Origin of the sequence: Amycolatopsis tolypomycina (assembly GCF_900105945.1) — a bacterium.
In the GTDB taxonomy this organism is placed as follows: Bacteria; Actinomycetota; Actinomycetes; order Mycobacteriales; family Pseudonocardiaceae; genus Amycolatopsis; species Amycolatopsis tolypomycina.
On record NZ_FNSO01000004.1, the window covers coordinates 3,523,226 to 3,984,598 of the forward strand.

Sequence of the window (461,373 nt, forward strand, 5' to 3'; positions counted from 1 at the left end):
GCTGACCCACCCGGTCAACCTCCGCAGCGCCCGCCGCGACTACGGCTGGCACGTGCTGACCACGCTCGAAACGATCGCCTTCCGGGCCCGGCACGTGGCCGCCCGCGCCCAGCCCGGCCAGCTCACCGGCACCGACGCCGACCGGCTCCGGCAGTTCACCGGACGCCTGCTCGCCAACATCGACGTCGTGCACAAGGCACTGGACGCACCGGGTGGCCCCACACCCGGCACGCTCGTGCGCGACGACGGCACCCCGGTCTCCGACCGCGTCGATGCGGCCGAAACCCGGGCCGTCCTGTCCAGCCTCAGCCACCTCGACGAAGCCCTGGTGTCCCTCGGCCGCGTCTTCGGTGTCGAAGCCACCGATCCCCGCGCCCCCGCGAGGTGAACCGCCGGGGCGGCGCGCCGCGCGCCGCCCCGGTTCGTGCCGGTTACGGGCAGGCCAGCCACGCGAAGTGGTAGACGGTGGTGATGCTGCCGTCGGTCGAGTCCATCGTGACGTAGCTCGTGGTCTTCTTCGGGTCCGACGTGCCTGCCGCGGCCCGCAATTCGGTGTTGATGTTCAGATTGCGTTCCTCGCCGCAGGGCTTGAACACGATCGCCCCGACTTCCGTCTTGTCCGTGAAATGCCAGTCGTCTTCAAACGGCCCGGTCAGCGGGTGCTGAATATACGCCGTCGGCGAATTACCCTGGAAATAGTAGTTCGCTCTTTCCAGGCCGGTCGCCCCACGTTCCAGGTGCGCGAACCCGCGGTAGTCCGCCTGCGCGATTCCGTAGGTGAACCCCTGCGGCACGTGCACCCGCAGGCCGATCTGGCAGTTCTTCCTCGCGTCGAGCGGACCCGCACCCACCCCGACCAAGGCGGTGTAGGCGCTGTACGTCACGGTGAACGCCGTGTTGTCCTGCGAAACGGCCACCGCGGACGTGCCCAGCGGGCAGCCCGTGCCGATGGCGTTCACGACGTCGATGACGATTTTGTCGGGCGGCGGAGGAGTGTTCCACGAATGCGGGGCGACCACAGAGGACAGCGCCATTACGGCAGCAACGACCGCAGACAGCATCGGAATCCTTCCCAATACATTCAAATTGGGGACGGGGGCCGGACCATGGTAGCGAAAGGATCATGGAAGCAAACCCCGCTGAACGGAGCAACACTGCACGTCTCGTCCCACCAAGCGGCATTGCTCACCTTTCGACAATTTGCCAAAGCCCATTCCGGCGGCCGTGAATAAACGGGGCGGAGAAAACGATTTCGCCCCCCGCTCCCCCGGCGACCGCCCACGATCACCCGCATGACGTCCGGCCCGGCCGACCAGCACCCCGGCACCGGCGGCACCCCGACCGGGCTGCGATCCTCACAACAGTGACTGGACGCACCCGACCAGCGACGCCCGGGAGGGATAGGCTCCACCCACAAGCCAAAGTCGTCTCAAGCTGGAGAACCGCAATGAGCCAAGCCCCCGTCAACGTGACCGTCACCGGCGCCGCCGGCCAGATCGGCTACGCGCTGCTCTTCCGCATCGCGTCCGGTCAGCTCCTCGGCCAGGACGTCCCGGTGAAGCTGCGGCTGCTCGAGATCCCGCAGGCGGTCAAGGCGGCCGAGGGCACCGCGATGGAACTCGAAGACGGCGCGTTCCCCCTCCTCGCCGGCACCGACATCTTCGACGACCCCAAGCAGGCCTTCGAAGGCACCAACATCGCCCTCCTCGTCGGCGCCCGCCCCCGCAGCAAGGGCATGGAGCGCGGCGACCTCCTCGAAGCCAACGGCGGCATCTTCAAGCCCCAGGGCGAAGCCATCAACGCCGGCGCCGCCGACGACATCAAGGTCCTCGTCGTCGGCAACCCCGCCAACACCAACGCCCTCATCGCCCGCTCGCACGCCCCCGACGTGCCCGCCGACCGCTTCACCGCGATGACCCGCCTCGACCACAACCGCGCCCTCGCCCAGCTCGCCAAGAAGCTCGGCGTCCCGGTGACCGAACTCAAGAAGGTCGCCATCTGGGGCAACCACTCCGCCACCCAGTACCCCTCGGTCCAGCACGCCGAATTCGGCGGCAAGCCCATCGCCGACGCCGTCGACCAGGCCTGGCTCGAAAACGACTTCATCCCCACCGTCGCCAAGCGCGGCGCGGCCATCATCGAAGCCCGCGGCCTCTCCTCCGCCGCCTCGGCCGCCTCCGCCGCCATCGACCACGTCCACACCTGGGTCAACGGCACCCCGGCCGGCGACTGGACCTCCGCCGCCGTCGCCTCCGACGGCTCCTACGGTGTCCCCGAAGGCCTCATCTCGTCCTTCCCGGTCACCGCCGAGAACGGCCAGTACAAGATCGTCCAGGGCCTCGAGATCGACGACTTCTCCCGCGCCCGCATCGACGCCTCCGTCAACGAGCTCGTCGAGGAACGCGACACCGTCCAGAAGCTCGGCCTCATCTGAACCTGAGCCACCCACGCGAAAGGGCCGCCGCCACACCAGTGACGGCGGCCCTTTCCCGGCTCAGGCAGGCAGCAGATCCGTCCGCGCCCGCAGCAACGCCTCGGCGCTCAGACCACCCTCGACACCCCCGGTGCCGGTGACGTCGTCGCGGGTCTCGAAACGGCCCTGGGCCACCCCGGCACCATAAGCCGCGGCCGTCGCCGCGATGAACGCCAACCCGAACCCGGCGGCCTTGCCGAACGCCGCGTGCGCCGCGAACCTGGTCGCCGCCGCGGCCGTCGCCGCACAGCTCACCGGCTGCACCGGCAGCCTCACCTGCAAGCCGACCAGCGTCCCGGCCTGCACGCCGGCGGCTTCTTCGATCCTGTTCATCGCTGTCCTCACGGTTGGGGCCGACTCGAGCACGCCAGACGCTAGCTCCGCACCCCGGCACCCACATCCACCCAAGTGACGAGGACACCGCGGTTTCCCCGATCCGCGGAACGAACCTCCGCATCGCCCGGAGCGAACACCGCACGCTCACAGCGAAACCGCACCCCGACCGGCGATCATGAGCCCTACCGTCGCCCCCATGACCCTTCTCGCCGTACCCGACCTGCAGACGCCCGGCCAAAGCACCAACGACACGGTCTACGAACAACTCCTGCGCGACCGCATCGTCTTCCTCGGCTCCGAAGTCAACGACGACGTCGCCAACCGCATCATCGCCCAGCTCCTCCTGCTCGCCGCCGACGACCCCGCCAAGGACATCACCTTCTACATCAACTCACCCGGCGGCTCCGTCACCGCCGGCATGGCCATCTACGACACCATGCAGCTCGTCAAACCCGACGTCTCCACCTGGGGCCTCGGCTTCGTCGCCTCCATGGGCCAGTTCCTGCTCTCCTCCGGCACCCCCGGCAAGCGCTACCTGCTGCCCAACACCCGGATCGTCATGCACCAGCCCTCGGCGGGCATCGGCGGCGCCGCCACCGACATCGCCATCCAGGCCGAGGTCTTCGGCAAGATGAAACGCCGCATCGCCGAGATCACCGCACGCCAGACCGGCCAGGCCGTCGAACGCATCACCACCGACGCCGACCGCGACCGCTGGTTCGACGCCGACGAGGCCCTGGCCTACGGCTTCGTCGACCACATCGTGGCCCCCGGCTGACCTTCCCCGTCGTTGCTTCTTTGACATGAAGGTGCCCGGGCGATTTTTGAAAAAAATCGCCCGGGCGTATAGGTCGTTATACAGTTGAAGAGGTCACTGAGGTGACCGGGTGGTTCAGACGCCGCCGAGGCCTCGCCGCGCCAGCAGCGGCTCGATCTCGGGGTCGCGGCCCCGGAAGGCGCGGAAGGCGTCCATCGGGTCGATGCTGCCTCCCCTGCCGAGCAGCGTGCGGCGGAAGTGGTCGCCGTTCTCGCGGGTCAGTCCCCCGTTGTCGCGGAACCACTGGACGGTGTCGGCGTCGAGGACTTCGCTCCAGATGTAGGAGTAGTACCCGGCGCTGTAGCCGCCGCTGAAGATGTGGGCGAAGTACGTCGTGCGGTAGCGCGGCGGGATCGCGTCGACGGCCACGCCGGCCTTCACCAGTGCTTCGGTCTCGAACCGCTGCACGTCCCCCACCCGGTCGTCGACGCCGAGGCCGTGCCAGGCCTGGTCGAGCAGGGATGCCGCCAGGTACTCGGTGGTGGAGAACCCTTCGCCGTACTGCTGGGCGGCGAGCAGCTTCTCGACCTGCTCCTGCGGCAGCGCCTCCCCCGTCTCGTGGTGCTTGGCGTAGTTCGCCAGGACTTCCGGCCACAGCATCCACATCTCGTTGACCTGCGACGGGTACTCGACGAAGTCGCGGGGGACGTTGGTGCCGGAGAAGGTCGGGTAGCGGACCGCGGAGACCAGCGCGTGGAGGGCGTGGCCGAACTCGTGGAACGCGGTGACGAGCTCGTCGAAGGTGAGCAGCGTCGGCTCCCCCGCCGGCGGCTTGTTCACGTTGAGCACGTTGACCACGACCGTCTTGCGGCCCAGCAGCTCGGACTGGTCGACGAAGGTGTTCATCCATGCGCCGCCGCGCTTGGAGTCGCGGGTGTAGAGGTCGAGCAGGTACAGGCCGAGCGGGGTGCCGTCGGCGTCGAAGACCTCGAAGGTCCGGACCTCCGGGTGGTACTTCGGCAGGTCGTCGCGCTCGGTGAACGTCAGGCCGTACAGCTTCGTCGCCGCGAAGAAGACGCCGTCGAGGTACACGCGGTCGGCCTCGAAGTACGGGCGCAGGGCCTCGGTGTCGACGTCGAAGCGCTCGCGGCGGACCTGGGCGGCGTAGAACGGCCAGTCCGACGGCCGCAGCTCGGCGCCGGGCACGTCGGCGGCCAGCAGCTGCTGGAGCTCCGCGGCTTCGGCGCGGGCGTTCGCGACGGCCGCGGGCGCCAGCCGCTCCAGCAGCCCGGCGGCGGCTTCGGCCGTCTTCGCCGTCTCGTCCGCGATGACGTACGCGGCGTGGTTCGGGTAGCCGAGCAGGGCGGCCCGTTCCGCGCGCAGGCGCACGATCTCGGCGACGACGGCGTTGTTGTCGCAGGCGTTGCCGCGGTTGCCCCGCGCCATCGACGCGGTGTGGATGCGCGCGCGGACGTCGCGGTCGCGCAGGGTCTCCAGCGGGGACGCCTGGCTGGTCGGCAGGCTCAGCGTGAGCACGTACCTGCCGTCCTCGCCGCGGGCGGACGCCGCTTCGGCCGCGGTGGCGATCGCGCCTTCGCCGAAGCCGTCGAGCTCGGCGCGGTCGGCGATGACGACGGCCAGGTCGTTGGTGTCCTTGAGCAGGTTCTGCTGGAACTTCGTCTGCAGGGTCGACAGCTGCTCGTTGAGCTCGCGCAGCCGGGCCTGCTCGGCCTCGCCGAGCCCGGCACCGGCGCGGCTGAAGTCGGTGTGCCGCCGTTCCAGCAGCCGCAGCGACTCCGCGTCCAGGCCCAGCTCGTCGCGGCGCGCGTGGAGGGCGTCGATGCGGGCGAACAGCTGCGGGTTGAGGTGGATCGCGTCGTGGTGGGCGGCCAGCTTCGGCGCGAACTCCGCCTGGATGGCCTGGATCTCGTCGGTGCTGTTGGAGCCGGCCAGGTTGTAGAACACGCTCGCCACGCGGCCCAGCAGCTCGCCGGCGCGCTCGAGGGCCACGATGGTGTTCTCGAACGTCGGCTCGGCGTCCTGGGCCGCGATCTGCTCGATCTCCGCCGCGTGCTCGGCCAGCCCGGCCTCGAACGCGGGCCGGTAGTGCTCGTCGGAGATCCGGTCGAAGGGCGGCAGGGCGTAGGGCAGCTCGCTGGGTGCGGCGAACGGATTGTCCGGCGAAATCATCGGGCAGGCTCCAGGTCGGGGACAAACACTCGGTCCCGCCACCCTACGGGTTCCACCTGGGTGGATGTCAGCGCTTTCCGAAGGTGGCCGGGGTCACCGGCCCGTGGTACCGCCCACGACGGCGTCGCTGGTCGAGGTGCCCTTTTTGCCCCGTTTCGGCTTCGGTTCGGGCGGCACGATGCCGCGCAGGTCGCCACCGTGGTCGTTGACCCGCATGACGAACGGCCGCGTCTCGGTGTAGCGCACCACCGAGATGGACGCCGGGTCGACGACGATCCGCTGGAAGGCGTCGAGGTGCTGGCCGAGCGCGTCGGCCAGGATGGACTTGATGACGTCCCCGTGACTGCACAGCAGCCAGACGGCGTGGTCACCGTGCTCGGCGGTGATCCGCCGGTCGTGGGCGCGGACGGCGGCCACCGACCGGGCCTGCATCTGGGCGAGGCCCTCGCCGCCCGGGAACACCGCGGCCGAGGCGTGCGCCTGCACGACCCGCCAGAGCGGCTCCTTCGCCAGGTGCTTGAGCTCCTTGCCCGTCCAGTCGCCGTAGTCCACTTCGGACAGCCCGGGCTCGACGACCTTGTCCAGACCGCGCGCTGCCGCGAGCGGGCCGACGGTCTGCTTGCACCGCAGCATGGGGGAGACGACGAGCCCCGACAGGGGCACGCCGTCCAGCCGTTCGACGAGCTTCTCCGCCTGGGCACGGCCGGTGTCGTCGAGGTTGACCTTCGGGGACCGCCCGGCGAGGATGCCGGAGCCGTTGGCCGTGGACTTGCCGTGCCGGAGCAGAATGACCGTACTCACGGCCCCCACCCTACGTGGGGGCCGATCAAGCAGTGGCCCCGATGCAGTGAATGACTCATTCCTGGCGTCAGGCGTCAGGAATGAGTCATTCACTGCGTTCCGGCGCGGCTCAGTGGCCGACCGGACCCGCGTTCGGGTCCAGCGCGCCGGTGAAGATCAGCACGAACAGCAGCACGCCCAGCACCAGGCGGTACACCACGAACGGCACGAAGCTGCGCTTCTTGATGTACGCCATCAGCCACGCGATCACCGCGTACCCCACACCGAACGCCACCAGCGTGGCCAGGATCGTCGGACCCCACTGAGCAGGCACGTTGCCGGAGCCGATGTCCTTGAGCTTGTACACCCCCGAGCCGAACACCGCCGGCAGCGCCAGCAGGAACGAGTACTCCGCCGCCTCCGCCCGCGTGTACCCGAGCAGCAGGCCCGCGCTGGTCGTGCCGCCTGACCGGGACACGCCCGGGATCAGGGCCAGCGCCTGCGCGAAACCGAAGCCGAGGCCGTGCGGCACGGTCAGGTTGTCCAGCGTCCGCTCCTGCTTGCCGATGCGGTCGGCGACCAGCAGGATCAGGCCGAACACGATGAGCACGGTCGCGGTGATCCGCAGGTCGCGGAACGCGCTGTCGATCTGGTCCTGCAGGAGCAGGCCGAGCACCACGATCGGCAGGGAGCCGACGATGATCAGCCAGCCCAGGCGGGCGTCCGGGTCGCGGCGCCACTCCGGCTTGTACACCGAGAAGAACCAGGCGCGCAGGATCCTCCCGATCTTCGGCCCGAAGTAGATGATCACCGCCAGCTCGGTGCCGATCTGGGTGACGGCGGTGAACGCCGCGCCCGGGTCGTCCCAGCCTGCCAGCGCCGCGACGATCCGCAGGTGGGCGCTCGACGAGATCGGCAGGAACTCCGTCAGGCCCTGGACCAGGCCCAGGACGAGTGCTTCGAACCAGCCCACGTCAGGCCACCCCCGCCAGGTCCAGGGCCTCGACGGCCGTGCGCAGCGCTGCGGCCGGCTCGGGCGTGTAGGGCGACACCGACAGGGTCGTCACGCCGGCTTCGGCGTATTCCGTCATCTTCTCCGCGATCCGTTCCTTCGGGCCCAGCAGCGACGTCGCGTCGAGGAACTCCGCCGGCACCGCCGCCATCGCCCCCGCGCGGTCGCCCGCCAGGTACTTCTCCTGCACTTCGGCGGCCTCGGCCGCGAATCCCATCCGGCACGCCAGCCGGTTGTAGAAGTTCTTCTCCTTGCTCCCCATCCCCCCGAGGTAGAGCGCCGCGTAGCCGCGGACGGCGTCCGCGCAGGTCCGCCAGTCGTCGCCGGGGACCAGCGGCACGGACGGGACGACGTCGAAGCCGGCCAGGTCGCGGCCCGCCCGCTCGGCGCCGGCCCGGATGTGGGCCAGCTGCTCCCCCGCGTGCGACGGCGAGAAGAACACCGGCAGCCAGCCGTCGGCGATCTCGCCGGCCAGCTCCAGGTTCTTCGGGCCGATCGCGGCCAGGTACAGCGGGATGTGCTTGCGGGCCGGGCGGACCGTCAGCCGCAGCGCCTTCCCGGGACCGTCCGGCAGCGGCAACGTGAAGTGCTCGCCCTCGAACTTCAGCCGCTCACGGCGCAACGCCGTCCGCACGATCTGCGCGTACTCGCGCGTGCGGCCCACCGGCGAGGCGAACCGGACGCCGTGCCAGCCCTCGGACACCTGCGGGCCGGACACGCCGAGGCCGAGCCGGAACCGGCCGCCCGACAGCGTGTCGAGCGTCGCGGCGGTCATCGCCGTCATCGCCGGCGTGCGGGCCGGGATCTGCAGCACGGCGGCCCCGACGTCGATCCGCGATGTCTGCGCCGCGATCCACGTGAGCACCGTCACCGCGTCCGAGCCGTAGGCCTCCGCCGCCCACACGACCGCGTAGCCGAGGTCGTCCGCCTGTCTGGCCAGGGCCAGGTTCGCGGGGTCGTTCCCCGCTCCCCAGTAGCCGAGGTTGAGTCCGAGTCGCACGGGGCCAGACCCTAACGGGGGCCTTGATCGCGACACGACTCACCTTGGTCTCCTCCGGACGGGGCAGCCCACTAGGCTCGGCGGTCGTGGAAAAGCGACTGCTCGGCCGCTCGGGACTGCGCGTCTCCCGTATGGCGCTCGGCACCATGACCTGGGGTGGCGACACCGACGCGGAGGAGGCCGCCAGCCAGCTGGTCGCCTTCGTCGACGCCGGCGGCACCCTGGTGGACACGGCCGACATCTACGGCGAAGGCGAGAGCGAGCGGGTGCTCGGCTCGCTGCTCGGCGACCTCGTGCCCCGCGAAGACGTCGTCCTGGCGACGAAGGCCGTCGCCAAGCGCACCGACGGCCCGTTCGGCGGCGGCGCCTCCCGCGGCGCCCTGCTCGCCGCGCTCGACGGCTCGCTCAAGCGGCTCGGCACCGACCACATCGACCTGTGGCAGCTGCACGCCTGGGACGAGCACGTCCCGCTCGCCGAGACGCTCTCCGCCCTCGAGTACGCCGTGACCAGCGGGAAGGTCCGCTACGTCGGCGTCTCGAACTACGCAGGCTGGCAGCTGGCCACCGCGGCCGCCGGTGCCTCGGCGGTCGCGCCGATCGTCTCCACCCAGGTCGAGTACTCGCTGCTCGAACGCGGGATCGACCGCGAGGTCGTGCCCGCGGCCGCGCACCACGGCATCGGCCTGCTGCCCTGGGCGCCGCTCGGCCGCGGCGTGCTCACCGGCAAGTACCGCACCGGCACGCCCGCCGACTCCCGCGGCGCGAACAGCGCGTACGCCGGGTACGTCGAGCACCACCGCACCGACCGCGCCGCCCGGATCGTGCAGGCCGTCGCGACCGCCGCCGACGGGCTCGGCACGTCCCCGCTCGCCGTCGCACTGGCCTGGGTCCGCGACCGGCCCGGCGTCGTCGCCCCGGTCGTCGGCGCGCGGGACACCGGCCAGCTCACCGGCTCGCTGACGGCGGAGGACATCACCCTCCCGCCCGCCATCCGGTCCGCGCTCGACGACGTCAGCGCGATCGAGGTCGGCTACCCCGAACGCTGGCCGCGGTGAGCGCCAGGTGTCTGTTCGGTGACACGCACGTGACGGCACGGGGATCAAGGAGCATGCTGGTGAAGACCAACCGCCGAGGAACGCCTGGAGGCCGCAACGTGCATCGGCTCGCCGCCGTGTCGTGGATCGCGCTCCCGCTCGCCGGTGCCCTGGTGCTCTCGGGCTGCTCGTCGGCCAAGTCCACCTCCGACGACCTGCAGATCGTCGCGAACCCGACCGCCGCGCGCCCGGCCGTCTCCCCCGCCGTGACCGTGAAACCCGCCGGTCAGGTGCTCGGCACCGGCTCGGTGTCGGCCGTCGCCGTCGACGCGAAGACCTCGACCCTCGTCGTTGCCGTGTCTTCTCCGCCGTCGCTGCAGCTGTACGACCTGAACGCCCTCGCGTCACCGCCGGTGAATATGCCGTTATACGGCAAGGTGGCGAAGCTGACGGTGGCGCCGGGGCGGATCGAGATCGCCGAGCCCGAGCAGGGTGTGGTGCAGCAGCTGACGTTGCCGGACCGGAAACTCACCGAGACGAAGACGGGCGGGCAGCCGGCGTCGAGCATCGCCTACGGGGCCGATCGGCTGGTCGCGATGGGCACGGGCAAGGACATCCGGGTGCTGCCGGCGGCGGGGCCCGCGCGGACGATCGGCGGGCAGCTCTACAGCGCCGACGACGTGGTCGACACCGGCGACGGCGTGGTGGTGCTCGACCGGCTGCGGACCGCCGTGTTCTCGGTCGACGTCGCCGGCGGGAAGGTCGACGAGGGCCTGCGGGCGGGCGACGGCGCCGCGAACGCCGTGGCGGACTCCTACGGCCGGGTGCTGGTGACCGACGCGCGGGCGGGGGCGCTGCTGGCGTTCTCGGCGGGGCCGCTGATCCTGCGGCAGCGGTATCCGGTGCCCGGCGGGGCGTACGGGATCGCCTACGACGCGACGCGCAGCCTGGCGTGGGTGACGCTCACCGAACGGAACGAAGTGGCCGGGTTCGACGTCCGCGGCGGCGAGCCCGTGGAGAAGTACCGGTTCCCCACCGTGCGCCAGCCGGACTCGGTGGGGGTGGACGAAAAGAGCGGCCGGGTGATCGTCGGCTCGGCCGCCGGAGAAGGGACCCAGGTGATCCAGCCATGACAGCGGTCAGCGAGGCGGTGGTCGAAGGGGATTGGGAGTATCGCCGCCTGCACCTCCCCCCGGGCGTGTCCCGGCGTGCGGCGGCGATCCAGCTCTCCATCCACGCGGAGTTCGCGGGCTGGGAACTGCGGACCGTCCGGCTCTACGCGGACGGCACGCGGCGGGTGTGGCTGCGCCGCAAGAAGACGGCGCAGAGCCTGCCCGGCGCCCTGCCGACCTAGCCGAACACCCGGTTCAGCCACTCGGCCCAGACCTTCTCCTCGACCTCCGGGTCCGCGCCCGGGGTGAAGAGGTGGTGGCCGGCGACCATCGGGCCGTGGAAGCCGCGCAGGAAGCGGAACATCGCGTCCGCCGTCCGCACGCCCACGGTCTGGTCGTTCACGGCGTAGACCACGCCCTCCCCGCCGAGCCGCACCCGGTCTCCCACGGCGGGCCGCGCGGCCAGGCCGAGCGCCGTGCCGAGCCGAGTCCACGCCTCGGCCCAGTCCCCCACCGGCGGCCCGAAGGCCGTCACCGGGGTCGCGATCCGCCCGGCGAAGTGCGTGACGTACTCAACCAGGGTGCGGAAGAACAGCTCGCCGCCCGCGGTCATCGCCTCGAACTCGTCCGCCCAGTCGTCGCCGGGCAGGAACCCGCTGGTGACGCACCGGATCACCGTGCTGCCGGAGTCGCGGCCCTCGACGAGGAACTCGTAGGCGATCCGCCGTCCGTCCGGCGCGGGGTCGTTGCCGTAGCCGAGCTTCTCCAGCGGATCCCACTCCCGGATCCGGTATTCCGGCTGGTAGGCACCGAATGCTCCGCGGATCGTGCCGCCGGTGCCGCCCTCGACCTCGTTGCGGCCCATGAACCACGAGTCGATGCCGGGCCCGGTCGCGATGGCGTCCCAGACCTCCTCCGGGGTCGCGGCGACCTCGGCGGCGTCGGTCAGTTCGAACTCATGCCCCACCTGCGGACTCCTCCGGGACGCTGGGGTGGACGGCGACGACCACCCGGTGGTTGCGGCCCTGCTCGGCCGTCTCGTCGTGGTACTTCCCCACCAGCGCGGTGACGGCGGCCGTGAGCTCCTCGGCGAACGCGGCCCGGTCGGCGGCGGAGGCGAACCGCACCTCGCCGTCGAGCGCGAAGGTCGCCACGCGCTGCTTGGCCTTCGCCGCGCCGGTGATCAGCAGGCCGACGTCGCGCACGAGCCGGCCGGCGACGGCGAGCAGCCACCGGGCCGACAGCCGGTCGGGCGAGCGCGCCGGGTCCGGCTGGACGGCGGCCAGCGCCGTCGGCGAGATGACGTACGAAGCCGCCGTCGCCCGCATCATCCGCTCGGTGACGTTGCCCTTGCGGCGTTCCTCGACCAGCTCCACCAGGCCGTGGCTCTCCAGGGCGCGCAGGTGGTAGTTGACCTTCTGCCGGGGCAGGCCGACGCGCGCGGCGAGCATCGTGGCCGAGGCAGGCTCGGCCAGCTCGGCCAGCAGCCGGGCCCGGACCGGGTCCAGCGACACCTCGGCCGCCGCCGCGTCTTCGATCACCGCCACGGGAAACATGCGCCCAGCATCCAGCCGAACAGAGAAATTGTCAAGAACGTTCGAGCTGTCGGTCCAGCAGGGTCTGGAAGTGCGGGCACGTCATGAGGTCGTCGTGCCGGCAGTCGCCCTCGAGGAGCTCGAGCGCGGCCTGCGCCCGGGCGATGCGGGTCCGCAGCCGCTCCCGCTGCCGGGCGGCCATCGCCGCGCGGCCGGCCGCGGACCGGTCGGTCAGCATCGACCGGATGTCCGCGAGCTCGAACCCGGCTTCCTTGGCGACCAGGACGGCGGCCACCCGGCGCACGTCGGCGTCGGCGTCGGCGTAGCGGCGCCGGTCACCGACGCGGGCGGGGGTCAGCAGCCCTTCCGCTTCCCAGTAGCGCAGCACGTGGGCCGGCAGCCCGAAGCGAGCCGCCACTTCGCCGATTGACTTCATCCCGACATTAAGTCCCACGATGGGCGGCATGTCCACGTTGCTCACGCTCCTCGACGCCCTCGACGACCGCCCGCAAGCCGTTGCCCTGCGGGAACTGAGTTACCGGAACCTCGGCGACACCGTGGTCGACGTCGGCTGCGGCGGCGGCCGGGCCGTCGGCGAACTGGCCGCCCGCGGGGTCCGGGCCATCGGCGTCGACGCCGACCCGGCGATGGTCTCGACGGCGGCTGCCCGCTGGCCCGACGGCGAGTTCCACGTCGCCGACGCGGCCGCCCTGCCCCTCCCCGACGGTTCGGTGACCGGCTACCGCGCCGACAAGGTCCTGCACGTCCTGCCGGACCCCGCGCTCGCGGTGGCGGAGGCCCGCCGCGTCCTGCCCCCGGGCGGCCGCGCGGTGCTCACCGGCCAGGACTGGGACACGATCGTGATCGACTCCGACGACCCGGTCCGCACCCGGCGGATCGTCCACACGCGAGCGGACGGGATGCCGCACCCGCGGATCGCCCGGCGGTACCGGAACCTGTTGCTGGACAACGGGTTCACCGACGTCACGGTCGAGGTCCACACGCTGGTGTGGACGGACGCGGCGGTGCTGCCGGTCCTGGCCGACCTCGGCGGCGACGGCGCCTGGCTGGCCGAACAGACGGCCCGGGCCGCCGACGACCGGCTGTTCGTGGCGGTGCCGATCTTCCTCGCGGCCGGCACTAACTCCGGAGGCTCGCGTTGACGAGCGCGACCACCCGCGGCAGCACCTGGGCCGCGGCCTCCAGGGGCACGACGTGCCCGACACCGGGCAGCACCACCGCCGTCCCGTTGCCCAGGCCGCGGACCCACTGCTCCACATCGGACGCCCGCACGATCCGGTCCCGCTCCCCCACGATCGCCGTCACCGGCAGGTCGCCGACCTGGGCCAGCGCCGCGTCACGGGCGTAGGCGTCCATCGCCGGGCGGAACAGCGACACCGTGTGGGGCCAGTTGCCGCGGATCATCTTCACCGTCAGCTCGACCAGGTCCGGGTCCGGGTCGTCGCCGAACAGCCACCAGCGCAGGCCCGCGCTGACCGCGCGGCTCGTGTGCTCGCGCACGACGCCGAACAGCTTCGACCCGAGCACCGCCTCGAGGTCGCGGGCCAGCTTCCCCAGCGCGTTCGGCCAGGTCGCCGACACCTCGGCGGCGAGCGTGCCCGACGACGTCGCCAGCAGCACCAGGCCGGACACCCGCTCGGCGAACAGCTCCGGGTGCCGCTGGGACAGCGACATGATCGCCAGGCCGCCCATGTCGTGGCCGGCCAGCACCACCCGGCCTTCGGGCACTTCGCGCGTCAGCAGCTCGGCGAGGTCGTCGCCGAGCTGCGCCATGGTCGCCGTGCCGCGCCGCGCCCGGCCGGAGCCGCCGTGGCCGCGCTGGTCGTAGGTCAGCACGGCCACCGGCCCGTCGGCGGCGTCCGGCACCAGCGGCGCGATGCGGCCCCAGCTGCGCTGGTCGAGCGCGTAGCCGTGGACGAACACCACCGTCACCGGCGCGGCCGGGTCGCCCCTGCGGACGAGCTGCAGGGACGTGCCGTCGGCGAGCGCGAACCCGGTCATCAGCTGGTGCGCAGGAACCGGTCCAGCACGCGGGTGCCGAACTTCAGCGCCTCGACGGGAACGCGCTCGTCGACGCCGTGGAACAGCGCCGAGAAGTCGAGGTCGGCCGGCAGCTTGAGCGGCGCGAAGCCGAAGTTGCGGATACCGAGCTGTTGGAACGACTTCGCGTCGGTGCCGCCGGACAGCATGTACGGCAGCGTCTTCGCGCCCGGGTCCTCGGCCAGCACGGCGGCGCTCATGGCGTCGACGAGCGCGCCGTCGAACGTCGTCTCGACCGGCGGGAGCTCCATCCACTCCTTCTCGATGTCCGGGCCGAGCAGCTCGTCGAGCTCGCGGTCGAACGCCTCCAGGCGCCCGGGCAGGATCCGGCAGTCGACGGCGGCCTCGGCGACCGACGGGATGACGTTCGACTTGTACCCGGCGGTGAGCATGGTCGGGTTCGCCGTGTCGCGCAGGGTCGCGCCGATCATCCGGGAGATGTTGCCCAGCTTGGCGACCGAGCCCTCCAGGTCGTCCTCCGGGAAGTCCCACCCGGTGATCTCGGTGACGCCGGCGAGGAACTCCCTGACCGAGTCGGTGAGCACGAGCGGGAACCGGTGGTTGCCGAGCTTCGCCACGGCCTCGGCCAGCTTCGTGACGGCGTTGTCGCGGTGGATCATCGAGCCGTGCCCGGCGGTGCCGCGCACGCGCAGCTTCATCCAGCGGATGCCCTTTTCCGCCGTCTCGATGAGGTAGGCGCGGACGTCGTCCTTGAGCGTGATCGAGAAGCCGCCGACCTCGCTGATCGCCTCGGTGACGCCTTCGAACAGCTCGGGCCGGTTCTCGACCAGCCACTGGGCGCCGTAGTGACCGCCGGCCTCCTCGTCGGCCAGGAAGGCGAAGACCAGGTCGCGCGGCGGCACGACGTTGTGCATCTTGTAGTGCCGGGCCAGCGCGAGCGCCATCCCGCACATGTCCTTCATGTCGACCGCGCCGCGCCCCCAGACGTAGTCGTCCTGGATGGCCCCGGAGAAGGGGTGGACCGACCACTCCGAGGCGTCGGCGGGCACGGCGTCGAGGTGACCGTGGATCAGCAGGGCGCCCCGGGACCGGTCGGCCCCTTCGAGCCGGACGATCACGTTGTGCCGGTTCTTCCCGCCCGACTCGACGTAGGTGATCTCGTAGCCGGCGTCGGTCAGCTTCTCCGCGACGTACTCGGCCGCCGCCCGCTCGCCGACCAGCGTGTCGGGATCGCCGGTGTTGGTCGTGTCGATGCGGATGAGCTCGCTGGTCAGCGTGACGGCTTCGGCCGCGGCGGCTTCGATCAGGTTCGGTTCGGTCACCGGCCATTCCTATCACCCGGCTGGCCGGGTGCGCTGGCTGCGCGCCTGCTGGGACGGCCGCACGCCCCGGCGTCCGAGCTCAGGCGGCGGCGAAAGCCTTCTCGAGCGCGGCGACGACGGCGGCGTTGGCCTCCGGCGTCCCCACCGTCAGGCGGATGCCCTCGCCGGGGTACCGGCGGCTCAGCAGACCGGCCCGCTCCAGCAGGTCGGCCACCTCGTCCGCCCGTGACCCCAGCGGCAGCCACAGGAAGTTCGTGTCGGTGGGCGGCGCCGGCACCTGGCGTTCCCGCAGGGCCGCGCGCAGTCCTTCCCGGGCCGCCTTGACGATGGCCACGCGCTTCGCCAGCTCCGGCTCCGCCGCGAGGGACGCCAGCGCCGCGCGCACCCCGATCCCGCTGACCCCGCACGGCACGGCGCACTTGCGCAGGGCCGCACTGAGCACCGGCTGCGCCACCCCGTAACCCACGCGCAGCCCCGCCAGACCGTACGCCTTCGAGAACGTCCGCAGCACGACGACGTTCGGGTGCCGTCGATACAGCTCGACGCCGTCCACCGCCGAGGTGCTGAACTCGCGGTACGCCTCATCCAGCACCACCAGCACCGATTCCGGCACGGCGGTCAGGAACGCGGACAGCCCCCGCGCGCCGACGGACGTGCCGGTCGGATTGTTGGGGTCGCAGAGGAACACGGCCCGCGTGCGCGGGGTGACGCGTTCCGCCATCGCCGCCAGGTCGTGCACCCCGTCCCGCAGGGGCACCGGCACCGGTCGCGCCCCGGCGATCCGCGCCACGATCGGGAACGCCTCGAACGACGGCCACGCGTACACGACCTCGTCCCCCGGCTCCAGCATCGCCTGCGCCACCTGCTGGTAGATCCCCACCGAACCCGGGCCGGTCACCACGTCGCTCTCCGGCACGCCCAGCCGTGCGGCGAGCGCCGCCACCAGCTCGCCCGGCATGATCTCCGGGTAGTGGTGCGCGGTCAGCGCCGCCCGCGAGATCTCGGCCAGCACCGACGGCAGCGGGGGGTACGGGTTTTCGTTGAGGAACAACCGGTGCGACACGCCGTCCGCCCGCGCCACCGGCGGTTTCGGCACGTACAGGGGCACTTCGTCCAGTACCGTGCGGGGAACCGGGGTCATGACGCCTCCTCGAGTGCGGCGCGAGCCACGTAGAAGCCCGACATGACGTCCTGCACGGCCAGACCGAGCGACTTGTAGAGCGTGGTGTCGTCCGGTCGCTCCCGGCCGGGGTGCCGTCCGAGGAGCACCTCGCCGAGCTCGGCCCGCACGTGGTCGGCCCCGATCAGGCCCTCGGCCAGCGGTGCGCGCAGGTCGCCGGACTCGGCCGCCGCCGACTCCCGGCTGTCCACGAACACCGCCGCCCTCGCCACCGTCTCCGACGAGAGCTCGCGCGCGTCGGCGAACGAGCCGCCCACCACGTTGAGGTGCGCTCCAGGCGCCACCCAGCCCGCCTCGACGATCGGGGTGCGGGCCGCCGTGGTCGTGCACACCAGATCCGCGCCGTCGAGCGCCGACCGCACGTCCGGCGCGACCTCCACGTCGATGCCCAGCCCCTCGGCCCACGCCCGGTAGTCCTCCGCGTGCGCGCGGGTCCGCGACCACACCCGCACGCGGCGCAGCTTGCGGACCACGGCCAGCGCCCGCAGGTGGCTGCGCCCCTGCACGCCCGAGCCGAGCACGGCCAGGTCGCCCGCGTCGGGCGGGGCCAGCACGTCGGTGGCCACCGCCGACACGGCGGCCGTGCGGGTGGCGGTGATCGCGCCCGCGTCCATCACGGCCAGCGGTCGTCCCGTGTCAGGGTCGAACACCATCACCACGCCGATGTGCAGGTCCAGGCCGCGCGCGGGGTTCTCCGGCTTGAGGACCATCGCCTTGAGGCCGAACCCGGCGTGGTCGTCGCCCGCCACGTGGCACGGCATCGTGCCCAGCAGACCCGATTCGTGCGGGGGGCGCAGGATCGTGCGCAGCGGCTGGTTCACCTGCCCCGCGCTGTAGCGGCGCATCGCCTCGGCCATCAGGTCGATCGCCGCCTCCACCGGGTACAGCCGGTGGACGTCGTGCTCGTCGAGGAACTGCATGTGGCCCCTTTCAGACCCGCGCGGCGACGAACACCGACCACAGCATCCGGATCGTGCGCGTGCGCGAGATGAACTCCAGGTCGTGCGCCGCCACGGCCGGCTGCGTGGTGAGCGCCAGGTCCACCACGCCGTCGCCGACCGCGATCGCGGCCGCGCTGGTGGAGGTCACCTTGATCGCTTCGTAGCCGGTGAACCGCTCCGGCAGCAGTTGCGCGATCAGCGCCGTCGGCGCGGGGTGCGTGGCGATGCGCGGCCAGTCCGGCAGCGCCTTCCGGTCCCGCCGGCGCGCCAGGCCGTAGAGCGGCGTGTCCTGGATGAACGCACCGCACAGCGCCAGCCTGGTGTCCATGTAGTAGTCGTTGACGCCGGAATACGCGCTGGCCACGACGACGTGGCTCACCTCGCCGGATCTCAGCGCTTCAGCGGCCTTCTCGTAGGTGTCGAACAGCCTGATCTCCGGCGGGCCGTCGGCGGCGAAGGTGCGCCACACGTGCCGGGCCGCCTGCTCGCTGCTCGTTCCCGCCGGCCCCAGCGTGCCCACCGCCTTGACGGGCACGTCGCTGCCCGACAGCACAGCAAGGCGTGGTTCGGCCAGCAACATCGGTTCTGCCACGGACATCTCGCTCTCCCAACGCATCTCACGGCACTCGCACGCGGGTGAGCCAGTGCTCGTACCTGTCGTCCGAACCCCGCACCAGGTCGTGGTAACGGTGGCGCAGGCCGGTGGTCACGGTGCCGGGTTCGCCGGTGCCGACGTCCCGGCCGGCGATCCCGACCACGGGCGTGACCCCCATGCCCGTGCCGGTGAGGAACACCTCGTCCGCGACCAGCAGGTCGGCCGGTTGCAGCGGGCGTTCGGTGTAGCTCAGGCCGAAATCGGCCGACAGCACCCGCACGGTGTCGCGGGTGACGCCTTCGAGGATGTCGGCGTCGAGCGGCGGGGTGAGCAGTTCGTCGCCGCGCACGGCGAACACGTTGGCCGTGCTCGCCTCCGCCACGTCGCCACGCTCGTTGAGCAGGATCGCGTCGTCGTAGCCCGCCGCCCGCGCCTCGTCCACCGCCAGCGCGTTGTTCAGGTAGGTCCCGGTCGCCTTGGCACGCACCGGAAGGGACCGGCCCGGCGGGCGCGTCCACGAGCTGAACGAGCAGCGCACGCCCGCCGCCGGCGAGTAGTCGCCCAAGGTGAACGCGATCACCGACAGCGCGTCGGAGTTGCCGCGCAACGACACCCCCGGCCCCGTCCCGGGCAGCGGGCGGTACTTGTACGCCAACGGCCTGATGTAGGTGTCACGCGCGACACCGTTGCGCGACAACAGCTCGACGACCACGGCCGCGAGCTCCGCCGTGTCCTGCGGCAGGTCGATGCGCAACAGCCGGCACGACCGCGCGAACCGCTCCAAGTGGTCGCGGAGACGGAACACCGCGAGTTCCGACCGACCGGGCACCACGTGCGCCCGGATGCCCTCGAACACGCCCGTGCCGTAGTGCAGGCCCTGCGTGGTGACCGGGACGGTGGCCTCGGCGACCGGCACGAACCCGTCCCGGTGGTACGCCCACGCCGTCGTCGCGGGCCGCTCGTCCGTCCGCGTCCCGCCCGACACCTCGGCGGTCACGTCAGCGCCTCGCCGACGCGAGGGACCGGGCGGCAGCGGTCTCTTCGTCGGCGTCCTCGCCGGAGCGGTTGTCCACCACGCGGGCGGCCTTCCAGCTCACCATCGCGCCCGTGCCGGTGATGCTGCCGAACCGGTCGTGGCCCACGCTCACCTCGACGCCCAGCACGTCCCGGCAGTGGTCGGCGAGCTCCGGGTCGACGCGCGGCGGCTCGCTCTCGTCCGCCTCCAGGCGCAACGACAGCCGGTCCGCGCCGGACTCGTCACGGTCGAGCACCACCTGGTAGTCGAGGTAACCCCGGACGTGGCCGAGCAGCAGGTTCTCCAGGTCGTAACCGCTGATCCGCTGCCCGCCGACGACCAGTTCGTCGCGCGTGCGGCCCAGCACCTCCAGGCGGTCGGCCGGCAGCGTCGCCCCGGCGTCCCCGCGCGTGCGGCGCACCAGGTCGCCCGTGCGGTAGCGCACCAGCGGCTTCGCGCCCTGGTACAGCGCAGTGACGACCAGCTCCCCGAGGGTCACGTCCCCGGTCTCGGCCGCCGGCGCACCCGTGACCGGGTCGACGACCTCGTAGTGGTTGATCAGCGGTGCGGTGTACAGCCCGCCGTCCGCCCCCGCCGCGGCCAGCACCGACGCCTCCTGCGAGGCGTACAGGGCGTTATACGCCCGTGCGCCCCACAGCTCGCCGATGTTGGCCAGCAGCTCCGGTGATGCCAGTTCGCCGGTCAGCATCAGCACCCGCACCCGCAGGTCCCGGCGCGGGTCGAGCCCCGCCGCGCGCAACCGTTTCGCCAGCGTCAGCGCCATGCCGGGCGTGCAGAACAGGCCGGTGACGCCCAGGTCGCGCAACACCGCCAGGGCCCGGTCGAAGCCGACCATCGGCGAGTGCGGCCACATCTTCGCCACCGCCAGGCCCAGGTTCCGGCACACGTCTCCGAACGTGTCGCCGAACGCGTGCAGCTCGGTCGGTCCGGAGACGCCGATCACCTGGTCGTCGCCGTACTGCCGGAAGATCGTGTCGTAGTGGACGGTCAGCGCCGTGTTGTTGGCCAGCGAGTCCACGTTGTCACGCGGGCACGGAGTGGCTGCCCCCGTGGTGCCGGTCGTCTCGTAGAAGATCCACGCCCTGGACAACGGGCGGGACAGGATGTCGTGTTGGGCCGCGCGCAGGTCGTCCTTCGTCGTGAACGGCACCGCACGCCACGCCGCACCGGCCGACGAGCCGAGCTCCTCGGTGCGCACGTTCGCCAGGTGCTTGCGGTAGAACGGCGAGTTCGCCCGCACGTAGTCCACAGTGGCCCGGAGCATGGTGGTGCGGTGGGCCTCCAGGCGCGCCCCGTCCCACCGCCCCGCGGCGAATTCGCGGTGGTCGTCACGCAACCGCCGGGCGACTCCGGCCAGTTCCTCGTTGAAGATCGTGAACATGCTTCCCCCTTGTGGTCAGCGACGGGCGGCGAGTTCGTGCGCCACGACCGTCGCGTCCCGCTCGACGACGTCGGCGATGACCCAGTCGCTGATCTCCCGCCAGACGGCGATGGCGTCCTGGTGGAACGGGTGCGTCATGTAGCGGTCCAGCGCAGCCTCGTCCTCCACCAGCCCGATCACCACGAAGTCGTAGGCGACCGGCCGGTCCGAGAAGTTCCGGCCCGCGTACCAGTAGCGCAGGTCGGGGACCTCGTCGCCGACCCGGCGCGCCAGGGATTCGGCGACGGGGACGCGCGGGTCCTCCGGGGACACCCCGTCCTTGAACTTGAACAGCACGATGTGCCGGATCATGACTGTCCTCCGAAGAAGGTGATGTCGGCGTCGTCGGGCACGGCACCGCGCCGCGCCGCGAGTTTCGCGAAGTGCCGGATGCCCGCGATGTGCCGTCCACCCAGGCTGTGTTCGAGCGTCGCAAGGTAGCGGGACATCTCCTCGCGGGTGAACAACCCGTTGGCCGCCAACGATTCCGCCACCTCGTCGAGCTGCCGGCTGCCCTGCTGCGCGGCCTCCAGCAGCGTCGCGTGGGCGGCGGACACGGCCGCCGGCCGGCGCAGGGCCGTGGCACGGCGGACCGCCCACACCGCGAACACCATCGGCAGGCCCGTCCATTCCCGCCACAACGCGCCCAGGTCGTGCACGTGCAGCCCCGGGTGCGGGTGCAACGTCTCGGCCAGCGCCGCGTCACCGATCAGCACCGCACCGTCGGCACCGCGCAGCATGTCCGCCAGCACGGGCGGCTCCACGCGATACTCGGCGTTCACCCCGGCCCACTCGGCGAGCAGGATCGTCGCGAGCAACGCCGCCGTGCGGCTGGTCGAGCCCAGCGCGACCCGGCCACCGTCCAGGTCGGTGAGCGGCCCCCGGGTGAAGAGCTGGCACGACAGCACCTCGCCGTCACTGCCGATTCCCAGGTCCGGCAGCGCCAGCAGCCGGTCGTGGTGGCGCAGGTACTCGACGAGGCTGATGGGCGCGACGTCCACCTCGCCCGCCAGCAGCGCCGCCGCCATGGCCTCCGGCGTGCCCGTCGCCACCTGCCGGTCCCCGAGCCCCCAGCGCACCGCGCCGCAGTTGGCGAACGAGAACACCCCCAGCCGCAAGGGCGGGGTGTCCGGCTCCCGCCCCGGCTCGACGGCGGCGGCCCGCTCACGCTCGGCGCCGAGCCTGCCCCGGCAGATCTCCAGCACCATCGACCCCAACGTCGTGCCGGCGCTGCCGAACGCGTCGTGGTACCGGCGGAAGATCTCCCGTTCCCGCGCGGTGTCCGTCCGCACGCCGCCGGCGGCGATCCGGTCCCGCTGGATACCGGCGGAGATCCGCCTGCGCTCGGTGATCAGCGCGATGAGTTTCGCATCCAGGTCGTCGATGCGGTTGCGCGCCGGTGTGACGGGCGCGTGTTCCTGCTGTGCGGTCATCTCCGAACTCCCCAGGTTGCAGTACCTTCAGAACGAAACCCCGATGCGATCCGGGTCTTCGTCGTCCACGGCCCGCAGAAAATCGGCGAAGAAATCGTGCACGTGCCCGATCGATCGGCCCGCGAACAACACGTGCTGGTAGTCGGTGATGTCGTATTCGGTGGTCGCCATCTCGGTCAGGTTCAGCGGGCGGATGTCGGCCTTGCGGAAGCTCTCCAGTTCCCCGAAGGACGACAGGAGACCGGCGCCGTACGCGCGGTGCAGGCCGTTCTCCTCGATCACGCCGTACTCCAGCGTGAACCAGAAGACCCGCGAGATCAGCTCGATCGTGCGGGGGCTCTCGACTCGCCGCACCGCTTCGCCCGTCAACCGGTAGAGCTCGGCGACCTTGTCGTTGCCCAGCGCCGGCGAGTGGCCGACCAGCTCGTGCACCACGTCCGCCTCGGGCGAGAAGAACGGCTGCGAGTGGTGCCGGATGAACTGGGCGGCGTAGAACTTCTCATCGGCCAGCACACCGTAGAACTGTTCGATCGGCACGAAACCGACAGCGGGTGTCAACGCGTACCCGGTCATGCGGCGCAACCGGCTGTTGACCTCCTCCAGTTGCGGGACGTGGTCGGTGGGCAGATCCAGCGCGGCGGCCCAGGCCACCACGTCGGCCGCCGCGTACTCCGCGTGCCGCTCGGCCAGCGCCCGCTGGATGTTCCGCCACGTCTGGTGGTCCAGCTCGTGGTAGTCGATCTCCGGCGCCGGCGTGCCGACAACGTGTTCCGCGCCCTGGAAGGCGATGCGGTTGCGCCGTCGTGTGTAGTCGTCGTCACCGTGGGCCGGGTGGTCGACCGGGAACGCGTAGCGCGGGTATCCCGACTCGTCATAGGTCATCGGCGCGTAGAGAGCGGGATCATCCATGTTCTCCACCAGAATCTCATTGGAGGAAACTCGGGCCTGTGCGTCAAGGGAAAATGCACGGGGCCGAGTTCCGGAAATCGAGGACCTGGCCAACCTATGGGTCGCTGCTTTTTGCCGTCAACGCCGCTACGGACGAATCACCGGGGTGGCGCAGTTCGCAAACTTTCCCAAGTTTTTCAAGGACCTCGCCCGATCCGGCGAGCCGACGCCCCCAGGCGTGGTCAGGCCGGCCTGCTCCCCCCGCTTGCACGAACTCGTCCCGGCCTGACCGGCTGGGCTATCGTTGGGCCATGTTCACGACGCTTGTGGCTTTCGCCGGCGTGTCCCTGCTGGCGACGTTGATTCCCGGCCCGGACACGGCCGTGGTCATCAAGAATTCGCTGGGGCGCGGGCGCCGGGCGGCCATGGCCACCGCCGCCGGGTGCAGCACCGGCCAGGTCGGCTGGGGAATCGCGTCCATCGTCGGAATAGCCGCGCTGCTCGCGACCTCGGTCGTCGCGTTCACCGTGGTGAAATGGATCGGCGCGATTTACCTGTGCTACATCGGCCTCCGCTCACTGCTCGGCGCGCTGCGCTCGGGGCAGTCCGCGGCGGCACCGGCCGCTGCCGCCGCGCCCGCGAGCGTCGCCTCGTCCTACCGCGACGGCCTGTTCACCAACGCGCTCAACCCGAAGACGGCCTTGTTCATGTCCGCGCTGCTGCCGCAGTTCACCGGCCCCGGCTCCCCCGGGTGGCTGCCCGTGGCCCTGGTCGCGGTGACGGCCGTCGTCAGCTTTTCCTGCATGTCCGCGTACGCGCTGGTGTTCGCCAAGCTCGGGGACGTCCTGCGGCGGCCCGCCGTGCGGCGCGCGGTCGAGGGGACGATGGGCGGCGTGCTGGTGAGCTTCGGTGTGGGTCTGGCGTTCAGCCAGGCGTGAGGGTCGTCCAGCGGTAAAGGTGCCGGGGACGGCCGGTCTTGCCGTACTCCACGGTCATCACGGCCACCCCCCGGTCGACCAGCTGCTTGAGGTAGCGGCGGGCCGCGACCGCCGACAGCTTGCACAGCTCCCCGACCTCGGCTGCCGACAGCGGCCCGCGCTGCTGCCGCAGCGTCCTCGCCACCAGGTCCAGCGTCGTGCCCGCGGCCGTGCCGCCGTCAGCGCCGGCGCCGGTCGCGAGGCCGGGCAGCGGCACGTCCGCCTCGCGCTGGTCAAGCGAATCGTGCTGGTCAAGCGAATCGTGCTGGGCCGTGCACTTGAGCAGGTGCCACCAGTCGACCCAGCTCTCCAGCAGGGCGCGCACCACGTGCCGCTCGACCGGCGCGACCATGCAGGCGAACACCCCGAGCCGGACCGCGCCGAGCACGACGTCCACCCGCGGCCGGTCGACGACCATCAGGACGTCGCACTGGTCTCGGCCGCGCATTTGTGCCAGCGCATGGAGCACCTCCACCCCGTCGGCGTCGCAGTGCATGATCGCCAGGTCCGGGCTCAGGGCATCGACCACGGCCGACACCCCTTCACCCGGGCGCACTGCGCCGGCGATGTCCAGGCCGCCGACCGACTGGGCGCCGTCCAGGCTCGCCGCGAGGTCGTCGGGACCCCCTACGACGAGCACCTTGGCCCGCACCCGAACGGCAGCCGGGAGCAAACATGAGCCGTACGAATTCTCGGTCACTTCCCGTTTCCCCCCGGGACGACTGAACAGGAATTTCCCCTGGTGCCCGGCGACGTACCAGCCCCTGGCCGGCCACCCACTCCGACCCTACTGGCAGCGGGGGCCACGTCCCACCGACCGGAAATCACCCGGCGGGAGGAAGCCGGGACTCCGGCACGCCCGGCGCCGACCCTTCCCCCCTTCTCGCCCGAACCGCGGTGTGGGCGTTCTACGCACCGTTCGGATCACGTGGCACCAGAGGTATCCAATACGGCATACGGGTGGCGTCGCTTGCCCATTTACCACACACAGTGAGAAATGTGATATAGGGCATATTTTCCTTGCGGTGCCACAAGCGAAAACTTCGTTTCGATCCCTCAATTGAAATGCAGCGTCACGACTGCCACACCGGGTCTTCGGTCCGCGCGCGGTGCTCGCCGCGCCGGTGCGGCCGCCACCCCGCTCCGAACAGGCAACTCGTGCCCCGACGACCGGCCCCGGCGATCCCGCGGCCGCCCGGCGCCGGCGGTTCCCCTCGCCCCCGAGTTGCACGTTTGGTTCAACGGAGCATGCTGCTGTTGTAGTAGTAGTGGTAGTACAACCGCAGGTCTGCGTGCTGTCCGCTGGGGGGATGAGATGCAGTTGCTCAGGGTTCTGGTGTGCGATCCCGATCCGCTGATCAGGGCGGGAATTCGCGGATTGGTCGAGTCGGTGGAGTACGCGACCGTGATCGCGGAATCCTCGTCGATCTGGTCCGGTCGCGAGATGTGCGATGACTCCTACGACGTCGCCGTGGTCACCGACGGGGACATTCCGCCATCGGCCAAGAACGTGATCCTCTTCATCGACGATGTGCACGACCGGCGGGCGCTGGTCAACGCCGTCGCGGCGGGTGTCACGCGCTTCGTCAGCCGGACCAACGCCGCCACCGACCTCGGCCACGGGCTCCGAGCCGTGCTCCAAGGCAGTCCGTACGTTCCGACCCCGGTCGTCGAGCAGCTTCTCGCGCTGCTCGCCGCGACGATCCCGACCAAGGCCTCCGCCACCCGGCCGATCGAAGAGCTGAGCCCTCGCGAGGCCGAGGTGCTCATGCTCATCAGCGAGGGAACCAGCAACGCGGCCATCGCGAGGAAGCTGCACATCCAGGAGACGACGGTGCGCTCGCACGTCGCCCGGATCCAGTCGAAGCTGAACATCGCCACGCGCGCCGAAGCGGTTCTCGTCGGCCAGCGGTTCCGGATCGAGGCGGGCCGCGATCGATGAGCCGCCGGCACGGGCGATCACCCGACCTGGCAGGCGCCTGGGCGGGATCGCCCACGCGCCTGCGCTCACGCGCCGGTCGATGCGGCCGTCACTTCCTGGCGAGGAACAGGCGACCCGTCGGGAACGCCAGCTCGACCGACGACACGTTCGAGAACCCCGCGTCGACGAGCTTGTCCCTCCACTCGTCCTCGGTGAGGAGGCGTCGCTTCATGAACTGGCGGTGGTAGTAGCTCACGATCGCGCTGAACCGGCGTTCGCGATCGTTGCGCAGGTACGGCACGGCCTCGGTGATCGCCATCATGCCGCCGGGCGCGAGCGCCTCCCGGCAGTTGGCCAGCACCTGGTCGGCGACGTCCTCCTCGCCCGGCAGCATGTCGTGGAAGACGAAGCCGGCGTGGATCACCTCGGCTCCGTTCAGCGGGCTCGGATCGGCGGCGATCGACTGGATCGAACGCTCCACCACCGTCAGCCGGTGGCCGACGCCGGCGAGATCCGCGGCGTCGCGCGCCGCCTGGCACGCGCCCGGATCGAGGTCGAGACCGACGGCCTTGGTGTCGGGGAGGCTCTGCATGATCTCGATCAGCAGCCTGCAGGTGCCCGCGCCGAGGTCGACGGCGACGGCCGGCTTGGCGTCGATGATGGCCGCCAGGGCCGCCGGGTAGAAGCCCTTGCTGCCCATCCACTGCGAGCTCACCGCGACCTCGCGCCCGTCGCGGAGGTCGATGCCGGACGCGAGACCGGGGTCGCTGAGGAACTCGCGTGCGCCCTCGATGAAGGGCCGGTTCGCGTTCATCGTCCAGGACACGAAACCCGCCTGGTGCTGGATCACGTCGAAGTCCGGCACCGCGCGGAAGGCGTCGTCCGCCGGGCCGGCCCGTTCGATGATCGCCGCCGACTCCAGCGCCTCGCAGTAGGTGCGCACGCCCGCTTCCGGCAGATCGACGGCCGCGGCGAGCTCGGCCGTCGTGACCACTTCGCCGGTGGCGATCAGTGGAGTGATGCCGAGCCGGTCCCCCATCTCCAGGAACGCGGCCGCGGCCGCGATGCGTGGGGCGTCACCTGCTGCCGCGCACTCGTCCGCGAAATTGTGGTCGACTTTCCGGGCCATTCGCTGCCACCTCTGTGGGGTCGGGCTCGATGTGCGAGATATGCTGCCGAAGACTACGTGGACGCATGTCCGTCCACACCGTTTCGATGTACCCGAGACATTCCTGCTCGGTTCCTGTTCTGCCTACCGGCGTCCACCCGGCCGGGATTTCCGGACCTGCGGGCCAGATCGAGTACTGGTCCTCATGGTTGACGACCACGAGAAATGGTCCGTCGTCGGGCAATGAACTACCTCCCCCGGGTGGCTTCACTGTAGGGCCATGCTCCGCCGAGTTCGTCCGCGATGTCTACGTCAGTGCGTCGAAACATTTTCATCATTTTGTCCATATGGATTCGACGATTGACCGTTGTCCCGGCGCCGAACACATCACTACCTTCGGTTCCCGAGGCGTGGCCGATTGATGGGCCCCGGTCGCCACGGATCACCGTCCACCACCACTTTTCGAAGCAGGCGGGTGTTCACAGCTGATGACGCGGATTGCACACATCGACCCGGACCGGCGGCCGTCGTGATCCCCGGTTCACCGCCGGTGCCGGGCCCAGGTGGCGTGCGCACGCCCCAGCTCCCCGCCACCCGGTCGGTAGAGCGTGGTCGTGACCGTCGCTCCGTGCTCGGACCGGGAGTCGAGCCGGCCGGTCACGATCGTCCGTTCGCCCGGTGGCACCCCACCCGCGAGGCGAACGGCCAGGTGCGCGAGCACCATCGGTTCGGCCTGCTGGTCGAACAGCCAGCCGCCGGCGCAGTCGAGCACCGCCCACACCAGCCAGTCCGGAACCGGGGCGGCCGGCGTGGTCCACGGGCACGCCACGGTGCCGGGCCTGCCCCGCACCGGCCCCGGACTCAGCCCGACACCGTCGTCGAGCCGTGCGGTGCCGCAGGCGAAGCAGGTCGGGAAGGGGTGGGCGATGCGCCCCGCGAAATGCGCGGCCGACTGCTCGGCGACCGGGAGTTCGACGAAATCCGCGGTGCCGATCGCGACGTTCGACTCCCGGACGGTGGCAATCAGCTCGTCCCGGTGCCAGACGTGGACCCGCCGCGCGGCGGGTTCGGCGCACAGCGGCGAATCCAGCGGCGGCGGCGCGTGCAGGGTCACCGCCACGTCGTTCGGCTCGACACCGAGCAGGTCCGCGGCCCGGTGGGCGAACAATGCGCAGGCATAACCGCCGTGCGCGGAGTTCGCGGGGCCGGTGAACCGCCGGTCGATGCGCATCTCGAAATCCAATTCGACGCCCTCCCCCGTGACCGCGAAACCCCAAAGTACCCCTCCGGACCGGACGGAGGCACGCGATGACGACCGGGAACCGCACCTCGATGATCGCGGCCTCCGCCATCCTGGTACACCGGCGCACCCTGCAGGAGCAGGTCACGATCGCGTATGCGGAAACGGTGCCGAAAACCGTCACGGTCGACTTCTCGGCGGCACCGTCGTTCCGTGCGGTCTGCGATTTCGTGGCCTCGTCCGCCGTACCGGGCGAAAGCGACGAGACGGACGTCGACGCGGTGGTCCGGTTCGCGCCCGACGGATCCGTCGACGGTGATCCGGCGGAACTCGTGCGGCTCCGAGCGCTGATCACCGACGGGGTGGCGCACCCGGACCGTCCGGTGTCCGAGCTCCGGCTCACCACCGGCGACGACCTCGCCTGGCTCGAGACCGTCTCCGGTGACGAACGTCCCCCGCGCCCCGCCCGGTGCGTCCACGACGTGTTCGCCGACCACGCCGCGGCGACGCCGGACGCCGTCGCGATCAGCTGCGCCGGTCGCACTCTCACCTACCGTGACCTGCACGAGCGGGCCGCCGGGCTGGCCGCCGCACTGCACGGGGCCGGCGCCCGGCCCGGCGAGGTCGTCGCGGTGTTCGGGCGCCGGTCCCCCGAGCTCGTCACGGGTCTGCTCGCGATCCTGCGGGCCGGGTGCGCCTACCTCGCGCTGGATCCCGACGATCCGCCCGCCCGGCACGAGCTGCTGTTGCGCGACGCGCAGGCGGCCGTGCTGCTCGTCGATCCGGCCATGGCCGCCCCGGCCGGATTCACCGGCGCTGTCGTCCCGTGGAACGCACGGGCGGACCAGCCGGTCGACGTCGAGGTCACCCCGGATCACCTCGCGTACGTGAGCTACACGTCGGGCTCCACCGGAGTGCCCAAAGGCGTGGCCGTCCCGCACCGCGCGATCTCGCGTCTCGTGGTCGCGCCGAACTGGATCGAGGTCGTCCCCGGCGACGTGGTCCTGGAGTCGGCGCCGGTCGCCTTCGACGCGTCGACGGTCGAGATCTGGACCGCGTTGCTGAACGGTGCCCGGCTCGCGATCCTGCCACCGGGTCCGGTCGAGCTCGACCGGCTGGCCGACGCGGTGCGCGCCGAGAACGTCACCGTCCTGCTGCTCACCACCGGCCTGTTCCACCACATGGTGACCGCGCAGCTCGACTGCTTCAAAGAGGTCCGGCATGTGCTGACCGGCGGGGACGTCGTCTCGCCGCGTCACGTGAAGACGCTGCTGGACGCCCATCCGCACCTCGTGTTCACCAACGGCTACGGACCCACCGAAAACACGTCGTTCACCACCTGCTGGACGATCCGGGCGCCGTTGACCGGGGGCAGCGTGCCCATCGGGCCGGTCGTGAGCGGGACGACGCTCGCCATCCTCGATCCGCGGCTGCACCCGGTCCCGGTCGGTGTGTGCGGGGAGATGTACGCGGGAGGCGAAGGGGTGGCCACCGGGTATCTCGGCCGGCCGAAGGAGACGGCGGCGCGGTTCGTCCCGGACCCGTTCTCGCGGCGGGCGGGGGCCCGGATGTACCGGACGGGCGACCTCGCCCGCTGGCTGCCGGACGGCACGGTCGAGTTCGTCGGCCGGATCGACACCCAGGTCAAGGTCCGGGGACACCGGGTGGAACCCGGCGAGCTGGAGGCCGAGCTCGCCCGGCGGCCCGAGGTGGCCCAGGCGGTCGTCGTCGCCCAGCCGGACGCGTCGAACGGCCACCGGCTCCTCACCTACGTGGTACCGGCCGGACCAGGCGATCACGCCGGTCTCGGCGCCCGGCTGCGCGACCGGGTCGCCCGGACACTGCCCTCGTACCTGGTTCCGTGGGCGGTGCTGGTCGTCGACGAGTTGCCGTTGACCCGCAACGGAAAAGTCGACCGGCGGGCCCTGCCGGCGGTGACCCGCTCGCCGCGGGTGCTGGCGAGCGAGTACGTGGCACCGGACACCGCGCTCGAGACGTCCGTGGCCGAGATCTGGGGTGAGCTGCTCGGGGTCGAACCCGTGGGGATCGACGACGACTTCTTCGAACTGGGCGGGCATTCCCTGCTGGCCGCCGACCTGCTCGGCATCGTCCGCAGGCGGTTCGGGATCGACGTCGCCGCCCGCACCCTCTACCTGGGACCGACGGTGCGCGAACTGGCCGCGGCGATGGGCGCGGAGGTGCCGTCGTGACGTGCCCGTGGGGCAACACGGACCTGGTCGACCACGGGCTCTACAGCGACGGCGACCCCCATGGGATCTGGCGGGAACAGCGCCGCCACGACCCGGTGAGCTGGCAGGAGCCCGGCTTCTGGTCCGTGACCCGCTACGAGGACGTCTGCACCGTGCTGCGCGCGCCGGGCGAGTTCACCTCGGAGCAGGGGACCCTGCTCAACCTGCTCGGCAAGGGCGACCCCGCCAGCGGGAGCAACCTCGTCACCACCGACCCGCCGCGGCACACGCGCATGCGCAACCCGATCCAGCGGGCACTGTCGATCCGGGAGGCCGAGCACTACCGGCCGCGGATTCGCGAACTGGTGGCGGAGCTGCTCGCGCCGCTGGGTGACGGGGGGCCGTTCGACTTCGCGGCGGCCATGTCGCGGGTGCCGATGGCCGTGACCGGAACGCTGATGGGACTGCCCCGGTTCGACTGGAGCAGGCTTTCGCACCTCGCGATGTCGGCGCTCGCGCCCGACGACCCGAAGTACCGCCTGCCGTCCGGGCCGGAGGCCACGCTGCAGGCGGCGCACCGCGAGATCTTCACCTACTTCCAGGACCTGGTGAGCGAGCGGCGCGCCGATCCCGGTCACGACCTGATCGGCACCCTGCTGACGATGGACGTCGACGGCGACACGCTGTCGCTGAGCGAGATCATGGCGAACTGCCACAGCCTGCTGGTCGGCGCGATCGTCACGACGCCCCAGGTGCCGACGGCCACGCTCCTCGAACTCGCCGGCAAGGACGTGCTGGACGACTGGGCGGGCAGTCCCGGCCGGATGAAGCGGGCGCTGGAGGAAGCGCTTCGCTGGGCGTCGCCCAGCAACCACTTCATGCGCCACGCCACCCGCGACGTCGACCTCGCGGGCGTGACCATCAGGGCAGGCGATCCCGTCGTCGTCTGGCTCGGGTCGGCCAACCGGGACGAGGACGTCTTCCCCGACCCCTACACGTTCGACATCACCAGGAACCCGAACCGGCACGTCGCGTTCGGCATCGGCCCGCACTTCTGCATCGGCCACTCGATCGCGCGCGTGACGCTGCAGGCCGTCTTCGCCGAACTGCTCGGCCGGTTCACCGACTTCGAGGTCGTCGCACCGCCCCGCCGGTTGCGGTCGAACATCATCGCCGGCATCACCGAGCTGCCGGTGACCGCACGCAGGCGACCGACGCCCGCGCCGATCACGCACGCCAGTGGGGGCTGACAAGTTGTCGTCGAAATGGTTCCTGCGCGCACCCGCCGCCGACGCCGAGGCCCGGGTGTTCCTCATCCCCTACTCGGGCTGCGGCGCGACCATGTACCGCAGGTGGCCGGATTCCGCCGGCGGTGTCGACCTGTGCCCGATCCAGCTGCCGGGCCGGGAGAACCGGATGCGGGAGGCCGCGCACACCACGTACGAGTCGCTGGCCGACGCCTTGGCCGAAGCGCTGGCGCCGCACCTCGACCGGCCCTACGCGCTGTTCGGCCACTGCGGTTCGGCGCTCGCCGCGTACGAGACCTCGGTGCGCCTCGTTCAGCGCGGCCACCCGCAGCCCGCCGCGCTCTTCGTGTCCTCGGAGGTGGCGCCGCAGGACGGGCCGTACGGCCGGTTCCTCGAGATGACCGATGCCGAGCTGGCAGGCGAGCTCCGGAAACTCATGCTCGAGCTGGGCGGTGAGCCGCATCCGGAGCTCATGGACATGCTGGTGGGTGTCCTCCGCATCGACGTCGACGCGAACAAGCAGTACTTCGTCCCCGACCCGGTCGTGCTGCCGTGCCCGGTCGTCGCGATCGGATGGCGCGGCGACGACGGTGTCGTGCCCTCGCTCATGAGCGGCTGGACCCGGTGCGGGAAGACCACGTTCGAACTGCTGGACGGGGATCACTATTCCTTCCTCGACGCGCCGGAGCCGTTGCTCTCGCTCCTGGCCGCCCACCTCGACGGCGACCGGAGCCGCTGATGGCGCGGATCGTGGACGTCCTGCCGCTGACCCCCCTCCAGGAGGGCCTGCTGTTCCACGCGCGGAACCCGGACCGCGCGCCGGACGCGTACCTGGTGCAGCTCACCGTCCGCCTGGACGGACCGCTCGACACGGACCGCCTGCGCGCCGCCCTCGCCTGCGTGCTGCGCCGCCATCCGAACCTCCGTTCCGCGTTCCGCTTCCGGAAGTCCGGTGAACCCGTCGCCCTCGTGCCGGACGCTGTGCGCCTGCCCGTCGCGGAGCGGGCGAGCGAGCCCGCGGCCGTCCGCGCGTTCGCCGAGGCCGAGCGGTCCGAGCGCTTCGACCTCGGCAAGCCGCCGTCGATCCGGTGCACGGTGCTCACGCTGGCCCCCGGCGACCACGTCCTCCTGCTGAGCTGCCACCACATCCTGCTCGACGGCTGGTCGATGCCGTTGCTGCTCGACGAGATCGGCATGGCCTACTCCGCCGGCGGCGACGATCAGGCCCTGCCCGCGCCCGCGCGGTTCCGCGACTACCTCGACTGGCGGGCGGCTCAGGACACCGGCGCGGCGAAACGGGCATGGGCGTCCGCGCTCGACGAACTCGACGAGCCGACCCGGCTGACCGAGCACGTCCGCCCCGGACCGGCGGCACGCCTCACGCGGCGGCTCGACGCCGGCGTCTCCGCGGCGCTCGTGACGATGGCGAGGAACGCCGGAGTCACGGTCAACACCGTGTGCCAGTGCGCCTTCGCGCTGCTGCTCGCACGCATGACCGGCCGTGAGGACGTCGTGTTCGGCACCACCGTGTCGGGCCGCCCGCCGGAGCTGCCGGACTCCGATCGCATGCTCGGCCTGCTGATCAACACCGTGCCGGTGCGCATTCGCGTGCCCGCCAGCATGCCGGTCGACGAACTGCTCGCCCGAGTGCAGAAGGAACAGTCGACGCTGCTCGGGCACCACCACCTCGGGCTCGCGGACATCCAGCGCGCCGCGGGCCTTGGCGAGCTGTTCGACACGATCTTCACGTTCCAGAGCTATCCGGTGGCGGACCGGGACACGCGGTGGCGCGACGGGCCCCGCATCACCGACGTCCACGGTGTCGACGCGAACCACTACCCGGTGAGCGTGACGGTCGCCCCGGGGGCCGAGTTCGACCTCCAGCTGGTCCACCGGATCGCACCCGAACAGGCAGGCCTGCTCCTCGACCGGCTGACGATGGTGCTGACGGCGTTCGCCGAGGATCCGCAGCGGCCGGCCGGCTCGGTCGACGTCGTGCTGCCGGACGAGCGCCGGCGGCTGCTGGCCGACTGGCTCGACGGCGCCCCCCGGCCCCGCGTGCCGTTCGCCGGCCCGGCACCGATCGGCCGGCCCATCCCCGGCGACCGGGTCTACGTGCTCGGCGCGGGCGCCCGGCTGCTGCCGCCGGGCGCGGTCGGCGAGCTGTACCTGGCCGGGGACGGTCTCGCGCGCGGGTACGCCGGCCGGCCGGGGCTCACCGCCGAACGGTTCCGGCCGGACCCGTTCGGGCCGCCGGGGTCGCGCATGTACCGGACCGGTGACCTCGGCCGGTGGCGGGACGACGGTCAGCTCGAATACCTCGGCCGCACGGACAACCAGGTGAAGGTCCGCGGTTTCCGGATCGAGCTGGGCGAGATCGAGGCCACCCTGGCCCGGCACCCGGCCGTCGACGCGGCGGCGGTGGTCGTCCGGGAGGACGTTCCCGGTGACCGGCGGCTCGTCGCCTACGTCGTGGCGGGCAGCGGCGATGTCACCGGTGTCCACGAGCACCTCGACGCGCTGCTGCCGGGATACATGATGCCCACCGCGATCGTGCCGCTCGACCGTCTTCCGCTGCTGGCCAGCGGCAAGGTCGACCGCCATGCGCTGCCCGCGCCCGGCCCCGCCGCCGATCCGGGGTCCCGGGTGCCGCGGACGGAGACCGAGCGGTCGGTCGCCCAGGTGTGGCGGGAGGTCCTCGGCACCGAGGTGGTCGGGCCCGACGACAACTTCTTCGACCTCGGCGGGCATTCGCTGCTGGCCGTGCGGTTGATCGAGCGGCTGGCGGCGCACTTCGAGATCCAGCTCTCCGCCAGCGTGCTCTACGCGGCCCCGACGCCGGCCGGGATCGCCCGGCTCATCGAAGCGGGCGAGAGCGGACACGGCCCGTTGGTGCCGATGCGGCAGGACAACGACGGCGGCCCGCCGCGGCTGATCCTCGTGCACCCGATCGGCGGGAGCACCTTCTGCTACGCCGACCTCGCCCACGCGCTCCCGGCCGACTGTTCGGTGCACGGGCTGGACGCCCCCGGGCTGGCCGACGGCACCAGGCCGCTGGAACGGATCGAAGATCTCGCCGCGCACTACGTCGCCGCGCTCGTCGCCGCCGGGGCGCACCGCAACTGCGTGCTCGCCGGCTGGTCGATGGGCGGGACGATCGCGTACGAGATGGCCGAGCGGATCCGGCGGATCATCGGCGCCGCACCCCCGGTCGTCCTGATCGACACCCACCTGCGACTCGGGATCGACCCCGGCGCGTCCGACGCCGAGCTGATCACCGTGTTCGCCGACGACTGGGGCCGCGCGGCCGGCCGGGCGCTCGCCCCGGACGCCGCCGCGCTCGCCGGGCTGAGCCCGGCCGAGCGGCTGGATCTGCTCGTCGACCGGGCCCGGTCGCTCGGGATCCTCGAACCGGACGCGCCCGCGGAGTACGTGCGACGCCGGTTCGAGGTGTTCAAGGCACACGCGCGCGCCCTCCTCGACCACCGCGCGCACCAGGACCACCAAGGGCGGGTCCGGATGATCGCCGCGCAGGACTCCGTCCGGCAGGACCCGAGCCACGGCTGGTCGGCCGTGGCGGGAGCGGAGTTCGACGTCCGGATCGTCCCCGGGGACCACTACGGGCTGCTCGGCGGCCGCGAGGTGGTGGACGAGCTCGGCGCGGCGCTGGACTGGTTGCGGTCATGAGTCCTCGGTCGGAGAACTACTCACGGAGACGGCGGGTGCCGAAGTGCTGATCTTTTCGTTCAAGGAAGGCCATGACGGCTCGATCGCCGCGATCGACGATGGCAAGCTGCTCTTCTCGCTGGAAGCGGAGAAGGACTCGTTCCCGCGGTACGCCGGGATCACGGCCGAGACGGTGACCGCGGCGGCCGGCCGGCTGGACCGGCTGCCGGACGTGATCGCGATCGGCGGCTGGGTGAAGGGCACGCACTCGGTCGAACGCCCCTCGCGCACGGGCTACTTCGGCGTGGGCGACGGGGCGGTGAGCGACGAGGCCGGCCGGTTCTTCGGCCGGGACGTGCGGGTCTTCTCCTCGACGCACGAACGGTCGCACATCATGACCGCCTACGGCATGGCGCCGTTCGCGAACCGGCAGCCTGCCTACTGCCTGGTCTGGGAAGGCAACATCGGCGACTTCTACCGGATCGACGAGAACGGCGCGGTCGAGCACCTGCGTCACGTGCTCGCCGACCCCGGCAACAAGTACGCCTGGCTGTTCGCGCTCGCCGACCCGAAGTTCCCCGTCTCGAAGGGCCTGCTGCGGCTGCAGGACGCCGGCAAGCAGATGGCGCTGACCGGGTTCGCCGACAAGGGGCCGCTGACCCTGGCGGAGAAGGAGGTCATCGACTTCATCCTGGCCCAGGAGGGGATCATCCTCCAGCTGTCCAAAGAGGACATGAAGTGGTCGGAGTTCCACGACGTCGGGGTCGAGTCGCAGGCGTACAAGAACGTGGCGGCCAAGCTGTCCGACGCGATCTTCGACCGGTTCCACGACTACGCCCGGGAGCACCTCACCGAGGGCCTGCCGCTGCTGATCTCCGGTGGCTGCGGTCTCAACTGCGAGTGGAACCGCCGGTGGCGCGAGTGCGGGCTCTTCCCCGAGGTCTTCGTCCCGCCGTGCCCGAACGACAGCGGCTCGGCGCTGGGCACGGCCATCGACGCGCAGCTCCACCACACGGGATCGGCGAAGGTGGAGTGGGACGCCTACGCCGGTGAGGAGTTCGTCCACGACGCCGAGTTCGACTCCCGGCGGTACGAGACCGTGCCCCTCGACTACGGGGAGGTCGCGAACCACCTCTCCGACGGCAACGTGATCGGCTGGGTGCAGGGCCGGTGGGAAATGGGGCCGAGGGCGCTCGGCAACCGGTCGATCCTCGCCGCGCCGTTCAGCAGTGAGATGACGACCAGGCTCAACAAGATCAAGCAGCGCGAGGGCTACCGGCCCATCGCCCCGATCTGCCTGGAGTCCGACGCGCACCGCTGGTTCGAGGGCTCGATCCCCGACCCGTACATGCTGTACTTCAGCCGGGTCACGACGGAGGAACTGGCGGCCGTCACCCACGTCGACGGCACCGCGCGGGCGCAGACGGTCACTCCCGAGCAGAACCCGCGCATCGCGCGGCTGCTGGAGGCGTTCCGCGAACGAACGGGCTTCAGCGTGCTGTGCAACACCTCGCTGAACTTCTCCGGCCGCGGCTTCATCAACCGCACGAGCGACCTGATCGAGTACGGCGAACGTCACGGCCTGGACGGTTACGTCGTGGGTGACACCTTCGCGCGGCGCCGGGCGGTGTAGCCGGATGGGCCAGGTGGGAACGGCATTCGCGGCGCAGGTGGCGCGGCGGCCGGACGCGGTCGCCGTCGTGGACGGTGCCCGGACCCGGACGTACCGCGAGCTGGGAGACGACGTCGACCGGCTGGCGCGGTGGCTGGTGGCTCGCGGTGTCGGGCCGGAGACGTCGGTCGGCGTGCTGGCGCGGCGCTCGTACCCGATGGTCGCCGGGATGCTGGCGATCCTCCGCGCGGGCGGCGCGTTCGTCCCGCTGAACCCGGAGATCCCCGTCGCCCGGTTGCGGTCGCTCGTGGCCGACGTGCGGCCGGCGGTGGTCCTGACCGAGACGTCGCTCGCCGCTGCCGACCTCGCCGTGCCGGTGCAGCAGATGACGGCGGACCTCGACGGTCCGCCCGCCGATCTCGACGCCCGGCACCACCCGCGTGCCGTCGCCTACGTCATCCAGACGTCGGGGTCGACCGGCGAGCCGAAGAGCGTGCAGGTGGAGATGCACTCGCTGATGAACCTCCTGTCCTGGTACCGCGACGTGTGCGAGATCGGCCCCGGTGTCCGCGTCGGTCAGATCGTCGCCTCGAACTTCGACGCCTCGGTCAAGAACTACCTGACGCCGCTGGTGTGCGGTGGCACTCTCGCGCTGCTCGCCGACGGTCCGTACGACCCGCGGGCGATGCTCGGCTTCATCGAACGCGACCAGGTCGCCGTGCTCAACCCCGGCGTTCCCTCGGCCGTCTACCCGCTCGTCGACCTCGCGGCCGCGGCGGAGTACCGCCCGCTGTCCTCGATCCGGTGCCTCGCGCTCGGTGGCGAGCCGACCGACACCGAGCGGCTCCGGCCGTGGCTCGAGTCGCCCGGGTCCCGGGCCCGCGTGCTGAACATCTTCGGTCCGACGGAGTGCGCCGACATCGCCTGCTACGCGGAGTTCGACATGCCGGCTTCGACCGACCGGGCGAACCGGTGACCGCCCCGGCCAGCCGGTGCCCGTTCGGGGCCGCCGCGGCGGACGTCGACCTCGTGGACGCCGAGCTGTACGGCAGCGGCGACCCGCACGCGGTCTGGGCGGCGCACCGCCGCGACTCGCCGGTGCGCTGGCACCGGGTGAGCGAGCGCGGCTTCTGGTCGGTGACCCGGCACGCGGACATCAGCCGGGTGCTGCGCGAGCACGAGACGTTCAGCTCGCAACAGGGGACATTGCTGAACCTGCTCGGCGCGGGCGACCCGGCGAGCGGCAGCCAGCTGGCGGTCACCGACCCGCCACGGCACGGCGAGATGCGGGAGCCGCTGCAGCGCGCGCTGTCGATTCGCGCGATCGACCACTACCAGGGCGACATCCGCGAGCTCGTCGCCGAGTTGCTGGCACCGCTCGCGGACGGTGGCCCGTTCGACCTCGCCGCGGCCATGGCGAACCTGCCCATGGCGGTCACCGGAACCATGATGGCCATCCCGCGGGCGGACTGGCCCGCGCTGACCCACGCGGCCATCGCCGCGCTGGCCGCCGACGATCCGGCATACCAGGTCGCCGGCGGGCCGGCCGAGACGCTGCGCCGGTCGCACCGGGAGATCTTCGCCTACTTCCACGACGTTGTCGTGGCCCGCCGCGGCAACCCCGGCGACGACCTGATCGGCACGCTGCTGCGCATGCGGATCGACGGCAGGGGCCTGAGCGACGGTCAGATCATGGCCAACTGCTACAGCCTGCTCATCGGCGCGATCGTGACGACCCCGCAGGTGGTCACGGCGGCGGTCGCCCGGCTCGCCGGCACCGGCGAGCTGGACCGGTGGGCCGCGGACCCCGGCCTGGCGAACACCGCTGTCGAGGAAGCCGTCCGGTGGGCGTCACCGACCAACCACTTCATGCGGTACGTCCGGCGCGACACGGAACTGGCGGGCGTGCCGATCCGGGCGGGCGAGCCGGTCGTCGTGTGGCTGGGCTCGGCGAACCGGGACGAGCTGGTCTTCACCGACCCGTTCCACTTCGACATCGCGCGCAAACCCAACAAGCACATCGCGTTCGGCGTCGGACCGCACTACTGCATCGGGCACACGATCGCCCGCGTGACCCTGCGCATCGCGTTCGCCGAGCTGCTCGGCCGGTTCACCGGCCTGGAGCAGGCGGCGGCCCCGGTGCGGTTGCGCTCGAACATCATCGCCGGGATCCGCGAGCTGCGGATCACCGGCACCCGCAGGTCCGTGCCCGCCGCGCTCCTGGACGCGTCCGGATGACCGGCGGCACCGATCGGGGTCATCCGACAACAAACACCGCGAACACCCGGCTGTCGGCAGCCAAGCGGGAGCTGCTGGCCCGGCGCCGGGGAAGCGACCGCGGCGGCGTTCCGCGCCGGGATCCGACGGCTCCGGTGGCGGCCACGTCCCCGCAGCGGGCGCTGTGGTTCCTCGACCGCTACCTGGGTCCCGGCGCGAACTCGGCGTACAACCTCCACCACGCCCTGCGGCTGCGCGGGGTGCTCGACCCCGGCGTGCTGGCGGAGTGCGTGCGGCAGGTCGTCGCCCGGCACGACGCGCTGCGGACCACGTTCGCGTTCGACTCCCCCGGCGGCACCGATCTCGCCGGTGCGCTGGTGCTGCGGGTCGCGCCGCCGCCCGCGCCCGGCGAGTTCACCCTGCCGGTCCGCGACGCCGTCGACGGCGACCCGGCCGCGACCGTGCTCGCGGAAGCCTCGGTTCCGTTCGACCTCACGGCGGGGCCGCTGTTCCGGCCCGTGCTGTTCCGGCTCGGCGAGCGTGATCACGTGCTGCTGCTCGCCGCGCACCACGCGGTGTTCGACGGCGCCTCGATCGAGGTGGTGCGCACCGAGCTGGCCGGCTTCTACACGGCCGCGGTCACGGGCCGCGCGAGTGCGGTGGCGGCGCTGCCGATCGGTTTCGCGGACTGGGCGGCCCACACCGGCAGCGAGGAGTACCGCACGGCCGTGGCGCACCGGCTCGACGCCGCGGTCGCGCGGCTGGCGGGCGCGCCCGCGCTGCTCGCCCTGCCGACCGATCGGCCTCGCGGCCCGGAGCTCTCCACGGAGGGCGATGCGGTGTCGGTCCACCTCGACGCCGAGGCCGCCGCGGCACTGTCGCGGCGGTGCCGGGAACACGGTGTCACGCTGTTCACCGCCGTCCTGGCCGCGTACCAGGTCCTGCTCTCCCGGTGGTCGGGCCAGGACGACGTCTGCGTCGGCATCCCGGTGTCCGGGCGCACGAGGGCGGAGGTGGCCGACCTCGTCGGCTGCTTCGTGACCACCGGGGTCGTGCGGACCGGAGTGGACAGCCGCTCGACGTTCCGCGAGCTGCTCGGCCGGGTGGCCGAGGCGGTGCACGAAGCGCGTGCGGACGCCGATGTCCCCTTCGAGCAGGTGGTCGCGCGGCTGCACGTGGACCGGGCGACCGGCCACAACCCCGTCTTCCAGGCGTTCCTGGACGTGATCCCGCCCGCGGCCCCGGCTGCCGGGTGGCCGGACGGCCTGGTCGCGCACCGGTTCCCCCTTCCCGTCCGGCAGGCGAAGTTCGATCTGAGCCTCGCCGTGACCGACGAAGCGGACGGCATGACCGCGGAGCTGACCTACCGCACGGACCTGTTCGGTGCCGCCACGGCAACGGCTCTGCTCGACCAGCTCGTGGTGCTGCTGCACCGGTTCGCCGCGTTCCCGGACGTCCCGGTCGGCGAGGTCTCGGCCCTGTCCGAGGCCGCGCGCGAGCGGTGGCGCGCCGACGGCAGCGGGGAGGTCGTCGACCTCCCCGACGAGACCCTCACCCGAGCGCTGGCCGACGCCACCGCCGCCACCCCGGAGGCGATCGCCGTCCGGGCCGGCGACGAGGAGCTCACCTACGCCGAGCTGGACCAGCGGGCCACCGCGCTGGCTCATCGCCTGGCCACGGCCGGAACGGGCCGCGGCGACGTGGTGGCCGTCGCGCTGCCGCGGTCGCTCGACCTCGCCGTCGGGCTCGGTGCGGTGCTGCGCGCGGGCGCGGCGTACCTGCCGCTCGACCTCGACCACCCCGCCGAGCGGCTGCACCTCGTGCTCGCCGACGCCCGCCCGGTCTGCGTGCTGACCACGTCCGCCTTCGCGGGGGCGTTCGCCGGGACGGACGTGCGGGTGATCGAGGTCGACGGGTCGCCCGAGGCGGCGACCCGGGCCCTGCCCGGCCCACACCCCGCTGACGTCGCGTACGTCATCTACACGTCCGGCTCGACCGGCCGGCCCAAAGGCGTCGAGGTGCCGCACCGCGGCATCGTCAACCGGCTGCGCTGGATGCAGCACGCCTATCGGCTCGAACCGGGAGAGCGGGTGCTGCAGAAGACACCGGCCACGTTCGACGTGTCGGTGTGGGAGCTGTTCTGGCCACTGCTCGCGGGCGCCACCGTGGTGTTCGCCCCGCCCGGCGCGCACCGCGATCCCCTCGCGCTGGCCCGGCTCGTGGTCCGCGAGCGGATCACGACACTGCACTTCGTCCCGTCGATGCTGCGGGCCTTCCTGGACGAGCCGGAGACGGCTGGGGCCCGGACGTGCCTGCGGCGGGTGATCTGCAGCGGGGAGGAGCTGCCCGCCGCCGCGGTCGCGCGGTCGGCCGAGGTGCTGCCCGGCGTCGAGCTGCACAACCTGTACGGGCCGACGGAGGCGTCGGTCGACGTCACCGCGTGGGAGTGCGGGCCGGACGACGCGGTCCTCTCGCCGCCGATCGGGCGTCCGGTGTGGAACACCGGCGCCAGGGTGCTCGACGACCGTCTCGCCCCGGTTCCGGTCGGGGTGGCAGGCGAGCTGTACCTGAGCGGTGTCCAGCTCGCGCTCGGCTACCGCGGGCGGCCGGGGCTGACCGCCGAACGGTTCCTCGCCGATCCGTGGGGACCGCCCGGCAGCCGGATGTACCGCACCGGAGACCTCGTGCGGCGACGTCCGGACGGGGCGCTGGTCTTCCTCGGCCGGGTCGACCACCAGGTCAAGCTGCGCGGCCAGCGGATCGAGCTCGGCGAGATCGAGCACGTCCTGCTGCGCGACCCGGCGGTCGCCGCCGCCGTCGCCGTCGTCCGCCGCGACCGTCCGGACGTGGCACAGCTGGTCGCGTACGTGGCTCGCGCTCGTGGCGGGCCCGAGCCGGACGAGCCGGGGCTCATCGCGCGGATGCGCGCGGTGCTTCCCGCGGTGATGGTTCCGGAGTCCGTCGTGGTGCTGGACTCCTTCCCCCGCACGCCCAGCGGCAAGCTCGACCGCGCGGCGCTGCCCGCGCCGGCCGCCTCCCTTTCGGCGGCCAAGCGGCGCCTGCTCGCCGGCCGGGCCGACCGGCGCACCGCCGGGCCGGCGCCGGACGATGCCCGCGTGGCGGCGTTGTGCACCCTGTTCGCCCGGCTGCTCGGCCTGGACGCGGTCGGCCCGGACGACGACTTCTTCCGGCTCGGCGGGGACAGCATCGGGTCCATCCGGCTCGCCGGCGCGGCCCGCGGCGCCGGGATCGGGTTCTCCGAGCGCATGGTGTTCGAGCACCGCACCCCGCGCGGACTGGCCGCGGCGGCGACCGCGCACGCTCCGGAGACCGGCCGGGCCGGCTCCGCCGACGCGGGCACGGGCGTCATCGCGTTGACGCCCATCATGCGCTGGTGGCGCGACGGTGGCGGCCCGGCGACCGGGTTCTACCAGTCGGCTCTGCTCCGGCTGCCTTCGGGCGCGGGCGAATCCGCGCTCGTCGCCCTGCTCACCGCGCTGGCCGACCGGCACGCCGTGCTGCGCGCCAGGCTCACGACGGCCCCGGACGGCTCCGAGGTGCTGACGGTGCCCCCGCTGTCCGAGGTGGACCCGGCCGGCTGGCTCACCAGGGTCGACGCGGACACCTGCGGCGACGAGCAGCTCGCGGCGCACGTCGCCGGTCGCCTCGACCCGGTCCACCGCATGGTCGACGCGGTGTGGCTCGACGGAGGCCGCGGCCGGGCCGGCCGGTTGCTGCTGGCCGTGCACCACCTGGCGGTCGACGGCGTCTCCTGGCGGGTGCTGCTCGACGACATCGCGGTCGCGTGGAACGACGCCGTGGAGGGCCGTCCGATCCGGCTGCCGGCGACCGGGACCTCGTTCCGGACCTGGGTGAACCACCTCGTGCGGGAAGCGTCCGACCCCGCACGGCTCGCCGAGCTCGACACCTGGACCCGGGTGCTGTCGGCACCGGAACCGGAGCTCGGCCGGGCGCTCGACCCGGTGGCCGACACCGCGGGAAGCGCGGGTGAGCTGGTGTGTGAGCTCCCGCCCGAGCACACCGGCCCGGTGCTCAACGTCGTCCCGGACCGGTTCCGCGCGAGCGTGGACCACGTGCTGCTGTGCGCGCTCGCGCTCGCCGTGCGGGACTGGCGGGACCAGCGGGGAACGCCGTCGCCGGTGCTGCGGGTGATGGTGGAACGCCACGGGCGCCATGACGTGGACTCCCGCTTCGACCTGTCCCGGACCGTCGGCTGGTTCACCGTGCGGCATCCCGCGGCGCTCGACCTGACCGCCGCCCGGACGACCTCCTCGGCGTTGCGCGCCGTCAAGGAGCAGCTGCGTGTCCTGCCGGACGACGGTCTCGGCTACGGCCTGCTGCGCCACCTCGCCGCCGGCACGGGACAACCGCTGTCCGCGTTCACGGAGCCCGCCGTGGCGTTCAACTACCTCGGCCGGTTCCGCCTCGACGGCGGGCGCCCGGACGGTGCCGCGGTGTCCCTGTCCGCACTGGACGGAGGGGTCCCGGGTGCCACGCCGCTCACCAGCGCGCTGGACGTGACCGCACTCGCGGTGGAGGGCCCGGACGGCCTCCGGTTGCGAACGACGCTCACCTGGGCGCCGGGTGTGCTCGACGAGCCGTCCGTCCGCGCCTTCGCCGACCACTGGGAAGCGGCACTGACCGCACTGGCCGCGCTGGCGGACGATCCGTACGCGGGCGGAGCGACGGCAGCGGACCTCTTCCTCGACATCGACCAGGACGAGCTGGACGCCCTGCAGCTCGAACTCGAATCCGACTGGAGGGAGTGAGTGCCCGTGCCGTCCCATCCACTGTCCCTGGCCCAGCGCAGCCTGTGGCACCTCGAACGGCTCGGCCCCGGCGGCCCGGTGCACACGCTGGCCTGGCGGATTCCGTTGCGCGGCAAGCTCGACGAGCGTGCGCTGCGGGAGTCGTTCGCGGTCGCGGTCGCCCGGCACGAGCCGCTGCGGACCCGGTTCGCCGAGGGCGACAGCGGCCCGGTCGCGGTCGTCGCCGGCGAGGACGCCGTCGAACTGCCGCTGGTGGTCGACGATCTGCGGCCGCTGCCCGCGGCGAAGCGGACCGCGGAGAAGGCCCGGCGGTGCGCCGCCGACATCACCGCCGGCTTCGCGCTCGACCACGCTCCCCTGGCGCGGGCGCGCCTGCTGCACCTCGGCGACGACCGGCACGAGCTGCTGATCGTCGTGCACCACATCGTGTTCGACGGTGTCTCCCTCGACGTGCTGCTGGACGAGCTCGGCCGCGCCTACTCGGCCCGGGTGCGCGGCGAGGACCCGCGGCTCGAGGTGCTCGACGCGCGCTACGCCGACGCCGTGGCCGCGGAGCGGGAGCTGCTCACCGGACCGGGCCGGGCCACGCTGGCCGCGTTCTGGCGCGAGCGGCTCTCCGCAGTCCCGCCCGTGGTGCTGCCGCCGCCCGACCGCGACCCCGCGTCGGCGCGGGAACCGGGCGGGGAGCGGTCGTGGGCCAACCGGATCTTCACGCTCCCGCTGCCCGGGCCGGTCGTCGCGGCCGTGCGCGAGTTCGCCCGGCGTGAGCGCACCACCCCGTACGCGGTGTACCTCGCCGTGCTGACCGTCCTGCTGCACCGGCTCACCGGACTGGCCGACATCGTGGTCGGCACCCCGGTGTCCGCCCGGCACCGGGGCGCGTTCGAGCGGCTTGTCGGCTACTTCGTGAACATCGTGGTGATGCGGACCGAGGTCGGTGACCGGTCGTTCGCCCAGGTGGTCCGGACCGTCCGGGAGTCCGTGTTCGACGCGCTCGACCACCAACGGCTTCCGTTCGAGGCCGTGGTCGACGAAGTCCGCCCACCCCGGACCAGTGGCTACGGCCCGCTGTTCCAGGTGCTGTTCGCCATGGTCGCCCCCATCCGGACGCCCGGCGACGGCTTCGCGAACCTGGACATCGGTCCGGTCGAGCAGGTGGACAACGGCCGTTCGCCGTTCGCCCTCACGGTGAGCGTGCTCGACCGGGCGCAGGACGGCGCGGACCTCGAACTGTCCTACGCGGTGTCCCTCTACGACGACACGACAGCCGAGCGGATGGCCAGCCAGTTCGTCGAACTGCTGTCCGCCGCACTGTCCACTCCGGACACCGCGGCCGGGGAGCTGGCCGCCACCCTGCCCGCACCGGCGCCACTCGCCACACCCGATCTACCTGCCGCGCCGGTCATTCCGGCCGCCCCCGACGGCGGTGCCGCCGTGATCCGTGCGGTCCAGGCGGTGTGGACCGCTCACCTGCACACCGAGGTGACCGACCCGGACGCGGACTTCCTGGCCCTGGGCGGCCACTCCCTCGCCGCCGCACGCATCGCCGTGGACCTGCGCGAGCTGTTCGGGCTGGCGAACGACGCGGGCATCACGGAGTTCACGCTGTTCCGGGCGCCGACGCCGCGCCTGCTGGCCGCGCAGCTGACCGCCGCCCTCGGCGGCTGGACGGCCGCGGCGGAGGAGGCGGAGTTCGTCCTGGGACTGCTGGGGATGACCGACGAGCAAGCCGAGAAGCAGCTCACCGGCCTCGCGCCGGAGAGCCGCCACGAGGACGACGGGGGTGCGACCCGATGACCGCCGCGAACACGACGCCGGCCGATGCGACGCGGTTCACGATCCGGGAGGTCGCCGCCCGGCTCGACGCCGGCGCCCGTGCCGAACGGTGCCGGGACGCGACCTTCGGCCGCGTTTTCACCGAGCACATGGTCACGTTGCGCTGGGACCCGGACGCGGCGTGGCACGGCGGCCGGGTCGAGCCGATGGCCCCGCTGCCGCTCGACCCGGCGACGGTGGGCCTGCACTACGGCCAGATCGTCTTCGAGGGGCTGAAGGCGTACCGGCTGGACGACGGGTGCGTCGGCGTGTTCCGGCCGGACCGCTACGGCGAGCGGTTCCGGCGCTCCGCCGACCGGCTCATGATGCCGCGCCTGCCCGTGCGCGACTTCCTCCACGCCATCGAGCACCTGATCCGGGTGGATGCGGACTGGGTGCCACCGGACCGGGACCGCAGCCTGTACCTGCGCCCGCTGTTGCTCGCCGCCGACGCCGATCTCGCGCTGCGGCCTGCCCGCCGCTACCTGTTCGTGCTCACGGCGTTCGTGACCGAGATGTTCTTCGGTGCCAAGCGGGCGATCGACGTGTGGCTGAGCGAGGACTACGTGCGCAGCGTGCCGGGCGGCGTGGGGGCCGCCAAGTACGCGGGCAACTACGCGGCGGGCTATCGCGCGCAGGCACAGGCCGCCGAACACGGCTGTGACCAGGTGGTCTGGCTCGACGCACTGGAACGCCGCTGGGTCGAGGAGCTCGGCGGGATGAACCTGCTGTTCGTCGAGGGCGAGGGCACCGCGGCCCGGCTGGTCACGCCGCCGCTGACCGGCACGATCCTGCCGGGGGTCACCAGGGAGTCGGTTCTCGAGCTCGCCCCCCGGCTCGGCCTGACCGTGGCCGAGCGTCCGGTCAGCGTCGACGAGTGGCAGGACGGCTGCCGCTCCGGCCGGATCACCGAGGTGTTCGCCTGCGGCACCGCCGCGCAGATCACGTCCGTCGGGCAGGTTCGCGGCCGCGACCGGACGTGGCAGGTGGGCGACGGCCGCCCCGGGCCGGTGGCCACCCGGCTGGGTGCGCTGCTCGCCGACATCCACCGCGGCGCGGAGCAGGCCCCCGGCAAATGGCTCCACCGGATCGACGACGTGAGGGACAGGGCATGACCGAGACCAGGAACAGCACCGCCGACGTCGGCGCGACCGTCACCCGGATCTGGGGTGAGGTCCTCGCCGTCCCGGTCGGCGAGGAGTCGGACTTCTTCGAGTCCGGCGGGCACAGCGTGACGGCGATGCAGGTCCTCAACCGCATCCACGACACCTACGGCGTCGAGGTGTCGGTGCGTGATCTGTTCGAGAACCCCGTGCTCGGCGAGTTCATCGACGCCGTCCGCGCCCGGCTGAACGGAAAGGCGGACTCGTGCGCCTGATGCTGCTCTACGCCCCCGGTGCGCTCGGGCCGGTCGAGCTCCTGCGCAACCTGCGGCCCGTGGCGGACCTCGTCGTCGCGGTTCCCGAGGAGTTCCGCGACGATCCCGGCGTCGCCATGCTCGGCCAGGTTCTCGAACCGGTGTTCTTCGACCCGCTCGGCGAGCTGCCCGACGCCTCCGGCTGCGACGGCGTGATCTGCTACACCGACCTGCTCGCCCGTGTCACCGCCGAAATCGCGCACCGGCACGGCCTTCGCGGCCAGTCTCCCGCGACGGCACTCGCCCTGACCGACAAGGACGTTCAGCGCCGGACACTGGCCGAGCACGGGGTCGACACCGTGCGCTCGGCGATGCTGCGCCGGCCTGAGGACTGGGAAGGCGCAGTGGCCCGCGTCGGCCTGCCCGCCGTGTTGAAGCCGTGCTACGGCGGCGGGAGCCGCAACACCTACCGGATCGACGACGCCGCGACCGGCGCGCGGTTGGCGGGCCGGCTGCTCGCACCCGGCCCGGGTGGTCCCGCGGAGACGACGATGGTGCTCGAAGAACTGCTGATCGGCGTGGACCAGGGGCGCCACGGCGACTACTGCTCGGTGGAGACCATCACCGTGGGCGGGGTCATGACCCACCTGCCGGTGCTCTCGAAGTTCCCCCTGGCCGAGCCGTTCCGCGAGACGGGGCAGTTCTGGCCGAGCCACCTCGACGACCACGCGCAGGAACGGGCCCGGGAGGTCACCGAGGCCACCCTGCGCGCGCTCGGCTCCCGCGACGGCCTGACCAGCACGGAGCTGAAGCTGACCCCGGACGGGCCGCGGGTGATCGAGGTCAACAGCCGCCTCGACGGGTTCGTCAGCGAGTTGTCGACGCACTCCGGCGGGCCGAACCTGTTCGTCACGGCGGCCGGGGTCGCGGTCGGTGAGCCGCCCGGGATCGAGTTCCCCAACGGCCTGCCGCTGGTGTTCCAGCTCTACCACCTCGGGCCACGGGACGCGGTGCAACTGCTGGGCGTGGAGGGCATGGGAAAGGTGCGCGCGCTCGACGGCGTCCTCGCGTACCGCCTGTTGCTGGCACCCGGCGCGCCGATGACACCCGGACCGCAGAGCCAGTACCTGTCCGTGTTGAACGCCACCGCCCGGGACCACGACGGGATGTACGCGTTGCTGGCGGAGGTCGCGGCCTGCCTGACGTTCGGGTTCCGCCTGCGCGCCGCGGACGGGCCCGAGGTGTGGCTGCGCGGCACCGAGCTGCCGAGCGCCGCCGCGACCGCGGTGCCCTCGGCCGAAATCGCGCCGTGAACCTGCCCGGCGACACGACCGGGACGACGCCCCGCCATTCGGCTCGGCTCGGCATCGTCGCCATGTACGGGCTGGACGCCTTCGGCGCGGGCGCGTTCGCCTCCTCGGAGATCGTGTTCTTCACCCAGGTGCTCCAGCGCAGCCCGGGCCAGATCAGCGTCGCGTTGTCGACCGCGAGTTTCGTCGGGCTCGCGCTGATCCTGCCGTTCGGCAAGCTGGCCGACCGCGTGGACCGGCGCGGGTTGCTCGCCCTGCTGAACGGCGCGATCGCGCTGTTCATGCTCGGCTACCTGCTGCCGCCGTCGATCGTCGGCTTCTTCGTGACCACCTCGCTCGTGGTGCTGGGCCAGCGGCTGCTCAACCCCGTCCGCCCCGCGGTGATCGCCAAGCTGTTCCCCACCTCCAGGGTCGCGGTACGGGCAGCGGCTCACGTGTCGTTCAACGCCGGGTTCGCGCTCGGCAGCCTCTTCTCGGCGGGTGCGCTGTTCGTCGGCGGAACCGGCGCGTTCCGGATGCTCCTGCTCGTCAACGTCGCGATGTTCGCCGCGTGCGTGCTGATCGCGCTGCGCCTGCCCGCCGTCCGAGCCGATCCGGCCGAGGCGGAGCACCGGCGCGGGTTCGCCGCCCTGCGGGACCGGCCGTTCCTCGTCGCCACCATCGCGAACATGTTCGGCTCGCTGCACAACTCCGCGCTGCTCATCGGCCTGCCCTTGTGGCTGCTGCACCACACGAACGCCCCCGGCTGGGTGGTGCCGTCGATCCTGACGGTCAACTGCCTGCTGGTCGTGGTGCTCCAGATACGGCTCAGCCGGGGCACCGGCACCGTGCGGGGCGCGGCCCGCACCCAGTGGCGCGGCACCATCGCGATGGCCTGCGCGTGTGCGCTGCTGATGTTCACCGGGGGCGAGCTGACCCCGCTGTCCTGGACGTTGCTCGCGGCCGCCGTCGTCCTGCTGACGATCAGCGAGATCACGCAGACCGCGGGGGCGTGGGGCCTCTCGTTCGCCCTCGCCGACGAGCGCCGGGTCGGCGAGTACCAGTCCGTGTTCGGCTTGGGACTGGACGTCCAGATGGTCGTCGGACCGCTCCTGGTCACGGCGCTGGTGTCGAGCAGCGCGGGATGGCCGGCGCTGGCGGTCATCGGGCTCCTGCCGGTCGGCGTGGCCACCCGCCTGCTGCACCGCTGGGCGCCCGACGAGGCGGCACCTCCGCGGACGACGGGCGGAACACCCGCATGATCCGGTGGTGACCCGAGCCATCGCTTCCCGCTGTTCGCCGGTCAGCCGCGGCCGGCCGACGGTCTCCGCCGCGGTGCCGCACGGCCTGCCGGATCGCGGCTCCCCACCGGCGACGGCCCGGCCGGTCCGGTGGCGACCGCCCGGCCAGGGTGCCGACCGGCGGTCGCGCACGGAGCTGACGGGCGGCTTGCTCTCCCGGGCCGCGGCGGCTCACTTCTCCCCGGCCCGAGCGCCTCCCGGCCGGACCGAGGCCTCGGCGCGCCCCGGTTTCCCGACCCCCGATGAACATGAAACAAATTCGGCTACTCGTCGGTATCTTTCCCCGTGGCCGGCTGGTGGACTGTCAGCCATGTCACCCTCGAAAGCCCGCCTCGCCGTGGCCGGCACCGCTTCCGCCGTCCTGCTGCTGCTCGGGAGCGCCGGCACCGCCGACGCCCGGCCCGTCGCCACGCCGGCCGCCGTGCAGGCCGCCGCGCCGAGCTATGCCACCTGGATCGCCGACGTCACCGCGGTGACCACGCCGGCCGCCGCCTACCTCGAACAGCGGCTCGCCGTCCCCGGTGGCCGGAACGCGATCGTGCTCGACATCGACAACACCAGCCTGGAGAGCTACTACAACCCCGCGTTCACCACCCCGGCGCTCAAGCCGGTCCTGGCGCTCGCCAAGCTCGCCAAGGCCAAGGGCGCCGCCGTCCTGTTCGTCAGCGATCGCACCGAAGTCCTCCGGTGGCCGACCGAAGGGAACCTGAAGGCCGTCGGGTACCCGAACGACGGGCTCTCCCTGCGTCCCCTCTTCAACTTCGACCCGGTGCAGACCAACAAGACCAAGGCCCGGATCGCCATCGAACAGGCCGGCTACACGATCGTCGCGAACATCGGCAACAACGTGACCGACCTCGACGGCGGGCACGCCGAGCGGACCTTCAAGCTGCCCGACTACGGCGGCGCGCTGTCCTGAAGCGACGCGATCGTCGCCCCGGCCACCGGCGGGCAGGTGAGCAGCCGGTGCTCGCCTGCCCCCGTGGCCACGACGGACGCCAGCAGCCGCACCGCCTCGCGGCCGAGTGCGCGCCGCGGCACCTCGAAACCGCTGATCTCCGGGCCCGGCGTCCCGGACGGCGGCCGGCCGAGCACCGCCAAGGAGAGGTCGCCGGGCACCTCGACCCCCGCGGCGAGCACGGCCCGGTGCGCCACGGCGAACGCCGCCTCGTCGGCCACCAGCGCCGTCACACCCTCGTCGAGCCAGCCGCGGACCACCGCCGCGTCGAGGTGCCCGGCCGGTTCGCGCAGGTGCCGGATCCGCCGGTGCCCCGCCCGCCGCAGCCGGGCGAACACTTCGGCCGAAGCCGACGCGTAGTCCGCGGCCACGCAGGGAACGCCGTCGCCGAGTTCCGGCCAGTGTCCGATGGAGACGATCGGGAACCCGGCGGCGACCAGCTCCGCGGGGACGGGGGCGCCGAGGAACAGGCAGCCGTCGGCGAGCCGGGTGCGGCCGGACGCGGTGAACATGATCAGGTCCTTGCCGAGCGCCGCCGCCTCGGCTTCGATGCCGGCCAGGATCGGCTGGTGCGCCTCGAACGCCGGCGTGGCGGCGCAGATCCCGAAGAGGTCGTGACAGGCCCGCCGTTTCGCCAGCGGATCGGCGTACCCGAGCTGCTCCGCGGCTTCCAGCACCCGCAGCCGCGTCGACTCCGCCAGCCGCACCCCGGTGCGGTTGCCGCCCAGCACGACCGACACCGTCGCCTGCGAAACCCCGGCCACACGCGCGATGTCGGTCTGCCGGACCCTGCCCATCGGGTACCTCGCTCGCCGGGGTCAGCTGATCGATGCAGAGTGCAAGGCCGCTTCGAGACGCGTCAACGGTTTTGCCCGAAACTCCCGCGGATCCGGCCCGGCCTTACCGGCGGCCGGTGGCAGGATGCGGCCATGCGCTCCCTGCCCCTCGAGCTGCCCCTTGCCGGCGTCACCGTCGTGTCCTGCGAACAGGCGGTCGCCGCGCCGCTGGCCACCCGGCACCTGGCCGACCTCGGCGCCCGCGTCCTCAAGATCGAGCGGCCGGGCACCGGCGACTTCGCCCGCGCCTACGACGAAACCGTGCACGGCCAGTCGAGCCACTTCGTCTGGCTGAACCGGTCGAAGGAGAGCGTCACGCTCGACCTCAAGAGCGACGCCGCCCCCGGGGTGATGGCCGCCCTGCTGGACCGCGCGGACGTGTTCGTGCAGAACTTCGCGCCGGGCGTCGCCGAGCGGCTCGGCCTGGGCGCGGCGGCCGTGCGCGCCACCCGGCCGCGCCTGATCACGTGCTCGGTGTCGGGGTACGGCTCGACCGGCCCGTACCGCGACGCGAAGGCGTACGACCTGCTCATCCAGTCCGAAGCCGGGCTGGTTTCGGTGACCGGGTCGGCAGCGGAACCGGCCAAGAGCGGCATTCCCGCCGCGGACATCGGCGCCGGAATGTACGCCTTCTCCGGCATCCTGTCCGCGCTGTACGACCGCGAGCGCACCGGGCAGGGCACCGAGCTGGAGATCAGCCTGTTCGATTCGCTGGTCGAGTGGATGGGCTTTCCGCTCTATTACGCCGGTTACGGCGGGACACCGCCGCCGCGGACGGGCACCAGCCACGCCGCGATCGCGCCGTACGGCACCTTCGCCGCGGGCGACGGGACGGAGGTGGTCCTGGCGGTGCAGAACGAGCGCGAGTGGGCGGCGTTCTGCAAGCACGCGGTGGCACGGCCGGACTGGGTCACCGACACCCGGTTCGCGACCGGCAGTGCCCGCGTGGCGAACCGGACCACGCTCGAAGCCGAGATCGGCGCGATCTTCACGAAGCTCACGGGCGCCGAGCTGGAGGCACGGCTGAGCGCGGGCCGGATCGCGCACGCCCGCCGCCGCGACCTGCCGGACGTCCTGGCCCACCCCCAGCTCACCGCCCGCGACCGCTTCGCGGACGTGGCGACGCCCGCCGGGCCGATCCGCGCCACCCTGCCGCCGATCACGCTCCCGGGCCGGGCACCCCGGATGGACCCGGTCCCGGCACTGGGCGAGCACACCGACGCGGTCCTGACGGAGTTCGGCTTCGACCCGGCGGCGCTGCGGCGTCAGGGCGCGGTGTAGCGCAGTGCGATCTTGTGCTCGCGCGGACGGCCGGTCTCGACGAAGCCCAGTCGTTCGTAGAACGCCTTCGCGCGCACGTTGACGGCGAGAACTTCGAGCACCACGTCCTGGCCGCGCGACACCGCTTCGGCGACCAGCGCCCGCACGACGTGCCCGCCGATGCCGCGGCCTTGGTACACCGGGTCGATCTCGATCAGGCCGAGGACCACTTCGGTGTCGCCGTTCAGGACGGTCAGCGCTCCGGCGTCGTGGCCGTCGACCGTGATGACCTGGGTGTGCGCCGCGTCGAAGTTCCGCTCGTGGTAGGCGCGCTGCGCCGGGTCATCCCAGCCCCAGACCGCGTCGACGTACTCGCCGAGCGCGCGGCGGTGCAGCCGGAAGCAGAACTCGCTGTCGCCCGGCCGGAGCCGGCGCAGCCCGATCCGGGGCGACACCACGTCACTCCCCCAGGATGTGCCGCGCCCGGGCGAGCACCGGCCTGTCCACCATCCGGCCGTCCACAACGGACACCCCGGCTCCCGCCGCGAGGACCCGGCGGGCCCAGTCGCGTTCCGCCTCCGTCGGCGCGAAGCCGGCCTGGACCGCGGCCAGCTGCCGCGGGTGGATGCACAGCTTGCCGCCGAAGCCCATGCGGCGCGCGTAACCGACGTCCGAGGCCAGCTGGGCGTCGTCGGCCAACGTCGTCGTGACGCCGTCCACCGGTGGGGGCAGCCCGGCCGCCGCCGAAGCGATCACCAGCCGCGAACGTGCGTAGGCGAACGGCTCCCGGTCCTCCGGGGCGACGCCGAGTTCGGCCGCCAGGTCGACGCTGCCGAACGCCAGCCGCGTCACCGACGGCACGGCGGCCAGCTCGCCGGCCGCCTCCACCCCGCGCGCGGTCTCCACGAGGGCGACCACCTCGCCGAACCCGGCGAGCACCCCCGGTGCCTCCGCCTTCGGCACCATCACCGGGACGCCCCGCGCGGCCACCAGCTCGGCGTCCGCGGCGAACCACGGCGTGCCCGGCGCGTTGATCCGCACCATCGCCCGGTGCCCCGCGAGCCACTCCCTCACCGCGGCGCGCGCGGAGCCCTTACCCGCCGGGGCGACGGCGTCCTCGAGGTCGAGGATCACGACGTCGGCGCCGCTGGTCAGCCCCTTGCCGAAGCGATCGGGCCGGTCACCGGGCACGAACAGGAACGTCGTCGCGGCCACCCGGCCACGATAGCGGGTAAGGGGCCGGCCGTCGCCGGACTGCGTGATCACCCGATGCGGTCGCCCGCCCCTCAGGACGAGCGTGGGCTCCACGACGAAAGGAGCCGCCATGCGAGGCGACTGGATCCACGACTGGGTGCGGGTGGAAATGGAGTACCGCGCCGGGCCGCGTCCGCTGCCGGTGGTGCGGGAACGGCCGCCGGCCAAGTCGTGGAAGGCACTGTGGACCGCGTTGTTCCCGCCCCGCCGCGTCGGCGTGCCCCACCCGTGACGGCGGTCATGGCCGGACCGTGACCGACGCTCCTGGCCGCAGGGTCACGGTGCGCCGCCACGTCCCGGCCCGCACCTCGGTCCGGGTGCCGCCGACGCTGCGGATCACCGCCTGTGTGACCTTCCCGTCGCGCCAGGAGAGGTCGACCGTGAACCCGCCACGGGCGCCGATCCCCGTCACCCGGCCCGACGCCGCCCACGCCGAAGGCAGCGCGGGCAGCAGCTCCAGCACCCCCGGCCGCGCGTGGAGCAGCATTTCGAGCATCGCGGTGGGGGCGCCGAGGTTGGCGTCGATCTGGAAGATCGCGTAGCTGCCCTGGCTGTACATGTCGAAGAAGTTGGGCGCGGTGCCGTTGCCGTTGTTCACCGACGGCCGCAGCACCGTGAGCAGCAGCTGGTACGCGCGGTCGGCGTCCTTCAGCCGCGCCCAGCACGCCGAACGCCACGCGGTCGCCCAGCCGTAACTGTCCATCCCGCGCGCGACCAGCAGCGCCCGGACGCCGTCGAGCAGCTCACGCGGTGCCGTGTCGGCGGCGATGCGGTCGCCCGGGAAGAAGCCGATCAGCGGGGACAGGTGCCGGTGCGTGGTCTCGCCGAGGTTGTCCGGCGACATCCACTCCTCGAGCCAGCCGGTCGTGGGGCTCACCTTCGGCAGGTAGAGCTTCTTCTGCAGCCCGCCGATCCGGTCGCCGTGGGCGCGGTCGCGGCCCAGCACCGCGACGGCTTCGCGGTAGTGCTCGAACAGGTCCCAGACGATCTCCTGGGCGTAGGTGATCCCGCGGGCGTCCTGCGGGCCGTGCTCGGGTGACCAGTCGTGGTCGTCGACGAGCACTTCGCGGCCGTCGACGGTCGTGGGGACCAGCCGCGCCTCCCAGAACTCGACCGCCCCCTTCAGCAGCGGGTAGATCCGCGCGAGGTACGCCTTGTCCTGGGTGAAGGCGTAGTGCTCCCAGAGCGAGTTGCACAGCCACGCGTTGCCGCCCGGGTGCCACCACCAGCCGGAGCCGCCGTAGATGTTCGTCGAGAACGCGACCGCCCAGCCGGCGACCTTCCCGCTCGTGTTCCGGAACCTGTTGCGCGGGTCGTTGAACAGCCGTTTCGTGCTGTCCGTCCACACGGGAAGCTGCGCGAGGCAGTAATCGGCCAGGGCAGTGAAGCTCTCGGGCAGCGCCGCGCGGTCGGCGAGCCAGTAGTTCATCTGGACGTTGATGTCGGTGTGGTAGTCGCTCATCCAGTCCGGCGTGTTGTTGTTCTGCCACAGGCCCTGCAGGCCCATCGGCAGGCCGTCGCGGGAGCCGGTGATCGTCAGGTACCGCCCGAACTGCAGGTAGCTCGCCTCCAGCTCGGGGTCGGCCACGCCCGGCTCGTCGTGCCGGGCCACCAGCCGCGACCACGTGTCCAGGGCCCGCTTCGCCGCCGGCGACGGACCGAGGTCCACACTCATCCGGTCGTACAGCCGCCGGTAGTCGGCGACGTGCGTCGCCCGCAGGACACATCCGCCCACGGCGAGCGCGGCCGCCGCCTTGCGGTTCGCCAGTGCGAGCGGGTCGAGGGACGCGTCGAGGAACTTCCGCGCCGCGTCGGGGACGTAGTTCGTGCCGCCGCTGAGCACGACGACGACCTCGCTGCCGCTGAACGTGGTCCCGCCGGCCACCGTGCACGCGTACTGCAGGCCGTTGGCGAACGTGCCGGTGAACGCCGTCGCGCCGGACATGGCCTCGCCCCGGGTCGGCTCCAGCGTCACCGAGCCGGTGACGGGTCCGCCGCTGAACCGGATCACCACGACGTCGTCGGGGTGGCTCGCGAAGTACTCACGCCGGTACTGCACGCCCTGGTGCCGGTAGGTGATCACCACCAGGCCGTTGCTCAGGTCGAGCGTGCGCCGGTAGTCCGTCACGCCGGTGTGCGCCGGCACCGCGATCCGCAGCTTCGCGAGCAGGCCGAGCGTGCCGAACTTCTCGGTCTCGTAGGGGAACTGGCCGTCGTCCTGGAGGACGTCGTTGGCGCCGCCGGTCCACAGGGACGCGTCGGCGAGGTAGAGGAAGTCGGCGGCCGGGTCGCCGCCGACGAGGGCACCGATCCGACCATTGCCGATCGGCAGGCCCTGCTCGATGATCTTGTTCTCGGCCGCGGGAGCCGGGTACCACAGCGTGGTCGACCGCGCGTCGGGGACGAGCTCCTCACCCACTGGTCGGATCACCTCGGCGTTGGCAGCAAAGGGATGCAGGCCACCCAGCGCAACGCCGGCGCCGACCGCGCCACCGAGCTTGAGGAAGGTCCGCCGCGACGGCGGGAGAGGCAGTCCTGGCATGGGTCATCCGTTCGGCGTTGGGCGGAAAACGGCCACGAAGCCCGCCAAACATATGACCTATCCGGTCCAGTGGTCAAGATTCTTCGGGATGGACCGGTTACCCGTGATCGGCTCGCTCGGCGAGGTACTCGCGGAAGGTGATCTCGCCGTCGCGGTGCTCGGGAGCCAGGTGCCCGCCGCCGGCGTAGGCCCGGAACGTCTCCCCCGGCACCTTGAGCGGCACGATCCGCCGGTGCCGCCCGGTGGCCTCGCCCACCGCCTCGGCCAGCTCGGCGGCGGTGAGGATCTCCGGGCCGCCGAAGTCGGGCGCCCGGCCGGCCGGGTCGGCCGTCGCCAGCTCGGCGAGACGGCGGGCGACGTCGCGGACGTCGACCGGCTGGAAGGAGATCCGCGGTACCGGCACGACCGGCAGCCGGGCCGCGCCGGCGATGATGCCGCGGACCAGGCCGTGGAACTGGGTCGCCCGCTGGATCGTGGCCGGCAGGCCCGAGTCGGCGAAGAGCTGCTCGGTTTCGAGCTTGGCCCGGTAGTAGCCGAGCGGGACGCGGTCGACGCCGACGATCGAGACGTACACCAGGTGCGGGGTGCCCGCCCATCGCGCCGCTTCGATCAGGGTGCGCGCGAGCTGCGTCTCCCGGCCGAAGTAGTCGGTGGCGCAGTGGACCACCGCGTCCACCCCGGCGACGGCGCTGTCGATGCCCCGCCCGGTCCGCAGGTCGCCGCGGACGACGTCCGGTCCGGCCCGGCGGCTCACCACGCGGACCTCCTCGCCCGCCGCCCGCAGCCGCGCCACGACCGCCGAGCCGAGCTGCCCGGTGCCGCCGGTGACCAGGATCCGCACGTCGACCACCTCCGGCGCCATCCTGGCACGGCGCGGGCCCGCCGGGAAACGTTTCCCGGTGGGCCCGCGCGGCCTGGCTCAGCCGCGGTTGATGGTGAACGTGGTGGTGCGGTTGCGGATGTCCTCGGCGTTGTCGGCCAGGGTGAGCCCGGTGAAGGTCGCCGAGCCGACGGCCGGGCCCTGACCCGGTTCCGGCAGCTCGTTGGCCCAGATCCCGATCCCGGACTTGGCGTCGAACTCGTCCCCGCTGCGGTGCGCGCCGGTGATCGACACGTTCGTCAGCACGGTGTCCTCGACCGGGTGTTCCGGCCCGCCGTTGTACTTGGTCTGGAACATGATGCCGCTGTAGGTCGGGCTCTGGATGTCCACATCGGACACCCGGATGCCGCGGAACTCCTTGGACGCGGAGAACAGCCAGATCGCCGGGAACGTCTGCTGGCCCCAGAAGTGGCCGCCGGCCCGGACAAGGGAAGCGTTCTGGACCGTCGTCGGCTGCGGCCCGAACCCGAGGAACGGGTAGCCGAAGTCGAGCGAGCTGATCGTGATCGCCGAGTACGTCAGCGTGTCCGCGATGTAGAGGTTCCGGAAGGTGTTGTTGTACCCGCCGTACACCGCGAGCCCGGCCGCGCGCCACGGGGTGAGCGCGGTGAGGTTCTCGTACACGTTGTCGTACTGGTTGCCCGGGTTGAGGTCGGTGGCGGCGAACAGCGCGAAGCTGTCGTCTCCGGTGGAGCGGGCCTCGATGTTGGTGACGTGGTTGCCGGTGCTGCCGTTGGTGAGGTTGACGCCGTCGGCGAAGGTGTCGCGGATCCGGGAGTTCTTGATCGTGGTGTTGTCCACGTTGGTGCCCCAGACCATCACCACCTGGTGCTCGACCCAGATGTCGTCGATCGTCAGGTTCGCGACGTTCGTCAGGTTGAACACCTTGCCGGGGCCGTCGATCCGGGACGTGTAGTTGCCGAACACGGCGAACCCGCGGAACGTCGAGCCGTTCGCGCTCGCCTGGACGTCGATGCCGATGTCGGTGTTCTCCTGCCCGGCGGGCGCGGCGAACTTCGTGAACCACGGCCCGGCGCCGGTGACCGTGACGGCCTTGCCGTAGACGTTCAGCTTGCTCGACAGCGCGTAGGTCCCGGCCGGCAGGTAGACGCCGGTGAGGGTGGTGTCCTGCCGGACCTTGTCGAGGGCGTTCTGCACGTCCTGCTGGGTGAACCCGGTGGGCACCGCGAAGTGCGCCGGGTCGGGGTTCGCGACCGCGGTCGCCTGCTCGAGGCTGACGAAGTCGATCGCGTAGTTCGTCGTGTTCGCCGCGTCCTTCTGCAGCTTGATCCGGCTGCCGGCGGGCACGGTGGTGCCCAGCAGCGTGCTGGCTTCGTCGTAGATGTGCCGCGGCCCGGCGCCCGGCGAGTTGCCCGGGCCGGTTTCGGCGCCGTAGAGCCACGCGTAGCGCGAGGTCAGGTCGATCGCCTTGAGGAAGGTGCCGTTGACGTAGACGTTCAGCGTCGCGTTGATGCCGCCGCCGCCCGCGGCGTCCGGGATGGAGAACCGGGTGACCAGGGTGTTGGTCGCCGCCCGCGTGGTGAACTCCACCGAGGAGCCGGTCGAGTTCAGCGTGACGGCCTTGCGGCCCGAGGCTTCGCCCGCGAGGTCGCCGATGGTGCGGTTCGGGCCGACCACGGCCGCGCCGCCCGCGACGACGCCGTCCTCGGCTTCGTAGGTGTCGTAGGGCATGTTCGCGCCCCGGCCGGCGAACAGCGCCTGCGTGCTCGTGTTGTTGCCCTGCTTGACAGGCAGCTCGTTGGCGTCGGCGGCCACGACCGTCTTCACCGTGTACCGGCCGTTGGCCGCGGTCCAGGTGCCGACGGTCACCGGGGCCGCCGTGGCGCCGGCAGCGATGGCTCCGGTGTAGCCACTGCTCAGCGTCTTGACGACGGAGCCGTTCTGGTCGGTGATCGTCACCGTGATTCCGTGGGTGCCGCCCGCGCTCGCCACGGTGCCCTGGTTGCGCAGGATCGTGGTGAAGGTGACCGTGTTGCCCGCGGACGGGTTCCCCGGCGACCACGCCGTCGCCGCGACGAGGTCGGAGCTGGACACGGGGCTCACGACCAGTGCCGACGAGCCGGTGTAGGCGTTGTTGGCCTCGTTCTGCTCGATGACGGCGTTGCCCTCGTCGACCTTGGCCGTGAGCGGGTAGCTGCCCGCGTCCCGGGTGCCGATGTTCGCCGACACGGTCGTCGACGCGCCGGCGGCGAGCGCCCCGACGTTCGCCGTGCCGACCTTGGTCGTGCCGAGGTAGAGGTTCACGTTCGTCGCGCCGGAGGCCGCCGTCCCGGCGTTGCGGGCGGTCGCCGACACGGTGATCGCGTCGGTCTCCACGGGGTTCTGCGGCGACCAGGACACGCCCGAGATCGTCAGGTCAGGGTTGGGTGCGGGGACGCCGAAGACCTGGAACTCCGCGACCTGCCCGCCGCCCGCGCCGGAGTTGGCGGTGACGCGCAGGCGGACGTCGGCGGCGCGGCCGCCGAGCGGGATCGTCACGGTGTTGCCGGTCGCGGGGCTGAAGCTATAGGCCTGCGCCGGGACCAGCGTCGTGAATGCCGACCTGCTCTGCTCCCGGCCTTCGACGGCAATCGTCTGCGTCCGCGGGCCCCACGCCGGATCGGGATTGAGCTTGACCACGACCTGGTTCAGGTCGGCGTTGGCGCCCAGCGCGACGGTCAGCAGGTTCGGGTAGGTCCCGCCGCCGCCTTCCCAATAAGTGGCCAGGGAGTCGTCGTTGGCGTTGGCCGCCACGTACGTCCACTCCGTCGAGGACGCCGTGATCGCCTTCCCCAGCGCGAGGTTCGTCCCGGCCTGGCTGCCGGCGCGCGTCACGGTGGCGCTGTTCGCCGACTGGTTGCCCGCGGAGTCCTTCGCGCGGACGAAGTACGAGACGGTGGCGCCGTCGGGCTGGCTGTCGGTGTAGGTCAGGACGTTCCCGGCGACGCTGCCGCGCAGCTGGTTGTTCGCGTAGACGTCGTAGCCGGCGACGCCGGTGTTGTCCGTCGAAGCCGACCAGGTCAGCCGGATCTGGCCGCTCGCGGGCTGGGTGTAGGCGAGGTTGCCGGGCGCGGACGGCGGCTGCGTGTCGCCGCCGGCGGGCCCGTGCACCTCGAACTCCGCCAGCTGCGCGGCGGGCCAGCCGGTGTTCGCCGTGACGTTCAGCCGCACGAACCGGGGCTTGCCGGTGACGTCCACGGTGACGGTGTTGGCCTTGGCCGGGTCGAACACGTACCCGGCCGAGGGCTTCAGGTCGGTGAAGGTGGTCCCGTCGGTGCTGCCCTGGACGCTGAACGTCTCGGTGCGGGCGCCCCAGTTCGCGGCCGGCAGCCTGAGCACCAGCTGCGCGACGTCCGTCGGCGCGCCGAGGTCGGCCTGGACCCACTGCGGGAACTGGTTGTTCGTGCTTTCCCAGTAGGTGTTCTGGTTGCCGTCGCCGACGTTCGAGACGGGATAGCCGGCGAGCTGGCTGCTGGCGGTGTAGGTCGCGGAGGCGGCTTGGACGGCGGGCTGGACGGCCGTCGCGGCGACGGCCGGGGCCGCGCTCGCCGGTGCGGCGGGCGTGGCCAGGAGCAGGGACAGGGCGGCGAAGGTGGCCGCGGGTGACAGCACTCGCTTCGTTCTCATGGAGGTCCTCTGGTCCGGGGAGGAGGGAGACGATTCGGAGCGGGTTCTTCCTGACTACTGCCTCGATCTGTCGGCCTTCTGTCAGGTTCTTGCACTGATTCGTTCAAGAGTTACAGTGACGTGGGTCTCAAGTCAACGCCCGCGCAGCAAAAAGGCCTCCTCGCGGGATGCGAGGAGGCCTGGGTGGCTCCGGTCAGGCGTGCACGGCCCCCAGCCGGATCGGGCGGAGGCTCGGCGCGTTCGCCGGCTCGCCGCAGTGCGCACAGACCGTGGCCGGCTCGAGGACTTCACCGCAGGCGTGACGCCAGAGGGTCGGCGGTTCGCCCTGGTGGACGTACTTGTCGCCCCAGGCCATCAGGCCGAGCAGGATCGGCTGCAGCGCGCGGCCGGCTTCGGTCGGGTGGTACTCGTGACGTGGCGGGTGAGCGTCGTACTGGACCTTCTCGAGCACGCCCGCGTCGACGAGCTTGCGCAGCCGCGCGGCCAGGATGTCCCGGCTGGCCCCGGTGTTCTCGGCGATCTGGTTGAACCGCCGCTCCCCCAGCATGATCTCGCGCAGTGCCAGCAGGCTCCACCGCTCGCCGACGACCTCGAGCGCCTCGGCGACCGAGCATTCGCGACCACGCCGGACCATCGCCACCTCCACGGGGTTGAAAATCCAACCTAGCACGTCAGCACCATGTGACCTGGCGAACAAGTGAGTTGTGAAATCCAACTCGGCGGGCGTATACCGAAGACATCCCCGATCTGCGAGGAGGCAGACGCCATGACGGACGCGGTGATCGTCGACGCGGTACGGACCCCGATCGGCAAGGGCAAGCCGAACGGCAGCCTGGCCGGGGTGCACCCGGTCGACCTGCACGCCCACGCCCTGCGTTCGCTCGTCGAGCGCACCGGCCTCGACCCGGCCCGGATCGACGACGTCATCAGCGGCGCGGTCGGCCAGATCGGCGAGCAGAGCATGAACACCGCTCGCTGGGCGGCGCTGGCCGCCGGGCTGCCGGAGTCGGTGCCCGCGGTGACGGTCGACCGCCAGTGCGGCAGCAGCCAGCAGGCCGTCCACTTCGCCGCGCAGGGTGTCATCGCCGGCGCGTACGACGTCGTCATCGCCTCCGGCGTCGAGTCGATGAGCCGGGTGCCGATGGGCAGCCAGGTGGCCGGGCGCGACCCGTTCGGCCCGCAGGTCGCCGCCCGCTACCCCGACGGGCTGGTGCCGCAGGGCATCAGCGCGGAGCTGATCGCCGCGAAGTGGGGCTTCACCCGAGCGCAGCTGGACGAGTTCGCCGCGGAAAGCCACCAGCGCGCGGCGAAGGCGTGGGCCGACGGCAAGTTCACCGGCGAAGTGGCACCGCTCAAGGCCCCCGGCCCCGACGGCGTGCTCGCCGACGTCACCACCGACGAGACGGTGCGCCCCGGCACCACCCCGGAGATCCTGGCCGGGCTGAAGCCGGCGTTCCGCGCCGACATCTGGGAGCACCGCTTCCCCGGCCTCGGCTGGCACACCACGGCGGGCAACTCGTCACCGATCAACGACGGCGCCGCGGCGCTCCTGATCACCAGCAGCGAAACGGCCACCGCACTGGGCCTCAGGCCACGAGCCCGCATCCACAGTTTCGCCGTCGCGGGCGACGACCCCCTCCTGATGCTGACGGGCGTCATCCCGGCAACCCGCAAGGTCCTGGCGCGGGCGGGCCTGGAGGTGTCGGACATCGACGCGTTCGAGGTCAACGAGGCGTTCGCCAGCGTCGTACTGGCCTGGCAGCGGGAGATCGGCGCAGACCCGGCGAAGGTCAACATCAACGGCGGCGCCATCGCCCTCGGCCACCCCCTGGGCGGCAGCGGAGCCAGGCTGGCGACGACGCTGCTGTCGGTCCTGGAGCAGACGGGCGGCCGCTACGGCCTCCAGACGATGTGCGAAGCGGGCGGCCTCGCCAACGCCACGATCATCGAGCGCCTGGACTGACCGGACAATCGGGCTTCGGGGTTGCGGACAGCAGCATCACTCAGGCGGCTCCTCGACCCCGTCCCGCTCGGCCCACTCCAGCAACGGCTCGAGCGAGAACACAGCGTCGTCGATCCCGGCATGCAGATCCCCCACCTCGGCAAACCGCCCAGGGACGGTGGCGATGGTGAAATCCCCAGGCTCGGCATCATCGATTTCCGACCAGAGGATCGGCGTCGACACCGTCCCTTCCGGATTCCCCCGGACCGAGTAGGCGCTGGCAATCGTGTGGTCCCGAGCGTTCTGGTTGTAGTCGACGAACAGCAGCCGCGGATCGCGGTCCTTCCGCCACCAGGTGGTCGTGACGTCGTCCGGAGCCCGCCGTTCGACCTCGTGAGCGAACGCCAGCGCGGCCCGGCGCACGTCGGGGAAGCCCCACCGAGGCTCGATCCGGACGTAGACGTGCAGGCCACGTCCCCCGGAGGTCTTCGGCCACCCGACCGCGCCGAGCTCGTCGAGGATCTCGTGGACGACGTGCGCGACCCGCCGAACCCGGTCGTACCCGCACTCGGGCATCGGGTCGAGGTCGATCCGCCACTCGTCGGGCTTCTCGGTGTCGGCCCGCCGCGAGTTCCACGGGTGGAACTCCACAGTGGACATCTGCACGGCCCAGGCGACGTGCGCGAGTTCGGTGACGCACAGTTCGTCGGCGTGCCGGTTGTAGCGCGGAAAGGTGACCCGCACGGTCTCCAGCCACGGCGGCGCGCCGTTCGGGACCCGTTTCTGGTGCACCTTCTCCCCCGCCACACCGGACGGGAAGCGGTGCAGCATGCAGGGGCGTTCGCGCAGGGCGTTGACGATGCCGTCGCCCACCGAGAGGTAGTAGTTGACCAGGTCGAGCTTGGTTTCGCCGCGGGCCGGGAAGTAGACGCGGTCCGGGTTGGAGATCCGCACGGTGTGCGGGCCGACTTCGAGCTCAACAGCCTTGCCTGCCATGGGTCAGACGCTACTCGCTACGGTGGCCGGGTGAGCCTTCCGACAGACGGTCACGTGCACACCGAATGGTCATGGGACACGGTCACCGGCTCGATGCTCGGCTCGTGCGAACGGGCGCTCGAGCTGGGCCTGCCGTCGGTGGCGTTCACCGAGCACGCAGACCTGACGTCATGGCTGATCCCGGAGCCGATCCGGCCGCTCCTGCCGGACCACTTCCGGGTGCGGCTGCGCCCGGACGGCGTCCTGGAGCCGCCGGACCTCGACGTTTCCGGGTACCTGGCGTGCGTCGAAGAGTGCCGGGAGCGGTTTCCGTCGTTGCGGATCCTGTCCGGTGTGGAGCTGAGCGAGCCGCATTGGCACGGCCCTCGTGCGGACGCACTGCTGGCGGCCCACGACTTCGACCGCGTGCTGGGTTCGGTGCACTCCCTGCGGGAGGGCGGGCACCACCACGAGCTGACCGTGGTGTCGGGCCGGCCGCCGGGTGAGCTGCTGCGGGCCTACCTCGGCGAGGTACTGGAGCTGGTGGAGTCGACGGCGGACTTCGCGGTCCTCGCCCACATCGACTACGCACTGCGTTCGTGGCCGGCCGAGGGCCCCCCGTTCGTGGCGACGGACTTCGAGGAGGAGTTCCGCACGGTGCTGCGCGCGTTGAAGGCGAGCGGGCGGGCGCTGGAGGTGAACACGAAGGTGCCACTGCCGGCCGAGGTGGTGCGGTGGTGGTTCGAGGCAGGCGGCCCGGCGGTGACGTTCGGCAGCGACGCCCACGAGCCAGGCCTGGTCGGCCACGGCTTCACGGCGGCGGCAGCACTGGCAGAGGCCAGCGGCTTCCGCCCCGGCCATACCCCACACGACTTCTGGCGCCGCTGACGCACCCCGGCCCCCAGCCTCATGCGCCCCAATGTGGCGTTCGGTGCGTCCAACGCACCGAACGCCACATTGGGTGCGTTCAACGCAACCAACGCCACATTGGGGCGCATGGAGTCGGGGCCTGCGCCGCCCGTCAGGCGAGGGCGTGGCGTCAGGTGAGGGCGTGGCGGCCGTAGGCGCGGGACTCCGCGCTCTGGTCCATCAGCCGGGCCGCGACCCGCCCGATCGCCGCGTCCAGTTCGGCTCGGCTGCCCGGGCCCCAATCGCCCAGGCGGTCGGCCAGCCAGTCGTGCCAGGCCTGGACCACCTTCCCGAACTCCGCCTGCCCCGCGGCCGTCAGCTCCCAGCCGTCGCGCGTGTACCGCAGGTGGCCCGTCAGCTCCAGGCGGTTGAACGCCGGCTCCAGCACCGGTGCGGGCACGCCGAAGAACGCTCCGATCTCCCCCAGCGTCGCCGGCGAACCGCGGCGTTGCCGCAGGTGGACCTGCAGCAGGCACCAGATCCCGCCCTCGTCCAGCTCGGTGCCCGCGCGGGAGACGATCGCCGGTGCCACCTTGCGGCGTTCGCGGAAGAACAGCGTTGCCACCGCGCGTTCGAGCTCGCTGTCGTCCGTGCGCGCCTCCGGCATCGCGAAGCCGTCGCCCAGGTCCGGGGCCGCCGCGCGGGCCGTGTCGCGTAGCGGGGCCTCCTTCAGGAAGAACGCCAGTGCGAACGCCACCAAGCCGACCGGTGCCGCCGCCAGGAACACCACGTGCAGTGAGTCGCTGTACGCGCGGATCACCGGCGCCGACACCGACGGAGGCAGCGCGTGCAACGCCCGCGGGTCGACGCCCGGCGGCACCGGGAGCGCCGCCAGCTTCGGCGTCAGCTGGTTGGCGTACACCGTGCCGAAGATCGCCGCGCCGAACGAGCTGCCGATCGACCTGAGGAACGTCACGCCCGAGGTCGCGACGCCGAGGTCGGCGTAGTCCACCGTGTTCTGCACCGCGATCGTCAGCACCTGCATGCCGAGCCCGATGCCGAGGCCCAGCACCGCCATGTACGCCGACGCCTCCCAGAACCCGGTGTCGGTGTCCAGCCGCGAAAGCAGGTACAGCCCGATCGTCATGCCCGCCGCGCCCACCAGCGGGAAGACCTTGTAGCGCCCGGTGCGGCTCACCGCGTAGCCCGCGGCGATCGACGCCACGAGCAGTGCCAGCACCATCGGCAGCAGCCGGACCCCGGACGTCGTCGCGGACGTGCCCTGGACGTACTGCATGTACGTCGGCAGGTACGACAGCGCGCCCAGCATCGCGAACCCGACGACGAAGCTCATGATCCCGCCGACGGTGAACACCGGGTTGCGGAACAGCCGCATCGGCAGCATCGGCTCCTTCGCCCGCAGCTCGACGACGACGAACGCGGCCAGCAGCACCACCGAGCCGATCGCCATCCCGATGATCACCGGCGAGCCCCACGCGTACTGCGTGCCGCCCCAGCTCGTCACCAGGGTCAGGCCGGTCGCGGCGAGGCCGACGAGCAGGATGCCGAGGTAGTCGATCACCGGCTTGACCACCGCACGCGCGTTCGGCATCGCCGTGGACGCCACCACCAGCACCACGACGACCAGCGGGATGTTCACGTAGAACGCCCACCGCCACGAGAGGTGGTCGACGAAGAAGCCGCCGAGCATCGGGCCGGCCACCGTCACCACGCCGAACACCGAGCCGAGCACGCCCTGGTACCGGCCGCGCTCGCGCAGCGGGACGACGTCGGCGATGAGCGCGGTCGACGTCACCATCAGCCCACCGCCGCCCAGGCCCTGCACCGCGCGCCAGACGATCAGCCACACCATGCTGTCGGCGAACCCGGCGCAGAACGAGCCGACGCCGAACACGACGACCGACAGCTGGAACATCAGCTTGCGGCCGAACAGGTCGCCGAGCTTGCCGACGACGACGGTCATGATCGTCTCGGCGAGCAGGTACGACGTGACCACCCAGGACAGGTGCCCGGCGCCGCCGAGGTCGCCGACGATGGTCGGCAGCGCGGTCCCGACGATGGTCTGGTCCAGCGCGGCCAGCAGCATGCCGAGCAGCACGGCGCCGAAGACGGCGTTGACCCGGCCGCGGCTCAGGGCGGGCGGCACCGCCGCGCCGGGGGTGACCTCCGCGGTGGCCGTCATCTCTCCAAGCTAGTAGCCGGTGTCCACTGTGGATAGCCACCCGTTCCGGTGGTCCGCCTCAGAGCCGCCAGCGCTCCCGCGGCGGCGATTCGAGGGCGAGCTCGCCCGCGACGGCCGCGGCGATCTGCTCCACGGTCCAGGTTTCCCGGTGCAGGACGGGCCGGATGACGGCCGGCTGCCGGACGGCGTGCAGGTGCCCGTCGGCCAGCCGCAGTACTTGGCCGGTGACGCCGGCGGAAAGGTCGCTGAGCAGGTAGGTCACCAGCGGCGCCACCCGTTCCGGTGGTGGCGCGTCGGGATTGCCCTTCGGATCGGCCGCCATCAGCCGGGTCCAGGCGATCGGGCTGACGGCGTTGACGCGCACCCCGTGGTCCGCCAGGTCCGTGGCCCACGAGTAGGTCATCGACGCCACCGCGCCCTTCGACGCCGAGTACGCGGCGGCGCGGGGCTGGCCGATCATGGACCCCGAGGTGACGTTCACGATGACGCCGCGGCCCTGCGCGCACATGACTTTCGCGGCCGCGGTGCCACAGTGGAGCGGCCCCAGCACGTTGGTCTCGACCAGCGCCCGGGTCCGCTCGGGATCGTCGTCTTCCCACGGCGGCGCGTGGTAGCCGACGGCGGCGTTGTTGACGAGCCCGTCCAGCGCCCCGAACCGCTTGGCGCACAGGGAGATCAGCGACCGGGCGTACCCGGCGTCGGCCACCGACCCGACGCTCGCGACCGCGGTCCCGCCGTCGGCCACGATCGCGGTCACGGTCTCGCAGGCCGGTTCGGCGTCGACGTCGTTGACGACGACCGCCGCGCCGTTTCCGGCCGCGTGCCGCGCGAAAGCCCGCCCCAGCCCACGTCCCGCGCCGGTGATCACGACCGCCCGCCCGTCCAGGAAGCCCATGTCCTCCAGTGTGACGCGAGAACGGCTCAGGTGCGCGTCAAGGCCACCAGAAACGGGCGGAACCCGTGCGCACGGTAGAAAGCGAGTGCACCGGCGTTCTGCGCGTACGCCTGCACACTCATTTCGCTCGCGCCGCGCTCGCGGGCCCAGGCCAGAAACCGGTCCACGAGCGCGCCGCCGATGCCTTCGCGACGGCGCTCGGGAGCGACGCGCATGCTCTCGAGCACGGCCGTCACGGCGTCCGGCCGCAGCGGGTCCGGCCGGCGCAGCCGCCCGATCAGGTGGCCCGCGCCGCCGTCGGCCAGCAGGCACAGGCACTGCGGGTCTTCGACGAGACCCGCGTAGTAGGAGTGGCCTTCGCGGGCGGGCCAGCCGGTGTCCATGAACGGGTCGTGACGCCCGCCGTCCTCGGCGAACAACGCCGCGGCCGACGCGACCAGCACGGGAACGTCCTCGGCACGACATTCGGAAACAGTCATCCGTTGCTCCTATGTCAAGCCGCTGCGGGGAGCGTGGTTGGTTGTTGGGTCGTGTCGTGGTGGAGGGTGTTGTAGACGACGCGGGCGAGGCGTCGTTTGAGGGCGCGGAGTGCTTCCATGGTGGTGTCTCCGGTGGTTCGGCGTCGGTGGATGTAGTCGCGGCCGGGGCCGGCCAGGCGGGTTTGGGTGACGGCGATGCGGTGCAGCGCGGCGTTGAGTTGTCGGTTGCCGCCGCGGGCGAGGCGGTGTCGGTTTGTCTTGCCGGAGGAGGCGGGGATGGGGGCGACGCCGGCGTGCATGGCGAAGCAGGCTTCGGAGCGGAACCGGGTCACGTTGGCGGTTTCGCCGACGATTTTCGCTGCGGTCAGGGCACCGCAGCCGGGTATGGCGAGCAGGCGGGGTGCGAGGTGAGCCATCCGCTGGGCGAGTTCCCGCTCCAGTGCGTTGGCGCGGACGGTGAGTGCCCGGATGTCGGTGACCAGCTCGGTGGCGATGCGCACCACCATCGATGCCGGCTGCTGGGCCAGCCAGGCGGTGAGCCGGTCGAGTTCGCAGAGCCGGTCCAGGCTGCGGGCGGTGGGGTCGAGTTCGGGGTCGAGTTCGTGTAGGTGCCAGCGCAGCCGGTTCTGCATCTGGGTGCGGGTGTTGACCAGGTCTTCGCGGTGGTCGACGAGCAGTTTGACCTCGCGGGAGACGCTGTCGTGTGTGGCGGCCGGCAGGTTCGGTTCGCGCAGCGCGGCCCGGGCGATGGCCAGTGCGTCGATCGGGTCTGACTTGCCGCGCGTGCGCGCCGAGGAGCGAGCTCCGGCCATCAGCTTCGGCGGGACCCGGACCACGGTCTGGCCTGCGGCGAGCAGCGCTCGTTCCAGCCGGGTCGACACGTGCCGGCAGTCCTCCACCGCGAACGTCAGCTCGGTGTCTGGCCAGTTGCGCAGTGCCCAGCGCAGCAGCTGCCGGTGACCGGCATCGGTCGCGCGCACCGTCTTCTGGTCGAGTTTGCGCCCTACCTGCTCGACCGCGACCGCGGTGTGGGTGTTCTTGTGGACATCGATACCCAGCATCACCACCATGGGGATGGTCTCCTTCCAGCTCGAAGGGACGGCTGGGCCGGCCGGCGGACACACCTCAGTGGGGGCGCTGCCACGCTCCTATCAAGTCACGCCGGTCGGCCCTGGCTCACCGGTGACCGGCACAACGCATGATCGCCAACCCGCAAGCAGGTGGCAGCGACGCTACGAGCCAGGTCACCAGCGGCCAGGATCCCAACCACCGCAACAGCGGCAACACCACCCTGACACTGACAGCGACGCTAACGACTTCGTTTTTGGCTGTAAACAACCACTTTCAGAGCGCCAGGTGCGCCAGGCTCTCCAACGCCAGCTGTTCCAGGTGCCCCGCGGCCGCCGTGCTCCCGCCCGCCGCGTGGAACGACGCCGCCACCCGCTCGGCCGCCCGCCGGTACGACGGCTCCGTCAGGACCTCCTCGACCGCCGTCGCGATGCGGGGTGCGTCCGCGCGGCCGAACCGCAGCCGGACGCCCGCGCCCGCGGCGACCACCTGGGCCGCCACGATCGGCTGGTCGTCGCGGATCGGGGCGACGACCAGCGGGAGGCCGTGCCAGAGCGTTTCGCAGACCGTGTTGTGGCCCGCATGGCACAGCACCGCGTCGACCCGGGGCAGCAGCGGCAGCTGCGGGACCTGCGGCCGCACCAGCACGTTCGGCGGGACGTCGCCGAGCACGCCGCCCGGGTCGGCGATCACCGCGCGCGCGGGCAGGCCCGCGAACGCCTCCGCCGTCGCCGCCAGGAACCCGGCGCCCGCCGCCGTGTTGGCCGTGCCGAGCGAGACCAGGACGGTCGGCCGCAACGGGTCCAGCCACTCCCACGGGAAGTCCGTCGTGGCCGGGCGCGCGCCGAGCGCGGGCCCGACGAGCCGGACCGACGGCGGCAGGGCGGCCGGGCCGAGCAGTTCGCGGGTCGTGAAGGCGAGCACGCCGTGCGGGGAGAACCGCGGGTCGGCGGCACCCCGGCCGCCCGCGATCCGCGCGCGCAGGCCGTCGAGCAGCGAGCCGACCCACTCCCCGACCTTCGGCATGCCGGCCAGCGGGTCGACGAGCTCGGCCGACGTCGTCGCCGACGTGACCCACGGCAGGCCGGCGGCTTCGGCGAGCAGCCCGCCGGCCACTGCCTGCTGGTCGGCGACCACGACGTGGGGCTCGAACGCCGCCAGCGCCGCGGCCACGCCGGGCGCCATCGCGTCGGCGAGCGGGACGAGGAAGTCCTGCCAGAGGAACCGCAGTGCCGCCGGGCCCTTGAGCTCGGCCGGGCGCACCGGCAGGTCGGGGGGCACGGCGCAGGCGAACACGAGTGCTTCCGGGCCGGCCAGCTGCCAGAGCAGCTCGTCGTGGCCCGCCCAGGCGACCTCGTGGCCGCGCGCGGTGAGTTCGGCCGCCACGCCGACGGCCGGGTTGACGTGCCCGACCAGGGGCGGGACGACGAAGAGGAACCGGGCCACTACCGCACCCGGGCCCGGGTGCGCGCGGTGTCGCGGACCCAGTCCGAGATCAGCTCGATGACCTCGGCGGTCCGCTCGACCAGCACCGAGTGCCCCTGGTCGGGCAGCACGACGCAGCGGCAGCTCTCCAGGTGCGTCTCGAAGTGCGGCACCTGCGCCGCCAGCCCGGAGTCGCCGCCGAAGATGGCGAACACCGGGCAGCGCACGGCCGAGAGGTCCGCCGCGATCGTCGCGCTGCGCGGGATGTCCTCGGCGATCGTGGTGGTCTGCAGGATCTTGTTGGCGGCCCTGGACAGCCGCGCGGTGTGCGCGCCGTGGTTGTCGGCGATCCAGCCGATGACCTCGTCGATCGCCAGCCGGGTCTTGGCGTCGGCGAGCCCGTCGGCCATGTGCCGGGTCCACTCCTCGGTGGGCGGTTCGCCCTCGATCACGACCACGCTGGCCACCCGGTCGGGCCGGGCGGCGGCCAGGCCCAGCGCCACCGAGGCGCCGAAGGAGTTGCCCACGACGTGCACCGGCCGCGTGACCTCGCTCGCGTCGAGGACCGCGACGAGGTCGTCGACGAACCGTTCCAGCTGATACCCCGACGACGGCCGGGTCGTGCGCCCGTGCCCGCGCAGGTCGTACATCAGCACGTCGAGACCGCGCGCGGCGAAGGCCGGGCCGAGCGTGAAGTAGTAGCTGGCGAGGCTGTCGGTGAGCAGACCGTGGACGCACACCACGATCGGGGCGTCGCCGTCGAGGGGCACGTCCGGGGTGAGCCGCTGGACGTGCACGTCCAGCTCGCCGGCGCGGATCCGGCTCACGCCGTCGCCCGCAGGGAGGCGACGATGTAGCGGACGAGCTCGCCGACGGTCAGCGCGATGATCTCGTCCAGGTCGCGTTCGGCGATGAAGTGCGCGAAGTTGACGCGGTCGCCGTAGTGCTCGCGCAGCTGCCCGGACAGCGCGACCAGGTCGACGCTCTCCAGTTCGAGGTCGTCGTGGAACGTCGTGTCCATGGTGATTTCGGTGTCGAGGCCGTACTCCTCGAGCAGCTCACGCAGCATCCCGCTCAGCTGGGCGAGCACGGTCACCTCGTTCGCGGCCGTGGTCTCGATGCTCATCCGGCAGTCTCCTTCGTCTCTTCGGTCCAGGCGACGACGTAGCGGCGCGGTGGGGCACCCGGCGGGTTTTCGACGTCGGCGCAGCGCACCCGGTACTCGTGGCCCGCGACGCGGACGGTCAGCTCGGCCGGGGTGGCGGCGACGACCTCGAAGTCACGGGGTTCGCCGCGCAGGCCGGTGCCGCGCAGTTTCGCGACGGCCTCCTTCGCGGTCCAGAACCGGGCGAACCACTGCTCCGGGTCGCCGGGCAGGCTCGCGAACAACGCCAGCTCACCCGCTCCGAGCGCGGACTCCACAGTGGACTCCGAGCGCGGCACGACCTCTTCGACGTCGATGCCGCACGGCCCGTGCCGGGCGATGGCCACGCCGGCTTCGGCGCGGTGCGCCACCGAAATCGTCAGCGGCGGCAGGTCCCGGCCGTAGGCGCCGGTCGCGAACGGGCGGCCGGCCGCGTCGTTGCCGATGCGCAGCTCGGCGGGGAACATCTCGGGTTCGCCGCGGGCCCAGAGGAACTGGCGGACCGCGTCCTTGGCGGCGATCCGGCCGAGCAGCCACTGGCGCCGCCCGCGCGGCGGACGCCGGTCGTAGGCGGCGCGCTCGGGGCCGGCGAGGTAGTTGCGCATGATCAGCTCGCGGGTGGCCAGGTCCGGCCACTGCTCGCGCACGAGCGCCCAGCCGCCCGGCTGCTCGTAGGATAGCGTCGAGCGCTCGGGCGTGCGGTCGGCCTGGCGGATGTGCGCGGTGCTGTCGAACCGCCGGTCGCGCCAGCCGGTGAACTCGGCCCACACTGCTCCGTCGTGGACGAGCTGCATGTCGGCGTCGAGGAACTCGTCGGTCAGCCCGGTGATCCGGACCAGGCACTCCAGGCGCTCGCCGGGCGCCGGGTGCGGGCCGTGGAACCGGATTTCGCGCATGGCGACCGGGAAGACGGTGGTCCGCTCGGGCAACCGGGACATGATCCAGTAGCCGAGCACCTGGCCGACGTTGTCGAGCAGTGCGCCGGGCGCGGCCGGTGTGGTCAGCACGGCCCGCACGTGGCGTTCACCGACAGCGGTCAGCTCGGTGACGCCCTGGAACCGCGGGCCGTGGAACATCCAGCGTTCGTCGTACAGCTGCGCCGCCGTGGTCTCGGGCACCTGTTCGGCCGACGCCGGGAACCGCCACGGCGCCGGCGCGGCTGCCGGGTACTGCGGGGCGAGTTCCACGACGGCCTGCGAGTAGCCGGTGATCGCCGCGTGCACCCGGTCGGCCCCCTGTGGCCGGACGCGCACCGGCACGGTGACCGCCGGGACCGCGGTGATCCACTGGCTGAGCCGGACGTCGTGCACGGCGACCGCGTGCCGTCCGGGCGCGGCCTGCTCGGCGAACCGCATGAGGTGGTCGATCACGGTGGTGGCCGGGACGACCGGCCAGCGGTCGCCCGGGTCGGCCTGGGGCGGCTGCTTGAAGAAACAGTGGTCCAGCAGGTACGGCATCGCTTCGAGCGACACCTCCAGCGTGGCCTCCAGCTCCCCCGGCGGGGGCACTTTCACGTGAAAGTGCCCCCTGGGCGGCGGGGCACTTTCACGTGAAAGTGCCCCGGTGAGGAGGGTGGAAGCCAGGTCTGCTGTGTCGGCCAGCAGGGCGGCGAACTCCGCGGCGAGCGGGCCCTTCGCGGCCAGGTCGTCCACTGTGGACTTCCGGACGGCGGGCAGCGCGATCCGGGCGCGGACCTGCTCGTCGAGGGAGATCAGCCGGCCGCCGAGGTCGAGCTTGACCGCCTGGGGCGTCGCCTGCCGTTCGCCGGGCAGCCGCGCGAAGTCGACGTCGAAACCGTCGGCCCACAACGCGGTGGCCACCCGGCGCAGCTGCGCGAGCCCGGGCCGCTGGGCCGAGTGCGCCGCCACGACGAGGTGCTCTTCGCCGTGCAGGGTGTCGCCGACGAGCGAGCCGAGCTGCCCGGCGCCGACCTGGACGAACGCGCGGAACCCGGCGTCGTGCAGGGCCCGCACGAGCGGGCGGAACCGGACCGGCTGCAGCAGGTGCCGCACGAACAGGTCGCGGACGGCGGCCTCGTCCGCCGGGTACTCCGACACCGTGGTCGCCGACCAGAGCGGCAGGGCGGGCGGGTGCAGGGTGAAGCGCTCGGCGGCTTCGCGGATCGGGTCCAGGTACGGCCGCAGCATCGGGGTGTGGAAGCCGGACCGGAACGGCAGCACTTGCGCCACGATCCCGGCGTCCCGGAACTGCCGCACGAGCGCGCCGACCGCCGGTTCCGGGCCGCAGATCATGGCCTGGTTCGGCGAGTTGTCGTGGGACAGCACGACGTCCGCCCGCCCGGCCAGCTCGTCGAGCACCCGGGGCGCGGACGCGCCGATCGCGGCGAAGGCGAGCCCGGGAACGACCAGCGCGTCCGGGTCGAACCCGGCGAGGAAGGCGTCGACCTCGGCTTCGGCGTGCACGCCGGCCACCGCCATCGCCGTCCATTCGCCCAGGCTGTGCCCGGCGACGGCGTCCGGGGTGACCCCGAGCCGCCCGAGCGCGGCGTGCAGCAGCCTGCCCAGCTCGAACACCGCGGCGCCCTGCCGCCCGACGTCGCCGACTTCGACGTCCGCGTGCTTCCAGGGCAGGCCGAAGTGCCGGGCGACGTCGCCGCAGTTCAACGTCAGTTCCGACTCCAGGCCGGGGAAGAGGAAGGCGATCTTGCCGCCACCCGGGCCGAGCAGGGGGCGGTCGGCGAACCAGACGTCGTTGCGGCCGCGCCAGGCCCGGCCCCGCGCGAGGGCCTTGCGGGCCAGCGCCAGCCGCTTCTCCGTGGGGTCGACGATGCCGAGCCGCACCGGACCGGTGCCGGGGTCGTGGTGGCCGGGCCGGTCGAACGCCTCGCGCAGCGCGTCGACGGTCGGCGCGGCGAGCCGCAGCACGCGTTCGGGCTCGCGCACCACGACCGGTTTCGCGCGGCCCGGCGCCTGTTCCAGCACGACGTGGGCGTTGATGCCGCCGAAGCCGAACGCGTTGACACCGGCGCGGCGCACCGGCGCGTCCCACGGTTCCGCCGTGTCCAAAGTGGAGAACCGGGTGCCCGCGAGCGCCGGGTGCGGGTCGTCGCAGTGCAGGGTGGGCAGCAGGACGCCGTGGTGGACGGCCAGTGCCGCCTTGACGAGCCCGGCGATCCCGGCGGCGGGCATCGTGTGGCCGATCATCGACTTGACCGAGCCGAGCACCGCGCTCCCCTGGGCGCCGAAGACCTCTTTCAGCGTGGCGAGCTCCGCCGCGTCGCCGGCCGGGGTCGCGGTGCCGTGGGCCTCCAGCAGGCCGATCGAGTCCGGTGCCGCCGGGTCGAGGCCCGCCGCGGCCCACGCCTGGCGGACGGCCCGGACCTGGCCGCCGGAGTCGGGGCTGGCCAGGCTCGCCGTGCGGCCGTCGGAGGCGACGCCGGTGCCCGTGATCACCGCGTAGACGCGGTCGCCGTCGCGCTCGGCGTCGGCGAGGCGCTTGAGGACGACGATCCCGGTGCCTTCGCCGATCAGGACGCCGTCGGCGTCCCGGTGGAACGGCCGGATCCGCTCGGACGGCGACAGCGCGCCGAGCTGGGTGAACACGCTCCAGAAGGTGATGTCGTGGCAGTGGTGCACGCCGCCGGCGAGGACGACGTCGCACCGGCCGGTGGCCAGCTCCCGCACGGCGTGGTCGACGGCGATCAGCGAGGACGCGCACGCGGCGTCCACGGTGTAGGCCGGACCGCGCAGGTCGAGCCGGTTGGCCAGCCGCGACGCGGCCAGGTTGGGCACCAGCCCGATCGCGGACTCGGGTGCCTCGGGGCCGAGCTGGTCGGTGAAGGCCTGGCGGACGGCGTCGAGGCGGTCGGCGTCGAGGTCCGGCAGCAGCTCGCCGAGGGTGCGGACGAGCTGGCTCGCGGTGCGCACACGCTGGTCGAGCCGGACCAGCCCCGGCGTCAGGTAGCCGCCACGGCCCAGCACGACACCGACCTTGGCGCGGTCGGCGGGCAGCCGGTCCGGGCCGCCGGCGTCCGCGACCGCCTGTGCGGCGACGCGCAGCGCGATCAGCTGGTCGGGTTCGGTGGCGGGCACGGAGTTCGGCATGATCCCGAAGCCGGTGACGTCCACTTCGGCCAGTTCGTCGACGAACCCGCCGCGCCGGCAGTACACCCGGTCGGCGCGGCCCTGTTCGTCCGGCGCGTAGTGCGCGAGGTCCCACTTCCCGGGCGGCACGTCGGTGATCGCGTCGACGCCGCCGGTGAGGTTGCGCCAGTAGCTCGGCAGGTCGGGGGCGCCGGGCAGCAGCACCGACATCCCGACGATCGCAACGGCGTCCGGCATCCGCGTCACCAGCCCGACGCGGTGTGGACGACGGCGCCGGTGTCCGGGCGGCCCCACGCCAGTTCGCGCAGCAGGCCGAGGGTGCCCTCTTCCGGGTCGATCAGCGCGATGCCGCGGCGGGCGTAGTCGCGCATCAGCTCGGGCGTCACCATGCCGTCGTGGTCGCCGGTCGGGGCCCACGGTCCCCAGTGGACGGTCACCGCGCGCCCCGCGGGCCAGTGCCGGCTCAGCGTTTCGAGGGCGTCGTTGGCGGCGGCGTAGTCGGACTGCCCGCGGTTGCCGAGGGTCGCGGCGATGCTGCCGAACAGCACGACGAAGGCGGGCTCGTCGGGCAGGTCGGCGGTCGCGTCGAGGAGGGTGCGGGCGCCGTCGACCTTCGTGGCGTAGACGCGCTCGAACGACTCGGGCGTCTTCTCGGCGACGAGCTTGTCCTCGATGACGCCGGCCGCGTAGACGATGCCGTCGAGCCGGCCGTGCTCGGCGTGGATCTCCTTGACGGCGCGGTGCACGGCTTCGGCGTCGAGCATGTCGACCGACTGGTAGCGCACCGGGCTGCCGAGCGCGCCGAGGGTGGCCAGGGTCTGCCGGACCTCGCGTTCGCCCTGGATCCGGCGGACGGTCCGTTCGATCTCCGCGGGACTCTTCAGCCCGGCTTGGATGAGCGCGGCGCGAAGGTCTTTGGCGGTTCTGGCCTGAGGGTATTCGTCCTCGTCGGCGGGCACCGGCGTCCGGCCGAGGAGTTCGATCCGGCACCGGGCGGCCGCGGCGAGGGTGGCGGCGAACCGGGCGGTGATGCCCTTGGCGCCCCCGACGAGCAGGACGACCGAGTCGCGGGTCAGGCCGATCGCGGCGGCCTCGGCGGCACCGTCGCCCGCCGGGCCCGCGCCGCTGCTGCCGAGCGGACCGAGGTCCTGTTCGGTCATCCGGAAGCCGGTGCGGTGCTCTCCTTCCCGGACGACGACGGGCTCTCTGTCTAGCGTGGACAGCTCGTGGACCAGCGCGGCTGCCTGGTCGTCGGACGTGCCGTCCGGCGCGAGTTCGACCACGCGGGTGAGCGTGTCCGGGTATTCGCGGGCGAGGCTGCGGTGGAAGCCGCGCAGGCCTTCGCCGGGACCGGCGGTGAGCAGCCACGCGGGGTTTGTCGCGAGGGCGGCCTGGTACTGGGGGAAGACGGCGGGCAGGGGCCGGTCGCCGGACAGGAAGAGGACCCCGTCGAACCCGTCCCGGACCTCGTCGGCGACCTCGGCAACCGCGCCCAGCGCGGCGAGGCGGGTCCGCACGGCCTCGGCCAGCGGACCGCGCCCGAGCAGGAGGAACTTCCGCCCGCCAACGTCGGGAACCTCGGCGGGCGCCAGCGCGAATCCAGCCATGACCAGGCGTTTCGGCGCAACGACGACGGGCGCGGGTTCGACCGGCTCCAAGCGCCCCAATGTGGCGTTCGGTGCGCTGAACGCACCCAATGTGGCGTTCGGTGCGCTGAACGCACCCAATGTGGCATTCGGTGCGCTCAACGCACCCAACGCCACATTGGGGCGCTCGCCGTCGATCAGCTTGGCGATCGCCGCGGCCGTGCGGGCCTTGGCCAGCTCCTCCACGTCGCCGCCCGTGTCGAGTCCCAGGCGGGTCGCCAGCTCACCCGCGATCTCCGCCCGCTTGATCGAATCCACACTCAGATCGGCTTCCAGATCGAGATCCGGCTCGATCATCTCCACCGGATAACCCGTCCGCTCCCCGATCACCGCCACGACGGTCTCCAGCACCGACGCCGGCTCGGGGCGTTCGTCACCGATCAGCTCGGCGATCGCCGCCGCCGTACGGGCCTTGGCGAACTCCTCCACGTCACCGCCGGCCAGCCCCAGCCGCGACGCCAGCTCACCCGCGATCTCCGCCCGCTTGATCGAATCCACACTCAGATCGGCTTCCAGATCAAGGTCCGGCTCGATCATCTCCACCGGATAACCCGTCCGCTCCCCGATCACCGCCACGACGGTCTCCAGCACCGACGCCGCAGCCACCGTCGCGGGCTCGGCGACCGGCACCACCACCGCGGGCGGCTCGATCACCGGCACCGTGATCGGCGCCCGGACCTCCGCCGGTGCCTCGGTGCCGAGGAAGCCGAGCAGCACGTCGCGCTGGGCCGCGATCATCTCGCGGCTCGTGCGCAGGAAGTCCGCGACCATCGCCTCCGACGTCGCCGCCGCTGGTGCCGCGACCGCCACGCCCAGCGAGATCCGCTCCGCCGGGCGGAGGGCGCCCGCCGGGATCGTGCCGTCGGCCGCGCGGATCAGGTGGCCGTCGACCGTCCACCCGGGACGCTTCGGCCGCGGTGCCGTCGACGCGTCCACCGCGTCCCGGCCGCGGAACAGCCAGCCCGTCTCGACGCCCACCCCGGACACCGCCAGCTGCGCCAGCGCGCCCAGGAACCCCGGCAGGCCACGGCGGCCCGGCTGCTCGAACCCGACCGTGCGGTGCGGCCGGTCGCCGAGGATGGCGGCGACCTGCTTGGCCAGCACGGCCCCGGGCCCGGCTTCGACGAACACCCGCGCGCCGGCCGCGTACATCGCCTCGATCTGCTCCACGAACCGGACCGGCGCACCCAGCTGGGCCGCCAGCTCGCCGCGGATCGCGTGCGGCGACTCGGGGTAGGGCGCGGCCGTCCGGTTGCCGTACACCGGGACCGTCGGCCGCACGACGCCGATCGCGTCCAGGGCCCGGCCGAACGTCTCCCCCGCCGGGGCCACCAGCGAGCTGTGGAACGCGCACGCGACCTGGATCCGCTTGGCCCCGAGCCCGGCGGCCCGCAGCTGCCCGACGGCGGCCTCGACGTCGGCGGTCGGCCCGGAGATCACCGTCTGCTTCGGCGAGTTGTGGTTGGCCAGGACGACCGGCGACTCGCCGAGCACCGCCAGCACCTCGGCGGCGGACGCCGACACCGCGGCCATCGCTCCCGGATCGCCGTCGGGGACCGCGTCGAGGATCGCCGCCGCCCGCGTGTGGCTGGCGTGCACCAGCCCTTCCGGCGTGAAGGCGCCTGCCGCGGCCAGCGCCGTCAGCTCGCCGTAGCTGTGGCCGCCCAGCATCGCGGGCCGCACGCCGGCGCGGGTCAGCAGCCGGAACGCCGCCAGCCCCGCCATCCCGAGCGCGGGCTGGGCGACGCGCGTGTCGGTGACCCGGTCCACCGACTCCTGCCGCGCCGCCTCCCCGAACACGGCCGGCCCGAAGACGACCTCGGCCGTGACCCGGTCCAGGCGCAGGTAGCGCTGCAGCTCGGGGAAGGCGACGAACAGCTCGGCGAACATGCCCGGCCGCTGGCTGCCCTGGCCGGGGAACAACACCGCGACCTCGCCCGGCACCCCGTCGTCCGCGCGGAACACGCCGGGTGCGTCGCGCCCGTCCAGCGCCTGCCGCAGCAGCCCGGTCAGCTCGTCCACAGTGGACGCGACGACGGCGAGCCTGGCCGGGCGTCCCGCGGCCCGCTGGGCGGCCGCCAGCGCCAGATCGCGCAGCCGCCACGGGGAAGAGCCTTCCGACGCCGTCGCGAGCAGCTCCCGCGCTGCGGCCTCCGTCGTGAAGGTGAACAGCTCCGCCGGCCACTCGTCCGCGGCCTGCGCGGGCGGGACGCCGTCGTGCGCGCCGAGCACCACGTGGAAGTTGGTGCCGCCGAAGCCGAACGCGCTGACCCCGGCGAGCCGCTCGGCCGGCGGCGCGGTCCACGGCTGCGCGGTGGCCTGGAAGACGAACGGGCTCGTCGCGGGGTCCCACGCCGGGTTCGGCGCCGAGAGGTGCAGCGTCGGCGGCTTGACGCCGGTGTGCACGGAGAGGGCGGCCTTGATCAGCCCGGCCAGGCCCGCGGCGCACTTCGTGTGCCCGATCTGCGACTTCACCGACCCGATCGTGCAGCCGCCCGGCTCGGCGCCGGCCTCGGTGAACACCTTCGTCAGCGTGCCGAGCTCGGTCCGGTCGCCGACGACGGTGCCGGTGCCGTGCGCCTCGACCAGCCCGACGCGCGCGGGCGAGACGCCGGCGTTGCGGTACGCACGGGTCAGCGCGGTGTGCTGGCCCTCGGGCCGTGGTGCCGTCAACCCGAGGGCGCGGCCGTCCGAAGCCGCGCCAACGCCCTTGATCACGGCGTACACGCGGTCGCCGTCGCGTTCGGCGTCCGCGAGACGCTTGAGGGCGAGGCAGGCGACGCCTTCGCCGAGCGCGATGCCGTCGGCCGCGCTGTCGAACGTCGCCGAGCGGCCGGTCGGCGAGAGGGCGTGCGCGGAGGCGAAGAGGAGGTAGTCGTTGATGCCGTTGTGGAGGTCCGCGCCACCGCAGAGGACCAGGTCGCTGGTGCCGGCGGTCAGCTCCTTGCAGGCGACGTCCACCGCGGTCAGGGACGATGCGCACGCGGCGTCCACGGTGTAGTTGGCCCCGCCGAGGTCGAGCCGGTTGGCGATCCGCCCGGCGATGACGTTCGCGAGCACGCCGGGGAAGGAGTCCTCGGTGATCTTCGGCAGCCGTTCGTCCAGTTCGGACGGCAGTTCGCCCACATAGGACGGCAGCACGGTCCGCAGCGTCATCGCGTTGGACAGGTCGCTGCCCGCTTCGGCGCCGAACACGACCGAGGTCCGGGCCCGGTCGAACGGGCGGTCGGCGTAGCCCGCGTCGGCGAGTGCGCGGTGCGCGGCTTCCAGCGCCAGCAGCTGCACCGGCTCGATGCTGGCCAGCGACGACGGCGGGATGCCGTACTTCAGCGGGTCGAACCCGATCTCGGGCAGGAACCCGCCCCAGCGCGACGGCGTCCGCTCGCCCTGGCCCTCGGGGTCGTAGTACAGGGAGGTGTCCCAGCGCTGCGGGGGCACCTCGGTGACCGCGTCGGTGCCGGCCAGGACGTTCGCCCAGAACGCGGCCAGGTCGGGGGCCTGCGGGAACATGCAGGCCATGCCGACGATCGCGATGTCCAGCGGCGCCGGCGCGGGCGGTTCGGCCTCGGTGACGCCGAACTCCGCGGCCCGGGCGCGCAGGAACGCGTTGGCGCCCGCACCCACCGCGGTGTGCAGGTCGGCGATCGTGGTGACGGCCGAGCGCAATACGGCGACCTCGCCCGCCATGAACATGCCTTCGGCGAGCTGACGGTCTTCGCCGACGTCCCGCAGTTCGGCGCCGACGCGCTCGATCCCCTTGCTCGCCAGCCGCAGCCGCCCGACGTTGAGCGTTTCCAGGTGCTCCCAGGCGTCCCGGCTGGGCACGCCGCGCTCGGCGAGGTCCGCCTTGATCGCCGCGTACTCCTCGGTGAACGGGCTGCGCACGCAGCGGGTGGCGTGGCCGGGCGCGGTTTCGAGGAGGTCGGTCCGCTCGGCTTCGAGTAGCCGGCGTTGGAACAGCGGCCGGACGGCGCCGGCGTCGACGGCCTCGCGGGTGAAGAGGTACGCGGTGCCCATCAGCACCCCGATCGCCGCGCCGCGGGCGGCCACCGGGGCGGCGAGGGCGGCCACCATCGCGGCCGAGCGCTCGTCGTGGATGCCGCCGGCGAACAGCAGCTGCAGGTCCGCGGCCGCGGCCGGGGTGACGGCGAGGAAGTCGGCGAGCACGCCGAGCTGGGCTTCCCACAACGGGAAGCTGGTGCGCGGGCCGACGTGGCCGCCGCATTCGGAGCCTTCGAAGACGAACTTGCGTGCGCCCGCCTCGAGGAACTGCTTCAGCAGCCCGGGCGATGGCACGTGCAGGAAGGTGGCGATGCCGGCGTCTTCCAGGGCCACGGCCTGGGCGGGCCGGCCGCCGGCGATGATCGCGTGCGTCGGCTTCAGTTCGCGGATGACCGACAGCTGCGCGGCTTTGACGTCGTCGGCGGCGAAGCCGAGGACCCCGACACCCCAGGGTGCGTCCCCGACGGCCGCGCGGGTGCGTTCCAGCACGTCCCGGGTCTGTTCCGGGCCGGAGAGGGCGAGCGCGATGAACGGCAGCGCCCCGCCCGCGGCGACCGCGGCGGCGAAGGCGGGCTGGTCGCTGACCCGGGTCATCGGTCCCTGCGCGACGGGCAATTCCGTGCCGAGCGCGCGGCTGCCCGCGGTGCCGGGGCCCAGCACCGTGTCCGGCACGCCCAAGGCCTCGGCGACGGCGTCGGCCAGGCCGCGCACCGCCCCGGTCACCGTGCCCCAGCGGTCGCGGAGCCGGCCGGCGAGGAAGACGTCCTGACCGGCTTCGAGGGGCTCAATGCCGCGCCGGGCCAGGACGCGGACGCCGTCGGCGACGGTCGTTTCCGAGCCGTCGAGGCCGGTGACAGCGGCGGTGAGGGCCGCGGGCAGCTCGGCTTCCGGCAGCAGGGCGAGCTGGGTGTCGACGACGACCCCGGCCGCGCCGCCCGCGACGGCGGCCGCGGCGGTGTGCGGCCCGATGCCGCCCGCCGCCCACACCGGAACGTCCAGGCCGTCCTCGGCCAGCAAGGCCTGGAGCAGCACGAAGGTGCTCAGTTCCCCGACTCGGCCGCCGCATTCGTGCCCGCGGGCGATCAGGCCGTGGGCGCCCTCCTCGACCGCCCGGCGGGCCGCCGCGCGGGAGGTGACCTCGGCCAGCACCCGCCGGCCCGGGAAGTCCCGCGGCGTGCACCCGGCGTCTTCGGTCAGCAGCACGGTGGTCACGGCCTCGGGCAGGTCGGCCTGCCGGGCCAGCCGGACGCCGAACGCCGGGACGCCCCATTCCCCGAGCAGCGCGAGCTCGTCCGCGGCCGCGGGGCCCCCGGCCGTCAGGTCGAGCACGCCGAGCCCGCCTCCGCGGGCAGCGGCGGCCACGCCGCGCGCCGACGGCCATCGCAGCGGCGACACGGCGACGACCAGCTCGGCCGGCACGGAGTCGTCTTTCGAGAGACGCATGGGAACTCCCGCTACGCACGAAAGGGTGAAGGGTAACGGGGAGTACTTAAGCGGGTTCCTTCCGTGCCGTCAACAACCCACCGCGATTTCATAGCCGAGGTTCAGAAAATTCGGGAGCGACCAGGCTGACGGCGCAAGAATTTAACGTCGCCGTCACGTTCCCGCCGCGGGCGCGCGGATGACGATTGCCCGTGGGTGTCCGCTCTGGGAGTTCCGGAGCGTGGTCCACCCGGCACGCGCCGCCGGACGGCGCAAGCCATCCCGCCTGGTGGACGCGGGGCGGTTGCCCGGTCCGGACCACGCCGACCGTCGGGTCCGGCGTTTCCCGAGCGGCTTCCCCGCTTATCCCGGCGGTAAAGCGGGGGGACGAAGACCTCCTCTTCCCCACCCCCGGAATACTGTGCGCCACTGGTTGCCTGCCCCGATTCACCATCGCTTTTCGGGAGCACCGGAAGAATCGTCCGTAGAATTTGCGGGCCGCTCCCGAACGGCATCGCAGGTCCACTGTGGATTGGTCAGGCACCAGGGTTCTCGGTGCTCACAAGACCACGAACAGGGGCATCGACGGCCCGCCCGGCACGACCCGTGGTATTCGGGCGACCACGACCGGCACCCGGGCGGAGGCGGGCAGCACGTCGGTGATCGAAATTCTCCGTCTCCGCGTTACAACCTTTTCCTGAGAAGAAGCTGAAGGTATTTCGCATACTCGGGAGTAGTACTAGACAGTACGTCTATACTTGGACCAACTGTCCAGACCGGGAGGCAACGGTGGAGTACTGGTACACCGACGAGCGGTCGGGGGCGCGCTACCCCGGTGACCCGCTGCGCTGGCGCGGCGACGACGGCGCCCCGCTGACCGTCGCCGCCGGGGCGGGCCTGCGCCCGGCGGACGTCGACACCGGCGTCCGCTCGCTCTGGCGGTACCGGGCCGCACTGCCCGGCGACCTCCGCCCGGTGTCGCTCGGCGAGGGCTGCACGCCGCTCGTCCCGCAGGCCTGGGGCGACGCGGAGGTCCGGTTCAAGCTCGAATGGTTCGGCCCGACCGGCAGCTTCAAGGACCGCGGCTCGAGCGTCATGGTCTCCGCGCTGGCCGGCGCCGGCGTGCGGGCGCTCCTCGAGGACAGCTCCGGCAACGGCGGCTCGTCGGTGGCGGCCTACAGCGCCGCGGCCGGGATCGCGGCGACCGTCCTGGCCCCGGCCGGGACGTCGCCGGCGAAGGTGCTGCAGACCCGCGCGTACGGCGCGACCGTCGAGCTGGTGCCGGGCACCCGCGACGACACCGCCGCCGAAGCCGTCCGGCGGTCGGACCGCACGACCTACGCCAGCCACAACTGGCACCCGTTCTTCCTGCAGGGCACCAAGACCCTCGCCTACGAGCTGTGGGAGGACCTCGGCTTCCGCGCGCCGGACGCCGTCGTCACCGTGGCCGGCGCGGGCAGCATCGTGCTCGGCTGCGACCTCGGGTTCGGCGAGCTCCTCGCCGCCGGATCGATCACCCGGCGCCCGCGCCTGCTCGTCGCGCAGCCACGCAACTGCTCCCCCGTCGACGCCGCCTTCCACGACCGGGAGCCACCGGAGTTCGCCCCGACCGTCGCCGAAGGCACGGCGATCCGCCGTCCGGTGCGGCTGCCGGAGGTCGTCGCGGCGATCCGGCGCTCGGGCGGGGACACCGCCGCGATCGACGAGGACGCCATCGCCGCGGCCGCCCGCCGGCTCGCGGCACTGGGCCTCTACGCGGAGCCCACCAGCGCGACGGCCGCCGCGGCCATCGACGTCTTCCGCGCGCGGGGCGCCATCCGGCCCGGCGAGACCACGGTCGTCGTGCTCACCGGCTCGGGCCTGAAAGCCGCGGACCGGCTGCGGGAGCTGATCGGATGAACGAGGACGAGCTGCTGCTGCGCGAGGCGGAGAAGATCGCGCACGCCGTCGGCCGGATGTTCCCCGGCCTGTGCGAGGTGGTGCTGCACGACCTGCGCGACCCCGCCCACGCCGTGCGCGCGATCGAAGGCGGCCTGTCCGGGCGCGCGGTCGGCGACCCGGCCACCGAGCTGGGGCTGGCCCGCATCGCCGACCCGGAGTTCCCGGACGTGCTGCAGAACTACCCGAACCGCTTCCCCGACGGCCGCCCGGCGAAGAGCACGTCGATCGGCCTCCGCAACTCGGCCGGCGAGTACGTCGCGGCACTGTGCCTCAACCTCGACGTCTCCCTGCTCGGGTCGGCGGCCCACGCCCTGACCCGGCTGGCCACCACCGGCGAGCCGGCCCCGCTCGCCGAGACCCTGCGCGCCCGCACGGCCGACGAGCTGCGCGCGCTGGTCGAGGACCACGCCGGCGAGCGCGGCCACACCCCGCGCAGCCTCCCGGCGGCCGCGAAGAAGGAGCTGGTGCGAGACCTGAAGGAGCGCGGGTTCCTGGAGCTGAAGAACGCGGTGCCGGTCCTGACCGACCTGCTCGGGATCTCACGGGCCAGCGTCTACAACTACCTGCGCTGAAGTCAGAACACCGACCAGCCGGTCAGCGTCGTGAAGCGGTCGAGGGCGGCCACCCCGGCGACGGAGTTGCCGCGCGCGTCCAGGCCGGGGCTCCAGACGCAGACCGCGCACCGGCCCGGGACGATCGCGACGATGCCGCCGCCCACGCCGCTCTTGCCCGGCAGGCCGACGCGGTAGGCGAACTCGCCCGCCGCGTCGTACGTGCCGCACGTCAGCATGATGGCGTTGATCCGCTTCGCCGCGCTCAGCCCGAGCAGGCGCGAGCCGTCGTTGCGGAGGCCGTGGCGGGCCAGGAACAACGCCGAGCGGGCGACGTCGCCGCAGCTCATCGCGATCGAGCACTGGCGGACGTACTGGTCCAGCACCGACGGCACCGGGTGGCGCATGTTGCCGTAGGAGGCCATGAAGTGCGCGAGGGCGCGGTTGCGGTCCGCGTGCGCGGCCTCCGACGCCGCCACTTCGGCGTCCACGGCGATTTCCGCGCGGCCGCTTTCCTGCCGGAGGAAGGCGAGCAACGCGTCCGCCGCGTCGCCGTGGCGGGCGAGCTCGTCGGTCACCACCAGGGCACCGGCGTTGATGAACGGGTTGCGCGGAATGCCGTTCTCGTGTTCGAGCTGCACCAGCGAATTGAACGGGCCGCCCGACGGTTCGCGGCCGACCCGCGCCCACACGCTGTCCCCGCGCGAAAGCGCCAGCGCGAGGGTGAACACTTTGGACATGCTCTGCACCGAAAACGGGCGCTCCCAGTCGCCGACGCCGTGCACGGCACCGTCCACTTCGGCCACCGCCATGCCGAACCGCCACGGCTCGACCCTGGCCAGCGCGGGGATGTAGTCCGCGACGGCGCCGCGGCCGACCTCCGGCGCGACGTCGTCGGCTATCCGGTCCAGCAGCGCCGCGAGATCCACGGGCCCGAGCGTAGAAGGCGCACCGGCGCCGGCTTCGGCCACCCCGTGTCAAATCGAATCCGGCAATCCGCGGAGAAATCTCCGCAGTGATCTCCGGCACACCTTAAGTCTTCCTTAGCCTGCTTGGTGACCTGCCGCACACGCTCTAGCGTCCGGTAACCATGGATTCCTCGCTGCTCACCGAAAAAGGTGAAAGCTACTCGAAAGCACTGGGCAACCGCCAAGTGCAGATGATCGCCATCGGCGGCGCGATCGGCGTCGGGCTCTTCCTCGGCGCCGGCGGCAAGCTCCACCAGGTCGGGCCGTCGCTGATCTTCTCGTACGCGATCTGCGGCATCGCCGCGTACTTCGTGATGCGCGCGCTCGGCGAACTCGTCCTGCACGAGCCCAGTTCCGGCAGCTTCGTCACCTACGCGCGGAAGTTCATCGGGCCGTGGGCCGGTTTCGTCTCCGGCTGGATGTACTGGGTGAACTGGGCGATGACCGGGATCGCCGAGATCACCGCGGTCGCCATCTACGTGCACAAGTGGCTGCCGGACGTGCCGCAGTGGATCACCGCGCTGATCGCGCTGGGTGTCCTGCTGGCGGTGAACCTGCTGTCGGTGAAGGTGTTCGGCGAGCTGGAGTTCTGGTTCTCGGTGGTCAAGGTGCTGGCCATCGTCGTCTTCCTGGTCGTCGGCGCGGGCCTGGTGCTGACCAGCGCCGACATCGGCGGCACCCCGGCCGGCGCGCACAACCTGACCGGCCACAGTGGACTGTTCCCGGCCGGCATCGGCGTCGCGCTGATGACGTTGCAGGCGGTCATCTTCGCCTACTCGGCGATCGAGGTCGTCGGCATCGCGGCCGGCGAAACGAAGGACGCCCGCAAGGTGCTGCCGAAGGCGATCAACGGCGTGGTCTGGCGGATCGGCGTGTTCTACGTCGGCTCGGTGCTGCTGCTGGCGATGCTGCTGCCGTGGCCGTTCTACAGCGGCGACGAGAGCCCGTTCGTGACGGTGTTCAGCAGGCTCGGCATCCCGGGCATCGGCGACGTGATGAACGCGGTGGTCCTGACCGCGGCGCTGTCCAGCGTCAACTCGGGCCTCTATTCGACCGGCCGGATCCTGCGGTCGCTGGCCGAAAAGGGCGAGGCGCCGTCGTTCGTCAGCCGGATGAGCAGCAGGCAGGTGCCCTACGGCGGCATCCTGTTCACGTCGGTGGCGTACGTGCTGGGCGTGGTGCTGAACTACCTGGTGCCGAAGGAGGCGTTCGACATCGCGATCGCGATCGCGTCCCTCGGCGTGATCAGCACGTGGGCGACGCTGATCTTCTGCCAGCTCCGGCTGCGCCAGGCCGCCCTGCGCGGCGAGCTGGAGCGCCCGTCGTACCGGATGCCGTGGGCGCCCTACAGCGGCTGGGCGACCCTCGGCTTCCTGGCACTGGTGGTGGCCCTGATGGGCTTCTCGGACGGCGCGGAGAAGATCGCGTTCTACTCGATCCCGGTGCTGGCGGTGATCCTGGCGGTGGGCTGGCGGTTCGTCGTCAAGCGCCGCGACCGCACCCCGGCCGGGTAGCGCCCGGGCCGCGGGCGGGCATACTCGACGCGTGTCCTCGAGCAGCACGGAACCCCGGCGGGTGACGATCCACGACGTCGCGCGCTCCGCCGGGGTCTCCCGGCAGACCGTCTCCCGGGCGCTGAACGACAAGGCCGAGATCGACGGCTCGACCAAGCAGCGCGTCCTCGACGCCGCCCGCGCGCTCGGGTACCGGCCCAGCCGGTTCGCCCGCGGCCTCGTCCGGCCCGACACCACCACCATCGGGCTCGTCGTGCCGGACCTGCTCAACCCCTTCTTCACCGAGGTCGCCTCCGGGGCGCTGGAGGCGGCACGGGCCCGCGGCTGGCACGTCGTCGTGCACGACACCGCCGACGACCCCGACCAGGAGCTCGCCACGCTGCGGGTGATCGGCACCCAGGTCGACGCCGTCGCCGGGTACTTCGGCCGGTCCGACGACGACCTCGCGCGCCTCACCGCCGGCATCCCGGTGGTCCTGATCGGCCGCGAGCCGCGCAGCCCGCGGTTCCCCGGCGTCGGCATCGACGGCGAGGACGGCGTCCGCGAGGCCGTCGCCCACCTCGTCTCGTGCGGGCACCGGCGGATCGGCATGCTCGACGGGCACCCCGCGCCGAGCGTCCGCCGCCGGTGGTTCCTGCGGGCCGCCGCGGAGTACGGCGTCGCGGTGCAGCCCGGCTGGATCGCGGCCGGCGCCCAGTCCGTCGACGGCGGTGGCGCCGCCCTCGCCGATCTGCTCGCCGCCCACCCCGACGTCACCGCCGTGTTCGCCTTCAACGACGTGATGGCCATCGGCGCCCTGCGCGAGGCCCGCCGGTTCGGCCTGCGCCTGCCCGCCGACCTCGCCGTGATCGGGTTCGACGGCCTCGCCCTCGGCACCCTCGTCGAGCCGGAGCTCTCGAGCGTGGCGATCGACACCCGCGCGGTCGGCGCGCTGGCCGTCGAGCAGGCAGCCCGGCTCGTGACCGGCGCCGAGCCGCTCGACCCCGCCGAGCTGATCGTCCGCGCCCGCCTCCACCTGCGCGAATCCGCTTGATCCCTTGACACCCGTTCCGGCCGGGAAGCACACTGCGAGGCGGGCCGTGAACGTTCACGGGAACGTTCACGGACAGTCTGGAAGGGACCACATGTCGTACGTCGAAGACCCCGGCCCCGGCCGCGGTTCGCTGCCGCCGCGCGCGGCCTTCACCTCCGACGCGCCGGCGCTGTCGTTGAACGGCGCCTGGCGGTTCCGGCTGTCACCGAGCCTCGCGGCCGCGCCGGCGGGGGTCGAGGGCGAGGAATTCGACGACTCGGCGTGGGACGAGCTGCCGGTGCCGTCGCTGTGGCAGCTGCACGGCCACGGGCGGCCCGCCTACACGAACGTGCCGTACCCGTTCCCGGTCGACCCGCCGCACGTGCCGTCCGACAACCCGACCGGCGACCACCGGCTGCGGTTCGACCTGCCCGCCGACTGGCCCGCCGGGTCCGCGGTGCTGCGCTTCGACGGCATCGACTCGTGCGGCCAGATCTGGCTCAACGGCACCGAACTCGGCGTCACGCAGGGCAGCAGGCTGCCGTCGGAGTTCGAGGTCGGGGCGCTGCTGCGGCCGTCGGGCAACGTCCTCGTGGTGCGCGTGCACCAGTGGTCGGCGGGCAGCTACCTCGAAGACCAGGACATGTGGTGGGCCTCGGGCATCTTCCGCGCCGTCACCCTGCTCGCCCGCCCGGCCGGCGGCATCGGGGACTACTGGGTCCGCGCCTTTTACGACCACACCACCGGCCTGGGCACGGTCCGGGTCGAGACCGGCCCGAACGTCGTGCTGGCCATCCCCGAGCTGGGCGTCACCGGGCACCCGGCGGGTGAGCCGCTGGAGCTGCCGGTCGAGCCGTGGAGCGCCGAGACGCCCCGGCTGTACGACGGAACGCTGGCCACCGCGGCCGAGCGGGTGCCGGTGCGGATCGGCTTCCGGACGGTGACGATCTCCGGCGGGCAGCTCAAGGTCAACGGCCGCCCGCTGATGCTGCGCGGGGTCAACCGCCACGAGCACGACCCGCACACCGGGCGGGTCGTGTCGCCGGAGACAGCGCTGGCCGACGTGCTGCTGATGAAGCGGCACAACATCAACGCGGTCCGGACCAGTCACTACCCGCCCGACCCGGCGTTCCTCGAGCTGTGCGACACCCATGGCCTGTGGGTGATCGACGAGTGCGACCTGGAGACCCACGGCTTCGAACTGCTGGGCTGGGCCGGCAACCCGAGCGGCGACCCACGCTGGACCGAGGCCTACCTCGACCGGATCCGGCGCACGGTGGAGCGGGACAAGAACCGGCCCAGCGTGATCCTCTGGTCGCTGGGCAACGAAAGCCACACCGGTGAGAACCTCGCGCGGATGGCGGAGTGGGTGCACGACCGCGACCCGTCCCGGCCGGTGCACTACGAGGGCGACCACGACTGCGCCTACGTGGACGTGCACAGCCGGATGTACGCCACGCACGAGGACGTCGAGCGGATCGGGCGCCGGGAGGACGACAACGCGCGTCGCCGGGATCTCCCGTTCCTGCAGTGCGAGTACGGGCACGCGATGGGCAACGGCCCGGGCGGGCTGCTGGAGTACCGGGAGCTGTTCGAGCGGTACCCGAACTGCCAGGGCGGGTTCGTCTGGGAGTGGATCGACCACGGCCTCGCCGCCGACGGGCACTTCGCCTACGGCGGGGACTTCGGCGAGCAGCTGCACGACGGCAACTTCGTCATCGACGGCCTGGTCTTCCCCGACCGGACGCCGTCGCCGGGGTTGATCGAGTTCGCGAAGGTCATCGAGCCGGTCCGGATCTCCGCCGACCCGGCCGGCATCCGGATCGGCAACCACTACGACTTCGTGGACACCGGGCACCTCACGTTCACCTGGGTGCTGGAGGAGGAGGGAACCGAGGTCGCCCGAGGCGTTCTCGACGTCCCGTCCGTCCACTCCGGACAGAGCGTGACGGTTCCGCTCCCGGCCCTGCCGTCGACGAGCGGCGAGTCGTGGTTGACGGTGTCGGCGGCATGGGCGTCGGCGACGACGTGGGCACCGGCCGGGCACGTCGTCGCCTGGGGACAGCTGGCGGTGTCGGCGGCACGGGCCGCGGAACCGCTCCCCCGGCGCGGGCCGGTGTTCCGCACGGGCGGCCGGCTCGTGCTGGGCGCCGGCGAGTTCGACCCGGCGACGGGCGTGTTGTCGTCCCTCGGCGGCCACGCGGTGCACGGGCCTCGCCTCGACGTCTGGCGGGCGACGACGGACAACGACCGGGGCGAGTTCGCCGGCCGGCCGCAGGCCGAGCTGTGGCGCGAGGCCGGGCTGCACCGCATGCAGCACCGGGTGATCACGGTCGACGCCGACGGCGAGGAGCTGGTGGTGCGCACCCGGGTGGCCCCGCCGGCCCAGGCGTTCGGGCTGTTCGCGGACTACACGTGGACGGCGTTCGAAGACCGCCTCCGCCTGCGCGTCGAGGTGACCCCGGACGGCGAGTTCCCGGGCACGCTCCCCCGCCTCGGCCTGGCGATGGCGGTCCCGGGCACACTGGGTTCGGCGGAGTGGTTCGGCGGCGGCCCGGGAGAGGCGTACCCGGACAGCCGCCAGGCGGCGCGGATCGGCCGGTTCTCGAGCAGAGTCGACGGTTTGCAGACGCCGTACGTGTTCCCCCAGGAGAACGGCAACCGCACGGCGGTCCGCTGGGCCCGGTGGACGGACCCGGACGGCGCGGGCATCCGCGTGGACGGCGACCCGGTCTTCGACTTCACGGCCCGCCGCTGGACAGCGGCGGCTTTGGAGGCGGCGCGGCACACCGACGACCTGCTCCCGGACGACGTGGTGCATCTGACGCTGGACGTGGCCCAGCAGGGACTCGGGACGGCGTCCTGCGGGCCCGGGGTGCTGCCGCGGTACCGGCTGGTGGCGCAGAAGACGGAGTTCACGCTGTGGTTCCGGGCGGTACCGGGCCACTGACGTCGCGCCCGCTCGGCTCGCCGGCCCGGCCCCGTCCCAAGCACCCCAATGTGGCGTTGGTTGCGCTCAACGCACCCAATGTGGCGTTCGGTGCGTCCAACGCACCGAACGCCACATTGGGGCGCATGGGGGCCGGCGATCTCGGCTGGCTGGGTGAGCGAAGCGCCCGGCTCAGCTCCGCAGCATCGGCGGGTACAGCACCTTGGCCGCCCCGCGCCGGTAGAGGCGGGCGGGGCGGCCGCCGTCGCGGGTTGTCGTGCTGCCCGTCGGCTCCAGGAGGCCCTCCGCGCCCGTCACCTTGCGGTGGAAGTTGCGCGGGTCCAGGCGCGTGTCCCACACCAGCTCGTACACCCGCCGCAGCTCCGCGACCGTGAACTCCGGTGCGCAGAACGCCGTCGCCAGCGGTGAATACTCCAGCTTCGCGCGGGCCCGCTCGACGCCGTCGGCCAGGATGCGGTCGTGGTCGAACGCCAGGCGCTCGGCGCGCAACGACCGCACCGGCGCCCAGCGGGCCTCCGCCGCGTCGGTGCCAGCCTGCGGTACCGGCAGGTCCGGCGCCAGTGCCAGGTACGCCACCGTCACCACCCGCATCCGCGGGTCCCGGTCCGGCGCGCCGTAGCCCGCCAGCTGTTCGATGTGGACGGTCCCCGGGGCCAGGCCCGTCTCCTCCGCCAGCTCCCGGCGCGCCGCGTCCGCCAGGTCCTCGTCGGGCCGGACGAACCCGCCGGGCAACGCCCAGTCGCCGAGGTACGGCGGAATCCCCCGGCGGACGACCAGCGCGCACAGCTCCTCCCCGGTCAACGTGAGCACGACCAGGTCCACGGTGACGGCGAACGGCGGGTGACCCATGCCACCCACCCTAATCGTCATCTTGACGATTAGCCAGCCGACCCATATCGTCACGTCGACGATAAGAGGAGGCTCCATGGCCGACATCGACCGCCGGTTCGGGTTCCGGCACCTGCGGGGTGCCCCCACCGTGCACATCCGCCACTACCGCCGCGGCAAGCTCGCGCACGACGGCGTCGGGCTGTCGTTCTGGTACCGGCCGCTGACGGCGGTCGTCTCGGAGGTCCCGGTCGACGACCGTGAGCTGCCGCTGCTGTTCCACGCCCGCACCGCCGACTTCCAGGACGTCACCGTCCAGCTCGCCCTCACCTTCCGGATCGAGGACCCGGCGCTGGCCGCGCAGCGCATCGACTTCTCCATCGACCCGGACACCGGCCGCTGGCGGAGCGACCCGCTCGCCCAGATCAGCGGGCTGCTCACCGAAAACGTCCAGCAGTACGCCGTCGAGGTGCTGACTCGCACCCCGCTGGCCACCGCGCTCGTCGACGGCGTCCGCGCGGTCCGCGACCGCATCCGCGCCGGCCTGGCCGAAGAGGACACCCGGCTCGCGCAGACCGGCTCGGCGGTGATCGACGTCCGCGTCGTGGCGATCCGGGCCGAGGCCGACGTCGAGAAGGCGCTCCAGACGACCGCGCGGGAGAAGGTGCAGCAGGAGGCCGACCGGGCGACGTTCGAACGGCGTGCCCTCGCCGTCGAACGCGAGCGCGCGATCAGCGAAAACGAGCTGCAGAACCAGATCGAGCTGGCCCGCCGCGAGGAGCAGCTGCTCGCCCAGCGCGGCGCGAACGCCCGGCGTCAGGCCGAAGAAGCGGCGGAGGCGAACCGGATCGAGACGGAGGCGCAGGCGTCGCGCGAGGAGCGGCTGACCCAGGTGAAGGCCGCGGGCAAGCGGGCACTCGGCGAGGCGGAGGCGGCGGGTGAGGCGGCCAGGCTGGCGGCGTACCGCGACCTGCCGGAGGGGGTGCTGACCGGGCTGGCGCTCAAGGAACTCGCGGGCAACCTGCCGCAGATCGACAGCCTCGTGCTGACGCCGGACCTGCTCACGCCGCTGCTGACGAAGCTGGGCGTGCGCTCGTGAGCCTGGCCCCGCGGGTCGTGCTCGTCCACCGCCGCACCGAACTCGACGAGCTGCTCGCCCGCCACGGCACGCGCGGGCAGGCGGAGTTCTTCCTGCGCACCCGGGGCCGCGACCTCGCCGAGGTGACCGCGGCGGACGCGGCGGTGCGTGCCGCGCTCGCCGCGGCCAGCGCCGCCATCCCGCTCGACTGGCGCCGCGGCGAGGTCGAACGCGCCGACCTCGACCGGTTCCTGTTCACGCCCGAGGACGTCGTCGTGGTGGTCGGGCAGGACGGCCTGATCGCCAACGTCGCCAAGTACCTCGACGGCCAGCCGGTGATCGGGGTCGCCCCGGGTGAGCCCGGCGTGCTGGTCAGGCACCCGGTGGAGGCCGTCGCCGATCTCGTGCGGTCCACCGGCGACGTCGAGCACCGGACGATGGCGGAGCTCACCGCGGACGACGGCCAGCGGCTGCTCGCCCTCAACGAGATCTACCTGGGGCATGCCGGGCACCAGACTGCCCGCTACCGGCTGGGGGTCGGTGGCGGGCGGGCGGAGCGCCAGGCGTCGTCGGGGATCCTGGTCGGGACGGGCACCGGGGCGACCGGCTGGTGCGGGTCGGTGTGGCGCGAACGCCGCAGCGGCCTGCCCCTGCCGGCCCCCGGCGAAGCCCGGCTGGTCTGGTTCGTGCGGGAGGCCTGGCCGTCACCGACGACCGGGACCACCTGCACCGAGGGCGAGCTGACGCGGGCGCCGCTGACGGTCGAGGTCGAATCCGACCGGCTGGTCGCGTTCGGCGACGGCCTCGAAGCCGACACGGTCGCCCTGACCCGCGGCCAGACGGCGGTCTTCGCTCCCGCGGCGAAGACCGTCCGCCTGGTGCGGTGACGGAACGGACGACACGCGTGCTCAGACGGACGACACGCGTGTGGAGTTGCCCCGGTGAGGCGGACACGGGGTTTTCAGGCAGCCAGGGCCTGACGATAGTTGATTCGGGCTTCGGCTGGGGTGTTCTGGCCGACCGTTGAGTGCAGCCGGTTGTGGTTGTAGTAGCGCAGCCAGGTGAACACGTCCTGGCGCGCCTCGGCGCGGGTGCGCCAGATCGAGACACCGATTTCGGTCTTCAGGGTGGCGAAGAAGGCTTCGGCGACGGCGTTGTCGTAGCAGGACCCCACCCGCCCGACCGACGGGCGGATCCGGTGCTCGGCGAGGGCGGCCCGGAACTGGCTGCTCGTGTATTGGACGCCGCGGTCGGAGTGGAACACCGCGTCGGGCTGGATGAGGCCGCGGGCGGTCGCGAGGTCGATGGCGTCGCAGACGAGGTCGGTGCGCATGTGGTCGGCCATGGCGTGACCGACGACCTCCCGGGTGTGCAGGTCGATGACGGTGGCCAGGTAGAGCCAGCCCTCGAAGGTGGGCAGGCAGGTGATGTCCCCGACCAGCCGTGTCCCGGGTTTCTCGGCGGTGAAGTCGCGGCGGATCAGGTCCTGTGCTGGGGTGACCGGGCCGGCCGCAGGCCGGGTCAACGCTCGGCGTTTGCGGCGGGTGATCCCGGCCAGGCCGTGTGCGCGCATGAGCCGCTCGACCCGCTTGTGGTTCACCACGATCCCGCGGCGGTGCAGTTCGGCGGTGACACGGGGGACGCCGTAGGCACCGCGGTGTTCGGTATGGATCTCGGTGATCAGCCTGACCAGTTCGGCCTCGGCCTCCGCCCGCCGGGCACGGCCGGCTTCGGCGGCGATCCACTCGTGGAAGCCTTGCCGGCGCAGGCCCAGGACCTGGCACAACCGCTTGACACCGAACTCGGTTCGGTGTTCGGAGATGAACCGGTAGCGGTAGATCATCGATCCATCTCGCGCGCAAAATAGGCGGCCGCTTTCCGCAGGATCTCCTTCTCTTTCTGCAGCTCAGCGACCTGCTTCCGCAACCGCGTCACCTCCAGGGCCTCCGCCGGGTCTTCTGCCGGCGGCCCGGCCTCCGCGGCCTGCTTGGCGGTGTTGACCCACGCCCGCAGGGTCTCGTGGTTGACCCCTAGTTCGCGGGCGATCTGCCGCAACGGCCGGTCACTCGAGTTGACCAGCTCGACCGCGTCACGACGGAACTGCTCCGGATACTTCGACCTGGAAGACATCAGGACATCCTCCCTCCAGACCACTGTCTGGAATCAAGGTGTCCGGCCCCACGGGGCAACTCCACGTGTCTGAAGGGACGACACGGCGGTCAGGTGCCGTAGCGGGCCTTGACGATCGACGGGGTGTCGAGGTTGTGGCCCGCGTCCATGCTCTGGGCCAGGCGCAGGTACTGGCCCTCGGCCCACATCAGCGGGCCCGCGCTGCCCGTCGGGCGGCCGAGACCGAAGCAGCCGACGTCCGCGCGGTCCCAGACCTGCTCGGGGACGAAGTAGCCGTCGTTGACCGAGTCCGCCATCGACTTCAGGTACACCGCCGCCGACCTGCCGTTGGCCAGCTCGTACTGCCCGCGTTCCCCGGACAGCACCGGCCAGAGGCGGCCGAAGCGCTGGCCTGCACCGGCGGGCCAGCCGCTGCAGTTGGCGTTGCTCTCGCCGTAGTTGTCGTGGGGGTAGCGGTGGAAGTAGATGTCGCCGTTGGGCAGCGTCACCTGCATGGGCGCGTTGCCGTCGGACGCCGCGGCCGTGGGGGCCACCGAGCCGGCGATCGTCGCGTCGGCTGCCGGGCGAATGCCGAGCCGGACCAGGTCGAGGAAGCCGAAGTCCGTGACGTCGTGCTCGTAGAAGCAGCCTTCGTCGAAGCAGATCGTCGCGGTGTCGTTCGGGTTTCCGGCGCGGTCGAGACGCTCGTAGTACGTGTGGCCGCCCCAGTAGCCGGACGTCGTGACGGTCCAGCCGGCCAGGGAGTTGCGCCAGGAGTCCGCTGTGGACTCCCAGGACGCCGCGCTCGCCGTGTCGCCGTTGGCCCGGGCGATGGCTCCGGCCGCGATCAGGCCGGCGATCTCGGCCGCCACCGAGGAGGGTGACTTGCCGTACTGCTCCTCCCAGCGCTCGGTCGTGTCCGGACCGGTCGACACGATGTGGTTCGCCGTCGTCTTGACCTTGGCGTAGGTCGACGCGTCGGTGAGGCCGGTCATCCACGCCAGGAGGATGGCGTTCGCGTCCTGGTCGAGCTGTTCGCAGCAGCCGAGCTGCTGAGGGCTTGCCCCGGCGACGCCGGAAACGGGGCTGTAGCGCGGGAACGAGCCAGCGGGGTACGTCATGCCGTCACCCGCGGTCGGGGTGCCGATCCACTGGGAGTTCCAGAGGAACTGGGCCATGCGTTTCGCCTGGGCGGTGTCGCCTGCCGCGATGAGGCCCGTGGCCTGCTGGTAGAGGTCGCGGCCCCAGACGCGGTGGTAGCCGTCGTTGAGGTGGTCCCCGTTGGTGAAGTCACCCCAGGGAGTGGCCAGGCCCGCGACGCTTGCTCCGGGGTGCTGCTTGTCTTCGGCCGTCTTCAGCGCCATGGCCGCGACGTAGTAGGTACGGCGTCGTTGCGTGTCGGCCGAGACGCTGGCCGGCGCGGGTTTGAGGCTGTTGACGTAGGAGTTCCAGCCGCTGCGGTAGGAGGCCGACACGGCGGTGAACCCGCTGCTCAGCGACGCGCTCGCGGCCGACGAGGCGGCCGCCGCGGTGCCGCCGTAGCCGAGGGCCACCGTGAAGGTGGTGTCCGCGCCCACCGGGATCTGTCCACACTGGACCACGTTGCCCGTGCCGGAGATGTTGTCGAACTGGTTGTTCAGTGCCTTGTCGGCGCGGAGGTCCACCAGGCAGTCACTGGCCGCGCCGCTGTAGCCGTTGTCGTGGGCGGCGAAACCGGTCGAGGCTCGCAGTGCCGAGACGACCGTCGTCGCTGACCCGCCGAAGAGTGTTTCGGTTCCGCTCGCCAGCAGGCCGGTGCCGTCCCACCAGGCGTTGTCGTTGGCTCCGCCGCCGGCCATCGAGGGGTTGGCCAGGAGGTAGAGGCGGTAGCTGCCGCCGTCGAGGGACTGGAAGCGGGTGCTCGTCACCAGGGTCGCGCGGGCCGGGTCGGTCACGTAGTTCGTCGTGATCCGGTACTTGCCGCTCTTCGCCGTGTTGGTGATCGTGTACTGGAGGGCTTTTTCGTCGGGCATGGTCACGACGTGGTTCGTGGCGTCGCGTTCCAGGTCCACGAAGGTCGAGCCGTCGGTGATGACGTACTGCATGTCCTGCATGTTGGGGACGTCGGCTCGGGGGTAGAAGACCTCCGACGTCACCCCGTTGGCCACCGTGAACCAGACGGGGCCGGCGGTGGTCGTCGATGTTCCCAGTGCCGACTTGTTGCCCGTGGCCCAGGAGGCTCCTCCTCCGCAGCAGTCCGTTGCCGTTCCTGCTGCCTGGGCGGTTCCCTGGAGGGTTGCGGCCAGCAGGACTGCTGCTCCGGTGGCGGCCAGGACCGCTTTCCACCTGATCATCGGGGGCCTCCGACGGCGTTGTCGTGGATATGTTGTTGGCCGCAACATATTGAGCCGTGGCGTGGTGACAGGCAATGTCCGATCGGACTTTATCGATTCAGATTGGGCCGGCTGGCGGCTTCTGATCGGGGCTGCGGGGGGCCTGGGCGGACTGGGGCTGGTTATGCGTTGGCGATGCGGTCGAGCCACTCGGCCATGAGCGTGCGCTCGGCTTTGGTGAGCCTTGTCGCGCCGTCGAGTCCCGCCTTCAGTGCCACCGCGCGCTCCGGGAGGTTTGTGCCTGCCGGCTCCTTCGCTCCGGTCAAGATGCGGTCCAGCACCGTTTCGCGGGCCGTTTCCGAGAGGTCGGGATCTCGCTCTGCCTCCGGCGTTGCTATCTGGGTCAGCACTACGCCCATTCCTGCTGCGTGTGTCAGGTGTGCCGCCCGCTCTACGCTCACGCGGAGACGGCCTGCCGATGCCACTCGCTTCACTATGCGTCGCAGCATAGCTTCCGCCTCGCGAGCTGCCGGGGAGGTGCGGCCCGGGCGGGGGTCGCCGTACATCAGTACGTAGAACTCCGGCCTTGCCAAGCCGAACTCGATGTGGAGGTCCCAGCCGCGGCGGAGGTCCTCCACCGGGTCGGCCGTTTCACCCATCGCTCGCTTGCTCTTCAGGTACTCGTCGAAGCCGTACGCCGCCACCGCGTCGAGGAGGCCGTCCTTGTCTCCGAACAGGCGGTAGAGCGCCGGGGGCTGGACTCCCGCCGCCGCGCTCACCGCGCGGGTGGACAGGCCTTCACGACCCTCCGCCGCCAGCAGGGCCGCCGCCGCCTCGAGGATTCGCCCGCGGGTGTCCGCCGCCGTCTTCGGTGCCATGGTTACAATGATAACAAGAGTTTGGTATCAGGTGTTCGGTAGTGTGATCCGGTGGGTCAGGCGGCGCAGCAAGGACGCTGCCTCCGCCATGCAGCGGGCCGGGTCCGGTTCCAGGTCTGTCAGTGCGTACGCCGCTGCGATGCCTGCGCTCGCCAGCTCCGCTGCCGTGAGCTCGCAGCGCCCCGACACGGCGACGCACGGGATTCCCTTCGCGGCCGCCGCGCGGGCCACTCCGGCCGGGGCCTTGCCGGACAGCGTCTGCCTGTCGAGGGAGCCCTCGCCGGTGATCACCAGGGTGGCTTCGGCCAGTGCCTCGTCGAAGCCGAGCAGGTCGAGGAGCAGGTCGATGCCCGGGCGCATCCGCGCGCCCAGCACCGCCATGGCCGCGAAGCCCACTCCCCCGGCCGCTCCGGCTCCCGGGTGGGCCGCGTACTCCGGGCCGGCGATCGATGCCCAGTGCCGCAGGGCCGCGTCCAAGGTTTCGACGTCGGCCGGGGACGCCCCCTTCTGCGGGCCGTAGACCGCTGCGGCCCCGCTCGGTCCGTACAGGGGGTTGTCCACGTCGCTCGCCAGCTCGATGTCCACTTCGGACAGGTGTGACACGTCCAGGGAAGCCACCTCGGACAATGCCGCACCCCCGAACGGGACTTCGCGCCCGTCGTGGTCGAGGAGCCGGGCGCCGAGTGCGGTCACCATTCCCGCGCCGCCGTCGGTGCAGGCGCTTCCTCCCACGCCCAGCACGACCCGGCGGCAGCCGGCCCGGATCGCGGCCGCGATGATGTCGCCGGTCCCGGCGCTCGTGGCGGTGAGCGGCCGGCGGGCCGGCGGGAGGAGGTGCAGTCCGGATGCCTCCGCCAGCTCGACCACCGCGGTGTCGCCGCGGACCGCGTACGACGCCGTCCGCCACTCGCCCGCCGGGCCGCGGGCCGGGACCTCGACGCGGTGGAAGCCCGCCGCCACCGCCGCGTCGAGGGTTCCCTCGCCGCCGTCGGCCACCGGGAGCCGGTGGACCGCCGCCGCGGGGTGGACGTCGGCCAGGCCCGCCGCCACCGCCGAGGCCACCTCCGCCGCGGTCAGCGAGCCCTTGAACTTGTCCGGGGCGATCAGGACCTTCACGCGCTCGCCTTGAACGCCCGCCAGTCGCCGATCTCGGTGATGTCCCGGAGGGCCACGTGCGAGGTGTACGGCCGCCGCAGCAGCATGGCGAAGGCCGAACTCCCGTCCGCCAGCTCCACCACGCCCAGCTCCAGCTCGTGGGGTTCGGCCGGGAGCACCTTGTCCCGCAGGGCGTCCAGGGACACGTCGTACACCTCGCCGGTGACCGGGGCGCCGCCGTGCGAGACCGGGTACAGGGCCGGGCACTGGTCGCCCACCGCGTAGAACCGGTACTTCGGGGCCGTTTCCGCCGTCGCCACGAACGGCGATCCGGCCAGCAGGTGGTGCAGGGGCTCGCCGCGCATGGCGCCGCCGTTGAAGAACATCAGGGGCACGGGAACTCCTTAGCGGAAGAGGGCTTCGACGCCGTCGATGGCGAAGTACACCGCGAACACCAGGGCCAGCAGGGAAAGCAGCCAGCCCGCTTCGCGCCACTTGCCACGGCCGATCTTGACAAGCACGAAGGCGATCAGGCCGGCGCCGACGCCGTTGGTGATCGAGTACGTGAACGGGATCAGCGCCGCGGTCAGGAACACCGGGATCGTGTAGTCCGGGTCGTGCCACGGAATGGTGCGGCACTGCGCGACCATCATGCCGCCGATGACCACCAGCGCCGGTGCCGCCGCTTGGGCCGGGACCACCCCGGCCAGCGGCGTGAACAGCAGTGTTCCGGCGAACAGCAGGCCCGTGACGACGCTCGCCAGGCCGGTCCGCGCGCCCTCCCCGACGCCGGCCGCCGACTCCAGGAACACCGTGTTCGGCGACGAGCCGGTGACGCCGCCGGCGATCGCGCCCGCGCCGTCGACCAGCAGGATGCGGCCCATCCGGGGCACCTTGCCGTTCTTCGACAGCCCGGCTTCGTCGGAGACGCTGGTGATCGTGCCCATCGCATCGAAGAAACCGGACAGCACCAGCGTGAACAGGAAGACCGTGGCCGCGAGCGCGCCCGCCGAGGCGAAGCCGCCGAAGAGGTCGACGTGGCCGAAGAGCCCGAAATCGGGGGCAGCGACGACGTGGTCGGGCAGTTCCGGCGTCGTGAGTCCCCAGCCGCCGACCCCGAACCCCTGGTGCAGCACGACGGCGAACACGGTGGCCACCCCGATGCTGATCAGCACCGCGCCGGGGACCTTGCGGGCCACCAGCACGATCATCAGCAGCAGCCCGAAGCAGAACACGACGATCGGCCAGCCGTGCAGGTGCCCGCCCGCCCCGAGGCGCACCGGGACCGTGGTCTGCGCCGAGTCCGGCACGCGGGTGACGAACCCGGCACTGACCAGGCCGACGAGCGCGATGTACAGCCCGATCCCGACGGTGATCGCCGTCTTGAGCGGCCGCGGGATGGCGTTCATGATCCGCTCGCGGACGCCGCTGACCGCCATCAGCACGATGCACACGCCTTCGAGCACGACCAGCCCGAACGCCTGCGCCCACGTCATCTCCGGCGCCATCTGGAAGGCGACGATGCCGTTGATGCCGAGCCCGGCGGCCAGCGCGAGGGGTGCGTTGCCGACGAGTCCCATGAGGACGGTCATCACAGCGGCGGCCAGCGCGGTCGCCGTGGTCACCTGGGCGGCCGACAGCCGGGCGCCGGTGATGTCGGCGGAGGCGCCGAGGATGAGCGGGTTGAGCAGCACGATGTAGGCCATCGCGACGAACGTGGTGACGCCGCCGCGGACTTCACGGCCGATCGTGGTCTGCCTCGCCCGCAGCTCGAACACTTTGTCCAGGAACGAGCTGCGTTGTACGGGAGGTTCCGTTACGGGGGTGGGGACTTCGGTCTGGGTCATGCGTCCTGCCCTTGCCGGTGGGTGTGCTCGGCCAGGCCAAGGCACAGCGCCGTGCCTGGGCGAGCGGGACGTTCGATTGGGTTGTGCTCCGGTCAGCTGCTGGCCTCGTGGGTCAGTAGTCGGTGCGGTCGCTCTTGTCGAGCCAGGCCGCGAACGGCGCGAATCCGTCCGTTGCGGACAGTCGCGTCACGGGGACCGTCCACGTCTCGCGCGGGCGGTCGAAGAGTTCGTAGAAGGCACGGTCGTCGAAACCGGCCTTGGCCGCGTCGTCGCGGTCGGCGGTATACAGAATCCTGTCCACTCGCGCCCACAGCGCCGACGACAGGCACATCGGGCACGGCTCGCAGCTGGAGACGAGCACGCAGCCGTCCAGCTTGAACGTGCCCAGCTCCTGGCAGGCCGCCCGGATGGCGACGACCTCCGCGTGCGCGGTGGGGTCCAGGTTCGCCGTGACGCGGTTGACGCCGGTCGCGACCACTTCGCCGTCCTTCACGATCAGCGCGCCGAACGGGCCGCCGCCGTTTTCGACGTTGTGGGTGGCGATGCGGACGGCTTCGGACAGCCATTCCTGCTCGGCGGAAATCGACGTGGTCATCTCAGACTCCGGTGATGTGCTCGGGGCGGATCGGGACGCGCGGCAGCTCGAGGCCGGTGGCCGCGCGGATGGCGTTGGCGATCGCCGGCGTGGCGGAGATCGTGGGCGGCTCGCCGACGCCGCGGACGCCGTAGGGCGCGTGCGGGTCGGGCCGCTCGAGGACGTCGACGCGCATCGGCGGCATGTCGAGGATCGTCGGGATGAGGTAGTCGGTGAACGACGGGTTCCGCACCTTGCCGCCCTCGACGAGGATCTCCTCCATCACGGCCAGGCCGAGGCCCTGTGCCGAGCCGCCCTGGATCTGGGCGACGACGGCGTCGGGGTTCATCGCCTTGCCGACGTCCTGGGCGCAGTCGAGCTGCACCACCTTGACCAGCCCGAGGTCGAGGTCGACGTCGACCACCGCGCGGTGGGCGGAGAAGCCGTACTGGACGTGCGCGTCACCCTGGCCGGTCTCCGGGTCGAGGGGGTGGGTCGGCCGGTGGTGGTACTCGCGGGTCTCCTCGATCGCCGTGTCGCCGAGCAGCTCGGCCAGGTCGGCGACGACTTCGCCGTCGGCCGCGACCACCTTCCCGCCGGCCAGGGTCATGCCTTCGGTCGAGCGTCCCAGTCGGCTGTATACCGTATCCGCGACCGCGCGGCAGGCGTTGCGCACCGCACCGCCGGTGACGTACGTCTGGCGCGACGCCGAGCTGGAACCGGCGTCGCCGACGCTCGTGTCCGCCGGGTGCACGCTCACCCGCGTCACGCCCAGCTCGGTGCGGGCGATCTGCTGCTGCAGCGTCACCAGGCCCTGGCCGACCTCCGCGGCGGCGGTGTGTACCATCGCCACCGCTTCGCCGCCGATCACCTCCAGGCGGACGCGGGCGGTCGAGTAGTCGTCGAGGCCTTCGGCGTAGGAGATGTTCTTGATCGTCACGCCGTAGCCGACCCCGCGGACGACGCCTTCGCCGTGGGTGGTGTTGGACGCGCCGCCGGGCAGTTCGCGGATGTCGGCCTGCTCGCCGCGCGCGGGCGGCAGCGGCATGTCCCGCAGCCGCTGGAGGAGTTCCGCCACCGGCGCCGGGAAGTCGACCACCTGGCCGGTGACCACAGTGGACCCTTCGCTGAGCGCGTTGCGGATCCGCAGCTCGGCGGGATCCATGGCCAGCGCGGCGGCGAGTTTGTCCATCTGGGACTCGTAGGCGTACGTCGGCTGCACCGCGCCGAGCCCGCGCATGGCGCCGCAGGTGGGGTTGTTGGTGTAGACACCCCAGCCCTCGATGTGGGCGTTCGGTACGTCATAGGGACCGACGCCCAACGTCGTGCCGTTGCCGACCACGACCGGGGTCTTGGACGCGTACGCGCCGCCGTCGAAGTACAGCTTCGCCCGGACGTACACGAGCTTTCCGTCGCGAGTCGCCCCGTGCTCGTAGTACATCTTCGCCGGGTGGCGGTGCACATGCCCGAAGAACGACTCCAGGCGGTTGTAGCTCATCTTCACCGGACGCCCGGTGCGCAGCGCGAGCATGCAGGAGTGGATCTGCATCGACAGGTCCTCGCGGCCGCCGAAGGCGCCGCCGACCCCGGACAGCGTCAGCCGCACCTTGTCCAGCGGCAGGCCGAGGGCCTTCGCCGTCTGCCGCTGGTCGACGTGCAGCCACTGGGTGGCGAGGTAGAGGTCGACGCCGCCGTCCTCGGCCGGCACGGCCAGCCCGGACTCCGGGCCGAGGAACGCCTGGTCCTGCATGCCGATCTCGTAGACGCCGGTCACGACCACGTCGGCCGTGGCGTCCGGGTCGCCCTTGACGATCCGCTGGTGGCGGACCAGGTTTCCGCCCGGGTGCAGCTTCGGCAGGGTGTCGTCGTGCGCGGCCCGCTCGGGGTCGGTGATCGGCTCCAGGACGTCGTACTCGACGACGATCTCCTTCAGCGCCTGCCGCGCGATCTCCGGGTCGTCGGCGGCCAGGATGGCCACCGGTTCGCCCTGGTAGCGGACCAGGCCGGCGGCCAGCGCGGGGGTGTCCTGGAACTTCAGGCCGTAGACGTTCTCGCCGGGCACGTCCTCGTGCGTCAGCACCGCGTGCACGCCCGGCTGGGCGAGGGCGCGGGAGACGTCGAGGCGGACGATCCGGGCGTGCGGGTGCGGGCTGCGCAGGGTGGCGCCCCACAGCATGTCCTCGTGCCAGAGGTCCGAGGAGTAGGCGAACTCGCCGCGGACCTTGAGCGTGCCGTCCGGGCGCAGCGGGCTCTCGCCGATGCCGCCGGCGATGGTGTCGTGCAGCTCCTGCGGGGAGCGGGCCGGCGCGCTCATCGGACCGCCTTCTTCGCGGCGGCGTCGCGGACGGCGTCGAGGATCTTCTCGTAGCCGGTGCAGCGGCAGAGGTTGCCGGCGAGGGCCTCGCGGATCTCGACGTCGGACGGCTCGGGGTTCCGCTCGATCAGGTCGTGCGCGGCCACCAGCAGGCCGGGCGTGCAGAACCCGCACTGGACGGCCCCGCGTTCGACGAACGCCTCCTGCACCGGGTCGAGGTCGTCGCCGGAGGCGAGCCCTTCGACGGTGACGACCTCGCGGCCCTCGGCCTGCCCGGCCGCGACCAGGCACGCACACGCCGGAACGCCGTCGAGGTAGACCGTGCACGAACCGCATTCGCCCTGCTCGCAGGCGTTCTTCGAGCCCGGCAGGCCAAGCCGCTCACGCAGCACGTAAAGCAGGCTCTCGCCTTCCCAGACGTTGTCCGCCCGGCGGGGTTCGCCGTTGACGGTGACGTTCACGCGCACTTCGCGCTCCCTCCGCAATATTCGGTCCAGGCCCAGGTCAGCGTCCTTCTCGCCATGACGCCCAGGGCATGGCGCCGGTAGGCCGCGCTCCCCCGGACGTCGTCGATCGGCGACGCGGCCGCGGCGACCAGGTCGCCGAAGCGGCGTTTCACCGAGTCGGCGATCGGCTTCGGCGCGTCCCAGTCCAGCTCGGCGGCCAGGAACTCCTCGGCGTCGAACGCCCGCCGCGGGGTGGGTGCGGCCGAGCCGACGCCGGTGCCGACCCGCTTCTCCGCCGGGTGCAGGGCGAGCCCGAAGGCGGCGACGGCGATGACCATCGCGTTGCGCGTGCCGATCTTGCTGAACTGCTGCGGCCCGCTGGCCGGGGCCAGCAGGACCGCGGTGATCAGCTCGTCCGGGGCCAGGACGTTCTTCTTCACCCCGACGTAGAAATCCTTCGCGGCGACGATCCTCGTCCCGCGTACGGAGGCGATCTCGACTTCGGCGTCCGCGGCCAGCAGGGCCGGGTGGGAGTCCCCCGCGGGCGAGGCCGCGCCGAGGTTGCCGCCCACCGAACCGCGGTTGCGGATCTGCGGGGACCCGACGGTCCGCGCGGCCATCGCCAGGCCGGGCAGTTTCGTGCCCAGCTCGGTGATGATCCGGCTGTAGGGCACGGCCGCGCCGATCCGGATCCGGCCGCCGTCGGTGCCGTGCTCGTGCAGCTCGGGCACGCGTCCCAGGTCGAGCAGGGCTTCCGGGCGGCGGTGGTCGAAGTTGAGCTCGACCATCACGTCCGTGCCACCGGCGAGCGGGACCGCACCGGGGTTCGCGGCCTTCGCGGCGAGCGCGCCGGCCAGCGAGGCGGGTCGGAGGAATTCCACTGTGGACGTCCTTTCGGGGGTGCTTCGGCAAGAAGTAGACACGCTCCCGCGTGGCCCCGACCACGGCAAAACCCCTGAAAGACGGGTGAATTTCCGGCCCGCGTTTGTACTTTCCTCCAAGGCTCGTCCCGCGGGCACGCCAAGGCCGCCGTGCGAGGTCGGGGGCCTCGCACGGCGGCGCCGGGTACCGCGTATTCGGGAAGGGTCCTGCGGGGAAGGCGGAACCTGGGGCCGGGCCGCCCGCCGCCTGGTTACCGTCGGGTGTCCGGTCCCCTTCCGTGCTCAGGAGCTTCGTCGTGTCCAACCGCATCGAAACGGCCGCGGCCGTCGCCGGCCTCACCCCGCTGGAGATCCAGGAGCCGGGGCTGCCGGTCGCCTGCCTGTTCGCCGGCATCATCCGGGCGATCGCCTGCCAGGCCGAGCTGGCCAGGGCCGCCCGGTTCAACGCGCAGCGCCAGAACTTCTACAAGGCCGTCGCGAACGACGTCGTGCGCGGCCCCGGCTTCGTGGCCGGCGCGCCCGCGATCGGCACGCCGGCCGACCTGGCCGACCGGAGCAGCGACGAGCTGCTCGCCATCCTGGCCTGAGCCGGGATCAGCCGGCGGGCTCGAACTCGCGGACCGCGTCGAGGGCGGCGCCCATGGCGGCGTTGCCCTCGCGCTCGATCATGATCTCCACCAGGACCGGGCGGCTGGTCCGCTCGGCCTCCTTGCGCGCCCACTCCAGGGACGTGCGGATCTCCCCCGGCTCGTGCACCCGGGTGCCGGAGCAGCCGTAGGCCTCCATGATCTTCACGTTGTCCGTGCCGATCGTGTCGTAGTGGATGTCGACCTCGAAGTTCATCTCGTAGCCGGTTTCGGCCTGCCGGATGAGCCCGAGGTACTCGTTGTTGAGCATGATCAGGACGAAGCCGACGTCGTACTGGGCGGCCACGGCCAGCTCCTCGACGAGGAACTGGAACGAGTAGTCCCCGACCACGCCGACGACCTCGGCGTCCGGCCGCGCCTTCTTGACGCCGATCGCCGCCGGGATCTCCCAGCCGAGCGGGCCGGCCTGGCCGCACACCTGGTAGTGGCGCGGCTTGTGCGCCTGCTGGAACTGGCCCGACCAGATCTGGTAGAGCCCGATCGCGGTGACGAAGTAGGTGTCCTCGCCGAAGGTCTCGTTGATCTCCTTGAACACCCGCGGCGCCTTGATCGGCAGGCTGTCGAAGTCGTCTCGCCGGGGCAGCGCCGCCTTCAGCTCGCCGATCCGGGCCACCCACTCGCGCCGTGGCGGCGCTGTGCGCCTGGCCAGGGCCGTCAGCAGCGCGTCGAGGAATTCCCGCGTGTCGGAGACGATCCCGAGGTCGGGGCCGAACACCTTGCCCAGCTGGGTGGGCTCGATGTCGACGTGGATGAACTTCCGGTCGCCGCGGTAGACCGACAGCTCGCCGGTGTGCCGGTCGCCGAACCGGGCGCCGAGCGCGAGCACGAGGTCGGCCTCCAGGAAGGCCGCGTTCGCCCAGCGCTGGGACGTCTGGATGCCGGCCATCCCGGCGAACAGCTCGTGGTCCTCGGGGAAGCTGCCCTTGCCCATCAGCGTCACCTGCACGGGGACGTCGAGCCGCTCGGCCGCGGCCCGCAGCCGCTCGCTGGCCTCGCCGAGGACGACGCCGCCACCGGCCAGGATCAGCGGGCGCTCGGCGGCCAGCAGCAGGTCCAGCGCGCGCTCGACCCGCGCGGGCGCCGGGGTCACCCGGGTCACCGGCAGCGGCGAGTCGATCGAGGAGTCCCACTCGATGTCCTGCTTCTGGACGTCGATCGGCAGGTCGATGAGGACCGGGCCGGGCCGGCCGGACCGGGCGATCCGGAACGCCTCGCGGAAGATCCACGGCAGCTGCGCGGCCTCCTTGACCTGCACGGCCCATTTCGTCACGGGCTTGGCGATCTCGACGATGTCGACGGCCTGGAAAGCTTCCTGGTGCAGTTTCGTCGTGGCGGCCTGGCCGGTGATGCAGATGATCGGGATCGAGTCCGCGTGCGCGGTGTAGAGCCCGGTGATCATGTTCGTCCCGGCCGGGCCGGACGTGCCGATGGCGACGCCGACGTTGCCGTTCGTCCTGGCCCAGCCGTCGGCCATGTGCGTCGCGCCCTCTTCGTGGCGGACGATCAGGTGCTCGATCGCCCGGCCTTGCAGGGCGTTGTACAGCGGGAGGATCGCGGCGCCGGGGCAGCCGAAGACGGTGTCGACGCCTTCGCTCTCCAGGACGTCGACGACCGCCTGCATCGCGGGGATCCGGGGCATGTCACACCTCCGCCGGGACGCGGCCCGACAACTGTTCGACGACCTTCAGCAAGGCCGAGTGGTCCAGGGAGCCGTACCCCATGGCACGGCCGGCGGCGACGAGCTGGGCGACCAGCCCGGTGAGCGGGAGCGCGACGTCGGCCTGCCGGGCGGCGGCCAGCGCGATCCCCATGTCCTTGTGGTGCAGGTCGATCCGGAAGCCGGGCGTGAACCGGCGGTCCACCATGGACTTGCGCTTGAGTTCGAGGATGCGGCTGCCGGCGAGGCCGCCCGCGAGCACGTCGAGCCCGGTGGCGGCGTCCACACCGGACGCTTCCAGCAGCACGATCGCCTCGGCGACGAGACCGTAGATCCCGCCCACGACGAGCTGGTTCGCGGCCTTGACGACCTGGCCGGCGCCGTGCGGGCCGACGTGCACGATCGTCTTGCCGACGGCGTCGAGGACCGGTTTGGCCGCCGCGAAGTCCGCTTCGAGGCCACCGACCATGATGGACAGTGCCGCCTGCTCGGCGCCGGCCTGCCCACCCGAGACGGGCGCGTCGAGGACGCGGATCTTCCGGTCCCGCGCGGCTTCCGCGATCGCGATCGACGTCTCGGGCCGGATGGTGCTCATGTCGATCAGCAGCGTGCCCGGCTCGGCGGTGTCGAGGACACCGCCGTCGGCCAGCACGACCTCCTCGACCTGCGGGTGGTTCGGCAGCATCGTGATGACGACGTCGGCGCCGGCCACCGCGTCCGCGACGCCGGTCGCGGCCCGCCCGCCGGCCGCTGCCAGCTTCTCCCCCGCGGCCGGGGTGACGTCGTAGCCGCTGACGTCGTGACCGGCCGCGACCAGGTGCGCGGCCATCGGGGCGCCCATCACGCCCAGTCCGATGAATCCCAGTTTCATGCTCGTCCCCTTCGGGTTTTCGGCAGCCAGGCCAGCGACGTGAGCGTGTCGGGCTCCGGGACGTACTCGATCCCGACGAACCCCGCGTAGCCCGCGTTCTGCAGCTTCGCGAGGTGCCCGTCGATGTCGAGTTCGCCGGTGCCGGGCTGGTGGCGGCCGGGAGCGTCGGCGATCTGCACGTGCCCGATCCGGGCGAGGTGGGTCGTCGCCAGCGCGTCCAGGTCGTCACCGTTGACTGCCAGGTGGTAGAGGTCGGCCAGCAGCCGCACGTTTTCGCGCCCGAGGTCGTCGAGCACGGCCACGGCGTCCGCGGCGGTCTTGAGGGGGTAGGCGTCCGCGCCGGAGAGCGGTTCGAGGACCAGCTGCGCCCCGATCCGCGCGGCGGCGTCGGCGGCCTTGTCCAGGTGCGCCCGGGCGAGGTCGTCCTGCTTGGCCGGGTCCTCGCCGTCGAGCCGGTTGCCGTAGAGCGCGTTGAAGCTCCGGCACCCGGTGCGTTCGGCGATGCCGAGGGCGACGACGAGACTGTCGGCGAACTCGGTCTCCCGGCCGAGCCAGCTCACCAGCCCCCGCTCCCCGGCCGCCATGTCCCCGGCGTAGAAGTTCAGCCCGCGCAGCCGGACCCCGTCGAGGCTGCCGACGAAGGCGTCCACGTCTTCGCGCGCGGGCACCGCGGAGTCGAAGGGCCACCAGAACTCGACATCGGTGAACCCGGCCTCCCGCGCGGCGGCGGCGCGCTCGAGGAGCGGGACCTCCTTGAACAGGATCGACAGGTTGGCGACGTACGGCAGGGAGTGGCCCTCTTCAGGCATCGCGACCTCGAATTTCACTATCCGGAATTTTTCTTTCGCATATCGAGAATAGCTGCTGACCTGCGCCGGGGTCAACGCCAAGACGCCGAAGGCGCCGCGACTCGACGAGTCACGGCGCCTTCGGGTGAACGGGGTGCCGCTACCTGTTCTGGACGTGCTGCCAGCCGAAGCGGCCCTTGATGCAGAGGTTCCCGTGCGTCACGGAGCTTTCGTGCGGCGAGGTCACCTTCACGATCTCGTTGTCCTGGACGTGCAGCGTGAGATTGCACCCGACCCCGCAGAACGTGCACACGGTCGTCGTCTGCTTCTGCCGTGACTCGTCCCAGGTGCCGTCCTCGCGCTTGTCGTACTCGCGCTTGAAGCTCAGCGCTCCGGTCGGGCACACCTCGACGCAGTTGCCGCAGTACACGCAGGCGCTGTCGGGCAACGGGTTCGAGAACTCCGTCGAGATCCGCGCGTCGAAGCCGCGGCCGGCGACGCTGATGGCGAACGAGTTCTGCCACTGCTCGCCGCAGGCGTCGACGCACTTGTAGCAGAGGATGCACTTCCCGTAGTCCCGGACGTACAGCTCGTTGTCCACCAACGCCGGTTGGGCCACCGTCGCCGCGTCCGGGCCGAAGCGGTCCGGGTCCGCGCCGGTCTCCGCGATCCACTCCGCGACGCCCGGCGTTGTCGACAGGTCCGTGGCCGACGCCAGGAGTTCGAGGACGACCTTGCGGCTCGTGCGTGTCCGCTCCGAATCCGTGTGCACGACCATGCCCGGCTCGGCCTTGCGGGAGCACGACGGCACCAGTGTTCGCGAGCCTTCGACCTCGACCATGCAGACACGACAGGCGTTCGCCGGTTCGAGGGTGTCGCCGTAGCAGAGCGTCGGGATGTCCTTGCCCGCCGCCGTGCACGCGTCGAGGATCGTCGAGCCTTCGGGGACGCGGACCGTCGATCCGTCCACAGTGAACTCGACCAGCCGCTTCGGAATTCCGATGTCCACAATGGTCACTTGAGCGCTCCCAGCCGGTCGATCGCGGATTCGATGGCGTTCCAGGCGGTCTGGCCGAGGCCGCAGATCGACGAGTCCCGCATGACTCCGCCCACCTCGCGCAGCAGCGGCCGCTCGTCGGACTTGGCCGCCAGGACGCGCCGGATCGCCTCCTCCTGGCGTACCGTCCCGATCCGGCAGGGGACGCACTGGCCGCACGACTCGTCGCGGAAGAACTCGGCGATCCGCAGCAGGAACCCACCCAGGTCCACGAGGTCGTCGAGGACCAGGACCACCCCCGAGCCGAGCGTGGTCTTCGCCGCTCGTGCGTCCTCGAACGTCAGCGGCAGGTCCAGCTCGTCCGGCCGGACGAACCCGCCGGCCGCGCCGCCCAGCAGGATCGCGCGCAGCGAGCGGCCCTCCGGTACTCCCCCGGCCAACGCCAGCAGTTCGCGCAGGGAAGTTCCGAACGGTACTTCGTAGACCCCGGGCCGCTCGACGTTGCCGGACAGGCAGAACAGCTTCGGCCCGGCCGAAGCCGCCGTGCCGAGCGAACGGTACGCGGCCGCCCCCTCGGTGAGGATCAGCGGCACGTTGACGAGCGTCTCGACGTTGTTCACCACGGTCGGCTTGCCGAACAGGCCCTGCTCGACCGGGAACGGCGGCTTCGTCCGGGGCTCCCCGCGGAAGCCCTCGATCGAGTTGAAGATCGCCGTTTCCTCGCCGCAGATGTAGGCGCCCGCGCCACGCCGGATCTCGATGTCGAACGAGAAGCCCGCGTGGCCCATGACGTCCTCGCCGAGGAACCCGCGCTCGCGGGCGGCCGCCAGCGCGTTCCGCAGCAGCCGCAGCGCGCGCGGGTACTCGCCGCGCAGGTAGACGTACCCGCGGGTCGCACCGATCGCGTACGCGGCGATCGTCATCGCCTCGACCAGCGCGAACGGGTCGCCTTCCAGCAGTACCCGGTCCTTGAACGTGCCCGGCTCGCTCTCGTCGGCGTTGCACACCAGGTAGTGCGGCCCGGCGGGCTGGGCGGCGGTGGCCGCCCACTTGCGCCCGGTCGGGAACGCGGCGCCGCCGCGGCCGAGCAGCCCGGAGTCGGTGACCTCGCGGATGACCGCGGCCTGTCCCATCCGCAGGGCGTTGCGCAGGGCCGCGTAGCCGCCGGTGGCCCGGTAGTCGTCCAAACTGGACGGATCGACGACGCCGACCCGGCGCAGCAGCCGCAGCCCGTCCCGCTGGTGGATCACCGGCGGGGCCCCCTCCGAACCAGCCGGCTCCCGTCCGGCGGCCAGCACGGCCGACGCGCCGGTGACCGGGGCGACGAGTTCCGTCGTCGCCGGGTCGCCGGCCTGGAACGTCAGCGCCGCGGGGGCCCGTTCGCAGACGCCGAGGCACGGGCTGTGCTGCCACGTGACCCCGCCGCGCGCCTTCCCCGCGGCGCCGACGTGCTCGGTGAGGACATCGCATACAGTATCCGCGCCGCTGATCCGGCAGGCCAGGTCGGTGCACACGTGCACCACCCGCTCCGGCCGCTCCTCGAGCGCGAACAGCGAGTAGAAGCTCGCCACGCCGTACGCGTCGGCCGGGGGCACGTGCAGCGTCTCGCAGATGAGGTTGAGCGCGCCCTGGCTGATCCAGCCGACCCGGTCGTTGACCGCGTGCAGCGCGGGCAGCAGCTGGTCACGGCCCCCGCCGGCGAACCCGGCCAGGGCTTCCCGCTCTTCGTGCGACGCGAGCGCGTCCAGGAGCTTGAGGTCCACCTCAGACCTCCACCGGCAGCTTGTCGACGCGGATGGCGGCGGCCTTGTACTCGGCGGTCCCGGCGATCGGGCAGGTGGCTTCGATGGTGATGACGTTGACGTCGACCTCGTCCGGGAAGTGGAAGGTCATGAACGCGAGCCCCGGTTTCAGGCCCTTGTCCAGCCGCACCGGCGCGACGATCGCACCACGCCGCGACGAGATCTGGACCAGTTCGTCGGGTTCGACGCCGAGCGCGCGTGCGTCTTCGGGGCAGAGGTCGAGGGTCTCCCCCTGCCGCAGCGGCGACGGGAACCCACCCGACTGGACGCCCGTGTTGTACGAGTCCAGGCGCCGCCCGGTGGTGAGCCGGATCGGGAACTCCTCGGTGAGCAGGTCGACCGGCGGGCTGTGCTCGAGCACCGTGAACGGCGCCGGGCGGCCGCGTTCGGCCGGGTCTTCGGCCCACAGCCGGCCGTGCAGGAACGTCGGTTCGAGGGTGTCTTCGGAGAAGCACGGCCATTGGATCCCGCCGAGCGCTTCGAGCCGGGCGTACGACATCCCGGCGTGCATCGGCGACAGCGACCGCAGCTCGTCCCAGACCTCTTCGCCGCCGGTGTAGTGCCAGTCGTGGCCGAGCCGGCGGGCCAGTTCCGACAGCAGCTCGATGTCGTCGCGCGCGCCTTCCGGGGGTTCGAGGGCCTTGCGGACGCGCTGGACCCGCCGTTCGGAGTTGGTGAAGGTGCCGTCGCTCTCGCACCAGGCCGCGCTCGCCGGCAGCACGACGTCGGCCAGCTGCGCGGTCTTGGTCAGGAAGATGTCCTGCACGACCAGGTGGTCGACGTTGGCGAGCCGCTTGATCGTGTGCTCGCAGTCCGCTTCGGACTGCACCGGGTTCTCGCCGATGATGTACACGCAGGTCAGGTCGCCGCGTTCCATCGCGTCGAGCATCTGCGTCAGGTTCAGGCCCTTGTGCGGCGGGATCGACGAGCCCCACGCGGTGTCGAACTTCGCCCGGACGCCGGCGTCGAGGACGTCCTGGAAGCCCGGGAGGCGGTCCGGGATGGCGCCCATGTCGCCGCCGCCCTGGACGTTGTTCTGCCCGCGCAGCGGGTTCAGCCCGGCGCCGTAGCGGCCGACCTGGCCGGCCAGCAGCGCCAGGTTGATCAGCGACAGCACGTTGTCGGTGCCGTTGTGGTGCTCGGTGATGCCGAGGGTCCACGACAGCTGGCCGCGGTCGGCACGGGCGTAGGTGTGGGCGAGTTCGCGGATGAGCTCGGCCGGGACGCCGGTGGTCTTCTCGGCGACCTCCAGGGTCCACGGCTCGACCGACGCGGCGAACTCGGCGAAGCCCTCGGTGGCCCGCTCGATGAACGTCGTGTTCGCCAGTCCGGAGTGGATGATCTCCCGGGCGATGGCGTGGGCGAGCGGGATGTCGGTGCCGACTTCGAGCTGCAGCTGCCGGTGCGCCCAGCTCCCGGTGCTGGTCTGCCGCGGGTCGACGACGAAGAGCTTCGCTCCCTTGTGGACGGCCTTGAGCACGTGGTGGAAGAAGATCGGGTGCGCCTCGCGCGGGTTGCCGCCCCAGATCACGATGACGTCGGCGTCTTCGATCTCCTGGTAGGAGGACGTGCCGCCGCCGCTGCCGAACACGCGGGCCAGCCCGGCGACGCTGGGCGCGTGGCAGGTGCGGTTGCACGAGTCGACGTTGTTCGTGCCGATCACCGCGCGGGTGAACTTCTGCGCGACGAAGTTCATCTCGTTGGTGGCGCGGGCGCACGAGAACATCCCGAACGCCTCGGGCCCCTTCCCGTCCAGGGTGCGGCGGATCCCGGCGGCGGCCCGGTCGAGGGCTTCCGCCCAGGTCGCCGGCCGCAGCACGCCGGAATCACGCACGAGTGGCTGGGTGAGCCGGACGTAGGGCTCGGTGTTCCTGCGCTTCACGGGGACCTCCGGTCAGTGCGACCCGACGGGGACTTTGCTGGTGTGGTCGAGCAGGGAGATGGCGGCGTGGACGTGCCGCAGGGCGGGCGCGGGGACGCCGGTGAGGCCGGCCAGCTCGACGACCGCGCCGATGATCGCGTCGATCTCGAGGGGCTTGCCCGCTTCGAGGTCCTGCAGCATCGACGTCTTGTGGTGGCCGACGCGCCAGGCGCCGTCGATGCGTTTTTCGACCGAGATCTGCGGGTCGGCGCCGGCCGCGCGGGCGATGGCCAGTGTCTCGGTCATCATGGTGGCGACGAGCCGGCGGGTGTCGTCGTGCTCGCACATCTGGGCCATGGTCGCCCGGGTCAGCGCCGACAGCGGGTTGAAGGCGACATTGCCCATCAGCTTGATCCAGATGTCGTTGCGCAGGTCGGCCTCGACCGGCGCCTTGAGCCCGCCGGCGATCATCGCCGCGCTGAGCACCTTGGCGCGCGCCGAGATCTCGCCGTCCGGCTCGCCGAGGGAGAACCGCGTGCCCTCCAGGTGCCGGATGACGCCCGGCTCCTCGATGACGGTCGAGCAGTAGACGACGCAGCCGATCGCCCGCTCCAGGTCGAGCACCGCCGTCACCGAGCCGCCGGGGTCGACGGTCTCGATCCGCTGCCCTTCCAGGGGATGTCCCTGCAGGCCGTGGAAGTACCACCACGGGATGCCGTTCTGCGCGGCGACGATCGCCGTCTCGGGACCGAGCAGCGGGGCGAGCAGTTCGCCGCAGGAGGCGTAGGAATTGGCCTTCAGGCCGAGGAACACGAAGTCGACCTCGCCCACCTTGGCGGGGTCGTCGGTGACGTGGGGGTGGGCGGTGAAGTCGCCGCGCGGGCTGAGCACGCGGACGCCGCGTTCGCGCATCGCGGCGAGATGGGCGCGGCGGGCGATCAGGTGCACCTCGGTCCCGCCGCGGTGCAGCGCGGCCCCGACGTAGGCGCCGATCGCCCCGGCCCCGAGAACAGCCACCTTCATGATGTGCCTCCCTGGTCCTGCGCGTGATTGCATACAGTATCCTGGATCCGCACTCAAAACCAGAGGTCATCCGCCCCGGAACTTCGAGCGCCACTCCGGCGGCGCAACCAAGCGCGACAAACCGGACACTTGGGGTGATGTCGCCCCGCCATCGTTGATCCACATCGGCAGAAAATCGCTGAGCCGGGTGAGATTCTGGGATTTTGCATACCAAAACCTGTATCCTGAATCGAGATCACCGCTTTCCTCTCCGACTCGAGGTGTCCCGTGAGCCAGCCCGCTTCCCCGCTGCCCGACCGCGGCCCGACCGGGCGCCGCACGGCCAAGGGCTCGCTCAGCTCGACCGCCGCCAAGCGCGTCGAACGGCCCGCGCCGCTGCGGCAGGTCGTCTACGAAGCACTCGCCGAACTGATCATCAACCGCACGCTCGAACCGGGTCAGCACCTGGTCGAGGCCGACCTCGCCGAGTACCTCGGCGTGAGCAGGCAGCCGGTCCGGGAAGCTCTGCAGCGGCTGCAGAGCGAAGGCTGGGTCGACCTCCGCCCCGCCCAGGGCGCGTTCGTGCACCTGCCGACCGACGAGGAGGCCGACCAGCTGCTGAGCGTCCGCAGCGTGCTGGAAACGCACTCCGCGAAGCTCGCGGCCGGCAACGCGAAAACAGAGGACGTCTTCCAGCTGCAGGTGCTGCAGCAGGCCGGGATCAAAGCGCTGGCCGAGGAGGACACCGAGGGGTTGGTCGCGGCCAACGCCGCCCTCCACGCCTTCATCACCGAACTGTCCGGGAACAAGGTGCTGGCGGAGCTGATCGGCCTCGTCGACCGCCGGGTCCGCTGGTACTACACGCCGATTGCCCGGCCTCGCGGGCGGGACGCGTGGAACGAGCACGAAGAGCTGATCAACGCGATCGCCGCAAAGGACGCCGACGCGGCCGAGAAGATCATGGCCAAGCACACCGAACGGACCCGCCAGGCCTACCACGAACGTCCGGAGGCTCCCCGATCCTGATTGCGGCAGGACCGGGGAGCGCCCACCGGATCAGCCGCCGGCTGACGCCGACGGCCGGCGCGCCACCAGCTCGGTTTCGGCGAGCTGGTGGCGCTTCCGGCCGGGCTGGCGCAGGAAGAGCGTCAGCACCGCCGAAAGGAGCGCGATGCACCCGGCGAGGATGTACGCGCCCGTGTAGCCCCACACACTGATGACCCCGGCGGCGAGACCGCCGCCGCCGACGCCACCGACCAGTTTCGCGCTGTAGACCAGCCCGTAGTTCGACGCGTTGTTGTTCTCGCCGAAGTAGTCCGGCACCAGCGCCGCGAACAGCGGGTAGAACGCGCCGCCGCCGAAGCCGGTGAGGAACGCGAACACCATGAACAGCACCAGGTTGTGCGTGTTCCCGGCGTAGAGCACGCCGAACTGCGCGACGGCCGCGACCACCAGCACGAGAGTGAGCGTCTGCCGCCGCCCGAGCTTGTCCGACGCCCAGCCGACGACCGCGCGGCCGGTGCCGTTCACCACGGCCAGCACCCCGGCCGACGAGGCGGCGACGAACGCGCCGAAGTGGCTCACCTTCGCGAACGGCACCTGGAAGTTGATGCCGAACAGCGAAACCCCGCCGATGATCACCAGGCACACCCACATCAGCGGGAGCATCCCGGTCCGGACGGCTTCCATCGGCGAGAACTGCTTCACCGCGGGCGGGTTCTTGGCCAGTCCCCCGCTCTTGGCCTGCCGGTCGCGCACCCACGTGAGCGGGTCGACGTCCTTCGGCCACCAGCTCTTCGGCGGGTCCTTGAACAGGAACCCGCAGATCCCGACGGCGACGAGCATGTACACGCCCATGACGTCGAGGATCGTCGAATAGTTGGCCGGGGTGAGGAAGGCGGCGAACACGTAGATGAACGGGACGGCGCCGTAGGCGAACCCGCCGTTGACGAAGCCCGTCCGTGCTCCCCGCTTCTCGGGGTACCACTTGCCGACCATGTTGACGCAGGTCGCGTACACCAGCCCGGCCCCGATGCCGCCCAGCACCGAGTAGCCGGCGAACGCCAGCACGAGGTTGCCGCTGTGCGAAATGGTGAAGTAGCCGACCGCGCTGCACACCGCGCCGGCGAGCATGGCCGTGCGCGCCGACACGATGTTCTTCTCCCGCAGGCGCCCGGCCGGGAACGCGACCGCGGCCTGGAACACCGCCCAGATGCTGGCCAGCCAGAACGCGTCCGACAGCGTCCAGCCGTACTTCTCTTCCAGGGTGCCTTCGACGGCACCCCAGCCGTACTCGAAGACGCTGACCGCCATCATGGCGATCCACGGCAGCCAGACCATCCAGCTGCGCGAGCGGCCCATGATGTCGTGCGGGGTCTCGCCGACGCGGTACACCCGTCCGTTCTCGTCGGTGATCTCCTGGTACTTCGCTGTGGTCATGAAGGATCTCTTTCGTCCGCGCCGACTCGTGCCTTCTGCCGCCGAGCCGGACGTCAGCCGGTGGCGGGGCGCGCGACGAGCTCGGTTTCGGCGAGCTCGGTACGCATTCCGCCGGGCTTGCGCCCCGGCTGGCGCAGGAACAAGGCGAGGCCGGCGGCGAGCAGGCTCGTCGCGGCCGCCAGGTAGAAGGCCGCGCCGTAGCCCCACCCGTCGATGACCAGCTTCCCGAGGCCAGCGCCGACGATGCCCGAAACGAGCTTCGAGCTGTAGACGAGGCCGTAGTTGCTGGCGTTGTTGTTCTCGCCGAAGTAGTCCGCGGTCAGCGCGGCGAACAGCGGGAAGATCGCGCCGCCGCCGAACCCGGAGATCATCGACGCCAGCAGGAACAGCGGCATGCTGCCGATCGAGCCGGACAGGTACACCGCGATCTGGGCGAGCCCCAGCACCACGCAGACGAGCAGCAGCGTCTGCCGCCTGCCGTACCGGTCGGAGATCCAGCCGATCACCCCGCGCCCGGCGCCGTTGATGACCGCCTTGAGGCTCATCGCCAGCGCGACGATGCCGCCGGCGAAGCCCATCTCCTTGCCGAACGGGACCTGCGCGGAGATGCCGAAGATGTTGACGCCCGCCGTGCACAGCAGGCAGATCCACATCAGCGGCAGCATCCCGGTCTTCAGCGCCTCCCGCGGCGTGAACTGCTTGACCGCGGGCGGGTTCTTCGCCAGCGACCGGCGGACGCGCGGGTCGTCGGACACCTTCAGCGGGTCGACGTGCGCCGGCCACCAGTTCTTCGGCGGGTCGCGGAAGAAGAACCCGCTGACCGCGACGGCGGCGGCCAGGAACAGCCCGACCGCGGGCAGGATGCTGCCGTAGTTGCCCAGGTCCAGGTAGTTCGTGAAGATGAAGATGAACGGGACCGAGCCGTAGGCGAACCCGCCGTTGACGAAGCCCGTCTTGCCGCCCTTGCGCTCCGGGTACCACTTGCCGACCATGTTGATGCAGGTCGCGTAGACGAACCCGGCGCCGCCACCGCCGAAGAGGCCGAAGCCGACGTAGGCCCAGAAGACGCTCGGCGAGTAGGCCAGCGCCAGGTAGCCGAGCACGGTGCCGGCGGAGCCGAGGAGCATCGCCGACCGGGCCGACAACCTGCCGCTTTCCCGCAGCTTGCCCGCCGGGAAGGCCACCGCCGCCTGGAAGAAGACCCAGACGGCCAGCAGCCAGAAGATGTGGGCGCCGTGCCAGCCGTGCGCCGCGGACAAGGTGTCCTCGGCCGAGGTGAACGCGTATTCCGAGGAGCTGATGGCCATCATGGCCACCCAGGGCAGGACGACCATCGTCCACCGTGGCCTGCCCATGATGTCCCGGTCGGTCTCGCCGACCCGGTACATTCTTCCGTTCTTGTCAGTGATCTCCTGGTACGTGGCTGCGGTCATAAGAGTTCTCTTTCGTCACCATTGACTCGAATCCCTCTGTTGCCGTCGTGCGGGTGGATCATCGTCCTTTCCTTGTGTGTGGGCCAGCCCCTGTGGAGGACGCTCAGAGCAGGCCCGCGGCCCGCGCCCAGCGGTACTTCGCGCCGAGCACGGCGACGGGCTTTTCGGTCGTGTACGGGTAGGCGACGATGCCGTGGTCGTAGAGGTAGTCGCTGGCTTCCTCGACTTCGACGTCCCCGGACAGCGACGCGACGACCGGCTTGTGGATGCCTTTCGCGCGGTACTCCCCGACCACTTCGGACACCAGTTCCGCGAACACCATCGGCGGGGTGACGATGGTGTGCCAGTAGCCCAGGATCAGGGCGTGGATGCGGTCGTCCTCGAGGCCGAGCGCGATCGTGTTGCGGTAGGTCGAGGGCGGCTCGCCGCCGGTGATGTCCACCGGGTTGCCCGCCGCGCCGAACGGCGGGATGAACTTCCGGAACGCCGTGTCGAGGTCCGGCGGGATCGCCATCAGGTCGAGGCCGTGGTCGACGCAGGCGTCCGAGAGCAGCACGCCCGAGCCGCCGGCCCCGGTGATGATGACGACGTTCTCGCCCTGCGGCGTGGGCAGCAGCGGGATGCCGCGGGCGTACTCGAGCATGTCGTTCAGCCCGGGCGCCCGGATCACGCCGCTCTGGCGCAGGATGTCGTCGTAGACCTTGTCGTTGCCGGCCAGCGCGCCGGTGTGCGAGCTCGCCGCCTTCGCGCCCTGCGACGTCCGGCCCGCCTTCAGCACCACAACCGGCTTGCGCTGCGAGACCCGCTTCGCCGTCTCCGCGAACGCGCGCCCGTCCTTGAGGTCCTCGAGGTGCATGGCGACGAGCTGGGTGTTGTCGTCCTGCTCGAAGAAGGTGAGCAGGTCGTCCTCGTCGATGTCGGCCTTGTTGCCGACGCCGACGATCGAGGAGACACCCATCTTCGCCGAGCGGCTGAAGCCGAGGATCGCCATCCCGATGCCGCCGCTCTGCGACGACAGGGCCACGCCGCCCTTGACGTCATACGGTGTACAGAATGTCGCCGACAGGTTTTCCGGCGTGTAGTAGTAGCCGTAGATGTTCGGCCCGAGGATGCGGACGCCGTGCTTGCGCGCGATGGCGACGACCTCGTCCTGGAGCTCGATGTTGCCGGTCTCGCCGAAGCCGGACGGGATGAGGATCGCGCCCGCCACGCCTTTCTTCCCGGCTTCCTCGAGCGCCGCGGGCACGAACTTGGCCGGGATGGCGAAGACCGCGACGTCGACGTCGCCGGGGACGTCGGCGATGCTCGCGTAGGCCTTGCGGTCGAGGATCTCGGCGGCCTTGGGGTTGATCGGGTGGATCTCGCCCGCGTACCCGCCGTTGACCAGGTTCTTCATCACCGAGTTGCCGATCTTCCCGGCCTCGGCCGACGCGCCGATCACGGCGACCGCCGCCGGCTTCATGATCCGGTTCATCGAGGCGAGGATTTCCTCCTGGGTGAACCGGTGCGGCTCCTGCGCCGCGTCCGGGTCGACCAGGATGCGGACGTCGACCGCGGTGGCGCCGCTCGTGGTGGCGAGCACCGGGTTGAGGTCCACCTCGGACAGCTGCGGGAAGTCGGTGACCAGCTCGCCGAGGCCGGTGATCACGGCAGCGAGGGCGTCTCGGTCGACGGGATCCGCGCCACGGACACCACGGAGGATTTCGGCTGCTTGGATACCGTCGACCATCGACAGGGCTTCTTCGGTGCTTGTCGGCGCGAGCCGGAAGGTGACGTCCTTGAGCACCTCCACCAGCACTCCGCCGAGGCCGAAGGCGACGATCTTGCCGAACGTCGGGTCGGTGACGGACCCGATGATCACTTCCTGGCCTTCGGTGAGCATCTGCTGCACCTGGACGCCGAGGATGCGTGCCTCGACGTCGTAGGCCTTCGCGTTCTCGACGATCTGCGCGAAGCCCGCCTGCACCGCTTCGGCGTCTTGCAGCCCGACGAGCACGCCGCCGGCCTCGGTCTTGTGCAGGATGTCCGGTGAGACGATCTTGAGCACCACCGGCAGGCCGATGTCTTCGGCGTGGGCCACGGCTTCCTCCGCCGTGATCGCCAGCCGCTCGGCCGGGGTCGGGATACCGTAGGCCTCGCAGACCGCACGCCCCTCGGGCGCGGTCAGCGACGAGCGCCCCTCGGCCGCCGCCTGCTCCAGGATCTTTTCGACCGCCGCGCGATCCCCCACGTCAGATCACCCCCGCCGCGCGGAACTTGTCGAGTTCCGCTTCGCTGTAGCCGAGCTCGGTCAGTACCTCGTCGTTGTGCTCGCCGAGCAGCGGCGACCGGTGGATCTCGACGGGCGAGTCGGACAGCTTGAGCGGGCAGCCGACGGTCTTGAAGGTGCCGCGCTCGGGGTGCGGGACCTCGACGACCGAGCCGAGCTCGGCCAGCGTCTCGTCCTCGATCAGCTCCTTCGTGGACAAGATGGGACCGCAGGGGATGTTGTGGGCGTTGAGCTTCTCCATCACTTCCCACTTGGTGTGCTTCTCGGTCCACTCCTCGACGAGCGCGAACATCTTGTCCAGTTTGGACAGCCGCACCTCCGGCGTGGCCCACGCGGGGTCGTCGGCCAGCTCGGCCTTGCCGATCAGCCGGGCCAGAGGCGCCCAGCCGGGCGGCTGGACGATCACGTAGATGTAGTCGTTCGGCCCGCCGGGCGCGCACTTGACGGCCCAGCCGGGCTGGCCGCCGCCGGAGGCGTTGCCCGAGCGCGGGACCTCGTCGCCGAACTGGTCGTTCGGGTACTCCCCCAGCGGGCCGTGGGCCAGCCGCTGCTGGTCGCGGAGCTTGACGCGGCACAGGTTGAGCACGGCGTCCTGCATGGCGACCTGGACGCGCTGGCCGCGGCCGGTGGAGGTCCGCTGGTACAGCGCGGCGAGGATGGCGGCCACCAGGTGGATGCCGGTGCCGGAGTCGCCGATCTGGGCACCGGTGGCGGTCGGCGGCCCGTCCTCGAAGCCGGTGGTGCTCATCGCGCCGCCCATGGCCTGCGCGACCACCTCGTAGGCCTTGAAGTCGGCGTAGCGGCCGGGACCGAACCCCTTGATGGAGGCGTAGACCAGCCGCGGGTTGAGCGCGGCCAGCTTCTCCCAGGGATAGCCGAACCGGTCGACCACGCCCGGGCCGAAGTTCTCGACGAGGACGTCCACTCCGGACACGAGCTTCTCGAAGACTTCCTTGCCCTCGTCGCTCTTCATGTTGAGCGTGATGCTGCGCTTGTTCGCGTTCAGCATCGTGAAGTAGAGACTGTCGACGCCGGGAAGGTCGCGCAGCTGCCCGCGGGTGATGTCGCCGCGGCCGGGGGTTTCGAGCTTGATCACGTCCGCGCCGAGCCAGGCGAGCAGCTGCGTCGACGACGGACCGGATTGCACGTGGGTCATGTCGAGGACGCGGACGCCCTCCAGTGCCTTGCCCATGCCTTGGCCTCCGCTCACTTGTACATGGTCTGGTTCATGGTTCCGGGGGCGTACACGTCGGGATCGACCCAGACGTTGATCAGCGACGGCAGGCCGGATTCGCGTCCCCGCAGCAGCGCCGGCCCGATGTCCGCCGGGTCGCGGACCTCTTCGCCGTAGCCGCCGAGCATCCGCGCGAACTCGTCGTAGCGGACGTCGCCGAGGGTGTTGCCGACGCGCTCGCGGGGCAGCCCGTACTTCGCGGCCTGGCCGTAGCGGATCTGGTTCATCGACGAGTTGTTGCCGACGATCCCGACGAAGGGGAGGTTGAACCGCACGAGCGTCTCGAAGTCCCAGCCGGTGAGGCTGAAGGCGCCGTCACCGAAGAGGGCGACGACCTCCTTGTCCGGGCGCGCGTGCTTCGCGGCCAGGACGAACGGGATGCCGACCCCGAGCGTCCCGAGCGGACCGGGGTCCATCCAGTGGCCGGGCGACTTCGGCTGGACGACCTGGCCGGAGAAGGTGACGATGTCGCCGCCGTCGCCGATGTAGATGGAGTCCTCGGTGAGGAACTCGTTGATCTCGTGGACCAGCCGGTACGGGTGGATCGGGCTCGCGTCGGAGTGCTGCAGCGGCAGCCGCTTCTGCTTCGCTTTCTCCTCCACCGCCTGGAGTTCTTCGAGCCAGGTCTTGCGACCGACGGCGCCGTTGTCGGTGCGGCCGGACGCGGCCTCGGCGACGGCGGCGAGGACCTGCCCGGCGTCGCCGACGATGCCGAGGTCGACGTCGCGGTTCTTGCCGACCGTGCGGTAGTCGAGGTCGATCTGGACGACGGTGGCGTCCTTCGACAGGCGCTTGCCGTAGCCCATCCGGAAGTCGAACGGGGTGCCGACGATGACGATGACGTCGGCGTTGTCGAAGGCGTACCGGCGCGAGAGCTGGAAGTGGTGCGGGTCGCCCGGCGGCAGCGTGCCACGGCCGGCGCCGTTCATGTAGGCCGGGATGTTCAACGTCCGGACCAGCTCGGTCGCCGGGCCGGTCGCCCGGGTGGTCCAGACCTGACTGCCGAGCAGGATGGCCGGCTTCTTGGCGTGCACCAGCAGGTCGGCGAGCTTCTCGACGTCCGCGGGGTCGCCCGCGTTCTTCGTCGACGCGCGATAGCGGCCGGCTTCGGGGATCCGCGCGTTCTGGAGCGGGACGCGCGCGTCGAGGACGTCACGCGGGATCTCCAGGAAGGACGGTCCCGGCGCACCGGCGTAGGCCTCGCGGAAAGCCATGCTCACCAGGTCGGCGACGCGGGCGGTGTGCGGGACGGTGGCGGCGAACTTGGTGATCGGCGTCATCATGTCCACGTGCGGGAGGTCCTGCAGGGACCCCATCTTGTGCTGGGTCAGCGCGCCCTGGCCGCCGATCAGCAGCATCGGGCTCTCCGCGCGCAGGGCGTTCGCGACCCCGGTGACGGCGTCGGTGGTGCCCGGGCCGGCGGTGACGACCGCGCAGCCGGGCTTGCCGGTGATCCGCGCGTAGCCGTCGGCCGCGTGCGCCGCGACCTGTTCGTGCCGGACGTCGATGACCTCGATGCCTTCGTCGACGCAGCCGTCGTAGATGTCGATGATGTGGCCGCCGCACAGGGTGAAGATCGTGTCGACCCCTTCGGCCTTCAACGCCTTGGCCACCAGGTGGCCGCCAGATATCTCCGTGGCGGGCGCGGGCTCGGCGCCGTTGGTCGCTGCGGCACTCTCCCCCGCGGTCGTGCCGGTCGTGGTCAGCGCCATGGCTCAACTCCTCTGGTCCGCCACCGGATCTCTCTTGTCCGGCGGTGCGTGTCGCCTTCTCCGAGGTCAGCGGCCCCATCACGGCAGACTGTAGATTGCATACCGTATGGGGTAGGCATATAGTCACTCTTCTAGCTGGCTGTGTCCAGGGCCATCCGCAGGGTTTTTCCGGACTCGGAACCGGCCCCCGCGGACCACCACTCCACGCCTTCGCCCTGCCCCTACGCGGAAAGGACGCTCCCGCATGGACCTCTTCGAACACGAAGCCCGCGATCTCTTCGAGAAGCACGGTGTGCCGGTCCCCCGCGGCCGCGTCGCCGCCGACCCGGCCGCCGCTCGTTCGGTCGCGGCGGATCTCGGCGGGCCGGTCGTGGTCAAGTCCCAGGTGAAGACCGGCGGGCGCGGCAAGGCGGGCGGCGTCCGCGTGGTGCGTACCGCCGACGACGCCGAGCAGGCCGCCGACGACATCCTCGGCATGAACATCAAGGGCCACACCGTGCACCGCGTCCTGGTGACCGAAGCGAGCGAGATCGCCGACGAGTACTACCTTTCCTTCCTGCTCGACCGTGCCGGGCGGACGTTCCTCGCGATGGCGTCGGCCGAGGGCGGGATGGAGATCGAGGAGGTCGCGGCCACCCGGCCGGACGCCCTGGTCCGCGTCCCGGTCGATCCGCTGGCCGGCGTCGACGCGGCCGCGGTGGCCACCGCCTTCCCCACCGACGTCCGCGGCGAAGTCGCCGGCGTCGTCGAGAAGCTGTGGGAGGTGTTCGTCGCCGAGGACTGCACGCTCGTCGAGGTCAATCCCCTGGCGCTGACGAGCACCGGGATCGTCGCACTGGACGGCAAGATCACGCTCGACGACAACGCGTCCTTCCGCCGTTCCGCGTCGTTCGACGACACCGCGGACGGTGATCCGCTGGAACGTGCCGCCCGCGCGAAGGGCCTCAACTACGTCAAGCTCGACGGCGACATCGGCGTGATCGGCAACGGCGCCGGGCTCGTCATGTCCACATTGGACGTCGTGGCGGCGGCCGCGGCCGAGGCGGGCGCCCGCGGACCCGCGAACTTCCTCGACATCGGCGGCGGGGCGTCGGCGCAGGTGATGGTCGACGGGCTGACCGTCATCCTCGGCGACCCGCAGGTGCGCAGCGTGTTCGTCAACGTCTTCGGCGGCATCACCGCGTGCGACGCGGTGGCGACCGGGATCGTGCGGTCGCTCGAGATTCTCGGGACGCGCGCGTCGAAGCCGCTGGTCGTCCGGCTCGACGGGAACAACGTCGCCGAGGGCAGGCGGATCCTCGCCGAAGCCGCACACCCCCTGGTCACCGTGGTGGCCACCATGGACGATGCCGCCCGCGAGGCGGCGAAGCTCGCGATCGCGGAGGTCTGAGTCGTGGCCATCTTCCTGGACGAGAACAGCCGGGTCGTCGTCTCCGGCATCACCGGTTCCGAAGGCGCGAAGCACACCCAGCGGATGCTGGCCGCCGGGACGAACGTCGTCGGCGGGGTGAACCCGCGCAAGGCCGGGCAGCAGGTGGAGTTCTCCGGTCGTTCGCTGCCGGTGTTCGGCAGTGTCGCGGAGTCGATGGCCTCGGCCGGCGCCGACGTCTGCGTGCTGTTCGTGCCGCCGCCGTTCGTGGCCGACGCCGTGATCGAAGCGGTGGACGCGGGCATCGGGCTCGCCGTGGTGATCACCGAAGGCGTCCCGGTGCACGACAGCGCGCGGCTGTGGGCGCACGCCGTCGCGGCCGGCGGGCGGACCCGGATCATCGGCCCGAACTGCCCGGGCATCATCTCCCCCGGCAGGTCGAACGCCGGCATTATCCCGGCCGACATCACCGGACCGGGCCGGATCGGGCTGGTGTCGAAGTCCGGCACGCTGACGTACCAGCTCATGCACGAGCTGCGCGACATCGGCTTCTCGACGTGCGTGGGCATCGGCGGCGACCCGATCATCGGGACGACGCACATCGACGCGGTGGAGGCGTTCGAAAAGGACCCGGACACCGACCTGATCGTGCTGATCGGCGAGATCGGCGGTGACGCGGAGGAGCGCGCGGCGGAGTTCGTGCGCGCCAACGTGGCGAAGCCGGTGGTGGGTTACGTGGCCGGGTTCACGGCCCCGGAGGGCAAGACGATGGGCCACGCGGGCGCGATCGTGTCGGGCTCGGCGGGCACGGCGGCGGCGAAGAAGGAAGCACTGGAGGCGGCGGGGATCCGCGTCGGCCGAACACCGAGCGAGACGGCGGCGCTGGCCCGCGAGCTGCTGGCCTGATGGAGCTCCGCCAGCTGGCAGTGGTGGTGGCGGTCGCCGAGGAAGGCGGCTTCACGGCGGCCGCCCAGCGCCTGCGGACGGTCCAGTCGACGGTGTCCACGGTGGTCAGGGCCCTGGAGCGCGACCTGGGCACACCGCTGTTCCACCGCACGACGCACCGGGTGGTCCTGACCCCGGCGGGCGAGGCGTTCGTCCCGGCGGCCCGCGCGGCCCTGGAGGCGGCGGAGCGAGCGCGCGCGGCGGTGTCGCCGGTGACCGGCCGGGTCCGGCTCGGGGTGTGCCCGGGGTTGCTGGCGGACCTGCACCGGACGCTCGCGGCGCTGCGGCACGCGCACCCGGGCTTGGCAGTGGAGGTCCGCCAGGTGCGGTGCGCGCCGACGGAGTCCACTGTGGATCTGGTGATGACTTCGGCCACTGGCGAGATCGCCGGATCGGGCAGCTCGGCCGACCTCGTCACCACGCTTCTTGCCGCTGAAGAACTGGTCCTTGCCACCGCACCCGGTGGGGCGCGCTCGGCCCCTGCCGATCTCTCCGCGCTGTCCCTTGTGGACTTCCCGTCGGGCTGGGCGATCCGCGACGCCGTCGATCGGGCCTTCCCGCACCGCCTCGTCGCCCTCGAAGTCGATGATCTCGCCGTGGCCGCCGGGCTCGTGCGGGCCGGGCTTGCCGCCTGTGTGCTGCCCGCCTCCGTCGCCGCGCGGTTTCCCGAACTCACCGTGCGGCGGTTCGACCGTCCCCCGCCGTGGCAGCTTGCCGCCGTGTACCGGGCCGATTCCGGGCCCGCCGTGGCCGCCGTGCTTGCTCAGCTCGGCTCGAATCCCAAGCGGTCCGGTCGCGTGTAGACGTTCATCGACGTCCCGCGCAGGAAGCCGACCAGCGTCAACCCCAGCTCGGCTGCCAGGTCCACCGCCAGCGACGATGGTGCCGACACCGCCGCCAGCAGCGGGATCCCGGCCATCGCCGCCTTCTGCACCAGCTCGAACGACGCCCGCCCGCTCACCATCAGCGCCGTTCCGGACAACGGCAGCCCGCCGCCTCGGGTTGCCCAGCCGACCACCTTGTCCACCGCGTTGTGCCGTCCGACGTCCTCGCGCAGGCACCGGAGCTTGCCGTCCGCGTCGAACAGGCCCGCCGCGTGGAGGCCGCCCGTGCGGTCGAACACCCGTTGTGCCGCACGGAGTTCGTCCGGCATCGTCGCCAGCGTCGCCGGGTCGGTGGCAAACCTGTCCGCGTCGACCGGCCACGTCACCGTCGTGCGCACCGCGTCCAGGCTCGCCTTGCCGCACAGGCCGCACGACGACGTCGTGTAGAAGTTGCGCTCCACCGAGGCGTCCGGCGGGGCGACGCCGTCGGCGAGCGCGACGTCCAGGACGTTGTAGGTGTTGCCGCCGTCGGCCGTCGCCCCGGCGCAGTAGCGGATCGACCGGATGTCGGCCGCCGCGTGGACCACGCCCTCGCCGACCAGGAAGCCCGCGGCGAGGTCGAAGTCGTCGCCCGGGGTCCGCATCGTGATCGTCAGCGGCTTGCCGCCCACCCGGATCTCCAGCGGCTCCTCGACGGTGAGCGTGTCCGGCCGCGTCGTCCGCCCGCCGTCGTGGACGCGCAGCACGCGCCGCCTGCTCGTCGTCCGCCCCACGTCAGGCCGCCGGGAGCAGCGACTTGGGCCGGCCGGGCTGGGTCAACCGGCCGCACAGCACCGCCGCGGCCAGGCTCAGCACGCCCGCCGCGGTGAAGGCGTGCGCCGTCACGAACAGCGTGGCCAGCCCGGCCCCGACCACCGCGCCGACGGCCTTGGCGCTGTAGAGGATCCCGAAGTTCTGCGCCACCGAAACCTCGCCGAAGTACTCCCGCACCAGGCCGACGAGCAGTGTGTAGCAGCACCCGTTGCCGAGCCCGGCCAGCGTGACGCCCAGCAGCAGGCCGACGGCGTGCCGGTGTTCACCGGAATAGAACAGCACGAACTGCGCGATCCCGCCCGCGAGCAGGGCGGAACGCAGGATCCGGCGCCGGCCGAGCCGGCCGGCGAGCCGTCCGATGAGGACACGGCCGCCGCCGGTGGCCGCGGCGAGCAACGCCAGCGCGGCCGCGGCGAGGCCCGTCCCGCTGCGCGCGGCCGTGAACGTCGCCAGGTAGGCGAGGTCGAACAGCAACACCGCCGCCGCGAGCACCACCACGAGGTACAGCGCCAGCGTCGTGCCGCACCGGAACAGTTCCGCCGGCCGGTAGTGCCGGACCGCCGGACGCCGGTTGTGCGCCCGGTCGAGCGCCCACGTCCGGGGCTCCGGCGTGGCGGGCCACCAGTGCCGCGGCGGGTACCGCAGCAGCGCCGCGCACCCGGCGATGACGGCGAACACGACCACGGCGGTGACGTCCAGCAGCACCGGCCGCGCGGCCGGCAGGGCGGCGGCGAGCACCACGAAGGGCACGCTGCCGAAGGCGAACGCGCCGCTCACGACGCCGGCGCGGGACCCGGTGCGGTCGGGGAACCAGGCGAGCACCGCGCCGACGCACGTGGCGTAGACCAGGCCGGTGCCGAGTCCGCCCAGCACCGAGTAGCCGAGGAACACGGTCAGCAGGCTGGTCGCGTGGCCGAGCGTCACGAGCCCGGCGGCGCACAGCACGGCACCGGCGGCCATCGCCGCGGGCGCGGGCAGCAGGCCGCGTTCGCGCAGCCACGCCACCGGGAACGCGACGCCGGCCTGGCAGATCGCCCACACCGCGAGCGCGAGCACGATCCCGCCGAACGTCCAGCCCGGAGTCCGGCTCAGCGACGGCACGATCGCGCCGAAGCCGTACTGCTGCACGCCGGCGGCGAGCATGGCCGCCGCGGCGAGCCAGGTGATCCACGTCCGCGGCCGGCCGAGCAGCTCCCGGTCGGACTCGCCGACGCGGTACTGCCGTCCGTAGACGTCCCGGAGCTCACGCACCTCGGGCATCGCGACCGCCTCCCACCAAACTGAAGATTGTATGCAGTATGGAGTAGGCTGAGTGTGCGCCGGTTCGGCGTGGAAGTCCACAGGGATGGTTGCGCCGCCGCCCGGATGGACGATCGTCGTCAGCGCGGGAGCCCGTCACGGGCAGAAGAGAGGCGGCCCGGTGGCCATCGAGGGAGGAGGCGGCCACCGGACCGGTGCTCCGCCGCGGTACCGGCCGCGCGGAGCACTGACAGTCTGGCCATCGGAGCCGCCCTCCGACAAGCTTTCGCCGTGCGGCGAATGGTGCGCCACCCGTTTTCCGGCCGCAGAACCGCTTCGGACGTCCACATCGAACCGGCCGGGTGACGGTGAGGCACCGGAAGAACACTCAATGCCACCCGAAACCGCTCAGGCGGCGCCCGGCCGGCGAAACCGCACCCGATGGCACGGCTTCGCCGGCACCGGCTTCAAGACTTCTTGCGGGTCGCCCGCTTGCGCGCCGGCTTCGCTTCGGCAGGCTCGGCCGCCGCGGCCTGGTCGGCTTCGAAACCGGCGATGATTTCGCTGGAGAGGCGGCCACGTTCGGCGACCTCGTAGCCGTTCGCCTGCGCCCATTCGCGGATCTGCCGGTTGCGCTCGCGGTCGGTGCCCGAGCCCGACGGGCCGGACAGCGACTGGCCGGTCGCGAGGCGGACCTTGCGGCCGCCGATGCGCCGCGCGGCGGCGACGTAGCGAGCCAGTTCGTCCCGCAGCGCGGAGGCGTTCTCCTCGGACAGGTCGATCTCGTACGTCACGCCGTCGAGGCTGAAGGGGACGGTCTGCGAAGCCTCGCTGCCGTCGAGGTCGTCCACCATCTGGACCTGTACCCGTTGCGCCATGATTCGTCGTTCCTCATCTTCTCCAGAACACGGTCGAGCAGACCCTAACCTGTCGAATCACGCCCGGCACGCGCGACACCCTGAAGCGTCCACAATGGCCGCCCGGGCGAGCGGGTCGCCCGCGTCCAGGGTGACCCGCAACCGAGCACAAATGCTCATCGTCTTGGCAGAAATCGATTTTTGTGATATGTCCGAAATCGAATCGGTACCGCGGCGAGGTGACCGGGACCCAGTTTACCGGTAATGCCCCGGCATCGGCAGCCCCGATGTTCACGGCCACCGGCGCCCGGGCGCCACATTCGCTCGTCGGGACCAGGTCGTTCCCCTTCTCCGCCCCACGGCGGTGTGCCGCAATTCCGGTATAGACCAGTATGTGATTCTTGCGTCGGGCTCGATTCGTTCGCGTGCCGGTCCGCACCCGGACGATTCCGCGTCCCGGCGCCGCCGGTGTCGCGGATCGGCTCGTCCAGAGTGGACTGGACCCGTTTCACCCCGTGTTCGACGGCTGGCTCGGAGTCACCACGGACGACATTGCGGGATCCGGGTGGATTGGCGCCCGGATCGGAAATCGCATCGATCACCCGCGGCCCGCGGAACTGCGCGACGCGGCGCTCAGTCGGGCAGCATCGGCACTTCGAGGTCGTCCGGACGGCCGAGCAGGACCGCGCGGGTGACCGCGGCCTTCCCGAACCGGTCGCGCACGGCGTCGAGGGCGGTGTCGAGCTCGGTCGCCCGCTGCCGCTCGAACGGCAGCGCCGGCTGGAACGGGTTTTCGTCGGCCAGGTTGGACAGCGCCGCGCCCAGCAGGGTGATCCCGCGGTCGGCGATCAGCGGCAGCGCGGCGACCAGGAGCTCGCGCGCGGCGGCGAGCAGGACGCCGGTGCCGGCGGTCGGGTCGGTCAGCGTGTGCGAGCGGGTGGCGCGGGAGAAGTCGGCGAAGCGCAGGCGGATCGTCACCGTCCGGCAGACGCGCCGGGCAGCCCGCAACCGGCGGGCGATCCGGTCGATCAACGCCACCAGCACGATGTCGAGCTCGGCCGGGGTCCGCCTGCCGCGCCCGAGGGCCCGCTGGGCGCCGATCGAGCGCCGCCGCCTGCCGAGCTCGACACGGCGCGGGTCTTCGTTGTGCGCGAGGTCGTGCAGGTGCGCCCCCGCGGCCCGGCCGAGCAGGCCGACGAGGTCGACGTGCTCGGACGCGGCGAGCTCGCCCACGGTGGTGATCCCGCGGGCCCGCAGCTTCTCGGCGGTGACCTTGCCGACGCCCCAGAGCGCCGAAACCGGCAGCGGGTGCAGGAACTCCAGCTCGGCGTCGTGCGGGACGACGAGCAGGCCGTCGGGTTTGGCGACCCGGCTGGCCACCTTGGCGAGGAACTTGGTGCGCGCCACCCCTACCGTGATCGGCAGCCCGGCCCGCTCGGCGACGTCCGCGCGCAGCCGTTCGGCGATGCGGCTCGGTCGTCCGCCGATCCTGGCCAACCCCCCTACGTCGAGGAACGCTTCGTCGATCGAGAGGCCTTCGACCCACGGCGTGGTGTCGTGGAAGACCTCGAACACCGCGCGGCTGGCGGCCAGGTAGGCGGACATCCGCGGGCGCACGACGACCGCGTGCGGGCAGAGCCGCCGGGCCTGCGCGCCGCCCATCGCGGTGCGCACGCCGTAGGCCTTGGCCTCGTAACTCGCGGCGAGCACCACCCCGCCGCCGACGATGACGGGACGCCCCTTGAGCGCCGGATCGTCGCGCTGTTCGACCGAGGCGTAGAAGGAATCGAGGTCGGCGTGCAGGATGGGCCCCTCGGCGGTCATAGAACATATGTTCGCATACCCAGGGGCCGAAGTCCGCTCATCCGCCCGCCGCGGGTGACGTGCCGCCGGTCGAAACTCCGCTTTTTTGGGGTTGTGACGCACTGTTGCCCCGCTCACACTCGGGGAATCGAACGACCCGACCACTGGGGGCGACATGACCGAGAAGTGCCGATGCGGCGACCACCACGCGTGGGCCACCCCGAGCCCACACGACAAGCCGGCGGCGGCCCGCCAGCCCCTGCTGGCGGCGACCCTGGCCCGTGAAGACCGGGTGGAGGACGCCGGCGGCCTCGACCCGACGGACCGCGTGACGTGCCGGACCCACCGCCGCTGGCTGCACGACTGCGTGTCCTCACCGGTGCACACGAACCCGGCGATCGGCTACCGCTGGTGCCGCCGCTGCGACCACCAGGCGCTGGTGGCGGTGGACGAGCTGGCGGGCGAGGTGACGATCCGCTGCGGAGTCTGCGGGTCGGTGCCGGAGAGCCGGGCGAACCGGGAGCTCGTGGAGCTGTGCCGGCGGAGTCTCGCACTGGCCCGGGCGGGCCGGTTCCCGGAGGCCGCTGCCGCCTGAAGGCAGCGGCCTGGTGATGGACTGCCGCTCGAGGCCCGATTGAGGCCGGTTGCCGAAGACCGCTGCCGCCCCGATGGCCGGGTTCCGCCCAGCCGACGAAAAACCGCGCCGCCTCGCTGCCACTGCCGCCGCCCGGTGTAGGGGTCCGGTTGCCGAAGACCGCTGCCACCGGAAGGCACCGTTGGGCGGGTGCAGAGCCTGCCGCTGACCGTGCGGCGTGGGCCGTTGCCGAAGGCGCCGCTCCCCCACGGCAATCCTGGGCGGCTGCCCGCGACCACCTCCGGCGCGCTGCCATGATGCAGGGGTGCCCGAACCCGGAACCACCGCGCTGGTGATCCTGCTCCCCACCGCCGAACCGGTGCTCGCCACGGCTCGGCGGGTTGATCCCGGCCTTGTGCGGCCCGGGCTGCCCGCCCACGTCACCGCGCTCTACCCCTTCTTGCCGGACGCCTCGCTGACCGAAGACGTCACCGCGGCCGTCCGCTCACTGGCGGCGGGCTTCGCGCCGCCCGAGGTGGAACTCACCGAACTCGTGACCACACCCGGTTTCGTGGCTCTTGCGGCTCCGTCGCTGCAACCCGTCGCCGATGCGGTCTGCGCTCGGTGGCCCGATGTGCTGCCCTACGGGGGCCGGTTCGGTCCGCGGCCCGCCGCGCACCTGACCGTCGCCATGGGGGGCTCCGCGGAAACCCTCGAGCGCGTCGCCCGGGATGTGCGGCCGCTCCTGCCGATCGCCGGGCGGGCCGCCGCCCTGCAGCTCGTCGCCCTCACCGATCGGGGGTGGGAACCTCGGCTGGAGGCGCCTTTCGGCGGATGAGGTGACCGCGCGGTCACTCCGCCGGGGTTCCCTCCAGCGTCCGGTACTCGCGGGCGATCGCCCGCAACCGGGCGACGTCGGCGGCGAACGGTTCCGCCGGTGCGACGGGCGGCGGCGTCTCGGCCGGCTCGTCCGGGAGGTCGCGGACCAGCCTGGCCGCGGCCGACGGCGGCTGGTCCGGGGTCACGCCCGCCAGGATCAGGCCGTCGTTCGTCTCGCTCATCGCCGTCAGGAGACGCTCGCGGCGGGACGGGCCCGCCGGATCGATCCGGGCGATCTCCGGGAAGCGCCGGGTGAGGTGCCCGCGCAGGGGCCGCAGCAGGCGGAGCGTCCGGGCGTCGCGGCGGGCGGCCACCAGGCCCGGGACCGCGGGGATCGTCAGGCCCAGGACGATCAGCAGGACCGAGATCGCCGGGAACCCGACGTCGAGGGCGCACGGCAGCGTCGAGAACGGCCCGCGGCACAACGCCTTCGCCGGGTGGTCGGCCTGCAGGGCGCGGACCGTCCCGACCACCTTCCCCGCCAGGTACGCCACCGCGAACGCCGACGCCAGCAGCAACAGCGCCAGCCCCGCGCGCAAGGCGCCGCCGCTCGCCCGGATCGTCACCGCCGCCACGATGCCGATGTCGATCACCGCGAGGCCCAGGTACACCGTGTAGGTGAACACGTAGACCACCAGCGTCGGGTGCGTGCGGTACAGCTCGTCGAACACGCCGATGCCGCGCGGCAGGTCCGGGGTGCTGAAGAACGTCACCACCAGCACCGTCAACGCCACCCCCAGCGCGACCAGCCGGGTGCGCCGGCCGCGGTCGCGGGTTCCGCTGATCTCGGCGACCGTCAGGCCGATGCCGTACGCCGCGACCATCGTCGCCAGGTTCGACAGCAGCCGGCCGAGGCTCGGGTAGATCTCGCTCTCGAACTGCTGCGCCCGGTTCGACAGGAAGCAGAACGCCGCGCCCAGCGCGATCAGGGACACCGCCAGGCCCGCACCCGCGCCGGTGCGGCGGGCGCGGACCGCGCGCCAGATCCCGACGAACAACGCGAAGAGCCCGACCCCGACAAAAAGAATGTCGATCACGGGAATCGACTATCCCAGGAGTGCCGCCAGCCGCCTAGCCTGGTCCGCCGCTCGGCCGGACGCGCCCGGCTGAACGGCGGCCGGTTCGCTCGTCGCCGCGCTCATCAGCAGCACGGCCATCAGCTCGGCCTCGTACTCGTCGGTGCCCGTGGTGACGCGGGTGAGCAGGTGCGACAACGCCCGCGGCTCGAGGTCCGGGGCGAGTTCGGCGGCCTCGGCCTCCGCCATCAGGCAGGTCCCGGTGTGCGCGCACAGCATGTGGGCGAGCTCGTGGGCGATGATGTGGTCCTGGTGCAGCGCCGACGTGTGCTCGGTGTAGGCGATCAGGTCGTAGTCCGGGCGGGCCTGCCACGCGCCGGACGGCTGGCCGGGCCGGTAGGCGATCGGGACGAGGTCGATCTCGCGCCCGCGCCACGCTTCGAGACCGTCGACCCAGGCGTTCATCGACCACGGCCGGGGCAGCGGGACGGCGGCGAGCACCGCCCGCACGCGCTCGCGGGCGCGGTCGCGAAGGGCCGGCAGGCCACGCTCGTCGATGGGTCCTCCCCGCTCACCGGGCGCCAGCCGGGTGCACCGGGGCGCGATCACGGACGAGGTCATCGTAGCCGAGCCCGGACCGTCACTCCGGCTTCCGCCGTCGGCCGGCGCGACGCCGGGTGTCGTCGTAGCTGCTGAGCTGATCGAGCAGCGCCGTCACGGTTTCGCGGTCGCGCGGCGAAAGCCGCATCGCCCGCTGCGCCAGGTTCCGCGCCTCGCTGTCGCGCCACGCCACGACCTCTTCGACCTGGCGGTCGACCTGGCCGGCCACCTCGTCGTCGAAGAAGTAGGTGACCGGGACGCCGAAGAACTGCGCGAGCGCCTGGATGTGCGAGCGCTTCGGGTCCTTGCGCGCGCCGACGGCCAGCTGCTGGACGTGCGTCGCCGACATCGAGACGCCGGTCTGCTCGGCGACGCCGTGCGCGATCTCCCGGTAGGAGTACGGCTTGCGATCCGGCGGGTGCACGGTCGCGATCAGGTGCGCCAGCCGTTCGGCGAAACTGCGCTCTTCGCTCACCACACACCACCTGCAGCCATGAAACGTGACACCAATCAGAGTAGCTGTTCCGAAAACTTGACACACCCTGTGTCGGAAAGACTACGATACGCCTGTCTGGTGTTTCGGAAACGTGACACCGGCTCCGGGGTGGCGCAGCGACCTCGCGGGTGACTCACGTGGCCGCTGGGGGTGGCCACGCGCCTCGTCCCGTGCGCCGCGCCACCCCGTTCTCGTGCGGGCAGGTGGATGCGGCGGAAGCAGCCGCGGACCGTCCTGCGGGACCCGAGGGCCGACACCGCGATGGCCCCTCGGAATCCCGAGGGGCCACCACAGCCAGACGCTCAGTACGCGACCGTCACCGGCGCCCGGCCCGGGCGGGCCGGCACGGTCACCGCCAGCGTCTTCGTCGCCGCGTCCCACTTCCACGCCGTCGACGGCGCCCAGCCGCTGCCCACCTTCACCCGGCTCGGGGCCGCGGGCACGCCGAGGAACTTCACCGTCCACTCGCGGGGCCCCGCCTGGAACGAGCCCTGCGCGGGCGCCACCGTCACCGTGTGCGCCCCGGAGCGCTCGCCGTAGGTGATCTTCGTCGTCGCGGACCGCGCCGACGAGACGCCGTTGTCCTCGTACAGCGAGAACGTGCCCGAGCCGCCCGGTGCCACCGTCACCGTCACCCGGTTCAGGGGGTTCTGGACGTCGTTGGTGACGTCGGCCGTACGCGTCACCGTGATGCCGCCCGCGCGGAGGAACACCGGCATCGTGCCCAGGTCGGACGTCACCTGTTGCGTCGTCCCGCCCGCGTACGTCTTGCCGGTGAAGTAGTCCGTCCACTGGCCCGGCGGGAACCACACGGACGTCGTCGCCGAGGCACCCGGCGACGTCACCGGCGCCACCAGCAGGTCCGGCCCGTAGAAGTACTCGCTCGCCGCCGCCGTGTACGCGCCCGGCTCGTCCGGGTACTCGAGGTAGGTCGGGCGCACCACCGGAACACCCGTCGTCGCGGCCTCCTGGGCCAGCGTGTACGTGTAGGGCACCAGGTTTTCCCGCAGGTTCAGGAACTTCGTCGCCGACGCCTTCGCCGCGTCGCCGTACTGCCACGGCAGCCGGTCGCTGTGGTTGCTGTGCAGCCGGTCGATCGGCTGGAACGTGCCGAGCTGCACCCAGCGCGCGTACAGGTCGTCCGGCAGCTTGAACGTCTGGCGCTGCTGGCCGCCGGACGTGTAGGTCTCGCTGCCGCGCAGGCCCGTCGTGTCGTTGTGGCCGCCGATGTCGTGGCTGATCGCCGACATGCCCGTCGCGGCCGACTCGGCCGGCGTCACGCCGACCTCCATCCGCAGCGTGCCCCACGTCGAGGCCGTGTCACCGGTGAAGTGCAGCGTGCTGCGCTTGTCCGCCCACGGCCCCGTCGCCAGTCCCGTCGGGCCGCCGTAGCCGCCAGCCTGCAGCGACCCGTACGCCCGCGAGATCACGAACCCGCGGCCGGTCGCGGGCGCCGCGAGGTCGGCGTACTGCTGGTTGATCCAGGCGTCCGGGGTGACGCCGGGCAGGCTCGAGCGCGAGGCGTCACAGCACCAGTCGAGCCACCAGAAGTCGTTGCCCTGCCGCATCATCCCGGCGTGCAGGTCGAGGTAGGCCTTGAGCTGGTCGGGGTCGCCCCAGTCGAAGACGTAGCAGTCGGTGCCGCAGTTCGACTTGGCCAGCTTGCCCTTCGCCGTCGCCTGGGCGCGGGCGAACTGCGGGTCCGAACCCATGATGCTGGGGTGGATGTTGAGGTTGTTGTGCAGGCCCTGGGCCTTCGACCAGGCGAAGAAGCCGGCCGGGTCGGGGAACTTCGCGGTGTCGAACTGCCAGCCGTTCCACGTGTCCGGCGCCTTGAAGTCGGTGTCGGTCACCAGGACGTCCAGCGGAACGCCTTCGCTGCGGAAGCGCGGCAGGATCGTGTCGCGGTAATCGGCCGCGGTGCGGTCGATGTACTCGGAGTACCAGACGCCGTAGGCCCAGCGCGGCAGCAGCTGCGGCGGCCCGGTGAGGGTGGCCAGGTCGCGCAGCCCGGTCTTGTAGTCGTGGCCGAACGCGAAGAGGTAGCCGTCCTGGTAGGGGTTCCCGCCGTGGGACGGGCGCTGCGTCACCGCGCGCGTGCGCGTGTCGTAGAGCGCGGAGGGTGTGTCGTCGAGCAGGTACCAGCCGTCGGAGTGCAGCAGCCCCTCGGTCGTCGACGGCGCACCGTTGTCGCCGTTGACCCCGTCGAGACCCCGCCGGTAGCCGCCGAGCGCGAGGTGCGGCGGCGGTGCCGCGGCGCCGGCCGGGGTGACGGCGACGGTGTCGACGTTGACGTGGCAGCTGGTGTCGTCCGGGCAGGCGAGGACGACGTCGTTCGTGCCCGCCTTCAGGTCCACCGGCACGGACGCGCTCTGCCAGGCGTCCCAGCCGTCGGTGACGGGCAGGGTCAGCGTGCGGGTGACGCCGTTCGCGGTGACCGGCGCGGTCCGCGTCTCGTGCCTGCCGTCGCCGCCGGTGCCGTTGGCGTAGCGGACGTGCAGCAGGTACGTCCCGTCGGCCGGGACGTCCGCGACGCGGTGGGTCAGCGTCGAGCCGCGGTTGAGCTCGGCGACGAACCCGCGGCCGGCGTAGCCGGTGTGGTCGGTCGCGACGACCGCGGAGCCCGTCCGCAGCCCGGCTTCGGCTTCGCAGCTCACCCCGGCCGGGCAGCCGGTGACCGCGCGCGCCGACGCCGGCGGGAACGCGGCGCCGGCGGTCAGGACGGCCACGGCGTCGAGGTTGACGTTGCCGGAATCGGCGGCGGCCCGTTCGACGCGGACGCTGTGGTGACCGGCGCCGAGGGTGACCGGGACCGAGGCCACGGCCCAGGTGTTCCAGTCGGCCGTCACCGGCAGGGTCAGCTTCTGCGCCGCGCCGCCGTCGACCGAGACGCCGAGGGTGCGGGTGACGTGCTGGCCGTCGCCGCCCTGGCCGTTGGCGTAGCGCGCGCTCACCGAGTACGTGCCGGCAGCCGGCGCGAGGACGTCCGCCGTCACCGAGTTCCCGGTGCTCTCGAAGCCGGCGAGGAAGCCTTCGCCGGTGTAGCCGGAGTGGTCGGTGGCGACGCCGAGGCCGTCGGCGGTCAGGTCTTCGGCCTCGCACCGCGCGCCGGCCGTGCAGGTGAGGTGACGCCAGGGGGCCGCGAGTGTCGCGGAGGTGCGGAGCTCGAGGTTGCCGCCGTCGAACGGGCCCGAGTTCAGCCGGTACGTCAGCGTCGCGGCACTGGTCCGGATGGTGAGCACGCCGCCGGAAACCGTGCTGGTGTACGGCGTCGGCGTGAAGGCGCCGCGGCCGACGGCGTTGAAGGTGGCGGCGTCGGTGAAGCGGCCGTCACCGGCATATTCGGTGCGGATCAGGGTCGGGGACAGCACCTGGAAGCGGGCGTTCCCCGCGACGACGGTCTGGCGGGCAGGCCCGGCCACGGCGGGCGTCGCGACGGTCACCGCCGCGACGGCGCTCCCGGCGACGACGAGCGCGCAGGCCCGCCGGATGGTTCTCGCAGTTCTGGTCCGCACGGCGGAACTCCGTTCCGGTGAAGGGGACTCGGCGGCGTTACAACGTTGGAAAGCTGAGCACGCCGTCGCCCGCGATGTCCAGACCACTCACCGGACCTGTCCCGGACAGATCAGCGGCCGGTCACGCCGTCGAGCTGTTCGCGCAGGATGTCGGCGTGCCCCGCGTGCCGCGCGGTTTCGCTCGTCATGTGCGCCAGTACCCAGCGCAGGGTGTGGCACCGGCCGTCGATCGCCACCGCCGCGGGCTTGCCGGGGTCGCCGGCGGCCCGGATCGCCGCGTCGCTCGCCTCGATCGCCGCCCGGTAGCCGGCCAGCACCTCGGCCGCGGTGCGGCCCGCCGGGACGTCCATGCCCACGTTGCCGGGGTCCGGGCCGCCCGCGATGTGGTGGCCGAACCAGACCTGTTCGGCCAGGGTCAGGTGGTGGACGAGCCCGAGCAGGGAGGTGCCCGAGGCGACCATGACCCGGCGCAGCTGCTCCTCGGTGAGCCCGTCGGTCTTCTTGAGCACGCACTCGCGGGCGAACGACAGGAACGCCGTCGCGGTGTCGAGCTCGCCGTCGTCGTTGCGCGGGACGGGTTTGCGCTGGGTCTCGGCCATGCCTGCGAACCTAGCGCTCCCACGCCGTCGCCCGGCGGGCCCGGTAACGTCCCGGGGGTGGACGGGACATCGGACGTGCAGCGCTGGGTGCGCGGCTGGCGGCTGCGGCTGCTCGACGCGGGCCTGCTGGTCTACCCCGGCGTGACCGTGGCGGGCGTGCTGCAGCACTCGGACGGCGCCGCCGCCGTCGCCGGCTGCGTGGTCGTCGGCGCCTTCGCCGTCGCCTACCTCTTGGCCGCCGCGGCGGCGGACCGGCGCGCCACGCGGCTGTTCTGGCTGCTGGTGGGCGCCTGCGCCGCCCTGTTCGCCCTCGCGATCCCGTTCGCCAACGCCGACGCGTTCTTCCTCGCCGCCGTCGTCCTCTCCGTCGCCGTGCCGCGGCTGCCGCGGCGCGTCGCGCTCGTGCTGGTGGCCGCGGCCGCGATCGCCGCCGTCGTCGTGCCGTGGCCGGGCGGGCCGGGCTGGACGCAGGCGGTCGCGCTCGTGTTCACCGTGCTCATGGTGGCCGCGTTCGCCGAGGCGATCCGGGCCAACACCGCCCTCGTCGAGGCCCGCGCCGAGGTCGCGCGGCTGGCGTCCGAGGCCGAACGCATGCGGATCGCGCGTGACCTGCACGACCTGCTCGGCCACTCGCTCACCGCGATCACGGTGAAGAGCACCCTGGCGCGGCGGCTGGTCAGCGCCGAGGCCGCGCGGGCGAGCGAGGAGATGGCGGCCGTCGAGACGCTGGCGCGGCAGGCGCTCACCGACGTCCGGGCGGCCGTGTCGGGCTACCGCGACGTCACGCTGGCGGGTGAACTCGCCCGCGGCCGCGAGCTGCTGCGCGCGTGCGGCGTCGCCGCGGACCTGCCGACGGCCGTCGACGTCGTCGGCCCGGCGCACCAGGAACTCTTCGGCTGGGTGGTGCGCGAAGGGCTCACCAACGTGGCCCGGCACGCGCGGGCGACCCGGTGCGCGGTGACGCTCTCGGAGTCCACAGTGGAGGTCGTCGACGACGGCGTCGGCGGGACCGCGACCGGCGGGTCCGGGCTCGACGGCCTGCGCGAGCGCGTCACCGCGGCCGGCGGGTACCTCTCGGCGGGCCCGCTGCGCCCGCGCGGGTGGCGGTTGCAGGTGACGGTGTGAGCATCCGGCTGCTGCTCGCCGACGACCAGGCCCTGGTCCGCGAGGCGTTGTGCGCACTGCTCGCGCTCGAGGACGACTTCGACGTGGTCGCCGCGGTGGGCCGCGGGGACGAGGTCGTCGCGGCGGCCCGCGAACACCGGCCCGACGTCGCCCTGCTCGACATCGAGATGCCGGGCCTGGACGGGCTGGCGGCCGCGGCGGTGCTGGCCGAGCAGGTCCCGGACTGCCGCGTCGTCATCCTCACGACGTTCGGCCGCGCGGGCTACCTGCGGCGCGCGATGGAGGCGGGCGCCGCCGGCTTCGTCGTGAAGGACGCCCCGGCCGACGTGCTCGCCGACGCGATCCGCCGGGTCGCCGAGGGCGAGCGGGTGGTGGACCCGGCGCTCGCCGTGGCCACCCTGGCGGCCGGCGAGTCCCCGCTGACCGCCCGCGAACGCGACGTGCTCATCACGGCCCGCAGCGGCGCGACGATCGCGGAGATCGCGGCGCGGCTGTACTTGTCGGAGGGCACGGTCCGCAACTACGTCTCGGCCGCGATCACGAAGACCGGGGCGCGCAATCGGGTGGAAGCGGTCCGGGTCGCGGACGAGCGAGGCTGGTTGTAGCTCGCGGGGGACGTGCGCGGCTAAGTTCGAAGGCATGCCCGAACCGATCCTGGTCTCCATCGCCGCCGCACTGGCGGCCAAGGGGGCAACCGGCCTTTACGAGCTGGTCAAGCGCAAGTTCGCCAAGGACACGGAGGCGATCGCCCTGCTGGAAGCGGCCGCGGCGGCGCCGGAGGAGGGCCGGCCGATCGCGGCGCTGGCCGAGCGGCTGGCCGAGGCCGAGGCGGAGGACGGTGAGTTCGCCGAAGCGTTGCGGGAGGAGTGGCGGCAGGTCTCGCTCAGCCACGGGAGCGTGTACAACCAGGTGACCGGGAACGTCACCGGCAAGGTCGTGCAGCTGCGGGACGTGCACGGCGACATCAACCTCTGAGCCGGGCCTCCGCCGCCGCCCAGTCCGCCGTGCCCGAGGGCTCGTAACGGCGGATCTCCTGCGTCTCGCGCACCAGCTCCCGCATCGCCGCCAGGTCCGGCAGGTCCTCCCCCAGTGCCCTGGCCTGGACCAGCACGTTGCCCAGCGCCGCCGCCTCGACCGGGCCCGCCAGTACCGGTACTCCGCACGCGTCCGCCGTCGACTGGCACAGCAGCTCGTTGCGGGCTCCGCCGCCCACCAGGTGGATCACGTCGACACTGCGGCCGGTCAGGGCGGCCGCCGTGCGGATCGTGCGGCGGTGGGCCATCGCCAGGCTGTCCACGATGCAGCGGACCACCGCCGCGCGGCCGGACGGCGGCCGCTGGCCCGTGGCCCGGCAGGCCGCCGTGAGACGGGCCGGCATGTCGCCCGGGGGCAGGAACTCCGGTGCGTCGATGTCCACCACCGCGGCCAGCGGCGGGGACGCGGCCGCGGCGGCCAGCAACGACGGCAGTTCTTCGGGGCACGACCACGTGCGCAACGTCTCCGACAGCACCCACAGGCCCATCACGTTGCGCAGGAACCGGATCGTGCCGTCGACGCCGCCCTCGTTCGTGAAGTTCGCCGCCAGTGCCGCGTCGCCCAGCTCCGGTGCGGGCAGCTCCAGGCCGGCCAGCGACCACGTGCCCGAGGAGATGTAGGCGAAGTTCGTGCCGGGGGACGCGGGTACCGCTACCACCGCCGACGCCGTGTCGTGCGAGCCCACCGCCACCACCGGCAGGCCCGACAGCTCGTCCGCCGTGCCGACCACCGTGCCCGGGTCGCGCAGCGGGGGCAGCAGCCGCGGCGGGATTCCCACCTTCGATGCCAGCGAAGCAGCCCACGTACGCGCGCGGACGTCGTACAGCTGGGTCGTCGACGCGTTCGTGCGCTCGGCGCCGATCGCGCCCGTCAGCCAGTAGTTCAGCAGGTCCGGGATGAGCAGCAGCGTCGACGCCGTCTCCAGGCGGTCGCCTTCGGAAACCAGCTGGTACAGCGTGTTGAACGGCAGCTGCTGCAAGCCCGTCACGTCGTACAGGGAACGTGCGGAGACGACCGCGGCCACCGACTCGGGCACGCCGTCGGTGCGTGCGTCGCGGTAGTGGACCGGGTTGCCGAGCAGCGCGCCGCGCTCGTCCAGCAGCCCGTAGTCGACCGCCCAGGAGTCGATGCCGACGCCGTCCAGGCGCCCCGCTTCGCGGATCCCGGCCAGGGTTTCGCGGTAGAGGCCCAGGATGTCCCAGTACAGCGCCGGCCCCGCGCGGACGCCGCCGTTCGGGAAGCGCCGGACCTCCTCGACGCGCAACACGCCGGGTCCCACGGTCCCGGCCATCACCCGCCCGCTGGACGCGCCGAGGTCGACGGCCGCGACTCGCTTCACGCGCGCACCACCGTCAGCTCCAGCCCGAGCAGGTCCGCGACCGCCGTCAGCTCGGCGACGCGGTGGCCCGTGCCCAGCGCCCAGTGGTGCGCGATGCCGCTGGCGGACCAGGCGTCGGTCCACTCCCCCGGGTCGCAGCCGAAGTCGACGCGGGAGGTCGTGTTGCCGATCCGCAGCAGCGGCCCGGGCACCACCGTGCCTTCGGCCGCGATCAGCGTGAACGTCCCGTCGCGGCCCTGGCCGAGCCCGCACAGCGTCACCGGCCCGTGCTTGACGTCGAACTCCACCGAAACGCCCCAGCCGCGCTTGCCGTGGTAGACGCCCAGGCCGCGCAGCAGCGGCTTGCGGGCGCTGATCCCGAGGTGCGCCGGGCCGTCGTGGCCCATCTCGACCACGCCGTCCCGGAAGTTCAGCGCCTGCAGCTCGGTGAACGAGCCGCCGGCGCCGAGGCGGTCCATGACGAGCATGGCCAGTGACGTCCGCAGCTCGTACTCGCCGACGGCCGGGATGCCGCGGGCGGTGAGCAGGGACGCGCCGAGGATGAAGCCGGCGCCGACGCGCTCGTGCGTCTCGCCGTCGAGACCCCGGTGGTAGTAGGCCAGGGAGTCGAGCGAGAAGTCGTCGACGAGCCGGTCGAGCGCCACCGACACCCGGGCGCCCCACGCGAAGTCTTCGTCCACAACGGACTCGTCCACAGTGAACACTTCGCGGGCCAGCGCGACCCGCGCGGCGGTTTCGTCGTCGGTCACCTTTTCCACCCGCACCCGCAGGTCGTCGACCTCCAGGATCTCGACGTGCCCGCCGAGCTGGGCCGACACCAGCGTCGGATCGGTGGAGACGTCCATCATGCCCGGGTAGAGGTGCCCGAGCAGGCCGTGGCGCCCGTGCCGCAGCGCCGCCCGCACCCCGGCCGCCTTGATCCAGCGCTCGATCCGCGTCCACGCCCGCGGATCCTCCAGGTACCCGGACACCGAGCGGAACTCGACGCCGAGGCGGCGGAACGCGTTCGCCATCTCGGGCAGCGGGCAGGCGCCGCAGTAGGCCAGCCACGCGCCGGTGTCGAAGGACTCGTGGTCCATGGCCTCGGTGGGCTGCAGGTTCAGCAGCAGCACCGGCGCGCCCGAACGCTGCGCGACCGGGGCCAGCATGCTGGACGTCAGGTACGTCGTGAGGAAGCCGATGATCAGGTCGCACCCGGCCACCCGCAGCTTTTCGGCCGCGGCCGACCCTTCCTGGGCGTCCGAGACGAACCCGGCGTCGACGACCTCGCAGTCCATAGTGGACAGCCGCTCGGTGACGCGCCGGGCCGAGGCCTGCAGCTGGGGCAGCAGCTCCGGGAACTGCGGCCAGTACGCGCCGAGCCCGCCGGAGACGAGCCCGACCCGGGTGCGGCGCGGGGTGATGCGGTCGAGCGTCATGAGTACTCCTAACGCAGGAACGCGGCGGCCACCCCGGCGTCCACCGGCACGTGCAGGCCGGTGGTGTGGGTCAGCTCGCCGCCGGTGAGGGCGAACACCGCGGCGGCGACGTGCTCGGGCAGCACCTCGCGCTTGAGGATGGTCCGCTGGGCGTAGAACTCGCCGAGCTTCGCCTCTTCGACGCCGTAGACCGCGGCCCGCTGGGCGCCCCAGCCGCCGGCGAAGATGCCGGAGCCCTGGACGACGCCGTCGGGGTTGACGCCGTTGACGCGGATGCCGTGCCCACCCAGCTCGGCGGCCAGGAGCCGGACCTGGTGGGCCTGGTCGGCCTTGGCGGCGCCGTAGGCGACGTTGTTCGGGCCCGCGAACACCGAGTTCTTCGACGAGATGTAGACGATGTCCCCGCCGATGCCCTGGTCGATCATGGCCTTGGCCGCCGCCCGGGCGACCAGGAACGAGCCCTTCGCCATGACGTCGTGCTGCAGGTCCCAGTCGCGTTCGGTGGTCTCCAGCAGCGGCTTCGAGATGGACAGCCCGGCGTTGTTCACGACCAGGTCGATGCCGCCGTAGGCCAGCACGGTCGCGTCGATTGCGGCCTGGACCGCCGCGGCGTCGGTGACGTCGGCGGTGACTGCGGTGCCGCCGATCTCCGCCGCGACTTCCGTGGCCGCGTCGCCGTTGAGGTCGGCGATCGTCACGCAGGCCCCCTCGGCCGCGAGCCGCTGGGCGATGGCCTTGCCGATGCCCGACCCCGCGCCGGTGACCAGGGCGATCCTGCCGGCCAGGGGCTTCGGCTTGGGCATGCGCTGGAGTTTGGCTTCTTCGAGGGCCCAGTATTCGATCCGGAACTTCTCGCTTTCCGGGATCGGCGCATAGGTCGAGACGGCTTCGGCGCCGCGCATGACGTTGATGGCGTTGACGTAGAACTCGCCCGCCACCCGCGCGGTCTGCTTGTCCTTGCCGAAGGAGAACATCCCGACCCCGGGGACGAGCACGATCGCCGGGTCGGCCCCGCGCATCGCGGGCGAATCCGCATTCGCGTGCCGGTCGTAGTAGGCCGCATACTCCGCACGGTATTCGGTATGCAATTCCTTCAGGCGTTCGCGGACACTGTCGACCGGAGCCGTCGCGGGCAGGTCGAGCACGAGGGGCCGGACCTTGGTGCGCAGGAAGTGGTCGGGACACGACGTGCCCAGCGCCGCAAGGGGTTGGAGCTTCTCGCGAGCCAGGAAGTCGAGCACGACCTCGCTGTCGGTGTAGTGCCCGACGACCTGCTGGTCGGTGGCGGCGAGCCCGCGGATCACCGGCGCCAGCGCGGCCGCCCGCGCCCGGCGTTCGGCGGTGGGCAGGGCTTCGAAGCCGGGGACCACCGGGCCGAACGGCTCCGGCGCGCCCCGCTCGGCCAGGAAGGATTCGGCCGTGCGGATGATCTCCAGGGAGTTGCGCTCGCACTCCTCGGAGGTGGCGCCCCACGCCGTGATGCCGTGGCCGCCGAGGATCACGCCGATGGCCTGGGGGTTGGCCGCCTTGACCGCGGCGATGTCCAGGCCGAGCTGGAACCCGGGCCGCCGCCAGTCGACCCACGCGACGCGGTCGCCGAAGCACTCCTTGGTCAGGGCTGGGCCGTCGGCCGCCGTGGCCAGCGCGATGCCCGAGTCGGGGTGCAGGTGGTCGACGTGCGCGGCCTCGACGAGACCGTGCATCGCCGTGTCGATCGACGGCGCCGCGCCGCCGCGGCCGTGCAGGCAGTAGTCGAACGCGGCGACCATCTCGTCCTCGCGCTCGACGCCCGGGTACACGTCGACCAGGGCCCGCAGCCGGTCCAGCCGCAGTACCGCGAGGCCCGCCTCGGTCAGCGTGCCGAGGTCGCCGCCGGAGCCCTTGACCCACAGGACGTCGGTGGGCGAGCCGGTGACCGGGTCGGTCAGCGCGCCCTTGGCGGAGGTGTTGCCGCCGGCGTAGTTGGTGTTGCGCGGGTCGGCCCCGAGCGCGTTGCTGCGCGCGATGAGCTGCTCCGGCACGGTCATCGTCATGCTCCCCATCCGGCCTGCGTGCCGCCGGCGCGCTCGGCCACGATCTTCTCCTGGTACCCGCTGCGGTGGTAGGCGGCGATCGGGTCCGGGTCGAGCCCGGCCTCGGTGCGCAGCTCGGCCAGCAGCGGCCGGACGTCGGTGTTGTAGGCGTCCATCAGCACGGCGTTCGCCTCGAGGACGTTGCCCGCCTGCTGGGCCGCGCGCAGTGCGTTGCGGTCGACGAGCAGGGCCTTCGCGGTCGCTTCCTGGACGTTCATCACCGACCGGATGATCGCCGGGATCTTCGCCTCGATGTTGTGGCACTGGTCGAGCATGAACGCGATGCCGTACGAAGGGTCGAGGGCGTCGGCGCGGACGATCTCGTACATGATCCGGAACAGCTGGAACGGGTCCGCCGCCCCGACCATCAGGTCGTCGTCGGCGTAGAACCGCGAGTTGAAGTCGAACGCGCCGAGCTTCCCGGCCCGCAGCAGGAACGCGACGATGAACTCGATGTTCGTCCCCGGGGCGTGGTGCCCGGTGTCGATGCAGACCGTCGCCCGCTCCCCCAGCTCGATGCAGTGGGCGTAGGAGGTGCCCCAGTCCGGGACGTCGGTGGCGTAGAACGCCGGCTCGAACAGCTTGTACTCCAGCAGCATCCGCTGCTGGAGCCCCAGCCGGTCGTACGTCTCGCGCAGCGCCGACGCCAGCCTGTCCTGCCGGTCGCGGATGTCGTCCTGGCCGGGGTAGTTGATCCCGTCGGAGAACCACAGCTTCAGGTCGCGCGAGCCGGTCGCGTCCATGATGTCGATGGCTTCCAGGAGGTGGTCGGTCGCCTTGCGGCGGATGCCGGCGTCGGGGTTGGTCACCGAGCCGAGCTTGTAGTCCTCGTCCTGGAAGACGTTGGTGTTGATCGCGCCGATTTCGACGCCGAGGTCACGCGCATAGGCGGTCAGGGCGGCGTAGTCGTCGACCTTGTCCCACGGGATGTGCAGCGCGACGCTCGGCGCAACGCCGGTGAGCTTGTGCACCATCGCGGCGTCGGCGATCTTCTCCTCGGGCGTGCGCGGCACGCCCGGTTGCGGGAACACCTTGAACCGGGTGCCCGAGTTCGCGTACGCCCACGACGGCGTCTCGATGCGCTGGGCCCGCAGAGCCGCTTTGACATCCACGGCGATCACTGTCCTTCCGCGACAGGGGTGGGGTCGAGGTGGAAGACCTCGGCCAGGAGCTGGAAGCCTTCGTCGGGCGGGCCGCCGTCGAGGCCGGTGAAGAACTCCGCCATCTCCGCCTGCCAGCGCGTGTTGACCTCGGTCTCGGCCATCGCGGCCTGTGCGGCGGCGAGGTCGTCGGCCTCGACGTAACCGATCAGGAGGCCGTCCTCGCGCAGGAAGAGCGAGTAGTTGCGCCAGCCGGTGTCGCGCAGGGCCTGCTGCATCTCGGGCCAGACGGCGCGGTGGCGCTCGGCGTACTCGGCCCTCCGGTCGGGTTTGACCTGCAGGCAGAAGCAGTATCGGGGCACAGTCCATCCTTGGTGGGACCCGGCCGGGCCGCCCGTCGCGACCCGGCCGGGAGTATCAGAAGTTGAACTTGTCGATGTTGTTCGCGTCGAACGTCGTCGGCGGGCCGAGGACGATCTCGCCGCTCTCGCCGATCGTGTACTCGCCGAGCTTGCCCGCCTTGAACTTCTCACCCTGCTTGCCGGTGATCTGGCCGGACTTGAGGGCGACACCCGCGTAGGCGGCGAGGTAGCCGATGTCGGCCGGGTTCCACAGCGCGAACTGCTTGACCGTGCCGTCCTTGACGAAGGCGCGCATCTGGTTCGGCGTGCCCAGCCCGGTCACCGCGACCTTGCCCTTGTAGCTCGACGTGCTGACGTACCGCGCGGCGGCCGCGATGCCGACCGTGGTCGGCGAGACGATCACCTTGAGGTTCGGGAACGACTGCAGCAGGCCCTGGGCCTCCTGGAACGACTTCTGGTCGTCGTCGTTGCCGTAGGCGATCTTGTCCAGCTTGATGTTCGCGTACTCCGGCTTGGCCAGCTCCTTCTTCAGGACCTCGATCCAGGCGTTCTGGTTGGTGGCGTTCGGCGTCGCGGACAGCACCGCGATCTCGCCCGACCCACCGGTCAGGTCCTTGGCCTGCTTGGCCAGCGCCTCGCCGATGCCCTGGGTGGTGGCCTGGTTGATGAAGACGTCGCGGCAGTCCTTCGCCGCGTCGGAGTCGAACGCGACGACCTTGATGCCGGCACTGCGGGCCTGGTTGAGCGACGGGCAGACGGCGTTCGGGTCGTTCGCGGCGATGCCGATGACGTCCTGCTGCTGCTGGATGAGCGTGTTGATGTAGCTGACCTGCGACGACGCGCTGGCGTCGTTCGGCCCGACCAGCTTGTACTCGCCCTTCAGCTCACCGAGGGCCTCCTTGCCGCCGGAGACCTCGATGTCGCTGTAGGGGTTGTTCAGCTGCTTGGGCAGGAACGCCATCTTGACGCCCTCCTTCGCCGCGGCGTTCGGGTCCGCCGCCGCGGTGGACTGCTGGCCGCCGGAACCGGCGTTGTCGTTCTTGGTCGTGCCGCTGCACGCGGCCAGGACCAGCACCAGCCCGGCCGACACTGCACCGGTGAGGAACCGTCGGGACATCTTCGTCACCTTTCCGGGGTTATCGCTTGCTGCCGACGGCGTCGCACTGCCGTGCGGGCCGAAGTCACGATGTTGGGGAGCAGGACCGACACGATCAGGAGCACACCGGTCACGATGTTGAGCGCTTCGTTCGAGACGTCCTGCAGGCGCAGGGCGTTCTGCAGCGAGGCCAGCAGGACCACCCCGGCGAGCACGCCGGGCAGGGTGCCCTTGCCGCCGAAGATGGACACCCCGCCGAGCAGCACGGCGGCGACGACGGCCAGTTCGAGGCCGAAGCCGTTGTCGGCGCGGGCACTGGAGTACCGCAGCGTCCACAGGACCCCGGCGAGACCGGCGACCGCGCCGGCCACGACGTACAGCCAGAACTTGAGCCGCCCGGTGCGGATGCCGGCGAACCGGGCCGCCTGCTCCCCCGCACCCGCCGCGAAGACACCGCGGCCGACCGGGGTCGCGTGCAGCACGACGCCGAAGATCAGGGCGACGACGACCAGCGGGATCAGCACGTTCGGGATCGGGCCGTCGCCGATGGTCCCGGTGACCCAGGTCGTGTAGTCGCGCGGGAAGTCGGCGACCGCGCCGTCGCCGAGCACGACGAACGCCAGCCCGCGGTAGAGAGCCAGGGTGCCGATCGTGACGGCGAGGGACGGCAGCTTCAGCACGGTGACGAAGAAGCCGTTCAACGCGCCGAGGACCGCGCCGAGCACGATGCAGAGCGGGATGATCGTCTCGATCGTCAGGCCCGCGTCCCACAGCGAGCCCATCACCGCCGACGTCAGGCCGAGCGTGCTCGCCACCGAGAGGTCGATCTCGCCGGTGACGATGATGAACGTCATCGGCAGCGCGACCAGCGCGATCGGGAGCAGGTCGAGCAGCAGGAAGGTGAAGTTGCGGCTGGTGCCGAAGTTCTCGACGGCGCCGGAGGCGACGATCAGGACGATGACCGTCACGAGCACGACGGCGGCGTCCCAGCTGAGCAGCCTGCCGAGCCGGTTTCCCTGGTCAGACATGGGAATCCCTCTTCTTCAGTGCCTTCGCGACCCGGACGGCGACGAGCCGGTCGGCGCCGATGGCGAGCAGGATGAGCGCCCCGACGATCGCCTGCTGCCAGAACTGGTTGATGTCGAGCACGGCCAGGGCGCTGCCGATGACGGTCAGCAGCAGCGCACCGAGGCCCGCGCCCCAGACCGAGCCGCTGCCGCCGAACACGGCGACCCCGCCGACGACGGCCGCGGCGACGACGTTGAGCTCGTAGCCGGTGCCGGCGGCCGCGTCCACGGTGCCGAACCGGGCCGCGAACAGCACCCCGGCCAGGCCGGCGAGCGCCCCGCTGACCAGGAACGCCGCGCTGGTGTTGCGGCCGACCTTGATGCCGGCCAGCTTCGCCGCCTGCGGGCTCGACCCCATCGCGTACAGCTCGCGGCCGGCGCGGTAGCTCCGCAGCACGATCCCGGCGACGACCAGCACCAGCACCGCGATGAGGACCAGCCACGGCACGCCGAGCAGCGACGCCGTGCCGAAGTCCAGGAAGGACGCCGGCAGCTTGTCGGCGTTGATCTGCCGGCCGCCGGCCCAGAAGTAGCTGACACCGCGGTAGGCGTAGAGCGTGCCCAGGGTGACGACCAGCGCGGGCACCTGGCCGAAGCGCACCAGCGCCCCGTTGAGCAGCCCGCACACGGCGCCGACGGCGAGCCCCACCAGGATGGCGACGATCACCGGCAGGCCGGGGTTGTCCTTCATCAATGAGCCGACGGCGAACGCCGACAGGCCGAGCACCGAGCCGACCGAGAGGTCGATGTTGCGGGTGATCATCACGATCGCCTGCCCGACGGCGAGCACCGCCAGGATGGCCGTGCCGAGCAGGATGTCGCGGATGCTCTGGCCCGAGAGGAACCGCGAGTTCTGCGTCGCGGTGAACGCGACCAGCACGACCAGGGCTCCCGCGATGCCGGATTCACGGGCCTTCAGCACGTTCGCGGTCCACGACCGTCGCGAGTGGACGGTGGGTTCCCCGGTCACGCGGGCCTCCTCGGTGACGGTCATGCGGCGGCCCCCTGTCCCATCGCGGCGAACATGACCGAGTCTTCGGTCGCTTCGGCGCGCGGGAGCTCGGCCACGATCCGGCCCTCCCGCATCACCAGCACGCGGTCGGCCATGCCGAGCACCTCCGGCAGTTCGGACGACACCATGACGATCGCGACGCCTTCGGCCGCCAGTGACGACATCAGCCGGTGGACCTCGGCCTTGGTGCCGACGTCGATGCCGCGCGTCGGCTCGTCCACGATCAGCACCTTCGGCGCCATCGCCAGCCACTTGGCCAGCACGACCTTCTGCTGGTTCCCGCCCGAGAGCGTGCCGACGGGGTCGCCGAGCCTGCCGTACTTGGTGCGCAGCCGTTCGGTCCAGCGCCGGGCCTCCTGGCGTTCGCTCGCGCCGGTCAGGAAACCGAGTTTGGCGAGGGCGCGCGAGCGCGGCAGCGTCACGTTCCGCTCGATCGAGAGGTCCATGATCAGGCCCTGCTGACGCCGGTCCTCGGGCACCAGGGCCATCCCGGCGGCCATCGCGGCGCGTGAGGAGTGCGGCTTGAGCTTCTTGCCGCTCACCTTCACCACACCCGCGTCCCGCTCGTCGACGCCGAAGACCGCCTGGACGACCTCGGAACGACCCGAGCCGACGAGCCCGGCGAACGCGACGATTTCGCCGGCGCGCACGGAGAAGGAGACGTCGCGGAAGACGCCCTCGCGGGCCAGGCCTTCGACCTCCAGGACGACCGCGCCGGGTTCGACGTCCTGCTTGGGGAACAGCGCGTCGAGGTCGCGGCCGACCATGCGCTTGACCATCTCCTCGACGGTGACGTCTTCGAGGGCGTCGGTGGAGACGTGCCTGCCGTCGCGCATGATCGTCACGCGCTGGCAGAGCTCGGTGATCTCCTCGAAGCGGTGGGAGATGAACATGATCGCCGCGCCTTCCTGGCGCAGCGTCCGGGCGACGCTGAAGAGCCGCTCGACCTCGACCTGGGTCAGCGCGGCGGTCGGCTCGTCCATCACCAGCACGCGCGCGTCGGCGCTGAGCGCCTTGGCGATCTCGACGATCTGCTGGTCGGCAATGGACAGTCCGCGCGCCGGGCGGGCCGGGTCGATCCGGACGCCGAGCCGGGCGAAGAGGCGCTCGGCCTCGGCGCGGATCGCCGCCCGGTCGATCCGGCCGAGGCTCTTGCGCGGGTGGCGGCCCATCACGATGTTCTCCGCGACGCTCAGGTCGGGGAACAGCGTGGGCTCCTGGTAGATCACCGCGATGCCGGCCGCCTTGGCGTCGGCGGGCGAACCGAACTCGACCGGTTCGCCGTCCAGCAGCAGCGTGCCGTCGTCGGGCTTGTGCACCCCGGCCAGCATCTTGACGATCGTGGACTTGCCGGCGCCGTTCTCCCCGACCAGCGCGTGGGCCTCCCCGGCGTCCAGGCCGAAGCTCACCCCGGCGACGGCCGCGACCGCGCCGAACGACTTCGTCACGCCACGCACCTCCAGCAGAGGGGCCCGGCCGGGGTCCTGCCGCGTCATCGCGACCTCCGGATTGAAAGGTTTCACAAATCTGGTGCGGTGAAGCTACTATGCGACGGAACGAGAAGTCAATGCATCGGCGAAGCCGTGGCCAAACGGCATCTTCACCAGCTCATACGCGGTGATGTTACGTTTCAACAGCGCTGACCCACGAGGGGGTTTCGATGGTGATCAGGGAGCCCGGTGCCGAGCCGCGGGTGGCCGGCATGAAGGAAGTCGCGGCGGCCGCCGGCGTCTCCCTCGGCACGGTGTCCAATGTGCTCAACCGGCCCGACCGGGTCAGCCCGGCGACCCGGGCCAAGGTCGAGGCCGCGATGGCCGAACTCCGCTTCGTGCGCAACGAATCCGCGCGGCAGCTGCGGGCCGGGCGCAGCCGCGTGCTGGCCTACGTGATGCTCGACGGCAGCAACCCGTTCTTCACCGACGTCGCGGCCGGCATGGAGGACGCGGCAGACGCCGCCGATCTCTCCCTGTTCCTGTGCAACAGCGCGCACCAGCCGTCGCGGGAGGCGGCCTACCTAGGGCGCCTGGAACAGCAGCGCGTCCAGGGCGTCCTCATCACGCCGGTCGACCCGGACGAGCCGCTGCTGGGCGAGATCGCCCGCCGCGGGACGCCGGTGGTCGTCGTCGACCGGACGCCCGAAGGCACCACGCACTGCTCGGTCGCGGTCGACGACGTCTACGGCGGCGAGATCGCCGTGCGGCACCTGGTCGAGCAGGGTCACGACCGGATCGCCTTCATCGGCAACCACACGACCGTCGGCCAGGTCCGCGACCGGCGGCTCGGCGCGTTGCGGGCCCTGGAAGCGGCCGGTCTCGGCCCGGACCACCTGGTCGACCTGACGACGTCGGCGCTGACCGTGGCCGACGGCCGGGGCGCGGGCGAGCGGCTGGCGGGCCTGCCGGCGTCGGTCCGCCCGACCGCCGCGTTCTGCGCCAACGACCTCGTCGCGCTCGGCCTGCTCCAGACGTGCGCGAACCTCCGCATGAGCGTCCCGGACGACCTGGCGATCGTGGGCTACGACGACATCGAGTTCGCCGCGGCGGCCGCGGTGCCCCTGACGTCGGTCCGCCAGCCGCGCCGCCGCCTGGGCCGCACGGCGGTCGAACTGCTGCTGGCGGAAACGACCGAAACCGGCCACGAACACCGGAAAGTCGTGTTCACCCCGGAACTGGTGGTGCGCGCCTCGACCCTGCGCTGAGCAACCCTCCGATCGTCGGTGACGTCTTACCGGCCACAAGCGATACCCCAGGGGGAGGTCGTCGATGGCCGACACACAGCCACGGCTGTCCCGGCGCGGGTTCCTGGCCGCCGGCGGAGCCGCGCTGCTCGGCGTCGTCGCCGGGTCGGCCGGGCACGCCGCACCCGGGCCGGACTCGGTGCGGCTGGGCGATTTCTGGCTCTTCGGGCGGTACGAGGACGGCGCCACCGAGCTCGGCTTCGACGAGATCGACCTGGCGCCGGTGCAGCTGCCCCACTGCGTGACGCCGCTTTCGTGGACCGGCTGGGACCCGGCGTCCTGGCAGGACCGGTGGATCTACCGCAAGCACTTCACCGCGGCGACGACCGAACGCCACACGGCCCGCTTCGACGGCGTCATGACCAACGCCGAGGTGCACCTCAACGGCCGGCTCGTCGCCACCCACGAAGGCGGCTACCTGCCCTTCGAGGTGGAGCTGCCGGACGTCGTGGCGGGCGACAACGTGCTCGCCGTCGTCGTCGACGGGCGGTGGGCGCTCGACGTGCCGCCCAACCTGCCGCGCGGCGACCCGTCGGTGATCGACTTCTACCAGCCGGCCGGGATCTACCGGCCCGCCACGGTCGGCGCGGTGCCGCGGGTCCAGCTGACCGACGTCTTCGCCCGGCCCGCCGACGTCCTCTCCCCCGGCCGGTCGCTGCACCTGACGTGCACGCTCGACGCGCCGGTGGCGGGCCAGGTGACCGCGTCGGTGCGGCAGGCGGGCCGCGAGCTGGCCCACGGCGCCGCGCCGATCCGGGGCACGACGGTCGAATTCGCCGTCGGCGGGCTCGACGGCGTGCGGCTGTGGGACGTCGACGATCCCGCCCTCTGCGAAGTGCTGGTGACCGTCCAGTCCGGAAAGCACGCCCTCGACCAGCGGGTGGTGCGGACCGGGTTCCGCGACGCGCGGTTCACCACCGAGGGCTTCTTCCTCAACGGCAGGCGGCTCAAGCTGTTCGGCCTCAACCGCCACCAGTGGTACCCGTTCGCCGGCGGCGCGCTGCCCGAGCGCGTCCAGCGGCGCGACGCCGAGATCCTGCGTCGCGAGCTGAACTGCACCATGGTCCGCTGCTCGCACTACCCGCAGTCGAGCGCGTTCCTCGACGCCTGCGACGAGCTGGGCCTGCTGGTGTGGGAGGAGATCCCGGGCTGGGGGCACGTCGGGGACGACGCCTGGCAGCGGCGGAACCTGGCCGACGTCGAGGGCATGGTCGTGCGCGACCGCAACCACCCGAGCATCGTCGTCTGGGGCACGCGGGTGAACGAAGCCAACGGCTCGACGGCGCTGTACCAGCGGACCGGACGGCTCGCCCGGCAGCTCGACCCGTCGCGGCCGACCAGTGGTGCGCTGGCCAGCACCACGCTCGGCCGGTTCGCCGGCAGCGACGTCGAGGTCCTGGCCTACAACGACTACACCGCCCGGCGCGGGACGCCCTTCCGGCTGCGGCCGCCGCGGCCGGGGGTGCCGTACCTGGTGACGGAGACGATCGGCACGCTCGCCGGGGCCCGCGCCTCCCGGCGCACGGACTCTTCGAGTGTCCGGCAGCAGGCGGAGCTGCACGCGAAGGCCCACGACCTGGCCGCCGCCGACGACCGCTACTGCGGGCTGCTCGCGTGGTGCGCGTTCGACTACCCGTCGGGCTGGCAGCGGTCGGTGGACGGGGTGAAGTACGCCGGGGTGTCGGACATCTTCCGGATCCCCAAGCCCGCCGCGGCCTTCTACGCCTCGCAGGTCGACCCGGCGAAGCGGGCGGTCGTCGAGCCCGGTTTCGCCTGGGACTTCACGGACCGGCCGTCCGGGCCGGGGCCGGGCGCGCCGATCTGGTCCAACTGCGAGCGGCTGCTGTTGTTCCTCGACGGCAGGCCCGCGGGCGAGGCCCGCAGCCGGCGCGCGGAGTTCCCGCACCTGCCCTACCCGCCGTTCGCGGCGGACCTGGTCGTGCCGAAGGGACGGCGGCCGGAGCTGCGCATCGACGGCTACGCGAGCGGGCGGCTGGTCGTCAGCAGGCGCTTCAGCGGCGACCGCGGGCTGGACGTGCTCGGCTGCGTGCCCGACGACCCGGAGCTGCGCGCGGACGGCGGCGACGCGACCCGCGTGGTCGTCGCGGCACTGGACCGCTACGGCACGCTGCGCGCGGGGACGACGGGCGAGGTGCGCCTGACGCTGACCGGCCCGGGCGAGCTGGTCGGCGACCCGGTGCTGGACTTCGGGGCGACAGGCGGCGCGGCGGCGGTGTGGCTGCGGCCGTTCGCCGGCCCGCCGGGCACCCTGACGCTGACCGCGCGCCACGCCAAGCTCGGCTCGGCGACCGCGACGGTCCGGCTGGTCGCGGGCCGCGTGGCGACGTCATGAAAGGGTCGTTCATGACGTCTGATGACATGAACGACCCTTTCATGACGTCTGCCACACGGGCTCAGTCGCCGGTGAGCACCGCCGCGAGCACGGCCGCCTGGCTGATCGAGGGTGAGCCGCTCGCCGTCAGGAGCGTCACCGGGCCGCCGGCGGCCAGCTCGCGCAGCCGCTGCAGGGCCGCCAGGCGGTCGGGCTCGCGCAGTTCGGCGCGGTAGCGCTCGGCGAACTCCGCGAACCGCTCCGGGTCGTGGCCGTACCAGGTGCGGAGTTCGTCGGACGGGGCCAGGCCGCGGTACCAGCCGTCCAGGACCACCGCCGTGCGGGCGGTGCCGCGGGGCCAGAGGCGTTCGACGAGCACGCGGACGCCGTCGGCGGGCCCGGCCGGGTCGGCCAGGCGCGCCACCCGGACGACCGTCGGCTGCATGCGCGCATTCTGCGTCGTGCCCGGCCGCGCCGCCACCGGAGCAGCAGCGATCCGGGACGGAAGCTGCCCGGGGCAGCGAAAAGGGCCACCACGGCGACCGTGGAGGGGTCGCCGTGGTGGTCCTACCCCCAGCTCGTGCCGCCCGCGAACGACAGCCGAATCCGCCGGGTTCCCCGGCGACCGAGCCGGCCGTGGACATCGTCGGGATAGTGTCCTGCAGCCCGGCCAGGATGGCCGACCGGGCCTGCACCAGGCTTGCAGTACGCTTGCACGCCACGATCGGGTGAGTGAGGAGAGTGACCGGGTGGAGTTCCGCGTCCTCGGCGCCGTCGAGGCGACGGCGGACGGCGCCCCGGTCGATCTCGGCTCCCGCAAGCAGCGCCTGGTCCTCGCCGTCCTGCTCCTCGACGCCGGCCGCCCGGTCGCCATGGACACCCTCGTCGACGTGCTCTGGCCCGACGATCCGCCCGCCAGCGCGCGCAACACCGTGCAGGCGCTGGTCTCCCGGCTGCGGGCGGTGTTCCGCGCCGCGGACGGCCCCGAGCTCGTCACCGAAGGGCCCGCGTACGTCCTGCGCGCCGACCCGGACACGATCGACGCCCACCGCTTCACCGCCCTCGCGCGCCGGGCTCGCGCGGCCGACGACGAAACCGCCGTCGCCCTGCTCGACGAGGCCCTCGCATTGTGGCGGGGCGACGCGCTGGCCGGTGCCGCGTCCGGCGCCGTCGCCGAGCGGCTGCTCGCCGGGCTGACCGAGGCCCGCTGGAGCGCGCTGGAAGACCGCATCGACGCCCAGCTGCGGCTCGGCCGGGGCCGGGCCGTGCTCGCCGAGCTGACGACGCTGGTCGCCGCGCACCCGCTGCGGCAACGCTTCGTCGGCCAGCTGATGCTCGCCCTGCACCGCGAAGGCCGCACCGACGCCGCCCTCGCCGCCTTCCGCGGGCTGCGCGCCCGGCTCGTCGAGCGGCTCGGGCTCGACCCGGCGCCGGAGCTGGTCCGGCTGGAAGCCGCGATCCTGGCCGCCGACCCGGCGCTGGACCCCGCCCCGGAGCCGCCGCCGGAACCGGTGCTCCCGGCGCAGCTGCCCCACGACGTCCGCGGCTTCACCGGCCGCGCCGCCGAGCTGGCCCGGCTCGACGAGCCGGCGGGCGACGGGCCCGACATCCGGGTGGTCACCGGCACCGCGGGCGTCGGCAAGACCGCGCTCGCCGTCCGCTGGGCGCACCGCGCCCGCGAGCGGTTCCCCGACGGGCAGCTCTACCTCGACCTGCGCGGGTTCGACCCGGAGCACGAGCCGCTCACCCCGGCCGTCGCGGCCGCGCAGCTGCTGCGGGCGCTGGGCACCGACCCACGGGCGATCCCGCCGGACGCGGACGGCCGCACGGCGCTGTGGCGCTCGCTGCTGGCCGACCGGCGCGTGCTGGTCCTGCTCGACAACGCCCGCGACGGCGCCCAGGTGACACCGCTGCTGCCGTCGTCGGGCACGGTGCTGATCACCAGCCGCCAGCGGCTCGGCGACCTCATCGCCCGCACCGGCGCGCGGGCGGTGCCGCTGTCGGTGCTGCCCGCCGAGGATTCCCGGCAGCTGCTGGAAACCGTGCTCGGGCCACCCGCGGTCGCCGCCGAGCCGGCCGCGGCGGCGGAGCTCGCCCGGCTGTGCGGGCACCTCCCGCTGGCTCTGCGGCTGGCCGCGGCCAACCTCGGCGAGGTCTCCGGCATCGCCGAGCTGGCCCGCGAACTCGCCGACGGCGATCCGCTCGCCGGGCTGAGCGTCGACGGCGCCGAAGAAAGCGCTGTCACGACGGCGTTCTCCGTGTCGTACCGGGCCCTGCCCGCCGCGCACCGCCTGCTGTTCCGGCGGCTCGCGCTGGTGCCGGGCCAGACGTTCACCGCCCCGGTCGCCGCCCGGCTCGCGGCGATCGCCGACGGCCCGGCCGGCCGGCAGCTCAAGGCCCTCGCGGCGGCCAACCTCGTCGAACGGCACCTGCCCGGCCGCTACCGCTTCCACGACCTGCTGCGCAGCTACGCGGGCGGCCGGGTCGCGGCCGACGACCCCGCCGCCGACGCGGAGGCGGCGCGGCGGCGGCTGTTCGACCACTACCTCGCCACGGCCGACGCGGCGGGCCGGCTGCTGATCCCGCACTTCCTCCGGCTCCCCCGGCCCGAGCCGGACAAGGCGTTCGAAGGCACCGAAGACGCGCTCGCCTGGCTGGACACGGAGTGGCCGAACCTCGCCGCCGCCGTCGAGCACGCGGCGGCGCACGGCCCGCGCGAGTACGCGTGGCACCTGGCCGACGCGCTGCGGGCGTTCTTCCACCACCGCGGCCACCACACGGAGTGGATCGACACCGCGACGACGGCGCTCGAGGCCGCGCTGGCCGCCGGTGACCGCCAGGCCCAGGCGGCGATGCGGCTGTCGATCGCGCTCGCCGGGGTCAACAGCGGCCGGTACGCCGACGCCCGCCACCACCTGACGACGGTCCTGGCCGACGGCCTGGCGGCGGAGTGGCCGGCCGGCCGCGCCGCGGCGCTCAACAACCTCAGCGCCGTGCTGCAGCGCCTCGGCGACGCGCGCGAGGCGATCGCGTGCGGCTCGGAAGCGTTGGAACTGTGCGAAGCGGCCGCCATGCCGGGCATCACGATGGCCTTGGCGAACCTCGGGTTCGCCTGCGGCCAGGTGGGCGACTTCGACGCCGCCCTCGGCCACTTCGCCCGGGCACTGGAGATCGCCGAACGCGACGGCGCGCGGTTCAGCGTGGCGGTGCTGCTGGTCGACCTCGGGCACGTCCACCGCGACCTCGGGAACGCCGCCGCGGCCGAGTTCTACCAGCGGGCACTGGCCGCCAACCGGGAACTCGGCTACCAGTACGGCGAAGCCGCCGCGCTCTCCGGCCGCGCGGTCATGGAGGCCCGGGCGGGCGACGGCAGCAGGGCCTTGGCCGACGCGGCCGAAGCGGTGGAGCTGACCCGCCGCATCGGCGACCGCGGCACCGAGGCGTCGGCACTGGCCGCGCTCGGCGAGGTCTGCCTCCGGCTGGACCGGGCCGAGGACGCGGTGTCGCCGTTGACCGCGGCGTTGGACATCGCCCGCGAGACGAGCTTCACGTGGTGCGAGGCCGCGGCGCTGACCGGTCTCGCCGAAGCGGCGCTCGCCGCGGGTGACGCCGAAGCGGCGCGCACCCACGGCGAAGCGGCGGTCAAGCTGGCCGCCCAGGCGGGCTACCGGCCTTTGGAGACCCGGGCGGCACGGGTCCTCGAGCCCTCGTGAGTGGCAGACCACTCAGCAGGTGGCCGGGGCCGAGCACTTGGCGCGGGCCAGGATGGTGCTGAAGTTGTCCTGGTAGGCCGCGCTGATCCCGGCGTTCTCCACCTTGATCAGGATTTCGTCGTTGTCGCGCAGGGCCGCGCCGGAGATGTTGTGCGAGCCGGTGAAGACGAGCTGCCGGCCGGCCTTCTCGCTGTAGTTGCCCGTGTAGAGCATGTACTTCGAGTGCACGGTGATCTCGCGGTCGTTCACGGTCGTGTTGAACTTCTTGAGCGTGATGTTCGCCTTGCCCTTGAGGGCGGCGAGGGCCGCGGTGCCCATGTCGTCGTAGACGATCCTGACCTTGCAGCCCAGCTTCGCGATGCGGGCCAGCTCGGTGACGACCGGGGTGCGCGAGTCGGCGATGTTGGCCTGCACGACGTTGAGCGAGCAGCCGGCTTCGTACTTGGTGATGTACTTCAGCAGCTGCGCCCACGTGTCGGTGGCGAACTCCTCGGACGTGCCGCCGCCGGAGTCGGCGCGCGGCGAGAGGTAGCTGGTGACCATCGTGGTCAGCGTCTTGTGGTAGCCGGCGTCGGCGAAGTAGTTGTTGTTCTTCTTCTGCGCCAGCATCTTCTGCATGTGCCCGAGGTAGAAGCCGTACAGGTCGGCGTCGCCGTGGGTGAGCAGGGCGTTGTTGAACATGTTGCCCTGCACGGTGGTCAGGTTGTGCGAGCCGATGACGACGACGTTCTTCTTGCCCTCGGTCTCCGAGAACATCCACAGCTTGTCGTGGTTGATCGAGTGCGGGCTGCCGTCGTGGGCGATGCAGCCGGTGTTGAGGCCGCCGGTGCCGCAGAAGACCAGCTGGGTGAGCCCGGCGGACTTGAGGATCGGCATCGCGGTGTTGGCGGGGTCGTCGTCCGCGGCGCCGTCGAGGGCGATCCGCACCTTGACGCCGCGGGCCTGCGCCGCCTTGATCGCCTCGGCGAACGCCGGCCGCGTCCAGCTGAACAGCGAGACGTGGATCTCCGCGCCGGCCGGGGTGCCGTTGGCCAGCTGGACCAGCCGCGTTTCGATCGCGTGGTCGCGGTCGCCGTTTTCGGGCGGGTTGTTGAAGATCGCTTCCATGCCGGTCGCGTCGGCGGCCACCGCGGCCGGCGCCGCGTGCGCGACGCCGCTGCCGGCCAGCGCGAGCAGCGCGCCGACGGCCACGGTGAGCGCCTTGAACTTGGGGGCCATGTCTTCCTCCTGTCGGATGGCCCCAAGCTCGCAATCCGGCGTACAAGATCCGTACACCCGGACGTTGCCGGACATACCCGACGAAGCGCCGCCGGAACCCGACTCTCGGCGGGTTCCGCCCATCCGGGCCGAAGAGGACGCTTCTCCTGGCTCCCACGGGCGGAGCCGGGAAAGGACGACCTCCATGAGATCGAGGGTGCTTCCTGCCGTGCTCGGCGTCGCCATCGGCCTGCTGGGCACCGTCGCCGTCGCCACGCCGGCCCAGGCCGCCGCGGTGTGCGGCGACCAGCTCGTCGGCAACGGCGGGTTCGAGAGCGGCACCACGCCGTGGACCCAGACCAGCAGCGTGATCACCGCGGCCACCACGGCGCAACCCGCGCACGGCGGGACGATGCTCGCCCGGCTGGACGGCACCGGCAGCACGCACACCGACACCCTGTCCCAGTCCCTGACGCTCCCGGCGGGCTGCGCGTCGGCGACGCTGTCGTGGTGGCAGCACATCGACACCAAGGAGACGACCACCAGCACGAAGTACGACAAGCTCGTCGTGCAGGCGGGCTCCGACACCCTGGCGAGCTATTCGAACCTGGACAAGAACACCGGCTACGTCCAGCGCACCGTCGACGTCTCCCGCTACCTCGGCCGGACGGTGACGCTGAAGATCACCGGCACCGAGGATTCCAGCCTGGCCACCAACTTCGTCCTCGACGACTTCTCTCTGACCACCGCGGGGTCCGCGCAGTCTCCGGTCGTGACCTCACCTGGCGCCCAGACCGGCGCGGTCGGTCAGGCCGCGTCGCTGCAGATCCAGGCGAGCGACCCGCAGGGCGACGCGCTCACCTACAGCGCCACCGGCCTGCCCACGGGACTCGCGATCGGCGCGAGCACGGGCAAGATCACCGGCACGCCGACGACCGCGGGCACGTCCTCGGTGACCGTGACGGCGACGGACCCGGCAGGCAACAGCGGCAGCGCCACCTTCACGTGGACGATCTCGGCCGCGCCCGCCGACTCGGCCCGCACGCCGATCAACCCCGCCTACACGGTGAACCTGACGTCGAACACGGCGGGCGACACGTGGACCGGGCACCAGAGTGTCAGCTTCACCAACAGCTCGGCGACCGCGCTGCCCGAGGTGTACCTGCGGCTCTGGGACAACTACCACGGCGCCTGCCCGACGACGCCGATCACGGTCACGAACGTCACCGGCGGCACGCCGTCCGCGCTGAGCGTGAACTGCACGGCCATGAAGATCACGCTGCCCGCTCCCCTGGCCCAGGGCCAGTCGGCGACCATCGGCTTCGACCTGAAGATCGTGGTGCCCAGCGGCGCCGACCGGTTCGGCCACGACGGCGCCTACAACATGATCGGCAACGCACTGCCGGTGCTCGCGGTCCGCGACGGCGCGGGCTGGCACCTCGACCCGTACACGAACAACGGCGAGTCGTTCTACACGGTGATCGGCGACTTCGACGTCACGCTCGTGCACCCGGCGTCGCTGCTCACCCCGGCCACCGGCACGTCGACCGAGACGACCAGCGGCACGACGACCACCACGCACGCGGTGGCGGCGAAGGTCCGCGACTTCGCCTGGGCCGCCGGGCCGTTCGCGAAGATCAGCACGACGTCCGGCAAGGGCGTGCGGGTCAACGTCTACTCGGTCAGCGGGATTTCGACGAGCAGCGCGAACTCGATGCTGTCGCTGGCCGCGGACTCCGTCGACGTCCACTCGGGCCGCTTCGGCGACTACCCGTACGGCGAGCTGGACGTGGTGCTGGACAACAACTTCTGGTTCGGCGGCATGGAGTACCCCGGCTTCGTGCTCGACCTGGTGTCGAACGTGGCGCTGCCGCACGAGATCGCCCACCAGTGGTTCTACGGGATCGTCGGTGACGACGAGTACACCTCCCCGTGGCTGGACGAGAGCTTCACCGACTACGCCACCGACCTCTACCGCGGCATCACCGGCAGCGGCTGCGGCATCACGTGGCAGTCGAGCGCGGAGAAGCTGACCAACTCGATGGCCTACTGGGACGCGCATTCGTCCCGGTACTCGACGGTGGTCTACAACTACGGCAAGTGCACCCTGCACGACCTGCGGCGGCTGATCGGCGACACGGCGATGGCGAACCTGCTGAAGTCGTACGCGCAGTCGCACTGGTACGGCGTGTCGACCACGGCGGAGTTCAAGGCCGCGGCGCAGGCGGCCGCCGGCTCGACCGACCTCACGTCGTTCTGGGCCGCGCACCGCGTCGAGGGGTAAACCGGTTGGTGTTCCCCGTCCGCGTCCGCCACTGTGGGGACGTGGACGGGGAACGGCTTTTCTGCGACGTCGGTCTGGCAGAGCGCATCGAACGCGCGGAGGTGCGGTTCGTCGCCGACTGCTGCGACGCGACCCGGGCGCGGGTCGGGGGTGCTCGCGGCTTCACGCGCCCGCTCGCCGGCGGTGTCGCGACCTTCGCCGAGCCCGACTCGCCGTTCAACAAGGTCGCCGGCCTGGGCTTCGGGGGCTTGCCCGAAAACCTCGACGAGGTCGAAGCCGCCTTCGCCGAGCTGGGCGCACCAGTACAAGTTGAGCTTTCCCAGCTCGCCGAGGCCGGTATGGGCGCGTTCTTCACCGAGCGCGGCTACCGCCTCGAGTCCTACGAGAACGTGCTCGGGCGGCGGCTCGGTGGCACCGAGTTCCCCACGGACGTCCGGCCGGTCCGGGACGACGAGCTGGAGACCTGGCTGTCCGCGATGGCCGACGCGTCCTCGGTCGCCGACGACCAGGGCCTGCCCTCGAACGAGCACTTCCCCCGCGAGCTCCTCCGGAACGCGCTGCGGGACATGGCCGGGGTCCGGCGGTACCTCGCGGAGCGGGACGGCGAGTTCGCGGGCGGCGCGTGCATCCGGGTGACCGACGGCATCGCGCAGTTCGGCGGCGCGGCGACCCTGCCCGCCCACCGGCGCCGCGGCGTCCAGAGCGCGTTGCTGCGGGCCCGGCTCGCGGCGGCCGCCGAAGCCGGGTGCGAACTCGCCGTCGTCACCACGCAGCCCGGGTCGAAGTCGCACCAGAACGCGCAGCGGCAGGGGTTCGACCTGCTCTACGCGCGGGCGATCCTGGTGAAGGGCACCTCCGCGACGAGGTCTTCCGGGGCGGAGAGCCGCCAGGCCTCGTAGAGGAGCTCGGCGAGTTCGTCGGCGTCGATCCCGTCGAGGTGGACAACGACCCAGCCGAAGCCGCCTGCGGTGAACTGCACCTCGAAGACGTCCGGCCGCTCCGAGACCAGCGCGAGCTGCTCGGACACCGTCTGCTTGAGGCCGACGGTCCGGGTCCGCGGCCAGAAGTAGCCGAACCGCTTGCCGCGCACGCTGAACGCCGAGTAGTCGCGCGCTTCCGAACGCTGGACCTCCGCCAGCGTCCCGAGCAGCTGTTCGAACTTCTTGACCTGCACCGTCACCGTCGGCTCCCCCTGTCTCCGGCGACCACCGTAGCGCGCCGGTACCGTGCGGGACATGACCGAGTCCGGAGAGGGTCGCGACGTCGTCGTCAAGCGGGGGCACGCTCCCGGCGCGACGGCGGCCGAAGTCGCGGGCCTGCGCTGGCTGGCCGCGGCCGGCACGGTCCCGGTCCCCACCGTGCGCAGGCACGACGAGGAGCGGCTCGTCATCGACCGCGTCCCGGCGGGGCGTCCGTCGGCCGCGGCGGCGGAACGCTTCGGCCGCGGGCTGGCCGGGGTGCACGCCGCCGGCGCCCCGGCGTTCGGCGCGCCGCCGCCGGACGGGCTCGCCGACGCCTGGATCGGCCGGGCGCCGATGACCAACGTCCCCGCCGGGGACTGGGCGTCCTGGTACGCGGCCGACCGGGTGCTGCCCTACGTCCGGCTGGCGGTGGACGCCGGGACGTTCGGGCCGGCCGAAGCGACGGTGTTCGAGCGGGCCTGCACGCGGATCCCGGCTTCGGCCGAGCCGCCCGCGCGGCTGCACGGCGACCTCTGGACCGGCAACGTCCTGTGGGACGGGCGCGAGGCGTGGCTGATCGACCCGGCCGCCCACGGCGGGCACCGCGAGACGGACCTGGCGATGCTGCGGCTGTTCGGCTGCCCGCACCTCGACCACGTCCTCGGCGCGTACCGGGAAGCCAGTCCCCTCGCCGACGGCTGGCGCGACCGCGTCGGGCTGCACCAGCTGTTCCCGCTGCTGGTCCACACGGTCCTGTTCGGACAGTCCTATGCGGACCAGGCGCTGGCGGCGGCCCGCTCGTTCTAGCAGCGGTCCAGCATGGTTTCCAGCGCCTTCTTCTCCGGGACGGTGATCGTCAGGCCGTAGTTGCGCTTGACGACGATCCAGTCGGTGGCGTACGCGCACCAGTACGACACCAGCGGCGGCTTCCACGCGTCCGGGGCCTTGTCGCTCTTCTGCACGTTGAGGTTGTCGGTGACCGCCTTCAGCTGCGGGCGGACGAGGTCGTTGGCGAACTGCTCACGCCGTTCCCGCGTCCAGCTCTTCGCGCCGCTGACCCAGGCCTGCCCGAGCGGGACCATGTGGTCGATGTCCACATCGGACGCCTTGTGCCAGGTCTCGCCGTCGTAGGGGCTGACCCAGGTGCCGGACTTCGCGGCGCACTGCGCGTCGGTCTGGACGTCCTTGCCGTCGCGCTTGAGCACCTCCTCGCGGACGTCGCAGTTCGCGTCGACCTTGTCCCAGTGCGGGAACTCGTCGCGGCTGTAGCCGTCCATGGTCCCCCGGACGGCGACCTTGAGCGCCGCCAGCTCGGTCCGGGCCTCGCCGGGCGACACCCGCGGGGCGGCGACCGTTCCCGGGCCCTGCGTCACGGGCCCGGCACCGGACGCGAGCTCGTCGGCGAGCTTGCAGCCGGTGAGGGAGGAACCGGCGAGGACGGCGAGCAGGACAAGCGCTCGGGCACGCGGCATCGTGAACCCCTTTCACGTCTACCGGGAAGTGCCCAGCGGACGCCCCGGGGAAACGGTGCAGGCGTGTCAGCTGGCGCGAAACGATCGTGGCAGGTCACGAGCCGTGAAAGACCTGGTTGACGAACACGGCGGCCACCACCCCGGCGGCGACGAGCACGGTGAGCACGAAGAGCAGGACCCACGGAACCTGCCGGATGGGCCGCTGCCGGGGAAAGACGACCGCCCGCGCCGACGGAGTCCACGCGACGGGCTCGTCTTCGACCGGCGCCGGCGCGGGTTCCGTGGGCACGGGCACGACGGCGGGCAGTTCGGGCAGCCGGTCGAGCACCGGGAGCCGGGCGGGAAACCCGTCGGCGATGAGGGCGGCCCGGGGTGGGGCGAGGTGCGCCAGCGAGAGGGCGTAGCAGGCGTCGAGGACGTCATCGGCGGACCAGACGGTCCGCCACCGGTTGTGCTGGGCGATGATCCGCCGCAACCCGCGAGGATCGGCGAGGACGACGGCCACGCCGGCCACGGGTTTCGGCTCGGGCCAGTGCAGGGCCGGTGGGCCGGGCGGCGGCGCGGGGGCTGGGGCGGCGGGGCCTCCGGGAAGGATCGCGCGCTGGCTGGGCGACTTCGGCGCCGGTTCGTTCGGCCGCTCCGCCTCGCTTCCCGAGGCGGCATCAGCGGGACCCGCCACCTCCGGCCCGCCCGCCGCCACAGCCGCCCACTCACCCAACCGCAGGTCCCGCTCCCCCGCGGCGTCGCCCCGCCGTTCCGCCGGCGGGACCACCGCGACCAGGCCCGTCACATGCCGGCCCCCCTCGTGGCCGGCCAACGCTCCGCGTGCCGCCGCGACTGCCAGGCCCGTCCGGTCGCCCGGGCCCGGCCACTCCGCCGGGCCGGGCTCGTGGGCCGCTATCACCACCACTCCGCAGCGGGTGAACACCAGGGCGTCCACGAACCGCGGCCCCAGCCTGCTCGGCAACGCGATGCCCGCCAGTGCCAGCCCCGTCAGGTGGTTCGGGCCCGGGCCCCACGAGCGCAGCACCCGCTCCAGGTGCTCGGCCGCCGCCGGGCGGGGGCGGCTTTCCTCGGTGTGCTGGCGGGCCACGAGCACGCCGGTCACCTCCCACGACGAGACGCGAGCACTCCCTCGAAGGTAGGAGGCAACCCCGCCACGCCCCAGCAGCCGAACGAGTGGTCGATCACCACCGTGTGTAGCCGGCAGCTATGGCCGCGGGGTGTTGCGCAGGTTGGCGCGGGCCAGGTCGACCATCTTGCCGACGCCGCCGTTGAGCACCGTCTTCGTCGCGCCCAGCGCGAAGCCGCGCACCATCTCGCCGGTGATGCGCGGCGGGATCGACAGCGCGTTCGGGTCGGTCACCACCTCGACCACCGCCGGGCCGGGGTGGGCGAACGCCTTCTCCAGCGCGCCGCGGACGTCGGCCGGGTCCTCGACGCGCTCGGCGAACACGCCGCAGGCGGCCGCGATCGCCGCGAAGTTCACCGGGGCGTGGTCGGTGCCGAAGTCCGGCAGGCCGTCGACGAGCATCTCCAGCTTCACCATGCCCAGCGTGGCGTTGTTGAACACCACCACCTTCACCGGGACGTCGTAGGCCGGCAGCGTCAGCAGGTCGCCCATCAGCATGGCCAGCCCGCCGTCGCCCGAGAGGGACACGACCTGGCGGCCCGGCTGGGACAGCTGGGCGCCGATGGCGTGCGGCAGCGCGTTCGCCATGCTGCCGTGCCGGAACGAGCCCAGCACGCGGCGGCGGCCGTTCGGCGTCAGGTAGCGCGCGGCCCAGACGTTGCCCATGCCGGTGTCCACAGTGAACACCGCGTCGTCGGCGGCGACCTCGTCGAGCACCGAAGCCACGTACTCCGGGTGGATCGGGCGCCGGTGCTCGATCTTCGTCGTGTAGGCGCCGACGACCTTCTCCAGCTTCCGCACGTGCTCGCGCAGCATCCGGTCGAGGAACGCGCGGTCGGTGCGCGGGCGCAGCAGCGGCAGCAGGGCGCGCAGCGTCTCGCGCACGTCGCCGTGCACGGCCAGGTCCAGCGGCGTACGACGGCCGAGGCGCGACGCGTCGTGGTCGACCTGGATCGTGTGCGCCTGCGGGAGGAAGTTGTCGTACGGGAAGTCGGTGCCCAGCAGCACGATCCGGTCGGCCTCGTGCATCGCGTCGTAGCAGGCGCCGTAGCCGAGCAGGCCGCTCATGCCGACGTCGAACGGGTTGTCGTACTGGATCCACTCCTTGCCGCCGAGCGAGTGCCCGACCGGCGCGGCGAGCGTCTCCGCCAGCGCCATGACCTCGTCGTGCGCGCCTCGGACGCCCGCGCCGGCGAAGAGCATCACCTTCTCACCGGAGTTCAGCAGGTCGGCGAGGTCCCGGACGGTCTCCGGAGCAGGCACCGCGGGCGACGGCGTCACCAGCGGGAGCCGTTCGGTGAGCGGCCCGGTGGCCTTGCGGTCGGCGAGGTCGCCCGGGATGGTCAGCACCGCGACGCCGCCCTTGCCGACGGCGGCCTGCGTGGCGATCCGCAGCAGGCGCGGCAGCTGCGCCGGGTCCGCCACCACCTCGCTGAAGTGGCTGCACTCGGCGAAGAGCCGGTCGGGGTGGGTCTCCTGGAAGAAGCCGGCGCCGATCTGGTTCGACGGGATGTGCGACGCGATGGCCAGCACCGGCGCGCCCGAGCGGTGCGCGTCGAACAGGCCGTTGATCAGGTGCAGGTTGCCCGGCCCGCAGCTGCCCGCGCAGACGGCGAGCTTGCCGGTGACCTGGGCTTCGGCCGCCGCGGCGAAGGCGGCGGTCTCCTCGTGGCGGACGTGCACCCACTCGATGCCGTCGGTGCGGCGGACCGCGTCGACGATCGGGTTCAGGCTGTCCCCGACGATGCCGTAGATGCGCTCGACCCCGGCGTCGCGCAGGGTCCTGACCAGTTGTTCTGCCACGGTAGCCATACCTCCAGCGTGGCGCGCGACGATCGATGCGTCCAATGCCTGATTGGGGGAAAATCCATACACTGAGGGCATGGACGTCCAGACGCTGCGGCTGTTCCGGGAGGTCGCGGCCGGCGCGACCGTCACCGAGACCGCCGCGCGGGCCCACCTCACCCAGCCGGCCCTGTCCCGCGCCCTCCGGCGGCTGGAGCACGAGGCCGGCGCCGAGCTGTTCCGCCGGTCCGGGCGGGTGCTGCGGCTGACGCCGGCCGGGCACGCGTTCAGGCGGCACGTCGACCTCGTGCTCGACCAGCTCGACCAGGGCCTGCGCGAGGTCGGGGAGATCGTCGCGCCGGACACCGGGGTCGTCCCGCTGGCGTTCCTGCACACCTTCGGCACGTGGCTGGTGCCCGCGGTGCTGAGCGGCTTCCTCGGCGAGCACCCCGGCGCGCGCTTCGAGCTGCGGCAGCACGGCGAGGCCGGGCTCGAGGAAGAGCTCCTCGACGGCACCGCGGACGTCGTCATCACCAGCGGCGACCCCGGGCACCCCCAGCTGCACTGGTCCCGGCTGCTCGTCGAGCCGCTGCGGCTCGCGGTGCCCCCGCGCCACCGGCTCGCCGGGCGGCGGCGGGTGCGCCTCGCCGACGTCGCGGCCGAGACGTTCATCCTGCTGCGCCCGGGATACGCGCTGCGCGAGACGACCGAGCGGCTGTGCGCCGAGGCCGGGTTCGCCCCGCGCATCGGGTTCGAAGGCGACGAGGTGGAGACCCTGCGCGGGCTCGTGACCGCCGGGCTGGGCGTGGCCGTCGTGCCGCTCCCCCACACGGCGGAGTTCCCGGCGCCCCACCTCGAACTGACCGATGTGGACGCCGCGCGCGACATCGGGCTCGCGTGGGCGGCAGGGCGGAATCTTCCGCCGTTGAGCGAAACCTTCCGCCGGCACGTCCTGGCCGCCGCCCCGCGGCTGGTGGCCACCGGCGACGACCGTCCACAAGGGACGATGTGAGAAGTGCCTTACGGGACAGCGGAACCCGTGCTGGTATGACAGGGTGGAGGCATGGTCGCCGCGCTGAGATCCTTCCTGCTGTCCTGGACCTCCGTCACCCCGGTGCTCGGCGTGCTCGTGCTGGCGCTCGCCTGGGGCCGCGACCTCGGCCCGGTCTTCGTGGCCCTCGTCGCCGTCGCGCTGGGGGCGACCGTGCTGGCCGCGGTGCACCACGCCGAAGTCGTCGCCCACCGCGTCGGGGAGCCGTTCGGTTCGCTGGTGCTCGCGGTGGCGGTCACGGTCATCGAGGTCGCGCTGATCGTCACGATGATGGTCTCCGGCGGCCCGGAGGCCGGTTCGCTCGCGCGGGACACCGTGTTCGCCGCCGTCATGATCACGACCAACGGCATCGTCGGCATCTCCCTGCTCGTCGGCGCCCGCCGCTACGGCTCGACGCTGTTCAACTCCGAAGGCAGCGGGGCCGCGCTGGCCACGGTCGCGACGCTGGCCACGCTGAGCCTGGTGCTCCCGGCGTTCACCTCCAGCACGCCGGGACCGGCGTTCTCCCCCACCCAGCTGACGTTCGCGGCGCTGGCGTCCCTGGTGCTGTACGGGACGTTCGTGCTGACGCAGACGGTGCGCCACCGCGACTTCTTCCTGCCGGTGGCGGCGGACGGCGCGGTCAAGGAGGACGACCACGCCGACCCGCCGTCGAACCGCGCCGCCCTGGGCAGCCTGGTGCTGCTGCTGGTGGCGCTGGTCGCGGTGGTCGGGCTGGCGAAGGTGGAGTCACCGGCGATCGAGGCCGGCGTGCGAGCGGCCGGGTTCCCGCAGTCGTTCGTCGGCGTGGTGATCGCGCTGCTGGTCCTGCTCCCGGAGACGCTGGCGGCGGTCCGCGCGGCCCAGCGCGACCGGATGCAGATCAGCCTGAACCTGGCGTACGGCTCGGCGATCGCCAGCATCGGCCTGACGATCCCGGCGATCGCGCTGGCGTCGGTGTGGCTGCCGGGCCAGCTGCTGCTCGGCCTGGGCTCGACCCAGATCGTGCTGCTGGCCCTGACGGTGGTGGTGAGCGTCCTGACGGTGGTCCCCGGCCGGGCGACCCGCCTCCAGGGCGGCGTGCACCTGGTCCTGCTGGCGGGCTTCCTCGTGCTGGCCATCAACCCCTGACGCCGTGTCGTCCCCCTGATCACGCGTGTCGACCCTCCCATCACGAGTGATGCACCTTCAATCACGCGAGAAGCCTCGCCGGGCACGGCCGATGCCCGGTCCGCCCCACGACCGGCAGGCCGCCACCCGTGCGGGAAGGGGCATCGCCCGTGATGGGAGGGTCGACACGCGTGATGGGAGAGTCGACACGCGTGATTGGAGGGTCGACACGGGTCAGGCGGTGGTGACTTCGATGCCGACCACGCAGGTGTCGTCGTCGGTGTCGGCCGTGCTGTAGGTGAGCAGCCTGTCCAGCTGGTGCTCCAGGCCTCCGTCGTGGCCGTCGACCAGGGTGACCAGGCGGGACACCGAGTCCTGGACCGGGCGGTCGCGGCGCTCGATCAGGCCGTCGGTGTAGATCAGCAGGATGTCGCCCTCCGCCAGCTGGAGCTCGTCCTCCTCGTACGCCACGTCGCGGACCGCCCCCAGCAGTGAACCGCGGATCAGCGGCAAGGTCGTCGCCGTGCCGTCGCGGTGGCGGACGATCGGGGGCAGGTGGCCCGCGCGGGCCCAGCGCAGCTTCCGGCGGGCCGGGTCGTAGACCGCCGTCACCGCGGTCGCCGTGACGTGGTCGGTCAGGTGGTAGGCCACCAGGTTCAGCCACGTCAGCAGCTGGGCCGGGCCGGCGCCGGTCGCCGCGAGGCCGCGCAGGGCGTTGCGGAGGCTCACCATGCCCGTCGCGGCGTCGATGCCGTGGCCGGCGACGTCGCCGACGCACAGCAGGACCTCGCCCGTCGGCAGGGCCACCGCGTCGTACCAGTCGCCGCCGACCAGGTGCTCCTTCTCCGCGGGACGGTAGCGGACCGCCGCCCGCAGGCCCGGCATGTCGATCGGGCCCTTCGCCGGCGGCATGATCGCGTGCTGCAGCTGCAGCGCCAGCCGGTTGCGCTCCATCGCCTCCTGCTCGGTCTCGGCCAGCCTGTCCCGCGTGGCCGCCAGCGCCACCTCGGTCCAGTGCTGCGACGAAACGTCCTGGTAGGCGCCCCGGACCGCGACCAGCTCGCCGCGGCCGTCGACGACCGGCTCGGCGACCACCCGGATGTGCCGGGCGACGCCGTCGGAGCGCTGCAGGCGGAACGCCGTCGACGACGGGCGCTTGTGGTGCAGCACCGCCCGCAGGAACCGGCCGATCGCCGGCGCGTCGTCGGGGTGCGCGTGCCCGGCCAGCTCGTGCAGCGACAGCGGTGCGGCGTTCGGCAGCAGGCCGTACAGCGCGAACAGCTCGGTGTTCCAGGTGATCGCGCCGGTCACGACGTTCTCTTCGAAGCCGCCGATGCGGCCCAGCCGCTGGGCGTGCTGCAGCAGCACGGCGAGCTTCGCCGCGTCGTCCTGGATGCGCAGGATCAGCAGCACGTTCCCGGCGAAGCGGGTGACGCTGACGTCGGTGAGCACCGTCAGCGGCACCTGGTCGACCAGGGTCGTGATCGCCATGCTCTCGGCCCGGAACGGCTCGCCGGTGGCGTAGACGCGCTGGATCTTGTCGAGCAAGCCGCTCTCCTCGGCGGCGAGCGGGTACGACTCCAGCAGCCGCGTGCCGACGATCCGGCTGCGCGGGCGCCCGCCCGGGTCGGCGAACCGGACGTTCGCGTGGTGGACGCGGAAGTCGCCGCCGTCCTGGCACGGGGTCAGCAGCACGGCCGGGTCGTGCAGGCCGTCGATGAGGTCCACCAGCTCGCCGAGCACGTCGGCCGCCCGGGCCGGCTCCCGGGTGTCGAGCGTGTACGCGCACAGTTCGGCGAGCGCCTCCAGCTGACGCCGCAGGCGCCCCGGTTCCGCGGGCAACGGGTCGGGCCAGCACATCTCGACGACGCCGATGATGCGCCCGCCGGTCCCGGTCGGCACCGTCACCCGGCCGCCCCCGGCGAAGGTGTGCTGCCCGATCGACGGCAGGCCGGCCCCGGCGAGCGTCGGGCACCAGACGGTGTCGCGCTCGAGCAGCGCGCTGCGGGCGGGCGTCGCCACGCCCGGCGGCACGTACCGCCAGCGCGCCGCCTCCTCGGCCGAGAACCCGGCCGATCCGGCCAGGGTCATCGACCCGTCGGACCCGGCGAGCCACACCGCGACGGCGGTCGCCCCCAGCGGCCGCAGCGCATGGTCCAAAATGGACTCCGCGACGCGCTGGGTGTCCCCGGCCGCGAGCACGCCGCTCTCCGCGGTCCGCAGCCGGACCGCGACCGAATCGCCGGAGTCGTCGGCTCGGGCCAGGAAATCCCGCGCCACGTCGGTCACCCGGTCCGCGGCCGCCTCGCCGACGACGTCCGCGGCGAACTCCAGCGGCGTCATCCCGGCGCGCGCGGCCAGGGTCTCCAGCTGCCGCGCCGCATCGGCGGGCGCGCAGTGCAGGCGCTCCATCAGCACGCCCTTGGCGAGCTCGATCAGGGCACGGCCGTCGGCGACGGCGTGCGCGTGCTCGATCTCACCGCGCAGGCGCGCGACCGTCTCGGCAAGCCGCGCGAGGTTGGCCGACACCTCCACCGGGGGCAGCACAGTCTGCTCTCCGGCGGGCAACCGGTCGTCGCCGATCACGCGGTCACGTGCCGCTTGATGCGGGTGATGAGGTCGTCGGCGTCGACCGGTTTGGTCACGTAGTCGGTGGCGCCCGAGGCGAGGCTCTTCTCCCGGTCACCCGGCATCGCCTTGGCCGTCACCGCGACGATCGGGATGCCCGCGTGCTCCGGCATCGCGCGGATCTTGGCGGTCGCGGTGTAGCCGTCCATCTCCGGCATCATCACGTCCATCAGGATCAGGTCGATGCCGGGGTGCGAGGCGACCGTCTCGACGCCCTTGCGGCCGTCCTCGGCGTGCAGCACCTGCATGCCGTGCAGCTCCAGGATCCCGGTCAGCGCGTAGACGTTGCGCGGGTCGTCGTCGACGATCAGCACCGTCCGCCCGGCCAGCGTGGTGTCGACGTCGGCCGCGCGCACCGGCGCGGCCGGCTCGTCCGGGCGGACCAGCGGCAGCACCGCGCCGGGCTCCTCCGCCGACAGGTGCAGCGCGATCCGCTCGCGCAGTTCGTCCAGCCCGGACAGCACCTCCAGCGACGGCACGTCCGCGCGGGACTGCACCAGCTGTTCGAGCTCGCCGTCGAGCCGGCGGCTGTTGTGCGCGAGCACCGGCACCAGCCGCAGCGCGCTGTCGCCCTGCATCGCGTCGAGGAAGCTGAACGCGGTCCGGTCCGGCAGGTCCAGGTCGAGCACCACGCAGTGGTAGGCGTCGGTGGCCAGCGCCGCGGCCGCCTCCTGCGTGCCCACCGCCGTCACGACTTCGACGTCGGCGGGCGAGAGGCCGATGTCCCGGCTGTCGGCCAGGTCGGCGGCCGCGCTCTCGGCGACGAGCGTCAGCAGGCCGTGCTGGCGTTCCTCGACGACCAGCAGCCGCCGGTGCGCCCGCGGCCCCGAGGCCGGGACGGCGGCACCGGAGTCCGTCACCACGACGGCCGTGCTGGGCGGCTCGCTCGCCGAACCCGGCGCGAAGTCCGGGCGGGCGACCGGCAGCGCGAAGGTGAAGGTGCTGCCCTCGCCGAGGGTGCTTTCGGCGGTGATGACGCCACCGAGCAGCTGGGCGATCTCGCGGCTGATCGACAGGCCGAGCCCGGTGCCGCCGTACTTGCGGCTGGTCGTGCCGTCGGCCTGCTGGAACGCGCCGAAGATCGATTCGAGCTGGTGCTCGGCGATGCCGATGCCGGTGTCGGTGACCCGGAAGGCGACGGCGGGCCCGTGCACGCGCAGCGGCCGGGGCAGCCGCTCCGGGTCCACCGGCTCGATGTGCAGCTCGATCCCGCCGACCTCGGTGAACTTGACCGCGTTGGACAGCAGGTTGCGCAGCACCTGCCGCAGCCGCGAGTCGTCGGTGAGCAGCTCGGGCGGCGAGCCGGGCGCGACGGTGATCCGGAAGTCCAGGTTGCGCTGGGACGTCATCGGCCGGAACGTCGCCTCGACGTAGTCGAGCAGGCCGCGCAGCGACACCTGCTCCGGGGTGACGTCCATCTTCCCGGCCTCGACCTTGGACAGGTCGAGGATGTCGTTGATCAGCTGCAGCAGGTCCGAGCCCGCGGAGTGGATGATGCCCGCGTACTCGACCTGCTTGGCGGTGAGGTTGCGGGTCGGGTTCTGCGCGAGCAGCTGGGCGAGGATCAGCAGGCTGTTGAGCGGGGTGCGCAGCTCGTGGCTCATGTTGGCCAGGAACTCCGACTTGTACTTCGACGCCAGCGTCAGCTGCTGGGCGCGGGCCTCCAGCTCCTGGCGGGCCTGCTCGATCTCGAGGTTCTTCGTCTCGATGTCGCGGTTCTGCGTGACCAGCAGCGCCGCCTTCTCCTCCAGCTCGGCGTTGGAGGACTGGAGTTCTTCCTGCCGCGCCTGCAGTTCCTCCGAGCGGGCCTGCAGCTCCGCGGTCAGCCGCTGCGACTCGCCCAGCAGCTCGTCGGTGCGGGCGTTGGCGACGATGCTGTTGACGTTGACGCCGATCTGCTCCATCAGCAGCTCGAGGAACGCGCGGTGCACCGGCGTGAAGCCGTGCACCGACGCCAGCTCGATGACGCCGAGCACCTGGTCCTCGACGACGATCGGCAGCACGATGAGGCTGGCCGGCACGGTGCTCCCGAGACCGGAGGAGATCGTGGCGTAGCCGGGCGGGACGTCGTCGACCGCGATCGCCCGGCGGCTGCGGGCGGCCTGCCCGACCAGCGACTGGCCCACGCGGAACCGCACGGCCGGGCCGTCTCCGTCGTCCGGGTGGCCGTACGCGCCGACCAGCCGCAGCTCGGGGACCTCGGCGGTGTCGTCGGCCAGGTAGAAGGCCCCGTACTGGGCGTTGACCAGCGGGACGAGCTCGTCCATGACCGCGGCCGCGACCACCGCGAGGTCGCGGCGGCCCTGCATCAGCCCGGTGATCGTGGCCAGGTTGGACTTCAGCCAGTCCTGCTCCTGGTTCGCCCGCGTCGTCTCGCGCAGCGACTCGACCATCGAGTTGATGTTGTCCTTCAGCTCGGCGACCTCGCCGGAGGCGTCGACGGTGATCGAGCGGGTCAGGTCGCCCTCGGCGACCGCGCTGGTGACCTCGGCGATCGCGCGGACCTGCCGGGTGAGGTTCCCGGCCAGCTCGTTGACGTTCTCCGTCAGCCGCTTCCAGGTGCCCGACACGCCTTCGACCTCGGCCTGCCCGCCCAGGCGGCCTTCGCTGCCGACCTCGCGGGCCACCCGGGTGACCTCCGCGGCGAACGCCGAGAGCTGGTCGACCATCGTGTTGATCGTGGTCTTGAGCTCGAGGATCTCGCCGCGGGCGTCGACGTCGATCTTGCGGGTCAGGTCGCCCTGGGCGACGGCGGTGGTCACCTGGGCGATGTTGCGGACCTGCCCGGTGAGGTTGTTCGCCATCGAGTTGACGTTGTCGGTGAGGTCCTTCCAGGTGCCGGCCACGTTCGGCACCCGCGCCTGGCCGCCGAGCATGCCTTCGGTGCCGACCTCGCGGGCCACGCGGGTGACCTCGTCCGCGAACGCCGACAGCGTGTCGACCATCGTGTTGATGACGTCGGCCAGTGCCGCGACCTCGCCCTTGGCCTCGACGGTGATCTTCCGCGAGAGGTCGCCGCGGGCGACCGCGGTGGCGACCTGGGCGATCGAGCGGACCTGGCCGGTCAGGTTGGACGCCATCACGTTGACGTTGTCGGTGAGGTTCTTCCACGTCCCGGACACGCCGCGGACGGTCGCCTGGCCGCCGAGGTTGCCCTCGGTGCCGACCTCGCGCGCCACCCGGGTGACCTCGTCCGCGAACGCGGACAGCTGGTCGACCATCGTGTTGATGGTGTCCTTCAGCTCGAGGATCTCGCCGCGGGCGTCGACGCGGATCTTCTGGGACAGGTCGCCGCGGGCGACCGCGGTGGTGACCTGGGCGATCGAGCGGACCTGCGCGGTGAGGTTGTCGGCCATGACGTTGACCGACTCGGTGAGGTCCTTCCAGGTGCCGGAGACGCCCTTGACGTCGGCCTGGCCGCCCAGCCTGCCCTCGGTACCCACTTCGCGCGCCACCCGGGTGACCTCGTCCGCGAACGCGGACAGCTGATCCACCATCGTGTTCAGCGTGTCCTTGAGCTCCAGGACCTCGCCGCGGGCGGTGACGTTGATCTTCTGCGACAGGTCGCCCTTGGCCACCGCGGTGGCGACCTGGGCGATGTTGCGGACCTGGTCGGTCAGGTTGCCCGCCATGAAGTTCACCGAGTCGGTGAGGTCGCGCCAGGTGCCCGAGACGCCCTTGACGTCCGCCTGGCCGCCGAGGCGGCCCTCGGTGCCCACCTCGCGCGCCACTCTCGTGACTTCGTCGGCGAACGACGACAGCTGGTCGACCATCGTGTTGATGGTGTTCTTGAGTTCGAGGATCTCGCCGCGCGCGTCGACGGTGATCTTCTGGCTCAGGTCGCCCTTCGCCACCGCGGTCGTCACCTGGGCGATGTTGCGGACCTGGTCGGTCAGGTTCCCGGCCATGAAGTTCACCGAATCGGTGAGGTCGCGCCAGACGCCGCCGACGCCGGGGACCTGGGCCTGGCCGCCGAGGCGGCCTTCGCTGCCCACTTCGCGCGCCACCCGGGTGACCTCGTCCGCGAACGACGACAGCTGGTCCACCATCGTGTTGACGGTGTCCTTGAGCTCCAGGATTTCGCCCCGGGCGTCGACGTCGATCTTCTGCGACAGGTCGCCCTTGGCCACCGCGGTCGCCACCTGGGCGATGTCACGCACCTGGGTGGTGAGGTTGCCGGCCATGGCGTTCACCGAATCGGTGAGGTCCTTCCAGGTGCCGGACACGCCGGGGACCTTCGCCTGGCCGCCGAGCTGCCCCTCGCTGCCGACCTCCCGCGCGACGCGGGTGACCTCGGAGGTGAACAGCGAGAGCTGGTCGGCCATGCCGTTGAAGACCGTGGCGATCTCCCCGAGCAGGCCGTCGGCCCCGCCCGGCAGCCGGATGCCGAAGTCGCCGTCGCGGACGGCGGTCAGGCCGGCCAGCAGCCGGCGCAGCTCCTGCTCCCCGGCCTCGCCCACGCCCGAGGCGTCCGTCCCCGCCCCCGGGCGCACGCCGTCGACCATTGCCCCACCCATCCGCCACCCGTTTCCTGGTTTCGCCCGCACCGCTGTGTGCACACCGGATGGCTCAGCATAGTGCAGTTGCACTATGCTGAGCGGCAACGGTTGAGCAACCAGCCGCGCCGGTGTCCACGTGCGCTCCCAGGCGGTGCTCGAAAGCCTTTCCTTCTCCCCCAGGCCATCCGGCCGCATTGACCCGTTCGGCTGAACGTCGCCGCGGGCTCCGGCGGCGTGCGCTCCGGCGCCGCCGCCACGCTTCGGCGCGCCCGGATTCGTGTCCGGTGTGGACACTCCATTGTGGAGCAAGTGGTCCGCCCGCCGGCCGGGTCGCTCGCCCAGCACGTGAGATCCGCGCCCAATCACGCGAGTTCCGTCTCTGAACACGCGAGTCCGGCGTCTGGGGCCGGGATTCGCGTGATTGGAGCCGGAACTCGCGTGATTGGAGGCGGAACCCGCTAGGCGAGCAGGTCCGAGAACCAGGCGCGGATGCGGTGCAGGTAGTCGAGCTGGTGGCCGCGTTCGCGGAGGGAGTGGCCCTCCCGGGGGTAGACGACGAACTCGTGCGGCCGGTCGCCGAGGGCGTGGTGCAGGAGTTCGGCCTGCGACAGCGGGACGTTCGTGTCGTCCTCGCCGTGCACGATGAGGACCGGGGTCGCGATCCGGTCCGCATACGCGATCGGGCTGTTCTCCCGGCCGCCGAGGGCGCGGTCGTAGCGGCCGCACTCCCCGGTCGCGGCGAGCAGCGGCCAGTCGGCGATGCCGGCGTTGACCACGGCCGCCTTGAAGCGGTCCGTCTGCGTGACGGCCCAGGCGGCCACGAACCCGCCGTGGCTCCCGCCGGCGATGCCGAGCCGGTCCGGGTCGGCGACGCCGGCCTCGACGAGCAGGTCGATCCCGGTGAGGAGGTCGGTGAACTCCGCGCCCCCGACGTCGCCGGCGACGCTCGCCGCGAAGGCGTGCCCGTGACCGAGGCCGCCGCGTGGGTTCGGGAGGAACGCCGCGAACCCGGCCGCCGCCAGCCACTGGCCGTTGCGGAACCAGCCGAGCTGGAACCGGTCGGCCCAGCGGTCGTACGGGCCGCCGTGGACCAGGGTGACCAGCGGGAAGGGCCCGTCGGCGCGGGTCCGGCCGGGCGGGAGCACGAGCAGGCCGTCGAGCTCCAGCCCGTCTTCGGCGCGGTAGGACAGCCGTTCCTGGGTGCCCCACCGGATTTCGTGCCGCGGCGGGTCGCCGAGCCGGACGAGCGGACCACCGGGTGGTCCACAGTGGACGGCTTCGGGCTCGGTGGCGGAGCTCCCGACGACGGCGACGCTGTCTCCGCTCGCGCTCAGGTCCAGCAGGCTGCCGGTCGCGCGGCGGAGTTCGGCGAAGGTGCCGCCGTCGGGCTCGAGGCGCCGGATCGTGGTGTCGAGGCCTTCGGCGAACAGGGCCAGCAGCCGGTCGTCGCCTGCCCTGGCCAGCTCGATCGGGCAGACGCTCATCCCGGCGGTGAGGTTCCGGTGGTCGGCGGCGTCGAAGACAGCGCGGCCGCCGATCAGGCCGGGCGGGGTGATGCCGAGGTAGGCCAGGCGCCAGCCGCTGTCGTCGCGCCACCAGGTCAGCGCCTCGGTCTCCAGCGCCGGGACGCCGAGCTCCTGCCGGGCACCGGTGGCGGGGTCGACGAGGTGGAGCCCGGGTTCGTAGAGCCCGGGCTCCCGGTCGGCGACGGACCAGGTGAGCACGGCGAGGGTGTGGCCGTCGGGCCGCAGGGTGGCTTCCACGACGTGACGCGAGCCGAAGTCGCCGAGCGGGCGGACGGCGCGGGCCGAGAGGTCGAGGAGCCAGAGCCGGTCGGGCCGTTCGGCCGAGTCCCACGTGGGGCGGGAACCGGCCGGTCCGCCGCGCACCACGCGCACCCGGGGATCGGCCGTCGTTTCCTTCTCCTCCGGCGCGATGAGCACCACCGCGCCGGAGTCCGGCAGCAGCACGTAGCCGGTGACGCCGGTGGGCCAGTCCGTCAGCCGCTCCGGCTCGCCGGCCAGACCGGCGCGGTACAGCTGCGCCGTCCCGCGTTCGGCGCGGTCGGAAAGGAAGTACACCCCGGCGGAATCGGACCCCCACCGCGGCTCCCGGTCCTCCGCGCCGGCGGCGGCGAACTCCCGGGGCGGCTCGCTCCCGTCCGCGGGCGCCAGCCACAGCCCGCTCACCGGGTGCTCGCCGGGCCTGCCCACCGGCGAACTCGCGAACACCACCCACCGGCCGTCCGGTGAGACATGCGGCGTCTGCGGTACCCACCGGTCGACCACGGCCTCCGCCGTCAGCTTCCCCATGGCGGCCAGTGTGCCCGAAACCGATCAGCTCCGGCCGGTGGGAACCATGGCCAGCAGGCGCTCGTGGTCGCCGGCCTCGCGCAGGACCGGGGCCTCCAGGGTGCCGGCGTCCGGATCGTCCGCGCGCACCGCCGCCAGGAACCGGACCACCGCCCGGGGCTCCGGGAGGACCTCGCCGCCGAGGTGGCACAGCACCGTCGCGCCGGTCGTGTCCTCGATCGCCGCCGCCCAGCCGTGGACCTCGTCCCAGACCAGGGCCAGGTCGTGGTCCGGGAAGCGGGACAGGCGCCAGTCGAGGGCGATGTACGCCGCCGCGGGCGTGCCGACGTCGAGCGTGCACGACTCCAGGCCCACCCCCACGGCCCGGGCCACCGCCCCCACGTAGCCGCGCAACCGCCGCTCGAACGAGAACTCCGTGTCGCGCCCGAAGTCGATCAGAATGCTCAACGCCGCCTCGCTTTCCCCGTCCCGCCGCGGGATCCTCCGCGGTCGCCCGATCGGGTACCCCGGGGCCGGGCCGCTCAATCCCGGCGAACCGGACCGTCAATGTCGTCCATCCGGCGACATCTCACTTGTCATCGAAAGGACGACATGTTAGAACCGGAGTAACCCGACAGAGAAAGGCGAACGACCCCCGTGACCGCATCGATCGAACTCCCGACCGGTTACCAGCACCCCGCCGTCCCCGCGCTGCTCGAGTACCTCCGCGACGTCACCGCCGAGCTCGGCATCGGCCTCGAGTCGTGCACCCTCGACCACGACAGCCCGGTGTCGGCCTACGTCGCACTCGACACCCGGCTGCCGCACTACCCCGACCGCGACGTGGCCCTGCTGTGGGACGAGGAACGCGGCTGGGCGGCGGCGATCGAGACGCACTCGGGCGAGGACCTGATCGTCCTGCGCTACCTGGGCGACGAGGTCGTCCCGTCGCCGCTCCGGGTGGCACGGTTCGTCACCGCGCTGCACGAGGACGACCACACCGTGGGACGGCCCGACCCGGCGCGGCTGCGGCCCGCGGGTGACGCCGGCGCGCTCGCCGCGCTGCTGCGCCGTCCGGCCGCGGCCCGATGACGGCGCCGCTGCCCCTGCCCGAGAGTTTCGCGCTGACGTTCCGCGGCTACGACCGCGAACAGGTCGACGAGCGGATCGACGAGCTCCTCGCCGAGATCCGCCTGCTGACGGCCGACCGCGACGCGGCCGTCGCCGAAGCCGAAACCCTCGCGCGGCAGCTCGAACGGGCCCGCGCCGACCACGCCGAGCTCAGCGCCCGCACCGACCGGCTGTGCCGCACCCCCGCCGATCCGGCCGCCGTCGGCGACCGCGTCCGGCACCTGCTCGAACTCGCGCACGCCGAAGCCGACGGGATCGTCACGACCGCCCGCGAACGCGCGGCGGCGATCGCCCGGGAGGCGGCGGAGGCCGCCGAACAGCGCACCGCCGACGCCCGCGCGCTGGCGTACCGGATCGTCGACGACGCCCGGCGCCGAGCCGACCGGCTGGCCGCGATCGAACGGCGCACCGCCGAGCGGTTGCGGCGCATCGACGCCTTCCTCGCCGACGCCGAATCGGTCCTCGGGGAGCAACCGCCCCTCCGCGCGGTCGCGTGAGCCGCCGCGGCGTCCGCGGACCACTTACGTGAATGAGTCATTTCACGGTGTTCGACGAGCCACGCGGGCCGCCGGTGAGGCAGGATCAACGACGTGACCACCGATCAGGCGGGGGTGCCCGAAGCCCGTCCGGGCCCGGCCTTCCCCGCGCACGAAGCCCGCGTCGACGCCCTGAGACAGCAGCTCACCGCCATCGGCGGTGACACCACCATCCGGCTGGCGAAACGGACGTCCAACCTCTTCCGTTCGCGTGCCGCGGCGAAGCACCCCGGCCTCGACGTCTCCGGGTTCACCCACGTGCTGCGGGTGGACCCGGAAAACCGCACCGCCGACGTCGAAGGCATGGTCACCTACGAGCAGCTCGTCGACGCCACGCTGCCGCACGGCCTGATGCCGCTGGTCGTGCCGCAGCTGAAGACGATCACCCTCGGCGGCGCGGTGACCGGGCTCGGCATCGAGTCCTCGTCGTTCCGCAACGGCATGCCGCACGAATCGGTGCTGGAGCTCGAGGTCCTCACCGGCGACGGCGAGATCGTCGTCGCCACGCCGGACAACGAGCACCGCGACCTGTTCCACGGCTTCCCCAACTCCTACGGCACCCTCGGCTACGCGCTGCGGCTGCGGATCCTCCTGGAGCCGGTGAAGCCGTTCGTGAAGCTGCGGCACGTCCGCCACCACGACCGCGGCAAGTACTTCGCGGCGCTGGGCGAGATCTGCGCGACGAGCGAACACGAGGGCGAGCACGTCGATTTCGTCGACGGCACGGTCTTCGGCCCGGACGAGCTGTACCTGACCCTCGGGACGTTCACCGACACCGCACCGGCCACGAGCGACTACACCTGGCTGGACATCTACTACCGCTCCATCCAGCGGCGCGAGACCGACCACCTCACCGTCCGGGACTACCTCTGGCGCTGGGACACCGACTGGTTCTGGTGCTCGCGCGCGTTCGGCGTCCAGCACCGGCTGCCGCGGCTGCTGCTCGGCCGCCGGTTCCTGCGGTCGTCGGTGTACTGGAAGGCCGTTGCGCTCGACCGCCGGTTCCGGATCGCCGAGCGGCTGCTGAAGCTCCGGCGGCTGCCGCCGGAGGAGACGATCGTGCAGGACATCGAGGTCCCGCTCGACCGGGCCGCGGAGTTCCTCGAATTCTTCGAACGCGAGATCCCGATCAGCCCGGTCTGGATCTGCCCGCTGCGGCAGCGGCCCGGCGGCGTCCGCTGGCCGCTGTACGAACTGGATCCGCAGCAGCTGTACGTCAACTTCGGGTTCTGGTCGGCCGTGCCGCTGGACCCCGGCGAGCGCGACGGCGTGCACAACCGGATGGTCGAAGCCGAGGTCACCCGGCTCGGCGGGCACAAGTCGCTCTACTCCGACAGCTTCTACACCGAGGACGAGTTCTGGCGGCTGTACAACGGCGACGCCTACCGGAAGCTCAAGCGCGCCTACGACCCGCGCGAGCGGCTGCTCGGCCTCTACGAAAAATGCGTCCGCCGCCGGTGAAAGGAACGAACGTGACCCAGGAAAGCATCACCGTCGGCGCCGTCTTCGAGCGGCTGCTCGGACCCCGCGCCGAGGTGTCGATCACCGCCTACGACGGCAGCCGCAGCGGCCCGGCCGACGCCCCGGTGGCCATCGAGGTGCGCTCGCCGCTGGCGCTGGACTACCTGATGTCCTCCCCCGGCGACCTCGGCCTCGCCCGCGCGTACGTCGCCGGCGCGCTCGACGTCAAGGGCGACCTCTACACGGCGCTGCGCGCGCTGGCCGCGCAGGTCGACCAGCTCACCCCGGCCGACCGGCTGTGGCTGCTGCGCAAGCTCGGCCCGCGCCACCTGCGGGTGGTCAAGCCACCGGCCGAGGAGCACCCGAGCCGGTTCCGGCGGGGGCTGACCGCGCTGCGGCACTCGAAGGAGCGCGACAGCGAGGCCATCGCCAGCCACTACGACGTGTCCAACCGGTTCTACGAGCTGGTCCTCGGCCCGTCGATGGCCTACACGTGCGCGGTCTTCCCGCACGAGGACGCCACCCTGGAGGAGGCGCAGGCGCACAAGTTCGACCTGGTCTGCAAGAAGCTCGGCCTCCAGCCCGGGATGAAGCTGCTCGACGTCGGCTGCGGCTGGGGCGGGATGGTCGCGCACGCCGTCCGGCACTACGGCGTCGAGGCCATCGGCGTCACCCTTTCACGTGAACAGGCCCAGTGGGCGCAGAAGAACATCGTCGCGCTCGGCATCGCCGACCGCGCCGAGATCCGCCACCAGGACTACCGGGACGTCACCGAGACCGGTTTCGACGCGATCTCCTCGATCGGCCTGACCGAGCACATCGGCGCCCGCAACGTCCCCGGCTACTTCCGCTTCCTGGCCGGCAAGCTCAAGGCGCACGGGCGGCTGCTCAACCACTGCATCACCAACCCGGACACCAGCGTCGCGCACCGCTCGCGCGGGTTCATCGACCGCTACGTCTTCCCGGACGGCGAGCTCGAGGCACCCGGCGAGCTGATGACGGCCATGCACGACGCCGGGCTGGAGGTGCGCCACGCGGAGAACTTCCGCGAGCACTACGCGAAGACGCTGGCCGGGTGGTGCGCCAACCTCGACGAGCACTGGGACGAGGCCGTCGCCGAGGCCGGCGCCGGGCGCAGCCGGGTGTGGGCGCTCTACCTCGCGGCCTGCCGGCTGGCCTTCGAACGGCGCGAGATCGAACTGCACCACATCCTGGGCGTGCGGACCGACAGCGAGGGCGGAATGGGCATGCCGCTGCGACCCGATTGGGGAGTTTGACCACCGGGGGTGGCCACCGCGGACCGGCAATGGAAGGATGGGGGTCGAGACCGGGTGTCCGAACGGGGCGCCCAGGCTCACTACAAAGAGTAGGTATTGGTATGGCTCAGGGCAGTGTCAAGTGGTTCAACGGCGAAAAGGGCTTCGGCTTCATCGCGCAGGATGGCGGGGGTCCGGACGTGTTCGTCCACTACTCCGAGATCCAGGGCAGCGGCTTCAAGTCGCTCGACGAGGGTCAGCGCGTGGAGTTCGAAATCGGCCAGGGCCAGAAGGGCCCGCAGGCCCAGCGCGTCAGCGTCATCTGAGCCACGAGGCAGCCTGAGGCCCTCGCCCCGGTTCCGGGGCGAGGGCCTTTCTCGTGCGCGGCCACACTGCGGATTCACAACGGTCGGGTAACGTGGGTGCGGACGAGAGCACATCCCGTATCCCGGCGTCCGGCCGGTTTCACTCTCGCACCGTGGCCTCGAGGCCGATCGCCGGCAGGAGCGGCGACCCGCCCGGTCACCTTCCGACCGCTGACCGCCGGGTGTTCCCGCCCCCGGCTCTCCCGCGCCCCCGCGCGGCGTAGACCTCGAAACGAGTAGTGCATGACCGCCTCCGTGAAGGCCCGTCCGGCGCCGAAACCCGTGCTCTCCGGCAAGCAGACCATCCCCGAGCTGATCACCATCCGCACGTTCCTGCTGGTGCCGTTCCTGGCACTGGCCGTCGCCGTCCCGGTGTTCTGGGGCTGGGGCATCAGCTGGGTCGACCTCGCGATCGGCGGCGCGTTCTTCGTGGTGTCGACGCTCGGGGTCACCGTCGGCTACCACCGCTACTTCACCCACGGCTCCTTCCGCGCGAAGCGGGCCCTGCGGATCGCGCTCGCCATCGCCGGCGGGCTCGCCGCGCAGGGCCCGGTGATCGGCTGGGTCGCCGACCACCGGCGGCACCACGCCTTCTCCGACCGCGACGGCGACCCGCACTCGCCGTGGCTGTTCGGCACCTCGCCGGTGGCGCTGGTCCGCGGCTTCTGGCACGCGCACATGGGCTGGCTCTTCGGCCGCGACAAGACCAACGTCGACCGGTTCGCCCCGGACCTGGCCGCCGACCGCGACCTGCGCGTCGTCGACCGGCTCTTCCCGCTGTGGGTGGTGCTGAGCCTGCTGCTCCCGCCGCTGCTCGGCGGCCTGATCACGCTGTCGTGGTGGGGCGCGCTGACCGCGTTCCTCTGGGCCGGGCTGGCCCGGATCTCCTTCCAGCACCACGTGACGTGGTCGGTGAACTCGATCTGCCACATGATCGGCGAACGCCCGTTCGCCAGCCGCGACCGCTCGGCGAACTTCTGGCCGCTGGCCATCCTGTCGATGGGCGAGTCCTGGCACAACACCCACCACGCGGACCCGACGTCGGCCCGCCACGGCGTGCTGCGCGGCCAGCTCGACGTCTCGGCCAGGGTGATCTGGGTGTTCGAGAAGCTGGGCTGGGCGTGGAACGTCCGCTGGCCGACGGCGAAGCGCCTCGCCGCGCTGGCCCGATAACGAGCGAAAGTCCTTGCCCGCGGCGGCCGGGCCGGGTGATCTTGGCAGGATGGACACCGTCGCGCTGACCTTCGACGACGGCCCGTACCCCGAGACGACGCCGGCCCTGCTGGCCGCGCTCGGCGGCACGCGGGCGACGTTCTTCCTGTGGGGCGAGCACGCCGCGGCCCACCCGGACCTGGTCCGGGCGATCGCCGCGGCCGGGCACGCGATCGGCAACCACACGTGGACGCACCCGCACCTGACCACGCTGGCCGACCCCGCTGCCCGCGACCAGGAGGTCCGGCGCACGCAGGACCTCCTGACCCGGCTGACCGGCATCCGCCCGGCGTTGTTCCGGCCGCCCTACGGCGACACGGACGCCTCGGTCGCGGCGACCCTGGCCGCGCACGAGCTCACCGAGGTGCTGTGGACCGTCGACACCCGCGACTGGGCGGGCTGTTCCGCCGACGAGATCGTCGCCGCGGCCGCGGCCGCGCAGCCGGGCGGCGTCGTGCTGATGCACGAAGGCCGCCCGGCCACGGTGGACGCGGTGCCCCGCATCCTCGCCGCACTCACCGCACGGGGACTGCACCCCGGTCCGGTCGGGGGTTGAGGGCGAAGTACGCCGGCTTCGGGCGCAGGTTCTCGTCGAACAGGCAGGCCGCGCCTTCACCGGGGAAGACGTCCGGGACCCACGAGTGCCGGTCGGTGAAGCCCCAGGTGGTGAACTCGACGCACTTGCGGACCGCGTGGCAGCCGTCCCACAACTGGCCGAAGTAGCTGGCCTGGGTGGCGAGCTTGGCCGCGTCGGGCGGGGTCGGGATCCGGACGTCGGCCTCGGTGACCGCGGTCTCCACGCCGATCTTGGCGAAGCGGGCCAGGTTCTCGCGGTACTGGCCGGGGAAGCCGTACTGGATCGACAGGTGGCCCTGGATGCCGACGCCGTCGATCGGCACGCCCTGCTTCCGCAGCGTCTTCACCAGGTTGTACACCGCGTCGCTCTTCGGGTTGATCCCTTCGATGTTGTAGTCGTTGATGTAGAGCTTCGCGCGCGGGTCGGCGGCGTGTGCCCAGCGGAAGACGTCGGCGACGAAGCCCTCCCCGAGCTTCTGGTGGAAGACCGTGTCACGCCAGGTGCCGTCCTCGTTGAAGATCTCGTTAACGACGTCCCAGGCGCGGATCTTTCCCTTGTACCGCTTGACTTCCGTGGTGACGTGGTCGCGCAGGACCCGGCGCAGCTCGTCGGCGGGCAGCGCGCCGACCCAGTCCGGGAGCTGGGAGTGCCAGACCAGCGTGTGGCCGCGGACGGTCTTGTGGTGCTTCTGCGCGTACTGGACGATGGCGTCCGCGCCGGACCAGTCGTACTGGCCACGGACCGCTTCGATCGTGCCCCACTTCATCTCGTTCTCGGGGGTCACATTGTCGAATTCCCGGGTCAGCACCGCCCGGTAATCGGTTTCCGAGGCCAGATAGGCCGCGGCCACCGCGCTGCCGACGTACCGGTTCGTGGTGTATTGCAGCGGCACCGAAGCCGGTGCCGCCGAAGCGGCCGGCGCCTGCCACGCGGCAATACCCATGACGGCGGCGACCGTCGCAAGGACGCATTTCTTAGGAATTCTTCCCGGCATCTTCATCCTCCACGAGACAATGGTGCTCACGGTGCTCCGAAAGTTTCCAACCATTTCAAATCAGGTTTCGATGACCTAGAATCTCCTTCATGACAACGAAGTCTGACGAGCTCGAGCCGTCCGAGTCGCGGGTGACCATCGCCCGGATCGCCGCCGAGACCGGTGTCTCCGTCCCGACAGTTTCGAAAGTGCTGAACGGCCGACCCGACGTCGCCGAAAGCACCAGAGCCCGCGTCGAAGCCGTCATCGGGAAATACGGGTACCGGCGCCGTGCCGACGAACGATCCCGCCGTTCCCGGCTGCTGGAGCTGATGTTCCACGAACTCGAAAGCACGTGGGCCCTTGAAATCATCCGCGGGGTGGAGTGCGTGGCCCGCGAAAACGGAATGGCTGTCGTGCTGGCGGAATCGTCGGGCCGGCACACGCCCGGGCAGAGCTGGCTGGAGAGCGTCCTCGCCCGGCGGCCGGTCGGCATCGTCTCGGTCTGCTCGGACTTCACCGGCGGGCAGCTGGCGAAGCTCCGGGCCCGGGACATCCCGCTGGTCGTGGTCGACCCGGCGGGCGCGCCCGGCCCGGAGACGCCCTCGATCGGGGCCACGAACTGGCAGGGCGGGCTGACGGCCACCCGGCACCTGATCGAGCTGGGCCACCGCCGGATCGCGATGATCGGCGGACCGGAAGGGGTGCTGTGCAGCCGGGCCCGGATCGACGGCTACCGCACGGCACTGGAGACGGCCGGGCTGGCGTTCGACCCGGCCCTGGTGCGCCGCGGCGACTTCCACGTCCGCGCCGGCTATCGGGAACTGGCTTCACTGCTCACCCTCCCGGACCGGCCGACGGCGGTGTTCGCCGGCAGCGACCTGCAGGCACTCGGCGTGTACGAGGCGGCCCGCGACGCGGGACTCCGCATCCCGGACGACCTTTCGGTGGTGGGCTTCGACGACCTGCCGATCGCCCGCTGGCTGACCCCCGAGCTGACCACGGTCCGCCAGCCCCTGCAGGAGATGGCGGCGGCCGGCGCCCGGCTGGCGATTTCGCTGGCCCGCGGGGTGGATCCGGAGAGCCATCGCCTGGAGCTGGCGACCAGCCTGGTGGTCCGCCACAGCACGGCCGCCCCGGCGCACCGCGGTTACCGGGTGCTGACCGGCGGAGCGCGGTAGCGGACGAAGCTGATCCACGGCCGGCGGGCGCGGCGCCGGCGGTCGATCGGCGGCTGCTCGGCTCCGAAACTGTCGGTGCTCACCGGTAGAGTGGAAACCGGGGGGCGCCCCCGGCGGCCACGCCCTCACGACAGCCATCCCTTCACCACGGCCATGCCCTTCACCACGGCCACCGCATGCTTTCCGGCGGCCCCAGGTAGCTCGCCCGCAGCCCACCCGTGTCGACCACCAGTTTCTGCACGATCACCGCCGGGTCCACCATCCAGAACTTCAGCACGTGCAGGCCCGCCGCCGCGATCGTGTGGCGCGTCGACGTCAGGTTCACGTTGTCCGAAGTGGTCCGTTCCCACTGCCGGTTCATGGCCGTGTCGTCCGCCCCGGTCGCCTTCGTGATGTTCACGACCTGCGGTTCCGCGTCGTCGAACGAGACCGCGTACCGCAGGCCGTCGCCCGCGAGCACGTTGCTGCGCGGGGACAGGTACGCCCACACCGTCACCGGTCCGGTCGTGAAGAGCGTCATCCGGTACTCCAGGCGCGGCCCCGCTCCCGGTGCGCGGCTCGCCGCCGTCACCGGGAACGGGGTCATCCCCGCGCCGGTTCGTCCGATGTCCGCGATGCGCCGCCAGCCGACGTCCGCCGCGCCGACGGTGGCGCTGCGGTGCTCGGCCTCCATCGACACGTACCCGCCGGCCTCGACGAACCCGCGGACCGGCCCCGCCGGCTTGCGCACCACGGCGTCCACCACGACCGAGCTCCCCGCGCCCGACACCGTGATCGGCACGGTCGTGGTGCCCTTCGGGGCCCGGTTCCAGTCGATCCGGACGGTCATCCGCAGCTCCTCGGTGACCCGGCCGCCGCGCGGCTCGACCTGCACCCACGGCGCACCCGGCGAAACGGTGCAGCGGAACGGGGTCCGGCCGCGGTTGAAGACGTCGATGTACTGCGGTGGCGCGCTCTGGTACGGGCTGAACTCCGGCAGCACCGGCCGGCCCGCGGCGCCGGGCCACGCGTCCGCCGAGCCGTCGATCGCGACCCCCAGCGCGGCCGCGGCCGGCAGGTCGACCCGGCGGACCGCCGGGAAGATCACGTCCGGCAGCGCCACGTTGTCCTTCTCCGGCTGCTGCCACGGTGCGTTCGGCCCGTAGCGTTCGACGTCGCCGTAGTCGATGTGGGGCTGGGTCTGGAACCCGTTCCACTTCCCGCCCGCGATGCCGGTGTTGTACTTCGCCGCCAGCGCCAGGTCGTCGGCGAAGCGGGCCTCGGTGACGGCGGCCAGCGCGTTCGCCGAGGCCCGGCCCTGCGTCACGTACAGCAGGTTCGTGAACTCCGCACGCCGCAGGGCGTACAGGTTCGCCGTCGCCTGGGTCGCGTACAGCACCAGCTCGTAGAACGCGTCCCGGTAGGCCGCGGGCAACCGGGCGGAGATCTTCAGCGCCCGTGCCGAGAGGTCCTGCCACTCGTCGGTGACCCGGTCCAGCTCGCGGTAGTTGACCAGGCTGAACGGCGTCATCTGGTCGTCGTAGGTGATCGTGCCGGCGGCGTCCACGGTGATCCGGCGGTTGAGCAGCTCCGGCTTGCGGCGGGACTGCAGCCGCCCGTAGTCGTGCAGCACCCCGGCGATCTCCGCCGCCAACGCCGCGCCGAAGTTCTCCGCGGCGAACGCACGTTCCCATGTGGACAGTCGCTCGGCCGGCAGCGCGGCGGGATCCCAGGCGTAGTCGAGGAAGAACTGCAGCGGCAGCTCGTTGCCCTTCATGTCGCCGACGTTCGCCACCCACAGGCGGTCGTTGCCGTAGGCGTAGGCCTGGTGCAGCTGCTCCCACGTGTTCGCCAGCAGCGCGGTGTCGACCCACTTGTAGTTGCGCCCGCCGCCGACGTAGTCGAAGTGGTAGTAGAGCCCGTAGCCGCCCGGGTGCGGCGGCAGGGACAGGTCGGGCATCTTGCGGATGTTGCCCCAGTTGTCGTCGGTGAACACGACGATGACGTCGTCCGGCGGGCGCAGGCCCTTCGCCCAGTACCGCTGGACTTCCTTGTAGAGCGTCCACACCTGCGGGACGTCCGTCGAAAGCTCGCGCGCCAGGATCTCCCGCTCGGTCGCGATGATCTCCCGCATCAGCTCGATGCCGTCGCCGTCGGGCAGGCCGACGTCGCCGTTGCCGCGCATGCCGAGCGTGACGACGCCTTCGAAGTCCTCGCGGACCATCCGGCGGATCCCGTCGGTCCAGTAGGCCTTGATCGCCTCGCCGTTGCGCCGGAAGCTCCACTCCCCCGTGCCGCCGTACGGGTCGTGGCCCGGGGTCGTGATGTTCCCGGCCGCGTCGCGGACCGCGGGCACCGCGTGCCGGTTCCACTCCTCGATGCCGCGCATCATCGGCGCCTCGTGCGAGGTGCCCATGACGATGCCGTACTCCTTGGCGGTGGCGTGGTTGAGCGGGTCGTCCTCGGCGAACGCGCGCCCCCACACCGCCGGCCAGAGGTAGTTGGCCCGCAGCCGCAGCATGGTCTCGAAGACCTTGGCGAAGAACAGGTGGTTGAAGCCGTTGGGGAAGCCCGGCGCCTTGCCGGGCCCGAAGTACGCGGGCGCCCAGGTGCCGAGCGCCGGGTTCTCGTCGTTGATGAAGAACCCGCGGTACTTCACGTGCGGGGTGCCGAGGCTGAACCGCTCCCCCGGCAGGTGCAGCTCCGCCTGGCGCCGCGGCGGCACGTCCGCCCACCAGTACCAGGGCGAGACGCCGATGCGCCGGGACACCTCGTAGACGCCGTAGATCACGCCGCGCTGGTCACTGCCGGTGAGCACCAGCCGGCCGTCGACGACCTGGCTCAGCGACGTCTCCCACTTCCCGGCGATCCCGGTGACGTCGAGCTTCCCGGCCGCGACGAGGTCGTCGACCAGCGGGCTGTGGCCGAGGGTGCCGACCAGCACCACCGGGCCCCGCGCGGGCACGACGTCGAACGACACCGCGGGCCGCACGCCCGTGACGCGCTCGATGTCGGCGGCCAGGTCGCCCACGACCCGTCGGACGCCGGGGAAGTCACCCGAGCCGACCACGATCGTCGCGGCCTTTCCCCGCGACGCCAACGGGAACCCGGTGCCGGCTTCGGCGAGGCCCGGGAGGGCCACGGAACCGGCGCCGGCCAGGGCGAGCAATTGGAGGAAGGTACGGCGGTGGACCTCGGACGGCACGGCAGACCTCCTGAGTCAGCCCTTCACGGATCCGGTCAGCCCGCCGACGATGCGCCGTTCGGCGAGCACGAAGAACGCGAGCGCCGGGATCGCCGACAGGGCGGTGAACGCGAGCACCCGCGCGGTGTCCTGGGAGAACTGGGACTGGAACATCGCGACGCCGAGCGGGAGCGTGAAGTTCCCGGAGTCGTTGAACACCAGCAGCGGCAGCAGGTAGGCGTTCCAGCTGGTGACGAAGGCCAGCACGGCCACCGTGGTCAGCGCGGGCGCCGACAGCGGCAGCAGGATCCGCCAGAAGAACCCGAGCCGGGTGGTGCCGTCGAGCACGGCCGCGTCCTCGAGCTCGCCCGGGATGGCGTGCATGAACGGCCGCAGGATCACGATGGTCACCGGCAGCGAGAACGCCGCCTCCGGGATCGCCACGCCCCAGAAGCTTTCGAGCAGTCCCAGCTGGCGCAGCCACAGGTACAGCGGCAGCGTCGCCACACCCAGCGGGAACAGCAGGCCGAGCGTGAAGAGCGTGTAGAACGCCTCCCGGCCCTTGAAGTGGTACCGCGAAAGCGCATACCCGGCCATCGAGCCGAACCCGACGGCGAGTGCCGTGGCGATCACCGCGATCAGCGCGCTGTTGCCGAGGAACGTCCAGAACGCACTCGACCCGAGCACCGAGGCGTAGTTGTCGAACACCCACGGCCCCGGCAGCCCGGCCGGGTCGGTGTTGAGCTGCGCGTTGGTGCGGAACCCGCCGAGCGCCACGAACAGCAGCGGCACGACGGTCACGCCGACCACCACGATCGCCGCGAGGTAGCCCATCGACAGGCCGAACTTGCCCGAGCGCATCAGCCCACCATCCTCGTCAGCGCGCCCTGGGTGTCGCGGCGGAGCGCGAACCGCTGGTACAGCAGGGCGAACACGAAGCAGATGACGAACAGGATGACCGCCACCGCGGAGCCGAACCCGAACTCGTAGCGCTTGAAACCGTGGTCGATCAGGTAGGTCGCCATCGTCGTCGACGCGTTCGCCGGGCCGCCCTGCGTCATGATCCAGACGACGTCGAACAGCTGGAGCGAGCCGATCACCGAGAGGAAAATCCAGATCCGGATGGTCGGCCCGAGCAGCGGGAGCACGACGTGCCGGGTGGTCTGCCACGCCGACGCGCCGTCGAGCGCCGCGGCCTCGCGCAGCTCGGCGGGCACGCCCTGCAGGCCGGCGAGCAGCAGGATGATGCCGAACCCGATGTACTTCCAGGTGATCACCGCGAACATCGTGTAGAGCACGATGCCCGGGTCGGCCAGCCAGTTGTGGACCAGCCCGCCGAGCCCGGCGCTTTTGAGCACCTGGTCGGCGAAGCCGCTCGGCTGCAGCATGAGCGCCCAGATGACCGCGGTGATCGCCTCGGAGAGGACGTACGGCGCGAACACCAGGGCGCGCAGCACCGCGCGTCCCCGCAGCTTCCGGTTGAGCAGCAGCGCCAGGCCGATCGACAGCGGCAGCTGCACCACGATGGACAGGCCGGCGATGATCAGGTTGTGGACGATGGCGCCCTGGAACACCGTGCCCGCGAAGGCATCGGAGTAGTTCTTGAACCCGACGAAGTCGTCGAGCGGGCCGAAGCCGTTCCAGTTGAAGAAGCTGTAGTACGCCGCGATCCCGATCGGCACCAGGACGAACCCGATGAACAGCAGCAGGGACGGCCCGAGCAACAGCATCAGCTCGAGCCGCTTGCGCAGGCCGGGCCGGTGCTTGCGGGCGGTGACCGCCGGAGCGGACGGCCGCGCCGCCGTCCGCTCCGGGGTCGTCGCCGTGGTCACTTGTTGCCCGCCGCGGCCTGGTTGACGGCGGTGACGATCCCTTCGGGGGTGCCCTGGCCGGCGAACATGTTGGCCACCGCGTCGTTCAGCGCGGCACCGACCGCCGTCGGGAACGCCCGGTCGAAGTACATCTGCAGGTACGGCGCCTTCGTGCCGTAGTCGTAGACCTGCCGGAGCACGTCGGTCTTCAGCGCCTTCGCGGCCACGGCGTTCACGGGCAGGCCGGTCCCCTTCGCGGACAGCTCGGTCTGCACCGGCTCGCTGACCAGGTACTGCAGGAAGGCCGTGCAGGCCTTGGACGCGCGAGTGGTGCAGGCGTAGCCGTCACCGCCGCCGAGCACGGCGGCCGGGTCGCCCTGGCCACCCGCCACGGTCGGGAACGGGAACCAGCCGATCTTCGACTCGAGGTCCTTGTCCTCGGTCAGCGACGACATCGTGCCGGGTTCCCAGTCGCCCTGCAGTTCCATCGCGGCCTTGCCGTTGGCGACGAGGCCGGCGGAGCTGCCCGCGCCCTGCTGGGCGGGCGTGCCGGCGAACCCGGTCTGGAACGGTTCGGTGGCCAGGAAGTTCTTCAGGTCCTGCCCGGCCCTCGTCCAGCACGGGTCTTCGAGCTTGACCGCCTTCACCGACTGCTGGAGCACCGCGGTCGAGCACTCGCGGATGGCGAAGTAGTTGTAGTAGAAGGCATCGGGCCAGCGGTCCTTGCCGCCGACCGAGATCGGCGCGATGCCCTTGGCCTTCAGCGCCGCGACGGCGGCGTTCAGCTCGTCCATGGTCTTCGGCGGGGTGGTGATCCCCGCCTGCTGGAACAGGTCCTTGCGGTACCAGAAGCCGACGAAGTGCTGCGTGAACGGCACGCCGTACTGCTTGCCGTCGACCTGCCACTTCTCGCCGAACTTGCCGGTGGCCTGTTCGATCCAGTCCTTGGTGTCCCCGGTGATGTCGGCGACCTTGCCCGAGGTGATCTGCGAGGCCAGGTCGCCCGCACCCCAGGACTGGTAGATGTCCGGCGGCTCGGCCGACTGCAGGGCGAGCGGGACCTTGGTGCTGAAGTCCTCGTTCTGCAGCGGCTGGGCCTTGATCGTGACGTCGGGGTGCGCCTTCTGGTAGTCGGCGACGACCTTCTCCCAGACCGTCTTGATCGGATCGGTGGTGCCGTTGTGCCACCAGGTCAAGGTGACCGGGCCGCTCGGCTGCGCGGGGGCTTCGCTGCCCCCGCTGCACGCAGCGAGCGCGAGCGGGACTGCGGCCGCGAGAGCGGCGAGGGCGGTGATCCGGCGGTTCACAAACATTGTGGGTCCACTCCTGACGACTTCGGCCGAGTTGGACGGGGCGGCACTACTGCGCCCGGGTTGGCGAAGAGTCTGCTCCCGGACAAATGCCGTGTCAATCGTTGTCGATAACGTTTTCTATGGCTAGTCTGAGCCGATGCAGCCCAGTTCCAGGGTGACCATCCGTGACGTCGCCGCTCGGGCCGGCGTCTCGGTGGCCACGGTTTCGAAGGTGATCAACGAGCGCTACGGCGTCTCCGCCGCAACGCTCGCGCGGGTCCGCGCCGTGATCGAAGAGCTCGGTTACGAGGCGAGCCTCGTGGCGCAGAGCCTGAGAAACCACCGGACGAACGTCATCGGCATCCTGGTCGCCGACCTCGAACCGTTCTCGACCGAGCTGCTCAAGGGCGCCGCGGATGCCATCCGCGGCAGCGGTTTCGAACTCGTCGTCTACTCCGCGGGCGGGCGCACCGGCGACCCGGCGGGCTGGGAAAAGCGTTACCTGTCCCGGTTGAGCGGCACCCTCGTCGACGGCGCCGTGCTGGTCACCCCCGCCGTCTCCCTGGAAGCCGTGCCGGGCACGCCGGTCGTCGCCGTCGACCCGCACACCGGGCCGTCGCACCTGCCCACGATCGACTCCGACAACCTGCGCGGCGCGCAGCTGGCCACCGAACACCTCCTCGACCTGGGGCACCGGCGGATCGCGTTCCTGACCGGCCGGCCCGACCTGCAGTCGGCCGAACTGCGGAAAACGGGGTACCTGCGGGCGTTGACCGCCGCGGGCATCACCCCGGACGACGCCCTGATCCGCAACGGCGCCTACGACCCGGAGGTCTCCGCGGCCTCGGCCCACGCCCTGCTGACCGGGCCGGACCGGCCGACGGCGGTGTTCGCCGCCAACGACATCTCGGCCATCGCGACCGTGGCCGCGGCCCGCGAGCTCGGGCTGCGCGTGCCCGACGACCTTTCCGTGGTGGGCTTCGACAACGTGCCCGAGTCGGCGCTCTGCAGCCCGCCACTGACCACAGTGGACCAGCCGATCCGCGAGATGGGGCACCGGGCGATCCGGATGCTCATCGCGCTGATCAACGGCGACGACGTCGAGCGGACGCACGTCACGCTCGACACCGGCCTGGTGGTGCGGCACTCCACCCGCGCCCTCCCCTGAACCGTTTCCTCCTCCTCACTCCTCCCCCCAGACGAAGGGCGGACCAGCCTTGACCACGCAGCCCACCACGGCCGGAGAGCCGTGGCGCGACCCGGCGGCCGACCCGGGCGAACGCGTCCGGGCCCTGATGTCCCGGATGACCCTGCGCGAGAAGCTCGCCCAGCTCTACGGGGTCTGGGTCGGCATCGACTCCGGCGGCGAAATGGCGCCGCACCAGCACGACTTCGTCGACGCGGCGGTCGACTTCGACGACCTGGTCCGGCACGGCATCGGGCAGCTGACCCGCGCCTTCGGCACCCGGCCGGTCGACCCGGTGATCGGCGCGCACAGCCTCGCGCGCACGCAGCGGCAGATCGTCACCAGCAGCCGGTTCGGCATCCCCGCCGTGGTGCACGAAGAATGCCTGACGGGGCTGGCCGCGTGGCAGGCGACGGTGTACCCGGCGCCGCTGTCGTGGGGCGCCACCTTCGACCCGGACCTGATCCGCCGGATGGCCGCGAAGATCGGGCGGACCATGCGCGAACTCGGGGTGCACCAGGGCCTCGCGCCCGTCCTCGACGTGGCCCGCGACCTGCGCTGGGGGCGGGTCGAGGAAACCATCGGCGAAGACCCCTACCTGGTCGGGACGATCGGCAGCGCCTACGTCGCCGGCCTCGAGTCCTCGGGCGTGATCGCCACCCTGAAGCACTTCGTCGGGTACTCGGCTTCGCGCGCCGGGCGCAACCTGGCCCCGGTTTCAGCCGGGCCGCGCGAAATCGCCGACGTCCTGCTCCCGCCGTTCGAGCTGGCGCTGCGGGCCGGCGCGCGGTCGGTGATGAACACCTACACCGACGTCGACGGCGTGCCCGGCGCGGCGGACCCGACGCTGCTGACCGACCTGCTGCGCGGCACCTACGGCTTCGACGGCACGGTGGTCGCCGACTACTTCTCCGTGGCCTTCCTGCACCGCCTGCACGGGGTCGCGGCCGACCGCGCCGACGCCGCCCGGCAGGCGATCACTGCCGGCATCGACGTCGAGCTGCCGACCATGGACTGCTACGGCGAGCCGCTGCTCGCCGCGGTGGAAGAGGGCGCGGTCGATGTCGCCGCCGTCGACCGCGCCCTCGAACGCGTGCTGCGCCAGAAGTGCGAGCTGGGCCTGCTCGACGCCGGCTGGGCGCCGGAGTTCCCCGAGGAGATCGACCTCGACGACGCCGAGTCGCGGGCGCTGGCCCGTGAGGTGGCCGAGCGTTCGATCGTGCTGCTGCACAACGACGGCACGCTCCCCCTCTCCCCCGGAACCCGCGTCGCCGTCGTCGGGCCGCGCGCGGACACCCCGGGCGCGATGCTCGGCTGCTATTCGTTCCCGCTGCACGTTGGCGTCCACCACCCCGACGTCCCGTTCGGCGTCTCGGTGCCGACCGTGCTCGAAGCGCTGCGCGGCTCCTACGACGTCGAATACGCCCTGGGTTGCCCGGTCACCGGCGGGGACGACGAAGGGATCGCGCAAGCCGTGGCGGCCTGCGCGGACGCGTCGGTCTGCGTGGCCGTGCTGGGCGACCGGGCCGGGCTGTTCGGCGGCGGCACGTCCGGCGAAGGCTGCGACGCGGCCGACCTGCGGCTGCCGGGCCGCCAGGAGGAACTCCTGGACGCCCTGCTCGACACGGGCAAGCCGGTGGTCCTCGTGCTGCTCTCGGGCCGGCCGTACGAGCTGTCCCGCCAGCTGCCCCGGCTGGCTGCCGTGGTCTGCGGGTTCTACCCCGGCGAAGAAGGCGCCGGCGCGCTGGCGGACGTCATCGCGGGCCGGCTCAACCCGGCCGGGCGGCTGCCGGTGAGCTTCCCGGCGGCCGGGGCGAGCCAGCCGTCGACGTACCTGGCCGCGCCGCTCGGCCGGCGCAGCGAGGTGTCCACAGTGGATCCTTCGCCGCTGTTCCCGTTCGGGCACGGGCTGTCCTACGCGCCGGTGACCTGGCTGGACGTCAGCGCGACCGGCTCGCTCTGGCCCACCGACGGCGTCTGCCGGGTGCGGGTGACGCTGCGCAACGACCACCAGCGCGAGGCGTCCGAGGTCGTCCAGGTCTACCTGCACGACCCGGTGGCCGAGGTGGCGCGGCCGGAACGCCAGCTCATCGCGGCGCGCCGGGTTTCGCTGCCCGCGGGCGAGACCTGCGTGCTGGAGATCGCCCTGCACGCGGACCTGACCTCCTACACCGGCCGCGCCGGACACCGCCGGGTCGACCCCGGCGACGTCGAGCTGCGCGTGGGGACCTCGAGTGAGCAGATCGTCACGACCCTGCACTGCACGCTGACCGGGCCGGGCCGCGTCGTCGGTTTCGACCGGGTCCTGACCCCGGAGTTCTCCTTATGAGACGTCCTCTGGTGATCGTCGTCCTGGCCGTGCTGACCTTTCTCTTCGTGGGCGCGTCCGCCCGTCCCGCGCCGTCGCACTGGGTGGCGACGTGGACGTCGATGCCCCAGCTGACCGAGCCGGGCAACATGCCGCCGGCGCCCTTCACCGGCGCCGACCGGGTGCTCGACAACGCAACGCTGCGCGAGACGGCGCAGGTGACCGTCGGCGGCCAGCGGATCCGGCTGCGGTTCTCCAACGCCTTCGGCGGCGCGCCGCTGCCGCTCACCGCGGTGTCGGTGGCCCGCCCGGTCTCCGGCGCGGCCGGCGTCTCCGGCGTCGTGCCGGGCAGCGTCGTCCCGGTGACCTTCCACGGCAAGCCGTCGACGACGGTGCCCCAGGGCGCGCAGGTGGTGTCGGACCCGCTGCCGTTCCCGGTGCGGTCCCTGGAGAACATCTCGGTGACGGCGTACCTGGCGAACGGCCAGGCCTCGACGTCGATCACCTCGCACCCGGGCTCGCGCACGACGTCGTACCTGCTGGCCGGCAACCACGTGTCCGACCTCGAGCTGCCGGGCGCGACCCCGGTCGACCACTGGTACTTCCTCAGCGGCATCGAGGTGCTGTCCCCGGCGAACGCGGTGGCGGTGATCGGCGACTCCATCTCCGACGGCCGCGGTTCGACGACCAACGGCAACGACCGCTGGCCGAACGTGCTGGCGTCGCGCCTGCACGGCGTGTCCGTGGTGAACCAGGCGGCGGGCGGCAACCGGGTGCTGCAGGACGGCCTCGGCCCGAACGTGCTGGCCCGCCTCGACCGCGATCTGCTGGCCACGAGCGGGGTTTCGTGGGCGATCGTGTTCGAGGGCGTCAACGACATCGGCACGGCGGCCCCGGCCGACGCGGCGGGCGTGGCCGACCAGCTGATCGACGCGTACGACCAGATCCTGGTGCGCGCCCACGCGCAGGACATCCGCGTGTACGGTGCGACGATCACGCCGTTCGGCGGGAACACCGGATACGACAACCCGTTGCGGGAAGAGGCGCGGCAGAAGGTCAACGCGTGGATCCGCCAGCCGGGCCACTTCGACGCCCTGCTGGACTTCGACAAGGTGGTCCGCGACCCGGCGGCGCCGTCGAAGCTGCTGCCCGCCTACGACGTGGGCGACCACCTCCACCTCAACCCGGCGGGATATCAGGCGATCGGCTCGAGCGTTCCGCCGTGGCTTTTCCGGAACGACGGATAGGAATCGTCAAGCGACGAAAAGAAGACAATTACCGGACGCGATCACCGACCGCCGCATGCGGCCTGACGGACGGTGATCAGCCGGATATCTGTTGGGACACAAGCGAGTCTCGAAGGCGGGGGCCCGTGACGCGGATCACGGGCCGTCCCCTAGCATGTCGCCGTCTGCTGTCCCCACAGGTAGTCGTCGCGCCCGGAAAGGGAAACCATGTCCGACGTCATGAACAGCATCTTCGGCCGCCCCAAGAACGAAAACCCCGACGCGGGCGGGTACGCCTACGGCTCGGTCGAACCCGAGCCCGCGGTCGCCGAGGAATCCGCACCGGAGGCGGAGACCACGACGGAAACCGCCGAGGACGAGACCGCGGACGCCGTGGAAGACACGGCTGACTCGGAAGCCGCCGAACACTCCGAAGAGGATGTCGCCGAGACCGAAGAGGACGACACGGACTCGAACGCGGCCGAGGACGAGGACGAGGGAGAAGCGGCCGAGGAGGCCGTCGCCGAGACCGAAGAGCCCGCGGAAGCAGTCGCCGAAGCCGAACCGGCCGCGGTCGCCGAACCCGCCGCCGAGGCCGAGCCGGTCGCGGTCGCCGAGGCCGAGCCGGCCGCCGCCCGCCCCGCGGCGGGTTCCCGCGGCAGCACCACGATCGCCGACGGCGTGGTCGGCAAGATCGTCCTGCGGATCGCCGGCCGGACCGAGGGCGTGCACAGCGTCGCCGAGGACGGCGTCAAGGTCGAGCTCGCCGACGACGTCGCCTGGGTGACCATCCCGGTCGTGATCGAGTTCGGCCACGCGGTCAAGGCGCTGGGCGAGCAGCTGCGCGTCGCGGTGATCGACGCCGTCGAGCAGTACCTGGGTCTCGACGTCGAGGTCGTGGACGTGCACGTCACCGACATCCACTTCCCCGAAGCGGACTGACCGCCCGGGTGCCCGGTCCGCGGGACCGGGCACCCCGCGGATCAGCTTTCGCCCGCCGGGGTGAAGCTGCTCCCCCGGCGCCACCCGTGGCCCTCCCGGCGGCCGCTGCGTTCCGAGATCGTCCGGCACCCCTTCGAGTGGATCACCGCGGCCGATCTCCACCACGACCGGGCCGACGTCACCCGATGTTGCTCTTCCCACCGCGGGTAATGGTTTACCCGGCCGGGCCGCCGTCATCGGTCCGGTACTCCCGTGCCCTGTTACCTTTCCGCCGCCCTGGTCCGGACCGCACACTCCGGCCGGGGCCTTCTCGCGGGCGGCTTCCCGTTGCCGTCCGGCACTTCCGGAGAAAAGGCGACACTTGACACCCCTGAACCACCCCGGCGCGCCCGCGCCGGAAACCCCGGACTGGCACGTCACCGCGTTCCGCGGTCCGGGCCCCGGCGAGGACGGCGGCCCCCTGCTCGACGCCGTCCGGGCCCTGCGCGCCCGCATCCTGTTCGACCACGGCCGCCGTCCGGCGTTCCGCCGCGCGGACGGCACCCATGCCGACGACCAGGACCTCGACTTCGGGGCCTGGCACTTCATCGCGCGGCGCAGCCCCGGCGGGCCGCCGCTGGGGTACATCCGGCTGTCCACACCGGACACGGGCGCGCTGTTCCAGTCCCGCGACTTCCTCGGCGACGAGCACTACGAGGAACTCCTGGCCGCCGAAGGCTTCGGCGCCGCGGACGTGTTCGAGCACAGCAGGCTCGTCGTCGAGCACCGGGCCCGGAAGCTCGGGCTCGGCCTGCACCTGAACGCGCTGGCGATCGGCGCGGCCCACCACCTCGGCGCGCGGGCGATGATCGGCACGTCCGGCACGAAGGACGGCCAGGACCGCTTCCACGAGCGCTTCGGCTTCCGGCCGGTGCGCGGCACCCGCCGGTACGTCCCGCAGTACACCGAAGACGTCGTCATCATGCTGCACCGCGTCGCCGACGGCGGCGGGCGGCACCACGACCTCATCACGCGGCTGCGGGACGAATTCCCCGTCATCGCGGCCGCCGGCAGCGCGCCGCTGCTGCCCGTTCCGCCGGTGCGCCGGGCCGCGCCGGTCACCCTGACCGGCGCCGCGGCCCCGGACCGGGAAACCTGGCGGCCGGTGCTGCACAGCGCGTCCGACGTCGGCGCGCTGCTCGCCTCCGGGAACGTCCGCGAGGTGCACGACACGATCGACGACCAGCTCACCGAACTGGTCCGCAGCCGCGAGCCGGCGTGCCGGGACGCGCACGAAATCGAGCGCAGGAAGCGGGAGCAGCTGGCCGGCGCCGAGCCGTGGGAGTACGGCACGTGGGCGTGGTACCCGTGGTCGGGACGGCTGGTGCACGTCCTGCCGCGCGAGGAGTTCCGGCTCGTCCGCACCGACCGCAACCGCGGCCGCATCGAGCGGCCCGACCAGCGGCGGCTGTTCGGCAAGCGGATCGGCGTGATCGGCCTTTCGGTCGGCAACAGCGCGGCGCTGACGTTCGCACTCGAAGGCATCGGCGGCGCGTTCAAGCTGGCCGACTTCGACGGTTTCGGGCTGTCCAACCTCAACCGGCTGCGCGGCGGGCTGCACGACCTCGGCGTCAACAAGGCGGTGCTGTCGGCGCGGCAGATGTACGAGATCGATCCGTACCTCGACATCGAAATCGAGCGGGCCGGGCTGACGCCGGAGACCATCGAGCGGTTCTTCGCGGGTGGTCTCGACCTGCTCGTCGAGGAGTGCGACACGCCGTGGGTGAAGATCGCGGCCCGCGAGTACGCCCGCGACCTCGGCATCCCGGTGGTGATGGACTGCAACGACCGCGGCATGCTCGACGTCGAGCGCTTCGACCGCGAACCCGACCGGCCGCTGCTGCACGGGCTGCTCGGCGACGTGAAGTCGATCGACCTCCTGGAGCTGAACTCCCAGGCCCGGACCGAGCTGATCCTCGCCATGGTGGACGCGGGCCGGATCAGCCCGGAGCTGGCGGCGTCGTTCGGCGAGCTGGGCCGCACGCTGAGCAGCTGGCCGCAGCTGGCGTCCGGCGTGGCCCTCGGCGGCGCGTTGTGCGGGGAAGCGGCCCGCCGCATCCTGCTCGGCAGGCCGTGCGAGTCCGGCCGTTTCTACACCGACCTCGAGCAGCAGCTGCACCCGTCGCGCAACGTCTACGCCGGCGGCGCGGAGTGAGCGCGCTTTCCGTACCCGTGGCGATCACGGGCACCGGCGTGCACCTGCCGCCGGAGGTCGTCACCAACGCCGAACTGGCGTCGACGCTGGACACGTCGGACGAGTGGATCGTCAGCCGCACCGGCATCCGGACGCGCCGCCGCCTGGCGCCCGAGCGCGCGACCTCGGACATGTGCGCGGCGGCCGCCCGCCCCGCACTGGCCGCGGCGGGGGTGACCCCCCGCGACGTCGACGCGATCATCGTCGGCACGTACACCGCCGACCAGCCGTTGCCGTCGACGGCGCTGATCGTCAAGGAGCTGCTCGGCGCCGACCGCGCCCTGACCCTCGACGTCACGCAGGCCGCGTGCGCCAACGGCGTCCAGGCGCTGTTCCTGGCGGCGCACCTGCTGCAGACACCGGCGGCCCGCACGGTCCTGGTGGTGGCGGCGGACTGCGCGTCCCGCGTGACGGACCCGGCGGACCGCACCACGAGGGTGTTCTTCGGCGACGCGGCGGGAGCGGCGGTCCTCACCCGGGCCGCGCCGGGCGCCGGCCTGCTGGGCTGGGACTTCGGCGCGGAACTGTCGTACGAGGTGGAGATCCCGGCCCCGGGCGCCTACCTCAAGATGAATGGCCGCGCGGTGTGGGACACGGCGACGCGCTGCCTGCCCGACAGCGTCCTGCGCGCGACGGACGACGCGGAGGTGCGGGTGGCGGACGTCGCGCACTTCTTCCTGCACCAGGCGAACCTGAACATCCTCACCGCGGCGCTGGAGAAGCTGGGCGTGCCGGCCGATCGGGCGCCGATCACGGTGGACAGCCTGGGCAACACGGGATCCGCGGGCGTGTTCACGGCACTGCACTCGCGGTTCGGCGCGGGCGCGGTGCGTCCGGGCGACACGTACGTGGTGTCGTCGATCGGCGCGGGTTTCCAGTGGGGCACCTTGTGTTTCCGCCACGGCTGAGCTGAAGGGGTGGCTCCGGCGTCCCGCGCGCCGGAGCTCACCGCACCCGGTAACGCAGGTGGAGGACGTCGCGGTCGTCGAGGCGCCGGACGAGTTCGAGTTCGGCCTTGGTGCCGTCGAACAACCGCCGTCCTTCGCCGAGGAGCACCGGGACGACGTGGAGTTCCAGTTCGTCCAGCAGGCCGGCGGCCAGCAGCGCCTGCGCGGCGCCGGCGCCGTGCACCATGACCCCGCGCTCGCCGGCCGCGGCGCGGGCTTCCTCCGCGGCAGCGGTGACATCGGTGAAGAACCGCGCGCTCCCGGGCGGGGTGTCGGCGGGATCGACGTGGTGGGTGAGCACGTGGATCGGCACGCCGTCGTGGTGGTCGCCACCCCAGCGGCCCGCGAGTTCGAAGGTCCGGCGGCCCGAGATGAGCGCCCCCGTCGCCGTCGCCTCGCGGTACACCTGCGCGCTGGGGCCGTCACCGTGCCGGTCGTCCAGCCAGTCGAACAGCCGGAAGCCGCCGCGGCCCAGCTCCTGGCCGGGGCGGTCGTCCGGGCCCGCGATGAAGCCGTCGAGCGACATGGACATGTACAGGCGGATCATGGCGGGCTCCTCCGGTCGGGGTGGCTTCACCCACGCGTCGAACGAGCCCCGCCCGGATCGACCGGCTCAGTTCTGTTTGGCCCGCGCGATCACCTCTTCCAGGCGCAGCGGGCTGGCCGGGTGGTGCGACAGGCACAGCGGTGTCGCCACCTGGCGGAACCCGAACGCCTCCCCCGCAACGTAGAACTGCGCCCGTTCCAGGCGCGAGATGTCCGCGACCGGGCTGCCCTTCGCGCGCGCCAGTTCGTTGGCCGCGGCGATCTGGGCCGGGCTGTTGAGGCGGCCGAAGAACTGCGTCATCGCGTTGCCGACGACCTGGTTGTGCAGGCCCTTGGGCGCCTGCGTGGCGAACAGCAGGCCGAGCCCGTACTTGCGGGCCTGGGAGGCGAGCACGATGGTGCTGCGGGTGCTCGCGGTGAGGCTGCCCGAGGCGGCGAGCGTCTGGGCTTCGTCCATGACGAACAGGGCACCGAGCGGCCGGTCGCCCGCCGGGTGGCGTTTGATCCAGGCGAACAGTTCCATCTGCAGCTGGTTGACGAAGTTCTGCCGCTGTTCCTCGGCGGGCAGGCCGACGAAGCTGATCACGGAGACCCGCGCCCGCCTCCCGCCGGCCGGGGTGAGCAGGGCGCCGGGATCGACGGGTTCGCCCCCACCGGCGAAGAGCGGATCGTTGACCATGGCGGCCTTGAGAACCTCGGCGAGATCGGCGGCGATGCGCTTGGCGTCGTTGAGGTTGCTGACATCGTCGGGCAGGTCGGACATGAGTTCGACGAGCTCGGGCAGGCTGCGCGACCCGGTCCGCGCATGGTGGACGACGGCCTGCCGCAGCACGGCGAGCCCGATGTTGGCTTTCGCGGTGGTCCCGGTGAGCCGAACCTGAGGCGCAAGCGTGGCCACGGCCACCTCGACGGCGGCGGTGAATTCATCGGTGTCGTCGAGCACCCCGGCAAAGTCGGGCAAGGGCCGGAAGGCAAGCGGCCGCCCGGTGGCCCGCCCAGGCGTCCAGACGACGACATCGGTGTCGGCGAGGTACTGCTTGGCGAGCGCGGCGTCACCGCTGGCCCAGCCGTCCGGCGGGTCGGGCCAGGGGTCACCGAGCCGCGCGAGGTCGTTGTTGGGATCCAGCACGATGGCGGAGACGCCCTGGAGGGCACATTCCTCGACGATCCGCCGGAGCAGGACGGTCTTCCCGGAACCAGACCCGGCAAAGACGGCGGCGTGCTTGCGCAGGGCGGAGAGTTCGATCCGCACGGGCTCACCGGAGCCGACGACGGAGCCGAGGGTGATTTCACCCTCGGCCGGCGGTGGGTGCGTCGCTTCGGTGGGCCGCCGCTCGGCTGCCTGCTCGACACCCGCCCCGGCGGGCTTCTCCGGCAGAACAGCGGACAGCAGATCGGACCGGCTGGCGGGCCGGCGGTCGATCAGCCACTCGTGCAGCTCGCGGCCGCCGTTGGCGAGCATCCGGTCGAGCGCCCAGAAAGTACGCACGTCCCGGTCGGACAGCGGGATCCGCTGCCCGCCCGCCATCCGGAACTCCTTCACCTCGAGCTGGGTCTGCGTCCCCTTCGACCAGTCCGGCTTGCGGATGATGACGAGATGCCGGTTGTCGACGCCCGGTCGCTGTCCGACCGCCGACCGGGCCTTGCGGAACCGGCTCAACGCAGCGCGGGGATGCTGCGCCGCGATCGCCCGGAACGCCCAGTGCTCCTGGAGATCGGCGTCCTCGTCGAGGGTACGGGTGAGCCAGGCGTGCACGTCGCTCCGGCCGTTCTGGTGCTCGCACGACCACTCCAGGTCGTCGTCTCCCACCTCGGCGATCCAGCAGCGCAGGGCGGCCGACAGGAGCCCGGGCATCACCTTGTCCTCGGTCTTCTCGGTGAGCAGCCGCCCAGGTTCGATTTCGGCTTCGAGCCGGGCGAACTGGGTGTCGAGCTCGGCGAACCGGTCGTCCTCCACGGCGGTGCGCACGGGGGCGACCGGCACCTCGACCTGTTCGTCGAAGGAAGTGAGCTCCCGAACCTGCCTGCTGCGCAGGCAGAGGTCGATGTGCGCCCCAATGCGCTTCAGCAGTTCGCGCGGGGTCCACTGCTGCCAGGTTCCTTCGAAGGCCGATGGCGCGACGGGCCAGGTCGGGTGCGCCGGTTCGAAGCCCATCTGCTCGTAGGCCACGCCGAGCCGTTTCTCGACCAGGGCCCGGCCGAGCGCGGCGTCGGTGATCCGGCCGAGTGTCACCGACTCCCGGAAGCGGTCGGGCACGGTACCCGCCGCCTTCGTCTTGATCTGCTCCCAGGTACTGGGCAGGCAGGCCAGCACGGTCAACGTCTTGTGGGTGACCTCGCGCAGGTTCATGAGCCCGTCGGCGATCTGCGCCACGAGGAGGTCTTCCTCGAGGCTGCTCCCGATCTCGTGGGTGCGCTTGGTCGACCGCGCGACCAGGGTGTCGAGCTGGTCCACGGCGATCACGACCGGCCCGGTGAGAGCTAACAGGCGGGTGATCTCCTCGACGAGGACACGGGCCGGCTTCGGCCGCGAATAGATGTTCCACTTCCGGGCGTCGGACGTGAGCTCCGTGTCCCCGTCCAAGTAGTCCTCGCCGACATATTTGGCAGCCCGGTCCCGGCAGGCGATGAGCACGAGGGCCCGCGCAGTGTCCTCGCAGTGGTCGGCGACCATCTCGTCCAAGCGGCGCACCCCGTCGATGAAGGCCTCGACGTCGTCCACAGTCAGCCCGCGGCCCCGGCGAATGGTGGCCGTGACCTCGGCGCTGACCTGGGCTCGCAGGCACACACGCAGGAGGAAGCTCTTCAGCTGTGACTCGTTCGAATCGTCGAGCCTGGACATCCCGCGCCGCAGGGCCTCGGCCGTGTTCTCCCAGAACGCCTCGGCCGCGGTGACGTCGGCGAGGAAGAAGTACCCCCGCGCGCGGTGCACCTGGCGCCGGACGAGCCCGAGGAGGTGCGTCTTGCCAACCCCTTTCGTCCCGCGCAGGACGAGCCCGATCGGGCTCGGTCCATCGCTGGCGACAGCGTCGCGGATGCCCGTGTCGAGAGCGGCGAGCGCGTCGTCGTGCAGCCCGTCGACATGGTAGGGCGAGTCCCGCCAGACGTGGTCCGGCGTGTCCGCCCAGTCGAACCGCAAGGTGGTCAACGCCGTCAGTTCGTCCATCACGACGCCTCGATCGAGATCAGGTGGTTGTCCTCACCGCCGATGCGGATCGCCGCTTCGCGATCGGCCGCGGTGAGGGCCTTGCGGTTCTCCTCCGGCACCAGGTGCGCCTCGCCGGTGCTGCTCAGTTCCAACAGAGCAGCGTTGACTTCCGCCGCGGCGGCGCCGCCGAGCTTCGACCGCAGCTGGCCCAATCCGACCCAGCCCCGGGGTTCCTTCACGAGCTCGCGATACGCGACGCGGATGCGATCGGCGAGCGGTGTGGAGTCGGCCGGGGTGAAGACATCGACCAGCCGGAGGTTCTCGCGGTCCAGGTACTCCCCCAGACCGCCGAGGACGACGTAGAGGGCCGTCGCCAGCGGGCTCTGGCCCCGTTGCGGCGGCGGGCCACCCGCCGCGAGTTCCTTTTCGCACCATGCCCAGCCGCTTTCGCTCAGCAGGTGGACGAAACTCCGCTTCGGCCCGGTCCGGTCGCTGTCCACGTAGCCGAGCTTGTTCAGGCCGGTGCGTTCGGTACCCGTCAGGGTGAAGCCGACCACCTCCGCCAGCTCCTGGTTGGTCACCTCCCGGCCCAGCACCATCAGCGTGAACATCGCCGCGGTCTGTTTCTGTCCCAAGCGGTCGGTCATTCGGAATCCTTCCGGTGCTGCATCGTGGTTTTCGCGCGCGTGTCGAGCAGGCGCAGGAGCCAGTCGATCGACCGGCGGGTTGCCGGGGGCACGGTGTCGCGGGGCGCGCCGTTCGGGGGGCGGGCTCGGGTTGCCACCGCGAGGTCCGTCGCGAGGTCGTTCGTGCGGAGGTCGTCGCCCGCGCCGATGGCCGCGCGCAGCCCTTCGACGAGCTCGTCGACCAGGTCCCACCGCGAAGGGCGCAACCGTGCCCCGCGGGCCTGGTGCAGCACTTCGGCGACGTCGACCGCGTCGACCAGGGGCGACTGGCCCCGCAGCTGGGCGACCAGGTCGCGGGCCACGCCGGCCGGGCCGCGGGCGCCCAGGCGCAGGTACCGGAGGTTGCCCACGTACCCCGGCAGCCCGGCCGCCTCCGTGCCCTGGGTCAGGATCGGGATCACGCGGCGGTCCTGGCCCAGCGTGCGGTGCAGGAACAGCTCCACCTCCGCCGACTGCCAGCGGCTCACCTTGCCGTCGACGATCAGGCACAGGTGCCGTGCGTCGTCCTCGGCCCTGGCCAGCAGGGATCGGTCGCCGGAGAGGGATTTCACCACCCGGACGTCCAGCTTCTTCAGTTCCTCGACCAGGTCGCCGGCCGGGCCGAACGCCGCTCTCGGGATGCTGACGCGCAGTTCGTGCTTGAACTCCTGGCGGCTCGCGCGCACCGCTGCCACGTACGCGTCGCGGTTCTCTGCCAGCAGGTCCGTGCGGTCGAGGCGGCAGGCGATCACCGCCGCGACCGTTTCGAGGGCGAAGCCGATCTGGTCGGCGCTCGGCGTCTGTTCCGACAGCACCGGCAGTTGCTCGCCGAAACTCCAGTACGACACGTACGGCAACGTGAGGTGGCGGGCCATCGTCGCCGGCTCCACCGTCTGGTCGACCCACGTGCGGTACAGCTCGGCCGTCTCGTCGACGACGATCCGGCGCCACGCCTCCGACCGGTCGTACTCCTCCCGGTTGTCGAACCTCGACAGCACCGGCAGGACGGTCAGCCGCGCGCGGTCGAAGGGCAGGAGGTTGCGGGCCGCGTCGGCGCGCCGGGCCGCCTCCAGTGCGCCGAGGATGCTCTGCCGGTTGGCGGTGAACAGCAGGACGAGGTGGTCCGGGAGGTGCGCCGTGCAGATCCCGCCGATGTCGGAGATCCCGGTGCGGCTGTCGATGAGGACGAAGTCGTAGTGCGCGGCCCACTGCTCGCGGCACTGCTCGAGGTATTCGCCGAACCCGTCGTCGTACAGCTCGTCCCAGTCGATCTCCTGCACCTGCCCGACGTAGCCGCCGTCTTCGCGGCCGGAGGCGATGAAGTCCAGCACGCCGACGTCGGTCAGCCGCTGGACGTGGGCTTCCGGAGCGAACCGGCCGTGCCGGAAGTCGTCGACGATGTCGACCACGCCGCCGCTCGGCCGCGCGGGCAGCCGTGGCCGGAAGTAGTCGGCGAGGCCCGGGGCCTCGAGGTCCCAGTCCAGGCAGAGCACGCGGTGACCCCACCGGGCGAGCAGCACGGCGATGTTGGCCAGCGTGAAGCTGCGGCCGACGCCGCCCTTGTAGGAGTAGAAGGTGAACACCGACCCCGGCATCCGTCAGAACCTCGGCTTCTGCGCCCGCTTCGGCGGCTCGGGAGCCGGCGTGCGCACCGGCCAGTCCGCCCGCCACTCCGGCGCTCGTTCGATGAGCTCTTCGAGCTCCGCGGCGATCTGCTTGATCTGCTGGTGGAAGTCGAGATACGCCGGCGCGGTCTGGAAGTGCTCGAAGGGGAGGTTCCACTGCTGCAGATCCCGCAAGCGCCGTTCGTGGGCCCACGCCGGAAAGGTCCGGGAGTCGCAGAAGATCACCGGGTAGATCAACGGCTGCGCGCGGGCGGTCAGGGCTTCCCGTTCGGCCATGGAATGCCACTCCGCCAGGCACCATTCGTCCCGGAAGTACTTCGGCGAGCACACCGGGACCAGCACCCGGGTGCGCAGCAGCGCCGTGCGCACCTCCCCCGCCCAGCTCGCTCCGGTGCGGACCTGGTCGTCGCAGAAAATACGGACGTCGCGGTAGAAGTTGTTGTCGAGAACTTCGGCCAGCCGGGGGCGGAAATGGTTCTTCACCCATGCCGAAATGTCGCGGCCGGCGCGTTGGTAGCTGATGAACACGTCGTACTCGTACACGCGTGCCTTCGCTCCTTCGCCGCTCCCCGCCAGGCAACGGCCCATCCTAGGCCGGGTTTGCGCGACGAAGAAAGGCGGGAAACTGGACAGAACCATGCCAATACCTGGCCATCGGTGACCAATTCGACTCACTCGTCCGAAAAGCTTGACAAACGCAGACCCCGCGGATAGATGACAGGGCAGCTTTGCGAATGGCCGATCAGCGGAATCGGTTATTCACCGACTCGATGCGAAGGGGCGTCCATGCCCGACCGTGCCGCGCCCCGGGTGTTCGTCACCTACTCCCACGACACCCCGGCACACAAGGACCTCGTGCACCGCTTCGCCGCTTTCCTCCGCGTCGAGATCGGGTTGGACGTCCACCTCGATGCCTGGTACGACAACACGCGCCGGGACTGGTCGCTGTGGGCGACCGAGAACCTGGAGCGGGCGGACTTCATCATCGTCATCGCCTCCCCGGACTACAAACGCCGTGCCGACGGCACCGCGCTGCCCCACGAGGGGCGGGGCGCCCAGTTCGAGGCAGCGATCATCCGGAACAACCTCACCCGGGACCTGCGCCGCGAAACCGAACGGGTGCTGCCGGTCGTCCTGCCCGGCCGGTCGGTCGACGAAATCCCCGCCTTCCTCAACGCGCACTCGACGACCAGGTACCACGTCGACGAGTTCACCCCGGCCGGTGTGGCCGACCTGCTCGCCGCGATCACCGGGCAAGGCCAGTACCCGATGCCCCGGCGCGGGAAATGGCTCGGCGGTGCCCGTCAGGAGCAGCGGGTGCCCGCGGGTGAACTGCCGTGGCTGTGCGCCAGCCAGGGCGTGAAACGCGGCGCCGCGGACATCGACGGTGTCCGCTACGAGCAGAGCATCGTCCTGCGGCCGGCTTCGCCGACGGCCGCCGGACCGGGGTTCGTCGAACTGGATCTCGGTGGCAACTACCGGCGGTTCACCACCGTCGCCGGGGTGCTCGACGATGCCACCGACCCGTTCCAGGTCGGCCGGGTGCGGGTGGTGCTCGATGGCGCCCCGCGGTCCGAACACGACGTGGCGGCCGGGAAACCGGCCGCCATCGACCTCGACGTGACGGGTGCCCGTCTGCTGCGCCTGGAGCTGTCGCGGCCGGGGGCACCGGCGTCGCCGCTCGGGTCCGGGGCGCTCGTCGTCACCCGGCGGGGCGGGCGGCCGCCCGAACTCGGGCTAGGCGATCCGACCATGACCTGACGCTCGGCACGCCGCCAGATCCACCGCGCGCAGTGCCGCGCCCACACCGGCCAGTGCCACCGCGTTCATCGACAACGACGTCACACCCAGGCCCACCAAAGCCGGTGCCAGGGCAGGATCTGCCGCCGCTTCGCCGCAGACGCCCACCGGCTTGCCCGCTGCGGCACCGGCCGCTGCCACCATGCCCACCAACCGCAGCAGGGCCGGCTGGTCCGGGGCGTTCAGTGCCGCCACCGCGCCCAGCTGGCGGTCGGCCGCGAACACGTACTGGGCCAGGTCGTTCGTCCCCAGCGACACGAAGTCGACCTCGGCGAGAATTTCCGCAGCGCACAACGCCGCCGCCGGGATCTCGATCATCACGCCCACCCGGTCGGCGCCCGCCGCGCGGGCTCGGGCCGTGAACCAGGCCGCTTCCGCCGCCGTGGCCACCATCGGGGCCATCACCGACAGCTCCACGCCCGTGTCGGCGGCCGCCGCCACGATGGCGGCCAGCTGGCGGTCCAGCAGTTCCGGGCGGTTGAACGCCACGCGCAGGCCGCGGACGCCCAGTGCCGGGTTGGGTTCCTCGCCCATCGGCAGGAACTCGAGGGGCTTGTCCGAGCCCGCGTCCAGGGTCCGGACGACGACCGGCTTGCCCGCGAACGGGGCCAGCACCGCCGCGTACGCCGCCCGCTGCTCCGCCTCCGTCGGCTCGGAAGACGCTGACAGGTAACAGAATTCCGTGCGGAACAGCCCGATTCCCTCGGCGCCTGCCGCGGCCGCCGCCGTGGCGTCCGCGGCGGAGCCCACATTGGCCAGGAGCTTCACGCGGTGGCCGTCGGCGAGGCGGCCGACGCCGTCCCACGTCGGGCGGGACGTGCGGGCCGGTGCCCGGACCGTGCCGTCCGAGGGGGTCACCGTGCCCGCGGAGCCGTCGACCGCGAGTCCCGGGCTGTCCAGGTCCAGCACGCCGGCGCAGGCCACGACCGCGGGGATGCCCAGTGCCCGCGCCAGGATCGCGGTGTGGCTCGTCGGGCCGCCTTCGGCCGTCACCAATGCCAGGACCAGGTCGGGGTCGAGCCCGGCGGTGTCGGCCGGGGCGAGGTCGCGGGCCACCAGCACGCTCGGTGACGTCAGGTCCGGCACGCCCGGCGGGGCCACGCCCAGCAACGCCGCGACGATCCGGTCCCGGACGTCGGCGACGTCCCGGGCGCGCTCGGCCATGTAGCCGCCCGCGGCCTGCAGCGCCGTCATGAACTCCCCCGCCGCCTCCCACACCGCGCGCGGGGCGGGCAGCGCACGGTCCAGGACGAGCTTCTCCGCGGACGCCGTCAACGCCGGGTCGGCCGCCATCGCGGCCGTGGTCTCCAGCACCGACCGGGCATCTCCGGACACGGAACGGGCACGATCGGACAACGCGGCCGCCACCGAAGCCGCCGCCTGCCCGATCTTGCCCGCTTCGGCCGCGAGGTCCGCGGGAGGGGGCGAGGCGGCAGGTTCCGGCAGGTCAGCGGCCACGAGGACGCGGGGGCCAGCGGTGCGGCCAGGGCTGACTCCGACTCCGGACAACGGCATTGCAGGACCTCCGAGCGCCAAGGATCTCGTAACTGGGGATTGACAGTACGGTAACAACGGGCACAATCAAACGGCAACGGGCAAACATCGGAGAGGAACGGGCATGTACGCCGCCGAACGGCATCAGCTCCTGGCGCAACGCGCACGACGTGACGGCCGCGTCGACGTCGGCGACGTCGCCGCCGAACTCGGTGTCGCCCCCGAGACCATCCGCCGCGACCTCGGCGTCCTCGAACGCCAGGGCATCGTCCGCCGCGTCTACGGCGGTGCGGTCGCGGTCGAGCGGCTCGACTTCGAACCCGAAGTCGCGCAACGGGACCACACCAACGCCGCCGAGAAGGACGCGATCGCCCGGGCCGCGCTGGACCTGGTCCCCGACCGCGGCTCGATCCTGCTCGACGCGGGCACCACGACCAGCAGGCTCGCGACGCTGCTGCCCGCCGACCGCGAACTGACGGTGATCACCAACTCGATCCCGGTCGCCTCGATCCTCGCCACCCGCCCGGGCATCACGCTGCACATCCTCGGCGGCCGCGTCCGCGGGACGACGCTCGCCGCGGTCGAGGCCTGGACGCTGCACGCGCTCGACGGCCTGCTCGTCGACGTCGCCTTCCTCGGCGCCAACGGCTTTTCCGCCGAGCACGGCTGCACGACGCCGGACATGGCGGAGTCCGCCGTGAAGGCCGCCGTGGTCGCCGCCGCGCGCAAGCGGGTGCTGCTGGCCGACCACAGCAAGTACGGCACCGACCAGCTCAGCCGGTTCGCGCGGCTGAGCGAGATCGACGTCCTGGTCACCGACAGCGGCATCGACGCCGGCGTGGTGGCCGAACTCGAAGAAGCGGGCCCGGAGGTGGTGCTGGCGTGATCGTCACCGTGACCCCCAACCCGAGCCTCGACCGGACACTGCGGCTGGCCGACCTGCACCGCGGCGAAGTCAACCGCGCGGAAGCCGTCCGGCTCGACCCGGGCGGCAAGGGCGTGAACGTCGCCCGCGCGCTGGCCGCCGCCGGGACCCCGACCGTCGCGCTGCTGCCCGCCGGCGGCCCGGTCGGCGAGCGGCTGGCCGACCTGCTCGCGCCCGAAGGCGTCCCGGTCGTCGCGGTGCCGATCACCGGGTCGACCCGCAGCAACATCACGCTCGTCGAAGCCGACGGGACCACGACGAAGATCAACGAGCCGGGCCCGCGGATCTCCCCCGCCGAGCTCGCCACCCTCGAAGGCCGGGCCGTCGAGCTGGCCGCGCGCGGCGAGTGGCTGGTGTGCTGCGGCAGTCTCCCGGCCGGCGTGCCCGACGACTTCTACGCACGCCTGACGAAGCTGGCCCGCGAAGCCGGGGCGAAGGTCGCCGTCGACTCCTCCGGCGCACCGCTCGCCGCCGCCTGCGCCGGCGGCCCGGACCTGCTCAAACCGAACCTCGACGAGCTGATCGAGCTCGCCGGGCGCCCGCTGCCCCTGCTCGGCGACGTCGTCGCGTTCTGCCGGGAGCTGATCTCCGGCGGCGTCGGCCGCGTGCTGGTCAGCCTGGGCGCGCGCGGCGCGGTGCTCGTCGAGGAGACCGAGACCCATCACGCGCTCGGCCCGCTCGTGGCCGTGCGCAGCACCGTCGGCGCCGGAGACGCCGCACTCGCCGGGTTCCTCCACGCGGGAGGAACCGGCCCCCGAGCCCTGCGGACCGCAGTCGCCTACGGCACCGCCGCGGTCACGCAGGAGGGCAGCCGCATGCCCACGCCCGAGGACGTGCACCCCGAGCAGGTGCACGTGCTCGAAGCCGACCCCACCTTCACCCTCAGCGGAGCCGCCGCATGACCACCCCAGACCTGATCACCGCCGACCTGGTCGACCTCGGCCTGGACGCGACCGACAAGCACGGTGCCACCCGGGCGCTGGCCGAGCGGCTCGTCTCCGCCGGGCGGGTGACCGACCTCGACCTCTTCCTCAAGGACGTCGCCGCCCGCGAAGAGCAGATGGCCACCGGCCTCGAAGGCGGCATCGGCATCCCCCACTGCCGCTCGGCCGCGGTCACCGCACCGACGCTGGCGTTCGGCCGCAGCGACGCGGGCGTCGACTTCGGCGCGCCGGACGGCCCGGCGAAGCTGATCTTCCTCATCGCCGCGCCGGAAGGCGGCGGCAGCGAGCACCTGAAGGTGCTGGCCGCCCTCGCCCGGCGGCTGGTCCGGGCCGAGTTCAAGCAGAACCTGCTGGACGCCACCGACGCCGCGGCCGTCGCCGGCTACATCCGCCAGGAGGTGGCCTGACCATGAAGTTCGTCGCCATCACCGCCTGCCCCACCGGCATCGCCCACACCTACATGGCGGCCGAGTCGCTGGAGCAGACCGCCAAGGCCAACGGCGACGAGATCGTCGTCGAGACGCAGGGTTCGGCCGGGTCCGAGCCGCTGTCGGCCGAGGACATCGCGAGCGCGGACGCCGTCATCTTCGCCGCGGACCTCGCGGTGCAGGGCCGGGAGCGCTTCGCCGGCAAGCCGATCGTCGAGGCGCCGGTCAAGGCCGCGATCAACGACGCGGCCGGGTTGTTCGAGCGCGCGAAGGCCGCGGCCAGGGAGCCCGCCCCCGCCACGCCGGCCGCCGCCCCGGAGCTGACCTCGAAGGTCGGGGCGAACGACAAGGCGGGCACCAAGGTCCGCCAGTGGCTGATGACCGGCGTCAGCTACCTCATCCCGTTCGTCGCCGCGGGCGGCCTGCTCATCGCGTTGAGCTTCGCCTTGGGTGGCTATCAGATCGTCGACGCGCCGAAGGTCACCGAACACTTCGACGCGGGTTCGGTCGCCGGCTGGGCCGCGCTGATGTTCCAGATCGGCAGTGCCGCCTTCGACTTCCTGGTGCCGGTGCTGGCCGGGTTCATCGCGTTCGCGATGGCCGACCGCCCGGCGATCGCCCCCGGTTTCGTGGGTGGCGCGATCGCCGTCACGGTCGGGGCGGGCTTCCTCGGCGGCCTCGTCGCCGGGCTCCTGGCCGGTGGCGTCGTGCTGGCGCTGAAGAAGATCCAGGTGCCGAAGGCGATGCGCGGGATCATGCCGGTGGTGGTCTACCCGCTGCTCGGGTCCATTGTGGTCGGTGTACTGATGTACGTGGTGGTCGGCAAGCCGATCGCGGCGGCGACGTCGGGGCTGACCGGCTGGCTCAACAGCCTCAGCGGCGCCAGCGCGCTGCTGCTGGGCGCGCTGCTCGGCCTGATGATGGCCTTCGACATGGGCGGCCCGGTCAACAAGGCGGCGTACGCCTTCGCGGTCGGCGGCCTGACGACCGGCGCGACGGCGTCGCTGCAGATCATGGCCGCGGTGATGGCGGCGGGCATGGTGCCGCCGCTGGCGCTCGCGCTGGCGTCGACGGTCCGCAAGAAGCTGTTCACCGAGGCGGAGCGTGAAAACGGCCGCGCGGCCTGGCTGCTCGGCGCGTCGTTCATCACCGAGGGCGCGATCCCGTTCGCCGCGGCGGACCCGTTCCGCGTGATCCCGTCGATCATGCTCGGCTCGGCGGTCACCGGCTCGCTGTCGATGGCGTTCGGCGCCACGCTGCGCGCCCCGCACGGCGGGATCTTCGTGCTCCCGCTGATCGGCAGCCCGCTGATGTTCCTGGTGGCGCTGATCGCCGGGACGCTGGTCGCCGCCGGGTCGGTGATCGCGCTCAAGCAGGTGCGCTTCCGGGCGGCCGAACGCTCGGCCGCCGTGTCCGGTCAGCCCGTCAACGCGTGAAGGAGTCCACTGTGTACCAACGCCGTACGCTCGTCGCCAGCAGTGTGGGGCTGCACGCCCGCCCGGCGGGCCTGGTCGCGAAGTCCGCGGCCGGCCAGCCCGCGAAGGTTCGCATCGCGAAGATCACCGAAGGCGTCGCGGGCGACCCGGTCGACGCGGCCAGCGTCCTGGGCCTCATGACCCTGGGCGCGGGGTTCGGGGACGAGGTGGAGCTGTCCGCCGAGGGTGACCACGCCCAGGCGTCGGTCGACGCGCTGGCGGACCTGATCGCGCAGGACCTGGACGCGTAACGCAAGCAGGTCAGGCCCCGGTGGCGCGGGTCGCCACCGGGGCAGCTTCCCCCGATCGGCAGAAGCGCCTGCCATGCCGCGTGGTGTCCACTACGCCGGTGAACGCGTCCCGGGAAATGGTCACCTCGCTGCGCCGTGCCTGCCGCTACGCCGAAGCGGAAATGACCATCGAAAAACTGCTCGACGGAGCCGCCGCGCACATCGAACTGGGCCGGCTCGCGTTCGAGCGGGGACGTGCGGAAATCGCGCTCGGGCACTTCGGCCGCGCGACGGAACTGGCCCCGCTCGACGAAGAAGCGCAGGCGTGGCGAGTGGCGGCGCTGAGCAGATTGCGGCGGTACGCCGACGCCCGGGCCGCCGCGGACGCCGTCCTCGGGGAAAATCCGCAGGCGCACCTGGTGCGGATCGCACGGGCCCGGGTGACCAGCGACGAAACCGACCATGAGCAGCACCTGCTCGATGAGTGCGAGACGGTCCTCCGGCACGACCCCGGTCACCTGGAGGCGCTGGAAAGCCGCATCAAGGCCCTCGGGTGGCTGGGCCGCGCCGAGCAGGCGACCGCCGCGGCCGAGGAAGCGGTGCGGCACCATCCCGAAGCTGCGGAACTGTTCGTGGCGTGGGGATTCGGCCTCGCCAAGGCGGGCCGGTTCACGGCGGCGGTCGAAAAATACGACCGTGCGACGGATCTGCGGCCCGAGTACGTCGAAGCGCACTACCTGAAGATCGAGGCCCTGACCGACGCATACTGTCTCGACGAAGCGATCGGCCACGCCGAAATGGCGGTGCGGAAGCTGCCCGAGGCAAGCCGCCTCTACCGCGCTTGGGGAATCGCGCTCCAGGACTGCCAGGACCTCACCGGCGCGCTGGAGAAGTTCGATCAGGCCATTTCCCTCGACCAGCACCTCGCCATCAACTACCAGTGGCGAGCGGACACCTTGGCGAGGCTCGACCGGAACGCCGACGCGCACGCGACCCTGCGGACCGCGCTCGACGTCTGCTCCGACACCGTCGCCCTGCTGATCGAACAGGTGTGGCGCTACCGCGATTCCGGCGAGATCGACACTGCGATCGCCGTGGCCGAGAAAGTCGCTGCGCTCGCTCCGGCGCAGCCTTCCGCTCTGCGCTGCCTCGTCTGGTCCTTCAGAGAGGCCCGCCGGTTCTCCGCTGCGGAATCCGCTGCCCGCGCCGCGCTGCTCGTGTGCCCCGATGACGCCGACCTCCACCGCGAACTCGGCTGGGTGTTCGCGGATCAGGATCGCGACGAGGAGGCACTGGCCTCGTTCCGCCGGGCGGCCGAACTGGCTCCCGGGGAGGCTCTGCACACGGCGAACGTCAGCCGGGCCCTGCGCTGGCTCTACCGCCATGACGAAGCCGAGGGTCTGCTCGCGGAAGCCCGCGCGAGGCTTCCCGAAAGTCCGCGCGTCGTCGAACAGCAGGCCCTGCTGAGCGAAGATGTCGGCGCCATCGAAGCAGGGCTGGAGCTCTACGTGGCGATCAACCGCCGCTGGCCGCGGTTCACCGGCGCGTGGATCGGGCGCGTCCGGTTGCTCGCCCGGCGCAACCGCCACGCGGAAGCCGGCGAGGTCGCCAGGGCGGCGGTGCGGCTCAACCCGTTCACCGTCGAACTTCGCCCCCGCATGGCCGCGCTCCACCTGGAAACGGGCGACGAAACCGCCGCCGTCGCCGTCCTCCGGGAAGCCTGCGCAGCCGTGCCCGCGCGGCGAAAGCTCGCGCTGGACCTGACCTGGTACCTCCGGCACGCCGGCCAGTACGAACAGGCCCGCGAGATCCTCTGGGACCTGCCCGACGAACCCGATGTCCTCAAACGCCGCATCGGCTTGCTCCGCGACACCCGGGAACACCAGCGGGCCATCGCCATCGCGCTGAACGCCGCCGAACGCTTCCCGGACGACCTCCCGTTCCGGCGCGCGGTCGCCGACATCCGTGTCCAGCTCGGTGACCGCGAACAGGCACTGGCGGACTACGACGCGGTCCTGGCGCAGCACCCGACCGACAGTGCCGCGCTGCGCGGAAAGGTGGGCTGCCTGCGGGTTCTGCGCCGGTACGACGAGGCGGTGCGCATCCTCGTCGAGGAGATCGCGCGCCGCCCGAACTACCCGGAGTTCCACGTCGAGCTGGCCTGGACGTACGCCTGGATGGAACGCCGCGCCGACGGTATCGCCGTCTACGAGAAGGCCATCGAACTCGATCCGCAGAACGGCTGGGTGCGGGCGAACCACGCCAACGCGCTGTGGCGGTCCGGGCGGCACGAAGACGCGGAAGCCGCGCTGGTCACCGCGCTCGACCTCCTGCCCGACCACGCCGGGCTGATGCTGGAGATGGGCCGCCTCTGCGACGTGCGGAACCGGCACGAAGAAGCCCTCACCTGGTTCGACCGGACCCTGGCCCGGCTTCCCCGGTCGAACTTGGCGCTGATCGCGAAGTCCGCGGCTCTGCGTTCACTGGGCAGGTTCGGCGATGCCGAGCGCCTTCTCTCCTCGCGGCTGGAACGCCCGGACGTCACCGCCGGTGTCATGATCGAGTGGGGCTGGGTGCTCCGCGACCGGGGCGAGCTCGCCCGGGCTCGGCAGGCGTTCGAGCGTGCCCTCACCCTGGCCGTGGGCAAGGACGGCCGCGCCGACGCCCTGCACTGCCTGGGCTGGACCGCCTACAGCGGGGGCGACTTCGAACAGGCCGAAAGCCGGTTCCGGGCGGCGATCGCCGAGGACCACCGATCGAACGAAGCCATGGTCGGGCTGGCCTGGACGCTCGTCCACGACGGCGAACCGAACGACGAGGAGGAAGCGGAACGGCTCTGCCTCGACGTGCTCGAGGACGACCCGCGCCGCCACCTCGCGCACACCTGCCTCGGCGTGCTCTACGCCCGGCAGGGCAACCTGCCCCAGGCCGAGTACCACCTCCGCCGGTCCATCGAGATCGACCCGTACGGCGGCAGCTACGTCGACCTGGGCGCGCTCTTCGCACAGATGGGCCGCTTCGAAGAAGCCGAGGCCCTGCTGCTCAAGGCCTTGGAGCGCAACTGGTACGACAGCCAGGCGCACATCGAGCTCGGCGCCCTGCACCTGCAGCGTGACCTCGACGGCACCGACGACCCGGCCGAAGCCCGCCGGGCCGCGCGGCACTTCCGGCAGGCGCTGGTCATCGAACCGACCCGGGGTGCCGCCGCCATCGGGTTGTCGCTGGCCCTGATCAAGTCCCCCGGTGACCTGCTCGCGGCGGAACGCGTGCTGCGGGAGGCACTCCGGCGCCAGGACTGCGACCAGCCGCGCTGGCAGCTGCTGGTCGCCCTCGCGCGGCTGCTCATCGGGCGCGGCGACGAGACCCAGCGTCGTGACCTGCACCTCGAAGCGCTGAGCACCGCCCGCCAGGCGATCGAGCTGGCCGCCAACCAGCCGGATCCCCACTACGTGGCCGGCGTCGCGGCGTACAAGGCAGGCGAAAGCGGCCCGCAGGCCCAGGCCCGGCCGTTCTACCGGCGGCGGGCACTGCACCACTTCCGCCGCTGCCTGCACCACGATCCCGAGCACATCGAGGCCCGGCGTGTGATGGCGCTCGCCGAGGAAAGTCTCGCGATCACCAGGAACAGCCTCGCCGGGAGCGCGACGATGATCGTGGTGGCCGGCGCCCTCCTCGTCACGCTCTGGCTGGGCTTCTTCCTCACCGACAAGGTCACGACCGTCGTGATCAGCACTCTGACCCCGATCCTGGTGGGCCTGGTGGCACTCGGCTTCGTCCTGCCGTTCCTGGTCCGGCTCAAACTGCCGGGCGGGGTAGAGGCCGACCTGTCGGCCAGCCTGAACCAGGTTTCCTCGGGTCCGACCGGCGAGGTGAGCATCGGGCCCGGGCGTCTGGTCGGCAGCAGCTCCGAGAGCTCGGCGATGTGGTCTCCGCTCGGCACCGGCCCACGAGGCGAACTTCCTCGCCTGGGCTAGGGATTCAGGCCGGGCCGAGCAGGGCGATCGACGCGCGCACCGCGACCTCGGTGACGTCCCCGGCCCGGCCGCCGTCCTCGACGGTTGTCGCGATCAGCTCGCGCAGCCCGCCCAGCAACATGATCGACAGCTGGCGGGACGGCGGGGTGATGCCCGCCGCGCGCATCTCCGGGGTGTCCGTCAGGCGCTGCGTCATCGCGATGAAGCCCTCCATCGCGTCGCGCTGCAGGTCGCGCGCCGGGACGCCCAGGGCCGGGGCGTCGCGGATCCAGCTCAGCGTGATCGCGGGCTCGGATTCCGCGCAGGCGATCCAGGCCTCGATCGCCTGGCGGACCTGGACCGACCACGGCGCCTTGGGGTCGACCGCGTCGGAGATCTGCTGGATCATCGACCGGTTCGCCTCGGCCAGGAGCGCGATCAGGCACTCCTCGCGGCTGGAGAAGTGCTCGTAGAACGTCCGGCGGGACGTGCGGGCGCGGCGGACGATCTCGGCCACCGTCGTGTCGCGGAAGCCGACGGAGGTGATGGACTCGGCCAGCCCGTCCAGGAGGCGCTGCCGGTGCCGGCGGGTGTCGACGTCCACGGAAGTCACGCTATACCCCTCCTCTTGAAACCAGATGGTACACCGGCGTACCGTACCGACGGTACGTTCGCGTACCACCTTTCGGGAGGGGTCGATGACGACCATGACAAGCCCCGCGACGCTGCCACCGGGGCCCACCGCGCCACGCGCCGTCCAGGGCGTCTACGCGCTGACCCAGCCGCTGCGCGGCATGCGGCGGCTCAAAGAGCGCTACGGCGACGCCTTCACCGTCAACGTGCCGATCTTCGGCAACGCCGTGGTGATCAGCGACCCCGCCGAGATCAAGCAGCTGTTCACCTCCGGGCCCGACCTCGTCGACAACCTCGAGGTCAACCTCGGGCGCGTGCTCGGGTCCCGGTCGATGTTCGCGCTCTCCGGTGACGAGCACAAACGGCAGCGCAAGCTGCTCGTCCCGCCCTTCCACGGCCGCCGGCTGGCCACCTACGAGCGGATCGTCGAAGAGGAAACCGTCCGCGAACTGGCGAGCTGGCCCGAAGACAAGGCCTTCGCCACGCTGCCGTCGATGATGCGGATCACCCTCAACGCCATCCTCCGCGCGGTGTTCGGCGCCGAAGGGGCCGAGTTCGCCGAACTGCGCGCGCTGCTGCCGCCGTTCGTCACCCTCGGCTCGCGGCTGGCCGTCGCGCCGATCTCCAAGAAGGGCCGCTTCAACCCGTGGCGCCGCTTCGAACGCCTGCGCCGCGAGTACGACGCCATCGTCGACCGGCTCATCGCCAAGGCCCGCGCCGAACCCAAGGACGACGTCCTGTCGATGATGCTGCAGACCCGCTACGACGACGGGTCCGGGCTCAGCCGCGAAGACATCTCCGACCAGCTCCTCACCCTGCTCACCGCCGGGCACGAGACCACGGCGACCACGCTGGCCTGGGCCGTCGAACGCCTTCGCCGGCACCCGGAACTGCTGGCGGAACTCCGCACAGACGACAAGCTCCTCGACGCCACCATCCTCGAGGTCCAGCGCACCCGCCCGGTCATCGACCTGACCGCGCGGCAGGTCAAGCAGGACGGCTTCCGGCTCGGCCGGTGGACGCTGCCGAAGGGGTACGCGGTGCTCGTCAGCATCGCGCTGATCCACGACGACGACGCCGTCTTCCCGCACGCGGCCACCTTCGACCCGCACCGCTTCGCCGGCGCGCGACCCGATCTCTACCAGTGGATCCCGTTCGGCGGCGGCACCCGCCGCTGCCTCGGCGCCGCCTTCGCGACCATGGAGATGACCGTCGTGCTGCGGACCCTGCTGCGGGACTTCACGCTGGTACCGACGTCCGCGCCCGGCGAACGCTGGCACTCGCGGGGCGTCGCCTACGCCCCCGCCAAGGGCGGCCGCGCGGTCGTGCGCCGCCGCAGCACCACCGGAGGAGAGCAGTGACCGAACAGATCGCCGACGTCGGCCGCGGGATTTCCCTGGCCTACGAACGGATCGGGGACGCCGGCGCCGAGCCGCTGGTGCTCGTCGCCGGGCTCGGCCAGCAGCTGCACAGCTGGCCGGACGCCTTCTGCGCGGAGCTGGCCGGACGCGGGTACGAGGTCATCCGGTTCGACAACCGCGACGCCGGGCGCTCGACGCACCCGCGCTTCCGGCCGCCGAGCCTGCCGGGCATGCTCGCGGGCCGGTTCCCCGCGCAGCAGTACGACCTCACGGACATGGCCGCCGACACCGCCGGCCTGTTCGACGCCCTCGACCTGGAGACCGCGCACATCGCGGGCGTCTCCATGGGCGGCATGATCTCCCAGACCACCGCGGCGCTGTACCCGGCGCGGATCCGGACCCTGACGTCGATCATGTCGACGACCGGGTCGCGCCTGCTCGGCCGGCCCGCGCTCTCGACGTTGCGGATGATGGGCGCGAAGCCGCCGAAGTCCCGCGACGAGGCCGTCGAGAACGCCGTGCGGATGTTCCGCCACATCGGCTCGCACGGCTTCCCGTTCGACGAGGCCGGGGTGCGCGAGCGAGCCGGGACGGGCTGGGACCGCGACCCGACGTCCGGCGGCGTGGGCCGTCAGCTCGCCGCGATCATGAAGTCCGGCAACCGGACGCCGCTGCTGCGGAAGATCACCGCGCCGACGCTGGTGATCCACGGCGACCGCGACCGGATGGTGCACCCGACCGGCGGCGCCGCGACGGCGCGGGCCATCCGCGGCGCCCGCCTCGAGACCGTCCGCGGCATGGGTCACGACCTGCCCGAAGGCGCGTGGCCGACGATCCTCGACCTGATCGACCGGCACGCGAGGAGCAGCGATGTCCCGGCCTCGTAGCCTCGGCGGCCGCCCGGTGGTGATCACCGGCGCGGCGTCCGGCATCGGCCGCGCGCTGGCCACCCGGCTGTCCCGGCTCGGTTCGCCGGTCGCCCTCGCCGATGTCGACGAAGACGGCCTCAAGGCCACCGCGGCGGCGCTCCACGGCCGCGTCTTCACCCGCGTCCTCGACGTCCGCGACGCCGAAGACCAGCTGCGGTTCGCCGCGGAGGTGAAGGACTGGCTCCCCGCGCCGCTGGCGGCGGTGTTCAACAACGCCGGCGTCGCGGTGACGTCCAGCGTGCTCGACGCGGTGCCCGAGGACGACGACTGGCTGCACGACATCAACTTCCGCGGCGTCGTGCACGGGACGCGCGCGTTCCTGCCGATCCTCGTCGAGCAGGGCGAAGGCGCGATCGTGAACACCTCCAGCGTGTACGGCCTGCTCGGGGTGCCGTACCAGAGCGCCTACTGCGCGGCGAAGTTCGCCGTCCGCGGCTTCACCGAGTCGCTGCGGCAGGAGCTGCACGGCACCGCCGTCCGCGCGATCACCGTGCACCCGGGTGGCATCACGACGAACATCGCGCGCAACGCCCGGGTGCGCCGCGACCCCCAAGGGCTCGGCCGGACCAAGGAACAGATGGCCGCCCAGTTCGAGGCGATGACGATGACGTCGCCGGACAAGGCGGCGGCGATCATCCACACCGGTGTCGACCGCGGGAAGGCCCGCATCCTGGTCGGCCCGGACGCCTACGTGTTCGACGCGCTCACCCGGATCACCCCCACCCACTACAACGCCGTGCTGACACGCGTGCTGCAGCGCACCCGGCGGACGAAGGCGGTTTGAGATGACCGAACACCTCGACGTGCTGATCGTCGGCGCCGGGCTGTCCGGCGTCGGCGCCGCCCACCACCTGCGCACGGCGTTCCCGCGCAAGAACTACGCGATCCTCGAAGCCCGCGACTCGATCGGCGGCACCTGGGACCTGTTCCGCTACCCCGGCGTCCGGTCGGACTCGGACATGCAGACGCTCGGCTACCGGTTCCGGCCGTGGACCGACGCGAAGGCCATCGCGGACGGGCCGTCGATCCTCGGATACGTCCGCGACACCGCCGCCGAAGCCGGGATCGACCGGCACATCCGGTTCGGGCACCAGGTGGTCCGGGCCGCCTGGTCCACACAGGACGCCCGGTGGACGGTCGAGGCCGAGCACGACGGGCAGCCGGTGACCTTCACCGCGAAGTTCCTGTACCTGTGCAGCGGCTACTACGACTACGCGGCCGGGCACACGCCGGAGTTCCCCGGTCTGGAGGACTTCGGCGGCACGGTCGTCCACCCGCAGCACTGGCCCGAGGACCTCGACTACACCGGCAAGAAGGTCGTCGTCATCGGCAGCGGCGCGACGGCGGTGACGCTCGTGCCGGCGATGACCGACCGCGCCGCGCACGTGACGATGCTGCAGCGCTCCCCCACCTACATCCTGTCGCTGCCGTCGGAGGACGCGCTGGCCAACCGGCTGCGCGGGCTGCTCGGCGCGCGGCTGGCGTACCCGATCGCGCGCTGGAAGAACGTCGCGGTGAGCACGCTGATCTACCAGCTGAGCCGGCGCCGCCCGGGCCTGGTGAAGGCGATGATCCGGCGCGCCACCGTGAAGCAGCTGCCGGCCGGGTACGCCGTCGACACCCACTTCAAGCCGCGCTACCAGCCCTGGGACCAGCGGCTGTGCCTGGTCCCGGACGGTGACCTGTTCCGGTCCCTCAAGCGCGGCGACGCCTCGATCGTCACCGACCGGATCGCCGCCTTCACGAAAACCGGCATCCGGCTCGAATCGGGCGACGAGCTCGAGGCGGACGTCGTCGTCACCGCGACCGGGTTGCGGCTGCTGGCCTTCGGCGGCATCGAGCTGGCCGTCGACGGCAACCCGGTGAAACTGCCGGAAACCATGGCCTACAAGGGCATGATGCTCAGCGGCGTGCCGAACTTCGCCTTCACGATCGGCTACACGAACGCGTCGTGGACGCTCAAGGCCGACCTGGTCGGCGAGTACGTCGTCCGGTTGCTCCGCCACCTCGACCGGCACGGCTTCGACCAGTGCGTGCCGGTCAACGACGACCCGGCGGTCACCGAGCGGCCGCTGCTGGACTTCGACGCCGGGTACGTCCAGCGGTCGATCGACGAGTTCCCCAAGGCGGGTTCACGGCCGCCGTGGCAGCTGGGCATGAGCTACGCGCACGACGTCGTCAAGCTCCGGCACGGCAAGCTCGACGACAGCGCCCTGCGGTTCTCGCGGCGGCCCGGGACGGGAGCGGGCAGACTGAGCGCATGACGCTCTCTTCCCCCGCCCGGGACCGCTGACGTGCACGCCGCGGGCCTCGTGCTGCACCCCCGCCGCGACTCCGCGGCCGCCGTCGAAGCCGTGCTCGGCTGGGCGGGCAAGCGGAACATCGAGATCCTCGGGATCACCGACGAGATCGTCCGGCTGGACTGCGCCGCGGTGGGGGTGCCGCCCGAGGAGCTGGGGCGGCGGGCCGACCTGCTGGTCAGCCTGGGCGGCGACGGCACGATGCTGCGGGCGATGCGGCTGGCCGACGGGCAGCGCGCGCCGGTGCTCGGGGTGAACCTCGGCAAGCTCGGCTTCCTGGCCGAGGTCGACGTCCCCGACCTGCCGGGCGCGCTCTCGGCCATCGACGACCACGAGTTCACGGTCGAGCCGCGGCTGGCCGTGGACGCGGTGCTGCAGGGACGGCGGATCACGGCGTTCAACGACATCGCGGTGGTGCGGGTGCCCGGCGAGGGCAGCGCGGTGGTCGCCGTGCGGGTGGGCGGCCAGCCGTTCGTGAGCTACTCGGCCGACGCGGTGGTGGTGGCGACGCCGACCGGCTCGACGGCGTACAGCTTCTCGGCGGGCGGCCCGATCACCAGCCCGTCGGTGGAGGCCCTGCTGGTGACGCCGGCGGCGCCGCATTCGGCGTACAGCCGCGGCGTGGTGCTCTCGGTGCACGACGAGGTGACGCTGGAGCTGCTGCCGACCAGCGGCCGGCTCGCGGTGGAGGTGGACGGCCAGGTCGAGGGGTACGTCTCCCCCGGCGAGCGGCTCGACCTGCGCGCCCGCCCGAGCGCGGCGCGGGTGGTGCGGCTCGGGATGACGACGTTCTACCAGCGGGCGCGGCGCAAGCTCCGGCTCACCGACTCGGCCGAGATCCCGCAGGACGGCGACCACTGACCGTGTGCTGTGTCACAGCGGGAACGCGTCGGCCATGGTCACGGAAAGGTCACGGGTAGCGTGCGCGGCTGCGCCTGAACCAGCCGAACCGCCCCGGAGTGTCTCCCTACATGCTGTGTCCCGCCCCCGTGCGTCCCCGCCTGCGTGCCCGCCTCCTCGTCCCGACCGCCCTGACCGCCTTTCTCGGCGCCGTCGTGCTCCTCGCCGTGCTGCACGTCGACCGGCGGCTCGCGCCCCTCGACCCGGTGAGCACGATGCTCAGCGACTACGCGCTGAGCCCGGGGCGGTGGTTGTGGGACAGCGCGCTGTTGCTCACGAGCACCGGGTCGGCGCTGCTGCTGGTGGCGCTGTACCGGCGTGGGTTGCTGGCCAACCCGGCGCTCGTCGCGGCGAAGGCGCTGTGGTGCGTGAGCCTGCTGGCCGTGGTGATCTTCGCGAAGGACCCCCAGGGCGGCGCGATCACCGCAACGGGCAAGATCCACCTGTACGCCTCGGCGGTGACGTGCCTGAGCCTGCCGGTGGTCGGCTGGGCGCTGGGCCGCCGCCACCGCGACGACCCGCGCTGGCGGCGCGTCGCGACGTGGTCCCGCCGGCTGGCACTGGCGGCGATCCCGTTCTACCTGCCGTTCATCGTCCCCTTCGCGGTGAACGTGGTGTTCGGCGGCCACCTGCCGACCGTGGCGACCGGGCTGGTCGAGCGGGTGATGATGGTCCTGGAGATCGCGCTGCTGGCCGTGCTCGGGTACTGGGCGCACCGCGCGATGCCGGCCGGGGTCCGCTTCCGGCCGGTGCGTCCCGCGGCCTGACCGGGTCACAACTCGCGTGATCCAGCCCGTCTTTCGCGTGATCCGGGCCGTCATCCGCGTGATTGGGGCCGTCATCCGCGTGATTGGGGCCGTAACTCGCGAGTTCCGGCTCCAATCACGCGAGTTCCGGCTCCAATCACGCGAGTTCCGGCTCTGATCACGCGAGTTCCGGCTTTGATCACGCGAGTTACGGGTAACGGGCTTGGTCGGCTGGCTGATCCCGGGTGCGGATCAGCGCGTACCGCACCGCGCCCGTCGGTCACCTCCCGCACCTTGCCAGAGCCCGCCCGGCTAGGTTGGGGCCCGCAGGGGGATTCCAGGGAGGCTCGGGTGAACGTCGCCGGTGGGGTGCTGCCGGTCGCCGCCGGGGTGGCCCTTCTCGTGTTCGCCGTGCGGATGGCGCGTGAACCGCGGCGGCTGAGCAACGCCGTCTGGCTCGGGGTCGCGCTGCTGCTGACCGCGCTGTGGCTGCTGCGCACGGCATGGCACCTGGAGTGGCTGACCCCGGTGCTGCTGGGCCTGCTCGGCGTCGTGGCGGTGCTCGTCGCCCTGGTGCTGCCGGCCGCGCTGATCGCCAACGGCGTGCGGATGTGGCGGCGGGAAGGGCGCAGCGCCGGGAACCTGCTTTCGCTCGGGCTCGGCGCCGGGCTGGTCACGCTGGAAGCCCTCGCGTTCGCGCCGCTCGGCCGGTGGGGTTCGGCCGTCGTGGCCATCGCCGCCGTGCTGGCCGGCTACTTCGGGTTCCTGTTCCTGTCGCTGCTGGTCTACTCCGTGGTGTACAGCAGGCTGGGCCGCCGCGGCGGGTTCGACGCGATCATCGTGCTCGGCTGCGGCCTGGACGGCGACCGCGTACCGCCGCTGCTCGCCGGGCGGCTCGACCGCGCGATCCGGCTCCACACCCGGGAGGCGACGCCGCCGCTGCTGGTCGTGTCCGGTGGGCGCGGGCCCGGCGAGTCGGTCAGCGAAGCCGAGGCGATGCACGGCTACCTGCGCGAGCGCGGCGTGCCGGACGAGCTGATCCGGCGTGAGGACCAGGCACGCACAACCGAGGAGAACCTCCGGTTCTCGGCCGGGCTCCTGCCCGCCGACGCGCGGCGCGTGGTCGCCGTGACCAGCAACTACCACGTGTTCCGGGCGGCGGTGGAGTGCCGGCGGCTGGGCCTGCCGTTCCACGCGACGGGCTCGCCGACGGCCAGCTACTTCCTGCCGAGCGCGTTGCTCCGCGAGTTCGCCGCCCTGATCCTGCACTACCGCCGGACGACGATCGCGGCGTGCGTCCTGATCATCGGCGCCGGCGTCGCGGTGACGATCTTCGCTTAGCCCCGGCGCAGCACCGAGCAGGCGTGGGCAACGCCGTCCTCGGCGCGCAGCCGGGCGCCCACGTACTGCGCGCCGCGTCGGAAGAGCGGGTTCTCCGTCAGCTCCCGCAGCCGCGCGGTGAGCGAGCCGGTGTCGAGGTGCGCGAGCGGCAGCGGTTTCGGGCCGGCGCTCAGCCGCGCCACGCGGGCGCCCCAGTATGGCTGGTCGGAGAAGACCGGGCAGACCAGCGTGGGCACGCCGGCCCGCAGCCCGGCCGCGGTGGTGCCGGCGCCGCCGTGGTGGACGACGGCGGCGGTGCGCGGGAACAGCCACGCGTGCGGGACGTCGGCGACGGTCAGCAGGTCGTCGGTGTCCGGGCCGTCGGCGGCGAGCAGGCCCCGCAGCCCGGCGCGGCGCAGCGCGGCCCGGACGACGGCGAAGGTCGCCTCCGCTTCGGCCGGGCGCATGCTGCCGAAGCCGACGTAGACGGGCGGCGGTCCCGCGGCGAGGAAGTCCCGCAGCCGCGGGTCCGGACGCCAGGGGCCGGGCTCGAGGAACCAGTACCCGGTGACGTGCGCGCGATCCGGCCAGTCGGGCGGCCGCGGCACGACGGATGTGGAGAAACCGCACAGCACGGTCGACCTTCGCCGAGGCCCGCGGCGGCCGGCTGCGGGCAGGCCGAGCGTCTCGGCGCGCCAGCGGTCGACGTCGGGGCGCAGGAGCTGCCAGGCGAGCGCGTCGACGGCGGTGAAGCTCAGCTGCCGCCCCCATGGGCCGAGCCGGGCGGCCGCGGGCAGCAGCGGGTGCGCGAAGGCCCGCGTCGGCAGGCTGGGCTGGTAGTGCAGTTCGACGTCGGGGACGCCGAGGTGGGCACCCAGGTGCGCGCCGAGGAAGCCGAGGGTCGGCGCGAGCACGAGATCGGCCCCGGCGGCACCGGCGTGGACGTCGGCGAGGAGCCGGTCGAGCACCGGGCGAAGGGCGGCCCGCAGCCCGGAGAGGAAGGTGCGCCGCCGCCCGGAGGTCCACGCCCGCCCGGCGGCCGACCCGAGGACGGCGGCGGGATCCGCGGAGAGGGGCGCGAAGGCGAGGCCGTGGGTTTCGACGAGGGCTCGGAAGGCGGGAGCGGCGAGGACGCGGACACGATCACCATCGGCGGCGAGGCCACGCCCGAGGGCGACGCAGGGCTGGACGTCGCCACGCGAGCCGGGCGCGATGATGACCACCTGGCGGCTCATCGCGCCGACCTCGGCCGAGCGACACCCGGCGTCCGGCACTGCCCGGCGACCTGCCCGCTCACCGCTTTGCCGCCGTCAGGCGGTAGCGCAGCCGGAAGGGCAGGCTCGCCAGCAGCGCCGCCAGGCGGGCGTCCGGACCCACCAGGTACCTCGGTGCCGGGCGGCGGGCCGTCAGCGCGCGGACCACCGTCTCCGCCGCCTTTCGCGGTGGCACTCCCGTCCGGGCCGACCGGGCCGCGCTGTGCTCGGCCGCCGACAGTTGGGCTCCGTACCTCTCCAGGGCCGCCGGGGACAGGCTTGCGCGGACCTCCTCCGCCGCCGCCCGGGCTCGGGGCCAGATCGGGGTTGCCACCGCTCCCGGCTCGACCAGCACCACGCGGATTCCCTCCGGGGCCAGCTCCGCGCGCAGGCTGTCGGTCAACCCCACCAGCGCGAACTTCGACGTGTGGTACGGCCCGACCATCGGGCCCGCGATCCGGCCGCCGATCGAGCCGATCGTCACCACCCGCGCGGATTCCGTGCGCCGCAGCGCCGGCAGCATCGCGCGCGTCACCGCCAGCTGACCCGTCACGTTCACCTCCAGCTGCTCCCGGAACGCCTCCAGCGGCACGTGTTCGAGAGGCCCCGGGCGTGCGAGGCCCGCGTTGTTCACCAGGCCCCGCACCGGTCCCGCCGCCGCCACGCGCCGGCCGCACCGCTCGATCGACTCCGGGTCGCGCAGGTCCATCCGCAGCACCGTGACCGCCTCGCCGTACGCGCGCGAGAGTTCGGCTTCGTCGTCGTCCGTGCGGACGCTCGCCCACACGTGGGCGCCCCGGCGGACCAGCTCCGCCACGCAGGCGCGGCCGATGCCGCCCGCCGCGCCGGTGACCACATAGGACGGTGTCACGACGCCAGCACCTGCAGCATCCGGGGCCACGTCTTGTGCAGCTGCTCCTGCCAGTACGCCCACTGGTGCGTGCCCGGACCGTAGAGGTCCGCCGTCACCGGGACGCCGAGGTCGCGCAGCCGGCCGGCCATCGCGGCGGTCTGGGCACCGCACAGGAACTCCAGCAGCATCGCCCCGGGCAGGACGTCGATCGGGAGCCGGGCGTCCAGCGGGCCCGGCAGCCCGTTGCCCGCCGAGAGGTACAGCTCCGTGCCGCGCAGGCGATCGGCGTTCACCAGCGGGTCGTGCGCCTCCCAGCGCGCGGCTTCCCGGCGCCGGTCACCCCACAGGGCCTCCGGGTCGAGTCGGGCCGAGCCGACGATCGCGCTCGTCAGCAGTTCGCCGGTGGGGCCGGCCGGGTTGAGGTTGCCGCTGAAGGACGCGGCGTAGCGGAACACGCCCGGCTGCCGCGCGGCGAGCTCGAACGCGCCGTACCCGCCGAGGGACAGGCCGGCGACCGCGCGGCGGCCGTTCCCGCGGTAGCCGCGGTCGATCAGCTGCGGGAGCTCGACGGCGGTGAAGGTCTCCCACTGGTTGAGCGCGAGGTCCTTGCCGTAGTTCCACCAGTCGGTGAAGAAGCCCGCCGTTCCGGCGCCGGGCATCACGACCAGGACACCGGCGTCGTCGGCGAGCCGCCGGACGTCGGTGTTGGCGCTCCAGCCGCGGTAGTCCTGCAGCCGGGTTTCGCCGGCCAGCAGGTAGACCGCGGGCCAGCTCCGCTCGGCCCAGTTGCGCGGCAGGATCAGCCGGACCATCGCGTACGCCCCGACGCCGGCCGAGCGCACGGTCAGGTCCAGCACCCGCGCGTCACCGTCCACAGTGGTCTGGGCGACGACGTGCGAGCCGTCGTCGGCCCGGGCGTCCGGGACGGCGGTGGCGGCGAAAGCGGGCGTGCCGGGCAGCGCGCACACCGCGGCGGCCAGGGCCGCACACCACCTCACGAAAGGGCGCATGTGTTTCCTTTCCCGGTCGGTTCCAGGTGCGGCCACGCTAAAGGAAAACCGTCCGGGACAGCAATTGTCCTGTCCACGATGTGAGCAGACAATGTGAATGACAGGAAAACAAACTCCCCCACAAGGGTGAGGCTCTGGTCGCGCAGAGTGACTGGACTCGGACGCCCGTCCCACAACCCGGCACCGAACTCGCCAGTAACCTGCGATCCAGCAGCTCACACGCTGTACATGGGAATGTTTACGCCGTCTTGAGGTGCTTCCGGCAACCGATTTCCCGGCGTAGCCTTCGCCGTGCCGCCGGGTTCGGACGTCACTCGACTGTCCCCGGCGAAGGGTTCCAGCGCAGGGGCCGCACCTCCGTCGAGAAATGCTCCCGGAAGGGTTCTCCATGGCCACCCGAATTCGTTTTCCCCCGCTCCTGCTGGTCGCCGCGGCCGCCGTGGCCGGCATTTCGCCCGCAAAACCGGCCGCGGCGCTCCCCGTGCCGAGCCCGCCCGCCGTGCCCCCGGCCGCCCTGCTGCCTGCCGAAGCGATCCCCGGCCCGCCCGCGGCCCGCGCCGGGTTCGACGTCGCCACGGCACTGTCCACATCGTCACCGTCCACATCGGATCGCAGCGACGCAGGAGAGTGCGCCGACGTCGTCCACGGCCGGCTGCTGCGCCCCGGCAACGCGACCGGCCAGGGCTTCCAGGCAGCCGTCCCGGGCGGGCAGCTGTCCGAGCTCGTCGCCCGCACCCCGCACCCGCCCGGCCTCACCGCCTGGGCCGCGCAGGCGCGCCGCTGTGCCCGCGTCACCGTCGACGACCAGGACATCCCGACGGTGTCGACCACCACCGTCGGCACCCCGCCCGCCGTTCCCGGCGCGGAAACCCTGTCGTATGAGCAGGTCCTGACCCTGCCCGGCCAGCCCGCCGGGCTGCCCGGCCTGCGCCTGCGCACCGTCGCCATCGCCGCCGGCGGCGTGCTGGTCCTGCTCCGCGACGCCGGAGCCACCGACCTCGACCTCGACGCCCTGGCCGTCGCCGCGTGGCAGCACGCGGCCCCGCGGCTGGGCCGCTAGCAAGGAGAACCCATGTCCCAGGAGAACTTCCCGGCGGTGGGCGGCGACACCCTGACCGCGTGCCTGCGCCACTGGGCGGCGACCACCCCCGAGGCCCCCGCCCTCACCTTCGCCGACTTCGCCGCCGATCCCGCCGGGCGGCGGCGCACGCTCACCTGGCGGCAGCTGGCCGAGCGCGTCGACGCCGCCGCGGGCGCGCTGGCCGTGTCGCCGGGCGACCGGGTCGCCGTGCTCTGCCCGCAGGGCCCGGACTACGTCGTCGGGTTCCTGGCCGCGATCGCCGCGGGCGCGATCGCGGTGCCGCTGTTCGACCCCGGCCTGCCGGGGCACGCGGGACGGCTCGCCGCGGTCCTCGCCGACTGCACGCCGGCCGCCGTCGTCACCACCGCGGCGGCCGAGCGGGACGTCGAGGAGTTCGTCGGCCGGGACGTCGCCGTCGTCGCGGTGGACCGGCCGGAGCCGGCGCGGTCGTGGCCGGCGCCCGCCGCGGCCCCGGACGACGTCGCGTACCTGCAGTACACCTCCGGCTCCACCCGCAGCCCGGCCGGGGTGGTGCTGACCCACGCGAACGTGCTCGCCAACGTCACCCAGGCGGTGCGCGGCCTCGGCCTCGACCCGGCCGCGGCCACCACGGTCTCGTGGCTGCCCTTGTTCCACGACATGGGGCTCGTCCTCGGCCTCGTCACGCCGCTGGCACTGGGCCTGCGGTCGGTCCTGATGGACCCGCTCGCGTTCGTCGAGCGGCCGGTCCGCTGGCTGGAACTGCTCGGCGACCACGCGGGCAGCTGGAGCGCGGCCCCCAACTTCGCCTTCCACTACTGCGCGAGCCGGATCCGCGAGGCCGACCGGGCCCGGCTGCGGCTCGGCCGCGTCGCCGCGATCGTCAACGGCGCCGAACCGATCAACCCGGACGTCCTCGACCGGTTCCACACGGCCTTCGCCGCGGCCGGCTACCGGCCGGAGCTGACGCGCCCGGCGTACGGCCTCGCCGAGGCCACCGTCTTCGTCACCACCGGCCCCGCCGCGGTCCCGCGCGTCACCACCTTCGACCGCGACGCCCTCGCCACGGGCAAGGCGCGGCCGTCCGCCGACGGCGTCCGGCTGGTGGCGTGCGGTGCGCCGGCCGGGCAGCTCGTCGCGCTCGTCGACCCGGACACGGCGGCCGTGCTGCCCGACGGCTCGGTCGGCGAGATCTGGGTGCACGGGCCCAACGTCGGCGCCGGGTACTGGCGGAAACCCCTGGAGAGCACCGAAACCTTCGGCGCCCGGCTGCTCGGCAGCCTGCCCGAAGGGCCGTGGCTGCGGACCGGCGACCTCGGCGTCCGCCACGACGGCGAGCTCTACATCGCGGGCCGGATCAAGGACCTGATCATCGTCGACGGGCGCAACCACTACCCGCAGGACGTCGAAGCGACCGCCGCGTCGGCCGATCCCGCGATCCGCCCCGGCAGCGTCGCCGCGTTCGCCGTCGCGGGCACCGACACCGAAGCCGTCGTCGTGGTCGCCGAGCACCGCGGCCACGCCGACCTGGCCGAACCCGCCGAACGCGCGCTCGCCGCGGCGATCCGGCGGCTGATCTCCGACGCGCACGGGCTCGCGCTGCGGGACGTGCTGCTCGTGCCGCCCGGGCGGGTGCCGCGGACGTCCAGCGGCAAGATCGCGCGCGGTGCCTGCCGCGACCGCTACCTCGCCGGCGACTACGGAAAGGCCCTCGCGCGATGACCGACACCCTGCGCCGCTGGCTCGTGGCCACCATCGCCGAGCACACCGGCGTCACCCCCGAGCCAGACCACCCGCTCGGCGACTACGGCCTGTCCTCCCGCCAGGCCGTCGGCATCGCCGCCGACCTCGAAGAACGGCTCGGCAGGCGGCTACCGCCGACGCTGCTGTGGGAGAGCCCGACCATCGACCACCTCGTCCGCAGCCTCACCGGCGCCGACGAGCCCGAGGTCCGGCCGGGCACCGACCGCCGCCGGACCGACCCGGTCGCCGTCGTCGGCCTCGGCTGCCGGTTCCCCGGCGCGGACGGGCCCGGCGAGTTCTGGGACCTGCTGCGGACCGGGCGGGACGCCGTCCGGACCGCGCCACCCGGCCGCTGGGACGCCGACGCGGCGCCGGTGCTCGGCGGGTTCCTCGACGACGTCGCCGGGTTCGACGCCGAGCACTTCGGCATCACCCCGCGCGAAGCGGCGACGATGGACCCCCAGCAGCGGATGCTCCTGGAGGTGACGTGGGCGGCGCTGGAGCACGCCGGCGTCGCGCCGTCGTCGCTGCGCGGCAGCCGGACCGGCGTGTTCACCGGGATCGCGACCCACGACTACGGCCACCTCACGATGACCGGCGGCGCGCCGGACCTGTGGACGGCGACGGGCGCGGCGGGCAGCATCGCGGCCAACCGGCTGTCGTACGTCTACGACCTGCGCGGGCCGAGCGTGGCGGTGGACACGGCGTGCTCGTCTTCGCTGGTCGCGGTGCACCACGCGGTGCGCGCCCTGCGCGACGGCGACGCGGACCTGGCGCTGGCGGCCGGGGTGAACCTGATGCTGCTGCCGGGCCCGACGGCGGCGTTCGCGGCAGCGGGCCTGCTCGCCGCCGACGGCCGCTGCAAGACGTTCTCGGCGGCCGCGGACGGCATCGCGCGAGCCGAGGGCTGCGGCGTGGTGGTGCTGAAGCGGCTGGCGGACGCCGAGTGCGACGGCGACCGCGTGCTCGCGGTGATCCGGTCGTCGGCGGTCAACTCCGACGGGCGGTCGAACGGCCTGGCCGCGCCCAACCCGCCGGCGCAGCGGGCGATGCTGCGGGACGCCTACCGCAGCCTTGATCCGTCCACTGTGGACTATGTGGAGGCTCACGGAACGGGAACGCTGCTCGGCGACCCGATCGAGGCACGCGCACTCGGCGCGGTCCTGGGCACGGGCCGCCGGCCGAACGAGCCCCTGCTGATCGGCTCGGTGAAGACGAACATCGCCCACGCCGAGGCGGCGGCCGGGATAGCGGGGCTGATCAAGGTGGTGCTGTCGATGCAGCACGGCACGCTCCCGCCCCAGCTGCACTTCGCGGCCCCGAACCCGCACATCCCGTTCGGCGAGCTGGGGTTGCGGGTGGTCACGGAGCCGACGCCGTGGCCGCGCCGCAGCGGGCGCGCGGTCGCGGGGGTGTCGGCTTTCGGGTTCGGCGGGACGAACGCGCACGTGGTGCTGGAGGAGGCGGCGGCGCCGGGTGGGCGCTCGTTCAGCGGGGGCCGGGCGGGGACGCCGGGAGCGCGGGGCGGCGGGCTTCGGGCCGACCAGCCGGTGCGGTCGAGCGGGGCTCCGGGGCGGGCCGGCGGCTCGGAGCGCGCCGGTCACTCCGGCGAGGTCCGGACGGCGCGGCCGAGCGGCACTCCGGACCGCACCGAGCTCCGGACGGCTCTGCCAAGCGGCACGACTGACCGCACCGAGGTCCGGATCGGGCTTCTCTCCGCGCGCACCCACGACCGCCTCATCGAGCGGGCCGCGCAGCTCGCCGGTTGGCTCGATTCGCCCGCCGGGCGGCGCAGTTCGCCGGCCGATGTCACCCACACCCTCTTCCGGCGCGACGAAGGCGGCCCGCACCGCGCCGCCGTCGTCGCCGGGGACCACCGGGAACTGGCCGCCTTGCTGCGGGCCGTCGCCCAGCAAGAAGATCCGTTGCCCGCCGGTGCGCTCACCGGCTCCGCCGTCGGTGGGGAGGGGCCCGTCTTCGTGTTCTCCGGGCACGGGTCCCAATGGGCTGGAATGGGCCGACGGCTGCTCGCCTCCGAACCCGCCTTCGCCGCGCAGGTCGACAAGCTCGGCGACTCCTTCGCCGAACACGGCGGACGCTCGCTCCGCTCGCTGCTCACCGGCGCCGCTCCCCTCTCCCTCGCCGACACGCAACTGGCCATCTTCGGGACGCAGGTCGCGCTCGCCGCGCGGTGGGAGGCGCTCGGCGTCCGGCCCGCCGCCGTCCTCGGGCACTCGCTCGGCTCCGCGGCCGCCGCCGTCACCTGCGGGGCGCTGACCGCCGATGAGGCCGTCCACCTCGTCGCCACCCGTGCCCGGCTGCTCGGCGCACTCGGCCCCGGCGGTGCGATGGCCGCCGTCGAACTGGCCGCGGACGAACTCGACGGCCGGCCCGGCGTCGAACTCGCCGTCGACTCCGCGCCCGGGCAGGTCACCGTCGCCGGGGATGCCGATGCGCTCGATCGGCTCGTCGCCGAACTGACCGCCGCCGGGCGGGGTGCGCGGCGGCTGCCGGTCGGGGTCGCCGGGCATTCGGCCGGCGTCGAACCTGTCCTCGGCCCCCTGCGGGACGCCCTCGCCGAACTGGGCGGACGGCGGCCGCTGGTGCCCTGGTACGACACCGTGCTGACCGACCCGCGCGAACTGCCGGACTTCGACGCCCGCTACTGGGCCGCGCACCTGCGCCGCCCGGTGCGGTTCCGGCAGGCCGTCGCCGCGGCGGCCGCGGACGGGCACCGCGTGTTCGTCGAGGTGTCGCCGCACCCGATCCTGCGGGGTTCGCTGGCCCGGACGCTCGAAGCCGCCGGGATCGCCGACGCCGTCGTGACCGGCACCCTGCGCCGCGGCCAGGACGAGGTCCGGGCCTTCGCCGCGGCCGCCGCCACCCTGTACTGCACCGGCACCCGCATCACCCTCGCCGCGCCGGACGACGACGCCCGCGTCACCGACGTGCCGCCGATGCCCTGGCGCCACGAACGGCACTGGTACACCGACACCGAACCGAGCACCCCCGAGCCCGCGCCGAGCCACGCCGACCAGCCCCGCACCGGGAGAACGCTCGCCGACATCGTCGCCGCGATCATGGGCCTCTCCCCCGACCGCCTCGACCCCGACGTCCCGCTCGTCGAACTCGGGCTCGACTCCCTCATGGCCAACCGGATCCGCGACGCCGTCCGCCGGGAGCTCGGCACCGAACCCGACCCCGCCGCCGTCCTCCGCGGTGCCACCCTCGCCGACCTCAACCGCGATCTCGCCCCGCGCGGCGACGAACCGCCCGCCCGCGGCCGGGCCTGGGACGCCGCCGACCGGCTCGTCCTGCGGCTCTGGCGGCAGCACACCGGCACCGACGCGGGCCCGCACACCCGCCTCGGCGCCACCGGCGAACCCCACCACGTCGCGCGGCTGCTCGCCGCCGGGCTCACCGCCGAGCTCGACACCCCCGTCGATCCGGCCGACCTGCTCCGGCACGACTCCCTCGCCGCCGTCGCCGACGTCGCACGAGCCCTGCTCGACACCCGCGAAGAACGCGGGCCCGTGCACGTCCTCAAGCCGGGCGACGCCGGAACCGCGCCGCTGCTGCTGTTCCACCCCGGCGGCAGCACGTGCACCGTCTACCGGCCGCTGCTGGACCGGCTGCCCGCCGGCGTGCCCTGCGCCGGCTTCGAACGCGTCCCCGGCGCCGGCCTCGAAGACCGCGTCGAACAGCTCCTGCCGCTGGTCCGCGCCCGGCAGCCGCACGGGCCCTACCGCCTGGCCGGCTGGTCCTTCGGCGGCGCCCTCGCCTACGGCGTCGCCACCCGGCTCGCCGACGGGGGCGAACCGGTCGAACTCGTCGCGCTGATCGACACCATGCTGCCGCTGCCCGAGCCGGACCTCGATCCCCGCGCGTCGTCGGCCCGCCGGTTCCTGCGCTTCACCGGCTACGTCGAAGGCACCTACGGCCGGACCGTCCGGCTCGGCCACGACGAACTCGCGCCCCTGCCCGAAGAAGAACAGATCGACCTCACCATGCGGCGGGTCGCCGAAGCGGGCTTGCTGAGCCCCGGCGTGCTGCGCCACCAGCGGGAGTCCTTTTTGGACACCCTGGCCGCGGAACGCGCGACGCCGCGGCCCTACGCCGGCCGCGTGGTGCTGTACCGGGCGACCGAGCCGTACGCCGCCGGGCTCGCGATGGAACCGCGCTATTCCCGCACCGACCTCGCGGCAGGCTGGGCCGAGCTGTGCCCGGCGCTGGAGATCGTCCCGGTGGCCGCGCACCACCTGTCGGTCGTCGACCCGCCGCACGTCGACGTCGTCGCGCGGCACCTCGCGGACCTGCTGTGGCCGTGACGCGGGCGGGCGTCCGGGCGTGGCCGCCGCTGGCCGTGCTCGGCGCCGGCCTCCTCCTGGTCGCCGTGGACGCGACCGTGCTGCACGTGGCCCTGCCCGACCTCGTCCGGCAGCTGCGCCCCGGCGCGGCCGCCCAGGTGTGGATCGTGGCGATCTACCCGCTCACCGCGGCGCCGCTGCTCCTGCCGTGCGGCACGCTCGGCGACCGCTTCGGACGGCGGCGGGTGCTCGTCACCGGCTACGCGGTGTTCGGCGTCGCGTCGCTGGGCTGCGCGCTCGCCCCCGGCGTCCCGGCCCTGCTCGCCGCCCGCGCGGCACTCGGCGTCGGCGGCGCGCTGATCATGCCCGTGACGATGGCGCTGCTGCGGGACCTGTTCCCGGACCGGCACCGGCGGCGCACGGCGATCGCGGTCTGCAGCGGCATCGCCGGGGCCGGTTCGGTGTTCGGGCCGGTCCTCGGCGGGCTGCTGGTGGAGGCGTGGGGCTGGCGGGCGACGTTCCTGGTCAACCCGCCGGTGATCCTGGCCGCCGTGGGGGCGGCGCTGAGGTGGCTGCCGCGGAGCCTGCCCGGCCGGGAACCGTGGGACGCGCTCGGCGCCGCGCTCGCGGCGGGCGGCGTGCTCGGGATCGCCCTCGCCGCCGGGCCGTCGGGGGGCGGCTTCGGGGCGGGGGCGGCCGGGTGCGTCCTGCTCGCGCTGTTCGTCCGCCGCCAGCGCCGGGCGCGCACTCCCCTGCTGGACCTCACGTTGTTCCGGCGGCCGGGCGTGCCGGGCGCGGTCGGCGGGGTGCTGCTGGTGATGAGCACGCTGGTCGGGCTCGGCCTGCTGCTCGCCCAGTACCTCCAGGTGGTGCTCGGCCTCTCCCCGACCGCCGCGGCGGCGCGGCTGCTGCTCGTGCTCGGCGCCTCGGCGGCGGGCAGCGTGGGGGCCCCGGCGCTGCTGGAGCGTTTCGGCAACGCCCGGGTCCGCACGGCCGGGTTCGCCCTGGCGGCGGCCGCACTGGCCATCCCGGCGGCCGGCGGGCTGGCGTCGCCGTGGTGGCTGGGTGCCGCACTGGCCGGCTCGGGCCTGGGCATGGCTCTCGCCCTGACGTCGAGCACGGACACGCTCCTGTCGGCCGCCCCGGCCGACCGGGCGGGCGGTGCGGCCGCGGTCGAGAAGACCGGGTACGAGCTGGGCGCGGGCCTGGGCACGACGGCGTTCGGTTCGCTGGCCGCCACGGTCTACGCGGCGCACCTGGTGCTCCCGCCCGGCATCCCGGAGGCGGCGGCCCGGCTGGCGTCGGCCGGGCCGGCGCAGGCGGAAGCGGCGGCGCACGGCCTGGCGGCGGCCCCCGAGCTGCTCGCGGCGGCCCGGGCGGCCTGCACCACAAGCGTGCAGGCCGCCATGGCGGTCGCTGCCGGGCTTTTCGTCGTTGCGGCGCTGGCGGTTGTTCGTCGTCGCCCGGCCGTATAGGTCGTTATACGATCAGAAGTGCCGGCGGCCGGCTTCCCGGGCCACGACCTCGGCGCGGTCGGCGAGCCGGTCCAGCCCGCTCAACGGCCGGCGCATCCGGTGGTTGCCGCGGAGCCGTTCGGCGTTGCGGTGCAGGAAAGCCCAGTACCCCGCGGTGAACGGGCAGGCGTCCGGCCCCGTTCGCTTCTTCGGGTCGAAGACGCAGCCGGGGCAGTGGTCGCTCATCCGGTCGATATAGGCGCCGCCGGCCGCGTAGGGCTTGGTCGCGACCACCCCGCCGTCGGCGTACTGGCTCATGCCGATCACGTTCGCCGGCATCACCCAGGCGAACCCGTCGACGAACGCCGTGGCGAACCAGCGGGTCAGCGCGGCCGGGTCGTAGCCGCGCTGGAGGCCGTGGTTGCCGAGCACCATGAGGCGTTCGATGTGGTGGGCGTAGCCGCGGTCGCGGACGCCGGCCAGCGCGGTGCGCAGGCACGCCGCCTCGACCGCGTCGGCGTCCAGCCTCCGCCACCATTCCGGCAGCTCGTGGTGCGCCCGCAACGCGTTGCGGCGGAGGTAGTCCGGCCCCTGGTGCCAGTACAGGTGCCACACCCATTCCCGCCAGCCGAGCACCTGCCGGACGAACCCCTCGACGCTGCTCAGGGGCGCCTCCCCCGCCCGGTACCGCTCTTCGGCCCGCCGCACGACGTCGCGGGGGTCGAGCAGGCCGAGGTTCAGCGGGACCGAAAGCAGCGCGTGCGCCATCGCCCAGTCGTGGGTCAGCATGGCGTCCTGGTGCGGGCCGAACACGGGCAGCCGGTGGTCGAGGAACCGGCACAGGGCTTCCTCGGCTTCGTCGTGCCCGACAGCGAACTGCCGTGGCCCGTCCACCCCGACCGGGTGGATCTTCCCGGCGCGCTCGGCCGCGTCCAGTTCCGCGCGGACCCGGTCGTCGATCGCGTCCTCGCGCGGGTGCCAGGGCGCGGGGACGCCGAGCCGGGTGGTCTTCGGGGGCGGCTGCCGGTTGTCGTGGTCGTGGCTCCACCGCCCGCCCTCGGGTTCGCCGTCCGGCTCCAGCAGCACGCCGAACTTCCGCCGCTGGTCGCGGTAGAAGTCCGCCATGACGAACCGCGTGCGCCCGGCGGCCCAGCCGGCGAAGTCCGCTTTGGACAGCACGAAGCCGGGGGTGGGCAGGATTTCCGTGACGACGCCTTCGTCGCGCAACTGCCGGACGAAGGCGTCGGCGGCGTGCGACGTCGGCTCGTGCACCACGACCGGCCGCCCGAACCGGCGGAGCCCGGTGCGGTAGTCGGGCGCGTCGATCAGGGTGACGCGGTCGCCGAGGTCGGCGGCCAGGCGGTACAGCGCCGCCTGGACGAGGTGCAGCTTCTGCCGGTGGAACGGCTTCCCGGCGAAGGCGGCCGCCGACCGGATCAGCAGCACGTCGCGGCCGCGGTGGCCGGCCGTGCCGTGGAAGTGGGGCCCGAGCTGGTCGGCGAACAGCCACAGCGCGGGCTCGTCTCGCATGCGCGGAACGCTAACCCGCTTCCGGCGGCTCCGCAGCGTAAGCCCGCAGGATCTCCGTGGTGTCGCCGAGGAACCGGGCCACCACCTCCGCCTGCCCCGGCGCCAGGCCGTCCGTCAACCGGGTGATCGCGTCGACGAGCGGGGCGAGCGCGGCCCCGACCTCGGCGCGCGCCGCCTCGCTGACGACGAGGGTGACCCGCCGCCCGTCACGCGGGTGCGGGTCGCGGCGGACGTGCCCGGCGGCTGCCAGGCGGTCGACCAGCACCGTGGCGGAGGCGGACCGGATCTTGAGGGCGTGCGCGAGGTCGACGGTGCCCATCGGCGCGCCGCCCGCCAGGTGCTGCAGCGCCTGCACGTCGGTGGCGCCCAGGCCGAGGCGCCGGGCCAGGGCGACCTGGACGTCGTGGGCGAGGGCGAGCAGCTCGCGCAGGGCCAGGTTCACCCGGAGCGCGACGGGACTGTCTTCCACGCCTGGCATTCTAAGTTAGCTAGACAATCTAGCTAGTTTTGCTACCGTGGGTGCCGTGGACGTCCGAGCGATGAACGCCGAAATGACCGCGAAGCTGATCGACGCGCCTGCCGAGCCGGCCCCGGAAGGCGGGTACGCCCTGCGTGTCGTCGAGACGCGCGGCCGCCGCACCGGCACCCCGCGGCGCGTGCCACTGGCCGTGATCGCGCGGCACACGCGGCACTACCTCGTCTCCCCCGTCCGCGACCGCGACTGGGTGGCGAACCTCCTGGCGACGCCGGAATGCGCGCTGCTGTCCGCCGGCCGTCGCGACCCCCGCCGCGCCGAGCCCACCGTCGGCGAGGAAGCGGCCGCCGTCGTCGCCGCCTACCTGGCCGCGATGCGGGTGCCGTGGGCGATCCGGGCGTTCCCGGTCCCGCAGGACGCGACGCCGGCGCAGATCCTGGCGCACCTGCCCGGAATGGCGGTCTTCCGCCTGTCCACAGTGGACGAGACGTGAGCGTCGCGATCGCCGGCGGCGGCCCCGGCGGGCTGCTGCTCGGCTACCTGCTCGCCCGGGCCGGCATCGAGGTCACCGTGCTGGAGGCGCGCTCGGACTTCGACCGCGACTTCCGCGGCGACTCGCTGCACCCGTACACCCTCGAACTGCTCGACCGCCTGGGCCTGGCCGACGACCTGCTCGCACTCGACCACTTCAAGGCGCGCTCGTTCCGCTTCCACACCCCGCACGGCGTCTACCGCGCCGCCGACTACGACCGCCTCCGGACGCCGTTCGGCTACGTCGCGCTCATGCCCCAGGTGCGGTTCCTCGACTTCCTCGCCGAGCGGGCGAGCGCGTTCCCGTCGTTCACGCTGCGGACCAACGCCAAGGTCACCGGGCTCATCGAAGACGACGGCACGGTGACCGGCGTCCGCCACCGCGGCGGCGAGCTGGCCGCCTCCGTCGTGATCGGCGCCGACGGCCGGTTCTCCACGGTGCGGCGCCTGGCCGGCCTCGAAGCCCGGTCCCTCGGGGCGACCACCGACCTGCTGTGGTTCCGGCTGCCGCGGTCGGCCGCCGACCCGCCGGACGCGGACCTCGACCTCTACTTCGGGCGGGACTCCTACGTCGGCGTGCTCGGCGGCGTCCGGGACTGGCAGGTCGGCTACAGCATCGAGAAGGGGGCATACCCGGCCGTGCGCGAACGCGGCGTCGAGCCGATCCGCGCGTTCCTCCGCGAGCGCGTGCCGTGGCTGGCCGACCGGGCCCACCTGCTGGCGGACTTCTCGCAGACGACGCTGCTGTCGGTGGACATCTCCCGGGTGGCCGACTGGCACCGCCCGGGCCTGCTGCTGCTCGGCGACGCCGCGCACGTGATCTCCCCGGTCGGCGGCAACGGCATCCTGATGGCGGTCCAGGACGCCGTCGCCGCGGCGAACCGGCTGGTCCCGGCCTTCCGCCGGGGCGGCGTCACGCCCGCGGACCTCGCGGGCGTGCAGGCGGACCGGATCCGCGCGATCGAGCGCGTTCAGGCCGACCAGGTGCGCGTCGAGCGGCGGGCGGCCGCCGCCCGGGCCCGCGGCCGCGGCACCGCGCCACCCAAACTGCTCAAGTACGTGTTCGCCGTCCCGGCCGTGCGCACCCGCGGGGCGCGCGGCAACGCCTACGGGCCCTTCCCGCCTCAGCTCGACGAATCCCTCTTCGCGTCGTAGGACGTCCAGCCGCCCTGGCCTTCGGCCGCCTCGACGTCGGCGTCGGCGGACGCGGCGTGCGTCATGGCGGCGACCGTGCGCTCGAGGCCCTGCTGGACCTCGTTGCCGTCGGCTTCGCGGACGCTGTGCAGCGTCACGGTGATCTGCGAGGACGCCGGGCCGTCGTCGGCGATGCGCAGCTCGCCGTGGTAGTCGTCGGGGCCCTCCGCACCCCACTTCAGCGACCGCGTCGCCGGGTCGGTGTGCAGCCACGCCTCCCCCGCGACGCGCTCGCCGTGCACCTCGGCCTCGACGTGGACGCTGTCCCCGCCCTTCGGCTCGGCGACCTTCATCTCCGGGAAGTAGCGCGGCAGGTTCTCGGGGTGGCTCAGGAACGCGAACAGCTCGTCCGCGGGGATGTCGGCGGTCGCGCTGTGGCGGTACTCGGTCATTGCTGCACTCCTCGTCGCCGGTCCGGATCGTGCCCGGATACCCGGGATGCCGTGCATTAAAAGGGTTCGGGCGGGGAACCCCGCAGGCATGACGGCCAGCGAACCCGAGACCAGGGCGCCCCGGCGGGGCCCCGCCCCCGTGCAGGGCATGGGCATGCTGATCGGCCTGCTCTTCCTCGTGCTGGCCGCACTGGAGCTGATGGCCGGGGTGCCGGACGGCGGTGGCCCGCGGGTGCTGTTCGGCGTGCTCGCCGTGTCCGGGGTGTGGACGCTGGTGCACCTGCTGACCGGCGCCGCCGCGGTGTTCTGCACCCGGTCCTCGTGCTGGGCCGCCCGGTTCCTGGTCGTGGCCGGCGCCTGCTACGCCGTGGTGGGCCTGGCCGGGCTGCTCCCGCTGCCGCACGCCATCACCGACACGCTGCCGCTGAACACCGCGGGCGTCTGCCTCGACCTGGCCCTCGGCACCGGGATGCTCATCCTCGGCGCGGGCTGGCTGCGGCGCCGGCCGGAACAGCCCCGCTGAGCGGCTCGCCCTCCGGCCGCGGGAACCGCACCAGCACCGCGGTGACGAGCAGCGCGAGCGCGAACAGGACGTAGCCGTTTCCGGTGAGCTGCTGCAGGACCGACCAGTGCCGTTCCACCTCCCCGCCGCGAGGCCACCACCACTGCGGCCCGGCGACGAACAGCACCGCGCCCGTCCCGGCCAGGACCGCCACCCCGCGGCGGCGCGTGCGGCGGGCCAGCTCGGCCCAGCCGAGCAGGACGACCACCGCCCAGACCCAGTGGTGGGTCCAGGAGATCGGCGAGACCAGCAGCCCGCCGAGCGCGTTCAGGCCCAGCGCGATGGTCCGCTCCCCCGCGGCCAGCGCCCGCCGCACGCCCAGCACCGTCAGCACCAGGACCACCGCGACGAGCGGCAGCCACCACGCCGTCCGGGCCTCCGGCGGCACCCCGGCCTTGGCCGGCAGCCCGAGCAGCGACTGGTTGCCGGCGTAGGTCGGCTCGCCGACGCGGCCGGTGTCCCACAGGGCGCCCGTCCAGTACCGGACCGAGTCCGCGCCGGCGAGCAGGAAGCCCAGCGCCGTCGCGGCCAGGAACGTCACCCCCGCCGTGACCGCGGCCCGGGTGTCCCGGCGGAGCAGGAAGTACAGCAGGAACACCGCCGGCGTCAGCTTGATCGCGGCGGCGAGGCCGATCAGCAGGCCCCGCGGCCACCGCGGGGTGTCCACCAGGACGTCCAGCACGACGAGCGCCAGCAGCAGCAGGTCGATCTGGCCGGCGTACAGCGTGCGCAGCACCGGCTCCAGCAGCTCGGCCGCGAGCAGCAGCACCGCCACCCGCCGCCAGTCGCAGCGCGCGCCGAGCGCCCGCAGCACGGTCACCACGACCGCGGCCAGCGCGCCGAGGGTGAGCAGGGTGAGCGCGAGGCACGCGGCCCAGTACGGCAGCACCGCCAGCGGGGCCAGCACGATCGCCGCGAACGGCGGGTAGGTGAAGAGCAGGAACTGGCCGTCGCCGGTCGGCGGCAGCGTGCCGTACAGGGCCTGGCCGTGCAGCAGCGCGCCCGAGCCGAGCCGGTAGACGTCGAGGTCGACGCGGTAGGCCGGGAACCGCCACCGGCCGCCGTTGTACGACACGAGCACCGCGGCCGGCACCAGCAACTGCGCCCCGAGCAGGACGTATCGGTTCCCCAGCCTGGCCCGCACGGCCGCTCCCCCTGTCATCCCACGCATTCTGTCGGGTCCCGGCCGGGGCGCCATCCGGGAAACCCCCGAAGCACCCCGGGGAAACCGGTTGCCGCCCGTGCCACCCTGGGGCGCATGGGGACACCGGAGGGCTTCGCCTACCGCGACGAGCGCGGCACCGTGACGATCACCCACCACGGGCGGCCCGCCGGCACGCTGCGCGGGGCCGCCGCCGCGCGGTTCCTGGCCGCGGTGGCGCGGGGTGACGACCAGCAGCTGCTGATGGCCCGGGTGACCGGCAACTACAAGCACGGCAACGAACGCCGGGTGCGGGAGCACCCCCGCAACCGCGGACGCTGACTTTCGGAGCCGTTCGGGTCAAGCGGCACAGCCGGATGGGCTAGCATCCCGATCCGTGCCGATCTCGTCGAAAATTCACGCCAATCCCAACACCGGTTTCGCGTGGCTGCGGATGATCGGCGCGATCACGGTCATCGTCGACCACAGCATGCCGCTGCTGCACCCGCAGCGGCTGACGATCTTCCCCGCGTCCTGGCACATGTCACCCGGCTACATCGCGCTGATGGGCTTCTTCGCGATGAGCGGCTACCAGATCCAGGACAGCTGGGCGCGCGATCCGTCGTGGTGGCGCTTCGCCGCGCGGCGGCTGCTGCGGATCATGCCGCCGCTGGTCGTGGTGCTGCTGGTGACGGTGTTCGTGATCGGCCCGCTGGTGACGACCTGGCCGGCCCACGACTACTGGACGCACATCCAGACCTGGCGCTACCTCGTCGGCACGACCGTGCTGTTCTACCTGCAGCACGACCTGCCCGGGGTGTTCGCGAACAACCCGTACCCGTTCTCGGTGAACGGCGCGCTCTGGACGCTGCCGATGGAGCTGCTCGGCTACGGGCTGGTGCTGGTGGCCGGCGTGATCGTGCTGATCGGCGTGCCGCGCTGGTTCCTGTTCCTCGTCCTCGGCGGCATGGTCTACACCGACAGCGTGCTGCGGGCGACGTTCGAGTACCACGGCGCGGGCGGTTCGCTGCTGACCGTCCCGGTCGGCTCGACGGTGTCGTTCCTGGTGCCCTTCGTCATCGGGGTGGTGCTGCACGCCTACCGTGACCGGATCCCGCTGAAGCCGTGGGTGGCGCTCGTCCTGTTCGGCGCCTACCTCGGGCTGAGCCAGACGCCGGCGAGCCGGTACGCGCTGGCGCTCAGCGCGGCGTACGGCGCCATCACGCTCGCGACGCACTGGCCGCGGAAGCTGGAGGTCGCCGCCCCGTACGTCTACGGCAGCTACGGCACCTACATCTGGGGCTTCCCGATCCAGCAGCTGCTCATCCTCGCCGGGGTGCGGCACGTGTGGCTGCTGATCCTGCTCGCCGTCCCCCTCGCCTACGCCGTCGGGCAGCTGTCGTGGAACTACGTCGAGAAGCCGACGCAGCGGCTGCGCCGTCACCTCCGGCCGCCCGCGCCGGTCCGCCGCCCGGTGGCCGCGCCGCCGCAGCTGCCCGCCACGGCGGCCGCCCCGCTGCGGAGATCTTGAGGCCGGGGCGCCGCGTTGGGCATGCTGGCGCCGTGACCTACGACGTTCAGCGCATCCGCGCGCACTTCCCCGCCCTCGACGGCGGCGCCGCCCACTTCGACGGACCGGGCGGCTCGCAGGTCCCCGACGTGGTCGGGCAGGCGGTGGCCGAGACGCTCTGCGCGGCGATCGCCAACCGCGGCGTCGTCACGGCGGCCGAGCGGCGGGCGAGCACGGTCGTCGCCGAGGCGCGCGCGGCCGCCGCCGACCTGCTGGCCGCCGACCCGGCCGGCGTCGTCTTCGGCCGCAGCATGACCCAGCTGACCTACGACTTCTCCCGCACGCTGGCCCAGAAGTGGGGCCCGGGCGACGAAGTCGTGGTGACCCGCCTCGACCACGACGCGAACATCCGCCCGTGGGTCCAGGCCGCCGCGGCGGCCGGCGCCACGGTCCGCTGGGCCGACTTCGACCCGGCGACGGGCGAGCTCGCGCCGCTCGGCGGGCTGCTGTCGGACCGCACGCGGCTGGTCGCGGTGACGGCGGCGTCGAACCTGCTGGGCACCCGCCCGGACATCCCGGCGATCGCGGCGGAGGTCCACGCCGCGGGCGCGCTGCTGTACGTCGACGGCGTCCACCTGACCCCGCACGCGGCGGTCGACGTCCCGGCGCTCGGAGCCGACTTCTTCGCGTGCTCGCCGTACAAGTTCCTGGGCCCGCACCTCGGGCTGCTGGCGGCGGCCCCGGCGTTGCTGGAGTCGTTGCACCCGGACAAGCTGCTGCCGTCGACCAACGCGGTCCCGGAGCGCTTCGAGCTGGGCACGCTGCCGTACGAGCTGCTGGCAGGCACGACCGCGGCGATCGACTTCCTCGCCGGGCTGGTGCCGGGCACGGGTTCGCGGCGGTCGCGGCTGCTGGCGTCGATGGCGGGGTTGGAGGAGCACGAGAACGCCCTTCTGGCCCGGCTCGACGCGGGTCTGGCGTCGCTGCCGGGGGTCACGCGGTACGGGGCGCCGGAGCGGCATCGGACGCCGACGGTGCTGTTTTCGGTGGAAGGGGTGCCATCGCGGGCGGTGTACGAACACCTCGGGGCGCAGGGGGTGAACGCGCCGGCGGGGAGTTTCTACGCACTCGAGTGCTCACGGCGGCTGGGGCTGGGTGACGCCGGGGCGGTGCGGGCGGGGATCGCGCCGTACACGACGGAGGACGATGTCGACCGGCTCCTGGCCGGGGCCGAGTCGCTTGACCGCGGCTGAAGGCGAGCCGGGAGCTCGAACCTCCGTGACGGAAGGGTCGACACGCGTGATCGGAGGGTCGACACGCGTGATCAGGAGGTCGACACGCCGGGCGATCCCGCGGGTTCGGGTGGCGAGCCGGGTCTCCCTCCCGGCCCGCCACCCCTCACCTCACGGCACCGGCGCGAACCCCGCCGGGCGGGCGGTGAACGTGCCGCGGCCCTGGGTGCGGCTCCGCAGCCGGCTTGCGTAGCCGAACAGCTCCGCCACCGGGACCGTCGCCGTCACCTCCGCCGCGGGTGGCCGCACCGATGAGCCGGCCACGCGCCCCCGGCGGGCCGCCAGGTCGCCGAGCACTCCGCCGACCGCGTCGGACGGGACCGTCACCACCACCTCGGCCACCGGCTCGAGCAGGCGAAGCACGCACTCGCGCAGCGCCTGCCGCAGGCCGAGCAGGCCTGCCGTGCGGAACGCCAGGTCCGACGAGTCCTTCGGGTGCGTTGCCCCGTCGGTCAGCGTCACGCGCAGGCCCGTCACCGGGTGGCCGCCCAGCGGTCCGGCGGCCAGCGCGTCCCGGCAGCCGGCCTCGACCGCGCGGACGTACTCGCGCGGTACCCGGCCGCCGACGATCGCCGAGGTGAACTCGAAGCCCTCGGCCGCCGGGGTGACGTCGAGGACCACGTGGGCGAACTGGCCCGCGCCGCCGTCCTGCTTGACGTGGCGGTAGACCAGCCCGGTCACCCCGCCGACCACCGTTTCGCGGTACGCCACCGACGGGCGGCCCACCACGACTTCGAGGCCGCGGTCCCGCCGCAGCTTCTCCACCGCCACCTCCAGGTGCAGCTCGCCCAGCCCGGACAGCACCGTCTGCCCGGTCTCCGGGTCGACCCGCACGACCAGCGACGGGTCCTCCTCGGCCAGCCGCGCCAGTGCCACCGCGAGCCGGTCGGCGTCGCGCCGGGCCTCGACCGCCACCGAGACCACCGGGTCCGCCGTCACCGGCGGCTCCAGCAGCACCGGGTCGCCCGGCGCGCAGAGCGTGGCGCCGACGCGCGCCGCCTTCGGCCCGGCCACCGCGACGATGTCGCCGGCCACCGCACTGTCCACTTCGGAACAGCGGTCGGCCTGGACGCGCAGCACACGGGCGATGCGCTCGGGGCGTCCCGCGTCGCTCACCTGGTCTCCCTTCCGCAGCGTTCCCGAGTACACCCGCAGGTACGTCAGCCGTCCCGTGGCCGTCGTGGCGACCTTGAACACCAGCGCGGCCGGCGGCGCCGCCGGGTCGGCGGGCCGGTCGGGCCGCACCGGCGGGACGTCGGCCGGCGACGGCAGGTACGCGACGACGGCGTCGAGCAGCGGCTCGATCCCGCGGTCGCGGTAGGCCGCCCCGCACAGCACGACGAGCCCGGCGCCGCTGAGCGTCAGCTCCCGCAGCGCCTTCTCCAGCGTCTCCGCCGAAACCGTGCCGGTGGCGCAGAACTCGTCGAGCGCCACCGGGTGCAGCTCGGCGACGGCCTCCGCCAGCACGCGACGCCGCCGCCGAGCCTCCGCCGAGGCGTCCACCGGCAGGTGCACCAGGTCGACGACGCCGGTGAAGCCGTCCTCGCGCCCGATCGGCAGCTGCACGACCAGCGGGGCCGGGTGCAGCCGCGCCCGGATCGAGGCGACGGCGGCGTCGAGGTCGGCGCCCGCGCGGTCGAGCTTGTTGACGAACGCGATGCGCGGCACGCCGTGCCGGTCGGCCTGCCGCCACACGGTTTCGCTCTGCGGCTCGACCCCGGCGACGGCGTCGAACACCGCGACGGCGCCGTCGAGCACCCGCAGCGACCGCTCGACCTCGGCGGTGAAGTCGACGTGGCCGGGCGTGTCGATGAGGGTGAGCCGGTGGCCGGCCCACTCGCAGCTGACGGCCGCGGCGAAGATGGTGATGCCGCGGTCGCGTTCCTGCGGGTCGAAGTCGGTGACGGTCGTGCCGTCGTGCACCTCGCCGGTCTTGTGGGTGGCGCCGGTGCGGTGCAGGATCCGTTCGGTGACGGTGGTCTTGCCCGCGTCGACGTGGGCGAGGATGCCCAGGTTGCGGACGGTGGTCAGGGGTCGGGTGCGCACAGCCTTGTCCTTTGTGGACGAAGTGGTCAGGACGGCGCGATTCCCCGTGACAGCGGGATGGGCGTCACGGGGTCCGGTGCGAGCCGCGCGGCAGGCACCGGACACCCGGGGACACCAGGATCACCTCGGACCGCGACCGGGGAGCGACGGCGACGCGGTGACGCATGGCCGGCTCCCTTCGATCGGCGCGGTGGACAGGTTCCGGCGAAGACTAGCGGCGGCCGGTCCCCCGGCCAACGCGGTTTTCGGCCGGACGCGGGCTACGACGTGAGCTTCGCAGCCACGTTGTACGCCTCCACCAGCAGTTTCGCGTTCGGCACCCGGCGCCGCGGCTCGACGCGGACCGTGCGGGTCTCCCCCGGCAGCAACCAGAAGTAGTTGTCGCCGTAGCGGGTGGGCAACACGCGGTCGGTGCCGTTGCGCTCCCGCAGCGACAGCCGGATCATCGCCGCGACCGTCCTCCCGTCGTTGCGGACAGTCGCGGTGTAGGCGTCGCCGTCCGGGCGCCACGTCGTGGTCAGCCGGGCCCCGGGGAGCTGGTTGAGCGCGCGCATCGCGGTGTCCGTGCGGTAGCGCCAGTACGTGTTCTCCGACAGCACCGCGCCGCCCTCGCCGGTCAGGGTCAGCCGGAGCAGGTGCAGGTCGGGCAGGCCGGCGTCGAACGGGACGGCGAACGCGGCCGCCGCCGACACCGGGGCCACGTCGAGCTGCTGCTGCCGGGCCGGGCCGAGCGCCGCCCCGTCCAGGCCGTGCAGCCGGGCGGTGACGGTCACGCCGGTCAGCGCGCCCGGCGTGTGGTTGACCACCCGCACCTGCCACGTCGTCAGGTCGGCCTGGACGTGCCGGGCTTCGCAGCCCTTGCGCGCGCCGTAGTAGCTGCCGTTGACGTCGAGGTCGTAGTCGTAGGTCTGCCAGACCGTGCTGTGCCAGGCAGGGTGCGACATCCACAGCAGCACGCCGGTGGCGTCGTTCCCCAGTTTCGCGTTCCACGCCTCGAAGATCGCGCGCATGCTCTCGTAGTTGACGAACTGTGCCTTGCGGCAGAACTCGGCCAGGCTGGTCGACGGCGCGAGCCGGGCGTCGATCGCGGCCAGGTAGCCCTGCGGGGACTGGTTGCCGTTGGTGGACCAGTCGTGCAGGAACCACGGCGCGCCGATCGGCCAGCCCGGGTCGCCGGCCCCGACCAGGTTGCGCATGCTCTCGACCACGGACACCGTCGGCAGGCCGATCTCGCTCCAGAACCCGTACTTGCCGCCCGTCGCCTCCCCGGTGAAGTACTGCTTCGGGTCCAGCCAGCGGTAGGGGCCGTCGCCGGTGATCACGCCGCCGGCCGAATTGCCCTGGTAGAGCAGGTCGGTGCAGGTGTGGACGAGGTCGCGCAGGGCGTTGTCGAGCACCGCGGGCGGCGTGCCCTCGTTGCAGCCGAACCAGACGGCCGCGCACGCGTGGTGGCGGTAGCGCAGCACGGTGTCCTCGGCCTGGGCCAGGAAGATGTCGTGGTTGGCCGGGTCGGTCGACCAGCCGTCCCAGAACTCGTTCCACAGCAGGATGCCGTACTTGTCGCAGGCGTCGAACAGCTCCGGCCGGTAGGACGACCCGACCCAGTTGCGGATCATGGTGAAGTTCATGTCGCGGTGCATCGCGACGACGGCGTCGGCCCGCTCGGCGGGCATCCGGCGCAGCAGCTCGTCCCAGCCCCAGCTGCCGCCGCGGGCGAAGACCTTGACGCCGTTGACGAGGAACGTCAGCGGCTTCGGGCTGTTGTCGACCGACGCGACGTCGGTCCAGGTGCCGCCGTCCTGCGACACCTGGATCTTGAAGGTCGCCGCGTAGGCGGTCTCCCAGGTCAGCACCACGCGGTCGAACGCCGTCGCGGCGCCGAGGTCGACCTGCAGCCACTGGTTGTCGCTGTATTCGGACGTCCAGCGGGTGTTCGGGTCGCCGTCGAAGGCGCGTTCCGGCGGGTTGCCGTCGGCCACCGACTGCGCCGCCGACGGCTTGCCCTGTGCCAGGTCGGGACCCGAGCCGTTCAGCACGGACATCGTCCAGAGCGAGAAGCCCCAGCCGGTGGCGCGCTTCAGGCCCTGCATGCGGACGAACCGGGCGTTCTGCGGTGCGAGCTCGACGGTCTGCGTGGCGCGGCCGTCGGCGATGACGATCGGCAGGTCGTAGCGGTAGCCGATCTCGCGCAGGCCGATCTTGACCGTCCGCCGGTCGCTCGTGGCGGCGCCGATCGCCGCGGTCAGTGTCAGGTCGTGGAGGTTCGGGTCGCCGTAGCCGTTGGGCCACCAGAGCTTCGCGTTCTCGACCCGCTGCTTCGGGAACACGACGTCGGTGGTCTGCCCGGCCGGGACCGTCACGGTGGCCGTCAGGTTCAGCGAGCCGAACGCGGCGGTGACCCGGACGCGCTGGGCCGTCGCGGCGGCGTTGCGCACCGGCACGGTCAGGGTGACTTCGGCCGTCTTGCCGTCGGGCACCTTCGTGTCGACGCGGACGTCGCCGAGCACCGCGGCGCCGGTGGAGCGCAGGCGGACGTGGTCCCAGAGGCCGGACGCGCGGTCGCGGACCGCGGGCATCCAGTCCCAGCCGGACACGGCGAGGTAGGTCGGCGAGTTGTCGAACATCGTGCCGCCCGCGTCGACCCAGGAGCTGCCGTCGGCGCCCTTGTCGCCGGGGCTGCCGGGCCGCGGCATCGGCGAGATCTTCACCGCGAGGGCCTGCTCGCCGGTGCGGCGGAGCGCGGCGGTCACGTCGTGCGCGCCGCGGCCGAACGGGTGGCTCTGGGTGCCGATCCGCGTGCCGTTGAGCCAGATCTCGGCCTCGTGGTTGACCCCGTCGAACTCGAGCCAGACGTGCCGGCCCGGGGACGTGTCGAGGCCGCGCGGGAGGGCGAAGCGGCGGCGGTACCACCACGCGTGGCGCGAGAGGGCTTCCGGGACGTGCAGGTTGTTCATCCCGGAGACCGGATCGGGCAGCTGCCCCTGTGCCACGAGCGAGGCCAGCACGGTGCCGGGCACGGTCGCCGTCAGCCAGCCACGAGTGTCCACACCGGACGCCGAGAGTGCCTTGCCGTCGCCGGCGGGCGCCCAGTCGTCCATGGTGAGGACCCAGCCGGAGTCCAGCGGCACGGTCCCGTCGGCCGCCACGGCGAGGGCGGGCGGGGTGTCGTCCGGGCGCACCGGGAAGCTCGTCCAGCCGCGGACGGCGGGCCGGGCTTCGCGGCTCGTGCCGAACACCTGGAAGCCGTTGAGGCCCAAGGGGTTGGTCGTCGAGCGGCGGCCGGCGGTGAACCGCACCCAGCGCGCGGTGACCGAGAGCGGGATGGTGACGACGCCGCCGGTGCCCTCGTCGGTGTGGAAGACGGTGCGCCAGGCCTTGCCGTCGCCGGAGACGTCGAGGTCGAACGCCGTCGCGTAGCTGGACTGGATCTCGAAACCGCTGGTCCGGGAGCGGGAGGCGGTGTCGTCGAAGGCCGGGTCGCCGGGCTGGGCCTCGAAGGTGAGCACCACCGACTCGAGGGCGCAGGCCGCCTGCAGGTCGACGACGATCCACTGGCCGTCGCCCTGGCCGGCGCGCCAGCCGGAGCCGCGGACGCCGGTGCGGGCGAGGCCGTCGACGGCGAACTCGGCCGGGGTGGCGGCGTAGTCCGTCGAGGACACCTGCACCGGCCGGAACAGCGCGAGGTCGGTCTTCCGGCTCTCGGGCGCGGTCGGTGCGGCCGGCGCGGCCGACGCGGCCGACGCCGTTCCGGGCAGGACGGCCGCGAGGCCGAACCCCGCCAGCAGCCCGGTGCCGGCCGCCAGGACGTGCCGTCGTGACACCGCGGCCACCTCGTTCTCCTCCGCCATGCGAACTCCGTTCTCGAAGCGGCAGCCCGGGATCCGGCGCAGGACCTGGCGGGGTGTCGCGCGGCGGGCTGACAACGTTGCCAGGAAGCTTCCGCCGCGGTCCTCGACACCGTCAAGAAGACAAGGAGGACAAGAATTCGGATTATTGACATCGATGTCGGCACCCGGCCCGGAGTGTGTCCCGCTGAGCGAGGCAAAACGGGCTTGCAACGACTCGGCAGCGATCGGCACCGGCGAGCGGCGGTCAGGCCCCGGCGTGCTCCACGGCGAGCTCCACCGCCGAGGCGATGTCGTTCACCCAGCGGAAGCCGCGGTCACCGAGGTGGGCCCAGCCCGGTCCGGCCGTCCCCACCGCGCAGCCCAGCCCGCCGAGGCGCGCCGCCAGCAGGTCGTCGGCGGTCGCCGGCGCGGTGGCCCACAGCACCACCAGGACCGGGTCGAGGCGGGCCGCCAGGTCCGCCACCGTTTCCGCGGGCACGAGCTGGCCGAGGTAGGCCACCGGGACCGCCGCCTCGGCGAGCGTCGCCCGCAGCGCCTCGATCGGCAGGGAATGCCGTTCGGCCGGGCAGCAGGCCAGCAGCACCGGGCGGCCCGGCACCGCCGCCGGGAACCGGCGGCTGAACCGTTCGAACGCCAGCGAGATCTCCGACGTCAACGCCCATTCCGACGCGAAGCAGACGTCGCCGCGCTGCCAGCGGTCGCCGAGGCCGCGCAGCACCGGCGCCAGGACGTCGGTCCAGGCGGCGGCCGGGCCCAGCGTGCCCAGCGTCTCGTCCAGCAGCCCGGCCACCGAGGCGTACCTGAGCTCCTCCGCGGCGTCCTCGAGCTCGCGCGCGCGGCGCGCCGCCGGCACCTCGAGCCCGGCGGGCGCGTGGCCGAACGCCGCCTCGGCCGCCTCCCGCACCGGCATCCCCCGCGCGACCAGCCGCTGCATGTGCTGCAGGCGGCGGACGTCCCCGTCGGAGTAGCGGCGGTGCCGTCCGGCCGCGGCGGGCGGGCCGATCCCGTAGCGCGCGCTCCAGCTGCGCAGCGTCACCGGCGACACCCCGAGCAGCTCCGCCACCTTTCCGGGCGCCCATGCCCCGGCGCCGGGCGGCGCGTCGTTGTCCGGTTCCACCGTGCCCCTTCGCCTCGCCGACCGCGAACTGCCGAAGTTTAGCGAGGCACCGGCCTGCCGACCGGCGAAGGCACGCGGGCGGTGCGCGGGGACGCGGCGGCGGGGCGACGGCCTGCCGCGTCCCCTCCGGCGCCGCCCGGCGCCGGTGATCCGGCCCGCGCGGCCGGAACGCACCGGCCGCGCGGTGTGGCAGCCACGGCGGCCGGGAACCTCCACGCTATACCGCCTCGCAGCGCTTGTGCATCGGCTTCCCTCGGATGCCGCAGCGGCAGCACCGCGCCCGGAGGCGTGAACCCCCGCCGCGGTGGGTATTCCCCGTCGAGGCGCCGAGAAGGGGGAGGACGATGACCGACCACACCGCGCCCGACATCGCCACCACGACCGACGACGGCATCGTGATCGTCCGCTGCGCGGGCGAGCTCGACCTGGACGGCGCGCCCCGCCTGCGGGACGCGCTGCTGGATCCGATCCGGGACGGCGCGCGGGGAGTCGTCGTGGACCTCACCCAGACGACCTTCTGCGACTCGACCGTCTTCAGCGTGCTGGTCGAGGTGTCCCGCGCCGCCTCCGCGCGCAACGTGCCGTACGCCATCGCCGCGGGCGAGACCGCGGTCACCCGGCCGCTGCAGATCCTCGGCCTGGACCGGGTGCTGCCGCTGCACGCGGGGCTCGACGCCGCGCAGGCGGCCGTCGGCTGAAGCCCGGCCGGGCCGCGCCTGATCACCCCGTCGGCCCCGGTCCGGCGGTGTCCCGTTCGCTAGCTTGACGGTGATCGCAGTTCAGCTGCGCCGGCACCGGGCGGCGCCGCCCGGTGCCGACACGCCGTCGCTGATCATCACCGCCTCCGTCGACGCCGGTCCCCAGCTGGTCGGCAGGCCCTTCCCGATCACGCTGACCCTCACCACCCCGACCGGCCGGCCGATGCCGAAGGTCACGGTCGCAGCCCGTCGGCCGGCGTGGCCCTCGACCCGGGCGCCACCCGGACGTTCACGATCACCGCCGTGGTCTGGACCTGGAACTCCGGCGTCCCGCACGAGCGCTTCCGCGCCCGACCTGCCGGCCCAGCGCTACGGGATCGCCACCCGGAACCTGCCGGACGGCTGGGTGTACGGGTCCGCCGCCGAGCAGCGCGGCGACGGCAGCGACCCCGGGCCGTCGGTGCCGCTGCGCGCGGTCCGGCCGCTCTCCGAAAAGCTGCACGTGACCGGCTCGTTCGACCGCGGCACCTACCAGGTGGGCGACCCCGTCCAGGTCACCTTCACGCTGGCCAACGTCAGCGGCGGAGACCTGCACGGGGTCACCGCGGGCTGTGACCGCTTCGGGGGCGAGGACCACCTCCTCGGGTGGCCGGACTGGGCCGTCGCGACCCCGGCCACGATCGACCTGGCGGCGGGTGAGTCGCGGACGTTCACCGAGACCGGGACGGTGCCCTCGGCCGCCCCCGCCTACGGCGGCTTCTACGCGGCCTGCGACTTCGGGATCGACCCCGGCCCGGCGGACGGGCGGCCCGAGCTGAACCTCTTCGGCCACGTCCCGGCCCCGCCCGGCCCCACCGGCGGGGTGATCTACCACGACGGCAACAACAACTACACCGTCGACGCGGGCGAGGCGATCACCGGGACGGCGGTCGAGCTGCTCGACCGCGTGGACGGCTCGGTCACCGCGACCGCCGTGTCGGACGCGCAGGGGCACGTGGCGTTCGGGACCGTCCCGGCCGGCCCGTCCAGCGTGCGCGTCGACGGCTGGCGCCCGGTCGACGGGGACGGCGGCACGCTCCTCGTCGGCAGCTGCTGGAACTGCGGGGAGGAGTGGGCGCTGCGGTACCAGCGCTGATCGGGGTGCCCGTGACCCGGCCGCGCCGGGTCACGGGACGCCGGGCGCGGCGATCACCCGGGCAGTGACGGAAAACTCGCGGAATTCCCCTGTCCGCCAGACTGCGCCGCGGGCCACCGAGGCCATAGGGTTCGCATCATGAAGGTCGGCCTGCTCACCCGCGAATACCCGCCGGAGGTCTACGGCGGTGCCGGGGTCCACGTGGAGTTCCTCGCCCGGGAGTTGCGACCGCTGGTCGATCTCGACGTGCACTGCTGGGGCGCCGACCGCGCCGACGCCACCGGGCACACCGATCCGCACGGCTACCGGCAGCCCGCGTTCACGACCATGGACATCGCCGTGTCCATGGCCAACGCCCTCGAAGGCCACGACCTCGCGCACAGCCACACCTGGTACGCGAACCTCGCCGGGCACCTGGCCAAGCTGACGCACGGCATCCCGCACGTCGTCACCGCGCACTCGCTGGAGCCGCTGCGGCCGTGGAAGGCCGAGCAGCTCGGCGGCGGCTACCGCGTCTCGTCGTGGATCGAGCGCGAAGCCTACGAAGCCGCGGACGCGATCGTCGCGGTCAGCGGCGGGATGCGCCGGGACGTCCTGGCGGCCTACCCGGCGGTGCCGCCCGAGCGCGTGCACGTGATCCACAACGGCATCGACACCACGCTCTACCGCCCCGACCCGGGCACCGAGGCGCTGGCCAAGCACGGCATCGACCCGGACCGCCCGTACGTGCTGTTCGTCGGCCGGATCACCCGGCAGAAGGGCGTCCCGCACCTGGTCCGGGCCGGCGCTTCGCTCGACCCCGGCGTCCAGCTGGTGCTGTGCGCCGGCGGCGCCGACACCCCCGAGCTGGACGCGGAGTTCCGCGGCCTGGTCGCCGAGCTGGAGAAGACGCGCACCGGCGTCCGCTGGATCCCGGAGATGCTGCCGCGCGACGAGGTCGTGCAGCTGCTCACCCATGCCGCGGTGTTCGCCTGCCCGTCGGTCTACGAGCCGCTCGGCATCGTGAACCTCGAGGCGATGGCCTGCGGCACGCCGGTGGTGGCCAGCGACGTCGGCGGCATCCCCGAAGTCGTCGACGACGGCCGGACCGGGCTGCTGGTGCACTACGACGAACAGGACCCGCAGGGGTTCGAGGCGGGCCTGGCCGCCGCGCTGAACGAGGTGGTGGGCTCCCCGGACCGGGCCGCCGCGATGGGCACCGCCGGCCGCGAGCGCGCGGTCGGCGAGTTCGGCTGGAAGGCGATCGCCGAGCGGACGGTCGCCCTCTACGAGGCGTGCGGGAGGTCGCTGTGAACAGCGAATGCCATGTCCTGGGCATCGTGCTCGCGGGCGGGGAGGGCAAGCGCCTGATGCCGCTGACGGCGGACCGGGCGAAACCGGCGGTGCCCTTCGGCGGCACCCACCGCCTGATCGACTTCGTGCTGTCGAACCTGGTGCACGGCGGCATCCGGCGGCTGTGCGTGCTGACGCAGTACAAGTCGCACTCGCTCGACCGGCACATCTCGACGACCTGGCGGCTGTCGTCGCTGACCGGCGAGTACGTCACGCCGGTGCCGGCGCAGCAGCGGCTGGGCCCGCGCTGGTACCAGGGCAGCGCCGACGCCATCCACCAGAGCCTCAACCTCGTCCACGACGAAAACCCCGAGTACATCGCGGTGTTCGGGGCGGACAACATCTACCGGATGGACCCGCGGCAGATGCTGGAGGCGCACATCGCCTCCGGCGCGGGCGTCACCGTCGCCGGCATCCGGGTCCCGCGGAAGGAGGCGAGCTCGTTCGGCGTCATCCGGACCACCGACGGGCTGCTGATCGACGCCTTCATGGAGAAGCCCGCGGACCCGCCGGGCCTGCCGGACTCCCCCGAAGAGGCGTACGTGTCCATGGGGAACTACATCTTCACCACGAAGGTGATGCTGGAAGCGCTTTACGCCGACGCCGAAAACGCCGCGTCACACCACGACATGGGCCGCGACATCATCCCGGCACTGGTCAAATCGGGCGAAGCCGCCGTCTACGACTTCAACACCAACGTCGTGCCCGGCGAGACCGAACGCGACCACGGCTACTGGCGCGACGTCGGGACCATCGACAGCTACTACGACGCGCACGTCGACCTGATTTCGACGCACCCGATCTTCAACCTCTACAACCGGCGGTGGCCGATCCTCGCCCACCCCGGCCAGCGCGCGGCGGCGAAGTTCGTCGAGGGCGGCTCGGCGAACCAGTCGATCGTCAGCAACGGCTGCATCATCTCCGGCGCCCAGGTCGTCGACTCGGTGCTCTCCCCCGACGTCATCGTCGAGCAGGGCGCGGTGGTGCAGGGCTCGGTCCTGCTCGACGGCGCCCGCGTCGGCCGCGGCGCGGTGGTGCGGCGGGCCATCCTGGACAAGAACGTCGTGGTCCCGGCGGGCGCGCACATCGGCGTCGACCTCGCCCGCGACCGCGGGCACTACCACGTCAGCGAGGGCGGCATCGTCGTGCTGGGCAAGGGGGAACGCGCGATCTAGCGGCGGGTGGCCGCGCAGATCCGCTCGACGACCTGGCGGGGGTCGATCCCCCAGCGCTCGGCGAGCTCGGAGATCGAGGCTCCCGCCACGTACTCGGCGGCGATCATGCTGTTCACGACGCCGGCCACGCTTGTTCCTCGGCTTCGGGTGTGCACGCCCGCTCACCGCCCGGATTTGCCCGGCTCCCGCGGCGGATTCGGCGTATTCGCCTTCGCGCGCGTCGCACTGAACACGGCGTCGAAGATCGGCGTCGGCTCACCGTCGTCGCCCTTCGGCCGGTCTTCCCCCTGGTTGCGCTTTTCCTCTCCCACGCGCCCAGTTTCTGCGACGGCGGCCGATTTCGCTGGGGCGAGCACCGAAGATCGCCCGGCCGGGGGATCACGTTTTCGCGCTTTCCCGGCACCGAAAAACAAACACAGCGGCGCGAAGCACCTCCATTGAGGGCGGCGGCGGGGGCATGGATGGAGATTTCCCGTCGCCCATTTCCACCGGCCGCGGGAATATCCCCGCCGGTCCGCGGATTGCACCGGGCATGAAGGCAGTCGTCTACCGCCGGCACGGCGGACCCGAGGTGCTGGAGCTGTCGGAGCGGGCCGTCGCGGACCCGGGACCGGGTGAGGTGCGCGTCCGGATCGTCGTCTCCGCGGTCAACCCCACGGACTGGAAGGCCCGCAGCGGCCTGCGCGCCGAGCCCGGCACCGAAATCCCGGAAACGGTCCCCAACCAGGACGGCGCGGGCGTGGTCGACGCGGTCGGCCCGGACGTCACCGGCTTCGCACCCGGCGACCGCGTGTGGCTGATCATCGCGGGCGCGTACGGGCCCGCGTCCGGCACGGCGCAGGAGTACACGGTGCTGCCGGCGTCGAAGCTGGTCCGCCTGCCCGACGGCGCCGGCTTCGACGAGGGCGCGGGGCTGGGCATCCCGGCCCTGACCGCGCACCGGGCGCTCACCGTCGCCGAGGACGGCCCGGCCCGCCTCTCCCCTGGAGCACTGGCGGGCCGCACGGTGCTGGTCAGCGGCGGCGCGGGCGCCGTGGGCAACGCGGCGATCCAGCTGGCCCGCTGGGCCGGCGCGACGGTGATCGCCACGGTCAGCAGCGCGGAGAAGGAGGCACTGGCCCGGGCGGCGGGCGCCCAGCACGTGCTGCGCTACCCCGACCCATCGCTGGGCACGAACATCCGCGAGATCGCGCCGGACGGCGTGGACCTGGTGGTCGAGGTGGCGATGGGGGCCAACGCAAAGCTGCACACGGAGGTCCTGCGCCCCCGCGGAACGGTCGCGACGTACGGCGACGACCGGGGCACCGGGACGGTGACCCTGGACTTCGGGACGAACCTGTGGCTGAACGCCCGGTACCAGTTCCTGGTGCTGTACACGGTGGGCGAGGACAAGCTGCGCGCGGGCGCCGAGGACATCACGGCGGCTCTGGCGGACGGCGCACTGGGAGTCGGCGAGCAGCGTGGGGTGCCGTTGCACCGGTTCGAGCTGGCGGAGACGGCGAAGGCGCACGCGGCATCGGAGGACGGGGTGACCGGCAAGGTGCTGATCGACGTCGGTCCGGCGGACTGACAGCACGTCATGAACGACTCTTTCATGACATCGGATGTCATGAAAGAGTCGTTCATGACAGCGCGGCCGCGGTGAGGCCCATTTCGGCGAACAGGGCCCGCCCCTCCCGCAGGTGGCACTCCGCGTCCCGCCCCAGCGCCGCCTCGGCGACGCCCAGCCCCAGGAGCGCCCGTGCCTCCTGGGCGCGGTACCCGATGCGGCGCGCGGTCGTGAGCGCCAGGCGGTAGGCGGCGGCCGCCGCGGCTGGGTCGCCCATCGCCTGGGCTGTCGCTGCGCTGCTGTTGGCCGCCATTGTCAGCAGCAGCGGGTGGTGGAGCCGGCCGAGGATGGCGCACGCCCGCTCGGCCTCGGCGCGCGCCTGGCGGGCGCACCCGTCCGCCAGGAGGACCTCCGCGAGGTCGATCCGGCTCCACGCCTCCCCGAACGCGTAGTCCGCCTCGACCGCCGCGCCCACCGCCGTCGAGACCGTCGACCGGGCCTCCGGCAGGCGGCCGAGGCGGGCCAGCACCAGGCCCAGCTGCGCACTCGCCAGGATCGCGCCCCGCGCGTCGCCGATCTCCTCGCGGATCGCGCGGGCGTGGGCCGCCGACGTCAGCGCCTCCTCGTACCGGCCGAGCATCTCCTGGGCGTTGCTGAGGTTGCCCCAAGCCAGGCATGCGACCTCGTGGCTGCCCGTCTCCGCGGCCAGCACCAGGGCCTGCCGGTAGCGCCGGACCGCGTCGGCGTACCGGCCGAGCATGCCGTGCACCGCGCCGAGCCGGGCGAGGGCCGCCGCTTCCGCCGCGCGGTCGCCCGACTCGCGGACCAGCCGCAGCCGCGCTGTCGACGTCTCGACGGCTTCGGCCAGCCGTCCGGTCTCCCAGTGCGCCGTCGTGAGGTTCGCCAGGCCGAGCTGGCGGGCGTGCGGGTCGCCGAGCCGGTCCGCGGCCCGGGCACCCGCGCGGGCCAGCGCCGTCAGCTCGTCGCGGTGCCCCTGCTCCCGCAGCGCGGCCACCGCGCGGTCGGCGATCCGCCACGCGTGCTCGTCGTGGCCGTTTAGCGCGGTGACGGCGACCAGGTTGGCGCGTTCGGCGACAAAGGAGAACTCGCCGTCGCGGTAGTGGTCCAGGAGCCGGCCCAGCGCCGTCGCGGCCTCGCCGGCGTCCGCCTCCGCCCGCGCGTGCTCGGCGATCAGGTCGTGGAAGCCGTAGCGGTGCGGCGCGGGCTGCCGCAGCAGGTGCGCGTCGAGCAGGTCCTCCAGGAGCCGCTCCGCCTCGGTGACATCCGTGCCGTACAGGGCGGCCGCCGCGGCGGCCGCGAAGTCGCCGCCCGGGTGGCACCCCAGCACGCGGAACATCCGCCGCTGCGGCGGGGTGAGATCGCGGTAGGACAGCGCGAACGCCGCCGCGACGTCCCGGTCGCCCGCGCGCAGCTCCCCCAGCCGTCGCCGTTCGGAGCCCAGCCGCGCCACCAGGTCGTCCACCGTCCACAGTGGACGTGCCTGCAGCCGGGCGGCGGCGATCCGCAGCGCCAGCGGCAGGAAGCCGCACAGCCGCGCGACCCCGGCGCCGGCCCGTCCCCCGGCCGCGGCCGCGAACAGGGCCTCGGCTTCCGGCGGCGGCAGGACGTCCAGGCAGAGCCCGAGCGCGCCGTCCACCGCGGCGAGCCGGCGCCGTCCGGTCACCAGCACCGCCACGCCCGTGCCCCCGGGCAGCAGCGGCACCACCTGGCTCGCCGAGCGGGCGTTGTCCAGCACGACGAGCAGGCGGCGCCCGGCCACGCGCGAACGCCACAGCGCGGCCCGTTCGTCGAGGCCGTCCGGCTGGCGGCTCGCCGGCACGCCGGTCTGCATCAGCAACGCCGAGAGCGCGGCTTCCGGCGGCAGCGGGTCGCGGCCCGGCGTGTGGCCGTGCAGATCGACGAACAGCTGCCCGTCCGGGAAGTCGGCGGCGGCCCGGTGCGCGACGCGGACCGCGAACGCGGTCTTCCCGACCCCGGCCATCCCGTCGACGACCACCGGCCGCCCGGCGCGCAGCGCGTCGAGCGCGACGGCGACGTCGGCCGCGCGACCGGTGAAGTCCGGGACGTCGTAGGGCAGGAAGCAGCGGCCGGGCGCGGGCTCCTCGTGCAGCAGCTGTGCGTACGACGCACGCAGCGGCGCGCCCGGCGTGATCCCGAGCTCGTCGGCCAGCCGCCGCTTGGCGCGCTGGTAGGCGTCGATCGCGTCGGCCTGCCGCCCGGCCCGGTGCAGCGCCCGCATGAGCAGCCCGACCAGGCCTTCGCGCAACGGGTGCGCGGCGACCAGCGCGGTCAGCTCGGCGACGGTGCCGTCGTCGCCGGCGTCGACCTCGGCGGCCAGGCACTGTTCGAGCACGGCCAGCCGGCGTTCCGCCAGCCGTTCGGCATCCGGGCGCAGGGCCGCGCTGTCGACGCCGGCGAGCGCGGGGCCGCGCCAGCAGGCCAGTGCCGCCCGGTACTCGCCGCGGGCCGCGAGGTCCTCGAACGCGTGGAGGTCGAACCCGGCCGGCCGCAGCACGAAGCCGGGTCCTTCGGCGGTGAGGACGTCTTCGCCGGCCCCGGCCGCGACGAGCGTGCGCCGCAGCGCCGTGGTGAGGTTGCGGACCTGGCGCACCGCGGTGGCCGGGGGTTCGCCGTCCCAGACGACCTCGACCAGCCGCGACACCGGCACGACCCGGCCGGCGTCGAGCAGCAGCGCCGCCAGGATGCGTTCCTGCCGCGGCCCGGACGGCCCGATCGGCCGTCCGCCGCCGAGCACTTGCACCGGACCCAGGACGCGGAACTCCATCACTCACCCCGCGGGCGAGGTTAGCCACCCGCGCGGCGGCGCCGGTGCGGAAGTGATGCAGCTGTGATGCGCCGTCCCGGCAGCGTCGGTCACCGGAACACGAGTTCGCTTGAGGCGGAGGGAACGCAGATGCGCAGATGGGGTTACGCGGCGTTGGGCACGGCGCTGGTGGCGGCGGTGCTCGGCACGCCCGCCGCGGCGGCGACCGACGCGGCCGGTGACGGGCAGCGGCAGTGCCGTCAGGCGTTCGACCACGCCGTGTGGGAGGACATGGACAGCTACAACAAGCGCGACGCCGCCCGGTACCGCGCGATCATCCACCGGGACATGGTCACCGTGGGCCGCCGGGGCCAGGTCATCATCGGCTACGACGCGAACGTGGACCCGGTGCTGGAGCAGTTCAAGGTGCCCTACGAGTTCTCGATGCCGTGGACGGTGACGCACACCGTCGTCGAGGACTGCAAGATGGGGTACGCGATCCTGGACGCGCACTACCTCGAGCCGTCGCACGGCATCGACCGCCACTTCACGATCAGCCTGACGCTGGTGCGCGAGCACGGCCGGTGGCAGGTCGTCAAGGACACGGTCACCGACGTCGTGTCGTGAGCGGGTGCGGCCCGGTGGCCTGGGGGCACCGGGCCGCCCGCCCGTCAGCCGGCCGTGCCGCTGAGGCCGCGCCGCAGAGCGTCCAGCTCGTCGGCGACCATGCGGCGGGAGACCGCCGCCGTCTCGACCAGGCTCGAGCCGTGGAAGGTGCCCGCGTAGTGGCGCAGGTCGACCGGCACGCCCGCGTGCGCGAGCCGCTGCGCGTAGGCGATTCCCTCGTCGCGCAGGGGGTCGAACTGGCAGGTGGTGACGAACGCCGGCGGCAGCCCGGCGAGGTCGGTGGCGCGAGCCGGCGCGGCGTACGGCGAAACGTCGGCGCCGCCCGGTTCCGTGCCGAGGTAGGACGTCCAGCTGTACACGGCGTTGGGGCGGTTCCAGATCGGCGTGTCGGTGTAGGCGCGCATCGACGGGGTGTCGAGCCGGTCGTCGAGCTCCGGGATGCCGAGGTACTGGAAGCAGAGCCGGGGACCACCGCGGTCGCGGGCCAGCAGGGCCACGGCGGCGGCGAGGCCGCCCCCGGCGCTCTCGCCGGCCACGCCGAGGCGGGCGGGGTCGATGCCGAGTTCGCCGGCCTTGGCGGCAGCCCAGGCCAGGGCGGCGTAGCAGTCCTCGACCGGGGCCGGGAACGGGTGTTCGGGGGCGAGCCGGTAGCCGACCGACACGATCACGATCCCCAGTTCGTCGACCAGGCGCAGCAGGTGCGCGTCGAAGGTGTCGAGATCGCCCATGACGAACCCGCCGCCGTGAATGTAGAGCAGGCCGGGTCCGGCGTCGGTGCGGTTCGCCGGCGAGTAGACGCGCACGGGGACGTCGGGGGCGTCGGAGGGTCCGGGCACGGCGGTGTCCCGGACGTCGACGGGGTGCACCGGCTCGTAGGCGGGCAGGACTTCGCTGAGCTGCGCCATCGAGGAGCGCGCGGCCAGCAGGGACTCGTGGTCGGTGAGGGTCACGGCGGGGAGCATGTCCAGCCAGGGCAGCAGCTCGGGATCGATCGCGTAGGTCATGCCCCGATCATCGGCCGCGGCCGGTGACGGCGGCCACCGCCACGCGGCGGGCGTTGCGGGCCGCACGCTCGCCAACCGGCGGCGGGCGCGCCTATCGTGACGGCATGAAAGGCCTGCTGCTGAGGCTGTCCGGGCTCGACGCCGATGCCGAGAACGCCGTGCGGGTGATCGGGTTCTTCGACCGCCTGATCACCGGCCGCGCCGGCCTGGACGCCTTGGTGCGCAGCACGGCGGAACTCGCCGGCTGCCCGGTCGGCGTGCACGCGCCCGGGCAGGGCCTGTCACTGCGGGCCGCGCCGGGCGAGGACGTCGTCACCCCGGGTCCGGCGCCCTCCGGAGCGGCCACCCGGGCCTTGGAGGGCGGGGTGGTCGTGTGGGTGGCGCGGACGGGCGCGCCGGTCCCGCTCGACGACATGCTGCTCGAGCGGTTCGCGATCGCCGCCGCGATCCTGCTGGAACACTCCGGCGTCCCGCGGCCCGAGCTCGGGGACCCGGCACTGGTCGAGCTGGTGCTGTCCGAGGACGTCGGCACGGCCGAACGGTCACGGGCCCTGCACCTGCTCGGTTTCGGCCCGGCGACGCGACTGCGGGTGCTCGCGGGCACCGGCGTCGACGCCCTCGCCGGCCGCTCGGCGCGGTTGGGCGGGGTGCGCGCGGTGCTGCTGCCGGGCGAGGTGGCGTCCCTGCCGGACGGCGCCCGCGCGGGCATCGGCCCGGACGGCCCCGCCCTCGACGTGGCCCGGTCGTGGGCCGCGGCCCGGACGGCCCTGCGGTTCACGTCGGCGGCCGAGCCGGTGGTGTGGTGGGAGCGGCTGGGCGGGCTCGCCGCCCTCGCCGGCAAGCTCGGCCCGGCGGAACTGGCCGAGCTGCCCGACGTCCAGGCGCTCGACCGCCTGGCGGCCGAGCCCCACGGAAGGGACACGCTGGCGGCGTTGGACGCGTTGTGCGCCACGGGCTCGGCCCGCAAGGCGGCCGCGGCCCTGCACCGCCACCACAGCACGATGCCGGCCCGCTTGGCGCGGGCCGAGGCGGTGCTGGGGTTCGAGGTGGACTCGCCGGCCGGCCGGTTCCGGCTGCACCTGGCCCTGGTGTTGCGCCGGCTGCGGGACAACGCCGACCTGGGCTGACGGGGCTCTGCTGGCTGCCTCCGTGGACCCTACGCTTAAGTGCCACATTCTTGTGGCGTCTGGGCTTAGGGTGGCGAGGAGGCTTGCTGCCGGCCGGGGCGTGCGCCGTGGGGAGGGCGGTCGGCCGGCATGCCCGAGGCGGTCGGCTGGCGTGCCCGAGGCGGTCGGCCGGCCTGCCCAGGCGGTCGGCCGGCGTGTCCGGACGGACGACACGCGTGCCTGGACGGACGACACGCGTGCTTGGAGGGACGACACGCGTGATCAGGCGGACGACACGGGGCGGCTCAGGGCGTGTTCAGGGGCCGGCGTGATCTGCGGACCAGGTCCTCGGCCGCCGCAGGCCACTCGGGGTACGTGAACTCGAAGCCGGCCTCGCGCAACCTTCCCGGCACCACGCGGCGGCTCTTCAGCAGCAGTTCCGTGTCGCTGCGGAGGACGAACGCGCCGAGCTCCGCCATCCACCTCGTCGCCGGCAGGCCGACCGGGATCCCGGCCGCCGCGCGGAGGGTGCGCAGGAACGAGGCGTACGGCAACGGTTCCGGGGCCGCCAGGTTGACCGGGCCGCTCAGTTCGTCGTGGGCGATGAGGAACGTGATCGCGCGGACCAGGTCGTCCTCGTGGATCCACGACATGTACTGGCCGCCGCCCGCGACCGGGCCGCCCAGGCCGAGGCGGGTCAGGCGCAGGAGCATGGCCAACGCGCCGCCCGGTTCCGGGCTCATCACCATTGCCGTGCGGAGCGCCACCTTGCGCGTGTCCGGCGTCGCCGCCTCGCGCTGCTCGCGCTCCCACGCCTTGGCGATGCCGACGCTGTAGGCCCAGTAAGCCGGCACCTCGCGCTCGTCGCCCCCGAGGACTCCGGTGGTTTCGTCGTGCGGCGCGGCGAACGTGTGCGCGTAGATCGTCGCCGTGCTCATCTGCAGCCACACCCGCGGCGGGCGGGCCGCCCGGGCGATCGCGCCGCCGACCACGCGGGCCGAGTCGACGCGCGAGTTCAGCATCTCCCGCAGGTTCGCCCGGGTGTACCGGCAGTTCACCGACCGGCCGGCCAGGTTGAGCACGACGTCGCTGCCGTCGACCTCCGCCGTCCACGCGCCCGGGCCGCGGCCGTCCCAATGGACGTGCCGCACTCCCGGCTCCGGGCGCGCCTCCCGCCGCGTCAGGACGACGACCTCGTGCCCCTGCCCGGCCAGCGCGCGGCTCAGCACCCGACCCAGATGCCCGGTGCCGCCCGGGACCACAACCTTCATGACGCCGACGCTACCCGAAAAGTTGAACACGTTCAATTATTACGAACCGTTACCACGGGCCAGAGCGCGACCTGACCCGGCACGGATGGCCGTTGGCGATCACCAAAGAGCCGCGAAAAGATCACGGGACGGTCTCCGCCATTCGGCCGAACGGGTCAGAAAAAGCGCAGGTCACGGTCACGCATCGGAACTTTTTTCCGGTGAAACGACCGGCCCCCGGCCCGGATCCCGCGCGCGTAACACGCCGGGCCGCCCGTGACAAGGGACCTCGGACCTTCGCAGTCAGGCCGGTCGCCTGGGGAGAAGATCGCCGCGGAATTCGCACACTCTTCGTGACGGTCCACACGGACCAGCCGGATCGCGACCGAGTCCCGGCTTCCCCGATGAAACAGCTTCCAGGAGAACTCCATGCGCAAGATCAGCAAGCGGTCCGCGGTCGTCCTCGGTGCCGCCGGAGTGGTGGTCGTCGCCGGTGTCGCCTACGCGGCCTGGACGAGCACCGGCGCCGGCACCGGCTCGGTCACCTCGACCACGTCGGCCAACTCGTCGATCGCGCCCGTCGGCACCGGCACCCCGCTCTACCCGGGCGGCGGCACCGACTTCACCGTCACGATCAACAACCCGAACGACTACCCCGTCGTGGTCACCGGGATCAGCGCCGGCTCCTCGGACGAGGTCGGGGGCTGCGCCGCCGGCACCGTCACCAGCGCGGTCCCCGAGACCACGCCCGGCACCATCGCCGCCAAGGGCTCTCGCACCTACACCCTGCACGCGACGATGAGCGGCAGCGCCACCGACGCCTGCAAGAGCCAGACCTTCACCTTGCCGCTCACCGCCACCCTCGCCTCGAACGCCTCCTGATCCGACGGAAGGACCCCGATGTCCAGGTGGCGGAGCGGTGTTCCGGCCGGAGCGCTCGCGGCCGTCGTGGTCACGTGGTTCGCGATCGGCCCCGCGCCGGTCGCGAACACCGCGAACGGCAACGGCATCAAGCAGTTCGGCATCGCCGACGTGCCCGGCCGGGCCACCGCGCTGTTCCCCGGTTCGACCGGGGCCCGGTGGATCCGGCTGGCCAACGCCGAAAACTTCCCCATCCTCGTCCGGACCGTGACGGCCGCCGTCGGCAAGCCCGTCGACAGCCGCGGGCGACCGGTGCCGGCCTGCCCGGCGACCTCGGTGCGGCTCGACGCGCTCGCCGCGCCGGTCACCGTGCCCGGCAACGGGACCGCCGACGTCGCCCTCACCAGCCACATGCTGCCCGGCGCGCCCGATGCGTGCCGCGCGGTCACCTTTCCCCTGACCTACACAGGAACGGCGGTCAAGCTATGAAGAACCCGACCCTGCGCCGCGTGCTCGTGGTCACCACGGTGGTCGGCGCGACGCTGGGCGGCGGGATCGCCGTCGCGGCGTGGACCAGCTCCGGTTCGGGCGCCGCGAACGCGAAGGCGGGCACCGCCTCCGCCCCGACGACCGGGACCGTGGCCGCTTCGGCGTTCAGCAACGGCCTGCTCTTCCCCGGCGGGCCGGCCGGGGAAGCCAAGATCCTGGTGCAGAACCCCAATCCCTATCCGGTCAAGGTCAGCACGATCGTGGCCAACGGGACGCCGACCGCGTCCGGCGGCACCGGCACCTGCACGACGACGGGCGTGACCTGGACCGCGCAGTCGCCGAACGCGCCGGTGCCCGCGGGCGGGAGCGCGACCCTCACCCTGTCGGGCGCGGTCTCGATGAGCACCGCCGCCGAAGACGGCTGCCAGGGCGCGCTGTTCGCGATCCCGGTGACGGTCACGGTGGTGAGCGGATGAGCACACCCCGGGTGGTCTTCGCGGCCGCGATGGTGGCGGCGGCGTGGACCACGGTGATCACCGGCCTGGTCGCAGTGGGTGCGGCGAGGGCCGAGGCGGCCTGGCTGAAGACCGGCCCCGGCACCGGCTACGCGGCGGCCCTGCCGCTGCGGGCGCCGAGCACCCCGACCATCTCCAACCTGAAGTGCAACAACGGCGGCGGGACCGAGCCCACGGTGACGGTCAGCTGGACCTACCCGAACGCGCCCCTGCCGCCCCGTTTCGAGGTGCTCTCCTCGCCCACCGCGAACAACGCGAACCCGACCGTGGTCGCGACCACCACCACCGCGATGTCGGCCACCTTCGGCCTGTCCGGCAACAACAAGACCGCCTACCTGAGTGTGCGATCGGTCGCCGGGACCTGGCGGCTCCGCTCCGGGGAGGTGCCGATCTGCAACTGAACCCGGAACACCCCTGAAAGCCCTGCAAACCAAAGGAAAGAACCATGCTGGAGAAACTGCGTGCCGCCCGCGCCAACGAGGACGGCTTCACCCTCATCGAACTGCTGATCGTCGTCGTCATCCTGGGCGTGCTCGCCGGGGTCGTCGTCTTCGCCGTGTCCAACTTCAACAACGAAGGCAAGACCGCCGCGTGCAAGACGGACCTGAAGACCGTCCAGACGGCCGTCGAGGCCTACTACGCCCAGCACGCCGGCTCCTACCCGGCCTCGCTGGATGCCCTCAAGACCGGCAAGTACATCAAGGACGTGCCGGACGGCTCCGGCGGCTACACGATCGCCTACGACAGCGCGACCGGCAACGTCACCGCCGCCTGCTGACCCCAGCTCCGCGGGGCGGGCCTCACTCCCGCCCCGCGGTCACCATCCACTCAGGACAGACACCTCGCCCCGGAGGGAACCCATGCCCACCCAGATCGGCAGCCGCGTCGACGGCCTGCTCGAGGCGCTGTGGCAGGCGCGTGGCACCGACCTGCTGCTCACCGCCGGCCTGCCGCCCCAGCTGCGCGTGCACGGCGACCTCTCCGCGGTCCCCGGCCACCCCGTCCTCACCGGTGAGGACACCCGCGCCCTGCTCACCGAGCTCCTCACCGACGACCAGGCCGCCGCCTGGCGCGCCGCCCACGAATTCGACTTCTCCTTCGGCTGGCGCGACGAAGCCCGCGTCCGCGGGAACGCCTTCACCCAGCGCGGCGAGACCGTCGTCGCGCTGCGGATGATCCCGCGGCGGATCCCCGGCATGGCCGACCTCGGCCTGCCGCCCGTGCTGACCGACTTCGCCCGCCGCCACCAGGGGCTCGTGCTCGTCACCGGGCCGACCGGCTCCGGGAAGTCGACGACGCTCGCCGCCGTCATCGACCGGATCAACACCGAACGCGCCTGCCACATCCTCACCGTCGAAGACCCGATCGAGTACGTGCACGAACACCGCCGCTCGGCGGTCAACCAGCGCGAGGTCGGCACCGACACCGAATCCTTCCCCGCAGCCCTGCGCAGTGCCCTCCGCGAAGACCCCGACGTCCTGCTGGTCGGCGAGATGCGCGACCTCGAGTCGATCCGCTTCGCCCTCACCATCGCCGAGACCGGGCACCTCGTCTTCGCCACCCTGCACACCAACGACACCGCGCAGTCCCTCGCGCGGATGATCGACGTCTTCCCGGCCGGGCAGCAGGAGCAGGTGCGGGTGCAGCTCGCCGCCGCCCTCACCGGGATCGTCTACCAGCGGCTGCTCCCCCGCGTCGGCGGCGGGATGGTCGCCGCGTTCGAGGTCCTCGTCGCCACCACCGCCGTCCGGAACCTCATCAAGGAGGGCAAGCCGCACCAGCTGCGCAACGCGCTGGTGACCGGGCGCCGCGAGGGCATGGTGACCCTCGAGCAGTCGCTGTCGCAGCTCGTCGCCGCCGGGCTCGTCACCCACGCCGACGCCGCCGCCCGCAGCCTCCACCCGCAGGACATCGACCCGCGGCCGCTGCCCCGGAGCGTGCCGGCATGAGGCTCCGCACCCAGCCCCGCACCGTCGACCTCCGCACGGTGACCCCGGACCGCGCCGCCGCCGACCTGCTCGGCGAGGCGAAGGCCCGCGAACTCTGCGCGATCCCGCTGACCGTCCGCGAGGACACCGTGCTGGTCGCGGTGGCCGACGCCGCCGCCGCGCCCGCGCTGCAGCAGGCGCTCGGCCGCCCGGTCACCGTCGCCGTCGCCGAACGCGCCGACATCCTCGCCACCATCGGCCGCACCTACCGCGCGCTCACCGGCGTCGACCAGCAGGTCAAGGCGTTCGAAGCCCGGGACGCCGTCCGCCGTGACGCGGCCCGTGCCGAAGCGCCGCCCGCGGCGAACGACGACGCGCCGGTCGTGCACGTCGTGTCCCTGATGATCAAGCAGGCGCTGCGCGACCGGGCGTCCGACATCCACGTCGAGCCGCAGGCCGACCGGATCCGCGTCCGCTACCGCATCGACGGCGTGCTCCATGACGTCCTCGACCTGCCGGGCTCGATGGGCCCGGCGGTCACCAGCCGGATCAAGATCCTCGCCGGGATGAACATCGTCGAGCGCCGCCGCCCGCAGGACGGCCAGATCAGCATGGACGTCGAGGACCGGCCGGTGGACATCCGGGTGGCGAGCACACCGGTCGTCGGCGGTGAGAAGGTCGTGCTGCGGCTGCTGGACAAGAGCCGGCCGCTGTTCCACCTGCGCCAGCTCGGCATGCCGGCGGAGATGGCCGCGCGCTACACCGGCGTGCTGCAGTCGCCCTACGGCATGGTGATCTGCGCCGGGCCGACCGGCAGCGGCAAGACCACCACGCTCTACGGCTCGCTGGGCGAGCTCGACAGCAGCGAGCGCAACATCATGACCATCGAGGACCCGGTCGAGTACACCATGTCCTCGATCAACCAGATCCAGATCAACGAGCAGGCCGGCGTCACCTTCGCCGACGGCCTGAAGTCGATCCTTCGCCAGGACCCGGACGTCATCCTCGTCGGCGAGGTCCGCGACGTCGACACCGCGCGGATCGCCGTGCAGTCCGCGCTCACCGGGCACTTCGTGCTCTCGTCGCTGCACGCCACCGACGCCGCGTCGGCGCTGCACCGGCTGCTCGACATGGGGATCGAGAACTTCCTCGTGGCGTCGTCGGTCACCGCGGTGCTCGCCCAGCGGCTGGTCCGGCGGATCTGCCTGCGCTGCCGCGAGTACTACGCGCCGTCGGCCGAGGAACTGTCCTTCATGGACTCACTCGGCGCGGACGAGCCGGCGGGCGGGTTCGTCCGCGGCGCGGGCTGCAACTTCTGCGCGCAGACCGGGTTCCTGGACCGCACCGGCGTCTACGAGCTGATGCCGGTCAGCGAAGGGATCCGCACGCTGGTGCTGGAGAGCGCGCCGCACCGCGAGGTGCACGAACTGGCCCGCAAGGAAGGCATGCGGACGCTGCAGGACGAGGCCCTGCGGCTGGTCGCCGAGGGTGTCACCACCCCGGCCGAAGTGCTGCGGTCGATCTACCTCACCGGAGGGGCCCGATGAACCGGTACGCCTACGTCGCCACCGGCCCGGACGGGCAGCGCACCCGCGGGGTGCAGAAGGCCGCCGACGCCGATTCCGCCGTCCTCGCGCTGTACGAACGCGAACTGCGGGACATCGAGGTCACCGAAAAGAAGAGCGTGCTGAGCCTGGAGCTGACCGCGCCGCGGGTCAAGCGCGAGGTCGTCATGCACCTCTCGCGCCAGCTCGGCGCGTTCGTCCGGGCCGGGTTGCCGCTGATCGACGCCGTCCGGATCCTCGGCGCCGAGGCCGCGAACTCGTCGGTCGCGCGGATGCTGCGCGACGTCGAGGCTGGCCTGCGCGGCGGCGACCGGCTCTCGGACTGCATCGACCGGCACCCGAAGATCTTCCCCGAGTTCTACCGCGAGATCCTGCGCTCGGCGGAGCTCACCGGCCAGCTCGACGTCGTCCTCGACCGGCTGGCCGACTACCTCGAACGCGACCTGGAAGCCCGGCGCAAGATCAAGGCCGCGCTGATCTACCCGGCGATGATCGCGCTGATGGCGGTCGTCACCGTCGTCGTGCTCGCCACGTTCGTGCTGCCACGGTTCAAGGCGTTCTTCGCCAGCCTGGACGCCGAGCTGCCACTGCCGACGCGGCTGCTGCTGGCCGTCACCGACTTCCTGGGCCAGTGGTGGTGGGCGCTGCTGGCCGGGCTGCTCGCCGTGGTCGCGCTGTACGCCCTCGGCGTGCGCACACCCCGCGGCCGGTACGCCCGCGACCGCGCGGTGCTCGCCGTCCCGGCGATCGGCCCGACCGTGCGGCACGCGCTGGTCGAGCGGTTCTGCCGGATCCTCTCCTCGATGGTGAGCGCCGGGGTCCCGCTGCCGGAGGCCCTGCGGGTCGCGACGGACTCGCTGCGCAACCGCGTGTTCATGCGCGCGCTCGGCCGCGTCGGCCAGTCGGTGCTCAACGGCGAAGGCCTTTCGCGCCCGCTCACCGGCTCCGGGCTGTTCCCGGTGACCGCCGCGCAGATGATCCGCGTCGGCGAGGACACCGGCACCCTCGACACCCAGCTCGAGGTCACCGCCCAGTACTACGAAGGCGAACTGGACTACCGGCTGAAGAAGCTCACCGCGCTGTTCGAGCCGGCCGTCATCGTCGTGATGGGCCTGGTCGTCGGGTTCGTCGCGGTCGCGCTCGTCTCGGCGATGTACGGGATCTTCGACCAGGTGCACGTCTGATGAACACGGGTTTGACGGACACCGACGATCGAGGCGAAAGCCTCCTCGAGCTGCTGATCGCGGTGGCGATCCTGGGCGTCGCGGTGGTCGCGATCGTCGGCGGGATCGGCGTGAGCGTGTTCATGTCCGACGTCCACCGCAAGCAGGCCACGGCCGGCGCCGGGGTGCGCGACTTCGGCGAGGCCGTCATGGCGGGCGGCTACTTCGCGTGCGCCGCGCCGGCGAAGTACGCCGCGCCGGCCGGGTTCACCGTGCCGTCCGGGTTCACCAGCTCGGTGACGTCGGTGAAGTACTGGACCGGCTCGGCGTGGTCGGCGACCTGCGGCACCGACACCGGGCTGCAGCAGGTGACCCTGCAGGTCGCCAGCGGCGACGGGCGGGCGAGCGAACGCCTGGAGGTCGTGGTTCGCAAGCGGTGCGGGCTCGGGGAGCCGCTGTGCTGAGCCGCCGGTCCGACGCCGGGTTCACGCTGGTGGAGCTGCTGATCGTGGTCGTCATCCTCGGGGTGGTCGCCGCCCCGATCGCGAACGCGGTGATCGTGTCGATCCAGAACACCGACGCGACGGCCGCCCGGCTGGCCGTCTCCCACGATGCCCAGCAGAGCGCGGCGTTCTTCGCCCAGGACGTCGCCGCGGTCGGCCTGCGGGACTACTCGGGCGCGGTGGCGAACGGGAAGGTCCCGTACTCGCCGTCGATCCAGCTCGGCGCGACCTACGACAGCGGTGCCCAGGTGTGCGGCACGGCGGCGACACCGGTTTCGGTCGTCCGGCTGCTGTCCGACGACTGGGACACCGGCACGCCGGTCGCGACCCGGCGCACCGCGGTCGTCGCCTACTACCTGGCCGGGACCGAGCTGCACCGGTTGCGCTGCCTGGATTCCGCGACGGTGTCGGACGCGGTCGTCGCCCACCACGTCGACCCCGCCACGCCCGCGGTGACGTGCTCCAGCGCGTGTGCCGACGCGGCCGTGCCGTTGTGGGTGAAGTTCACCTTCACCGCCGTGGCGGAGCACGCCGACCCCTACCCCATCACCCTGTTCGGGCAACGGAGGCAGACATGAAGCGCCGGTGGAAGGGCGACGACTCGGGAGCCGCGCTGCCCCTGGTGCTCGTGCTGGTCACGGTGGTCGCGGTGGTGCTCGGCGCGCTGCTGTCGTTCGCCGACACCAGCGTCCGCACCACGGTCGCCCTCCGCGACCAGGCCGCGTCCGCCTACACGGCCGACGGCGCGCTGCAGGCGGGGATCAACGCGATCCGCAACGGCACGTTCACCGGCGCGGCAGGCGAGCACTGCTTCGGCGGGTCCGACACGCTGACACTGCCGAACTTCGGCGGCGCCGGTTCGGCCGCCGTGTCGTGCACCGCCGATCCGGCGAAGGTGCTGATCCAGTGCCCGTCCCTGAGCGTGTGCAACCGGCCGGGCAACGCGATCCTCACCCTCGGCACCGGCGGCGAGGACGGGCTCAACATCCAGCAGCCGACCGGTTCGGCGTTCCGCGTCCACGGCGTCGTGTACTCGAACTCGAACATCCGCGTGGTCAACGGCTCGCTCGACACGAACACCGCGGTGTACGCGCGCGGTGCCTGCGCGGGCACGATCCGGAGCACGCCCGCGCCGTCGTGCGGCTACGGCGGGTCGGCGATCGGCGCCGACCCGGGCTACGCGCCGGCGTTGACGTCCGTGCCGCCGCGGCAGCCGCTGCCGCCGTGCACCAAGGCCGGTTCGCTGGTCACCTTCCAGCCCGGGTACTACGACGACGCGGCCGGGCTGTCGGCGATGATGTCGAGCAGCAGCAAGTGCAAGGACAGCACGTGGTGGTTCACGCCCGGCACGTACTACTTCGACTTCCACAACAGCGCCCCGGTCCGGCCGCCGTCCCTGCCCGGCGGCACCGACGAGTGGACGATCGACAACGGCTACCTGGTCGCGGGCACGCCGGTGGACGAGAGCGGGCGGATCATCGCCAAGCCGCCGGTCCCGGCGAAGATCCCCGGCGCCTGCGACAACCCGATCGAGGACGCGAAGGCGGTCGGCGTCCAGTTCGTGTTCGGCGGCGACAGCCGGCTGGCGGTGAAGGCCGGGCAGGCGGAGATCTGCGGCACGTACCGCGCGGACCGGCCACCGGTCGCGCTCTACGGGCTCACCTCCGGTGCGGAGTCGCCGGTGACGGCGGCGCTCGGCCCCGGTTCCGTGACCGGCGGCTTCACCGGCGGAACCACCGCTTCGCTGTCCAAAGTGGATGGTGCAGGGGCGACCTGGGTGGCCCCCGGCAAGAGCGGCGGCACCGCCACCCTGACCGCCACCGGCTTCTCCCCCGCCACGGCACCGCCCGCCGGGACGATCCTGACGTCGGCGAAGGTGCGGGTGGTCCACAGCAACGACAACGGCGCGAGCAAGGATGCGCGCACGGCCCAGTTCACCCCGGCGGGGGGCTCGCCGATCCCGCTGACCCTGTCCACGCCCAACGACGGCTCGACGGCCACCGACGTCACCGACGTGACGAGTCAGCTGGCCCAGGCGGTGTACGACGGCACCTTCACCGGCGGCCAGCTGGGCTACAGCGTGAACGTCAAGCACGAGGGCACCGAACTGGTGGATGCGCTGCAGCTGGAGCTCAGCTACACGCCGCCCGCGCTGCGGGCCGAGAGCGGGTGCACCCAGCTGCTCTACACCAGTCCTTCCGCGTGCGCGCTGGTCACCGCCGTGAACAACTCCGGCAACCGGTTCTACGTGCAGGGGACGACGTACGCGCCGAAGGCCGTCCTCGACGTCACGCTGAACAACGCGACCGAGCCGATCTTCCGCTTCGGCGTCATCGCGCGGTCGTTGTGGGTGAAGGAAACCGGGAGCGTGACGTTCACCGGGGCGGTCATCGAGGTGCCGGACGACTCGCCCGGGTTCGTCTTCGGCGTCTACCTGTCGGCGTACGTGTGTCCGGGTGCGGGGACGTGCGCGCCTTCGGGGACGCCGTCGGCGCGGGCGCGCGTGGCCTATGTGGACGGTGATCCGACGAACCCGGTGCCGGGGGCGCGTCAGGTGTCGGTGCTGAGCTGGTCGGGCAACCGCTGACGGCTCAGGCCAGACCGGTCAGCCGCAGGTAGGCGGCACCGAGCGGACCGGCCGCGAAGATCGCCAGCAGGGCCGCGGCGATCATGAACGGGCCGAACGGCAGGGCCGTCTTGCGGCCGCCCTTGCGGGTCGCCAGCACGACGACGCCGGCGAGCGCGCCGAGCAGGAACCCGCCGAACGCCCCGACCAGCAGAGCCGGCCAAGAGAGATAGGCGAGGATCCCGCCGAGGATGCCCGCGAGCTTGACGTCGCCGAAGCCCATGCCGGCCGGGTAGGCCAGCGCGAGGAGGAGGTAGAAGGCGAACAGCGCGGCGCCGCCGATCCCGGCGCGGGCCAGTGACCACCAGTCGTCGCGCCACCAGGCCGACGCCGCCAGCAGGACCAGCAGGACGGGGTAGGACGGCAGCACGATCGCGTCCGGCAGGCGGCGGACGTCGAGGTCGATCAGGGCCAGCGCGATCCCGATCGCGCCGAAGTACAGGAAGGCGGGCAGGGCCGGCGGGTCGAGGCGCAGGGCCAGCAGGGCGAACAGGACGGCGGTGCCGAGCTCGACGAGCGGGTACCGGACGCTGATCCGGGTCCCGCAGCCCGCGCACCGGCCGCGCAGGACGAGCCAGCCGACGACGGGGACGTTGTGCCGGGCCTTGATGGCCTGCCCGCAGCCGGGACAGTGCGACGGCGGCCGCACGACCGACTCCCCGCGCGGCACCCGGTGGATGACGACGTTGAGGAACGACCCGACGAGCAGGCCGAGCACCCCGGCCGCCACGACCAGCACCGCCATCGGGCTCCTTAGGACTCGGGGTCGGCCACCCGCAGATCTTGCCGGACCCGGCTCCCGCCCGCGACCGGACCACACGCGCACCCAGGCGGACGACACGCGTACCTGGACGGACGACACGGCGGCGGGCGGGGCGGCCGGCGTGTCGTCCGTGGGGGTACGCGTGTCGTCCGTGGGGTCCCCGCCCTGCTCGCCGGCGGGGTGGTTCCGCCGCCCGAGGAGATGGTCGAGGCGCTGCGGGCGCGGGCGCTGCGGACCGCCCAGGAGCTCGCCGCCGCCCAGGGCATGGCCGGCGCGGCCACCCGGCTCGACCCCGACCGGGCCGCCCAGGCACTGATCGAGGCGTCGCGGTCGGCCGGGCTGCTCGTCGTCGGGTCGGCCGGGCACGGCAGGCTCACCAGCCTGCTCGCCGGGTCGGTCGCCGCCGCAGTCGGGACGCACGCCCGGTGCGACACCGTCGTCGTCCGCGGGGACAGCTGGGACGAACCGGTGCGGCCGCGCGGCCCGTCGTCACCGGCGTCGACGGCAGCGAGGCCGGGGCGCGGGTCCTGGAGACCGCGCTCGCCGAGGCGCGCCTCCGCCGCGCGCTGCTGGTCGTGCTGCACGCGTGGGCGGACAGCCCGCCGCCGCACCGGGACCCGCGGTGCGTCACCGAGGCCGGCCGGCGGCTGCTCGGCGAGCGGGTGCTGGCCCACGACACCGGGGACGTCGATGTCGAGCAGGTGGTCGTGCACGCCCACCCGCGGAAGGAGCTCGTCGACCGCAGCGGCGGCGCCCAGCTGGTCGTCCTCGGCGACCGCGGCCGCGGCGGGTTCCCCGGCCTGCTGCTCGGCTCCACCGGCCAGGCCCTCCTGCACCACGCCGCCTGTCCCGTCCACCTCGTCCGCACCACCGTGTAAAGGGGAAGCGGAACGGAAGCCGCACCGGGCAGGATGGCGGCGAAGCGAGTGGGAGGAACAACCATGAAGACTGCGGTACAGGCCGGCCTGCTGGCGATCCTGGCGGGCGCCACGGTGCTGGCGGCCCCGGCGCAGGCGGCCACGATCGTCCGGCGCACGGCCACCTGCCAGGCCACCGGCTACAGCGGCACGTTCACCCTCCAGTACGACTCCGTCAGCGGCTACCACCGCATCATCGGCGGGTACACCTCGTCGGGGCCCTACATCGGCGACGCCGTGGGCACGGTGACCCTGCGGATCTCGTACCGGGCCGGCTCGACGACGCACACGGTGTACTCCCAGTCCTCGGCGACGACCGGGAGCACCACGTTCACGACGCCGTCGACCACCACCGTGCCGACGATCTACACGGGCACGGCGTCGGCGAAGTTCGACAACGGCACGGTGTCCTGCACCGCGACGGTGCCGATCAGCTAGCTAGCCGCGGCCGGGGTGGTCGTCACTGGGCGACGAGCCGCTGTTCCCGAAGGCCGTCCAGCCGGAACAGCGGCGCGACCGCGGCGAGGTCCAGTGCGCGCCGCACGACCTTCGACGGTTTCAGCACCAGGTCGATCCCGGCGTCGGCGCAGCGTGCCCGCAGCCGGCCCAGTGACGCCACGCCCGTCACGCCGCAGAACCCGACGCCGAGCAGGTCGACCACCAGGTGCCCGGGTGCCGCCGCGACCGCGCGGTCGAGTTCGTCGTCGAGCCGCGGGCGCGTCGCCATGTCGATTTCGCCCGCCACCGTGACCCGCAACGTCCCTGGCCGGGGCTCCGCGGTGGTCGCGGTCAGCAGCATCGCGGACAGGTCGAGGGCGCTCATCGAAGTGCTCCTTCCACAGGGTCAACGGCGGATGTTCACCTCCTACCCCGTCGCCGCGGCCACCAAACCGGACGAAAGTGTGTGAAGCTCGGAACCGACCGTGAGGAGCGATGATGCCCGGACTCCTGCTGCGCGACGGCCGTCCCTGGGGCACCGCCGGCCCCGCCGACCTCCTCCTCTCGGACGGCGTCATCGCCGCGGTGGGGCCCGGCATCGAAGCGAGGGACGCCGAAGTCGTCGAGCTCGGCGGGCGGCTCGTGCTGCCCGGGCTCGTCGAAGCCCACTGCCACCTGGACAAGACGCTCTACGGCGGGCCGTGGCGGCCGCACTCGGCCGGGCCCGCGCTGGCCGACCGGATCGCCGACGAACGCCTCCGCCGCGCCGAACTCGGGCTGCCCGACCCGGCCCGGGTCAGCGCGCTGCTGGAGACCATGGCCGCCGCCGGGACCACGCACGTCCGGACGCACACGGACGTCTACTCGGGCACCGGGCTCACCGGGGTCGAGGTCGTCCGGGACACCGCCGCGCGGCTGGCGGGGCGGATCACCGTCGAGCAGGTCGCCTTCCCGCAGAGCGGCATCCTCACCAACCCGGGCACCGCCGCGCTGCTGGAAGAGGCGATCAAGCTCGGGGTGCACGCGGTCGGCGGCATCGACCCGGCCGGGATGGACCGCGACCCGGTCCGGCACCTCGACGTCGTCTTCGGCCTCGCCGAACGCCACGGCGTGCGGATCGACCTGCACCTGCACGACCCCGGCTCGCTCGGGGTGTTCGAGCTGGAGCTGATCATCGAGCGGACGCGGGCGGCCGGCCTCGCCGGGCGGGTGACGGTCAGCCACGCCTACGCACTCGGCCAGGCCGACGCCGCGACGCAGGACAGGCTGGCCGCGGGCTTGGCGGAAGCGGGCGTCACGATCACGACGGCCGCCGTCTTCGACTTCCCGGTCCCGCCGGTGAAGAAGCTGCGCGCGGCCGGGGTGAACGTGGCGTGCGGGCACGACGACATCCGCGACCTGTGGAGCCCGTACGGCAGCGGCGACCTCCTGGACCGGGCGATGCACCTGGCCTACCGCAGCACGTTCCGCCGCGACGAGGACATCGAACTGGCCCTGGAGGCCGTCACCTACGGCGGCGCCAGGGCCTTCGGCCTCGACGGCTACGGCCTCGCCGCGGGCGCGCCCGCGGACCTGGTGGTGGTCGACGCGGAGACCCCGGCCCACGCCGTGGTGACGCGGCCGCCGCGCGACCTCGTCGTCAAGGCGGGCCACATCGTCGCCCGGAGCGGCGCCCTCCCAGCGCCGGGAGCCTCGGCAGGATCGTGACCGTGCCCTCTCACCGCCGCCAGCCCGGTGAGAAGACCGGCCGGACCGGCACGCCGCCCCGGGCCGTGCCCAGGTCCGTCAACTCCACCTTCTCCAGGCCGTTGCCCGGGCCGCCGTCGCTGGTGACCGCCAGGGCCAGGGTGTTGCGGCCGTGCGGGTCGAGGATGCCGGTCGGCAGCACGAACGTGTGCTGCGGGCCGACGTCCCCGATGTACTGGCCGAGGTTCCAGCCGTTGAGGTACACCAGCACCCGGTAGCGGCCGCCTGAGCGCGGCTTCGCCGGGTCGCCGATCGTCAGGCCCACCGACGTGTCCTGGTCGCGCGGGATCCGCAGCGAGAACGTCGTGCGGTACCACGTCGTCCCCGGATCGGCCGTCGCCGCCGGGACCGCCGCCGGTGCCCAGGCGCGGTCCGGGAAGCCCGGCAGGTGCCAGCCCGCGCGCTCCCCCGCGAGACCGCCGCTGTTCAACGGGCCGCGCACGGGGTCGGCCGTGCCGCCCTGCAGCTTCCACGCCACCCCGGTCAGGGACGTCGAGATGAGTCCGCGGCCTTCCTTGTGCGCGTCGTTGACGCCGCCGTCCTGGTTGTGGCCGTTGTTGCGGACCATCACCGACAGCACGTGCGGGCCGTCGCCACGCAGCCCTTCGGGCACGGTGAACTCCGCGGTGCCGGTCGTCGGCGGCGCGGCCAGCGCGGACGGCAGGACGTGCTGCCCGAGGTACTGCCCGTCCAGCCACGCCTGCAGCACCCCGGCACCGCCGCCGCCGTAGCGGACGGCGACCTTCTCCCCCGCCGTCCCGGTGAACCGGCCGCGGTACCAGACGTCGCCGACGCCGAAGCCGTAGTCGTCCGCGGTCAGCACCGGCTGCCCGGCCGGGGGCGGGGTGGTGCTGTTCGTAGTGGTCCGGTCCGCCGAAGGCCACGCCGAGTCGTCGTACCCCGGTTCGGCCTCCGGGGAGCCCGGCGCCGAGCGCCAGCCGGTGAGCTCCGGCAGGCGCGGGTCGGCCGGTCCGGGCAGCGGCCGCAGTGCGACCATGCTGCCCGACGTCGTGGGCCGCATCGGCACCGGCGCGCCGTTCCACCACAGCAGCGGACCGCGGGCACCCCACACCTCGAGGTCCCTCGGCGCCTTCGTGTCGCCGGTCAGCACGAACCCGGCGTGGGCGGTCCGCACCAGGTCCGGCCCGCGCACGAGCAGGCCGCCGACCGGCCAGAACGTGTCCGCGGCGGCGTCGTCGGCGAGCAGCAGCGTGACGGCCGGGCGGCCGCCGCCGCTGATCCGGACGCGGGCGAGCCCGTCGTGGCGGTAGTTCAGCCGCAGGTCGTTGCCGGACCAGGTCGTCGTGACGTCGCCGGCGAGGACGTCCACGCGCGGCTGCGTCGCGTACCGCAGCACCGTCTCGCCGTCCTCCCCCGGCCGTCCGTGCAGCAGCACGGTCCCGGCCGCCTGGGCCATCAGCTCCGACGTCGAGTACACCAGGTGCTGGCCGGCGACGTCGAAGTTCGCGACCAGGTACTTGGCGTCCTGGCCGTTCAGCCGCAGCGGCACGGTGTAGTCACCGTCCGATGTGGACAGCGGGAAGGTGAAGCTGTCGTCGGTGGTGGCGTTCGACGGGTTGTGCACCGGCAGGTAGAAGTGCACGCCGGTGTCCGGGTTGACGTTGTGGTAGACCTTCACCGCGGCCGACGACGGCGTCACCGGCGCCCCGCGGTCCAGCTTGGCCAGGTCCGGCACGGTGGCCAGGAAGGACCCGATCTCCTTCATGGTCAACACCTTCGGCCGCAGCTGACGGCCTTCGTCGATCGCCGCGCCGTAGTCGTAGGAGCTGTAGACCACCGGCGCCGCCAGGCCGCCCCACGACGTGCCGCCGAAGGTCATGTAGAAGTTCTGGATCGTCAGGCCGTTCGCCAGGTTCGTGCCGTAGAAGACCCGCTCGTAGCCCGGCCCCTGCCGCACCGCGGTGCACGGGTAGGTGCCGTTGCTGCCCCAGTAGTCGAACCAGCCGCCGCCGAACTCGGCGACGAACCCGGGCGTGTTCGGCGACGCGCTCGCGCCGCCCTTGGCCCCGCCCGGCCCGTAGGTCCCCCAGTCCGGCGCCACGTTCGGGTTGCCCGGCGTCGCGTCGGTCCGGCAGGTGCCGCCGGGGTAGCCGTCGAAGGCGTAAAGGTCGACCTTGCCCTCGACGGTGCCGGGCACCCCGGAACCGGGCGGCACCCAGATGCCGTTGCGGCCCTTGTCGTTGTGGAAGACCGGGACGGTGATCCCGTCGGCCTTCACCTTGTCGTAGAGGTGGGCGACGTAGTTCTTCTGCGCGGTGCCGGTGGCGGCCAGCTCGTTCTCGATCTGGTAGAGGATCACCGAGCCGCGGCCGTCGGTGTACTGGTGGCGGGCGATGATCCGGTCGATCGCGGTGAGCCACTCGTCGGCCGCGGCGAGGTAGTCGGGGGCGTCGCTGCGGGCCCGGCCGGCCTGGGTGTTCAGCCAGGCCGGGAAGCCGCCGCCGGTGACCTCGGCGTTGATGTACGGGCCGGGCCGCGCGATGACGTACAGCCCGGCCTCGGCGGCCAGGTCGAGGACGCGGTCCATGTCGCGGACGCCGGAGAAGTCGTACACCCCGGGCGCCGGCGAGTGGTAGTTCCAGTCGAAGTAGATCGAGACGGCGTTGTAGCCGGTCGCCTTCATCTTCTGCAGGACGTCCCGCCACAGGTCCGGGCTCGGCAGCCGGAACGGGTGGAACTCCCCCGACCAGACGACCTGGCGGCGGCCGTCCAGCATGAGCGAGTACTTGTCGAACGTGACCTGGTGCTTCGGCGGTGCCGCCTCGGCGGCCGACGCCGGCGCGGCACAGAGCCCGGTCGCGACGAGCAGAGCGAGCAGGAACGACAGGAACCGGCGCATGGACTCACTTTCGGCGACGAGAGGTATAGGTCGTTATACGCGGTTGCGGCCGACGTAGACGTTGCGGGCGCGGTAGTAGGTCGGCGACGTCGGCCCCGGGGAGCCGGCCGAGCCTTCCATCTGCAGGTTGATGATCAGCCACATCGGCTTCCCGACGAAGTTCGCGCCGCGGTGCTGGCCCACCCACTTGCCGTCGAGGTAGTAGTGGATGTCCACATCGGACGCGTTGACCTTCGCGATCCAGGCGCGGTAGCCGTGCCAGCCACCGGGGTTGCTCACCCCGACGATCGTGTTGGACCAGGCCCCACTGGCGTTCTTGTAGGTGTTGAACCAGTTCCGCGCGTCACCCTTGTACTCGAGGATGTCGCTTTCCGGCGGCCAGCTCGTGGCGCCGGTCAACCAGAACGCCGGCCAGGTGCCCCGCGCCGACGGGGCCTGGAACTCGCCGCGGACCTCCCACTGCGGGAACTGGTCGGTCACGGTGATCTGCTGCTTGGCGTGGATCGCGCCGGAGTGGTAGTGGATCGGCAGGTACGGGTCCTTCGCACTGTTCCCCTCGTTCCCGCTGATGCGCGTGGCCTTCAGGACCAGCACTCCGCCGGACTCCAGGTAGACCTGGCTGTGGTCGGACGCGCTGGCGTACATCCGGGCGGTGCCGTTGTGGTCCGAGCCCCACGGGTAGCGGTAGTTCCACGCGGCCTGCAGCGTGTTGTAGCTCGCGAACGTGCCGTCCAGCACCGTTTCGAAGCCTGCCGCCGAGGCTCTGCCGCCGAACGCGGCGGTCGCGAGCCCGGCGGCGCCGGCAGCGAGGATCGTCCTGCGGGTGTGGGGCATCGTTGCCTCCCGGGTTCAGTACACGTAGGGCCAGCCGGCGCTGTCGTAGCCGATGAGGTTGATGCCGAGCTTGCCCGTCAACGGCGTCGCGTCGGAGTAGTAATAGTGGTAGACGAGCACGTCGGCGTCGGAGTCGTGGACAACGGCGACGTGGCCGGGGCCGTGGACCGCGCCGTGGCTCGCCAGGATCTCCGTGCCGCCGCCCGCGGTCATGCGGACGCCGTTGCGGTCGGTGTACGGGCCGGTGATCGACGTCGAGCGGCCGGCCATCACGCGGTAGGTGCTCTTGGTGCCCTGGCAGCACAGGTCCCAGGAGACGAACAGGTAGTAGTAGCCGCCGTGCTGGATGATGAACGGCGCTTCCTCGGCCGTCGTGCTGCCGGTGCGCTGGGCGAGGCTGCGCAACGCCGTGTCGGAGGTGCTGCGCTTGCCGGTGGCCGGGTCGAGCCGGATCATCTTGATGCCGGTCCACCACGAGCCGAAGCTCAGCCACCAGCGGCCGGAGGAGTCGACGAACAGGTTCGGGTCGATCGCGTTGTAGTCGTTGCCCGTGCTGGTCTGGATGACGATGCCGTGGTTGGTCCAGCTGCCCGGCAGGCCGGTCGTGCTGGTGGCGAGGAAGATCGCCGAGTTGCGCGAGCCGAACGAGGAAGCGGCGTAGTACAGGTAGTACCTGCCGTTGTGGAACGAGATGTCCGGCGCCCACAGGTATTCCGGCTTCCCGGGATCGGTGAACGGCGCGGTCCACGGCGCGCCGTTCGGCCACACCGAGCCGATCCGCGTGAAGTGGATCCGGTCGGTCGAGCGGCGGATCTGCAGGTACCTGTCGGTGGAGTAGAGCAGGTAGCTGCCGTCCGCCGCGCGGATCACGGCCGGGTCGTGCACGGCCTCGACGTCCCCGGTGACGTACCCGGGGTCGGGGTAGGTCGCGGCTTGCGCGGCGGGCGCGCCGAGCAGCGCGGCCGCGACGACGGCGATGACCGGGAGGCGGCGCAGGCTCATGGGATGTCCTCGGTTCGACGCTGATCCTGGACGTTGTTAACGTCAACACGCGACGGTCGTGAGTGGGTAAGGCGCGTTCTGACCCGCCTAACCGCTCACGACGGTGTCAGCGCACGGGGTTCCACCCGTCGCTGCCCGCGAGGTACTTCTGCGCCGTGTAGTTGCCGGCCTGGGCGGCGGGCAGCTGCGGCCGGTCGGCACCGGTCCCGGCACCCGCGCCGGTGTTGCGGTATTCGAAGAACCGCGCGTCCTTCCACGAGAAGCCCGACATGTCGGTCCACGGCGCCGGCTTGACCGCCGCCGGCAGGGCCGTCTCGCGGATCAGCACCTGGGCGATGGCGTCGACGTCGCCGCCCGGGTGCCACGGCCGGCCGAGGTGGAAGCTGGCCTTGGCGGCCGAGCTGAGCACCTTGCTGCCGGTGATCAGGAAGCCGTACGGGTTGGACCGCCGGGTGCTGGCCGCGGTCAGGTAGCCGTTGTTGCTGCTCGAGCCGCGGTCGAGCAGGGTGATCGTCGCCCGGTCGAACACCGCCGTGGCGCGGCCGAAGAGGAAGTCGACGTCGCCGCTGATGGCGCAGTTGCGGTAGTACTGCCGGCCGATCGTGCCGACGGCCGCGGTGTCGGCGTACAGGGTGTCCTGGTGGCCGAGGAAGGTGACGTTGTCGAAGACCATCCGGTCGCCGGTGGTCTTGACCGCGACCGCCTGGGTGTCCTTGATCTCCGGGTGGGCGTTCCGGTCGAAGGAGTTGCGGAAGGTCAGCGCGGTGGCGGTGAAGCCGTTCGCGGCGATCGTCGCGGTCGCGCTGCCGGACGTCCCGTACGTCGAGCCGTCCGTTTTCTTGGTCCCGCTGGCGTTGTCGTAGTCGATGACGACGTCCGCGGCCTTCCCGGTGGTGCCGCGCATCGTGATCCCGGTCTTGCCCGAGGGCACCGAGACGACCTCGCGGTAGGTCCCGGGCTTGATCGAGAGCGTGCCGCCCGCCGAAACCGCGTTGATCCCGGCCTGCACGGTGGTGTAGTTCCCGGATCCGTCCTTGGCCACGACGACGTTCGCCGCCGCCGCGCCGGCCGGCGGAGCGGCGAGCGACGCACCGGCGAGCACCGACGCGACGAGCAGGGTCTTCAACATGACGCCTCCACGGTGGAACGCGCCGGGGATGGCGGACGGCGGCCACCACCCCCGGCGCGGGTCGGTTACTTGTAGGTGATGTTGGCCGCGGTGTAGAGGCAGTTCGTCGAGTCCGGGCCGGTGCCGATCTTCGTCGGCTCGCCGCTGGTGACGCCCTTGTACTTCTCGCAGGGCACGATCTTGCGGCTCGAATCCCCGACGATGGTGATCCGGGTCAGCTTCGCGGTGTCACCGTAGTTGGTGTTGATGCCGACGAGCGTCTTGCCGGGCACGGTCGCGGTGACGTTGTCCACGACGACGTTGCGCTTGTACTGCGTCTTGCAGTTGCCGCAGGAGCGGTACAGCTTGCCGAAGTCGTTGACCTGGAAGTTGCGGATGTACATGGTGCCGGGGCCGTTGTGCTGGAAGACCTTGTCCGAGGCCTTGCGCGCGCCGCCGCCGTCGATGGTCATCGTCTGGGAGGCGGAGGTGCCCTTGAAGGTCGCGGCGTCCTCGCCGACGTCCTCCCACCAGACGTTGAGCAGCGTGCAGGTGCCGAGGCAGTGCACGCCGTCGGCGGCGGGGCTGCCCAGGACGACGTTCTTCAGGGTGGTGCCGTTGGCGAGCTGGAACAGCGGGCTCTGGCCCTCGTCCTGGCCGCCGGAACCGAGGTCGCCGGTGCCGTAGAACCGCTTGAGCCCGCCGTCGTAGGTGCCGCTGGTGACCTTGATCGTCGCGCCCACCGGCACGCTGCCGCTCGGCGTCGGCCACGACGCGGCCGACGCGGTGGCGCCGGTGCCGACCGCCGCCGAAACGGCGAGCGCGGCGACCGCCACTACCCGGATGATCCGGGACATCTTGGGGGGAACCATTCATCACTCCCTGGTCTCGTGCGTTCAATCGGCGCTGATGGAAAACGTCCGACCGGGTTGTGAAAGCGCTTTCTCGCCCCCGAGTTTCGGGTTGCGGGCTGGAGTGTGTCAATGTCGTTCGCCGCAGCGGCACGCATGTCGCCCGGATGGTCGCCACCGGCGTGCGTTTTCAGAAAACGCCGAAACTGTCGAAGGTTTCAGCGACCGGTGCCGGCACCGGCGAGCACCAGCGCGGGGACCGCCCACGCAGGGTCGAGACGTTCGACAAAGGCAGGCGTCCAGCCGACGTCCGCGCCCAGATCCGGGTCGTTGGCCGCGTTGTATTCGGCCAGCAGGTCAACTGGACGCGGCCACTGGTTGCCCTGCGACACCAGCGTCCCGGTCGCGTGCAGCACGGTGCCCTTCCAGTAGTGCACCAACTGGCCCAACGGCAACGCGGCCGGGATGCGGAAGAAGTTGTTCTCGGCGTAGATCCGGGACTCGACGCCGACGCCGAGCGAATACGTGTAGGCGGCCGGATCCTTGACCACGTAGAGGTTGTCGTACACGTGCACCTGGCCGTACCGCACCCGCGGCGCGCGCTGGCCGATCTCGGAGAACAGGTTGTGGTGCAGGGTGACCCGCAGCTTGCCGACGTCGTGGGTGGGCTTGTCGGTGTTGCCGATCAGCATGGTCTTGTCGTGGTCGTGCAGCCGGTTGTAGGACGCCGTGACCAGGTCGGAGCCGTTCACGATGTCGAACAGGCCGTCGTGGACCTCGTACTTGCGGCCGAAGTACGTCGGCTGCTGGTCGTTGCCGCCGTCGCTGAACTCGTTGTGGTCCACCCAGACGTGGGTCGCGCCGACCAGGTCGAGGTTGTCGTACTCGGAGTTCCAGTTGCCGTCGGCGGTGTCGAGGGGATCCCACTGCGGGAAGCAGTCGTGGGCGTCGGAGAAGTGCAGGTTGCGCAGGATCACGTTGTCGCCGGTGACGCGCAGGGTCAGCCCGTGCAGCGTGGCGTCACGGCCGAGCCCGACGATCGTGGTGTTCGGGCCGACGTCGAGCACGACCTGCCCGGCCTGGTTGGCCTGCGACCGTTCGCGGGCTTCCTCCAGCGGTCCCGAGGGCGGCACTCTCCCCCAGGTCGCCGGGTCGTACGCCGCCAGGTACGCCGGGAGGCTGTAGGCGGGATCGGCGAAACTTTCACAGCTCACGGGCCGGTCGGCGGCGTCCACGTTGCCCTCGACGGTGCCGCGGACGTAGACGATCTTCGGTGCGCCCGGGTTCGCCGCGAGCGCGGCGGCCAGTTCGGAGCGCTTGGTCACCGTGCGGATGTTGTCGCGGGTGGCGGCCGCGCCGCCGGTGGTCCCGGTGGTCGCCGCGGCCCAGCCGTCGTGGGCGCCGAGGACGACCCGGCCGGGGTCTCGTCCGTGGGCTTGGGCGGGTGGTGCGGCGAGCGTCACTCCGAGCAGGGCCACGGTCCCCGCCCAAGCCTTCCAGCGCATGTCGGCTCCTCTAGTCGGTGTCCTGTCTCCTGAGCACCCGGGCCGCGTGCCGGGCGAGGCCGGCGGCGTCCGGGGCGCCGTCGATGACGACGACGTGGTGGGTCAGGGTCAGCTCCTCGCCCGGTTCGAGCAGCCACGGCCGGTGGTAGGTCGCGGCGAAGCTGACCACGGGGAACGGCTCGTTGCGGACGTACCAGGCCGTCGGGTGGGCCGCGTTCTCCGGGCTGTCGGCGAACAACAGCGTCGAGCTCCGCAGGCTTTCGTCGTGCTGCCCGGTGAAGGCGAGCCACGGCGCCCGGTGCCCCATCGCGTCCGCCGCGGACTTCCCGTCCGACGTCCGGACCGTGCCGCCCACGAACGAACGCGGCCCGCGCCAGAACAGGCCGCCGTAGCCCGCGGTGTCCCGTCCTTCGGTGACCGGGCTCCCCCAGCGCAGCTCGTGGCCGCTGGTGTTGCGCAGCCGGCTGGACCAGGTGAGCGTCCAGTGCCCGCCGCGCGGTGAGACGTCGCCGAAGTGCAGCGTGCGGTGCTCGGTGAGCCAGCGCCGTCCGGCCGCGGTGCGCCAGACCAGCTCGTGCCGCAGCTCGCAGTGCCCGCCGGCGTCGTCGATGCTCTCCCAGCGGACGTGGCCGATCGTGCCGTTGTTGTCGAGCGGGGTGTAGCCGCGGCCGCGGACGTAGGTGCGGCCGCCCCAGAAGTTCTCGCCGGAGAGGTGGGCCATGGTGAACTGCAGGCCGTTGTGCCAGGTGTGGTCGTGCGGGCGGACCGCGGTCACGACCTCGCCGGCGGTGGTGCGCAGCGGGTGCAGGTACGGCTTCGGTGAGTCCCCGGCCGGGGTCGGCGGCTCGACGACGTACTCGGCCAGGACGACGTCGCCGAGGCGCACGCACACCCGGCCGTCGTCCTCCTCGGTCACCTCCGGCGTGCCCACCGCCGCGCGGCTCACGCCGGCTCCCCGATCTCCCCCAGCAGTTCCTCGACGGACACCGGCCGTCCGGTGTCGAGGGACCGGTTCGCGGCCAGCCCGGTGAGCAGCGCCTGCAGGCCGGCGTCGTGGTCGGCCGCGCAGCCGAGCGCGTCCGGTTCGGCGTCGCCGAGCAGTTCGGCGAGCATGCGCTCGTCGCCGCCGCCGTGGCCGTCGCCGAGCTGTCCGTCGAACACGGTTTCCGGCGGTGCCCATAGCCGTTGCACGGTCAGCCGGGCACTCGCCCGCTTCGGCACCGGTTCGGCCCCGGCGGCGTACTCGTTCTCCCGGACATCCAGCTCCAGGCGCCCTTCGGAGCCGGAGAACGCGACGCGGTAGCCCTCCCGCGGCGAATACGCGTGGAGGTGGTAGTTCAGCACCGCGCCGCCTTCGTGGCGCACGAGCACCGACAGGTCGTCTTCGATGGTGACGCCGGGGGCGAACACGTCCTGGTTGCGGACGTAACCGTCTTCCCGCCCGGCGTCACCGTAGAGCGCGCGCAGCTTGGGTGAGGCCTCGAGGTCCAGCGCGAACCGGTCGGCGGCCTTGCCGGTCTTGTCGCCGTAGAAGAACAGCCGGCCGAGGGCGAACACCGTCTCGGGGCCGCGGCCGAGCCACCAGTTGACGAGGTCGAAGTGGTGGCCGGACTTGTGCACGAGCAGGCCGCCGGAGTTGGCCTTGTCGCGGTGCCAGCGGCGGAAGTAGTCGGCGCCGTGCGCGGTGTCGAGCAGCCAGCTGAACTCGACCGAGCCGACCTCCCCGATCGCGCCGCCGGCCAGGAGCTCCCGCACCCGGCGGTGCACCGGGTTGTAGCGGTAGTTGAAGGCGACCCGCACCGAGCGGCCGGTCTCGCGCCGGGCGGTGAGGATCCGCCGCGCGCCCTCGACGTCGGTCGTCATGGGCTTTTCGGTGACGACGTCGCAGCCGGCCTCCAGCGCGGCGACGACGTAGTCCGCGTGCGTGTGGTCCGGGGTGCACACGACGACGACGTCGATGCGTTCTTTCGCCAGCATCGCGGTGAAGTCCGCCGGCCGGTAGCCGGGGATTTCGGTGCCGAGCCAGTCGTTGTGCACCCGCATGCGGGTTTCGTTGTGGTCGCAGAAGGCCGCGAGCTCCGCCCGCGGCGAGGCGGCCAGGGCCTGGGCGAACAGCTGGGCGCGGGAGCCCAGGCCGACGATCGCGTGGCGACGCACCGCCATCACCTCTCTCGTTCAGGCGCGCGTGGCGGCGCCGGTCCAGGGCAGGGCGAGTTCGGAGAAGAGCGCGAGCCGCTCGGCCGCGGTGTCGACGTCCCGGTCGATACCCGGCACGACGAAGTGCCGGTCGGGCCCGCTGTCCACGGCCTGGACCCATTCGGTGGGCAGCGGCAGGGGTTCGGGCGCGTCGCGGACGGCTTCCACCAGCGCGGTGAAGGCGCGGGTGGCGGCCAGCGGGGCCAGCAGCGGCTCGCCGTCGCGCAGGTACGCGACGAGGTTGGCCAGCAGGTCGCGCGGCGGGGCGGCCTGGCGTTGTTCGCCGTCGACCGTGAGCAGGTCGGTCTTGTAGTGCCAGCGGATCCGGCCGTTCGTGCCGTGGACGAGCACGTACGGGTCGTGGTCGGCCTCGGCGTCGAGGGTGGCCGCGACGACCACGTCCGGCGCTCCGGCGAAGCTCAGCCGGGCGCAGGCGGTGTCGTCGGACTCGATGTCCCGCGCCCGGTACAGCTCGACGGCGGTCCGCTCCGGCAGGTCCTCGGCGGTGCCGTTGACCAGCAGGGCGGTCGCGACGGCGTGGGCGAAGGGGTTGGTGAGGGCGCCGTCCACGACCGGCTGCCCGCCGACCCGGCGACGGCCCGCCCACGCGGCCCGGGCGAAGTACCGGTCCCGCCGGATCCAGGCCCCGGCGGCGGCGATCCCGGTGACCGTGCCGATCTCGCCGTTCGCGATGGCTCTGCGGACCAGGGGGATGGCGGCGGAGCCGAAGCTCTGGAAGCCGGTCTGGCAGGCACGGCCGCGGGCCAGCTCGGTGAGTTCGGCGAAGGCCGCGAGGTCGAGGACGGGTGGTTTCTCGACGAGCAGGTGACACCCGGCGGCGAGCGCGAGCTTCGCCAGCGGGAGGTGGGTGTGCGGCGGGGTGGCCACCACGGCGACGTCCGGGGTGGTGCGGGCGAGCAGTTCGGCCGCGTCCCGGGTGATCGCGGCGCCTTCGGGCAGGAGCGCGCGGGCGTCCTCCGGTGGCTCGCGGATGTCGCAGGCCCCGGCGAGGAGGATTTCGCCGCGGTCGTGCAGGGCACGGGCCCGACGCAGGTGCTGACCGGCATACCCGGCCATGCCGAAGACGACGACGCCCGGCCTCATCGGCGGCCACCGGTGGCGACGGCGGCCAGGGCGAGCGGCCCGGCCACGACGAGGGCGAGGATCGGCAGCATCCAGACGAGCAGGACGCTGATGCCCAAGGCGGCGGCGAGGAGAAGGGCGTCCTTGGGGTCGGCGGCGGTTTCCCGCGCGGCGGTGACGAAGGCCGGGCGCCAAGCCGGGCCGGCCGGGGTGCGCGAGCCGCCATCCGGCCATCGCCCGGCCGCGCCGCTCTCCGCCGGGCCGCCAGTCGCCACGGCCGTTTCCCGCGCTGCCTCCCCGGCGACCTGGCCCCAGGCTGGGCCGGCCGGGGTGCGCGAGCCGCCGTCCGGCCATCGCCCGGCCGCCGTGCCGCCGCCGGCCACCAGCTCGCAGGTCCGCACCGCGACCACCACCCCCGCCACCGCCAGCACCCACAGCGCCGGCCGCAGCACGCCCGCCCCCGGCATGGCCGCCACCACCTCCAGGTCCACCGCGAACAGCACCACCGCCGCCAGGCAGCCCAGCGCGAACGCCGCCCCACCCCGGGCCGCCGAGCGGAAGTCCGTCCAGAACGTGGTCCACAGTGGACTCCCGATGTCACGCCGGGAGCGGTCCACGACCCGGCAGCCCGCGACGAACGCCGCGGGTGCCGTCACCACCGGGACCGAGGCGAGCGCGACCAGCAGCCCCGCCAGCAGGCAGTCCGAAAAGTCACCGAGCCCGGTGCGCCACTGGGTTCTCATCCGTTCACCCCTTCAGGCCGCTGGTGCTGACGCCTTCGACCAGCAGGCGCTGGAAGGCGAGGAAGAACAGCACGATCGGGACCAGCGCGAGCGCCGACATCGCGAACATCGCGCCGAAGTTCGACTCGCTGCTGGTGTCCACGAACAGCCGCAGCCCCAGCGGGACGGTGAACTTCTCCGTGTCGTTCAGGTACACCATCTGCGTGAAGAAGTCGTTCCACGTCCAGATGAACGTGAAGATCGACGTCGTCACCAGCGCCGGTTTCGACAGGGGCAGCACCACGTGCCAGAACGTGCGGTACACCGAACAGCCGTCGATGATCGCCGCCTCGTCCAGCTCGCGCGGGATGCCCCGCATGAACTGGACGATCAAGAACACGAAGAACGCCTCTGTCGCCAGCAGCTTCGGCAGGATCAGCGGGACGAAGGTGTTGACCAGGCCGGCCTGCTGGAAGATCACGTACTGCGGGATCAGCGTGACGTGGTAGGGCAGCATCAACGTCGTGATCATGAACGCGAACAGCGCGCCCCGGAACCGGAACTTCAACCGGGCGAAGGCGAACGCCGCCAGGGAACACGACAGCACGTTCGCCGCCACCGACAGGCCGGCCACCAGGAACGAGTTCAGGAAGAAGCGGCCGAACCCGACCCCCGCCGCGCCCTCCCAGCCCTTCGTGTAGCCGTCGAAGACGAACCTCGTCGGCAGCAGCGCCAGCCGCGAGAGGATCTCGTCCGGGGGCTTGACCGACGCGAACGCCAGCCACACCAGCGGGTACAGCACCACGGCGACGATGAGCAGGCACAGCAGGTGCCAGCCGAACGAGCGGGCGCTGCGCGGGAGCACGGTCACTTCCGGTCCTCCGCATCGTCGTAGAACACCCACAGCTTCGCGGTGCGGAACACGATGGCCGTCACGATCGCGATGACCACCAGCAGCACCCACGCCATCGCCGACGCGTAGCCCATCCGGAAGTCCTGGAAGCCGACCTCGAACAGGTAGAGGGTGTAGAACAGGTCCGCGTCGGCCGGGCCGCCGCGGCCGCCGCCGATGACGAACGCCGGGGTGAAGGCCTGGAACGCGTGGATCGCCTCCATCACCAGGTTGAAGAAGATCACCGGCGAGAGCATGGGCAGCGTGATGTGCCGGAACCGGCGGAACGCGCCGGCACCGTCGATCGCGGCCGCCTCGTGCAGCTCGGCCGGGATCTGCTTGAGCCCGGCCAGGAAGATCACCATCGGCGCGCCGAACTGCCACACGCCCAGCAGCACGATCGAGGCCAGGCTGAACTGCGGGTCGTCGACCCAGCTCGGGGTGTGCCAGCCGAAGAACGCGAGGACCTCGTTGACCGGGCCGCCGCCCATGAACAGCGCCCGCCACACCAGCGCCGCCGCGACGCTCGCGCCCAGCAGCGAAGGCGCGTAGAACGCCGCCCGGTAGAAGCCTCCTGCGCCGCGGCGGGTGTTGAGCAGCATCGCCACCAGCAGTGACACCGACAGCTTCAACGGCACCGACACGCACACGTAGATCAGCGTGACCGTCACCGACTGCAGGTAACGGTCGTCCTCGGTGAACATGTGCGTGAAGTTGCCGAAGCCGACCCACTCCGGCGCCGTGAACATGTCGTAGTCGGTGAACGACAGGTACAGCGAGACCACCATCGGGCCGACGGTCAGCGCGATCGCGCCGAGCAGCCACGGGGCGAGGAAGGCGAACGCCTCCGGCTGGCTCTTGCGGCGGCGCCCGGCCGGGCGGTCCCGGCGCCGGACGCGCGCGGCCGCCGCGGGGGCGACCGGCGGGTCCGGCGTGCGCAGGGTCGTCATCGGCTAGGACAGTCCCTTCTGGGCTTCGGTCATGAACCGGTTGACCGCGTCACCGATGCTCATCCGGCCGAACGCGACCTCTTCGTACGTGCGCTGGAGCAGCTTCTGGATCGCGCCCGCGCCCTTCGGCGGCACCGGCGGCGCGGCCCCGAGCTTCGGCTCGAGCGCGGCTTCGTAGTCGTAGAGGGTCTTGTCGTTGCCCTTGGCGTCGGCCGCCAGCTGCGCGCGGATCTTGAGGTTCGGGGCGAGGCCGCGGTCGGTGCCGACGATCTTGCCGACCTCGGGGTCGTTGACCAGGAAGTCGACGAGCTTCGCCGCCGCCTCCTGCTGCTGGCTGCGCGCGGACACGGCCAGGAACATCGACGGCCGCCGGTACTGGCCGGTGTCGCCGTTCGCGCCGCTCGGGTACGGCGCCACGTTCAGGGGCTTGCCGTTCGCCTTCTGGTACGCCGGCAGCAGGTTGTCGTAGGCGAACTCCGAGCTGGTCAGCTTCTTGCCCAGCGGGGACTGCTCGGGCGAGGTGTTGTACGACGCCGTGACGTCGGGGGCCGAGGCGGCCTTCGTGTCGCGGAACTTGCTCGCCAGCTCCCAGTAGCGGCGCAGGTCGTCGCCGGTGAAGCCGAGCTTGCCCTCGGGCGTGTAGAACTGCTTGCCCTGCTGGCGCAGCCAGATCTCCAGCGTCGTGTCGAGGATGCCGAAGTCGGTCACCCCGCGCACCGAGCCCGCCGCGCCGACCTTCTGCGCCGCCTCGGCGTACTGGTCCCAGGTCAGCCCCTTCGCCGGGTCTGCGCCGGCCGCGGTGAACGCGGCGGGGTCGTAGATCATCGCCGGGGTGTTCTGCGCCCACGGCACGGCGTACCGCTTGCCCTGGTAGACGCCGGTGGCCGCCAGCTCCGGGTTGACGTCGGCGAGCGAGATCGCCTTGCCGGCGCCGGAGTTCAGGTCGGCCAGGACGTTGCGGCCGCCGTATTCGGCCAGGTAGCGGCTGTCGACGTTGAGCACGTCCGGCGGCTTGCCCCCGGCCGTCTGCGTCGCCAGCTTCTCCCAGTAGGCCGCGTACGCCGAGAACGACGTCTGCACCTTGATGCGCGGGTTCTTCTGCTGGAAGAGCTCGACGGCCTTCTTCGTGAGGTTCGCCCGCCCTTCGCTGCCCCACCACACGAAGTTGATGGTCACGTCGCCGCCGCTGCCGGAGTCCGAGCCGCAGGCGGCCACCCCGGTCAGCAGCAACGGGACCACCACGGCCAGCGCGACGACACCCCGTCTGGTTCCACGCACAGTTGTCCGCCCCATCGAACTCTCCGTCCTCAGCCGGTCAGCACTTTTCTGAAAACGCTGTCAGCGCGCTCACGGTAGGCAGTGCGCCGCGCCGGTGTCAACGACCAATTCGGAAGAATAGCCCTTGTGCAGCAACGGTTTTGGCATTCAGCGGGCTGAACGAGGGCAGCCTGAGAAAGCGCTTACCGGATCCGGGTCGACGAGCCGGCCGTCAGCGCGAGGAGCACCGGCTCGCCTCAGCCGGTGCGTTCGGCGGCCGGGCCGCCCGGCCGCCGTCGCGCGGCACTGGCCCACGGGACGCCGATTTCGGAGAACAACGCCAGCCGGTCCGCGGCGACGGCGACCTCTTCGCCGATCCCGCGCACCACCGGGTGCCGGCTCGCCCCTTCGCCGACCGTGCGGATCCAGCCCGCCGGGATCCGCGACGGCTCCGGCGCGTCCCGCACCGCCTCGACGACCGAGGCGAACGCCCGGGTTCCCGACAGCGGCGCCAGCAGCGGCACGCCGTCCGGGTCGAGGTGATGGGCGATCAGGTTGCGCAGCAGGTCGGCCGGTTCGCCGAGGTGGAACCGCTCGTCGTCGATCTCGAGGCGGTGGCTCTTGTACCAGAACTTCGCCCGCGCCCGCTCGCCGTGCACCACGACGTAGGGCTCGTGGTCCTGTTCGGCGCACAGCGAGGCGGCGACGACGATCTCGGGCCCGTCGCCGAACCGGATCCGCAGGCACGCGGTGTCGTCGGCCTCGATGTCGCGGGTGCCGTAGAGCTCGAGGGCGATCTCCGCCGGGTCGCGCTCGGCGACCCCGCCGACCAGCAGGGCCGTGGCCACGGCGTGGGAGAACGGGTTGGTCAGTGCGCCGTCGACGACGGCCTCGCCGTCGAGCCAGCGGCGGCCGGCCCACGGGTTGCGGCGGTAGTAGGCGTCGGTCCGGATCCACGCGCCGGCCGCGCCGACGCCGGCCACGGTGCCGAGCCTGCCGGCGGCGATCGCCGCGCGGAGGACGGGCAGCACCGGGGAACCGAAGCTCTGGAACCCGGTCTGGCAGGCCGCTCCGGTCTCCGCGGCCAGCCGCGCCAGCGTGGTGAACCCGGCGAGGTCGAGCACCGGCGGGGTCTCCAGCAGCAGGTCACTGCCCGCCCGCAGCACCGAGGCGGCGGTCTGGACGTGCGCGTGCGGCGGCGTCGCGACCACGGTGATGTCGGGCCGGCAGCGGCGGAGCAGGTCTTCGACGCCCGCGTGCGCGGTGCCTCCGGGTGGCAGCAGCGCGCCGGCGGCGGCCGAGGGCGGCCGGATGTCGGCCATGCCCGCGAACCGGACCAGGCCTTCGTCGTGCAGGATCCGCGCGCGGTGCAGGTAGCTGAAGGCGTAGCCGGACGTGCCGACGACCGCCAGCCTCGGCGGGTCCGCGACGGTGCGGCTCCGGCTCCCCGACATGGATCTCCGATCGGCGGGACCGCTGGGTGCCCGCGCGGGAGGCGACGAATGGGCTTTCGGGAGAAACTCCGGTCGCCACCGTAGGGGGCGCGCGACAAACGTGTCAATGATCAGGACAGTCCGGTCGAAATCGTCGATGCGACGATACTCCGAACGGCGGCGGCCGTTTCGAGATAGCGCTTACTGGAATAGACCACTTCCCGTTGCAAGTCCTGACTGCCGGTTTGCAGGATTTGTTGACAACGCGGTCGGGGAGTTTCCATGATGTTGCCGGGGAGCCTGCCGAGGAGTAGCCGTGACCGTGACGATTCACGACGTCGCCCGCCGGGCCAACGTGTCGATCTCGACCGTCTCGCGGGCGTTCACCTCCCCGGACCTGGTCCGGCAGCAGACCCGCACCCGGGTGCTGGCCGCGGCGCACGAGCTGGGCTACCACGCGGCAGGCGCGCCGCAGCCGGGGCCGGCGGTCCGCACCGGGCACATCGGGATCGTGGTCTCGGACCTGGGCAACCCGTTCTTCACCGGCGTGCTCAACGGCGTCCAGGCCCGTGCCCGGCAGGACGACATCGCGGTGCTGTTCGCCAACAGCGACGAGGACCCGGCGACCGAGCAGAACCTCGTCCGCCGGATGGCCAAGCAGGTCGACGGCGTCGTGCTGTGCAGCCCGAGCATGACCGACGACCAGCTGCGCGCGCTCGCCGGGCAGACGACGCTGGTGCTGCTCAACCGGGAGGTGGCCGGGATCCCGTCGATCGTGATGGACGCCGCCGACGGGATGCGCCAGGCGATCGAGCACCTGGCGGCGCTGGGCCACCGCCGCTGCGCCTACCTGGGCGGGCCGCGGGCGTCGTGGGCGAACCACGCCCGCAAGCTGGGCCTGGCGGAGACCGCGCGGAAGCACGGCACGGAAGTCGTCGAGTTCGGCCCGTTCCCCCCGGTGTTCGAAGGCGGCCTGCAGGGCGCGGACCTGGCACTGGCCGCGGACGTGACGGCGATCGTCGCCTACAACGACCTGGTCGCCTTCGGCGCGCTGGCCCGCCTGAACGCGCGGGGGGTGCCGGTGCCGGACGAGATCAGCCTGGTCGGCTTCGACGACCTGGTGTTCGCGGCGATCTCGGCGCCCCCGCTGACGACGATCGCGATGCCGACGGAGGCCGCGGGCCGCGCGGCGGTGACGATCCTGCTGGGCCTGCTGGACGGCGAGGCCGACGAGCACACGACGCAGGTGCTGGACACGCACCTGATCGTCCGCGCCACGACGGCCCCGCCGGCGCGCTGACGGCCCGCTCCGGACGTCATGAAAGAGTCGTTCATGACGTCCGATGTCATGAACGACTCTTTCATGACATCGGTGGGTCAGCTCCCGAAGACGTTGCGGTGCAGGAAGGGGTTGCGGAACTTGCCGTCCGGGTCGAGCCGCTCGGCCAGCGCCCGGAACTCGGCCAGCTTCGGGTAGCCCGCCGGGACGCCGTGGAACAGCTTGCCCCAGTGCGGCCGCGCCCCGAACGGCGCCAGGCGCTCCTCGAGCACCGGCAGCAGTGCCTCGACGTCGGCCTGCCGCGGCTGCCACGTGAAGTGCAGGGCCACCCGGTCGCCGCCGTGACAGGGGCTGAGCCACAGGTCGTCGCCCGCGATGGCCCGGATCTCCGAGACCAGCAGCAGCGGGGCCACCCGGTCGCCGAGCTCGCGGACCGCCCGGATCGCCGCGGCGGCGTCGCGGTACGGCACGAAGTACTCCGACTGCAGCTCGTCCCCGACGCTCGGGGTGAACGCCAGCGCGAAGTGCGGGAGCCGCTCGTGCCACGGGCCCGGCACCCCAAGCTGGCGCGTGCAGTTGTCCGCCGGGATGCCCGCCGCGTGCGCCGGGTGGCGGGGGCCGTCCGCCGGCACGGCGCCGAAAAGCCCGGCGCGGTGCGTGAAATCGTCGACACGGCTCTTGAGCCACACCTGGTCGATCTTGTCGTTCGCCCAGTTCGTGAACATGCTGACGCTGTAGCCGGCGTCTTCGATTTCGTCGAAATGGTCCTGGGCGGCTGCCCACGGCAAATCGTCGAACACGTCCTGGCGGACGTCGAACGCCGGAACGACGTCGAGGGTCAGCCGGGTGACGACGCCGAACGCGCCGAGCCCGACGACCAGGCCCGCGAATTCCGTGTCGGCGCGGGTGAAGGTCCGCAGCTCGCCGTCGGCGGTGACCAGCTCGATCCCGGAGACGGCCGCGGCCAGCCCCGGCTGCCGCCGCCCGGAACCGTGGGTGCCGGTCGCGACGCTGCCCGCCACCGTGATGTGGGGCAGCGACGCCAGATTCGGCAGCGCGAAGCCCGCGTTGTGCAGTTGCCGCGCGAAGTCGCCGTAGCGGGCCGACCCGCCGACGGTCACCGTGCCGTCGCCGATCTCGACGGGCACGTCGAGGGCGCGCAGGTCGAGCAGCAGCCCGCCCGGGGAGTCCGCGATCGTGTTGAAGCAGTGCCGGCTGCCGAGGGCCTTGACGTGCGTCGCGGCCGCGACGGCTTCCTGCACCTCGCCGACGGTCCGCGGCGTCGTCACCGCGTCCGCGCCGTAGGTGAGGTTCCCGGCCCAGTTCGACTCGCCCACCCGCTGTGTCCTTCCGCAGTAGAGATCCACTGCCGACCCTACGCGGCCGCCGCGCGCCAGAAGTCCCGCAGCCGGCTCTGCGGCACGGGGTTGTCCTCGCCGACCTGGGTCAGCAGGACGGCGACCGTGCCGGTGGCAGGCACGACGTGCGCGGTGGTGCCGGTGCCGCCGACCCACCCGTACCGGCCCGGCACGTGCCACGGCTCGGTGACGGCGATGTCCACCGAGCCGCCCATCCCCCAGCCCTGGCCCTCGAGGAACAGCGCGCCGAGCCCAGTCCCCCGCCGTCCCGGCGAGGCCGCCATTGCCCAGCGGCAACGCCGGCATCGTGCGCCGCTGGCCGTCCGGCGGATCGGCGAGCACCAGCCCGTCGGCGGTCTTCTTGGAGAACGCGGTGGCCCGGCCTGGCTCGGCCACTTCACGCTCCCGGCGATGCAGGCGCTGTCCCCGTGCAGGGCGACGGCCGGGAGACGTACCGCTGCTCTGCCACCCTGGTGAATCCTGGCTGTACGACACCTGTGATCGGCCGCTTGGCCGGGACGACGTCGTCGAGCGCGCTCGCCGGGGTGCGCACCACCTTCGGCTCGGCCAGCTCGGGCAGCCGGCGGCCGATCGGGTCGTCGAGGGCGAGCCGGCCGTCGTCCACCAGCACCAGCAGCGCGGCAGCGGTGATCGGCTTGGTTATCGACGCGAAGCGGAACAGCGTGTCCTCGGCCATCGGGCGGCTGCCCTCGGCGTCGACCGAGCCGACGGCCACGACCTCCCGCCGGCCGCCGGTGTCCACGATCGCCACCGCGCCGGGCAGCGTGCCGTCGTCGACGTGGCGGTGCAGGGTCTCGCGCAGGTCCATGCTCCTCCCCAGGGTCGTTCCCGACCCTGGGTCACTCCTCCCGGCGGGCGGCCACCGCCGCCGTCCGGAGGTCGCCGAGCAGCTCGACCTGGCCGCTGAGCACCTCGGTCAGGATCTTCCTGGCCACCGCGAGCAGCTCGGCGACGTCGGTGCTGGTCAGCGAGTAGTGGACGGCCGACCCCGCCTTGCGGGTGGTCACCAGCCCGGCCCGGCGCAGCACGGCGAGGTGCTGCGACATGTTCGCCGGCTCGATCCCGACCTCCGGCAGCAGTTCCGACACCGCGTGCTCGCGCTCGCTGAGCAGCTCCAGGATCCGGATCCGGGCCGGGTGCCCGAGCGTCTTGAAGAACTCGGCCTTGACCTGGTAGAGCGGCCTGCTCACGGGGAGCCCTCCCCGCCACGCCGTCCGATGGTGCGCATGCCCCGATCCTGCCGTGCCGCCGGCGCGGCCGCGCGGGGCACTCCCCCGGCGCCGGTCAGGACCGATCCTGCCGCGGGATCGCCGCATCCACGTCGACCGGCGCAGCCACGTCGATGCCGTGCCGGCGGGCGAGGTCGTACAGCTCCTCCAGCCGCGCGGCGTGCAGTTCGCCGGCGTAGTCCTCGCCGTCCGCCCGCGCCGCCGCGAGCTCGCGGTAGACGACGCCCACGCGGCGCCGCAGGTTCAGCTCGAACTCGTTCACGACCGGCCGCCCTCCTGCCACAATCCCAGACTTGCTAATGTTCGCAATTGCTGAACAGGTTACCCCACGGCCCGCCGAGAAGGGATTTCCGTGACCGAGCTGGTCCTCACGGTGGCCGGCGACCACGCCGCCGCGGCCGCCCGCCTGCTCACCGACCACACCCCGCTCCGCGCCGTGGCCCGCACGGTGCCCGCCGACGCGCCCGGGCTGGTCGCGGCCGTCCGGGCGCTGGACGCGGACGCGGTGTTCCTCACCGGCGCCGACCGCGTGGCCACCCGGACCGCCCAGCTCGCCCTCGCCGGCGAACTCGCGGTCTTCACCGCCGAGGACACCCTCGCGATCGCCCTCACGGCCGCCGTCCAGGTCGCGTTGTCCCGGCGCGGCCGGACCCCGGCGGACGCGCGGGTCCTCGTCGCCGCGCCGTCCACCCTGCCGCTGGTGATCCCCGTGCTGCTGGCGGCGGGCACCGCCGACATCATGCTGTGGCACCCGGCCGACGCCGCGGCGTTCCCGCTGGCCCAGCTCGCGCGGGACGTCGACGTCGTGGTCGATCTCTCCGGCCGCCACGAGCCCGGCCCGCGGCCGGCCGTGGTGGCACCGGGCGACCCGGTCGCGCCCCTGCTCGCCCTGCCGGGCCTGCTGCAGGGCGGGCCGCGGACCGGCGATCCGCAGGCGCATCCGGACGTCCACGCCGCCTGCGCGCGGGCGCTGGCCGGCCTCACCCCGGTCGACCGGCTGCTGCCCGAGCTGGCGGACCCGGATCTCGCGTCCCGCGTGGCCGGCGCGGTCGCCGCCGCGCGGAGCTGACCCGGAACGCACCGGAGGCCACCACGGCGAGCGTGGTGGCCTCCGGGTCCTCAACTGTCAGTCCGTGCCGAACTCCATCGCGGCGTTGTCGAGCAGCTCGACGTCGTCGGTCTTGCCGCGCGAGGCGATCACCTCGGCGCCGCCCTCGGGCATCGCGCCGATCAGGCCGGTCGATGCGGCCTGCGCGGCGCCGATCAGCTTCGGGTTCGAGCCGCCGACCATGCCGAGGCTCGCGTACTGCTCCAGCTTCGCGCGCGAGTCGGCGATGTCGAGGTTGCGCATGGTCAGCTGGCCGATCCGGTCGACCGGGCCGAACGCCGAGTCCTCGGTCCGCTCCATCGACAGCTTGTCCGGGTGGTAGCTGAACGCCGGGCCGGTCGTGTCGAGGATGGAGTAGTCCTCGCCGCGCCGCAGCCGCAGCGTCACCTCGCCGGTGATCGCGGTGCCGACCCAGCGCTGCAGCGACTCGCGCAGCATCATGGCCTGCGGGTCCAGCCAGCGGCCTTCGTACATCAGGCGGCCGAGGCGGCGGCCTTCGTTGTGGTAGCTGGCGAGGGTGTCCTCGTTGTGGATGGCGTTGACGAGCCGCTCGTAGGCGGCGTGCAGCAGCGCCATGCCCGGGGCTTCGTAGATGCCGCGGCTCTTGGCCTCGATGATCCGGTTCTCGATCTGGTCGGACATGCCCAGGCCGTGCCGGCCGCCGATGGCGTTGGCTTCGAGGACCAGGTCGACGGCGGAGGCGAACTCCTTGCCGTTGATCGTCATCGGCCGGCCCTGCTCGAACCCGATGGTGACGTCCTCGGTGGCGATCTCGACCTCGGGGTCCCAGAAGGCGACGCCCATGATCGGCTTGACGATCTCGATGCCGGTGTCGAGGTGCTCGAGGGACTTGGCCTCGTGCGTGGCGCCCCAGATGTTGGCGTCGGTCGAGTAGGCCTTCTCGGTGCTGTCCCGGTAGGGCAGGTCGTGCGCCAGCAGCCACTCGGACATCTCCTTGCGGCCGCCGAGCTCGGTGACGAAGTCCGCGTCGAGCCACGGCTTGTAGACGCGCAGGGAGGGGTTGGCCAGCAGGCCGTAGCGGTAGAACCGCTCGATGTCGTTGCCCTTGTAGGTGGAGCCGTCGCCCCAGATCTGGACGTCGTCCTCGAGCATGGCGCGCACCAGCAGCGTGCCGGTGACGGCGCGGCCGAGCGGGGTGGTGTTGAAGTAGCTGCGGCCGCCGGTGCGGATGTGGAACGCACCGCAGGTCAGCGCCGCGAGCCCCTCTTCGACGAGGGCTTCCTTGCAGTCGACGAGCCGGGCGATCTCGGCACCGTACTGGCCGGCGCGGCCGGGCACGGACTCGATGTCGGGCTCGTCGTACTGGCCGATGTCGGCGGTGTAGGTGCAGGGCACCGCGCCCTTGTCGCGCATCCACGCGACCGCTACGGAAGTGTCGAGGCCACCGGAGAAGGCGATACCGACACGCTCGCCGACGGGCAGGGAAGTGAGCACCTTGGACATGCGAATGATTATGCACGGCGATGCATCATCGTGCAATCCGGGGTGCCCTGGCTCACCGAAACCCGGTTGACGTGCGTGGTTCGGTGATCACATGGCCCGGATGCACGCCGACGAGCACGCCATCGACACCACCCTGGTCCGGCGGCTGGTGCACGGGCAGTTCCCGCGGTGGGCCGACCTGCCGATCACTCCCCTGGCCTCCGGCGGCACGGTCAACGCCGTCTACCGCCTGGGCGACTCGCTGACCGTCCGGCTCCCGCTCACCGAAGGCGGCGCCGCCGACATCGAGAAGGAACGCCGGGCCCTGGCCGCCCTCGGCGAACTGCCCATGGCGGTCCCGGCCGTCGTTGCGGTCGGGGAACCCGGCGAGGGGTACCCGTTGCCGTGGGCGGTGCACGGCTGGCTCGACGGCGCACCCGCGCTCGAAGGCCGCCCGGCCCGCGGCCTGGCGGAGTTCGTCCTCGCGGTCCGGGCGAACCGGGCGGCGGGCCCGCCGGCCCGCCGCGGACGGCCGCTGTCCACAATGGATTCGTTCGCCCGCGAGGCGATCGACGAGCTGAGCCGCACCGACGAGCCGTTCGACGCGGCGGCGGCCCGGGCCGTCTGGGCCGAAGCGCTCGACGCTCCACAGTGGACCGGGCCGCCGTGCTGGGTGCACGGCGACCTGATGCCCGGCAACCTCCTGCTGCGCGACGGCCGGCTCTCCGGGGTCCTCGACTGGGCGACCGCGGGCGTCGGCGACCCGGCGATCGACCTCATCCCGGCGTGGAACCTGCTGACCGCGGACACCCGGGGCGCCTTCCGCGACGCCGTGGCCCCCGACGACGCGACCTGGGCCCGCGGCCGCGGCCGGGCGTTGGCGATGGCGGTGATCCAGCTGCCGTACTACCGGCACACGAACCCCGTCATCTCGGCCAACGCCCGGTACGTGCTCGCGGAACTGGGCGTGCTCACCAGTTCCCGATGACCGGCGGGTCCCACCGCACGGCGTGCAGGTTGCGGCCCGGGATCGAGCAGGCGCCCGTGACCGCGCCCCGGTCGTTGAGGTCCTGGGCGGTGCAGTACCCGTCCGGCGCCTGCAGCGGCAGCAGGGTGATCCGGCCGCCGGGACCCCAGACGAAGGACTGGGAGGAACCGGTTTGCACGAGCGCACTGCCGGTGTCGTTCGCGGTGACCAGGCGGCTCCACCCGCCGTCCGGGACCGGGAACACGGTGAGCTGCCCGAGCGAGTCCCAGCGGGCCGGGCGGACCTCGCCGTCACCCGCGTCCACTTCCCCGTAGATCGTGCCGTCCGCGCCGATCTTCTTCGCCGAGCTGGACTTCCACGTGGTGTCGAGCACCGTGAGGTGCCCTGCCGCATCCCACTTCGCGGCGTGGGAGCCGTTCGAGCCGACGACCGTGCCTGCCTCGTCGAGGTCGTTGGCGGTGCCGCCGCCTTCCAGCGGCACGAGGTCGCCCGCCGGGTTCCAGTACCTCGGCTCCCCCTGGTACGAGCCGATCACCGCGCCCGCGTCGTTGATCGCGAATCCGCGGCCGTAACCGACGGCCGTGACCGTGCCCCGGGCCGTGTCCCACTTGGTGGCCGTCTCCGGGCCCGGACCGCCGTAGGAGTACCCGACGGCGATGCCGTGGGCGTTGACCGCGGTCACACTCGACATCGAGTTGCCCGGGAAGCTGGACACCGGCGGCAGGTCCACGGGTGTCCCGGACGCGTCCCAAAGGGTGGCCCGTCCGAGCCATCCGTTGGTATTCGTCGAGTCCCCGATCGCCACCCCGTCTTCTGTGATGGCAACGGGCTTGACCACCTGGTAGCCCGGCTGCGGCAGCAACTCGGTGATCCGGCCCGCCGCGTCCCACCGGGCCCCGCGCTCGACGGATTGCTTGTCGTACGCCGTCCCGAACACCGATCCGGCGTTCGACACCCGATCTCCCCAGCTGGTCAGTCCGCCGGGCAGCGTGCCCAGGTCGATCGGGCCGCCCGGCTCGTCCGCGGTCGCCGGGGCCGCGGTGAGCACCAGCGCCACCGCCGCCGTCGCGAGAACACCTCTGAACATCCCTGTTCCTCCCCTTCAGGTCGGTTCCGGGGTGTCCACGCGCGGCGGCGGCGACCGGTTTAGCTCGGCAGCAGCGCCGGGGCCGCGAGGCGGGTGGCGTTCGCCGCCGCGTCGTCCGGGGCTTCCTGGGCCGAGCGCTCCGCTTCGACGCGGGCCAGGTAGTTCGCCACCTCGCGGTCCGTCCGGTGGGAGTCCCAGCCCAGCAGCGGGGCCATCAAGCCCGCCACGACGGGCGCCGCCGCGACACCGCGGTCGCGTTCCTCGATCGAGATGCGCGTCCGCCGCGTCAGGACGTCCTCCAGGTGCAGCGCGCCCTCGTGCGAGACCGCGTACACCGCCTCCACGCGGAGGTATTCCGACGTCTCCGTGATCGGCTCCCGAAGCGAGGGATCCTCCTCGATGAGCGACAGGAGGTTCCAGATCCGCGTGCCGTACCGCTGCAGCAGGTGCTCGACGCGGGTCAGCGGCAGCCCCGACTTCGCGGCCACGGCGAAGCGGTCCTCCCACAGCTCGTGGTAGCCCTCGGCACCCGCGATCGGGAGCCGGTCGGTCCACGACGGCGGCGCCGGACGCCCGAGTTCCTCGACCGCGACGTCGACGGCGTCCGCGGCCATCACCCGGTACGTCGTGTACTTGCCGCCGGCCACGATGACCAGGCCTGGGACCGGGTGCGCCACCGCGTGCTCCCGCGACAGCTTCGTCGTCGCGGCCTTCTTCGCCGCCAGCAGCGGACGCAGGCCGGCGTAGACGCCCTCGATGTCGTCGTGCGTCACGGGGGTGCGCAGGACGGCGTTGAGGTGTTCGAGCACGTAGTCGACGTCGGCGCGGCTCGCCGCCGGGTGCTCGCGGTCGAGGTCCCACTCGGTGTCGGTGGTGCCGACGATCCAGTGGCGGCCCCACGGGATGACGAACAGGACGCTCTTCTCCGTGCGCAGGATCAGCCCGGTGTCGAGGTCGATCTTCTCCCGCGGCACCACCAGGTGGATGCCCTTCGACGCGCGGACGGTGAACGGCGCCGGAATGCCCGCCGCCTCCGCCATGTCGTCGCTCCACACACCGGTCGCGGCCACGACGGTCTTCGCGCGGATCTCGAACTCGACCCCGCTTTCGCGGTCCACCACCTTCGCGCCGACGACGCGCTCGCCGTCACGCAGCAGCGACGTCACCCGGGTCCGGGTCAGGACCGAAGCGCCCTGCTCGGCGGCCGTGCGCGCGATCGTCATCGTGTGCCGGGCGTCGTCGACCTGGGCGTCGTAGTACTGGATCGCTCCGATCAGCGCGTCGTCGGCCAGGCCGGGAGCCGCCTTGAAGGCGCCTCGCTTGGACAGGTGCCGGTGCCGCGGCAGCGCGCGGGCGCCGCCGAGGGTGTCGTACAGCGTGACGCCGGCGCCGATGTAGCCGCGCTCCCACACCCGGTGCTGCAGCGGGACCAGGAACTTGACCGGCCGCACCAGGTGCGGGGCCAGCTTCTGCAGCAGCAGCCCGCGTTCCTTGAGCGCTTCGCGGACCAGCTTGAAGTCCAGCTGCTCCAGGTAGCGCAGGCCGCCGTGGATCAGCTTGGACGACCGGCTGGACGTGCCGGCGGCGAAGTCGCGGGCCTCGACCAGCGCGGTCGACAGCCCCCGGGACGCGGCGTCGAGCGCGACGCCGGCCCCGGTCACTCCCCCGCCGACGACGAGCACGTCGACCTCTTCGTTGACCAGCTTCCGCAGCGTTTCCGCCCGGTACTGCGGGGAAAGCGGGGTCACGGTGTTCCTCCTCCTGCTCCGAAAATAGGGCTCACTGCACGTCGACCCAGTCGAGCGTGCGGCCGACGGCCTTCTGCCAGCCCGCGTAGCCCTCGGCGCGCTGCTCGTCGCTCCAGGTCGGCGTCCAGCGCTTGTCCTCGTTCCAGTTCTGCTCGAGCTCGTCGGTCGACTTCCAGAAGCCGACCGCCAGCCCGGCCGCGTAGGCGGCGCCGAGGGCGGTGGTCTCGGCGACGACCGGCTTCGACACCGGCACGCCGAGGATGTCCGCCTGCAGCTGCATGCACAGCTCGTTCGCGGTGACGCCACCGTCCACCCGCAACACGTCGAGGGTGACGCCGGAGTCGTTCTGCATCGCCTCGACGACGTCGCGGGTCTGGTAGCAGATCGCTTCCAGGGTGGCCCGCGCGATGTGCGCGTTCGTCGTGGCGCGGGTGAGGCCGACGATCGCGCCGCGGGCGTCGGAGCGCCAGTACGGGGCGAACAGGCCGGAGAACGCCGGGACGAAGTAGACGCCGCCGTTGTCCTCGACCTGGCGGGCCAGGCTCTCGCTCTGGGCGGCGCCGCTGATGATGCCGAGCTGGTCGCGCAGCCACTGCACGGCCGAGCCGGTGACGGCGATCGAGCCTTCCAGCGCGTAGACCGGCTTCTCGTCGCCGAACTGGTAGCACAGGGTCGTCAGCAGGCCGTGCTTCGAGCGGACCAGCTCCTGGCCGGTGTTGAGCAGCAGGAAGTTGCCGGTGCCGTAGGTGTTCTTGGCTTCGCCGGGCCGGAAGCAGACCTGGCCGACGGTCGCCGCCTGCTGGTCGCCGAGGACGCCGGTGATGGCGACCTCGCCGCCGAGCGGGCCGTCCGCGCGGGTGGTGCCGAAGCCCGGGTTCGACGACGGCCGGATCGCCGGGAGCATCTGCCGCGGGACGTTGAAGAACGACAGGAGCTCGTCGTCCCAGTCGAGGGTCTCGAGGTCCATCAGCATGGTGCGGGAGGCGTTGGTCGGGTCGGTGACGTGCACGCCGCCGTCCGGGCCGCCGGTGAGGTTCCAGATCAGCCACGAGTCCGTGGTACCGAAGAGGGCCTCACCCTTCTCGGCGTCTTCGCGCACGCCCGGGATGTTCTCCAGGATCCACTGCAGCTTCCCGCCGGAGAAGTAGGTGGCGGGCGGCAGGCCGGCCTTGCGGCGGATGACGTCGCCCTTGCCCTCGCGCTCGAGCGCCGAGGCGATCCGGTCGGTGCGCGTGTCCTGCCAGACGATGGCGTTGCCGTACGGGCGGCCGGTGCGGCGGTTCCAGACGACGGTGGTCTCGCGCTGGTTGGTGATGCCCAACGCGGCCAGGTCGTTGACCGTCAGGTTGGCCTTGTTGAGCGCGGTCGCGATGACCGAGCGGGTGCGCTCCCAGATCTCGGTGGCGTCGTGCTCGACCCAGCCCGGCTTGGGCAGGATCTGCTCGTGCTCGAGCTGGTGGCGGGCGATCTCGTTGCCGCCGTGGTCGAAGATCATGAAGCGGGTGCTGGTCGTGCCCTGGTCCACGGCACCGACGAAGTCCGGCATGGTCTGGCTCCTACTCAGTTGGCGGGCTCGAGGTCCTTGGCGGGCATGCTGTCCAGCGGGGCGTCGGCGGGCAGGTTCCGCTCGATCAGGTACTTGTAGATCGCGCCGCCGATGACCGCGCCGATGACCGGCGCCACGATCGGGATCCACCAGTACGGGAACCCGTATTGGTCCGTGAACGCCGTGTCGTAACCGGTGAGCCAGGACGCCAGGCGCGGGCCGAAGTCGCGGGCCGGGTTGATCGCGTAGCCGGCGTTGGTGCCCCAGGCCATGCCGATGGCGACGACGAGGAAGCCGACGACGACCGGGGCGAGGTTCGCGGCCGGGGCGGTGTTGCGCAGGTCGGTGATCGCGAAGATCACCAGGACGAGGATCGCGGTGCCGATGATCTGGTCGCGGAAGGCGGCCCAGTCACCCACGGGAAGCGTGCCGTTACCCGGAAGGGTGGAGAACACGCCCTGCGTCTTGATGGTGAGGCCGGGGTCCTTGGCGTTGAGGACCTCGGTGTAGTTCCAGCGCACCAGCATGGCGGCCAGGAACGCACCGGCGGTCTGGGCCAGGGCGTAGGGGGCGACCTTGCGCCACTCGAAGCCCTTGAACACCGCGAGCGCGATGGTCACGGCCGGGTTCAGGTGCGCGCCGCTGATCCGCGAAGCGACGTAAACACCGAGCGTGACGCCGAGGCCCCAGGCCCAGGCGATGCTGTCGTGGTCCCCGATGCCCGCGGCGACGACCTGCGCCACCACGCCACACCCGAACAGGATGAGGATCATCGTCCCCACGAACTCGGCGGCCATCTCGCCGGCGAGCCCGCGGGCCTTGAGGCTTCGCACCATTGCTTTCCTCCACAAAGGACCTTGTCCCCCTATTGGTGGATGAAAGTTAAGTTCGCGTGTCAGGCCGGTCAACGGACGCCGGTCGGCATTGTCGAACGGCCGAAGTGGATGTTCGACATTGTCGAATCAGGGCCGGTCGGGTTAGGGTCTCGCCGTGCCGGGTCCGATCCAGTCCATCGAGCGCGCCGCCGCGATCCTGCGGTTGCTGGCGCGCGGCTCGGGGCGCCTGGGCGTCGGCGAGATCGCCGAGTCCCTCGAACTGGCGAAGGGCACCGCGCACGGGATCCTGCGCACGCTGCAGGGCGTCGGCTTCGTCGAGCAGGACCGCGACACGGGCAAGTACCAGCTCGGCGCGGCCCTGCTGCACCTGGGCACGAGCTACCTCGACGTCAACGAGCTGCGCTCCCGGGCGATCAACTGGGCCGACGCGCTGGCCGCCCGCAGCGGCGAGGCCGTCCGGATCGGCGCGCCCTTGGAGGGCCGGGTGCTGGTCGTGCACCACGTGTTCCGCCCGGACGACAGCCTGCAGACCCTCGACGTCGGCACGCTGCTGCCGCTGCACGCGACCGCGCTGGGCAAGGTGCTGCTGGCCTACGACACGACGCTGAAGGCGACCCCGGAGCCGTACACGCGCCGCACCCTGGTCACCCAGACGGCGATCAAGCGGGCGTGTGCGAAGGTACGCGAGGCGGGCTGGGCGGCCGAGAACGGCGAGATGATCTCCGGCGAGGCCGGGATCGCGGCGCCGATCCGCGGCCACGGCGGGATCGTGGTGGGCGCGATCGGGGTGTCGGGCGCGGCCGAGCGGATCTGCGAGCCCGACGGCGCCCCGAGCCCGAGGCTGCTGTCGCAGGTCCGTGACGCGGCGCGCGCGGTTTCACGGGACCTGGGTGCGTCCCGATGGTGAAGGGAGGGGCATGGTCCAGCGGTACGTGATGTCCATCGACCAGGGCACCACCTCCACCCGGTGCATCCTGTTCGACGCCCGCGGCCGGCTCGTCTCCGTCGTGCAGCGGGAGCACCAGCAGCACTTCCCGCGGCCCGGCTGGGTCGAGCACGACGCGACCGAGATCTGGCGGAACGTCTCCCGGATCGTGCCGCAGGCCCTGGCCGACGCCGGCGCCACCGCCGAGCAGGTCGTCGGGCTCGGCATCGCCAACCAGCGCGAGACCACCGTGCTGTGGGACCGGCGCACCGGCAACCCGGTCGGGCGGGCGATCGTCTGGCAGGACACCCGCACCGACGCCATGCTCGAACAGCTCGCCCGCGAACCCGGCGCCGACCGCGTCCGGAAGCTGTGCGGGCTCCCCCTGGCCACGTACTTCTCGGCGCCGCGCATCCGCTGGCTGCTCGAACGCACACCCGGGCTGCGCGAGCGCGCCGAGCGCGGCGACGTCCTGTTCGGCACCATCGAGAGCTGGCTGATCTGGAACCTCACCGGCGGCGCCGAGGGCGGCGTGCACGTCACCGACGTCACCAACGCCTCGCGCACCATGCTGATGAACCTGCGCACGCTCAACTGGGACGACGAGCTGCTGGAGTTCTTCGACGTCCCGCGCGCGATGCTGCCGGAGATCCGGTCGTCGACGGAGGTCTACGGCACGACCAGCCGCGTCGTCCCCGGCATCCGGATCGCCGCCGCGCTGGGCGACCAGCAGGCCGCGCTGTTCGGCCAGACCTGCTTCGCCCCCGGCGAGGCGAAATGCACCTACGGCACCGGCAGCTTCCTGCTGCTCAACACCGGCCCGACGCCGGTGCTGTCCACCCACGGCATGCTCACCACGGTCGGCTTCAAGATCGGCGACGAGCCGGCGGTGTACGCCCTCGAAGGGTCGATCGCCGTCACCGGCTCGCTGGTGCAGTGGTTCCGCGACGGCCTGGAGCTGATCGGCAGCGCACCCGAGATCGAGACGCTCGCCCGGACGGTCGAGGACAACGGCGGCTGCTACATCGTGCCCGCGTTCTCCGGGTTGTTCGCGCCGCACTGGCACAGCGAAGCGCGGGGCGTGATCGCCGGGCTGACGTCGTACATCACCAAGGGCCACCTGGCGCGGGCGGTGCTGGAGGCGACCGGCTGGCAGACCCGCGAGGTCGTCGACGCGATGAACGCCGACTCGGGGCTGGCGCTGTCGACGTTGAAGGTCGACGGCGGGATGACCGCGGACAACCTGCTGATGCAGTTCATCGCCGACGTCCTCGACGTGCCGGTGGTGCGCCCGATGGTGGCCGAGACGGTGTCGCTCGGCGCGGCCTACGCGGCGGGGCTGTCGGTCGGGTACTGGCCGGACCTGGAAGGGCTGCGGCGCAACTGGCACCGGGCCGGCCAGTGGCTGCCGGCGATGGACCCGGCCCGCCGTGACTCCGAGTACGCGCACTGGCGCCAAGCCGTCGAGCTGACGTTCGGCTGGATGCGCCCGGCCCCGGCCGCGGCGGCGCCCGGTTCGGATCTGGTCGAGGTGGTGCTGGCCGACCACCGCCGGTTCGAGCAGCTGCTACGCGACCTGCGCAACAGCGAAGCCGACCGGCCGGCGCTGGTGGCGGAGCTGTCGGCGCTGCTGGTCGCGCACGTGACGGCGACCGAGCGGATCGTCCGCCCGGCCGCGCCCGGCACCCCGTTCGCCGACGACCTGCTGGCGGTCCTGGCTGGCGACGACTTCGAGAAGGCGTTGCTGCGCCTGGAGAACGCCGTCGACGCCCACGTCCGCGGGGAGGAACGCGGGCTGCTGAACGAGCTTCGGCGGAGTATGTCCACTTCGGACCGGACCGGGCTGGGCCGCGCGTTCGTCGCGGAACGCCGTCGCCAGCTGGACCTGGACTGCGGCACGGCGGACCACGTCCGCGGGCTCGGCGACCGCCTGAAGCTTTAACCCGTTGCCCGGGCACGGTTCGTCTGCCAGAGTTCTCCGCAGTCGTCCGGACCCGCCTTGGCCGGGCCGTTCCGCCACGGGACTCCCCCATGTCATCCGGATATCGTTCGGTGCTGCGCGTTCCCGGCGCCGCCGCCTTCTTCTGCACCGCCGCCGCAGGGCGCGTGGGCATCGCCATGACCGGCCTCGGCCTGCTGTGGCTGCTCCACGCCCGCACCGGCTCCTACGGCACCGCCGGTCTCGGCACGGCCGGGTTCGCCCTCGCCGAAGCCGGGCTCGGCCCGCAGCTCGCCCGCCTGGCCGACCGGTTCGGCCAGCCTCGCGTCCTGCCGTTTTCGGTGGCGGCACACGGGATCGCCGTCGCCGGGGTGCTCTGGGCGCCCACCCCGGCGGCGGTCGCCTTCGCCGTCTGCGCGGGCGCGGCCGTCCCCCAGCTCGGCGCGCTTTCCGCGGCCCGCTGGGCGCACCTGCTGCGGCCCGCCGACCTGCCCACCGCCTTTTCGCTGGAGTCACTGGCCAACGCGTCGGCGTTCTTCGTCGGGCCGGTCCTGGTCACCGCGCTCGGGGCAGCCGGGCACGCGCCCTTGGCCAGTGCCCTCGCCGCGGCCCTGATCGTCGGCGGCGGCGCGGCACTGGCCGTCCAGCGCCGGACCGCGCCACCGCCCGCTCGCCCCGCTTCGCTGCGGCCGCGGTTCCTGCGCCTGCCGCTGCTGAACCTGGCCGTCGGGCTGTACTTCGGCACCATGGGTGTCTCCGTGAGCGCGTTCGCCACGGAGCACGGCGTGCCCGGTGCGGCCGCGCCGATCGTCGCCGCCGGGAGCGTCGCCGGGCTGGTTTCGGGCTGGCTCTACGGACTGCGGCGGCGCCGCGCCCCCGCCCGTCGCCGGCTCGTCGTCGCCGCGGCGTACTTGGCGGCCACGGCGTTGCTGCTCCCCCTGGCGCCGTCGGCGCTCTGGCTCGGCGCGGCGGTGGTGATCACCGAGGCGGCGATCCCGCCCACCCTGGTCCAGCTGAACGTCCTCACCGAGCGGGCGGTCGACCCGGCGGTCCGCACCCAGGCGTTCACCTGGAACAACTCCGCCAGTGCGGCGGGTTCGGCGCTGGCGGCGTTCCTCGCCGGGCACACCGCGGACGGGCTGGGCGCCTCGGCCGCGTTCGTCCTCGCTCCGGTGGCCGGGCTGGTGTTACTCGCGTTGGCCGTCACTGTGCCATCGGAGTGACTCCGGGTCGGGCCCCTGCCCCCGCGCGGTGCCGAGGAGAAGACTGCGGACACCGTTTCGCCACTGGAGGGAGCACTCGTGTCCGCAGCCGCCGACCAGGCCTTGCTGTCCCTGTCCACCCCGGCCGGGATCGCCGATCCGTACCCGGTCTACGCGAAGCTTCGCGACGAGGCACCGGTCTTCCGCAGTGAGGTCTTCGGCGGCTGGGTCCTGAGCCGGTTCGCCGACTGCCAGCAGGTGCTCGCCGACGGCGAGACGTTCCGGGTGCTGGACGCCCAGTGGCGTGACCGGCACCGGCCCGGCTGGCGCGACAACCCGGCCATGGCGCTGCTGGCCGCCCTGCTGCCGTGGAAGAACCCGCCGGAACACACGCGCGAACGCCGGCTGCTGATGCGGGACTTCACCGTGCGGCGCGTCCAGGAGCTGGAGCCCGCGGTCCGCCGCGCGGTCGACCGGGTACTGGACGGCTTCGCCGACGCCACGGCGGACGGGAGCGCGGCGGAGTTCGCCGGCACGGTCCTCTACCCGCTCGGGATGGCGGTGATCGGCGACCTGGTGGGCGTGCCCGAAGCCGACCGGGACCGGCTCCGCCGCGTCACCGGCCTGATCGGCATGCAGGTCGACCCGGCGATGCCGGCGGACCTGCGTGCCGCGGTCGACGCGGCCGCCGTCGAATTCCGGGACTACTTCGTCGACCTGATCGCGCGGCGGCGGGCGGAACCGCGGGACGACCTGACGTCCGCGCTGCTGGCCCGGCCCGCCGAGGGCGCGGACCTGATGTCCGAGGAGGAAGTGCTCAACGCGCTCCTGGTGCTGTTCGGCGGCGGCTACGAGACCACGGCCGGTGCGCTGGGCAACGGGATCCACGCACTGCTCACCCACCCGGACCAGTTCGCGCTCCTCACCGGCGACCCGGGGCTGGCGGCCGGCGCGGCCGAGGAGATGCTGCGCTGGGACGGCGCCGCCCAGATGAGCCAGCGCGCGGCGGCCCGCCCCACGGTGCTCGACGGCCACGAGATCCCGGCGGACGACATGGTCGTGCTCCTGATCGGAGCGGCGAACCGCGACCCGGCGCGCTTCCCGGACCCGGACCGCTTCGCCATCACCCGCGACGCCGGCCGCGGGCTGTTCTTCGGCCACGGCCTCCACCTGTGCCTCGGCGCAGCCGTCGCGCGGCTCGAGATGACGGTGTTGCTCGAGCAACTGGGAAAGCGGTTCCCGACGCTGCGGATCGGCGGCGAGGTGGAGCGCCGCCCCAACCCGGCCCTCCGCGGGATGACGGCGCTGCCATTGACCCGGTGACCCCCGCGACCCCAATGTGGCGTTGGTTGCGTTGGACGCACCGAACGCCACATTGGGTGCATCCAACGCACCGAACGCCACATTGGGGCGCTTCGGCTGCCGCCGGGCCGCTTGGCCTGCGCTAGGCGCCCTTGAGGCAGCGGCTGCTCTCCCGCACCACCAGCTCGGCCTCGACGGTCGCCCAGGCCGGGACCGGGACGCCGTCGATGCGGGCCGATACCGTGGCCAGCGTGCGGCGGCCCGCCGCCAGGTAGTCCTGGCGGACCGTTGTCAGCGGGGGTGCGAAATACGCCGCCTCGGGGACGTCGTCGAAGCCGACCACGTGGGCGTCGCGGGGGACTCGCATGCCCGCCTCCGCGAATGCTGCCAGCAGGCCCAGTGCCATGTGGTCGTTGGCCGAAAACACCGCGCCCACACCGGACTCGACCGCCAGGGACTGGCCCGCGCGGAAGCCCGACCGGGCCGACCAGTCGCCGCGGACCACCGGGGGGACCTCGGCTCCGTGGCGTTCCAGGGTCTCGCGCCAGCCGCGCTCGCGGGCGCGGGCCACCGGGCCCTCCTCCGGGCCGCCGAGGTGCCAGACCGTCGGGTGGCCGAGCTCCAGCAGGTGCTCGGTCGCCTGGCGGGCGCCCGCGTACTGGTCGGTCGACGCCGCCGGGACCAGCGGGATGCCGGCGACCGGGGCCAGCTCGGCCAGCAGGTAGCCGTCGAGCACCACGATGCCGGCCACGCCCTGCAGCTGCAGGCCGGCCACCGCCGCCAGCACCGCGGCGCTGCTCTTGCTCGACACGCTGAAGACGCTCAGCACGTACTCCTGCTCGCGGGCGGCCGCGCGGAGGCCGTGCAACACGGGCCCGGACGCCGACGATCCGGTCGCGATCACGCCGAGCATGCCCCGCCGCCGGAGGGGCAGCGGGCCGTCGGGACCTGCGTCGTCCACGGGCATGGATCGATGTTAGCGATCACACCGGTAGACGTGAACTTTGTTCACCTTGCATAAATAACGAAACGGTAACGCGCTGAACCGGGCCGAGCCGGCGGCCGTTCCCCCCAATGCCGGAACCAGTGACACCGGGCGGGTTCCCCCGATACCCGTCGCCCCGATGTCGCTCCCCGGGTTCCGCGCGTCTCCAGCCCGGGCACGCAGGCCGTTTTCGGCGTGCCCGGAAAACCGAACGAGGTGAACATGGCCCGGAATACTTCCCGCACCCCCGCCACGGGCAGACATCGCATCACCCGCCGCACGAAGATCGCGACCGGTGGTCTGGCGCTCGCGATCGCGGTCGGCGGCATCGTCGTCGCGACCACCACCGGCCGCAGCGGTGAGGCCAGCGCCGACGAAGCCGACGCGTCGTTCTTCCTCGACATCGCGAAGGTCCCCTCCGGCAACAACGTGAACAAGGCGCTGCAGCAGAAGGGCGCGCGCGGCACGTTCACCGTGGACTGCGGCCGCAACGAGAACCAGCACTTCAACCCGGACAACTTCATCGCCCAGCCGGGGATCAAGAACGGTGCCCAGCACCTGCACGACTACGTCGGCAACCTCTCCACCAACGCCGACTCGAACAACAAGAGCCTCGCCAAGGCCGGCACCACCTGCAAGAACGGCGACAAGTCCGCCTACTTCTGGCCCGTCGTCCGCATCGACACCGGCGAAGACGAAGAGAAGAACAACCCGCCCGCCAAGCAGCCCGACCGGGCCGGCAGCGCCAAGGACAAGGCGAGCACGCAGGTCGACTGCCCGGACGTCGCGAGCAAGCTGCCCGACGTCCCGGACCAGGCCATGGACGAGGTCAACCGCAACCTCGACCTGCTCGACAAGCAGATCGACGAGGCCAACAAGCGGATCGCGAACGGCGACCTGAAGACGCCGCAGGACGTCCAGAACGCCGTCGTCGGCCCGCTCAAGGACAAGCGCGCCGCCACCATCGACCGGATCGCCATCGCGATCGGCCGCCGCGCCGCGAAGCCGACCAACCTCGGCGGGCTCGCGCCGTGCGTGCTCAAGCAGAACGGCCAGGGCGGCCTCGACAACGGTGGCCAGAACAGCGGCGGCCAGGCGGGCGAACTGCCCGGCGTGAACGACAAGAACGAGGTCGGCAACAACGACGGCGAGATCCAGCGCGTCCAGGCCGCGATCATCACCTTCACCAGCGGCGGCGCCAACAAGGTCGTCGCGATGCCGCAGTTCCTCCGCATCCTCTACGGCGACGCCAAGCAGAGCACCAACGGCCCGGCCAACGCCCGGCCCAGCTGGACCTGCACCGGCTTCGAGGACCGGCTCACCGACCACTACCCGATCTGCCCGCCGAACAGCAAGGTCGAGCGCATCCACGCCTTCCCGAACTGCTGGGACGGCAAGAACATCGACAGCGCCAACCACCGCACGCACATCGTGTTCGCCGACCAGCAGGGCAAGTGCCCGCAGGGCTTCAAGAACGTGCCGCAGCTGGTGATCAAGCTGATCTACAACATCCCGCGGGACATCCAGGTCAAGGGTCAGTACAAAGTGGACGCCTTCGAGCAGGAGAAGCACAACCCCCGCTCCGACCACGACGACTTCGCCAACGTCATGGGCCAGCGCCTGATGAACCAGGTCGTCAACTGCATCAACACCGGCAAGCGCTGCAACCAGTGACCGGTCAGGACGGCCGGGTCCAGGTGACGGTGTCCGTCAGCACCCGGCCGTCCTGCACGCTGGTGGCCCGGACCACGTTGGGTCCCGGCCGCAGGGCGACATCGGACCAGACGGCGATGTGGCCGCTCGGCACCCGGGTGCCGAGCGGCACGCCGTTGACCGAAAGGCTCACCGGCGTGGTGCCGGCGTAGACCTTGACGTCGGTCGTCTCGGTCGTCCGGACGGTGTCGCGGGCCGAGGTGATGTGCAGGACCGGCCGCGGCGACCAGTTCGCCTGGTACCAGTAGAACGCGTCCTTGCGGGTCACCCGGTCGTCGGTCACCAGGCCCTTGTCGTTGATCCCGGGGCGGTCGCCCTCGTTGCGGCCGTCCGAGGCGAAGTCGAACATCACCCACACGAAGCTGCCCCACAGGTACGGGCGGGCCTCGATCACCTGCCACGAGGCCTCGGCGACCTCCGCCTGGTACTCCTCGGGGTGCCACTTGCCGCCCGGCACCGGAGGGACGGGACGCTGCTCGTGCTGCCGGACGCTCGCGCCCGCCCCGTACTCCGAGACCGAGATCCGGCGGCCGGGGTCGGCCCGATGCAGGTCGTCCGCCCACTTCCCCAGGTTCGCCGCGCCGGGCAGGTACCAGCCGTAGTAGCGGTTGTAGCCGGTGAGGTCCGCGTGCCCGGCGAGAGGGTCGGCGTCGGACAGGCAGCAGTGCGCGTACGTCGTGAGCCGGTCCGGGTCGTCGGCGCGGAAGACGTCCTGGACCGCGGCGAGCACGGCGTTGGCGGCCGGGTTGGAGACGTACTGCTCGTTGCCGAGGCCCCACAGCGCCACCGACGGGTGGTTGTAGTTCTGCCGGACCAGTTCGCGGGCCTGCACCAAACTGTTCGCCCTGAAGGCCGGGGAGTCGGTGACGAACCCGACCAGCGGCACCTCCGTCCACACCACCAGGCCCAGCCGGTCGGCGAGCTCGTACTCGCGCGGCGAGTGCTGGTAGTGGGCCATCCGGACGGCGTTCGCGCCCAGCTCGGCGATCAGCGCGTAGTCGGCGTCGATGTCGGCGCCGGAAACCGCCGCGCCCCGGTCCGGACGGCTGGGCAGCTGGGTGTTCACCCCGTGCAGCGGGTACGGGACGCCGTTGAGGAAGAAGCCGCGGTCCGGGTCGGCGGCGAACGTGCGCAGTCCCAGCGGGACGGTCACCGCGTCGCCGCCCACTGCGGCGGTGACCGAGTACAGGTACGGGTCCCGCACGCCGTTCCACCGGTGCGGCCGGACGACGCGCAGCGCCGACGTCACCGGCACGGTCCGGCCGGGTCCCACGGTCACCACCGTGGCCGAGACCGCCACGACACGGCCGCCCGCGTCCCGGACCACCGTCCGGACGGGGATCCGCCGGGTCGACGGCGTGTCGTTGGTGACCCGGGTCGTCACGTCGAGGTCGGCCGCCGCCGCGGTGAGCGCTTTCTGCCGCGCGAAGACCCCGGGACCGCCGTAGTCGAGGGCGTCGACGTGCACCGGGTCCGTGACGATCAGCTTGACGTCCCGGTAGAGGCCGCCGAACAGGGTGAAGTCGCCGTCGAGCGGGGCCACCTCCGCGTTCTTCCGGTTGTCAACCGCCACCGCGACGGACACCGTCCGGCCCGCGGGCGCGAGGCCGGTGATGTCGAACCGGAAGCCGGAGTAGCCGCCTTCGTGCCGTCCGGCGCGCTTCCCGCCGACGTAGACGTCGGTGACCAGGTTCGCGCCGTCGAACTGCAGGAACACCCGCCGGTCCCCGGCCGGAACCGTCAGCCGGGTCCGGTACCACCCGACGTCACGCCGGTAGTCGCCACCTCCGTCCGAGCCGTCGGCCGCGTTCCACGTGTGCGGCAGCGAAACCGGCGTCCACGCTGAGTCGTCGAAATCGGGGTCCGCGGCGCCGGGCACGTCACCGAGGTGGAACTTCCAGCCGGCGGCGAGGACGGTTTCGGTGCGGGCGTGCCCCGGTGCCGCCCCCGCGGCCGGGACGCCGAAACCGCACAGCAGCAGGGTGATCAGGGCGAGGACGAGGCGGCGCATGCCGGGACTATGACCGGCCCGCCTTCGCACGGTCAAGAATTTCCGAAATATTCGAGAAGTTCGAAAGAAACAATTCGTCGAACGGGGAAGGGGCCTCCCCCGCGAACGGGAAAGGCCCCTTGCCGAACAGCGGACTCAGGAAGCCGCGCGGCGCTTCGTCCAGATGTCGTAGGCCACCGCGGCCAGCAGCACGACACCCTTGACCAGCATGACCCGCTCGCTCGGCGCGCCGATCAGCGACATGCCGTTGTTGATCACCGCCATGATCAGGCCACCGGTGATCGCGCCGACCACCTTGCCGACGCCGCCCTGGACGGCCGCGCCGCCGATGAACGCCGCCGCGATGGCGTCGAGCTCGAAGTTGATCCCGGCCGTCGGGCCCGCCTGGTTGAGGCGGCCGGCGAAGATGATCCCCGCCAGCGCGGCCAGCACGCCCATGTTGACGAAGATCCAGAACGTCACCTGCTTGACCTTGACGCCCGAGAGCGTCGCGGCCTGCAGGTTGCCGCCGACGGCGTAGATGTGCCGCCCGAACACCGACTTGCCCGCCACCAGCGAGTAGCCGAGCACCAGCACCGTCAGCAGGATGAGCACCCACGGCAGGTTCTTGAACCGCGCCAGCTGCACGACCAGCGCCAGCACCAGCACCGCGATCCCGGCCAGCTTCAGCACGAAGATCGGGAACGGGTCGACGTCCTGGCCGTAGCCGAGCCGGCCCATCCGCTTGCGCCACTGCGTGAACACGATCCCGGCCACCGCGGCCACGCCGGCCAGCAGCGACACCAGGTCGGCGCCGCCGAGCGGTCCGAGGCCGATGTTGCCCAGGTAGCCGTCGGTGAAGCCGTTCGACAGCGTGCGGATCGCGTCCGGGAACGGGCCGATGCCCTGGTTGCCCAGGACCGTCAGGGTCAGCGCGCGGAACGCCAGCATGCCGGCGAGCGTCACGATGAACGCCGGGATGCCGAAGTAGGCGACCCAGTAGCCCTGCCACGCCCCGATCACCGCGCCCACGACGAGGGTGATCAGCACCGCCCAGAACCACGGCATGTGCGAGTTCACCATCAGCACCGCCGACACCGCACCGGTCATCGCGACGACCGAGCCCGCGGACAGGTCGATGTGCCCGGAGATGATCACCAGGATCATCCCGATCGCGAGGATCAGCACGTAGCTGTTCTGCACGATGATGTTGGAGATGTTCTGCGGTTCCAGCAGCGCGCCGCCGGTGAGCACCTCGAACAGCACCACGATCAGCGCGAACGCGACGTAGATGCCGCTCTGGCGCGGGTTGATCGAGATCCTCCGCTTGGAGCGCTCAACCGGGGGCACGGCGGGCCGCGCTTCGGTCGTGGTCATTCCCGTTCCTTAGTCATGTACTGCATCAGCAGTTCCTGAGTGGCTTCTTCGCGCTGGGCCTCGCCGGTGATCCGGCCCGCCGACAGCGCGTAGATCCGGTCGCAGAGCCCGAGCAGCTCCGGCAGCTCGGAGGAGATGACCAGGACGGCCTTCCCCTGGGCGGCCAGCTCGTTGATGATCGTGTAGATCTCGAACTTCGCGCCCACGTCGATGCCGCGGGTCGGTTCGTCCAGGATCAGCACGTCCGGATCGGTGAAGATCCACTTGGCCAGCACGACCTTCTGCTGGTTGCCGCCGGAGAGCTTGCCGGTCACGCTCTGCACGCTCGGCGCCTTGATCCGCAGGTCGCGGCGGTAGCGGTTGGCCGTGTCGTGCTCGGCGTGCTCGTTGACCCAGCCGCGCTTGGCCAGCTTGCCCAGCCCGGCCGCGGACACGTTGCGCTGGATGTCCTCGATCAGGTTGAGCCCGTAGCGCTTCCGGTCCTCGGTGGCGTAGGCGATCCCGTGCCGGACGGCGTCCTGCACCGACCGGATCTCGATCTCCTTGCCGTGCTTGATGATCCGGCCGGAGATGTCCTTGCCCCACGACCGGCCGAACACGCTCATCGCGAGCTCGGTGCGGCCCGCGCCCATCAGCCCGGCCAGGCCGACGATCTCCCCGCGCCGCAGCGAAAGCGACGCGCGGTCGACGACGACCCGGCCGGCCTGGGTCGGGCTGTGCACGGTCCAGTCCTCGATCCGCAGCACCTCTTCGCCGATCTCCGGCTCCCGCAGCGGGAACCGGTGCTCGAGGTCGCGGCCGACCATGCCGGTGATGATGCGCTCTTCCGTCAGCCCCGCCGCTTCCAGGGTCTCGATCGTCTTGCCGTCACGCAGGATCGTGACGTTGTCGGCGATCGCCGTCACCTCGCCGAGCTTGTGCGAAATGATCACGCACGTGACGCCCTCGTCCCGCAGCCCGCGCAGCAGCTCGAGCAGGTGGGCCGAGTCGTCGTCGTTGAGCGCCGCGGTGGGCTCGTCGAGGATGAGCAGCTTGACCTCTTTGGACAGTGCCTTCGCGATCTCGACGAGCTGCTGCTTGCCGACACCGAGCTCCTGCACCGCCCGGGTGGGGTTTTCGGCGAGGCCGACGCGCTTGAGCAGCGCGCCGGCCTCGTGGTTGGTGCGGTTCCAGTCGATCCAGCCGCGCTTGGCCTGCTCGTTGCCGAGGAAGATGTTCTCCGCGATCGACAACTGGCCGCACAGCGCGAGTTCCTGGTGGATGATCACGATCCCGCGCCGTTCGCTGTCGCGCACCGACCCGAACTCGCACCGCTGCCCGTCGAAGGTGATCTCGCCGTCGTAGCTCCCGTGCGGGTAGACGCCCGAGAGCACCTTCATCAGGGTGGACTTCCCGGCGCCGTTCTCCCCGCAGATCGCGTGGATTTCCCCGCGGCGCACGGAAAGATTGACGTCCGACAGCGCCTTGACCCCGGGGAAGGTCTTGGTGATCCCGCGCATGCCGAGCAGTTCGGTCATTTCAGCTGACCTGCCGTGTAGTAGCCCGAGTCGACGAGTTCCTTCTGGTAGTTCGTCTTGTCCACGGTGACCGGCTGCAGCAGGAACGACGGGACGACCTTCTTGCCGTTGTCGTAGTCCTTGGTGTTGTTGACCTCGGGCTTGCCACCCTTGAGGACCGCGTCGGCCATCTGGACGGTGGTGTCGGCGAGCTTGCGGGTGTCCTTGAAGATCGTCGAGTACTGCTCACCGGCGATGATGGACTTGACCGAGGCGACCTCGGCGTCCTGCCCGGTGACGATCGGGTACGGCTGGCCGGCGGTGCCGTAGCCGTTGCTCTTCAGCGCCGACAGGATGCCGATGGACAGGCCGTCGTACGGCGAGAGCACGCCCTGGACCTTGGCGCCACCGGTGTAGGTCTTGGTGAGCAGGTCCTCCATGCGGCGCTGCGCGGTGGCCGGGTCCCAGCGGAGGATGGCCGCGCGGGCGAAGTCGGTCTGGCCGCTCTTGACGACCAGCTTGCCGCTGTCCATCAGGGGCTTGAGCACCGACATCGCGCCGTTGAAGAAGAAGGTCGCGTTGTTGTCGTCCGGGGAACCGGCGAACAGCTCGATGTTGAACGGTCCCGGGCCGTCACCCAGGCCCTTGACCAGCGAGTTCGCCTGCTCGACGCCGACCTTGAAGTTGTCGAAGGTGGCGTAGTAGTCGACGTTCGGCGAGTTGCGGATCAGCCGGTCGTAGGCGATGACCGGGATCTTCTTGTCGGCCGCTTCCTGCAGCTGGGTGGTGATCGCGGTGCCGTCGATCGAGGCGATGACCAGGACCTTGGCGCCCTTGGTGATCTGGTTCTCGATCTGGTTCACCTGGGTGGGGATGTCGTTCTCGGCGTACTGGAGGTCGACCTTGTAGCCGAGCTTCTCCAGGGCGGCCTTGATGTTGTCGCCGTCGTGGATCCACCGCTCCGACGACTTCGTCGGCATGGTGACGCCGACCAGGGCACCCGCGGCGCTCGCGGCGCCGGGCGCCGCGGTCTGGTCCGCGGTCTTCTGGCTGGAGCCGCACGCCGACAGCGTGAGCGCGAGCCCCGCGGCGGCGACCGCCGCGATTCCTCTGGTGAACTTCATCGTTCTTTCTTCCTTTCTCAACAACCGGGCACTTTCACGTGAAAGTGCCCGGTCAGAAACCCTGGGCGAGCCGGTGGTAGGCCTGGTTCCAGCGGATGCGGTCGGCGAAGTCGTGCGGGGTCGTGCCGGAGTCGATGACGAGCAGTTCTACACCGAGCAGGTTCGCGAAGTCGCGAAGGGTCTCCGTGCTCACCGCCTGGGTCAGCACGGTGTGGTGCGGGCCGCCCGCGGTGATCCAGGACTCCGCCGACGTCGACAGCGACGGCGCCGGCTCCCAGACCGCCCGCGCGACCGGCAGGTTCGGCAGCGGCTCGTCCGGCGCGACGACGTCGATCTCGTTGGCCACCAGGCGGAACCGGTCGCCGAGGTCGACCAGGCCGAGGACGACGCCGGGCCCGGGGGCGGCGTCGAACACGAGCCGGACCGGGTCCTCGCGGCCGCCGATGCCCAGCGCGTGGATCTCGCAGGACGGCTTGGCGGCGGCGATGCTCGGGCAGACCTCGAGCATGTGCGCGCCGAGGATCTTCGGCTTGCCCGGTCCGAAGTGGTAGGTGTAGTCCTCCATGAAGGACGTGCCGGCGGCCTTGCCGACGCCCATCGCCTTGACCGCGGCGAGCAGCGCCGAGGTCTTCCAGTCGCCCTCGCCGCCGAAGCCGTAGCCGTCGGCCATCAGGCGCTGCACCGCGAGGCCGGGCAGCTGGCGGAGCCCGCCCAGGTCCTCGAAGTTCGTGGTGAACGCGCCGAAGCCGCCGTCGGCGAGGAACTTCCGCATGCCGGCTTCGATCCGGGCCGCGTAGCGCAGCGACTCGTGCCGCGCTCCCCCGGCCGCCAGGTCCGGCACCACGTCGTAGTCCGCGGCGTAGGCGGCGACCAGGTCGTCCACATCCGACACGGCGTCGACGAGCTCGACGAGGTCGTTGACGCCGTAGGTGTTGACCGAGACACCGAACCGCAGTTCGGCCTCGACCTTGTCGCCTTCGGTGACGGCGACGTCGCGCATGTTGTCGCCGAACCGGGCCAGCCGCAGGTTGCGCAGGTGGTCGGCGCCGATCGCGGCGCGCGCCCACGCGTCGATCCGCGCCACGACGGCCGGGTCGGACACGTGGCCGGCGACGGTCTTGCGCGGGACGCCGAGGCGGGTCTGGATGAACCCGAACTCGCGGTCGCCGTGCGCGGCCTGGTTGAGGTTCATGAAGTCCATGTCGATGGTCGACCACGGCAGGGCTTCGTTGAGCTGGGTGTGCAGGTGCAGCAGCGGCTTGCGCAGGGCGTCCAGGCCGGTGATCCACATCTTCGCGGGTGAGAAGGTGTGCATCCACGCGATGACGCCGACGCAGTCGGCGTCCGCGTTCGCTTCCTGCAGCACCCGGCGGATGGCGGCGGCCTCGGTCAGCACCGGCTTGCCGACGATCTCGGCGGGCAGCCCGCCGGAGGCGGCCAGCAGCTGCTGGATCTGCAGGGACTGGCCGGCCACCTGCTCCAGGGTCTCCTCGCCGTAGAGGCCCTGGCTGCCGGTGAGGAACCAGACTTGGGGTTTCGACGCGCGGGTCATCGTTCTCCTTGAGAAGAGTTTCAGTGCTGGCCGTAGACGTTCTGGTACCGGGCGTAGAGCCGGTCGACGTCCTCGGGCGGCAGCGGTTCGGGCGTGCCGAGCTCGAAGGCCTTGTGGACGGTGCGGGCCACGTCCTCGACCATCACCGCGGCCTTGACCGCGTCACGCGCGGTGCGGCCGACGGTGAACGGGCCGTGGTTGCGCATCAGCACCGCGGGCGACCGGCTCGAGCGAAGCGTTTCGACGATGCCGCGGCCGATGGAGTCGTCGCCGATGAGGGCGAACGGCCCGATCGGGATCTCGCCGCCGAACTCGTCGGCGATCATCGTCAGCACGCACGGGATCGGCTCGCCGCGGGCTGCCCACGCCGTGGCGTAGGTCGAGTGGGTGTGCACGACGCCGCCGATCTCCGGCATGTGCCGGTAGACGTAGGCGTGCGCGGCGGTGTCGGACGACGGCGCGAAGTCGCCTTCGACGAGCTCGCCGTGCAGGTCGGTGACCACCATCCGGTCCGCCGTCAGCTCGTCGTAGGACACGCCCGAGGGCTTGATGACCATCAGGTCGCGGTCCGGGACGCGGGCCGAGACGTTGCCCGCGGTCCAGATGACCAGCTCGTTGCGGGTCAGCTCGCCGTGCAGCTTCGCCACCGTCTCGCGCAGCTGGGCGACGGTGTCGAGCACTTCACCGGTCAGGGACATCAGGACTGTCCTTTCGCGACGGCGCGCTTGCGGGCGGCCAGCCGGTGCATGACATCGTTGCCGCCACGACCGAAGTAGTCGTGCAGCTCGGTGTACTCGGCGTACAGCTCGTCGTAGGCGGCGACGTGCGCGGGCACCGGACGGTACACCGCCCGTTCGACCGAGCCCATCGCGGCGGCGGCCGCGCGGATGTCCGCGTGGGCGCCGGCGGCGACGGCCGCGTGGATGGCCGAGCCGAGCGCCGGTCCCTGCGCCGAGCCGATCACCGACAGCGGGAGGTTGGTGACGTCGGCGTAGATCTGCATGAGCAGCGCGTTCTTCGTCAGGCCGCCCGCGATGATCAGCTCGGTGACCGGGACACCGGCGGCGTTGAACGTCTCGATGATCTTCCGGGTGCCGAAGGCGGTGGCCTCCAGCAGCGCGCGGTAGACGTCCTGGGCGCGGGTGGCGAGCGTCTGCCCGACGATCACGCCGGAGAGCTCGTGGTCGACCAGCACCGACCGGTTGCCGCTGTGCCAGTCCAGGGCGATCAGGCCGTGTTCGCCGATCTCCTGCTGGGCGGCGAGCCGGGTGAGGTGCTCGTGCCCTTCGTAGGCCCCCGGGACGCCGTGCTCGACGAACCAGCCGAAGATGTCGCCGACGCCGCTCTGGCCTGCCTCGTACCCCCAGAGCCCGGCCACGATGCCGCCTTCGACGACGCCGCACATGCCGGGAACCTCGTGCAGCTCGGCGCCGTTCATCACGTGGCAGGTCGAGGTGCCCATGATCGCCACCATCTGCCCGGGCTCGACGGCCTGCGCGGCGGGGGCGGTGACGTGCGCGTCGACGTTGCCGACGGCGACCGCGATGCCCTCGGGCAGCCCGGTCCAGGCCGCGGCCTCGGCGGTCAGCGAACCCGCGCGGGAGCCCAGCTGGCCCAGCGGGTGCTCCAGCTTGTCGGCGACGAAGTCCTCGAAGCCGGGGGCGAGCTCGCGGAGGAAGTCGCGGCTCGGGTACTGGCCGTCCTGCAGGATCCCCTTGTAGCCGGCGGTGCAGGCGTTGCGGACGTAGGTCCCGGTGAGCTGCCAGACGATCCAGTCGGCCGCCTCCACCCAGTGCCGCATCGCGGCGTAGACCTCGGGCGCCTCTTCGAACAGCTCGAGGCCCTTGGCGAACTCCCACTCCGAGGAGATCAGGCCGCCGTAGCGCGGGAGCCACTTCTCGCCGCGGGTGCGGGCCAGCTCGTTGATCCGCACGGCCTGCGGCTGCGCCGAGTGGTGCTTCCAGAGCTTCACGTACGCGTGCGGGTTGCCTTCGAACTCGGGCAGTTCGCACAGCGGCGTCCCGTCCGCGGTCGTCGGCACCATCGTGCACGCGGTGAAGTCGGTGGCGATCCCGACGACGTCCGCCGCGTCGACGCCGGCGTCCCGCAGGGCCGCCGGGACGGCGTTGCGCAGCACGCCGACGTAGTCCGCCGGCACCTGCAGCGCCCATTCCGGCGGCAGCGCGCGGCCCGTGGCGGGCAGCGTCTCGTCGAGCACCCCGTGCGGGTACTCGAAGACGCCGGAGCCGAGTTCGGCCCCGTCGGCCACGCGCACGACCACCGCGCGGCCGGACAGGGTGCCGAAGTCGACGCCGACGGTGAGTGGTTCTCCCACGGTGTCTTCCCTCCTGGTTGGTGACCGGGACGCGGCGCGGGCGGCGGTGAACGCGCCGCGTCCCGGGGTCTTAGCGGCCGGTGAGGACCAGTGTCGTCACCGAGTTGGCAGGCAACGTCAGCTTCGACGTCGCGGCCAGGCCGGTGATCTCCCTGGTCTGCGGCACGATGGCGGTCGGCGTGGCGAGGGTGTTGCGCCCCGCCGGGTCGCCGGTGAGCGTGGTGAGCGTGCCGGTGCCGTCGACGGCGGTGACGCCGGTGAGCGACAGCCGGGTGGTCTGCACCTGCGAAGTCGGGTTGACGAGTTTGACCGTGAAGGTCTTCCTTCCGCTCTTCGTGGTCACGTTGACCACCTGCCGCAGGGGGCTGCCCTGGTTGAGGCGGCTGGTGACGATCTGCTTGCCGAGGGTGCTGGAGAACATCTGCTGCACCCAGTACGACGGCGAACCGTAGCTGCTGCCGGCGTCGAGGCCGATCAGGTTGACCGGCCAGTTGGACTGGTTTTCGTGCACCAGCACCGGCGCGTACATCGAGCCGATGACGATGTCGCTGTTGCGTTCCAGCCCGGTGAGGAACGCGGCCTCGCCGATGGCGGCGGCCAGGGTGCCGGTGGGCCTGCCGTCCTGGGCGCCGTACTCGCCGACGAGGATCTCCGGGCCGGAGCGGTCCGCGGTGTCGTAGCGGGTCGAGTTGTCGGTGAACCACTGCGGCGACTGGTAGTAGTGGTCGTCCGCGGCGTCCGGGCGCACCCCGGTCGACGTGCTCGACGCGGCCCCGCCCTGCAGGCCGCCGGTCGTCGCGACGACGGTCAGCTGCGGGTACTTCGCCTTGATCGCGTTGAACATGTCGGTGAAGCGCCAGGCGTAGCTGCCCGAGGTGTCGAACCAGTCCTCGTTGCCGACCTCGACGTAGCGCAGGTCGAACGGCGCCGGGTGCCCGTCGGCGGCCCGCTTCGCGCCCCACGTCGTCGAGGTGTCGCCGATGGCGTACTCGATCTCGTCGAGGGCTTCCTCGATGTACTGCGGGTAGTCGGCCTGGCTGACGTGCTGGCCGTTGAGGGTGTAGCCGGCGAACAGCCCGAGCAGCGGCTGGGCGCCGATGTCCTCGGCCAGCTTGAGGTAGTCGAGGATGCCGAAGCCGTCGGTGGACCAGTAGCCCCACGCGGTGTTCTGGTGGCCGGGGCGGTCCTCCAGCTTGCCGATGGTCTTCTTCCACTCGAACCGCGTGTCGAGGGTGTTGCCCTCGAGGTAGTTGCCGCCCGGGACGCGGAACAGGCCGAGCTTCATCGCCGCGAGCTTCTGCCCGAGGTCGGCGCGGACGCCGTTGGGCCGGTTCTTGAAGGTCGGCGGGAACAGCGACACCTGCTGGAACCAGGCGTCCCCGCTCAGCGCCGTCTTGCCCTTGTTGACCAGGGAGACGACGATCCGGTTGTCGGTGGAGTTCGTGATCGTCGACGGCGTGGTGAAGCTGAACGTCTGCTGCGTCCACGCGTCCCCGACCGGCTGGACGTCCTTGCTCGCCAGAACCGTGCCGTCCGGCTTCTCCAGGCTGATCCGCACCGCGCCCTTCCAGCTGCCCTTCGCGAAGAAGCTGCCGGTGTACTTGGTGGACGGCTTCGCGGCGATACCGTAGAAGCCGACGTTCGCGGCGGCAACTCGGCCGGCGGCCGGGACGGTGTCCGCGTGCAGCTTGAGCGAGCGGTCGAGCGCGGTGTTCAGCGGATTCGCGGTGTCGACCGCGTAGGTGCCGGCCGCGCCCGCCGAGGTGACCAGCGACCAGTACGGCACCGGCGTGTTGCCCGCGCCGCTGCCGGGCTGGTAGCCCTCCTTGAAGGTGCGGTTGCGCACCAGTTCGGCGTACAGGCCGCCTTCGACCGAGTGGCTGATGTCCTCGAGGATCGAGCCGTAGGTCGTCGGCCGGGTGTTGGCGCGGACGACGTTGGCGTCGACCGCGAGCTGGTTGGCTCCGGCCAGTGCGCCGATCTGCGCGGCGGTCAGCGGGAAGCGGCGCAGCTCGACCTCGTCGACGGCGCCGGTGAACCCGGCGCCGACGGTGAACGGCGCCGCGGCGGTGCCCGAGGCCGGGCAGGCGGAGACGTCGAGGGTCGTGCCGGTGGGCGTCCCGCAGGTGCTGGTGACCGCGGAGGCGTCACCGTCGGCGTAGACGGTGAGCCGCTGGGCGGCGCGGTCGAGGACGAGCGCGGCGTGGTGCCAGTTGCCGTCGGCGAGGCCGCCGCCGTTCGTGGTCACCTGGATCGGGCCGACGCGGGCGGTGAGCTTGCCGCCGGTGACGCCGAGCGCGTAGCCGTCACCGTGGTCGACCAGCGTGCCGGCCGCGGTGGTGCGGAACCAGGCGGCCAGCGAGAGCGAGCCGGTGCCGGTGTCGAAGGCGGGCGAGCTGCCCATGTCCACAGTGGACTTGCCGTCGAGCTGGACGGCCTTGCCGGCCGCGCCGGTGGTCCAGGTGGCGCCCTTGAGCGTGCCGTCGGCCGCGTTCGCCGACGAGTCGCGGGCCACCGTGCCGGTACCTTCGTCGAAGTGCCACGAACCGCTGGCGGCCAGCGCGGCGACCGCGGAGCCGGTCAGCGGCGTCGGGTACGCGCGGACGTCGTCGACGCCGCCGGCGAACCAGTCGGCCGGGGCGCCCGCCCACTTGCCGCGCCCGATCTCCAGGTGCCCGGAAGCGGTCCACGGCGTCGTGAACGGGACGCTCTGCTGCAGGGTTCCGTTGACGTACAGGGAAAGCGTGCCGGCCGCCCGGTTGTAGACACCGACCAGGTGCTGCCACTGGCCGGCCTGCGCGGGCAACGTCGACACCGCTGAGGATGAAGCGGTGTCGCCGTCGCCCGCGCGGCGTGTGAAGGCGAACCGGCCGTCGGCCGCGCGCTGGAGGTAGAAGCCGCTGATGGTGCTGCCGTCGACGCTCACCGCGGTGCGGAAGCCGCCGGCCGCGGTGGGCTTGACCCACGCCGCGACCGTGAAGCTCTGCGCGGTGTCCACGACCGGCGCCGGGACGTCGACCGCGGCGTCGGTGCCGTTCAGCGTGACGCCGTGCGCGCCGACGACGCCGTCGCCCCAGGCCGCGCCACCGGTGAGAGTGCCGGTGCGCGCGTCGAGCGAGTCGTCGGCGGTCGTGGTGCCGGTGCCCTCGTCCAGGCCCCAGTGCCCGGCGATGGCCAGGCGGGCCGCGTCGGCGGCCGTCACGGCACCCGAGTAGGCGCGGACGTCGTCGATCGTGCCGTCGACGAAGTCCACCGGGTTGCCGCCGTACTTGCCGCGGCCGATCACCAGGTGCCCGGTGCCCGCCCACGCCGTGGGCGCGGCGACGGTCGTCTGGCGGGTGCCGTCGACGTAGAGCGACAGCGTCGACGCGGCCGCGTCGTACACGCCGGTCAGCTGGTACCACTGGCCGGCGACGGGGTCGAAGTTCGCGCCCGCGACGACGCCGTCGGCCGGCGAGTCCCCGGCCAGCCGGGTGAAGGCGAACCGGCGGGAGTCGTCGCGGAACTGCAGGAAGAAGTTGCTCACCTGGGTGCCGTCGACGCTGACGAACGTCTGGAAGCCGGACGTCTTGTCCAGCTTCACCCAGCTGCTCACCGAGAAGCTCTTCGTCGTGTCGAGCACCGGCGCACCGGCGTCGGCGAAGCCGTTGACCCCGTCGGTCGTCAGTGCCCCGCCGCGGATGCCCGGGCCCCAGCCCGCGCCGCCGGTCAGCGTCGCGGGGTGGCTGCCCGCGGTGTCGGCGGCGGTCGTCCCGCTGCCGTCGTCGAACGTCCAGTGCCCGGCCAGGCCCGGCTCGGGGTCCGCCGCGGCGGCCGTCACCGGCAGCGCCGAGAACAGCGTCAGGGCCGCGAGCACGGCCATGGGCCGCCGCAGTCTGCCGAGCATGACTCTCCCTTGAGTGTGATCGGAAGGGGGCACTTTCACGTGAAAGTGCCCTTCCGCGCTAGCGGGTTCGTCGGGTGACGAGGCGTTGCAGGACGATGAAGACGAACAGGAGGGCCCCGGTGATGATCGAGGTCCACCAGGAGTTGAGCGTGCCGTCGAAGGTGATCAGGGTCTGGATGATGCCGAGCACCATGATCCCGAGCACGGTGCCGAGGACGTACCCGGAACCACCGGTCAGGATCGTGCCGCCGATGACGACCGCGGCGATCGCGGTCAGCTCCAGGCCGACGCCGTTGAGCGGGTCGCCCGAGGACTTGTAGAGCACCAGCAGCAGCCCGCCGAGGGCCGAGCAGACGCCGCTGATCGTGTACACGGCGATCTTGGTGCGGCCGGTCTTGAGGCCCATCAGCATCGCGGACTGCGCGTTGCCGCCGATCGAGTAGACCGTGCGCCCGAACCGGGTGAAGACCAGGACGTAGGCCGCGACGGCGACGACCACCAGGGCCACCACCACGCTGATCGAGATGTGCAGCTCGGGCCCGAGCGGGATCTGCGTCTGGGCCAGCGTGGCGATCGTGGCGTTGTCGATCGAGTACGCCTCGGTGGTGATCGTGTAGCAGAGGCCGCGGGCGAAGAACATCCCGATCAGCGTCGCGATGAACGGCTGGATCTCGAAGAAGTGGATCAGCGCGCCCATCCCGGCCCCGAGCAGCGCCCCGATCAGCAGCACCACCACGATCGCCGCCCACGCCGGCCAGCCGTGCTTCTGCAGCAGGTCGCCGGAGACCACGGTGGACAGCGCGACCACCGACCCGACGGACAGGTCGATGCCGCCGGTGAGGATCACGAACGTCATGCCGACGGCGACCACGAGCAGGAACGCGTTGTTGATGAACAGGTCGAGGATGACCTGGCCGGAACCGAAGGCCTCGTACTGGACCGCGCCGAAGACGTACGCGGCGATCAGCAGCGCCAGCGTCGCGAGGATCGGCACGTGCCGCTGCTGCGGCCGGTAGCCCTTGACACGGGCGAGGGTGGTCATGCGGTGACCTCCACCTTCTCCGGAGCGGGTGTGGGCGCCGGGGTGACCGGGCGGGCTCCGCGCCGCCGGAACTTGCGGCGGAACGCGGGCGAGAGCAGCAGGCACACCACCAGCACGACGATGGCCTTGAAGAGCATGATCGACTCCGGCGGGATGCCGAGGGCGTTGACGGTGGTGGTGAGCGTCTGGATGAGCAGCGCGCCGATCACCGAGCCGCCGAGGGAGAACCGGCCGCCGGTCAGCTGGGTGCCGCCGACGACGACCGCGAGGATCGCGTCGAGCTCGATGAACAGGCCGGCGTGGTTGGCGTCGGCGCTGTGCACGTTCGCGCTGATCATCAGCCCGGCGATGCCGGCGCACAGCGCGCAGAAGACGTAGACGAGCCAGGTCAGCCGCGCCGAGCGGAGCCCGGCCAGCCTGCTGGCTTCGGGGTTGCCGCCGACGGCCTCGACGAGCAGGCCGAGCGCGGAGCGGCGGACGAGCACCGAGGCGATCACGAACACGGCCAGCGCGATGAGGATGGCGCTGGGCAGGGTGAACAGGTACCCGCTGCCGATCCACTCGAACGAGTGGGAGTTGACGGTGATGATCTGCCCGTCGCTGATCAGCTGCGCGATGCCGCGGCCGGCGACCATGAGGATCAGGGTCGCGATGATCGGCTGGATGCCCAGTGCCGCGACCAGCCAGCCGTTCCACACGCCGAGCACGAGCGAGAGGCCGAGCGCCAGGCCGAAGGCGACCAGCGTGGTGCCGACGCCGTCGGGGTTGTCGCTGATCCACAGGCAGGCGAGCGCGCCGCTGATCGCGACCACGGCGCCGACCGAGAGGTCGATGCCGCGGGTGGCGATCACCAGCGTCATGCCGATCGCGATGAGGATCAGCGGGGCGCCGTTCTTCAGGATGTCGATGACGTTCCCGTAGAGGTGCCCGTCGCGGAGCTCGATCTTGAAGAACGACGGGCTCGCGATCAGGTCGCCCAGCAGCAGCACCAGCAGCGCCACGACGGGCCAGAAGAGCCGCTGTTTGGTCATGCTTTTCAAGGCGGTAGTCACGCCTGCACCCCCTCGGCCATCGTGGCCATGACGTCGTCCGCGGTGAGCGCCTGGTTGTTGTCCCGCACCGCCACGACCTTGCGGTCGCGCAGCACGACGACGCGGTGGCTCAGCCGCAGGACCTCTTCCAGTTCGGCGGAGATGTACACGACGGCCATTCCTTCGCCCGAGAGCTGGGTGACCAGCTTCTGGATCTCCGTCTTGGCGCCGATGTCGATGCCGCGCGTGGGCTCGTCGAGGATCAGCAGCCGCGGTTCGGTGATGAGCCAGCGGGCCAGCAGGACCTTCTGCTGGTTGCCGCCGGAGAGGTTGCCCACCAGCGCTTCGGGGTTGGCGGGCCGGATGTCGAGCGCCTTGACGTACTTCTCGGCGATTTCGTCCTGGCGGCGGCGCGACAGCGGCCGCGCCCAGCCCCGGGAGGCCTGCAGCGCGAGCACGATGTTCTCGCGGACGGTCAGTTCCTCGACCAGGCCTTCGGCCTTGCGGTTCTCCGAGAGGAACGCGATCTTGTGGTCCAGACCGGCCCGAGGGGTGCGCAGCGACGTCGTGTCGCCGTCGACCTGCACGGTGCCGCTGTCGGCGTGGTCGGCGCCGAAGAGCAGCCGGGCGAGCTCGGTGCGGCCGGAGCCGAGGAGGCCGGCGAGCCCGACGACCTCGCCGGCGTGGACGGTGAGGTCGAAGGGCGCGACGCCGCCCTTGCGGCCGAGGCCTTCGGCGGCCAGCAGCACCGGCGCGCCGGCGACCTCGGCCCGGGTGGGGCCGGAGTCCTCCAGGTCCTCGAGGACCTGGAGCTCCTTGCCGATCATCTTGGTGACGAGCTCGACCGGCGTGATGTCCGCGGTGCGGTACTCGCCGATCAGTTTTCCGTTGCGCAGCACGGTCATCCGGTCGGCGATGGCGAAGACCTGGTCGATGAAGTGGGACACGAACAGGATCGCCATACCGCTTTCGCGCAGGGACCGGACGACCTTCAGCAGCTGCTCGACCTCGCCGGCGTCCAAACTGGACGTCGGTTCGTCGAGGACGAGCACCCGCGCGTCGACGTCGAGCGCGCGGGCGATCGCGACCAGCTGCTGCACCGCGATGGAGCAGGTGGAGAGCTCGGCCGAGACGTCGACGTGGACGTCCAGCCGGGCCAGGAGTTCCTCGGCGCGCTTCCGCATCGGGCCCCACTGGATGCGGCCGAAGCGGCGGGGTTCGCGGCCGAGGCAGACGTTCTCCGCCACGGACAGGTTCGGGCAGAGGTTGACTTCCTGGTAGACCGTGCTGATGCCGGCCTGCTGGGCCTCGCCGGGCCCGCTGAAGGCGACTTCGCCGCCGCCCAGCTCGATCGTGCCCGCGTCCACCCCGTACACCCCGGTCAGCACCTTGATGAGGGTGGACTTGCCGGCGCCGTTCTCGCCCATCAGGGCGTGGACTTCGCCGGGGTACATCCGGAAGGCGACCCCGTCCAGGGCGAGGACGCCGGGGAACTCCTTGCGGATACCGCTCATCCGCACCATGGGCTGCGGTTCAGGCATTGGTGTGCTCCGGGGTGGAGGCCGGGGGGCGTGAGTGGTAAGGCGGGTTAGAACCCGCCTTACCACTCACGACCTGCGGGCGAGGATCAGTACTGGCGCGACGGCAGGGCGGCCTTGGCCGCGGCCTGGTCGAACTCGGTCTCCTTGGTCTCGATGCGGGCGGGCACCTGCTCGCCGGCGGCGACCTTCTTGACCAGGTCCATCAGCTGCGGGCCGAGCAGCGGGTTGCACTCGACGATGTGGTTGATCTTGCCGTCGGCGAGCGCCTGCATGCCGTCCTTGACCGCGTCCACGGAGACGATCTTGATGTCCTTGCCCGGGACCTTGCCGGCGGCTTCGATGGCCTCGATGGCACCGAGGGCCATGTCGTCGTTGTGGGCGTAGAGCACGTCGATCTTGGGCTGGGACTTCAGGAAGGCCTCCATGACCTCCTTGCCCTTGGCGCGGGTGAACTCACCGGTCTGCGAGGCGACGATCTTGTACTTCGGGTCGGCCGCGATGACGTCCGCGAAGCCCTTCTTGCGGTCGTTCGCCGGGGCCGAGCCGGTGGTGCCCTGCAACTCGACGATGTTCACCTGGCCGGTGGCGCTGCCGAACTCCTTGGTCAGCCACTCCCCCGCCTTCTTGCCCTCGGCGACGAAGTCGGAGCCGAGGAAGGTCTTGTAGAGCGACTTGTCCGGCGAGTCGATCGCGCGGTCGGTGAGGATGACCGGGATGTTGGCGTTCTTGGCTTCCTTGAGGACGGTGTCCCAGCCGGACTCGACGACCGGCGAGAAGGCGATGACCTTGACCTTCTGCTGGATGTACGAGCGGATCGCGGAGATCTGGTTCTCCTGCTTCTGCTGCGCGTCGGAGAACTTCAGCTCGATCCCGGCGGACTTGGCCGACTCCTGGATCGACTTGGTGTTCGCCGTCCGCCAGCCGCTCTCGGCGCCCACCTGGGCGAAGCCGAGCGTGACGGCGCCGCCGGCCGAGCCGCCGGACGAACCGCCACTCCCGCAGGCGGTGAGCAGCACGAGTCCGGCCGCCGCGGCCGCCGCGGCGGCCCATCGCTTCTTCAGCACGTTCACTCCTCGATCGACGATGATCAGTGGGAAAACCTGTGTGGGGACTTCGGGTGAAAACTGACAGTTGCGTGGTAGCGCTAACAATCCCTCGGGAACCACCGGTCCCGCCGGCCGCGGCGCTAGCGCGGTCCGGTGCTCTCGCGCACGATCAACTCGGGGACGACCAGGGCGCGCGCGTGCCGGTCGCCTCCGTCCATCCGCCCGGCCAGCAGGCCGAACGTACGCCGTCCGACTTCGATGAAGTCCTGGCGCACCGTCGTGAGCGGCGGCGTGAAGTACGCCGCCTCGGGGACGTCGTCGAAGCCCGCCACGCGCACGTCCCGCGGCACCGAGATGCCCGCTTCGGCGAACGCGCGCAGCAGGCCCAGTGCCATCTGGTCGTTGCCGGCGAAGACGGCGTCCAGATCCTTTTCCTTGGCGAGGGATCGCCCCGCCTCGTAGCCCGACCGGGAGCTCCAGTCGCCGCGGATCACCTGCGGGGCCCCGACGCCGTGGCGTTCCAGGGTTTCCCGCCAGCCGAGCTCGCGGTCGCGGGCCTCCAGCCAGTCCTCCGGCCCGGCGATGTGCCACACCGTGCGGTGGCCCAGCGCCAGGAGGTGTTCGGTGGCCCGGCGGGCGCCGTCGCGCTGGTCGACGGAGATGACCGGCACCGGTGCCGCCTCCCCGCCGCCGACGGCGACGACCGGGAAGTCCGCGGGCGCGGCTTCCAGGGCCCGGCCCGCGCTGACGTGCGGGGCGATCACGATGACGCCCTCGACCGCCTGGCGGCGCAGGTTCTCCACCGCGTCGGCGATCGACGACCGGCCCGGCCTGCTGACGCTGGAGATCGTGATCGCGTACCCGGCTTCCCGGGCGGCGTTCTCGATGCCGTAGAGCGTGCTGGCCGGACCGTACAGATTGGACTCGAGCGCGACGACGCCGAGCGTGCCGGTCCGCCCGGTGACCAGCGCGCGGGCCGCGGAATTGGGCCGGTAGCCCAGCTCCTCGATCGCCGCGAGCACCCGCGCACGGGTCTCGGGACGCACCGGGCCGGTCCCGTTGATCACCCGGGACACGGTCATGTGGGACACCCCGGCCACGCCCGCGACGTCGGTCAGGCTCGGCTGCCGCGTCCCGGCGGAGGTCGCCTTCAGGGGTCCGCCGGAGCGGGGTCGTTCGGCCACCGGTGTCCCCTTCCGTCCGCTCCGACATGGTCTGCGTCACCTGTTCCGGTGACGACGAGGAGTTAGTGTTAGCGATAACACCCACGGGGTCAACCCCGGGTCGCGTAACGGTCTAGTCACATGGCCTTCACACCGTCGCGACGACGAATTCGACGGCGCGACCTGCGCGGAGCGTCGTTTGAAATTCACCGCCCGTCAGCGCGGCCCGGTGTTCAACGGCATGTTCGCCCCGTCGGCGGGGCGTTTACCACACCGGTCCGCGACCGGTTTCAGAAGGCCACGGTGGCGGCGACGGGCAGGTGGTCGCTGCCGGTCGCGGGCAGGGTCCAGGCGGCCACCGGCCGCACGCCGCCGACGAAGATCTGGTCGATCCGGGCCAGCGGCAGGGCGGCCGGCCAGGTGAAGCCGAACCCGTCGCCGGCTTCCTCCTGCGCCGCCTGCAGGCGCGCGGTGACGGGCGCGAGCGCGCGGTCGTCGGCGGTGCCGTTGAAGTCGCCGACGAGCACGGTCCGGGGTGCGGCTTCCGCGGCGACGGCGTCGGCGAGCAGGTCCATCGCGGCGTCGCGGCCGTTCGCGGTGAACCCCGCGTCGAGGCGCACGCGCACGGAGGGCAGGTGCGCCACGAAGACCGCCACCGGGCCCTTCGGAGTGTCCACTGTGGTCTGCAGGGCCCGGGTCCACGGCATGATCGCCACCGGCCGCGTGGCACGCAGCGGGTAGGTGCTCCAGATCCCGACGGTGCCCTGGACGGAGTGGTGGGGATAGGCCGCGGCGAGCGCGTCCTCGTACTTCGGCACCTCGGACTTCTTCAGCTCTTCGAGGGCGATCACCTGGGCGCCCGCGGCGGCCAGCGCCCGCGCGGTGCCGGCCGGGTCCGGGTTCTCGTCGTTGACGTTGTGCGAGACGATCGTGAGGTCGCCGCCGGGTTCGCGCTTGTCGAAGAGCCGGGTGCCGAAGAACCCGCCCCAGACCAGCGCCGGCAACAGGAGGGCGAGAAGGGCGAGCGCCGACCGGCGGACCAGGGCCGCGACCAGCAGCGGCAGCACGAGCAGGCCGGTCCAGGGCAGGAACGTCTCCAGCAGGCTGCCGGCGTTGCCCGCCCAGTTCGGCACCAGCGGGTGCGCGAGCAGCAGCAGCGCGGTCAGGACGGCGAACGCGGCGACGACCCGGCCGCGGCGCCACGTCTGCCGGGTCGGCGCGGGCCGCTCGGCGGTCACGGTCATCGGACGGCCGCCGGCAGTTCCCGCTGGATGGCGGCGATGAGGGTGGCGCTGGTCTCGAGCACGGCCCGCAGCCCCGCCGACGGCGTGCCGCCCGGCCGCTGCTGGAGGACGACACCGAGGATCAGCGCGCCGTTGCCCGCACGGGCGGCCCACATCAGGGCGCCCCCGGCGGCGGTGGACGAGCCGGTCTTCAGCCCGATGACGCCGTCCCGGCCGAGCAGGGTGTTGGTGTTGGCGACCGTGCCCGGCACGCCGTCGATCCGCAGGCTGGGCGTGGCGACGATGGCCCGGATGACGGGGTGCTTCATTGCTTCGCGGGCCAGCCGCAGCTGGTCGGTGGCGGTGCTGGTGGTCGAGTCTTCGACCCCGCTGGCACCGGTGTAGGTGGTGCTGGTCATGCCGAGGGCGGCGGCCTCCCGGTTCATCTTCGCGACGAAGGCGTCCTGGCTGCCGGCGTCCCAGCGGGCGAGCAGCCGCGCGACGTTGTTGCCGGACGGGATGAGCATCAGGGCGAGCAGGTCGCGTTCGCTGAACCGCCGCCCCGCCCGCACGGGCGCGCTCGATTCCTCGGCCGACGTCGACTCGGCCTCGGCCTGCTCGTCGACGGTGATCTCGGGACCGGCCTCGTCCGCGCCGAGCGGGTGGTCCTTGAGGACGACGTAGGCGGTCATGACCTTGGTGACGCTGGCGATGGGCACCGGCCGCTGCTCACCGCGGCTGCCGAGCGAGCCCAGGTTCTGCACTTCGACGCTGGCCTGTCCTTCGGCGGGCCACGGCAGCGGAAGGTCGACGACCGGCCGGGTGGCCAGCGCCCGCCCGGCGGTTTCGGGCGGCAGGACGACCCACCAGGCCGCGGCGACCACCACGGCCAAGCCGGCGGCGATACCGGCGGCAAGGGGCGGGATGCGGGTGCGGGCCATCGGTCTCCTCCGAGTGCCGGGATGTGGTCACCGATCACTGTGTCGGGAGAAGATCGCCGGATCGTCGGGGCTGTTCGACAGGTGTGCACCAGGAATGTCCCGATCCTGTACCAGCGCCCGGCGCGGCGAAGGGCACCTTCCGCTCGTCAGCTGCGAGGGAGGTGCCCTTCGGCCCACGCCGGCCGGGGTGCCGGGGCCCGCGCGGGGGTCACTTCGCGGAGCGCTGGATGCAGTCGAGGCCCAGGCCGAGCGTCGTGGCGACGTACTGGCAGACGTGCGACGCGTGCGTCTCGTCCGTCTGCGCGCAGGCGATCGGCACGCCGAAGAGGTCGACCGAACAATAGGCGTAGAACTGCGTCTTGCTGCCGGGCACCATGTCCGCCGACGCCGGCGTGGCCGCGGCGACGACCGCGGAAACCGTGAGTGCAGCGGCCGTGGCCCAGGAAGCGATCCGGGTGTTCATCGTGCTCTCCTTCCGCCGAGCTTTCCCCTGTGTGTCAAGGGGTTCACCGGGAGAATTCCCCGGCCGGCGTGCCTTCAGCTCGACGTCACCGGAAAGTGTTACGCCGCCCCGCCGTTCACATACATGACCATTGTTCATCCTGTTGACCAACGGCGGGCCGGTGACCTATAAAGGAAACGTCCGGGTGTCCGCCGCAACACCTCCGCAGTCCGCTTTCCGGAGGCCATCGGTGTCCCCTCGCTCCGCCGTTTTCCTCGGCGTCACCGTCATTTCCGCCACGCTCGCGGTCGCCGCGCCCGCCCGAGCCGACGTCGTCGACGTCACCACCGCCGCCCAGCTCCGGGCCGCGCTCGCCGGCGCCGTCCCTGGCCAGACCATCCGGCTCGCGCCCGGCACCTACCGCGGCTCCTTCGTCACCACGAAACCCGGCCCGGTCACCCTGTCCGGCCCGGCGGACGCCGTCCTGATCAACGACGGCCCCGCCGGCGCCGCCCCGGCCTGCCCGGCACCGACCGCAGGCTGGGACTCCGGCTACGGCCTGTGGCTCGCGAACGCGCCCTCCTGGACCCTGCGGGGGTTCACCGTGCAGGAGTCCAAAAAGGGCATCGTCGCGGACAACTCACCGCACACCACCATCGACGGTGTCACCGTGCACCACGTCGACGAGGAAGCCGTGCACTTCCGCCGTTCCTCGGCCGACAGCGTGCTGAAGAACTCCACGATCAGCTACACCGGCCTCGTGCAGCCGGGCTACGGCGAAGGCGTCTACCTCGGCTCGGCCGGCTCGAACTGGGGCTGCCACGGCAACTCCGGCGGCGCCGACCGCGGTGACCGGATCCAGGTGCTGGACAACCACATCGGCCCGTTCATCGCCGCCGAACCCATCGACGTCAAGGAAGGCACGGCGGGCGGTGTCATCCGCGGCAACACCTTCGACGGCCGCGGGGTCACCGGCCAGAACTCGGCGGACTCCTGGATCGACGTCAAGGGCACCGGCTACACGATCGAAGGCAACACGGGCACGTTCGCCCCGCCCGGCACGTTCGCCAACGGCTACGAGACCCACAACCCGAGCACGAGCCCGGCGTTCGCCAACGGCTGCGGGAACGTCTGGCGCGCCAACAAGTCCGACCTCGGCGGCGTGGGCGCCTACGCGATCAAGATCAGCTCGGTCTCGAAGTGCGCGGCGAACCCGAATGTCGTCCACGCCTCGAACACCGTCACAAACGCCCGGTCGGGGCTGACCAACATCCCCGTCACGGCAGGATAGCGTCGACGTACCCGCCGTCCACCCGCACCGCCGCGCCCGTGGTCGCCGACGCGAACGGCGAGCTCAGGTACACCACCAGGTGGGCGATCTCCTCGGGTTCGATCAGCCGCTGCAGCAGGGACTGCGGGCGGTGGCGCTTCATGAACTCGCGCTGGGCCTCTTCCCACGGCAGGTCCTTGTCGACGAGCTCGTAGACGAAGTCCTCGACGCCGCCGGTGTGCGTGGGGCCGGCGATCACCGCGTTGACGGTGACGCCGGTCCCGGCGGCGTGCTTGGCGAAACCGCGGGACACGCCGAGCAACGCCGTCTTCGACACTCCATAGTGGATCATCTCGGCCGGGATGACGATCGCGGAATCGCTGGCGATGTACTGGATCCGCCCCCAGCCGCGGTCGGTCATGCCGGGCAGGTACGCGCGGGTGAGCCGCACCGCGGCCAGGACGTTGACCTCGAAGTAGTGCCGCCAGTCGGCGTCGGTGATGTCCAGTGGCTCCTGGGCGCCGAAGATGCCGAGGTTGTTGACCAGGATGTCGGCGTCCGGCACCTCTTCGACCACCTGGGCCGCGCCGGCCTCCTCGGACACGTCGCCCGGGGCCGGCAGGAAGTCCGCGTCCGGCACCTCCTCGCGCAGCCGCGCGATGGCCTTGTGGACGCCGGTTTCGCTCCGGCCGTTGATCGCGACCCGCGCGCCCGCCGCCGCGAGGCCCGTCGCGATCGCCGCACCGATGCCCTGGGTGGAGCCGGTGACCAGTGCCGTCTTGCCGCTCAGGTCGACCCGCATCGTGAAAACCCTCTCTCGCTCGCGTGCCTCCCCGGGCGATTCAAGCACAGCTCGCCGGAGCCCACCGGCTGGAAAACCCGGTTGCCTCCCCCGCACGAGGGCGCCACGATCTGCGCATGACCACGTATCGAACCCCGCTCCTGCCGACCGTCGCCGCGACCACCGCGCCGGTCCAGCAGCAGCCGTGCCGCCGGTGGGGGTCGATCGTCTCCGCGCCGTGAGCGCCGCGCTGCTCGCCGGCCTGGTCGCGGGCTACGGCATCGCGATCCCGGTCGGCGCCGTCGGGACGTACCTGGTGGCCCTGTCCGCCCGCACGTCGCTGCGAACCGGCCTGTCCGCGGCCATGGGCGTGGCAACGGCCGACGGCGTGTACGCGCTGGTCGCCGTGCTCGGCGGCGCCGCGATCGCGGGCGTCATCGCCCCGTTCGCCACACCACTGCGCTGGCTCTCGGCGGCCGTCCTGATCGTGCTCGCCACCCACGGTGCCGTGCGTGCGGTGCGCTCGCACCGGGCGCCGGCCACCCGCCCGGTGACGCCGCTCGCCCCCGGCCGCGCCTACGTCAGCCTGCTCGGCATCACGCTCGTCAACCCGGCCACGGTCGTGTACTTCACCGCTTTGGTGGTCGGCGACCGCGCCGGCGCGGAGGTCACGGTGCTCGACCAGGCGGTGTTCGTGCTGGCCGCGTTCGCCGCCTCGGCGAGCTGGCAAGCGGCGCTCGCCGGCGGCGGGGCCCTGCTCGGCCGGGTCCTCACCGGGCGCCGCGGCCGGCTCGTGACAGCGCTGGTGTCGAGCGCCGTGATCACCGCACTCGCCGTCCGGCTTGTCCTCCCCTGAGGCGGAAACCGTTGCCCTGTAACGGTTTGTCCGGTTCCCGGGCGCACGCCGGAAGACGTCCGGCCGCCCGGTTCCGGGCTAGCGTCCGAGGGGACGAAGGAGGCGGCCATGGCGATGCCGATGTCGATGTCGGGGTGGGACACCGCGGGCGCGGTGCTGCTGGTGCTCTGGGCGCTGGCCATGTGGACCGCGGTCGGCGTGCTCGCGTACGCCGACCGCGGGCCGGTGCGGCCCTGGGTGTACCGCGGGGCGCTGGGGGTGATCGGCTTCGGCGTGCTCGGCCAGCTCGGGCACGTCCAGGAGCACGTCGCCCAGGTCGGGTACTGGCTCGGCCACCCGAACTCCCCCGCCTGGATGACGCCGTGGGGCACCGGCCTGGCGAACGGCCTGCAGCTGGTCCTGCCCGGCCGGCCGACGTTCGGCATGGAACTGCTGCACCTGACCGGCAACTTCCTCTTCCTGGCCGGTCTGGCGGGCGTCATGGTGATCACCCGCCGGGCCACCGGCACCCGCACCCGCCGCTGGGCGAAGATGGGCGTCTGGATGCAAGGCCTGCACGGGCTGGAGCACCTGGTCCTGACACTGTCGATCGCGTTCGGCGCGCCCCGGGCGATCGGGCTGTCCACGTTCTTCGGGCTCGTGGACCCGGGCCCGGGGCTGACCACCTACCGCGTCTGGTGGCACTTCACCGCGAACGTCCTCGGCTCGGTCGTCTTCGGGCTCGCGCTGTACCACCTGTGGCGCGAACGCCGGGAGATCCGCGCCGGTTTCCTGCTCCGGCCGCTGCCCGCGGTCACCCGGCGGGCGGCGTGAGGCAGGTCAGCGTCGGCACCGCCCAGTCGGCGTGGTCCTGGCCGTTGCCGTCGCCCACGATCAGGTCGAGCACCTGGGCGCCGGTGACGTCGACGTCGACCGGGACCGCCGCCTGGCCGCCGCGGACCACCGGCGTCGTCACCCGCGTGACGCCGTCGACCGCGACGCTGAAGGTCACGCTGCCGCCGGTCCCGGTCTCGCCGTCGACGCCCACCGCGGCCGTCAGCCGGGTGCACGTGCCCGCCAGGTAGAGCTGGACGTCGCTCGCCGCGTGCACGCCGAGGCCCTTGGCGTAGGCCACCCCGCCGATGGTCATCGGCTTGCCGTCGCCCGCGCTCGCTTCGCCGTTGCTGGTGTCGCGTTCGACCGGGCCCCAGCCGTTCGTGGCGGTGAGGAACGGCAGCGAGCTGACGGCCGCCTGCCCCGCGGGCGGTGCCGGGGGAACGGCCCCCACGATCCGTTCCCCGGTCACCGACCCCGGGCGGCCCGCCTGCCGGTAGGCGACCGCGACCTTCAGCGCGGCGGTGTCCACAGTGGAGGGTGGCGTGACGGTCCAGGTGAACGTCGCCGACTTGCCGCCGTCGATCCGCGCGACCGAAGGCGGTGCCGCGGCGCCGACCGTCCACCCGGCCGGCGCGGTGAGCGCCGGCTTGACGTCGAACGCCGGCGGCGCGCCCGCCGGGACCCGCACGGTCGCCGACGCGGTGAACGCCTGGCCGCCCGACGCGGTGTCCGGCGCGGTCAGGGACACCCCGGCCGTCGGTGCCGGCGGCATGGCGTACCGCACGGGGTCGTAGCCGGGCGACGCGTTCGGCCGGACGGTCAGCGGCGAGCGGTAGCTGCCGTAGTTCGTCCAGGCGATCGTGCCGAGGCCGCCGGTGCTGCCGTCGAGGTTCCACACCGCGACGGCGATCGTGTTGCGGCCGTTCGGGTTCAGGACGCCGTTCGGGATCGGGAAGCTGTGCTGCGGCCCGAGGTAGTTGACGTACTGGCCGAGCTGCCAGCCGTTGACGAAGATCAGCGCCCGGTACTGCCGCGCCGGGTCGTCGGTGATCGTCAGGCCGAGCGAGGTGTCCTGACCGCGCGGCAGGTCGAGGTCCGCGGTGGTCCGGTACCACGACACGCCCGGCGTCGTGTCCTTCACCGGGAGCGAGGCCGATGCCCAGCCGCGGTCCGGGAAGCCGGGCAGCGACCAGCCCGCGCGCTCGCCGTAGAGCCCGCCGGTGTTGAGCGGCCCGCGCACCTGGTCCAGACCGGTTTCGCCGCCGCGGACGCCCTGCAGCTGCCAGGTCACCGACGTCAGCGGGGTGCCGGTCAGCCGCGCGGCGGTGAGCCCGCGCGCGGCCTTGTTGCCGTTGCTGGCGCCGTAGTCCTCTTCGTGGCCCATGTTCACGGTCAGCACGGAGAGCTCGTTGTCGCCGGGCTTGAGGGCACCCGCCGGGAAGGGGAAGGTGTGCTGCGGGCTGGTGGAGCTGCCGAGGAAGACGCCGTTGAGCCACGCCGAGAACGCCCCGGCCGGGCCGCCGCTCTGGCTGGAAAGGGTGATCCCGGTCTGCTTCCCGTCGCCGGTGAAGTGGCCGCGGTACCAGGTGTTGCCGGTGTGGAAGCCGTAGTCGTCGGCGAAGAGGACGGGTTTCGTGCCGAGCGCGGTCGAGCTGTTGGTGGTCTCCTTGTCCGCGACGGGCCACGCCGAGTCGTCGAAGCCCGGCTGGCTCTCCGGAGACTCCTGCTGGTGCTTCCAGCCGGTCAGGGCGGGCAGCGTGACGGCCTTCGCGGTCGGGGCGGTTCCGGTCAGGCTGCCGCTCGACGTCGGCTTCGCAGGCACCCAGGACCCGTTCCACAGCAGCGTTTTCGCCGTGCTGAAGACCTCGAAGGCGCCGTCGGTGCCGGTGTCGCCGGTCAGCGCCAGCACGCCGTACTGCTCGGCCGCGGTCCGCACCAGGTGGGTACCGCGGACCAGCACCGGACCGGCCGCGGTGTCCTGGCGCCAGAAGGTCGCCGCCGTCGCCTTGTCGGCGAGCAGCAGGAGCAGCGGGCGCGCACCGGGCGCGGTGACGAGCACGCGGGCCAGGCCGTCGTGGGTGTAGTTGAGCCGCAGGTCGCCGCGGGCGGCGTCCCAAGTGGACGTGGCGGCGCCGCCGAGGACCTGCACGGACGGCTGCTTCGCGAACCGCAGCACGGTCTCGCCGGGCCCGCCCTTGTCACCGTAGAGCACGGCGACGTCCCGGCCGCCGATGGCAGCGGTCGTCATGATCTCCGACGTCGAGTACTGCATCCGCGCGGCACCGAGGTCATAGCCGGCGACGAGGATCTTCGACTGGCGGCCGTTCAACGTGATGCCGGTGCCGGGCTGCTGCGGCACGACCGGGTAGTAATCGGTGCTCCCGGACAGCAGATCGACGGCGTCCACCACGACGAAAGCGCCGTTCGCCTTCGCGTTCTTCTGCCCGGTGACGACGATCTTCAGCGTGTGCGGCCCGGCAGGCAGGTCACGCACCTCGTAACCGGTGATCTGGTTCTGCTTGCCCGCGGCGTAGAGGTCGACGGAAGAGACTTTGGCGTCGTCCAGGTAGACGTCGGCGATGCCGTGACTCGGGTCCTTCGACGTCACCCAGCGGATCCCGCTGCCGGTGAAGGGAATGCTGACGCTGTCGCCGTCGACGTTGGAGAAGGACTCGGTGTGCTGGTAGTCGCCGCCGGTGTAGTTGACCTCGGGCCCGACGTGGCTCCAGGTGCCGGTGTAGGCGACCTCGGTGGCGCGGTCGTCGTAGGTGTAGCCGGCGTGCGCGGCGAGGTCGAGCGCGACGCTGGTGGTGTTCGTGGCGGTGGACGTCGAGTCGCTGTGGCGCAGGGTGTGGAACTGCGTGCGGGTGTCGGGGTTGATCCGCGCGGTGTCGGTGAGCGCCGGATCGGTCAGCGGCGCACCGGCGAGCCCGTCGGTCTTGGTCAGCGGCGCGACGGACTGGGTGAAGTAGCCGATCAGCTTGTCTTCGGCGTACTTCGGGTCGAACTGGCGGCCTTCGGTGATGGCGGCGCCGTAGTCGTAGGAGGTGTAGTTCTGCGGGATCGCGCTCCAGCCCCAGGAGGTGCCGCCGTGCAGCATGTAGAAGCTCTGCACGGTGGCGCCGACGGCGATGTTCTGCTTGTAGAAGACGTTCGCGAACTGGTCGTTGATGAGCTGCGCGCACTTTTCGTAGCCAGGGCCGCCCCACGGGTCGAAGGCACCCCCCTGGAACTCGGCGGTGATGAGCGGCTTGCCGGGCACGTGGTCGTAGCTGATGTCCGGCACGCCGTTCCATTTGGCGGGGTTCGAGCAGTCGAAACCCTGCGGGTAGGAGTCGGCGGCATCGACGTCGAGGGCGGCATCCCCGGCGTTGAAGGTGCCGTTGTTGTTGCCGACGAGCGGAACGGTGATGCCGTCGGCGCGAGCCTTGCCCTCGAGGTGCTTCATGTAGGCGCGGCCGTCGGCGTTGCCGTTGTAGTACTCGTTTTCGACCTGGTAGGCGAGCACGCTCCCGGTGCCGTTGGTGAGCTGGTGCCGGGCGATGATGCGGTCGATCTGCGTCTGCCACTCGTCGGAGTACTCGAGGTAGACGGGATCGGCACTGCGGGTGTGCCCGGGAGTGGTGGACAGCCAGGTCGGGAACCCACCCCCGTCGACCTCGGCGTTGATGTAGGGCCCGGGCCGCGCGATGACGTAGAGGCCGGCCTGCTGAGCCATGTCGAGGAGCCGGTCGAGGTCCCGAACGCCGGTGAAGTCGTAGACGCCCTGTTTCGGCGAGTGGTAACCCCAGTCGAAGTAGAGCGAGGTCGCGTTGAAGCCGGCGGCCTTCATCTTCTGGAAGACGTCGAGCCAGAGATCGGGACTGGGCAGGCGGTAGGAGTGGAACTCACCGGACCACAGGTAGATGCGCTTCCCATCGACGAGGAAGGAGTACCCATCGTAGGTGACGGAGTGCAAGGCCCCCGGCCTCCCTGGCGCGGCGTGCGCCCCCGGGGCGGCAACACCGGCAAAGGCAAGCAGGGCGGAAAGCAGAACGGCGAGCAGCATCCGGCAACGGCGAGCGGAGCGCATCCGGGCCTCCTGAGCGGCGGGGACCACAATCGAACACGAACCTTTGCCGACCACACAGAAGCGGTCAAGATACAACACCAAGATGGATCAGTGCGGAGGGATTGTTAGCGTTAACAGCAGTGGGGCGAAAGGGATTTGACGAGGCAAACCCGCCAAACTGGAGGAGGAGGAGGAGGAGGAGGCGGCGGCGGCGGCGGAGGGCCCGGCAGCCAACCCACCGCAAGCCAAAGGAAGCCCGGCAGCCTCCCCACCGCAACAGACGACGCCCAGACCCCCCGCAACCCCGATCCGAAGCCGAAACACGGCCGGCGGCGCCGGGTCAAGGCACGCTTTCCCGCCTTGACGCGGTGCCGCCGGCCGTAGTCACAATCGGCGATCGGGGTGGCGGAAACCCGGCAGGAGCAGAAAACCCCACCGGGATCAGTGCGGCCCAGTACTCTCCCGAACCACCAACTCAGCAGCCACCAAATGCCGAGCCCCCGCATCACCACCGGCCATCCGCTCCTCGAGCAACCCGAACGTCCGCCGCCCAACCTCGATGAAATCCTGCCGCACCGTCGTCAACGGCGGCGTGAAGAACTCCGCCTCCGGCACATCGTCGAACCCCGCAACGTGCACATCCTCCGGCACCCGGATCCCGGCCTCGGTGAACGCCCGCAACAACCCCAGCGCCATCTGGTCATTGGCCGAAAACACCGCCTTGAGCCCCCGCTTGCCCACCAGCGCGCGCCCGGCCTCGTACCCCGACCGCGGGCTCCAGTCGCCGCGGACCACCGCCGGGACGCGGGCGCCGTGGCTCTCCAGGGTCTCGCGCCAGCCGCGCTCGCGGTCGCGGGCCTCCAGCCAGTCCTCCGGGCCTGCCAGGTGCCAGACCGTCCGGTGACCGCGGGACAGCAGGTGCTCGGTGGCCAGGCGGGCGCCGTCGTACTGGTCGACCGAAATCACCGGGACCGGCGCCGCCTCGCCGCCGCCGACCGCCACCAGGGGGATGTCCGACGGGGCGGCCGCGAGCGCGCGGCCGGCCGTCACGTGCGGGGCGATCACCACGATCCCCTCCACCGCCTGGCGCCGGAGGCTCTCCACCGCGTCGCCGATCGACGTCCGGCCCGGGCGCGTCACGCTGCAGATCGCGACACCGTAGCCCGCCTCGCGGGCCGCGTTCTCGATGCCGTAGAGCGTGCTCGCCGGTCCGTAGAGATTGGACTCGAGCGCGACCACGCCGAGCGTGCCCGACCGGCCGGTGACCAGCGCCCGCGCGGCCGTGTTGGGCCGGTAGCCGAGCTTCTGCACCGCGGCGAGCACCCGCTCGCGGGTCTCCGGGCGCACCGGCCCGCTCTCGTTGACCACGCGCGAAACCGTCATGTGCGAGACACCGGCCATGCCGGCGACGTCGGCCAGGCTCGGCTGCCGCGGCCCCGGCGGGGAAGTCCTCGTCTGCTCCCCCGGCTTCGCCCGGTCCACCACCCTGGCCCCCTCCACGTCGTACCGCCTCACCCCCGAGACGGTACCGCCGAACCGGCGCTTTCCGGACGTCCCGCGCCGGGCCCGGACCGCCCGGGGAAAACGGAGAACGCTTTCACGGCCGCCACGGTGACTCACCGGGCTCGGCGAGCCCTCCGCCCGATCCCGGTGAGCGGGACATCGGGTCGTCGCGCGGTGCCGCGGTCGCCGTCGTGGCCACGCTCGTCGTCAACGACGGCGGGGCCGGCGGCCACAGCACCGCTTCGGCCGGCTCCGGGGGCCGCAGCCGCGCGGCCAGCACGAGGACCGCCGCCACCGCGGCGACGCACGTCCCGGCCAGCAGCATCGCGATTCGTCGGCGCATACCTGCTGTTGTCCGTACCCCGGCACCCTGTTCGCCGGATGTGGCGTGCGTCTCACTCGGACGAGGGTCCGGGGACGCGGGCGGCGGGCCGCGACAACCAGTACCGTGACCAGAATCGTCGAACGGCTGGACCGGCCCGACCTCGCCGCGCGAGATCCGAAGGAGATCTTCGCGCGGCTCTTCGACGAGTACGCCCCTCCCCTGCGCGGCTACCTCGCGGGCCGGGTGGGCGTGCACGTCGCCGACGACCTCGTGGCGGAGACCTTCGTCGTCGCGCTGCGAAGACGGGCGAGCTACGACCCGCGGAAGGCGCCGATCCGCGGCTGGCTCTACGGCATCGCCACCAACCTGCTGCGCAACCACGTGCGCCAGGAGGTCCGCGGCTTCCGGCTGACCGCGAAGGCCGGGGCCGAAGACCGGCCCGCCGAAAACCACGACACGACGGTCGCCGGCCGGGTCGACGCGGCGGCGCGGCTGCGCGTGCTCGCCGGCGAACTCGCCGCACTGTCCGAACAGGACCGCGACGTCCTGCTGCTCACGTCCTGGGCCGGTCTCGAACCGGCCGAAGTCGCCGAGGCGCTCGGCGTGCCCGCGAGCACGGTGCGCTCGCGGCTGCACCGCGTGCGCCACCGGCTCCAGGCCCGGCTCGTCCCCACCGAGGAGAACCAGTCATGAACGAGCTCGACGAGACCCTCGAGCTGCTCCACCGCGACGTCCGCACCGCCCCGGCCGACCTGTCCGCGGCCCGCGCCCGGCTGCTGGCCGAGCTCGACGCCGCACCCGTGATCCCCTTGCGCCCGAAGCGCGTGCGCCGGTTCGCGCTGCCGGTCGCCGCCGCCGTGGCGGGCGTGGTGGCGGTGACGGTCGTCGTCGTCCAGCAGCGCCCGACGGCTCCGGCGCCCGGCCCGGCCGCCGCACCGCCGGTCCGGACCACTGCCTCGCCGCCGGTGCCGACGGCGGCCGCCCCGGACATCCGGCTGATGTCGGCGGCCCAGGTGCTGACGCGGGCCGCGGACGTCACCGTCGGCGCGGCCGACCAGCCCGTCGGGCCGGGGCAGTTCCGGCTGGTCGCCGAGCACACCTGGGTGCAGCGCGGCGTCCAGACCGGCGACGGCACCGGCTACACCTACCTGTGGGAGCAGCAGGTCGACCGCTGGATCCCGGCGGACGAGCACGACGTCTGGCAGGAGACGCGCAAGATCCTGAGCACCGGCCGGTTCCTCGGCGGCTCGGTGCCGCAGGCGCAGGCACCCGAGCCGGCGATCACGAACACCGACCAGGGGCAGTGGCAGGGCCGCTGCGGCGACTTCTTCCCGAAGGCCAAGCCGGCGAAGAAGTGCGGGGACGCGGGCGACTGGGACAGCCCGGCGTTCTACGCCGCACTGCCCCGCGACCCGGCGGCCCTGTACGCGAAGCTGCAGCAGCTGACGAAGGGCCGCGGCTCGACGCCGTCGGTGATGTTCCACTTCGGCATCGAGATCCTCCGCGCCGGGCAGATGCCGGCGCAGCTGCGGGCGCAGTGGTACCGGGCGCTGGCGAAGATCCCGGGCATCAAGGTGCTGGCCGCGTCGGCGAACCTGGACGGCCGCACCGGCGTCGCGCTCGGGCTCGACGACCGCCACGCGATCCGCCAGCTGATCATCGACCCGGGCACGGGTGCCTTCCTCGGCGAGCGCACGATCGCCGGCGCGGAACCCGAGCAGCCGTGGCTCAAGCCGGGCACGGAACTCGGCGCGAGCGCGATCACGACGGCGGTGGTCGGGCGGCTCGGCGAAGTCCCGCCGAAGTAGCCCGCCCGGCCCATGCGCCCCAATGTGGCGTTCGGTGCGCTGGACGCACCGAACGCCACATTGGGTGCGTTGAACGGGCACTGCGGCGCGGAGCGCCTCCGTTGAGGGTGGTGGCGGGGGCATGGATGGAGCAACCAACGCCACATTGGGGCGCTGCTGCCCGGCGTCAGTCCCGGCCGAGGCGTACGCAGCAGAAGCCCGGCTGCGGGTCCAGCCGCGCGCGCAGCTTCTTCTCACCCACGCCGGTGAGCATGCCCTCGACCAGCCCGAGGTTCATCTCGCACACCAGGCGCGTGTGGGCCTGCGCCAGCCGGTGGAACGGGCAGTTCACCAGCACGACCTCGCCGTCCTGCGAGCGTGGCTCGAAGCCGTTGTCCTCCAGCGTGGCCACGAGGTCCCGGCCGCCGGCCGCCAGCTCGGCGCCGTGCTCGCGGGCGCACCGCGTGAGGATTTCCCGCGGCGAGCCGCCGGTTGCGTCGGCCTCCTCGACCGCCGCCGCCAGGAGCCGGCCCGCCAGCTCGTACTGGCGCTCGGGCAGCGACACGCTCACCTGACGGTCGGAGCGGCGGTACAGCTTCGCCGGGCGGCCCGCCCCCGGCCCGTTGCGGCCCGTGCGGCGCTCGTGCCCGACGGCCAGCAGCCGCTCGTCCACCAGGCGGTCGAGGTGGAACGCGACCGTCGCGCGCGGCACGCCGAGCGCCGCGGCGACGTCGTCCCGGCTCACCGGCTCCGCGCGGCGGACGACGTACTCGTACAACCGGCGCCGGGTCGGCTCGTCGAGTGCCGCGACCGCGGCCAGCGCCCCCGCCTGGGTCTCCTGCATCACCGCATTCTAAAACAAATACCTGTTGACGAAAACCCCGGGGAGCTTCTAACTTCGGTGTGACTTGATTTTAGAAGGAGGCACGTCCGTGACCGTCGAACCCGTGAGCGCCCCGATCCCGCTGCGGCACCTCGGTGTCGTTCCCGACCGCGACGCCGTCGACCTGCACGCGGCGGAGCGCGCGGTCGCCGACCTGCTGCGTGCCCTTGGCAAGGACCCGTCCTCGGAGCACCTGGACGACACCCCGCGGCGGGTGGCCCACGCCTACGCGGAAATGCTGCGGCCGCGCGACTTCCAGCTGACGACGTTCCCCAACGACGAGGGCTACGACGAGCTCGTGCTGGCGAAGAGCATCCCGGTGCAGTCGCTGTGCGAGCACCACCTGCTGCCGTTCCGCGGCGTCGCGCACGTCGGCTACCTGCCCGGCGAGCGGATCCTCGGGCTGTCGAAGCTCGCGCGCGTCGTCGAGATGTTCGCGCGCGACCTGCAGGTGCAGGAGCGGCTGACCAAGCAGGTCGCGGACTGGCTGCAGGAACACCTGGCACCGAAGGGGGTCGGCGTCGTGATCGAGGCCGAGCACCTGTGCATGTCCCTGCGCGGGGTCCGGGCGAGCGGCGCGCTGACCGTGACGTCCTCCCTGCACGGCCTGCTGCGGGAGGAACCCAAGACGCGGCAGGAGTTCTTCGCCCTGTCCGGAGTGAGCGGCTGACGGACACCTTCGCCGGCGCCGAGCCCGACCTGCCCTACGAGCGCGCGGCGGTGTTCGTCCACGACGAGCAGTGGGAGGCCGACCAGGACATCGAGGCGCTGACCGGCCGCGGCGGCTGCGGATGCCCGGCAGCGACCTCGACGGCGTCCACTACCTGCGCCGGCTCGCGCTGGCCGGGTCGTCGTGGCCGACCGGGCTGGGTCGGCCTGGCCGACCCGGCCCGGCCGCGACGGACCAGGTTCCGCGCTCAGCCGAGACGAACGCGGGCCGAGGCCAGGCCCGGCCCCTCGAGCCGGTCGTAGGCCGCGGGGCGGTTGGTCAGCAGGAGCAGGAAACTCGCCGCCGGGCCCCGCACCTCGGGGCCCGAGCCGACCGCCCAGTCCGCGTCCTCGGCGACCAGCCGGAGCCCCTTCAGGTGCTTGCGCGGGTTGAACGGGAACCGGAGCTTCCACAGGCTGCCCAGCCCCGCGACCGCGTCCTCCGGCGGGATCTCCGGCTCGTGGCCGAGGACCAGCCCGATGTCCAGCGTGTGCGTGAGCACGTCCATGATCGTCGAGTCCGCACCCGCACCCGGCGCCGGCGGCACCCGGCGCGAACCGGCGAACGTCCGCAGCTGCGCCACGATCTCCCCGGGCGGCGCGGCGGCCAGGCGCCGGGCCGACTCGCGCACCATCCGGTCGAAGCTGCCCCGGGCACGGACCGCCTCGCGCAGCCAGTCCTTCGTCCCGAACTGCGCGTTGCCCGCCAGGTGCGCCGCCACGTCGCGAATCCGCCAGCCGTCGCACAGGGACGGGCGTTCCCAGTCCTGCTCGGACAGTCCTTCGAGGAAATCCGCCAGCCGCAGCCTGCCCTGCTCCACCCCGGCCCACATCCGTGCTTCGTCCATGCGGAGTCCTTGCCTAGGAGGGGAACCGGCCGTCCTCGACGATACGAGCGGTCACGGCCCCGGAGTTCTTCCGGATTGCCGACCGCCGGGCCCCGCCGTCAGTCCTCCCGCCGGTGCCGGCCGCGGCGGGTGCCGGCGATGGCGCGGACCCGGCTCGCCAGGTCGCCCCGGTGCTCGCGGCGGGCGTACTCCAGCAACGCCTCCACCTGCTCCTGCGGCAGCCAGCCGCGGTCCGCGCCCGCCTCCAGGCGCAGCAGGTGGGTCACCAGCTCGCGGGACTCCACGTCGTGCTCGCCCGCCAGTTCGGCGAACCTGCGGGCCGCCTCCGCTTCGCCGTCGCACCAGGCCGTCATCGCCAGCAGGGTGGCCGTGGCCGCCATGATGTCGCCGCGGTGGATGCCGCCCTCCGCCGCCAGGTGCTCCGCCAGCTGGAAGCTGTGCGTGCCCACCCCGCCCGCCCCCTCCCGGCGCACCGCGTCCGCGAGTGCCCGGATCTGCCCCGTGACGTAGTCCTGCTTGACACAGTCCCCGCCCGACAACCCCGCCATGTCGTCCCCTCGTTGCCGCGCACGCGCTCCGTGCGTCACCCGACAGGTGTACTCCATCGGCGGCTGGATACGTCGAACGACCCACCCGTTACGTCCGAACAGTCCCGGATTCAGCCCGATCGGCCGGGCTCGGCCCGCCGCTGGGACATGTACACCGCCGCCGACGTGCGGCGCTCGACGCCGAGCTTGTGCAGCACCGAGGAGACGTAGTTCTTCACCGTCTTCTCGGCCAGGAACAGCCGCTCGGCGATCTGGCGGTTGGTCAGGCCCTCCGCGACCAGGTCCAGCACCCGCCGCTCCTGCGGGCTCAGCTGCTCGTACCGCGGGTCGGGGGCCGCGACGTTCTCGCCGCGCAGCTTGTTCATCACCGACGCGGTCAGCGTGGCGTCCAGCAGGGAGCCGCCGGCGGCGACCGTGCGGACCGCCTCGATCAGCGACCGGCCGGAGACCTGCTTGAGCATGTACCCGGCCGCGCCCGCCATGATCGCGCCGAACAGCGCGTCGTCGTCCGAATAGGACGTCAGCATCAGGCAGGCCGGCGGCGGGTCCACCGTGGACCGGATCTCCCGGCACACCGCCACGCCCTCTCCGTCGGGCAGCCGGACGTCGAGCACCGCCACGTCCGGGCGGGCCTGCGGGATCCGGACCAGCGCCTCGGCCGCCGTCCCCGCCTCCCCGACCACCTCGATGTCGGCTTCGGGCTCGAAGACGGTCTTCAGCCCGGTCCGGACCAGCTCGTGGTCGTCCAGCAGGAACACGCCGATCGTCATCGTCCACTCCCCTGCTCGCCGGTCATCGCCGGCAGTTCCGCCGTCCATTCCAGCCGCGCGCCGCCGTCCTCGCCTGCCGCCAGCACGCAGGTGCCGCCCCACCGGGCCGCCCGCGACGCGAGGTTGGCCAGCCCGCTGATCCGGCCGGCCTCCGGCGGCGGCCCGGCCCCGTCGTCGCGCACCACCAGCGTCAGCCGCCGGCCGAGCCGGTCCACCGTGACCTCGACCGACGACGACTTCGCGCCCGCGTGCCGGGCGACGTTCGTCAGGGCTTCGCGCAGCGACGCGATCAGGTCGGAGCGGACCGCGTCCGGGACCGCGGCGTCGAGCGGCCCGTCGAAGCCGACGCGCGGCTCGAAGCCGAGCGCGTCCCGGGCGTCGACGGCCACCCGCAGCAGCTCCGCGCGGAGGCTGCCCTGCGCCTGCGCGGGTGCCTGGAGCGAGAAGATGCTGTTGCGGATCTCCCGGATCGTGCCGTCGAGGTCCTGGGCGAACCCGGCCACCCGCGCGGCGACCCCGGCGTCGGCGATCAGCCTGCTGACGCCCTCCAGGCCGAGCCCGGTCGCGAACAGCCGCTGGATCACCAGGTCGTGCAGGTCGCGGGCGATCCGGTCGCGGTCGGAGAACACCGCCAGCTGCTGGCGGGCCTCCTGCGCCCGGGAGAACTCGACGGCGAGCGCGGCGTGCCCGGCGAACGTCTCGGCAAGCTGGACGTCGGACTCGGTGAACGGCGAGCGGTCGCGGAACTTGGCCACCACCAGCACCCCGAGCGTCTCCTCGCCGACCATCAGCGGCACCGAGATCGCCGAGTCGAGGTCCTTGACGACCGCCGGCATCCGCCCGGCGTGGTGGCGCTGCTGCTCCTGCACGTGCTCGCCGTAGTCGCGCACCACGACCGGGCGCCGGGTGGTGAACGCCATCCCGGTGGCGGTGCCCTCGGTCGGGACGGTCAGGCCCGTGAGGCGGTCGGCGTCCTCGCCCGGCGGCTCGACGACGTCGAACACGAGCCGGCCGGGGCCGTCGGGCCGGGCGATCGCGCCGGCCGTCCCGCCGGCGACGACGCGGGCGCGTTCGGCGACCAGCCGCAGCGTCGCCCGCAGGTCCTGGGCCGCGAGCAGGGCGCGGGTGACGTCGTAGGACGCCTCGAGCCAGCGTTCGCGGCGGCGCATCTGGTCGACGAGCAGGGCCTTCTCGACGGCCATCCCGGTGGCCGCGGCCAGCGCGCCGAGCACCTCGCGCTCACGACGGCCGAACTCCCCGCCGGCACCGGGCTCGACGACCAGGGTTCCGAACGTCTCGCTGCCCGCGCGGACCGGCAGCTCGACGGCGCCCGGGCCCGGCTCGCCCCGGCCGTAGTCGGCTTTTCCACCCTCGGTCAGTGTCAGCCGGCCGCGCCGGGCGCCGAGCAGCTCGCACGTCGCCGTCACCGCGCGGTCCAGCAGGGCGGGCAGCTCCAGCTCGCGGGCGATGCCGCCCACGGCGGCCAGGATCGCCGGCATGCTGATTTCGTCCGCCACTGTCCGTCGACCCCGCTGGCTCCGCTGGTTCCCCGGGCCTACCCCGGGCCGTCAAGGGTGCCACAGGCCACTGCCCGTGTCGGCCCAATCCGGTTCATCCATCCGGTGGGTCGATGACGGGCGCCCCACCGTTACGGCGATCGCGGGATCACTCCGCGTGGCAGACGATGCGGTGGCCGCTGATGGTCTCGGCCGGAACGCGCAGGAACCGCTGGAAAACCGGCGTGGGCGCCGGGCACGGGCAGGCGGGCACGCCGAGGTCGACGGCCGTGGCCTCGGTGGCGCGGCCCAGCAGGCTGACGTACCAGCCGGCGCCCAGGTCGGCGGCGAGTTCGTCGGCTTCGAACGCGACGACCGCGTCGCGCGCCCCCGCGTACAGGGGACTGCCGGGCGGGACGGCGAAGACGACGGCGTCGTCGACGACCGTGAAGCGCACCGGACGCACCGCCGGCATGGCCCGGTGGGTGAAGATCACCCGTCCGAGGCTCGCCGTCCGGAGCAAGGCGAGGCACTGCTGCCGGTCCAGCAACAGCCCGAAGCCCACGTCGTCGACCATCTCGTTCCCTGTGTTTCTCCTGTGAATTCCCCGGCCACCAGCGTGATCGCTTCACCCGGTCCGCCGATAGGGCCGTTCGGCCCGGCCGCGCGCGCCGCCGCACGCAGGCACATCCGGGCGGTTCCGGCCAGGGCCGGAAGACCCGGTTCGGGACGGTCGCCCGGCCGGTGTCGCGGCCACGCGGAGTGACCTAGCGTCGTGACCGTCCGTTGCCGGGAACGTCGCGAAAAGAGGGTGAGGCCGATGACGGCGCACTCCACCGACGGCGGCCCGCCACCCGCAACGGCCGCCGCGCTCGACCCGGAGCTCGTCCGGTCGGCGGTGCAGGGCAACCGCGCCGCGGTGGCCGCGCTGCTGCGCACGCTGCGGCCGATGGTGTTCCGCTACTGCCTCGGCCGGCTGCGCACGTGGCAGGACGGTTCGTCCGACGCCGAGGACTGCGCCCAGGACGTGCTGCTGGCGATCGTCCGCGCCCTGCCGGACTACCGCCTCGCACCCGACGGGTTCGTGCCGTTCGTGTTCGGCATCGCCGCGCACAAGGTGTCCGACTTCCACCGGCGCCGGGCGCGCGACCGCACCAGCCCGGTCGCCGAACCGCCGACCGGCCGCGCGGGCGGCGCCGGCGGCGCGGACCCGACGGGTGAGGAGGTCGAGCGGTCCGCGGCGCTCGACTGGTCGTCCGGCCTGCTCGACACGCTCCCGCCGCGCCAGCGCGAAATCCTCGTCCTGCGGATCATCCTCGGCATGACGGCGGAAGAGACGGCCGCGGCGGTCGGCCTCGGCAGCGCCGGCGCGGTCCGCGTCGCCCAGCACCGCGCGCTCACCACCCTGCGGCGCAGCCTGCTGGCCCATGACGAGGCGGCTTCCTGACCCGGTGACCGCGCGTGCGAGGATCTCCCGGTGCCGCCCCCGTGCCTGGTCGTCGTCGGCGGCCTGCCCGCGACCGGGAAGAGCACGATCTCCGCGGAACTCGCCCGCCGCACCGGCTTCGCCTTCCTGCGCATCGACACGATCGAGCAGGCGATCCTGCGCAGCACCGCACTGGCCGCGCCGCTCGGCCCGGTGGGCTACGTCGTCGCCTACGACGTCGCCGCCGACCTGCTCCGCACCGGCGTGAGCGTGATCGCCGAGTGCGTCAACCCGCTCGCCGTCACCCGGGATGCCTGGCGGGCCACGGGTTCCGCCGCCGGGGCGCGGGTGCTGGAAACCGAGGTCGTCTGTTCCGACCCGGCCGAGCACCGGCGGCGCGCGGAGACCCGCGACCCCGGCGTCCCCGGACTCGACCCGCCCACCTGGGCGGAGATCGTGGCCCGCGAATACGCACCGTGGGACCGCGAGCGGCTGGTCGTCGACACCGCCGGGCGGCCGGTCGGCGAATCGGTCTCGCTCATCACCGCGGCGCTGGCGGCCGCGGAGTTCTGAGAATGGGTCGCCGAAGGCACCATTCACCCATTTCACGGCAATTCCCGGTGAGCACCCGTACCGCGGGCATTCAACCGGCCTCACCGAGGGATACGGATGCCGGTTCACTTCGGTTCAAAGTTTTTTCCGCTGGCCTGCCACACGGAGACAATCTGCAGGTCAGCGCCGTGTTCCGCTACGGAAACACGAACCGGGCCTGACGCGTTGTAACAGTCGAAAAGAACTTCTTGCCCGGTGTCAAGCGACCGTGTAGCTTCCATAACGGAACGATAACCAGCCGGTTGACGGCGCGGCCACGGGCAGGTGGGCGCGCACCCCACTGATGTCGGGTCAGTGGACCAGCCGGGCATCGTGCCTTGCCGACGTATCACCAAACCCGTGACGCCAACCCCGCCTGTTCGGGACGAGCCTGGGCTCGTTCCCGTGCAGTGTCGCGCGTTCCCGCCAGCCCGACACCCCGGAGGATTTCCCATGTCCCGCACCCAAGGACGGCATCGGCTGTCCCGTCGGACGAAGATCGCGACCGGCGGCCTCGCCCTCGCGATCGCGGTCGGCGGCATCGTCGTCGCGACCACCACCGGCAACACCGGTGAAGCCAGCGCCGACGAGGCGAACCCCGCCTTCTTCGTCGACATCCTGAAGGTCAAGCCCAACCAGTTCGACCCGCGCCCGGTGAGCGGCGCGGCGACGGGCACGTTCACCGTCGACTGCGGCCGCAACGAGAACAAGCACTTCAACCCGGACAACTTCATCGCCCAGCCCGGCGTCCGCAACGGCGCCCAGCACCTGCACGACTACGTCGGCAACCTGTCGACGAACGCCGACTCGAACAACAAGAGCCTGCTCAAGGCCGGCACCACCTGCCGCAACGGCGACAAGTCCGCCTACTTCTGGCCCGTCGTCCGCATCGACACCGGCGAAGAGGAGAAGAACGAGCCCGCCAAGAAGCCCGACGGCGACCGGGCGCAGGCCGACCGCGAAGCGAAGACCGTCCAGGTGGCCTGCCCGGACGTCGCCAGCAAGCTGCCCGACATCCCCGACCAGGCCATGGCCGAGGTCGACGGCAACCTGGACCAGCTCGACGCCCAGAGCGACGAGGCCAACCAGCGCATCGCCGTCACCCAGGGCCAGGGCGGCCCGGACTTCGTGCGCAACGCGATCCTGAACCCGCTCAAGGACCGGCGCACCGCCATCATCGACCGGATCGCCATCGCGATCGGCCGGTTCGCCCAGAAGCCGCGTGATCTCGGCGGGCTGGCGCCGTGCGGGACGAAGCCGGGCAAGGACACCGGGACGCCCACCCCGCCGCCGAGCTCGTCGGCTCCCGGTGGCGCGCTGCCCGGGCAGGACGAGAACAACGAGCTGCCCGGCAACGACGGCGAGATCCAGCGGCCGCAGCGGGTGCAGATCACCTTCCGCGGCAGCCCGGCCGGGAAGGTCGTGGCCATGCCGCGCTTCCTGCGCGTGCTCTACGGCGACGCGAAGGTCTCGACCAACGGACCGGCCAACGCCAAGGCGAGCTGGACGTGCACCGGGTTCGAGAACCGCGTCACCGACAAGTACCCGATCTGCCCGGAAGGCAGCAAGGTCAAGCGCATCCACACGTTCCCGAGCTGCTGGGACGGCAAGAACACCGACAGCGCCAACCACCGCACGCACATCGTCTACCCGGACCGGTTCGGCCGGTGCGGCAACGGGTTCAAGGCGGTGCCGCAGCTGCAGATCTCGCTGACCTACGACATCCCGCGGGACATCCAGGTCAAGCGGCAGTACAAAGTGGACGCGTTCCCGCAGGAGAACCACAACCCGCTGTCCGACCACGACGACTTCGCCAACGTGATGTCGCAGCGGATCATGAACGGACTGGTGAACTGCGTGAACCGCGGGCGGACCTGCCGGGCGTGACTCGGCACCGGCGGCGCACCCGGGGATGGTGCGCCGCCGGTTCCCGCGCGAAGATGGCGGCATGGTCACCGGCGCGCCTTTCCCCGCGGGCAAGGTCTGGACCACATACTCGGAGACTCACCCGCGCTGACCCCCGACCTCCGGGTCGACCGTGAAGGCCTTCTCGACGGCTGTGCCGCTGAGGAGGCCTTGCGTCGTCATGCCCGTGCGGGCCTCCGCACGGCCCATGCGGAACGCACGAACCGGAGGTGCGCACCGCATTCCAGAAGACGTCACGGCGCACACTCGGAACCCATATTTGTTCACGTCACCCCGACCCGGTGACACCTCACCGGAACCCGTTGAAGGAGGAACTTTCGCCAGGTAGCAGTCACAACCACACCGCCGGCGTGCCGCGGCCCCCGCTCCCGGGCCGCGGCACGGCCCCGTCCGGCTCTTTCCGATCGAGGGGTTCGCCATGCCCGACCACATCCGCCCGCAACTGACCGGGATCGAGCTCCACGCCCTCGAACCCGGACTGTGCCTGCTCAGCACGCCGAACGGCGGCCAGTTCCCGATCACCGCCCCGGTGGCGGAGGTCCGGGGGTGGCTCGACCGGTGCGACGGCACCCGCACCCGCGAGAAGCTGCTGGCCGGGATGGACCCCGGCTACGCGGAGGTGCTCGACTTCCTCGAGGCGGACGCCTGCCTGCGCGCGGACCAGGACGCCGGTGCCCGCCGCCTCGCCGCGACCACGGTGCTGCTCGCCGGGGCGCCGGAGCTGACCGAACCCCTCGCGGGCCTCCTCGCGCCGTCCGGTTACGCGCGGATCGCCCGGCTCACCGGCCTCGACCACCCCTTCCCGGTGGCTCCCGCGGACACGATCGTCGTCGCCGCGTTCACCCATCCGGCCTATGCCGAGCTGACCGCGCTGGAGGCCTTCTGCGCCGACCGCGGGGTGCGCTTCCTCCCCTTCCGCTGCGAACGCGGCCAGGGGATCGCCGGGCCCGCGGTCACCCCCGGCTCCGGCCCCGACTTCGCCGACGCGCTGGCCCGCCGCCGCTCCGCCGCCCCCGACCCGCGGGTGCTCGACGCCTTCGCCGCCGCCGGTGCCCCGCCCGGCCCGCGGTTCCGGCCCGGGGAGACCCGCTGGCTGCTCACCGCCCTCGCCGTCCAGCTCGAACGCTGGGCCTCCGGTGCGCCCGCCGAGACCACGACCGGCGAACTCGAACTCGACCCCGTCCGGCTGCGGGTGCTCTCCCGGCCCGTGCTGCCCGTGCCCGACCGGCCCCGGCCGGTGGTGGTGGCGCACGGGCCGCGGCCCGACCTGCTCGTCGACGACCGCACGGGGATCGTCACCGCGGTCCGCGAACTGCCCGCCGCGCCGGGCATGCCCGCCCGCCTGAAGGTGTGCGCGGTCGACGTCGCCGACCTGCCCCACGACAGTCAGGCGTCCGGCACGTCGTGGCACGACTTCGAACCCGCCCGCGACTCCGCGATCGGCGCGGCCGTGGCGCGCTACTGCGGCAGCCGGCTCGGGCCGGAACGCCGGATCCGCCACGCCAGTTACGACCGGCTGCGCCGCGACGGCGTCCCGGCCCTCGACCCACGCCGCCTGAACCTCTACTCGGCACGGCAGTACGCGAGCGCAGGTTTCCCGTTCGCGCCGTTCACGACCGACGTCGAGTGCGCTTGGGTGGAAGGCTTTTCGCACACGACACAGGACCCGATCTGGGTCCCGGCGTGCCTCGTCTCGGCCGAGCCCGAACCCGGCGGCCCGCGGTTCACCGGCCCGGTGACCGCCGGGCTCGCCGGCGGCACCAGCGTGGAAGACGCCGTAACCTCCGGCCTCGAAGAGGTCCTGGCACGCGACACGACCATGGTCTGGTGGGCCAACACGCCCCGGCTGCGCCGGCTGTCCGTCCCGGCGGAGATCCGGGCACTGGTCGCCGACACCGCCGACACCTACGACGTCACCCTCATCCCGCTGGACAACGAGTTCGACGTCCCGATCGTCGCCGCCGCGGTGTTCGACCGGACCCGGCGCCGGCTGTCGATCGGGTTGGCGACCCGGCCCGACGCGTTCGAAGCGGCCAAGAAGGCGCTCGCCGAAGGGTTCACCCTCCAGCACACCTACCGCACCCTCGACGACGAGCGCGCGCCGGCCGGCCGGCGGTACCCGGGCCACCTCAAGCCCTACCGCGCCGACCGCCGCTACCTCGACTCCTACCGCGAAGACTTCGCCGACGTCGTGGACCCGGCGTGCCGGCAGCAGATCCACCTCGACCCCCGAGCCGCGGCGCGGGTGGCGCCGTGGGTGCGCAACCTCCCGGTGCGGACCTGGGAGGGCCTCCCGTCCCTGGGCGAGCGGCGGCTCAAGGCCTACCAGGAACGCGTCGAGGAGCGCGGGTTCGAGGTGATCAGCGTCGACCGCACCACCCGCGACGTCGAGGCCGCCGGCTTCCACGCCGCGCACACCCTGGTGCCGGGTCTGGTGCCGAACCTCCCGGCCGGCATCCCGTGCTGGGGCGACGGCCGGATCCGCCGAGCCGCGGTCGACCTCGGCTGGCGGTCCACGCCCCTGCCCGAAGAGGGGTTGAACGTCTTCCCGCTTCCCCACGCCTGAGGAGCCGCACCCCATTTCCGGGCAACGCGCGAGCGTAACGCGGAACCCGGCCGAGGCGACTCACGGACGACCGGACCCGGGGAGGAAGCATGGCGAAACGTCTGGTGATCTGCTGCGACGGGACGTGGAACAGCCTCCGCCAGCCGGCTCCGACCAACGTCGGCCAGCTCCAGGCCGTGGTCGCGCCCGCCGATCCGGCCGGCACGGAACAGCGGGTGTACTACCGCGAAGGGGTCGGTACCGGAAAGCTGTGGGACCGCATCACCGGTGGCGCTTTCGGCGTCGGGCTCTCGGCGAACGTGAAGGACGCCTACCGTTTCGTCGCCGAAAACTACGAACCCGGTGACGAACTTTTCTTCTTCGGCTTCAGTCGCGGCGCCTACACCGCGCGCAGCGTCGTGGGCTTCATCCGCAACTGCGGCGTCCTGCACCCCGGCGAGCTCGGCCGGCTCGAGGAGGCCTACGGGCTGTACCGCGCTCGCGACCGGGCGACGTCCGGTCCGGACAGCCCGCGGGCCCGCGAGTTCCGCGCGAAGTACGCCCGCGAAGACCGGACGCCGATCCGGTTCGTCGGGGTCTGGGACACCGTCGGTGCGCTGGGCATCCCGCTCAGCGGCGGCCGGCTGATCCACCTGCTGAACAAGCGCTGGCAGTTCCACGACATGGAGCTGACGTCGATCGTGCAGGCGGCGTTCCAGGCGCTGGCGGTGGACGAGCACCGCAAGTCGTTCAGCCCGGCCGTGTGGGCGCCGTCGAAGGCCTCGAACGGCCAGCTCCGCGAACAGGTCTGGTTCGCCGGCGCCCACTCCGACGTCGGTGGCGGCTACCGGCAGCCTGCGCTGTCGAACCTCGCCCTGCGGTGGATGGCCGACCGGGCCGAGCGGTGCGGCTTGGCGTTCGAAGACGACGCCTTCGGCCACCTGGCCGCCCGCGACGAACTCGGCGAACTGCACAATTCGCTCAACGGGTTCTTCCGGTGGTTCGGCTCGGCGAACCGCGTCATCGGCCGCGCGGACCCGGCGACGGAGTTCGCGGGGTCGTGCGCGCTGCACCGCAGTGAGCAGATGCAGCCGCCGTACCGGCCGGGCAACCTGCTCGCGTACCTGGCGGACCCGGCGCACCGGATCATGAAGGTGTGAGACGCGCCCGGGCCCCTGTCCGAGGGAGGCGGACAGGGGCCCGTGCGCGGTCAGCGGGTCAGTGGTTGATCTTGAACCACGGCTGCGCCCAGCCGAGGTAGGTCTGGCCCCACTTGCTCTTGATCTGGGCGATCGTGGTCTCGGTGTAGCTGCCGTAGCCGTTGATGTCGTTCGACAGGAACTTGCCGTCGCCGATGGAGATCATCGTGTGGCCGGCGCCGCTGCTCTTGAAGTAGGCGAGGCCGCCCGCCGGGACCTGGTAGTCACCCGCGTGCTTGAACGAGGCCGGGATCTGGGTCCAGTGGATGTAGGCCGTCTCCGAGCCGGACGCGGACCAGCCGTAGTTCTGGGCGTTGATCCGGTCGCACCAGCCCTCGTAGGAGTCGAGGTCGTTCGTGTGGATGCGGGTCTTGGCGTAGGCCACGGCCTGCGCGCAGGTCTTCGGGTTGCCGGTGCCCGCGGTGGAGCAGGTCAGCGTCGAGCCCGCGCAGTCCGGGGCGACCCGGCCGTCGGAGCCGGTGTAGACGTAGGCGTCGCTGATGTAGCCGTCGCCCACCTTGTCCCAGATGTCCGAGGTGCCGTACTTGCCGTCGACCGTGGAGCCGTTGGTCTGGCAGGTGATGGTCACGGCGGTGCCGTCGGCGATGCTGCCGATGGAGCCCGCGGTGGCGCTCGGGCTGGACCGCACGGTCAGCGGCGCACCCGAGTCGGTGTGCACGGTGCCCGTGGCCGCGAACGCCGGGCCCGCGCCGGCGACCACGAGCGCCGCGGCGATGCCGGCCACCCCGGCCAGCCGCTTCACGATCCCCAAGTTCATTGTTCTGTCCTCCAGTATTCGGTGTGGGAACAGAATGGGGACCGCCGGTACAAGGCGCGTACAAACCGCGGCCGGACTTCTGGAGATACGGCAAAGCGGACGAAATCCCGGTCAGGCCAGGTATTCCGCGGCCGCGCGGAGGCTGACCCAGGAGCCGCTGAAGGTGTCGATCCGCGGGCCACCGCCGGGTCCGGGTACGCCCGTTTCCACGCGGATGTACTCGAGCCCGGACAGGGCGTCGAGCAGCGCGCGGACCTTCGGGTGCCGGTGCGCCTCCCGCGTCACCACGACGACGCTGCGAAACCCCTTCGCCCCTTCGAGCACCGCGTCGGCGTCGTCCGGCGTCGCGGTCATCGCCCGGCTGCCCGGCACGAGCTCGGCCAGGTGCGCGCCGAGGCCCCACGGCATCGGCCCGGCCGCGATGGTCGGCTCGGTCTGGACGTCGACCACCAGCGCCGGCCCGGCCAACCGCGGCTCACCCTGGATGCGCAGCGCCTTGCGGGCCGCTTCCAGGCCGAGCCGCCGGTCGACCGGGCCCACCGACGCCGGGGCCGGGTCGGTGCCCAGCGCCGCCGTCCGCGCCGCCGCCTCCGCCAGCCGCTCCAGGGGCAGCTCCCCCGCCGCGACCGCGGCCACGATCGCCGTCACGCAGGCGTCCAGGTGTGCGGCTTCGAAGGCCGCGCCACCGAGGCACAGCGCGTCCGCCCCGGCCGCCAGGGCCCGCACCGCCGAGCGGCCGAGGCCGTCGTGGCGCCCGTATGCCCCGGACACCGCGCCCATCTCCAGCGCGTCGGTGATCACCGCGCCGGTGAAGCCGAGTTCGCCGCGCAGGACGTCGGTGAGGGCGGTGCGGTTGAGCGTGGCCGGCTCGTCGCCCCAGGCCCGGACGACCAGGTGACCGGACATCACCGAGCGCACCCCGGCCCGGATTGCCGCGGCGAACGGGACCAGCTCGATCTCCCGCAGCTCTTCGACGGTCCGCGGCAGCACCGGCAGGGCCACGTGCGAATCCTCGGTCGCGGCGCCGTGGCCCGGGAAGTGCTTCGCGCAGGCCGCCACGCCGTACTTCTGCAACCCGGTCACGTAGGCCGCGACGTGCGGCGACGCCTTCGCCGGGTCGGCCCCGAACGCCCGGACGCCGATGATCGGGTCCTCGGCGGCCAGGGTGAGGTCCGCGCACGGCGCGAGGTTCACCGTGACGCCGCACGCGGCCAGCCGCTCGCCGAGGGCGGCGGCGACCGCCGTCGTCAGCTCCGGGTCGTCCGCGGCGCCGAGGGCCAGCGGGCCCGGCACGAACGACCCCGTGTTGACGTCGAGGCGGGTGACGTCGCCGCCCTCCTCGTCGATGCCGACCACGACGCCGTCCCGCGCACTCCGCAGCTGGGCGGTCAGGGCGGCGACCTGCTCGTCGTCGACGACGTTGCGGCCGAACAGGACCACCCCGCCGAGCCCCTCGGCGATCCGGCGGCGCAGCCAGTCCGGCGCGGTCGTGCCGGCGAACCCGGGCAGGAGGACGGCTTCGGCGAGCTTCTCGGGAGAACTCAACAGCTACCCCTTCACGGCGCCGGCGGTCGCGCCGGACACGAGCTTGCGTTGCACGAGCAGGAAGAAGATCAGCGCCGGGATCGCGTAGATGACCGACGCGGCCATGACGCCGCCCCAGTCGGTGGCGAACGCGGTGCGGAACGACGCCAGCCACACCGGCAGCGTCTCCTTCGGCTTGTCCTGGATGAACACCAGCGCGAACAGGTACTCGTTCCACGCGGTGATGAAGCTGAACACCGAGGTGGTGACCAGCCCCGGCCCGAGCAGCGGCAGCGTCACCCGGCGGAACGCGCCGGTCTGGCTGCAGCCGTCGATCATCGCGGCCTCTTCCAGCTCGTACGGGATCCCGTTGACGAAGCCGTAGAGCATCCAGACCGTGAACGGCAGCGTGGTGGCGAAGTAGATCAGCAGCAGCGACGGCAGCGTGTTGAGCAGCCCGGCGTCCCGCATCAGCAGGAACAGCGGGATGAACAGGGCCGACACCGGCGCCAGCTGCGCCACCATGACCAGCACCAGGAAGCCCCGGCGGCCGGTGAACCGCAGCCGGGACAGCGGGATCGCCGCCAGCGTGCCGGCCACCAGCGCGCACAGCACCGAACCGACCGTGACGATCAGGCTGTTCATCAGGTAGGTCGGGAAGTTGTCCTTGCTCAGCGCGGTGGCGAAGTTGCCGAACGAGAACGACGTCGGGATCAGGTCGTACTTCGGCGAGAGGATCTGGCCGGGCGATCTCAGCGACGTGACGAACATCCAGTACGTCGGGAAGACGATGGCCAGCGCCACCAGGACGCCGACGACCGACAGCGCGATCCGCTGCGGCAGCGATTTCCTCACTTGAGATCACCTTCCGGGGTCCGGACGAGCAGCTGGATGTACCGGCCGGTGATGAGCGCCAGCACGATCAGCATCAGCGTCGCGATCGCGCCCGCCGCGCCGAAGTGGTTGCCCGCGATGCCCTTGAGGTACAGCACGACGGCTAGGGTGGTGCTCCCGCCGTCGGGGCCGCCCTCGCGGATCGCCCAGATCTGGGCGAAGGCGTTGAAGTCCCACAGCACCGACAGGAACGTCACCATCGTGGTGATCGGCCGGATGGCGGGCCAGGTGACCGCGCGGAACGTCTGCCACGCGCTGGCGCCGTCGATGCCGGCCGCCTCGTACTGCTCGCGTGGGACGCCGATGATGCCCGCGTAGAGCGAGAACGTCACGAACGGCACGGCCTGCCACACGATGAGCAGCCCGATCACCGTCAGCGTGCTGGCCCCGCTGGAGAACCACGAGAAGCCGATGAAGGAGTGGAAGCCCAGCCGGTCCAGCGTCTTGTTGAGGATGCCGTACTGCTGGTCGAAGATCCACTGGAACACCGTGGTCGTGGCGATCACCGGGGTGGCCCACGCGAGGACCAGCGTCACCTGCACCATGATCCGCACGACCGGGCCGAGGTGGCGCATGAGCACCGCCAGCAGCAGCCCGCCGGCGATCGTGGCGGCCACGATGGCCGCGGTGAAGACCAGGGTCCGGACGGTGATCGTCCAGAACTCCGGGTCCGACAGCGTGTTCGTGTAGTTGTCGAACCCGATCCAGATCATCTTCCCGGAGACGAGCTGGCCGATGTCGAGCTTGCGGAAGCTGATCGCCAGCACCTGGACCAGCGGCCAGGCGAGCAGCACCAGGATCGCCGCCAACGCCGGGAGCAGCAGCAGGTACGGGAGCACCCGGTCGCCGAACCGGCCCCGCCTGCGCTTGGTGACCCGGGTGTCGCGCGGCGATGCCGGCGGGGTCGCCCCCGCCGGCATCGTCACGTTCGCGGTCGCGGTCATCCGCCGATGAGCTTGTTCAGCGCTGCGTTGGCGTCGGCGGTCGCCTGGTCGAGCGTCTTCTTGCCGGTGAGGTACGCGGTCAGCATGTCCTTGACCGGGTTCTGGCCGGACTCGACGTCACCCCACTTGGGGCTGGCCGGCACGGCCTTGCCGTTGGTGGACGCCTTGGCCATCACGCTGCCCAGCGGGTCCTTGTCCAGGCCGGTGAGGTCGGTCGACGTGCCGGGCACGACGCCGGCGGCGGCGAGCTGGCTCTGGTACTTCGGGCTGGAGAGCAGCTTGATGTACTCCTTGGCCGCGGCCACGTTCTTGCTGTTGGCCGGGATGGCGAGGTTCGAACCACCCAGGAAGACCGGGGCGCTCTGGCCGGCGGTCTTGCTCGGGATCGCGAAGGCGCCGGTCTTGGCGGTCAGGCTCGCGTCGGTCTTGGCGGCGGTCGCCAGCTCCCACGGGAGGCCGATCATCATGGCCGCCTTGCCGGCGCCGTAGACGGTCGCCTGCTGCGGCTTGGCCTCGTCGGCGTCCTTCGGCGCCTTGGTGCCGGAGGTGTCGACGAGCTTCTTGTAGAACTCCAGGCCGGCCTTGGCCTCGGGGGTGTCCAGGGTCGCCTTGTAGTTCTTGCCGTCGGCCTTGGCGATGTCACCGCCGTTGTCCCAGATGAACGACAGCAGCGCGTACCAGTTCTGGCCCGGCATGTAGAGCGCCTGGAACTCGGGGTCGGCGCCGAACTTGGTCTTCAGCTTGCCGATCGCGTCGATCCACTCGTCGTTCGAGGTCGGCGTCTTGGTGATGCCGGCCTGCTCGAACATGTCCTTGCGGTAGATGACCTCGCGGTTGGCCGCGTAGAACGGGACGCCGTAGACCTTGCCGTCGTAGCTGCCCGAGTCGGCGAGGCCCTTGAGCCACTGCGCGCCGTTGAAGCTGTCCTTGTCGGCGGTCAGGTCGGTCAGGACGCCGTCCTGGGAGGCGAACGCGGCGGTCTGCGTGTTGCCGATCTCGATGACGTCCGGCGGCGCGCCGCTGGCCAGCGCGGTGGTCAGCTTCTGCTGGATGCCGTCCCACTGCTGGACTTCGTACTTGACCTTGACCCCGGGGTGCGCGGCCTCGAACTCCTTGTTGAGCGCGTCGGTCAGCGTCTCCGGCGCGGAGCCGGTCATCAGCCAGACCGTGACGGTCCCGCTCAGCGGCGCGTTGCCGCTCGGCGAGGCCGCGGTGTCCGAGCCGCCGGAGCCCGCGCAGCCCGCGGTCGCGAGCGTGAGTGCGGCGGCGCCCGCCGCCAGCTTGAGCCAGCGTTTCACTCGATGCCGTCCTTTCCCTGCCCGGCCACCGCGGCCGGACGCCCCAAATGGTGTAGACCAATGTTGGGGTTAGAGTGGTACGTACCACAGGCCCTGTCAAGGCGGTTGCCGGAACGTTGTAAACGCATGCGAGGAGTAACCGGGCGGTCACCTGGGTGCGGCCCGACGTGCCAGAAGTCGTCCGAATAGGAAGGTGGTCCGGACCTTTTTCACCGCGGGGACACCGGGATTCCGCATGCCCCGGTCCGCGCGGCACAACGAAAACCGCCCCGGGAAAGGGTTCCCGGGGCGGCGGTGGTGATCAGGCCGGCGTTTTCACCGGTGGGGCCGCATGTCGGCGGGCGCGGTGGGCGGCCATCCGCACCGGCGCGTTGGCCACGCCGAAGCCGCGGTACCCGCCGATCCGCTGCACCACCTCGAAGAACACCCGCGCCCCGGCCAGCGCGGTGTAGAAGTGGAGGAACTCGCCCTCGGCGTCCCGGTCGTAGAGCACCGAGTGCTCCCGCAACGCGGCGAGCCGGGCCGGCGGCAGCTCCAGCCGGGCGGCCAGGTCGTCGTAGTAGTTGCCGGGGATGTCCAGCAGCGGGGCGCCCGCCGCGCGCATCGCCGCGGCCGCGGCCAGTGCGTCCGTGCAGGCGAACGCGACGTGCTGCGGTTCGGGGACCGCCGGCGCCCATTCGCCGCGGCGGACCACGGCCGCCTCCAGCGTCAGCCGGACGTCCCCCGCCGCCACCGCACGGCTGCGCACCAGCCCGAACGGCGCCGCGTACTCCGTCACCGGCGACGGCGTCAGCCCGAACACCGCGTGGTGGAACAGCGCGGCTTCCTCGAAGTGGTCGAAGGGCTGGGTGAGCGCCACGTGATCGATCCCGAAAACGCCCGCGCCGCCTGCCGTTTCCCCGGTCGGCACGAAGTCCTCGCGCCAGTCGTCGCCGCAGAGGAACACCTGGGTGCCGTCCGGCGCCGAGACCGACGCCAGGTCGGCCTCGCGCGGGCCGCGCACCCGCGGCAGGACCGGCGCCCGCAGCGCTTCGGCCCGGCGCGCCGAGCGGACCGGGTCGGTGCTGGCCAGCGCGACGGCGCCGACGGCACCGTGCGCCGCGCCGCCTTCGTTGACCACCACCCGGGCGTCGCCCTGCTCCCACAGCTCGACCGGCTTGGTGCGGTGCACGCCGGTGCGCGCGAACCCGAGGCTCGCGAGGACGCGCCCGCCGCCCGGGTCGGTGACGACCTCGGCGAACGCGTGCCCGGTCAGGGCCGGCGCGGCCGGCAGGTCGAGCACGCCCAGGGACTCCTGCAGCACCAGCAGCGACCGCAGCGCGTCGACGGCGGCGGGGCGCGGGTCGGCCTGGCGGAACACGTCGTTGAAGACTTCGAGGGACAGCGGCCCGCGGTAGCCCGCGGCCAGCACGTGCCCGGTGAACGCCGTCAGGTCGAAGTCGCCCTGTCCCGGGAAGAGCCGGTGGTGCCTGCTCCAGGGCAGCACGTCCATCGGCAGCTTCGGCGCGTCGGCCAGCTGCAGGAAGAAGATCTTGTCGCCGGGGATGGCGCGGATCGCCGCCGGGTCGTGGCCCTTCGACAGGATGTGGAAGCTGTCCAGGCAGACGCCGAGCGCGGGGTGGGCGGCGCGGCGGACGATGCGCCAGGCGTGCTCGTACCCGCTGACGTGCCTGCCCCAGGCCAGTGCCTCGTAGGCGACCCGCATCCCGCGTGAATCGGCCAGCTCCGCCAGCGCGTGCAGCTGTTCGGCGGCCAGTTCGTCGTCGTCGATCGCTTCGGGCGAGACCGACGAGCAGACCAGGATCGTGTCCGTGCCGAGCTCGGCCATGACGTCGAACTTGCAGGCCGCCCGGCGCAGGTTGGCCCGGTGCAGGTCAGGCGGGACGGCTTCGAAGTCGCGGAACGGCTGGTAGAGGTCGATCGACAGGCCGAGGTCGGCGCAGCGGCGACGGATTTCGGCCGGGCTCGACGGGGACACCAGCAGGTCGTTCTCGAACAGCTCGACGCCGTCGAACCCGGCCGCGGCGGCCGCGGCGAGCTTGTCCTCCAGGGTGCCGGACAGGCAGACGGTGGCGATGGCGGTGCGCGGCTCAGGCAGCACGGGCGGCCTCCCCTTCCAGGGCGTCGAAGTGGCGCAGCATCCGGCCGGGGTCCGGGTCGGCGCCGGTGAACAGCCGGAACGACTCGGCGGCCTGCAGCACGACCATGCCGCCGCCGTGCAGCACCCGGCACCCGCGGGCGCGGGCGGCGGCGAGCAGCGCGGTTTCCAGCGGGCGGTAGACGATGTCGGCGACCCACAAATCTTCGTGCAGCAGCTCGGCGGGGACGGGCGAGCCGGGGTGGGCGGCCATGCCGGTCGGGGTGGCGTGCACGAGCCCGTCGGCACGCTCGAGCGCGGTCAGGTCGCCGGTGACCGCGCGGCCCGGGCCGAACCGCCGGTCGAGGGCCGCGGCCAGGTGGGCACTCCGGGCGCCGTCGACGTCGTGCACGGTGAGGCGTCCGGTGCCGAGGGAGAGCAGCGCGTGCGCGACCGCCGCGCCCGCTCCCCCGGCGCCGAGCAGCACGACGTCGTCCATGCGGACGTCCGGCAGGCCGCGGCTGAGGCTGCGGGCGAACCCGGTCGCGTCGGTGTTGTGGCCGATCGCGCGCCCTTGGCGGAAGACGACGGTGTTGACCGCCCCGAGCGCGGCGGCTTCCGGCGAGAGCTCGTCGAGGTGCGGGACGACGGCCTGCTTGGCCGGGTGGGTGACGTTGAGGCCGTCGAACCCGGCGAGCCGGGCGGCGGCGAGGACGTCGGCGACCGGGCGGCCCAGGACGTCGAGGTCCAGCAGCCGGTAGAGGTAGCGCAGGCCCAGCTCGTCGGCCTCGCGCTCGTGCAGGGCCGGGCTCGCGGACGGCCCGATGCCCGTGCCGACAAGCCCGATCAAGTAGCTGGTCACGCCGCACCCTCCGAACTTAATGTACGAACTAGTACGTTCACGGTAGCGCGGCGTGCGTTCGAGCGGAAGGGCTGCACTAGAGTGGGGGCGTTCACCTGCAGCGGAGGGAGCCCGGTGGCCGCACCATCGTCGGAGGCCGAGCGCCAGCGCGACAAGGACCGCACGCGCGCCGACATCCTCGCCGTGGCCACGCGGGAGTTCGCGGACAAGGGCTACACCGGCGCCCGGGTCGACGAGATCGCCGCCCGCACCAGCACCACCAAGCGGATGATCTACTACTACTTCGGCGGCAAGGAACAGCTCTACATCGCCGTGCTGGAGCGGGCGTATTCCGCCCTCCGCGCCTCGGAACAGCAGCTCGACGTCGAGCACCTGGATCCCGAGGAGGCACTTCGGCAGCTGGCGGCACTGACCTTCGACCACCACCAGGCCAACCCCGACTTCATCCGGCTGGTCAGCATCGAGAACATCCACCGCGCGGAGCACCTGTCGCAGTCGGAGATCCTGGCCGGACTGGCCGACCCGGCCCTCGGCGGGATCACGCGGATCCTCGAGCGAGGCCACAAGGCCGGCCTGTTCCGGGCGGACGCCGACGCGCTCGACGTCCACATGATCATCAGCTCGTTCTGCGTGTTCCAGCAGGCGAACCGCCACACGTTCCAGGCGATCTTCGGCCGCGACATGCTCGATCCGGCCCGTCGCGAGCACTACCGCACGATGCTGGGCGACCTGCTGATCAACTACCTGACCGCCTGAAATCCGCCTCTTGACACCCGGCGCCCCGGTCTCGCACTCTCTATTAACTAACTAGACCGTACATTGCTTCCCCGCCGAACTCTGCGCAACGAAGCACGGATGTCAGGAGATCGTTCCCGTGACCGGATCGATGCCCCGCAAGGCGGCGCTGGCCGCCTGGATCGGCAGCGCGCTCGAGTACTACGACTTCTTCATCTACGGCACCGCCGCCGCGCTCGTGTTCGGCAAGGTGTTCTTCCCCGCCTCCTCCCCCGCCACCGGCACCCTGCTGGCCCTGGCCACCTTCGGCGTCGGCTACCTCGCCCGGCCGGTCGGCGCGTTCGTCCTCGGCCACGTCGGCGACCGGTTCGGCCGCAAGCGGGTGCTCGTCTTCACCCTGCTGCTCATGGGGTTCGCGACGTTCTGCGTCGGCTGCCTGCCGACGTACGGGAGCATCGGCGTCCTCGCGCCGGTCCTGCTGGTCGTGCTCCGTCTGCTGCAGGGCCTTTCCGCGGCCGGCGAGCAGGCGGGCGCGAACTCGATGTCGCTGGAACACGCCCCGGAGCACCGGCGCGCCTACTTCACCAGCTTCACCCTGAGCGGCACGCAGGCCGGGCAGATCCTGGCCACCGCGATCTTCCTGCCGGTCGCCGCGCTGCCCGCCGAGGACCTGCTGACCTGGGGCTGGCGCGTGCCGTTCTGGGGCAGCGCGCTCGTGGTCGTCGTCGGCTTCGTGATCCGGCGCAAGCTCGACGAGACGCCGGTGTTCGCCCGCACCGAGGTGGCGAAACTGCCGGTCGCGCTGCTGTTCCGGCACCACTGGGCCGACGTCCTGCGCGTGGTCGTCGCGGCGACGATCGCCTCGGTCAGCACCATCTTCACCGTCTACGCGCTGAGCTACGCGGTCAACACGATCGGCCTCGCCCGCACGCCGATGCTGTGGGTGGGCGTGCTGGCCAACGTCGTCGCGCTGGCGGCGATCCCGCTGCTGGCCGGCCTCGCCGACCGCGTCGGGCGCAAGCCGGTGTTCATCACCGGCTGCCTGGCCTGCGGGGTGCTGATCTTCCCGTACCTGTGGTCGATCTCGATCGGCTCGTACGCGCTGCTGTTCGGGCTCGGCATCGTGCTGTTCGGGGTGGCCTACTCCGGCGTGAACGGGGTCTGGCCGTCGCTGTACGGCGAGATGTTCAGCGCCCAGGTCCGGTTGTCCGGCATGGCGATCGGCACCCAGATCGGCTTCGCGGTGGCGGGTTTCGCCCCCAGCGTGGTCGCGGCGATCGGCTCGGGCCGCGACGACTGGCTCGGCGTCGCGATCTTCACCGCCGCGGTGTGCGTGGTGGCGGCCGGAGCCGCGGCGACGGCGCGCGAAACCTACCGGGTGCCGACCGCGCAGCTGGGCGGCCGGACACTCGCGGCACCGTCCACTGTGGTCGCCTCCACTGTGGACGGCTAGAACGGAACGCCGACCGCGGCGGCCAATGCCCGCACCGCGGTCCACAGCCCGGCGCCGGCGGTCGCGAGGCCGCCGGCGTCCCGGAGCAGGTCACGGGCCCGGCGCACCTTCGCGCCCGCGTCCTTCCCGCCGTGCACGACGTCCCGGTCGACCTCGTCGAGGGCGTCGTGCACGGCGTCCTTCGTGGCCGGCGGCAGCCGGGCCGCGTCGAGTTCCGCGCGGACCGACCGCACCAGGGCGGCGACCTGCCGCGCGTCGAAGCCGCGGTGGATCTCCTGGTGTCCACCGTGGACGGTGTTGATGTCGCCGTGGACGGCGTTGTTGACCGTCCCGGCCCGGACGTCGCCGTGGAAGTGGATGCCGTCCATCTAGCGCCTCCCGTTCCGGCGCCGCTCGCGCGCCGCCTTGGCCATGACCAGTCCGATCAGCAGCACGACCCCGCCGAGCCCGAAGAGCGCGAACCCGACCACCCCGAGCGGCACGCCGTCGAAGACCTCCGGCCCGAGCAGCGGCGGCGGCGCGTCGAACGACCCGGACGAGACCGCGTCGGAGCCCGCCTTGATGAACCGGAAGATCACCGACGCCCAGATGCCGAACCCGGCCAGGATCGTCAGCAGCCCCAGCACCATGACCGCGCGGCCGGCGCCCCGCCCGGTGGCCAGCTCCGAGATCATCTGCCCTTCGGGCGTGCTGAACTCGTAGTTGTGCTGCTGCCGGTGGTCGTAGCTGTTGTTGACGTCGCGCCCGGCGTTGTTGATCGTCCCGGCGGACACGTCCCCGAAGGAGACCCCGCCGGACGGCGAACGCTGCCAGGTCCGGGTGTGCGCGGCCCCGGACCCGTCCGCGTAGACGGCGGAGACCGGCCCGAACTCGAGCCGGTCACCGTCGCGCAGCGGGTGGTCCTGCCGCGGCGCCAGGCGCCGCCCGTTGACCCAGGTCCCGTTCCGCGACCCGGCGTCGGCCACCCAGGTGCCGCGCGCGTCCTGCCGGATCCAGGCGTGCCGCAGCGACACCTGCTCCGAGCGCAGCCGCAGGTCAGCGTCGGGCCCGCGCCCCACCAGCCACGAACCCCGGCGCACCTCCAGGCGCACCCCGGACCCACCGAGCGTCTCGATCCTCGCCCCGCCCATCGGCCCTCCTCCCGCCGCACGGCTCCCTTACAGGAAGAGCCGTGCGACGGGCCGGGGATATCCGGCGAACGGGTGAACCCGTTCAGACCTTCGGCGCCGGCTCGCTCAGCCTTCCTGGTACTCGGCCCAGGACGGGACGCGACCGTTCCCGGTCCGGAGGAAGCTGTGCGGCTCCAGCAGGAGCGCCTGGATCCGCGGGAAGAGCTGCATCAGCGGTGTGTGGCAGCGAAAGTTCCAGGCCCACAGCCAGTCGACCATGTCGTCCACGGAGTTGAGGACGCGATCCTCCGGGCCGCCACCGTCGAACCGGTCGTGGAACCGCCGCGCCGCATCGTCGTCGCCCCACTGGCGGAAGTACTCGTCTGCCTGACCCATCACCATCACGAACACCCGCTCGATCAGGTTGACGACGTTCTCCGGGTTCGCCGGGACACCTGTTTCGGTCAGCAGGTCCAGGTAGAAACCGGGGTACAGGATCGGGACGGCCCGACCGTCGGTCGCCGCGAACCCCGAGGCGGCGGTTTCGACCGGCGGCCGGCGCCGGGCCAGCTTCTCGATCGCCTCCCCGACGGAATACGCGACGCCGGGTCGCTGGAACTTGACCGTGGTTCCCGGCCCCGCGACCACGAGGAGGAACGACCCGGTGCCGGTCGGGCGCACCTCGACGTCTCGGATCTCCTCCGGCGTGACCGAACGGTCCAGGACCCGGCCGCCCTTGCGCATGACGAGCAACCGGCGATCGGTCACCACCAGGGTGTGCGTCGCGGTGAAGTCCTCCACGGCGATCAGCCGGACAGTCTCGCCGTCCTGGAAGCACGACCGGATGTTCGGCTCGCCCTTCGCGATCATCCGGCGGTGGTGTCCCGCGTCATCGGCCAACGCAGCACGAAAGTCCTCCGACAACGATTCTCCGCCTCCGAAGAGTCCCACGACCATTCTCCTTCCTGGACAACCCGCAAATCACTGAACAGTCGATGTTTCGGCAGAAGCTGTTACGATCACCGAGGTCACGATTCCGGACGACGGGAGGCTGTAATCGTGAAACCCCCACCGACATTCCTGCCTGCTCGCCGGGGACGGGTGCGGATCTCGTTCAGCGTCCTGCTCCGCCTCGCCGATGACGACCGTTTTGTACTGTTCGACGCCCCCAAACGTCCGGGCGCCTTCGGACCGCCGGGCGGAGTGATCAAGTTCTTCCCCCCGGCCGCCCGGATCCTGGACGCGCTCGGGTTCCAGCCCGAGCGCACGGGTTCTCCGCACCACAAGCTCAGAGCGGACCTTCGCGGCACTCTCCCGGCCGGCGCGCTGCGCCGGTTCCGAACCTGGTTCGCGACGGGGGCGTACCGCGAAACCGCTGACGAGTGCCTACGTCGCGAACTGCACGAAGAGCTCGCCGAGGTCGGCGTCCACCACTTGGACAGGATTGTCCCGGAATTGGAGTTCACCAACGTCCGCACCGTCCAAGAAGGTCCGCAATCCGTGCCAGGCAAACACTACCGGCAGTTGCGCGGATTCGACGTGCGCGAGCTGGCGATGACGAATCATGCCGCGCGACGCCTGAGCCGGGAACTGATTGAAGTGGCCGAAGACGAGGCGTATCCGGGCGTCCTGCTGGCTGGTTTCGACGACATCGCCCACGGTCGCCTCGATCGCGCTCTGATCGCCCCGCAGAGCGCGTTCCTCGCCGGTCCGTCACGGCTCGCCCCGGATCTGCCGCCGCTGCGATGACCGATTCCGAACGGCGCGTCGCCGAACTGCGCACCCCGTCCCGGAAACGCGCTCTCGGTGAAGTGACGATCGGCGTGCCGACCGCGCACCCGGCCGAGCCCGACGAGCCGGCCCTCGACGCCCCCGCAGGGACGGGCCTGGTGGAGATCCGTCAGCAGTACGCCTGGGAAACCGCCGGTCACCGCGCCCGGATCGGGGCCGTGTACCTGATCGCCGGGTTCTCCGATCCGCGGGTGCGCGTCCACGAACTCTCGGGCACGACGGCCGAGCCGGCCACCGAGATGGTCGTCTCCGAACTGCCGCAAGGTTGCGGCTGGCTCGTCGGCGATCCACTCGGCGCGAGCGCGGCGCCCCGGACCGCCGAAGTCCGGGCCACCCTGTGGGTACCGTTGGACCAAGCGGAGCTGGCCGGCGTCAACCGGCTCGACGGAACCCTGCTGCGCCCTGCTTGGCACCGCCGACGGCTCCACGCCGGCACCGGCCCGGTCCCGTTCTCCGTCACCCTGCCGTCGGGATGGGGACAGCGCCCCGTGCCGCCGCCCCGGCCGGTCGGCCACCGGAGCCCGGCCGTGCGCCTCTGCATGGCGGCCGACACCGTGGCGTACGGCCGCTTCACCACGGGGGAAGCGGCCCGGTCGCAAGAACGGCTCGTGGAGGTACTGGCGAAGGCGAGGCGAGCCGCCGGAATCCCGGAAGACGAAGTCGACCTCCAGCCCTCCGGCGACGGCCAGTTCGCGATTCTGCCCACCGGGCTGGACGAGACGGTCGTCATCCCGCGGCTCGTCGAAGGTGTCCGCACTGCACTGGCCACCGTCAACGCCGACCTGAGTGACCGGGCGCGGCTGAGGCTGCGGGTGGCGCTGCACCGAGGCCACGTCGCCCCGGGCGCGAACGGCTGGGTCGGCGCCGTGACCGTCGCCGTGCACCGGCTGCTCGACTGCGCGCCGTTGAGGGCCCGGCTCGTGCAGGACCGCTCGGCCGATTTCGCCCTGATCGTCTCCGACGTGCTCTTCGGCGATGTCATCGTCGGCGGCGACCTCGACGCGGCGGCGTTCGAGCCGGTCGACGCGGTCCTCCCCGACAAGGCCTTCGCCGAACGCGCATGGGTGCACACACCCCAGCTCTGACTTCCTCACTGGCCGTGGTACAGCACCGGGACGTGCCGCCCGTGCAGGCGCTCGTCACCCAGAGCCATCGCCGCTCGGGCCCTCTTGAACGCGGGCTCGATCGGCAGGCCCGCGACCAGCGCCTGGTAGAACCCGACGCTGAAGTCCGTGGCCGAACGGTCACCGAGCCAGCTGCGCATGCCGATGACGTAGCTGATGTGTTCCGCGAGGGCTTCGGCCAGCCGCGCACTGTGACAGGCGTTGACGATCACGCACTCCACGGTGTCCGAGACTTCCTCGAACAACGCGGCCAGCCCCGGCACCGAAAGCACCTGGCCTTCGCCTCCCGCGGCCTCGGCGAGGAACTGCCCGTCCTCGGTGCCGTGCCCCGAAAGGTGCACGATCCGCGGCGAGAAGTCGAGCAGGGCCTGAGTCAGGTCCCGCACGCGCAGCGCACCGCGTTGGCGGAGCACGAACCGGTCCCGGTGCCGGCCCATCCGCAGCGTGTCCTCCACATCACGCAACTCGGCGTCCCAGCTGATCCGCTCGGTGTCGGTCGGATTGGCCGCCAGGTAGAGGACTTCCACGGTGCCGGGCTGCTGCTGCCCGAGGTGCCCCACCGCGACGGTTCGCCGTACTTTGCGCTCGACCGGGCCACCCGCTCCGTTCGCGCACACCGCCGTCAGGTGGACGGGAACGGCCCGCCCCGTTTCCCTGGCCAGGATGTGGAACTCGAATGATTCCCGCTCCCCGGGCGGGAGATGGCCGAGCGAGACGGCCGTCCCCTTCGGGTCGACCGAGAACGGTCCCTGCAGGCTGAGCCGCCCCCAGGTGATGGCGGCGGCTCCGGTGTTGACGATCTCGCCCTTGACGGCGTCCCACTCCCCGCACGCGACGCGGACGGTCGAGAGTTCGATCTCGAACCTCGGCGGCTCCGCCGGCGGGAGCTCCACGGGCGGCGCCACGTCGAGCACGGCCTGGAAGTCGGTGATGCGGTGACCGCCGCCGACGTCGTCGCGGAACGAGAAGTTCGCACTGGTCGCCGTCCAGGAGCCCGGGCGCAACGGCCGGACCTTGACCGTCGTCGTCCACTCGGTGCCCGCGTCGAGCCGGGGCACCGCGAACTCCTTGTTGCCCCGCAGGGCCGGGATCTGCGCCGGCAGCCGCAGCGCGAAGTGGATGTTCGTGCACGGCTTCGGCCCGTCGTTGCGCAAGTGCACGACGATGTTCGCGTCCTCACCGGCGTGGAGCCCGCCGGACGTGATTTCGGCGTGGATCATCGTGTCCTCCCGTCCATGAGCGTGGCCCGCGGGTGATGGGCCCGGCGGCAGCTCTCGCAGTGCAGCGCGATCCGGTCGAGCGGGATCAAGCCACCGGTGCCGGTCACCGCGAAGGCGTCGTCGAGCACGGCCTGCTGGTGCGACCGGCAGAGCGGTTTCCCGCAGTGGTGGCAGACGGCGTCGACCACGACCTTTCCCTCGCCGTCTTCCTCGGTGTCGCAGTCACTGCACTTCCAGGCCATTTCACCCCTCCCAGTTCCGGTTGCCGCCGTAGCCTTCGTCCAGTTCGGCGATGTCGCGATCGATGTGGGCGAGGATTTCCCGGCAGACGTCTTCGGAGATCCGCCGATTCAGCAACGCGTCCTCGAATCTCTCGCGCCGCCGTTTCAGCTCCTGGATTCGCACGTCCGACGCGCGGTGCCTCGCCCCGACGTGGTGCTCGTCGTGCGACCGGCCCGGTTTGCGCTGCTGCAGGGTCTCCGAGATGATGCCCTGCAAGCCGTACCAGACCGACTCGATCTCGTCCTCCATCTCCTTGCTGGCGAAGGCGCCCTTGACGTACAGCCGCACCTTCGTGTTGCCGGCCTCCGCGCGGATATCGCTGCCGTAGGCTTCCTCGCCCGTCAGCACGAGGTGGAAGTCGACCGGGTAGACCCCGAAGTAGCGGCGTCCGGCGACGTCCCAGGCCCGGTTGACCAGGTCGGCGCGGCCGCGATCGCGTGGCGGGTTCTCGATGACCCGCTTGACGTAGTACCCGTCCGTGCTCATGGCGTCGGTGAGGGCGATGAGCGTGTCGTGATCCGGGATCACGCCGGGGAACTCATGCGCCTCCGGGATCTGCAGGGGGTCGTCCTTGCGCGGATCCGGGACGACCCGGATGTCCTGGTAGCGGACACCGTTCAGGCTCAGTTCGACGTCCGCGGTGACCTCGGTCTTGACGTCGGTGTACTGACCACCTCGTCGTCGTCCGCCGAGCGGCTCGAACAGGTCCACTCCCTCCAGCCCGGAGAGCGCCCCGCGGAACGAGACGACCAGCGCCCCCTTGATCACATCGCTCAGCCGGATCTGCTCCTCGAAGTGGACGGCGAAGGTGTGCCGGCGTTTTTTCTGGTCGAGGGAGATCTGCTTCCACTCGATCAGCCGGCGGCCGCTGTCCGGGTCGACGCGACTGCCGACCGTGGCTCCGTCGACGTGTTCGACGTTTCCCCAGGCGGCCGGGACGTAGAGCGTCAGCCGCTCGACGCGGTCGGCGTCGAGACCCGACTCCGCCGAGGGCCAGTTGCCGAGCCACTGCAGGTCCAGCTGGAGGATGCGCTGGTCCGACTCCGGCATCAGCGCCGGGGTGAGCCACAACGGGATCTCGCTCCGGCCCGGCACCCCCGTGACGCGGTGCCCCAGCCGTACCTGCCACTTGGCGCTCACGGGCCCGTCCTGGGAAGCCAGGAAAGGCTGCGTGCCCACCAGGCCGGCCAGCGGGACGACCAGTCCGCCGCCGACCCGGTCGGTGAACTCGAGCCCGGCCGGACCGCGGAGGACCAGGAAGCCCGCCGAGAACGGTACATCTTCGCGGCTGCTCAGCCGGAACTTCTTGCAGTACTCCCGCAGCCGGTCCTGATCCGGGCGGCCGAAGGTCGTTTCGACCTTGATGTGGCCGTCGACCGGTGTCACCGACGTCCGGTAAGTGCCGTCCACGTCGAGGACCAGCTCCCCACGCAGGACCTCCCGCACTTCGACCGAGTCGATGCTGGGCACGACCGGCAAAGCCGGCCGGGCGAGCAGCGCGGCCCGGTCACGACGGCGATCCCCGTACCGGATCAGCCCCGCGGCGCCGGCGCTTCCGAGCACGAGAATCACGCCGGCGAGCGGCAGCAGGAACAACACGAGCAATCCCGCCGCGGCGATGCCGCCGGCCACGTAGTACATCTGCCGGAGCGACGCCCGAACGACGTGGTCGTGGGTGGCGCAGTGGTGCGGCTGGGTCCTGCGCAGTCCCAATCCTTCGAATTCGCTCGTGATCGCCGGTCTGCGGACGTGCTCCCGGCACAGGGGTCGCCCGCAGTGGTGGCAGACCGCGGAGATCTTGACGGAACCGCAGCTGTGGCAGCGAACGCGAGGGGCGCGTTCGCGGAGTTCATAAGGCATTCGGTGGCACTCCTCGTCGAGTCCCGGGTTTCACCGCAGCGCCCGGATTCGGTCGAACCGGTCGCGGATTGCGGCGTGCAGCGCATTCATCTCGCGAGTCACCGCGCGACTTGCCCGCGGCAGCTCGCCGTACATGAACACCTTCAGCTCACCACTGGGCAGCTTGCTGGTGTACGAGTGGCCGCCGGGCTTGTGGACCGTGCGTTCGGTCTCGTGGTGGCTTCCCTCGACGAAGATCCGCAGGAACATCGTCTCCGGTCCTTCAGTGCGTTTGGCCGTTCCCTGCCATCGACGTACACCGTCCGGCTCCGACTTGTCAGCGAACTTCACCTGGAAGCCCTGGTCCGCCAATGCGTTCTCGATGTCGGCGATGCGGGCCTGCTCCGGGATGACCTCGTCGAAATACAGGTGCTGGTGTGGCTTGAGCATTCGCCTCGCGAACGCGTCGGCCAAGATCAGGCGGACATTCGAGGTGAGCCGAGTGCTCTCCCGATGGCCGTCCTCGACCCGCCGGCCGGTGCTGTCGAAGAGCCTCGTCTGCATTCCCGAAAGCAGGTAATCCGGAATCTCGATCTCGACCGTGCCGTCGAGGCTCGCCTGCCGGTACAGCTCGCCGGGCTGGCTGATCAACACCACCATGGTGTCGCTCAAAAAACACACCTCATCGTCGCGCCGCTTGTGGTCCTCATCCACCGTCATGGGCACGTCCCGCCACTCGATAGTCCGGCCCACCGGGTTGTAGGTGATGAGCCGCTCGCCACCGTCCGAGGTGCCGTGCTCGACCTTCAGGACGTTCAGCGACGTGATCGTCGGCCAGAACAGGGAAATGCGTTCGACGACGGGCGACAGCTTGGGGCGGCCCTCCTGCCAGGGAAGCACGACCTTGACCGTCACCCGAAGCCACAGGTAGGAACGAAAGTTCGGCTGCTGGGACACGTTCGCGAAGTTCGTGAGCTCGTGGGTCGTGATCACGCCTCCGAGGGTGTCGGGGTCGAGCAAGTCGATCCCGACCTTCACCGGGTACACCTCGAGCAGGTTCGGATCGGGCCGGTACTCGTGCCAGATCACCCCGGTTTGCCGATCCCGGCGCAGCTCGTGGCGGCCGCCCGGCGCATCCGGCCCGACGACCGGTACCTCGATCGGCAGGGCGCCGTAACTGTCGTCCAGCCCGAGAACCGCTCCCAGGTCGGTGTGCTGGTGCCCGGTGAAGGCCAAATGACCGATCAGCGCCTTCCGAGGGTCCTTTCCACCGGCTTCGAGCGCGGGCGCGACGTCGGCACACGCTCGGCGGGTGAAGTGGTCGGCCCCGTCGAACGGCACGACGATCTCGATCCGCCCGGTCGGCGCCCCGACGCGGTCGATCGACGGATTGCGGGAGATCTCTTGTTCGTAGTGGTGGCATTCGGTCACCGTGACGCGCTCCGGATGCGCTCTGGCGAACAGCCGGTCGCCGGGCGCGGGTCCGGTGCGGCCCGCGGCGAGCACGGTGAACAGAGAGCGGAACTTCTTGCGGAACAGGTCCCGGGGATTCGGCATGTGCACTCTCTCGGACGACTCTTTCGGGCGGCTCATGCTGACGTGGATCACTCTGTGACAGATCGCGACAGCCGACGCCGTACTAGTACGGGATTCCGCCAGGAAGTTCGCCGAATCGGCGCAGAGCCGGCAGGTCGACGATCAGCACTCGCCGGTAGCGGCGGCCGAGCACTCCTTCCGACTCGAGCCGGCGGAAGGCCTTCTCGACCGTGCTCAGCCCGGTGCCCGCCATCGAGGCGATCTCGGCCTGGGACAACGGGATCCCCAGCTCCCGCTCCGGTCCGGCGGCCGAACCGTGCTGCTGGACGACGTCGAGCAGAACCCGCACCACCCGGACGGGAGCCGGGCACACCACGAAATCGATCCCCCGGCGGTCCGCCGACCGGAGCCGCTCGCTGAGCATCCGGGCGACGGCAAGGCTCACTTCGACGTTGCGGCCGAGGAAATCGGTGAGCTCGGGGCTGTGGATGATCCGGGCCTGTACCGCCGAACAGGTGATCACGTGTGCCGACCGTGGACGGCGCTCCAGGGTCGCCATCTCACCCAGGAGGTCACCCGGGCCGCGCACCGCGATGACGACGTCACGGCCGCGCTCGGTGCCCACGACGACCTTGACCGATCCCTGCATGACCAGCAGCGAATACTGAGCCGGATCACCCTGCCGGATGATGCGCTGCTGCGGCGGATAGCCGACCGGAGTACCCAGAGCCAGCAGGGCGTCGGCGTCCCTGCCGCGGAGCCGGCCGAGCAAGGAAGAGGGTGGCCAGGAAGGGGCGTTCACGGGTCGGACTGTGCCGTGCCCCGAACCTGGGAACCCCGTGCAAGAACGGGATTCCCCCGGCTCAGTCAGGCAGGCCCGCCAGTCGCTGCAGGCGGGGCAGGTCGAGAATTGTCATCTTCCGGTAGCCCGTCTCCAGCACGGACTTGCGGCGCAGTTCGGTCAGCGACTTGTGCACCGTCGGCTCGGCCGCACCGATCAAGGCCGCCAGTTCCGGCTGCGACAACGGGAATCCGATCTCCCAGCCGCGGGACGTGCGAGTGCCGTGGGAGCGCACGAGAGTGGCCAGGACGCGAGCCACCCGGACCGGGGCGTCGTACCCGCTGAAGTCGATCCGCCGGTCGGTCGCCCACCGCAGCTTCGCCGCCACCGATCGGCTCACGGCGACCCCGGCGTCCGGGTGGTCCCTCAGGAACGCCTGGAAGACCGCTTGTGTCATCACCCGGGTGTTGACGAGGCCGACGGCCGTGACGGTCGCCGAGCGCGGTTTGTCGTCCAATCCAGCCAGTTCGCCGATCAGCTCGCCGGGTAACCGGACGGCCAGCAAGGCGCGGCCACCGTCGACCGTGGTCGCGGTGACCTTCACACAACCGGAAAGGAGCAGGATCACGTGGGTCGTCAGCTCACCTTCGAGCATCAGCACCTCGCCGGGCCGGAACCGGCGTTCGACGCCGACGCCCAGCAGCGCGTGCACCGTGGAAGCGGGTAGCGCGGCGAACAAACCCGGACCGGCTGAAGTAGTGCTCACCGCCGTCACCTCCCCGCCCCTACCCCAGCAGGCCGGGCGGCCCGGCCACCAGCGCTCCTACCCGTTCGGCGTAGCGTCAGTCCGGGAGCAGCGCACCGTGCCGGGCCTCCATCTCGAGCAGCAATTCCCGGGTGAGCGAGCGCGGGCCGGGTGGGAGCGCCGCGTCCGTCAGACGTGCTTTGAGCCACGACGCGATCGCACCGGGCTCGCACAGGCTCGCCGGCGTGGCGGGGCCGGGCACCCACTTGCGCAGTGTTCGCCTCGCCGCGGTATCCAGCCGCCCGCCGTCCCCCGCCGCTGCCTCGACCACCGGGATCCAGTCGCCGAGGTACCCCAGGGCGATCGCCTTCCCCTCCGCGACGCTGGGGTGCTGACCGGTGCAGTCCAGACCTCTCAAGAGCCGGAGTGCCGTGTCGGCTTCCCCGCTTCGGAGGGCCAGCTGCCCGTAGGCCGGCAAGACCTCCGCCAGGGGCGCGAGTTCGAGCCGGCCATACCGGCCCGAGGCGATCGTCGAGGCCGTCGCGCCCGGATCGTTGGCGGAGATCAGTTCGGCGATCTGCGGCAGCCCCTCCGCGAGCCCGGCCGCGCACAACGCCAAGGCCCGCACGACCGGTTCGTCACTCCGATCGGCCAGCAGGAAACGGCGAGCGGCCTCGCCGAGCGGCACCGGGTCACCCGACGCCCCGTCCAGGGCCGTACACAAGACGGCCAGTTCGGCCACGGCATCGGCCACCCCCTCGGCCAGCAGGACGTCCAGTTCCGCGGGGTCGGGCCGGGTGTACGCGAGCATCGTCGTCCACGGCCAGTGCAGGCGTGCGGGGACGGCGCGCTCCCGCAGCCGGCGCGCGGCGTTCCGGCTGATCCGGAACCCCCGAGCCGGATCGGCCTGGGCCACCGCGTGGGCCAGGGCCGCCAAGCCTTCGATCCGTTCTCCCGAGTCCTCCTCGGCGAGCTTTGCCACCAGCCCGGCGGCGTGCTCCACCGTCGCCGCCGATTTGACGGCTGCCGCCGCAATGAGCAGGACCGAGTTCGGCGAACCGGCGTCGGCGGCAAGTACCAGATCGTCCCGCAGCCGGGGGTGCTCCGCGATGATCCGGTAGGCCAGGGCATTGGCGTCGCCGACGTCCAGGTCCGCCAGACGCCGCAGGGCGCCCAGGTCGACCGGGTCGTCGAGCTCGCCTTTGAGCCGAACGGCCACCTCGTGCCGGATGCCGTAGGAGTACAGCCGCGGCAGCCAGTGCGCCGGGTCGTCCAGCCGCCGCAGCTGTTCGACCCGCTCCGCCTGTGCCGCCCGGATCTCCTCGTCCCGCCACAGCGTGGGCAGCAGCCGCTCGATCTCGGCCAAACGCGCCGCGACGAGCCGCGGCCGCTCGGTGCGCAGCGCGCCGGGCAGCACCACCTTCAACGCGGACAGCTTTTCGTCGGCCGTTTGGGCGACGCCGTGGTCGGCCGCGGTGATCAGCTGGGCCAAGAGCAGCTCGAGGCCGCGTACGCTCCAGGCAGTGGTGACACGCATGACTTCACGCTGCACCTCAGGCGGACGTCCCACGTCGAGGAGCTCGGCGAGCAGGTCACGCAGCCAGCCCGGCGGCACCGTGACGTCTCGGGGCTCCGACGGCTGGGGAATCAGGGCACTCAGCGCCGGTCTCAAGAGTGAAGGTGGCATCGACTCCTCGGTCAACCGTCGTCTGAGCTGCCGCAGCGCCTCAGGCGTTCCCACGACCTTGAGAGCCTCGACCGCGGTGAGCGCGGCGAACTGTCCCTGCTGCGGATCGCCGAGGATCGCCGACTGGGCGGCGATGAATTCCGAGCAGCACGGCAATGACGGCCGCAGGCGCACAAGCCTCGCGGCGAATCCGGGATCGGCGGTGGCCACCGTCCGGACGACAGTGGCCACGACACCGTCCGGCACCTCGGGCAGCCGGGCTGCCAGCAAGGTGACCGGCCGCCAGGCGAATCGCCGCGCGCGCTCGCACACCTGCTCCTCCGACGCGAGTGTGAGGGCCATCGCGGCGAAGAAGTCCCGTTCGATCCCGTGGTTGAAGAGCACCTTCCCGCCTTCCCGGCGGAGGATGCCGCGCGCGAGGAACTCCTCGAGCGGCACCGGCGGGGGCGTGGGGCCGCCGGAATCGACGCTCACCTCCGCGGCCTCGGCGAGGCCGGTGGGATCGATGTCGCCCAGCCGGGCCACGAAGTACTCGTGGTAGACCTCGGCCAGGGGAATCGTCCGACGCCGCCGGCGGACAACATCCACATACATCGCCAGCATGCCCGGGGTGGCGCCCCCGAGGGCGTCGAGCTCGCGATGGAGATCCGGGAAATCCGTTTCCGGGATCGGGGCGCGCGTCCGGCCCCCGGCGATGAATCGCAGGGCACAGTGCGGGTTCCACGGATCGATCTGCCTCGTCGGCAGCCCGGCGCGTTCCGCCTGGTCCCGATTCCGGGAGGCCACGACCACAGCGACGCGCGGGAACCGCTCGTGCAAGGCCGCGACGTACCGGAACAGCCGCCCACGGTCGGCGAACGGGACGTCGTCGACGCCGTCCACGAGCAGCCGGACCGCACCGAGGACGAGGGCCTCTCGCGGCAGTCCCACGCCTTCTGTTCCGTCGGCGAGCAGCCGGCCGGCGTCGAGCAACCGCGGCATCTTCCGTCCGGCCGCCCCGGCGGGGCGGACGATGTCCATCGCGGCCCGGTACGCGAGCTCGCGGAGAATACGGGTCTTCCCGCTTCCGGCGCCCCCGACGAGGACGAGCGGCTTTGTCCGGTCTTCCGGGACAGTGGCCAGGAAGTCGTCGTGCTCCCGGGAAAGCTCGATGACCAGTTCGCGAGCCTCGGCCACGAAGTGCCTGGCCACGTACCGATCACTCAGCTCGTGCAGGTTCAGCTCCAGCGGCGGCCGGCCCACACGGTCGACGGCCGCAACCAGCCTGGCGACGACGTCGACGGCTTCGGCATCAGACGGGTCGGCGAAGCCGGCCAGGCACTCCAGCACCTCGCCCGGCTTCGTCCAGTGTGCGAACGGGTCGTCGTCCACGAGCCATTCGGTGGCCGCCGCGGCCGCGGCGTGCACCGCGCGGAGCTTGGCCGCGGACTGGGCCTCGTCCTCCCACTTCGCGGTCCGATAAGCCGCGAAGTGCACCTGCGCGAGGTAGTCCCGCCAGGCGACCACCTCGCGCGGGTAGGCGCGAGTCGCACTCGACCGGATCTTCGCCAGGATCCGGAAGGCGGTCTCCGACTTCCCCTGAAGCAGTTTCGCCAGATGGTCGTCCGTCCCGGGCTGCGGCAGCCGGACGGCCAAGGCGAGCAGCCGCTGCACTCGGACGAGTTCGCCGTACGGCAGCTCTGCGAACACGTCCCGGAGCAGGCTGATCTCCAGCCACGCGGCGTCGGCGAAGACCGGCTGGCCGTCGCCGGTCTTGGCGAAGTCGATCAGCACCGGGCGACCATCCACGCACATGACGTTGCGGGCGTTCAGGTCCCCGTGCACGACCCCGCGCACCCGGCCGAGCTGCGGATCGGTCAGCACGCGCCGCAGCCCGCGCGCCGGATCGGCCGTGCGCACACCGTCGGCCACCACGGCGTCCGCCGCGCGCTCGAGGGTGTCGAACGACTCGTCGAAGCGTGCCCGACGCTGCGCGAACCTGCTGCTCACGACCGTGCCCGCGATCGGGCCGTCACCCGGCGGGCGCAGGACGACACGGACGACGGAGTGAGCCGGATCGGCCAGCCGGATCGGCGCGCCGGGCACGAAGCCCTCCTCCCCGAGGGAAGCCTGCAGGACGTCTTCCGGGTACGACAGCTCCGCGGCCACTACGCCCGGTTCTACCACGAGGTCCGGCCCGAGCGTGGGATTGAGGTCGCGCAGGCTGCGCTCGGCTCGCACCACCTGCCGGTTGTGGAACGGCGTCGCCATCGCGTCGAACAACGCGACGATCAGCCCCCGGGCGAGTTCCAGCTCGGTTTCCCGACCACCGAACGCCTCCCGGACGACGTCTTCGAGGGTCACCGCGGGCACTTCCGCTCGACCGGCGTAGTCCTCGACGTGCGCATAGACGACGCACTCGGTTTCGGCTCCCGGTTCCTCAACCCCCTCACGCGCCCCGTCCGTCACCTCTTGAATGGGCGCGCACACCGCCGAGGGGTAATCATCGAGAAAACACCGGAAATTCTCGAACTCCGCCGCTATCTCGGCGGGCGGCCCGATTTTCATCACCCGCTGACGGCGTTCGGAACCTGCTCGCAGCACCACGTCCAGCACCAGGGCACCACTGCGCCCGCCGGCGATGACCCGCCGGATCCCGACCGATTCGACCGGGCCGTGCCACCCTTGCCGGGACACGGTGATCCGCAAGACCGCGTCATGCACCCTCCCCAGGATCTCCCTGGGGATGTCGTCGGGAACGATTTCCGGGACCGAGGACATCGACACCTCCTGCGTGATGTGCCACGTTACACACCGAAACACACCGAAGAACCGCACCCCAGGTGATCGGAGAACGAATGCCCGGCGACGACAACGGCAAGCTGTGGGCCGATATCTGCATCCGCCTACCACAGATCCGCGACGAAGCAACCGTGATACAGGAACGCGATCGGTTCGAGGATCTGCTGGCGGACACCCGCGCGGGTTTGGACACGCTCGACGGCTGGAGCGCGCTGACCGGGAAGATCGACCGGCTGCTGCGCAACGGCAGAACGCAGGTCACCCGCGAAGGCGAGACGGCCGGGAAGACGCCGCCGTGGCTTCGCGGGCAGTTCCGCGTTGCGCACCGGTGCCCGCTGAGTCACTGCGATCGCACGGTCGTGGCCGCGCCTGGTGGTGCACCGTGTTGTGCGCTCCTCGGTGTCGCCATGGAGCCCGGCGAGCCCGACAACGCGTGACCCGATGGTCCGTTCGAGTGGGTCCAGGCGGAGTCCCGTTGCGTCGCGGCGAGACCGAGCGACTCGCAGACCCGAACGCCTCCATCGAACCGAGGAGCCCCGTGCCGGACAGCAACCCTCCCCTCGATCCGATCGAGAACCTGATCCAGGCCTATCGCGCCACGGGCCGAACCGGGTACCTCCTCCGGGCGTGCGACGACCTGCGGGCGTTGCTCGACGTGACACCACGCTCCTGGTTCCGCAACCACCTGCACAGCCAGTTCAGCCGCGTGCTGCGGGATCTGGCCGAGGCGACGTCCGACCGCGCCCCGCTCGAGGAGGCGATCGCCCAGGGCCGGGCGGCCACCGGCGACGACGCTGACGATGATCCGTGGCGCTACGTCTACCTGAACAACCTCGCTCAGGCACTCGGAGACCGGTTCGACCGGACTTCGGAGCTCGCCCACCTCGACGAAAGCGAGCAGACGTACCGGGAAGCCCTGAAGGCGGCGCCCGAGGCCGACGTGCACGGGCTCGCCACGATCCGGAGCGGTCTCGCGACGGTGCTGACCCACCGCTTCGACCGTACCGGCGCCCCGGAAGACCTCGCCGCGGCCATCGACCTCTGCCGTCCGACCGCGGCGATGGGCGAGCCCCGGAGCGCGCATGAACTCGCCTCCCTCCTCGGTGCCTGGTTCGACCTCAGCGGCGATCACGCGGTGCTCGGTGAAGCGATCTCCGCCGCCGGACACGCGGTGCACGTGACCGCCGAACCCGGTTTGAGGGTCATGGCCCTCACGACTCTCGGCGAGCTGCACAGCAAGTTGGCGATCGCCTTCGAGCGGCCGGACGCACTGGCCCAGGCCGCGGCGGAGCTCACCGAAGCGGTTCGGCTCACCGCGCGCGACAACGTCCGCTACCCGGGCCGGCTCACCGCACTCACGAACACCCGGCACGAGCAGTTCCGGCGCAACGGCGAGCGAGCGCTGCTGGAAGAGGTGACCGCCCGGTTCACTGAGATCCTCGCCTTGACGCCCGCCGGTGACGTCAACCTCCCCGGACGGCAAGCCAACCTCGCGCTCGCCCTGATCGACCAGTTCCGGTACTTCGGGGTCACGTCCGCGCTGGACACGGCGTCCGGCTACCTCCACGAAGCTCTCCGTTCCCTAGCGCCGCACGATCCGTTCCGGCCGATGCTCTTGTCCATCCTGGGGTCGGTCTACCTCGAAACGGCGAACGGACTGGCCGGGCCCGACGAACGCGAGTGCCTCGACATGGCGATCGCGACACTGCGCGAAGCGCTCTCCGTGGCGCCGGAGCGGTTGCCGAGCCGAGGGCTGTTCGTCAACAATCTCGCCACCGCCTTGAGAAAGCACCCGGACCGGGCCGTGCAAGCCGAGGCCGAAACGTGTTGCCGTGCCTGGCTGGCCACGGCCGGGCCGGCTGCCGTCGGTCACCAGCTGGTGCGTTTCACACTGGTCGCTGCCCTCGTCGACCGACTCGAGACCGAGTCCGAACCCGCGATCTTCGACGAGGCCGAGCAGCTGGCCCGCGCCCTGACAATCGAAGGGCAAAGGGATCACCGGGTCCCGGTCGGGAGCCGGCTCGCCCTGGTGCACCTGCTGAAGATGCGCGCCGAACGCTTGGACGCGCCCGCGGCCCGCGCCGAGGCAGTTGCCGTCCTGCAATCTGTGCTGGACTCGCCCATGGCCCCGGAGGACCGGGTCCGGGCTCACGCCTCCCTCGGCGAGCTCCTCACCGGCCACGACCGGCCCGGCGCCTGCCGCGCCTACACCACGGCCGTCGAGCTCCTGGTCAGGATGGTGCCCCGCACGTGGCGGCAGGCCGACCGCGAACACGGGTTGAGCCGGTTCTTCGCCCTCGCTTCGGACGCGGCCGCCGCCGCACTCGACGCCGGTGAGCCGCACCTCGCGGTCGAGCTCCTCGAGCGGGGCCGCGGCATCCTGCTCGGCTCGGCCGCCACGGACCCGGCCAACCTCGATCACCTGGCGGCCACACACCCGGAGCTCGCCCGGCGATTTGTCGAAGTCGGCCTCCGGATCGGGGCCCTCCGGACGAGCGCGGACACACCGGCCACGCACGCCGAGTTGTTGCTGCGCCGGGGACTGGAGGCCGAAGAGGCGGAGATCCTCGCCGCAATCCGGACGGAGCCGGGGTTCGAGCGGTTCCTCGGCGGTCCTTCGTGCGCCGAACTCCTGGCCCGGCTGCCCGGTCCGGCGGTCATCGTGAACGCGAGCAAGCTCCGCTCCGACGCGCTCGTGCTGGCCGACGGTCAGCTCACCGTCGTGCCGCTGCCCCGGCTGCGCCACGAGCACCTGGTCGACCAGGCGGCCCGGTTCCTCCAGCACCGCGACCGGTTCGTCCTGGGCCCGGAACTGGCCGCGGTCGACCGGGCCACGGTCGACCTCCGCGTCCGCTCTCTGCACAACGTCCTCAGCTGGCTGTGGGAGAGCGTCGCCGCGCCGGTGCTGGCCGCCCTCGGGCCGCGGCGGCGGGTGTGGTGGTGCCTGACCGGACTGGTGACGCTGTTCCCGGTCCACGCCGCCGGCCGGTACCGGAAGACCACCGGCGACGAGCTACCGGAGACGGTCCTGGACCACGTGATTCCGTCGTACGTGCCGACATTGCGGACTCTGCTGGCTCCCGAAGCCCCGTCGGGGAACCAGCGCGTGCTGGCCGTGGGAGTCGGCAAGACCCCGGGGCAGGCCTCCCTGGGAGCGGCGACCGACGAAGCGCGGGCCGCGGCCGCCGTCATCCGGGACAGCACCCTGCTCCTCGACGCGGACGCGACACGGTCCCGTCTGCTTGCGGAGCTCCCGCACCACACCTGGTTCCACTTCGCAGGACACGGCCGGCAGAACGCCTACAGCTTGGACAGCGCCCACTTGCTCACCCACGACCAAGCCCGCACCGGCGGGGTCACCTTCGCCGACCTCCGGGCGACCCGCCCGGCCCGGGCGCACCTGGCTTACCTCAGCGCCTGCGAGTCGTCGTCGGGACGGCTCACCCTGCCCGACGAGGCGGTGCACCTCGCGGGTGCGATGCTGGCCGCGGGATTCGACCGGGTCGTGGCCGCGAACTGGCGGGTGGACGACCGCGTCGCCAAGAACGTCGCGGAACGCTTCTACCGGTTCATCGCGGTTCCGGCACCCTCCGCGGCCCGGGCCGCGGAGGCGCTGCACGCGACGGTGCAGCTCACGCGCGAGGAACTGGCACGTGAGCTGACCGGCGCCGATCGTGACCTCGCTGTCCTGGTGTGGGGCGCCTTCGTGCACTTCGGTCGTTAGCTCCGCCCGCCGGTGAACCCGTTCAGACCTTCGGCGCCGAGGTGTCCGAGGTGTCCCCGGCCTTCACCCGCTCCAGCAGCAGCTGCGCCACATCGCGGACGTCGACGTTCTCCGCCTTCTGCTCGCTCTGGCGCTGGACCAGGCCGTCGGTCAGCATCACGCGGCAGAACGGGCAGCCCGTCACGATCGTTTCCGCGTCCGTGGCGATCGCTTCGTCGACGCGTTCCAGGTTGATGCGCTTGCCGATCTGCTCCTCCATCCACATGCGGGCGCCGCCCGCGCCGCAGCACAGGGCCCGGTCGGCGTGGCGGGGCATCTCCGTCAAGGCCGCGCCCGTCGCGCCGACCAGCTCGCGCGGCGGGGTGTAGACCTTGTTGTGGCGGCCCAGGTAGCAGGGGTCGTGGTAGGTGACCTTCGGGCCGTCCTCGACCGGCTTGACGGGGGTCAGCTGCCCGCCGCGGACCAGGCGGTTGAGCAGCTGGGTGTGGTGGACGACCTCGTAGTGCCCGTCCAGGTCCGGGTACTCGCGGCTCAGCGTGTTGAGGCAGTGCGGGCAGGTCGTGACGATCTTGCGCAGCCGCGGCTCGCGGCCCTCGAACACGGCGTTCAACGTCTCGGCCGTCTGCTGCGCCATCATCTGGAAGAGGAACTCGTTGCCCGCGCGGCGGGCCGGGTCGCCGGTGCAGGATTCCTCCTTGCCCAGCACCACGTACTTCACCCCGGCGATGTGCAGCAGCTCGGCCGTGGCGCGGACGGTCTTGCGGGCCTGGTCGTCGAACGCGCCCGCGCAGCCGACCCAGTAGACGTACTCGACGTCCTCGGCCAGCTCACCGTCGAACACCGGGACGTCGAAGCCGAGGTCCTTGGTCCAGGCGAGGCGCTCGGAGTTGTTCTGGCCCCACGGGTTGCCCTTGGTCTCCAGGTTCTTGAACAGCCCGCCCAGCTCGGTCGGGAACGCCGACTCGATCATCACCTGGTAGCGGCGCATGTCGACGATGTGGTCGACGTGCTCGATGTCCACCGGGCACTGCTCGACGCACGCGCCGCAGGTGGTGCACGACCAGAGGACGTCCGGGTCGATGACGCCGCCGTCGTCCTCCGGGCCGACCAGCGGGCGCGCGCCCTCGTGCTCGGTGCCCGCGAGGATGTAGGGCGCCTCCTCGAACAGGTTGTCGCGCAGGTTCATGATGACGAGCTTGGGCGACAGCGGCTTGCCGGTGTTCCACGCCGGGCACTGCGACTGGCAGCGGCCGCACTCGGTGCACGTGGCGAAGTCCAGCATGCCCTTCCACGTGAAGTCGCCGATCTTGCCGCGGCCGAACGTGTCGTCCTCGCCCGGGTCCTCGAAGTCGATCGGCTTGCCGCCGGACTCCATCGGCAGCAGCGGGCCGAGCGCGTCCGGCAGCCGCTTCGCCGAGACGTTGATCGGCGCCACGAAGATGTGCAGGTGCTTGGAGTAGAGCACGATGCTGAGGAACACCAGCATGACGCCGATGTGCAGCAGCAGGCCGATCGTCTCCAGCACCTCGGTCGCCGAGTGCCCGAGCGGCTCCAGGAGGTTCCCGACGCCGAGGGAGACATACGCGCCGGAGTCGTAGGGGAAGTTGCCGGACGCCGAAGACGCGCCGCGGAAGAAGAACATCGTCCAGACGACGTTGAAGATCATGACCAGGATCAGCCACGCGCCGCCGGTGTGCGAGCCGTAGAACCGGGACGCGCGGTCCTTGCGCTCGGGGGCGTTGCGCAGGCGGATGATCGTGAACACGCCGAGCGAGACGGCCACCGCGACCGCGATGAAGTCCTGCAGGAACCCGAGCACCGCCCAGTGGCCGATCCACGGGATGGCGAACTTCTCGTCGAACAGCGCGCCGTACGCCTCGAGGTACACGGAGGCGAGGATCACGAAGCCCCAGAACGTGAAGAAGTGCGCCAGGCCCGGCACCGACCACTTCAGCAGCTTGCGCTGGCCGAACACCTCGCGCACCTGCGCGAAGACCCGCGCACCGAGCTCGTCGGAGCGCTTGGTGTCGGGCTGGCCGGCCTTGATCAGCCGGTACAGGAAGGCCACGCGCTTGCCGGCGACGGCGAGGCCGACGACGGTCATGAGCAGGCCGAGGATGAGACGAACGAGCACGAGTCCTCCGCGTCGTGATGGAAGGACCGGCTCAGTGCGAGCCGGTGTAGTACCGGCACGCCTTGCACGCGTACCGCATCTTCGCGATCCGCCAGTGTTTCCGGTACAGATCGAGGTCGGGCGACCGCCGGACGCCGAGGCGCTGGTAGCGCCCGGGCCGCCGGCCGGTTTCGTACTGCTCGGTCGCCCGGCCGAGGTGGGCGCGCCGCAGCACGCACCCCCGCGTCCGGCAGCGGCCGAGTGCCGTGCGGCAGAACCGGTGCAGCAGCACGAGTTCGCCGGTCACTTCTTCGACCACGCCGTAGCCAGGGTGGTCGCCCGGCCCGGCGAGCCGCACCGGCAGCCCGCAGTACGCGCATTTGAGCGTGCAGGGAAGGCAGCCGGTGAGGTGCCGGAGCCGCAGTTCGCGCCGGTCTTCGGAGCTCTGTCCCCGGACGCGCGACGCCATGAGGCCTCCTGCCACGACTGCGACACGACTGTGATCGGCACCACTGTCTGCTACTGGAGGGTAATGAGGAGATCACTTCACGCGACAGGACCGAACGGCCTAGTTTCTTTACGCCGTCAGGCGCAATTTCCGAAGCAAGGATGACCTTACTGTCCGTTCACCGGACGCTCGAAACCGCGAATCGTACGTTCGGTCAACCGGCCCGCCCGGCTCGCCGCGCTCCGGCCGCCCGGGACGGACGCGGTGCTGCTCGGCAGGCCCCGCAACGAAAAGGCGTTCGCGGTGATCCCGGTCGGCTACCCCGCCGACAACTGCGTCGTGCCAGACCTGCGGCGCAAGCCCCTCGACGAAGTCCTCGTGCGGATCTGCGCGAGCCGGCTCAGCAGCCGGGCAGGCCACCCGGCAGTTCCGGAAACGCCGGGCCCGACAACAGGTCCGCGCCCCTGTCCTGCCACCACGCGGCCTCGTCGGCCCTCCACAAGCACTACTACGTCGACGAGTCGGTCGGCATGCTGCTCACGGCGTTGCAGGTGGCCGGCCTCGCCGCGCTGACGCACACGCCGTCGCCGATGCGGTTCCCCGGCAGGCCCCGCAACGAAAAGGCGTTCGCGGTGATCCCGGTCGGCTACCCCGCCGACAACTGCGTCGTGCCAGACCTGCGGCGCAAGCCCCTCGACGAAGTCCTCGTGCGGATCTGCGCGAGCCGGCTCAGCAGCCGGGCAGGCCACCCGGCAGTTCCGGAAACGCCGGGCCCGACAACAGGTCCGCGCCCCTGTCCTGCCACCACGCGGCCTCGTCGGCCCTCCACAAGCACTACTACGTCGACGAGTCGGTCGGCATGCTGCTCACGGCGTTGCAGGTGGCCGGCCTCGCCGCGCTGACGCACACGCCGTCGCCGATGCGGTTCCCCGGCAGGCCCCGCAACGAAAAGGCGTTCGCGGTGATCCCGGTCGGCTACCCCGCCGACAACTGCGTCGTGCCAGACCTGCGGCGCAAGCCCCTCGACGAAGTCCTCGTGCGGATCTGCGCGAGCCGGCTCAGCAGCCGGGCAGGCCACCCGGCAGTTCCGGAAACGCCGGGCCCGACAACAGGTCCGCGCCCCTGTCCTGCCACCACGCGGCCTCGTCGGCCGTCCGCACCCCGGCCACCGACACCGACGCGCCGGCCGCGTGCGCGGCGTCGACCAGCGCCGCCAGCGGTCCGGCCACCAGCGGGTGGGCCCGCCGCGCGGCCAGGTGCGCGGCGATCCGGACCGCGTGGGCCGGGAACTCGGTCAGGCAGGTGACCTCGGCGAAGCCGTGGATCTCCGCCCGGACGCCGATTTCGCCCAGCACCTTGAAGTTGTCCGCGGCTTCCACGGCCTCCGCGGCCAGGGAAGCGGCCGGGAAGCCGGGCCGCAGGAGGTCCGGTGCCAGGCCGGTGTCGCCCAGCACGCGGCGGATTTCGCCGACCAGCTCCGGGTCCGCCGCCTGCTGCGCCGTCAGCTCGACGACCAGCGGCACGCCGAGCCCGGCCGCCGCCAGCCGCTCGGCTGCCGTGCGCAGCAGCCATGTGCCCAGCGGCAGCGCGAGCCCGGTCTCCGCGGCCAGCCGCACGCAGGTTTCGTGCGGCAGCACGCCTTCGGCCGGGTGGTTCCAGCACAGCCGGGCCTCGACGGCCTCGGCCGCCCCGCTCGTCGCGGACACCAGTACGCGGTAGCGGGCTTCGATCTCGCCGTTCTCCCACGCGCCCGCCATCGACGCGGCCAGGCCGAAGCCGTGCCGGTCGCGCCGGTCCAGCTCGCGGTCGAACAGCCCCCACTGGTTGCCCGTGCGCTGGGCGCGCCGCAGCGTCAGGTCCGAGGCCTGGAGGAGCTCGGCGGGCGTGCTGTCGCGCGGCGGGCGGTGGACGACGCCGATGGCGGCCGACACCGCGACCCCGCGCCGGCCGTCGACGTACTCCGGCTCGGCGAGCTCGTGGGTGATCCGGCGGACGAGCGTCACCACGCCCGGGGTGTCTTCGGTGTTCTGCACCAGCACGCCGAACTCGTCGCCGCCGAGGCGCGCCACGAGCGCCTTCTCCGGCTCGAACACCGTCTTCAGCTTCGCCGCGACCCCGCGCAGCACCCGGTCGCCGAGCTCCTGGCCGAGCCCGCCGTTGATCTGCGAGAAGCCGTCGAGGTCGAGGTGGAAGAGCGTGACGCCGCGGGCCGGGTCGGCGTCGCGCAGCAGGGTTTCCAGGCGGGTGCTGAAGAACTGGCGGTTGGGCAGCCCGGTGAGCACGTCGTGCAGGGCCTGGTGGCTCAGCCGCCGCTGCAGCAGCGACACCTCGGTGTCGTCGTCGACGATCGTCAGCAGCTGCCGGGGCGCGCCGACCGCGTCGCGGATCACCGAGGCGGCGAACGTGGCCCACATCGGCTCGCCGTCCTTGCCGACCAGGCGGCGGCCGGCCCGCAGCCGGTGCAGCCGGCCGGCCACCAGGTCGCGGTAGCTTTCCCGCAGCTGCTCGACGTCCTCGGGGTGGATCAGGTCGAACAGGGACATCGCGGCGATCTCGGCCGGCGTGCGGTTGAGCGTCTTGGCGAGCGCCCCGTTGGCCCGCAGCACCCGGCCGTCCAGCTCGGTGAGCGCGACGCCGCTGGCCGAGCCGGCGAACACCTCCTCGAACTGCGCGCGGGTGATGACGTGCTTCTGCCGCGTCTCCTGCTCGACCTTCAGCAGCGCCCGGCTGAGGCCTTCCTGGCGCCTCTGGATGTCTTCGCGCAGCATCTCGCCGTAGCCCGAGCTGAGGGCGCCGAGCACCGAGACGACCCGCTCGGCGAGCCCGCCGACCCGACGCAGTTCCGGTTCCCGCAGCAGCCCCTTGCCGAGCACGTCCAGGGTGCGGCGCAGGCTCTCCGCGCCGACGCACCGCAGCTCGACCAGCCGCCCGCCCGCGGCCGCGGCCGCCTCGAGGTCGGGCGGATCGCTCACCACCGCGTCGAACAGCCGCCGGGTCAGGGCCGCCAGCTCGCGCTCGATCTCCTCGGGCGTGTGCGGCAGGTAGGCCGTGGTGCTGATCAGGTAGCCCCACTTGCGCGCCAGCGTGCCGAGCCGTCTCGCCGCGCGGTCGGCGGACGGGGTGTTCCGCGGCGCGTCGCCGCGGGGATGGGGAGCAGTCACCTCAGGCTGTCCAGGGGGTCAGTGCACACACCGGTTCGGGTTAACCGATATATCTTGGCCTGGAATTGTGCGACACGCACCAGTTCAGTTTCGTCCGATCGAGTGATAACCCTGCGGAGCGATCCCGACGCGGTCCTGCAGCCACGAACGGGTGGCGTTGCGGTATTCGTCCGCGTTTTCGTGCAACGCCACGGAATGCCCCGCCCCGGGCAGCACGAACATCGACAGCTTCGACGGATCAGCGTAATACGGGGCCTCCTGCGCCCGCAGCACCGCGGCGTCCGAACAGTCGCGCAACGCGAGCACCCCGCAGAAAAGGACGTCCTTTTCCCCGACCACCTGCAAAACCGGTGCGGTGATTCCCCACGTCGCGGGCAGGATGATGCCGAACAACGCGACGGTGCCCATCCCGGGCACCGAAACCTGGTCCTTGGTCGCCTCGTCGGCCGCGATCACGGCCGGGTCGGCGTCGCCGGCGGCGTAGAACAGCCCGGCCCGCGCGCCCGGCTTCGTCGTGAAGTAGAGCGGGTCGCTGCCGAGGGTCCCGAGCTGCCCGTCGAGGAACGCCGGCTGCAGGCCCAGCGCCGCGCCGAGGGCGAGCACGGGCAGTGCGGGCAGGTGGGTGATGCCGGTGAGGACGACACCGTCGACGTCGCGGTAGGTGGACGCCTCCACGGCGACGATCCCCGACCCGACCGAGTGCCCGACGATGACCACCTTCGCGAACGGCACCCCGCCGACCCGCCCGGCCCGCAGGTGCCCGACCACCTCGTGCATCGACTCGGCCGCGGCCCACACCGACAGCGGCAGGCTCAGCGGACGGCTGCTGCGCCCGGCGCCGAGCTGGTCGGCGGCGAAGGTCGCGTAGCCGTGCGCGGCCATGTCGCGCTGGTAGGAGTAGCGCTGTGGTTCGTAGGGCAGGTCCCAGTACGCGCTGTTGTACGTCCCGCCGTGCACGAGCAGCTGGACCGTGTCCGGTGCGTCGCCGGCGGGCAGGCACAGCCGGCCGTGCACGACCGCGGGCGCGCCCGGCACCAGCGGGGGCAGCCCGGGCCCGGAGACCGGCAGATCCGTGTCGGTGCAGGAGATCGCGGCAGCCGCGGCGGGCACGGCCGCGGTCAGCGACGCGAACAGGACACCGCAGGCGAACAAGGCCGTCGTCACCTTGACGGGCAGCTTCACGCCGCACTCCCTCTGGACTCGGACAGGTGAAGGAACTCCGGAACACTACACCCGGTAGCCGAACGGGTACCGTCAGGTCCTCCGCGGCACCACGGTCATCGGCAGCCGGTTCGGCTGCATCGTGGCCTTGATCTGCGCGTACACCTTCTTGCCCGGCACCGGGACCAGGCGCCACCGGGCACCGACCGTCGCGGCCACGATGCCGATCTCCGTCGGCGCGAACACGTGGCCAGGGCACAGCCGCGCGCCGGCGCCGAACGGGATATACGCCCCCTTCGGCAGTTCCGCGGTGTGGCCGGGCGTCCAGCGGTCCGGGTCGAACCGGTCCGGCTCGGGGAACCAGCGCGGATCGCGGTGCAGGGTGTGCTGGCTGACGGCGACCTCGCTGCCCGCCGGGATCGCGACGCCGCCGAGCTCGACGTCCTCCCGGGCACGGCGCATCAGGATGAGCGGCGGGGTGCGGCGGACGATCTCGTTCACGATCTGGTGCGTGTACACGAGATCCGGCAGGTCCTCGAAGCGCGCGGGCCGGCCGCCGAGGACTTCGTCGACTTCGGCGTGGAACCGCCGTTCGACGTCCGGGTGCTGCCCGAGCTCGTGGAAGAACCAGGCCAGCGCGACGGCGGTGGTCTCGGCGCCGGTGGTCAGGATCGTGATGACCTCGTCGTGGACCTGGCGGTCGGACATGCCTTCGCCGGTGTCCTCGTCCCGGGCCAGCAACAGCATCGAGAGCAGGTCGCCGTGGTCGGCGCCGTCCGCGCGGGCCGCGACGACGGTTTCGCCGATCACGTCCCGCAGGCGGGCGGCCGCGGCGTCGAACCGCCGGTTCGGCGGGATGGGCAGCTTCTCGACGAACTTCGGCGAGAACGCCCGGACCAGCACGTACTTCAGCATGATCGGGATCGACCGCCGGATCTCGGCCAGTGCTTCGTCGCCGAGCGCGGTGGAGAACAGCGTCTGCCCGGCGATGGTCAGCACCAGGTCCTGCATCCGCTTGTCGAACTCGACGACTTCGCCCGGCCGCCACGAATCCACGAGTTCGCCGGCCAGCTTCGTCATGGTGTGCTCGGCGTAGCCCGCGATCCGCGTGCGGCCGAAGGCGGGCATCACCAGCCGGCGCTGACGGCGGTTGAGCTCGCCGTTCGAGGTGGCCAGCCCGTCGCCGAAGAGCGGGCGCATCTTGTCGAAGACCAGGCCCTTGTCGAACTTGTCGGCGTCGGTGGCGAGCACCTGCCAGGCCAGCTCCGGGGTGGTGACCACGTGCACCGGCAGCGGGCCGAGCTGAACCTTGACGACTTCTCCGTGCGCGGGCAGGGAAGTGAAGAATTTCAGCGGGTCGCGCAGCAGGGGCACCGTGTGCCCGAGCAGCGGCCGCCGTCCGGGAACGGGACGCGCGTTCGTCATGGCCTCGTCTCCTCGTGACCGGGCCACCTTAGCCGGGACGTGTCCACGAGGAGCGCGAGTCCACACGAACGGATGAGGGGGCTAAGCTCCGACCCCGCAGTGCCACAAGAGGCGCGGTGTCGGCGAGGGTGGGAGGTCCCGTGACCGGAGAACTGAGCTGGGTACCGCCGGAGATCGACACCACGGTGCCGAACCCGGCCCGGGTGTACGACTTCTGGCTCGACGGCGACCACAACTTCGCCGCCGACCGCGCCCTCGGGGAGCAGATCCTCAAGATCATGCCCGGCGTCCGCGACGCGGCCCGGCTCAACCGCGCCTTCCTGCGCCGCGCCGCGCGGTACATGGTCGACGCCGGGGTCCGGCAGTTCCTCGACGTCGGCTCCGGCATCCCGACCGTCGGCAACCTGCACGAGATCGTCCAGCAGGTGGATCCGGCGTGCCGGGTGCTCTACGTCGACCGCGAGCCGGTCGCCGTCGCGCACAGCGAGCTGTTGTTGCAGGACAACGACAACTGCGCGGTGCTCCAGGCCGACCTGCGCGACGTCAACGACATCTTCGACGCCGAACCCGCCCGCCGGCTGCTCGACCCCGAGCAGCCGACCGGCGTGTTCATGTTGCTGCTGCTGCACTTCGTGCCGGACGAGTGGGAACCGGCCGGCATCCTGGCCCGCTACCGCGACCGGCTCGCGCCGGGCAGCTTCCTGGCCGTCACGCACGTCGCGGCGGACTCCGGGTCGGAGCGCCTCGACGAGGCGGTCGAGGTGTACAAGACGGGCCAGAACCAGCAGAACCAGCCGTTCCCGCGCACGCACGACCAGGTGCTCCGGTTCTTCGAGGGCTTCGACCTCGTCGAACCGGGCCTGGTCGGCTGCGCGATGTGGAACCCCGAGGGCGTCGGCGACATGTCCGACGACCCCTCGGTCAACTCCCTTCCGTACGCGGGTGTGGGCCGGAAGCCCTAGCTCACCGCAGCGAGAACGTCGCCAGGTTCACCGGGCCGTCGAACGTCAGGTACACGTCCTGCCGCCCGCTCGCCTTCGCCAGGGCCGCGCTCACCGTGGTGTACGCGTACCGGTCGCCGGTCGAAGCCACCGGCACCGTGCCGAGCACGCGACCGGTCGGCGAGCCGAGGCGGACGGTGATCTTCGCCGACGCCGTCGCGGACACCGAAGCCGTGAACTTCTGCGGGCCGCCCAGTGCGACGTTCTTGAACGCCAGCCAGCTGCCCGCGGTGGCCGCCACCGACGTACCCGAAACCTTCGACGTGTCCGTCAGCGTCGCGCCGGAGTAGTCGTCGAAGTTCTGGGCCTGCGTCGGACGGCTCAGGTCGCGCGGCAGCGGCCGCTCCCCCGGCACGTAGACGGGCTGCGGTGCCGAGAGGTCGGTGGCGTTGCGGCCCACCGAGAACTCGTACACCCCGGCCGCCACCACGGACCGCTCGCGGGCGACGTCCCAGGACGCCAGGTCCGCCACGGGCACCTCGAACCGCACCGTGCGGGTCTCCTTCGGCGCCAGCGTCAGCTTCGAGAAGTCCCGCAACCGCTGCACGCCGGAGTTCTTCGAGTAGAGCTGGACGACGTCGGAGCCGCTGCGGGCGCCGGTGTTCGTCACGTCGACGCTCACCTTGACCTTGCCGCCGGCCTGGGAAGCGCGGACGTTGTCGTACCGGAAGCTGGTGTAGCTGAGCCCGTAGCCGAACGGGAACAGCGGCTTCCCGCGGTAGTACTGGTAGGTCATCCCGGTCTTGGCGATGTCGTAGTCCAGGATGCTCGGCAGCCCGGCGTCGGAGGCGTACCAGGTCTGCGTCAGCCGCCCGCCCGGGTCCTTGTCGCCGAAGAGGACGTCCGCGACGCCGTGCCCGGTTTCCTGCCCGGCGTGGCTGGTCCACAGGATGCCGGGCACCGACAGGGTGTCCCAGCCGGTCGTCGGGTAGCTGTTCTCCACCACGACGATCGTGTGCGGGTTCGCCTTCTGCACCGCCTCGATCAGCGCGCGCTGCGCCGGGGCGAGCTCGGTGCTCGTGCGGTCGTTGGCCTCGCGGCCGTTGATGAACGGCATGCTGCCGACCACGACCACGGCGGTGTCCGCGCCCTTGGCGGCGGCCACGGCGCTCTCGACGCCGCTGCTGAGCACCTCACGGCCGAACTTGGTGGCGTGCGCGGCGTCCGGGGACGAGATCGTCAGGACACCGTCCGCGCCGACGACGGCGAACTTGTTCGGGCCGAACCACGGCTCGTTCACCTCGTTGCCCGCGTACTCGAGCACGTAGCTGCCGTCGGGCTGGGCGGTGAGCTTCAGCTGCTGCTGCACGAACCAGCCGGCCGGCTGGTCGACGTCGTTCACCAGGGCGCCGCCGGAGTAGCTGAGGAACTTGCCGTTGGCGGCCGCGCGCAGCGTGTTCTTGCCCGCGCCCCAGTCGTAGACGTCGAAGGACTCGCCGGTGCCCGCGACGGTCCCGCCCGCGGTGACCTTGCCGGTGGTGGCCGGCGCCGTGAGGTACCGGCCGGTGGCCAGGTCCTTCAAGGCGATCCGGTCGACGCCTTCGGACGACGCGACCGTGCCCGCCGAGCCGAGCCGCTCCTTGATGCCCTGCAGCGGCGTGACCTTGTACTGCATCGCGCCGCTGTACCAGTCTTCGTACAGCGTGTTCGACAGCGGGCCGACGACCGCGACCTTCTTGTTCTGCTCCGCCTTCAGCGGCAGCGCGCCGCCGTTGTTGCGCAGCAGCACCATCTGCTCGTCGGCGGCCTTGCGCGCCAGGGCCTGGTGCTCGGGCGAGCCGATGACGGCCGGGGTGATCTTCGCGTACGGGTTGCTGCCCGGCGGGTCGAACTCGCCGAGCCGGAACCGCAGCGACAGCAGGTGCCGGTCGGCGTTCTCGACGTCGGCCATCGTCAGCAGGCCCTTGGCGATCGCCTCCTTGACCGCGTTCGTGGTGATCGAGCCGTCGGTGTCGTTGTCGGTGAAGCTGTCGAGGCCCGCCTTGAGGGCCGCCGCGTTGCCTTCGGCCTTCGTCGGGTAGTACTTCTCCGAGTTGACCAGGTTCGACGGCGCGCCGGCGTCGCTGACCACGGCGATGTCCTGCGGCGCCCACTTGCGCAGCTTGTCGTCGAGGTCCGGGCTCACGTGGTTGGGCCGGCCGTTGACCAGGTTGTACGACGGCATCACGGCGTTGGCCGCGCCCGCCTGCAGCGGGACCCGGAACGCCTGCTCGTCGTAGTCGTGCAGGATCTTCGGCGGCACCGAGGAGCTGGTGGTGTCGCGGTTGACCTCGTTGTTGTAGGCGAGGTAGTGCTTCAGCGTCGGCGCGGCCTGCAGGTACCGCGGGTCGTCGCCCTGCATCCCGTGGCCGTAGGCGATCGCGAGCTCGCCGGTCAGGTACGGGTCTTCGGAGTAGCCCTCCTCGTTGCGGCCCCACCGCGGGTCGCGCAGGAGGTTCACCACCGGGGCCCACAGGTTGAGGCCCCACAGCGTCGGGTTGCGGGCGTTGAAGCCGCGCGCCTCCTGCCCGACCGCCGCGCCGACCTGCTTGACCAGCGCGGGGTCCCAGGTGGTGGCCAGGCCGATGGCCTGCGGGAACACCGTGCCGTCGGCTTTCACGACGGCACCGGAGTTGTCGTAGTCGGTCGACCAGGCCACGCCGTGCAGGGCTTCGGTGCCGGTCTTGAAGACCCCGATGCCCAGCCGCGGGATGGCCGGTTGGTACTGGTGCAGCAGCGAGATCTTCTCGTCCGCCGTCAACCGGGACAGCAGGTCGTCGATCCGGGTGGCCAGGGGCAGCGACGGATCGCGGAAGGGTGGGGGCGGCGCCGCGAGTGCCGGCGACGAAGCCAGCAGCATGGTTGCGGCCACCGCCGGGACGAGAGCACGGCGGAAGAGGGACAAGCGCACGGACGGCCTCCGAATCGTCGAATCGTTTCGACGGCGTGGCGCGGAACATTCGCGTCGAACGGCGGGGAACCCGACGACTATTACAGCCGTGTGAGCAGAAGGTCAAGACTGCCTGGGAACGCTCCCAGGCGACGCGGCCGAACGGCGGCAGCGCGCCGCTGAGCTGCAAAAAGAGCCGTCAACAGGTGCTTTCGACGTTTTCGACGAAGACGCTTCTCGTCGAATATTCATCGAATGGCGGCAAACGGCGAATGATGCTTGTGTTTCGCCCGGGTGTCACTTACCTTCGTGCCATCGTCGATGCGCTTCGACAGCCCTCTCCTCCCCGTCCCCCCTGGAGGCCGCCCGTGGTCACGATCAACGACGTCGCCAACGCGGCAGGCGTGGCCCCCAGCACCGTGTCGTACGTGATCAGCGGCAAGCGCTCGATCTCGCCGAAGACCCGGCGGCTGGTCGAGGACAGCATCCGCAAGCTCGGCTACCACCCGCACGCCGGGGCGCGGGCGCTGGCCAGCAGCAAAACCAACGTGCTCGCGCTGGTCGTGCCGCTGCGCACGGACCTCAACGTCGCCGTGGTGATGGAGTTCGTCGCGTCGGCGGTCACCGCGGCCCGCGCGCACGACCACGACCTGCTCCTGCTCACCAAGGACGAGGGCCCGGCCGCGCTGCAGCGGGTGGCGTCCTCGGCGATCGCCGACGCGCTGATGGTGATGGACGTCGAAACTGCCGACCCGCGGGTGCCGATGCTGCTGGCGCTCGACCTGCCGGTGGTGCTCATCGGCGTGCCCGACCACCCGGCCGGGCTCAGCTGCGTCGACCTCGACTTCACCGCGGCGGCCTCGGCGTGCGTCGCGCACCTGGCCGAGCTCGGCCACCGCTCGATCGCGCTGATCGGCCCGTCCCCGGCCGTCTACCGGCGCGGCACGAGCTACGCGACGCGGTTCCTGCGCGGCTTCGACGAAGCCGCGAAAAGCCGGGACGTGCGCGCGGCCTCCCACGCGTGCGCCCATTCCTACGAAGCGGTGAGCGCCTGCCTGGACGAGCTGCTCGCCGCCGACCCGGGCCTGACCGGCCTGGTCGTGCACAACGAGGCCGTGCTGCCCGGCCTGCTGTCGGACCTGCGCCACCGCGGCCTGCGGGTGCCCGAGGACATCTCGGTCATCGCCGTGTGCCCGGACAGCATGGCCGAGCAGCACGTCGTCTCGCTGACCAACGTGGCCATCCCGGCCGAGGAGGTCGGCACCCAGGCCGTCGAAATGACCATGCGCCGGCTCGCCGGCCACACCACCCCGGAGGTCCGGTTGCTCGGACCCCGCCTCACCCGGCGCGAGAGCACCGCCGCGCCCCGCGCCTGATCCGGTTCTGCTCCGCCGCCGAAGGAGAATCACCATGACCGTAGTTCGCCGTGCCCTCGTGCTGACCGCGGGCGCCGCGCTGCTGGCCGCCTGCAGCCCCAGCCCGGCCCCGTCCGCGCCCGGCGGCGCCGACGCGCCGGCCGCCACGTCGATCACCGAGCTCGACTACTACGCCGACGAGCAGGGGTCCGCCGCTTGGCAGAAGATCCTCGACACCTGCGCCACGCAGACCGGGATCAAGATCGAGCGCCAGAAGGTGCCGACCAACCAGATGCTGCCGAAGGTGCTGCAGAGCGCCAGCTCGAAGACGCTGCCGAACCTGCTCTTCACCGACAACCCGACGCTGCAGCAGGTCGCCGCCACCGGCGCGCTGACCCCGCTGAGCGACTACGGCATCAGCACCGACGGCTACTACCCCAGCATCGTCAAGGCCGGGACCTACCAGGACAAGGTGTACGGTGTCGCGCCCGGCGTCAACGGCCTCGCGCTGATCTACAACAAGGACCTCCTGCAGGCCGCGGGTGTCGAGCCGCCGAAGACGTGGGACGAGCTGAAGGCCGCCGCGGCGAAGCTGACCAAGGACGGCAAGTACGGGCTCGCCTTCTCGGCCATCCCGTCCGAAGAGGGCACCTGGCAGTTCCTCCCGTTCTTCTGGAGCAACGGCGCCGAACTGTCCCAATTGGACTCGCCGCAGGCGACGCAGGCCCTGCAGTACGTCACCGACCTGGTGAACTCCGGGTCGGCGTCGAAGTCCGTCGTGACCTGGAACCAGAACGACGTCGCCGACCAGTTCGTCGGCGGCAACGCGGCGATGATGATCAACGGGTCGTGGAACATCGCCCGCCTCGACGAGCAGAAGTCGCTGCACTACGGCGTCGTGCCGATGCCGGTGCCGCAGGCCGGCGGCAAGCCGGTGGTCGCCCTCGGCGGTGAGGTCGGCACGATCCCGGTGACCAGCGGGCCCGCCCAGCAGGCCGCCGGCAAGGTGCTCTCCTGCATCCTGTCCGAGCCGACGATGGTCGAGTGGAGCAAGGCGCACGCCTACATCCCTTCGAAGACGGCAGTGGCCGAGAAGTTCGGCAAGGACCAGCCCGCCATGCAGGCCTTCGTCGACGAGGTCGGCACGGCCCGCTCCCGCACCGCCGAGCTCGGCGAGAAGTACCCGAAGGTCTCCCAGGCACTGGCCGACGCGCTCCAGGCGGCACTGACCGGCAAGACCCCGGTCGACCAGGCGCTCAAGGCCGCGCAGCAGGCGAGCGGCTCGTGACGCTCGCCGCTGCCCCGACGGTCTCGGCGGCACCCCGCGCGAACCGGAAGTCCCGCCGGGACAACCGGTTCGCCGCGTGGGCGTTCCTGCTGCCCGCCCTGGCCTACATCATCTTGTTCTTCGGCTATCCCCTGGTCGCGAACCTGGTGATGAGCACCCAGAACTACACGGTGAAGTCGTTCTACACCGGCGAAGCACCCTTCGTCGGCATCGCGAACTACTCCGCCGTGCTGCACAACCCGCTGTTCTCGACGGCGGCGCTCAACACGGTGCTGTTCACCGCCGGGTCGATCGTCTTCCAGTTCGGCATCGGGCTGGCGCTCGCGGTGTTCTTCAACGGCCGCTTCCTCGGCAGCGCGCTGCTGCGCTCGCTGCTCCTGCTGCCATGGCTGCTGCCGCTGGTGGTCAGCGGCGCGGTCTGGCGGTGGATGTTCGACCAGGACCACGGCGTGCTCAACGCCTTCCTGCGCGCGGTGGGTCTCGACGCGGTGCCGTGGCTGAGCAGCACGAGCTGGGCGCTGCCGGCGGTAATCCTCACCAACATCTGGATCGGCATCCCGTTCAACCTGGTGATCCTGCACGGCGGCCTGCGCGCGATCCCGGCGTCACTCTACGAGGCCGCGGCGCTGGACGGCGCCGGCGCGTGGCAGCGGTTCCGGCACGTCACCTGGCCGCTGCTGCGGCCGGTCACCGGGATCGTCCTCATGCTCGGCCTGGTCTACACGATCAAGGTGTTCGACGTGATCATGGTGGTCACCGGCGGCGGGCCGGCCAACGCCACGCAGACGCTGACAACGTGGTCGTACCGGCTGTCCTTCCAGGACTTCGCGTTCGGGCAGGGTGCCGCGGTCGGCAACGTCCTCATCGTGGTGGCGACGCTCTTCGGGCTGTTGTACCTCCGTTCGGCGAAGGCGACCCTGGCGGAGGCGGCATGAAGACGGCGAACTGGCCGCGCACGGTGTTCGGCGTGCTGATCGTCGCGGTCCTGCTGTTCCCGCTGTACTGGATGGTCAACGCGTCCCTGCAGCCCAGCGGCGCGCTGCTGCGTCCCGACCCGGCGTTCTTCCCCGTCGACGGCACCCTGGACGGCTATCGCAAGGCCGTCTCGACGCAGGGACCGAACCTGCTCTCCAGCGTCGTGGTCGCGCTCGGCACGGTGTTCGTGTCGCTGCTGGTGGCGGCGCCGGCGTCGTACGCGCTGGCCCAGCTGAAGGTGCGCGGCGGTCCGGTGCTGGTGTTCGTGCTGCTCATCGTGCAGATGATCCCGGGCATCGTGATGGCCAACGCGCTCTACACCGTGTTCAGCAACCTCGGCCTGATCGACAACTACCTCGGGCTGGTGCTCGCCGACTCCACCGCGACCATCCCGTTCGCGATTCTCCTCCTGCGGGCGTTCATGATCTCGGTGCCGAAGGAGCTCACCGAGGCGTCCAGAGTGGACGGTGCCGGGTACTGGCGCACGTTCTTCTCGATCATCCTCCCGGTCAGCCGCAACGCCCTCGTCACCGCCGGGTTGTTCGCGTTCCTGTTCGCCTGGGCGGACTTCCTGTTCGCCGTCACCCTGACCACCGGTCAGTCGTTCGAGCCCATCACCGTGGGCATCTACCGCTTCGTCGGCAACCAGTCCGCCGACTGGAACGGGATCATGGCGACCGCCGTGCTCGCCGCGATCCCCGCGGCCGTCCTGCTGGTCGTCGCCCAGCGCTACGTCGTCGCCGGGCTGACCAGCGGCGCCGTCAAAGACTGATTCCAAGGAGACACCGCGTGATCGCCACGACCGAAGACGGCCGCTCGCTCGAAGTCCGCGTGCGGCACGAGGTGCTGCGCGTCGAACCGTGGGGCGCCGACAGCCTCCGCGTGCGCGCCGGACGGCACCGCATCCTCGACGACGTCCCGGGTGCGCTGCTGCCCGCGAAGCCGTCCGCCGCCACCGCGACCGTGGAGGGACGCACCGGCCGGGTCGTCAACGGCGCGCTCACCGCGATCGTCGAGATCGCCGACACCGACACCGGCATCGACACGCAGCTGAAGTTCGTCCGCACCGGCACCGGCGAGGAGCTGCTCTCCGAGCAGCGCGCGCACTTCTGGTGGCCGGGGGCGCGGCTGTTCATGCCCTCCCGCAACGGCTACGGCCGCCTCGAACAGCGGTTCACCGCCTACGACGACGAGCGGATCTTCGGTCTCGGGCAGCGCACGCACGGCCGGCTCGACCAGAAGGGCCTCGTGCTCGACCTGGTGCAGCGCAACGCCGAGGTGTCGGTGCCGTTCCTGCTGTCCAGCCGCGGCTACGGGTTCCTGTGGAACAGCCCCGCCGTCGGCCGCGTGGAGCTGGCCGCCAACGGCACCCGCTGGGTCGCCGACGACGCCCGGCAGATCGACTACTGGATCACCACCGGCGAGGGCCCGCGCCAGATCCTCGGTCACTACGCCGACGCGACCGGCCACGCGCCGATGCTGCCGGAGTGGGCGGCCGGGTTCTGGCAGTCGAAGCTGCGCTACCGCACGCAGGAGGAGCTGCTGTCCGTCGCGCGGGAGTACCACGCACGGGGGCTGCCGCTGTCGGTGATCGTGACCGACTTCTTCCACTGGACGCACCTCGGCGACTGGAAGTTCGACACCGCGGACTGGCCGGACCCGGCCGGGCTGGTGCGGGAGCTCGATGATCTCGGCGTCAAGCTGATGGTGTCGGTGTGGCCGTCGGTGAACCCGCTGTCGGAGAACTACCGCGAGCTGCACGAGCAAGGGCTCCTGGTCGCCGCGGAGAGCGGCGTCCCGTTCCACGCGCCGTGGAAGGACAAGGGCTTCGACGTCGAGATGCCGGTGGCGTTCTACGACGCGACCAACCCGCAGGCGCGGCAGTTCGTCTGGAGCAAGGTCAAGGAGAACTACTACGACCTGGGCGTGCGCGCGTGGTGGCTGGACGGCGACGAGCCGGAGATCCAGCCCGGCCACCCGCACAACCTGGGCTTCCACGCCGGCCCCGGCGCGGAGGTGTTCAACCTCTACCCGCAGGCCAACGCGCAGACGTTCCACGACGGCATCCGCGCCGAGGGCGACGACGAGGTGGTGCTGCTGTCCCGCTCGGCGTGGGCGGGCAGCCAGCGTTACGGGGCGGCGCTCTGGTCGGGTGACATCGGCGCGACCTGGGAGTCGCTGCGGACGCAGGTGCGGGCCGGGCTGAACGTGGCGGTGGCCGGGATCCCGTGGTGGACCACGGACATCGGCGGCTTCCACGGCGGCGACCCTTCCTCGCCCGAATACCGCGAGCTGATGGTGCGGTGGTTCTCCTACGGCGTGTTCTGCCCGCTGTTCCGCCTGCACGGCTACCGCGACCCGCGCCCGGCGTTCGGCCCGCAGATGACCGGCGGCCCCAACGAGGTCTGGTCGTACGGCGAGTCCGCGTACGAGTCGATCACCGGGTCGCTGCGGCTGCGCGAGCGGCTGCGGCCGTACCTGATGGAGCAGATGCGGGTGGCGCACGAGCAGGGCATCCCGCCGATGCGCCCGCTGTTCGTCGACTTCCCGGCGGACAGCGCGGCCTGGGACGTCGACGACCAGTTCCTGCTCGGCCCGGACGTGCTGGTGGCCCCGGTGCTGGAACCGGGCGTCACCGCCCGCCGGGTGTACCTCCCGGCGGGGGCGACGTGGACGGACGCGGTGACCGGCGAGCGGTACGCGGGCGGCGAGTGGGTCGAGGCCCCGGCCCCGGCGGAGCGCATCCCGGTGTTCCTCCGCGACGGGGCGGACCTGCCGATCCGCGAGCCGTAGCGGCTACCGCTCCCGCAGCTCGACCCACGGCTGGGGCTCGGGCTCGCCCGGTGCCCAGCCCCGCGGCCAGGTCCGGACCACGTCGGCGTCGGTCCGGACCTGCGCCCCGGTGAAGTCGAACTCGGCGGCCGTCATGCCCGTGAAGTCCACGGGTCCGGCGAAGTACGTCCCGGCGAAGCTCGCCTTGCCGACCGCGCAGCCGCGCAGGTCCACCGCGTGGAGCACCAGGTCGTCGAAGTCCAGGTCCATCCCGGGCCAGAACCGCGGCGACCCGGGACGCAGGTGGGGCAGCAGGCGCCGCCACAGCTCGGCCTGCCACGCCGGCTGGTCCGGCCACTCGTACCCGAACTCGGCGAGGATTTCGTCGACGCACTGCCGTCGGCGGTCGGGGTGGCCGTCGGCGTGCTCGGCGAAGGAGTCCAGCGCGGCCAGCCGGGTGGTGTAGTCGTCGGCCAGGAGCCGGGCTTCGACCTCCTCGGGCACCGGTTCCGGCGGCGCCGACGGCGTGAGCACCTCCGCCGGACGGTCCCGGCGCAGGAGCAGCCACGCCGTGACCGCCCCGGACACGGCGCCGATCACCGCGAGGATCGCGAACGGCGTGATGGTCGACATACCGATGATTGTCCCGGGCGCGGCCAGCGAATTAAAGTGGACCTGTGAGTCCAAAGCTGACCCCGAAGGGTGCCGCGACGCGGCAGCGGATCGTCGAGGGCGCCGCGGCGGAGATCCGCGAGCGCGGGGTCGCCGTCACGACGCTCGACGACGTCCGGGCGCGGACGGGGACGAGCAAGAGCCAGCTCTTCCACTACTTCCCCGACGGCAAGGAAGAGCTCCTGCTGGCGGTGGCGCGGTACGAGGCGGACCAGGTCATCGAGGTCCAGCAGCCGCAGCTGGGCAGGCTGACGTCGTGGGCGGCGTGGCGGCGCTGGCGCGACACGGTCGTCTCGCACTACGACAGCCGGGGGCAGCACTGCCCGCTCAACGTGCTGATCTCCCAGCTCGGCCGGGCGACACCGGGGGCGCAGGCCGTGGTGACCGAGCTGCTGCACCGCTGGCAGGACGAGATCGAGGCGGGCATCCGCCACCTGCAGCGGGCCGGCGAGGTCAGCCAGGACCTGGACGCCGGACGCGCGGCGGCCGCCCTGCTGGCCGGCATCCAGGGCGGCGTGGTGGTGATGCTGTCGACCGGCCGCATCGACCACCTGGAAGCGGCGCTCGACGTCGGCATCGGCAACCTGCGGGCAAGCGGGAACCGGTGAGCCCGGTTCCCGCTCCCGCCGGTCAGGCGGACTTGATCGCGGAGATCTCGAACTCCAGCGTGACCTTGTCGCTCACCAGCACGCCACCGGTCTCGAGGGCGGCGTTCCAGGTGATGCCGTAGTCCTTGCGGCTGATCGTGGTCGAGCCCTCGAAGCCGATCCGGTCGTTGCCGAACGGGTCCTTGGCCGAGCCCTCGAACTCGAACGGGACGGTGACCGAACGGGTGACGTCCTTGATGGTCAGGTCGCCGGTGACGTCGAAGCTCGTGTCGCCGGTCTGCTTGATCTCGGTCGAGGTGAAGGTGATCTGCGGGTACTCGTCCATCGACAGGAAGTCGTTGCTCTTCAGGTGCCCGTCGCGGTCGGCGTTGCGGGTGTCGATGCTGTGGGCCTGGATGGTCACCTGGACGCTCGACTTCTCCGGCGCGTCGCCGTCGATGGTCGCGGCGCCGGTGAACTCGTTGAAGCTGCCGCGCACCTTGGTCACCATGGCATGCCGGGCGACGAACCCGATCCGCGAGTGGGCGGCGTCGAGGGTGTATTCGCCGGTCAGCTGGGGGTAGGTGGTCGCGCTGGTCATCGCTGTTCTTCTCTCCTCGTGGTGGCACCCCCCGGTGATTGAGGGTTCAACGACACTGTACTCACTTTGGCTGGTTGCGCAAGCAAGCTTTCGGTAGAGTCGCCGACATGGGTGATCTGGCCGCGCTCGACCTCGACGAAGCCGCCTTCTGGCGGCCGCTGATGCGCATCATGACGGCGTTGCCGCGCGCGCTGGAGGACCACTTCCTGCCCGAGACGGGCCTCGCGATCACCGACTACGGCGTGCTGGTCGCGCTGTCGGAGGCGCCGGACCGCCTGCTCCGCATCTCGGCGCTGGCGGCGACCACCGGGCTGTCGCTGAGCCGGATCAGCCGGGTCGTCGACGACCTGACCCGCCGCGGCCTGGTCGAGAAGCGCCGGTGCGCCGAAGACGGCCGCGCGTCCAACGCCGTGCTGACCGAGGCCGGATTGGCCAAACTGGAGGCGGCCTACCCGAGCCACCTCGCCCGCGTGCGGGCCTCGGTGTTCGACCACCTGAGCGCCGAGGACATCCGCACGGCCGGGCCGGTGCTGGCCCGGCTGGCCGCGGCACTGGACACCGCTCCCCCGACCGACGACTGCTGAGGACGCCGATGAGCGACAAGGGCGAGTACAAGCGGGACCTGAACTACATCCCGGACCGGATCACCGCCGACGGCCGCGACGGCTGGCCGGTGGAGCCGGGCCGCTACCGGCTGGTGGTCGCCCGCGCGTGCCCGTGGGCGAACCGCGCGGTGATCGTCCGGCGGCTCCTGGGCCTGGAGCCGGTGCTGTCGATGGGGATCGCCGGCCCGGTGCACGACGAGCGGAGCTGGAGCTTCGACCTGGATCCGGGTTCGAAGGACCCGGTCCTCGGCATCGAGCGCCTGCAGGAGGCGTTCTTCAAGCGCGACCCGGAGTACCCCCGCGGCATCACGGTCCCGGCGTTCGTCGACATCCCGACCGGCCAGGTCGTCACCAACGACTTCGCGCAGATGACGCTGGACATGTCGACGGAGTGGACGGAGTTCCACCGGCCCGGGGCCCCGGAGCTGTACCCGGAGAAGCTGCGCGACGAGATCGACGAGGTGGCGCAGAAGGTGTTCACCGACGTCAACAACGCGGTGTACCAGTGCGGGTTCGCCCGGTCCCAGGAGGCGTACGAGCACTCCTACCGGAAACTGTTCGCTTGTCTCGACTGGCTGTCGGAGCGGCTGGCGGACCGGCGGTACCTGGTGGGTGACACGATCACCGAGGCGGACGTCCGCCTGTTCACCACGCTCGTCCGGTTCGACGCGGTGTACCACGGCCACTTCAAGTGCAACCGCCAGAAGCTGGCCGAGCTCCCGGTGCTGTGGGCGTACACGCGCGACCTGTTCCAGACGCCCGGGTTCGGCGACACGATCGACTTCCCCCAGATCAAGGAGCACTACTACGTGGTGCACAAGAACGTGAACCCGACGGGCATCGTCCCGCTGGGCCCGGACCCGTCGGGCTGGCTCACCCCCCACGGCCGCGAGGAGCTGGGCGGCCGCCCGTTCGGCGACGGGACACCCCCGGGCCCGCCGCCCGAGCCCGAGCGGGTGCCCCCGCTCTGATCTCCGGCCGGGGCTAAACCGACGGCGCCACTCGGGCGTGAGGGCACCGTGAACACTCCGAAGGCCGCGCCCGGCGACCAGGACGTGCTGTTCCGGGCCCTGTTCGCCGAGCACTTCGGCCGCCTCGCGCGACTGGCCCACCTGCTCGGCGCGGACGACGCCGAGGGCATCGCGCAGGAGGCCTTCGTCCGGCTCCGGGGAGCCCCTGACGACCGGGCGATCACCCGGCTCCGCGCGACTGTCGTGCGCCTGACGCGGCGGCGGCCCGTGCGTCCGCGCCCGGCGCTGGAGGGGTTGTCCCGCCGCCAGCGGGAGGTCGTCGTGCTGCGGTACGGGCTGGAGCTGAGCACGACGGACATCGCGGAGATCGTCGCCCGCACACCGGCCACGGTCGAGGCGACCATCGGCTGCGCGCTGCAGAAGCTGCGTCGACGCGAGACCCGGGCGCCCGGGCGGCCGCTGCTGAAGCACGTCACACAGGCGGCTGCGCTCGCGGTGGCGGCGTCCGTGACGGCGACGGGCGTGTTCGCGACGGCTCGGCAGCTATCCGGCCCGCCGGACGTGTCGCGTCCCGTCGTCTGGGTAAGGCACGCCGCGGGGTCGCCGTAGGTGCGTAGTGGCTACGGTGATCGTCATGGAACGCCTGCGCGATCGCCGAGTCCTGGTCACCGGTGCGGGTTCCGGCATCGGCCGGGCCACCACGCTGCGCTTGCTGGAGGAGGGAGCCCAGGTCGTCGGCACGGACGTGTCCGCGGAAGGACTGTCGGGCACCCAGGCGGCGGCTCCCCCGGGCCTGACGACGTTCACGATGGACGTGGCGGACGAATCGTCGGTGGATTCCGGGGTGAAGGCGGCGGTCGTCGCCCTCGGCGGCCTGGACGTCCTGGTCAACGCGGCGGGGATCCTGCTGGCATCGCACACGCACGAGACGTCGCTGGAGTCGTGGAACCGGGTGCTGGCGGTGAACCTGACGGGCACGTTCCTGGTGACACGCGCGGCCCTCCCGGCCCTGCTGGAGTCGTCGGCGGGAGTGGTGGTCAACTTCAGTTCGACATCGGCCTCGTTCGCCCACCCGTACATGGCGGCGTACTCGGCGAGCAAAGGCGGGATCCAGGCGTTCACGCACGCCCTGGCGTTGGAGTACGGAAAGCGGGGCCTGCGCGCGGTCAGCATCGCCCCGGGAAGCGTGAAGAGCGGCATCACGGACTCGGCGGCGAGCTGGCTGCCGTCGGACGTGGACTTTTCGCTGTTCGGCCGGTTGCTGCCGATCCTGCCGACGGACCACACGACAGAGGTGGGCAACGCGGTGGCAGGCCCGGAGACGGTGGCGGGAGTGGTGGCAATGCTGGCCTCGGAGGACGGAAAGTTCATCACGGGCACAGAGATCCGCATCGACGGCGGCACGCACACGTGAGAAGCCTGATCGATATCTGTCCTTGACACCCGAGACCATCGACCGGAACGTGCACTCCCACCAGGTCTCGGCGCTCGCTCAGGACGGGTTCTGTCCTATATCCGCGAGACCGTGACTCCATGGATCCCTTCCACATCACCATCCCCCAGCAAGACCTCGACGAGCTCGACCACCGCCTCGCCCAGACGCGCTGGCCAGGCGAGCTACCGAACGCAAACTGGGACTACGGCGTCAACGAGACCTACCTCAAGGACCTCGTCGACTACTGGCGGAACGGCTTCGACTGGCGAGCCCAGGAAGCCGCCCTCAACGAACATCCCCAGTACACAACGACCATCGACAACCAGCGCATCCACTTCGTCCACGTGCGATCCCCGGAACCGAACGCCACTCCCCTCATCATCACCCACGGCTGGCCGAGCACCATCGCCGACTTCCGGGGCATTCTCGGGCCGCTCACCGACCCGCGAGCCCACGGTGGGGACCCGGCGGACGCCTTCCACGTCGTCGCGCCGTCCGTGCCCGGGTTCGCCTTCTCCGGACCGACCCGCGAACGCGGCTGGAACACCCGCCGCGTCGCGAAGGCCTGGGCCGAGCTCATGCGCCGGCTCGGTTATGACCGCTATGGCGCCCACGGTGGCGACTTCGGCAGCATCGTCTCGCCCGAACTCGGCCGGCAAGCTGCGGAGGCGGTCACCGGTGTGCACCTCAACGCCGTCGCCAACGCCGGGGTGGCGACCGCTCCCGGCGATCTCGAACGACTGTCCGAAGAGGACCGGAAGAAAGCTCAGGAGAACGAACTCTGGTGGTACTCCCACTCCGGCTACGCCACGCAGATGGCCACCCGGCCGCAGACCCTCGCCTACGCCCTCAACGACTCCCCAGCGGGGCAGCTCGCGTGGAACCTCGAGTGGTTCGTCGACTGGGATCCGGCCACCACCGGCCAGACCCCGGTGAGCCGGGACGCCCTCCTCACCAACGTGACGATCTTCTGGCTCACCGGCACCGCCGGGTCGGCCGCGCGCCTCTACCTGGAAGCCGGCCAGGACGGCTGGGGTGAACGGCCCGCACCCTCCGGTGTCCCGACCGCCATCGTGAACTTCCGCGGCGATCACGCCATTCGCGGCCTGGCCGAGCTGTCGAACACCGTGACGCGCTGGACCGAGTACGACACCGGTGGGCACTTCGCGTCGCTGCAGGCGCCCGACGTGCTCGTCCAGGACATCCGGGAGTTCTTCCGCGACCTCTAGACCCGTCGTCGGCGTTTGTCCACGGCGCCGTCGAGCAGCGGCCGCAGTTCCGCCACCACCGTGTCGAGGGGCGCGACGTCCTGGTGCGCCCGCGCCAGGACGATCGCGCCCTCCAAGGCACTCAGCATCAGCACGGCCAAGGATCCGCTGCGGGCCGGGGGCACGCCCAGCTGCTCGAGGGTCGCCGCGACCGGGCGCTGCCAGCCCTCGAACGCCTTGCCGACCGCCTCGCGCAGGTTGTCGCTGGTGGCCGCCGCGTCGGCGACCGTCGCCACCAGGGGGCAGCCCGCGTCGAAGCCCGCCGTCGTGAACTCGTCGCGCCACTGGGTGGCCATGGCCTCGAACAGCGAACCGGGCGTCGGGTTCTCGAGCTTCGCCGCGACGCGCGCCACGCGCCGGGCCGCGTAGTCGCCGGCCCAGGTGACGGCCTCGGCGATCAGCTGGTTCTTACCGCCGGGAAAGTAGTGCTGCAGGGACCCCCGCGGGGCTTCGGCGTGGGCGACCACGTCCCGCATGCCGGTCGCCCCGACACCGTGGATCCGCACCAGCTGCGCGGCGCTGAGCACCATCCGCTCGCGCGGTGTCCTCGTCATCGGCTGCCTCCTTCATGACGTCCGTCATGGTAGCCCAGTCCGGGACGACCAGCGCGAAGTCGCGTTCGCCGCGTTCGTAGGACGGCACCGGACGGAACCCCTGGCCCAGCAGCAACGCCTCGGCGCCGGTGTTGCCGGCCTGGACGGTCGCCCGCACGGTCCAGCCCGCCCAGCGCCCGGACGCCCACAGCCACCGGCTCAGCGTGCTGCCGATCCCCTGCCGCTGCCACGCGTCGGCGACGAGGATCCCGATCTCCGCCTCCCCCGGCGTCTCCGAAACGAAGTTGAGCAGCCCCACCGGAGTGCCGCCGCGGAGAGCGAGCAGCGCGACGCCGTCCGGTGGCCCGGCGAGCAGGAACCGCTGGTAACGCTGGAAAACGTCGGCCGGACGGGCCGGTCCGCCCATCAGGAACCGGCGCCGGAGACTGTCCGGCGAGCAGGCGGCGACCAGCGTGGCCACCTGCGAGCGAGCCGCGACCTCTATGACAGTGGTCATAGTCCCCATGAGACCACAGCCGCGCGGAAAACACCATGACCGGCGTCATAGCCGACCGTGGCGGTTCACGCCACGGGCACGCGGGTACGTTGCCGTGGCCCCCACCGCGAAAGGCAGCCGACGATGCAGCTCTACGCCGAACGGCCGATCCGCCGCACCGCCCAGCTCGTCAGCGACCTGCTGGCCGTGCTGCTCGTCGTCCTGGCGGTCTGGCTCGGGACCTCGGTGTACGACGAGGTGATGAAGCTGCGGGCCCCCGGCGACGGGCTGGTCGACGCCGGCACCGGCCTGCGCGGCACCTTCGACTCCGCGGCGAACTCCGCCGACAAGATCCCGCTCGTCGGGGACGCGCTGGCCCGGGCCCTGCACAGCGGTTCGGACGTCGGGACCAAGCTCACCGACGCCGGCCGCTGGCAGATCGACGCCGTCGAGAACCTGGCGTGGTGGCTGGCGGCGATCATCATCGCGCTGCCGGTCCTCGCCCTGGCCCTCACCTGGCTGCCGCTGCGCTGGAACTTCACCCGCCGCGCCACCGCGGCCGCGCACCTGCGGACCCTGGGCGACGAAGGGCGCGACCTGCTCGCGCTGCGGGCCCTCGCCACGCAGCCGCTGCGGCGCCTGGCTGCGGTGGACCAGGCGGCGACCGGCTGGCGGGAGCGCGACCGGGACGTCATCGACAAGCTCGCCGGGTACGAGCTGGCCCGGCACGGCCTCGCCCCGTGAGCCGGAGGTCTCCCCGCCGGGGCTCAGGACACCGGCGGGAAGACCTCCTCACTCCGCAGGCTGACGGACGTGGGACTCAGCCGACGGAGGGGCCCATCCCGAGGGACTGCGGTGTGCTGGCGTCGGGCGACGGCTGGTGCAGGCCCTCGTCCAGGGGGCCGAACTCGGTCATCAGGGCCGGGCTGCCGCCCCACGGCGTCTGTTCCTCGGCGATCAGCGAGTTCGTCGTGAGCAGCAGGCCGGCCACCGACGCGCCGTTCTGCACCGCCGACCGGCACACCCGCAGCGGGTCGACCACGCCGAGCGCGATCATGTCGCCGTAGCGGTCGTGCAGGGCGTCGAACCCCTCGTCGTCGCCCAGCTCGCGGGTCCGGGCGACGATCTCGTGCGCCGGGTGGCCCGCGTTGTGCGCGATGAGGAACGCCGGTTCGGCCAGGGCCCGCCGGACGATCTCGACGCCGATCGCCTGGTCACCGTCCAAGCCGAGGCCTTCGAGAGCCTTTTCGGCGTGCAGGAGCGCCGCTCCCCCGCCGGCCACGATGCCCTCGGCCATCGCCGCCCGGGTCGCCGACAAGGCGTCCTCGACGCGGTGCTGCAGCTCCTTCAGCTCGGCCGGGGTGGCCGCGCCGACCCGCACCACCGCGACCTTGCCGGTCAGGGCACCGATCCGTTCGGTCAGCACGTCCTCGTCGACGCCGAACTGCGCGCGTTCCAGTTCCGCCCGCAGCTGCCCGACCCGGAAATCGACCGCCTCGGACGACCCGGCGCCGCCGACGATCGTGGTGCGGTTCTCGGTGACCCGGACCTGCTTCGCCCGGCCGAGATGCTCCAGGGTCATCGTCTCCATCGTGAACCCGGACTGCCGCGAGAGCACCGCGCCGCCGACGATCGCGGCGAGGTCCTCCAGCTTGTGCAGCCGCCGGTCGCCGAAGCCGGGTGCGCGGACGGCCACCGACTGGAACGTGCCGTTCATGTGGTTGTGCACCAGCATGGACAGCGCCGTGCCCTCGACCGTCTCGCCGATCACCACCAACGGCCTCGGCGCCCGCATCACCTTGTCCAGCAGGGGCATCAGCTGCTGCACCTTGGTGATCTTCTCCGCGCACATCAGGATGTACGGGTCGTCGAGCACCGCTTCCAGCCGGCCCGGGTCGGTGACCAGGTACGGCGAAAGGTAGCCGTTGTCGAACTCGAACCCTTCGACGAACTCGACGCTCATCCCGATCGACGGCGACTCCTCGACCGTCACCACGCCGCCGTCGCCGACGGTGTGCAGGGCCTTGGCGATGACCGCGCCGACGGCGTCGTCGTCGTTGGCCGAGATCGCCGCCACCCGCGCGTAGTCCTGTTCGGACACCACCGGGTGCGCCTGCTTCTCCAGGTGGGCCACCAGCAGCCCGACGGCGTGGTCGATGCCGCGCTTGACGAGCACCGGGTTGCCGCCGGCCGAGATCGCCCGCATGCCTTCGCGGACGATCGCCTGGGCGAGCACGGTGGCCGTGGTGGTGCCGTCGCCGACGACGTCGTTGGTCTTGATCGCCGCTTCCTTGACCAGCTGCGCGCCCATGTTCTCGAACTGGTTCTTCAGGTGGATCTCGCGGGCGATGGTGACGCCGTCGTTGGTGACCACCGGCGAGCCGGTGATCTTCTCGATGATCACGTTGCGGCCCTTGGGTCCCAACGTGGACTTGACCGCTTCGGCCAGCTTGTCCACGCCCGCCAGCAGCAGGTCGCGGGCGTCCGGACCGAACCGCAGTTCCTTCGCCATGGCTGCTCCTAGGGGGTGAGGATGGCCCGGCCGCGCACGCGTCCGGCGTCGAGGTCGGCCAGCGCGTCGAGCGCCGCGTCCAGGGGGTACTTCTTCGTGTGCAGGGTGACCTTCCCGGCCTGGGCGAGCACCATCAGCTCGGCCAGGTCGTTGTAGGTGCCGACGAGGTTGCCGATGACGTTGCGTTCGGTGGAGATGATGTCGATCGTCGGGATCTCGATGTTCGAGCCGTAGCCGATGACGAAGTGCGACCCGGCGCGCCGGGTCATCGCGAAGGCGTCCTGCTGGGCGCCCTGCTCGGCGACGAAGTCGAGGACGACCTCGGCGCCATGGCCGCCGGTCAGGTCGAGCACGGCTTCGACCTGCTTGCCGTCGGCCAAGACTGTGAAATCGGCGCCCAGGGTCGACGCCAGCTCCAGAGCGTCGGCGTTGCGGTCGACCACGATCACCCGGGCCGCCGTCAGCGCGCGCAGGGACTGGATGCCGATGTGCCCGAGCCCGCCGGCGCCGTTGACGACGCAGGTGGTGCCCGGGTACAGCTGCGGGACGGCCTTGCGCACCGCGTGATAGGCGGTGATCCCGGCGTCGGCCAACGCCGCCACGTCGGACGGCGACGTCGAGGGATCGAGCTTGATGCACGCCCGCGCCGACGTCAGCAGGTACTCCGCCATCCCGCCGTCGCTGCTGATGCCGGGGAAGCTCCCGTTCGGGCAATGCATGTCGTCGCCCGCGCGGCAGGCGTGGCACAGCCCGCACGTCGGCGTCGGGTGCAGGATGACCGTGTCGCCGACCTCGACGTTCGTCACTGCCGGGCCGACCTCGTGCACCCAGCCCGCGTTCTCGTGGCCGATCGTGTACGGCAGTTCGACACCGGACTTCTCGGCCCACTGCTCCTCGATGATGTGCAGGTCGGTGCGGCAGACGCCGGCGCCGCCGATCTTGACCACGACGTCGAAGGGCCCGGTGGCGCGCGGCTCCGGGACGTCTTCGATCACCGGGTGCTGGTGGTACTTCTGCAGCCGCACGGCCTTCATCCCGTGCCCTCCTCTTCTGCGTCGAGCGAGTACCGCACGCGCAACATGCCGCGGCAGACGCCCGAATTGGCCTCCATGCTCGTGCGGGTCAGCCGCGCGAAGGCGAGGTGCCGCTTCGCGTCGACCGGTGTCGTCCCGGTGGCCGGGTCGAGCAGCAGCGGGTCGCCGTCCTCGGCAGGCAGGCCGAGCTCGCGGCGGCGGGCCCGCAGCCGGTCGAGGTCCGGACTCGGCGGGACGTCACCCAGCGTCAGGGACGCCGGGTCCCGGCCCAGGGACCGGCAGACGCGGTCGGTGCCGGCCAGCACGGCCTTGCGGACGAAGTCGTACCGCAGCGTGTCCAGCTCGTCGACGGCCTCGCCGTCGAACGACGCCACGAACCCCTGCCGCGCCGCGACCCCGCGGTTGATGACGTCGGACGCGAAGTGGTCGTCGAGCCGGATGTCGAGCCCGGTCAGGCCCGGCACCCCGGCCACGGCGTCGTAGGCGTCCGCGACCATCAGGAACGCGAAGTTCGGCGCGCAGAAGTACGTCGGCAGCCGCAGCCGGACGACGGCGTGGCCCGCGTCGCTCACCTCGCAGCGGGCCACGAACCCGAGGTCGGTGAGGGGTTCGTCCAGTTCGGGATCCCGGACGGTGCCCAGCGCCGCCCACACGGCGGCGCGGGCCCCGGTCACCACGGCGGTCATGAGTTCGGCACGCCGACGGGCTCGACGTTCTCCGGATCCTTCAACCGAAGCTCTTCCGGTACGTCGATGCCGTAGAGGCGGGCGGCGTTCAGCCCGAGGATCTTCTTCTTCTGGTCGACGGTCAGCGGCGCGAAGTCCGACAGCTCTTCGTCATCCGGCATGTTCCAGTCGACGAAGCCCTCGACCTGTCACTTCGGCTCCCAGATCGCGTAGTCCGCGCCGAAGATGAGCTTGTCCTCGCCGAGCCAGAACATCAGCTCGCCCATGACCTTGGCGAAGAACTTCGGCCGGGCGTGCATCAGGCCGCCGACCACGACGGCGAGGCCCGCGTAGACGTTGCGCTCCTGGGTGGCCATGAAGCAGAAGTCCTCGATGCGCGGCAGGCCGACGTGCTCGACGATGAAGTTGAGGCCCTGGAAACTGGTCGCCACCTGGTCCACATCGGACACGTCGAAGGCGTCCTTGTCCAGCGGCCAGATCGTCGGTCCCTTGTGGATGTGGATGTTGGTGACGCCCAGCTCTTCGCACTTCTCCAGGTAGCGCGCCGCCGCCGGGTCCTTCAGGCTCCAGCCGCGGGAGTCACCCCGCCACTCGGCCGTGTAGAGCTTGACGCCCTTGCAGTTGTAGCGCTTGACGCGTTCCTCGAAGGCCTTCATCCCCGCTTCGCCTTCGCGCGGGTCGAAGGTCGTGTTGACGAGGAACTTGTCCGGGTGCTTCTCGGCCAGCGCGCCGTCGTTCTCGGTGGTGTTGAAGCCCGTCTTGTACCACTGCCGCAGGTTGGTCGGCTGGAAGATGGCCTTGTCGACGTGCCCGACCTCGAACAGGTCGTGCATCATCAGTTCCTCGGAGTACTTCTGGAACCGGTCGAGCGGCCAGTGCGTCTCCTGCGGGCCGAGCCCCTGGTAGGCGTGGAAGCACTCGATCCAGCCCTTGGCGTATTCCTCCTGGCCCGCCACCCAGTTCTCCGGGCTCGCGTCCCAGAAGTGGGTGTGGGCGTCCACCACGAAATACTTCTCGCCGTCTTTTTCGTACATGGTTGATCCTCCTGAGCGGGATCGAGTGCTTCGCTTACTTGATCGGCTTGAGGTCGAAGTCGAGGTATTCCGCCGCGTCTTCGGGGTTGGCGAACATGATCGTGCGGTCGTCCTCGTGGATCATCCGCCCGTAGTGGGTGGACATGCTCTCCTCGAACTCGGCCGCGGTGAACCAGCCCTCTTCCTCGCCGGCGGCCTCGTCGACCTCGGCGTAGACGACCTCCATCCGGCCGACGGCGTCGACCCGGATCATCGAGGGCAGCGGCGTGATGGTGACGTTGTCCTTCGTTCCCATCACTTCCGCGATGATCGCGCCCACCTGGTTGTTCATCAGGGTGAAGCCGCACATGTTGGACGCGGTGTTGTCGGCCTTGAACGGGCTTTCCGCGGTCTTGAAGACAGTCACTGGCCCAGCTCCTCGGGTGCCTTGAGGCCCAGTTCGGACAGGATGCCGGCGAACCGGCTCTTCACGCGGTCGAGGCCGTCCTCGAACCGGATCGGCTTGGCGTCGGGCTGCGACCACAGCGGCTGCAGTGTCCGGGCGGCCGCGATGCACCGCGGCACCCAGTCCTCGAGCCACTTCTGCAGCAGCGCCTTGTTGTGGCCGGCGAACTCCTTGTCGTTGATCAGCAGGTGGAACAGCGGTTTCGTGTAGCGGAGGTCGCGTTCGGAGAAGTCGAACTCCTCGGCGCCGATCAGGGTCGGGGTGACGAAGTCGCCGTTGGCGGGCGCGGCCTGCTGGACCAGGTTGCTGCGGAACAGCTCGCCCACGAGGGGTTCGAAGACGACGTTCGCGGCGAAGACCGCCTCGCACCAGTCCCAGATCCCGGTCAGCTGCTCGGCGGTCTCCCGCACGCCCTGCCAGGCCGGGTCTTCGTTCCAGGTGGACAGGTGGGCGGTGCCGTCGAAGCCCTCGATCTCCTCGGTGAGCGTGAGGTTGTACAACGCCAGGTCCTGGGCCGCGCGGATCCGGTGCATGCTGTTCACCGAGATGGCGTTGTTGTGCATGTTCGTCGGGGCACGCCGGTTGGCGTTGGTGAACAAGTACAGCCCCAGGCCGTGGTCGACGTGCATCCAGGCGCCGACGTGCTTGGCGACGAAGTCGACCCAGTTGCGGTTCCACTGCTCGAACGCCTTGGCCTGGCGGGCGGCGTCGATGTTCTGGTTGAGCTGGCGGACGACGTTCGCGTTGTACCGGTAGAGCGTGAGCTCCCATTCCTCGTTGGGGTCGCGGAACTCGTGCCAGCCGTGGGCCGGCCAGTCGTAGCCCTGACCGCCGGAGCCCGGGCCGCGTTCGGGCAGCGGCCGGTCGGAGCCCCACGCCTTCAGCGCCGTCCATTCCAGGGGGTAGCCGCCCTGGCCGTCGGCGAAGGCGTAGAGCCAGCCCTGGGACAGGTAGTGCCGCGGGTCGGGCTGGACCTCGACGGTGACGTCCTCGTAGTGGCTCTGCTTGCGCTTGGCCGGGGTGAAGTAGTTGTACTGGCGGGCGGTGGAGTCGGGGAAGACCTTCGCGCCCGCCTCGGCGTCGGTGAACGCCGGCTTCGGCACGCTGCGTTCGGAAGTGGCTGTCATGGGTTTTCCTACCCTTCGCCCGTGGTGGTGAACTTGTCGTAGAAGACGCGCTTGCCGTCGACGCCGAGCGCGGGCAGCAGCTCCAGCGCCGCCTCGACCATCGGCGGTGGCCCGCAGACGTAGGCGTCGGCGCCCGTGAGGTCGACGCCGGCCCGGCGCAGGACGTCGGTGACGAAGCCGGTTTCGCCGGTCCAGTCGTCGTCACCCGGCTCGGACAGCGCGGGGACGTACCGGAAGCCCGGGAGTTTCTCCTCCAGCGCCCGCAGCTCGGCCTCGAAGCAGAGGTCGTGCCGGCGGCGGGCGCCGTAGTAGAAGACGGCCTTCCGGTCGATCCCACGCTCGGCCATCGACCGCAGCAGCGACAGGATCGGCGCCATCCCGGCCCCGCCGCCGACGAAGACGAGGTCCGCGCCCGGGTTGTCGCGGAGGGTGAACACCCCGAACGGGCCGGTCACCCGGAGCCGGTCGCCGACCGCGACTTCGGTGGACAGGAACCGGGAGAACAACCCGTCGGGGTAGATCTTGACGACGAACTCCAGCAAGCCGTCGCGCGCCGAGGTGTTGGCCATCGAGAACGACCGCGTCTCCTCGGTGCCCGGGACCGCGAAGTCCAGGTACTGGCCGGGGAAGAACTTCAGGTCGCCGTCCAGCCGGACCACGAGGTGCCGCAGGTCGTGGGTCACCGGATCGTTCGCCACGACCTCGACCGTGGCCTCCTGGATCGGCAGGCCGGACTGGATCATCTCCTCGTCGTAGTTGAGCAGCTCGATCGTCAGGTCTTCGTAGGCGTGGGCCCGGCACAGCAGCGTGAAGCCTTCCTCTTTTTCGTAGTCGGGAAGCGCGAAGGTCGAGTACCGGTCGTGTTCGACGTCGTCGCCGTCGAGGAGGAACGACTTGCAGGCCGCGCACTGTCCTTCCTTGCAGCCGTGCATGAGCATGACGCCCTGCTCGGCGGCGGCGCGCAGGATCGTCTGGTCCTCGGCGACGTCGATCTCGATCCCGACCGGCTCGAACCGGACCCGATGCTTCTCCGCCATCCCCGCCCCAATCCGGCACTTTCACGTGAAAGTGCCTACCTGGGGGCGGCACTTTCACGTGAAAGTGCCGCCCCTGTGGTCTCGTCAGGCCTGCGGCGCCGGGCGCCCGGCCGGGCCCTGGCGGTGGTAGTCGGCGACGAACGCGGCACGCTCGGCGTCGGTCATCTGGTTGAGCAGCACGTTCGGCGACTGCACCGCCGGCATCCGGCGCAGGTGGTCGAGCGTCCACATCTTCTTCGGGTCGAGGTCCAGGTGGGGCTGGGCGACCATGGTCTTGCCGTCGTCGCGGACGAAGCCCATGTCGGAGACGACGTCGGCCCAGTTCCAGCCGTGGTAGAGCGTCTCCCACTCGCGGGCGCCGACCAGCTTGCCCATGTTCGGGGTGTTGCGGCCCTGGTAGGTGGGCCGGAACGCCTCGGCGTCGGTCCAGCGGCAGGTCTCCGAGCAGTACGTCCGGTGCTGGCCGTCGACCTGGTCGACCACCATGTCCTCGCGGATGAGGCACGGCACCATGCAGGTCCAGCAGCGGTGCGGGTACACGTAGTCGACGTTCTCGGCGACGATCGGGTGGTGCCCGTTCGGCGTGGCCAGGCGGTTGTAGTTCTCCCACCACTTGCCGTACTTGTCGTACCAGCCCGGGTACTTGTACTCGAACCACTCGAAGTCCTCGTCGGTCATCGGGTCGATGCGCCAGTAGTTGGCGAGCCACCCGGTGGCGAAGAACTGCGCGACTTCGTGGACGTAACCCTTGTTCCAGATCCGGTTCCAGGCTTCTTCGATGAGGTCGTGCGGGATGACGAGCCCGTACTTCTCCAGCGGGACGAGGTAGGAGCGGTAGTAGTCGTCGTAGATCCAGCGGCGCCACATTTCCGCGTAGCTTTCGCGGTCCTTGCGGCGGTCCTTGGTGCCGTATTCGATGAACGTGCCGATCGCGGCGTCGACGACGGCGTGGTTGTTCCACCACGCGTACCGCAGGTCGCGTTCGAGCAGCTGGTGGTTGCTTTCGTCCGACAGCGCCATCAGCAGCGTCGCGTAGCCGTTGCTGATGTGGCGGGATTCGTCGGACTGCACCGAGTGGAACACCGTGGGCAGCAGGTAGTCGCCGTTCGCGGCGGCCTCGGCCGGCATCGCGACGAACAGCGTGTTCGTGAACGCCGTTTCGGCGACGATCGTGAGGTAGATGCTCGCCGCGGTGATGGCGTCACCGGTGATGAAGCCTTCGGCGAACTGGCGGCCGATGGTGCCGCAGTAGTCGTTCTGGAAGTTGCGCAGGCTCGAGTTGAAGCCCGCCGGGTCGATGTAGTTCTGCATGTACAGGCGCTTGAGGTTCTGCTGGATCGTCGAGTGCCGGACCTCGTCGATCATCTGGATCGCCTGGCCGTTGTGCAGTTCCGGGTTCGGGACCGTGCGGAACAGCAGCGGCATCGCCCGCGCGGCGGAGATCTCCGGCAGCGGGATGATCGACAGGAACAGCTTCTGCCACTCCAGCCAGCGTTCCTGGACCTGGCGGAACATGTTGCCGCGGATCGCGCCGTCCTCGGCGCCGTAGACCCGGTGGTCCTTTTCCTCCTGCATCGGGAAGTACGAGCGGAGGACCTGCTTCAGCGGGTCCTTCTTCTTGGCCTTGCGGAAGGTGTAGTCGGTGCCGTAGTGCGAAACCGGGGTGTGGTACGCCGGTTCCCACGACAGTTCCTGGATCTTCTGGTGGGCTTTCGCCACACTCTGGCGACTCATGGCTCACTCCCTTGTTCACGGCTCGCCGGCCCGGCGTTGACCATTAGGCGGGCCCTCGTGCGCGGCGCGGGTCTCAATCTGAGACAGCGCCGCTGATCACGGTGTGTCGAGCAGCCGCGCGCGCAGGGCGGCCAGCTCGTCGTGGACGCCGGCCCGCACCCGCGCGTCGCCCTCGGCCGCCGGGACGATCCCGAAGGCGCGCAGGAGCGCCGCGGCCGGTTCGCCGGGATCGCCGTCCGCGCCGAGCGCCGGGTGCAGCCCCTGCTCGGCCAGGTGTGTGAAGGCGAGGTGCACGATCGTCCACGGGTTGTACGTCTCGGCGGCCATGTCCCCATCGCACCGCCGCCGCGCGGGCGGGAGCGTCTCAATTTGAGACACCGCCGCCGCGCCCGCGCGCTTACCCTGGACGGGCGTCACTACGGGAGGTCACGTGGACGAGATCGCGCCCGGCACCCTGCTCGCCGACGACGCGCTCGCCCGCAGCCGGGTGTGCTTCCTGACCTCCGAACCGGTGCCCGACGGCGCGGTCCGGCCGACGATCCTGGCCTCGTGGCGGCGGTCGCGGGAGTTCCGCGTCGACGCCGACCGGATCGACCCGCGCTACCTCGGCGACCAGAACCTCGACATCCCGCTCATGCGCGGCGCCGAACCCGTGCTGGCCAAGCTGGGCGAGCAGTTCGAGGGCCAGCCGATCAGCCTCATCCTCACCGACACGAGCGGGGTCGTGCTCACCCAGCGGACCGGCGACGCCGACCTGGCCCGGCACCTCGAGCGCGTCGAACTGGTGCCCGGGTTCAGCTACGGCGAGCAGTCCGTCGGCACCAACGGCATCGGCACCGCGCTGGAGGACGGGCGGCCGACGACGGTGTTCGGCCACGAGCACTACGCCGAGCACCTGGAGAACCTGGCCTGCGCCGGGGTGCCGATCCACCATCCGATCTCGGGCAAGAAGGTCGGCGCCGTCGACCTCACCTGCTGGTACAAGGACGCGGGCGGCCTGCTCGTCGCGCTGGCCCGGTCGACGGCCGAGCAGATCCGCCAGGCCCTGCTGCGGCACAGCGACCTGCGGGAGATGCTGCTGTTCCAGGCTTACCTGCAGACCTGCCGCCGGTGGACGGGCATCGTGCTGGCGTTCAACGAGGACATCGTGATGATGAACGACCGGGCCCGGCAGCTGCTGGACCCGGCCGACCAGTCGGTGCTGCTCGGCCACGCCACCGAAGCGCTGGCCGAGGGCCGCCCGACGCCGGCGACCCTCGCCCTCTCGAGCGGGCTGCGGGTGCGCGTGCTGTGCCGGCGCGTCGCGGGCCGCCGCGAAGCCGAGACCGCGGGCGGCGTGCTGTCGGTGAAGCTGATCGAGGCCGAGAAGACCCTCGCCGTCCCGACGCCGATGCTGCCGATGTACCTGCCCGGCGTCGTCGGCTCGGCGCCGCTGTGGCTGCGCTGCGGGCACGACCTCGACACCGGCCACCAGCACGGCGAGTGGGTCGCCCTGGAAGGCGAGCCCGGGACCGGCAAGCTGACCCTGGCGAAGGGCATCCACCAGCGCCACCACCCGGCGGCGCGGCTGGTCACCGTCGACGCGGTCCTCGCCCCGGACTGGGCCGCGCTGCTGCGCGACCACGCCGAGACCCCGATCCGGACCCTGGTGATCCGGCACGCCGACCGCCTCATGGCCCCGGCCGCCACCGCATTGGCGGCGGCCCTGCGCACCCTGCGCGAGGACGCGAGCGCGCCGTGGGTGGTGCTCACGCTCGTGCCCGAGGCCGAGACCGAACCGGCGCTGGCCGAGCTGCTGAAGTCCTTCCCCCGGACGGTGCGGGTGCCGCCGCTGCGCCACCACGTCGACGACCTCGCCGAGCTCGTCCCGCTGCTGCTGAGCAAGCTCGGCTACGGCGGCAGGCTGACGTGCTCGGCCGCGGCGCTGCACCTGCTGATGCGGGCGGAGTGGCCGGGCAACACCGGCCAGCTCCACCAGGTGCTGCGCAAGGTGGCCCAGCGCCGCCGCGCGGGCACCATCCGGCCCGGCGACCTCCCGGCGGAGTTCCACGCGGTGACCCGGCGGCCGCTGAACCGGTTCGAGTCGATCGAGCGGGACGCCATCGTGCGGTGCCTGGAGGACGCCGACGGCAACAAGGTCCGGGCGGCGAAGCTGCTCGGCATTTCACGCGCGACGATCTACCGCAAGATCCACGAGTACGGCATCGTGCCCCCGGCCCGGTAGCCGCCCGGATCCCCGTCGGGCGGCTACCTTCCCTTCCCGGAGCGTCACTTCGCCGGCGGGTTCACCGCCGTGGCGACCTCCGCGATCGTCTTGGCGTCGACCAGACCGGTGTCCTCCAGGACGGTCATGTGGTCGAGGACGGTCGCGTTCGCCTGCGTCGCGTGCCGCCGGATGACGTCGTTCTGCGTGCCCGCGCGGACTTCGGCGATGGTGGCGAAGATCTTGCCGTGCGACGAGCGCAGCACGTTCGCGAACAGCTTGTCGAACTCGGCGCCCTTGGCGTTGGTCAGCTGGCGGACCCAGTCCTGTTGTTCGGCGGTCGCCTTGTCCGGCAGTTGCACGCCGAGCATCTTCGCGTCCTCGCGGACGAGCTGGTCGAGGTGCGAGTGCCCGTCCAGCAGGTGGAGCCCGGCGCGCTTCACCTGTTCGCTGCTGGCGTTGGTCTGCGCGAGGTCACCGGCGGGGATCTCCCAGAGCCCGGCCTGGCGGACCTTGATCAGGAACGTCTTGTCGAGCTCGGTGACCGGCCCGGCGCCGGCGATGGTGCTGCTGTCGGCTCCGGCCTGCGCGGCCGAGCCCATCTGCATGCCGGCCATGTCGGGCGCCGGGACCCCGGCTTGCGTCGAGCCGGGCGCGGTCTGGGCATTGGCCTGCAGCACCATCACCGAGCCCACGCCGACCACGGCGAGCGTGGCCACGACGACCAGCGCGGTCCGGGCCTTGGCGCGGCCCGTCATACCACGGTGATCCGGCATGGTTCCTCCTTCTGACGACAGTTCGGTACGGGGTACACGGACGCCGTCGCGAGGCGGTTCAGCGAAATCCGAAGGAATTTTCTTGTGCGCCAACGGATTCAGCCTTGAAACGCGCCGATGGCACACGAAAGGGAAGAGCGGCCGATCCGGCCGGACACCGCGGCGAGCGCCGGGGATGTCCATCTTGACCGATGCTCTTGCGGTTGGCAAGTATTGCGGCATGCAACCCCACGAAGACGCGGACGTGGCCGCCCTCGACAGCCTCACCGTGGTGCTGGTGGGGATCGCGTGGGAATGCGCGCACGCGGCCCCGCCCGAGGTGTCGTTCCCGCAGACGCGCCTGCTGCTCGTCCTCGACCGCCTGGGCCGGGTCCCCAGTTCGCAGCTGGCGACGGCGATGGGCGTCAACGCGTCCTCGGTGACGCGGCTGGCGGACCGGCTCGAAGCCCTCGGGTACGTCGCCCGCGGCCGCAGCCCGGGCAACCGCAGCGTCGTCACGCTGGAGGTCACCGAGTCCGGCCACGAGATCGTGGCCCGGATGCTCGAACGGCGGCACGCGGCGCTGGGGGCCCTGCTGGACAAGCTGCCGCCGGCGGAGCGGGCGGCCGCGGGCGAGGCGGCCCGGCAGCTGCTGCACGCGGCCGCGACCATCCCGGCGCTCGGTCCGGCCGCGCTGTGAGTGCCATCCTGGACGGCATGGCGACCCGCTGGACGTGCCCGCGATGCGACCGCGAGTTCGCGCGCGCCCGCCAAGGGCACACGTGCGTCCCCGGCTGCACGGTCGAGGAGACGTTCGCCGGCAAGCCGCCGTGGCAGCGCGCGGTCTACGACGCCGTCCTCGACCACCTGCGCACGCTCGGCGAGGTCCACGAGGACGCCGTCAAGGTCGGCGTGTTCCTCAAGCGGGACCGGAAGCTGGCCGAGCTGCGCCCGCGCTCGAAGGACGTGCTCGTGTACCTGTGGCTGCCGCGGCCGGTGGAAACGGCCCGCATCGCCCCGGCGAGCTGGGCGAGCGGGCCGCGGGCCGGGCACCGGCTGAGCCTGCGCGGGGTGTCCGATGTGGACGACGAAGTCCGCGGCTGGCTGACCGCGGCCTTCGCCGTCTCCTGAACTCAGGACCGCGCGGGACCCGTCCAGCCGTCGGGCACGTGGCCGATGCGGACCCGCTGCGGATGGTCGCCCACCGGGACCGACAGCAGCTTCCGCCCGGTCGCGAAGTCGATCGCCGTCACCTGGTCGGCGCCGGCTTCGGAAATCACGCAGGCGCTGCCGTCGCCGCTCACCGTGGCCCAGTACGGCTTCACCGCCGGCACCAGGGTGCCCTGCTGCAGCGTGGCGCGGTCGACGACCGTGGCGTAGTCGTCCATCGTGCCCGCAACGCAGAGCTTGGTGCCCGCCGGGTTCATCGACATGCCGTGGTGGCGGGAGTCGTTGACGAACGTCTTGCGGTCGTCGCTCGTCGCCGGGTTCTTCGGCAGTTCCTTGACCCGGGTGATCTTGTCGGTCGCCACGTCGTACTCGGCGAAACCATTGAAGAACGACACCTGGAAGTACAGCTTCGACCCGTCCGGGGTGAACGCGACCGGCCGCACGGCGTCGGAGAGGTCGCTGCGGCCGAAGGCGTCGAGCCGCTGGCGCATGTCGATCACCTTGACCTGGCGGAAGGTCGCCGCGTCGACCACGGTGATCCGCCGGTCCCCCTTGGTGAAGTCCCAGCCCGGGTCGTCGAGGTCGGTGTTGACCTCGCCGATCGACATGTTCCACAGGTACCGGCCGCCGTCGGTGAACACGTTCTCGTGCGGCTTGTCGCCGGTGGCGAAGGAGCCGACCTGCTGCCCGGTGACGATGTCCAGCACGTGCACGGTGTTGGACGTCGAGGCGGAGACGGCGACGCGGCGGCCGTCCGGCGAGACCGCCATGTGGTCGGAGCGGAAGCCCGAGACCGGGAAGCGCCAGTTGATCCGGCCGGTCGTCAGGTTGATCGAGACGACGTCGGCGAAGCTCGGCCGCGACGCCACCACCGAGCCGCCGTCCGGCGTGGTGTACATGTCGTCGACGAACTGGTCGTGCCCTTCGCCGGGCCCGTTGCGGATGCCGAGGAAGAACGCCAGCTTGATCGGGTTGAGGTAGATCTCCGTCAGCCGCTCGTCCTTGTCGGGGATGATGTTCACCCGGCCGATCTTGGCGAACGAGCCGCGGGACTGGATGACGTCCGCCGTGCCTTCCCAGTTGTTGCCGACGAACATCACCTCCCGCAGGGCCGCCGCGGCGCCGGTGGCCGGCACCGCGGCGCCGGTCGCCAGCAGGGCGACCGAGGCGGTGAGGCAGGCCAGGCGCGAGAGGTACGACCGTTTCCGGCGGGGATTGCGCACAGGGAGACACCCTTTCGGCATTGAAGAGGTGCGGTGGATTTCGCGGAGAAACGAGGTTACTGTCCGGTATTGTCACGATAACCGGCCACCGGAGCCGCTCCGGTAGGGCCGCTCGCCCAACACCGCGGCGCGGTGTTGTGGCCTCGCCACAACGGGAGGTGCCGTGCCGGCCTCGCCACTGCTCCGGCAGGTGCTGGACGAGCTGGCCGCCGACGACGCCGTCCTGGACGAGCTGGTGAAGGCCGCGCGGAGCCAGTCACCCGAGGTCGCGCGGCTGCCGGAGGCGGAGAACCGGCGGCACGTCCAGTTCCTGCTGTCGGCCGCGCTGCGCGCCACGACCAACCCCGACACCGCGGACTACACGACCGCCGAGGCGCTGGGCGCCGACCGCGCCGCGCAGGGCGTCCCGCTCGCCGACCTGCTGGGCGGGGTCCAGGCGGGCAAGACACTCGCGGCCCGGTTCGCCGTCGAACGCGCGCGGGCCGCCGGACTGTCCGACGAGGTCATCCTCGAGACGATCCTCGACGCCGAGCGCTACACCGGCGCGCTCGAACGGCACATCGTCAAGGGCTACCACGCGGCCGAGCTGCAGCTGTCGCGCACGGTGCGCGACGCGCGGACCCAGCTGCTGCGCACCCTCCTGCTGGCCGGTCCCCGGCCGGCACCGGAGGAGCTCCGGGCCGCGGGGCTGCGGCCCGACGGCCGGTACTCCTGCGTGGTTTCCGACGTCAGCGACCCGGCGCGGGCCCGCACCCTCGAACAGGCGCTGCTGGAGTTCGGCGGGGTGTACGGGCTGGTCGAGGGCAGGCTCACCGGCCTGGCCGCGCGCCCGCCGGCCGGGGTGCCGCTCGCCGGCGGCGTCGTGCTGGTCGTCGCACCCCCGGCCGCGCTGCCCGAACTGACGGAGGTGCACCGGCTCTGCACGGCGGCCGCGCGGCTCGCCGGGCCCGGCCACCACGACCTGACGGCGCTGGCGGGCGAAGTCGCGCTGGCGGCCCAGCCGCGGCTGGCGGAGCTGCTCACCACGGGCCTGCTCGGCGCGCTCGACCGCGGCAACGCGTTCCACCGCGAGCTGGCGGCAACGGCGCTGGCCTACCTCGACCACGGCCAGCGCCTGCGTCCCACGGCGGAGGCCCTGCACCTGCACCCGAACACGGTCCGCTACCGCCTCGACCGGCTGGCCGAGCTCACCCCGGTGGCCCTGGCGGAGAACAGCGGCGGCGGCGTGCTCGACGCCCTCCGGTCGTGGTGGGCCCTGCACCACTGGCTCGGCGGCCGCTAGGGTCACCCGCATGGCTGAACTCCGCCGTATGCCGGCCATCACGTCGACCGGAGAATGCGTTTTCTGCGCCATCGGCTCGGGCCAGGCCCCGGCGGCGTTCGTCCACGAGGACGACGACTTCGTGGCGGTCGTCGACCTGCGCCCGGTGACCACGGGCCACCTGCTGGTCCTCCCCCGGGCCCACCACGCGGACCTGGCGTCCCTGCCGCCCGCGGCGGGCGCGCGGATGTTCACGATCGCCCAGGAGCTGGCGGCGGCGCTGCGGCGCACGGACCTGCGCTGCGAGGCGATCAACCTGTTCCTGGCCGACGGAAAGGCCGCGGGCCAGGAGATCCCGCACGTCCACCTGCACGTGATCCCCCGGTTCGCGGGCGACGGGTTCGTGCTGAACGCGGACTGGCGGGTGCGGCCGCGGGAGGAGCTGGTGGAGGTCGCGGAGAAGGTGCGGGCGGCGCGTCAGGCCTTGTGAAGCTTGTCCGGGTGATGGACGGCGGTCTTGCCGGACTTTTCGCTGCGGACGAGGTATTGGGGGTTGTCGGGGGATGCTTTGACGTCCCGCTTGCCGGCGTGGGTGTCCTCGGTGATCTTCTCCTCGACGGTGCCGACGGAGCTCTGGTTGCCCGCGTCCCACCGGACGCGGTCGCCTTTCTCGAATTCCTGGGTCATGGAGCTGCGGGTACCCCGAATCGGGCGCTCGATACGGTGAACCGCGTGGAGCAGAAGCACGCCACGTCGTTCGGCGCGGCGGCCGCGGCCTACGCCGAGCACCGCCCGGACTACGCGGCGGCCGCGGTGCGCTGGGCACTCGACCTCGCGCCCGGACCGCGGGTGCTCGACCTCGGCGCCGGAACCGGCAAGCTCACCGCCACGCTGGTGGCCCTGGGACTCGACGTGACCGCGGTCGAGCCCGATCCGGCCATGCTGGGCGAGCTGCGCCGCGCCCTGCCGGACGTCCGGGCCCGGCCGGGCAGCGCCGAGGCGATCCCGCTGCCGGACGCGTCCGTCGACGCGGTGCTGGCCGGCAACGCCCTGCACTGGTTCGACATGGCCGTCGCCGGTCCCGAGATCGCGCGGGTCCTGGCGCCCGGTGGCGTCCTGGCCGGGCTGTGGAACGTCGTGGACGACCGGGCCGGCTGGGTGGCCGGGCTGGCGCGGGTCGCCGGACGCGCGGTGATCGGGCCGCGGGACACGCCCGCCGGGTGGCGCGCCGAAACGGCCGGGATACTGCGGCCGGCGCCGGAGCGGGCCGCCTTCCCGCACGGGCAACGCCGCACGGCCGACGCGCTGGTGGCGACCCTGGCCACCCGGGCGGGCGTGCTGGTCATGCCGCCCCGGGAACGCGCGGACACGCTCAGCCGGCTCCGCGCTTTCCTGGCCGCCCAGCCGGAAACCGCGGACGGCGAGTTCACCCTTCCGATGCTGACCTGCGTGCTGCGCGGCCGCCGCGGGTACCCGTGACGGATGGACGACGAATAGACCTGCCGCGAGTTCGGCAGCAGCGTCAACATGACCGCCAAGCAGCTCGACGACTGGCTCGGGACCGACGAGTCGAAGGCCGCCGGGCAGCACGAGGGCAGGGAGTCGATCGGGCACAAGTCCGGCCGGCGCATCGTCGAGGTCCTGCGGAAGAAGAAGGACGACCTCACCGGCGACGACCTCGCCCACATGCGCAAGGTCGTCGGCTACGTGCACCGGCACCTGGCCCAGCGCCCCTCGGGCGACGTCGAGGACACCAGATGGCGGCACTCCCTCATGAACTGGGGCCACGACCCGCTGCGCTAGCTCCCCTCACCGGCCAAGCGCTCAGTTTCCGGTGATTCGCACAGACCGCTCGCCCGCCTCGAGGAACTCCAGCAGCCGCGCGCCCTCGTCGAGGATCTCCGCCCGCTCCCCCGCCGTGAGCCGGTCGTGCGCGGTGACCTCCAGGCGGTCGGCGTGCAGGCGCCAGTCCGCGCGGTAGAACCCGTCGACCAGCAGCGTCCCTCGCGAAGCGCCGTTGCCCGGCGGCAGCGGGACCCGCCGCCCGGGCGGGAGGATCCGCGCCCGGTCGGCGTGCGAGAGCAGGACGTTGTCGTACTCCGGCAGGAACCGCACCGGCGCGGGTGTCGACGGATCCGGCAGCACGCCATCCTCGACGTCGTAGAGCACTTCGCCGGACTCCGCGCGGAACGTGCGCAGGCCCATCGGCTCCACGATCTCCCGCAGCTTCGTCAGCCCCGACCACGCCTGGACGTCGGCGACCGAAGCCGGGCCGAACGCCCGCAGGTACCGCCGCACCACGTCCTCCAGGGACGGCCCCTCGGCCAGCGGAGAGCCGAGCCAGCCGTCCAGGGTGGTCAGCGTGGCCGGGCCGGTCGACCCCCACACCCCGCGCGGCGTCACCTGCGCGGTCGGCACCAGGTAGCTGACCGCGTACGACAGCGCCTCGGCGTCGTGCTCCGGCCACCGCGCGGCCAGTGCGTCCTGCAGCTGACGCCGGGTGCGGGGCCGCTCGTTCAGCAGCACCCGGCCGAAGCGGGCCACCGCGTCGAGGTCGGCGTCGCCGACGCGGCGGCCGAAGTGGCCGGTGTAGCCGCCGGCCACCACGCGCTGGACCAGCGGCCGCAGCACCCGGGCGTCCTCGGCGAGGACCAAGTGGACGGTGCCCCGCATGAGCAGGCCACGCACGGCGTCGCGGCCCGACACCAGGGACGCCAGCTCGGCCGGCCGGAACCCGGAGATCCGGGTCCACAGCCCGACGTACGGCGCGAGCGGCGCCTGTGCCTGCATCCCGACCAGGTGCCCGAGCATCTCCGCGGCGGGCAACGACGTCCGCTCGAGCAGGTGCTGCCGCGCGAGCAGCGCCCGGTTCAGCGCCCGGGCGTTCACGGCCGCAGCCCGCGGAAGAACGCGCGGATGTCGGCCACAAGCAGTTCGGGCTCCTCCATGGCGGCGAAGTGCCCGCCTTCGGCGAAGTCCGACCAGTGCGCGATCTTCTCGTCGGGGTCCATGATCCGCCGGACGATCGGCGAGGAGTTGAACACCGCCCAGCCCGCCGGGACGTCCGACGGCGCCAGCCAGCCGTGCGCCGCGTGGGCGGACTCGTACAGGAACCGGGCCGCGCTCGCGCCGCTGCGGGTGAACCAGTAGAGACTCACGTTGGTCAGCAGCCGGTCGCGGTCGACGCCGTTCGCGCCGGTCCACGCCTCGAACTTCTCCGCGATCCAGGCCAGCTGCCCGACCGGGGAGTCGGTGAGCGCGGCCGCGATCGTCTCCGGCTTGTGCGACTGGAGGTCGAGGTAGCCGCGGCCGGCCTGCCATTCCCGGCGGGCGGCGTCCAATTCGGACTGTTCGGCCTCGGACAGGCCGTCCGGCAGTGGCAGCTGCTCGCCGGCGAGGGCGATCGTGCCGCGGTCGCTGTTGACGTGGGTGCCGATGACGCGGTCCGGGTACAGCGCCGCGAGCCGGCCGGTGACCCCCGCCCCCAGGTCGCCGCCCTGCGCGGCGAACCGGTCGTAGCCGAGGCGGGTCATCAGCTCGGCGAACGCGTCGGTCGTGCGGGCCAGCTCCCAGCCGGGGCCGCTCAGCGGCGTCGAGAACCCGAAGCCGGGCACCGACGGGACGACGACGTGGAAGGCGTCCGGGCCGGGCTCGGTCAGCGGGCCGATGACGTCGAGGAACTCGGCGACCGAGCCGGGATAGCCGTGGGTGAGCAGCAGCGGCACCGCGTCGGCCTGGGCCGAACGGACGTGCAGGAAGTGGATGGCCTGGCCGTCGATCTCGGTCGTGAACTGCGGGAACGCGTTGAGCGCCGCTTCCTGGGCCCGCCAGTCGAAGCCGTCGCGCCAGTACTCGGCCAGGGCCTGGACCTCGGACGTCGGCATGCCGCGGGACCAGTCGGGCTCGTCGCCGGGCACCGGGTCGGCGAACCGGGCGGAGGCCAGCCGTCGGTGCAGGTCATCGAGGTCGGCCTGCGGGACGTCGATGCGGAAGGGGCGGATTTCGTTCGTCATGAGAAGCACGTTAGGAGCCATTGCGGAAGACTTCCTTCCGCGATTCGTGCGATCCTCGGAAAATGTTGCAGACCTCGGCCCGTCTCCTCCGGCTGCTGTCCTTGCTCGAGATGCGGCGCGACTGGACGGGCGCCGACCTGGCCGACCGGCTCGGCGTCTCCGCGCGCACCGTCCGCACCGACATCGGCAAGCTGCGGGAGCTCGGCTACCCGGTCGAGGCCGCCCCCGGCGTCCAGGGCGGCTACCGCCTCGGCGCGGGCGCCCAGCTCCCGCCACTGCTGCTGGACGACGACGAAGCCGTCGCTGTCGCGGTCGGGCTGCGGACCGCGGCGGGTATCGCCGGCATCGGCGAGACGTCGGTGCGCGCGCTGGCCAAGCTGGAGCAGGTGCTGCCGTCGCGGCTGCGGCACCGGGTGCAGGCCCTGCAGACCGCGACGGTCGCGGTGCCCGGCGCCGGCCCGGCGGTCGACGCCGACGTGCTGACCGCGATCGCGGCGGCGATCCGGGCCAGCGAGCGGCTGCGCTTCGACTACACGAGCCACCAGCGCACGCCGAGCCGCCGCGACGTCGAGCCGCACCGGCTGGTCAGCTGGGGATGGCGCTGGTACCTGGTCGCCTGGGACACCGCCCGCGGCGACTGGCGCACCTTCCGCGTCGACCGGATGACGCCGAAAGTGCCGAACGGCCCGCGCTTCACCCCGCGCCAGCCGCCGGAGGGCGATGTCGCGCGGTTCGTCCAGCGCAGCGCGGGCGCGGCGACGTGGCGGTTCCACGCCCGGGTGCGGTTGCACGCCTCGGTGGAGTACGTCCGGGCCCGCCTGCCGATCGCGGTCGACGTGACGCCCGAGGGGCCGGACCGCTGTGTGGCCGAGGTCGGGTCCGACCACGCGCAGATGCTCGCGCTGTACCTGGGCCTGCTCGACGTCGACTTCGAGGTGCTCGACGCGCCGGAGCTGGCCGAGGCGCTGGCGAAGACGGGCGAGCGGTTCCTGCGGGCCGCTAGCGCAGGGAGTCCGCCAGCTCCTGGATGATCACGAACTGTTCCCGCACGCCGACCTCCATGCCGGACTGCAGGATCGTGTCGCGCAGTTCCTCGCTGCCGGTCTCGGTCAGCAGCTCCAGGCGGGTGCGGTCGCCGTCGAGGGCGGTGAACGTGACCGTGATGAGCGGGCCGTCCACGTCGTCCGGGTCCACGCCGGGCAGTTCGAAGACTTCGGTGTAGACGATCCGCTCGTCCGGCACGATCTCGCGGTACTCGCCGTGGAAGCCGACCTCGGCGCCGTCTTCGGTCTTCAGGACGTAGCGCCAGCGGCCGCCCGGCCGCAGGTCGAGCTTGACCTCGGTGGTGGTCCCGCGGTGGCCGCTCCACCAGCGGCTCACCAGTTCCGGCGTGGTCCACACGCGGTAGACCAGGTGCTTCGGCGCGTCGAACTCGCGCGTGATGAGGATCCGGTCGTCGGCGGGGGTGGTGATCTCCACGTCACTGCTCCTGTTCCTTGAGTTCCTCGAGGACGTCGTCCATCAGGCCGAACCGCGCCGCCCACGTCCGTTCGTAGCGCTTGACCCAGTCGTGGATGGGCTTGAGCGCGGCGCCGTTGAGCCGGTAGAGCCGCTGGCGGCCGTCGCCGCGCACGTCGACCGCACCGACTTCGCGCAGCACGCGCAGGTGCTTCGACACCTGCGGCTGGGCCAGGCCGAGCAGGTCGACGAGGTCGCCGACCGACCGCTCGCCGTCCATGAGGACGTCGAGGATCTGCCGCCGCCGGGGTTCGGCGACCGCGTTGAAGGTGTCGGCTGTCGTCGCTGCTCTTGCCACGCGGCTCATCATATTCCCATATGGGTATGCGTCAAGCCCATCCCGAGCCGTGCGGGATGCACCCAATGTGGCGTTCGGTGCATCTGACGCACCCAATGTGGCGTTCGGTGCGTCCAACGCACCCAACGCCACATTGGGGCGCAAGAGCCGGGCCGTCGGCAGGAACCGAGGAACCTCGGGCGCGGCCGGCCCGCCCGCATCCTGGGCACGCTGGGCCCGCGCTGACGGATCTGTCACGATCGGACGATGAGCAGCCGGGCGGGCAGTCCACAGAGGACGGATGCGCGCGGTGCCCGGCGCAGTGCCAGCGCAAGCGCCGTGCTGCGGGCCGTGCTCGACGACGGCCCGATCGCGCGCAGCACCATCGCGCGGCGGACCGGACTTTCCGCGGCCGCCGTCACCGGGCACACCGCCGAGCTGCTGCAGCGGGGACTGCTGCGCGAACTCCCGGAAGCCGAGTCACGCGGGGGCGTCGGACGGCCGCACGTGCCGGTCGACCTCGACACCGGCCGGCACGTCGCCGGCGCCCTGCACCTGGCCGTGCACCACGCCACCGTCGCGCTGCTCGACCTGCGCGGGAACGTGCTGGTCCAGCACGAAGAACCACACGACGGGCTGGCCGCCGAAGACCTGCTCGCCCGCGCCGCCGAGATCTTCGACGACCTCCTGCTCGGGCACGCCCCGGACCGTGAGCCGCTCGGGCTCGGGGTCGCCACCGGCGGGTGGGTCGACCGCGAATCCGGCACCGTGGTCGAGCACCCGCTGCTCGGCTGGCGGAACGTCCCGGTCCGCGACCTGCTGACGGGCAGCACCGGGCTGGCCGTGGAGGTCGACGGGCACGCGCGGGCGCTGGTGCACGCCGAACGGCTCTTCGGGCACCCGCGGGCCCGCGACAGCGTGGTGCAGCTGTTCGCCGGCAACGTCGTCGACGCCGCCTTCGCCACCGGCGGCACCGTGCACCACGGGCCGCGCTCGGCCGCGGGCGCCGTGGCGCACCTGCGCGTCGACGACAGCGGCGAGCCGTGCCGGTGCGGGCGGACCGGCTGTCTCGAGGCAGCCGTTTCCGAGGCCACGCTCGCGCGCAAAGGCGTGGAAAACGGATTGCTCGCGCATCCGGACTTTCCGGAATTGCTCGCGCTCGCCGCCGACGGCGGTTCCGCGGCATTGCGGATGTTCCACGAAAGCGCCCGGTTGCTCGGGCAGGCGGCGGCATTGCTGCTCGACGTGCTCAATCCCGCCGTGCTCGTGGTGGTCGATCGGAGTGTAGCCCACGTGCCGAGCTGCCTTCCCATCATCCGGGACGAGGTCGGCGCCCGGTCCCGCTGCCCCGATCCGGCGGAAACCGTTGTGGGCACGAGCTTCCCGGGCACCGAGCTGGCCACCGCCGGCGGCGCGGTGCTCTTGGACGTGCTCTACGAAGACCCGCTCGGTCCGCTTCTGACGGGGTTGCCGCGCGCCTCGTGAACCAGCCGAGTTATTTCACGAACTCGCAAAATTGACCGTCCGTCCGGGTGCCGCCAACAATTGCGGCAACCCCACCGACTCCCGGAACGGACGAAACCACCGTGAAGAAAACCCTGCCCCTGTTCGCCGCCGCCGTGATGCTGCTGGCCGGCTGCGCTTCGGCGACGGCCACCGGTGCGCCCGGGCAACCGGAGAAGCTGGAGCTGCGCTACCAAGGCAGCGCGAACGCCGTCACCCTGCCCGAACTCGCCGAAGACCTGGGCTACTTCGGCCCCGTGAAGCTCAAGTGGGTCGGCAACACGATCAGCGGCCCGCAGGACATCCAGTCGGCGGCCACCGACCAGACCGACTTCGGCGGTGCCTTCACCGGCGCGGTCGTCAAGCTCGTCGAAGCCGGCGCCCCGGTCAAGGCGGTCGTCAACTACTACGGCTCCGACGCCTTGGCCTTCATCGGCTTCTACACCAAAACCGACAGCCCGATCCGGACCGCCCGCGACCTGATCGGCAAGAAGGTCGGCGTCAACACCGCGGGCGCGAACCTCGAGGCCGCGCTCGACACCTGGCTCAAGGGACAGGGCCTTTCCGACGACGAGATCAAGCAGGTGCAGCTCGTCGTCATCCCGCCGGTGAACGCCGAGCAGGCGCTGCGCAACGGCCAGCTCGACGTCGCCGCGCTCCAGGGCATCCTGCAGGACCACGCCGTCGCGACCGGGGGCATCCGACCGCTGTTCACCGACGTCGGCGCCTTCGGGCCCTACAACGGCGGCCCGTACGTGCTGCGCACCGACTTCATCAAGAAGTACCCGGAGACCGCGAAGATCTTCGTCTCAGCCGTGGCCCGGGCGATCGAATGGGAACGCACGACTCCGCGCGACGAGGTGATCGCCCGCTTCACGAAGATCATCAAGGCGCGCGGCCGCAACGAAAGCACCGACACGCTGAAGTACTGGAAGAGCGTCGGCATCACCCGCGGCGGCCTCATCTCCGACGCCGACTACACCCGCTGGGAGCCGTGGCTCAAGCAGGAGGGCTACCTCAAGCACGACAAGGTCGACACCGCAAAGCTCTACACCAACGAGTTCAACCCCTACCGCGACGGCGCGCCGGCGGTGACCAAGTGATCGGCATCCGCTCGGTGACCAAGACCTTCGGCGAGCTCACCGCGCTCGACGACGTCTCCCTCGACATCGCCGACGGCACGTTCCTGTCGCTGGTCGGCCCCAGCGGCTCGGGCAAGTCGACGCTGCTCGACCTGCTGGCCGGGCTCGCCACCCCGACGTCCGGTGAGGTGCTCATCGACGGCGAGCCGGTGCGCGGCCCTGGTCTCGACCGCGGGGTCGTCTTCCAGCAGTACGCGCTGTTCCCGTGGCGCACCGCCCGCGCCAACGTCGAATTCGGCCTCGAAGGCGGGCCGCTCGGCAAGCGGCAACGGGCCGACCGGGCGCGCGAATACCTCGCCCTCGTCGGGCTGTCCGGCTTCGAGGACCGCTACCCGCACGAACTGTCCGGCGGAATGAAGCAGCGGGTCGCGATCGCCCGCAGCCTCGCCTCCGACCCGGCCGTGCTGCTGATGGACGAGCCGTTCGCCGCGCTCGACGCGCAGACCCGCGAGCAGCTGCAAGAAGAACTCCTGCGGATCTGGCGCCGCACCGGCAAGACGATCGTCTTCATCACCCACGGCATCGACGAAGCCGTCTACCTGGGCCAGCAGGTCGCGGTGCTGACGTCCCGGCCCGGGCGGCTCAAGGCCGTCGTGGACATCGACCTCGGCGACCGCACCGGCGACGTCCGCTCCGGGGCGGAGTTCGGGCGCCAGCGCCACCGGCTCTGGGAACTGCTGCACGACGAGGTCCGCAAGGCGGCCGAACACGAACGGAGCGCGGCCCGATGACCACCACCCTCGAAGCTCCCGCCGTCCACACCAGACCCGACGATCCGCCGGCGAAACCACGCCGGCTCCGGAAGAGGCTCACCCGTGCGGTGCACGCCTCCGCCGCGGTCGTGCTGTTCGTGCTGCTTTGGGAGCTGGTCCCCCGGTTCGTCCTCGACGAGAGCACGCGGACGTTCCTGCCGCCGCTGTCGGAGGACCTGCAGGCCCTGTGGGAGCTCGTCCTCGACGGCGAGCTCGCCGACCACCTGCTGGCCAGCGTCGGCCGGTCCGCCGCCGGGTTCGCCGTGGCCGTCGCGGTCGCCGTGCCGCTCGGCCTGCTGATCGGCTGGTACCGGCCGGTCGCGCGATTCCTGCAGCCGCTGCTGGAGCTGGCCCGCAACACCGCCGCGCTGGCGCTGCTGCCGGTGTTCACGCTGCTGCTGGGCATCGGCGAGCTGTCGAAGGTCAGCCTGGTGGTGTACGCGTGCGTGTGGCCGGTGCTGCTCAACACGATCGCCGGGGTCAACACCGTCGACCCGCTGCTGGTCAAGGCGGCCCGCTCGCTGGGGCTGTCGAGCCCGCGGCTGTTCCGGAAGGTGATCCTGCCCTCGGCGGTGCCGACGGTGTTCACCGGCATCCGGATGGCGGCGTCCTACTCGATCCTGGTGCTGGTGGCGGCGGAGATGGTCGGCGCCAAGGCCGGGCTCGGCTATCTCATCAACACGAGCCAGGTGAACTTCCAGATCCAGCAGATGTACGCCGGGATCATCGCGGTCTCGGTGCTCGGCGTCGTCGTCAACGCCGGCTTCGTCGGCCTCGAACGGCGGTTTTCCACCTGGCGCACCAAGGAGAAGGCATGATGCACCTCAACGCGTTCGTGATGCCGAACGGCCACCACGAAGCCGCGTGGCGGCACCCCTCGACCGACCCGCACCGGGCCCGGACGCTGCGGCACTACGTCGACATCGCGCGGACCGCCGAACGCGGCAGGCTCGACTCGATCTTCCTCGCCGACGGCGTCGCCCTGTGGGGCAACGTCAAGCACAACTCCCACAGCCACTTCGAACCGCTGACACTGCTCTCGGCACTCGCCGCGTCCACAGTCCACATCGGACTGATCGCGACGGCGTCGACGACCTACAACGAGCCCTACCACCTGGCCCGGAAGTTCGCCTCGCTCGACCACCTCTCCGGCGGCCGCGCGGGCTGGAACATCGTCACCTCGGCGGGCATCGACGAGGCCCGCAACTTCAACCTGGCCAAGCGCCCGGCGCACGCCGCGCGGTACGACCGGGCCGGGGAGTTCATCGAGGTCGTCAAGAAGCTGTGGGACAGCTGGGACGACGACGCCGCGCTCGTCGACCGGGCGAGCGGCGTCTACGCCGACACGGACCGGATCCGCGCGATCGCCCACGACGGGCCGCACTTCCAGGTCCGCGGGCCGCTCAACATCGAACGGCCGGTGCAGGGGTACCCGCTGCTCGTGCAGGCCGGGTCGTCGGAAACCGGCAAGGAGTACGCGGCCCGGCACGCCGAAGCCGTGTTCACCGCGCAGCAGACGTTCGCCGAGGGCAAGGCGTTCTACGACGACGTCAAGGGCCGGCTCGCCAAGTACGGCCGGACGCCGGACGAGATCAAGATCCTCCCCGGGATCTCGCCGATCCTCGGCCGCACCGAACCGGAAGCCCGCGAGCGCGAGGCCGAGCTGAACGCCCTGATCACCCCGGACTACGGGCTGCAGCAGCTGTCGAAGATGCTCGACCACGACGTCACCGGCTACCCGCTGGACGGCCCGCTGCCGGAGGTCGGCAGCTTCACCGAAGGCGGCCAGAGCCGGTTCGACCTGGTCGTCGGCCTGGCCCGGCGCGAGGACCTCACCATCCGGCAGCTCCTGGAACGGCTGGCGGGCGGGCGCGGGCACCGCGTCTTCGCCGGCACGCCGGTCCAGGTCGCCGACGAGCTGGAGGCGTGGTTCCGCGGCGGCGCCGCCGACGGCTTCAACGTCATGCCGCCCACCTTGCCCGGCGGGCTCGACGACTTCGTCGACCTCGTCGTCCCGGAACTGCAGCGGCGCGGCCTGTTCCGCACCGAGTACTCCGGCACCACCCTGCGCGAGCACTACGGCCTCGCGCGGCCCGTCAACCGCAACCGAGTGAAGGAGCCCGCATGACCACCATCGGCACCGACGTCCGCAAGCTGACCGGGAGGATCGGCGCCGAGATCGTCGGCTTCGACCCGGCCGGTGACCTCGACGCGTCCCAGGTGGCGTTCCTGACCGACGCCCTGCACGAGCACAAGGCGCTGGTGTTCCGGAACGTCCGCCTCGACGACGAGGGCCAGCAGCGGTTCGCCGCGCACTTCGGCGAGCTGACCAAGGCCCACCCGACGGTTCCGGCCGTCGAGGGCGCGCCGACGATCCTGCCCGTCGACAGCGAGCGGGGCCGCGCAAACCACTGGCACACCGACGTCACCTTCGTCCTCAACCCGCCCAAGGCCAGCACGCTGCGGAGCCTGGTGGTGCCGCCCTACGGCGGGGAGACGCTGATCGCGAACGCCGCCGCGGCCTACCGGGACCTGCCGGAGCCGTTGCGCGCCTTCGCCGACACGCTGCGGGCGGTGCACACCAACGACTACGACTACGTCCAGCCGCCGGAGACGGTGGACGAGCAGGAGCGGGAACGCCGGGCGCAGTTCGTCTCGCGGAAGTACCGGACCGTGCACCCGGTGGTGCGGGTGCACCCGGTGACCGGCGAGCGCGGCCTGTTCATCGGCGGGTTCGCCCAGCGGATCGAAAGCCTGTCGGTGAACGAGTCGCGGGACCTGCTGCGGCTGCTGCAGTCCTACGTCACGCGGCCGGAGAACGTCGTGCGCGTGGCGTGGGAGCCGGACCAGCTGGTGCTGTTCGACAACCGGATCACCCAGCACTACGCGATCGACAACTACGACGGCCTGCCGCGGCGGCTCAACCGCGTCACGGTCGCCGGGGACGTCCCGGTGGGCATCGACGGGCGGTCCAGCGAGTCGCTCGAAGGTGACGCGTCGCACTACACCTCCGTCGCATAGTTAGCGCCCGTCCGCGCCCGGGTAACCGGGTGCGGACGGGAAGGAGTGTGCAGTGGTCAGTGTGCAGGCGAAGGTCAGGATGGCGTTGCTGCGGGCGTCGGGCCAGAAACGGTTCTACGACAACGCCTCGGCGTTGCACCACCGGCTGCCGCGGCACCAGAAGCCGTCGATGGCCCGGCCGCCGCGGAAGGTCCGGCGGCGGGTCGACGTCGAGGAACACGACGTGCGCGGCTTTCCCTGCTACACCTTCCGGCCGCGTGGCGAGCAGGCTTGCGACCTGCACGTGCTGCACCTGCACGGCGGCGGGTACGTCGAACAAGTCGAAAAGCACCACTGGCGGTACGCCGCCGACCTGGTCGCGCGGCTCGGCTGCGCGGTGACCCTGCCGGTGTACCCGCTGGTCCCCCACCACGACCACACCGCCACGATCCCGATGGTCCAGGCGGCCTACGACGAGCTCGACGCCGAACGGGTCGTGGTGACCGGCGACTCCGCGGGCGGCGCGCTGGCCCTGGCCATCGCGCAGAACCTGCGCGCGGACGGGCGGCCGCAGCCCGAACGGCTGGTCCTGTACTCGCCGTGGCTGGACGTCCTGCTCGAAGACCCGGTGTCGGAGCTGCTCGACGAGACCGACCCGATGCTCGGCATCGCCGGGCTGCGCGAAGCCGGCCTGATGTATGCCGAAGGCACCGATCCGCGCGACCCCCTGGTCAGCCCGATCCACGCCGACCTGACCGGCCTGGCCCCGATCACGTTGTTCATCGGCACCCGGGACGTCCTGCTGCCCGACGCCCGCCGCTTCGCCGAGCGGGCCGAAGAAGCGGGCGTCGAGCTGGACTACCGCGAATACCCCGGCATGTTCCACAACTGGCTCATGCAGGCGATCCCGGAGGGCGTCGAGGCGATGAACCACGTGGAGCGCCTGCTGCGGCGGCGCCCGGTCACCGCCCATTCCGCGCCAGGTCCCGGAAGCAGTCCCACGCGCGGCTGACCAGCGCCGGGTGCGTCCGCAGGTCGATCACCGTGCGCGCCAGCGCCGCCGCCGAGGCCAGCATCGCCGCCCGGCCGCGCGGGCTCGCCGCCGCCTCCGCGAACTCGGGCGTGTGATCCGACTTCTCCTCCGCCGTGATCGCGACGAACGGGTGGATCGCCGGGACGCGGACGCTGACGTCCCCGATGTCCGACGACCCGAGGAAGACGCCCGGCGAGGGCGGGGTCGCGTGGATCCCGCAGGCCGCCAGGTGCTCGGTGAACCGCTCCGAGAGCACCGGGTTGTCGCGGAAGTGGGCGTACCCGCGCCCGAGGCGTTCGACGTCGACCTTCGCGCCGGTCGCCAGCGCCGCGCCTTCCGCGCACGTCGTCACGTCCTCGACCAGGCGATCCAGCGCGTCCGTGGTCAGCGCGCGGAGGCCGAACCGGCCTTCGGCGCGGTCGGGGACGATGTTCGTCGCCTCGCCGCCGCGGGTGACGATCCCCTGGACGTGCGACCCGGCGGGCAGCCGCTGGCGCAGGGCCGAGATCGCCCCGAACGCCTGGATCAGCGCGGCGAGGGCGTCGATGCCGTGCTCCGGGTCGCCGGTCGGGTGCGCCGCCCGGCCGTGGAAGGTCACCTTGACCTCGACCTGGGCGGTCAGCGGCGCCCACGACCACGAGTGGACACCGGGGTGGACCATCAGGGCCGCGTCGACGTCGTCGAAGACGCCCGCCTCGGCCATCGCGACCTTGCCGCCGCCGCGTTCCTCGGCCGGGGTGCCCACCGCGAGCAGCGAGCCCGGGGTGTCGCCCAGCACGTCCTTGGCGGCCAGCGCGGCCCCCAGGCCGGTCGCGGCGATCAGGTTGTGCCCGCACGCGTGCCCGAGACCCGGCAGGGCGTCGTACTCGAGGAGCAGGGCGACGCACGGCCGCCCTTCGCCGGCGCGGGCGACGAACGCCGTCGCCAGCCCGGCGACCCCGGTTTCCACCTCGAAGCCGTCCGCGGCCAGCTCGGCGGTGAGCCGTCCGGCGGCCGCGTGCTCCTCATAGGACAGTTCCGGCCGCTCGTGCAGCGCGGTGGCGACGGCCCACAGCCGCTCGTCCAGGTGCTCGATCCGCTCGTCGGCCCGCTCGTGCAGCTCTTCGTGCGACTCCATGCCCTCCGGGATACCCCAACCGCGGACGGTCACGCCACCGGGGTGTTTCACCGGGGCCGCGTCCGGCTACTCCGGCGGAATGGACCACAGCAAGGCACCGGTTCTCGAAGCGCTGCGCGACTACCACAGCGCCGGCTACGTCCCGTTCAACGCGCCCGGCCACAAGCAGGGCCGCGGCATCGACCCGCGGGTCCTCGAAGTCGTGGGTGCCGACGTGTTCAAGTCCGATGTCATCGCACTGAACGGCCTGGACGACCGGCTGATGCGCCGGGGCGTGCTGGAAGAAGCCCAGCAGCTGATGGCCGACGCGGTCGGCGCCGAGCACACGTTCTTCTCCACGTGCGGGAGCTCGCTGTCGGTGAAGAGCGCGATGCTCGCCGTCGCCGGCCCGCACGAGAAGCTGCTGGTCCCCCGCCACGTCCACAAGTCGGTGATCTCCGGGCTGATCGTCAGCGGCGTCCGGCCGGTGTGGGTGCACCCGCACTGGGACGCCGAGCGGCACCTGAGCCACCCACCTGGCGTGCGCGAGTTCGCCGAGGCCTACGAGCGCGACCCCGAGGTCAAGGGCGCCCTCGTGGTGACCCCGACCGACTACGGCACGTGCGGCAACCTCGCGGCGATCGCCGAGTGGTGTCACGAACGCGGGCTCCCGCTGATCGTCGACGAGGCGTGGGGCGCGCACCTGCCGTTCCACGACGGCCTGCCGCCGTGGGGCATGGACGCGGGTGCCGACGTGTGCGTCACGAGCGTGCACAAGATGGGGGCCGCGGTCGAGCAGAGCTCGGTCTTCCACCTGCAGGGCGACCGCGTCGACCCGGACGTGCTGAAGGCGCGGGAGGACCTGCTCGGCACGACCAGCGCGAGCTCCCTCGTCTACGCCGCCCTCGACGGCTGGCGGCGGCAGATGGCCGAGCACGGCAAGGAGCTGCTGGCCGGCGCGCTGACGCTCGTGGAGTCGGTCCGCGGCCGGCTGACCGAGCTGGGCCTGTCCGTGCAGCACGACGAGTTCCTCGGCCCCGACCTCGCCGACTCGGTCGACCCGCTGAAGGTCGTGCTCGACCTCGAAAAGCTGGGCATCAGCGGCTACCAGGCGGCGGACTGGCTGCGCGAGCACCAGCGCGTCACCGTCGGCCTGGCCGACCACCGCCGGATCGTGGCCCAGTTCAACCACTCCGACGACGAGCAGACGGCCGGCACGCTGATCAACGCCCTGGACGCGCTGGTGAAGGTGGCGCCCTCGTTCGAAAAGCCGCCGCAGGTGGACCTGCCCTCGCCGCGGGAGATGGAGCTGGAGACGGCGATGCTGCCGCGTGACGCGTTCTTCGGCGAGGCCGAGCAGGTGCCGGCGGACGAGGCGGTGGGCCGGATCTCGGCCGAGATGATCACGCCGTACCCGCCCGGCGCGCCCGGTGTGCTGCCCGGCGAGGTGCTCACCCGGCCGATGCTCGACTACCTGCGCAGCGGGCTCGGCGCGGGGATGCAGCTGCCCGACCCGGCCGACTCGAAGCTCGAGTCGATCCGGGTCGTCGCGCAGTCCTGACGCGCCAAGGGGGGGCACTTTCACGTGAAAGTGCCCCCCTTGCGTGTGTCAGGCTTTGGCGCTCTTGAGGTCGAGCGGGTTCTTCGGGGCGTCGGAACGGGCGTCGATCATCCGCTGCCCCAGCTCCTGCAGCTGCTTGCGGCCCATCGCCGAGCGGACCTCGGGGAACCACTCGTCCTCTTCCTCTTCGACGTGGTGCCGGACGTTCTCCGTGAGGACGGTGACCTTCGCGTCGAACGTCTCGTCCTTCGGGTCCATGCCGAGCAGTTCCGACAGCATCCACACCACGACGTGGTGCTCCTCCACGCTTTCCAGGACGTGGTCCTTCGTCTCCGGAACGGCTTCCCGCGCCGCCGGGTAGAAGATCTCCTCCTCGATGTAGGCGTGGACGGTCAGCTCTTCGATGATCGAGTCCGCGATCCGGCGCTTCTCGTCGTACGCGTCCTCCCCCGCCTTCTCGAATTGCTTGAACAGCTTCTCCACGGTCTTGTGGTCGTTCTTGAGCAGCACGATCGCATCGGTCGACATGACCGGGCGAATACCCGCCGGGCCGCCCGGAAAACGCCGTTTGCCCGAACGGGTGCCCGGGTATTCATCGGGCCCCGACCTCCAGGAGTACACCGGTGAACCAACCGCTGACGTTCGGCATCGAAGAGGAGTTCTTCGTCGTCGACCGCCGTGGCCACCTGTCCCACGCCGGCGACGACGTCGTCGACGCGGCCGAAGCCGCCGGCGACGACCAGGGCGAGCTGCAGCACGAGCTGACGCGGTCCCAGGCCGAGGCGGCCACCGACGTCTGCCGGACCCACACCGAAGCCCTGCGCCAGCTGCGCACGCTGCGCGCCGACCTCGCCGGGGCCGCCCGGCGCCGCGGCTACCGGGTGCTGCCTGCCGCGTCCCCGGTGCTGTTCGAGGCGAACCCGCCGGTCATCACGCCGAACCCGCGCTACGAGCGGATGGCCGAGCACTTCGGCGCCACCGCGCGGACGTCGCTCACCTGCGGCTGCCACGTGCACGTGGCGATCCCGGACAAGGAAGCCGGCGTCCAGGTGCTGAACCGGATCCGGCCGTGGCTGCCGGTCCTGCTCACGGTGACGGCGAACTCGGCGATCTCCGACGGCTACGACACCGGCTACTGCAGCTGGCGGTACCAGCAGTGGAGCCGCTGGCCGTCGGCTGGGCCGCCACCGCGGTTCGCGTCGCTCGACGAGTACGAGAGCATTGTGGACGGCTGGCTGCGCGCGGGTTCGATCCTCGACCGCGGGATGATCTACTGGGACGTCCGGCTTTCGGACAAGCAGCCGACGCTGGAGTTCCGCATCGCCGACGTCGCGGCGGTCCCGGAGGACGCGGTGCTGCTGGGGGTGCTGGCCCGCGCCCTGGTCGCCACGGCACTGGCCGACGACCAGCCCGCACCGATGCTGTCGAACGAGGTGCTGCGCGCCCAGCTCTGGCGGGCCTCGCGCGAAGGGGTCACGGGCTGCTGCCCCCACCCGAAGAGCGGCGGCTTGGAGCCGACGAAGGCGGTGCTCGACGACCTGATCTCCCTGACGGCCCCGGCCCTCGAAGCGGCGGGCGACCTGGACTTCGCCCGGGAGGGCACGGCCCGCCTGGCCGCCGAGGGCGGCGGCGCGGACCGGCAACGGCGGCGGTTCGCCGAGCGGGACCGCGCCGAAGACGTGGTCGACCTGCTCGCGGGTGACTAGCTCACCGGCGGCCTGCCCTCGAGGCGGTCCAGCAGTTCGAGCGCCCGCACCGCGGCCCGCGATCGGCCCGGGTCGACGACCAGGTGGACGCCGGCGGCCTCGGCGTGGCGGTGGGCGCGCAGCAGCACGCGGATGCCCGCGGCGCCGAGGAACCGGACCTGCCCCAGGTCCACCCGCAGTACCCCCGGCCGGGCCCGGACGTGCTCGTCCAGCACCGCCGCCAGGCCGGCCACCGTGCACAGGTCGACTTCGCCGGTGACCTCCACGACGACCGCGTCGGGGCTCTTCCAGCGGATCCGGCTGCCCGGGTCGCCGTCGGACGGGGCGCGGGGCGAAGGCAGCCGGTGCGACGGCGAAGTCTCCGCCCCGACCACCCGCAGCCGCTCGTGAGTTGTCATGGGTGCGAGGTACCCGCGGCGCGCGTTCGGCGAAACAAGGCCCGGGTCCGGGCGCATTTCCGCGGCGGGAACGGGTAATCCCGGCGAACGCCCTCCGGAAGGAGCCCGCCCATGTCCGACGGCCCGCCCACGATGGGTGTCGAAGAGGAGTTCCTCCTCGTGAATCCCCGCACCGGGCACGCGTCGCCGTGCGCGGAACCGGTGCTGGCCCGCCACCGCCACCACGGCCCGCTGCCCGACGGCGTGCGGGTGCACCGGGAACTGCGGCTCACGCAGCTGGAGGCCGTCAGCGGTGTCTGCGCGGGCGCGGACGAGCTCCGCCACCAGCTGACCGCCGCGCGCCGCGTGCTGGCCGGTGCCGCCGCGGCCGAAGACTGCGCGCTGCTGGCCACCGGTACGCCGATCGGGCCCGCGCCGGCCGCGCCGCCGCCCGCGAGCACTGGCCGGTACGCCGAAATCGACGACATCTACGGCGCGGTCGTCGCCGACTACGAAGCCTGCGGGTGCCACGTCCACGTCGGCGTGCCCGATCCCGACACCGCGGTCGCCGTCGTCAACCACCTCGGCCGGTGGCTGCCGACGCTGCTGGCCCTTTCGGCCAATTCGCCGTTGGACCACGGGCGCGACACCGGGTACGCCAGCTGGCGGATGGTCCTGCAGTCCCGCTTCCCCGGCTCCGGCGTCGCCCCGCACCTGCGGGGGCACGCCGAGTACCGGCGGGCCGTCGAGGCGCTGGTCGAGTGCGGCGCGCTCGTCGACCCGGACCAGACGTTCTGGCTGGCCCGGCCGTCCGGCCGCTTCCCCACCGTCGAGTTCCGGGTCGCCGACACCGCGCTGACCGTCGACCACGCCGTGCTGCAGGCGCTGCTGAGCCGGGCGCTGGTGCAGCGGGCGCTGGCCGACCTCGCCGACGGCCGGGAAGCGGAGCCGCTGTCCCCGCAGGTGACCGCGGCGGCCGTGTGGGCCGCGGCGCGCCACGGCCTCGACGGGCAGCTCGTGGACGCCGCCGGGGAGACGCGGCGGCCCGCGTGGGCCCTGGTCGACGAGCTGCTCACGCACGTCCGCGAGCCCCTCGAAGAGAGCGGCGACCTGGCCGAGGTCCGCAAGCTCGTCGACGCCGTGCGGGCCGAGGGCACCGGCGCCGCGCAGCAGCGTGCGGCCGCCGTCGACGGGACCGCGGCCGCGGTGCGGTGGCTCACCGCGGTGACCGTGCCCGCGGCGCATGGAACGCTGCTGACCGGGTAGCCGCGACCATGACGACTTCCACCTCCCCGGGGGCGGCCACCCTGCCGGCCGCCCGGGGCCCGCTCTCCGAGTCCGTCCTGGGGACCCTCCTGCGTGCCCGGCCGCGGGCGGACCTCGACTTCGACGTCCTCGCCGACACCGACCCGCTCGGCGACGACCTCCAGCTGGCGCTGCACCTGTGCTACGAGCTGCACTACCAGGGCCTGCCGGGCGTCTCCCCCGACTGGGAGTGGGACCCGGAGCTGCTGCGCCTGCGCGGCGCGCTGGAGGCGCGGTTCCTGGCCGCGCTCCGCGACAACGTGGCCGGCGGCGAGGACGTCACGGCCGAACTCGACGCCCTGCTCGTCGAGCCGATCGACGCCGAAGGCGTGTCGCACTACCTGCGCGACCACGGCGACTGGGCGCAGGTGCGGGAGTACTTCACGCACCGCTCGATCTACCACCACAAGGAAGCCGACCCGCACGCGTGGGTGATCCCGCGGCTGCGCGGCCGGGCCAAGGCCGCGCTGGTCGCGGTCGAGTTCGACGAGTTCGGCGGCGGCCGCGCGGACCGGGTGCACGCGCGCCTCTACGCCGACCTGCTGCACGCGGCGGGCCTGCCCGACGGCTACCTGGAGCTCATCGACCAGGTCCCCGGCTCGATGCTGGCGGTGGTCAACATGATGTCGCTGTTCGGCCTGCACCGGTCGCTGCGCGGCGCGCTGTGCGGGCACTTCGCGGCGGCGGAGATCACCACGGCGCCCTCCGCGCAGCGGCTGGACCAGGCCCTGCGGCGCCTCGACGCGCCGGAGGCCTGCCGGTTCTTCTACACCGAGCACATCGAAGCGGACGCCGTCCACGAGCAGGTGATGCGCCACGACGTGCTCGGCGACCTGCTGGACCAGGAGCCCGAGCTGGCCGCCGACGTCGTGTTCGGCATCCAGGCCACCGAGTTCCTGGAGGGCCGCTTCGGGGCCCAGCTGCTGGACAGCTGGAAGGCCGGGAAGTCCTCGCTGCGACCGTGACGGCCGTGGCCTCCCGGGCCTGCGCCCGGGAGGCAGGCCACGTCAGTCGTCCGCCTGCGTGCGGACGCGTTTGCGGTGGCTGGTGTCGCAGAACGGGAACCGCTTGCTGCGCCGGCACGCGCACACCGCGACCAGGAACCGCTCGGACCGCACGAGCTCGCCGTCCGGCGTGCACAGCTCGACCGGCCCCTCGACCAGCACCGGGCCGCCCGGGACGACGGTCACCCGCCGCGGTCCCCGCTCACCGGTCGGCACGGAGCACCACCAGCTCTTCCACCCGCTGACCGGGCTCGATCAGCCCGGCCGCCTCGAGGAACTCCGTCCGTCCGGACAGGACCGGGCCGAACGGGATCCACGCGCGCCGGACCACCGAAGCCCGCAACCCCTGTGCTTCCAGCATTTCCCGCGACTTGTCCACATCGGACAAGGCGGAATGCACGAGCAGCATCGTCCCGCCGGGCCGCAGCAGCGTGCCCGCGGCGGTGCACAACGGGTCCAGCAGCGCGCGGCCGTCCGGGCCCGCGTCCCAGCCCCGGGTGGACCGGACCGCCGGCGCCGGGGACGGCACGTACGGCGGGTTCGCGACGACGACGTCGAACGGGCCCTCACGCAGCGCCCGGGTGAGACCGCCCCGGCACGGGCGCACGGCGAGCTGCCGGACCAGCGCGTTGAGCCGCGCCGAAGCCAGCGCCCGGCGCGAAAGGTCCAGCGCGTAAACGGTTCCCGCACCACGGCGGGCCAGCGTGATCGCCTGTGCGCCGGTGCCGGTGCACAGGTCGAGGGCACGGGCGCCGGCCGGGATCGCCAGTTCGGCGATCGCCGAAGCGAGCAGGGCGGTGTCTTCCTGCGGGCGGTAGACGCCGGGCAGGCGCAGCATCCGCGGGGCGGCCGGCACGGGCCGGTGGACGACGGACCGGGCGGCCAAGGGGCCCGGGCGGACGGGTTCCGCCGACGTGGTCATCTGGGTCTCCTTCACTCGCCGCGGTCCCGGCGCGATCGCCGGCGGCAAACCGCGTCGCCCCCGCTTACCCGGCGATCACCGGGGCAAACGCCGGTGGTTGAGCCCGGCACGGCCGGGTATCCGGTGCGGAAAGGACCGTGAAGGAGGGCCGAGATGACATCCGAAGAGCGCACCCAGCACCCGACCGACCCCGCCGAAGGCGCCCGGGGCGACGACCCCCACGGCGACACGCCGGAGGCGCAGCGCGAGACGCTCCGCGGCGAGCAGGGCACGTCGGGCGGGAACGAGCACGACGACAGCGACCCGCAGTCGGGCTGAGCCCTCGACACCCCGCGGGGGTCGCGTTCGGACTGTCCGAACGCGACCCCCGCTTTTCGCGCCACGGGCCGGACGGCAAAACCAGGTGCCTTGCCGCGCCGCCCCCGGGTAGCGTGCGCCGGCATGGCACCGGAACTGACTCGCCCGCCGCTGCAGGCGGACGAACGCACCGCGCTCGTCGGCTGGCTGGACCTGCAACGCCGGATCCTCCGCTGGAAGTGCACGGGGCTGAGCGAAGCCGACGCTCA

General features: G+C 72.1%; 389 protein-coding genes and 5 pseudogenes (2 of these 394 only partly in view). 173 read left to right on the forward strand and 221 right to left on the reverse strand.

Annotation, left to right across the window (positions count from 1 at the left end; all coding sequences use genetic code 11):
• Window positions 1-388 carry the final stretch of an FUSC family protein gene (locus BLW76_RS26175; RefSeq protein WP_244170313.1) on the forward strand. Its footprint begins 1,742 nt before the window's first position, so only the last 388 of its 2,130 coding nucleotides appear in the window; its start codon lies beyond the left edge, outside the window; it ends in the stop codon at window positions 386-388.
• A gap of 43 nt (window positions 389-431) precedes the next feature.
• Here the strand turns inward: BLW76_RS26175 and BLW76_RS26180 are convergent, their stop codons facing one another.
• Window positions 432-1,061: a DUF4360 domain-containing protein gene (locus tag BLW76_RS26180; protein ID WP_167384739.1), complete on the reverse strand. Its 630-nt coding sequence runs from the start codon at window positions 1,059-1,061 to the stop codon at window positions 432-434.
• A gap of 386 nt (window positions 1,062-1,447) precedes the next feature.
• Between BLW76_RS26180 and BLW76_RS26185 the strand changes: the two genes are divergently transcribed.
• Window positions 1,448-2,434 (forward strand): malate dehydrogenase, encoded by a 987-nt coding sequence (locus BLW76_RS26185; RefSeq protein ID WP_091311941.1) that lies wholly within the window; start codon window positions 1,448-1,450, stop codon window positions 2,432-2,434.
• Between the two features lie 60 nt (window positions 2,435-2,494).
• On the opposite strand, the gene BLW76_RS26190 is transcribed toward BLW76_RS26185, so the two are convergent.
• Entirely contained in the window at window positions 2,495-2,806 is a 312-nt protein-coding gene (locus tag BLW76_RS26190) for a hypothetical protein (protein ID WP_091311944.1), read from the reverse strand.
• A gap of 199 nt (window positions 2,807-3,005) precedes the next feature.
• Here BLW76_RS26190 and BLW76_RS26195 point away from each other — a divergent pair, with 199 nt between their 5' ends.
• Window positions 3,006-3,587 (forward strand): ClpP family protease, encoded by a 582-nt coding sequence (locus tag BLW76_RS26195; RefSeq protein ID WP_091311946.1) that lies wholly within the window; start codon window positions 3,006-3,008, stop codon window positions 3,585-3,587.
• Between the two features lie 114 nt (window positions 3,588-3,701).
• Here BLW76_RS26195 and BLW76_RS26200 read toward each other — a convergent pair whose 3' ends face one another.
• The 4 genes from BLW76_RS26200 to BLW76_RS26215 all read right to left on the reverse strand — a co-directional run bounded on the left by BLW76_RS26200 (window position 3,702) and on the right by BLW76_RS26215 (window position 8,548).
• On the reverse strand, window positions 3,702-5,756 hold the full coding sequence (locus tag BLW76_RS26200; protein ID WP_091311948.1) for a M3 family metallopeptidase: 2,055 nt from the start codon (window positions 5,754-5,756) through the stop codon (window positions 3,702-3,704).
• Between the two features lie 93 nt (window positions 5,757-5,849).
• Window positions 5,850-6,557, reverse strand: a complete 708-nt coding sequence (locus BLW76_RS26205; RefSeq protein ID WP_091311950.1) for a histidine phosphatase family protein — start codon at window positions 6,555-6,557, stop codon at window positions 5,850-5,852.
• Window positions 6,558-6,666: 109 nt separating this feature from the next.
• Window positions 6,667-7,509, reverse strand: a complete 843-nt coding sequence (locus BLW76_RS26210; RefSeq protein ID WP_091311952.1) for an undecaprenyl-diphosphate phosphatase — start codon at window positions 7,507-7,509, stop codon at window positions 6,667-6,669.
• A gap of 1 nt (window position 7,510) precedes the next feature.
• Complete coding sequence (locus tag BLW76_RS26215; protein ID WP_091311954.1) at window positions 7,511-8,548, reverse strand: LLM class F420-dependent oxidoreductase; 1,038 nt, start codon at window positions 8,546-8,548, stop codon at window positions 7,511-7,513.
• Between the two features lie 86 nt (window positions 8,549-8,634).
• On the opposite strand from BLW76_RS26215, the gene BLW76_RS26220 reads away from it, so the two are divergent.
• The 3 genes from BLW76_RS26220 (at window position 8,635) to BLW76_RS26230 (ending at window position 10,936) form a co-directional block, all read left to right on the forward strand.
• A complete protein-coding gene (locus tag BLW76_RS26220; RefSeq protein WP_167384740.1) occupies window positions 8,635-9,603 on the forward strand; it encodes an aldo/keto reductase in 969 nt (322 codons plus the stop codon).
• Between the two features lie 98 nt (window positions 9,604-9,701).
• Window positions 9,702-10,715, forward strand: a complete 1,014-nt coding sequence (locus tag BLW76_RS26225) for a YncE family protein (protein ID WP_091311958.1) — start codon at window positions 9,702-9,704, stop codon at window positions 10,713-10,715.
• Entirely contained in the window at window positions 10,712-10,936 is a 225-nt protein-coding gene (locus BLW76_RS26230; protein ID WP_004561940.1) for a DUF5703 family protein, read from the forward strand. The genes BLW76_RS26225 and BLW76_RS26230 overlap by 4 nt, the downstream gene beginning before the upstream one ends.
• Here the strand turns inward: BLW76_RS26230 and BLW76_RS26235 are convergent.
• Genes BLW76_RS26235 through BLW76_RS26245 form a run of 3 tightly spaced genes read right to left on the reverse strand, consistent with a single transcriptional unit; the run spans window position 10,933 to window position 12,665 of the window.
• Complete coding sequence (locus BLW76_RS26235) at window positions 10,933-11,661, reverse strand: SRPBCC family protein (protein ID WP_091311960.1); 729 nt, start codon at window positions 11,659-11,661, stop codon at window positions 10,933-10,935. The two genes, BLW76_RS26230 and BLW76_RS26235, sit on opposite strands and share 4 nt — an antisense overlap.
• On the reverse strand, window positions 11,651-12,250 hold the full coding sequence (locus BLW76_RS26240) for an ArsR/SmtB family transcription factor (protein WP_208613384.1): 600 nt from the start codon (window positions 12,248-12,250) through the stop codon (window positions 11,651-11,653). Before BLW76_RS26240 ends, BLW76_RS26235 begins: the two co-directional genes overlap by 11 nt.
• A 31-nt stretch (window positions 12,251-12,281) precedes the next feature.
• Complete coding sequence (locus BLW76_RS26245) at window positions 12,282-12,665, reverse strand: MerR family transcriptional regulator (RefSeq protein WP_167384741.1); 384 nt, start codon at window positions 12,663-12,665, stop codon at window positions 12,282-12,284.
• Window positions 12,666-12,693: 28 nt separating this feature from the next.
• Between BLW76_RS26245 and BLW76_RS26250 the strand changes: the two genes are divergently transcribed.
• Window positions 12,694-13,392: a methyltransferase domain-containing protein gene (locus BLW76_RS26250; protein WP_091311962.1), complete on the forward strand. Its 699-nt coding sequence runs from the start codon at window positions 12,694-12,696 to the stop codon at window positions 13,390-13,392.
• On the opposite strand, the gene BLW76_RS26255 is transcribed toward BLW76_RS26250, so the two are convergent.
• From BLW76_RS26255 to BLW76_RS26300, 10 genes are all read right to left on the reverse strand, one after another.
• Window positions 13,370-14,251: an alpha/beta fold hydrolase gene (locus tag BLW76_RS26255; RefSeq protein ID WP_091311964.1), complete on the reverse strand. Its 882-nt coding sequence runs from the start codon at window positions 14,249-14,251 to the stop codon at window positions 13,370-13,372. The genes BLW76_RS26250 and BLW76_RS26255 overlap by 23 nt on opposite strands.
• Entirely contained in the window at window positions 14,251-15,573 is a 1,323-nt protein-coding gene (locus BLW76_RS26260) for a M20/M25/M40 family metallo-hydrolase (protein ID WP_091311966.1), read from the reverse strand. Before BLW76_RS26260 ends, BLW76_RS26255 begins: the two co-directional genes overlap by 1 nt.
• Window positions 15,574-15,652: 79 nt before the next feature.
• Window positions 15,653-16,714: a histidinol-phosphate transaminase gene (locus BLW76_RS26265; protein WP_091311968.1), complete on the reverse strand. Its 1,062-nt coding sequence runs from the start codon at window positions 16,712-16,714 to the stop codon at window positions 15,653-15,655.
• Window positions 16,711-17,673 (reverse strand): ornithine cyclodeaminase family protein, encoded by a 963-nt coding sequence (locus tag BLW76_RS26270; protein ID WP_091311970.1) that lies wholly within the window; start codon window positions 17,671-17,673, stop codon window positions 16,711-16,713. Before BLW76_RS26270 ends, BLW76_RS26265 begins: the two co-directional genes overlap by 4 nt.
• A gap of 10 nt (window positions 17,674-17,683) precedes the next feature.
• Window positions 17,684-18,292: a prephenate dehydratase domain-containing protein gene (locus BLW76_RS26275; RefSeq protein WP_208613385.1), complete on the reverse strand. Its 609-nt coding sequence runs from the start codon at window positions 18,290-18,292 to the stop codon at window positions 17,684-17,686.
• Window positions 18,293-18,311: 19 nt separating this feature from the next.
• Window positions 18,312-19,286, reverse strand: coding sequence for a branched-chain amino acid transaminase (locus BLW76_RS26280; protein ID WP_091311975.1), 975 nt, complete (start codon window positions 19,284-19,286; stop codon window positions 18,312-18,314).
• Window position 19,287: 1 nt separating this feature from the next.
• Complete coding sequence (locus tag BLW76_RS26285; RefSeq protein WP_091311978.1) at window positions 19,288-20,706, reverse strand: phenylacetate--CoA ligase family protein; 1,419 nt, start codon at window positions 20,704-20,706, stop codon at window positions 19,288-19,290.
• Window positions 20,707-20,721: 15 nt separating this feature from the next.
• Entirely contained in the window at window positions 20,722-21,057 is a 336-nt protein-coding gene (locus tag BLW76_RS26290) for a Dabb family protein (protein WP_091311981.1), read from the reverse strand.
• Window positions 21,054-22,178, reverse strand: coding sequence for a chorismate mutase (locus BLW76_RS26295; RefSeq protein ID WP_208613386.1), 1,125 nt, complete (start codon window positions 22,176-22,178; stop codon window positions 21,054-21,056). The genes BLW76_RS26290 and BLW76_RS26295 overlap by 4 nt, the downstream gene beginning before the upstream one ends.
• Window positions 22,179-22,205: 27 nt before the next feature.
• Window positions 22,206-23,087, reverse strand: coding sequence for a phenylalanine 4-monooxygenase (locus tag BLW76_RS26300; RefSeq protein WP_143060684.1), 882 nt, complete (start codon window positions 23,085-23,087; stop codon window positions 22,206-22,208).
• A 290-nt stretch (window positions 23,088-23,377) separates the two neighbouring features.
• Here BLW76_RS26300 and BLW76_RS26305 point away from each other — a divergent pair, with 290 nt between their 5' ends.
• The gene (locus BLW76_RS26305; RefSeq protein WP_167384742.1) at window positions 23,378-24,004 is read left to right on the forward strand and encodes a LysE family translocator; all 627 of its coding nucleotides are present in this window, start codon (window positions 23,378-23,380) and stop codon (window positions 24,002-24,004) included.
• On the opposite strand, the gene BLW76_RS26310 is transcribed toward BLW76_RS26305, so the two are convergent.
• Window positions 23,991-24,683, reverse strand: coding sequence for a response regulator (locus tag BLW76_RS26310; protein ID WP_143060685.1), 693 nt, complete (start codon window positions 24,681-24,683; stop codon window positions 23,991-23,993). The genes BLW76_RS26305 and BLW76_RS26310 overlap by 14 nt on opposite strands.
• Window positions 24,684-25,268: 585 nt before the next feature.
• Here BLW76_RS26310 and BLW76_RS26315 point away from each other — a divergent pair.
• Complete coding sequence (locus BLW76_RS26315; RefSeq protein WP_143060686.1) at window positions 25,269-25,985, forward strand: response regulator transcription factor; 717 nt, start codon at window positions 25,269-25,271, stop codon at window positions 25,983-25,985.
• An 88-nt stretch (window positions 25,986-26,073) separates the two neighbouring features.
• On the opposite strand, the gene BLW76_RS26320 is transcribed toward BLW76_RS26315, so the two are convergent.
• The 3 genes from BLW76_RS26320 to BLW76_RS26330 all read right to left on the reverse strand — a co-directional run bounded on the left by BLW76_RS26320 (window position 26,074) and on the right by BLW76_RS26330 (window position 28,303).
• Window positions 26,074-27,093: a class I SAM-dependent methyltransferase gene (locus BLW76_RS26320; protein ID WP_091311991.1), complete on the reverse strand. Its 1,020-nt coding sequence runs from the start codon at window positions 27,091-27,093 to the stop codon at window positions 26,074-26,076.
• A complete protein-coding gene (locus BLW76_RS50685; protein WP_341866504.1) occupies window positions 27,041-27,343 on the reverse strand; it encodes an MbtH family protein in 303 nt (100 codons plus the stop codon). Before BLW76_RS50685 ends, BLW76_RS26320 begins: the two co-directional genes overlap by 53 nt.
• A gap of 270 nt (window positions 27,344-27,613) precedes the next feature.
• Window positions 27,614-28,303, reverse strand: a complete 690-nt coding sequence (locus BLW76_RS26330) for a hypothetical protein (RefSeq protein ID WP_143060687.1) — start codon at window positions 28,301-28,303, stop codon at window positions 27,614-27,616.
• A 77-nt stretch (window positions 28,304-28,380) separates the two neighbouring features.
• On the opposite strand from BLW76_RS26330, the gene BLW76_RS26335 reads away from it, so the two are divergent.
• The 14 genes from BLW76_RS26335 to BLW76_RS26400 all read left to right on the forward strand — a co-directional run bounded on the left by BLW76_RS26335 (window position 28,381) and on the right by BLW76_RS26400 (window position 50,714).
• Entirely contained in the window at window positions 28,381-30,522 is a 2,142-nt protein-coding gene (locus tag BLW76_RS26335) for a non-ribosomal peptide synthetase (protein ID WP_091311997.1), read from the forward strand.
• The gene (locus tag BLW76_RS26340; protein WP_091312000.1) at window positions 30,519-31,751 is read left to right on the forward strand and encodes a cytochrome P450; all 1,233 of its coding nucleotides are present in this window, start codon (window positions 30,519-30,521) and stop codon (window positions 31,749-31,751) included. Before BLW76_RS26335 ends, BLW76_RS26340 begins: the two co-directional genes overlap by 4 nt.
• 4 nt (window positions 31,752-31,755) lie before the next feature.
• A complete protein-coding gene (locus BLW76_RS26345; protein WP_091319900.1) occupies window positions 31,756-32,487 on the forward strand; it encodes a thioesterase II family protein in 732 nt (243 codons plus the stop codon).
• Window positions 32,487-35,435, forward strand: coding sequence for an alpha/beta fold hydrolase (locus BLW76_RS26350; protein WP_091312003.1), 2,949 nt, complete (start codon window positions 32,487-32,489; stop codon window positions 35,433-35,435). The genes BLW76_RS26345 and BLW76_RS26350 overlap by 1 nt, the downstream gene beginning before the upstream one ends.
• Window positions 35,436-35,478: 43 nt before the next feature.
• The gene (locus BLW76_RS26355; RefSeq protein ID WP_091312006.1) at window positions 35,479-37,047 is read left to right on the forward strand and encodes a carbamoyltransferase C-terminal domain-containing protein; all 1,569 of its coding nucleotides are present in this window, start codon (window positions 35,479-35,481) and stop codon (window positions 37,045-37,047) included.
• Between the two features lie 4 nt (window positions 37,048-37,051).
• Window positions 37,052-38,002: an AMP-binding protein gene (locus tag BLW76_RS26360; RefSeq protein ID WP_091312009.1), complete on the forward strand. Its 951-nt coding sequence runs from the start codon at window positions 37,052-37,054 to the stop codon at window positions 38,000-38,002.
• Entirely contained in the window at window positions 37,999-39,264 is a 1,266-nt protein-coding gene (locus tag BLW76_RS26365) for a cytochrome P450 (RefSeq protein ID WP_091312013.1), read from the forward strand. The genes BLW76_RS26360 and BLW76_RS26365 overlap by 4 nt, the downstream gene beginning before the upstream one ends.
• Entirely contained in the window at window positions 39,261-44,033 is a 4,773-nt protein-coding gene (locus tag BLW76_RS26370) for a non-ribosomal peptide synthetase (RefSeq protein WP_091312016.1), read from the forward strand. Before BLW76_RS26365 ends, BLW76_RS26370 begins: the two co-directional genes overlap by 4 nt.
• Before the next feature lie 6 nt (window positions 44,034-44,039).
• Window positions 44,040-45,830, forward strand: coding sequence for a condensation domain-containing protein (locus BLW76_RS26375; protein ID WP_167384743.1), 1,791 nt, complete (start codon window positions 44,040-44,042; stop codon window positions 45,828-45,830).
• Window positions 45,827-46,963: a branched-chain amino acid aminotransferase gene (locus BLW76_RS26380; RefSeq protein ID WP_091312021.1), complete on the forward strand. Its 1,137-nt coding sequence runs from the start codon at window positions 45,827-45,829 to the stop codon at window positions 46,961-46,963. The genes BLW76_RS26375 and BLW76_RS26380 overlap by 4 nt, the downstream gene beginning before the upstream one ends.
• Window positions 46,960-47,226 (forward strand): phosphopantetheine-binding protein, encoded by a 267-nt coding sequence (locus BLW76_RS26385; RefSeq protein WP_167384744.1) that lies wholly within the window; start codon window positions 46,960-46,962, stop codon window positions 47,224-47,226. The genes BLW76_RS26380 and BLW76_RS26385 overlap by 4 nt, the downstream gene beginning before the upstream one ends.
• Entirely contained in the window at window positions 47,217-48,518 is a 1,302-nt protein-coding gene (locus tag BLW76_RS26390) for an ATP-grasp domain-containing protein (protein ID WP_091312027.1), read from the forward strand. The genes BLW76_RS26385 and BLW76_RS26390 overlap by 10 nt, the downstream gene beginning before the upstream one ends.
• Entirely contained in the window at window positions 48,515-49,756 is a 1,242-nt protein-coding gene (locus BLW76_RS26395; RefSeq protein WP_091312029.1) for an MFS transporter, read from the forward strand. The genes BLW76_RS26390 and BLW76_RS26395 overlap by 4 nt, the downstream gene beginning before the upstream one ends.
• Before the next feature lie 349 nt (window positions 49,757-50,105).
• The gene (locus BLW76_RS26400) at window positions 50,106-50,714 is read left to right on the forward strand and encodes an HAD family acid phosphatase (protein ID WP_091312031.1); all 609 of its coding nucleotides are present in this window, start codon (window positions 50,106-50,108) and stop codon (window positions 50,712-50,714) included.
• Here the strand turns inward: BLW76_RS26400 and BLW76_RS26405 are convergent.
• Complete coding sequence (locus tag BLW76_RS26405) at window positions 50,693-51,550, reverse strand: LacI family DNA-binding transcriptional regulator (RefSeq protein ID WP_091312034.1); 858 nt, start codon at window positions 51,548-51,550, stop codon at window positions 50,693-50,695. The two genes, BLW76_RS26400 and BLW76_RS26405, sit on opposite strands and share 22 nt — an antisense overlap.
• A gap of 132 nt (window positions 51,551-51,682) precedes the next feature.
• On the opposite strand from BLW76_RS26405, the gene BLW76_RS26410 reads away from it, so the two are divergent.
• Window positions 51,683-52,870 (forward strand): CaiB/BaiF CoA transferase family protein, encoded by a 1,188-nt coding sequence (locus tag BLW76_RS26410; RefSeq protein ID WP_091312037.1) that lies wholly within the window; start codon window positions 51,683-51,685, stop codon window positions 52,868-52,870.
• On the opposite strand, the gene BLW76_RS26415 is transcribed toward BLW76_RS26410, so the two are convergent.
• On the reverse strand, window positions 52,855-53,304 hold the full coding sequence (locus BLW76_RS26415) for a GNAT family N-acetyltransferase (protein ID WP_091319903.1): 450 nt from the start codon (window positions 53,302-53,304) through the stop codon (window positions 52,855-52,857). The genes BLW76_RS26410 and BLW76_RS26415 overlap by 16 nt on opposite strands.
• A gap of 4 nt (window positions 53,305-53,308) precedes the next feature.
• Window positions 53,309-54,064: an HpcH/HpaI aldolase/citrate lyase family protein gene (locus BLW76_RS26420; RefSeq protein WP_208613387.1), complete on the reverse strand. Its 756-nt coding sequence runs from the start codon at window positions 54,062-54,064 to the stop codon at window positions 53,309-53,311.
• A 109-nt stretch (window positions 54,065-54,173) separates the two neighbouring features.
• On the opposite strand from BLW76_RS26420, the gene BLW76_RS48750 reads away from it, so the two are divergent.
• Window positions 54,174-54,335: a hypothetical protein gene (locus tag BLW76_RS48750; RefSeq protein WP_167384745.1), complete on the forward strand. Its 162-nt coding sequence runs from the start codon at window positions 54,174-54,176 to the stop codon at window positions 54,333-54,335.
• A 6-nt stretch (window positions 54,336-54,341) separates the two neighbouring features.
• Here BLW76_RS48750 and BLW76_RS26425 read toward each other — a convergent pair whose 3' ends face one another.
• The 4 genes from BLW76_RS26425 to BLW76_RS26440 all read right to left on the reverse strand — a co-directional run bounded on the left by BLW76_RS26425 (window position 54,342) and on the right by BLW76_RS26440 (window position 61,786).
• Complete coding sequence (locus tag BLW76_RS26425; protein ID WP_091312041.1) at window positions 54,342-56,645, reverse strand: glycosyl hydrolase family 95 catalytic domain-containing protein; 2,304 nt, start codon at window positions 56,643-56,645, stop codon at window positions 54,342-54,344.
• Between the two features lie 97 nt (window positions 56,646-56,742).
• On the reverse strand, window positions 56,743-57,507 hold the full coding sequence (locus tag BLW76_RS26430) for an SDR family oxidoreductase (RefSeq protein ID WP_208613388.1): 765 nt from the start codon (window positions 57,505-57,507) through the stop codon (window positions 56,743-56,745).
• A gap of 57 nt (window positions 57,508-57,564) precedes the next feature.
• Window positions 57,565-61,152: a discoidin domain-containing protein gene (locus BLW76_RS26435; RefSeq protein WP_091312044.1), complete on the reverse strand. Its 3,588-nt coding sequence runs from the start codon at window positions 61,150-61,152 to the stop codon at window positions 57,565-57,567.
• A gap of 193 nt (window positions 61,153-61,345) precedes the next feature.
• Entirely contained in the window at window positions 61,346-61,786 is a 441-nt protein-coding gene (locus BLW76_RS26440; protein WP_091312047.1) for a winged helix-turn-helix transcriptional regulator, read from the reverse strand.
• 132 nt (window positions 61,787-61,918) lie between these two features.
• Here BLW76_RS26440 and BLW76_RS26445 point away from each other — a divergent pair, with 132 nt between their 5' ends.
• Entirely contained in the window at window positions 61,919-63,115 is a 1,197-nt protein-coding gene (locus BLW76_RS26445; protein ID WP_091312048.1) for a thiolase family protein, read from the forward strand.
• A gap of 36 nt (window positions 63,116-63,151) precedes the next feature.
• On the opposite strand, the gene ligD is transcribed toward BLW76_RS26445, so the two are convergent.
• A complete protein-coding gene (gene ligD, locus BLW76_RS26450) occupies window positions 63,152-64,090 on the reverse strand; it encodes a non-homologous end-joining DNA ligase (protein ID WP_091312051.1) in 939 nt (312 codons plus the stop codon).
• Between the two features lie 30 nt (window positions 64,091-64,120).
• On the opposite strand from ligD, the gene BLW76_RS26455 reads away from it, so the two are divergent.
• A complete protein-coding gene (locus tag BLW76_RS26455; protein WP_091312052.1) occupies window positions 64,121-64,957 on the forward strand; it encodes a PHP domain-containing protein in 837 nt (278 codons plus the stop codon).
• A 151-nt stretch (window positions 64,958-65,108) separates the two neighbouring features.
• On the opposite strand, the gene BLW76_RS26460 is transcribed toward BLW76_RS26455, so the two are convergent.
• The 9 genes from BLW76_RS26460 to BLW76_RS26500 all read right to left on the reverse strand — a co-directional run bounded on the left by BLW76_RS26460 (window position 65,109) and on the right by BLW76_RS26500 (window position 83,287).
• Window positions 65,109-67,121 (reverse strand): MDR family MFS transporter, encoded by a 2,013-nt coding sequence (locus BLW76_RS26460; RefSeq protein ID WP_091312055.1) that lies wholly within the window; start codon window positions 67,119-67,121, stop codon window positions 65,109-65,111.
• A 58-nt stretch (window positions 67,122-67,179) separates the two neighbouring features.
• The gene (locus BLW76_RS26465; protein ID WP_091312058.1) at window positions 67,180-68,016 is read right to left on the reverse strand and encodes an SDR family NAD(P)-dependent oxidoreductase; all 837 of its coding nucleotides are present in this window, start codon (window positions 68,014-68,016) and stop codon (window positions 67,180-67,182) included.
• Window positions 68,017-68,042: 26 nt separating this feature from the next.
• Window positions 68,043-68,495 carry a GNAT family N-acetyltransferase gene (locus tag BLW76_RS26470; RefSeq protein WP_091312060.1) on the reverse strand — a complete coding sequence of 151 codons (453 nt, stop codon included), beginning with the start codon at window positions 68,493-68,495 and terminating at the stop codon, window positions 68,043-68,045.
• Between the two features lie 14 nt (window positions 68,496-68,509).
• Window positions 68,510-69,565 (reverse strand): IS110 family RNA-guided transposase, encoded by a 1,056-nt coding sequence (locus tag BLW76_RS26475; RefSeq protein ID WP_208613302.1) that lies wholly within the window; start codon window positions 69,563-69,565, stop codon window positions 68,510-68,512.
• Window positions 69,566-69,839: 274 nt separating this feature from the next.
• Window positions 69,840-71,009 (reverse strand): glycosyltransferase, encoded by a 1,170-nt coding sequence (locus tag BLW76_RS26480; RefSeq protein WP_091312062.1) that lies wholly within the window; start codon window positions 71,007-71,009, stop codon window positions 69,840-69,842.
• Complete coding sequence (locus BLW76_RS26485) at window positions 71,009-71,815, reverse strand: alpha/beta fold hydrolase (protein WP_091312064.1); 807 nt, start codon at window positions 71,813-71,815, stop codon at window positions 71,009-71,011. The genes BLW76_RS26480 and BLW76_RS26485 overlap by 1 nt, the downstream gene beginning before the upstream one ends.
• Complete coding sequence (locus BLW76_RS26490) at window positions 71,812-72,114, reverse strand: acyl carrier protein (protein WP_091312066.1); 303 nt, start codon at window positions 72,112-72,114, stop codon at window positions 71,812-71,814. Before BLW76_RS26490 ends, BLW76_RS26485 begins: the two co-directional genes overlap by 4 nt.
• Window positions 72,111-76,433 carry a type I polyketide synthase gene (locus BLW76_RS26495; protein ID WP_091319909.1) on the reverse strand — a complete coding sequence of 1,441 codons (4,323 nt, stop codon included), beginning with the start codon at window positions 76,431-76,433 and terminating at the stop codon, window positions 72,111-72,113. The genes BLW76_RS26490 and BLW76_RS26495 overlap by 4 nt, the downstream gene beginning before the upstream one ends.
• Before the next feature lie 5 nt (window positions 76,434-76,438).
• Window positions 76,439-83,287, reverse strand: coding sequence for a type I polyketide synthase (locus BLW76_RS26500; protein ID WP_091312068.1), 6,849 nt, complete (start codon window positions 83,285-83,287; stop codon window positions 76,439-76,441).
• A gap of 768 nt (window positions 83,288-84,055) precedes the next feature.
• Between BLW76_RS26500 and BLW76_RS26505 the strand changes: the two genes are divergently transcribed.
• Both BLW76_RS26505 and BLW76_RS26510 read left to right on the forward strand, forming a co-directional pair.
• A complete protein-coding gene (locus BLW76_RS26505; RefSeq protein ID WP_091312070.1) occupies window positions 84,056-85,165 on the forward strand; it encodes a threonine synthase in 1,110 nt (369 codons plus the stop codon).
• On the forward strand, window positions 85,162-85,779 hold the full coding sequence (locus BLW76_RS26510) for a helix-turn-helix transcriptional regulator (protein ID WP_091312072.1): 618 nt from the start codon (window positions 85,162-85,164) through the stop codon (window positions 85,777-85,779). The genes BLW76_RS26505 and BLW76_RS26510 overlap by 4 nt, the downstream gene beginning before the upstream one ends.
• 2 nt (window positions 85,780-85,781) lie before the next feature.
• On the opposite strand, the gene BLW76_RS26515 is transcribed toward BLW76_RS26510, so the two are convergent.
• On the reverse strand, window positions 85,782-86,687 hold the full coding sequence (locus tag BLW76_RS26515; protein ID WP_091312074.1) for a glutaminase: 906 nt from the start codon (window positions 86,685-86,687) through the stop codon (window positions 85,782-85,784).
• Window positions 86,688-86,848: 161 nt separating this feature from the next.
• On the opposite strand from BLW76_RS26515, the gene BLW76_RS26520 reads away from it, so the two are divergent.
• From BLW76_RS26520 to BLW76_RS26530, 3 genes are all read left to right on the forward strand, one after another.
• Entirely contained in the window at window positions 86,849-88,240 is a 1,392-nt protein-coding gene (locus BLW76_RS26520) for an amino acid permease (RefSeq protein ID WP_091312077.1), read from the forward strand.
• A 31-nt stretch (window positions 88,241-88,271) separates the two neighbouring features.
• Window positions 88,272-89,273 (forward strand): LacI family DNA-binding transcriptional regulator, encoded by a 1,002-nt coding sequence (locus BLW76_RS26525; RefSeq protein ID WP_244170314.1) that lies wholly within the window; start codon window positions 88,272-88,274, stop codon window positions 89,271-89,273.
• 91 nt (window positions 89,274-89,364) lie between these two features.
• Window positions 89,365-92,202, forward strand: a complete 2,838-nt coding sequence (locus BLW76_RS26530) for a glycoside hydrolase family 2 TIM barrel-domain containing protein (protein WP_091312083.1) — start codon at window positions 89,365-89,367, stop codon at window positions 92,200-92,202.
• A 171-nt stretch (window positions 92,203-92,373) separates the two neighbouring features.
• On the opposite strand, the gene BLW76_RS26535 is transcribed toward BLW76_RS26530, so the two are convergent.
• The gene (locus BLW76_RS26535; protein ID WP_091312086.1) at window positions 92,374-93,051 is read right to left on the reverse strand and encodes an NUDIX hydrolase; all 678 of its coding nucleotides are present in this window, start codon (window positions 93,049-93,051) and stop codon (window positions 92,374-92,376) included.
• Window positions 93,052-93,127: 76 nt separating this feature from the next.
• On the opposite strand from BLW76_RS26535, the gene BLW76_RS26540 reads away from it, so the two are divergent.
• Together BLW76_RS26540 and BLW76_RS26545 are read left to right on the forward strand one after the other, a co-directional pair.
• On the forward strand, window positions 93,128-94,129 hold the full coding sequence (locus BLW76_RS26540; protein WP_091312089.1) for an SPFH domain-containing protein: 1,002 nt from the start codon (window positions 93,128-93,130) through the stop codon (window positions 94,127-94,129).
• On the forward strand, window positions 94,126-94,995 hold the full coding sequence (locus BLW76_RS26545; RefSeq protein WP_091312091.1) for an NAD(+)/NADH kinase: 870 nt from the start codon (window positions 94,126-94,128) through the stop codon (window positions 94,993-94,995). The genes BLW76_RS26540 and BLW76_RS26545 overlap by 4 nt, the downstream gene beginning before the upstream one ends.
• Window positions 94,996-95,069: 74 nt before the next feature.
• Here the strand turns inward: BLW76_RS26545 and BLW76_RS26550 are convergent, their stop codons facing one another.
• The 11 genes from BLW76_RS26550 to BLW76_RS26600 form a co-directional block, all read right to left on the reverse strand.
• Window positions 95,070-95,951 carry an IS3 family transposase gene (locus BLW76_RS26550; protein ID WP_091312093.1) on the reverse strand — a complete coding sequence of 294 codons (882 nt, stop codon included), beginning with the start codon at window positions 95,949-95,951 and terminating at the stop codon, window positions 95,070-95,072.
• On the reverse strand, window positions 95,948-96,238 hold the full coding sequence (locus tag BLW76_RS26555) for a transposase (RefSeq protein WP_091304319.1): 291 nt from the start codon (window positions 96,236-96,238) through the stop codon (window positions 95,948-95,950). The genes BLW76_RS26550 and BLW76_RS26555 overlap by 4 nt, the downstream gene beginning before the upstream one ends.
• A gap of 89 nt (window positions 96,239-96,327) precedes the next feature.
• On the reverse strand, window positions 96,328-98,550 hold the full coding sequence (locus BLW76_RS26560; protein ID WP_091312096.1) for a glycoside hydrolase family 15 protein: 2,223 nt from the start codon (window positions 98,548-98,550) through the stop codon (window positions 96,328-96,330).
• A 161-nt stretch (window positions 98,551-98,711) separates the two neighbouring features.
• Window positions 98,712-99,407: a TetR/AcrR family transcriptional regulator gene (locus BLW76_RS26565; protein WP_091312098.1), complete on the reverse strand. Its 696-nt coding sequence runs from the start codon at window positions 99,405-99,407 to the stop codon at window positions 98,712-98,714.
• A gap of 27 nt (window positions 99,408-99,434) precedes the next feature.
• Entirely contained in the window at window positions 99,435-100,523 is a 1,089-nt protein-coding gene (locus tag BLW76_RS26570) for a glycerate kinase (protein WP_091312100.1), read from the reverse strand.
• Window positions 100,520-100,897 (reverse strand): allophanate hydrolase-related protein, encoded by a 378-nt coding sequence (locus BLW76_RS26575; protein ID WP_091312102.1) that lies wholly within the window; start codon window positions 100,895-100,897, stop codon window positions 100,520-100,522. The genes BLW76_RS26570 and BLW76_RS26575 overlap by 4 nt, the downstream gene beginning before the upstream one ends.
• Before the next feature lie 9 nt (window positions 100,898-100,906).
• Entirely contained in the window at window positions 100,907-102,349 is a 1,443-nt protein-coding gene (locus BLW76_RS26580; RefSeq protein WP_091312105.1) for an NCS2 family permease, read from the reverse strand.
• 112 nt (window positions 102,350-102,461) lie between these two features.
• Window positions 102,462-102,944, reverse strand: coding sequence for a nucleoside deaminase (locus BLW76_RS26585; RefSeq protein WP_091312108.1), 483 nt, complete (start codon window positions 102,942-102,944; stop codon window positions 102,462-102,464).
• A 1-nt stretch (window position 102,945) separates the two neighbouring features.
• Window positions 102,946-105,237, reverse strand: coding sequence for a xanthine dehydrogenase subunit D (gene pucD / locus BLW76_RS26590; RefSeq protein ID WP_091312109.1), 2,292 nt, complete (start codon window positions 105,235-105,237; stop codon window positions 102,946-102,948).
• Complete coding sequence (locus tag BLW76_RS26595) at window positions 105,234-105,704, reverse strand: (2Fe-2S)-binding protein (protein WP_091312112.1); 471 nt, start codon at window positions 105,702-105,704, stop codon at window positions 105,234-105,236. Before BLW76_RS26595 ends, pucD begins: the two co-directional genes overlap by 4 nt.
• The gene (locus BLW76_RS26600; protein ID WP_091312113.1) at window positions 105,695-106,564 is read right to left on the reverse strand and encodes an FAD binding domain-containing protein; all 870 of its coding nucleotides are present in this window, start codon (window positions 106,562-106,564) and stop codon (window positions 105,695-105,697) included. The genes BLW76_RS26595 and BLW76_RS26600 overlap by 10 nt, the downstream gene beginning before the upstream one ends.
• 296 nt (window positions 106,565-106,860) lie before the next feature.
• On the opposite strand from BLW76_RS26600, the gene BLW76_RS26605 reads away from it, so the two are divergent.
• Entirely contained in the window at window positions 106,861-107,151 is a 291-nt protein-coding gene (locus BLW76_RS26605) for a hypothetical protein (protein ID WP_091312116.1), read from the forward strand.
• Window positions 107,152-107,158: 7 nt separating this feature from the next.
• Here the strand turns inward: BLW76_RS26605 and gcl are convergent, their stop codons facing one another.
• The 7 genes from gcl to BLW76_RS26640 all read right to left on the reverse strand — a co-directional run bounded on the left by gcl (window position 107,159) and on the right by BLW76_RS26640 (window position 116,210).
• Window positions 107,159-108,850, reverse strand: a complete 1,692-nt coding sequence (gene gcl, locus BLW76_RS26610) for a glyoxylate carboligase (protein ID WP_091312117.1) — start codon at window positions 108,848-108,850, stop codon at window positions 107,159-107,161.
• Window position 108,851: 1 nt separating this feature from the next.
• Window positions 108,852-109,739 (reverse strand): 2-hydroxy-3-oxopropionate reductase, encoded by an 888-nt coding sequence (locus BLW76_RS26615; protein ID WP_091312120.1) that lies wholly within the window; start codon window positions 109,737-109,739, stop codon window positions 108,852-108,854.
• Window positions 109,736-110,548: a hydroxypyruvate isomerase family protein gene (locus BLW76_RS26620; protein ID WP_208613389.1), complete on the reverse strand. Its 813-nt coding sequence runs from the start codon at window positions 110,546-110,548 to the stop codon at window positions 109,736-109,738. The genes BLW76_RS26615 and BLW76_RS26620 overlap by 4 nt, the downstream gene beginning before the upstream one ends.
• 139 nt (window positions 110,549-110,687) lie before the next feature.
• Window positions 110,688-111,545 (reverse strand): 2Fe-2S iron-sulfur cluster-binding protein, encoded by an 858-nt coding sequence (locus tag BLW76_RS26625; protein ID WP_091312123.1) that lies wholly within the window; start codon window positions 111,543-111,545, stop codon window positions 110,688-110,690.
• Window positions 111,542-113,287: an NAD(P)H-dependent oxidoreductase subunit E gene (locus tag BLW76_RS26630; protein ID WP_091312125.1), complete on the reverse strand. Its 1,746-nt coding sequence runs from the start codon at window positions 113,285-113,287 to the stop codon at window positions 111,542-111,544. The genes BLW76_RS26625 and BLW76_RS26630 overlap by 4 nt, the downstream gene beginning before the upstream one ends.
• Before the next feature lies 1 nt (window position 113,288).
• A complete protein-coding gene (locus BLW76_RS26635) occupies window positions 113,289-115,208 on the reverse strand; it encodes a molybdopterin oxidoreductase family protein (protein ID WP_091312128.1) in 1,920 nt (639 codons plus the stop codon).
• Between the two features lie 12 nt (window positions 115,209-115,220).
• On the reverse strand, window positions 115,221-116,210 hold the full coding sequence (locus tag BLW76_RS26640) for a 2-dehydropantoate 2-reductase (RefSeq protein WP_091312129.1): 990 nt from the start codon (window positions 116,208-116,210) through the stop codon (window positions 115,221-115,223).
• 267 nt (window positions 116,211-116,477) lie between these two features.
• Between BLW76_RS26640 and BLW76_RS26645 the strand changes: the two genes are divergently transcribed.
• Window positions 116,478-117,215, forward strand: coding sequence for a GntR family transcriptional regulator (locus tag BLW76_RS26645; RefSeq protein ID WP_091312132.1), 738 nt, complete (start codon window positions 116,478-116,480; stop codon window positions 117,213-117,215).
• Window positions 117,216-117,245: 30 nt separating this feature from the next.
• Here BLW76_RS26645 and BLW76_RS26650 read toward each other — a convergent pair whose 3' ends face one another.
• The 5 genes from BLW76_RS26650 to BLW76_RS26670 all read right to left on the reverse strand — a co-directional run bounded on the left by BLW76_RS26650 (window position 117,246) and on the right by BLW76_RS26670 (window position 125,276).
• The gene (locus tag BLW76_RS26650; protein ID WP_091312133.1) at window positions 117,246-118,628 is read right to left on the reverse strand and encodes an OFA family MFS transporter; all 1,383 of its coding nucleotides are present in this window, start codon (window positions 118,626-118,628) and stop codon (window positions 117,246-117,248) included.
• A 53-nt stretch (window positions 118,629-118,681) separates the two neighbouring features.
• Window positions 118,682-120,061 carry an OFA family MFS transporter gene (locus tag BLW76_RS26655; RefSeq protein ID WP_091312136.1) on the reverse strand — a complete coding sequence of 460 codons (1,380 nt, stop codon included), beginning with the start codon at window positions 120,059-120,061 and terminating at the stop codon, window positions 118,682-118,684.
• 103 nt (window positions 120,062-120,164) lie between these two features.
• Window positions 120,165-122,291, reverse strand: coding sequence for an acetate--CoA ligase family protein (locus BLW76_RS26660; RefSeq protein WP_091312137.1), 2,127 nt, complete (start codon window positions 122,289-122,291; stop codon window positions 120,165-120,167).
• Window position 122,292: 1 nt separating this feature from the next.
• Window positions 122,293-123,522, reverse strand: a complete 1,230-nt coding sequence (gene frc / locus BLW76_RS26665; RefSeq protein WP_091312140.1) for a formyl-CoA transferase — start codon at window positions 123,520-123,522, stop codon at window positions 122,293-122,295.
• Window positions 123,523-123,536: 14 nt separating this feature from the next.
• Window positions 123,537-125,276, reverse strand: a complete 1,740-nt coding sequence (locus BLW76_RS26670) for a thiamine pyrophosphate-binding protein (RefSeq protein ID WP_208613390.1) — start codon at window positions 125,274-125,276, stop codon at window positions 123,537-123,539.
• Window positions 125,277-125,520: 244 nt separating this feature from the next.
• Here BLW76_RS26670 and sucC point away from each other — a divergent pair, with 244 nt between their 5' ends.
• Genes sucC through BLW76_RS26685 form a run of 3 tightly spaced genes read left to right on the forward strand, consistent with a single transcriptional unit; the run spans window position 125,521 to window position 128,393 of the window.
• Window positions 125,521-126,666, forward strand: a complete 1,146-nt coding sequence (gene sucC, locus BLW76_RS26675) for an ADP-forming succinate--CoA ligase subunit beta (RefSeq protein WP_091312143.1) — start codon at window positions 125,521-125,523, stop codon at window positions 126,664-126,666.
• Between the two features lie 3 nt (window positions 126,667-126,669).
• Complete coding sequence (gene sucD / locus BLW76_RS26680) at window positions 126,670-127,551, forward strand: succinate--CoA ligase subunit alpha (protein WP_091312145.1); 882 nt, start codon at window positions 126,670-126,672, stop codon at window positions 127,549-127,551.
• Window positions 127,551-128,393 (forward strand): LysR family transcriptional regulator, encoded by an 843-nt coding sequence (locus tag BLW76_RS26685; RefSeq protein WP_208613391.1) that lies wholly within the window; start codon window positions 127,551-127,553, stop codon window positions 128,391-128,393. The genes sucD and BLW76_RS26685 overlap by 1 nt, the downstream gene beginning before the upstream one ends.
• Here the strand turns inward: BLW76_RS26685 and fdhD are convergent.
• The 4 genes from fdhD to dinB form a co-directional block, all read right to left on the reverse strand.
• The gene (gene fdhD / locus BLW76_RS26690) at window positions 128,354-129,187 is read right to left on the reverse strand and encodes a formate dehydrogenase accessory sulfurtransferase FdhD (RefSeq protein ID WP_091312150.1); all 834 of its coding nucleotides are present in this window, start codon (window positions 129,185-129,187) and stop codon (window positions 128,354-128,356) included. The two genes, BLW76_RS26685 and fdhD, sit on opposite strands and share 40 nt — an antisense overlap.
• Before the next feature lies 1 nt (window position 129,188).
• Window positions 129,189-130,487, reverse strand: coding sequence for an MFS transporter (locus BLW76_RS26695; protein WP_091312152.1), 1,299 nt, complete (start codon window positions 130,485-130,487; stop codon window positions 129,189-129,191).
• 446 nt (window positions 130,488-130,933) lie between these two features.
• Window positions 130,934-131,344 (reverse strand): histone-like nucleoid-structuring protein Lsr2, encoded by a 411-nt coding sequence (locus BLW76_RS26700; RefSeq protein ID WP_091312154.1) that lies wholly within the window; start codon window positions 131,342-131,344, stop codon window positions 130,934-130,936.
• A 612-nt stretch (window positions 131,345-131,956) separates the two neighbouring features.
• On the reverse strand, window positions 131,957-133,147 hold the full coding sequence (gene dinB / locus BLW76_RS26705; RefSeq protein ID WP_091312157.1) for a DNA polymerase IV: 1,191 nt from the start codon (window positions 133,145-133,147) through the stop codon (window positions 131,957-131,959).
• 154 nt (window positions 133,148-133,301) lie between these two features.
• On the opposite strand from dinB, the gene BLW76_RS26710 reads away from it, so the two are divergent.
• Entirely contained in the window at window positions 133,302-133,721 is a 420-nt protein-coding gene (locus BLW76_RS26710; protein ID WP_091312159.1) for a hypothetical protein, read from the forward strand.
• A 304-nt stretch (window positions 133,722-134,025) separates the two neighbouring features.
• Window positions 134,026-134,538 carry a 2'-5' RNA ligase family protein gene (locus BLW76_RS26715; protein WP_244170316.1) on the forward strand — a complete coding sequence of 171 codons (513 nt, stop codon included), beginning with the start codon at window positions 134,026-134,028 and terminating at the stop codon, window positions 134,536-134,538.
• A gap of 13 nt (window positions 134,539-134,551) precedes the next feature.
• On the opposite strand, the gene BLW76_RS50500 is transcribed toward BLW76_RS26715, so the two are convergent.
• The 5 genes from BLW76_RS50500 to BLW76_RS26740 form a co-directional block, all read right to left on the reverse strand.
• Complete coding sequence (locus BLW76_RS50500; protein ID WP_091312161.1) at window positions 134,552-135,616, reverse strand: hypothetical protein; 1,065 nt, start codon at window positions 135,614-135,616, stop codon at window positions 134,552-134,554.
• Window positions 135,617-135,625: 9 nt separating this feature from the next.
• Complete coding sequence (locus tag BLW76_RS26725; protein ID WP_244170319.1) at window positions 135,626-136,204, reverse strand: hypothetical protein; 579 nt, start codon at window positions 136,202-136,204, stop codon at window positions 135,626-135,628.
• Between the two features lie 31 nt (window positions 136,205-136,235).
• The gene (locus BLW76_RS26730) at window positions 136,236-136,670 is read right to left on the reverse strand and encodes a transcriptional regulator (protein WP_091319927.1); all 435 of its coding nucleotides are present in this window, start codon (window positions 136,668-136,670) and stop codon (window positions 136,236-136,238) included.
• A gap of 323 nt (window positions 136,671-136,993) precedes the next feature.
• On the reverse strand, window positions 136,994-140,206 hold the full coding sequence (locus BLW76_RS26735) for a TIM-barrel domain-containing protein (RefSeq protein WP_091312165.1): 3,213 nt from the start codon (window positions 140,204-140,206) through the stop codon (window positions 136,994-136,996).
• A 110-nt stretch (window positions 140,207-140,316) separates the two neighbouring features.
• Window positions 140,317-140,805 carry a DinB family protein gene (locus BLW76_RS26740; protein WP_091312171.1) on the reverse strand — a complete coding sequence of 163 codons (489 nt, stop codon included), beginning with the start codon at window positions 140,803-140,805 and terminating at the stop codon, window positions 140,317-140,319.
• Window positions 140,806-140,862: 57 nt separating this feature from the next.
• On the opposite strand from BLW76_RS26740, the gene BLW76_RS26745 reads away from it, so the two are divergent.
• The 3 genes from BLW76_RS26745 to BLW76_RS48755 are packed head-to-tail and all read left to right on the forward strand — an operon-like array spanning window position 140,863 to window position 142,905.
• Window positions 140,863-141,930, forward strand: a complete 1,068-nt coding sequence (locus BLW76_RS26745; RefSeq protein WP_091312173.1) for a sensor histidine kinase — start codon at window positions 140,863-140,865, stop codon at window positions 141,928-141,930.
• Window positions 141,927-142,535 (forward strand): response regulator transcription factor, encoded by a 609-nt coding sequence (locus BLW76_RS26750; protein WP_091312175.1) that lies wholly within the window; start codon window positions 141,927-141,929, stop codon window positions 142,533-142,535. Before BLW76_RS26745 ends, BLW76_RS26750 begins: the two co-directional genes overlap by 4 nt.
• Window positions 142,536-142,569: 34 nt before the next feature.
• Entirely contained in the window at window positions 142,570-142,905 is a 336-nt protein-coding gene (locus tag BLW76_RS48755; RefSeq protein WP_091312176.1) for a hypothetical protein, read from the forward strand.
• On the opposite strand, the gene BLW76_RS26760 is transcribed toward BLW76_RS48755, so the two are convergent.
• The 9 genes from BLW76_RS26760 to BLW76_RS26800 are packed head-to-tail and all read right to left on the reverse strand — an operon-like array spanning window position 142,895 to window position 153,927.
• The gene (locus BLW76_RS26760) at window positions 142,895-144,256 is read right to left on the reverse strand and encodes a rhamnulokinase (RefSeq protein ID WP_091319934.1); all 1,362 of its coding nucleotides are present in this window, start codon (window positions 144,254-144,256) and stop codon (window positions 142,895-142,897) included. The two genes, BLW76_RS48755 and BLW76_RS26760, sit on opposite strands and share 11 nt — an antisense overlap.
• A 44-nt stretch (window positions 144,257-144,300) precedes the next feature.
• On the reverse strand, window positions 144,301-145,722 hold the full coding sequence (locus BLW76_RS26765; RefSeq protein ID WP_091312179.1) for an L-fucose/L-arabinose isomerase family protein: 1,422 nt from the start codon (window positions 145,720-145,722) through the stop codon (window positions 144,301-144,303).
• Window positions 145,723-145,730: 8 nt separating this feature from the next.
• Window positions 145,731-147,749, reverse strand: a complete 2,019-nt coding sequence (locus BLW76_RS26770) for a bifunctional aldolase/short-chain dehydrogenase (RefSeq protein ID WP_208613392.1) — start codon at window positions 147,747-147,749, stop codon at window positions 145,731-145,733.
• A gap of 2 nt (window positions 147,750-147,751) precedes the next feature.
• Window positions 147,752-148,915, reverse strand: coding sequence for an L-rhamnose isomerase (gene rhaI, locus BLW76_RS26775; protein ID WP_091312184.1), 1,164 nt, complete (start codon window positions 148,913-148,915; stop codon window positions 147,752-147,754).
• On the reverse strand, window positions 148,912-149,256 hold the full coding sequence (locus BLW76_RS26780; RefSeq protein WP_091312187.1) for an L-rhamnose mutarotase: 345 nt from the start codon (window positions 149,254-149,256) through the stop codon (window positions 148,912-148,914). The genes rhaI and BLW76_RS26780 overlap by 4 nt, the downstream gene beginning before the upstream one ends.
• 55 nt (window positions 149,257-149,311) lie before the next feature.
• Window positions 149,312-150,373: a rhamnose ABC transporter substrate-binding protein gene (gene rhaS, locus BLW76_RS26785; protein WP_091319936.1), complete on the reverse strand. Its 1,062-nt coding sequence runs from the start codon at window positions 150,371-150,373 to the stop codon at window positions 149,312-149,314.
• 5 nt (window positions 150,374-150,378) lie between these two features.
• Window positions 150,379-151,380, reverse strand: coding sequence for an ABC transporter permease (locus BLW76_RS26790; protein ID WP_091312188.1), 1,002 nt, complete (start codon window positions 151,378-151,380; stop codon window positions 150,379-150,381).
• Entirely contained in the window at window positions 151,373-152,413 is a 1,041-nt protein-coding gene (locus BLW76_RS26795; RefSeq protein ID WP_091312191.1) for an ABC transporter permease, read from the reverse strand. Before BLW76_RS26795 ends, BLW76_RS26790 begins: the two co-directional genes overlap by 8 nt.
• On the reverse strand, window positions 152,410-153,927 hold the full coding sequence (locus BLW76_RS26800) for a sugar ABC transporter ATP-binding protein (protein ID WP_091312192.1): 1,518 nt from the start codon (window positions 153,925-153,927) through the stop codon (window positions 152,410-152,412). The genes BLW76_RS26795 and BLW76_RS26800 overlap by 4 nt, the downstream gene beginning before the upstream one ends.
• Before the next feature lie 164 nt (window positions 153,928-154,091).
• Between BLW76_RS26800 and BLW76_RS26805 the strand changes: the two genes are divergently transcribed.
• Entirely contained in the window at window positions 154,092-155,129 is a 1,038-nt protein-coding gene (locus BLW76_RS26805) for a LacI family DNA-binding transcriptional regulator (protein WP_091312195.1), read from the forward strand.
• Between the two features lie 64 nt (window positions 155,130-155,193).
• Complete coding sequence (locus tag BLW76_RS26810) at window positions 155,194-157,521, forward strand: glycoside hydrolase family 2 protein (RefSeq protein ID WP_091312197.1); 2,328 nt, start codon at window positions 155,194-155,196, stop codon at window positions 157,519-157,521.
• Window positions 157,522-157,582: 61 nt separating this feature from the next.
• On the opposite strand, the gene BLW76_RS26815 is transcribed toward BLW76_RS26810, so the two are convergent.
• Window positions 157,583-157,945 (reverse strand): DUF488 domain-containing protein, encoded by a 363-nt coding sequence (locus BLW76_RS26815; protein WP_091319937.1) that lies wholly within the window; start codon window positions 157,943-157,945, stop codon window positions 157,583-157,585.
• Window positions 157,946-158,249: 304 nt separating this feature from the next.
• Here BLW76_RS26815 and BLW76_RS26820 point away from each other — a divergent pair, with 304 nt between their 5' ends.
• Entirely contained in the window at window positions 158,250-161,213 is a 2,964-nt protein-coding gene (locus tag BLW76_RS26820; protein WP_091312199.1) for an AfsR/SARP family transcriptional regulator, read from the forward strand.
• A gap of 12 nt (window positions 161,214-161,225) precedes the next feature.
• Here the strand turns inward: BLW76_RS26820 and BLW76_RS26825 are convergent, their stop codons facing one another.
• Window positions 161,226-162,431, reverse strand: a complete 1,206-nt coding sequence (locus tag BLW76_RS26825) for a phospholipase D-like domain-containing protein (protein WP_091312202.1) — start codon at window positions 162,429-162,431, stop codon at window positions 161,226-161,228.
• A gap of 196 nt (window positions 162,432-162,627) precedes the next feature.
• Between BLW76_RS26825 and BLW76_RS26830 the strand changes: the two genes are divergently transcribed.
• Together BLW76_RS26830 and BLW76_RS26835 are read left to right on the forward strand one after the other, a co-directional pair.
• Window positions 162,628-164,694, forward strand: coding sequence for a putative Ig domain-containing protein (locus BLW76_RS26830; RefSeq protein ID WP_091312203.1), 2,067 nt, complete (start codon window positions 162,628-162,630; stop codon window positions 164,692-164,694).
• Between the two features lie 41 nt (window positions 164,695-164,735).
• Complete coding sequence (locus BLW76_RS26835; RefSeq protein ID WP_091312206.1) at window positions 164,736-165,593, forward strand: GNAT family N-acetyltransferase; 858 nt, start codon at window positions 164,736-164,738, stop codon at window positions 165,591-165,593.
• On the opposite strand, the gene BLW76_RS26840 is transcribed toward BLW76_RS26835, so the two are convergent.
• Window positions 165,518-165,874, reverse strand: coding sequence for an MmcQ/YjbR family DNA-binding protein (locus tag BLW76_RS26840; RefSeq protein ID WP_091312209.1), 357 nt, complete (start codon window positions 165,872-165,874; stop codon window positions 165,518-165,520). The two genes, BLW76_RS26835 and BLW76_RS26840, sit on opposite strands and share 76 nt — an antisense overlap.
• 55 nt (window positions 165,875-165,929) lie before the next feature.
• Here BLW76_RS26840 and BLW76_RS26845 point away from each other — a divergent pair, with 55 nt between their 5' ends.
• The gene (locus BLW76_RS26845) at window positions 165,930-166,682 is read left to right on the forward strand and encodes a fructosamine kinase family protein (protein WP_091312212.1); all 753 of its coding nucleotides are present in this window, start codon (window positions 165,930-165,932) and stop codon (window positions 166,680-166,682) included.
• On the opposite strand, the gene BLW76_RS26850 is transcribed toward BLW76_RS26845, so the two are convergent.
• From BLW76_RS26850 to BLW76_RS26860, 3 genes are all read right to left on the reverse strand, one after another.
• Window positions 166,679-167,347: an HNH endonuclease family protein gene (locus tag BLW76_RS26850; protein ID WP_091312215.1), complete on the reverse strand. Its 669-nt coding sequence runs from the start codon at window positions 167,345-167,347 to the stop codon at window positions 166,679-166,681. The two genes, BLW76_RS26845 and BLW76_RS26850, sit on opposite strands and share 4 nt — an antisense overlap.
• A 94-nt stretch (window positions 167,348-167,441) precedes the next feature.
• Entirely contained in the window at window positions 167,442-168,446 is a 1,005-nt protein-coding gene (locus BLW76_RS26855) for a hypothetical protein (RefSeq protein WP_244170320.1), read from the reverse strand.
• A 111-nt stretch (window positions 168,447-168,557) separates the two neighbouring features.
• The gene (locus BLW76_RS26860) at window positions 168,558-170,291 is read right to left on the reverse strand and encodes a pyruvate dehydrogenase (RefSeq protein WP_091312220.1); all 1,734 of its coding nucleotides are present in this window, start codon (window positions 170,289-170,291) and stop codon (window positions 168,558-168,560) included.
• 70 nt (window positions 170,292-170,361) lie between these two features.
• Here BLW76_RS26860 and BLW76_RS26865 point away from each other — a divergent pair, with 70 nt between their 5' ends.
• Window positions 170,362-171,276 carry a LysR family transcriptional regulator gene (locus tag BLW76_RS26865; RefSeq protein ID WP_091312222.1) on the forward strand — a complete coding sequence of 305 codons (915 nt, stop codon included), beginning with the start codon at window positions 170,362-170,364 and terminating at the stop codon, window positions 171,274-171,276.
• A 51-nt stretch (window positions 171,277-171,327) separates the two neighbouring features.
• Window positions 171,328-172,425 (forward strand): calcium:cation antiporter, encoded by a 1,098-nt coding sequence (locus BLW76_RS26870; RefSeq protein ID WP_091312224.1) that lies wholly within the window; start codon window positions 171,328-171,330, stop codon window positions 172,423-172,425.
• A 213-nt stretch (window positions 172,426-172,638) separates the two neighbouring features.
• On the opposite strand, the gene BLW76_RS26875 is transcribed toward BLW76_RS26870, so the two are convergent.
• From BLW76_RS26875 to BLW76_RS26890, 4 genes are all read right to left on the reverse strand, one after another.
• On the reverse strand, window positions 172,639-174,990 hold the full coding sequence (locus BLW76_RS26875; RefSeq protein ID WP_091312227.1) for a SpoIIE family protein phosphatase: 2,352 nt from the start codon (window positions 174,988-174,990) through the stop codon (window positions 172,639-172,641).
• On the reverse strand, window positions 174,987-179,537 hold the full coding sequence (locus tag BLW76_RS26880; RefSeq protein WP_091312230.1) for a HAMP domain-containing protein: 4,551 nt from the start codon (window positions 179,535-179,537) through the stop codon (window positions 174,987-174,989). The genes BLW76_RS26875 and BLW76_RS26880 overlap by 4 nt, the downstream gene beginning before the upstream one ends.
• A 452-nt stretch (window positions 179,538-179,989) precedes the next feature.
• Window positions 179,990-181,843, reverse strand: coding sequence for a S9 family peptidase (locus BLW76_RS26885; protein ID WP_091312232.1), 1,854 nt, complete (start codon window positions 181,841-181,843; stop codon window positions 179,990-179,992).
• Between the two features lie 24 nt (window positions 181,844-181,867).
• On the reverse strand, window positions 181,868-182,290 hold the full coding sequence (locus BLW76_RS26890; protein WP_091312234.1) for a DUF6292 family protein: 423 nt from the start codon (window positions 182,288-182,290) through the stop codon (window positions 181,868-181,870).
• A gap of 189 nt (window positions 182,291-182,479) precedes the next feature.
• Between BLW76_RS26890 and BLW76_RS26895 the strand changes: the two genes are divergently transcribed.
• The 7 genes from BLW76_RS26895 to BLW76_RS26925 all read left to right on the forward strand — a co-directional run bounded on the left by BLW76_RS26895 (window position 182,480) and on the right by BLW76_RS26925 (window position 188,339).
• Window positions 182,480-182,914, forward strand: coding sequence for a DUF6292 family protein (locus BLW76_RS26895; protein WP_091312237.1), 435 nt, complete (start codon window positions 182,480-182,482; stop codon window positions 182,912-182,914).
• Complete coding sequence (locus tag BLW76_RS26900; protein ID WP_091312239.1) at window positions 182,911-183,450, forward strand: hypothetical protein; 540 nt, start codon at window positions 182,911-182,913, stop codon at window positions 183,448-183,450. Before BLW76_RS26895 ends, BLW76_RS26900 begins: the two co-directional genes overlap by 4 nt.
• Window positions 183,451-183,543: 93 nt before the next feature.
• On the forward strand, window positions 183,544-184,950 hold the full coding sequence (locus tag BLW76_RS26905; RefSeq protein ID WP_091312243.1) for an FAD-binding oxidoreductase: 1,407 nt from the start codon (window positions 183,544-183,546) through the stop codon (window positions 184,948-184,950).
• The gene (locus tag BLW76_RS26910; protein WP_208613393.1) at window positions 184,932-186,227 is read left to right on the forward strand and encodes a class I SAM-dependent methyltransferase; all 1,296 of its coding nucleotides are present in this window, start codon (window positions 184,932-184,934) and stop codon (window positions 186,225-186,227) included. Before BLW76_RS26905 ends, BLW76_RS26910 begins: the two co-directional genes overlap by 19 nt.
• 101 nt (window positions 186,228-186,328) lie before the next feature.
• Entirely contained in the window at window positions 186,329-186,532 is a 204-nt protein-coding gene (locus tag BLW76_RS26915; RefSeq protein ID WP_004558414.1) for a cold-shock protein, read from the forward strand.
• Between the two features lie 282 nt (window positions 186,533-186,814).
• Window positions 186,815-187,744: an acyl-CoA desaturase gene (locus BLW76_RS26920; RefSeq protein WP_091312248.1), complete on the forward strand. Its 930-nt coding sequence runs from the start codon at window positions 186,815-186,817 to the stop codon at window positions 187,742-187,744.
• A 49-nt stretch (window positions 187,745-187,793) separates the two neighbouring features.
• Window positions 187,794-188,339 (forward strand): polysaccharide deacetylase family protein, encoded by a 546-nt coding sequence (locus BLW76_RS26925; protein WP_091312249.1) that lies wholly within the window; start codon window positions 187,794-187,796, stop codon window positions 188,337-188,339.
• On the opposite strand, the gene BLW76_RS26930 is transcribed toward BLW76_RS26925, so the two are convergent.
• On the reverse strand, window positions 188,299-189,303 hold the full coding sequence (locus BLW76_RS26930) for an endo-1,4-beta-xylanase (protein WP_091312252.1): 1,005 nt from the start codon (window positions 189,301-189,303) through the stop codon (window positions 188,299-188,301). The two genes, BLW76_RS26925 and BLW76_RS26930, sit on opposite strands and share 41 nt — an antisense overlap.
• Window positions 189,304-189,443: 140 nt before the next feature.
• Here BLW76_RS26930 and BLW76_RS26935 point away from each other — a divergent pair, with 140 nt between their 5' ends.
• Window positions 189,444-190,514, forward strand: coding sequence for a LacI family DNA-binding transcriptional regulator (locus BLW76_RS26935; RefSeq protein WP_091312254.1), 1,071 nt, complete (start codon window positions 189,444-189,446; stop codon window positions 190,512-190,514).
• A 160-nt stretch (window positions 190,515-190,674) separates the two neighbouring features.
• Here the strand turns inward: BLW76_RS26935 and BLW76_RS26940 are convergent, their stop codons facing one another.
• The 4 genes from BLW76_RS26940 to BLW76_RS26955 are packed head-to-tail and all read right to left on the reverse strand — an operon-like array spanning window position 190,675 to window position 196,801.
• The gene (locus BLW76_RS26940; RefSeq protein WP_091312256.1) at window positions 190,675-193,698 is read right to left on the reverse strand and encodes a glycosyl hydrolase 115 family protein; all 3,024 of its coding nucleotides are present in this window, start codon (window positions 193,696-193,698) and stop codon (window positions 190,675-190,677) included.
• Window positions 193,699-193,713: 15 nt separating this feature from the next.
• Window positions 193,714-194,538, reverse strand: coding sequence for a carbohydrate ABC transporter permease (locus tag BLW76_RS26945; RefSeq protein WP_091312259.1), 825 nt, complete (start codon window positions 194,536-194,538; stop codon window positions 193,714-193,716).
• Window positions 194,538-195,509, reverse strand: a complete 972-nt coding sequence (locus BLW76_RS26950; protein ID WP_091312261.1) for a carbohydrate ABC transporter permease — start codon at window positions 195,507-195,509, stop codon at window positions 194,538-194,540. The genes BLW76_RS26945 and BLW76_RS26950 overlap by 1 nt, the downstream gene beginning before the upstream one ends.
• Complete coding sequence (locus tag BLW76_RS26955; protein ID WP_091312263.1) at window positions 195,506-196,801, reverse strand: extracellular solute-binding protein; 1,296 nt, start codon at window positions 196,799-196,801, stop codon at window positions 195,506-195,508. Before BLW76_RS26955 ends, BLW76_RS26950 begins: the two co-directional genes overlap by 4 nt.
• 136 nt (window positions 196,802-196,937) lie before the next feature.
• Here BLW76_RS26955 and BLW76_RS26960 point away from each other — a divergent pair, with 136 nt between their 5' ends.
• From BLW76_RS26960 to BLW76_RS26985, 6 genes are all read left to right on the forward strand, one after another.
• Window positions 196,938-197,948, forward strand: coding sequence for a LacI family DNA-binding transcriptional regulator (locus BLW76_RS26960; protein WP_244170321.1), 1,011 nt, complete (start codon window positions 196,938-196,940; stop codon window positions 197,946-197,948).
• 49 nt (window positions 197,949-197,997) lie between these two features.
• The gene (locus BLW76_RS26965; RefSeq protein ID WP_091312267.1) at window positions 197,998-200,295 is read left to right on the forward strand and encodes a beta-xylosidase/alpha-l-arabinosidase; all 2,298 of its coding nucleotides are present in this window, start codon (window positions 197,998-198,000) and stop codon (window positions 200,293-200,295) included.
• Entirely contained in the window at window positions 200,292-201,521 is a 1,230-nt protein-coding gene (locus BLW76_RS26970) for an SGNH/GDSL hydrolase family protein (protein ID WP_244170322.1), read from the forward strand. Before BLW76_RS26965 ends, BLW76_RS26970 begins: the two co-directional genes overlap by 4 nt.
• Window positions 201,522-201,728: 207 nt before the next feature.
• Complete coding sequence (locus BLW76_RS26975; RefSeq protein WP_091312272.1) at window positions 201,729-202,442, forward strand: Asp23/Gls24 family envelope stress response protein; 714 nt, start codon at window positions 201,729-201,731, stop codon at window positions 202,440-202,442.
• Window positions 202,443-202,803: 361 nt separating this feature from the next.
• Window positions 202,804-204,636: a ThiF family adenylyltransferase gene (locus tag BLW76_RS26980; RefSeq protein ID WP_091312275.1), complete on the forward strand. Its 1,833-nt coding sequence runs from the start codon at window positions 202,804-202,806 to the stop codon at window positions 204,634-204,636.
• Between the two features lie 17 nt (window positions 204,637-204,653).
• Window positions 204,654-205,583 (forward strand): 3-oxoacyl-ACP synthase III family protein, encoded by a 930-nt coding sequence (locus tag BLW76_RS26985; RefSeq protein ID WP_244170323.1) that lies wholly within the window; start codon window positions 204,654-204,656, stop codon window positions 205,581-205,583.
• A gap of 37 nt (window positions 205,584-205,620) precedes the next feature.
• On the opposite strand, the gene BLW76_RS26990 is transcribed toward BLW76_RS26985, so the two are convergent.
• The 5 genes from BLW76_RS26990 to BLW76_RS27010 form a co-directional block, all read right to left on the reverse strand.
• Window positions 205,621-206,169, reverse strand: a complete 549-nt coding sequence (locus BLW76_RS26990; protein WP_091312282.1) for a dihydrofolate reductase family protein — start codon at window positions 206,167-206,169, stop codon at window positions 205,621-205,623.
• Window positions 206,170-206,235: 66 nt separating this feature from the next.
• Window positions 206,236-209,334, reverse strand: a complete 3,099-nt coding sequence (locus tag BLW76_RS26995) for an ATP-binding protein (protein WP_091312284.1) — start codon at window positions 209,332-209,334, stop codon at window positions 206,236-206,238.
• On the reverse strand, window positions 209,334-209,963 hold the full coding sequence (locus BLW76_RS27000) for a hypothetical protein (protein WP_091312287.1): 630 nt from the start codon (window positions 209,961-209,963) through the stop codon (window positions 209,334-209,336). The genes BLW76_RS26995 and BLW76_RS27000 overlap by 1 nt, the downstream gene beginning before the upstream one ends.
• Complete coding sequence (locus BLW76_RS27005) at window positions 209,960-211,576, reverse strand: CATRA system-associated protein (RefSeq protein ID WP_091312289.1); 1,617 nt, start codon at window positions 211,574-211,576, stop codon at window positions 209,960-209,962. The genes BLW76_RS27000 and BLW76_RS27005 overlap by 4 nt, the downstream gene beginning before the upstream one ends.
• A gap of 3 nt (window positions 211,577-211,579) precedes the next feature.
• Entirely contained in the window at window positions 211,580-212,149 is a 570-nt protein-coding gene (locus tag BLW76_RS27010; protein ID WP_091312292.1) for a TIR domain-containing protein, read from the reverse strand.
• 243 nt (window positions 212,150-212,392) lie between these two features.
• On the opposite strand from BLW76_RS27010, the gene BLW76_RS27015 reads away from it, so the two are divergent.
• Window positions 212,393-213,367, forward strand: a complete 975-nt coding sequence (locus BLW76_RS27015) for an SEFIR domain-containing protein (protein ID WP_091312295.1) — start codon at window positions 212,393-212,395, stop codon at window positions 213,365-213,367.
• On the opposite strand, the gene BLW76_RS27020 is transcribed toward BLW76_RS27015, so the two are convergent.
• Entirely contained in the window at window positions 213,344-214,921 is a 1,578-nt protein-coding gene (locus BLW76_RS27020) for a putative PEP-binding protein (protein WP_091312298.1), read from the reverse strand. The genes BLW76_RS27015 and BLW76_RS27020 overlap by 24 nt on opposite strands.
• 103 nt (window positions 214,922-215,024) lie before the next feature.
• Here BLW76_RS27020 and BLW76_RS27025 point away from each other — a divergent pair, with 103 nt between their 5' ends.
• From BLW76_RS27025 to BLW76_RS27050, 6 genes are all read left to right on the forward strand, one after another.
• Complete coding sequence (locus BLW76_RS27025) at window positions 215,025-215,786, forward strand: DeoR/GlpR family DNA-binding transcription regulator (RefSeq protein ID WP_091312301.1); 762 nt, start codon at window positions 215,025-215,027, stop codon at window positions 215,784-215,786.
• Entirely contained in the window at window positions 215,783-216,727 is a 945-nt protein-coding gene (gene pfkB / locus BLW76_RS27030; protein WP_091312303.1) for a 1-phosphofructokinase, read from the forward strand. Before BLW76_RS27025 ends, pfkB begins: the two co-directional genes overlap by 4 nt.
• Window positions 216,724-217,176: a PTS sugar transporter subunit IIA gene (locus BLW76_RS27035; RefSeq protein WP_091312307.1), complete on the forward strand. Its 453-nt coding sequence runs from the start codon at window positions 216,724-216,726 to the stop codon at window positions 217,174-217,176. Before pfkB ends, BLW76_RS27035 begins: the two co-directional genes overlap by 4 nt.
• A 2-nt stretch (window positions 217,177-217,178) precedes the next feature.
• Window positions 217,179-218,633, forward strand: a complete 1,455-nt coding sequence (locus BLW76_RS27040; RefSeq protein WP_091312309.1) for a PTS fructose transporter subunit IIC — start codon at window positions 217,179-217,181, stop codon at window positions 218,631-218,633.
• Between the two features lie 11 nt (window positions 218,634-218,644).
• Window positions 218,645-218,923: an HPr family phosphocarrier protein gene (locus tag BLW76_RS27045; protein WP_091312313.1), complete on the forward strand. Its 279-nt coding sequence runs from the start codon at window positions 218,645-218,647 to the stop codon at window positions 218,921-218,923.
• Window positions 218,924-219,021: 98 nt separating this feature from the next.
• Window positions 219,022-222,876 (forward strand): tetratricopeptide repeat protein, encoded by a 3,855-nt coding sequence (locus BLW76_RS27050; RefSeq protein ID WP_143060688.1) that lies wholly within the window; start codon window positions 219,022-219,024, stop codon window positions 222,874-222,876.
• Window positions 222,877-222,880: 4 nt separating this feature from the next.
• Here the strand turns inward: BLW76_RS27050 and BLW76_RS27055 are convergent, their stop codons facing one another.
• On the reverse strand, window positions 222,881-223,468 hold the full coding sequence (locus BLW76_RS27055; RefSeq protein ID WP_091312319.1) for a TetR/AcrR family transcriptional regulator: 588 nt from the start codon (window positions 223,466-223,468) through the stop codon (window positions 222,881-222,883).
• Between the two features lie 85 nt (window positions 223,469-223,553).
• Between BLW76_RS27055 and BLW76_RS27060 the strand changes: the two genes are divergently transcribed.
• The 7 genes from BLW76_RS27060 (at window position 223,554) to BLW76_RS27090 (ending at window position 231,065) form a co-directional block, all read left to right on the forward strand.
• The gene (locus tag BLW76_RS27060; RefSeq protein ID WP_091312321.1) at window positions 223,554-224,849 is read left to right on the forward strand and encodes a cytochrome P450; all 1,296 of its coding nucleotides are present in this window, start codon (window positions 223,554-223,556) and stop codon (window positions 224,847-224,849) included.
• The gene (locus BLW76_RS27065) at window positions 224,846-225,736 is read left to right on the forward strand and encodes an alpha/beta fold hydrolase (RefSeq protein ID WP_091312324.1); all 891 of its coding nucleotides are present in this window, start codon (window positions 224,846-224,848) and stop codon (window positions 225,734-225,736) included. Before BLW76_RS27060 ends, BLW76_RS27065 begins: the two co-directional genes overlap by 4 nt.
• The gene (locus BLW76_RS27070; protein ID WP_091312327.1) at window positions 225,720-226,562 is read left to right on the forward strand and encodes an SDR family NAD(P)-dependent oxidoreductase; all 843 of its coding nucleotides are present in this window, start codon (window positions 225,720-225,722) and stop codon (window positions 226,560-226,562) included. Before BLW76_RS27065 ends, BLW76_RS27070 begins: the two co-directional genes overlap by 17 nt.
• Window position 226,563: 1 nt before the next feature.
• Entirely contained in the window at window positions 226,564-228,042 is a 1,479-nt protein-coding gene (locus BLW76_RS27075) for a flavin-containing monooxygenase (RefSeq protein ID WP_091312329.1), read from the forward strand.
• A 30-nt stretch (window positions 228,043-228,072) separates the two neighbouring features.
• Window positions 228,073-228,939, forward strand: a complete 867-nt coding sequence (locus tag BLW76_RS27080; RefSeq protein ID WP_091312332.1) for an NAD(+)/NADH kinase — start codon at window positions 228,073-228,075, stop codon at window positions 228,937-228,939.
• 128 nt (window positions 228,940-229,067) lie between these two features.
• Entirely contained in the window at window positions 229,068-229,745 is a 678-nt protein-coding gene (locus BLW76_RS27085; protein WP_244170324.1) for a DUF998 domain-containing protein, read from the forward strand.
• A 330-nt stretch (window positions 229,746-230,075) separates the two neighbouring features.
• A complete protein-coding gene (locus BLW76_RS27090) occupies window positions 230,076-231,065 on the forward strand; it encodes a YdcF family protein (protein ID WP_091312336.1) in 990 nt (329 codons plus the stop codon).
• Here the strand turns inward: BLW76_RS27090 and BLW76_RS27095 are convergent.
• Genes BLW76_RS27095 through BLW76_RS27105 form a run of 3 tightly spaced genes read right to left on the reverse strand, consistent with a single transcriptional unit; the run spans window position 231,062 to window position 234,160 of the window.
• A complete protein-coding gene (locus BLW76_RS27095) occupies window positions 231,062-232,279 on the reverse strand; it encodes a glycosyltransferase (protein ID WP_091319939.1) in 1,218 nt (405 codons plus the stop codon). The genes BLW76_RS27090 and BLW76_RS27095 overlap by 4 nt on opposite strands.
• A gap of 58 nt (window positions 232,280-232,337) precedes the next feature.
• Complete coding sequence (locus BLW76_RS27100; protein ID WP_091312339.1) at window positions 232,338-233,168, reverse strand: SDR family NAD(P)-dependent oxidoreductase; 831 nt, start codon at window positions 233,166-233,168, stop codon at window positions 232,338-232,340.
• Window positions 233,165-234,160, reverse strand: a complete 996-nt coding sequence (locus tag BLW76_RS27105; protein WP_244170325.1) for an alpha/beta hydrolase — start codon at window positions 234,158-234,160, stop codon at window positions 233,165-233,167. The genes BLW76_RS27100 and BLW76_RS27105 overlap by 4 nt, the downstream gene beginning before the upstream one ends.
• A 388-nt stretch (window positions 234,161-234,548) precedes the next feature.
• Between BLW76_RS27105 and BLW76_RS27110 the strand changes: the two genes are divergently transcribed.
• The 4 genes from BLW76_RS27110 to BLW76_RS27125 are packed head-to-tail and all read left to right on the forward strand — an operon-like array spanning window position 234,549 to window position 242,745.
• A complete protein-coding gene (locus BLW76_RS27110; RefSeq protein ID WP_091312340.1) occupies window positions 234,549-235,220 on the forward strand; it encodes a hypothetical protein in 672 nt (223 codons plus the stop codon).
• Between the two features lie 12 nt (window positions 235,221-235,232).
• Window positions 235,233-236,942, forward strand: coding sequence for a fatty acyl-AMP ligase (locus BLW76_RS27115; protein ID WP_091312343.1), 1,710 nt, complete (start codon window positions 235,233-235,235; stop codon window positions 236,940-236,942).
• Window positions 236,939-241,291, forward strand: a complete 4,353-nt coding sequence (locus tag BLW76_RS27120; RefSeq protein ID WP_091312346.1) for a type I polyketide synthase — start codon at window positions 236,939-236,941, stop codon at window positions 241,289-241,291. Before BLW76_RS27115 ends, BLW76_RS27120 begins: the two co-directional genes overlap by 4 nt.
• Window positions 241,282-242,745, forward strand: a complete 1,464-nt coding sequence (locus tag BLW76_RS27125; RefSeq protein ID WP_091312349.1) for an MFS transporter — start codon at window positions 241,282-241,284, stop codon at window positions 242,743-242,745. Before BLW76_RS27120 ends, BLW76_RS27125 begins: the two co-directional genes overlap by 10 nt.
• A 12-nt stretch (window positions 242,746-242,757) precedes the next feature.
• On the opposite strand, the gene BLW76_RS27130 is transcribed toward BLW76_RS27125, so the two are convergent.
• Together BLW76_RS27130 and BLW76_RS27135 are read right to left on the reverse strand one after the other, a co-directional pair.
• On the reverse strand, window positions 242,758-244,254 hold the full coding sequence (locus BLW76_RS27130) for a cryptochrome/photolyase family protein (RefSeq protein WP_091312353.1): 1,497 nt from the start codon (window positions 244,252-244,254) through the stop codon (window positions 242,758-242,760).
• A 10-nt stretch (window positions 244,255-244,264) separates the two neighbouring features.
• Window positions 244,265-244,723: a MarR family winged helix-turn-helix transcriptional regulator gene (locus BLW76_RS27135; protein WP_091319943.1), complete on the reverse strand. Its 459-nt coding sequence runs from the start codon at window positions 244,721-244,723 to the stop codon at window positions 244,265-244,267.
• Between the two features lie 55 nt (window positions 244,724-244,778).
• On the opposite strand from BLW76_RS27135, the gene BLW76_RS27140 reads away from it, so the two are divergent.
• Both BLW76_RS27140 and BLW76_RS27145 read left to right on the forward strand, forming a co-directional pair.
• Window positions 244,779-245,222 (forward strand): nitroreductase/quinone reductase family protein, encoded by a 444-nt coding sequence (locus BLW76_RS27140; RefSeq protein WP_091312355.1) that lies wholly within the window; start codon window positions 244,779-244,781, stop codon window positions 245,220-245,222.
• Complete coding sequence (locus BLW76_RS27145) at window positions 245,219-246,415, forward strand: FAD-dependent oxidoreductase (protein WP_091312356.1); 1,197 nt, start codon at window positions 245,219-245,221, stop codon at window positions 246,413-246,415. Before BLW76_RS27140 ends, BLW76_RS27145 begins: the two co-directional genes overlap by 4 nt.
• On the opposite strand, the gene BLW76_RS27150 is transcribed toward BLW76_RS27145, so the two are convergent.
• Window positions 246,385-246,846 (reverse strand): SRPBCC family protein, encoded by a 462-nt coding sequence (locus BLW76_RS27150; RefSeq protein ID WP_091312359.1) that lies wholly within the window; start codon window positions 246,844-246,846, stop codon window positions 246,385-246,387. The two genes, BLW76_RS27145 and BLW76_RS27150, sit on opposite strands and share 31 nt — an antisense overlap.
• A gap of 88 nt (window positions 246,847-246,934) precedes the next feature.
• Between BLW76_RS27150 and BLW76_RS27155 the strand changes: the two genes are divergently transcribed.
• Window positions 246,935-247,369 carry a DUF4383 domain-containing protein gene (locus BLW76_RS27155; RefSeq protein WP_244170326.1) on the forward strand — a complete coding sequence of 145 codons (435 nt, stop codon included), beginning with the start codon at window positions 246,935-246,937 and terminating at the stop codon, window positions 247,367-247,369.
• Here BLW76_RS27155 and BLW76_RS27160 read toward each other — a convergent pair.
• Window positions 247,320-248,570: a glycosyltransferase 87 family protein gene (locus BLW76_RS27160; RefSeq protein WP_244170327.1), complete on the reverse strand. Its 1,251-nt coding sequence runs from the start codon at window positions 248,568-248,570 to the stop codon at window positions 247,320-247,322. The genes BLW76_RS27155 and BLW76_RS27160 overlap by 50 nt on opposite strands.
• 96 nt (window positions 248,571-248,666) lie before the next feature.
• Between BLW76_RS27160 and BLW76_RS27165 the strand changes: the two genes are divergently transcribed.
• Genes BLW76_RS27165 through BLW76_RS27175 form a run of 3 tightly spaced genes read left to right on the forward strand, consistent with a single transcriptional unit; the run spans window position 248,667 to window position 251,312 of the window.
• Window positions 248,667-248,891, forward strand: coding sequence for a hypothetical protein (locus BLW76_RS27165; RefSeq protein WP_091312364.1), 225 nt, complete (start codon window positions 248,667-248,669; stop codon window positions 248,889-248,891).
• Window positions 248,892-248,946: 55 nt separating this feature from the next.
• On the forward strand, window positions 248,947-250,080 hold the full coding sequence (locus tag BLW76_RS27170) for an acyltransferase family protein (RefSeq protein WP_244170328.1): 1,134 nt from the start codon (window positions 248,947-248,949) through the stop codon (window positions 250,078-250,080).
• Window positions 250,081-250,112: 32 nt separating this feature from the next.
• Window positions 250,113-251,312: a cysteine desulfurase-like protein gene (locus BLW76_RS27175; RefSeq protein WP_091312366.1), complete on the forward strand. Its 1,200-nt coding sequence runs from the start codon at window positions 250,113-250,115 to the stop codon at window positions 251,310-251,312.
• Window positions 251,313-251,462: 150 nt separating this feature from the next.
• Here the strand turns inward: BLW76_RS27175 and fusA are convergent, their stop codons facing one another.
• From fusA to BLW76_RS27190, 3 genes are all read right to left on the reverse strand, one after another.
• Entirely contained in the window at window positions 251,463-253,397 is a 1,935-nt protein-coding gene (gene fusA / locus BLW76_RS27180) for an elongation factor G (RefSeq protein WP_091312368.1), read from the reverse strand.
• Between the two features lie 260 nt (window positions 253,398-253,657).
• Complete coding sequence (locus BLW76_RS27185) at window positions 253,658-257,245, reverse strand: discoidin domain-containing protein (protein ID WP_091312371.1); 3,588 nt, start codon at window positions 257,243-257,245, stop codon at window positions 253,658-253,660.
• A 244-nt stretch (window positions 257,246-257,489) separates the two neighbouring features.
• Complete coding sequence (locus BLW76_RS27190; RefSeq protein WP_091312372.1) at window positions 257,490-258,362, reverse strand: MerR family transcriptional regulator; 873 nt, start codon at window positions 258,360-258,362, stop codon at window positions 257,490-257,492.
• 344 nt (window positions 258,363-258,706) lie between these two features.
• On the opposite strand from BLW76_RS27190, the gene BLW76_RS27200 reads away from it, so the two are divergent.
• The 4 genes from BLW76_RS27200 (at window position 258,707) to glgC (ending at window position 262,702) form a co-directional block, all read left to right on the forward strand.
• Entirely contained in the window at window positions 258,707-259,060 is a 354-nt protein-coding gene (locus tag BLW76_RS27200) for an STAS domain-containing protein (RefSeq protein ID WP_091312380.1), read from the forward strand.
• Between the two features lie 70 nt (window positions 259,061-259,130).
• On the forward strand, window positions 259,131-260,195 hold the full coding sequence (locus tag BLW76_RS27205) for a hypothetical protein (RefSeq protein ID WP_244170329.1): 1,065 nt from the start codon (window positions 259,131-259,133) through the stop codon (window positions 260,193-260,195).
• A gap of 138 nt (window positions 260,196-260,333) precedes the next feature.
• Window positions 260,334-261,488, forward strand: coding sequence for a glycogen synthase (glgA, locus tag BLW76_RS27210; protein ID WP_091312381.1), 1,155 nt, complete (start codon window positions 260,334-260,336; stop codon window positions 261,486-261,488).
• Window positions 261,485-262,702: a glucose-1-phosphate adenylyltransferase gene (gene glgC / locus BLW76_RS27215; protein ID WP_091312383.1), complete on the forward strand. Its 1,218-nt coding sequence runs from the start codon at window positions 261,485-261,487 to the stop codon at window positions 262,700-262,702. The genes glgA and glgC overlap by 4 nt, the downstream gene beginning before the upstream one ends.
• Here the strand turns inward: glgC and BLW76_RS50505 are convergent.
• Window positions 262,699-262,830 carry a hypothetical protein gene (locus BLW76_RS50505; protein WP_279627699.1) on the reverse strand — a complete coding sequence of 44 codons (132 nt, stop codon included), beginning with the start codon at window positions 262,828-262,830 and terminating at the stop codon, window positions 262,699-262,701. The two genes, glgC and BLW76_RS50505, sit on opposite strands and share 4 nt — an antisense overlap.
• 33 nt (window positions 262,831-262,863) lie before the next feature.
• Complete coding sequence (locus BLW76_RS48760) at window positions 262,864-263,013, reverse strand: hypothetical protein (protein WP_167384748.1); 150 nt, start codon at window positions 263,011-263,013, stop codon at window positions 262,864-262,866.
• A gap of 221 nt (window positions 263,014-263,234) precedes the next feature.
• On the opposite strand from BLW76_RS48760, the gene BLW76_RS27220 reads away from it, so the two are divergent.
• On the forward strand, window positions 263,235-264,272 hold the full coding sequence (locus BLW76_RS27220) for an NADPH:quinone reductase (protein ID WP_091312385.1): 1,038 nt from the start codon (window positions 263,235-263,237) through the stop codon (window positions 264,270-264,272).
• Window positions 264,273-264,324: 52 nt separating this feature from the next.
• On the opposite strand, the gene BLW76_RS27225 is transcribed toward BLW76_RS27220, so the two are convergent.
• A complete protein-coding gene (locus tag BLW76_RS27225; protein WP_091312387.1) occupies window positions 264,325-267,057 on the reverse strand; it encodes an AfsR/SARP family transcriptional regulator in 2,733 nt (910 codons plus the stop codon).
• 129 nt (window positions 267,058-267,186) lie between these two features.
• Here BLW76_RS27225 and BLW76_RS27230 point away from each other — a divergent pair, with 129 nt between their 5' ends.
• On the forward strand, window positions 267,187-267,663 hold the full coding sequence (locus BLW76_RS27230) for a nuclear transport factor 2 family protein (RefSeq protein WP_091312390.1): 477 nt from the start codon (window positions 267,187-267,189) through the stop codon (window positions 267,661-267,663).
• 44 nt (window positions 267,664-267,707) lie between these two features.
• Here the strand turns inward: BLW76_RS27230 and BLW76_RS27235 are convergent, their stop codons facing one another.
• Window positions 267,708-268,667 carry an alpha/beta hydrolase gene (locus tag BLW76_RS27235; RefSeq protein WP_091312393.1) on the reverse strand — a complete coding sequence of 320 codons (960 nt, stop codon included), beginning with the start codon at window positions 268,665-268,667 and terminating at the stop codon, window positions 267,708-267,710.
• A gap of 104 nt (window positions 268,668-268,771) precedes the next feature.
• On the opposite strand from BLW76_RS27235, the gene BLW76_RS27240 reads away from it, so the two are divergent.
• The gene (locus BLW76_RS27240) at window positions 268,772-269,794 is read left to right on the forward strand and encodes a helix-turn-helix domain-containing protein (protein WP_091312394.1); all 1,023 of its coding nucleotides are present in this window, start codon (window positions 268,772-268,774) and stop codon (window positions 269,792-269,794) included.
• Window positions 269,795-270,078: 284 nt separating this feature from the next.
• Here BLW76_RS27240 and BLW76_RS27245 read toward each other — a convergent pair whose 3' ends face one another.
• Window positions 270,079-271,044, reverse strand: coding sequence for a TIGR01777 family oxidoreductase (locus tag BLW76_RS27245; RefSeq protein ID WP_091319948.1), 966 nt, complete (start codon window positions 271,042-271,044; stop codon window positions 270,079-270,081).
• A gap of 408 nt (window positions 271,045-271,452) precedes the next feature.
• Here BLW76_RS27245 and BLW76_RS27250 point away from each other — a divergent pair, with 408 nt between their 5' ends.
• From BLW76_RS27250 to BLW76_RS27300, 11 genes are all read left to right on the forward strand, one after another.
• Window positions 271,453-271,905 carry a hypothetical protein gene (locus BLW76_RS27250; RefSeq protein WP_091312397.1) on the forward strand — a complete coding sequence of 151 codons (453 nt, stop codon included), beginning with the start codon at window positions 271,453-271,455 and terminating at the stop codon, window positions 271,903-271,905.
• Between the two features lie 18 nt (window positions 271,906-271,923).
• A complete protein-coding gene (locus BLW76_RS27255; RefSeq protein WP_091312398.1) occupies window positions 271,924-272,373 on the forward strand; it encodes a hypothetical protein in 450 nt (149 codons plus the stop codon).
• The gene (locus tag BLW76_RS27260; RefSeq protein ID WP_091312400.1) at window positions 272,370-272,849 is read left to right on the forward strand and encodes a hypothetical protein; all 480 of its coding nucleotides are present in this window, start codon (window positions 272,370-272,372) and stop codon (window positions 272,847-272,849) included. Before BLW76_RS27255 ends, BLW76_RS27260 begins: the two co-directional genes overlap by 4 nt.
• Window positions 272,846-273,289 (forward strand): hypothetical protein, encoded by a 444-nt coding sequence (locus BLW76_RS27265; RefSeq protein ID WP_167384749.1) that lies wholly within the window; start codon window positions 272,846-272,848, stop codon window positions 273,287-273,289. The genes BLW76_RS27260 and BLW76_RS27265 overlap by 4 nt, the downstream gene beginning before the upstream one ends.
• 44 nt (window positions 273,290-273,333) lie before the next feature.
• Complete coding sequence (locus tag BLW76_RS27270; RefSeq protein WP_091312404.1) at window positions 273,334-273,666, forward strand: competence type IV pilus major pilin ComGC; 333 nt, start codon at window positions 273,334-273,336, stop codon at window positions 273,664-273,666.
• Between the two features lie 82 nt (window positions 273,667-273,748).
• Window positions 273,749-274,837, forward strand: coding sequence for a type IV pilus twitching motility protein PilT (locus tag BLW76_RS27275; RefSeq protein ID WP_091312406.1), 1,089 nt, complete (start codon window positions 273,749-273,751; stop codon window positions 274,835-274,837).
• A complete protein-coding gene (locus BLW76_RS27280; RefSeq protein WP_091312407.1) occupies window positions 274,834-276,363 on the forward strand; it encodes a GspE/PulE family protein in 1,530 nt (509 codons plus the stop codon). Before BLW76_RS27275 ends, BLW76_RS27280 begins: the two co-directional genes overlap by 4 nt.
• Complete coding sequence (locus BLW76_RS27285) at window positions 276,360-277,565, forward strand: type II secretion system F family protein (protein WP_091312410.1); 1,206 nt, start codon at window positions 276,360-276,362, stop codon at window positions 277,563-277,565. The genes BLW76_RS27280 and BLW76_RS27285 overlap by 4 nt, the downstream gene beginning before the upstream one ends.
• The gene (locus BLW76_RS27290; protein ID WP_091312412.1) at window positions 277,565-278,008 is read left to right on the forward strand and encodes a type IV pilus modification PilV family protein; all 444 of its coding nucleotides are present in this window, start codon (window positions 277,565-277,567) and stop codon (window positions 278,006-278,008) included. Before BLW76_RS27285 ends, BLW76_RS27290 begins: the two co-directional genes overlap by 1 nt.
• Window positions 278,002-278,625, forward strand: a complete 624-nt coding sequence (locus BLW76_RS27295) for a prepilin-type N-terminal cleavage/methylation domain-containing protein (protein WP_091312413.1) — start codon at window positions 278,002-278,004, stop codon at window positions 278,623-278,625. The genes BLW76_RS27290 and BLW76_RS27295 overlap by 7 nt, the downstream gene beginning before the upstream one ends.
• Entirely contained in the window at window positions 278,622-280,634 is a 2,013-nt protein-coding gene (locus BLW76_RS27300) for a hypothetical protein (RefSeq protein WP_091312416.1), read from the forward strand. The genes BLW76_RS27295 and BLW76_RS27300 overlap by 4 nt, the downstream gene beginning before the upstream one ends.
• A gap of 4 nt (window positions 280,635-280,638) precedes the next feature.
• Here the strand turns inward: BLW76_RS27300 and BLW76_RS27305 are convergent, their stop codons facing one another.
• On the reverse strand, window positions 280,639-281,418 hold the full coding sequence (locus BLW76_RS27305) for a prepilin peptidase (RefSeq protein ID WP_091312417.1): 780 nt from the start codon (window positions 281,416-281,418) through the stop codon (window positions 280,639-280,641).
• Window positions 281,419-281,637: 219 nt separating this feature from the next.
• Here BLW76_RS27305 and BLW76_RS49870 point away from each other — a divergent pair.
• The 3 genes and pseudogenes from BLW76_RS49870 to BLW76_RS27315 all read left to right on the forward strand — a co-directional run.
• Window positions 281,638-281,823 (forward strand): annotated as a pseudogene (locus BLW76_RS49870) (universal stress protein); the annotation flags it as partial.
• Window positions 281,824-281,861: 38 nt separating this feature from the next.
• Entirely contained in the window at window positions 281,862-282,314 is a 453-nt protein-coding gene (locus tag BLW76_RS49875) for a universal stress protein (protein WP_244170330.1), read from the forward strand.
• Between the two features lie 63 nt (window positions 282,315-282,377).
• Window positions 282,378-282,791: a hypothetical protein gene (locus BLW76_RS27315; RefSeq protein ID WP_091312438.1), complete on the forward strand. Its 414-nt coding sequence runs from the start codon at window positions 282,378-282,380 to the stop codon at window positions 282,789-282,791.
• A 22-nt stretch (window positions 282,792-282,813) separates the two neighbouring features.
• On the opposite strand, the gene BLW76_RS27320 is transcribed toward BLW76_RS27315, so the two are convergent.
• Complete coding sequence (locus tag BLW76_RS27320) at window positions 282,814-283,176, reverse strand: STAS domain-containing protein (RefSeq protein WP_091312440.1); 363 nt, start codon at window positions 283,174-283,176, stop codon at window positions 282,814-282,816.
• 113 nt (window positions 283,177-283,289) lie between these two features.
• On the opposite strand from BLW76_RS27320, the gene BLW76_RS27325 reads away from it, so the two are divergent.
• The gene (locus BLW76_RS27325; protein ID WP_091319949.1) at window positions 283,290-284,498 is read left to right on the forward strand and encodes an amidohydrolase family protein; all 1,209 of its coding nucleotides are present in this window, start codon (window positions 283,290-283,292) and stop codon (window positions 284,496-284,498) included.
• A 10-nt stretch (window positions 284,499-284,508) separates the two neighbouring features.
• Here the strand turns inward: BLW76_RS27325 and BLW76_RS27330 are convergent, their stop codons facing one another.
• From BLW76_RS27330 to BLW76_RS27400, 14 genes are all read right to left on the reverse strand, one after another.
• Window positions 284,509-287,397, reverse strand: coding sequence for a beta-galactosidase (locus tag BLW76_RS27330; protein WP_091312443.1), 2,889 nt, complete (start codon window positions 287,395-287,397; stop codon window positions 284,509-284,511).
• Between the two features lie 33 nt (window positions 287,398-287,430).
• Window positions 287,431-288,231: a family 16 glycosylhydrolase gene (locus tag BLW76_RS27335; protein WP_091312445.1), complete on the reverse strand. Its 801-nt coding sequence runs from the start codon at window positions 288,229-288,231 to the stop codon at window positions 287,431-287,433.
• Between the two features lie 15 nt (window positions 288,232-288,246).
• Window positions 288,247-289,233: an arabinan endo-1,5-alpha-L-arabinosidase gene (locus BLW76_RS27340; RefSeq protein WP_091312447.1), complete on the reverse strand. Its 987-nt coding sequence runs from the start codon at window positions 289,231-289,233 to the stop codon at window positions 288,247-288,249.
• Window positions 289,234-289,339: 106 nt separating this feature from the next.
• A complete protein-coding gene (locus BLW76_RS27345) occupies window positions 289,340-290,362 on the reverse strand; it encodes a pectinesterase family protein (protein WP_091312450.1) in 1,023 nt (340 codons plus the stop codon).
• A 65-nt stretch (window positions 290,363-290,427) separates the two neighbouring features.
• Window positions 290,428-291,198 carry a pectate lyase gene (locus BLW76_RS27350; protein WP_091312451.1) on the reverse strand — a complete coding sequence of 257 codons (771 nt, stop codon included), beginning with the start codon at window positions 291,196-291,198 and terminating at the stop codon, window positions 290,428-290,430.
• A 212-nt stretch (window positions 291,199-291,410) separates the two neighbouring features.
• Window positions 291,411-292,697 (reverse strand): pectate lyase family protein, encoded by a 1,287-nt coding sequence (locus tag BLW76_RS27355; RefSeq protein ID WP_091312454.1) that lies wholly within the window; start codon window positions 292,695-292,697, stop codon window positions 291,411-291,413.
• Window positions 292,698-292,707: 10 nt separating this feature from the next.
• Window positions 292,708-293,643 (reverse strand): DUF6807 domain-containing protein, encoded by a 936-nt coding sequence (locus BLW76_RS27360; protein ID WP_091312455.1) that lies wholly within the window; start codon window positions 293,641-293,643, stop codon window positions 292,708-292,710.
• Window positions 293,640-294,860: a Gfo/Idh/MocA family protein gene (locus BLW76_RS27365; protein WP_167384750.1), complete on the reverse strand. Its 1,221-nt coding sequence runs from the start codon at window positions 294,858-294,860 to the stop codon at window positions 293,640-293,642. Before BLW76_RS27365 ends, BLW76_RS27360 begins: the two co-directional genes overlap by 4 nt.
• A 12-nt stretch (window positions 294,861-294,872) precedes the next feature.
• Window positions 294,873-295,997: a Gfo/Idh/MocA family protein gene (locus tag BLW76_RS27370; protein ID WP_091312460.1), complete on the reverse strand. Its 1,125-nt coding sequence runs from the start codon at window positions 295,995-295,997 to the stop codon at window positions 294,873-294,875.
• Complete coding sequence (locus BLW76_RS49260) at window positions 295,994-296,719, reverse strand: YesL family protein (RefSeq protein ID WP_244170332.1); 726 nt, start codon at window positions 296,717-296,719, stop codon at window positions 295,994-295,996. The genes BLW76_RS27370 and BLW76_RS49260 overlap by 4 nt, the downstream gene beginning before the upstream one ends.
• Before the next feature lie 4 nt (window positions 296,720-296,723).
• Window positions 296,724-297,569 (reverse strand): carbohydrate ABC transporter permease, encoded by an 846-nt coding sequence (locus tag BLW76_RS27385; protein WP_091312463.1) that lies wholly within the window; start codon window positions 297,567-297,569, stop codon window positions 296,724-296,726.
• A complete protein-coding gene (locus tag BLW76_RS27390; protein WP_091312466.1) occupies window positions 297,566-298,540 on the reverse strand; it encodes a carbohydrate ABC transporter permease in 975 nt (324 codons plus the stop codon). Before BLW76_RS27390 ends, BLW76_RS27385 begins: the two co-directional genes overlap by 4 nt.
• Before the next feature lie 3 nt (window positions 298,541-298,543).
• Window positions 298,544-299,818, reverse strand: coding sequence for an ABC transporter substrate-binding protein (locus BLW76_RS27395; protein WP_244170333.1), 1,275 nt, complete (start codon window positions 299,816-299,818; stop codon window positions 298,544-298,546).
• A 236-nt stretch (window positions 299,819-300,054) separates the two neighbouring features.
• Window positions 300,055-301,251, reverse strand: a complete 1,197-nt coding sequence (locus BLW76_RS27400) for a Gfo/Idh/MocA family protein (RefSeq protein WP_091312471.1) — start codon at window positions 301,249-301,251, stop codon at window positions 300,055-300,057.
• 295 nt (window positions 301,252-301,546) lie between these two features.
• Here BLW76_RS27400 and BLW76_RS27405 point away from each other — a divergent pair, with 295 nt between their 5' ends.
• Window positions 301,547-302,530, forward strand: coding sequence for a LacI family DNA-binding transcriptional regulator (locus BLW76_RS27405; RefSeq protein WP_091312473.1), 984 nt, complete (start codon window positions 301,547-301,549; stop codon window positions 302,528-302,530).
• Window positions 302,531-302,607: 77 nt separating this feature from the next.
• Here BLW76_RS27405 and BLW76_RS27410 read toward each other — a convergent pair whose 3' ends face one another.
• From BLW76_RS27410 to BLW76_RS27425, 5 genes are all read right to left on the reverse strand, one after another.
• The gene (locus BLW76_RS27410; RefSeq protein WP_167384751.1) at window positions 302,608-303,846 is read right to left on the reverse strand and encodes an FAD-binding protein; all 1,239 of its coding nucleotides are present in this window, start codon (window positions 303,844-303,846) and stop codon (window positions 302,608-302,610) included.
• 38 nt (window positions 303,847-303,884) lie between these two features.
• Window positions 303,885-304,151, reverse strand: coding sequence for a hypothetical protein (locus BLW76_RS49880; protein WP_244170334.1), 267 nt, complete (start codon window positions 304,149-304,151; stop codon window positions 303,885-303,887).
• 113 nt (window positions 304,152-304,264) lie between these two features.
• Window positions 304,265-304,696 (reverse strand): serine hydrolase domain-containing protein, encoded by a 432-nt coding sequence (locus BLW76_RS49885; RefSeq protein ID WP_244170335.1) that lies wholly within the window; start codon window positions 304,694-304,696, stop codon window positions 304,265-304,267.
• 31 nt (window positions 304,697-304,727) lie between these two features.
• Window positions 304,728-305,078 carry an ArsR/SmtB family transcription factor gene (locus BLW76_RS27420; protein ID WP_091312479.1) on the reverse strand — a complete coding sequence of 117 codons (351 nt, stop codon included), beginning with the start codon at window positions 305,076-305,078 and terminating at the stop codon, window positions 304,728-304,730.
• Between the two features lie 94 nt (window positions 305,079-305,172).
• A complete protein-coding gene (locus tag BLW76_RS27425; RefSeq protein WP_091312481.1) occupies window positions 305,173-305,379 on the reverse strand; it encodes a hypothetical protein in 207 nt (68 codons plus the stop codon).
• Between the two features lie 90 nt (window positions 305,380-305,469).
• Between BLW76_RS27425 and BLW76_RS27430 the strand changes: the two genes are divergently transcribed.
• Window positions 305,470-306,186: a hypothetical protein gene (locus BLW76_RS27430; RefSeq protein WP_091312483.1), complete on the forward strand. Its 717-nt coding sequence runs from the start codon at window positions 305,470-305,472 to the stop codon at window positions 306,184-306,186.
• A gap of 57 nt (window positions 306,187-306,243) precedes the next feature.
• Here the strand turns inward: BLW76_RS27430 and argG are convergent, their stop codons facing one another.
• Window positions 306,244-307,689 carry an argininosuccinate synthase gene (gene argG, locus BLW76_RS27435; RefSeq protein ID WP_091312485.1) on the reverse strand — a complete coding sequence of 482 codons (1,446 nt, stop codon included), beginning with the start codon at window positions 307,687-307,689 and terminating at the stop codon, window positions 306,244-306,246.
• 91 nt (window positions 307,690-307,780) lie between these two features.
• On the opposite strand from argG, the gene BLW76_RS27440 reads away from it, so the two are divergent.
• Window positions 307,781-308,656 carry an aminoglycoside phosphotransferase family protein gene (locus tag BLW76_RS27440; RefSeq protein ID WP_091312487.1) on the forward strand — a complete coding sequence of 292 codons (876 nt, stop codon included), beginning with the start codon at window positions 307,781-307,783 and terminating at the stop codon, window positions 308,654-308,656.
• Here BLW76_RS27440 and BLW76_RS27445 read toward each other — a convergent pair.
• The 4 genes from BLW76_RS27445 to BLW76_RS27460 are packed head-to-tail and all read right to left on the reverse strand — an operon-like array spanning window position 308,640 to window position 313,873.
• Window positions 308,640-309,743, reverse strand: coding sequence for a hypothetical protein (locus BLW76_RS27445; protein WP_091312490.1), 1,104 nt, complete (start codon window positions 309,741-309,743; stop codon window positions 308,640-308,642). The genes BLW76_RS27440 and BLW76_RS27445 overlap by 17 nt on opposite strands.
• Window positions 309,744-309,802: 59 nt before the next feature.
• Window positions 309,803-311,491 (reverse strand): glycerol-3-phosphate dehydrogenase, encoded by a 1,689-nt coding sequence (gene glpD, locus BLW76_RS27450; RefSeq protein ID WP_091312492.1) that lies wholly within the window; start codon window positions 311,489-311,491, stop codon window positions 309,803-309,805.
• Window positions 311,492-311,522: 31 nt separating this feature from the next.
• A complete protein-coding gene (gene glpK, locus BLW76_RS27455; RefSeq protein ID WP_091312494.1) occupies window positions 311,523-313,037 on the reverse strand; it encodes a glycerol kinase GlpK in 1,515 nt (504 codons plus the stop codon).
• Window positions 313,038-313,051: 14 nt separating this feature from the next.
• The gene (locus BLW76_RS27460) at window positions 313,052-313,873 is read right to left on the reverse strand and encodes an MIP/aquaporin family protein (RefSeq protein ID WP_091312496.1); all 822 of its coding nucleotides are present in this window, start codon (window positions 313,871-313,873) and stop codon (window positions 313,052-313,054) included.
• A gap of 154 nt (window positions 313,874-314,027) precedes the next feature.
• On the opposite strand from BLW76_RS27460, the gene BLW76_RS27465 reads away from it, so the two are divergent.
• The 4 genes from BLW76_RS27465 (at window position 314,028) to BLW76_RS27480 (ending at window position 319,262) form a co-directional block, all read left to right on the forward strand.
• Window positions 314,028-314,780 (forward strand): IclR family transcriptional regulator, encoded by a 753-nt coding sequence (locus BLW76_RS27465; RefSeq protein WP_091312499.1) that lies wholly within the window; start codon window positions 314,028-314,030, stop codon window positions 314,778-314,780.
• A 10-nt stretch (window positions 314,781-314,790) separates the two neighbouring features.
• Window positions 314,791-316,740: a glycerol kinase GlpK gene (glpK, locus tag BLW76_RS27470; protein WP_091312501.1), complete on the forward strand. Its 1,950-nt coding sequence runs from the start codon at window positions 314,791-314,793 to the stop codon at window positions 316,738-316,740.
• An 89-nt stretch (window positions 316,741-316,829) separates the two neighbouring features.
• Complete coding sequence (locus BLW76_RS27475; protein WP_091312503.1) at window positions 316,830-317,960, forward strand: MFS transporter; 1,131 nt, start codon at window positions 316,830-316,832, stop codon at window positions 317,958-317,960.
• A gap of 78 nt (window positions 317,961-318,038) precedes the next feature.
• Window positions 318,039-319,262: a cytochrome P450 gene (locus BLW76_RS27480; RefSeq protein WP_091312506.1), complete on the forward strand. Its 1,224-nt coding sequence runs from the start codon at window positions 318,039-318,041 to the stop codon at window positions 319,260-319,262.
• A 121-nt stretch (window positions 319,263-319,383) separates the two neighbouring features.
• Here the strand turns inward: BLW76_RS27480 and BLW76_RS27485 are convergent, their stop codons facing one another.
• Window positions 319,384-320,208 (reverse strand): substrate-binding domain-containing protein, encoded by an 825-nt coding sequence (locus BLW76_RS27485; protein WP_091312507.1) that lies wholly within the window; start codon window positions 320,206-320,208, stop codon window positions 319,384-319,386.
• A gap of 240 nt (window positions 320,209-320,448) precedes the next feature.
• On the opposite strand from BLW76_RS27485, the gene BLW76_RS27490 reads away from it, so the two are divergent.
• The gene (locus BLW76_RS27490; RefSeq protein WP_091312509.1) at window positions 320,449-321,900 is read left to right on the forward strand and encodes a DUF1996 domain-containing protein; all 1,452 of its coding nucleotides are present in this window, start codon (window positions 320,449-320,451) and stop codon (window positions 321,898-321,900) included.
• 4 nt (window positions 321,901-321,904) lie between these two features.
• Here the strand turns inward: BLW76_RS27490 and BLW76_RS27495 are convergent, their stop codons facing one another.
• From BLW76_RS27495 to BLW76_RS27570, 16 genes are all read right to left on the reverse strand, one after another.
• On the reverse strand, window positions 321,905-323,950 hold the full coding sequence (locus BLW76_RS27495; protein WP_091312511.1) for a glycoside hydrolase family 2 protein: 2,046 nt from the start codon (window positions 323,948-323,950) through the stop codon (window positions 321,905-321,907).
• A 135-nt stretch (window positions 323,951-324,085) separates the two neighbouring features.
• Entirely contained in the window at window positions 324,086-325,306 is a 1,221-nt protein-coding gene (gene mmsB, locus BLW76_RS27500; RefSeq protein ID WP_091312513.1) for a multiple monosaccharide ABC transporter permease, read from the reverse strand.
• Window positions 325,303-326,823 (reverse strand): multiple monosaccharide ABC transporter ATP-binding protein, encoded by a 1,521-nt coding sequence (gene mmsA / locus BLW76_RS27505; protein WP_091312516.1) that lies wholly within the window; start codon window positions 326,821-326,823, stop codon window positions 325,303-325,305. Before mmsA ends, mmsB begins: the two co-directional genes overlap by 4 nt.
• Window positions 326,820-327,926 carry a multiple monosaccharide ABC transporter substrate-binding protein gene (gene chvE / locus BLW76_RS27510; RefSeq protein ID WP_091312519.1) on the reverse strand — a complete coding sequence of 369 codons (1,107 nt, stop codon included), beginning with the start codon at window positions 327,924-327,926 and terminating at the stop codon, window positions 326,820-326,822. The genes mmsA and chvE overlap by 4 nt, the downstream gene beginning before the upstream one ends.
• Window positions 327,927-327,978: 52 nt before the next feature.
• A complete protein-coding gene (gene araA, locus BLW76_RS27515; RefSeq protein WP_091312520.1) occupies window positions 327,979-329,478 on the reverse strand; it encodes an L-arabinose isomerase in 1,500 nt (499 codons plus the stop codon).
• A gap of 20 nt (window positions 329,479-329,498) precedes the next feature.
• Complete coding sequence (locus tag BLW76_RS27520; protein WP_091312523.1) at window positions 329,499-330,176, reverse strand: L-ribulose-5-phosphate 4-epimerase; 678 nt, start codon at window positions 330,174-330,176, stop codon at window positions 329,499-329,501.
• The gene (araB, locus tag BLW76_RS27525) at window positions 330,176-331,813 is read right to left on the reverse strand and encodes a ribulokinase (protein WP_091312524.1); all 1,638 of its coding nucleotides are present in this window, start codon (window positions 331,811-331,813) and stop codon (window positions 330,176-330,178) included. Before araB ends, BLW76_RS27520 begins: the two co-directional genes overlap by 1 nt.
• A gap of 70 nt (window positions 331,814-331,883) precedes the next feature.
• Window positions 331,884-335,699, reverse strand: coding sequence for a LamG-like jellyroll fold domain-containing protein (locus BLW76_RS27530; RefSeq protein ID WP_091312527.1), 3,816 nt, complete (start codon window positions 335,697-335,699; stop codon window positions 331,884-331,886).
• A gap of 58 nt (window positions 335,700-335,757) precedes the next feature.
• A complete protein-coding gene (yjfF, locus tag BLW76_RS27535; protein WP_091312530.1) occupies window positions 335,758-336,741 on the reverse strand; it encodes a galactofuranose ABC transporter, permease protein YjfF in 984 nt (327 codons plus the stop codon).
• Window positions 336,738-337,772 carry an ABC transporter permease gene (locus tag BLW76_RS27540; RefSeq protein ID WP_208613395.1) on the reverse strand — a complete coding sequence of 345 codons (1,035 nt, stop codon included), beginning with the start codon at window positions 337,770-337,772 and terminating at the stop codon, window positions 336,738-336,740. The genes yjfF and BLW76_RS27540 overlap by 4 nt, the downstream gene beginning before the upstream one ends.
• Window positions 337,773-337,789: 17 nt before the next feature.
• Entirely contained in the window at window positions 337,790-339,295 is a 1,506-nt protein-coding gene (locus BLW76_RS27545; RefSeq protein ID WP_167385016.1) for a sugar ABC transporter ATP-binding protein, read from the reverse strand.
• 104 nt (window positions 339,296-339,399) lie between these two features.
• The gene (locus BLW76_RS27550) at window positions 339,400-340,383 is read right to left on the reverse strand and encodes an ABC transporter substrate-binding protein (RefSeq protein WP_091312539.1); all 984 of its coding nucleotides are present in this window, start codon (window positions 340,381-340,383) and stop codon (window positions 339,400-339,402) included.
• Window positions 340,384-340,499: 116 nt separating this feature from the next.
• A complete protein-coding gene (locus tag BLW76_RS27555) occupies window positions 340,500-341,543 on the reverse strand; it encodes a LacI family DNA-binding transcriptional regulator (protein ID WP_091312542.1) in 1,044 nt (347 codons plus the stop codon).
• 269 nt (window positions 341,544-341,812) lie between these two features.
• Complete coding sequence (locus BLW76_RS27560) at window positions 341,813-342,766, reverse strand: endonuclease/exonuclease/phosphatase family protein (protein WP_091312545.1); 954 nt, start codon at window positions 342,764-342,766, stop codon at window positions 341,813-341,815.
• A complete protein-coding gene (locus tag BLW76_RS27565) occupies window positions 342,763-343,686 on the reverse strand; it encodes a D-alanyl-D-alanine carboxypeptidase family protein (protein WP_091312550.1) in 924 nt (307 codons plus the stop codon). Before BLW76_RS27565 ends, BLW76_RS27560 begins: the two co-directional genes overlap by 4 nt.
• A 208-nt stretch (window positions 343,687-343,894) precedes the next feature.
• The gene (locus tag BLW76_RS27570; RefSeq protein WP_091312551.1) at window positions 343,895-344,149 is read right to left on the reverse strand and encodes a hypothetical protein; all 255 of its coding nucleotides are present in this window, start codon (window positions 344,147-344,149) and stop codon (window positions 343,895-343,897) included.
• A 229-nt stretch (window positions 344,150-344,378) separates the two neighbouring features.
• Between BLW76_RS27570 and BLW76_RS27575 the strand changes: the two genes are divergently transcribed.
• Entirely contained in the window at window positions 344,379-345,419 is a 1,041-nt protein-coding gene (locus tag BLW76_RS27575) for a right-handed parallel beta-helix repeat-containing protein (protein ID WP_143060689.1), read from the forward strand.
• Here the strand turns inward: BLW76_RS27575 and BLW76_RS27580 are convergent.
• Entirely contained in the window at window positions 345,406-346,200 is a 795-nt protein-coding gene (locus BLW76_RS27580) for an SDR family NAD(P)-dependent oxidoreductase (RefSeq protein WP_091312554.1), read from the reverse strand. The two genes, BLW76_RS27575 and BLW76_RS27580, sit on opposite strands and share 14 nt — an antisense overlap.
• A 217-nt stretch (window positions 346,201-346,417) precedes the next feature.
• On the opposite strand from BLW76_RS27580, the gene BLW76_RS27585 reads away from it, so the two are divergent.
• Both BLW76_RS27585 and BLW76_RS27590 read left to right on the forward strand, forming a co-directional pair.
• Window positions 346,418-347,035, forward strand: a complete 618-nt coding sequence (locus BLW76_RS27585; RefSeq protein WP_167384752.1) for a LysE family transporter — start codon at window positions 346,418-346,420, stop codon at window positions 347,033-347,035.
• 108 nt (window positions 347,036-347,143) lie between these two features.
• Window positions 347,144-347,848 carry a DUF6008 family protein gene (locus tag BLW76_RS27590; protein WP_091312559.1) on the forward strand — a complete coding sequence of 235 codons (705 nt, stop codon included), beginning with the start codon at window positions 347,144-347,146 and terminating at the stop codon, window positions 347,846-347,848.
• On the opposite strand, the gene BLW76_RS27595 is transcribed toward BLW76_RS27590, so the two are convergent.
• The 3 genes from BLW76_RS27595 to BLW76_RS27605 all read right to left on the reverse strand — a co-directional run bounded on the left by BLW76_RS27595 (window position 347,829) and on the right by BLW76_RS27605 (window position 353,748).
• Complete coding sequence (locus BLW76_RS27595) at window positions 347,829-351,809, reverse strand: beta-galactosidase (RefSeq protein WP_244170336.1); 3,981 nt, start codon at window positions 351,807-351,809, stop codon at window positions 347,829-347,831. The genes BLW76_RS27590 and BLW76_RS27595 overlap by 20 nt on opposite strands.
• Before the next feature lie 534 nt (window positions 351,810-352,343).
• Entirely contained in the window at window positions 352,344-353,387 is a 1,044-nt protein-coding gene (locus tag BLW76_RS27600; RefSeq protein ID WP_091312563.1) for a LacI family DNA-binding transcriptional regulator, read from the reverse strand.
• 112 nt (window positions 353,388-353,499) lie between these two features.
• Window positions 353,500-353,748 carry a hypothetical protein gene (locus BLW76_RS27605; RefSeq protein ID WP_143060691.1) on the reverse strand — a complete coding sequence of 83 codons (249 nt, stop codon included), beginning with the start codon at window positions 353,746-353,748 and terminating at the stop codon, window positions 353,500-353,502.
• Window positions 353,749-353,853: 105 nt separating this feature from the next.
• Between BLW76_RS27605 and BLW76_RS27610 the strand changes: the two genes are divergently transcribed.
• Both BLW76_RS27610 and BLW76_RS27615 read left to right on the forward strand, forming a co-directional pair.
• Entirely contained in the window at window positions 353,854-354,423 is a 570-nt protein-coding gene (locus BLW76_RS27610; protein ID WP_091312568.1) for an RNA polymerase sigma factor, read from the forward strand.
• Window positions 354,420-355,538 carry a CU044_5270 family protein gene (locus BLW76_RS27615; RefSeq protein ID WP_208613396.1) on the forward strand — a complete coding sequence of 373 codons (1,119 nt, stop codon included), beginning with the start codon at window positions 354,420-354,422 and terminating at the stop codon, window positions 355,536-355,538. Before BLW76_RS27610 ends, BLW76_RS27615 begins: the two co-directional genes overlap by 4 nt.
• Before the next feature lie 166 nt (window positions 355,539-355,704).
• On the opposite strand, the gene BLW76_RS27620 is transcribed toward BLW76_RS27615, so the two are convergent.
• Complete coding sequence (locus BLW76_RS27620) at window positions 355,705-356,361, reverse strand: helix-turn-helix transcriptional regulator (RefSeq protein ID WP_208613397.1); 657 nt, start codon at window positions 356,359-356,361, stop codon at window positions 355,705-355,707.
• 115 nt (window positions 356,362-356,476) lie between these two features.
• On the opposite strand from BLW76_RS27620, the gene folE reads away from it, so the two are divergent.
• Window positions 356,477-357,070: a GTP cyclohydrolase I FolE gene (gene folE / locus BLW76_RS27625; RefSeq protein ID WP_425266059.1), complete on the forward strand. Its 594-nt coding sequence runs from the start codon at window positions 356,477-356,479 to the stop codon at window positions 357,068-357,070.
• Between the two features lie 247 nt (window positions 357,071-357,317).
• Here folE and BLW76_RS27630 read toward each other — a convergent pair whose 3' ends face one another.
• From BLW76_RS27630 to BLW76_RS27650, 5 genes are all read right to left on the reverse strand, one after another.
• A complete protein-coding gene (locus tag BLW76_RS27630) occupies window positions 357,318-357,956 on the reverse strand; it encodes a maleylpyruvate isomerase family mycothiol-dependent enzyme (RefSeq protein ID WP_091312576.1) in 639 nt (212 codons plus the stop codon).
• Between the two features lie 98 nt (window positions 357,957-358,054).
• Complete coding sequence (locus BLW76_RS27635; protein WP_091312578.1) at window positions 358,055-358,504, reverse strand: hypothetical protein; 450 nt, start codon at window positions 358,502-358,504, stop codon at window positions 358,055-358,057.
• A gap of 110 nt (window positions 358,505-358,614) precedes the next feature.
• Complete coding sequence (locus BLW76_RS27640; RefSeq protein ID WP_091312581.1) at window positions 358,615-359,274, reverse strand: response regulator; 660 nt, start codon at window positions 359,272-359,274, stop codon at window positions 358,615-358,617.
• On the reverse strand, window positions 359,271-360,773 hold the full coding sequence (locus tag BLW76_RS27645; protein WP_091319954.1) for a GAF domain-containing sensor histidine kinase: 1,503 nt from the start codon (window positions 360,771-360,773) through the stop codon (window positions 359,271-359,273). The genes BLW76_RS27640 and BLW76_RS27645 overlap by 4 nt, the downstream gene beginning before the upstream one ends.
• Before the next feature lie 166 nt (window positions 360,774-360,939).
• The gene (locus BLW76_RS27650) at window positions 360,940-361,347 is read right to left on the reverse strand and encodes a pyridoxamine 5'-phosphate oxidase family protein (protein ID WP_091312583.1); all 408 of its coding nucleotides are present in this window, start codon (window positions 361,345-361,347) and stop codon (window positions 360,940-360,942) included.
• A 243-nt stretch (window positions 361,348-361,590) separates the two neighbouring features.
• Between BLW76_RS27650 and BLW76_RS27655 the strand changes: the two genes are divergently transcribed.
• The 5 genes from BLW76_RS27655 (at window position 361,591) to BLW76_RS27675 (ending at window position 368,418) form a co-directional block, all read left to right on the forward strand.
• The gene (locus BLW76_RS27655) at window positions 361,591-362,217 is read left to right on the forward strand and encodes a sigma-70 family RNA polymerase sigma factor (RefSeq protein ID WP_208613398.1); all 627 of its coding nucleotides are present in this window, start codon (window positions 361,591-361,593) and stop codon (window positions 362,215-362,217) included.
• A 30-nt stretch (window positions 362,218-362,247) separates the two neighbouring features.
• Window positions 362,248-362,769 (forward strand): P-loop nucleotide/nucleoside kinase family protein, encoded by a 522-nt coding sequence (locus tag BLW76_RS27660; protein ID WP_208613399.1) that lies wholly within the window; start codon window positions 362,248-362,250, stop codon window positions 362,767-362,769.
• Between the two features lie 471 nt (window positions 362,770-363,240).
• Window positions 363,241-364,674: a DUF1996 domain-containing protein gene (locus tag BLW76_RS27665; protein ID WP_091312586.1), complete on the forward strand. Its 1,434-nt coding sequence runs from the start codon at window positions 363,241-363,243 to the stop codon at window positions 364,672-364,674.
• Between the two features lie 457 nt (window positions 364,675-365,131).
• Window positions 365,132-367,279, forward strand: coding sequence for a YcaO-like family protein (locus tag BLW76_RS27670; protein ID WP_091312589.1), 2,148 nt, complete (start codon window positions 365,132-365,134; stop codon window positions 367,277-367,279).
• Between the two features lie 89 nt (window positions 367,280-367,368).
• Window positions 367,369-368,418 carry a DUF2235 domain-containing protein gene (locus BLW76_RS27675; protein ID WP_091312591.1) on the forward strand — a complete coding sequence of 350 codons (1,050 nt, stop codon included), beginning with the start codon at window positions 367,369-367,371 and terminating at the stop codon, window positions 368,416-368,418.
• 58 nt (window positions 368,419-368,476) lie between these two features.
• Here BLW76_RS27675 and BLW76_RS27680 read toward each other — a convergent pair whose 3' ends face one another.
• From BLW76_RS27680 to BLW76_RS27710, 7 genes are all read right to left on the reverse strand, one after another.
• Window positions 368,477-369,235: a hypothetical protein gene (locus BLW76_RS27680; protein WP_091312592.1), complete on the reverse strand. Its 759-nt coding sequence runs from the start codon at window positions 369,233-369,235 to the stop codon at window positions 368,477-368,479.
• A gap of 111 nt (window positions 369,236-369,346) precedes the next feature.
• The gene (locus BLW76_RS27685; protein WP_091312595.1) at window positions 369,347-370,780 is read right to left on the reverse strand and encodes a glycoside hydrolase family 3 protein; all 1,434 of its coding nucleotides are present in this window, start codon (window positions 370,778-370,780) and stop codon (window positions 369,347-369,349) included.
• A 3-nt stretch (window positions 370,781-370,783) separates the two neighbouring features.
• The gene (locus BLW76_RS27690; RefSeq protein WP_091312598.1) at window positions 370,784-371,614 is read right to left on the reverse strand and encodes a carbohydrate ABC transporter permease; all 831 of its coding nucleotides are present in this window, start codon (window positions 371,612-371,614) and stop codon (window positions 370,784-370,786) included.
• Window positions 371,611-372,597 (reverse strand): carbohydrate ABC transporter permease, encoded by a 987-nt coding sequence (locus tag BLW76_RS27695; RefSeq protein WP_091312600.1) that lies wholly within the window; start codon window positions 372,595-372,597, stop codon window positions 371,611-371,613. Before BLW76_RS27695 ends, BLW76_RS27690 begins: the two co-directional genes overlap by 4 nt.
• Complete coding sequence (locus BLW76_RS27700; RefSeq protein WP_091312603.1) at window positions 372,594-373,895, reverse strand: sugar ABC transporter substrate-binding protein; 1,302 nt, start codon at window positions 373,893-373,895, stop codon at window positions 372,594-372,596. The genes BLW76_RS27695 and BLW76_RS27700 overlap by 4 nt, the downstream gene beginning before the upstream one ends.
• A 301-nt stretch (window positions 373,896-374,196) precedes the next feature.
• Window positions 374,197-375,996 (reverse strand): sugar phosphate isomerase/epimerase and 4-hydroxyphenylpyruvate domain-containing protein, encoded by a 1,800-nt coding sequence (locus BLW76_RS27705; RefSeq protein WP_091312605.1) that lies wholly within the window; start codon window positions 375,994-375,996, stop codon window positions 374,197-374,199.
• A complete protein-coding gene (locus tag BLW76_RS27710) occupies window positions 375,986-376,834 on the reverse strand; it encodes a shikimate dehydrogenase (RefSeq protein ID WP_091312607.1) in 849 nt (282 codons plus the stop codon). Before BLW76_RS27710 ends, BLW76_RS27705 begins: the two co-directional genes overlap by 11 nt.
• 114 nt (window positions 376,835-376,948) lie before the next feature.
• On the opposite strand from BLW76_RS27710, the gene BLW76_RS27715 reads away from it, so the two are divergent.
• A complete protein-coding gene (locus BLW76_RS27715) occupies window positions 376,949-377,590 on the forward strand; it encodes a TetR/AcrR family transcriptional regulator (RefSeq protein ID WP_091312610.1) in 642 nt (213 codons plus the stop codon).
• Between the two features lie 118 nt (window positions 377,591-377,708).
• Window positions 377,709-379,022: an MFS transporter gene (locus BLW76_RS27720; protein WP_091312611.1), complete on the forward strand. Its 1,314-nt coding sequence runs from the start codon at window positions 377,709-377,711 to the stop codon at window positions 379,020-379,022.
• Here BLW76_RS27720 and BLW76_RS27725 read toward each other — a convergent pair.
• The 3 genes from BLW76_RS27725 to BLW76_RS27735 form a co-directional block, all read right to left on the reverse strand.
• On the reverse strand, window positions 379,019-379,390 hold the full coding sequence (locus BLW76_RS27725) for a hypothetical protein (protein ID WP_091312614.1): 372 nt from the start codon (window positions 379,388-379,390) through the stop codon (window positions 379,019-379,021). The genes BLW76_RS27720 and BLW76_RS27725 overlap by 4 nt on opposite strands.
• A complete protein-coding gene (locus BLW76_RS27730; protein ID WP_091312615.1) occupies window positions 379,391-380,152 on the reverse strand; it encodes an FHA domain-containing protein in 762 nt (253 codons plus the stop codon).
• A 105-nt stretch (window positions 380,153-380,257) separates the two neighbouring features.
• Window positions 380,258-381,082, reverse strand: coding sequence for a hypothetical protein (locus BLW76_RS27735; RefSeq protein ID WP_143060692.1), 825 nt, complete (start codon window positions 381,080-381,082; stop codon window positions 380,258-380,260).
• 150 nt (window positions 381,083-381,232) lie between these two features.
• On the opposite strand from BLW76_RS27735, the gene BLW76_RS27740 reads away from it, so the two are divergent.
• Complete coding sequence (locus BLW76_RS27740; protein WP_091312619.1) at window positions 381,233-381,880, forward strand: SMODS-associated NUDIX domain-containing protein; 648 nt, start codon at window positions 381,233-381,235, stop codon at window positions 381,878-381,880.
• On the forward strand, window positions 381,877-383,007 hold the full coding sequence (locus BLW76_RS27745; protein ID WP_091312622.1) for a hypothetical protein: 1,131 nt from the start codon (window positions 381,877-381,879) through the stop codon (window positions 383,005-383,007). Before BLW76_RS27740 ends, BLW76_RS27745 begins: the two co-directional genes overlap by 4 nt.
• 5 nt (window positions 383,008-383,012) lie before the next feature.
• Here the strand turns inward: BLW76_RS27745 and BLW76_RS27750 are convergent, their stop codons facing one another.
• From BLW76_RS27750 to BLW76_RS27780, 7 genes are all read right to left on the reverse strand, one after another.
• The gene (locus BLW76_RS27750; RefSeq protein WP_091312624.1) at window positions 383,013-384,266 is read right to left on the reverse strand and encodes a CHAT domain-containing protein; all 1,254 of its coding nucleotides are present in this window, start codon (window positions 384,264-384,266) and stop codon (window positions 383,013-383,015) included.
• Window positions 384,263-384,508, reverse strand: coding sequence for a hypothetical protein (locus BLW76_RS27755; protein ID WP_091312625.1), 246 nt, complete (start codon window positions 384,506-384,508; stop codon window positions 384,263-384,265). Before BLW76_RS27755 ends, BLW76_RS27750 begins: the two co-directional genes overlap by 4 nt.
• A 1-nt stretch (window position 384,509) precedes the next feature.
• Entirely contained in the window at window positions 384,510-386,261 is a 1,752-nt protein-coding gene (locus BLW76_RS27760) for a hypothetical protein (RefSeq protein WP_091312628.1), read from the reverse strand.
• A gap of 177 nt (window positions 386,262-386,438) precedes the next feature.
• Entirely contained in the window at window positions 386,439-387,944 is a 1,506-nt protein-coding gene (locus tag BLW76_RS27765; RefSeq protein WP_091312631.1) for a hypothetical protein, read from the reverse strand.
• Window positions 387,945-388,026: 82 nt separating this feature from the next.
• Window positions 388,027-388,725, reverse strand: coding sequence for a Crp/Fnr family transcriptional regulator (locus BLW76_RS27770; RefSeq protein ID WP_091312632.1), 699 nt, complete (start codon window positions 388,723-388,725; stop codon window positions 388,027-388,029).
• A 61-nt stretch (window positions 388,726-388,786) separates the two neighbouring features.
• Entirely contained in the window at window positions 388,787-389,470 is a 684-nt protein-coding gene (locus BLW76_RS27775) for a Crp/Fnr family transcriptional regulator (RefSeq protein ID WP_143060693.1), read from the reverse strand.
• 76 nt (window positions 389,471-389,546) lie between these two features.
• Window positions 389,547-393,896, reverse strand: coding sequence for a hypothetical protein (locus BLW76_RS27780; protein ID WP_091312637.1), 4,350 nt, complete (start codon window positions 393,894-393,896; stop codon window positions 389,547-389,549).
• Window positions 393,897-393,973: 77 nt separating this feature from the next.
• On the opposite strand from BLW76_RS27780, the gene BLW76_RS27785 reads away from it, so the two are divergent.
• Together BLW76_RS27785 and BLW76_RS27790 are read left to right on the forward strand one after the other, a co-directional pair.
• Window positions 393,974-394,354 (forward strand): hypothetical protein, encoded by a 381-nt coding sequence (locus BLW76_RS27785; RefSeq protein ID WP_091312640.1) that lies wholly within the window; start codon window positions 393,974-393,976, stop codon window positions 394,352-394,354.
• A gap of 101 nt (window positions 394,355-394,455) precedes the next feature.
• Window positions 394,456-397,641 carry a CHAT domain-containing protein gene (locus tag BLW76_RS27790; RefSeq protein ID WP_091312642.1) on the forward strand — a complete coding sequence of 1,062 codons (3,186 nt, stop codon included), beginning with the start codon at window positions 394,456-394,458 and terminating at the stop codon, window positions 397,639-397,641.
• A 22-nt stretch (window positions 397,642-397,663) separates the two neighbouring features.
• Here BLW76_RS27790 and BLW76_RS27795 read toward each other — a convergent pair whose 3' ends face one another.
• Both BLW76_RS27795 and BLW76_RS27800 read right to left on the reverse strand, forming a co-directional pair.
• Entirely contained in the window at window positions 397,664-399,775 is a 2,112-nt protein-coding gene (locus BLW76_RS27795; RefSeq protein WP_091312644.1) for a (Fe-S)-binding protein, read from the reverse strand.
• 31 nt (window positions 399,776-399,806) lie between these two features.
• Window positions 399,807-400,223: a hypothetical protein gene (locus BLW76_RS27800; RefSeq protein ID WP_091312646.1), complete on the reverse strand. Its 417-nt coding sequence runs from the start codon at window positions 400,221-400,223 to the stop codon at window positions 399,807-399,809.
• Window positions 400,224-400,699: 476 nt separating this feature from the next.
• On the opposite strand from BLW76_RS27800, the pseudogene BLW76_RS50920 reads away from it, so the two are divergent.
• Both BLW76_RS50920 and BLW76_RS50925 read left to right on the forward strand, forming a co-directional pair.
• Window positions 400,700-400,918 (forward strand): annotated as a pseudogene (locus BLW76_RS50920) (nitroreductase family protein); the annotation flags it as partial.
• Between the two features lie 110 nt (window positions 400,919-401,028).
• Window positions 401,029-401,247 (forward strand): annotated as a pseudogene (locus BLW76_RS50925) (nitroreductase family protein); the annotation flags it as partial.
• 13 nt (window positions 401,248-401,260) lie between these two features.
• On the opposite strand, the gene BLW76_RS27820 reads toward BLW76_RS50925, so the two are convergent.
• The 3 genes from BLW76_RS27820 to BLW76_RS27830 all read right to left on the reverse strand — a co-directional run bounded on the left by BLW76_RS27820 (window position 401,261) and on the right by BLW76_RS27830 (window position 405,949).
• The gene (locus tag BLW76_RS27820; protein WP_091312649.1) at window positions 401,261-403,363 is read right to left on the reverse strand and encodes a diguanylate cyclase domain-containing protein; all 2,103 of its coding nucleotides are present in this window, start codon (window positions 403,361-403,363) and stop codon (window positions 401,261-401,263) included.
• Between the two features lie 84 nt (window positions 403,364-403,447).
• A complete protein-coding gene (locus BLW76_RS27825) occupies window positions 403,448-404,539 on the reverse strand; it encodes an alpha/beta hydrolase (protein ID WP_425266060.1) in 1,092 nt (363 codons plus the stop codon).
• 78 nt (window positions 404,540-404,617) lie between these two features.
• Window positions 404,618-405,949: a cytochrome P450 gene (locus BLW76_RS27830; protein ID WP_091312654.1), complete on the reverse strand. Its 1,332-nt coding sequence runs from the start codon at window positions 405,947-405,949 to the stop codon at window positions 404,618-404,620.
• Window positions 405,950-406,089: 140 nt separating this feature from the next.
• Here BLW76_RS27830 and BLW76_RS27835 point away from each other — a divergent pair, with 140 nt between their 5' ends.
• The gene (locus BLW76_RS27835) at window positions 406,090-406,911 is read left to right on the forward strand and encodes an SAM-dependent methyltransferase (protein WP_091312656.1); all 822 of its coding nucleotides are present in this window, start codon (window positions 406,090-406,092) and stop codon (window positions 406,909-406,911) included.
• A 1-nt stretch (window position 406,912) separates the two neighbouring features.
• Here BLW76_RS27835 and BLW76_RS27840 read toward each other — a convergent pair whose 3' ends face one another.
• A complete protein-coding gene (locus BLW76_RS27840; RefSeq protein WP_091312658.1) occupies window positions 406,913-409,840 on the reverse strand; it encodes a glycoside hydrolase family 3 protein in 2,928 nt (975 codons plus the stop codon).
• A gap of 347 nt (window positions 409,841-410,187) precedes the next feature.
• Between BLW76_RS27840 and BLW76_RS27845 the strand changes: the two genes are divergently transcribed.
• Genes BLW76_RS27845 through BLW76_RS27865 form a run of 5 tightly spaced genes read left to right on the forward strand, consistent with a single transcriptional unit; the run spans window position 410,188 to window position 416,230 of the window.
• Window positions 410,188-411,195: a LacI family DNA-binding transcriptional regulator gene (locus BLW76_RS27845; protein WP_091312661.1), complete on the forward strand. Its 1,008-nt coding sequence runs from the start codon at window positions 410,188-410,190 to the stop codon at window positions 411,193-411,195.
• 34 nt (window positions 411,196-411,229) lie between these two features.
• On the forward strand, window positions 411,230-412,462 hold the full coding sequence (locus BLW76_RS27850) for an ABC transporter substrate-binding protein (protein WP_091312664.1): 1,233 nt from the start codon (window positions 411,230-411,232) through the stop codon (window positions 412,460-412,462).
• A complete protein-coding gene (locus tag BLW76_RS27855; RefSeq protein WP_091312666.1) occupies window positions 412,459-413,397 on the forward strand; it encodes a carbohydrate ABC transporter permease in 939 nt (312 codons plus the stop codon). Before BLW76_RS27850 ends, BLW76_RS27855 begins: the two co-directional genes overlap by 4 nt.
• Complete coding sequence (locus BLW76_RS27860) at window positions 413,394-414,209, forward strand: carbohydrate ABC transporter permease (RefSeq protein WP_091312668.1); 816 nt, start codon at window positions 413,394-413,396, stop codon at window positions 414,207-414,209. The genes BLW76_RS27855 and BLW76_RS27860 overlap by 4 nt, the downstream gene beginning before the upstream one ends.
• Window positions 414,210-414,226: 17 nt before the next feature.
• Complete coding sequence (locus BLW76_RS27865) at window positions 414,227-416,230, forward strand: glycoside hydrolase family 31 protein (protein WP_091312669.1); 2,004 nt, start codon at window positions 414,227-414,229, stop codon at window positions 416,228-416,230.
• Window positions 416,231-416,233: 3 nt separating this feature from the next.
• On the opposite strand, the gene BLW76_RS27870 is transcribed toward BLW76_RS27865, so the two are convergent.
• Window positions 416,234-416,842: a hypothetical protein gene (locus tag BLW76_RS27870; protein WP_091312670.1), complete on the reverse strand. Its 609-nt coding sequence runs from the start codon at window positions 416,840-416,842 to the stop codon at window positions 416,234-416,236.
• Between the two features lie 44 nt (window positions 416,843-416,886).
• Between BLW76_RS27870 and BLW76_RS27875 the strand changes: the two genes are divergently transcribed.
• The gene (locus BLW76_RS27875; RefSeq protein WP_091312672.1) at window positions 416,887-417,489 is read left to right on the forward strand and encodes a TetR/AcrR family transcriptional regulator; all 603 of its coding nucleotides are present in this window, start codon (window positions 416,887-416,889) and stop codon (window positions 417,487-417,489) included.
• 22 nt (window positions 417,490-417,511) lie between these two features.
• Here BLW76_RS27875 and BLW76_RS27880 read toward each other — a convergent pair whose 3' ends face one another.
• On the reverse strand, window positions 417,512-418,069 hold the full coding sequence (locus tag BLW76_RS27880) for a YceI family protein (protein ID WP_086865416.1): 558 nt from the start codon (window positions 418,067-418,069) through the stop codon (window positions 417,512-417,514).
• Window positions 418,070-418,176: 107 nt separating this feature from the next.
• Between BLW76_RS27880 and BLW76_RS27885 the strand changes: the two genes are divergently transcribed.
• From BLW76_RS27885 to BLW76_RS27905, 5 genes are all read left to right on the forward strand, one after another.
• Window positions 418,177-418,653, forward strand: a complete 477-nt coding sequence (locus BLW76_RS27885; protein WP_091312675.1) for a MarR family winged helix-turn-helix transcriptional regulator — start codon at window positions 418,177-418,179, stop codon at window positions 418,651-418,653.
• Between the two features lie 8 nt (window positions 418,654-418,661).
• The gene (locus BLW76_RS27890; RefSeq protein WP_091312676.1) at window positions 418,662-419,645 is read left to right on the forward strand and encodes a glutathione S-transferase family protein; all 984 of its coding nucleotides are present in this window, start codon (window positions 418,662-418,664) and stop codon (window positions 419,643-419,645) included.
• 48 nt (window positions 419,646-419,693) lie between these two features.
• On the forward strand, window positions 419,694-420,254 hold the full coding sequence (locus BLW76_RS27895; protein WP_091312679.1) for an RNA polymerase sigma factor: 561 nt from the start codon (window positions 419,694-419,696) through the stop codon (window positions 420,252-420,254).
• Between the two features lie 25 nt (window positions 420,255-420,279).
• Window positions 420,280-421,059, forward strand: coding sequence for an SDR family NAD(P)-dependent oxidoreductase (locus BLW76_RS27900; RefSeq protein ID WP_091312682.1), 780 nt, complete (start codon window positions 420,280-420,282; stop codon window positions 421,057-421,059).
• 119 nt (window positions 421,060-421,178) lie between these two features.
• Window positions 421,179-422,309, forward strand: coding sequence for an epoxide hydrolase family protein (locus tag BLW76_RS27905; RefSeq protein WP_091312684.1), 1,131 nt, complete (start codon window positions 421,179-421,181; stop codon window positions 422,307-422,309).
• On the opposite strand, the gene BLW76_RS27910 is transcribed toward BLW76_RS27905, so the two are convergent.
• On the reverse strand, window positions 422,306-422,824 hold the full coding sequence (locus tag BLW76_RS27910; protein ID WP_425266023.1) for an LmrA/YxaF family transcription factor: 519 nt from the start codon (window positions 422,822-422,824) through the stop codon (window positions 422,306-422,308). The two genes, BLW76_RS27905 and BLW76_RS27910, sit on opposite strands and share 4 nt — an antisense overlap.
• Window positions 422,757-423,398, reverse strand: coding sequence for a GNAT family N-acetyltransferase (locus BLW76_RS27915; RefSeq protein WP_244170338.1), 642 nt, complete (start codon window positions 423,396-423,398; stop codon window positions 422,757-422,759). The genes BLW76_RS27910 and BLW76_RS27915 overlap by 68 nt, the downstream gene beginning before the upstream one ends.
• 123 nt (window positions 423,399-423,521) lie before the next feature.
• On the opposite strand from BLW76_RS27915, the gene BLW76_RS27920 reads away from it, so the two are divergent.
• Window positions 423,522-424,121, forward strand: coding sequence for a hypothetical protein (locus BLW76_RS27920; protein ID WP_091312691.1), 600 nt, complete (start codon window positions 423,522-423,524; stop codon window positions 424,119-424,121).
• 76 nt (window positions 424,122-424,197) lie between these two features.
• Here the strand turns inward: BLW76_RS27920 and groL are convergent, their stop codons facing one another.
• The 9 genes and pseudogenes from groL to BLW76_RS27965 all read right to left on the reverse strand — a co-directional run bounded on the left by groL (window position 424,198) and on the right by BLW76_RS27965 (window position 433,313).
• A complete protein-coding gene (gene groL, locus BLW76_RS27925; protein WP_091312694.1) occupies window positions 424,198-425,889 on the reverse strand; it encodes a chaperonin GroEL in 1,692 nt (563 codons plus the stop codon).
• Between the two features lie 8 nt (window positions 425,890-425,897).
• Window positions 425,898-426,923: an NAD(P)-dependent alcohol dehydrogenase gene (locus tag BLW76_RS27930; protein ID WP_091312697.1), complete on the reverse strand. Its 1,026-nt coding sequence runs from the start codon at window positions 426,921-426,923 to the stop codon at window positions 425,898-425,900.
• The gene (locus BLW76_RS27935; protein WP_091312700.1) at window positions 426,920-427,609 is read right to left on the reverse strand and encodes an iron-sulfur cluster assembly protein; all 690 of its coding nucleotides are present in this window, start codon (window positions 427,607-427,609) and stop codon (window positions 426,920-426,922) included. Before BLW76_RS27935 ends, BLW76_RS27930 begins: the two co-directional genes overlap by 4 nt.
• Window positions 427,606-428,643: pseudogene (locus tag BLW76_RS27940) on the reverse strand (amidohydrolase family protein). Before BLW76_RS27940 ends, BLW76_RS27935 begins: the two are co-directional and overlap by 4 nt.
• Before the next feature lie 34 nt (window positions 428,644-428,677).
• The gene (gene mimD / locus BLW76_RS27945) at window positions 428,678-429,049 is read right to left on the reverse strand and encodes a propane 2-monooxygenase effector subunit MimD (protein WP_091312703.1); all 372 of its coding nucleotides are present in this window, start codon (window positions 429,047-429,049) and stop codon (window positions 428,678-428,680) included.
• Window positions 429,046-430,215 carry a ferritin family protein gene (locus BLW76_RS27950; protein WP_091312706.1) on the reverse strand — a complete coding sequence of 390 codons (1,170 nt, stop codon included), beginning with the start codon at window positions 430,213-430,215 and terminating at the stop codon, window positions 429,046-429,048. Before BLW76_RS27950 ends, mimD begins: the two co-directional genes overlap by 4 nt.
• Window positions 430,216-430,223: 8 nt before the next feature.
• Window positions 430,224-431,252 (reverse strand): NADH:ubiquinone reductase (Na(+)-transporting) subunit F, encoded by a 1,029-nt coding sequence (locus tag BLW76_RS27955; protein WP_091312709.1) that lies wholly within the window; start codon window positions 431,250-431,252, stop codon window positions 430,224-430,226.
• Window positions 431,253-431,336: 84 nt separating this feature from the next.
• Entirely contained in the window at window positions 431,337-432,986 is a 1,650-nt protein-coding gene (locus tag BLW76_RS27960; protein ID WP_091312710.1) for a ferritin family protein, read from the reverse strand.
• 96 nt (window positions 432,987-433,082) lie between these two features.
• Window positions 433,083-433,313 carry a hypothetical protein gene (locus BLW76_RS27965; protein WP_091312713.1) on the reverse strand — a complete coding sequence of 77 codons (231 nt, stop codon included), beginning with the start codon at window positions 433,311-433,313 and terminating at the stop codon, window positions 433,083-433,085.
• A 103-nt stretch (window positions 433,314-433,416) separates the two neighbouring features.
• On the opposite strand from BLW76_RS27965, the gene BLW76_RS27970 reads away from it, so the two are divergent.
• A complete protein-coding gene (locus BLW76_RS27970; protein ID WP_091312715.1) occupies window positions 433,417-435,210 on the forward strand; it encodes a sigma-54-dependent Fis family transcriptional regulator in 1,794 nt (597 codons plus the stop codon).
• 44 nt (window positions 435,211-435,254) lie between these two features.
• On the opposite strand, the gene BLW76_RS27975 is transcribed toward BLW76_RS27970, so the two are convergent.
• Window positions 435,255-435,965 carry a DUF4142 domain-containing protein gene (locus BLW76_RS27975; protein WP_091312718.1) on the reverse strand — a complete coding sequence of 237 codons (711 nt, stop codon included), beginning with the start codon at window positions 435,963-435,965 and terminating at the stop codon, window positions 435,255-435,257.
• Between the two features lie 220 nt (window positions 435,966-436,185).
• Here BLW76_RS27975 and BLW76_RS27980 point away from each other — a divergent pair, with 220 nt between their 5' ends.
• Both BLW76_RS27980 and BLW76_RS27985 read left to right on the forward strand, forming a co-directional pair.
• Window positions 436,186-436,644: a MarR family transcriptional regulator gene (locus BLW76_RS27980; RefSeq protein ID WP_091312720.1), complete on the forward strand. Its 459-nt coding sequence runs from the start codon at window positions 436,186-436,188 to the stop codon at window positions 436,642-436,644.
• A gap of 17 nt (window positions 436,645-436,661) precedes the next feature.
• A complete protein-coding gene (locus tag BLW76_RS27985) occupies window positions 436,662-437,075 on the forward strand; it encodes a DUF5655 domain-containing protein (protein ID WP_244170339.1) in 414 nt (137 codons plus the stop codon).
• Between the two features lie 2 nt (window positions 437,076-437,077).
• Here the strand turns inward: BLW76_RS27985 and BLW76_RS27990 are convergent, their stop codons facing one another.
• Complete coding sequence (locus BLW76_RS27990; RefSeq protein ID WP_091312725.1) at window positions 437,078-438,337, reverse strand: YncE family protein; 1,260 nt, start codon at window positions 438,335-438,337, stop codon at window positions 437,078-437,080.
• A gap of 163 nt (window positions 438,338-438,500) precedes the next feature.
• On the opposite strand from BLW76_RS27990, the gene BLW76_RS27995 reads away from it, so the two are divergent.
• Both BLW76_RS27995 and BLW76_RS28000 read left to right on the forward strand, forming a co-directional pair.
• Window positions 438,501-439,619, forward strand: coding sequence for a helix-turn-helix domain-containing protein (locus BLW76_RS27995; protein ID WP_091312727.1), 1,119 nt, complete (start codon window positions 438,501-438,503; stop codon window positions 439,617-439,619).
• Between the two features lie 10 nt (window positions 439,620-439,629).
• On the forward strand, window positions 439,630-440,088 hold the full coding sequence (locus tag BLW76_RS28000; protein WP_091312730.1) for an HIT family protein: 459 nt from the start codon (window positions 439,630-439,632) through the stop codon (window positions 440,086-440,088).
• Here the strand turns inward: BLW76_RS28000 and BLW76_RS28005 are convergent.
• A complete protein-coding gene (locus BLW76_RS28005) occupies window positions 440,076-440,285 on the reverse strand; it encodes a hypervirulence associated TUDOR domain-containing protein (RefSeq protein ID WP_091312732.1) in 210 nt (69 codons plus the stop codon). The two genes, BLW76_RS28000 and BLW76_RS28005, sit on opposite strands and share 13 nt — an antisense overlap.
• Before the next feature lie 36 nt (window positions 440,286-440,321).
• On the opposite strand from BLW76_RS28005, the gene BLW76_RS28010 reads away from it, so the two are divergent.
• Window positions 440,322-441,077 (forward strand): class I SAM-dependent methyltransferase, encoded by a 756-nt coding sequence (locus tag BLW76_RS28010; RefSeq protein ID WP_091312735.1) that lies wholly within the window; start codon window positions 440,322-440,324, stop codon window positions 441,075-441,077.
• A 27-nt stretch (window positions 441,078-441,104) separates the two neighbouring features.
• Window positions 441,105-441,401 (forward strand): annotated as a pseudogene (locus BLW76_RS28015) (DUF3140 domain-containing protein); the annotation flags it as partial.
• A 21-nt stretch (window positions 441,402-441,422) separates the two neighbouring features.
• On the opposite strand, the gene BLW76_RS28020 reads toward BLW76_RS28015, so the two are convergent.
• Entirely contained in the window at window positions 441,423-442,487 is a 1,065-nt protein-coding gene (locus tag BLW76_RS28020; RefSeq protein ID WP_091312740.1) for a winged helix DNA-binding domain-containing protein, read from the reverse strand.
• Entirely contained in the window at window positions 442,484-443,611 is a 1,128-nt protein-coding gene (locus tag BLW76_RS28025; RefSeq protein WP_208613400.1) for an epoxide hydrolase family protein, read from the reverse strand. Before BLW76_RS28025 ends, BLW76_RS28020 begins: the two co-directional genes overlap by 4 nt.
• A gap of 62 nt (window positions 443,612-443,673) precedes the next feature.
• Between BLW76_RS28025 and BLW76_RS28030 the strand changes: the two genes are divergently transcribed.
• Window positions 443,674-444,642, forward strand: coding sequence for a helix-turn-helix transcriptional regulator (locus BLW76_RS28030; protein WP_091312746.1), 969 nt, complete (start codon window positions 443,674-443,676; stop codon window positions 444,640-444,642).
• Here the strand turns inward: BLW76_RS28030 and BLW76_RS28035 are convergent.
• Window positions 444,611-445,090, reverse strand: a complete 480-nt coding sequence (locus BLW76_RS28035) for an SRPBCC family protein (RefSeq protein WP_091312748.1) — start codon at window positions 445,088-445,090, stop codon at window positions 444,611-444,613. The two genes, BLW76_RS28030 and BLW76_RS28035, sit on opposite strands and share 32 nt — an antisense overlap.
• Window position 445,091: 1 nt before the next feature.
• A complete protein-coding gene (locus tag BLW76_RS28040) occupies window positions 445,092-445,427 on the reverse strand; it encodes an ArsR/SmtB family transcription factor (RefSeq protein WP_091319959.1) in 336 nt (111 codons plus the stop codon).
• A 246-nt stretch (window positions 445,428-445,673) separates the two neighbouring features.
• Between BLW76_RS28040 and BLW76_RS28045 the strand changes: the two genes are divergently transcribed.
• The 7 genes from BLW76_RS28045 to BLW76_RS28075 all read left to right on the forward strand — a co-directional run bounded on the left by BLW76_RS28045 (window position 445,674) and on the right by BLW76_RS28075 (window position 452,815).
• Window positions 445,674-446,891 carry an ROK family transcriptional regulator gene (locus BLW76_RS28045; RefSeq protein WP_091312750.1) on the forward strand — a complete coding sequence of 406 codons (1,218 nt, stop codon included), beginning with the start codon at window positions 445,674-445,676 and terminating at the stop codon, window positions 446,889-446,891.
• Window positions 446,892-446,992: 101 nt separating this feature from the next.
• A complete protein-coding gene (locus BLW76_RS28050; protein WP_091312753.1) occupies window positions 446,993-448,012 on the forward strand; it encodes an ABC transporter substrate-binding protein in 1,020 nt (339 codons plus the stop codon).
• The gene (locus BLW76_RS28055) at window positions 448,009-448,782 is read left to right on the forward strand and encodes an ABC transporter ATP-binding protein (protein ID WP_091312754.1); all 774 of its coding nucleotides are present in this window, start codon (window positions 448,009-448,011) and stop codon (window positions 448,780-448,782) included. The genes BLW76_RS28050 and BLW76_RS28055 overlap by 4 nt, the downstream gene beginning before the upstream one ends.
• Window positions 448,779-449,621: an ABC transporter permease gene (locus BLW76_RS28060; protein ID WP_091312755.1), complete on the forward strand. Its 843-nt coding sequence runs from the start codon at window positions 448,779-448,781 to the stop codon at window positions 449,619-449,621. The genes BLW76_RS28055 and BLW76_RS28060 overlap by 4 nt, the downstream gene beginning before the upstream one ends.
• Window positions 449,618-450,931 carry an LLM class flavin-dependent oxidoreductase gene (locus BLW76_RS28065; protein ID WP_091312758.1) on the forward strand — a complete coding sequence of 438 codons (1,314 nt, stop codon included), beginning with the start codon at window positions 449,618-449,620 and terminating at the stop codon, window positions 450,929-450,931. Before BLW76_RS28060 ends, BLW76_RS28065 begins: the two co-directional genes overlap by 4 nt.
• Window positions 450,928-451,824 carry a TauD/TfdA dioxygenase family protein gene (locus BLW76_RS28070; protein ID WP_091312760.1) on the forward strand — a complete coding sequence of 299 codons (897 nt, stop codon included), beginning with the start codon at window positions 450,928-450,930 and terminating at the stop codon, window positions 451,822-451,824. Before BLW76_RS28065 ends, BLW76_RS28070 begins: the two co-directional genes overlap by 4 nt.
• Window positions 451,825-451,876: 52 nt before the next feature.
• Window positions 451,877-452,815, forward strand: a complete 939-nt coding sequence (locus BLW76_RS28075) for an alpha/beta hydrolase (protein ID WP_091312763.1) — start codon at window positions 451,877-451,879, stop codon at window positions 452,813-452,815.
• On the opposite strand, the gene BLW76_RS28080 is transcribed toward BLW76_RS28075, so the two are convergent.
• Window positions 452,766-453,953, reverse strand: a complete 1,188-nt coding sequence (locus tag BLW76_RS28080; RefSeq protein WP_091312765.1) for an amidohydrolase — start codon at window positions 453,951-453,953, stop codon at window positions 452,766-452,768. The genes BLW76_RS28075 and BLW76_RS28080 overlap by 50 nt on opposite strands.
• 79 nt (window positions 453,954-454,032) lie before the next feature.
• On the opposite strand from BLW76_RS28080, the gene BLW76_RS28085 reads away from it, so the two are divergent.
• Entirely contained in the window at window positions 454,033-455,493 is a 1,461-nt protein-coding gene (locus BLW76_RS28085; protein ID WP_167384753.1) for an aminotransferase class I/II-fold pyridoxal phosphate-dependent enzyme, read from the forward strand.
• A gap of 48 nt (window positions 455,494-455,541) precedes the next feature.
• Here BLW76_RS28085 and BLW76_RS28090 read toward each other — a convergent pair whose 3' ends face one another.
• Window positions 455,542-456,021: a hemerythrin domain-containing protein gene (locus tag BLW76_RS28090; RefSeq protein ID WP_091312769.1), complete on the reverse strand. Its 480-nt coding sequence runs from the start codon at window positions 456,019-456,021 to the stop codon at window positions 455,542-455,544.
• 95 nt (window positions 456,022-456,116) lie between these two features.
• Between BLW76_RS28090 and BLW76_RS28095 the strand changes: the two genes are divergently transcribed.
• A complete protein-coding gene (locus BLW76_RS28095) occupies window positions 456,117-457,199 on the forward strand; it encodes a carboxylate-amine ligase (RefSeq protein WP_091312771.1) in 1,083 nt (360 codons plus the stop codon).
• Here the strand turns inward: BLW76_RS28095 and BLW76_RS28100 are convergent.
• A complete protein-coding gene (locus tag BLW76_RS28100; protein ID WP_091312774.1) occupies window positions 457,196-457,597 on the reverse strand; it encodes an STAS domain-containing protein in 402 nt (133 codons plus the stop codon). The two genes, BLW76_RS28095 and BLW76_RS28100, sit on opposite strands and share 4 nt — an antisense overlap.
• A gap of 111 nt (window positions 457,598-457,708) precedes the next feature.
• Between BLW76_RS28100 and BLW76_RS28105 the strand changes: the two genes are divergently transcribed.
• Both BLW76_RS28105 and BLW76_RS28110 read left to right on the forward strand, forming a co-directional pair.
• Window positions 457,709-458,842: a carboxylate-amine ligase gene (locus BLW76_RS28105; RefSeq protein ID WP_091312776.1), complete on the forward strand. Its 1,134-nt coding sequence runs from the start codon at window positions 457,709-457,711 to the stop codon at window positions 458,840-458,842.
• Between the two features lie 8 nt (window positions 458,843-458,850).
• Window positions 458,851-459,846: an iron-containing redox enzyme family protein gene (locus BLW76_RS28110; RefSeq protein ID WP_091312779.1), complete on the forward strand. Its 996-nt coding sequence runs from the start codon at window positions 458,851-458,853 to the stop codon at window positions 459,844-459,846.
• A gap of 42 nt (window positions 459,847-459,888) precedes the next feature.
• On the opposite strand, the gene BLW76_RS28115 is transcribed toward BLW76_RS28110, so the two are convergent.
• Together BLW76_RS28115 and BLW76_RS28120 are read right to left on the reverse strand one after the other, a co-directional pair.
• Window positions 459,889-460,101 (reverse strand): CDGSH iron-sulfur domain-containing protein, encoded by a 213-nt coding sequence (locus BLW76_RS28115; RefSeq protein ID WP_091312781.1) that lies wholly within the window; start codon window positions 460,099-460,101, stop codon window positions 459,889-459,891.
• Window positions 460,088-460,807: a methyltransferase gene (locus tag BLW76_RS28120; protein WP_091312783.1), complete on the reverse strand. Its 720-nt coding sequence runs from the start codon at window positions 460,805-460,807 to the stop codon at window positions 460,088-460,090. Before BLW76_RS28120 ends, BLW76_RS28115 begins: the two co-directional genes overlap by 14 nt.
• Window positions 460,808-460,960: 153 nt before the next feature.
• Here BLW76_RS28120 and BLW76_RS48765 point away from each other — a divergent pair, with 153 nt between their 5' ends.
• Both BLW76_RS48765 and BLW76_RS28125 read left to right on the forward strand, forming a co-directional pair.
• Window positions 460,961-461,125, forward strand: coding sequence for a hypothetical protein (locus BLW76_RS48765; RefSeq protein ID WP_167384754.1), 165 nt, complete (start codon window positions 460,961-460,963; stop codon window positions 461,123-461,125).
• Window positions 461,126-461,248: 123 nt separating this feature from the next.
• A protein-coding gene (locus tag BLW76_RS28125) for a DinB family protein (RefSeq protein WP_091312788.1) crosses the window boundary here: on the forward strand, window positions 461,249-461,373 show its beginning. It continues 391 nt past the right edge of the window; only the first 125 of its 516 coding nucleotides appear in the window; it begins with the start codon at window positions 461,249-461,251; the stop codon falls past the right edge of the window.

Bases quoted from the DNA above. Each gene is read 5' to 3' on its own strand.
- BLW76_RS26180 (WP_167384739.1), bottom strand. From the start codon at position 1,061: ATGCTGTCTGCGGTCGTTGCTGCCGTAATGGCGCTGTCCTCTGTGGTC.
- BLW76_RS26185 (WP_091311941.1), top strand. From the start codon at position 1,448: ATGAGCCAAGCCCCCGTCAACGTGACCGTCACCGGCGCCGCCGGCCAG.
- BLW76_RS26190 (WP_091311944.1), bottom strand. From the start codon at position 2,806: ATGAACAGGATCGAAGAAGCCGCCGGCGTGCAGGCCGGGACGCTGGTC.
- BLW76_RS26195 (WP_091311946.1), top strand. From the start codon at position 3,006: ATGACCCTTCTCGCCGTACCCGACCTGCAGACGCCCGGCCAAAGCACC.
- BLW76_RS26200 (WP_091311948.1), bottom strand. From the start codon at position 5,756: ATGATTTCGCCGGACAATCCGTTCGCCGCACCCAGCGAGCTGCCCTAC.
- BLW76_RS26230 (WP_004561940.1), top strand. From the start codon at position 10,712: ATGACAGCGGTCAGCGAGGCGGTGGTCGAAGGGGATTGGGAGTATCGC.
- BLW76_RS26240 (WP_208613384.1), bottom strand. From the start codon at position 12,250: ATGTTTCCCGTGGCGGTGATCGAAGACGCGGCGGCGGCCGAGGTGTCG.
- BLW76_RS26245 (WP_167384741.1), bottom strand. From the start codon at position 12,665: ATGAAGTCAATCGGCGAAGTGGCGGCTCGCTTCGGGCTGCCGGCCCAC.
- BLW76_RS26250 (WP_091311962.1), top strand. From the start codon at position 12,694: ATGTCCACGTTGCTCACGCTCCTCGACGCCCTCGACGACCGCCCGCAA.
- BLW76_RS26255 (WP_091311964.1), bottom strand. From the start codon at position 14,251: ATGACCGGGTTCGCGCTCGCCGACGGCACGTCCCTGCAGCTCGTCCGC.
- BLW76_RS26265 (WP_091311968.1), bottom strand. From the start codon at position 16,714: ATGACCCCGGTTCCCCGCACGGTACTGGACGAAGTGCCCCTGTACGTG.
- BLW76_RS26270 (WP_091311970.1), bottom strand. From the start codon at position 17,673: ATGCAGTTCCTCGACGAGCACGACGTCCACCGGCTGTACCCGGTGGAG.
- BLW76_RS26275 (WP_208613385.1), bottom strand. From the start codon at position 18,292: ATGTCCGTGGCAGAACCGATGTTGCTGGCCGAACCACGCCTTGCTGTG.
- BLW76_RS26285 (WP_091311978.1), bottom strand. From the start codon at position 20,706: ATGTTCACGATCTTCAACGAGGAACTGGCCGGAGTCGCCCGGCGGTTG.
- BLW76_RS26290 (WP_091311981.1), bottom strand. From the start codon at position 21,057: ATGATCCGGCACATCGTGCTGTTCAAGTTCAAGGACGGGGTGTCCCCG.
- BLW76_RS26295 (WP_208613386.1), bottom strand. From the start codon at position 22,178: ATGACCGCACAGCAGGAACACGCGCCCGTCACACCGGCGCGCAACCGC.
- BLW76_RS26300 (WP_143060684.1), bottom strand. From the start codon at position 23,087: ATGGATGATCCCGCTCTCTACGCGCCGATGACCTATGACGAGTCGGGA.
- BLW76_RS26305 (WP_167384742.1), top strand. From the start codon at position 23,378: ATGTTCACGACGCTTGTGGCTTTCGCCGGCGTGTCCCTGCTGGCGACG.
- BLW76_RS26320 (WP_091311991.1), bottom strand. From the start codon at position 27,093: ATGGCCCGGAAAGTCGACCACAATTTCGCGGACGAGTGCGCGGCAGCA.
- BLW76_RS26330 (WP_143060687.1), bottom strand. From the start codon at position 28,303: ATGCGCATCGACCGGCGGTTCACCGGCCCCGCGAACTCCGCGCACGGC.
- BLW76_RS26335 (WP_091311997.1), top strand. From the start codon at position 28,381: ATGACGACCGGGAACCGCACCTCGATGATCGCGGCCTCCGCCATCCTG.
- BLW76_RS26350 (WP_091312003.1), top strand. From the start codon at position 32,487: ATGGCGCGGATCGTGGACGTCCTGCCGCTGACCCCCCTCCAGGAGGGC.
- BLW76_RS26360 (WP_091312009.1), top strand. From the start codon at position 37,052: ATGGGCCAGGTGGGAACGGCATTCGCGGCGCAGGTGGCGCGGCGGCCG.
- BLW76_RS26370 (WP_091312016.1), top strand. From the start codon at position 39,261: ATGACCGGCGGCACCGATCGGGGTCATCCGACAACAAACACCGCGAAC.
- BLW76_RS26380 (WP_091312021.1), top strand. From the start codon at position 45,827: ATGACCGCCGCGAACACGACGCCGGCCGATGCGACGCGGTTCACGATC.
- BLW76_RS26385 (WP_167384744.1), top strand. From the start codon at position 46,960: ATGACCGAGACCAGGAACAGCACCGCCGACGTCGGCGCGACCGTCACC.
- BLW76_RS26400 (WP_091312031.1), top strand. From the start codon at position 50,106: ATGTCACCCTCGAAAGCCCGCCTCGCCGTGGCCGGCACCGCTTCCGCC.
- BLW76_RS26405 (WP_091312034.1), bottom strand. From the start codon at position 51,550: ATGGGCAGGGTCCGGCAGACCGACATCGCGCGTGTGGCCGGGGTTTCG.
- BLW76_RS26410 (WP_091312037.1), top strand. From the start codon at position 51,683: ATGCGCTCCCTGCCCCTCGAGCTGCCCCTTGCCGGCGTCACCGTCGTG.
- BLW76_RS48750 (WP_167384745.1), top strand. From the start codon at position 54,174: ATGCGAGGCGACTGGATCCACGACTGGGTGCGGGTGGAAATGGAGTAC.
- BLW76_RS26425 (WP_091312041.1), bottom strand. From the start codon at position 56,645: ATGCCAGGACTGCCTCTCCCGCCGTCGCGGCGGACCTTCCTCAAGCTC.
- BLW76_RS26430 (WP_208613388.1), bottom strand. From the start codon at position 57,507: ATGGCGCCGGAGGTGGTCGACGTGCGGATCCTGGTCACCGGCGGCACC.
- BLW76_RS26435 (WP_091312044.1), bottom strand. From the start codon at position 61,152: ATGAGAACGAAGCGAGTGCTGTCACCCGCGGCCACCTTCGCCGCCCTG.
- BLW76_RS26440 (WP_091312047.1), bottom strand. From the start codon at position 61,786: ATGGTCCGGCGTGGTCGCGAATGCTCGGTCGCCGAGGCGCTCGAGGTC.
- BLW76_RS26445 (WP_091312048.1), top strand. From the start codon at position 61,919: ATGACGGACGCGGTGATCGTCGACGCGGTACGGACCCCGATCGGCAAG.
- ligD (WP_091312051.1), bottom strand. From the start codon at position 64,090: ATGGCAGGCAAGGCTGTTGAGCTCGAAGTCGGCCCGCACACCGTGCGG.
- BLW76_RS26460 (WP_091312055.1), bottom strand. From the start codon at position 67,121: ATGACGGCCACCGCGGAGGTCACCCCCGGCGCGGCGGTGCCGCCCGCC.
- BLW76_RS26465 (WP_091312058.1), bottom strand. From the start codon at position 68,016: ATGGGCTTCCTGGACGGGCGGGCGGTCGTGATCACCGGCGCGGGACGT.
- BLW76_RS26470 (WP_091312060.1), bottom strand. From the start codon at position 68,495: ATGACTGTTTCCGAATGTCGTGCCGAGGACGTTCCCGTGCTGGTCGCG.
- BLW76_RS26475 (WP_208613302.1), bottom strand. From the start codon at position 69,565: ATGGTGGTGATGCTGGGTATCGATGTCCACAAGAACACCCACACCGCG.
- BLW76_RS26490 (WP_091312066.1), bottom strand. From the start codon at position 72,114: ATGAGCATCGAGACCACGGCCGCGAACGAGGTGACCGTGCTCGCCCAG.
- BLW76_RS26495 (WP_091319909.1), bottom strand. From the start codon at position 76,433: ATGCCGGACGCCGTTGCGATCGTCGGGATGTCGGTGCTGCTGCCCGGC.
- BLW76_RS26500 (WP_091312068.1), bottom strand. From the start codon at position 83,287: ATGCGTCTCTCGAAAGACGACTCCGTGCCGGCCGAGCTGGTCGTCGCC.
- BLW76_RS26510 (WP_091312072.1), top strand. From the start codon at position 85,162: ATGAACGAGGACGAGCTGCTGCTGCGCGAGGCGGAGAAGATCGCGCAC.
- BLW76_RS26520 (WP_091312077.1), top strand. From the start codon at position 86,849: ATGGATTCCTCGCTGCTCACCGAAAAAGGTGAAAGCTACTCGAAAGCA.
- BLW76_RS26530 (WP_091312083.1), top strand. From the start codon at position 89,365: ATGTCGTACGTCGAAGACCCCGGCCCCGGCCGCGGTTCGCTGCCGCCG.
- BLW76_RS26535 (WP_091312086.1), bottom strand. From the start codon at position 93,051: ATGGGTCACCCGCCGTTCGCCGTCACCGTGGACCTGGTCGTGCTCACG.
- BLW76_RS26540 (WP_091312089.1), top strand. From the start codon at position 93,128: ATGGCCGACATCGACCGCCGGTTCGGGTTCCGGCACCTGCGGGGTGCC.
- BLW76_RS26550 (WP_091312093.1), bottom strand. From the start codon at position 95,951: ATGATCTACCGCTACCGGTTCATCTCCGAACACCGAACCGAGTTCGGT.
- BLW76_RS26555 (WP_091304319.1), bottom strand. From the start codon at position 96,238: ATGTCTTCCAGGTCGAAGTATCCGGAGCAGTTCCGTCGTGACGCGGTC.
- BLW76_RS26560 (WP_091312096.1), bottom strand. From the start codon at position 98,550: ATGATCAGGTGGAAAGCGGTCCTGGCCGCCACCGGAGCAGCAGTCCTG.
- BLW76_RS26565 (WP_091312098.1), bottom strand. From the start codon at position 99,407: ATGGCACCGAAGACGGCGGCGGACACCCGCGGGCGAATCCTCGAGGCG.
- BLW76_RS26580 (WP_091312105.1), bottom strand. From the start codon at position 102,349: ATGACCCAGACCGAAGTCCCCACCCCCGTAACGGAACCTCCCGTACAA.
- BLW76_RS26585 (WP_091312108.1), bottom strand. From the start codon at position 102,944: ATGACCACGTCGATTTCCGCCGAGCAGGAATGGCTGTCCGAAGCCGTC.
- pucD (WP_091312109.1), bottom strand. From the start codon at position 105,237: ATGAGCGCGCCGGCCCGCTCCCCGCAGGAGCTGCACGACACCATCGCC.
- gcl (WP_091312117.1), bottom strand. From the start codon at position 108,850: ATGCCCCGGATCCCCGCGATGCAGGCGGTCGTCGACGTCCTGGAGAGC.
- BLW76_RS26615 (WP_091312120.1), bottom strand. From the start codon at position 109,739: ATGAAACTGGGATTCATCGGACTGGGCGTGATGGGCGCCCCGATGGCC.
- BLW76_RS26620 (WP_208613389.1), bottom strand. From the start codon at position 110,548: ATGCCTGAAGAGGGCCACTCCCTGCCGTACGTCGCCAACCTGTCGATC.
- BLW76_RS26640 (WP_091312129.1), bottom strand. From the start codon at position 116,210: ATGAAGGTGGCTGTTCTCGGGGCCGGGGCGATCGGCGCCTACGTCGGG.
- BLW76_RS26650 (WP_091312133.1), bottom strand. From the start codon at position 118,628: ATGACCACAGCGAAGTACCAGGAGATCACCGACGAGAACGGACGGGTG.
- BLW76_RS26655 (WP_091312136.1), bottom strand. From the start codon at position 120,061: ATGACCGCAGCCACGTACCAGGAGATCACTGACAAGAACGGAAGAATG.
- frc (WP_091312140.1), bottom strand. From the start codon at position 123,522: ATGGGCAAGGCACTGGAGGGCGTCCGCGTCCTCGACATGACCCACGTG.
- BLW76_RS26670 (WP_208613390.1), bottom strand. From the start codon at position 125,276: ATGGCGCTGACCACGACCGGCACGACCGCGGGGGAGAGTGCCGCAGCG.
- sucC (WP_091312143.1), top strand. From the start codon at position 125,521: ATGGACCTCTTCGAACACGAAGCCCGCGATCTCTTCGAGAAGCACGGT.
- BLW76_RS26685 (WP_208613391.1), top strand. From the start codon at position 127,551: ATGGAGCTCCGCCAGCTGGCAGTGGTGGTGGCGGTCGCCGAGGAAGGC.
- BLW76_RS26695 (WP_091312152.1), bottom strand. From the start codon at position 130,487: ATGCCCGAGGTGCGTGAGCTCCGGGACGTCTACGGACGGCAGTACCGC.
- BLW76_RS26700 (WP_091312154.1), bottom strand. From the start codon at position 131,344: ATGGCGCAACGGGTACAGGTCCAGATGGTGGACGACCTCGACGGCAGC.
- dinB (WP_091312157.1), bottom strand. From the start codon at position 133,147: ATGACCGCCGAGGGGCCCATCCTGCACGCCGACCTCGATTCCTTCTAC.
- BLW76_RS26710 (WP_091312159.1), top strand. From the start codon at position 133,302: ATGACCGAGAAGTGCCGATGCGGCGACCACCACGCGTGGGCCACCCCG.
- BLW76_RS26740 (WP_091312171.1), bottom strand. From the start codon at position 140,805: ATGGCCGAGACCCAGCGCAAACCCGTCCCGCGCAACGACGACGGCGAG.
- BLW76_RS48755 (WP_091312176.1), top strand. From the start codon at position 142,570: ATGCCCGAACCGATCCTGGTCTCCATCGCCGCCGCACTGGCGGCCAAG.
- BLW76_RS26760 (WP_091319934.1), bottom strand. From the start codon at position 144,256: ATGGCCGGGACCGTGGGACCCGGCGTGTTGCGCGTCGAGGAGGTCCGG.
- BLW76_RS26765 (WP_091312179.1), bottom strand. From the start codon at position 145,722: ATGACGCTCGACCGCATCACCCCGCGCCGCACCCGGGTCGGGCTCGTC.
- BLW76_RS26770 (WP_208613392.1), bottom strand. From the start codon at position 147,749: ATGACCGTGCCGGAGCAGCTCATCGCGCGCAGCAACGCGCTCGGGGCC.
- rhaS (WP_091319936.1), bottom strand. From the start codon at position 150,373: ATGTCCCGACGGTTCCTCACCGGTGCAGTGTCGGCCGGGCTGGTGCTG.
- BLW76_RS26790 (WP_091312188.1), bottom strand. From the start codon at position 151,380: ATGTCTGACCAGGGAAACCGGCTCGGCAGGCTGCTCAGCTGGGACGCC.
- BLW76_RS26795 (WP_091312191.1), bottom strand. From the start codon at position 152,413: ATGACCGTCACCGAGGAGGCCCGCGTGACCGGGGAACCCACCGTCCAC.
- BLW76_RS26800 (WP_091312192.1), bottom strand. From the start codon at position 153,927: ATGACGCGGCAGGACCCCGGCCGGGCCCCTCTGCTGGAGGTGCGTGGC.
- BLW76_RS26805 (WP_091312195.1), top strand. From the start codon at position 154,092: ATGGTGATCAGGGAGCCCGGTGCCGAGCCGCGGGTGGCCGGCATGAAG.
- BLW76_RS26810 (WP_091312197.1), top strand. From the start codon at position 155,194: ATGGCCGACACACAGCCACGGCTGTCCCGGCGCGGGTTCCTGGCCGCC.
- BLW76_RS26815 (WP_091319937.1), bottom strand. From the start codon at position 157,945: ATGCAGCCGACGGTCGTCCGGGTGGCGCGCCTGGCCGACCCGGCCGGG.
- BLW76_RS26825 (WP_091312202.1), bottom strand. From the start codon at position 162,431: ATGGCCCCCAAGTTCAAGGCGCTCACCGTGGCCGTCGGCGCGCTGCTC.
- BLW76_RS26845 (WP_091312212.1), top strand. From the start codon at position 165,930: ATGACCGAGTCCGGAGAGGGTCGCGACGTCGTCGTCAAGCGGGGGCAC.
- BLW76_RS26850 (WP_091312215.1), bottom strand. From the start codon at position 167,347: ATGCCGCGTGCCCGAGCGCTTGTCCTGCTCGCCGTCCTCGCCGGTTCC.
- BLW76_RS26860 (WP_091312220.1), bottom strand. From the start codon at position 170,291: ATGGCTACCGTGGCAGAACAACTGGTCAGGACCCTGCGCGACGCCGGG.
- BLW76_RS26865 (WP_091312222.1), top strand. From the start codon at position 170,362: ATGGACGTCCAGACGCTGCGGCTGTTCCGGGAGGTCGCGGCCGGCGCG.
- BLW76_RS26870 (WP_091312224.1), top strand. From the start codon at position 171,328: ATGGTCGCCGCGCTGAGATCCTTCCTGCTGTCCTGGACCTCCGTCACC.
- BLW76_RS26880 (WP_091312230.1), bottom strand. From the start codon at position 179,537: ATGGTCGACGGCGTGCGCCCGGGGGCGGGGACGGACGCCTCGGGCGTG.
- BLW76_RS26885 (WP_091312232.1), bottom strand. From the start codon at position 181,843: ATGGGGAAGCTGACGGCGGAGGCCGTGGTCGACCGGTGGGTACCGCAG.
- BLW76_RS26900 (WP_091312239.1), top strand. From the start codon at position 182,911: ATGACGGCGCCGCTGCCCCTGCCCGAGAGTTTCGCGCTGACGTTCCGC.
- BLW76_RS26910 (WP_208613393.1), top strand. From the start codon at position 184,932: ATGCGTCCGCCGCCGGTGAAAGGAACGAACGTGACCCAGGAAAGCATC.
- BLW76_RS26915 (WP_004558414.1), top strand. From the start codon at position 186,329: ATGGCTCAGGGCAGTGTCAAGTGGTTCAACGGCGAAAAGGGCTTCGGC.
- BLW76_RS26920 (WP_091312248.1), top strand. From the start codon at position 186,815: ATGACCGCCTCCGTGAAGGCCCGTCCGGCGCCGAAACCCGTGCTCTCC.
- BLW76_RS26925 (WP_091312249.1), top strand. From the start codon at position 187,794: ATGGACACCGTCGCGCTGACCTTCGACGACGGCCCGTACCCCGAGACG.
- BLW76_RS26930 (WP_091312252.1), bottom strand. From the start codon at position 189,303: ATGGGTATTGCCGCGTGGCAGGCGCCGGCCGCTTCGGCGGCACCGGCT.
- BLW76_RS26935 (WP_091312254.1), top strand. From the start codon at position 189,444: ATGACAACGAAGTCTGACGAGCTCGAGCCGTCCGAGTCGCGGGTGACC.
- BLW76_RS26945 (WP_091312259.1), bottom strand. From the start codon at position 194,538: ATGCGCTCGGGCAAGTTCGGCCTGTCGATGGGCTACCTCGCGGCGATC.
- BLW76_RS26955 (WP_091312263.1), bottom strand. From the start codon at position 196,801: ATGTTTGTGAACCGCCGGATCACCGCCCTCGCCGCTCTCGCGGCCGCA.
- BLW76_RS26960 (WP_244170321.1), top strand. From the start codon at position 196,938: ATGCAGCCCAGTTCCAGGGTGACCATCCGTGACGTCGCCGCTCGGGCC.
- BLW76_RS26970 (WP_244170322.1), top strand. From the start codon at position 200,292: ATGAGACGTCCTCTGGTGATCGTCGTCCTGGCCGTGCTGACCTTTCTC.
- BLW76_RS26975 (WP_091312272.1), top strand. From the start codon at position 201,729: ATGTCCGACGTCATGAACAGCATCTTCGGCCGCCCCAAGAACGAAAAC.
- BLW76_RS26990 (WP_091312282.1), bottom strand. From the start codon at position 206,169: ATGATCCGCCTGTACATGTCCATGTCGCTCGACGGCTTCATCGCGGGC.
- BLW76_RS26995 (WP_091312284.1), bottom strand. From the start codon at position 209,334: ATGGACGAACTGACGGCGTTGACCACCTTGCGGTTCGACTGGGCGGAC.
- BLW76_RS27000 (WP_091312287.1), bottom strand. From the start codon at position 209,963: ATGACCGACCGCTTGGGACAGAAACAGACCGCGGCGATGTTCACGCTG.
- BLW76_RS27005 (WP_091312289.1), bottom strand. From the start codon at position 211,576: ATGCCGGGGTCGGTGTTCACCTTCTACTCCTACAAGGGCGGCGTCGGC.
- BLW76_RS27015 (WP_091312295.1), top strand. From the start codon at position 212,393: ATGCCCGACCGTGCCGCGCCCCGGGTGTTCGTCACCTACTCCCACGAC.
- BLW76_RS27020 (WP_091312298.1), bottom strand. From the start codon at position 214,921: ATGCCGTTGTCCGGAGTCGGAGTCAGCCCTGGCCGCACCGCTGGCCCC.
- BLW76_RS27025 (WP_091312301.1), top strand. From the start codon at position 215,025: ATGTACGCCGCCGAACGGCATCAGCTCCTGGCGCAACGCGCACGACGT.
- BLW76_RS27035 (WP_091312307.1), top strand. From the start codon at position 216,724: ATGACCACCCCAGACCTGATCACCGCCGACCTGGTCGACCTCGGCCTG.
- BLW76_RS27040 (WP_091312309.1), top strand. From the start codon at position 217,179: ATGAAGTTCGTCGCCATCACCGCCTGCCCCACCGGCATCGCCCACACC.
- BLW76_RS27060 (WP_091312321.1), top strand. From the start codon at position 223,554: ATGACGACCATGACAAGCCCCGCGACGCTGCCACCGGGGCCCACCGCG.
- BLW76_RS27070 (WP_091312327.1), top strand. From the start codon at position 225,720: ATGTCCCGGCCTCGTAGCCTCGGCGGCCGCCCGGTGGTGATCACCGGC.
- BLW76_RS27075 (WP_091312329.1), top strand. From the start codon at position 226,564: ATGACCGAACACCTCGACGTGCTGATCGTCGGCGCCGGGCTGTCCGGC.
- BLW76_RS27095 (WP_091319939.1), bottom strand. From the start codon at position 232,279: ATGAGCCGCCAGGTGGTCATCATCGCGCCCGGCTCGCGTGGCGACGTC.
- BLW76_RS27105 (WP_244170325.1), bottom strand. From the start codon at position 234,160: ATGCGCCCTTTCGTGAGGTGGTGTGCGGCCCTGGCCGCCGCGGTGTGC.
- BLW76_RS27110 (WP_091312340.1), top strand. From the start codon at position 234,549: ATGGCCACCCGAATTCGTTTTCCCCCGCTCCTGCTGGTCGCCGCGGCC.
- BLW76_RS27115 (WP_091312343.1), top strand. From the start codon at position 235,233: ATGTCCCAGGAGAACTTCCCGGCGGTGGGCGGCGACACCCTGACCGCG.
- BLW76_RS27120 (WP_091312346.1), top strand. From the start codon at position 236,939: ATGACCGACACCCTGCGCCGCTGGCTCGTGGCCACCATCGCCGAGCAC.
- BLW76_RS27130 (WP_091312353.1), bottom strand. From the start codon at position 244,254: ATGCGAGACGAGCCCGCGCTGTGGCTGTTCGCCGACCAGCTCGGGCCC.
- BLW76_RS27150 (WP_091312359.1), bottom strand. From the start codon at position 246,846: ATGACCGAGTACCGCCACAGCGCGACCGCCGACATCCCCGCGGACGAG.
- BLW76_RS27155 (WP_244170326.1), top strand. From the start codon at position 246,935: ATGACGGCCAGCGAACCCGAGACCAGGGCGCCCCGGCGGGGCCCCGCC.
- BLW76_RS27160 (WP_244170327.1), bottom strand. From the start codon at position 248,570: ATGACAGGGGGAGCGGCCGTGCGGGCCAGGCTGGGGAACCGATACGTC.
- BLW76_RS27165 (WP_091312364.1), top strand. From the start codon at position 248,667: ATGGGGACACCGGAGGGCTTCGCCTACCGCGACGAGCGCGGCACCGTG.
- BLW76_RS27185 (WP_091312371.1), bottom strand. From the start codon at position 257,245: ATGGCGGAGGAGAACGAGGTGGCCGCGGTGTCACGACGGCACGTCCTG.
- BLW76_RS27200 (WP_091312380.1), top strand. From the start codon at position 258,707: ATGACCGACCACACCGCGCCCGACATCGCCACCACGACCGACGACGGC.
- glgA (WP_091312381.1), top strand. From the start codon at position 260,334: ATGAAGGTCGGCCTGCTCACCCGCGAATACCCGCCGGAGGTCTACGGC.
- BLW76_RS27220 (WP_091312385.1), top strand. From the start codon at position 263,235: ATGAAGGCAGTCGTCTACCGCCGGCACGGCGGACCCGAGGTGCTGGAG.
- BLW76_RS27225 (WP_091312387.1), bottom strand. From the start codon at position 267,057: ATGGAGTTCCGCGTCCTGGGTCCGGTGCAAGTGCTCGGCGGCGGACGG.
- BLW76_RS27230 (WP_091312390.1), top strand. From the start codon at position 267,187: ATGCGCAGATGGGGTTACGCGGCGTTGGGCACGGCGCTGGTGGCGGCG.
- BLW76_RS27235 (WP_091312393.1), bottom strand. From the start codon at position 268,667: ATGACCTACGCGATCGATCCCGAGCTGCTGCCCTGGCTGGACATGCTC.
- BLW76_RS27240 (WP_091312394.1), top strand. From the start codon at position 268,772: ATGAAAGGCCTGCTGCTGAGGCTGTCCGGGCTCGACGCCGATGCCGAG.
- BLW76_RS27245 (WP_091319948.1), bottom strand. From the start codon at position 271,044: ATGAAGGTTGTGGTCCCGGGCGGCACCGGGCATCTGGGTCGGGTGCTG.
- BLW76_RS27250 (WP_091312397.1), top strand. From the start codon at position 271,453: ATGCGCAAGATCAGCAAGCGGTCCGCGGTCGTCCTCGGTGCCGCCGGA.
- BLW76_RS27255 (WP_091312398.1), top strand. From the start codon at position 271,924: ATGTCCAGGTGGCGGAGCGGTGTTCCGGCCGGAGCGCTCGCGGCCGTC.
- BLW76_RS27260 (WP_091312400.1), top strand. From the start codon at position 272,370: ATGAAGAACCCGACCCTGCGCCGCGTGCTCGTGGTCACCACGGTGGTC.
- BLW76_RS27265 (WP_167384749.1), top strand. From the start codon at position 272,846: ATGAGCACACCCCGGGTGGTCTTCGCGGCCGCGATGGTGGCGGCGGCG.
- BLW76_RS27270 (WP_091312404.1), top strand. From the start codon at position 273,334: ATGCTGGAGAAACTGCGTGCCGCCCGCGCCAACGAGGACGGCTTCACC.
- BLW76_RS27275 (WP_091312406.1), top strand. From the start codon at position 273,749: ATGCCCACCCAGATCGGCAGCCGCGTCGACGGCCTGCTCGAGGCGCTG.
- BLW76_RS27280 (WP_091312407.1), top strand. From the start codon at position 274,834: ATGAGGCTCCGCACCCAGCCCCGCACCGTCGACCTCCGCACGGTGACC.
- BLW76_RS27285 (WP_091312410.1), top strand. From the start codon at position 276,360: ATGAACCGGTACGCCTACGTCGCCACCGGCCCGGACGGGCAGCGCACC.
- BLW76_RS27290 (WP_091312412.1), top strand. From the start codon at position 277,565: ATGAACACGGGTTTGACGGACACCGACGATCGAGGCGAAAGCCTCCTC.
- BLW76_RS27300 (WP_091312416.1), top strand. From the start codon at position 278,622: ATGAAGCGCCGGTGGAAGGGCGACGACTCGGGAGCCGCGCTGCCCCTG.
- BLW76_RS27305 (WP_091312417.1), bottom strand. From the start codon at position 281,418: ATGGCGGTGCTGGTCGTGGCGGCCGGGGTGCTCGGCCTGCTCGTCGGG.
- BLW76_RS27315 (WP_091312438.1), top strand. From the start codon at position 282,378: ATGAAGACTGCGGTACAGGCCGGCCTGCTGGCGATCCTGGCGGGCGCC.
- BLW76_RS27320 (WP_091312440.1), bottom strand. From the start codon at position 283,176: ATGAGCGCCCTCGACCTGTCCGCGATGCTGCTGACCGCGACCACCGCG.
- BLW76_RS27325 (WP_091319949.1), top strand. From the start codon at position 283,290: ATGCCCGGACTCCTGCTGCGCGACGGCCGTCCCTGGGGCACCGCCGGC.
- BLW76_RS27330 (WP_091312443.1), bottom strand. From the start codon at position 287,397: ATGCGCCGGTTCCTGTCGTTCCTGCTCGCTCTGCTCGTCGCGACCGGG.
- BLW76_RS27335 (WP_091312445.1), bottom strand. From the start codon at position 288,231: ATGCCCCACACCCGCAGGACGATCCTCGCTGCCGGCGCCGCCGGGCTC.
- BLW76_RS27340 (WP_091312447.1), bottom strand. From the start codon at position 289,233: ATGAGCCTGCGCCGCCTCCCGGTCATCGCCGTCGTCGCGGCCGCGCTG.
- BLW76_RS27345 (WP_091312450.1), bottom strand. From the start codon at position 290,362: ATGTTGAAGACCCTGCTCGTCGCGTCGGTGCTCGCCGGTGCGTCGCTC.
- BLW76_RS27350 (WP_091312451.1), bottom strand. From the start codon at position 291,198: ATGTCCCGGATCATCCGGGTAGTGGCGGTCGCCGCGCTCGCCGTTTCG.
- BLW76_RS27355 (WP_091312454.1), bottom strand. From the start codon at position 292,697: ATGCGCTGGAAGGCTTGGGCGGGGACCGTGGCCCTGCTCGGAGTGACG.
- BLW76_RS27365 (WP_167384750.1), bottom strand. From the start codon at position 294,860: ATGGCGGTGCGTCGCCACGCGATCGTCGGCCTGGGCTCCCGCGCCCAG.
- BLW76_RS27370 (WP_091312460.1), bottom strand. From the start codon at position 295,997: ATGAGGCCGGGCGTCGTCGTCTTCGGCATGGCCGGGTATGCCGGTCAG.
- BLW76_RS49260 (WP_244170332.1), bottom strand. From the start codon at position 296,719: ATGAGAACCCAGTGGCGCACCGGGCTCGGTGACTTTTCGGACTGCCTG.
- BLW76_RS27390 (WP_091312466.1), bottom strand. From the start codon at position 298,540: ATGACGACCCTGCGCACGCCGGACCCGCCGGTCGCCCCCGCGGCGGCC.
- BLW76_RS27400 (WP_091312471.1), bottom strand. From the start codon at position 301,251: ATGTCGGGGAGCCGGAGCCGCACCGTCGCGGACCCGCCGAGGCTGGCG.
- BLW76_RS49880 (WP_244170334.1), bottom strand. From the start codon at position 304,151: ATGGCGGCCTCGCCGGGACGGCGGGGGACTGGGCTCGGCGCGCTGTTC.
- BLW76_RS49885 (WP_244170335.1), bottom strand. From the start codon at position 304,696: ATGGACCTGCGCGAGACCCTGCACCGCCACGTCGACGACGGCACGCTG.
- argG (WP_091312485.1), bottom strand. From the start codon at position 307,689: ATGTCCAAGGTGCTCACTTCCCTGCCCGTCGGCGAGCGTGTCGGTATC.
- BLW76_RS27440 (WP_091312487.1), top strand. From the start codon at position 307,781: ATGGCCCGGATGCACGCCGACGAGCACGCCATCGACACCACCCTGGTC.
- BLW76_RS27445 (WP_091312490.1), bottom strand. From the start codon at position 309,743: ATGTTCAGAGGTGTTCTCGCGACGGCGGCGGTGGCGCTGGTGCTCACC.
- glpK (WP_091312494.1), bottom strand. From the start codon at position 313,037: ATGCCGGACTTCGTCGGTGCCGTGGACCAGGGCACGACCAGCACCCGC.
- BLW76_RS27460 (WP_091312496.1), bottom strand. From the start codon at position 313,873: ATGGTGCGAAGCCTCAAGGCCCGCGGGCTCGCCGGCGAGATGGCCGCC.
- glpK (WP_091312501.1), top strand. From the start codon at position 314,791: ATGGTCCAGCGGTACGTGATGTCCATCGACCAGGGCACCACCTCCACC.
- BLW76_RS27475 (WP_091312503.1), top strand. From the start codon at position 316,830: ATGTCATCCGGATATCGTTCGGTGCTGCGCGTTCCCGGCGCCGCCGCC.
- BLW76_RS27485 (WP_091312507.1), bottom strand. From the start codon at position 320,208: ATGCCCGTGGACGACGCAGGTCCCGACGGCCCGCTGCCCCTCCGGCGG.
- BLW76_RS27490 (WP_091312509.1), top strand. From the start codon at position 320,449: ATGGCCCGGAATACTTCCCGCACCCCCGCCACGGGCAGACATCGCATC.
- BLW76_RS27495 (WP_091312511.1), bottom strand. From the start codon at position 323,950: ATGCGCCGCCTCGTCCTCGCCCTGATCACCCTGCTGCTGTGCGGTTTC.
- mmsB (WP_091312513.1), bottom strand. From the start codon at position 325,306: ATGACCACGACCGAAGCGCGGCCCGCCGTGCCCCCGGTTGAGCGCTCC.
- mmsA (WP_091312516.1), bottom strand. From the start codon at position 326,823: ATGACCGAACTGCTCGGCATGCGCGGGATCACCAAGACCTTCCCCGGG.
- chvE (WP_091312519.1), bottom strand. From the start codon at position 327,926: ATGAAGTTCACCAGAGGAATCGCGGCGGTCGCCGCCGCGGGGCTCGCG.
- araA (WP_091312520.1), bottom strand. From the start codon at position 329,478: ATGACCCGCGCGTCGAAACCCCAAGTCTGGTTCCTCACCGGCAGCCAG.
- BLW76_RS27520 (WP_091312523.1), bottom strand. From the start codon at position 330,176: ATGTCCCTGACCGGTGAAGTGCTCGACACCGTCGCCCAGCTGCGCGAG.
- BLW76_RS27530 (WP_091312527.1), bottom strand. From the start codon at position 335,699: ATGCTCGGCAGACTGCGGCGGCCCATGGCCGTGCTCGCGGCCCTGACG.
- yjfF (WP_091312530.1), bottom strand. From the start codon at position 336,741: ATGACCACCCTCGCCCGTGTCAAGGGCTACCGGCCGCAGCAGCGGCAC.
- BLW76_RS27540 (WP_208613395.1), bottom strand. From the start codon at position 337,772: ATGACCAAACAGCGGCTCTTCTGGCCCGTCGTGGCGCTGCTGGTGCTG.
- BLW76_RS27545 (WP_167385016.1), bottom strand. From the start codon at position 339,295: ATGGTGCGGATGAGCGGTATCCGCAAGGAGTTCCCCGGCGTCCTCGCC.
- BLW76_RS27560 (WP_091312545.1), bottom strand. From the start codon at position 342,766: ATGACCGTGACCGCCGAGCGGCCCGCGCCGACCCGGCAGACGTGGCGC.
- BLW76_RS27565 (WP_091312550.1), bottom strand. From the start codon at position 343,686: ATGGCCCGCACCCGCATCCCGCCCCTTGCCGCCGGTATCGCCGCCGGC.
- BLW76_RS27570 (WP_091312551.1), bottom strand. From the start codon at position 344,149: ATGAACACCCGGATCGCTTCCTGGGCCACGGCCGCTGCACTCACGGTT.
- BLW76_RS27580 (WP_091312554.1), bottom strand. From the start codon at position 346,200: ATGCGGGTCGACCTGAGCGGCAAGACGGCACTGGTCACCGGCTCCACC.
- BLW76_RS27590 (WP_091312559.1), top strand. From the start codon at position 347,144: ATGGCGATGCCGATGTCGATGTCGGGGTGGGACACCGCGGGCGCGGTG.
- BLW76_RS27605 (WP_143060691.1), bottom strand. From the start codon at position 353,748: ATGCGCCGACGAATCGCGATGCTGCTGGCCGGGACGTGCGTCGCCGCG.
- BLW76_RS27615 (WP_208613396.1), top strand. From the start codon at position 354,420: ATGAACGAGCTCGACGAGACCCTCGAGCTGCTCCACCGCGACGTCCGC.
- BLW76_RS27620 (WP_208613397.1), bottom strand. From the start codon at position 356,361: ATGCAGGAGACCCAGGCGGGGGCGCTGGCCGCGGTCGCGGCACTCGAC.
- BLW76_RS27630 (WP_091312576.1), bottom strand. From the start codon at position 357,956: ATGGACGAAGCACGGATGTGGGCCGGGGTGGAGCAGGGCAGGCTGCGG.
- BLW76_RS27635 (WP_091312578.1), bottom strand. From the start codon at position 358,504: ATGGCGGGGTTGTCGGGCGGGGACTGTGTCAAGCAGGACTACGTCACG.
- BLW76_RS27640 (WP_091312581.1), bottom strand. From the start codon at position 359,274: ATGACGATCGGCGTGTTCCTGCTGGACGACCACGAGCTGGTCCGGACC.
- BLW76_RS27645 (WP_091319954.1), bottom strand. From the start codon at position 360,773: ATGCCGGCGATCCTGGCCGCCGTGGGCGGCATCGCCCGCGAGCTGGAG.
- BLW76_RS27650 (WP_091312583.1), bottom strand. From the start codon at position 361,347: ATGGTCGACGACGTGGGCTTCGGGCTGTTGCTGGACCGGCAGCAGTGC.
- BLW76_RS27655 (WP_208613398.1), top strand. From the start codon at position 361,591: ATGACGGCGCACTCCACCGACGGCGGCCCGCCACCCGCAACGGCCGCC.
- BLW76_RS27665 (WP_091312586.1), top strand. From the start codon at position 363,241: ATGTCCCGCACCCAAGGACGGCATCGGCTGTCCCGTCGGACGAAGATC.
- BLW76_RS27670 (WP_091312589.1), top strand. From the start codon at position 365,132: ATGCCCGACCACATCCGCCCGCAACTGACCGGGATCGAGCTCCACGCC.
- BLW76_RS27675 (WP_091312591.1), top strand. From the start codon at position 367,369: ATGGCGAAACGTCTGGTGATCTGCTGCGACGGGACGTGGAACAGCCTC.
- BLW76_RS27680 (WP_091312592.1), bottom strand. From the start codon at position 369,235: ATGAACTTGGGGATCGTGAAGCGGCTGGCCGGGGTGGCCGGCATCGCC.
- BLW76_RS27695 (WP_091312600.1), bottom strand. From the start codon at position 372,597: ATGACCGCGACCGCGAACGTGACGATGCCGGCGGGGGCGACCCCGCCG.
- BLW76_RS27725 (WP_091312614.1), bottom strand. From the start codon at position 379,390: ATGGACGGCATCCACTTCCACGGCGACGTCCGGGCCGGGACGGTCAAC.
- BLW76_RS27730 (WP_091312615.1), bottom strand. From the start codon at position 380,152: ATGGGCGGGGCGAGGATCGAGACGCTCGGTGGGTCCGGGGTGCGCCTG.
- BLW76_RS27745 (WP_091312622.1), top strand. From the start codon at position 381,877: ATGACCGATTCCGAACGGCGCGTCGCCGAACTGCGCACCCCGTCCCGG.
- BLW76_RS27750 (WP_091312624.1), bottom strand. From the start codon at position 384,266: ATGATCCACGCCGAAATCACGTCCGGCGGGCTCCACGCCGGTGAGGAC.
- BLW76_RS27755 (WP_091312625.1), bottom strand. From the start codon at position 384,508: ATGGCCTGGAAGTGCAGTGACTGCGACACCGAGGAAGACGGCGAGGGA.
- BLW76_RS27765 (WP_091312631.1), bottom strand. From the start codon at position 387,944: ATGCCGAATCCCCGGGACCTGTTCCGCAAGAAGTTCCGCTCTCTGTTC.
- BLW76_RS27780 (WP_091312637.1), bottom strand. From the start codon at position 393,896: ATGTCCTCGGTCCCGGAAATCGTTCCCGACGACATCCCCAGGGAGATC.
- BLW76_RS27785 (WP_091312640.1), top strand. From the start codon at position 393,974: ATGCCCGGCGACGACAACGGCAAGCTGTGGGCCGATATCTGCATCCGC.
- BLW76_RS27800 (WP_091312646.1), bottom strand. From the start codon at position 400,223: ATGGCGTCGCGCGTCCGGGGACAGAGCTCCGAAGACCGGCGCGAACTG.
- BLW76_RS27830 (WP_091312654.1), bottom strand. From the start codon at position 405,949: ATGACGAACGCGCGTCCCGTTCCCGGACGGCGGCCGCTGCTCGGGCAC.
- BLW76_RS27850 (WP_091312664.1), top strand. From the start codon at position 411,230: ATGACCGTAGTTCGCCGTGCCCTCGTGCTGACCGCGGGCGCCGCGCTG.
- BLW76_RS27860 (WP_091312668.1), top strand. From the start codon at position 413,394: ATGAAGACGGCGAACTGGCCGCGCACGGTGTTCGGCGTGCTGATCGTC.
- BLW76_RS27870 (WP_091312670.1), bottom strand. From the start codon at position 416,842: ATGTCGACCATCACGCCGTTCGCGATCCTCGCGGTGATCGGCGCCGTG.
- BLW76_RS27880 (WP_086865416.1), bottom strand. From the start codon at position 418,069: ATGACCAGCGCGACCACCTACCCCCAGCTGACCGGCGAATACACCCTC.
- BLW76_RS27885 (WP_091312675.1), top strand. From the start codon at position 418,177: ATGGGTGATCTGGCCGCGCTCGACCTCGACGAAGCCGCCTTCTGGCGG.
- BLW76_RS27890 (WP_091312676.1), top strand. From the start codon at position 418,662: ATGAGCGACAAGGGCGAGTACAAGCGGGACCTGAACTACATCCCGGAC.
- BLW76_RS27900 (WP_091312682.1), top strand. From the start codon at position 420,280: ATGGAACGCCTGCGCGATCGCCGAGTCCTGGTCACCGGTGCGGGTTCC.
- BLW76_RS27905 (WP_091312684.1), top strand. From the start codon at position 421,179: ATGGATCCCTTCCACATCACCATCCCCCAGCAAGACCTCGACGAGCTC.
- BLW76_RS27910 (WP_425266023.1), bottom strand. From the start codon at position 422,824: ATGCGGGACGTGGTCGCCCACGCCGAAGCCCCGCGGGGGTCCCTGCAG.
- BLW76_RS27915 (WP_244170338.1), bottom strand. From the start codon at position 423,398: ATGACCACTGTCATAGAGGTCGCGGCTCGCTCGCAGGTGGCCACGCTG.
- BLW76_RS27920 (WP_091312691.1), top strand. From the start codon at position 423,522: ATGCAGCTCTACGCCGAACGGCCGATCCGCCGCACCGCCCAGCTCGTC.
- groL (WP_091312694.1), bottom strand. From the start codon at position 425,889: ATGGCGAAGGAACTGCGGTTCGGTCCGGACGCCCGCGACCTGCTGCTG.
- BLW76_RS27930 (WP_091312697.1), bottom strand. From the start codon at position 426,923: ATGAAGGCCGTGCGGCTGCAGAAGTACCACCAGCACCCGGTGATCGAA.
- BLW76_RS27935 (WP_091312700.1), bottom strand. From the start codon at position 427,609: ATGACCGCCGTGGTGACCGGGGCCCGCGCCGCCGTGTGGGCGGCGCTG.
- BLW76_RS27950 (WP_091312706.1), bottom strand. From the start codon at position 430,215: ATGACAGCCACTTCCGAACGCAGCGTGCCGAAGCCGGCGTTCACCGAC.
- BLW76_RS27955 (WP_091312709.1), bottom strand. From the start codon at position 431,252: ATGGCGGAGAAGCATCGGGTCCGGTTCGAGCCGGTCGGGATCGAGATC.
- BLW76_RS27960 (WP_091312710.1), bottom strand. From the start codon at position 432,986: ATGAGTCGCCAGAGTGTGGCGAAAGCCCACCAGAAGATCCAGGAACTG.
- BLW76_RS27965 (WP_091312713.1), bottom strand. From the start codon at position 433,313: ATGGCCGCCGAGACGTACAACCCGTGGACGATCGTGCACCTCGCCTTC.
- BLW76_RS27975 (WP_091312718.1), bottom strand. From the start codon at position 435,965: ATGCCGGATCACCGTGGTATGACGGGCCGCGCCAAGGCCCGGACCGCG.
- BLW76_RS27980 (WP_091312720.1), top strand. From the start codon at position 436,186: ATGCAACCCCACGAAGACGCGGACGTGGCCGCCCTCGACAGCCTCACC.
- BLW76_RS27985 (WP_244170339.1), top strand. From the start codon at position 436,662: ATGGCGACCCGCTGGACGTGCCCGCGATGCGACCGCGAGTTCGCGCGC.
- BLW76_RS28000 (WP_091312730.1), top strand. From the start codon at position 439,630: ATGGCTGAACTCCGCCGTATGCCGGCCATCACGTCGACCGGAGAATGC.
- BLW76_RS28005 (WP_091312732.1), bottom strand. From the start codon at position 440,285: ATGACCCAGGAATTCGAGAAAGGCGACCGCGTCCGGTGGGACGCGGGC.
- BLW76_RS28025 (WP_208613400.1), bottom strand. From the start codon at position 443,611: ATGACGAACGAAATCCGCCCCTTCCGCATCGACGTCCCGCAGGCCGAC.
- BLW76_RS28030 (WP_091312746.1), top strand. From the start codon at position 443,674: ATGTTGCAGACCTCGGCCCGTCTCCTCCGGCTGCTGTCCTTGCTCGAG.
- BLW76_RS28045 (WP_091312750.1), top strand. From the start codon at position 445,674: ATGAGCAGCCGGGCGGGCAGTCCACAGAGGACGGATGCGCGCGGTGCC.
- BLW76_RS28060 (WP_091312755.1), top strand. From the start codon at position 448,779: ATGACCACCACCCTCGAAGCTCCCGCCGTCCACACCAGACCCGACGAT.
- BLW76_RS28065 (WP_091312758.1), top strand. From the start codon at position 449,618: ATGATGCACCTCAACGCGTTCGTGATGCCGAACGGCCACCACGAAGCC.
- BLW76_RS28070 (WP_091312760.1), top strand. From the start codon at position 450,928: ATGACCACCATCGGCACCGACGTCCGCAAGCTGACCGGGAGGATCGGC.
- BLW76_RS28080 (WP_091312765.1), bottom strand. From the start codon at position 453,953: ATGGAGTCGCACGAAGAGCTGCACGAGCGGGCCGACGAGCGGATCGAG.
- BLW76_RS28085 (WP_167384753.1), top strand. From the start codon at position 454,033: ATGGACCACAGCAAGGCACCGGTTCTCGAAGCGCTGCGCGACTACCAC.
- BLW76_RS28090 (WP_091312769.1), bottom strand. From the start codon at position 456,021: ATGTCGACCGATGCGATCGTGCTGCTCAAGAACGACCACAAGACCGTG.
- BLW76_RS28100 (WP_091312774.1), bottom strand. From the start codon at position 457,597: ATGACAACTCACGAGCGGCTGCGGGTGGTCGGGGCGGAGACTTCGCCG.
- BLW76_RS28105 (WP_091312776.1), top strand. From the start codon at position 457,709: ATGTCCGACGGCCCGCCCACGATGGGTGTCGAAGAGGAGTTCCTCCTC.
- BLW76_RS28110 (WP_091312779.1), top strand. From the start codon at position 458,851: ATGACGACTTCCACCTCCCCGGGGGCGGCCACCCTGCCGGCCGCCCGG.
- BLW76_RS28120 (WP_091312783.1), bottom strand. From the start codon at position 460,807: ATGACCACGTCGGCGGAACCCGTCCGCCCGGGCCCCTTGGCCGCCCGG.
- BLW76_RS48765 (WP_167384754.1), top strand. From the start codon at position 460,961: ATGACATCCGAAGAGCGCACCCAGCACCCGACCGACCCCGCCGAAGGC.